Consider the following 394571-nt stretch of genomic DNA (forward strand, 5'->3'; position numbering starts at 1 on the left):
TTCGCCCCCGCCTACAATAGGATCATAGGCCACACTGCGGCAACCATGGCGACTGAATTCATAAACAAGCTCTGCTTCCAGCTCATATTCATGTTCCAAATGTTTGCAACGACGCATTGCATGTTTATGTGCTTTAACGGAAATACTTGCTGCCCTGCGCATTAATTCCAGTTCGGCATCACTTTTAAATAAGCGCATTTCACCTAAGATAGGCTCCAAATCACACAACTGGTCAGGAACTTTAACTCCTCGTCGTACCTGGTCCTTAAGCGCCGCCACTGAGTGCATGATGGTTTTTTCTATTTCTGCATTTCGGGCAAGAGCATAATAAATCGCTGATTTTCCATTTAATAATTTGGGTAATTCTTCGGCAATACTGTCTATGGGAAAAGCGGCATGCATACCCAGTTCGGACAATGCCCCATCCTGTCCTAGACGTTTTCCGGTCCATTGCTCTTCTGCAGGATTACGTGAACGATTAAATAAGATACTCTGTGGATTCGTTCCTGTTATAAGAACCAACAATGCATCAGGCTCGTTATATCCAGTTAAATAATAAAAATGGCTATCTTGTCGAAAACGGTAATGTGCATCACCATTACGTAATACTTCGCGAGCAGCAGGAATAAGGGCGATACTGTCTTTAGGCAGTTTCTGCGCCAATTTGTTCCTTCTTGCTTGATATTCGTGTTGGGAAATCATAGTAACATCCTTTTTAATGAGTTATTCCAGTATGACCGCCACGTTCTTTCTCATTCATTACTAAATCGCTGTGTAAACGAAGCACGGCCATTCGTGCGTATTCGCTGACTTCCATTAACGCACGTTCATCTTCTTCGTCTACATCCAATGTATCACAATCAAGTTCAGCAAACTCAATAAGATGCTGAAATGCATCTTGCGTTTCTTCTTCATGAAATTGATTGGCGCTAATGCCAGCCAAAGTCAAGGCTTGAGTAAAACCTTCACACCATTCACTAAAAGCTTGCGCTCGTACCAGCAAGGATTCCTCATCATCAGGCAGCATCATTTCAAATTCAAAATCCATGGTATTAATTTGTTGTTGGCTTATAGAAAAAACCGAAAACATGGCTAAAACAGCATTACGGCTGGCTTCGTCCTTTTTATTATTCAATAAAGCACGTAAATATGTCTCGCCTTGATTGTCAGCCCCGGCACACAAGTAGCCACACATCATTCCATGCAATAAACTCGCAGATATGTGCAACATCAAAACAGCAATCGTTGCAGAAAATTCATCATATTCGGGCAAATGCAAATGTTCTCTTTCTTCAGACATATTCAACTCATTTATAGAAAATACCCATGATAACCGATTTAATGCCAGCGTTCACCCTACTAATTGCTGCTTGCGAGCAAAATTGTTACTATTCATAAAAGCTCTCTATGGAATTGCAAAGGTCTTATTATCATGACGCAGATGAAATCGTGTACTGTTAAACTACTCAATAAAACTTATGAAATTAAGTGCCCAGAAGGCGAAGAACCTAATTTACTGCTTGCAGTGCAGAAATTAAATAACCAAATAATGATTAATAAAAAGAAATCAAAGCAGCTGGACAATTTCCAAACTTTGTTACTTGCTGCACTTGACATCAGCCATGAATTAATATTATGCAAAAACAAACAGGCACATCAGCAACATCAGGTGACACAATTTATTAACTCCCTGGAAAATAAAATCAACAAGATGGTAGGTGGTGACATGGCGGAACGTATTCCAGAATTAGATTAATTTTACTGTTGATTGCAAAAAATTCTTCTGCTTTCTGTAAGCGGGTCTGAATAAGAGGAAACCAATTTTGACTAAAAGGACTTAACATGAGACGCCAATGGTATATAGGGTTTGGGGTAGCTTTATTAATTATGCTCGCCCTCTTCGCTATGTTTCATAGCATCAAATGGTTTATCGCTTTTCTTATTCCCCTTATTATAATCTGGATTTATGATCTGATTCAGCAAAAACATACCATTCTCCGTAATTTCCCAGTCTTAGGTCATGTACGCTATCTTCTAGAATTTCTTCGCCCAGAAATTCAACAATATTTTATTGCTACTGATGAAAGCGAACTCCCATTTAATCGCGAAACACGTTCACTCATTTATGAGCGTGCAAAAAATACACGTGATACAGTTCCCTTTGGTACGGAACGCGATATTTCAAGTGTTGGTTATACTTGGGCACTCCACTCTTTAGCTCCGAAGCATCATTCAGAAGTTGAATCAAGAATCATGGTAGGAGGTCCAGATTGTCTGCAACCGTACAATGCCTCACGATTGAATATTTCCAGCATGAGCTTTGGCGCACTGTCTGGCAAAGCAATTATGGCCATGAATAAAGGGGCACTCATAGGTGGGTTTTTCCAAGCTACTGGTGAAGGAGGATTAAGTTCCTATCATTTGCAAGGCGGCGATTTGGTATTTCAATTCGGAACGGCCTATTTTGGTTGCCGCGATGCACAAGGAAATTTTGACGAAGAAGGATTTGCCGTTGAAGCCAATCGTAAAGAAGTAAAAATGATAGAAATCAAGCTATCTCAAGGAGCCAAACCTTCTCATGGAGGCATATTACCTGCCGCCAAATTAACCGAAGAAATCGCTAAAGTAAGAAAAGTATCTATGGGTCACGATGTAATTTCCCCGATGGCTCATTCTGCTTTTACTTCCCCCATAGGGTTACTGCATTTCGTAAAAAAATTACGTGACTTATCCCATGGCAAACCCATAGGGTTTAAATTATGTCTAGGGCGTAGAGACGAATTTCTTGCCATTTGTAAGGCGATGTTGAAAACCAACATCTTACCTGATTTTATCACCGTTGATGGCGCAGAAGGAGGAACAGGCGCTGCCCCAGAAGAATACGTTAATTTTATCGGAACTCCTTTGGAAGCAGGTTTAGTCTTTGTACATAATGCCTTAGTGGGGATTAACGTACGGGATAAAATACACATCATTTGCAGTGGTAAAGTTGCAAATGGATTTGATTTACTTACCAATATCGCCTTAGGCGCCGACATGTGCAATGCAGCAAGAGCGATGATGATGGCTGCTGGTTGCCTGCAGACCAAACAATGCAATGCAAATACCTGCCCTACAGGGGTGGCGACGCAAAATAAACGATTACAATATGGCTTGGTTGTCGATCAGAAAAAACATCAAGTAGCCAATTTTCATAAAAACACCATAAAAAGCTTTTTAGAAATGGTGGGGTCACTTGGTTTAGATAACCCCAGCGATTTGAAACCCATTCACATCATGAGACGAGTAAACGTGCAAGAGGTTAAATCCTTTAATGAAATTTATGAGTATCTTACACCGGGTCAACTATTAGGCCCTGATATTCCTAAGAGTTATAAAGCACATTGGGAAATGGCTGATCCTGAAAAATTTTAATTTTTCATAAAAAGTCCCGTTCAGTGCAGAGAAGCAAAGTACCCGTTTGTTTTTTATCTTTCGGTTATAGTTTTAGTAATAATGATAGACTTGGGTTACTAAAATTTTAAGTATTAAAAAATTTTAGTAGAGGATTTTAAATTACATAGATTAAGGAAAGAATAATGCCTAGATTTTTTGATAATTTCAGACAATATATTAATCTGAGGAATGTTTGCATCATTTACAATGGCCTTACAAGTCTTGCAGTATTGTATGATTTGTGGAATAACCCAAATGCCAATCCTTCTGAATATACCATTGATATTTCTATTCATGCGCTTACCGCTATCATTTTAATGTGTAAGCAGACTCCCGAAATGGTTAAGGATGTTGCGATCGCATTAAATACTTATAGAGGATTGGATGCTTTATTTAAAGCCGTCACACCACTTCCCTCCACAATTTTTGGAGCTGCAAACGGGGTTGATGTTTTTAATCATTGGTTTAATCGAAAAGAGCTTATGAAAGAAGAACCCGAAGAAAACAGACAAGAAGTCCACTGCAAAATGTAATTATGATTCAACTGGAGAAAATAGCTGTAACCCAGCTATTTTCTTGTGAATGAAACATATCACCACTGCAACGGACGATTTAACAAAAGAACCCCATTGTTCGTTTCGTGTACCAATTAAAGTAAAATCAGATTCCTTGCTTCCTAATGGGTAATTAAATTAAATCGAAATGACTCTCTCCCTTATTTTTTACAATAAGATCACTATTAGAACAGTCAAGAACCTATTTTAGCCTATACTTTTTATACAGGTAGTATATCGAATAAGGTGATAATATGCGGTTTAAAGAAGCAAATCGATTTAAAAGAAGACAGGTCGCTAAGGATTTTATGCAGTTTAGTGAATTATTCACAGAATTGGAACTATCGACTGAATCTTCTTCAATTGAAGATGAAACAAGGGTTTTCGAAGCTTTAGATACGCTAGAAGAAGACCTGGATGATTTAAGTTATCTCGTAGAAGACACGACACATGATGATCCACTTAGGGACGGTGACTTCTTGACAGCAGAGCTTCCAGAAGCCCTACGTATTTTGATTGCCGGATTTCGTCCTTTCAAAATCGATGATTTCAAAGCACATTGCCAAAACTTGATTAATATCCATGGATTTTCAAAATTTCGGGACGCATTTGATGCCTTGTTCCTTCATGATGAACATTTAAACAAGCGTGAAATGAGAGCCATAAAACATATAAACCGATATCTAATGAATAGAATGATGGATACTTTTGCAGCAATCACCACTGAAGGCTCAAAAGCTTATGCTCAAGGTATTTTGGAAGTACTTGATATGCCCGATGAGTTTTTTCGCGAAAAAGCTCTTGCTGCAGCGACAAAAGACAAGTTCCAAAAAGCGAAAAAACTGGCTATTAAAGCAGTTGAGACTGAAACCGCAAAAAAAATAGCGGAGATAAGCGAACAGGTCGAGAAGCAAAAAATTACCCAAGAGGAAGCAGACAAGGCCATTGAACTCATCAGAAAAGAATCATCAGAGCAAATAACAGCTATTGAACAGATGGAATCTATGCCCCTCGACTATTATATTGAAGCAGAACGTCGCAAGATGCTCGTCGATGGAGATCGTTCGCGAGCACTCTTTCAGAGCTATGATAAAGTGGCTGATTTTGTGCTCAATGACATTCTTGCAAAAAGTACAATGGATGAACGGACAGTTGCCATAGAACGTTATCTTCTAATGGCTGAAAAATTGGTTGCTCGAAATAATTTTGATACTGCTTGTCAAATTTATGCAGCAGTCCAAAAAGCCCCGGTCTATCGTTTGGCAAAAACAAAAGAAGGGCTATCAACCCATACACAAAAAGTTCTAAAAGAACTCGATAAATTATATAACAACCTAGTTGGCCTAAGGGCGCGTTGTGAACAAGAAGGTGCATACCTGCCGCTAAATTTCACTGTGACTGATATTACCTTCAGTACAGATGAAAAAAATTCTTTTGTTCTGGATAGCCAAGGAAGAAAAGTCAAGGGCTGTAGTGGATTAGCTGGTATGGAGAAAACCATTGGGAATTGTCAGAAAGCGACTACCTCACAGTCGCATCTACCTGACTATATGTTGTTAGAAGAAATAAACAGGAATCAAGCAGAGCTTGCCCCAAAAACACAAAAACAAATTAATGATGAGCATGATGCTATTTCGAAAAAATATGAACCTAGCGATAATTCCCTCGAACCCAGCCCACTTCTTTCAAAGACAAAGTATAAAAAAATAATTCGCTTGGGGATCGTTGATCCACCCAAAAGAAGTGAACAAAACCATAAATTAGAAGAGCTAATTGACACTTTAAAACATGGAATTCAAACTCAATTGACTCGTCTAAAAAACTTATTTGGGAGAGACGAAACCCCAAAATCTAGAAGAACGTTGTCGATTTTGGAAGAAATGCAAGATGGGGTGCCTTCACTTTTTGATAAAATTTCCTCTTTCTTTCATGATAAGCTTAAATCATTGAGCATGCATTCTTCGAAACATAATAGAGATGCATTCTTTCAGCTTAAAGATGCATGGAGTTTTGCAAACGAGGATGATGAAGATAGAGAAGATGAACACCTATCATTATAGATATAAGACCAGCGCCATTCTCGACTTTAATCGAGATGGCCATAGTATAATCAGCTTAAGATTTTAGAACCCATGCTAACAGCACGAAAAGTATTCTGAAAGCGGCGTTATGCAAGCCCATCTTGAGTAGGGCTTGTATTATCCATACATACGATCCTTCCACTTAATATTGCATCCCATACTGGGTTTTTGTTCGGGGCTTACTGGTTCTCCAGCAAGAATATTATCCAGGGCATTTTGTAAATGGGAGCCAGTCACTGGTTTGTTGTTCCCAGGTGTTGATTCATCCAAACAACCACGATAAACACAACGCAAATCTTTATCAAAAATATAAAAATCAGGAGTGCACGCTGCTTGATACGCTAAGGCAACCTCTTGGGACTCGTCGTATAAATAAGGAAATGGATAATGAAATACTTCTGCTTCAATCCGCATTTTTTCTGGACCATCTGCGGGATATTTTTCTGCATCATTGGAACTGATCGCCACAAATTGAATTCCTTTTTTCTGATATGTTTCAGCCAGGTCTACTATTTTTGTCTGAATGTGTTTCACATAAGGGCAATGATTGCATAAAAACATAATCACCGTAGCAATGGGTGATTTAATCTGGGCCAGGGAAACCCATTGATCATTGCGAGTATCCACTAAAGTAAAATCAGGTGCCTTACTCCCCAATGGAAGCATATTTGATGCAGTTGCTACCATCATAACCTCTTATGTTGGTTGTCCTATACGAAGAACGAATTTTGGTTGACATTGCCATGACATGGTAAACGATAAATTCTTGGGAATCAAATGGGCATCACTCCTTTCAACAAAAGGTCAATCGAGTATGTGCTCGCCATTCTTGACTTCAAGCAAGATGGCCATGGTATAATAGCTTAACCCGATAGCAAGAGATTTTAGAACCAATGCTAACAGCATGGGAAGCATCCTGAAGCCGGCGTTGTGCAAGCCCACCTTGAGTGGGAAGCCTGAACCGACTCATCCGCTACCCACTTGAACTCCAGGGTTCATAATCCATGCCTGTCGGGCTATCTTCTCATTCAACTTATCCAAACAATAAGTAGGATTCCCAGCACGCATTACTTAAGCTTGCCCCACAAATTGTTCCACAATGTACTCGGCATTAGAAAATTAAAATTCCCTTTAACCAGGCTCTGTTTCCATTAACCTGTCACGGCTATAAAGCAAAAAATACGTAGGTTAATTCAGTTTTCTATAAGCTTAAGATTGGATAATAAATGGATAAATAAGTAATGTTTCCATTATGTTAAAAAAGGACGATTATGTTTTCAAGAACGATGAATAGATCCCGCATGCCCTATGTACGCCGCCATTCCATGTTTTCTCATAATGTACCCTCTTCTCACGTCCCTAATTTCAAAGGCAAAGAGCTACACCATGAAACTTTGGAAATAAGAAAGAGATTATTAGATGCTCTAACTCAAGAGCAATCACTAGGCTCAATGTTTAACGCATGGTTCAACAAACGACCCATAAAAAGCAGTTTATTTGATTTTCGAAAATATTTAACGCAAGACCAGGTTAAATTCGTAAACCTATTGGATGAGAGTTGTTATCAGCTGATCTTAGAGGAACATTTACCGATACTCGAGAAATTTTATAAAGCAAAACAACAAGAGCACACTTTTCTTGGAAATCTGTATCGTAAAATCACTTTTGAAGAGATGATATGTCGATTAATCAAAGCACGATATGAGGCTGCATATCAAGACGGTCGGCTGCTTTGTTATCGAGACGGTCATCACGAGTTAATTGAGCCTCTGCGCCATCTTTCTGATCGCGATAAACTATTAGCTGTTGGCACTCCAGAGGATAAAAGTAAATTATACGAACATTATTTAACCATGGAAGAAAGCGCATTATCCCACTTGGTTTCTGCCAATGGTTATTTTTTGCCCATTGAAAATGGAGTACGATATAGAAACAATGGAGTAGTTCCACATTACCGTTCGGGAAATGCTCTTCACGAATTAGAACAAGCGCATTTGGGACCAGTATTGATTAATTACGCAGTCGGCCCAGAGCTAAGAAATGGACAAAGTTTACACTATGATGCATTAATGTGCTTGGAATATGCTGATGAGAAACCAGGACACCCACATTATGATAGGCGAACGAAAGCGTTAAATCACCATGGTTTTGCGTCTGTGGCCCAAGATCTCTATGGGGATGAATACCCGCAAGGACCTAAGCCAAAGGAAGCATGCCAGTTAATTAAATTTAAATTGCCGCAGGGAGAGTATGGCTTTAAAGAGGCTAATTTCTATGTCAATGCATATAAAACCAGACTGAGACATACTCTGAAACAAACGCTTATGGCAAGCGATCTCTTGATGCCGGAGCCCGGTGTAATCAGACTAAAAGGTCTTGGTTTAGGTGCCTTTGGCATTAGTTCATTAGAGAGTATATTAGAATCCTTATATCTGGAAGTCTTGAATGAATTGTTAAGCACGTTGCCGCTTAAAAAAATTAATAAAGTTGAATTAATTAATTTTCCTTCCTTAATGAAACGCTTCGATATGCATCCAGACGATTTAGATTACTATATGAATTATGGCAAGGATATGAGTTACCCTGCACAGATAGAGCATCCTCGAATTAAGGTGGTTCAGAAATTGACCCCTTGTTTAAGCAATGCAGAGGAAGCTTATCTGGCGACGCAAATATGCGGTGATAGTATTAGCCGTCCTGGAAATGAAGGCGCGATAGGGTTGCCGCCCCATAGCAGCGATGAAGCATCTATGTATTATTCTTTAGCAGGAATGAATTCCATGCGGGAACAAACCAATGTACCGAATGAAGAATTAGTAGGTAAAATTATTGTTACAGATGGTGTACATTGCACAAAATTAGTGGATAAGCTAGAAGGTGAGCTAAGCCCATCCTCAAACTCCTCTATAAATCCTTCCCCTATTTAACTGCTGTCTCTTGAGCACATCTCTGCCCCCGGCTTGTCCCTGAGAGATGGTCACAAAAAGTGACCATCTCTCAGGCATAAAGCGCGGTACGTAGAGAAATTTAAAGCAGTACGTAGAGAAACTTAAGTGGTACATGAAAAATTTAAAAAACTGACGATCGTTCAGGGCTTGTCCGCGGGATCCAGTAGCTAAGAGCCTCTGGATCCCGCGGACAAGCCGGGGGTGGACTGGTTTTTCAGCGATGTAGAGAAGATTCGATTTAACTTAGGGAAATATCTGAACTTATTTGGTCCCTGTCACCTGTGTAAGCAGGGATCCATTTACAATGGTACATATCAAAAATGACTCAAGCTGCTGGCAAAGAATTACAAGTCAATCCCCGTATTAATGCAAAATTAACCCTTTCATTCGATCGTTAAATCGTCGTTCTTTACCCCTATAAAGTAAAAAATGCGTAGATCAATTCAAGTCCCTATAAGCTTTGTACTGGATAATAAATATACAGATTTAAACAATATAAATCTTAATATTTAAGCAATTATAGGAGAAGTAGTATGTTAGCTCGCTTTTTTTTACCCGTTAGACAAATGGGTCGACGTATAAGTCCGCGTAGTCACTTTTTTAGACCTAATACACGAATTGAAGGTTTTGATGAACGTTGGTGTAATGAGACAGAAGCCCTTTTACGATGTTATAATATGGAGCACGGGCTTCATCAGAGAAGTATTTCATATTCTCCCACTTCTGAATCCGAATCCGTACCTATTGCATCTGAACCTGGTCAGGCTGCATTTCGTGGATATCCTCTCCTCAACCTTTTTTTGAGTAGACAAGCAACAGACGGAGGTATATTTACTATCCCCACGTCACTCTCGGAGAAAGTGAAACCTCATCAAGATACTTTTAATATGTCTGAATATGCGAACGAGAGGGAACATGAAGCTCTTGTGCATTTAACTGGCCTCACTGAATATAGATCATTCACTCAATCCATCCCGGTTGCGTTAGCTTTCGGATTGTCTAAAGGTCCTGAAAATGGAGCTGTCGTTTTAGAACATTGGGCTAGCCAAGGAACTGCTTTATTAGCACCTTTATACGGGCCTGCATCGAAACTGGATTTTAATCAAGTGTATGGTCTATTGTATCAGCAAGAAGTTGCAGGTCCAATGCTTCCTTTCGGGCGACAAAAATGCACAACCATATTTTACAAAAAAGATGGTTGTCTCAATCCAGAAGCTGGCTTTAACATAATGTCACCTTTTAATTTGGATATGAATCAATTTTTGCAAGCCAATGGTGATCCAACTGCAGTAAGAATGATCCATGAATATGACCGAAAGGCACTTCAAGCATCAATCGAGTTCAGCGAACGCTATAGAGAGTTACTCGAGGGGCAAAGGAACAATGTGGGTAGGGATGAATTGTGTGTCCTCCATGAACGAGCGCATTGCGCCTTTCAAAAACTGCTGAACGTGGAAGAACAGTTTAGAAAATATATCGCTTCCAGCATAAAAATGCAGCAAGCACAAGGCAACTGTTTAATGACTCAAGTAGTTCCTCCTTCTGATGTATGCTTAAATGGTGGGCTCCGTTGGTACATGAGTGCACTATGCTATGCTAAAGGGAAATATTTTACCCCTGGAGACAACGAGTGTTCATTAGACGCAAAACAAGGTGATTTTATTTTAAGGTTACCTCAACAATCAGGAACTTGTGTTACAAAAACGTTCAGTATAGAAGAAGCGCTTGCTATTTTACCTCATATAATGTTCCCTGCTTTTGATTTGCTCTCTCCAGATGGTCGCTTTGATATCAATGAAGAGTTGCCTGCTCCTATAAAGCAATTACTCATTACTTCATTTATTTCACAGCTTATCCACAAAAAAGATCCGCACGTAGGTAATCTCAGATTTGAAATACCAAATGCATGTGAGGTTCGTAGTTTATGTGAACATGAAATTAATGATGCCCAATTAACCAGTCAAGGATACTACAGTTATGGATAAGTCGATTTTAACACAGATACTTAATGAGAAAGCGAACCCAGGTACAGTTTGTAGATTAAAAAGCTCCTTTGAGTGTCTGGAGAAAGCACAACATTATATGGATAGTGCGAATGCCGTACCAGGATTAATTGGGTATTTACTGCCCAGGTTAATAAAAGGGCAGGTACACTATAATGTACAATTAATGTTATACAATCAATTCGATAAAAAGCAATTTAAGGATTTTATAGAGACGTTTGAAAATGTTGAAATAATACCAACATCTTCTTGTGAACAGGAACAATAAGTTGAATGACCAAAGCATAAATCACAATAAATGGGATTTATGCTTTTCTCTTCTTCCAGGATCGATTGTCATTAAAACTCTACAACCTGTTTCCTCTTTCTTTAGAGAGGAAACAACTTCTCTACCAGTTTATATGATCCATTACTGGCCTATTAGGTTATCTGTTTATTAATTGCTCTTTTAATAAAAGATACTCATCTCGAACCTTGGCTGCCGCTTCAAACTCCATATTTTTTGCATGCAAATACATTTGTTTTTCCAATGTATTAATGTGTTTCACTAATTCCTGTGTTGACCAATGTACGTATTCCGGGCTTGGTTCGGCAACTGCAGCATTACGTTTTCCGTGATAAGCACCTTCCATGATATCGCTTATGGACTTATTAATCCCTTTGGGTGTGATTCCATGTGCTTCGTTAAATGCTTTTTGCTTCTCACGTCTTCGGTCAGTCTCCTCCAAGGCTCTTTGCATGGAGCCAGTCATCTTATCAGCATAAAGAATGGCACGTCCTTTCATGTTACGTGCTGCACGCCCTATAGTTTGGATCAAAGAACGGTCGGAACGTAAAAAACCCTCTTTATCTGCATCAAGAATAGCAACTAAGGAGACTTCTGGCATATCCAAACCTTCACGTAACAAATTGATCCCCACCAAAACATCAAAGACTCCCAGACGCAGATCACGAATAATTTCAACCCGCTCAACAGTATCGATATCCGAATGCAAATAGCGTACTTTAATGCCATGTTCATTCAAATAGTCGGTTAAATCCTCTGCCATTCGTTTCGTTAAAGTGGTCACTAAAACTCGTCCATTTTGTTGGCTCACGTAACGAATTTCTGACATTAAATCATCGACCTGGGTGCGTACAGGTCGAATTTCTACTTCCGGGTCGACAAGACCTGTGGGACGCACTACCTGTTCGGCTATATTATCAGAATGTTCTTGCTCATAAGGACCTGGGGTTGCTGAAATGTAGATCGTTTGTGGCGAACGCCCTTCAAACTCTTCAAAGCGTAACGGCCGGTTATCCAAAGCCGAAGGAAGCCTAAAACCGTACTGAACCAATGTTTCCTTGCGGGAGCGGTCCCCTCGGTACATCCCACCAATTTGGGGGACAGTGACATGGGATTCATCAATAATCAGCAATGCTTCATCTGGCAAATAGTCAAATAAAGTTGGAGGGGGTTCACCCGCCTCACGCGCCGATAAATAACGGGAATAGTTTTCAATGCCCGAGCAATAACCCAACTCCAGCATCATTTCCATATCAAAAACAGTCCGTTGCTCTAAACGCTGTGCTTCGACTAATTTATTCTGCTCCTTAAACTCAGCCAGGCGCTCTTGCAATTCTTCTTTGACCCAATCTACAGTTTGCAAAATACGATCACGTGGTGTCACGTAATGGGTTTTAGGAAAAATAGTGATCCGGGGTACACGTCGCAGAATTTCCCCAGTAAGTGGGTCAAACTGAGCAATGTTTTCCACCTCGTCATCAAATAATTCGATGCGTATTGCATCTCGCTCCGAGTCGGCAGGAAAAATATCAATAATATCTCCATGCACGCGAAACTGGCCACGCTCCAGGGATAAGTTACTGCGAGTGTACTGCATTTCAGCAAGTCGTCTTAAAATTTTACGCTGATCGGATTGTTCTCCACGGGAAAGATGTAATACCATACGTAAATAGGAATCAGGATCACCCAAACCATAAATGGCAGAAACTGTTGCGACAATAATCGCATCTTTACGTTCAATTAAGGCTTTGGTTGCAGACAAACGCATCTGTTCTATGTGCTCATTGATGGATGAATCTTTTTCAATAAAAGTATCCGAAGCAGGCACATAAGCTTCTGGCTGATAATAATCATAGTAGGAAACGAAATATTCCACCGCATTGTCAGGGAAATATGCTTTAAATTCGCCATAAAGTTGAGCAGCAAGCGTTTTGTTGGGAGCCATGATCAAAGCGGGACGGCGCATGGCTTGAATAACATGTGCTATAGTAAAAGTCTTGCCCGAACCAGTAACCCCTAAAAGGGTTTGTTTGGATAAACCTGATTTCAGGCCGTCAATTAATGAGGCTATGGCGGTCGGCTGGTCGCCAGCGGGCTTATAATCGGCATATATTTTAAATAAATCTTTCATATCTTATTAGTATATCTCACAGGAGCAACAAATGGATATCGCATTAGCAAAACGCGTGCAAAAAGTTAAGCCTTCACCTACTTTGGCTGTAGCAGCAAAGGCTACCCAAATGCGTGCTCAAGGGCATGATGTCATTAATCTGGGTACTGGTGAACCTGATTTTGACACACCCAATTACATTAAAGAAGCGGCTATCGCTGCCATTAATCAAGGCTACACCAAGTATACAGCTGTTGATGGCATACCCGAGCTTAAAGAAGCCGTTAAAAATAAATTCAAAAAAGATAATGGTCTTGATTATCAAGCCAATCAAATTTTAGTTTCAGTGGGCGGCAAACAAAGCTGTTACAATCTCTGCCAAGCCCTGCTTAATCCAGGTGATGAAGTGATTATTCCTGCGCCATACTGGGTTTCTTACCCCGATATGGTCTTATTGGCTGATGCAATACCGGTGATTATTTCTACAACCCCAGCACAACGTTATAAAATCAATGCGCAACAACTCGAAGAAGCAATCACCCCCAAAACGCGCATGATCTTTTTAAATAGTCCTTCCAATCCATCAGGGGTAGCGTACACCTTAGATGAATTAAAGGCTTTAGGTGAAGTCTTAAAAAAACATCCACAGATTGTTATTGCTACCGATGATATGTACGAACATATTCTCTGGAGCCAACCCTTTGCTAACATTCTTAATGCATGTCCCGAACTATATGACCGAACCATTGTCTTAAATGGTGTCTCCAAAGCGTATGCCATGACCGGTTGGCGCATCGGTTATGCAGCAGGCCCCGCTCCATTAATGAATGCGATGAAAACCATCCAGTCTCAATCGACCTCAAATCCTTGTTCCATCGCCCAAAGAGCAGCTGTAGCCGCACTAACAGGCGGCAATGAGAGTGTCATAGAAATGGTAAAAGCCTTTCGTCAAAGACATGACTTTGTGGCCTCCCGATTGCAAGAAATCTCTGGAGTAGAGGTAATTCCAGCCGATGGTACTTTTTATATTTTCCCAAGTGTTCAAGCAATCATAGAAAAGCGTGGCTATGCCAATGACCTTGAGTTTTCCGAAAAGCTGTTAGTCGAAGCCGGCGTTGCTTTAGTACCCGGATCTGCATTTGGCAATGAAGGCTGCATTCGTTTATCCTTCGCAACCAGTATGGAAACATTACAAGATGCCCTGAACCGCTTACAACGTTTTTGCAGTTAAAAGAAGCAAGGACACCTTCTCTTTTTAGAAGAAAAGGTGTCCATTAGAAGCGACAGCGAATAGGATACCCCTAAATAAAGCAGATTTTAAAAAATTATTAGTAAATCTACTTGACCCTCAATCAGAATCGTTTTAAGATTCCGACCCTATTCCCCGGTAGCTCAGTCGGTAGAGCGGATGACTGTTAATCATTAGGTCACAAGTTCGAGTCTTGTCCGGGGAGCCAATTAAATCAAGGCTTCTTGCGTCTCCCCTCTAAAAATTAAATTCTGCGTGTCGAATATGTGTCGAAGTTTGGGATGGTCTTTTAGTACTATAATCCATTAAACTGTAATGTCTTCTTGATTAAATCCAAATTGCTGATAAACATTTTTTATACGACTGTCTATTTTTTGTTTTAGAGCTTTATCTTTTAAAGCATCTCGAAAAAAAGTCCTTAGCCCGTCAAGGTGCATCAATGGGGTCAGGCCTTGAATTGTGAATTGTACCGGTTTTTTATTGGCACGTGGTTGTAATTCAAAATTCAAGGCCTGACCCCACAGGTGTTCGCTTAATAAAACATCCAAGTGGAATATTAGATTTAAGTTAATTCGTTTAAAAGGAATCGCGATTTTACCTACTCGTAATAGTCTTCTTACATAAGTATAAGAAATTTGAATACATCTTATACAAATAATCAATTTCAGAGATAATCAAGAGCAGCGTATGATTACAACGTTTTAACTAAGGTAGAAGTTTAATGCTTTCTAAACTTGATCAAAAATCAGAATCTTCTGAGAAACAACACCCACACGCAGTAATAATACCTTTGAATTTATGGACTGAACATGATGTATTCAACCATGCTATCACTGAAACACAGATTGAGCTAATGCAAGCGCCCCTTACTAAGCTTTTGGACTATCGGAAATTAATTAAAAAAGTTTATCAAAATACAGCCTCATCTAAAGAAGAACAGGATCGATTAAATAGGGCCACGTGGGTATGCATAGCATTGGGTCATCCAGAGGCTACTTCTGAGGAGTTATGGAAAATAGGTGGAACACTCACAGTTTCCGATGAGGATATGCTTTTTCTTGCCTCAGCAATAGGAAATTTATCTCTGGTTAAAGCTATAACAAGTAAGTTTCATCTTGATAAACTATTAGTCATGTTCAGTTACCATGCTTATAAGCCGTTCCGTAGTACGGCTGCAAATGGTCATTTAGCGATACTAAAGCATTTTGAGGATTTAGAAGATAAAAGAAGTAGATCGGTAAAAAGAGACTATGATATCTATAGCTGGGCGCTTAAAGAGGCAGCTGAAAACGGCCAGATCGAGACATTTAGATATCTTGAAAAAAAAGCGTTTTATCCTAAATTTACATTTTTTGAATATATGGCTTACTTCTTTCAATTTATTTTTGATAACCTAAGATTGAGTTTAACCTTTTCTCTACCCTATTTACCTTATCAGATGGAGGAAAAGAGGAAACGTGACTACTATTCTGAATCTTTTGAGCTCGCTGCTATAAAGGGACATCTTAATCTACTGATACACATTAAGGAGCAACAACCATCACTCAGGGTGGACAACAAATACCATACTTATTACCAGGCTGCTATAAATGGTCATCTCGATGTACTCCAATTCATGGATAAACAAGCACCCCAGTTGGTGGAAAACCTGATCAAGGTCGATGGGCATTTGACTTTTATGCTTTTATGCAAGGCCAGCGAAAATGGGCATATTAAGGTAATAAATCACCTTCTTACTCACCCTGAATTTTTTAAGTTTGCAGATGATGCATTGACGTTCCATGAATATACCTCTCCTTTTGTAGTGCACAAACTTGCTGATTTAAAAGCTGCAAGACGAGCACTTAAAAAAATAAACCCACATGCTATTTTTGATCTTACTGAGGCTCATGAAATCAAATCTTGCTTTTACATAATATGTAATCTTATTAGACGCGATGACCATAGACTTAATGATGATTTATGTTTTTTATTACGGATCCCCGCTGTTAAAACACTGGTAGACACTGCAGCGACATCTAATCAGCCAAATAAGCTTCTCCAATTAGCCATCAAGAAATTCAATCAATTAACCGTACAAGAAAACGAGGAAAAACAAGATGTTGATTTGATAGGTAATCTCAATTCCTCACCAGAACAACATGGTAAGACAGCTCACCTTGGGGTATTTGCTCATAAAAAAGAACCGATTATCTCATCAACTCAGCCATCAATAAATCAAACACCATCTTGTTTGTAAACATAAATCTAATGGTATAATTCATTTTATGCCATTAGCCAGCAAGCGTAGATACTGTCTGGGCTTAACAGCCCAGCCTATAGTTTGATTTTTTATATCTACTCGATTTCATTGTCCACAGATCCCTCTTATTAATTTAAGGCTTTGCAGAATAGTGGAATTCTTCTTTTTGTTTTACGAGCATGGACTTATGGCTTTCCATGTAAGTCTCGATAATTTGAAATTTTAATTTATCTAGCCCAATCTCTTCTTTCGCGGATGTTTCGATATAAACTGTATAGAAACTTTCTGCTAGTTCTGTTGCCTCTTGCTTGCTTACTTGTCGCGCCGAATCAGCATCGCCTTTTAATCCTACGAATAAAAACCTGAATCGAGGATTATATTCGTTATATCGAAAAAGATCCTCGTACCAGAATCTTAAATGATTAAAACTCTCGCGAGAACTAATATCAAAGCACAGAAGATGAATTTTATCTCCCATATATTGCTTTCTATAATAAGGAGCCGCGTTATGAGTCATTGGATAATCGCGTCCTTGAACTAAAGGGCTTTGATAACGCAATAACAGTGATCCATATTTTTTATCATTCCGAACATGACTTTTCTCAATCTGTGTCATATTCGAATCAATAAATTTGTTTTCGGCAAGCCGACAGATTAGGCTTTTAATGCCAATATCTGTATCACCAATCAGATTAACAATGATTGGGGTTATGCTTTTTTCAAAAGAAGTCTTCCAATTTGCTCTGGGAATCTCTGTTATTTTTCTAAAAAACTGGCCTGTTTCTGAGAGTCTGCATAGATCGTTTGGTTTGAAAAAAGAAGTAACATATGCTGTAATTTCTCTAGGTAATTTACTAAAACTACCAGCCCTAATTGTAATTAATTCGTTTTGTATTTCTTGAGGCAACTCTCGCTCAATGACTTTTTGTTTTTGTTGAATTGCCAGAGTCAATTCGGCAATGTATTTTTTTAATCCCACTTTAAATTGTTTGATCGTGGGGGAGCCAGTAAGAGTTGAAGTAAATTGGGTCACCAAAGATTTTTCTTCAGACTGCAGTGAGCTAAAGGTTTTCGCGAGAAGCATACTATATTGCTTCTTGAAAACCGTTTGAGATGAAACAGGGCAGCTTAGATCAATGATGTCAACCAGTAGTTTTTCTACTCGCATCCCTATCTCGGCACTCAGGGACTTAAAAGCTGATTTGTTATCTTTTTGTTGCTTTAGCTCCTTTAGCATTTCTTGTAAATTGTTCACAAGTCCCGTATGTTCTTCCAATACTTGTTTAATTTTTAATAATTGACTAATTCCATTAGGCTCATGAGGGCTTTGCGAATCAAATCTGCGTAAATAGTCATAGGATTGTTCTAATAGTAAATAGATCGCATGAATAAGATTAATTTGTTCTTGAAAGTAGGTAATGCGTGAGTTCATATTTTTTTCTAAATAATTAATAAGTTAATTGTTAGTTAAAATATAATTCATTTTGGAAGCATGTCACATGCGTAATATTACCCACGCGCTTGTGTTTTTGGTAAACATAACTTAAGTTGGGTAATTTCTATGTTGGAGCTGGAAGGGGACAATTCAAGCCATTAATTTTAAAGCAATTTGGCTTTTAGAAAAACAACCAAACTTTTCGCGTAAATTTTCAAAATGCCGTTCAATAGTTCGTCTGGATACATTCAGTAGTTTTGCCGTTTCATCAGAGGTTTTTCCTTTGAAATACCAAAATAATACTTCTTTTTCGCGAGGAGTAATTTGAATTTTAGATTCTAATGAATAAAAAGTTGCTGGCAAAGTGTGCTCTATAAAATTATTGTGTCTCAATGTTAAATCCCATAAATTAGTAAATTCAGAATATTGATCTTCTTGAAGATGGCTTTGGTTTATTTTATTACGAATGGGCGCAATTTGGTTTTCAAAATAGAGGTTAAATTTTTTAAATACGTTGAGATTATTTAAATAAACATGGTTCATATCCTGCTTTCCAAGCGGTGCATCAAAAGAATACAATCTAATGGTGTAATTATCAGCAATTTCTAATATCCGAAACGAATGTCCATAATCGAAATGATTAAGTAATTGAAATACAGGTAAACTATATTGTTTGTATTCATCTTGATAAACGTCAATTAGATAAAACCCGGTTTTAGGATAAGTTTTTAAAATACTAGTAGGTGCATTATTAACCAATTGTTGGTTAATACACTTCTCCAAATAATTACGGTCGCTTCCTAACCAAATCAAATTACCTTGATTATTTATTTCGACATAGCTGAAATGATTAATACCTATTACCTTAAACAGATCGTTACAAATCTGATTAACCAAATCGGTATAATTTATTAATTCGATAGTACTCATTCAGGGTTATTCAAAAGCATGGGTCATCACATCAAAAAGGACAATAATCTAACATTCAGACCAAAATAAAACAATCATGCGCCACATTTCTAGCTTTGATATATAGCTGTCAAATAGGTTAGATCGTATTAGCCTTACAAGTCCAATTTAAAGATAGGCCCAGCTATGTCCATGTATTTTGAGATATCACAAACATTGGTAGAAAATAAGCACGATAGCGATTAAATTAATACATTAAATATTTTTTTAAACTATTTATGTAAATTATTTACATAACCCGAGGAATCAATTAACCTAAATAACGTACAAATTGTATTGTAAATGCAACAAAAGGAGTTATTTATGTTTTTAAAAGGAGCTTTCTCTACTGGGTTTACCTGGAATCACGATTTATCAATCCGAGATAATGTGTGTCACGTGATTAATGATTACCTTCCTTATCGATTTAATGCACTCACGCAAAAAACCCACTTAATTGAAGCAAGGGATCTAATTACTTACTTAGAAACCCATCCAAAGACTACAGATTGTGAAATTTATTTGTATATTCAAGCGAGGAGGCAAGAATTGAGTGATGAAAATGGCGAGTATAAAAAAAGATTAAATTTTTGTGTACAAAAAATGGAAGAGCAGAATATTCTGCTCAAAACTTTAGGCTCGGCTGGACAAGCTTATAAATCTGTTTTTGGTGCGCCATGAATCAGTTTAAAAGGCGTTAACTGAAGCAGATGAATGGAACTTGCACTTCTAAGCTTCATACCATTGAGCTGCTGCCCAAATAGGGCTAGTTATTATGATGTGAACCTGTGTTCAGTATGGGGGACACAATATGGTCGAAGAAATGAGTCCGCTTTTCAATTTCTTCACCATATATTTTTGCTACAAGTGCTGGATCATTTTTAAATTCACCACAACCCCAAGCACCTAAAATCAGTGTTTTCCTTCAAGAATTAATGTATTAAGTTGCGCTGCAATGCCATCAGTTGCTACGTACCGCGCTTTATGCGCGGTATCCAGGGGATCTTGCTATAGAAGTGCTCAGCGGCATCTTAAAATATCGCTTTGGATACCGCGCATAAAGCGCGGTACGTAGAGAAATTTAAAATGAAAAACTGACGATCCCTCAGGTCATTTTGACCCAACTTATCGGGACAAACTGCTCAATCAATTTTAAATGGGCCATAAATGCATTTACATGAGGTTAAGAGTCCTATCTAGAACATGTGTATTTCCAAGTTTCATACCGTCGAGGTGTTGAGCAAAAATCCCATGGTTGTCATGTAAACCTGTGTTCAATATGGGGAATACAATATGGTCGAAAAAATGAGTTCGTTTTTCAATTTCTTCACTATATATCTGTGCCACTATTTTTGGATCATTTTTAAACTCCCCACAGCCCCAAGCACCTAAAATGATATTGCGCTGTCCTTCAAGGATTAAGGTGTCGAGTTGGGCTGCAATACGTCGGCGCAAATCTGCCGTGTAGTTTCTTAGAGTTTCAGGATCTAATGCTTGAGGCGCAGAAGAAAGCTCTGGAGCAGCTGATCTTAATTCATAGAATGGAAAAATATCGGATTGGGAAAGAAAAGTATAACTCAGCCCGCTGTCAGCTAGAGGTTTATTTGAGGTAAAGTCATCGAAACCACTGGTGATAAGTTTTACTTCTGGTCCCCGGAAACATACCCTGGGTTCTCGGTTAAATAATACTTTATATACTATGGAATCTGTTTCCCCTCGGTGTTTTCTTAAAGCCTCACATTCCTCATCGGTCATTTTTAACTTGGCTTCTAACAGCTTTCTTGTCGTTTCATTGTAGCGAAATGTCTTAGAGTCTTCATCTAAATAAACGATTTTGTCCAGTAACGATTGAGCACAGTTACTTCGATGCCACATATTTTCTTCTTGGGCACTTCCTCCTTCCAAAGCGGCGCCCCCAGGGAAAACTGAATTTGCCATATTCAGCACGGTATAAGGCACGCCATGTTTTTGGGTTGCTTCGAGTGTTGCAAGCCCCCAATCTTTATGAAGTACTTCAACCGACTTCGGTAAAGATAACTTTTTCTTGTTCCATTGGTTTAAATTTAATTGTGCCTGTTTTTGTAATTCCATGGCTTTATTCGCATCAGTAATCCAATCTAAGGTTTGTGCCATGCTTTTATGCCGCCACCTGCTTCCAGAGATGGAGCCTGAAAAAAGATTGGGCTTATGTGCGGCATGGACTTCTTTAATTAATGAAGGGGAGTGGGGCCTAAATAATTTTAAAAACATCGTTCTATCCTTAAGTGGCACTTATACTCTATCTTCAACAGCGATACTTCTTAAAAACTTGATAAATAAGTTATTTAAGATCTCACCTAATTTATAGAGTACAGTAGGGTAAATTCCGTAGGCACAACAGCTTCGAGTGGTATCAGATTAAAATATTCCTTGTATGCAAAATATCACTCTGATTTTTGTTTTTTGATATAAGTTTGAACATGCAACAAGTCAGGTTTTACGTTCCAATAGCAATATTCTAAGCAATTGTATCCCTTCTTTTACTTCTTGACTTAACATTGAATCAGTTGAGTCAAAATCAGTAAACCAGAGTGCTCAAAAAAAGTCAACTTTGTTCGTAGAAAAAAAATGAAGTCAAATCTTGATTCCATTTCTCTTATATCTGTTATTGAAGACGACTATTTATATGCCATCTTCATCGCTCAACAACAGTGTAAGTTTTATAGCCCAGCTTGGGTCGCCGTTATCTTCAATTAACCAAGCGGCCATCAAAACCAATCGCACAAAAACCCAATCTTTGATTCGTTGAGCATCCAGATTTGATTTTTTTGCCAGTAAGTCAATTCGCTCCGCAAATATTTTTTTTACATTAACTGCAGTTGCAAGCTCAGGAATGTACATAAAATCAAAGGCTGCAATTTCAAATTCTGCCTCGCCAACCACACCTTTAGGATCAATAGCCAACCATTCATTACCATGTTTTAAAATGTTGTCATGATGCAAATCACCATGTAGGAAAATAGGTGACTTCAGTGAGGAGAGTAATTGATTCCTCAACCCAATCGCTCTATTTAATACAGGTGCAGGAATTTGTTTTGATGTAGGTGTATCAAGTGCCTTTAGCCAATCAGCAATATGAGGATAATTCTGCTTTTTGGGTAGATGCTTATTATGAAGCTTTTGTATGGTCGATACGTAACAATCCATCACATAATCGATTTGAGTAGGATATAAGGACTTAAGCGTAATGCCAGGAATCGCTTGTTGCAATAATAATGCATTATAGGTGCTGTTATAATCAATAAGCTTGATTGAGCCTCGGGCGTCAAGATTCTTCAAAGCCTGTTTTTCATTTACACTACTTTTTTTATCACAGCTAATTTTTAAAACGACAGGCTGATTGAGATTTAAAATTGCTTTGGCAACATAATTGAACGTCATGTTGGGAACAGGGATTACCTGGCTTAAGTTCCAGTAATCTGTGAGTGACGCCACAGTAGCAGGCAAATTAGCAATCCATTTTTCCCCTTTTTCCCCATATATATTTGTTATGTTTTGCTTTAGTTTTTTCATTTTAATCCCCTGCACAAAACATAAACTAAATTTGGCTATTAAATCTAAAAATATTTTTTTTACTGTGGTTTAAATGCGCGATTTCACGAGTATATTCGATAAAGTTATTCCCACAATAATGTTTAATTGTGGCTCTCCAGAATCGATAAGCGCCTTCATTACCAGGTATAACCATTATCTCCCATGTACCAGGAAATTTCTTAAAACATTGCTCTGCAACATATCGGCCAATACCTTTATTTTTGAATTTTCGTACAATAAAAAATTGCGCCATATTAAAGTCAATTCCAGACTCACTTCCCTTTTTATCCACGATAACAAAACCAACCAGTTCGTTTTCATAACGTACTACATACGGGAATGAGTTTTTGTCTTCCCAATATTTTTTAAAATCAATGCACTCATACAAACCATCTTCTGGAATTTCCCAGCCTGCTAGGTTGCCAAGATATTCACTCATGTCATATACGTAAAACCTACCTAGATTTTGCATAGCAGGATAATCTTCTAAAGTCGCAGGAATAAGTTTAATATTGTTGTAATCAATACATGACTTATGAATTTCGTACATTGCTACTTCGTTGTTCCAGTAATTCGCACGCCCCACATAATTCATTCGTGCTTTTTCCAATACTTTGCGAGAACGCTCGTTGTCCGGATGAATAATGCCAACAAGTTTTTTAACCGGTAAGTGCTCAAATCCCCAATGAATAAGTGCTTTTGCAAGCTCCATACCATAACCTTTATTCCAGGATGTTTTAGTCAACGCATAGCCCACTTCAATATCAGGCTGACTGTCATCATAAGCAAGATAAATTAACCCTGCTCGACCAACAAATATCCCGCTTTCTTTTTCAAATGCACAGCCAAGACTAAAATTATATTTTTCATAGTGCTTAATTGCTTTCTCTAAGCCAGCCATTACCTCAGCGTGTGTGCGTACTCCCTGGCCAATATATTTCATTACCTCAGCATCGGATTGTAAAGCGTATAAATTATTAAAATCTGTCAATGCAGGCGTATTAATAATTAAGTTTTTTGTTTCTAAAAAAAGACTCATAGTATTCACTCAGCAGATATAGGCAACTTTTAATCCAGCATTTTACCGAATACTTTTATCAATTAAAGGGAATAGAGTTCACAGTACCACAATAAATTGAGAACAGAGTTACTTTTTCACCAAAAAATCTTTTCTTCTTTTGGATTAGGGTGTTGCCATTTTATCAAAGAAATCTAAGAAATTATTAATTCCACGATCTTCTGCTCTTTTTTAAGAGAATACGCATGGAAAGGAATGAGTTATCCCTAGCATCACTGTTTAGGGGCATATGAAGGTATATATTCGATTATAATCCAATGGAGATTTAAGTTCCCAGACACTTTGTTGCTTAAAATTTTCATGTCCAGAAATATAGGCGCGCTTTATTATATCTGTCTCAATTCCAGCTACACTTGTTATATAATCTTATTTAAGGAAGCAGTAAGAATGAGTAGCAAGGCACCTATGGTAATTGGTGATGTGAAAATCAAACCAGGAGAACGTAAAACTGTTTTATTGCCTATGCCCAAATTATATGATTGGACGCCCATTTGTTTACCTATTCATGTAATTAACGGCTTGGAAGAAGGCCCCACCTTATGTATTACCGCAGCCATTCATGGTGATGAAATTAATGGTGTAGAGGTCATCAGGCGCTTTTTGAAAAAGAAGGGACTAAAAAATATCATTGGAAATGTCATTGCAATTCCCATTGTTAATGTATACGGTTTTTTATATCAAGAACGATATTTAATGGATCGAAGGGACTTAAACCGATCATTTCCTGGCAGCTCGAATGGATCGCTTGCCTCCATTCTTGCAGAAATTATTAGCAAACAAATTTTATCCCAATCAACCCACGCCATTGATCTGCACACCGGCTCAAACCATCGCTATAATTTACCTCAGATCAGAGTAAACCTAGATATGCCAGGTATCGAAGATTTAGCCCGTGCTTTTAATGTTCCAGTAATCCTGCATTCGACCTTTAGAGACGGCTCAATGCGAGAATATGCCAATGAGCAAGGGATACCTATTTTGGTTTACGAAGGGGGGGAGTCTTTGCGCTTTGATGAATTCTCGATCAGAACAGGGATTAATGGTATTTTGAGTGTGATGGGGGCATTAGGAATGATTAAACTAAGCAGATATGGAGTAAAAAAATTCACCCCCACTATTTCCAGAAACAGTTATTGGATAAGAGCTCCCATAAGCGGCATCTTAAGACACATTAAGAAATCCGGAAACCGGGTCTCTAAGGGACAAGTCATTGCAGTTATAGCCAATCCCACCAGTACGGAAGAATACAAATTAAAATCACCACTTTCCGGAATTATTATTGGTGAAAATATGTTGCCGCTTGTGCATTCAGGACAGGCTTTATTTCATATTGCCAGCTTTGAAAAATTGACCGTCGTTGAAGAGCAGTTGGAAAACCTACAAGAAGCATTTGACCTAAATGACTATGAAGATTAGAGTCTGAATACATTTCGCTAGCTTGAGTCAAAATGACCTGATTTTCGAGCACCGAAGCGCAGCATACATGAAGTATGTGAGCATCGGAGCACAGAAAATCAGGGCAGTTTGGCCAAGATAGTAGAAATGGAGCCTATCAAAAGTAATCAAGCCAAAATCGTAACAATGCAGTTACCGCTTGCGGCGACTCCATAGGCGACATATGGCCAGAATCCTCAATAATCGCTAACTTGGAATTGGGAATTTTGTCTGCCAACTCTTCATGAACGTCCAGAGGAAAAATTTTATCTTCACGCGCATGAATAATTAAAGTAGGCATTGCAAGTGAGGGAAGAAAAGAAAGGCATTCATGGCGAGCTAATAGAATTTTTTGCTGGGTGAGAAATATCTGTTGGCCACTATTTAAGAACATAGAAAGCACTTCTTTCTTAACACGGCCATCGTACACATAGAGATCGGCAAGCGTTTCGGCAACAATTTGAAAATTCCCCTGCTCTACTTCTCCTATCATTTCTATTCTTCTTTGATGCTTTTCTTTGGAGTCGAGCCGGGCGGAAGTATTTACTAAACATAATTTCAAAATACGCTCCGGAACTCTCCTGGCAAGCTCCAGCGCTAACCACCCCCCCATAGAATGGCCTGCCAGGAAAAATGTACCTTCAACCTTGCTTAAAACACTTTGAAGTAAAGCTTCAGTGGAATTCCCATGTATGAGTGGGATAGACTGACATTTTACCAGGTCTTGTAAATGATTTATTTGATAAGACCATACTCGATGATCCGATAAAACCCCGGTTAAAAAAACTAATGTTTTTTGCGACACAATCCCTCCCCATTAAGAAGAACGCTTTGTAAACCACAAAATTAAGTCATCATCCAGACACAGCATAGAACCGGGATCCACAGTTTTATAATCATACGTAATTCCCAAACCATCAGGAATATAACCTCGTTGTACATACAGCCTCTGGGCCTGGCCATAATCTGCATACAGCCCTACACCAATTCCAAGTACCGGATATTTTTTAAATGCCTCAGCTTCCGCACAGTCAAGAAGAGCCGTAGCAATTCCTTTATTCCGATAAGGGGGCAAGACATTCAAATCCATAATTTCAGGAATTTTTTGCTCGCTAAATGATGGATAGGATGATTGCCATTTCAAGGTAATATATCCTGCAAAATTCGTTTCATAAAAAGCGAGCCAAATCAGGCGTTCCTGGTTTTCCTGCTCCTGCAGATAGTTGCTAAAAGTAACTCTGGGTTTTGGCCAACAGTAGGCTGCAAATTGCTCCACGATTAAGTCGATGTCTTCCTGGGTCATTAAACGGATATGCATGGGTATTGAGTTCATTTGTTGCATCTCGGTATATAGGCATAAACATATTGGCATTGATCATTCATAACAGATAATATCAATAAAAAAAGAGAAAAACAGCGAATAAAATTAGGGTTTGTTTTCATTTCGCTAACTTGAGTCAAAATGGCCTGATTTTCGAGCCCCCAAAGCACAGCATACACGGAGGATGTGAGCAGCGGAACACAGAAAATCAGGCCATTTTGACCGAAATGTAAATAGATCTATCCTTTTTCGCCCTAACGAAGGTTGTATGCCTATGTCCAACAAATCTCTGGATACATATTTAAGTTTATGTACCCAAGTCTATGATCTGAGTAAACCACTTCCGCCATCAGATGCTTGGAATTTTTATTTGAGTTACGCACGAGAAACAGAGGGACCTATTTTAGAACCCATGTGTGGTACAGGACGTTTTCTTCTTCCTATGCTGAAGGAAGGCTTTACCATCGAGGGGTTTGATGCCAGTCAATCGATGTTGGATGCGTTGCATACCAAAGCAAAAGCACAGCAGCTTAATCCTCTGGTCTGGCATGGGTATCTCGAAGCGCTCAGCCAGGCAAAGCAATATGGATTAATCTTTATTCCTAGCGGTTCGTTTGGCCTGATCGTTGATTTGGCGGTGGTGAAACATGCACTAAAAATGATTTATCATCATTTAAAAGATGATGGTATTTTTGTATTTGAAACCGAAACCTTAAATGCCCTTCCTAAAGAATTAGGCATTTGGCGTGGTTCACGTTGGTACCGTGGCGATGGGCAAATGATTTTGCTGAGCCAGTTGGCCATGCTTGAAGAAAAAACCGTTTGTTACTCCATTGGTAAATACGAGTTAATTGAAGCAAATCAACTCATAAAAACCGAAATCGAGGAATATAAAATTCGTCTTTATGATGATCCTACTCTTTTACTCAATTTGCTTCATGAAATTGGTTTTAGAACAATTCGCTTAATGAAAGCATTTGATAGGGCAGCGTCCCCAGATAAACAGGATGAAACCATTCTCTATGAATGCAGAAAATAACCCAGCGCTTTTTTGGGCGCAAAATTATCTGAATCAACAAGGATATTCTATTCAGGAGCCATTTAGGCTCATACAGAGCTCAGCCTGGGCCAAGGTGTATCAAATAACCACAACAAAAGGGGATTTGTATTTAAAACAAATACCCGAATCATTTGCGATTGAGCCTAATTTATTACTCTACTTACGAAGTTTTTTCCCGTCGTTAGTACCCGAAGTACTCGGTAATAATCTCTGCTTACGCTGTTTTTTAATGAGCGATAGAGGAATACCACTTAGAGAAATTTTTTCAATCAATTATCAAGTTGATTTGGCAAAAGAAGCACTTAAATCTTATGTACAGATCCAAACAGGCCTTATAAGTCAAATTGATGCTCTGTTGACACTTGGTGTTCCCGATTGGCGTTTGGCGAATCTGCCTGATCTCTATTTAAAGTTGCTGCATGAATCTGAATTTTTGAGCCATGATGGTTTAACCGTAAGTGAACTACAACATCTTATTTCTTTGCATCCCAAGGTTACTGCGCTTTGTCAGAGTCTTGCGCAATACTCTATTCCTGAAACAATTGAGCACAGTGATTTTCATGAGAATAATATAGTATTTCAGGCACAACATCTCACGATTATTGATTGGGGTGAAACTGTTATTTCCCATCCCTTTTTTTCTCTAATTTCTTTTTTGGTCAACATGATGCGCACCCATCATGTAAAGGAGCAAAATGAAATTTACACTATATTACGGGATACCTATTTGCGTTACTGGTATGCTTTTGAATCTCAAGAACGATTACTGGACGCTCTTGCATTAGCAAAACGCTTAAGCCCCATCAAATATTGCTTAAGTTTTTTTCGCTTAACTCAATGCCCGGGATGGTATGCTAGCGTACGTCATCAAGGACGAATGGCGCAGGTGCTGCGCGCATTCCTCCAGTCAGAAACAAAGGCGAATAAAAATTAATCCCTTTCTTTTTTATAATGGGGATGTTTCATCTTTTTGAATTCGACAATGCAATAATTTCCAATAACCGAATAGATTGGTCTTTCGAGAATCCAACAACTTTAGTGCTTTGTAGTCAAGAATCGAGTGCACAGAAAAATCGGATTTAAAACCTACGAGTTCATTAACACGCGCAAATGTTTTCTCGAAAAAGCGAATTACGGGATGTTCTGAAGCAAAATGATTCACAAATATAATTTGTGCCGTAGGCTTGGCAACACGGGTGAGCTCCTGAAGAAAAGCATGTACATCAGGAACCACGGAAGCCACATACATAGCAACAATAAAATCAAAACTGTTATCCGGAAACTCTAAATGAGCGGCATCCATAACCTTTAACTGCACCCGCTCTTCCAGCTTATTTTTTACTACCTGCTCTTCTGCCTTTTCCAACATTTTTTCAGAAATATCGATCCCGGTAATCTGCAAATCCGTACGATAAAGCGGCAAAGACAAGCCCGTACCAATACCAATCTCAAGTACGGTAGCAGTTTGCTTAGCAGCTTTATTGACTATCTCAGTACATAAAGAACGGCCAGGATTAAAAATGGAACCAAACACAAAATCGTAGAATGAAGCGTAAATATTATAAACTTTTCTTATTGAAGCTACAGACATAAGCACACTCCATAAAATGTCAATAATTTAATTAAATTATTGAGTTCTTACCTATAAATATAGGCCTTAACCGCTAAAAATAAATTGGAAAATAAGAGCGATTAACCTGCCTTTTTTAGAGTTCTATTTCCAATAATCAAATAATAACCCATGCATGCCAAACACTGGATCGCTTTGGGGCAGCCCAGCATTTTTAATCTGCTCATCAACATGCGGATGTTCTTCTGCTGCTCCATAATTCATATCAAAACCAACATCCCATGGATAAGCGCCAATGCATTTAAAGTCCCTGGATAAACTCAAGCTTTTATGCGCCACCCCTGCAGGAATGATCACTACATCCCCTTCCTTCACCTCATAAATTTTGCCTTTATCTCCTCCAAATTGGACTGTACCTTCTCCCTCAATCATAACTAATACTTCATGAGTAGTACTGTGATAATGATGATAGTCGTAAATCGAATCTACCCATGATTTACCCCAATGATTTCGACCTAACAAATCCTGAATAGCTTGCGCTGATTGATTGGTTATGACAAACGTTTGCTTGTAAAGCAATAAGGGATAACGCGAATTATTTGGAAAAAAACCAGAAGTTTGGATCAATTCATGGAGCACTTCTTGTGGGGTTACAGGTTTGACTGTATCCATTTGCATCCTTGTTACGTTATATTTTTTCAATGACCCATTTCTATGGGAAACCGGTCACTTAAGATACCTCTCAGAACAGAGAGGTATCTGGTCTTTCAATTTTTATTAAATCATGATGAGCACGTAGGTGCGGGAGGCTCGCTATCCGCACTCACTTCTTTCTTTTGAGTAGCAAAAAAACCAGGTTTTTTTTGTCTTTCTTCTAAAATTCCCTCGGCATAACCTGTGTTTGGATGTTGGCTTAGCAGCGCGTTTTGGTAAGCGACACGCTTTTCTCCTTCATAAGAATTTGGATCATCGGAAGTAAGTTGGCCTTCTGGAGAAATATAGGCAACGGATATCTGGCGTTTGTAGCCTACCGGCTTCAGTTTATTGAGCGGCACTTCCGAATTAATTTTTGCTTTACTCATCGATTGTCTCCTCTGACACTTAAGTTTATTCTGCCTTGAAACGGGTAACTTTTTGCACAACTATATCAGATCATAAACAATGAAACAATACAATTCAATTTGATCAATAATAAAAATACTGACAAAATAGCATTCAACTTAATCCAGGTTGCTTTAGTGACATGTCATTAAAAATTGATTTAAACCACCCCATATTTTTATTAAGAAATAAAATCCAGGAAGTAAGTAAAAATTTATTGGATGCATACGGATTTAGTTATTTTCAATATTTACGCTGTTTTGCAGATGGTTCGATCAATTGCCTGACGAACAATACAGGCCTCTTTGAATATTTCCAACAAATTGATAACGAGCCGGTTGTTTTTTCTTCTTTTGAAAATGAGCATGAAAACAACCATTCCTACTGGTTTCTTTGGGATGAGGAATTACCCGGTACACCGGTGCAAATTGCTCGCGAAAAATTTAATTTGCATAACGGACTCACTTTAGTCCGGCGTAGTAAAAATTATTACGACATGATTGCTGTGGCCTTACCCTATGAGCACCCAAATCCAGGCTCCTTTTATCTCAATAAATTTAAAGCAATCGAGCAATTCATTTTTGATTTTGATCTGCAAAATAAAGATTTAATCCAGGTGCTCAATAAAAATCCTGTCGCTTTGCCTGAAGCGTATCGTGATGTAAATTATAAAGAGATTTGTCTGCCTCAAGGCAGAATTTATGTTACTGGGAAAAACGGAAGCACTTACCTCACTGCTCAAGAAATAACGTGCCTCAGGCTATTGCTACACGGAGCAACTCATAAACAAATCGCCCAGATGCTTGAGCTTTCTCCTCGAACCATTGATACCTATATGTTGCGTGTTAAACAACGCACAGGATTTTCCTCAAGGATGGAAATGGAACGTATGTTGTATTTATGCTCGGCATTATAGGCCCTTTAATTTAACTGTTTTTTTTGTCCGTGTTCATTACGGACAGACAGTTTTTTTTCTTCTTTTTATACTTCATCCAAAATTTTATTTATTCAGGAGAAGTCCATGAAAATCCCAGAAAAAAAACCCGCAGAACAGCTCTTTGAACAATTTTGTGAGGGGTATGAACAACGGAACTTGCCCTTTTTACTTACCCTTTTTACCCAAAATACAAATGTTTGGGGCTCTGGACTCGATGAATATCGCGTCGGTTTAACAGAAATGGAAGAGCAACTACGAAGGGATTGGAGCCAATCAGAGCAAGGTAAGATAGAAATAATTCGCTTTGTTCCAACTCCTGATGATGCTTCTTGGGCTGCAGCAGTATGTCATGCACGAATTACCATCGAAGGTAAAGAGTATTTGTTTGAACATCTGCGTGGCACTTTAACCATCGAAAGAGAGGAGGGAGTCTGGAAGATTGCACACATGCACTGCTCTTTTCCTGATTACAGAAACGCTGATAATGGATCTTTTCCCGTAGGGAATGGATAACAAAAGATCAGGCAGTCTCATAGCCTCGTTTGAGTCTGCTATCCCTTACATACCGCGCTTTGTGCCTGAGAGATCCTCACAAAAATTAAGCAGGTAGAAATCATTTGTTACTTGAATCCTTGTCTAAGGAATGGATACCCTCTATCGCGTCAAAAAGGCTGTCATCCCTGCGTAAGAAAGGATGACAGCCTTTCAGGCATCACTATAGATGTTGAATAGGGTATTTTCCTGTTTCGATTTTGTGAGGATCTCTCAGGCTTTATGCGCAGTATCCAGAATGATGCTTTGCGGTCATGAGCCTATTTCGAAAGGCCTCACTTTACTTGTCAGTGCTCCAACCTGGTTTTTATGAGAAAACAAAAAATTTACAAAATTGTCTATACTTATTCTGTCCTGTTAATAAAAGTGACGGCTGGTTTCATGTGCATATAAAGAAAGAATGAAATTGTGTTTTTAAACTTCAACCATGAGGACAAGTAAAATGGATCTAAGTAAACGTATAGAACCAAAAACCTGGGCTTTCGTTGAAAAAATCAAGAAAGCTGGCGGTAAACCAATTTATGATCTTCCGGTAAAAGAAGGCAGGGCCATTTTTGACAAATTGCAAGAATTGCCTTCAGGAAAAGAAAAAGCTGATGTGGATATTGAAGATCGTACTATTCAACACTCTAAAGGCAAACTAGACATTCGCATTGTTCGTCCCAAAGGCTCAAAAGAAAAACTACCGGTAGTCATGTTCTATCATGGTGCGGGTTGGGTTTTTGGTGATTGGCAAACTCATGGCCGGCTTGTTCGTGAGCTTGCTGTAGGAGCTCATGCAGCGATCATATTTGTCAATTACTCTTTGGCTCCAGAGGCGCAATACCCAACTCAAATTGAAGAAGATTATACTGCTTTGAAATATATTGCAGAGCATGGTAAAGAATTGAACCTCGATTCTTCTCGTTTAGCAGTTGCTGGCGATAGCGTTGGCGGAAACATGGCGGCAGTCATGGCCCTCCTTGCTAAAGAGCGTGGCGGTCCCAAAATTGACTATCAAGTACTTATTTATCCTGTGACTGATGCCAATTTTGAAAATGCTTCTTATAAAGAATTCGCTGACGGCCCCTGGCTAACCAAAAAAGCAATGGAATGGTTTTGGGACAATTATTTACCTGACAAAGCAAAAAGAAAAGAAATAACTGCCTGTCCTTTGCAAGCGACGATTGATCAACTTAAAGGACTACCACCTGCACTGGTAATCAACGGTGAGTGTGATGTATTGCGCGATGAAGGCGAAGCTTACGAACACAAGCTTAATGCAGCGGGTGTACCGGTTACCGGACTTCGTCATCACGGCACAATTCATGATTTTCTTATGCTAAATGATCTTGCTGATACCCCAGCATGTCGTAATGCAATCGAGACAATCAGCGCTCATTTGCGTATGGTTTTTTCCAAGAAACACTAGCCATCAGGTTAAGGAATAGCTCGCTTACGTCCCGCACGACTTGTCCGCGGGATGAAAGATGAGCTCAAGGACCTAACTTAATGGCAGTAATGCTTGAGGGATATTGCTATGGGGGTATCCCTCTTTACTTTCTTAAGATAATTGGAGATCTGATATCGTTTTTTTGCTCTCAGCCGCTCTTTTTTTTATTCCTGTAAATAAAGGCTCCTCATATCCTCCTGGAATGCCATTTTTGGAAAAAACAATTTGCCATAACTGGTTCGACCGCGAACGAAAGGAGCCTGCACATGCTAATAAATAATAGCGCCACATCCGATAAAACCGCTGGTCGTATTGCTTTTTTAAATGCTCCCAATTTTGTTCGAAATGCTCATTCCACGCCATTAAAGTATGATCATAATATGCCCCGAAATTAACCCAGTTTTCCATGATAAATAATCCTTCTGAGGCTTGGCTAATTTGTTCTAGAGAGGGAATCATACCGTTAGGAAAAATATATTTATTAATCCAGGGATCTGCTGCTTTTGTAGTTATATTCCCACCAATAGTATGCAGCAGAAATAAACCGTTGCCTTTGAGACAATCGCGAACTTTTTGCATATAAGTACGGTAGTTTCGATATCCCACATGCTCGAACATCCCTAAAGAAACGACACAATCAAATTGTTCATGCATATCGCGATAATCCTGAAAGCGAATTTCTATGGGCAAACCAGAACAGTTTTGTTTTGCATAGTCAAACTGCTCTTTGGATATGGTGATTCCAACGACACTGACCCCATAATGTTCCGCAGCATATTTTGCAAAAGCACCAAAACCACAGCCGATATCCAATACATGCATCCCTGGCTCAAGTTTTAATTTCTGGCAGCTTAACTCCAATTTATTTAATTGCGCCGTATCCAGATCATTTGCATTTTTCCAATAGCCACACGTGTAATTCATGCGGCTATCAAGCATGGATTTAAATAATTCATTTCCCAAGTCGTAGTGTTTTCTACCCACTTCCAGGGCACGCTTTTTCGATTGATGGTTAATCAGTTTGAGCCATATTAATTTCGGCCATAACCACTTATCAGTTTTAATTTTTTGGTCAAGTTGGGCCTGGAGAATGCGGGTAATAAATTGGTCGAGGCTTTTACAGTCCCACCATCCATCCATGTAGGACTCACCAAGTGCTAAAGAACCCTCATTAAAAACGCGCTGGTAGAATGCTTCATTATTAATTTGAATGTCCCAATCTTCATTTCCATTGGGAGTAATTCCTGCTGAATGCAAAAGGTCCGTAACAATTTTTTTTATCTGCTGATTCATGAATAGACTCTTCCCTTTGAACTACACAATTCAAGAATGTATTAAGTGAGTAATTTTTAACGGGTCATCTTACTCAACTTATCCTGTAAAAAAATAAATACTTCAAATAACAAAATCATTAATACAATATATTTTCCATACATCACAACATTATCCATTATAAAATTTGCGTATCCATTTTGTTTGTATAAAGCGAGTGAGAATGAATAGTACATTCCTAAAGTAAAAATTCGCGTCCATTGTGAAAGATTATAAACAAAAATACCCCGAATAAAACCCGCAATTTTTATTCGATAATACATTTTGATTAAACCCATTCCCTCAACAAGAGAAATAATATACTCGTATCATATTCCATAAATTGGTGAGCTCTGACTAGGCTTCATTTGAAGTGGTATCCTATTCATTCTACTCATTTCATTTTAAAAAAATTCTCTTTTGGTGCAAATTGCTCATTGCCATCAGACTTTATTAATAACCACTCGCAGTGCCTGCAATTTTAAAGTGGTACTGTGAATGGATTCTTCACTTTCAATAAGTTGTCTTTTGTAAAAGACAATCTCGTCTTCTCGTATCGATGGATTAATGCTTTTTAATGCTTCAAGCCGATTCACCTCATGAGTAATACTCTCTTTCATCTGGTTTATAGCGTGTTTGATGATCTCTTGAAGTTGCCCTTCAGCTGCTTTTTTGCTCTGCGTTAATATGGTCTCAAGATCAGCATGAATCTGCTGAATAATTGGGTAACCTAAATGACGTTTAACAGGCTCACACATTTGATTCAATTGTTTGTAATCCAAAATGCTGGAAAGATTCTTTCCAGAAACATCCATGAGCACACGAATCGGTGTGAGCGGCAAGAAGCGATCTAATTGCAAATTTTTTGGTGCGGCACAATGGGCTGTAAAGAATGATTCCAAAAATAAGGTCCCAGGCTTAATGCTTTTTATGGAAATAGTGGCCAAAGTTGCATTTCCCAACTCGGAATCCAGGATCATTTCCATACATTCGCTGACTATAGGATGTTCCCAGCTTAAGAACTCAACATCTTCACGCACCAGAGCTTTAGAGCGAGAATAGGTTACCGTAACACCATCTTCTTTTAGTCCTGGGAAATGACTTATTTTCATGTGATCCGTTGGGCGCAATATTTCCGTAGCTTCAGAATGATACTCATGGTCAATACCGTACTCCTGAAATACTTGTGCCATATAATTTTCCAATTCCAAGAAATTTTCCTCTGCCTCTATGGCAGCAATTAATGCCTCTGCTTGAGGTGCGTTACATGAATTTAATTCCAATAGCCGATCTCGACCTTCATGAAGGGCCTGATTTATCTGCTCCGCACGCGTCTTTGTCTCTAAAATTAGTTTATCGAGCGCACCCTTATTTGTATCGACTGTATCAAGAATTGGCAGTAATTCATTTTCAAATTCTTCATAAAGTGTAAATCCAATAGAGCAACTTCTGGTAAATAAATTAATTCCTTCGTGATACCAACGAAACAACTTCTCTTGTACGGTATGCAACAGATAAGGAACATAAATTTCAATACTATGTCGCTGACCTATGCGATCGAGTCGACCAATACGTTGCTCTAGCAAATCAGGATTTAATGGTAAATCAAACAATACTAAATGATGAGCAAATTGAAAATTTCGCCCTTCACTCCCTATTTCGGAACAAACGAGCACCTGGGCTCCATTTTCTTGTTCCGCAAAATAAGCTGCAGAGCGATCTCGTTCAATAATTGATAATCCCTCATGAAATGAGGTACTGCGAATTCCTCTCTTTAATTTTAGATGCTGATCTATAGCAATCGCTGTATTTGCCTTGGCACAAATAATTAGGATTTTTTTGGGGTGCAGTTCATTAATTTTGTTTACCAACCACGTCACTCGAGGATCATTTTCGAGCCATATCTCTTTATTCAAGAGTTGTTCAGGATAAAGCTTCCTTTGACCTTTATGCTCCTCTACAGAAGAATAAATCTCGGGGCATTCCAAAGGACAGGGGTGTACGTGTCGCTCAGGAAAGCCTTGAATCGCTGCACGGGTATTGCGAAATAGTACGCGTCCTGTTCCATGCCGATCTAATAAATCTTTAATGATCTGATTCATGCTCAAGCCCGTTATCTCGCCCAAATAAGCTTCCAGCTGAGCCTTATGTTTCGCGCTCAAGACATCTGTCGAAGCCTGCTCCCCATAAGCCATCAGTTCTTGTACGAGTTTATTGATGTGTTGGTATCCTTCTTCCTCTTTTTTAAATGCAGAAAAATTATAAAATCGTGAAGGGTCAAGCAATCTTAAGCGAGCAAAATGACTGGCGATCCCTGCTTGTTCGGGTGTTGCAGTCAAAAGCAATAAACCTTTACTTTGCCTCGCCAACTCTTCAATGCATTCATACTCAGGGCTTTTTTCTTCTTCGGACCAATGTAAGTGATGTGCCTCATCAACAACAAGCAAATCCCACTGACTAGTCATCGCCTGTTGGTATGCTTTTTCATTTTCCATGAGAAAATCCAAGCTGCATAAAACCAATTGCTCGTTTTCAAAAAGATTCTCTTCAGCTGTACCGAGCTGCACCCCGTCTTCTTCATCGAACTCATACAAAAGTTCATAGCGTTCTGCATCGATGATTGAGAAGTACAAATTAAAACGTCGAATCAGCTCGACAAGCCATTGATGAATCAAAGTTTGTGGTACTACAATCAATATTCGCTGGGCGCGGCCAGTACCTAGCTGATAATGAATAATCATACCGGCCTCTATGGTCTTGCCAAGTCCTACTTCATCTGCAAGCAAAACTCTTGGGGCATGGCGTTGTGCTACCTCACTGGCTATATAAACTTGATGTTTGAGATGACTGGTTCGTGAACCCAATAATCCCCTGACTCCAGATTGCTGTAATCTGCTGGCATGATGCAAAGTATCTATTCGCAATTTAAACGTATTTAGCTTATCAAGCAAACCACTAAAAAGTCTCTGTTCCGGAGTATTTAACTTGATACAGCAATCCAGGGAAAGTTCGCTAATCTGAAACTCATTGCCTGCTTCATCTGCTCCTGTATAAAAAAACAACCCTTGACGCTCTTCAACATGGGTGACACACATTTTTTGTTGGTTCGATGTCGTTATTTCTTCACCTTCTTTATAAACGATGCGGCTCAGCGGAGCACTGTCTATAGAGTAAATGCGTTCCTCGTCGGCAGCAGGGAAACTCACGCTCACCTGCCTACCATTCAAATCAATAATAATCCCTAAACCAAGGTGTGTTTCTGTGTTACTTATCCAGCGTTGGCCAATACTAAAAGTCATAAAAGAATCATCTTATCGTGTTAAGTGCCACTAAAATAATCAAAAAATTAAATAAACACAACTTGACTTGTATCCTTTTTTTAAATAGCATGGCTCGAATTTAAACAACCCTAGGGGTGTCACTATGGAATCAAAATACAATAAAGAGCAATATAGAAGAAGGGATGAAGAGAAATATAACAGTGAGTATGAATATGACGAGCCAACACGACATCAAACACGTAAACAAGAAGAAGTACCTGTAGACCTTTGGGATTTATTTTTGGGAACTCCAAAGCAAAAAGAAGTAATGTGGAAGGTAACCAAAGAAGAAATCGTAAGTAGTTTTGAATCCGCAAAAGGTTTTGTACCTGGCTTCTTCGCTCCCTTTACAAGTAAAAAAGAATTTGGCGTTGTCGCTACAACTCCAGTAACCCTGCCTTTAGCTGCTGGTCTTGTTACGTGTGTTGCAGCAGTGGTTGCTGCTGGAGCTGCATTGACTGCTCTTGGAAGTTTAGTGTTTGCCGCGGGGTATGGTTTAGATGGTTTACGCAAGGGCCATGAAGAGTCAAAAGAAAAATCACATGCTGCACTCATATTTGCTGCAAAAGCAGGTATTATTGCTGCTGTGTGCGCTGTAGTTACCGTTGCTGCGGCCCTATTAACCCTTATAACAGGTCCAATAGCTTTGGCTTATTTGACGTCTCGTTCGATCGCTACTGGTTTTGCTAAAGCGAGCGAACTCATCTCTTCGTGTAGTTCTACAGACGATCATGAATCTACTCATTCCCCGTATAACCCTAGCTCCATGTAACTAGGTAGATTTAGTTGGGCTAAAAGGCCCAACTAAATGATACAACTAATTTTTTCGCACTCGCCAAATAATTTTTTTGCTGGGTCAAGGTTGTCATTTACCCAAAAAGATAAATTTTGCTTGTTTTTTCCCCTTGTTCTGGTTAAAAATAGTAGGTACAGGAAGATTATTCAACAGAAAGGAATTCATATGGCTACCAATGAAGAAGAGCTTCAGCAGCTTATCGCGATTGACACCCCCAAGGAAACAGAACTCGAAGAATTGCAAAAAGCCCCGGTAGAAGAAATACAAACCAAGTTACAACTCATTAATACCGATACAGAAAGCGACAAGCTCCAAAAAATTACCATAACCAAAGAAATATTCGAGCAAATCAGAAAAAGCCTGCAAGATACGGTTAAAAGTATGGAAAAAAATCCAAGTATTTTCTCACGTGCAGCAGAATACTGGGGTGAATTACCGCTTTGGCAGAAAATTATTGGGGGTGTCGCTTTAACGGTTCCTACGTTAATCATAGGGATTGTGGCACACATTGGTTTTCTTTTGGCCATTTGTGGTGTTACTGCCGTTACTTATACAGCCGGAGGACTCATTCTTGATGATCATCATAAATGCAGTACCAGTGCTGTCGAAAGCTTGCAAAAAGGTATTTTAGGTTTGGCTGATCTTCTTGAATTAACCATTAATGCCCTGGATATTATTCGCCAACAATTAGCAGCAGAAATTCAAAAATTTGCCAAAGAAAATGCACAACTTGAAGAACATATTGAGCAGATAAGCAAGCAAATTGATGCGATAGACAGAGAGGTTATGGCTACATCCAAAGTAAATGCGGCGTTAGGTGAAACCAAAGACGGATTAGAAGCCGTCTCTGGTTTACTCAAAGAAGAAGTGACCCAACAAGTTGATTTTTTAAAGCAAAACCAAGAGAAATTAGATCGTATTACTGAAGCATACAACAGTAGCCAAAAAGAATTATCAGATAGAGTTTTTGAGGTCCAAAAGGTGCGCACAGAGCTTGGGGAAGATCTTAATCGAGCTAAAGCGATGATCGATACGCTACACCTCGCCATATCACAATTATCAACCTCTGCCATTGGCAATGAAGAACAACGCAGAGCGTTTCAAGAAAAACTGGATGTCTTCATAAAGAATAAAGAATCGAGTTTCCTTTTAATCGCCGATCGTATTTGTGATGCGGAACGAAAGCTTGCACTGGTGCAAAAAGAATTAGAAAATTCGAATGTACGCTATCACGAACTCCTTAAAATACAGGAACGACACATAGACAAGCTGCAAACGTTGAGCACACCACCCGATCAGGCACCCCAGGTGACCCCAGTTGGTGAGCTATTAAATAAGAATGGGTTCTACGCAGTAAAACAAGAAATGCCGCTTTCTGGGACTGAAATTAGAACATCACTCGAAGCGACCATGTAAATATGACTCCTATCTCCTGCCCCCTCCTCCATATGTTTGCTTAACCTGGAGAGGGGGATTTCTTAAGATGCTCCATAAACCACAGCATATTTTAAAAAACATGCTTTATTTCTTTTCACCTTCTAAAGTCAAATTATATGCCTCCAAAGCGGCTTTGACTGCGGCACGTTCGCTGATTCGTTGATACCATTCCAGTAAATGAGCAAACCGCTGCGCATCAATAGTCTGCTGGTAAAAAATTTGAAAACAGTAAATCCAAGGCCAAATAGCCATATCCGCAATGGTATACTCCACACCACCTATATACGGGCATTGTGTCAATTGTTTTTCCATAACACCAAGCAAACGATCACTTTCATCTGCATAACGTTTCAGTGCATAGGGAATTTTTTCCGGTGCCCGGTGAAAATGGCCTAGTTGGCCAAACATAGGTCCTATATGTGCCGCTTGAAAAAAACACCATTGCAAAATCGTATATTTCTCTGCCAATGATTCAGGTAAAAATTTACCGTGCTTTTCTGCAAGATATTCCAATATGGCAACACTTTCAAACAAGTAAAAATCTTTTTGCGAATCATATAAAACCGGGATTTTATTATTCGGTGAAATTTTTAAAAATTCCGGATTAAACTGTTCCCCTTTAGAAATATCAATTAATTTAATCGTGTAAGATTGAGACAACTCTTGAAGCATAATTGTCGGTTTAATACCATTAGGCGTGCCCAATGAGTATAAGGTATACATAAGAACCTCCTTGTTTTTTATTCTCGACTTGAAAGCACCGAGTTGATTTTCTTCGGCTAAACCCTGCCTGATTAAGGACAAGATAGACTATAATTCTAAAGAAACCCAGTTATTTTTTGGCTAATCTTAGAAATCATATGCAAAAAAGGACTTTAACATGAGCTTCAAAGACAAAGTGGCTATTCTTGGCAGTTCCCGTACTCCTTTTGTCAAATCACAAACTTACTATTTAGGAAAGTCCAACCAGGATTTGCTCGGTGCGGCCTTAGCTGATCTCATCAATAAAAACACGATCCAAGGCGAGTTATTAGGTGATTTTATTGCAGGAGCAATAATGAATCATCCTTTTGATTGGAATTTGGCTCGTGAAACTGTTTTAGGAAGCTCCCTTTCTCCTGAAACGCCCGGATTAACCATACAACGTGCCTGTGGTACTGGTTTAGAAGCAGTTAACCTTATCGCCCTAAAAATTGCTAGCGGACAGATCGCAGCAGGCATCGGTGGAGGAACAGATACGAATTCAGATATTCCATTAATTGGCCAAAGAAGATTGACCCATTTTTTAATCAAATTTCAAAATGCTAAAGGAGTTATGGAAAAACTGAAGGTACTCAAGGAATTCCGGTTAGGTATGTTAAAGCCCGAAGTCCCAGAAGTACGTGAGCCTCGAACAGGCTTATCCATGGGTGAACATTGTGAATTAATGGTTAAAGAATGGCAAATTTCCCGTAAGGATCAAGATGAATTGGCACTTCGCTCACATCAAAATGCCGTACAAGCCTATGACGAAGGATTTTATGAGGATTTGATTGCACCTCTTGATTCCTTAAAACGAGATACAATCACCCGCAAAGATACCTCTTTAGAAAAATTATCTGCCTTAAAACCCTCATTTGATAAATCAGATAAAGGCAGTTTGACCGCAGGAAACTCCACCCCCCTCACTGATGGCGCTTCCGTTGTTTTATTAAGCACTCCTGAATGGGCAAAAAAACATCACCTGGAACCCCTCGCTTATTTTGCGGACTGCGAAGTGGCTGCGGTAGATTTCGTGCATGGCGCAGGCCTATTAATGGCACCAACCATTGCGGTTTCGCGTTTGTTGGCACGGAATCGACTCAAATTGCACGATTTTGATTATTATGAAATTCATGAAGCTTTTGCCGGACAGGTGCTCTGCACTTTAAAAGCCTGGGAATCTGCTGAATACTGCCAAAAAGTTTTGAACCTCAATAAACCTTTAGGGAGTATTGATCCGCAAAAAATGAACATTAAAGGAGGTAGTCTTGCCCTTGGCCATCCCTTTGCAGCTACAGGCGGACGATTAGTTGGTGCCGCAGCAAAAATACTTGCCAATAAAGGTCATGGACGCATTCTTCTAAGTGTCTGCACTGCAGGAGGGATGGGTGTTGCGGCGATTATTGAACGTTAGCCCGCTTCTCGGGTAATACGATTTTGTTTCTACGCCGCTAATTTATCACGAGTTAATTAAGATGTACGTATTGGCTTCTGCCTCGTGTATTCTTTCAGAGTGCAGTTGCCTCGATTTAGCAGCAAAAAAATTACTTGCCAGATAAGCACTTGCCCCCACTGTTGAAGAAACCGCCTCCGTCACAGCTAAAGGAGGATTTTGCGTGGCGCCACTCGGCTTAAAGAAAAAACCACCGCCATAAGTAGCATGTAGCGCGGCATCAACTGATTTTTTGAGTAAAACGTTCAAATTTTCAAAATATAGAGGTACAGTAAAGTTACTCTCGCCCAAATCGATTGTTACATTAAAAGGCTGGGTTATCACTGCCCCATTATAATGCTCTCCAAATACTTTTTCTTTTCCGCTAGGAGGGTAAGTAAAATCAGGAAAAACCTTGCCTGAAAAATAAAGAACCGCTGCGGCAACTGCATTACTGAGCATGGCTGTGGATATTGAGCTGCTAAAGGCTTCAGCACTCACATAAAGATATTCTTTTAACTGAGGACTGGTAATTTGAATTCTTTTACTGTGCGCATAAAAACGTCGTTCTTCCCTGTTTTCTTGCCAATGATTAATATTGGCACCTAAAGTTTTTAAGACAATACCTGAACCAATACACATGGCGCTGATTGAGCTAACCATGCCTGAACTCACATACTCAGTCAGATTATAAGCAGGAGTGTCATTATTTACCTGGTTACTGTAAGACACAGGGAGCCATTCATGGACATAATAATTCAAATTGGTAACATTGATCCCTAGAGAAAAATTACCGACAGCATGCACCCCCCCGTAGTATGCTGCATTGACTTCCTGTAAAGGAAGCACATTAGATAGCGCATAGGCAGCTCCGCCAAGGGTACATGCCAGTGTACCGCACGTGTTCATGGTATCTGCTACTACATGTACGGTTGTATCTAAAACCCAATTGGTTGCCGTCCAAAATTTATCCGCCCATCCCATAGCTACATCCTTTTTAACAAAATTAGCTTCGACATTACTTATATTTTTTAATTTCGCATGTATCTACTTGTATTTCTGGGGGTAAGCTTCCAAAGAAGCCTAATGAAAATGAATAATCCCAAATCAAAATATCAACACAATATTTGATTGCTATCAGAACATATCTAGTGCAGCCGGTCAATTGGTTGCAAGCTGAACTTAAGATGACGTTTAAAAAAACAAAAGGATATGGACTTTGTTACTTGCTAAAAATGACGCAAATAATAATTCAATTCATCTGCACGGTTGGTAAAAAGCCAGTTTACTCCTCGATTTAATTCTCTGTATAAGCTGTATTTAGAATCTATCATACCCACACCGACAATTTTTTCGGCTGCTTTGAATCGGTTAACTATTTTGTTGTTGATCAAAAAATAATGGCCAAGTACGCCACCATAATCCTCATTTAAGCTGGTTTTACAAAATTGATGCACATTACAATGCGATGCAACCAGCAAAAGAGCATCCTTGGGGAATTGTGACAATGAATAAAAAATTGCAGAATCCAGAGTTAACAAATGATAATTTTCACCCGCAGATAACCCATTTAAAGCTTCTACTAAAAGATCCTCATCCTGAAAAGGTGCTTTTAATTCAATCAGCAAATGCATACTCTCCCCGTAGGCAGCAACCACCTCATTAAGCGTGGGCACATCGGGAACCAGAGCCCGCAGTTCATTAAAGCTCAGGTCAGTAATTGCGCGATCCTGTTTCCAGAGGCGCTTTAAAGTAGCATCATGATTTACCACCAGGACTTTATCTGCTGTTGTGCGCACGTCAAATTCAATTCCCCAGCATTTCAATTCTTTCGCCGAATTAAATGCAGCAAGTGTATTTTCAATAATCCCCTCTGCATGATTATGGGCACCTCTATGTGCAATCAAACGAGCGGACTTAACGGTTTCCATCGGGGGTTTATCCCTGGGAATGACGGCAAAATAACCATCCACTGTTTTTTCTAATAAATTAAGTAACACGACACAATTCCTGATATCTCTATATATGTATAGTCATTCTATGTTGGTAAAATTGAAAACGCAAAAATACTGATTTCTCTTGCAATTTGTGTAAAAATAAGGGGTTTTTAAATCTATGATTGGGATATGCCTTTAATTACCACCAATATTAATCGGGTTATCAACGACTTACGTGAAGGGAAACCTGTAGCCATACCTACAGAAACTGTCTATGGTTTAGCCGCGCCTATTAATAATGAAAAGGCCATTAGAACAGTTTTTGTGATGAAAGATAGACCATTAAATCATCCCTTAATTGTTCATGTCCCACAAAACTGGGATATCAATACCTTGGTTGAAGACATTCCTGTTTATGCGCAACAACTCATGAAAAATTTTTGGCCTGGTCCTTTAACTCTGGTCTTGCATGGCAAGCGCAATCAAATCGATCCGTTAATTACAGGTGGCCAGACTACTGTCGCCATCAGATGTCCGGCCCACCCCATAGCCCAGGAATTATTGACACAATTAGGTATCCCACTGGTTGCGCCTTCAGCCAACCCCTTTGGAAAAGTCAGCCCTACTACCGCGCAACACGTTAGCGAATCATTTCCTAACCTAGAGTTAACCATATTAGATGGGGGCCGTTGTAGCGTAGGCATTGAATCGACCATCATTGATGCGACGCATGCAGAAAACTATCAAATTTTACGTCATGGTCTTATTGATGAAAAAACTATAGCTAAAGTAATTGGGCCCCCCTCCTTTCACCTTGAGAGTACCCTACGTGTTCCCGGGAAACTGGAAAGCCATTACCAACCCCAAAAAATCTTATATTATTTTGCCAGTTACGAAGCTCTTGCCGATTTTTGCCAAAAAAATCCAGCAGAAGTGTATGTTATTGCAAGCAAACGGCCAATGAACATCCGTGAAGAGCATTTCCATCTTTTGGCAGATCATCCCGAAAAAGTGGCCTTTGACTTGTATTATCAGTTAAGGAGAGCGGACGCAGCCGATGTTCAAATCATTACAATCGAACTTCCCCCTGAAACAGGAAATTGGCAAGGAGTGAGAGAACGCATTTTAAAAGCAGGGACTCCTTATTCCAGCTAGCCTGGAAGTGAAAAGGGTCTATTTACAATTCGCTCTCTTGAGCCAAAATGCTGCGATTTTAGAGCACCGAAATGGAGCATACACGCAGTATGTGAGTATCGGAGGTCATAAAATCGCAATATTTTACCCAGGAAAGTAGGATTGAAATCTGAAAAAGCCATTGACAGTTCAGCAAAATATGAGTAACTTAGCGCCCAATGCCGAGGTGGTGGAATTGGTAGACACGCTAGCTTCAGGTGCTAGTGGGGGCAACTCCGTGGAGGTTCGAGTCCTCTTCTCGGTACCATTGATAGGTTTTTAAACTTTAAACTACTCTATTTTGCCTCACCTGGTTTCGTTGTTGGCGAAGTGGTGTCCGGTGTAGTTGTTGGTGCAGATGTTGATTGAGGAGTAACTGCTAGGTTATTCGAAAAAAAATCAATACCAATGCACTTTCCTAGGTTGTTCCCCCATGTTGATATGTTTTTATCATCTATGTTTGCGGGTAATTCTGAATAAAATTTTGTTTTACATTTATCAAAACTTACCGAAATTAATGCCACACATTTATCATAGCTTATATTAGCGTTTGCAAGCAGTTTATTCGTCTTCGCATCATCTACTAATTGCCGGCACATTTTCGCTGGGGCTTGCTCTTTAAAAGAGGCTAACCATTCATCTTTAGTCAGGCTCTTGCTAGAGTCAGCCAAAACTATTGTGGAAAACAATATACTGCTCATCCCGATTATCCCAGTTAAACTTTTATTGGACATGATGGTTATTTCCTTAAAGGTATTAATAATAAGGATAGACATAAATGTTATATTTTTCTAAAACAAATCGCACATCTCATTTTTGTGTAAAATGAATTCGCTTAAGGTATTATTAGACCCATTCTATAGGGAGGTTCTCATGAAAATCATTATCAGTGGTGGAACAGGATTAGTTGGTCAAATATTGGTGCCTGAGTTACTTCATTCTGGACACGAAATTTATGTCATAGGACGAGATGAGGAAAAAATTAACCGTACATTTTCAAGTTCAGTTCATGGAACCACTTGGGCTAAACTTAATACATTAAACCCCAACGAATTTGATGTGATTATTAATTTGGCGGGTGAAAATATTGCCGACCATAGATGGAGCGCTAAAACAAAAGAGACGTTACTTTCAAGTCGAATTGAAACAACTAATCAATTAGTTCTTTGGGGTATAAAGGCCGACACTAAAAAACCTCACTTATATAATGCAAGTGCTGTTGGCATTTATGGTTTGCAGAAGATACTGGCACAAGACCATATTACATTTACCGAAACTACTCCCCCCATTGACTCTCCTGAAACCAGTTTTGCAAACCGCCTGGTTACTCAGTGGGAAGAGGCTGCAAAAAAAGGGTTTGATGGAGGCATGCCTGTTACTCTAATGCGTTTTGGCGTCATTCTAAAACGGGGTAAGGGAATGTTAAAAAAACTGGAGTTGCCTGCTCGATATGGAATGGGGGCTGTAGTTGGTTCTGGAGAACAACCTCTGGCATGGATTGATAGCACCGACCTCGTTGAAGCCATCTTGTATTTAATAGCACACCCAGAGATTACAGGCCCAGTGAATCTAGTAGCACCTGAGAGTGTATCGCAAAAAACATTTACCAAAACATTCGCCCGGGTACTGAAAAAACCGGCTTTCTTATGGATGCCGGCATGGATTACACGACTTTTATTTGGTCAAATGGGTGAGGAGTTATTATTGTCAGGACAAACCGTTGCACCTCAGCGGTTGTCAGAATATCAATTTAACTTCAAATACCCCACTTTATTATCTGCTTTAACTAAAGAATTTGGAGGTTAAATTATTATGAGTCTTCGCTTATTGTCCTTAGATGAAGTCAAACAAAGCATCACCATGAGTCAAGCAATTAAGGCAATGGAACATGCATTTATTCAATTAGCAAAACAACAGGTTAAATTACCTTTAAGAACAGGTATTATTATTGATGAAGAAGATGCGCTTACTTTAACCATGCCAGCATATCTGGCTCAAGACAAGGCTTTAGGCTTGAAGGTAGCCTCTATTTTTCCTAAAAATAGTGCACTTAACAAGCCCTCTATCACTGGTTTTATCATGTTACTTGATGCCAGTACTGGCGAACCCAAGGCACTCATGGACGCAGGTTATTTGACCGCTCTAAGAACCGGGGCAGTTTCCGGATTGGCAACTCAATATTTTGCAGTAGATAACGCAACCCATGTTGCAATCATTGGCTCAGGGGTACAGGCAGAAACACAACTTCAAGCTGTTGCAACGGTGCGTGATATAAAGCAGGTATCGGTATGGTCAAGAAACATACAGAAGGCAGAGCAATTTGCAACAAAGTTCGCCAGCCAATATGCTATCAATGTATATGACCATATTCCTGACGCAATCAAGAATGCAGATATAATCTGCACTGCGACGGGCAGTACTGAACCATTAATTCATTTGCAAGACCTACAGCCTCATGTTCATATTAATGCCATAGGTTCACACACCCCCAATATGAAAGAAATAAGCAGTGATGTACTTAGACATGCTGTAGTGATTGTTGATCAATGGAGTGCTGTTATGGCTGAAGCAGGCGAAATTATCAGTGCGGTCCAGAAAAAGCAGTTAAAGCAAGAGGATGTCATTGAGATAGGCGATTGGCTAATACACAAAAATACAGACTTCAAAAACCAAATTACCGCATTCAAATCTGTAGGGCTTTCAATACAGGATGTAAGTGTCGCTTCGGTTGTTTATCAGAATGCCATGAATAACAAATTGGGAACCCTATTTGCATTAACATAAGTTTGAGATAAGCGTGTAGCCTGGGTTCCGCTGCGCTGCACCCAGGCTACATTTCTTAATCGTGAATAGGTACAATTATTTAATTTCACCGAGTGCCTCACCTAAACGGATTGCACTTCCTGCTCTTAACGCTTCATTCCAATGTACTTGCATATCGTTTGCAAACAGCAAGACAACGGTTGATCCCAATTTAAAATAGCCCATTTCATCGCCTTGGGCCATTACCCTTTGTTCTTTATCCTGATTGTATTCAAAATCAACACGAGTCTTACTCCGCTTGATATCCCCATGCCAACTGGTTCCTATCGCGCCAACTATAGTTGCTCCAACCATCACCATAACCATAGGACCTGTTTCGGTGGAAAAAAAGATAATCAGTCGCTCATTGCGCGCAAACAGTCTGGGTACAATGCGAACCGTTGAAGGTTGAACTGAAAATAAAGCTCCTGGAATATAGGTCATCGAGGTAATTTTAGCATCCATAGGCATATGCACACGATGGTAATCTTTAGGTGACAAATACAAAGTAACAAAATGTCCGTTAATAAATTGAGAAGCCACATTGTTATTACATGCTAAAAGATCCGCCACGGAATAATAACGACCTTTTGCTTGAATTAATTGACCCTGCTCTATAGATCCTATTTCACTCACACAACCATCTACAGGTGAAATAATATCCGCATCCGCCAAGGGCCTACATCCTGGTTTTAGCTGACGAATAAAAAAATCATTAAAACAGGAATATGCAGTATGATCTTCGATCAAAGCCTCACTCATATTCACCTGATATTTACTTATAAATCGTTGAATGATGTAATTTTTTACTTTGGTATTTTTTACTTCAGCCAAACAACCAGCAAGGCTAGTAAGCCCATGTTGAGGAATCAGGTATTGGGGCAATGTTTTTATTAAATCAAAAGACATGTGAAGCTCACAGCATTCTAAAAAAAAGGAATCATAACCTATACTTCCAGCGGTCACAAACATGGTCGTGATCACTTGAAGTATAGCGGTACATTTAACGTGCTTTTTAATAAGAATATTCTGAGGTAATTTGTAATTGTCGATGCGACGCAGAAATTGTTTCGTGATGATACCTCAGATTATTGAGATAATGTGTTTTATGTTCTTCCAAATTAAATAGAGAAATTAATTGATATTTCGGCTCGTCCAACATCCCTGGATACTTACTGATTTCTCTTTTAATTGCTTCTATTATTTTGACAAACAGACACTCATTCAAGGTGGAGGACTCACCTCCATTCATAAAGATCATAGCCAGTACTTTCGCATTACAATTTCCCTTTAAATAACCCTCTACTTCTGCTCTCCTTGAGGCTCCCAAAAGACTTCCCCATGTCTTCGATTCATATTTTGATAATGATGAAGAGATTAAGCTTTTAAATGATTTATCGGTAAGGGTATCTACCCAATCATAAATCGTCTTATACAGCACCGCGATGCCCCCATCACTATAAGGATGGGTAAAGCGTTTGTCCTTTTTAGCAAAAAACACCACATCTCGGGTAAAATCATTGATGCCTTTTTCAAAACTTTTATCTCTGATCGCAAGATCAATACTTGGTATAGGATGCTTTTGCAACATCAGAGGAGTAAGACCCTGCACAAGCAAAGTATTCAATGCCCCATCTTGCTGGGTTCCTGAGCTTAAAATATAAGCCAAACGATTATCACCACGTTCCTTTGAGCTCGATTTTAAATAGTTCTTCACCGGTTCAGCCCTTTGGCGGAATGAAAGTGAGGTGACTACTGGCGCATATTTTTTATCTATAATTTCATTGATATAATGTTCCAATTCTTCAGGTTTGAGACTTTTTGCCCAAACAAACAATGAATCATGGTATTGTTTTTTCACGTCTTCATGTGTAAAAGGCAGCACTTCTCGTTTCACGGCAAGTAATGCTTCTTCCATCAGTTCGTCTGTAGTGGTCAAATGCAATTGGAAATTGACCTGTTCTGCAATGAGCTTAAGGCTGGATGCAATACTATTAAATTCAGCAGCATAAGTTGTTGTATTCGCCAAGGCCTGGCGAATTTTTAGGTTATATGTTTGATGGAGTAAACTCAGTTTATTGGAAAACTCAAGATTGTCTTCTTCGGTAAGATCCTTACGTTTTTTTTCATAATAAGTCTTTGTTACTTCACGAAATTCGTTAACAAAGGCAACTAAAGATAATAATGCGCCACGCAAATTACTGTCTTTATCAACACTAATCTTTGCTTCAATTATTTCAGCAGAAAGCACAGGGAGGTTTCCAAATAACTCCCATGCACTGGTTAAAGTGTCATCAGTTGCTTTTTTGCTTAGTAGTTCGGAAATTTGCACGTAGGGAGGATTAGTGGCTTCTTTAAGTAATGAGTTCGTTAGTCTGTACGAACTGTGAATCAACTCTTTCATTATTGGTGCAAATGCATCACGCCAGACCTGGTGATATCGTTTTTGTAATTCATCAGAATTGTACTTTAGATCTTCTTCTTTAGCATAGGTTGTTTCATTTTCCTTTTTGGCCCATTCCTGTATGGTGCGATAAAAAGAAGGCTTTTTGTAAAGATCTAGATAAGTAGGTGACAACGGTAACCCATAGCCGTTATCAGTACATCCCATGTAAAAGACCACTACTCGATATAAGTTATCATAGTGTTCTTGATATAAATCCATCATAAAATCAACAAATGATTTTGAGTTCGTCGTTTCATTGCAAAAGCGAGGATACAGCTCTTCATATTTAGCCCGTAAGCTGGGATCTGTCTCCTCTAAAGAGGTGTAATTTAAAGGCATATCACCAAAGAGCTCTGTTAAGCGTTTACGTTGTAACTCCGGTTGATATGTTAATAGGGCCTTTAAAGCGGCGGCCAGTTTCTGTTCCTGGGCAAGAGAGTTCTGTGCCAGACGCGCGAACTCGACTGGGTCTGCATAAGCTTTAGGTAATAGCTTGCGGGCTACATTAGGTACAATAGCCGGAATGGTAACTTGTCCTGGATTTTCGTAAGAAGGCCAATGATAAGGCATGGATTCCTGAACGTTGGGAAAAGCTTCATAATCACGAACGGTGAGCGTTACATGTTCCTTAGGTACTCCGATTACTGATCTTGGTACTTTCATATGGATGGTGAACCAATAGAAGAACATATCAAAATCAATATCCGCAGTCAGCTCCTCAGCTATACCGAGGTTATGAGGATGCGAATCATCATCATCCAGGAACCATCGGCCGAGCAAAGTTTCCATGACATCTTTTTCGACCAGGGTTTTCACACTGGGAGCAACTTGCTCCTTTAAAGTACTGTTAACAGGAATACCCTGACTCGCATAATGGAGCGGTTTAAAACCCTCAATACCAATAGATAGTGTACCAATTAACTTATCTTGAGTGTGGCCTCTTTTTGAGGTGATTTCCAAGATATTACTTTTTATAGTATTCAGCTGTTCCATTAAGGGCAGTTCAGGATTAAAGTTTGGTATATCCTTTACTGCAATAGTATCCTTCTTTAGTAAGCCATCAGGAGTTTTAACAGTGTATTCGAGGAGGTCTTTTTGCTCTAATTTAATATAAAGTGTGTTATCTTTTATAGTTTTGTTACTATCTGGCATTAATTCGAGATCATACTCCTCGAATACTAAACGCTCTTCGGCCGATCTTTTTCCTTGGAATAACCTTTTGAATGATGAGGTAGCTACACTGATTTTGGCTAATAATTCAGGATAGTGATTTTTAGGCTCTAATTTTTTAAAAAAAGCCTTCTTGACAACACCATCTTCTTCAAAGGAAACCTTCCATGTTTCATGAGAGCTATCCGAAATTTTTTCTACATAAGTGAGTTTATTATTTCTGAGTGCTTTTTTTGGAATTCCCATATTTTAATCCATTAAATCCCAGTCGTCCTTTTAGAATAGTTCATATTAGGCAGAAATATTCAATAAGTTCAAGAATAATTTTCAAACAGATAACAAGGAAACTAAACAGTTAAGATTCAAATACTTAATGGATTACTCAAACTCATGACACACTGTTTTTGAATGAATCATCATGCAAATTACATGCCTGATCAGTAAGAATGCCCCGCCCGGAGGGAGATTGGTTCCGGGCTAAGGGCGGTAACCTTCTTCGGTTACGTTTGACTAACTCATTTGACACCAGGATAGGGGAAAACACACTCCATTTTCATCCGAGTTTTCTAGATCGATAAGCTTAAGCACTTCCTTATCCAGTTCGCGTATTTCCTCTCCTGAGCGAGTCTGGTTAAAAAACCAGAAATTGCCAGTCTTGTAGTATTTATATGCGTTAGCCCCTCCAAGGGAAAGGGTGCAGCTAACTATATTAGCAATAACAATTAAGGCATTGTATAAAAATCTATATAAATCAGACTCAATTTCAGGATCGACAATTTTAAGTACTTCATTTTCAGCGTTCTTTAATGTAGTCCGCACATCATCGGCATGAGGATTCATGAGCGCATCATAAGAAATATTGTATAATTTTTTCCTATAAGCTTCTTCTGCATCCTTCCATTTTTTATGCATTTCACTGGATGATTTAGACCCAGCTAAACGCTCATGAATTATTTTGCATTGAGCCTCAACCCGCAAAATAATGTGCCGAAACCGTTTAGCTTCTTCCCTCTCTTCTTGTGCTGCCAATTCGATCAGATCTTTTCCGATCTTTAAGTCTTGCATTTGCCTGACACAAATAAAACGCTCGCGCAGGCTGTCAGCCAAAGCCAATTGTACTGGATCTTTTATGGCAAGGACCTTATTGCCTTGAGTTTGTATCCCATGCACTACCCCGCTATAAAGAACTTCCATCAATAACGTTCGCGTTTTATCCTCCATATTCGCTAATTGTGGTAAAAGCAGGCGTAAGGCTTGTCCTTTATTATCCTTCTCTAATACTAAATGATAGGCTTGAAGAGGGGCAGTAATACCTGATTTTTTTAATAGAAGTAACGCGGTGCTTGCTGCTTTTAACTCGTCAAGAGTTAGTTTGCGTAATCTTGATGTTACATCATGAAGCTCTTGAAATTCTTTAGCGAAATGGTGAGCAATTGATTTTTGTAAATGTTGGTGTGGATTTAGCGCAAGCTTTTCTAGATCTTCAATAGTAATGGTTTTGGTTTGGTCTAAAGCCACCAGGCTTGAAGCCAATAAGGGATATTTCTTTGTTGCAGCAACGATTTGTTGATAACCATCTTCAGATAAAGATCCTTTGACCCAAAATATCAAACAAAGTCGTCTGCAGTCTTCATCCGGTATAGAAAAAATAAGTTTTAATTCGTCACGTTTCGATTTAGATTCTTTAAAAAATTTAGGGACATCTTCTGTGAGTGCCGGCTCCAACTCAACTAAACTGGCTATAGCTTGGTAGTAAGCTTTTTCAGATAAAATATCTCGAATTAATTCCTCCGGATAGGATTGTTGAATTAAAAATGGAAGTAGCTTAATTTGGGTCTCATCCCTCATGTAGCCACTAAACTTTCTAATCAATTCAAGATTGGTCAGTAGCTTCCGGTTTTGCTCAAGAATTCCCTTTTCGTAAAATACGATGATGCTTTTTAATAAACTTTTATTAATGCGTTCATCATCAGTGAATGTTAATTGAATTCTTTGAATTTCTTTACGTAATGGACTGGATTCAGATAAAAGCTCCTTGAGCAGAGAAACGGACAACGGAAGCTCATCCAGTATTTTGTATTGAAAAAGCAAATCCAGGGCTGGATTCTCTGCAAATAACGCGGATAAATTAAGTTCAGAAAAAGGAAGCGGTTCGCGGAGGGTTGCCGTTTCTTGCGCTACTTGGATTTTTCGCATCAATAGGGCAATACGATGAAATCGTAAGTTAATCTCGTTATTCCCTTGGACTGCATTGTGTAATAAAAAACCGGGAATAGCAGAACCAATCTGCTTTAATAAGGGTTCTATAGATGACACGGGAGAAACGTTCACCCCAGCAGCAGGCGATTTAATATACGGGGTTAAATTAAAGCTTGCTACACAGACAATTTCTCTGGTTTGTGGACTTGCATGACCCTTTTTTATTAAACCGATTACCCACTGTTTCGGGTCATCCTTTCGATACATCACCATAACGCCGCAGTCCTCTCCTGCGTCATTAATATAGGCAAAATCATGGCAACCTAAATTCGCCTTGTAAGCCTCTGAGTCTTCCTTTTCTCTTTTGAGCGGCTCGGGTCCAAATAAATAGGACAGATTTCCTGCAGTCATATTACCATGCAGATAATATTTCCCTAGAGCCTGTTTGCGCCAGATATTAAAATGTCTTATTGCTTGCTGTATCGTACCCAGGAAATTCACAGATGGGAGATCCGCAATTATTTTTGTGTCATCTTTTTGTTCTGCAATGGCCCAGCCCTGTCCAAAAGCATGAAAAATTTGTTCTGCGTTTCCCTTCAGCAAATAAGGCATAATTCATTCTCAATATGACAAATTGAGAGTATTATAACCAGGAATTCATCGAGATGGTGATGGTTTTTTGCTAAAATTGCATTTTTAATACCTTATAATACGTTATAATGACTCATTAAGCCCGAATAAAAGAGATCAGGACGTAGGACCCAATCCTATTGAGAAGCCCCTTAATTATGCGGATGACGTACTGACGATCCATCAAGACAAAGAAAATAAATATGAAATGCAATATCATAGGCGCAGGCCGATTAGGTAAAAATATCGCACTGGCCTTATCTAAAGCTCATCTCATCTCGTCCTTTTCCATTTGTAATCGCAGTTTGGAAAGTGCACAAAGGGCGAGGCAGGAGATTGGTTCCGGCCAGGTAGTTGACAAAATTGCGCACTTACCTGCAGCTGAAGTAATCTGGATATGCTGTAATGATGATGCCATTCACAATGCCGTAGAAATCCTCACTCATACTGATGTCTTAAAGCCGGGTAATTTTGTTATTCACTGCAGTGGCGGTTTGAGTTCAGCTGTATTGGCTCCTTTAAGAAAACAAGGCTGCTTGGTCGCGAGTTTTCATCCTTTAAAAGCATTTAAAGCAAATTATCTGGAGCCCACAGCATTTTATCAAGTTGATTGTGTTTTGGAGGGTGACTCTGAAGTATGCGAGTGGCTAAAAAGCGCGTTCAAGCAGTTAGGTTCTCATCTCATTACCCTTAAACCGGAGGCAAAAACAGCATATCATGCTGCGGCATGTATGGCTTCGAATTACTTAATTACCTTGGCATCCTGCAGTGAAGAATTGTTTCTTAAAGCAGGTATCGATGCACAACAAAGTCGACGGATGATAGTCAATTTAATGCAAGGTAATTTAAATAACTTAGAACAAACCGAACGTATTGCAGAGTCACTCACAGGACCATTAGCAAGAGGGGATGTGCAAACCATTGCGTTGCATTTAGATTCGATAGAAAATCCAGAGATCAAGCGTTTATACCAAAGTGCAGCATTGAGTACCTTGCCGCTAACACAATTATCTGAAGAAATAAAAGAAAAAATTACAGGTCTTTGTAGTTGAGTTTCTCACTTAAAAGAATGAGTTATCCAATATCCTGGGTTACAGCCTTCAACCAGGGCTGTATCTCACCCTGGAACAATAGGCTGCCAAAAGTTCTTAGACGTTCGTAGGAGTACTACTATATTGCTCTCCCTTTCCTAGACCCGATTCGTCAGAAAGGTCAACACCAATACCCTCTTTAGGATCAACTAAGTCAATTTGTGATCGCGGTGATACCACTGGTTGCTTTGGAATCTCTTTAACCCCCAAACGATCTACCAGTGTTTTTGGACCATCATTAAATTGAGGCTCAACAACTTTGACTTTGGCCTCTTCTTTCTCAACTTGAAACTCATAGCCTTCATGAGAGCCCCCCTTGGCTTTCTTAAGTCCGTCCTTTTCCGTACTCGTTAATTCTGTTCCACCTTTCTTCTTATTAAATAATTCATCTTCCTTTAACACCTCTAAAATTACCTCACGAGTACGTTTATCCTGGCCTTTATGTGCCTGGGTTTTACTTGCGCCGGTAGCATCAAGATTCATTTCTCTATCTGCCGCATTATTAGTATCAATTAATTGGGCGATATAGAACTTTCTAACTGAAGGAATCAGTAATAAGGGTGCTGTTGCTAAAGCAAACAGTCCAAGCCCAATTCGCGCAGTCCAACGCAAGAAAGGATTTTTTATATTCTGCACAAATGAAAAACTGCTTACTTTCGCAGCACCGCCTTGGTCTTCGCGTGAAATTGCTGCCGCACCCCCGTGCAAGTTACTTTTGCTTACCGATACAGCAATCGCAGCACGTAATTCATCGGGATCCGCTGTTTCTCCTTTTGCATATGCTTTCATTTGAGCATAAATTGCTTTTTCATGCTTTTGCAGCTTATCCAGCTTTCCATCGTTATGTTCTACACGCTCATGAATACTTTTCAATAAGGCAAAGCGCAACATGACATCCTGATTACGCTCATTACCACTTTTACAGCCCCCAGTTGATGCCCATTCGATATACATACTAAGCGCTTGGCTCAGTTGACCGTAGCGTACATCCCAATGCTGGTTAGTAGCAATCATTCTTGCAAGTGCATTGGACGCTAATGAAGGTAAATCGTCATCATCCTCTTGTTGCGATAACCCACTTTCTAATTCTTTTTTAAATGCTCTGATCTCTTTAATTAAAGTATCACCCGCTATTGACTGAGCGAAATATGTTGGTCTCTGTTTATCATCTAAAAAAGTATCATAATGCTCACGTACTCTAGCATTGATAGCAGTGATTTTTTCCTTTACTTCTTCACTTAAATAAGCACTATTTTCTTGAAACGTGTGCAGCATGGCCATTTCGGCACTTAAGGTAATGTCATCCAGTTCCACAGAACCGGTAACGAAACTTCTATCATCTCGATAACCTAAATCTCGAGTATGCCGGTTTGTACCGATATTTTGTACGTATAAGAAATTATTTTTGCCTGGTTCTAACTCTTTCTGTCCTGCATTAAACTCATGCATGGCCTGGATCATATAGAGGGCACTGGCTCTTTGTCGGTTATTATTATCTCCTATAGTTTCAAATGCTTCTGAATGAAACGAAGTAAATAAGTTTTCTACGGCAGGACCTTCTTTGCCACCACGCATATTACGCATTTGCGCATGAAGAAAACCAAATTTATTTACTAGATCTCTTCTAATGTCGTCTTCGCTCATCGTGGGATGAAAAACCAGTGCTGGTGAGGGGATACGCGCACTCACAGCGGGAGTTGGATGCAATACACCCGTTTCATCTTGATAAGTATAAGTAACTCGCCTAAAAGCCGCTTGATCTTCTGTTTGTAACCCTGGAATAAACGAAGGTTTGTCATGTGCTGTCTGTTTAGTTCCGCTTATTAACATCCCTTGTTGTAAGTAATTGGACGTGTAAAAATAGTCATATCCTGTAGCCGTCTCCGCAGTAAAGACATGTTTATTCAACTCGCCGCTTAGTTTTTGCATGTATCCTAAAACAGTTTCTCTAGTACGCTTCTTAATTAGAGCCTCTTGCTCTTCTTTCGTAAGGCTTCCAGAAGTTAACTTCCCTTCTTCATCAAATTTTAAATTCTGATGCTTCTTAAGTAGTTCCTTTTGTTCTGCTTCCGTTAATTTTCCTGAAGTTAACTTTCCTTCTTCATCAAATTCTAAAGATAACGCTACGCGTTCTTTTAAATGCGCAACGACTCCTTCTATAAGTGCTTTTTTTGCAGATTCAGCTAATTTAACTCTTTCTTTAGCCAAATTTTGATTAAGTTTATTTACATCAACCTTACCATTTGAATCACTGGATTTTTTAACGGCTTCCTTATAAGCCTTGGCCACTTCATCCTGAATCTTCAGCGCGGCATTATGGCGAATATTTTGCCACGCATCATGACTAATTGTTTCCTTATCTTCACCATAGGTTATGGAACGCCGCTCAAATGTTCTCGCCATTAAATTCATATGCGCATAAGTTTCTTCAAAAGAGGCAACCATGCTTGCTCTTTGATGAGAAAGAAGCGGCTGTCCACCATATTTTTTTACAAACTTATCCCTTAGCTTCCTATGCACATCGGTGCCTTCACCATTTACTTGACCACTTAAATCAATAGAACATAAAGTAGTGTCAGTAGGTGTACGACCACCAAGGACCTTTTTAAGCCCCCCTTTAATCTCTATACCTTGTCTATCGTCAACATTCGGCATGTTTAGAGCAGCTTCTATCTTCTTAAGTACCTTTTCTTGTTCTTTTTCAGATAGTGTTAACTCGTAAATTAAACGAGCTTGGGGATCAAACAATAAATCGTCACGCTTCTTAAGTATCTCGCTTTGTTCCTTTTCAGATAAAACCCCTGAGGTTAACCGTCCGTGTTCATCAAACAAAAAATCCTCATGGTTCTTCTTCACTTCTTCTTGTTCTTGTGCTGTTAGAACTAAATGTCCCTCCTTATCAAGCAAGGTGACCTTACTTCTTACACGCTCCAGGGTTATTTCACGCAGGTAATCTTGATAGATGGCATTGGCTTTGGCGGTAGCATATCGTTGCTGTTCGATTTTTATTCCATCGCGTACTTCTTGAGATAGACTATTCTGGAAATCAAGATCATTTAAACTCGCTAAGGCTTTTCGTTCATCACTTCCTTCAGCTGTTTCGCCTGCTTTAAAAAGTAATTTCTGATATATTGCAATTTTGACATCATCTCTTAAATTTCTAAAATTTTCTTGATAATGCCCCTCACCTGCTGCGATAAGATCTTTAAATGTTTTTAAAAGTGCCATGCAACGGTCCCTACTTAGGCTTATGATTATATTTTAGCACGCAAATATTACATTAACCTTACGTGATATAAATTCAAAAAAGCTACTGCATCAAGTAGTTCTGTAGTTAACTGGAATAGTAAAATCCCGGGTTCCGCTGCGCTGCACCGAGGCTACTGTTTTATTTTGGATGGTTAAAGTTCAACTTCTTTTCCCAAATTTTGCTGTTTGGCTTGTTTTTTTGCCTTTCTTTTCTCTTTCCAAGTTTGCAACATCACAAAAAATGCAGGGACAAATACCACGGCAAGACACGTTGAGGCCAGCATTCCACTGCATACGGCAATCCCAATCGAGCGTCGCGCATTGGCACCCGCACCCGTGGCGAATACTAAGGGCATAACGCCAAGAATAAAAGCGAACGAGGTCATTAAAATAGGACGAAAACGTGTTTTAGCACCAATTACCGCAGCCTCCATGATGGATTTGTTATGCAGTTCGTGTTGTTCTCGTGCCACTTCGACAATCAAAATAGCATTCTTGGCTGCCAAAGCAATAAGCAGCAAAATCCCGATTTGGGTATACATATTATTGGAAAGACCTAAAACCGATAACACCAATACGGTCCCAATTAAGGCCAAGGGTACGCTTAATAGAATCGATGCAGGGGCGATCCAGTTTTCATATTGACCTGCTAAAATCAGATATACCAAAATGAGTGACAGGATAAAAATATAATAACTCATGTTTCCCGCAATTTTTTCCTGATAGGCGGTACTGGTCCACTCATAAGAGATACCGGCAGGCAAAACTTCCTTTGCAAGCCGCTCCATAACTGCCATGGCCTGGCCGGAGCTATAACCTGGTGCGGCCGAACCATAGATATTGCTTGAGGGGTATAAATTGTAAAGAGAAATAATGGAAGGCCCTACTGTAGGCGACATATCCGTAAGTGTCCCCAATGGTACCATTTCCCCTGATTTATTTCTTACATAATAATTACGTACATCGCCAACCGTCATGCGTGACGCGGCATCGGCTTGAACATAAACCTGAAACACCTGGCCGAATTTTGAAAAAAGATTCACATAGGATGAACCGAGATAGGTTTGTAACGTATTGGAGGCATCGCCGACAGAAACACCTAAGGCCTCTGCTTTGACTCGATTAATTGGGGCAGAAAGCTGTGGTACTGAAGCACGAAACGAAGTCATCAGACGTTGCAATTCGGGCTGCTGGCTTGCATAACGAATTAACTGATCGGTAGCAGTTTGCAATTTTTGATAATCAAATGATCCATCTTGCAATTCAAGTTGCATTTGAAAACCGCCAGACATACCCAAGCCTTGAATTGGCGGGGGGATCATAACCAATATTTTAGCGCCTAAAGTTTTTTCTGCGACCGCATTAAGCTGTTTATACATCGCGAGCAAATCCTCTTTTTTCCCTCGCACGCTCCAATCTTTAAATACCACGTAAAGAACACCGCCATTGGCAAGGCTCGCATTACTATCCAAAAGAGAGATCCCTGCGATACTGATCACATTCTCTACGCCACCAACTTTAGATACTTGCGCGCTCAAATCGTGTAAAACCGCTTCTGTGCGCCCTAAACTGGAACCATCGGGCAATTGCACGTTCATCATCGCATATCCCTGATCTTCAAGTGGGATAAATCCCGTAGGGATACGGGTTAAGCCTAAAATCGCCAACAGGACCAGGGCGATACCAATGAAGCAAACTGTTTTATTATTATGAACAAGTCTATCGATGAATCGGAGATAGAAATTTTCTATAGGATAGTAATACTTATCAAATAAACGAAAAACGAAATTTTTCTTTTTTTGCGGATCAACCGGCCTGAGCCATAAAGCACATTGAGTAGGCTTCAAAGTCATCGCATTAATGGCACTAATAAATGCAGTTGCCGCAATAACTAATGCAAACTGTGCATACATAGCACCGGTTAAACCTGGCATAAAACCGGCAGGAACGAATACCGCCATTAACACAAGGGTAATACCAATAATGGGCCCCATTAATTCTGCCATCGCATTAATTGCCGATTGTTTGGGCGGGGTACCCTGTTCTATATGCTGGGTTACGCCTTCAACGATTACAATCGCGTCATCAACCACGATACCAATTGCTAAAACAAGTGCAAATAAAGTTAACAAGTTAATAGAGTAACCTAATACGAGCATGGCAAAGAATGCACCAATGATAGTCACAGGGACTGTGGTAGTAGGCACCAGGGTGGCGCGATAGTTTTGTAGAAAAAGGAGAATAACAATTAAAACCAGAATACCCGCTTCAAACAAAGTCTCATATACCTCATTTACCGAGGCTTTTACGAAAATGGTGGTGTCAAAAGGAATCGAATATTCCATGCCAGGAGGAAATTTTTTTGCCATTTTCTCAACTGCTTTACGTACCTCGGCTGCAACTTGCAACGCATTGGCATTGGGAAGTTGGTAAATACCAATAGCAGCTGCCTGTTTATTATTCAGTCTCGCGAGCTGGTTGTAACTGCTAGAGCCTAACTCCACACGCCCTACATCACGAATACGAACAATTTGCGCACTTTGTGTGGTACTGGTTTCTTTAGCGCTTTGATTGGGGTTTTGCGCTATTGTTTTCACTATGATGTTTTCAAATTGATCTACATCAGCAAGTTGCCCCGGAACATTTACTGTAAATTGATACGCTTCTTTCCCTGCGGTTGGGGGTGCACCAATTTGCCCGGAAGAAACCTCTTGGTTTTGATTGCTAATGGCCTGAAGAACATCACTTGGATTAAGGGAATAAGCCAACATTTTTTTAGGATCCAGCCAAACACGCATCGCATAAGTACCGGTTCCAAAAATAAGCACATTACCTACGCCAGGTAAACGGGATAATTCGTCTTGCATGTTAATTGCCGCATAATTATCCAGAAACAGACCATCGAATTCCTTATTTTTGGACGTTAGCGTAATAAACTGGAGTATTGCCGTAGATTTTTGCTGTACCACCACCCCTTGCTTTTGCACTGAATCGGGCAACTGCGCCATAGCAGACTGTACCCTATTTTGCACCAGTACCTGGGCAAAATTAAGATCCGTTCCAATAGCAAAAGTAACAATCAGAGTGTAGGTGCCATTATTCGTACTGGTGGATTGCATATACAGCATGTTTTCCACCCCATTCACTTGCTGCTCAATCGGTAAAGCTACGGTTTTGATGAGTGTTTTCGCGTCGGCCCCAGGATATGAAGTGGTCACCTGAATGGTTGGTGGAACAATAGCAGGATATTGCGAAACGGGTAGTACAAATATAGCTACCAACCCCAGCAACACGATGAGGAGCGCAATAACATTTGCCAATATAGGCCGCTCAATAAAAAATTTAGAAATCATTCTGCTGTCTTCTCACATTGTATAACGATCACCAAAACAACACCCCTGACGCATCTAAAATTAATCTTTGGCTGCCCCATTATCTTTTGGTTTGCTTTTGCCATTATCTTTTGTTTGCGTTACCCGTTCATGCGGTTCAACCTTATTTCCAGGAGTCGCGTATTGCAGGCCATCAATGATTACTTTGTCTTGAGCATCAAGCCCCGTAACCACCGCACGCATCCCATTCTCTGCACCGCCCAATTTTACCCGTTTCGTCACGACCACATTGTCATTATCTACGGTCAATACATAGGGGCCGATTTGATCATAAAGGATCGCTGTATCAGGCACTGTTAATTGCTTTTTAGGTTTGGAGATAGCGACGCGTACTTGCACAAAGAGGCCTGGTACAAAAATGTACCCCTTGTTGGGTAATACGGCACGAAGCTCCATAGTACCCGTAGATGCATTAAGACCTGTATTAACAAAATCAAGCGTGGCTTTGTACTTAACTGTAGGATCGTTTTGCAGGCTCACTTCAATAGGAACTTTCTTTATATCTTGGGGTTTGAATCCTTGCGCCCGCGCTGCCGCCCGTAATTTGAGTAAATCAAGTTCATTTAGATTAAAGTAAACATAGATGGGATCGATCTGTTCTATGGTAGCCAAATTTGTGGCTTCACCATGCCCCACAAGGTTTCCAACGTCAACTAAATGCCGACCGATTCGGCCGTCAAATGGAGCTGAAATGTGGGTGTAACTGTAGTTAATTGCTGCATTGACTTCTTCTGCTTCGGCTTTATCAACTCCTGCGGCAACCTCCAGTGTTTTGGCATACCATTTTTCAACTTCGTTTAATGAGGTGGCATGCTGTTTATACATTTTCTGTTGTCGTGCATATTCGGACTTATTATAGATAAGCGCAGCCTTTTCTGCGGTTACGGTCGCTTTGGCTGCTCTTAATTTTTCAAAATACGGCTCTGGTTGAATTACAAAGAGCTCTTTTCCTTTTTTAACGAAAGTTCCATCTACAAACTCTATTGAATCCAGAAAGCCCTCAACACGTGCAACCAGGTTCACCGAATTATAAGCGACTGTATTACCTGTTTGTGTCACATATTCAGCCATTTCTTTGAGTTTTGGCTTTTGCACAACGACCTTGGGTGCCGGGATGGCGGGTACGCTACTTTTGCCAAAAATATGTGAAATCAGATAAATAAGAAGTAAAATAGCAATCGCTATCCCTGCAATTTTGACTGATTTTGAATCTCTATTAAAGTTCATGCCCAATACCATTTTATTTAATTTTCCAAAATTTCCTTTCTCTGCTTAGGGTCATTACCATCAAGTTAAGTCTGGGCATAAACTCCCATCCCTATGTAAAATTGTCATCCACGCCAGGCGGAGATCCAATTCGAATCAAAAGCCAACACAGGGATAGATTCCCGCTACGCGGGAAATGACCAAGCTCTTTAACTTAATGTATCCCTAACCCTAACACAGGAGAGGGGTTTTTCCTTTCTTCTACCACTTTGGTAAATACAGTTGCTTAAATCGTTCTTTCCTAGTTCGCGGTGGCTCATGATTTTGCTGTTTGAGCAAAGTCCCCCAGTTTGTACGTGCTGCCATTTCCGCTTTGATTAGGGGCGGCACAACATCATTAGTACCCCGTATTTCCCAGCCCCCGCCTAGTGCTCGATAAAGAGAGACTAATGCGAGTGGAATATTGGCTTGTGCGTTAACCAATGCAGTTTGAACGCTCAATTGTTGCTGCTCGGCATTCAGCACAGGAGTAAAATCAACTTCTCCATTAATATAACGCACGATTGCCAATTTTAGTGTTTTGATGGCCGCGTTATTTGCTTTGGTTAATGCGCGCTCCGCCTTTTTTGCCTCGATATAGGCTGTAATACCATTTTGAACTTCTTGCTGTGCTTTTAGAACCAAATTAATGTAGTTTAACAAGGCCTGCTGGAATACAGCGTCTTGTGCCCGTACTGCATTCGTAATTTGACCGTAATTAAGTATTGGCCAAGTCAAAGTCGGGCCTGCGGTTATTGACCGGTTCGCCCAATTAAACAAATCTGAAAGTGAGTTTTGGCCAATATTATTTGATGAAAAAACAAAAGTACCATTTAACGCAAGAGAAGGAAAAAGATTTGCTTTTGCTGCGCCAATTTTGGCGGATTGTGCCATCGCCTCTAAACGGGCTTGATGAATATCCGGCCGTCGCGCCAAACTTTCTACAGGAATTCCCACTGCTACTGTTGAAGGCGCTTTAGGGATTCCTTTGCTTTTCTTAAGCTCTCCGTCTACTCCATTGGGTAGTGTACCCAATAAAAGAGCCAGTGCATTTTTTTGCTGTTCTAAGCTATTTTCCAGCGGAGGAAGAGATGCTTCTGTTTGTGAAAGCTCAGTCTGTGCTTGCTCCACATCCATGAGATTTGTTTCACCTGCATTATATCGAGCCTTGGCTATTTTTAACCCCTCTCTTTGCACTACAATGTTGGCTTTGGTTACCTTGATTTGCGCCTCGAAGGTTCGAACTTGGATGTAGGTGCTGGCAACGTCTGCGGTAAGAGTGACCAAAGCATTATCATAAGCAGCAAGAGAAGATAAAAACGTCGCATCATTGGCTTGAATTGCTCTTCGATATTTTCCCCAAAAGTCAATTTCCCAGTTTGCAGCAAAACCTAATGATAATGTTGCGAACGATGAGGGTAGAATTGATTGCAGTTGACTCCCACCAATTTCAACATAGGTATAGTTACCGGTTATCGCCTGTTGTTGCGGGTATAACATGCCTACCGATTGAGCCAGGAGAGCACGAGTTTGCAGTACCCTTACTCCGGCAATCTGGAGTGTCAAATTATTATAATAACCTTCGTAAATTAATGAAGTCAGAACAGGATCATGAAAAACCTCCCACCATTTAGTTGTTTTAAATGGCGCTTCTTTTACTGTTGCATCCTTTTTTGGCCAATGGGTAACGACTGGCTTTAGCGGCTCTTTATAATTAGGACCGACCATACAGGCGCTAAGAAAAAGGCAAGTAACGAAGGTAAAAAATTTTAACATGGGTGCTAAGAATTCCCTATCTAAACTATTTTCCATTAATGGAAATGACATTAGCTTCTTACTTCAAAGCACTTTATCACTACTATGAATTATTTGATAGATCATTAGCTTAAATACTGTAGCTTTAAGGATCGTAGCGCTTATTGGGTAGTGCGGCAAACTTATTGTCAACTCTTTGATTCCACCCAAAACTGGAGGAAGTATATAATTAACTCTATAAGTTAAATTTTTAATTTATTTGGAAACTAATATGCCTAAAATAATCATAATGACGCACGCTCCGCAAAAAACTTTAGGAGATCCAAGCTCAGCAGCTAAATTACAAAAGCTTCTGTTAGAACAATATAAACTACTAGACCAAGAAATCGAGGTTAAAGTAATTATTGATACCGGGACTACAGAAGATGAAGAGGCTGTCAAAAATTTATTTGGTGAAATGAACTATGAATTAATAAAAAAATTTAATGCCCCTGAAGGAAAAAAGAGATTAGAACAAAATATTAGTGATGCAGATCTCATCATACTCTATCCGACGCCTCATTTCCTTAATTTAACTACGGCAACATTAATTACGGACATCATGGCAAGATCAAAAAAAAGTGGGGTGATTTCACTGGTAGAGTATGACTACGATATTCTTCATCAACATAATAGTAAAGGATTTGTCAACACAGTAGCAGGATCACTGTATGTGAGTACTGGCATTGGAGAACAGTGTTTAGGAATTTACATTAACGAACAATCTCCTTCCAAAGAGAATTTATTTCAGCGACTCCATGAGACTGATCGTGCAAAGTTGCCCCGCGATCTTAATCAAAATGAAGGTCTGTATTTTGGCTATTTTAATAAAATTGGCGGCTCCAAAACAGGGGCAAATCCTGCCCGCTTTATAGCTTTTGCGGCTCATAATAGTCCTGAAAAAAAACAAGTGGATGTAGTCATCCCCCTCTTGCCGGGGGGTAGTGATGTTCATGTGGAAAATAAGATAGATGCATTACTTGAAAAAAAATTTATGGATGACATAAAAGATTTTAATAAAGTGGTTATTTCATACTCTCACGCCGGTGCTACTCGCTACTTTGTTTATCAAAAGAATGAAGATCAATTGGTTGCAAAAGAAATTGATGAAGGGGAATATGAAACTCAAAAAAACGACGCGGATAAGGTAATTCGAGTTATCAATCCTTTTCCTCTACACCCGCAATCCATGCACGCATTGATGGAAACATCCGAAGCGGTGAATCTTGTGACAGGCGATCAAAGCCTTTCAGAGGCATTATCTCTAGCAAAAATTCCATTTTATCAAGCCATGTCGTGGAAGAAAAAACTCTATGACTCACTCACATCTTTTGCCCAAAACTATCCCATACTTCACGAATGGCTCACTAAAAATGCGAATCAATCCATTTCTCCAAAAGAACTGGCTGATTTTTATTCAGAAAATCAATCGAAAATGCAAGAACAAATCCAATCTTTGCGTAGTGAGCTTATTCAAAAGAAAAACTTGGCAATTAATATTGTTGACTATATTAATTCTTTAATAGGAATGAGTTTACTTGAACGATATCAATTCTTTATTCAAAATCTGATAAACGATTTTGAATTTTATACACAGAGGGAAGGGAGACAGAAAGAGAAATACTTGGACCGTAAGGCATTATTTAGTCATATCGATTTTTATCTTCAGAGTGCTAGTACAGACGATGAAAGAAATGAAATAGTAGCGTACTTTATTAAACACATAGATGATATTTTTAATTTAGACGAGTATGATGTTATGCCTCTTTTTTGCGAAATTAATGACAAATATCCATCTCTTAATTTTCAATTACCTTTCTCAATTATACTTAACGGTTTTAAAAAAATGACTTCAACGGTAGCTCAATTTGTTCTTATAAAGGGAGAAGAACAAGAGATAACAGTAGCAGCAAATTACATGAGCGATTACCTAAACTACTTATCATGGACTAGCACATTAACATCGGAAGAAAAAAGAGACGTTCTTGAATCAAGAAGTCTGAATGCTTTTTGTTATTTTTGTGAGGAGGAAAAGCTGAGTAAAGATACGGTAATGCCTTTACTTCAGATGATAAAGAATGAATCCGATAAGGATATATTGCAGCAAGGATTAAAAATATTGTTCACTATTCCTACCTACAAAGCTGAAGGGGATACTCTTGAATTTATTCCTTCAGAACCAAGTATTTTTTTTCAACTGAAAGAGCAAGACCGAATAAAGGTGCTCAGCAGAATACTGAAAAACCCTCAAGCGAAAGCAATTTTGTTAGAAGAGTTATTCAAAGCTGAAAACCCACTCTGTATCGATGCACTGAATAAAGAGCCGGTAAGCACTTTTGTGTTACGTGCATTGTTTTTTGAAAAAGCAACTTCCGATAACTCTCATTCTTTTTTTAAACCCACATTAAATGAGACATTACTCCTCCAACTTTTAGACACCACAGATGGAGACATGCAAAAAATCATTCAAAATAGGTTGCAAGCCATATCAGCAGAAAATACTGTTATGTGTATACCGGATTACTTAAATACATTTCTAAGTAAACAACTAGAAAAAGTGATGTGACACTTAGTGGAACAAAAAGATACGCTAAAAATCACTCAGTCAGCCCTAGTTGCTCTCCAGGATCTCCAGACATATTAGAAAATCCACCGCAAAAAGCAGCCCCTTGTATTCAATATTGGAGAGTATATCCCAGAGAGTCAGTTGGCTCCATATTGAATACAAACATTCTAATAGCTAAAAATTCATCTGGATTATCATCCAATACTTGGTAAAAACAATCCTCTAATCTATTTGGTATATTACTATTAAAGAAAGTTAAATTTATGGAGTTGGAGAGCAGATAATTCGTTGTTTCTTTAAACCAATTAAAATAGCTTTTATCTTGATTACTAATTTTTTCTTTAAAAAACTCAACATTGAATGAAGGAACACGCTTAATTTCCTCTAATAAACCCGATTGAGCTATTCGAGGTAATTTAATCTTCTCAATAAAATTACAGCAGATTAATCTCATGTACTCATTAAATACCTGCTCCTTGTTCTCCTTCATATCTTTTAAATATTTTTCCTTTTTATCTTTAGGAAGAACCCAGAAAATTTTTTCTAATTCCCCGTGATCTCGTGTAATATCAACCAGCCTATACTCCATTTTATTTAGATACTCTGTTTTATTCTCCCCCTGAATCACACTTAATAACATCATGAAATGGGTAATGTTAGCGACGAATTTAACGAGTTTGGGCCACATTGTCTCTAAATAAGTCTTTTGATGCTCTTCTGGAAGAATATTTAAAATTTGAATACAGAACAATAAGTCCGTTGATAGTTCAATTAGTTTACTTTTCACATTATTGAAATAGATACCTATTTGTTGTGGAGGAAGTGCACTGGCTATGTCTTGAATAGTGGAAATGCTTATCGAAATAGCGAGCAATTCTTTATGAATATTATTCCACACGATTATTCTTTTACATGGTCGAAGGCGCATAAATTCTTCATCGTTTAATTTTATAAATTTCCATATTCTTTTACCTAAACCTTGAAGAAATGCATCTGCTTTTTCTTCATTAAGAAAATCTATGAGTGCTATAAACTCATCAGAATTAAGGAGTTTAGGGAATTGACGAGCCATTATTCGAGTGAAAATAATAATTTGCTGTTCATTTAGCCCAATAAAAACATTCGCTAAGCCATTGAGGCTCCCAATGGATGCAACTATTGTTTTCTTAAGTCGTGAACAAAGTATTGCAATACTTTGCAGATCAAGATCTTTGAGTAAGATTAAAACGTCCTGAGAATTTTGAATCGAATTTTCATCTATCTCCATTACTTGAGAAGAGCTGAGAGGAAGAATCTCCCTGCCATCATATTCTACTCTCTTATCAAGGACATCCTCTAATGATTTCTTATAAAGATCAAAGTCTTGCTTATAAGTCATTAATAAGGAATCTATTTTTGTCTTATCTAAGCAAATAGAAGTGAGCTCTCCTTTATCGCCTGCAAGCGCTCTCATCAAAGATTCTGCAAGTGATTCAACGCAGCTATCTCTCCAGTTCGGGTTCAGAAGAGCCTCGTTTAGAGCACTATTCAATTCGCGGTTTCCTCTGGCCTTTTTTTGTTGCTCCGGAGATAGTTTTTCCCAGTAATTGCGAAACTGTTCTAAAGCGAGGTACGCTTTGACACCAGCAAAGCCATTCACTCCTCTTTGAATCAGTGCATGCTCTCCCCCTTCTTGTAAACCTTCTATCAAATACTCAATAGCACTATAAAGCGATGAAGATTTTTTAGAAAGAGAACGAAAACGGTAATACGACTTCATAAACACTTCTGTGGTCTCTGAATGATGCGTAAGTCGCTCTATATCTGTTTGCGAAAGACATTTGCCGGTGAAAGGATTAATTAAAATCTTCTCTACAAGTTCTTCTGATGTAGATACCTCTATGTGTTTTAGTAAAGATACAGGAATAAGCCAATCTTCATTATGTTCATTCGTAATCACAATGTAAAATTTTACTATATCGTTTAGAGCTAATTTGCTGATGTCCTCATAGCTATTCACTTCAATATAGTTATACGTACCTGATGAGCAGTTCACGAAAGGCATCAAGAACATTAAAGCAGGAACAGCGCGATTAAGGGATCTAAGTGGTGACTGCTCCGCTAAATAATTCGCAACTTCACAACAAATTTTTGTCATCGGAGAATTAGGTGTCGACGTATAACTTAGATGAGTTCTTTTAATGTTCTGCCAGCGTGTGGCAAGAAACTGTTTAAGTTTTGTCCTGCTATTTATGCAATCGAGTAATTCTGGTAATTGCTTGATGGCATCGTTTACTTGAATTCTCTCATAGAGATTTGTCGGCGTAGACTCTTGCGCTGATTGATACGTATTATTAATTAGCCACCGTAACCTTTTCTTTTTCTCAAAGCGATGAAGCCTACGTATTGCTTGATTTGATTGCATAAAAACAGGGTATGAATAATTTTTTTATTTATACACAAAGAGTTAACCATTGTCTATATTTGCAAATAATAAACATATAAATCATTTATTGATTTTATATTTCTAAAAATCATCAGTAACCCGTGATTTTTTGCTCTAAATCAATTTAATGTTCAAACACGACTTTATTTTCAACTAAAATAAATTTAAGAACATTAAAAAGGAACTTATGTGCAAATAAAAACGAGCAGGAGTTTTCTACGTTTTTCCCTTATTTTTTTTACCCTGTTTATACCTACGGTAATTTATGCGGAAGATAATTATAACTCTCATTTTATTAATGAAAGTAACAAAGGAGCAGAGAAATATACTCTTGTTAAAACAAGAATGTGGCCAGAATCAGGATGCATTATAGAAAGTGGGCCGGATATACTTTTACCCGGTGAGAAGACGCAACTTGTTATTGCCAAAAAACAAGGTTGCGATCAAGCTGGTATCGGTTATTCCTTATACAAAACTGCCGACAACAAACAAGAGCATTTACTAGGCTACGTCTCTCACCGTTTTCGCGATGGTACTTTTAGTTTACAAGTTTCGATTTTTTGTAATGATAAACAGTGTGTATTTAGAGATCTGAATCCAGATCAAGACCGAAATTAAGTTGAAGATTTACTAAGAATGAATTTTTATTACCCTCGCTTTTGCATGGACTTTACTGTGTGAGACAACCCATTTCTCATCCCCCTCACTTCGGCAACAGGTGGCTGAGCACAAACAAATCTAATGGATTATTTTTTGAACTTAATAAAATATTAATAATATATTTGTATAATTTTACCTCTTTTATTGGAGATATCCTAGGATAAAACCAATATCTATTAATTAGAAACGAGGCATATATTCATGAGAAGTCCAATAGAATCATCTCAAAATGTTAACGTCGATAAGATAAAAATATGTAATGAGCAAATTTTCCAATTTGTTATAAAATATAGGTACTTAGATATCGAAGGTTGGGAATCGCGAAATTCTTCCAGCAGTCAAAAATTTCAAATTGTTTCGCCACTCTATGATTCCCCAGAAAAGCTGCAGGCTATTTTGAAACAATATGGGTATGACGATCATCCTAATTATAAAATATGTGAGAGTCGTGAACCTGGCCAGTACAGAATCGTCATAACAGGCTTATCAGATATATCGTCCCACTTTAATCCAATAGCACAAAAACTTAACGAATATTGTTACTTGGGATGTTATGGATGGGAGAGTAGGCAAAGCACAGGTCAAATGGTATCAGGTCTTTTTGATTCCCCAGAAGAGCCTCAAGAAATCTTAAAAAAACATGGTGAATTATTAAGTCTTAAACACTATAAAGTCGTCGAAAGCAATCAAGAGCCAGGAAAGTACCGAATATGTATATCCAATGATAAAACAAATCAGGAAGATCCTTGGTCTTTCCTGATACAAGATATGGGCGTATATCATGAACAAGATATGGCCGAAACCGTAAAATGGATACAAGGATCCGGCCTAATGGTGTTGAATTTTATAACGCAAATGGGTTACCAAGAGATATGTTCTTTCAGAACTCAAATGCACTTTAAAAATAAGGACCTAACTAAACCAGGTCATTGGGTCTTTGATGAAAAAAATCTATGTTTGGTCAACTCTGGGCCATCGATAAAATATGATAATGATGAAGGCGCAGCGTATAAACAAAATATAGAGTTTTCTATCCAATTTGGAATTGAGCATCTCCAATTTCCTCAATCTTTAAAGAAACTGGTTGATTTCATTAAAATCGAAAATTATAAACACTGTTCCTATTATTACATCCCTCTACAAGCGATTAAGACCGATTTAAAATTATTCATAGATGCTACAGTTTCAAGTTTAGATAGAATTCTTGGCCACTTAAATGATCAGATTAAGCACAAAAAACTGGAGCTTAATTTTTTTAGTGAGCGGTTTACTCCCGATCAACATCTTATATTAGCTGGATGTTTTAAGTTTTATCAGCAAGTACTTATAAGCTCATTTAGTCCGGCAGATTCCGGACGGATCATTGAAATACTCTTAAAAGACAACAAAACCCAAGAAGAAGAGGAGTGGTTGAATCATAAGATGCCATCCGAGATATACAATAATTTATTGAGGGGCAATGAAACTCTTACTCGACTTAAATTAGACACTGTGGATGGCGGTAATTTAAAAAATGGTACCCCCATAACAATAGCTGATGTCCATCAATTTATGAAATTGTCTTTTTCTTTAACTGAGCTTTATTGTCAAAAAAAGATATTTAGTGATCAGAAAAGAAGCCTTCGACAACAGGAACTCGAAAGCTCTTCTATTTCGCTCTCTTCTCATCCTAATTCTATTTTTTCTGGTAAAAACAGTCCAAGCGAAGAAAAGAGCGAACGCAAAGACAATGAGCCATCCCCTGTTTAAAAGAAACAGATTTTGTTGCTTAGCTGCATGGAATGGCTAAGCAACATTCATTTCTTAAAGATCACTATCCCCGATCGCGAGCCCGCATGCGGGTACGGGATTATTCTGAGGTATTGACTTGCAATTGGGTCACATTTTGCAAACCACGTGGTAATCGGTTGCCTCGACGTCCTCGCTCACCTTTATAATGCTCCAGATCGCTTCCTTTCAAAGTAAAATGCCGTTTACCAGCATGTACAGTGAGGGAATCCTCTGCAGAGAGCACTTGTAAATCAATCACATATTCTTCACGGGATAATGCTTTAGCAGAAGGGATACTGATTAATTTATTGCCTTTCCCGCGAGATAATTCGGGTACTTCCTTGGCAGAAAAAATGAGTAAGCGGCCAGCATTGGTAACACAGGCCACAAATAGCTCATCATGTTTGGGTAAGAGGCGAGGCGGCAAAATACGGCTGGATTCAGGCAGCTTAATACAAGCCTTGCCATTGCGATTTTTTACGTAAAGATCACCTATTTTGGCGATAAAACCATATCCTGCATCACAAGCTAATAAAACCAATTGTTCTGCCTCGCCACCGATCACTGCTTCAAATAACGCACCTTCAGCTGGATTAAGCTTACCAGTTAAAGGTTCACCTTGGCCTCGTGCTGATGGTAAAACATGCCCTGGCAAGGAATAAACTTTGCCTTCACTATCAAAAAAAAGGATTTGTTGGTTTGAACGCGCCATGGCTTGCGCTTTAAATTCATCACCTGCTTTATAACTCAACTCGCTACCGATTACATCATAACCTTTTGCCGCCCTTACCCAACCCTTTTTGGAGAGTACTACAGTGATTGGCTCATTAGGTAAAATATCCTCTTCTTTTAATGCTTGTGATTCTTGTCGGACAATAATTGGCGAGCGACGCCCATCTCCAAATTCATCCCTGTCTTTGATAATTTCGTCTTTAACCAAAGCTTTTAATCGTTGTTCTGAAGCTAGAGTGGTTTGTAAATTATCGCGTTCGGCGCAAAGCTCATCCAACTCACCACGTATCTTTACCTCTTCCAGTTTTGCCAAATGGCGCAACTTCATTTCTAAAATCGCTTCAGCTTGACGATCACTGAGATTAAAACGTGCCATCAACCCTTGCTTGGGGTGCTCATGTTCGCGAATTATCGCAATGACTTCATCGATGTTCAGATAGGCGATCAGTAACCCTTCAAGCACATGAATGCGATCCAGAACTTTTGCTAACCGATACTCCAAGCGTCGCCTTACTACCGTTAAGCGATAAGACAACCATTCCCGCAGAATATCCAGTAAATTTTTTACTTTTGGCCTGCCATCAAGTCCTATCATATTGAAGTTAACACGATAACTTCGTTCCAAATCTGTCGTGGCAAATAGATGAGACATCAAACCTTCTGCATCAACGCGGTTTGAACGTGGAATGATCACCAATCGGGTGGGATGCTCATGATCGGACTCATCACGTAAATCTTCTACCATTGGCAGTTTTTTCTGTTGCATCTGCAACGCGATTTGTTCTATAACTTTGGCACCAGATACCTGATAAGGCAGAGCAGTAATTACTATATTTTGTTTTTCCTGACTATAAACCGCCCGCATTTTAATTGAGCCATTACCTGTTTCATACATGTTGGCAATTGATTCCGGCGGAGTGATTATTTCCGCTTCGGTCGGAAAATCAGGCCCTTTAATGTACTGAGTAATCGCTGCTAAATCTGCCTGGGGATTCTCCAGTAAATGCACACAAGCATTTGCCACTTCGGTTAGATTATGCGGCAGAATATCTGAAGCCATACCCACAGCTATACCTGTTGCGCCATTTAATAATATATTCGGTAAGCGCGCTGGCAGTAATGAAGGTTCTTGTAACGTCCCATCAAAATTGTCCACCCAATCTACGGTGCCTTGTAATAATTCTGAAAGCAGTACTTCAGCATAAGCCGATAATCGGGCTTCCGTATAACGCATGGCTGCAAATGATTTAGGATCATCTGGGGATCCCCAGTTTCCTTGACCATCCACAAAGGGATAGCGGTAGGAAAACGGTTGCGCCATCAATACCATGGCCTCATAACACGCACTGTCACCATGGGGATGGAATTTACCCAGCACATCCCCAACCGTACGTGCTGATTTTTTATATTTGGCGGTTGCTTTCAGACCCAGCTCAGACATCGCATAGATTATACGCCGCTGAACTGGTTTTAATCCGTCAGCAATATGGGGTAAGGCTCTATCTAAAATGACGTACATTGAATAATCAAGGTAAGCCTTTTCCGTAAATTCAGTTAATGCTTTTCGTTCTGTTACTTCATTCATCGTTTTTTTATTCATGAAATTAATATTTACTATTTAACCATCGGGACGCTCTATTGCAAAGTAATTTTAACAGAGTCCTTATGATGTCACATAGAGAAATAGCTTATAAATTGTGAATAACTTTTATATATTTCTTCGTGACGCGCACCATATTTAATTTAAGCAATTGAAAATTAAATGATTTTTAAAATCAACATATTTTAAATCATTTTTTGCCTGTGGATAACTTTGTGCATTATTATCGAATAAAAACGCTAACTTATTGTAAATAACATAAAAATTATAAAACGTTTCGCACGATTTCCTCATTGCAATTAATTACTTGAAAGGATGATATATAATTGAATGAGAGATGCTTATTTAATGGTTTGTTATGGATTACAGTAAAAAGCAAATCCAAGATTCGCCAGGTGCTAATACCGATTCTCGATTTAGTAAGAGCTTGCTTTATTTTATTTTTATACCAGCACTCGCGATCGTACTCATTATTGGTATATTCTCTTATCGCCAAGTGAATAAACTGGTTGAGGCAAACAGTTGGGTAACCCATACTTATCAAGTCATTCACTCTACAGATCAAATCTTATATACAATAGTCAACATTAATTCTCTGCAAAGAGGTTATCTCATTTCCAGTGATGATCAATTCATCGCGAATATTGATAGAGCAAAAGCAAACTTTAAACCGAATTTTGATAATCTAATTGCTCTAACAAAAGACAACTCATCTCAAGCAGAACGAGTTACACGCTTTATTGATTTAACGAATCAACGGCTTGGCCAATTAAATCAAACAATCCAATTAAAAATGAATAACAAACTCCATACCCAGGAAGGAATGGATTTTTTCCGGAAAGAAGTAGACCTTTCAAATCAAATTAAAGCTTTAGGACAAGAAATAAAATCAGTTGAATTAGTGCTATTAAATGGAAGAAATGATCTCGCACTAAGTGGTGCACAATTGGCAAACTATATTATCATTAGCGGGAGTTTTATTAGTATATGCGGCTTAATATTAGTATTTTTTTTAGCGAACAGAGAACTCTCTCGAAGCCTCAATGCAGAACGTGAGAGGAAAAATGTTGAAACTCGCTTAAGGAGCATTTTAGAAAGCGCTACAGACATGATCGCAGCTGTTGATAATAATTACTGTTATATTATTTTTAATGAAGCATACCAACGTGAGTTCAAGCGTTTATTTGGTAAATCGATAACTATAGGCATGAGCCTAGATACGGTCTTTTCAGATGTTGGCTCCAAAAATAAATTGTCGGAGCTTTGGAAAAAATCTCTAAATGGAGGTGAGTTTGTAAAAAATATTGAGTTTGAACTAGACAATAAACGCAATATCTATGAAATCACCTCCAGCTTAATTATCAATGAGGATAATGAGATTAGTGGAGCGGTGCATATTATCCGTAATATTACGAAACAAATTGAGGAGCAAATTGAACTTAAAGACTCTTATGCAAAACTCAATGCCGGAATGCTAGCGCTACAAGATAAAAATGACCAAATCACGCTTCTAGTCGAAATGAGTGACATTATGCTTGCTTGTAGTTCCCAAGAGGAATTAAGTAATGTGATGACAAAATACTGCCAGCGTATGCTTCATTTTGCGAGCGGTTATTTATATGTCATGCACCCCTCAAAAAACTATCTTGAAATTGCCACAACTTGGGGCTCACCCAATCTTCAGTCTACTACGTTCCCTCCTGATCAATGTTGGGCAATCCGTTTAGGCAGGATTCATCATGTGCGGCCTGCTCATAACGAATTAATTTGCAACCATGTGAAGGCAGACAATAAACAGCAAGCAACCTATCTTTGTGTGCCATTAATGGCTCAGAATGATATTTATGGTTTATTGTATTTGGAAATCAAACCAGGAACACAAATTGAATTTTCAGAAAATCAGCAGCTTTTAATTACTGCATTCTCTGAATTAACGGCGCTGGCTTTTGCAAACGTACGCTTAAGAGAAAATCTACGTTATCAATCGATGCGCGATCCTTTAACTGGCCTCTATAATCGTCGTTATTTGGAAGATTTTCTTTTAAAACAACTTCATCAATCAGAACGAACTAAATCGCCACTTTCACTCCTAATGCTCGATTTAGATCACTTTAAAAAAATAAATGATACGTATGGTCATGACGCTGGTGATGCAGCTTTAAAAGAATTGGGAAAAATATTACAAGATGATATTCGCGTTGGCGATCTTGCAGCTCGTTATGGTGGCGAAGAGTTTATAGTTGTCTTTTATGGCACTGATGCGGAAACAATCAAAGGGCGCGCTGAAAGCATTCGTCATGCCGTCTCTCGACTCCAAATAAAATATGGGGCACAACACGTAGGCCCTATTACCATTTCCATTGGTATATCCGTCTTTCCGCTTCATGGTCGGACCCCTGCAGAATTAATCGAATCTGCAGATAAGGCATTATATTTTGCAAAAGCTAATGGAAGAAATCAGGTTGTTCTTTATTCAGACATCGAAGGTAAAAAGTATCCTGGAAATGGGAAAAAGAGTGAAGATAACAAACCTTTTGATAGTAAATTAATGTGAGTCGCAAATGAACTAATACCAAAAATTATTATTTTCACCCCCCTTTGGGCTCCCATTGCTACATGCATAATAATCGCTACTTAATCCCTCTACAAAGATAACTGCGTGAGTTAATGCGGGTTATCAATTGGAATAATGAAGCTCTGATTGATCATTAATAGTACATTTTGTTTTTGCTATTAATACTTTCTTAATAATATTATTATATTCTTTACGGCCTAATAAAGTTAATCACTCTTAATAGAGAGAAAATTATGCCCCAAATTATAAATAGTAATGCTTTTGTAGCAATCCAAGATGACCTGAATATCTTATTCGAGCAAGTTTATAAGCACGAGAAGAAAGATAGGCCAGAAATAACATTCCAGGTTCAATCCTTTTTAGATAATTTCAGTGAATCTCTGGTGAGTCATTGCCGCCAATTATTTATCAATGTCCGTGAAGAAGATGTAATCTATTATAAGTCAAAAGATAAACGCAAAGGAGCTTACAGCCTTGACCCTTTCAGCAATTATGCTGGTGCGCTACAACTCATGGTTACTCTTTTAATTGCAGATCAAGAAGATCCTACCAAGCGCGTCTTTTATTATGAAATGTTCATTCAGTTAATGAATTCGTGTTACCGCAAAGGGGATATGACAAGTGCTACGGCCATTTGGTCGGGTCTGCGCTCACATAATCTTGAGAATTATGTTGATATGAAACAAATCAGCCCCGAGAGCCGCCTACTTTGGGATGAATGCGATGTGGCGCTTGCAAATATAAATAATCCTATAACTACAATAAACGCACACGAAGAATTGAGAAGAAAACTTAAAGGGGTTTTAATTCCATCGTTAAATCCCTTAATACAGATTCAAGCCAACTGCAAACAAGTATACGATGATAGGTGTGCAGAGGCTCGAGAGAAACTTAAAGAAATTGAACCTAAATTACGCGAAATAGATCAAAAAATGCATCAATTTCTTAATCAATTACAGCGTGACAACTCAGTTTGGTCGCAAGAATATTATAATTATATGAGCACGATTTATATCTCCCAGTGTCAGTTTGAATATCTCTGTCTCTTGAGAGAGTATGATGGGCATTTAGGCTATCCTGGGGTGGCTAAAGAGTTTCATAAAGATCAAAGTGCGGAACGTCTTGTCGGCCTCTTAAACCGTTGTTTTCAAGAAAACCGAGAACTTGGTGTTTCGCCGCCAAATGAAGAAGTGATTGCATTGTTAGCGGAAGTGGAAGAGTTTAACCGTGTTTATCCTGGAGATTTTACGTTGGATCTTTATGATTTGGTTAAGGAAAATTGTCATGAAGTTAAAGCCAAGAATATGGGTAGATATACGTCTAAAATTATGACAGGTCTTAAACAGCCTCGGGGTACACCAGGAGTTTGGCCTGAATATGAGCAAGAGCCCCAAGATGTGGAATATATTCAACCAGCTTATGATGGCATTAAATTAATGACTGAATTAGATTATACAATAGCGGCTCGCGAACCTAATGTTACAGTTAAAGTGCCGGTAGGACGTATGCATTGTGGATTCTTTAAGGGCATTCCTAAAGAACAGGTGGTTGAAGAGGAATTCATGCTTGAAATTCAGGATGTACAGCGAATTGATTATGATTTAGATGATTTTGAAACTCCTTTAGTTCAAACTTTTAGCTAATCTCGCAGCAATTTCTGTCTCAATGAAAACAGAAGATAGAGGACTAGAACACTCCTCTATCTTTTGATAGAAATTGAGAAGAAATTTTTAAAACACTCGCGTTGCAACAAAAGGAACATCAGCCTGTTAAATTGCACCTTAAGATTGGTATTTTCCTGCACAAATTCACTGATTTAATGCGCAGTGATATTACTTATGATCACGCTCATTTCAAGCTAATAAAAGATAAACTTTCTGCCGCTAAAAATGAACTGCAGGAAACTCAAGGTGTCAGTTTTTGAGTCAGAGTTCCTTTCATACAAAACAAGAAAATTCGAGTTACATTACAAAATGACCAGAATTAAAACACATCGATGTGATACTGGCCTAGAATATAAATATAATATCTGTAAAAGACGTATTATATGGGTTTCTTTATAAAGAATATTGTTGTAATTGGTGACATGGATGGCAAAAATGGTGAATATCATAACTCTCTGAATCCAATGCAGGGAGGTCGTCCTATTATTTTCAACGATGGAATTGTTGATAATCAGCGAATTGATCGGATGGTTGAACAGATAAAAGGGCTCGCGGAGTGTGCAAAGAATAATTCTAAGCCTACACGCTTAACTCGACTGATTACGGATGAATTTAGCTTTTATACAAAAAATGCTCCTTTGAGCATAGAAGAGTATAAAGAGCTTATTAATAGAACCTCAGAAGTTCTTCAGAACCTCCCCCCTAATATTGTTTTAATTCTAAGTAGCATACCTGTTTTGTGGCCCGATGGAACCTTGCGGAATGCCGTGTTGCATGTTCAGTCTCCAAACTCCAAAGATTCAGAACCCATTATTCATCATTTTAGTAAAGAAAGCTGTTCCGGCATAGATCCATGGTATTCCAAAGACAATACCATTCATAACTGTTATGAATTCCGCGATGATGATTACTTTAGTGATGAATACTCCCCTGACGTGGTGTTGAAAGATACCCGAGTGAAATGTAATGATCCCAACCAGTACAAAAGTGCCATTATCGTTCAAGGTTTGAATTTGCCGCCTGTTGTAGATGCCATTGATATTTGTTTGGACCATCAAAATGGGGTTGCAATGAAAAATGCCGAACAATTATTAAAAAACCTATCTTCACCGCCAGTGCACATAAGCCACATTGTTACCTCCAATTATATCGCTATAAAAGATGAACAGCTGACATCAAGCGTAGTGCATGTAGATCATAAGAGAAGACGCGTAGAAGGATCTGGTGAAAAGAAAGAGGAAGTTGTGAGCACCACTTTTGGAAATGGAAGCAAAGTATTTACATACCAATCCAAAAAAACAGAACTCATTCATTCCCAATTATTTAGAACAATTTCTAATAAAATAAACATACAAAATGTTATCGATGATGAGGGAAACACTCTACTGCACCAAATTCTTATTCCCGATAAGAAAAACAATCCTTACTGCACACATAAAAGAAGACGCTTAGAAAGCATCCTGCCACACTTTGACCATCAATCCATTAATCAGCAAAATAAAAATGGCGATACCCCTCTTCATTTAGCAGTAAAAGCCATCTATGAAGAACACATTTTCCTCCAATTTCTGGAGCGAGGAGCAAGACTGGATATTAAGAATAGTCTAGGGTTCACTCCCATTGACATCGCATATCAAGAAAATAAAATCGAGCTTGTTACTGCTCTGTGTAATAAGATCATCAATAATAAAAAAATATATCTTTTTCATCGTGATGTCATCTTGACTCTAATCAGTGAAATCAAAGACGAAGAATTGCAAAAAAAATTAGCGCGTGCAGCATTAAGCTTTGAAAACTCCGAGTCGTTCATTACTAAAAAAATTGAAGAGCGTTTACTAGAAATAAGTGGCAACTCACTCGAATCGACACAAAATAATCCTCCGATACCTTCCGCGCTGGGAGGGGCTGAAGAAGAATCGGCGATCTCAGAATCGATAGTAATAGAGCCTACATTCCCAGAACTTGGTAAAGCTGAGGCTTATACTTCAATAAAACTCGAATTTGAAAAGGGCTCCGCAGCGGACCTAAAGCTAATTGAACACCTTTTATTACAAAACATTAACTTAAATGAAGACAGTGGATTGGGCCATTTTACTTTAGGTGCTTATCTTATTGTCCAAGCATTTATGAGTAGAGATTCTATTTCATCTATTACCTTAGATTTCTTCTTTACCTTAGCAAAACCTCATTTAAATGAGCGCATAATCCAAGAAATATGCGATTACCTGCACGACTCAACGTGCCGTGATTGGATTTACCAAGAATTGGTAAAAGATCAATTTAATAAAGCACTCCAAGGAAAAACGCTTGACACCGCGATTATTTTTACTGCTTTTTCTAAGGGGAAAACCATTTGGAATGCAAAATATGGATCTATTACCCTTGCCGAACGAGCGGTTTTTGAGGCATATCGCGCGAATAATCCTAAACTTCTAGAGATAGTTTTTACAGAATTACGCAAAGAAAATTTATCCGTTGATGTTGATGAAATTGCAAAAAAAATGGGCGAAAACCTTCCCGAATTTTTAAATTGGGTGGGGGTAAGACTCGAAAAGATGGAATTACATCACCTACTTAAAAATGAATTTTCGAATGGACCTTCTGCAGACTTAATTACAGTTCGTAAGATTTTAGAATTAGGTGTCAATTTAGATAAAAACAGTGGTCTTCGTGATGATCTCACCCTAGGTGAATATGTCATCGCTCAGGCGTTTATTAACAAGGATTCCATTAGCGCTGACACTTTAGCTTTTTTCTTTGATACAATCGGAACAAAACTAAATCCCGAAAAAATAAAAAAAATAGCCGTTACTTTTGAAAACCCCCAAGAAATTAGTGATTGGATTTATCAACAGTGGATAACGCTTGAACTGAATAAAGGAGTACAAGGTCAAAAGACTAATGAAATGGTCATTTTTACCGTTTTGTCACAAAGAAAAGAAATTTGGAATCAAACTTATACACCTCCCGTACTTAGTGAAGAATCGACCTTAGACACTGCAACTGCAACTTCTGCTGTAAAAACCAGCATGGTATCCCAAAAGCCAAACGGCACGCCCCTCACATTTGCTGAACAAGCTATAGCCCAGGCTTTCAAAGAGAAAAACTTAAGAATTCTGGAAAACGTTTTCACTGAATTACGTAAAAATAGCTTAACCCTGGATGTAAAAAAAATAGCCGAAAGCTTCGAAGATCAAGGGCAGGAACAGGTATTGCATTGGCTCAACGGCCAACTGCAGCAGTTAGAGGCACACTATGCATTAAGAACTGAATTTCAAAAAAAAGAGCAAGCCAATCTAGCGATTATTATAGAGAACTTATTACAAAACCCTAATTTTAATCAAGATGGGGGACTTGCCAACGGGCTTAATCTTGGGGAACAAGCCATCGCCCAAGCTTATATTTTACGGAGCCCTGATTTGTTATCAGAAATTAATTTACACCATCCCATTGATGAGCAAATAATTAATAAAATCGCGAAAACCTTTATTGACCCCAAAGATATCTTTTCAAATAACTCAGAAAGAATGAGTACATTTAAAGGATGGGTATCGCTGCAATTATCTCTTATGAATCAAACGGAATTGAATCCGATAAGAACAGTAGTAAAAAGGTATCAGTTTTTCCTAGAATACAATCCTTCGACGGTGACTATTGAGTCACCTGAATCTAAAAAAAATCTAACCTGAAGAATGGTGCTCTAATAATCCGAAAATGACAGCTAAGCTCACCCTACGACTGTCATTAAAGACGTTTTCATCTAAAAAACAACTAAATTTTCATATCCTTCTTCGGCATCGCGAGCAGCTTCATTTATTCTTCCAGCATTTACAACGTCATTTTGAGCAACTTCAGCTGCATTCTGAGCTGCATCGACATCTGCTTGAATAGCAAAAAAATAATTACTATTTTTCATCATTTAGCCCCTTTTTTATTATTTTTCCTGCGATTAACTTAGCACTTAAATTATTGTCAATATGTAACATTATGAAAATTATTGTTCTTTTTATTAACGTGATGAATAACTTGTTTTAATTAACTTTCTTTTTCAGACTCTGTTCAAATACGTCATTAAAATCTTCAGATACAGTTTTTTTATTTTTAAAAAAAACCTCGGGTATTTGAACTGAATGAACTTTATCTTGATATTTAAACTTGATATGTAGTGCGGCAACACTTGGATCTTTATCAATTAAAAAATTATCACTGCTATGTCGTCTACTTAACGAGGGGGGCTTAATTTTCATTTTTTGGATAATGGGTTTGTACTTTGAGAATGATGATTCCTCGCGCAAGTTTAATTGTTTTTCAATATCATCCGATTGTTCATCACTTTCGGTAGCTGAGCTGCCTTTTCCTTTCCTCGTTTCATGCTTCTGATGACACGTTAAATAAATATCATACGCGCTAGCCCCTAGCCACAACACATTACTTACAGTAGAAAATGCACCAGAAATATAATCATACATTGTTAATTGCTCTCCTATGTATAGACCGTATATGGATACCATGGAACAACCAGCAGCGACTAAAAACATAGATGATGAGACAAATCTTCTACTCAATAAGCTCATTAATTCGCTCCTTGTATTTAGTTCCTATTCTCTGTGAAATCATTACCTCAAAGCGTGGATAGTAGATATACTATATATGCGCATTATGGTATCACTTTTGATATATATAAATCAGTAATTTCGTGAATGAATAAAATTTGTAATTTATAGAAAGCACGCCTAGTGCAAATGAATGGGTTTTGAAACAAGCTTCCTTCCGTATAAAATAAAGAAAGAAGCTCTAATAAATGAAATTACTACTTAACCATTTTTCTTGCTTTTTGAATGGCACGGATTTGCGCAACAGCACGTGCTAATTCTGCAGCAGCCATGGAATAATCCATTTCACCACCTTTGCCGGCCATTGCAGCTTCAGCCTGAGCTTTTGCAGCAAGTGCTGCTGCTTCATCTAGATGATCAGCGCGCTCAACAACATCAGCAAGAATAGTAACATTGTTAGATTGAACTTCCAGCATTCCACCTTGAACGTAGTAAATTTCTTGGTGACCGCCAGGTAACGTGAGTCGCACTTCACCTGGTTTCAGGACTGTAAGCAGAGGGGCATGACCAGCTGTAATGCCTACCTCTCCTAATTCTCCAGTTGCAACAACCATTTCAACCAAACCGGAAAATATTTCCTGTTCAGCACTAACAATATCTAAGTGCGTTGTTCTAGTCATATTTGCCTACCTCACAAGGTCTTAGCTTTAGCAACTGCTTCCTCAATGCTACCAACCATATAAAATGCTTGCTCCGGTAAATCATCGTATTCACCAGCGAGAATACCTTGGAAGCCTTTAATTGTATCTTTCAGTGATACGTATTTTCCTGGAGAACCAGTAAAGACTTCAGCAACGAAGAATGGTTGCGACAAGAATCTTTGGATTTTACGCGCACGGGTAACAACTCGCTTATCTTCTTCAGATAATTCGTCCATACCAAGAATCGCAATAATATCTTTTAATTCCTTATAGCGCTGTAATGTTTGTTGTACGCGACGAGCAGTATCGTAATGCTCTTGTCCTACAACGAGAGGATCTAATTGTCGCGAAGTTGAATCCAACGGATCTACCGCAGGGTAAATACCTAACTCAGCAATTTGACGTGACAATACAACTGTAGCATCCAAGTGAGCAAAGGTAGTTGCTGGTGATGGGTCAGTTAAGTCGTCAGCAGGTACGTATACTGCTTGAATCGAGGTAATAGAACCGGTCTTTGTAGAAGTAATACGTTCTTGCAGCATACCCATTTCTTCGGCAAGTGTTGGTTGGTAACCTACTGCTGAAGGCATACGACCTAGCAGCGCAGATACTTCAACCCCTGCCAAGGTATAACGATAAATGTTATCAACAAACAGCAATACATCACGGCCTTCGTCACGGAATTTCTCCGCCATAGTCAAGCCAGTTAATGCAACGCGTAAACGGTTACCTGGTGGCTCGTTCATCTGGCCATACACTAATGATACTTTATCCAATACATTGGAATCTTTCATTTCATGGTAGAAGTCATTTCCCTCACGGGTACGCTCGCCCACACCAGCAAATACTGAGTATCCGCTGTGCTCAATAGCGATGTTTCGAATTAATTCCATCATGTTAACGGTTTTACCCACTCCGGCACCACCAAACAGACCCACTTTACCCCCTTTGGCAAAAGGACAAAGCAAGTCAATAACTTTAATACCGGTTTCAAGTAATTCCTGGCTTCCAGCTTGATCTTCGTAGGAAGGCGGTTTGCGATGGATAGCCCAGTGCTCCTCAGCACCAATTGGACCCGCATCATCAACAGGACGGCCAAGAACATCCATAATTCGACCTAAGGTTTTCTTTCCCACAGGCACTTGGATAGGATGACCTGTATTTTCTGCTTTTAATCCACGCTTAAGTCCATCGGTTGTTCCCATGGCAATAGTACGGACGACTCCATCACCCAACTGTTGCTGTACTTCGAAAACCAAATCACCATCAGCAAGTTTCAATGCATCGTTGATTTTAGGGACATTATCACGGGGGAATTCTACATCCACAACCGCGCCAATAATTTCTACTACAGTTCCTAAGCTCATTTTATACCCTCTTATAAAGCGGCTGCGCCACCGACAATTTCTGCTAACTCTTGAGTAATTGCAGCTTGTCGGGCTTTGTTATAAGCCAATTGAAATTCTTTAATCAAATCACCGGCATTATCCGTTGCATTTTTCATTGCAATCATTTTAGCCGCTTGTTCACAAGCGATATTTTCAACTACCGCTTGATAAATCTGCAATTCGATATAACGTTCTAAAAGATTATCCAGCAATTCTTTAGCATCAGGTTCATAAATATAATCCCAATGATGCCCCAAAATCGTGCTGTCTTCTTCTGATTTTGGCAATGGTAATAACTGTTTCACCACAGGTTTTTGGGTCATGGTGTTAACAAATTCGTTGTAAACCACATGCAACGCATCGATGGTGCCATTGTTAAAAGCATCAAGCATGACTTTAACGATGCCAATGATATCTTTGATACCTGGCGTGTCACCAAGATGCTCTTTTGAGCCAAGAACATTACTGCCAACTCGTTTAAAAAATGCTTGTCCTTTGCGACCAATGACCGCAAGATCAACTTCTTTACCTTGCTCCTTCCAGCTACGAATAGTACGCACTGTTTCTCGGAGCAAGTTGACATTTAAACCACCGCATAAACCGCGGTCTGTAGTGACTACGATAAGACCGATACGATTAATCTCGCGTTGGCTCATAAACGGATGTCTGTATTCTGAGTTTGCACGAGCAATATGTTTTACTACACTGTAGATCTTACTGGCATAAGGTTTAGATGCGCGCATTCTTTCCTGAGTTTTACGCATTTTGCTTGCTGCCACCATTTCCATCGCACGAGTAATTTTCCGAGTTTTGTTAATACTCGAAATTTTCGAACGGATTTCTTTTGCTCCAGCCATAATCTTACTTCGCCTTAAATTGACTTACCAACTTGCTGTACGCTTAAAGTCCTCTACAGCTTTTTTCAATTTTGCTTCAATGTCATTATCGTAAGCACCTGCTTCATTGATCAGTTGCAACAGATCAGGATGAGAGCTACGCATATAGTCATGTAATGACGCTTCAAATGCTGCAACTTCATTTACAGGCACATCATCCAAATAACCTTTTTCAACAACAAACAATGCGGTACCCATTTCTGCAACAGACAATGGAGAATATTGCTTTTGTTTCATCAGTTCAGTAATACGCTGACCACGTTCTAACTGTTTACGGGTTGCATCATCAAGGTCAGAAGCAAATTGCGAAAACGCTTCCAGCTCACGGAATTGAGCCAGTGCCAAACGGGTACCACCACCCAATTTTTTCATGATTTTTGTTTGTGCCGCACCACCAACCCGCGATACAGAAAGACCCGAGTTAATCGCTGGACGAACACCCGAGTTGAATAAATCAACATCAAGAAATATCTGACCGTCGGTAATGGAAATAACGTTTGTTGGAACGAACGCGGATACGTCGCCAGCTTGGGTTTCAATAATTGGCAATGCAGTTAACGATCCTGTTTTTCCTTTTACTTCACCGTTAGTCAGTTTTTCTACTTCCGTAGCATTAATACGTGCTGCTCTTTCTAACAAGCGAGAATGTAAATAGAAAATATCACCAGGATATGCTTCACGGCCTGGCGGTCTTCTTAACAACAATGAAATTTGTCGATATGCCCAAGCTTGTTTGGTTAAATCATCATAAACAATTAATGCATCTTCCCCTCGCTCCATGAAGTATTCACCCATGGTACAACCAGCGTAAGGTGCAATAAATTGCAACGCCGCTGAGTCAGAAGCACCAGCTACTACAACGATTGTATGCTCTAAAGCACCATGTTCTTCGAGTTTACGTACTATTGCTGCAACAGAGGAGGCTTTTTGGCCAACTGCTACGTAAACACACTTAACTCCAGTACCTTTCTGGTTAATAATCGCATCAATTGCAATTGCTGTTTTTCCAGTTTGACGGTCACCAATGATGAGCTCACGCTGTCCGCGCCCGACAGGGATCATTGCGTCAATCGCTTTCAACCCTGTTTGTACGGGTTGATCTACTGATTTACGTGCAATAACACCGGGAGCAACTTTTTCTATTGAAGACATGCCTGCTGCATCAATAGGCCCTTTTCCATCAATTGGATTACCTAAAGCATCAACAACTCGTCCTAATAGACCATTTCCCACGGGAACTTCAAGAATACGACCTGTACATTTACCTTTTTGGCCTTCGGCTAAAGAAGAATATTCACCAAGAACAACTGCGCCTACTGAATCTCTTTCAAGGTTAAGAGCTAGACCATAAACGCCGCCTGGGAACTCGATCATTTCACCAGCCATTACATCTTCTAGGCCATGTAAGCTCACAACACCGTCTTTCAAACTGACAATAGTACCTTCATTTCGTGCTTCAGATACTACACTAAAGTGTTCTATTTTCTTTCTGATTAATTCACTGATTTCAGAAGGATTTAACGCTACTTGTTCTGACATGGAAACTATCCTCTAAATTATGCGGTCAATTCAGTGCTAAGCTTGTTAAGCTTGCCACGAACTGAACCATCTATAACTAAATCGCCCGCTCGAATTATTGCTCCACCAAGCAAGGAAGGATCAATACTGATTTTTAACGATACCTTGCGCTGTAAGCGCTGACTTAATGATTCAATTAATCGCTGTTGTTGCGCATTTGATAAATCAGAATAACTGTTTACATCAACGCTCAGAGTTTTTTCTTGCTCTGCCCGATGTGTTTCATAGAGTGCATAAATCTCAGGAAGCAATATCAATCTTTTATTAGTGGCCACTAACGCGATTAAATTGTTTAATGGCTTGTTTTCTTTTGATTTTGCCCCGACTGCAGCCTCCAACAACTCGATATGTTGCGCTACAGTCGTTGCTGGATTTGCAATAAATTTCTCAGCCTCAGGTGTCAACACAGCTTGTGCAAGATTTCTCAAATGGGCTGACCACTCAGCTAATTCTTTTTCCCCTAAAGCATATTCAAAAATTGCCTTGGCATAGGGTCTGGCTATGGTGGTGCTATCAGACATTTTAAATCTCTTCTATCAAGTTATCTAATAATGCAGTATTTGCCTTAGCATCTATTTCGCGCATCAAAATCTTCTCAGCACCGGTTATTGCTAAGTTTGCGACTTGTTTACGCAAGTCATCTTTTGCATGATTGATTTGTTGCAATAATTGCTCTTGTGCCAGTTTTACTTGCATTTGCGCTTCATGCTTTGCTGTTTCTTTTGCTTCTTCAATGAGTTGCGCAGCACGCTTATTTGCTTTTTCGATGATATCAGCTGATTGAACTTTAGCTTGCTTTAACTCATCTTTCACGCGATGTTGTGCTAACTCTAATTCTTTACGACCACGCTCAGCAGCAGCGAGACCATCAGCAATTTTGTCTTGTCTTTCTTCCATAGCTTTTGCTAGTGGAGGCCATACTAACTTCATAGTAAACAAAACAAAAGCTGCGAAAACGAGCATTTGTACGATTAATGTTAAATTAATTTCCACCGTTTATCTCCTGTAACAATTAGGGCGCCATGCGCCCTGATCATGTGTTATCAAGAACCCAGGTTGCTAAGGAAAGGGTTTGCGAAAGTAAAGAACAATGCGATACCCACTCCGATCATAGTTACGGCATCTAACAAACCTGCAACGATGAACATTTTTACTTGTAACATTGGAACCATTTCTGGTTGACGCGCTGAGCCTTCAAGGAATTTGCCACCAAGCAAACCAAATCCTATCGCTGTGCCCAATGCACCCAAACCAATTAACAAGGCAACCGCAATAACGGTCATACTTTGAATTTGTGCTATTAAACTAGCGGCTTGCATATTTATCCCCTTTACAATGGATGAAAATTAAATCGGTTAATGATCTTCGTGTGCCAAACTAAGGTAAACAATCGTTAGCACCATGAAAATAAATGCTTGCAATGTTATCACCAATATGTGGAATATTGACCATGCTAGCGCCAAAATAAATTGTGCCGAGCCTAAAGTCACTGTGCTCACTGTTGATGATGTTGCAGCATTTAAGGTTAACAGAGCAATTAATATAAATATTAATTCGCCTGCATATAAGTTCCCAAATAAACGCAGTGCTAGTGAAATTGGTTTTGCAACAAGGCCAACCACTTCAAGCAACAGGTTAAAAGGTATAAATCCAGGATGATTAAAAGGCTGTAAAGTAAGCTCTTTTATAAATTTTTTAGGGCCTTTTATTTTAATGCTGTAAAAAATAATGAGAATAAATACAGAAATTGATAAGCCAAAGGTCAAGTTCAAATCGTTAGTTGGCACTACTTTGAGGTAATGAATTCCACCTGCTTGCGCAAGTGCAGGCAATACATCTACAGGAAAAATATCCATAAAGTTCATCAGGAAAACCCATAGGAATATAGTTAAAGCCAATGGACCAATTAAGTTATTTTTGCCATGGAAGCAATCTTTTACCTGATTATCTGCAAACTGAAGCATAATTTCAGCGAAGTTCTGTAATTTACCAGGAATTCCAGTAGTCACTTTGCGTGAACCGAAATACATTAAGCCGCAAACAAAAATTCCTAAAACAATCGAGAAAAATAAGGTGTCAAGATTCAATGTCCAGAAACCGCCCGAACCAAATTTCATATCTTTAACGTTAAAGGTAAGATATGTTAAATGATGCTTGATGTAATTTGTGCTAGATACCATTTCAGTCACTTTCAGGCCTATTCTGTTTGTTTACAATAATCAACGGGGCAAACCAATGCGTCATCAGTATCATAATGTATGATCCAAAAAACGCTAATGGTGTAATTTTAAATAGTAAAAACACCGCGGTGAATAGGAATATGGATATTACTATCTTTAACGCTTCGCCTTTATAGAAACTGTTCACTATCTTTTTGGCTGAACGAGCACCTTGATACTTAAACAGTTTACTTGCAAAATATGCATTAGGAACAATACAAACCATACCACCAAGCAATGCTGAACTTGCTGCGTTAGCATTGTATACTAACGCGCAAAGCGCTGCAAAGACCAATGTAACGCCTGACTGCACGAGCCACAGCCGTACAATGCCGCGTTTACTTAGCTGTTTGTTCACATATTCACCTAAGTTTCACCGCGCGAATTATAAAGCAACCCGCTTCAATAATCAACGCCATATTTTATATATCCAAGAATCTTTATTACCAATGACCTGCGTTTGGCGCTGACACCCAAGGTTCCTGTATTGGCAAAGGCTCTCCCTTTTGTAGCAACTCTATAGAAATATTATCTGGAGAGCGTATAAATGCCATATATCCATCTCGTGGAGGCCTATTAATTACCACACCTGAATCTCTCAATCGTTGGCATATCTCATAGATATTATCAACACGGTACGCTAAATGGCCAAAATTACGTCCTTCCTTATATTCTTCATGATCCCAGTTATAAGTGAGTTCAAGTAATGGTGCTTTAAGTTGTTTTGCTCGCTCCAGGTCATTAGGTGCTGCGAGGAATACCAGAGTAAAACGACCTTTTTGATTCTCCATGCGATTAACTTCAAGCAATCCCAATTTCTTGCAATAAAAATCAAGTGATTCATCCAAATTGGATACTCGTACCATCGTATGTAAATAATTCATGCATTTTCTCCCTGAGATTCATGTAGCTTTCAATCCTTCATTAAATGCATCCTGTTAAAAGGGGCAATCAATTGAGTTCAAAATGCATTGTATCATATCAAAAAGGAGACAATGTCCGCTCAATTAAGCTTAATTTCAATTCAATATATACAGAAAGATCAATTTACTCTAATTATTATGACGCGCTGCACGTCAAAGTATCGTTGTACAGCCAATTGTTTTGGGCTGAAATCCCCATTATATCTGATTTTACCGTCTATAATTAAAGAGTGGAGCTTGTTATCGTAACTCGGGTAATAAGTAGTGTTTATTAACCTCGCAAAAGGAAAAAACATGCCTGATAAGATCCAACATACTGCAGCCAGTCTGCAGCAAAAAATGCTCGCTCGTTATAGCGATGGGTTACATCACAAACATAACAAACATCATCTAGGATATCGACAACACTGTAGATCCCACCCATGTAATCAAATTAATGGTTTAAATAAGGATGAAGAAGAAGGGTTAGCCGGCTCTACGGGATTGTTACGTCAATTTAAATTGAGGAAAATGCGTAAACGACCTGATAAAGGAAATTTCCACTAAAAAACATACATCCTAAAAAAAGTGATTGGATGTATGGTTTTGATTGAGCAATCGCTTTTTTTAGGATCATCATCCCACGGAATTATCCTGATACGTAAAATACTTAAGAATTTTTACTACCCGCACTACATCATTTGTTCTTCTTGCCATATTAATTACTTTTTCAGCTTGCTCTTGATGCACGTCGCCCATCAAATATACAATTCGGTCTGAAGTAACTATTTTGAATGCATTAGGATCAATAGAATCGTCAGCAAAAATTTGGCTGCGAATTTTAGTGGTTATCCAACTGTCTTGTACGGTATTAGACTCCGAAGAACTTACGTGGACTTGATTAAACAGACGTCTATAACCTCTTACTTTGGCTAAACGTCGGCTTAATTCCGTTTGCATTCCAACATTAGGAACATGTCCTGCTACTAAAACATCACCGTTAAACACCGCAATATCAATAACACTTTCAGAGTTTTTGAATGTGTTATCAACGGCTATCGCATTATTCACTTTAAGATATAAACTGTAATCATCCAGTTTTTTATACACATTATGTCGATTGTAAACCATAGTGGCGCCTGTCCATAAGCTGCCCATACAGCCGGATAGGCACAGCAGAACAAAAGTAAGTAATACCGCCAAACATCCTTGTTTTAACATGTTATTTAGTGAATATACTGAAAAATTTTAACCACTTTGCTTACACCATTAACGCGCCGCGCGGCATCCACTGCAAGAGACGCTTGCTGGTCATTAACGATACCCATGAGATAAACTACTTTATTTTCCGTCACAATACGAATCGATCCAGACTCAAGTCCTTTTTTAGCCAACAACATGCTGCGGACTTGACTGGTAATCCAACTGTCTTTAGAGCGTTCCGTAAGGGGTATGGGATAACCTACCGATATTTCATTATATACTCTATATACACCCGGAGTAGTTCGCGCGATTTTTTCCGCCAAATTACGTAACGAAGCGGTTGGTGTTTGACCTACAAGCAAGACAACCCGATTAAAGCTGGTTACAAGTACCCGTGAGTCACTGAACTGGCGGTTGGTTACGATTGCTTTATGAATTAAATGAAATAATCGGGCATCTGCTTCCATAGTGATAATGCCACGTCGATCATAGACCATTCCTGCAACGGCACCGGTTATTACAGCGGCAACACATCCTGTTAATAAGGTAGTTACTAAAAGAAAAACGATTGATTTTAATTTTAACCTCATTTTTTACCCCAAAACCTGACCAAACAATGATTGGTCAATTAAATCACAAAAGCAATGTAAGATGAACAAATGCATTTCTCTTATTCGGGCAGAATTGTCTGAGGTAACACGAAGTTCAATATCTTCAGGTCCCAAATGATTCGCAAGAACACCTCCATCACGTCCACTTAAGGCTACAGTATCCATTCCGCGTTCGTTTGCTGCATGAAGTGCATGCAGCATGCTGTCTGAATTACCCGAAGTAGTTAACAAAAGCAGTACATCATTTTCTTGCCCTAAAGCCTGAATTTGCCGCGCAAATACTTGACTATAATGATTATCATTTGCAGAAAAACTTAAACTGCTCGCATCAGTACTTAAATTAATTACAGGAAGAGAAGGTCTTTCTACTTCAAATTGGTTCAGCATGGCGCTCGCAAAATGCATGCAATTGGCGCTTGACCCCCCATTACCACACAATAATATCTTCCCATCGGCAAGCAAACAATTCACTAAACGTTGTCCAGCTTTGGCGATCATATCAGATAAAGAATCAGCAAGTGCTATCTTGGTTTCTATATTTACACCAATCAAATGTCTTACTCGTTCTTCCATTTGTACCATCATATTAAAACCTCTACTTCTTAATTTTTTGTAGTTTACTGTTTTGGTAAAAAATTCCCGCGTTACACTTCGCCTCATACAATTAAATCAAGAAATCACCTCTCCGCCTACGCCGCGGGACGTGGGATAAGGTTCGGATAATTAACTTAACGGCAGCGACGCCTCACTTTATCCAGATTACATCAATCAATAATCTGTGCCAAACGCATCTTTCACCCAATTAATGGATGCTGATTTTCCATCAATACTTACCACATCAAAACGAAGTGCATCGTTATGATTTTGATGCTGGAGCATATAATGTGCAGCCGTTCTAAGTATTTTTTGTCTTTTTGCATAGGTAACACTCGCAATACCACCGCCAAATTGCATGGAAACTCGTGAACGAACTTCTATAAAAACAAGCTGTTCTTTATCACGCATAATTAAATCTATTTCACCCAGGCGACAGTTGTAATTTTTCGTAATTAATTCAAGGCCTTGCTTTTGTAAATAGGCTAAAGCTTTCTCTTCAGCAATACGTCCTTTCTCATAGGTCATCAATTACGCGGTCTCACCTAATGAATGTACAAGACCTTGTTTAAATTGTCCCCACTCCAAAACACGCGCAACGTGCTGAGACGGATTGAGATATAAAATACCCTCTCCAGTCTGCGATTGGTCTGCTGGGAATAACATCAATTGATTCAATTGCGTAGCCAAAGTATAACTATCGATTCCTAAAGCATACAATCGATTGTAGCTATTAAACTGTTCTGGCCAATTGCGTGTCCCCGCCTGATGCGCGAAGACCCAAGGAATATCACAAAAAATAATGCCATCAAGATCTTTATCTTTCAATGGATTAGCACTACCACCGTAGACACTTGCTGTAGCATATACTGGGACATCTCCTGCATAATAGTAATTTAACAAAGGCATAATTTGCCGGGCTTTGGAGGGATAGGCCAGCAAAAATATCATGTCAAAATCTTGCCTGCGGCTAATAACTGGCTGGATTTTTTGTCCTAATAATTCCCTTAATTTCTTTTCGCGTTGTTGGCTGTTGGTGATTTGCAGAAAATCTTTCATTTTTTTATTCAAATCATCATTAACACCATATGAAAAAGTATCAACAACACGCCCGCCATTTTTTTGCCATTGTTGGGTAAATGCTTTGGTTATCTCTTTTCCCCAATCGTTTCCTGGTGCGATAATTAATGCGCGACTATATCCTTTATTCTTTGCTCTGATTGCTACCTGCACTGCTTCATTTGTGGGTGAAAGTCCGAATAAATAGGAATTTTCCTGGATAACGCTATCAGCATCATTGAGCAACAGTGTAGGAACAGGATGGGATAGTGCCGCAACTGCAGCTACCTGCGATTTGGTTAGAGGTCCCACAATATACTCAGCACCATCATTGATTGCATTTTGATACAAGGAGGCAACATCACCTTTATCGGTATCGTAGGTTTTCACCTGCATGGATGTTTCGCTGTTATTGCTCTTGTATGCGGCCATAAATCCATCCCGCACTGCCGTACCTGGTCCTTGCAATGCGCCGCTTAAGGGGAGCAATAGAGCTACTTGTTTTGGTTGAGCACGCATTTTATGCGCAATTGAATCCAGTGGATCAGGCAAAATATGATTTGCTGGGTGACTCCTGTACTGTGATTGCCATTGGTTTAGCGCAGCAAGTATAGCCTTTGGATTGTCGCGATACGTGCGTGAAATCAATACGAGCTGTACCCATCCTTGCAGTACGGATTGATTCGCGGTTTGAGCAGCAAATGAATTTAATTCTGCTTGAGGTATATGAGTCAAAGTTAACCAAAGCGTACGACGATTATTGGCTTGACTTTCCTCATCAGTCAACAAAGTCTCAAGTTGAATACGCTCTTTAACCGATTCCAATTGCTTACCTGTACCACGATAAGCTTGTGCTAAAAGTTCATGAAGCTGGATCTTTTGATAAGCGGACAATTCATTGCGCTCAGTAATACTGGCTAATTTGTTCAATGCAATTTGGGGTCGGTCGCGAATGAGATCACTTTGTGCCAATAAAAGACTCTTTTCATGCTTAAGTGCCGGTGTTAAGTCAGAAGTCTGTGCTAAAATAGCAGTACCTTGTCGCCATTGACCTTCTGAAATCAATCGGCCTGCAGCCCGAAGTAAGGATTGTTGTTTTTCGATGCCCTCTTGATTTTTAGCCTGTTCAAGGTAACTTCCAGTAGGCTTGGAATAAGGACTCGCTTTTTTTTTCTTCTCTACTTTTGGTGCAGGCGCTGGCGCAGCCATTTCTGGAGGATTCACCGCTGTAGTGCATTGGCAAAGAAAAAAAGTAGATGTCAGTAAAAAAAATACGCGAATTTTTATTAACATGTTTTTAAGAATTGAATGAGCAATAACGCAAGAGGATAAACCATGACTAACTCACTAGCAACAGGCATAGGAACGCTTTATATTGTTGCGACTCCAATTGGAAACCGTGAGGACATTACATTTAGAGCATTAGAGGTGCTTAAGTCGGTTGATTTTATTTTAGCTGAAGATACACGTCATTCGGTGCAGCTATTAACTTCTTTAGGAATAAAGAATAATCTTGAATCCCTCCATGCACATAATGAAAATGATAAAAGCAAACACATTGTTGAAGCGCTTTTAACCGGGAAATCAGGAGCATTAATCAGCGATGCGGGTACACCATTAATTAGCGATCCAGGTTTTTTATTAGTAAAATTAGCGCGTCAATACAACATTCCTGTTATCCCTGTTCCTGGAGCATGTGCATTAATTACAGCGCTTTGTGCGGCTGGAATTCCTTGTGATTCTTTTCTGTTTTTAGGATTTCTCCCGGCAAAACAGCAGGCACGAAAAAGCAAATTGGATACCCTCCGTACAGAACCCCATACTTTAATTTTTTATGAATCGACGCACCGTATTCTTGAATGCCTTGATGATATTGGGGAACTCTATGGTCAAACATGTGAGATTGTTCTGGCAAAAGAATTAACCAAAACCTTCGAACGCTTTATTACAGGTACTTTGCTTGAGGTCAAAAACTGGCTTTTAGCAGAGCCAGCACATGTAAAAGGAGAGTTTGTGCTGCTTATTCCTCCGCGCCCAACAGTTCCTGAACCAGATGCTCATGAAAAACTACTTACAGTATTATTGGATGAGCTTCCGCTTAAACAGGCGGTAGCCATTGCATGCAAGCTAAGCAGCGGAAGTAAAAATGAATTGTATGAAAAAGCATTAGCAATAAAAAATAAATCAACGTAGTCTGGTCTGGGAAGAATCTCAGCAGATTAATTTGAGCTATGAACTTTTTGATGGAGGGATCCCTGCCTTCGCAGGGATGACAGAATACGGGAGAAGGGCAGCGTATACAAAATTGATCATTATGACAATATAATGATCAAAACAGGAAGTTCCCTTCGTCGTCAACGACAACCAATTAAAAACAACCACATCCTAGTAACTCTTCATCTACATCTACATTTTCGCCAGAATGAATCAGTCTCGCTTTTTCATCTTCAAGAATATCCTCTTCTTTAGGACTTTCCAAAGCTAACCTATCTGCTTCTTTTTTACTGTTATGCTGATCGTATGCATGATAAATTTCATAACCTATAAACAATACAGTTAAAGCGATTGCTGCAGGCCAACATACTGCATAAGTAGCAATTAAAAGAGTGGGAATGACTGTATTTTTTATCATAGTAAAAACAAAATCATTATACGCAGCGTCATACTCCTTAAGTGCAGCTGTATAATCTTCTTTTCCTTTGGCATGTTCCAAACGTAAACTTTTTTCCTGATACTTCGCATAAGCATCCGAAGAGAGATACATTGCAACAGCAACAGTACATACAAAGAAACACACAACCGGTATTCCTGGCCCGGTAAGCATTAATGAAGCTGAGAAACCAAGCATCAATAATGCTGCTGCTGCCGCGTTAAAATAAAACGTTGCTTCTTTTGTGCGCCAATTAATTTCCAGCTCTATAATTTGCTTTTCAAGCATTTCTATATGCATTTCTCGTTCTTTTTGAGACAAATGGGTAAATAATGCTTTATTGCGGTAATCCTCTATTTCCTGGTCATATTGCGCTTTCTTAGCCAGATACTCCCGTTTTGCCAAATAACATTTATATAAAGTCATACAAACGTCAAACCCTAAAAATGCAGCCGTAATCACTCCAGCTGTAGGATCGGGTATGTGAGTGATATGATTAAAATTAGTTAAGAAATTAACAGTGGCCCACACTAAGTCATTGGCAAAATTACAGTGGCGTTTGTATAGTTCGAATTTAAAACGCTCTAGAGCTGTAGTTTTATCCTTTTTCTCCTCATCGGTAGGAAAAAAAGTATGCTGAACCAAATAACCAGCATCGATGGCAAAACGAATTAAAAAGAGACCTACGCTAAAATAATTAAGCACCCCATTAGGCGCTTTAAGTCGCTCAATTATTTTATCAGCATCTGTATGCGTACCTAAAATTTTATCCAGCTTTTCAAGAAATTGCGTCTCCTTTGCTAGAGCAAAACCTGAAACCATAGTTAACCGACAAAAAACCCAGTATACGCGGCATAAATTAGCATAAGCCACATAATCCCGAATTTGCGAAAGGTGAGCTGGCGAGGTAAACAAATTACGAAAACTTTTAATGAAATAGTCCCTTAACGAGTTTATAAACTCTTCTTCATCTTTTTGTTTTTCTTTTTCTTTCACTAAATGCTTTTTAATTTTTTCCTTTAATTGGGTATATTCGTCTTCTTTACTTGTTCTTCCATATTTTTTTATAAATGATGCCTCTGAAAATCTATTTTTATGTGCATATGACTTATGAAAAGTTTCCAAAAGCGTAGCGCAATAGTAACAGTACTCCCAAAATGCTTTATATTTTTCATCATCTTCATCTTTTTGTTTTTCTAATACAGCAAATAGATTAAGGAATTCAGTTTCAAGATCTTTTTGATTTTTTAATAGGAAGGTATAGCTAACTTGACCTGCTCGACCGTCAATATCCTCAGGGGTGTTTAGCTCCTTATTGCGAAGTTGCATGAAGAACTGGTTCTTATCCTCAACAAAAGTCTTATCTAATTCTGAATAAGCCATGACAACCCCCTTCTTTACAAAAAATTTACAGAGTGTTTTTATATGTACATTATCATTTGCCTTGAATTTTGACAAGAAATTTTTGTATGTTTTTTTAACATAATGTTTCAAAACGGTAAAGAAATGCATTAAGTTGTTACATAAAGAAAAAGTAATGACTTATTTGCCAATACAGAAGCTGGAAAAGATACGACCTAACAGATCATCGGAACTGAATTCACCGGTTATTTCGCATAAGCTTTGATGGGCGCGGCGTAAATCCTCTGCCAATAACTCACCGGCGCGATGCACGGTTAATTGTTGTTGGCCGCTGGCAAGTAAATTTTTTGCTTCATCTAATGCGTGTAAATGACGTCTTCTGGCAAGGAAGTGGCCTTCATTGGGTTGATAGCCTGCAACCTGTTTGACTATGTGTTTTAGGCCATCAATTCCTTCACCTGATTTGGCACAAAGATAGACGTTATGCTCATGTATTTGAGCACTGCGGCCTAAAGTATCAATTTTATTAAATATTGTAATAATAGGAACTTCCTGTGGTAATGCAGCCTTGATTTCCTTTGTTAAATAATGATGGTGTTCCAGATCATTCACATCAACGACGAGCAAAACGCAATCTGCCTTCTTTAACTCTTTCCAGGCTCTTTTAATTCCTTCCTTTTCAACCAAATCATCAGAATCCCGTAAACCCGCAGTATCAATGATGTGAAGTGGAATATCATCAAGCAAAATATGTTCACGCATCACATCTCGTGTTGTCCCAGCAATTTCCGTCACTATGGCAACATCACGTCCAGCGAGGCAGTTAATCAAAGTTGATTTGCCTGCATTGGGTCTTCCAGCGATTACTACAGATAAGCCTTCACGTAAGATAACGCCTTGACTCGCTTGCGAACGTATCTCCTCTAACTCAATTAAAATATTTTGTAGCAATTGGGCTACTTTACCGTCGTTGAGGAAGTCAATTTCTTCTTCTGGAAAATCTATTGCTGCTTCCACATAGAGACGTAAATTAATAATCTTTTCATTTAATTGGTTGATTTTATTTGAAAAATCACCTTGCAAAGATTTTAAGGCCATTCGTGCTGCAGTTTGCGAACTGGCTTGAATTAAATCAGCTATTGCCTCAGCCTGCGTTAAATCAATTTTATCATTTAAAAATGCTCGCTCAGAAAACTCCCCTGGACGCGCCATCCGGGCCCCTAGAAGAATGCACGCTTTGATGAGCATATCGAGCACAACAGGAGATCCATGCGCTTGAATTTCGACCACATCTTCACCAGTAAAAGAATGGGGGGCTTTGAAATAAATCATTATCCCTTGATCAATTAACGCATCGAGTTGTTGTGATTGCGCATCCTCAGAGAAAGAATAAAAGGAACAAAAAGTAGCCATACGTGGCGATAGTGGCTTATTGCCATTAAGCGAGTAGGCTATTGTGTATGCTTGTGGACCAGATAATCGGATGATTCCTACCCCACCTCTGCCAGGTGGGGTAGCTATAGCTGCTATGGTTTCTGTAGTAGGCATTTATTTTACGGAAACAAGTTTCTTTGCTGGTTTTTCATCAGAATATTTACGAGTAATGTACCATTGTTGCAATATAGACAAGGTATTATTCACAATCCAATACAATACCAAACCCGCTGGAAAATTCCAAAATAAGCCAGTGAATAATATGGGCAAAAACATCATGATTTTTGCTTGCATTGGATCAGGCGGTGCGGGATTTAGTTTTTGTTGGATCAGCATTGTAGCGCCCATAATCAATGGCAATACATGATACGGATCAGGTGAAGCCAGGTCGTTAATCCATAGGATAAATGGTGCTTGTCTTAACTCAACGCTTTCCAATAAAACCCAATATAAGGCAATAAATACAGGAATTTGGATTAATATAGGCAAACAGCCACCTAAAGGATTTACCTTTTCTTGTTTATAAAGTTCCATGGTAGCTTGGCTGATTTTTGCTTTATCATCGCCATAACGTTCACGTAAAGCCTGTAACTTGGGCTGTAATTTACGCATCCCCGCCATTGATTTATAGCTGGCAGCAGATAAGCGATAAAAGGCTAATTTAATTAATACAGTAACTAAAACGATTGACCAACCCCAGTTGCCAACGAAATTGTAAATTGCTTTCATAAACGAGAATAATAACGTAGATAAAAACCATAAAATTCCATAATCTACAGTAAGTTCAAGCGAGGGGGCAATGTTTTTTAATACGCTGGTGATTTCTGGACCTATATACAATCTGGAACCCACTGTGGTCTGCTCGTCAGGCTTGAGGGTAATCGGTTTGCTTACAGCCCCAATAGTATAATCATTATTTGCAGCGCGAGTATAAAATTTGTTGTTCGCATTAGGTTCTGGGACCCAGGCACTTAAAAAATAGTGCTGTTGCATGGCAATCCAGCCACCTTTACTGTCTACGTCCAGATTTGCTTTATTCATATCGCCGAAGCTTACCTTTTGATAGCGATGTTTTCCTGGTTCTGAGTACGAAGCTCCCGTATAGGAACCAACGTGAAATACGCTTGATTTATCCTCTTTGGGTGAGCTACGTAACAGCTGGGTATTCAAATATCCAGTCCATTCATTGCTTCCTTTATTAACAATTTTGTAATTTACATCAATAAGATAACTACCTTTTGTAAAGGTAAATTCTTTTTGTACATCAAGCCCTTCATTGCTTTTTCCGCTAAGTGTTACGGTTAATTGCTTTTGATCGGGCCCTAATTCGAATTGTTTTTTTGATGTTGTAAAATTAAAGTCAAGTGCTTGAACGTTTTGTCCTGAGGCAACAAAAAGGCTGCTGTTAGCAACATAGCGTTCGTTGGGTTGATTTTGTAAAAGAAGAAACGGTTTATTCTTTTCTTCTACACTTTGAGGGTATTCAAGAAGTTGACTTGCAACGACATCACCTTGTTGTGGATCAATAGACACATTTAAAACATCTGTTTTAACATGAATTAAAGATGCATTGTTGCTTTTAGTTGGTTCAGCAGTCGGATTAATTGGGGTTGATGTTGACGTATTGCTTGGGGTTACTTGAGGTAACAAAGGTTGTCCACTTTTCTCTTGGCTTGTCACATTTTCTGTTGGTACGGGCTTTGGAGGATAGTCTATTTGCCAAGCATTCCAAAGTGATAAACTTACTAGCGCAAGCGCCATATATAAAACTATACGTCGTATATCCATCAATGATTCTCGTTGTTAGGGAGTACGGGATCATAGCCACCACGTGACCACGGGTGGCAACGCAATACTCTTTTTAAAGCCATCCATAAACCTTTGGTTATGCCACATTGTTGGATAGCACTTTCAGCATATTGTGAACAACTTGGGTAATATCGACAACTTGGTTTTAACAAAGGGCTAATCAAATACTTATATAGTTTGATGGGTAAACAAACTATTTTTCGTAACATGAGATTATTTTTTTCCATGTTTTGCCCATTCTAGCGTTTATAATTGCATTTGTTTGTTTTGCTACGCCTTGTCTTGCTAAAAAGACCAAATCGACTGCAGGTAATTCTTTTTGTCGAAAGCTTTCTCTTAACAGTCGTTTAATACGATTTCGATCATGAGCTTTTGCTATCATTTTCTTCGACAACGCCAGCCCAAGTCGTGCATAACCTAAATTATTCTCTCTAAAGAGAATGATAAACTCGGATGTTACAATTTTCTTCGCTTGTTCAAACACATAATTATAATCATTTTTTGTTAATAATCGCTGTGTTTTTTTAAAAGCAAACACTTAAGCAGTCAGACGCTTACGGCCTTTAGCGCGACGGCGTTTAATCACTAATCTTCCTGCACGAGTAGCCATACGCTCACGAAAGCCATGATCACGTTTACGTTTTAAATTACTGGGTTGAAAGGTGCGTTTCATGATGAACCTGCTAATAAAATTATGAGGTTGGCAATAATAGAGAACTTTTTTTCTACTGTCAATTTTGTGGTCTGATTATTTTTTGTGTATTTACTTTTTTACTCATAAATTTATGGGCTGTTAATAACTACATTATTTTATATTTTTAAATTTCTTTTTGTTATTGTGTCATCTATTTCTTGTTGATAAGTCAAATAATTTGTTAACAATCAATTAGTTAAGTTAAAGATAACCTTGTTTGTAAACTATTTTTTTCCCTGTGATCTATTTGTTTGTATCTTTGTGCTTTGATTTATTCATCACTTTATTATCATCTTATTCCCTATATTTGATCCTGTTTATTCATAGTTAACTTGATCCAAGGTGACTTAAATTTAGTCTTTTTATTTTGTTTTTAGATATTTTTTATATGGTATTCTGGTTTTTTTGATTATTTTTTATCTTGAACTGATTATCGATGAGATATAGATTCATGATTTTTTTCCAGTTTCTAAATCTAAATATCTCTCTATTTTTATTGATTTGTACTTCTTTTACATAAAAGATATGTTTTTTGAGAACAATAGGATTCATCAAGTTTCTCCATCTACAATGATTTCAGATTGATTAGGGATACTTATGGTTTTTTTTAAATCAGTTTTAAATGGAATTGGCTCTGGATCTGGGGTTGCATGGCCATTGTTTGGTATTTTATTCTCTGTGGTAGGTGGATCAATTGCCAGTTTTTTTTCTTTAACCTTGGGTTTGATTTCCATTACTTTATTTTTTTCAGTGAGTGGTCTTGTTTTTTATTTTTCCTATCATGAGCAGAAAGAGAATGAGCTCCTTTTTCAAACTCAATTTCGCAAAAATCAACACAAATTGCTTGCCGATATTGATGAATATATAAAGAGTATTGATACTTACTTTTTATGTGAAAAGAACAGTGATGCCTTTAACAAATTATTTAAACGCATACTCACCCTGGATCTTTATAAAATTCGGGATGTAGATGCTAATTCGGCTTTATATCAAATTTTACTGCTTCTTAAAGATGAATATGAATTACATCAATGTATTCCTAATAATAAAAATATATTAAAAAATATTGCTTATAAAGTAGCGCAGCAATCAGTACCTGCATCAAAAAAAATGATTCCTGCTTTGTTTACTTTTGTGGGTACTTTTGGTTCTATTGCAGGGTGTTGTGCCGGGGTCTCAGGTTTATTAACTGGTATAGGAATATGTTCCAGCTTTATAGCATTTCCTTTAGTAGGATGTGGTGTTTTGTTATTTGCATTACTCAGTAGTGTTGCTTTAGCTTATGAAGCATTTACTGTGTCAATTGATGATTTTAAAAAGTTACAGCTCAATCTAATGATGAAAAATATGCATCAACAATTAAGTAAAGCTATTATGGAGCGTAATTTCAATGCAACGTTATACAAAGCTTCTGTTTTTTTAACTGAGCACAATGAAGGAGGGATGGAAGTTGCTCCTATTAACCAACAAATTTTTGCATGCCCATATTTTAAAAATTTAGAAACAGATAAACGCAGATTATCCTTTTTTAATGTGAATCAACCTGTTCCTGTTACAGTCAATGCTTCGTTAAAAGCGTTTTCTTTAGAATCAATTACCCCTCTATTTAAATAGCTTCTGGGATAATTTGTGCATGCTGTTTTTAAAAATATCCACACTTTTTTTGTGGATAACTTTTCTTTATCTAAAAGCCTGAGTATAATTTGCATGCAGCAGCACCTTGGTGAATCGAAGAAATTCTACTTTTTCACTTTATGCAAAGTAATTTCATGCTTAATTATCTTGCTGTCCAGGTACTTTCAGTGGCATATTTAAATGCTGTGGCTAATTAGTTTTAATAATCTTTTTACCACCCTTCTTTGATGAGGAGTTATGTTGTGTCAGCATCTGTTTGGCAAAAATGCTTAGGTCTATTACAAGATGAATATTCTGCTCAACAATTTAATACCTGGTTGCGCCCTTTACAGGCACATACAGATGAGCAGCGTTTCATTTTATTTGCGCCTAATCGATTTGTCGTTGACTGGGTTAAAAAGCATTTCTTTTCTCGAATCGAAGAGTTGATTAAGCAGTTTTGTGGTGAAGAGATTAAATCAATTTCCATCGAAATTGGAAGTAAAACCTCCAGTACAGACTCGGAATCGAGTTCTTCTGGTTCATTTTCTTCTGAAATAAATACACCTCCTCCAGTCAGTTCTACGGCAAGTAAGTCTGTGGCGAAGAAGGCGGTTGATTATAAGAGCAGCCACTTAAATAAAAAATTTATTTTTGAAAGCTTTGTCGAAGGTAACTCCAACCAACTTGCTCGTGCTGCATCAATGCAAGTCGCTGAGCGGCCTGGTGATGCATACAATCCTTTATTCATATATGGTGGTGTGGGTTTAGGGAAAACGCATTTGATGCATGCTATTGGAAATGCCATCTTAAAGAATAATCCTGATGCGAAAATACTTTATTTGCATTCTGAGCGTTTTGTTGCAGATATGGTCAAAGCGATCCAGACGAATTCGATTAATGAATTTAAACGTTTTTATCGCTCCTTAAATGCATTACTTATTGATGACATACAGTTTTTTGCTGGCAAGGACAGGTCTCAAGAAGAGTTTTTCCATACGTTTAATGCCTTATTGGAAGGACAACAGCAAATAATTTTAACGAGTGACCGTTATCCAAAAGAAATTGAAGGCATGGAGGAGCGTTTAAAATCCCGATTTGGCTGGGGACTGACCGTTGCTGTTGAGCCGCCTGAATTGGAAACGCGAGTTGCTATTTTAATTAGTAAGGCAGAACAGTCGAACATAGAATTGCCCTATGAAGTTGCATTTTTTATCGCGAAACGTATTCGTTCTAATGTAAGAGAGCTAGAGGGGGCATTGCGTCGCGTTATTGCTAATGCCCATTTTACTGGAAAGCCAATTACTATTGAGTTTGTTCATGAGGCGTTACGCGATCTTTTGGCTTTACAAGATAAATTAGTCACTATAGAAAATATTCAAAAAACTGTTGCTGAATATTATAAAGTCAAAGTGGCTGATATCTTATCAAAACGCCGCAGTCGCTCTATTGCCCGGCCTCGGCAAATGGCTATGGCCTTGAGTAAAGAGTTAACGAATCACAGTTTGCCTGAAATTGGTGATCATTTTGGAGGTCGCGATCATACAACAGTCATTCATGCATGTAGAAAGGTTAGGGAATTGATTCAGGATGACAGTGATTTTGCTGAAGATTATAAAAATTTGATGCGTATTTTATCTTCCTAGCCCTGCAAAGTAGCATGGTATGCCTTATTAAGTCATATTTGTAATCTAGGCACATGGTTTTTGGGTTTTTCTATCAATAAATCATTCTGTTAGGGTATTCAGTTGTACATGAGTTAGATGAAACGATTTATTTGTTATTTTATTCTTAAGGTTCATATGGAGTTCTATCTTGTTTGAATTCGCTATTAAAAAAGAAGATTTACTTGCTCCCCTACTCACAGTGGCTGGTGCTGTAGATAAAAAACAATCTTTAGCTATTTTGTCAAATTTTTATCTTAAATTAGCAGATGATTTGTTGAATATAACTGCTACTGACTTGGAAATCGAAATTTCTGCGCAAGTTCCTTGTGAATCTGGACAGCATTCTGGCAGTATTACTGTACCTGCTAAGAAATTTATCGATATTATTCGCTCTTTAGATGATGCAACCAACCCAAATGTGATCGTTAATAATGGGCTTTTAACAATAAAACAAGGGCGTAGCTCCTTTAAGTTAACGACTTTACCCGCTGAGAGCTATCCTTTAAGTGAAGATGAGTGTAATGAAGTTGAGTTAACTATTCCGCGTTTGGTTTTATTAAAGTTGTTACAGTCAACTCATTTTGCTATGGCACAACACGACGTGCGGGTTTTCCTTAATGGATTGTTTCTTGATTTTGAACCGAATCTTATTTCTGCTGTTGCAACTGATGGACATCGAATGGCAATTTGTCGTCATCCGTGCTCTAACACCAGTGAGAAAAAATTGTTATTGCCTAAAAAGGGAATTCAGGAATTGTTACGACTTCTTAATGGTATTGATGATGAAGAAGTTTTATTAGCTGCAGGTAAATCGCATTTTAAATTAGTATCGCGTCAATTTATTTTTTTATCGAAATTAATTGAGGCACGGTTCCCTCCTTATTCCAAGGCGATTCCTAAAAATCAGGATAAACAGATTATTATCGACTGTTCTGTTTTCAAGCGCTCTTTATCGCGGATTGTTATTTTGGCTCATGAAAAGTCCAGGGCTGTTATGCTTCATTTGCAACCTGGAATGCTCACCCTAATTGCCAATAATAACGAACAAGAAGAAGCTGTAGAATCCCTAACTGCTGATACCCAAGGTGATGAATTAAAAATTGGTTTGAATGCGACTTACTTACTTGATGTCCTTTCTCACTTTGGGGATGGAAAAATTCGCTTGTCCTTATCGAACACGGACAGCAGTATTTTAATTGAGTCATTAGATGATGATAATTATCAATATATTATTATGCCCATGAAAATATGATCCTTTCTGAATTAAAAATTCATCATTTACGAAATATTTCATCGGTACATCTTGGCTTAAGTCCTAGATTCAATTTTATATTTGGGCCAAATGGAAGCGGCAAAACTTCTATCCTTGAAGGACTCTATCTTTTAAGTTGCGGTCATTCATTTCGATCTCGTGAAATCTCGCCAATTATTTCGTACGAACAACCCTCTTTAACTGTGTTTGCCCGCTCGCAACAGCAGGAGACGATCAGTATTCAAAAATCTTATTCTGAACCCACGCAAATTAAGTTGAACAATCAATTTTGCTCGACTACCAGTCAACTGGCTTATGCTTTACCTTGCCAAATTTTTTATGCTGATATTTTTCAAATTATTGATGCGGGTCCGTCGGTGCGTCGGAGTTTGTTGGATTGGGGGTTGTTTCACGTGAAACATAATTATCATACTATATGGAAAGAATATAGAAGAGTACTTAAACAGCGTAATGTTCTTTTGAAACAACATGCGCCACACATGCATTTTATTCCCTGGGATAAGCAATTAAGCATGCTTGCGAATGAACTTCATTTACTTAGAGAAGAATATTTCAATCAATGGGAGCAAGAATTTATCACTGTTTTAGGTGAGCTAACCCATCTAGATTGTAAGATTACTTATTATAAGGGTTGGGATAAAAAAAACTCTGGCAGAGACTTGGAGCACATATTAACAGAATGCTTTTCCAGCGATATCCAAAAATCCTACACGCAATTTGGTGCCCATCAAGCTGATATTTTGATTGAAATACAACATAATAAAGCCAAGCAAATTTTGTCACGCGGTCAGCAAAAAATTATTTTAATTTCATTGCGATTGGCTCAGGCAAATCTTCTTCAACAAGATTGTTTGTATTTGATTGATGATTTGCCAGCAGAACTTGACGAACAACACCAAATTAGACTAATGGGATATTTGGCCCAAAGAAAAGGTCAATATATTGTAACTTCCACTACTCAACCCTCACACCTTATCACTGCATTATCCGGTGAAGAACATTCCATTTATTACATTAATGAAGGTATTTTAACTCAACTATAATGTTTCACGTGAAACAAAACGGCAATGCATGCAAGAGTATATTGGAAGCATCTCTAATCCCTAGTTCCTGACCTTCTCTTTAGCTCGTTATGGGTAAGTTTAAAGTTCCCAATGAGATATAAACATAGGACAAAATATGCTATGATAAAGTATTCAGAGTACCATAATAGGGTTAAGAGGACCACTAATGAGCGTTGATGCCAGTTACGATTCAAATAATATTAAAGTCCTAAAGGGTTTAGATGCAGTAAGAAAAAGACCAGGGATGTATATTGGTGATACAGATGATGGCACCGGCCTACATCACATGGTTTTTGAAGTTGTTGATAACTCTATAGACGAAGCACTGGCGGGCCATTGCAAAGAGATCTTTGTTACCATCCATACCGATGAGTCAATTACTGTAAAAGATGATGGACGAGGAATCCCCGTCGATATTCATAAAGAAGAAGGACGATCCGCTGCTGAAGTAATTATGACTGTACTTCACGCTGGTGGTAAATTTGATGATAATTCTTATAAAGTATCGGGTGGTTTGCATGGAGTGGGTGTTTCTGTAGTTAATGCCTTATCTGAAGAATTACATTTAACCGTGCGTCGTCATGGTAAAATTCATGAGCAACATTATCGCAATGGAGTTCCAGATGCCCCAATGGCAGAAACAGGTGATGCAACAACGACCGGCACTCAAATTTGGTTTAAACCAAGTGCTGAAACATTCACAAATATTGAATTTCATTACGACATTTTAGCAAAACGGCTTAGAGAATTATCTTATTTAAACTCTGGTGTTTGCATCCATTTATTTGACGAACGAAGCCAAAGACAAGACACCTTCCACTATGAAGGAGGAATAACGGCGTTTGTGGAGCATCTCAATAAAAATAAAAACGTCATTATACCCGCAGTTTTTTCCATGACGGCTGAAAAGGATAACATTGTCGTAGAACTTTCCATGCAGTGGAATGATTCCTATCAAGAAACTCTATATTGCTTTACTAATAATATCCCTCAACGTGATGGTGGAACCCATATGGCTGGGTTTAGGGCCGCATTAACCAGGACTCTAAATAATTACATCGAAAGTGAAGGCTATGCGAAAAAAGCCAAAGTATCACCGACTGGAGATGACGCGCGCGAAGGATTAACAGCGGTTCTTTCTGTTAAAGTACCGGATCCTAAGTTCTCCTCACAAACAAAGGACAAATTAGTTTCTTCAGAAGTAAAATCAGTTGTTGAATCCAGTGTTGCGGAAAAATTCAATGATTACCTCCTTGAAAATCCATCCAGCGCAAAAGCAATTGTCGGCAAAATAATAGATGCCGCACGGGCAAGAGAAGCTGCGCGGCGTGCTCGAGAAATGACGCGTCGTAAAGGGGCATTAGATATTGCCGGGCTGCCTGGAAAACTTGCTGATTGTCAAGAAAAAGACCCAGCATTATCAGAGCTTTATCTAGTTGAGGGAGACTCAGCGGGTGGCTCTGCAAAACAAGGGCGGGATAGAAAATTCCAAGCGATCCTGCCACTCAAAGGAAAGATTTTGAATGTTGAAAAAGCACGCTTTGATAAGATGCTTTCATCACAAGAGGTAGCTACCCTTATTACCGCCTTAGGCTGCGGTATAGGGCCAGATGAATATGATCCAGATAAAGTTCGCTATCATCGTATTATCATCATGACGGACGCCGATGTGGACGGATCACATATCAGAACTTTGTTACTTACCTTCTTTTACAGGCAAACCCGTGAGTTACTGGAGCGTGGTTATATTTATATCGCACAGCCACCTTTATATAAAGTTAAACGTGGAAAACAAGAACAATATGTAAAAGATGACGAGGCATTGTTTGAATATTTGACACAAAGCGCTTTAGATGGAGCTGCATTCTATCCAGGAAAGGATGCTCCTCCAATTACCGCTTTGGCATTAGAAGAGTTAGTACAGCAGTACAGGCGTGTTGAAAAAATTATTAAGCGATATAAAAGAAGATATCCAGGGGATATACTAAAGCGTGTTGCATATTTACCCACATTGCAAAATGAGGATTTTAATCAGCAAGAAAAAATAGCAAATTGGTGTAAACAATTGCATTTAAGCTTGCAACAACTTGGTAGTAAAACAGAGCAGTACCAAGTCGTGGTGCATACCCTGGAGGATACGAATCAATTTATACCGCAAATAATTGTTACGCAGCATGGAATGGAAAATTACATACCCATGAATGCTGAATTCTTCTATTCAAAAGACTATAAAGAATTGGTTAACCTTGGATCCAAATTGGCAAGTCTGGTCGAAGAAGGGGCTTATATTAAACGAGGTGAGAAAGAGTTAGCGGTAGAAAACTTTGAACAAGCCCTAGGCTGGCTCATGGATGAAGCGAAAAAAGGCCAGACCATTCAGCGTTATAAAGGTCTTGGAGAAATGAATCCTGAGCAACTCTGGGAGACAACAATGGATCCAGCTGTTCGCCGTATGCTGCAAGTCAGCATTGAAGATGGTGTTGCTGCTGATGCTATTTTTACTACCTTAATGGGTGATAACGTTGAGCCTAGAAGAGAGTTTATTGAGTCTAATGCCTTAGAGGCAGAGAATATAGATATATAAACTTCGTGCGCGTGATCATCTTATTTTCATGATCACGCGACATTTATCTGAATAACTTCCAAATCTACTGCATTTTAAATAGCGTAATTAATGAATAATTATATTTTCTAAATTAGGCCTGCTGTTTCATCGATTCTCTATTCTCTAACAGGCCTATATTTTTCTTAACTTACTAAAATTGCACGGGCACAACGAATATTCAATGTGTTCGCCTTGCTACTGATTCCTTGAAGACCCATATTAGAGAAATTGAGAAACCATGCATTATTTGCAGGATTAGCACTTGACTCAGTAGAACTCCAATACTGCCCAGATAATCCTGCAGTAAATCCTAAACTAAATAAGTTAAAAATCGTTGAGGCAGTAGCAGAACAACCTGCGCTACCGGTAGCCCCCAGTTCACATATAGAAGGGAGATACCACGCACCAGATGGAACCATTTCAAAAAAACAGCTGCCGGCGGCAAAAGCCATGGGATCAAAACTTGTAATTGCCTGGGTATTACAGAATCCATCAGTAGCGCCGTTACACAGATCAGGAGGACTTGTAGAGGTTTCAGTAATTCCAGGTATGTTCATATTAACTGTGCTCCAAGGGCCTGGGAAATTAAAATCAGTATTTGCGATGACATGAGCAAAGGGGCTCGCTACCGAATAGATTAAGAAACCATTTATAGAAAAAGCTAAGGCCATTGTAGGAGGCGAGATCACATTATCCCCAGTAACGGAGATACCTCCCTGAGGAGCGAAAGGAGTTGGGGCGGTGGAAGCGATGTGAATGATGCATGAGCCGTTTCCTGGAATAACAGGACATGTGCTACTCGTGACATTGGTCCAGAAAGCGGGCAAATTGACCCTGACATTCAAAGCGGGGATACTGGTAAGATTATTCACAGTAATATCAACGCCAACTGAATCATTGGTAGGAATAACTGCATTAGTTGGAGCACTGAGAGTAGTTTGTGACGGAGCACATTGTATGGCCTGCATGTCAAAGAAGGTGGCGTTGGTATTGCTTCCTTTAACCATGACACTGGGAATGAAAAAAACAATTGAGGTGTTGGTAAAAAAGGAAATAGCGCAACTTCTACCGGGCAACAAAGAGGCTGGACAGCTATTGTTTTGCAGGACATAGAGAGAAAAAAAACCATTTGTCGAAGAGGCTTGAATATTGTTTGCAGGAACTCTGGAGTTATTCGTAATGATAACAGTGCCGGGGGTTGGGAGGCATTGAAGTTGGCTTACTTGAATCAAGCAATTTTGCAAAGACTTGGAGCAGATGACGCCATTTTTACCGGTGCTCACGGTTAAATGGGCTTTTTCAACGGTTGTGGTTGATTCGAGTGCCCAGAGAGATTGAATTGGAGCAATAAAAAAAAGAAACAAGTATAATGGTAGTTGCTGTACGCGGCGCATAAAATTTCATCCTTCTAATTAAACTGGGCGCATAGTTCTGCAACCATATTACAGACCCCATCTTTATTGCAAGAGGTTATTGGGATATATCGCAAAGTTTTCCATGAAATGAGGTTCGTTGATCTGTAACTATATGATTAAACAGAAAAATACTAGGGTTTAGCATCCCAAGAAAATCGCCGAGCATCTCAACTGCAGCTCAATACTATTTTTCTTTAGTATGGGTTGGTTTGGGTCAATAAACTGCCTTGAGCAAATGGAATAATTCAGTTGTAACCCAGAGTTGCTATAATCTCTCTTCCCCCACGTAGGAGGGAAGAGAAGCCTTTTTCTTATGGAGAAATAAGATATATTAAGCAGTAAGTGTGCTGCATCCTTGCAGCGAAGTACATTCCATGTACTGGTCCCTTAGTTGACTTCCTGTCAGACAAATCCGTGTCATCCCTTTGACTTACAGTATAGTATTTTAAGGTCAGTTGTCACTGCGCAGATAGAGCAACAAAATGTAAGAAATATCTCAAAGAACAGGGCGCGTTGTCTTCGGTTGTTGTTGCGTAATACAATGAATCCCGCCGCCGCCAGCAAATACATCCAGCGCATCAATTTGGGTAATTTGATAATCAGGATATAATTGCGTGAATAATTCGTAAGCAGCTTTATCTTGTGTTTCATAACCGAAAGCGGGCATGACAATTCCTTTGTTTGCCAAATAAAAGTTGATATAGGACAAGGTTAATCGCTCGCCATTAAGATACGTCGGTGGGGGCTGTTCTACGGTATAAACTTCTAACTTTTGCCCTTTTGCATCAGTTGTTGATTTAAGAATTTCCAGGTTCTCATGTAGCGTAGAATAGTTTGGGTCATTTTTGTCATGCGTAATAAGAGATAAGACTTTTCCTGGTGCAATAAAACAGGCAATTTCATCGATATGACCATCGGTTTCATCACCGAGTAATCCTTTATTTAACCAGATAATTTTTTGACAACCAAGAAATTGATACAGGTAGTGTTCAATCTCTTGTTGATTGAGCTGAGGATTTCGATTCTTATTCAGTAAGCATTCACGAGTAGTTAAAATGGTTCCTTCGCCATCTACATGGAATGAACCTCCTTCCATGACTAAAGGTGCTGAAAAAGATAAAGCCTGAGTTTGCTTTATGATTGCTGCTGCAATTTGGTTATCCAGTGCACAATCTTGATAGTTACCCCCCCAAGCATTGTGAATCCAATCGACACCGGCTAATTGATGTTTCTGATTTAACAAAAAGGTAGGGCCTGTATCTCTTGTCCATGAGTCATTGATGGGAAGAGGAAATAAGGTAACTCGATCGCTACATAAGCTTTGAGCAGATTCTTCATCTCCTGGGTTTACTAACATAGTTACCGGCTCATATTGAGCGATAGCTTGAGCAACTCGTGCATAAGCTGCTCGGGCTTTTTGCAGACCTATTTTAGACCAAGTTTCAAGGTGACAAGGCCATGCCATCCAGCAGCGTTCATGTGGATGCCATTCCGCAGGCATAAAAAATCCACTTTCTTTTGGTGTCATCTTATCTTCTCCGAATATTTTCGTCTAAATAGGTTAATTGCGGGAAAATGCTTCTTAATTCATTTAAATATAAAAGCGTTGTCTCCTTAGGTAATTCTGCATGAATTAATTGTTTCTCATAGGATTGAACTAATTTTTTAGTATCAAAATGAGCAAGATTCAGAACGTTGGTTACTGTATCTCCACTCACCAAATCATTCAGTTCAAACTGTCCATCGTCAAAGAGTTTAACATCCAGTGAATTGGTATCCCCAAATAAATTATGTAGATTACCCAATATTTCCTGATAAGCACCTACCAAGAAAAAGCCCAAAGAATAAGGATTATTACTATCATATGGGGGAAGCATTAACGTGGAGTTAACGCAAGAACTGCCCAGATATTCTTTAATCGTGCCATCTGAATCACAGGTTAAATCTTGCAATACACTGTGCATGGCTGGCGTTTTTGTAAGCTGTGAAATAGGTGCAATTGGAAAAATTTGCCCTATAGCCCAAGCATCAGGAATCGACTGGAAGAACGAGATATTACAAAACACTTTAACTGCCATATCTTCGTTGATTTTTGCTAACAAAGTTTCTTCATTAGGATTATCCACATTGAGCCGCTTTTTAAGCTCCATGCATATATTGGTATAGAATGCTTCTACCTTAGCTTTTTCTTGTAAACTAATAACGCCATGCTTAAATAAAGAATGAGCTTCATTTAACGAATGTTCCGCATAGTTATAGATTTCAGTGGGCGAGCTTGCTGTGATTGAATGATACGTATCATAAATATCACGAATCACATGGGAATCTTCATCGGTAATTTCTGGAAGGGAGGGCGATTTATTAATTATTTCTATATCACTAATATCTGAAATTAAAACAGCGTGATGGGCTGTTAACGCTCTTCCAGATTCCGAAATAATGTTGGGTTCAGGAACATTGGCTTCCTGACAAAGATATTGAATTGCAAGGAGAATATGGGTGGCATATTCATGCAAACTGTAGTTCATGGAGCAGCCATGATTTGAATGAGTTCCTTCATAATCCACGCTGAGCCCACCCCCTACATCAATCGTATCTATGGGGGCATTTAATTTGCGTAACTCGACATAGTAACGAGATACTTCTTGCATGCAATGACGAATATCATGAATATTGGCAATTTGTGAACCCAAGTGACAATGCATGAGTTGCAAGCAATCAAGCATATCATGCGCTTTTAATTGATTGATTAATTCAAGCACCTGTTTTGCTGTAAGGCCAAACTTTGATTTGACGCCGCCAGTATGTTCCCATTTTCCCGCACTTTTAGTGATTAAACGGATACGAACGCCAAGAGAAGGCTTTATTTTCAAGCGAGCAGATTCTTTTAGAATAATATCCAGTTCAGAGATCTTCTCAACAACAATAAAGACCTTATGTCCCATTTGCTGGGCGATTAATGCGGTGCGTATATAATAACTGTCCTTATAGCCATTACAAACAATCGTACTGTTTTGATGATTGCTTAGCATGCCAATTACAGCCATGAGCTCAGGTTTCGAGCCTGCTTCCAGCCCTATAGAGTGATTGGGGGTCTTCAGCAACTCTCTCACTACGCTTTGCTCTTGGTTTACTTTAATGGGGTAAACCAGTTTGTAGTGGCCTGTATATTCATTTTCTTCTATGGCCTGGGTGAATGCCTCGTAAATGCGATGCACGCGGTCATGTAAGATATCAGAACAACGGATTAGAAGGGGTAAATGAAGTCCCGTCCTGCTTGCCGCGTTAACAATCGCTTGCAGTTCAACACCGGGTTTTCCTGGTGCCTTGCTGATTTCGATATTCCCTTCGCGATTAATGCTGAAGTAGCCTTCACCCCAGTTGTTGATGTTATATAAATTTTCTTCAGATGGTGCACTGATGTTCATAATGTCGATAGTTCCAAAGGGATTAACGTGGTTTTACAAGTTCATGGTAGGTTGAAGGCTCTCGCTGTTGTGCAAAAGGAAATAATCTTCCCCATAATGCCCGTTGGCTAAAGTCTAATTCTGCTACTAATACTGCAGGCTTGTCGCGAGGTGCTTGTGCCAAAATTTCACCCATGGGCGTACTAATGAAGCTGCTACCATAAAATTCCAATCCATCTTCACAACCTATTCTATTGGCTGCAATGATAAATGTGTTACTCATGATTCCTTGCGCAACCATAACTTTTTGCCACATCGGTTGCGTATCCACCTCAGGAGCAGTAGGCTCCCCGCCTATTGCTGTAGGATAAACTAAAATTTCTGCTCCTTTTAAACCGTAAACTCGAGACAACTCAGGAAACCACTGATCATAACAGGTAGGTAATCCCCATTTGTGTGTTGCGATTTGATGGACTGGGTAATTGGAGTCTCCGGGTTTAAAATAGAAATTTTCATGGTATTTTTCACCACTGGGAATGTGTTGTTTTCGGGTTACTCCAAGAAGCTCTCCCTTATTACTGTACGCCACAGCAGTATTATAGCCTGCTTTTTCAAACAATGAGGCAGTAATGCATATATTATGAGCCTTTGCCATTTTACTGACAAATTGGGCAGTAGGGCCAGTATGAATATCCTCCATAAATGGAGTCGAATTTACATCTGATCGAGTACAAAAATAAGGGCTTAGCGTCAGCTCTTGCAAACAAACTACAGATGCTCCCTGTTGTGCTGCAGCATGAATTCCAGAGGCTAGCTTATCTTGATGTTCTTTGGGGTTTTCGTGCCATTTTTCTTGTACCAATGCGACAGTCAGTTTTTCTTGCGTCATTAATTTACCTCTCTTGAAATTAAGGGTCAAAAAAAAGCGCCCTTACTTTGTAAGGGCAGATGTATTTAAAGCTGAGTGCTGGGGAATGAACCACTGAGTGTGCTTTCATCATATTCTTCCTCTTTATTACATAGGGCAAGCTCTTTTTCATCAGCATCATTGGTTAGTGATATACTCAACGGTGGTGTTGGTGATCTGCTATTAAAATAACCATGCGGATTTGTGGCTTGAAACCCTGTTTTCTTTTGTTCAGAGCTTTCTTTTGCACTCAGTGAATCAGCAATAAGCTTGAACGGATTTGTTTCATCAAATACTTCAGTATGCAACAACTCTAAGTGCCGCTTGACGGATGCTCGTGCGCTTTCAGATTCGATGACACATAATTTTTCGCCGATTGTTTCTTCATGACCTTTTAATAAGGCACGAAACATATTAATGAACATCTTGCAGGTATCTTTGCTGTAATCACGACTTGTAAAAAATTTCTCTGGATTGTCTCCTAATAACAATTTTTCTATATTCCGACGCAGCATAAATGCGATTTGAATTTTTTCTGCAAGAATATGCTTGGGGAATGTAGTGCTTATGTTATGAGCTAATTGACTGCGATCCTGTTCTGGTGCGCACAAGGCTAAGCGTTCTGCAATCGCTGGTTCATTACTTTCCAATACGAGCTTGGCTAGAGTGCTAAAACGATGGAAAGGAGCAGGATTAAATTCCTTTCCTAAAAATAAAGCATGTGGTGCTTTATTTCGAGAATCAAGCAATGAATGGATACGCTGCCTGACTTGGTATGCTTCAGAAAGTACAGAGTGGAAGGTATCCTCGTTTTTAGTTAGATTTCCTAACGCTCTAATATGATGAGCATATTGTTTGAATTTTGCTTCAGGACAGGCAGCAATTATCTTAGTAGCAAGTGCGACTTGTTCTTTTTCGCTTAATGTATTGAACATCTCAGCATTCCTTGCCAATGCATCACCATCGCTGAGTTGCTCATAGGGATTTTCTAGCGCAATTATTTCAATACGAGTAAATGCCATTTAATCCTCCTTAAATAAAGATGAGAAAGTGTAATGAACAATTAGGGTCTGGTTCCATTTCTGATTTTCTGTGTTCCGATGCTCACATACGGGATGTATGCTGCACGTCGGGTCCTCGAAAAACAGGCCATTTTGGCTCAAACTAGCGAAATGTAAACAGCCCCTATACAAAGGAGTTACTCCAACAAAAAATAAATGTTATCTCCTTTGCTCTCTTCCGGCGTTAACACTACCGAAATTCCTTTTTACTGACATTAGAGTTAAATTTGCAAACTATAGTAACGGATTAAAACCGATCTGTCATGAAATTAATCTAAAGTTTTATGAAAAAATGTCGAATAAGTGATCAGATGCATGTTTTGCCTTTAAAAAATACAATAACAACAAGGAGTGGGCAATGTCTAAAACTCATTTATTACAAGACCCCTTTTTAAATGAACTACGCAAAGAAAAGGTGCCTGTATCCATTTTTTTGGTAAATGGAATCAAATTACATGGAATTGTGGATTCTTTTGATCAATATGTGGTCATGCTGAAGAATTCGATTACTCAAATGGTTTATAAGCATGCAATTTCTACAGTTGTTCCTTCACGCGCAATAAAAATGCCAGTTGAAGATGAAACTGGTGGAAGCGAAGGAACTGTGGCAGACTAGAAAAATTTGAGTATCCCATTGTAGGTTGAGCCTAAGGCTCAACCTGAATTCCAGGCAATGAGAGAGGTTTCATATGAAAGCGCTCATCTGAAAATTTCTATGTCTCTCAGGGGAATGCTTTTGCTTTTACTCAGCCCAGGATTCAGTTTTTTCGGAGAATAGGTTCGTGTTTGAACGTCCTCAAGGTGGTGAGCGAGCGGTATTAGTGCAACTAGCACTACCGGGAGTTGATGCAGATAAAGCATTGCAGGAATTTGAAGAATTAGCTCTTTCAGCAAAAGCGGAAATATTGGATTGTGTTTTAGGCACACGCGCAACTCCCGATGCCAAATATTATATTGGTAAAGGTAAGGCGGAAGAGATTGCACAGTTGGTAAAAGCGCTTGATGCAGAGTTGGTTCTGGTCAACCATGAATTGTCCCCATCTCAGGAACGAAATTTGGAGCGTTTATTTGAATGCCGTGTAGTAGATAGAAGTGGCTTGATTCTCGATATTTTTGCTCAGCGTGCACGAACCTTCGAAGGTAAATTGCAAGTCGAGTTAGCTCAATTACAACATTTATCAACGCGCCTGATACGTGGTTGGACTCATTTGGAACGACAAAAAGGGGGTATAGGATTACGAGGCCCTGGTGAAACGCAATTAGAAACAGACCGTCGTTTATTGCGAGAACGCATCAAATACATTAATAAACGTTTGGAAAAAGTACGTAGTAGTCGTGATCAAAACCGGCAGGCCAGACGAAAAGCTTCTTTGCTTACTGTGTCTTTAGTGGGCTATACCAATGCAGGTAAATCCACTTTGTTCAATGCATTAACAGGGGAAAATATTTATGTGGCAGATCAGTTGTTTGCTACTTTGGATCCCACCATGCGCCAGCTCAACTTACCTGGATCCGCTTCGGTGATTTTAACTGATACAGTAGGTTTTATTCGCGATTTACCGCATCAATTGGTAGAGGCATTCCGCGCTACTCTGGAAGAGACACAGCAGGCTGATTTATTATTGCATGTAATTGATATTTCTGACGCGAATTGGCGAGACAATGTTTTTTCAGTGCAACATGTTTTAGATGAGTTGGGAGTGCATGATATCCCTATGATACTGGTATTCAATAAAATTGATTTAAAAGAGGGATGGAAGGCCAAAATTGATTATCAGGAAGAGAACTGCAAAGTCTGGATTTCTGCCGCAGCAAATTTAGGGTTGGATTTGCTTAAAGAAGCAATCAGTACCCAATTGCATGGAGCAGTACTTATTGAAAATGTAGTACTTAAAGCAACCCAAGCGAAATTACGCGCACAACTCTATGAACTGGGTTCTGTTTTAAGTGAGTCATATAATGAAAATGGTGACTGGATGCTGAAGATTCGGATTACTCAAGCACAAAAACAACGTTTGTTTGCGAGGGAGCATTCCTGATATGGGAGGGCAAATTTCGGTTACCCTCCACTTTGAACTCTCGGTTTCTATAATTTAGGACTTTTCTATCTCCATATCCAAGGTTTTAAGATCCTGGCCGCCATAAAGGGTATTAACCAGCTCTCCTTTGGGATTAATAACGAAGGTAACCGGAACGCCAATGATATCGCCTAATCCCAATGCAAGCGCTGGATCTGTAACAAGCGAGGGATACTGAATATTGAATTTTTGAATGAGTCTTTTTTGCTTATGTATCGGTAGCCCATCATAATTTACTGCAAATAATACAACAGGATCTTTTTCGTGTTTTTGATAAAATCGGTTCAGTTCAGGAATTTCCTCAATACAGGTTTTGCACCAGCCCGCCCAGTAATTAATAAGCACCCATTTCCCTTTCAAAGAGGCAAAAGAAATGGTCTTGCCTTGAGTGTCCTTAAGCAGAACATCCGCCTGGCTTAGGGGTGCGGTAGCCATTAAAATCAACAGGACCAATAAGGTTTTTATTTTCGTCATAATTATCTCATCCAATATTTGGAAACTACTTCATTAGACTTCCAGAACCCCTTGGCCGAGAGTAAGAATTGCTTTGCCAAGGTGCTCAAATCTTTATGTGCTGCGTGTACACTCCGGTTCGCTCCGTATCTTCTCGCGCTTTTTCACTGAAGCGGGTTTCTGAAGAAGTCTATTCTATTGTAAGTACTATATCAAAAAACGCTCCTAAAATCGCTTGGATTTAATGAATTAGGTCAGCATTGTAGACCATTGGCAAATGAATTAGGTATGATGGCTGTATTTCAAAAAAAGAAACGCTCCAATGGCAAAACTTTATTTCTATTTTGCAGCAATGAATGCCGGGAAAAGTACGGTCCTCTTGCAATCAAGTTATAATTATCGTGAACGCGGCATGGATACTTTGTTGTTTACACCGGCAATCGATAATCGTTATCAGCATGGGGCTATTCATTCGCGTATTGGTTTATCCGAATCCGCGTTGATTTTTAATCCTGAAGACGATCTGTACAAGCAGGTTCTGATACAAGAGAAAAAATTCGCTTGTGTTTTGGTTGATGAAGCTCAATTTTTAACACGGGCACAAGTTCATCAATTAACGGAAATTACGGATCAATTGGGTATTCCTGTGCTCGCATATGGATTACGTACTGATTTCCGTGGTGAGTTATTTGAGGGAAGTCAATATCTTTTGGCTTGGGCGGATGAATTAGTTGAGCTTAAAACCATCTGCCACTGCGGCCGTAAAGCGACGATGATCTTACGATTAAACGCCCAGGGTGAAGTGATCACTGAAGGGAGCAAGTCGTCATTGGCGGTAATAATATGTATTCATCAACGTGCCGCAAACACTTTAAGCGTCGAGAACCGGGCAGTACGCTCGCGATCAAAGAACGGGCAGCAGGAGATTTAATTTGATCTGGGGCAGATTGATACTCCTTAGCTTGAGTTCTACTTGCAAAGGAGATCACCTAATCCATAGCCTGTAGTCTCAATGTAACGTTTTCTTAACTCCAACTTACTGGAAACTAAGAGAATAAATTTTGTTTCATGATGAAGATAAAGTCTGAGTATGCTCATCGATAACTTCTGTAACTTGCTCTTTTTTAGGACAGTCCCTAATTACCGATATTGCATACTCAACAAGCTCCTCACCAGTTACACCTTTCGGAACACCTTTCAATGCAATCGTTTCGTCAGTTGCCTTAAATAAATCCAGCGTAGCCATATATTTGGCAGAGCTCATTAGATAAGACGCATCGTGCAGGGTTAAAATTCTACTGTCTTTGTCAATAAGCCCAAATCCTCTTGCTCGCTCATTCATTTTGGCAAGGTATTTCTCATACAGGGCCCCTTGTCCAGTAATGGTTGAGAAAACTTCTAGCGACATGATTCTTTTACGAAAGTTTGGATTAACAAAGGTAGTCGTTTCTACGTCATCTGCTTTTGCAAAGCCACTCCAAATACGCCCAGCGGCCTGCACAATCATCATACTATGAACATCTAAGTCAAATAATGGGCGCCAGTCATCATCTTCTGTTGCTCCCAAGATTGCTGTTGTTTCATTATTTCCATCAGCAAGATCAAAAATATTCTCAAGCCGTGTACGGTTGCCCATTTCTACCTCTGCCGCGAGAACTGTTTGGAAATGTTCAAATTGTTCAATATCAATATGTCGTGCTGTTTGCGGACGAATATATACGGGGGGTAAACACATCGATGCGATAGTTCCCTTCGCTTGAATCAGCTGAAATCCTATGGTGTATTCTTTAACTGTGTGTGGATCAGGTGAGGTTGAAAGCAAAAAGCAACTTTTAGTTGGGTCGAATATAAACTCAGCAACATTTAAACCCTTAGGTCTTTTTTGGTATTTCCCTGCACCAAGTCTTCCATCTTGTGCAATATTTTCTGCCTCTTTTAAACCTGCCATTCCGCGATGAACCATGTCTGGATCTTTTGGCAAGGAATGAAGCATATCTTTATAACTTACTTTTACCTTTGCAGCAGGAGGAGGCTTAAGATGTTCAGAATGTGTTATTCTAGGAAGATCTCGGCTGAACCAGCCTTTATCAGGGTAAAGATGTTGTAAAACCGCCCGACGGCATGGACTCATGCTTGAAACTCGCCTTAAGTGTCTCATAATATGGGATCTCCCGATTATTTTTAAACAAAAACTATTATTTTTGTCTCTTTTGCCTATTTTATAAGCATAGATTAAAAAAATTTATTGTTCAAAAAATGAATATGGGATCTCTCATAGCTGTATCATCGAAGACAAACAGATGCATTGTGACTCGCACTGTATTTATCAGGAAAAACAATCGAGTGGATCAGTTATTAAATCCTTATCCATTACAAAAATTTGCAATTAAAATGGAATAATCCCGATTAATTATTTTTAAATACCAGGGTAACCAAAACAGTTCCTCAGCCTTCCATTTGTTGAAGGCCAAGAAAAGGATTGAGTCGCTAAAGTTTATATCTTTGGTTCATTGAAAGGTGAGGGGGTTTCTATAATTGCTTTTGCAGGATTTGATTCAATTAAAAAAGCTACAAACTTCACAAGCTCCTCAGTAGTACGAATATTTTTGGGGACACTTTGCAATACCATGGTTTCGCCAAGTGCTTGGTATTTTTCTAAAAGCTCCTGATATTCAGGGGAGTTCATCAGATCAGAAGCATCACGCAAGGTTAACATTCTATTGTCTGAGTCTATAAGTCCTAAGCCTTTTGCGCGATCATTCATTTTGGCAAAATATTTGTCATACATCGCCCCTGAACCTAAGGCTGTTGAGAAAATTTCTATTGCCATTATTCTTTTACGAAAATGCGGATTAACAATTGTTACCGTATCTATTGTATCCGCCTTAGTAAATCCACTCATAATTTTCCCAGCACCGCGCACCAGCACCATACTATGGAGATCCAGATGAAATTTCGGACGCCAATCATCTTTTTGGGTCTCCCCCAAGATTGCCGTTGTTTCATTATTTCCTTCGGCAAGTCGAAGAATATCCTCAGATTGGGTACGATTACCATGTTCTACCTGGAATTCGAGAACTTTTTGATAATGTCTAAACATGTCTTCGTCGACATGTCGTGCAGTTTGCGGACGAATATATACTGAAGGTAAACACATTGAGGTAATGGCTCCTTTCGCCGTGATGAGCTGAAACCCTATCATGTACTCTTTCACTGTGTGTGGATCCGGTGACGTTGAAAGAAACATACAACACTTAGGATCATGTATAAATTGCGCGATATCTAAATGATAAGGTCTTTTAGTATATTTTCCCGCCCCAAACTTTCCATGCGTCGCAATACTTTCTACTTCTTTCAAGCCTGCCATTCCACGATGCACCATATCTTTCTCACTGGGCAAACTGCTCAGCATCGAAGTAAAGCTTACCGTTGCTTTTTTAACGGGTATATGCACAGTCTTCTCAAGTTCCATGGTACGACGTGATGTGCCGCTGAACATTGTTCCTAAACCACCAGGGTTTGTATTGTTTAAAACTGTAGTGCTTAATGGACTTAATGAACTAGGTTTGACTTTACTCCACATAATTTGGACCTCCAGAAGATTTTTGGGCAGGTGTAATTATTTTTAATTACAGTGATTATTTTTTAAGCATAGCACAGACGGGGGGTTGTTCAAAAGAATGAGCAGTTTGTTTTATATGTTCTCGAATATAAATTAGAGGTAGGGAGCTTCGTCATCTTAGGCCCACAATAAAGAAGGCTCGATGTTGATGATATTTTATTGGATGTTTTGGAAGGGATTGTGTATTAATACTCAATAATGACTGGTTTTTATTTAGGCTTAAATTTAACATCTGTATCCGATGACGGATTTTGGACTATGCTATATAGCAATGAATGATGGAAATTAATATAGCTAACATGGAGTGTATTCATGAGCGAAATTAAAGTAGAGCGACTAATCAAAGGTATCCTGGTCCGTGAAGGTGGCGGTGTAAAATTACATCGCTACATTGGTATTGAGAGAAGCAATGATTTCGAACCTCTTCTTTTACTCGATTATTTCAATAGTGCTGATCCTTTAGATTATATGGCTGGTTTTCCTCCGCATCCACACCGTGGTTTCGAGACAATTACTTATTTGCTTGATGGCAGTATTACTCATGAAGACAATAAAGGGCATAAAGGAGTTATTGGTGCAGGAGATGTGCAATGGATGACTGCTGGCAAGGGAATTATTCACTCAGAAATGCCTTCTCCTAATGGCAGATTACATGGGTTGCAGTTGTGGTTGAATTTGCCTGCGCTAGAGAAAATGCGTGCGCCACGTTATCAAGAAATGCAAAGCGATCAATTGCCCGTGGAGACCAATGACACCGGTGCTCAAATAAAGGTTATTGCGGGTAAGACAGATAAAGGAACACATTCGCCAATTTCAGGCATTGCTACACAACCTTTGTTATTCGATATTATTTTGCCCCCTGGCGCAAGCATGCAACAACATATCCCTAATGATTACCAAGCGATTCTGCTTGTGATTTCCGGAACCGTTCGTATAGGCGAGCAATTAGTGCAACACGATACTTTGGCAAAGCTTGGAAGCGGGGATGTTTTATTTTTGAAAGGTGAGGCAGCAAGCCAATGCATTATGATTGCAGCTGCCAGACTTCATGAACCGATTACCCGTCATGGGCCATTTGTAATGAATACTCAAGAGGAAATAATACAGGCGCTGGATGATTTTCGTAGCGGTAGACTCTAATTTTCAAATACAACCTATTTAAGGATTTTACTAAGTCTGTTTCCATTTCGCTGGTTGAGTCAAATGGCCAGATTTTCGGGCACGAAAGAGCAGCATAAACGCAGTATTTGGGCATTGGAGCACAGCTTTGCCAAGAGAGTAGAAATGGAAACAGACTCTAAATTTGTCTAAAATTGGATTATTAGGAGTCAAATAAGTGAGTGAATGGGAGTAAAACTTGTGCACCCACGGAAAGAGCAGTCTGCCAAAGAGATCTATAGGATTGTAGATCAATACTGTGAGGAAAATTTACACAGTAAGTACGGCTCAAGTTCAGCAATACCTCTGGTTTTGGGTATTTCAGATACTGATGCGCAGAAATTGATTCATAAAATTCTGATTGCTTTGCCTGATTGTTTCTTTTATTTGGCAAAACCAGAGCGTATTAGTGAGATGGTAGGTTTTATTGCGCAACGGTATTTGCTTTTTCAAGTACAAGAAAACATTAATGATGAGTTATTTCCTAGCTTGCTTATTAACTTTGTCAACAATTTAGTCGAAGAAATTATGCTTCGGTATTACTCATACGCATGAGCAGGTGATTTATGACTAAAGAAGAGATAATTCAGGGAACAGGGCTTAGCCGCGCAGATCTGGACGCAGTATTTTTGTTGGAACGGGCTATCCAAACGGATAAACACGATCCAGGTATTGAGTTAACCGCTGAAGAAAAAAAGGAAGTAATCGCTTTTTTAGAAAAGTCGATAAGTAATCTGGAATTAAACAAACAACTTCTCGAGTTAGGGAAGCTGGAGCAGAGCGATACCGGAATTAGTTTTGCTGTGATGAGTATGCTAAGAAATATAACTTTTAAATCAAGGCATTGGCATGAAATTCGATCTGATGATCAGAAATTAACACTCTCTAAATTAGGTGCTCTATCTGATTTAGCTTCTCTTGCACGTGATTTGGCTGTACTTGAGCAATCGGGTTTAATAATTGAATCTTCCCCTTTAGCGGAACTGTATTCTGATGCCCAAAAAGCGTTAAAAGATGGTTTCTCCAAAGGTGTTGATATTTCTTCCCAGGCTATGGTTTTTGAGATTAAAGCAAAAGGTGCTCCCATGTTACTCCATCCAAATTATGAAAAAGATGAGTTCGTCTTGTCTGAATTTCTCTATAGCGAGGAATATAGGATAAAGCTGGATAAGTTAATTGGAGGTGATGAACTAAAAGAATTTCTAAAAAAACATTTAGGTGATGACTGGTTACCGCAATTGGAAAATAAATTTGGGATAATTCAACGCGAAATCCATGATGCACAACTCATAGGTCCTATTTATCATGGGCTCATTCATCGGGATACATCAGCCCAAGAAGATTTTCGTGCGGAAGATAAAAGTCCAGTAACGCTTATTTGTTCTCCATTTGTAGGGATTTGTACTATGGCTGCTATTAAAGAATTAAATGAGCAACTGATACACGAATTGCGAAATAAGGGTGTTGAGGATATCCCTTCTCCTTTGCTGCAATTACCTGTTAGTGAAAAATTGGAGGCATTATCTCCTTCCCAATTTATTGATGTTTTGAACAAAAAGGGTGCTTTAGAGCGATTACCCGGACAGGCAACAATAATGATGAAAGAGCGTTTGAGTGGTGCCAAAAACGAAGGCGAAAATGAGCGTCCTTTAAATCAACCCAAAAATTGAAAAACCTTTTTCTCCCTCTCCCTATTGTGGGAGAAGGACGGAGAGGCTTGAGCGAGTTTACTTAAGCCACTCGGTCAGTAATGATTCCATTGTTTTTCGTGCCGCTCTCAAAGCGTCGGAATCAAGTGACGAAGGACTATGTAAATCGTCACAATGAGCTGCCCCTTGAATCAATTGATACGTTAATCTGGGGTTAATCGCGTTCCCATTTTTTTCTGCCAAAGAAAGGGCAGACCAGGGATCGTTTTCTCCATTAGTGAAATAAATATTGGATGCCAGGATGTCCATTAAAGGAAAGTATAAGGTATTATTGAGTTCTTCTATATTGGCGGGTTGCATTAGACCAAACAAGCGCTGGCAGATATTATGGTGGTAATCCAGATTTATTAATGAAGAGCGAGTAGAAAGCGCGGAATTGGGATGGGCATTTTGCCAATAACCGTATTCTTTGCATGATTGATAGTACCACTGGCGCATTCCTAAACCGTCTTTATAATCGCCGGGATTTTCGCTCATAGCGCCCTGGGCTGTCATATCTACTGCTTTAACCTGCATGTCTTGATATAATTTTTTAGCAAATTCAGCATACCCTTGGAGTGGTGTTGGGCTTGCAGATAAACTGGTGCAAAAGGTGTCACGCATTCCGTATTGCACTGCTGCAGCGCCGGTATCAGCAATCAAGTATAAAAAATCAACTGGATCAGCAACTGCAGATGCATCAAACAATGATTTCATTTGAGTCAGCTTCGCAGGATTGCTCAAGCTGGCTTCCACTTCGCTGACTACCTCTCGCATTTGACTGGCGCATTGTAAGCCGGCAACCTGGGTGACATGTGCATCGTACTCAACAAAATCTTCTTTAGCCATTACAGGTGCTGATGAAGCTAGGGCACCGACAACCAAATAAGGAAATTTTAAACGGTAATAAGCCGACAAAGAGCCTGGATAAGAACCGCCAAAAGCAACCCATTTTCCGGTCCAGTTTTTTTCATTTTTTAAATGACGTTGGAAATAAGCCAAATCATCTAAAGCAGCTTCTGTAGTTAAGAAACGTAAGTCTTTAGTTGACAATGAATTGAAAGGTAAACTTTCACCATAATATCGATGTTCTAGGGCCACGAGCTTGGCATGAAATTTTTGTGCGTAATTTCTGATTGCGCCATTTAGTGCGCGCTTGGTGCAGGTGGCTTCGCCGCAAATATAGAAAAATACCGGTGAATCCTCTTTAGGGCCATAGTTTTCATCAATATAGTAACGTTGGGAAAAAGTTCCCGTAGCCGGATCATTATGGTCGATCAATTGTTTAAAATACGCGAGTTGAATTGTTTTTTCAGCAATTAAAGGGATTTTTTCTTCTTGCTTTTTTTGCAAGTAACGCTCCACAATTCCAGCATGAGTTGCAGAAAAAGTAGCGCAAAAGCCCAGAGAAAGTATCATCCATTTTTTAATATGCATCATATTTATTATCCTTAACTCAAATAAAGTCCCTTAGTTAGCTTGTAGCAAAAACCCTGACACAGCGAACACCATAAGTATTAATTTTGTTAATGGTTCCCTGAGTACTCACTCCATTAGCAAAAAACTCCTGAAACCATGCATTATTTAGAGAGTCGACGCTGGACTCAGTAGAACTCCAATATCGGCCATTTAATGACAATTCTGGAAGAAATCCCAAACTGTATAAGTTAGTTACAATATTGGGTGTATTTGCAGGGCAATTCGCACTCGTACCGCCAGCTCCTGAGTTAAATATCCCTAATTCACAAATTGCAGGCAAATACCAGGTCCCAAAAGGTATTTCCCCACTATTATCCATACCAATTTGATGACATAAAGTGGCGGCATTAGGAATCATTCCTTCATAAGTCTCAAATATTCGCGCACTGTTACAGGCACCGTCGGTAGCTCCATTGCAGTTATCAGGAGGGCTTGTCGATGTTTCTGTAATCCCTGAGATAGCCAGGGGAAATCCGCTCCAAACGAAGCTCGAACTTTCATCACTATCTTTCACTACAAATACTAGTGGAATATCTGGGGAAGGAAATACCACAGAATACACTAAATAACCGTCCATAGAAAAAGCCAGGGCGATTGAGGGTGGTAAGACAACATTATCCCCTGTGACTACTATTCCCCCCTGGGCCACAAAAACAGTAAAGAAGCCAGGTGAGACAATATTTATCATGCACGATCCGTTTGCTGGAATTACAGCACATGTGGTACTGGTGACACCAGCTGCTATCCAGGAAGCAGGTAAAAGAACGCGCACATTAAACGCTGGAGTGCTGGTTAGATTCGCTACGAAAATGTTAACGCCGCCTGGATCGCCAGCGGGAATAATTGCATTAGTAGGAACAGACAGCATGGTTGTAGGTGACATACTTACGTTGACTGCTATTGGAATAGAGTTCACAGCATTTGTTCCAAAGACTGTTGACGTAGTATTTCCTGGTGTAACTCCTGGTTGATAGGTGATTTGACAACTGTTATTAGGCATTAAAAGGGCCGGACAGAAACTCACTACCCCAACCCCAAGCGGAGGTGATGATGCGATAGAAGCCTGCACATTTGAAGCCGGTAGAGTACCAATGTTAGTTACAGCGATTGATTGCGGCGAACCGCCTGCGATCAAATTTACTATATTAGATGATACGCTCAGTATTGCTTGTGGCTGAGTAGGACATGCTACCGCCTGCATATCAAAGAATGTTGCATTGGTATTTGATCCTTTAACCATGACATTGGGAATGAAAAAAGCAATGGAGGTATTGGTAAAAAAGGAAATGGTGCAACTTCTTCCGGGCAATAAAGAGGCCGGGCAGCCATTATTTTGCAGGACATAAAGAGAAAAAAAACCGTTTGTCGAAGAGGCCTGGATATTATTTGCAGGAACTCTGGAGTTATTCGTAATGGTAACAGCCCCTGGCGTTGAGAGACATTGAGGTAAGTTTTGGCTTACTTGAATTACGCAATTTTGCAAAGACTTGGAGCAGATGACGCCATTTTTACCGGTGCTTATGGTTAAGTGGGCTTTTTCAGCGGTTTTGGATGATTCGAGTGCCCAGAGAGATTGAATTGGAACAATAAAAAAAAGAAAAAAATACAATGGTAGTTGCTGCAGGCGACGCATAAAATTCATCCTTTTAATTAAACTGGGCGCGTAGTTATGCAACCATATTACAGACCCCATCTTTTTTGCAAGAGAGTGGGGCATTATCATGGGGTAATCCTTATAAAAAAGAAATATTAATTGAACAATTTACTTGTAGATTGTTTATTTCCATGCCATCATGGTGCCAGTGTAAATTTTTTGAGTGATTTTTATGTTAAAAAAACTGCTAAACTTTACTCTTGTTTTAGTTTCTTCTAATGCATTTGCTGTAACAGAGCTGGATTTATATCAAGCTCCATTAAGCAGTTTGAACCAATTTCCACTCAAACAACAATCAACAATAAACGCACGTGCAGCCGCTCCAATTGCAGAAAAGAATGCACTGCAGCAAGTGAATCAGACTCAAGAGCACTCAAAAACGATCCTGAGATACCAACAAATGTATCGGGGAATCCCTGTTGTTGGCGCACAAATTATGATTACTAAAGAGGATGCGCAAGTCAATGGACATTTACTTAACGGCATCCAACTGGATACGAAGCCCGCACTGACTTCAAAAGAGGCTGTTGATTTGGCTAAAAAATCCTGGTTCAGTTTTAATCCTCAAATGCCTACTTATGAGGAATTGATTGAGTTACAAATTAGGGCAGAGCAAAATAATGAACTGAAACTGGTTTATCAGGTTTCATTTAAAACCACTCAAAGTGATAATAAACCAGCATGGCCATTTTTTATTGTAGATGCACAAAGCGGCGAAATCACCAAACAATGGAATAACATAAAAAATTTTATGGATGGCGGTCCGGGTGGAAATGAAAAAGTTCATGAATACTGGTATGGAAGAGATGGATTGCCTTTCCTGGAAGTTACTCAAAATGGCAGCCAATGCATTATGGATATCGCTAAGGTAAAGCTGGTCAATCTGGGGTCTGCCTGGGATTGGAATGATCTTTTGATTACTCCTTTTCAATATCCTTGTAGCAAGAATATAGAAGAAAACATCAATGGTGCATTTTCACCAACCAATGATGCTTATTATTTTGGCCAGACCATAGTGGATATGTATAAAGAATGGTATGGGGTCAATGCACTGCAAAATACTAATGGAAGCCCAATGCAGTTAGTCATGCGTGTCCATTTTGGCCAACATTATGATAATGCTTTTTGGGATGGACAATTTATGTCTTTTGGCGATGGGGAGGATTTTTATCCCTTGGTATCTCTAGATGTAGCGGGTCATGAGGTAACCCATGGTTTTACTGAGCAGCATTCGGGCCTTGAATACCATGATCAGTCAGGCGCCCTCAATGAGTCTTTATCCGATATGGCAGGTCAGGCATCGCGTGCGTATCTCTTGGAAAAGTTTCCTCAGCTCTATAATAAACTTTACTTAGAGCCAAATACTGTAACTTGGGGTATCGGTGAAACGATTGTTCGTGATTCTTTTGGTAAAGCGTTACGCTTTATGGATTATCCTTCTTCAGATGGTAGCTCGGCGGATTGTTTGGATAAAAATCTAGCGCAAAGTTATGGGGCATATTGCGCGATTAGTTATCCCGAACTGGTTGCTTACGCAAAATCACATATTTCTAATCCTCAGGAAAGACAAAGTTTTATTGTGCACACGGCCAGTGGCGTATTTAATAAAGCATTTTATTTATTGGCCAAAAATATAGGCATTAAGCAGGCTTACCAGATGATGATTATCGCCAACAGCAAGTATTGGACTCCTACCACTAATTTTATTCAAGGTGCTTGTGGTGTCCTGTATGCTGCAAAAGATATGAGCGTTGATCAGAAAATGGTTCAGTCTGTTTTTGGTCAAGTAGGTGTGAAGACTATCAGTTGTAAGATAAATTAAATCAGCACCCTTTCCTGGCCCGGGAAATGTGATTGTGTTCGTCTCGGGTTCCACTAAACTTGGTTCTGTGTCCGTGCTTTCCCAACTTATGCTCTGCAGCGGGTTTGGAAAGGTCGCATATGTTCCATTTATGTCCGCGTGTAATTCATAAAGCATTTTTTTTGCTCTACATGTTGTTTGCCGGTCAACAGAATTAGTATATAATTACCCTGTTTTTTAATATGCGTTCACTATTTTATTTAGGTTGGTAGCCGAATGGTCATCTTTTTCATTACTCTAAGCATTTTGGTATTAAGCCTGCTTTGTGTAGCCGTGATGGTTTTCAAGCTCATTCGTCAACCCGCCGAGCCTATATCTTTAATGCAATATTTGAAATTAATTATAAGTGGAGTGATTGCGTTTATTGCAGACACTTTGGGTGTTGGAAGCTTCGCTGTCAACGTGGCTTTGGCAAAATTGACGGGCACATTCCGGGATGACGAAATGCCTGCTGTAAATAATGGAGCACAAGTGATCCCAGGGACAATAGAATCTTTATTTTTTATGGGGTTGGTAGATGTTGATTTGACTACGCTTCTCACCTTAGTCATGGGTACTTGTGTTGGGGGTCTGGTTGGTGGTTTTGTTGTAAGTCATATGAGTAAACAGACAATTCGTTTAGCTATGGTTTGCTGTTTTGCTTTAATTATTCTGCTTTTAATTTCACATCAATTTCGTCTGTTACCTGTTGGAGGTGAATTAACTGAATTGCATTCATGGAAATTAATCGTGGGCTTTTTAGCGATGGTGGTTTGCGGTGCCTTAACCTCAGTGGGTATAGGTTTATTTGTTATGGTGCAAGGGGTACTGTTTTTAATGAATGTTTCGCCTGTAGTGGCGTTCCCAATTATGACTACTGCAGGAGCCATGCAGCAACCATTAACTACTTTTGTATTCTTGAAACATAACAAAATCCCTTTAAAGAAAACCATGATTCTAAGTCTTGCAGGTTGCTTCGGTGTTTTTATAACGATTCCTATTTTTATGCAGTTAACCATTACCTGGTTGCATTTTCTTTTATTATTCATCCTGACTTATAATTTTTTTGCGGTGGGCCGTTCGTATTTACGCTCCAGACCAAAAAAACTTTATGCACAAACTCCAACACCTGCGTCCCTTGTAGCAACTGAATAATAGTTCTATAGTTACACGCTCATTTTGTGAGCGTGTAAAGTATATAGTATGATTAGCTAATTTTAAGGTTAAAAAAGTACCTACTATGGATGAACCAGTCAGTAAATCACAAAAAAAACGAGATGCCGATTTTTTACAAAAAATGGGCGTAAAATTGATTGACTTGAGTTTGTCTAAACTTGAGTTACTTCCACTTCCTGAAAATCTGTACAAAGCAATTATCGATGCAAGGTCCATTAAAAGTCATGGTGCTAAAAGAAGACAAGCACAATTAATTGGAAAGTTAATGCGTGCTGCTGATCATGAAGAAATTTTGGCAGCTTATGAGCGTTTACTTGAAGAAGATAAATCGGTAACGGCATCGTTTCATGAGGTTGAACATTGGCGTGATCGCTTGCTTAACGAGGGTAAAGAAGCATTAACTGCATTTATTGAAGCGCATCAACCTGAAGATGTGCAGCATTTAAGGCAATTAATTAAAAAAGCGGTTGATGATCAGCAGAAAGAAAAAAATACAGGCGCTGCTAAAGCTCTTTTTCGCTATTTGAGGTCATCCATAGAATGAAATATTCTCTATTTATAAGCTGTCCGCGCGGACTTGAATATTTATTGGAAGAAGAGTCGAAAGCGTTAGGTTTATCAGTTACGCGTGTCAATCCGCAAGGAGTTTATGGAGAAGCGGATTTACTGACCCTTTACAAATTATGTCTTTGGTCACGAATAGCCAATCGCGTGCAATTAATTCTTTTTAGTGGCTATGCGAGTAATGAACAGGCGCTGCATCAACTGTGTACCGATTTTCATTGGCAGACTGTATTTTCACACGATAAAACGATTGCCATCGAATTTCATGGATTTTCAGAGCACATCCGTAATACGATGTTTGGTGCACAGGTAGTTAAAGATGGAATAGTCGATCATTTTCGTCGCTTAAATCATTCGCGCCCTTCAGTAGATAAAGAAAAACCACAAATTCTTATTCATGCCTATCTAAAAAATGATGTGATTACTGTGAGTTTTGATCTCACTGGATACAGTTTGCACCAAAGAGGGTATCGTCATAAAGCGGGTGCTGCACCTTTAAAGGAAAATGTAGCTGCTGCACTACTTATGCGTGCAAAATGGCCAGAATTAGCTGCTAAAGGGTATGCTTTGCATGATCCCTTTTGTGGGGCAGGTACTTTAGTTATTGAAGCCGCCATGATGGCAGCACATATAGCTCCTGGCTTATTGCGTCAGGATCAATCCTTACAATATTGGGCACAACATCAATCTTCATTATGGGAAAAATTACGGGTAGATGCCTTGCAACAAGTTAAAACGCTGCCCCTGACCTTATTGGGTACTGACGCAGATAACAAAATAATTGCTACTGCACGCAAAAATGCTGAACTCGCTGGTGTGGGGCCACTGGTTGATTTTAAAACTCAAGCACTACATGAGATTAAGGCTCCGGCAACAAAGGGATTAGTTATATGTAACCCTCCTTATGGCGAACGCTTAAGCGAGGTGACGCATTTGGTTCCACTCTATCAGCAATTGGGTAAGATTTTGCATGCACATTATCAAGGTTGGCAGGCTGCAATTTTGACCTCCAATCCTATGTTAGCCAAAGCCTTAGGACTTCGCGCCAGCAAACAATACACCATATATAACGGTGCATTGGAATGCAAACTGTATTATTTGGATATTCATGTAGCGAACGAGCTTAAAGGAATCATGAGCAATACCTTATCTGAAGGGGCGCAGATGCTCTTTAATCGACTGGAAAAAAATTATCGTCATTTACAAAAGTGGGCGAAAAAAAATCATATTTCGTGTTATCGAATATATGATGCAGATTTGCCTGAATACGCATATGCAATAGATATATATAATGATTGTGCTGTACTCCAAGAATATACTGCTCCTGCAAGTATTCCTGCCCATAAAGCAGAGAAACGCAGCTTGGAAGTAATGCAAGTTGTTCCCAGAGCGTTAGGGTTGGAAGCGGATCAATTGGTAATAAAGCAACGCAAACAACAAAAAGGCAGCGAGCAATACCAAAAATTAGGGCAAAGTCGAAAAACCATGGTGGTTACAGAGGGACAAGCTAAATTTAAAGTTAATTTATATGATTATCTGGATACGGGTTTATTTTTGGATCATCGATTAATGCGCCTTAGCTTTGCCAAATTAAAGCCAGGAACACGATTTCTCAATTGTTTTTGTTATACAGCCAGTGCCAGTGTTCATGCGGCTTTAGCCGGAGCATCGACAACTAATGTCGATCTCTCCAATACTTATTTGAGTTGGGCTGAAGAAAATTTCAAATTAAATCATCTTGATTTATCGAAGCACCAATTTGTGCAGTTTGATTGTCGTGAATGGATGCGAATTACTCGCGATCGTTTTGATGTTATTTTTTTAGATCCACCTAGTTTTTCCAACTCTAAGCGCATGACGGATACTTTGGATATTCAACGTGATCATGTTTCTTTGGTGAATTCTGCTATGCGTTTGCTAAACCCAAACGGAGTTTTATATTTTTCTACTAATTTTCGTCAATTTAAATTGGATCCCCAACTTATAGAAAAATATTCAGTGCAGGATATTAGCGCTCAAACAATAGATCAGGACTTTAAACGAAATCAAAAAATTCATCGCTGTTTTAAAATAATGATGCCGCAATTTGCCAATACATGAAACGGGACTGTAACAGGATGTACGAATGAAAAGACAAGGAAAAAAGAAAAAAAATATAATGCATCCTGCAAATGTATACCAGCATATGGTGCGTAACGCGTGTTTTGGGCTTTTAATAACAGCGTTGGCGCTTTTTATAGGTATGTTGGGATATCACTATTTAGAGAAAATGTCTTGGGTTGATTCATTTATGAATGCTTCCATGATCCTTTCAGGCATGGGACCAGCATCCGATATGGTCACGATCTCCGGGAAGATCTTTGCCGGATGTTATGCGTTATTTAGTGGTTTGGCATTTATTGCAATTATGGTGATAATACTTTCGCCCCTGATTCATCAGTTTTTTCGTAAAATTCATCTGGAAAGCAAAACGATCTATTCTGATGATCAGGACTAGGGTCTGTAAACAGACTTTAAAGGGTATTTTTATCTACCCCATATATTTGTTCTTTTAATGAGTGCATGAACCCGGCCATAAAAAATAGCTCTGCAACAAGAAATAAAGGGGCGATGAGCGCTTGGCTCAAGTTGTCCATGAACGCTGGTTTTTTACCTTCCAGATAATGACCGTAAAATTGTAATCCCCAGCCTATGATAAAAAAGATGACAAATGCCCAAACGCCTAATGTCGTCGGCCCATCTTGGCTAAACCAATTGGCGATCAGTAACAGGATGAGCATAATTGGAGTAAGTGCCAAAGCGAGTTGCCAATTTAAGCGGAAGTAATAAATTAAGGCAATTAAAGTGGCTAAGCAGGCAAGATCTGTTGCAAAAACACCTGGCATAATTATTTTTATAAAACCTAACAAGATCATTACTGATAAAATTATGAGAGGAACTCCTGCCATATGGGTATAACGAGTCTTGATATTTTGATGATATTCAGCATAAAACTGTGCTTGCTCAATAAATGATTTCATTTTAAAAATACTCTGAGTGCGGTTCTATAAAACATAGCATATTCTCTTAAAAAAAGCAGTTTTACTGATTAACCCCGGTTAATTTAGTAGCGGTCTGAGCATTAAAATTATTTTGGGGGCTCAAAAGAACTATCAATATGGTGGACATCTTGTTCCTCCGTTTTTTCCATATCTTTTTTCCTGGTTTTCCAAATAGAGACCTCAAGTAAACTCGACGGCTCTTTCTTTTCCAAAGATGGATCGTCTACGGCTTCGTCATGTGCTGGGGCGGCTTTGAGTGCATTTTGATAAAGTTTATAACTTTTTAATGCAAGATATAAATTAGCGACATGCAGATGAAATCCAGCGCTACATCCGCCATTTAACAAATTGTTAACATCCTCTACGAAATTACATTTACGTCCTTGTACCTCTGAATAGCTGCTAATAGGACCACCTATTGATGTAAGAAAAATAAGAGGTTTTATTTCTGATTTGTTTAATTTATCAAGATGTCTTCTAAATTCAGCGAGTGGTTCATGCAGTTCTGCCGTTAGCTTATTTTGATCTGCACTGACTAAAGAATTTCCTAAAATTTGCGAGGCGAGTACAACCTTACCTATTAAATCTAGGGTGGTCTCACTTACACCATCAGCATAATTTTGCAGTCCATCATAAATAGGACTGTGTTCAAATGCATCGCTAATTATTTTATGAGTTAAAAGGGAACGAATATCCTGTTCACTAAATAAATTTAATGCCAGGCTCTCATGAGGGGACTGACTAAGCGGTTCTTTATTTTTATAATCACGAAATACGCCAACTACTTCGCATGGATTTTGGTAATCCCCAAATGCCCAATCCCCAGAAATAAATTCAGCGATTTGATTGATATCATAAGCATAGCCACTTTCAGAAACAAACAAGTTCTTTTCTGTGATATCAAGCAAATCAGATTTGTTTTTGGCTTTCATGAGACAACCTTATGCATGCTGGGCAAATATAGTCTGTATCTTAAAATATAGTTAATCGAGGCAACAAATCCAAATGTTCAGGAGCAACTCCCTATTTATTCTTTTTGTAAGTCGGGTAATGGTTATAATAGTGGTCACATTCCTTAGCGATAGTGCATACCAGAGCACGATCTCTATTTATCAAAAGCATATGTTCCTACGAGATAAAGCACATTTCCATTAGTTGATGAGCCAGGAATGTACGCTGCTTTCAGGGAAAGCTTTTTATAGAATACGCCTGCCCAAGGGACAGCTCCTGGAAAAGGAACGCTGTGCAGGATATCAGGGCGTGATGTAATCAGTATAGAAAATCCTAGTCCTGCTTTAAAATCTTTAGTCAACGTTGCGACTTTCAAATAGGCATATCCAGCAGTTGGTTCAAGGTTGCGATGGGAATCGAGGAATGCAAACGCATAAAGGCCGTGCCAATTTCCTTTTTCATCAAAAAAACCTTTACCAAATCCGCCTCCCCAAGCGAGCTCATTGTATTTTTTTTCTCGGAGCTGCTTTGCAGAATAAGTAAGGCGGTTATGCCATGCATAGCCTGAGAGATAGAGCTCGGTATCGCCTTCGGTCCATGTTTGATGCAAATGACGACAAAAAGGTTTAAAAAAAGGAAGCCAATATTTACATCCTCTGGGTTCAATGGTGTTTAAACCAGTAGTGTCCTCTTTTTCCTTGCCGTTTTGTGCTGCTGGAATTGCAGGAGAACTTAAGTTTGTTCCGTTATTGGATAAAGATGCAGGAGAGCTTGCAGAAAATTTGTTACTGTACGTATCCAAAGAAAATAGTATTAATAGACCGATAAGGATCATTCGTAAGGTTATTTTTTTCATTTACTTTAAACCTATGCGGGATCTAGACTGTATAATTATAACCTGTGATCTATTTTTCCTGTTGTTGATTGGCAGCATTCTTGCTTGTAAATAGAACTATGAAGTTACAACTTGTGAGCATACCATGGACTTGTTTCGTAAAAAAGAGATCAATACGTCATTTGAGAGCGAATCTCATCTCGTTAGATGCCTTACCGTTTTTGATCTGACTTTTTTAGGAATCGGAGCCATTATCGGTGCAGGCATTTTCATTTTGACAGGTATCGTTGCTGCAATAGATGCTGGGCCTGCAGTTATTTTTTCCTATGTAATAGCTGGGCTGGCTTGTGTCTTTGCTGCATTATCTTATGCCGAATTAGCCGCATCTATTGGGGGATGCGGGAGTGCTTATGGTTATGCTTATGCTGGATTCGGAGAGTTAATTGCATGGATTGTTGGTTGGGATTTATTGTTGGAATATGCTATTTCTGTTTCCGCAGTATCGGTCGGTTGGAGCAGTTATGCCCATGATTTTCTCAAGGCAATAAAAATAAATATGCCAACAATGCTCGTATATGGTCCAAAGGATGGTGGTGTTTTTAATCTGTTGGCTTGTGTGATTATTGCGATTTTAACCGCTTTATTAATTTGGGGCGTCAAATCAAGTTCTCGAGTAAATAATATTATGGTTATGATCAAGCTTTTGGTCGTTTTTCTTTTTATTGTTGTGGCGACCAGGGAAGTTGACCCCTCTAATTGGTCACCTTTTTTACCTTTTGGCTGGGAAGGTGTAATTAAAGGAGCTTCATTAATATTTTTTGCATACATTGGATTTGATGCTGTATCTACAGCGGCTGAAGAGGCAATCAATCCACAGCGGGATTTACCCATAGGAATAATAGGCTCATTATTTATCTGTACGGCAATTTATATTATCGTTGCTGGGTTATTGACCGGTATAGCACACTACAGCACCCTTAATGTTGCCTCTCCCATAAGTCATGCTTTACTCGTTTTAGGTTATAAAACAATAGCCAGTTTTATCAGTGTTGGCGCTGTAGCCGGATTGACTACTGTAATGCTGGTATTATTTTATGGTTTAACCCGTGTTATGTTAGCAATGACACGTGATGGTCTATTACCAAAGGCTTTTTCCAAAACAAATCAGTATACTCATACACCCATACGCGTTATTTTATTGTGCGGCATTTTAATGGCATCACTGGCTGCTGTTGCTCCAATACATGTTTTGGCTGAGTTAGTGAATGTAGGTACTTTATTTGCATTTTTTATTGTCTGTGCGGGTGTAATCTATTTACATTATAAACAACCACAGATGCATCGGCCGTTTCGAACTCCTGGAATGCCTTATGTACCTATTTTAGGGATGATCAGCTGTCTTTATTTAATGGTTCATTTGCCTATGACTACACTCTTTCGTTTTATTATTTGGATGAGCGTTGGTATGGTAATTTATTTTCTCTACAGCTATTGGAATAGTGCTTTGGCTAAAAAATAGTCTAGCTTAGGTTTTTGCTGCTTATTTGCTTAGATATGACTTAATACTAATACAGCTGAAATTATTGCAGATGCTGGAATTGTAATAAGCCAGGAAAAGAAAATTTTCTTGATGATCCGCCAATGCGGTCCAGCAATTCCATTAATTAAGCCAACCCCAGTAATTGCACCCGTAACAGTATGGGTGGTTGAGATAGGAATACCACATTGAGTTGCTATAAAAAGTGAAATAGCGGCGCCCGTTTCTGCAGCTGAGCCCTTCATTGGGTCGAGTTTTGTTATTTTAGTTCCCATAGTATGGACGATACGCCATCCTCCCGCCAGGGTTCCAAGACTAATTGCGGCCTGGCATGAGATAACTACCCAAAATGGAACATAAAAAGGGCCTTCAATCCATGCAGCGGAAAACAGTATTATAGAAACAATACCCATTGTTTTTTGTCCATCATTACTGCCATGGGTTAAGCTAAGCAATGCGGATGAACACAATTGGAAGATTTTAAATAGCTTGAACTCAGTTTTTTTTCCATTATGTAAAAATTTATTAAAAAAATAAATAATAAACAGTGCAATGAGCAGTCCAAGAACTGGCGAAATAAAAATCCCTCCAATCACTTTAACAAAACCTGGAATTTTAAGCGATGAAAAGCCGCCTTTGGCGATTGCAGCACCTGCTAACCCACCAATCAGTGCATGTGACGAACTGGATGGAAGCCCGTAATACCAGGTAGCAAGATTCCAAAATATAGCGCCGATCAATGCGGCTAAAATAAAATGCGGATCGACAATATCTGAATCAATCAGGCCGCTACCAATGGTGTGTGCAACAGTGAGATTGAATACTAAGAATGAGATGAAATTGAAAAAAGCCGCCCACACTACGGCTTGTTTTGGGGTTAAAACCTTAGTTGTGACAATAGTGGCTATAGAGTTCGCTGCATCATGGAAACCGTTGATAAAGTCAAAGATATAGGCAACCAAGATAACAAAAAGTGTAAACAAAATGGCTGAGTCCATACTAATAGCTCCTTTTGCCATGATTTTGTAGTCTGGACGAAGCGTAGCGAACTCAGGAGTCCTACCTCAACTTTGGATTCTGCTTTGTTTCATTAGACTACTATATATAATAACTACTTTTAGTCATTAATTTAGATACAACACGCATTAATTGTTTAACAATATAAGGAAGCTCTATCGCTCCAGCGTTCAAAGCTGTAGTCGCATGTTGTTCTTCATCTTCTTTCATTTTCATAAGAATTGCATGTGATTTTTTATCTTTTGTCGGCAATTTTTTTAAATGACGATGCAAATGGCGAGCGACTTGCCGTTCCGTTTCGGCAACAAATCCCAAGCTGACTTTGTCCCCAGCTAAGCCTGCAAGTGATCCTAATATAATCGAGCCGCCATACCATAAAGGATTTAATACGCTGGGCTTTGAACCCAGTTCAGCCAATCGCTCTTCGCACCAGGCTAAATGATCTGTTTCTTCAGCCGCCGCATCGCTCATTTGCTTTTTAATATGGGTTAATTGCGCTGTTAAGGCCTGACCTTGGTAAAGTGCTTGGGCACAGACTTCTCCTGCATGATTGACCCGCATGAGTCCTGCCACATGTTTTTTTTCTTGAGTGGACAAATCCGTTTCAGCAAATGATTCTGCGGGAGATGAGCGAGTGCTCGTCCGCTGTGCAGGGGGAAATAAGGTACGCAGGGCATTATCTATTTCGGAGATGAGTGTATCAAGCGTGTTCATGGGGGATGCAATATCTTGTTATCAAAGCTAGACGTCTATAGTAGCTTGATTATACTTATGATTGAAGCCATCGCCGGGATTTTTCTTGGTAGAGGGAAGCTTTTTTCCAAAATGCTGGTCTAACATGCTGCTTCTTTCTTTTTCAGCAGTTGATTTTACTCCAGTAAAGTCATTTTCAAGATCCTTTTGAATGGTTGGGCCTTTCGAATCACTCAAAAGGTTGCTTACATTACTTCCTGCTGCAGGGGTGACGCTGAGCTCATGGTGCTCTTCAGACTGACTCTCCTCTGGATAAATTATTTTTCTGCCGACCTGATGCAGGATACCTAATAATAATGTCCCGGTAATAAAGGAGAGCATTGCACCCGTAGCAGCAGGAATCGATATAGCTATTAAAGAGAATAACTGGGCAAAAGGATAGGCTAATGTACTCAGCACGGTCAATGCGCTTGGTCCCATAGAGGGTATAAGAGCTGCTGCCAGTGGTGGGGCAAAGAAGATAAGAGCGGCGATTGCTCCCCCAATAAAGAGCACTGAGGCCAAAGCACTGAGCCACCCTAAACCAGGATGGATTTTCTGAGCATCCTTAAAACTGACTATGGGTGAAGTAATCGTTCGGATCAGATAGCATGCGCCCTTAAGTAGTCCTTGCAGACCTATTGTTGTAAGCAGTAAAAGACTTCGTATATGTTGGGTTATTCCATTAGTGGGTGTCCAAGCGAGTAAGCTATTTTTTAAAAAAGAGGATGTTTCGCTGAGTAGATTGAGTGGCAACTCAATGACTAGTGACAATAAATTAGTTAATGGAGTAGTAATAAATTTCAGAGTCAGGAAATAGGCTATTTTAGAGGCGTTTGGCTTTGAGGGCCACCCCATAAAGTAATGCCCAAAATGATATGTATCTTTTTCACGTTCTTGAGTAAGAGGCAAAAAGGTATCTTGCCAAGCCTTTTTCAAATAGAGAAAAAAGGACTTATGCTCCTGCGGATTTTTATTTTCCCGAAATAAGCGGGTTAAGTTATTAATTGGAAGATAGCCTGGCATGCTTACTCTTAATTAGTTTGTATGGTTATAGAGAGATTGCCGTTTTTAAATGCAAACTGCCAGTTATTATATATTCTGACCAATATTAAGGCAATATTAAGTAATTAGTGGTTGGAGGGTACTATCTTGAATGACGGTCAGAGTCTGGATTCCCACGGACAAGCTGCGGGATCTACACAGGGATCTTATGCATCTCATCGCGTGATATAAAATCAAAAAGCCTACGTTCCGCGCTTTATGCGCGGAATCCAGTTCCAGTTGTCATGCAAGATCGTACATAAAGCAAAGAAAGAAGACAAAAAGTGGTTTTATATTAGACACGCTTACACCTATATAGTTTATACGATTTAGTGCGTCTCTAAGTTGGATCCTGTTGAAGCCAATTTTGTAGTGCTGCAACTGTCTCTTGATGTACGTGGAAAAGTTGCTGATAAAGTGCAGTAGGGTATAGTTCGGGATTGTTTTGAAAATGTTTTTCTAAGGCTTCACATGCATGGCGCATTCTTAGGGTGCCGCAATAAAGGGCACTGCTTTTCATTTTATGTGTTAACTTATGAATTTCAATCAGATCTTGTTTTTCCCAAGCCTGGGCTGTTTTTAGTAAATCCTTAGTATTTTCTTCGATAAGGAGATGCAGCATTTTTTTGAGAGTTTTTTCCGATCCCAGATTATTGATTCCGTAAGTACTATCAAATAATGGATACTCATTAAACAGGTGAATAGGCTCAGCCTTTGCGGCGGGTAAATCGTGGATTTGTAATTTGGAGGTACTGTATCGAGCCAGTAATGCCTGCAACATGCTGCTTCGAAGAGGTTTGGTAATCACTTGATTTATCCCTGCCCGTACACATTCATTTTCAACATCAGTTACCGCATGAGCTGTTAAACAAATGATTGGGGTAGGTGTAAGATTCTGCCTTTGTTCATACTGACGAAATTGTTTTGCTAATTGTATTCCAGTGGTATCAGGTAGGCCAATGTCACTTAAGATCCAATCAAAGGTATGTGATTGAAATAACTCCATTGCTCTAACCCCTGTTGATGCAGATAAAAATCGGATACCAAGCTGCTGTAAAAGATTTTCTATCATCTTTAAAGCGATCGCATTATCTTCAATAAGCAGCACAAGAGGTGAATTATGTGTTTTTTCTAAAGTCAGTTCCTCAGGAAGAAGAGACGTTGACTCCTGGTGCGTCACAGGTTTTTCTACACAATGTACGGGAATGGTTAGGGTAAATGTGGTGCCTGTATGTGCTGTAGAGTCGACACGAATCTTGCCTTTTAAAAGCTGGGTATAACGCTTCACAATATGTAATCCCACGCCATGACCTGAATAAATCCCTTGATGTGAAGGGGTTGCCCTATAAAAACGTTTGAAGATTTTGTCTTTATCCTTAGGTCTAATTCCAGGGCCGGTATCTTTGACAAAAAATTCCAGGAACATTTTTCCATGGGGATGCGATTTGGGTCTAACTCCAATTTCAATAAACCCTTTTTCAGTAAATTTAACTGCATTACCTAAAAGGTTTAATAAAATTCGATGAAGTTTTACGGTATCCGTAGTTATCCATTCAGGTGTAGTGCAGTCAATACTAATTAATAAATCCAATTTTTTCAAAGCGATAGTTGGAAGTTCCAGATCGGCAATACTGCGAATCAAATCATGGACATTGCAGGCTGTTTCATTGATTATGTTTTCTTGTTGACTCCCAGCGGCGATAATATCGAGCACTCCGTTAAGCAGTGCCAAGAGTTGTTCCCCGCTTATATTGATCATATGCGCGTATTCTTTTTCTTGAATGTTTTGAACTTCCCGTTCAAGAATGTTGGACATGCCAATAATCCCACTTAAAGGAGTACGAATATCATGACTCATATTTCGGATGAATTCATCTTTGGCGAGGTTCGCTGCTTCGGCTTTTTCTTTAGCCTCTTTGAGCTCGGATTCAATTTTTTTTAGATAAGTAATGTTAATCGTATTGCCTAGAATGCCAATAATTTTTCCTGATTTATCCAGCAAAGGTCTTTTAGTCGAAAGCAAAACCACTTCTTCACCTGATGGCAAAAGAGTTATTTCTTCTCGTGATAATTCAACATTTTTTTCAATCACTTCAAGGTCATTCGCTCGATAAACATCAGCGGTTTTCTTGCCAAATAGTTCATAATCTGTTTTACCAAGAACTTCGCGCTCATCACATTTATTAATAAATTTCATATGATGCAGACTTTGAACACAGCGTTGATTCATTCCAGACCAAACACCTTTTAGATCTTTCCAATAGACATCTCCAGGCAAGACATCAAGCAGATTTTTTAATTGAGTGTATTGTGCTTCCAGCTGATTCATTTTATTTTGTAACGTATTAATTGTTGTTTCTAAATCGGCTATCAAGTTCGCTGTATTGGAAGTTTCATTTTTTGCCATTTTTTTCCATAATAAATTAAAATTCTTGATTTAGTGTATGTTGAACGCCCAAAAAACATGAATTATCCTGTATTTTCAGGCTTGGTCAATCGTGTCCATAGGCACAAAAACCAAAGAGATACTCTTTTATTTTTAAGCATAGCATAGGGTCTGTTTGTAGACCTCAGATAGATATAGGATTTTTATTGAATTAGTTGCACTTATAATCGATATTATGTTTTATTTGCATTCTGTTATAATGAATGAAATTGAGTATTTGGTAATACCATGTTAACTCCTGATGGACATTGCGCTAAAAAAATTGAAAAAGTAATGCTGTTAGCATTATGGGCAAATACTCTAAGGGATGAAATTCACGCACAAGGTTTAACCGAAACAAAAAAATTGATATTTGCCGGTCTTGGAAAGCCAACCTATCCTATTAATTCAAGTACCATTGCTTCTTATCTTGCATATTGGCAAAAATTAGATGATTTAACTAAAAAATGGAAAGTTGATCCCCACCAGGTTGAAGAGGATATTGCCATTGATTATGGAGACCCTCGAGGTGACTATGCGCCGCGGGAATTAATGGCTGATATTATGTCACGTTGGTATGAGACAGAAATTAAAGCGGAAAACATATTGTTTACTGTGGGGGGTATTGGGGCTTTGCGGGTATTATTTGAAACTTTTAATACTCATTTTGAAGATGTACCAGGATATCGAATTATTACCCCTTTTCCTTATTACAGCGTGTATTCCAACAACTCATTGCATTGTTTGCATCCGATTCATGTGATGAACAAGCCCGGATATAAACTTACGGCGCAAGCAACGGAAGAGAGTATTAAAGAGGCCTATACTTTAGCTGAGGTGGATCATGGCTGGCCCAAAGCCATATTAATTTGCAATCCATCCAATCCCTTGGGCAACATTATTGATGAAGGCGAATTAATAAAGATTGCTGAGGTTTTGCGTCAGTATCCTGATTTGTACATCATTTTTGATGAAGCGTATACCGAGATGAGTTTTTCAGATACGCCTTCTTTTTTAAAGATTGCTCCTGATCTCAAAGAGCGAGTAATTGTTTTACGCTCAGCAACCAAAGCTTTGTCTGCAGCGGGTGAGAGAATGGCTGTACTTTTAGTGTTTGACTCAAGTTTGATGAATGAAATGCTGAATAAAAATATAAGTTATTTCATTCATGCACCGCGATCAGCGCAAGCCGCCTATGCACAAACTATGGCGAATTTTGGAGCCGAAGAAAAAAATAATATAGCGCTCTTCTATAAGAAAAAAGTAGATTATGTGGTTGCACGCTTAAAAAACATGGGTGCAGCAATGCCGGACCCCTTATATCGTGTAGAAGCTACTTTTTATGTGCTTGCTGATTTTAGTGATATGTTCGGTTTGTCTCTACCCAACGAAGCCGCGAGAGTTTTGCAGAAAACTGGTATTGTGGAGACGGATGAAGATCTTGCATATTATTTGTTGTTTAAGGACAACCTGATGGTTACCCCATTATCATATTTTGGTTTGTCAAAACATGATGGTTTTATGCGCATTACATGTAGTGGTCGAGAAAATGAGCTACGCGATCTAATGGATAGGCTTGAGAGAAGGTTATTTGAATCAAGAAAAAATATAAAAAACTTTTTCCTAGAAAGCATTGCTCAAAGGCTTCCTGAATTAAAAAAAATAGATGCCCATATGTTTGAGCTTATCGGCCAAAAACTTCAAGCAGGAGCTAAGGAAGAAGATACATGTTTGAATTTAAAGTCAAAAAACCAATCACTAAGAAAGATTAATGATACGATCATCGATTTTTTTGCAATCATGGAATCGGATGTAGGCTGAACTGAACAGCATTAGGTATCGTCAGTTTTTTGATTTAGAAACCCCCACTAATTTTTTCGTCTACGTACCGCGCTTTATGCGCGGTATCCAGGGGATCTTGCACTAGAAATGCTCCGCGGCATCTTAAAATATCGTTCTGGATACCGCGCATAAAGCGCGGTATGTAGGGAAATCTAAGTGGTACATAGAGAAATTTAAAATGAAAAAGTGACGATCCCTCCGATAACAGACATTCACATGCATGGTTTTCCACATGTTGGCCATGTGACAAAATAAATCGGCGGTATCGTCAGTTTTTGGACGAGAAACCGCCACTAATTTTTTCGCTTGCGTATCGCGCTTAATTTTCTCGCCTACGTACCGCGCTTTATGCGCGGTATCCAGGGGATCTTGCTCTAGAAATGCTCCGCGGCATCTTAAAATATTGTTCTGGATACCGCGCATAAAGCGCGGTACGTAGAGGAGTTTAAGCGGTACATAGAGAAATTTAAAATGAAAAAGTGACGATTCCTCAGATAACAGACCCTAAGTATTCACATGCATGGTTTTCCACATGTTGGCGATGTGACAAAATAAATCGGCGGTATCGTCAGTTTTTGGATGAGAAACCGCCACTAATTTTTTCGCTTGCGTATCGCGCTTAATTTTCTCGCCTACGTACCGCGCTTTATGCGCGGTATCCAGGGATTTTGCTCTAGAAATGTTCCGCGGTATCTTAACATATCGTTCTGGATACCGCGCATAAAGCGCGGTACGTAGAGGAGTTTAAGCGGTACGTAGTGAAATTTAAGCAGTACGTAGTGAAATTTGAAATGAAAAACTGACGATACCTCAGGTCAAAATGCCCCAACCTTGTGTCTTGGATTTTTTGAACTCAACCTACGAAGAGGTTAACCCTGAATGAATTGTTTGATCGTGAGCGTTAACCGACTAACTAATTCATCAATTTCTTCTTCATTAATAATCAGGGGTGGTAACAGCCTTACCACAGTGTCCGCAGTAACATTAAAGAGTACCCCATTCGAAAGACCCACTAAGCGCGCATCGTTAGCAGGCCGATCCAATTCAATACCAATCATGTAACCCTTTCCACGAATTCCTTTTACACCAGGATGTTCGCCGAGATTTTTGATTAACTTCTCCATTAATAGAGCACTATTCTTTGTGACTTTTTCACAAATTTTGTCGCGTTCTATAACTTCCAATACAGTTAAAGCCGTAGCGCAAGCCAGAGGATTGCCGCCAAAAGTTGATCCATGATTTCCAGGTTTAAATAAATCGGTCGCCCTTTTACTCATCAGGCAAGCCCCTATAGGGACGCCATTACCCAAACCTTTAGCTGTAGTAACGATATCAGGCTGAATGTCATAATGCATATAGGTAAAAAGTTTTCCTGTACGGCCGTTTCCGGTTTGGATTTCATCCAAGATGAGCATCCAGTCATGTTGTTCACAAAGTTTGGTCAGGGAACGAAGATAACTTTCTTCTGCTGCATGAATTCCACCCTCGCCCTGAATGGGTTCAAGCATAATCGCAACCACATCTTCTCTATTTGCTGCAATAGTATAGATGGCATCCAAATCATTAAATGGAGCGCGGATGAACCCTGGCACCAACGGTTCGTATCCCGCTTGTACTTTTCGACTTCCTGATGCGGTTAGAGTTGCCATAGTACGGCCATGAAAGGCCCTTTCCATAACAATAATTGAAGGAGTTTCAATTCCTTTTTTATGACCAAAAAGACGGGTCAACTTAATTGCTGCTTCATTGGCTTCAGCGCCTGAATTCGCAAAAAAGGCCTGCTCCATACCCGCCATGGCTGTCAATTTTTCAGCAAGTAATTCTTGTTGTTTGATATGAAAGGTATTTGATGTATGGATTAGCTTGGCTGCTTGTTGTTGTATGGTTTTTGTCACATCCGGATGAGCATGTCCTAATCCACATACTGCTATCCCACTTAAACCATCAAGATAGGCCTTGCCCTGCTCGTCATACAACCAAATTCCTTCTCCATGTGTAAAAGTTATTGGCATAGGATTATAACTGGTAATTAAAGCCATAATGTTTTCCTTAAAACTGAAGGATCTCCACTCAAAAAATATCTCTCCTTTTAATAGAGAGACAGGTGTGGCCACATTATAGCCATAACTTTCTTTGCTACGCTATATGAGCGGAGAAATCCTCAGTAAAAAAGAATTATTTTATTTCATATTGCTGGTAACAAAATCCCAGTTTACCAATTTCCAAAATGCAGTGAGATAGTCAGGGCGTGCATTACGATAATCAATATAATAAGCATGCTCCCATACATCACAAGTCAATAGTGCGTTTAAGCCTTCAGTCATTGGAGTACCCGCATTGCTGGTGCTGATTATTTTTAAAGCACAAGCATTATCCTGAACAAGCCAGGCCCAACCTGAGCCAAAAGTAGATATTGCCGTTTGTGTAAATTGTTCTTTAAATTCACTAAATGATCCAAAATGTTTGTTAATTGCGTCAGCTAATTTTCCTTTGGGCTCGCCACCACCATTAGGACTTAGGCAGTGCCAGTAAAAAGTATGATTCCAAACTTGGGCGGCATTATTAAACATTCCGCCTTTTGATTTTTTAATAATCTCTTCCAGTTCCATGGATTCAAATTCGGTTCCAGGAAGTAATTTATTTAAATTGTTCACATAAGTCTGATGATGCTTGCCATAATGATACTCTAGTGTTTCACTAGAAATGTGGGGTTCTAACGCATTTTTAGCATACGGTAACTCAGGCAATGTAAATGTCATCCTAATCTCCTATTATTTATTCTGTTTATTTTATTCTGTGGACTAAGTTTAGCAGGAAGGACATGATATTCAATGAAGATTAATCATAATTCTCAAACCAAGAAAGCAATTCTGCTTATAGAACACGGGATCATTGCAATAAAAATTCATGTTTGTACTTAGGAGAATAGTATTTTAGCTAATTTTTTGAGTATTATTAGATCAAATGGGACATTCATTGGCTTTTAGGCTAAGATCTGTTAATCTATTGTGCTAAAAATTTATTGGTTGCGGGCTTTACAGGTTTTCGCGATAATGAGTAATAATCAATTTATTATTTTAAGGTGTGTGAGTGGATACTTTAGAAAAAATTAAAAAGCAAATAGCGGAAAATGCCATTCTGCTTTATATGAAAGGTACGCCAAAGATGCCGCAATGCGGGTTTTCAGCGCGTGCAGTGCAATGCATAGAATCTTGTGGCGTAGATTTTGCCTACGTAGATGTTCTAGCTAATCCTGATATTCGCCAAACATTACCCCAATATTCTGATTGGCCTACTTTTCCGCAACTCTATGTGAAAGGAGAGTTAATCGGTGGTTCTGATATCATTGCTGAATTATTCCAGCAAGGTGAGTTAGAAACAATGCTGCGTGATGCGATTGCCGCATAATATAATGAGTTAATATCATAATAATAACTATAATGATGGAGATCATAGAATGAGTGTATTAGTGGGACGAAAAGCCCCTGATTTTACCGTTGCAGCTGTTATGCCAAATGGTGAGATTATGGATAAGTTTAATTTACACGAGCACATAAAAGGTAAATATGGTCTCGTATTTTTTTATCCTCTAGATTTTACTTTTGTATGCCCTTCTGAGTTGATCGCTTTAGATCACCGTATTGATGAATTCAAAAGTCGTAACGTGGAAGTGGTTACTGTTTCTATTGATTCACACTTTACACACAATGCTTACAGAAATACTCCAATTAATAAAGGCGGTATTGGTCCTGTTCGATACACAATGACGGCCGATATGACTCATAGTATTTGTCAATCCTATGGAGTCGAGCATCCAGCTGCAGGTGTTGCATTCCGTGGCGCATTCATCATTGATACTAATGGAGTAGTTCGTTCACAAATCGTTAATGACTTGCCTATAGGTCGTAACATAGACGAAATTTTAAGAATCATTGATGCAGTTCAGCACTTTGAAGAAAATGGCGAAGTTTGTCCTGCTGGTTGGGAAAAAGGTAAGGCGGGAATGAAGGCATCTACAGAAGGTGTTGCTGCTTACCTTACAGAACACTCTGACGCATTGTAAAATTCGTATCTGCTCAGAGAACGTGTTTGAATCTTTGAACGCCTACTAAAATTTATCCCGGGCATCGTGAAGCATAGTCCGGGACATTTCTACTGTTTATCTGAATTCTCTTGCCTAAGCCAGGGTCTGCATATATTTCGCTCGCTTGAGTCAAACTGTCCGGATTTTTGAGGAACGATGCGCAGCATACACGTTGTATGAGAACATCGGAATACAGAAAAAGCAGGACAATTTGGCCAAGATAGTAGAAAGAAAACAAACCCTGCGGTATCGTCAGTTTTTGGATGAGAAACCGCCACTAATTTTTTCGCCTGCGTATCGCGCTTAATTTTCTCGCCTACGTCCCGCGCTTTATGCGCGGTATCCAGGGGATCTTGCTCTAGAAATGCTCCGCGACATCTTAAAATATTGTTCTGGATACCGCGCATAAAGCGCGGTACGTAGGGAAATCTAAGCGGTACGTAGGGAAATCTAAAATGAAAAACTCACGATCCCTCAGATAAACAGAAACCCTAAGTATTCGCATGCATGGTTTTCCACATGTTGGCCATGTGACAAAATAAATCGGCGGTTTTTTCAGCGTCATAAATGGCGGAATGTGCTTCCTGAGCATTAAAAGGAATTCCTGCTGCTTGCGCTGCTTTGGCTAATACGGTTTGCCCATAAATAAATCCGCCCAATGTTGCTGTATCAAAGCAGGTAAACGCGTGAAATGGGGACTTGATTCCGGTTCGTTTAATTGCTTCTTTAATAAACAGTAAATCAAACCATGCATTATGGCCTACCAAAACAGCACGCTGACATTGAGTTTTTTTAAGTGCAGCAAAAATGGGATGAAACAAATTTTCTAAAGCATTTTTTTCATCTAAAGCAAAGCGCAGCGGCTGGTAAGGATCAATTTGATTGAACTCGAGAGACTTTTGATCCAGCTCAGCTCCAGGGAAAGGTAAAATATGTTCGAAATGACTTTCTCCGCGATAAAGATTGCCTTGTTTATCCATAAAAATTAATACTATACACATTTCTAATAATGCATTTTTATAAGGATCTATGCCTGCAGTTTCTACATCGACTACTACAGGTAAAAAACCACGAAATCGTTCTCTTAAATTCATGTAAAATAAATTATCGGGCGGGCTCATGAACGCTCCATTGAATGATTTCGCCTGCGGCGATTGGAACAACTTGATTAGTGCCTAACGGCAGAGAGTCAGGTATCGTTTGTGGGGATTTAATTAATTCCATGTGTTGCTGATTGATGGGTAGTTGATAGAATTCCGCACCAAAATGACTAAGAAAATGGTTGAGTTGTTTTAATTGATTCAATTCATCAAATACTTGTGTATATAAAGCGAGAGCAAATGGTGCAGAATAAATTCCTGCACAGCCACAGGCACTTTCTTTAGTATGTATGATATGAGGCGCGCTATCTGTTCCAGCAAAAAACTTTGGATTACCGCTGCAAGCAGCATTTTGTAATGCTTTTTGATCCTTTTCATGTTTTAGAATAGGCAGACAATAATAATGAGGTCTCAGGCCGCCAACGAGTAATTTATTTCGATTATACAATAAATGGTGAGGGGTAATCGTTGCCGCAACTGTTGCAGGGGCTTCTGTAACATATTCGACTGCAGATTGTGTCGATATATGTTCAAGGACTATTCTTAGCTTGGGAAAATTCGTGACGATTGGTTTTAAATACTCATCAATAAATAGGGATTCGCGTTCAAAAATATCACTATGAGTCACTTCTCCATGTATTTGGAGTACTAGATTATTATCTTGTAATGCTTCAAAGAGAGGATAAAGATCTTTAAGAGATTTTGCGCCAGCTTCAGAGTTGGTTGTTGCGCCGGCCGGATAAAGTTTTGCTCCGAGAATGTAAGAAGTATTTGTTGCCTGATGTAATTCTTCGGCGTTTACGGAATCATTCAGGTAAAAAGTCATATAGGGTTCAAAAGTACTGCCTTTGGGCAGTGCAGCTAGAATCCTATTTCTGTACTCATTAATGGATGCCAATGTTGTTAGTGCGGGTTTAAGATTCGGCATCACTAATGCACGCGCAAAATGTTGCGCACTGTCAGCCACTGTAGTTTGTAACATCTCATTATCCCTAAGATGGACATGCCAATCATCAGGGCGATTAATCATTAGCGTTTGCATAATAAAGATTCCTGCATTTTTGCCGATAACTAAGAATAACATGAAATAAGTCGCAGGAATGAATAAAAGATGGCATTTGTGGATCACAAAGGACAATTTATAGCATGTATTGCATTGAGTGCGGTACTGACAATGGACACAGGATACACAATGACCCAAGTTCATTTTGCAAATCCATTGGGCGCAAAAGGATGGCGCGTAAGCCGTAACCTAATTCGTTGTGGACTATCACTAACCATTCCTAATTATGGCATCGCATATTTCGAACAGTATGCAGCAAAACCACCTCATTTTATTTTACGTACATGGGATGAGGTACAACGATTTTTACCTGCAAAAATTATTATAAAAACTCCCAACTGGAAAGCAGAAAAGCCTCCTATTCTATTAGGCCAACTCATGGTCAAGCCAGGGGAATATGGGGTTTTTCTAAGACGAGATGGCGCTTTAAAATTACTTACTTTTCTATCACAAGGCTATGAACCAAGTTTCATTTATCGTGGGGAAACAGGATTTAATACAATGGTTTCATTGTCACCGGTTGGTTTTCAAAAACCTTATTCTCGCTATCAAGAATGTATTGGAAGTTTATTACCATTTGGTTATGAACAAGTTAGAGAAAGTATATTTCATTATAAAGAAGATAGCAGAGAATTGACTGATGAAGATAAAAAACAATTACGTCGTATTGCTCGATATGTGGATGCAGATCCTCAAATACAAGAAATACGTGTCATAGGTTATGCTGATGCAAATGGTCGCAAAGGCTATAACAATGCGATATCTGAAGAAAGGGCACGAACCGTTCAAAAATATTTACTAAGTCTAGGTGTACCTGAAGAAAAACTCTCTGTAACCTGGGTCGGCGAGCTTTATCCTGTTGCTAGAAACGATACTGATCTAGGTCGGGCAGCAAATCGAAGAGTTGTCATTACATTAATAAAAAGATAAAGAGCATGATTACCTCAATGGAAGCGTTCTACGGCTCATTAAGTCGTAAACGAAGTTTCGATATATTAGCTGCAAGTTTTAATAGAAATTTTATAGAGGAGGTTATGCTTACTCTTCTAAAGAAAAGTACTTGCAAATCGGATTTTTACACGCCTAAATCAAAAGAATTACCACCCTGCTCAAAAAAGATATTCTTCGTACAAAAAATACATATCTAATTGAAAAATATTAATTTTTTTTTGCAAAATTTCTTGACTTATTCTATTCCACTGCTAATACTCACACTGTTGCATGCATCGACCCTGAAGCGACGAAGGCATGCTAATGACAACTCCTAGTAGAGAGTTATCAATTAAAGAGGAACTAATAATAATTTATGCGGAGACATAAGCATGTTAAGTTTAAAGAAAACAACTTTGGCAATTTTAGCTTTAGGCAGCAGTGCAGTATTCGCTGGTACCATGGGTCCAGTTTGCACTCCAGGTAACGTCACTGTTCCTTGCCCAGCTACCGGATGGAATATCGGCGGACAAGCATTAATTTTACAAACAATGACCGATAACGATGTTTCATTGAATATCGCTACTACTCCAACAGGTGTTGCGATTAACACTGAGCTGGATGCGCAATGGAACTGGGGATTCCAGATTGAAGGTTCTTACCATTTCAATACTGGAAACGACATCAATGTGAATTGGTATCACTTGGATACAGGTTGGAACAATCATACATTCGTTCCTTCTTTTGATCCAGACACATTAATTGGTTTTGGTAACAAAAACAGATGGGATGCAGTGAACGGTGAGCTCGGTCAATTTGTTGACTTCAGTGCGAACAAGAAAATCCGTTTCCACGGCGGTTTCCAATTTGCTAGCATCAAGAGAAGTGTTCATGCGTTTGCAACAGACTTCGATGCCGGTATCCCCGACTTTACAGTTGGATTCAATGGCAGCACTGAGTACAACGGATTTGGTCCACGTACTGGTATTGACATGAACTACGTATTTGGCAACGGCTTTGGAATTTATGCTAAAGCAGCTGCTGCAGTATTAGTTGGTTCGCAAAAGCATGGTTACGGTGTTGATTTCGTTGACACCAATGGCGATGGTGATGTTCCTTTTGGCATCTTTACTGTTGATGTTAGTGGAAGCAGAACATCAGTCGTTCCAGAATTAGAAGCTAAGTTAGGTGCTAGCTATGCTTATCCGATAGCGCAAGGTGACTTAATTCTGGATGCAGGATACATGTGGTTTGACTATATCCATGCGTTGAACACAACTGTATTGCCAGTAACTTCAACTGATTTTGCTGCTGCTGGTCCTTACTTTGGTCTGAAGTATATAGGAAACATTTAATTCGCTATCATTTTAAAAATTTAATCAATACTGTTGACTTTACAAGGGTCAGGTAAGATAATTGAGCAAGGTACGCTCTCGGTATAGAGCGAATATGCGTACCGTTGCTCAATTTAAAATTGGTAACGAACGGAAATAATAATAAAAAGTGGAGATAAGCATGTTAAATTTGAAAAAAACAGCGTTAGCTGTTCTTGCTTTAGGTAGCAGTGCAGTATTCGCTGGTACCATGGGTCCAGTTTGCACCCCAGGTAACGTCACTGTTCCTTGCCCAGCTACCGGATGGAATATCGGCGGACAAGCATTAATTTTACAAACAATGACCGATAACGATATTTCATTAAACGTCGGTACTACTCCAACAGGTGTTGCGATTAACACTGAACTGGACGCGCAATGGAACTGGGGATTCCAGATTGAAGGTTCTTACCATTTCAATACCGGAAACGACATTACTCTGACTTGGTATCACTTGGATACAGGTTGGAACAATCATACATTCGTTCCTTCTTTTGATCCAGACACATTAATTGGTTTTGGTAACAAAAACAGATGGGATGCAGTGAACGGTGAATTCGGTCAATATGTTGACTTCAGCGCGAACAAGAAAATCCGTTTCCACGGCGGTTTCCAATTTGCTAGCATCAAGAGAAGTGTTCATGCGTTTGCAACAGACTTCGATGCCGGTATCCCTGACTTTACAGTTGGATTCAATGGCAGCACTCAGTACAACGGATTTGGTCCACGTACTGGTATTGACATGAACTACGTATTTGGCAATGGCTTCGGAATTTATGCTAAAGCAGCTGCTGCAGTATTAGTTGGTTCGCAAAAGCATAGCTATGGTGTTGATTTCGTTGACACTGACGGTGATGCTGGTTTTGGTATCTTCACTGTTGATGTTAGTGGAACCAGAACATCAATCGTTCCAGAATTAGAAGCTAAGTTAGGTGCTAGCTATACTTACGCAATGGCGCAAGGTGATTTAACTCTGGATGCTGGATACATGTGGTTTGACTACATCCATGCGTTGAACACAACTGTATTACCAGTAACTTCAACTGACTTTGCTGCTGCTGGTCCTTACTTCGGTCTGAAGTATGTAGGAAATGTTTAATTTCTTAATTGATTAAGATCTTATGAAAGCCCGTCATTCATGATGGGCTTTTTTTTTCTAACGGAGTATTCATGTTTAAGAAAGCAACTATAGCTGTATTAGGATTGGCAGCAAGTATAGCTACTGCCGGAAGTATGGGCCCAGTTTGTACCCCAGGTAATGTCACTGTTCCATGTGCGACAAATCTCTGGGACTTCGGTGCGCAAGCACTATATTTAAGATCGGTTTATGGTGCTGAGAAAGCATTTCAATTTGGTACAGCGCCTTTAAATAAAGAATTAAAAAATGACTGGAACTGGGGATATTTTTTAGAAGGTTCCTACCATTTCAATACGGGAAATGATATTACTATCAACTGGATGCACTTCAGTACATCTGCAGGACCAACTGAGCTTTTTGGATCGTTAACTATCCCTGCAGCAAATATTCCACTGATACCTGCTCCATTTGAATTCATTAACCGAAATAGAATCGATCAAGTTAATGTAGTGATGGGACAACATACTGATTTCAGTATAAGAAAAAAAATACGTTTCTATGCAGGTTTGCAATACGCAAACATTCAATCAACCGGGGATAACTATTATATAACAAGTATTGTTCCTTCACTTGCTAGCAATCCATTTAGCAAGTTTGACAATACTGACTATAAAGGGATTGGACCGGTAGCTGGAATTAATTATGCATACTACATTACAGACTCATTAAGCGTTACCGCAAATGGAGGGGGTTCCATTCTCTATGGGACAAATCGCTATCATGCCGGTTTTATCTTCACTCCGCTTCACGCTATTGTTGAGCAAGTATCTTTACGCAAAAATGCTATTGTTCCGAGCTTGGAAGCAAAACTTGGAGTAAATTATGCCCACGCTACTCCTATAGGTCTTGCTAATATCCAAGTAGGCTATCAAGTGGTCAATTATTTCCATGTATTGGAAGAGCAAGTACTTCCCAATTTATTTGGTCCTGTTCGCGCAGTGGATTACGGAGTTTATGGTCCATATTTTGGTCTGAAGTTAATCGGCAACGCGTAATCACCAAATCGCTCCATTCATTAAGCCCATACTTTGTGATGGGCTTTTTTTTTATACAAATGAAGGTTACAAAATTTAAGCAAATTTGTAAAAAAGAGGCTAGCCACTCCGTGTTTCCCAAGCTATAATTTTCTGCCATTCCGATGTGGAAGTAAAAATAATGAACAGGAGTACCGCATGCAGTATAAAAAAATAATATTGGCCCTAGTCTGTTTGTCATCGCCACTCTATGCGGAACATGATCAACAGTTACAACGTCAAATCGCTCGCCTACAAAAACAAGCACAAGAATTACAAGCTCAACTAAATTCGTTACAAAAGGAAATGGTTTCACATAAAGTGAAACATCCAAGCAAGTCGAGCAAAAAAGAAGTAAAGAAACAAGAGTCCAAAGCTCATGTTCAACATGGAAAAAAGCATGAACATGACCAAATCAAGCAAGATAACATGGTCAAATATCACTCATCAACGCTGTCGGTGCATACGCCTGAAGAACATCCTGAGTCAGTTGGATTTTATCCAACCGCTTTAGTGGCTGAGGGGCGTGTGGTGACTTACGTTGCGGGAACGCCGGTGGTCGCGTCTCCATATTTGGGAGATAGACCTGCGTTTGATGGGTCAGACTATATTGTTAATATCTCGAGTATCAATCGCGATATTCGTTTGATGCAACAACGCCGAAGATTATATAGAGCATATCGGAATATGGGCTACCCAATTCCTGACAGGCCAATCATTGCACTGAGCGGTAAAGCCGAACCAGTAGGTATGCTCAATAGCGATTATGTTGGTGGGACAAATGTTGACTTAACCCTAGGCTCAAGTGAGTTAGATGTTGCTGCTGCGCTAAACCAAAACGTTGAGGCCTACATAGCAATTGCATATGATTCAAGCCCCCCGGAGGTTGGCCCAAGAATTAATAATTCAGCATTTAACCTCAATATGGGCTTTGTTAATATCGGTAATTTGGACAAAACGCCATTCTATTTTACTGCAGGTCAGTTGTATGTGCCTTTTGGCCGTTATTCCAGCTCGATGATCAGTTCGCCATTAACTTTGGATATGGCTCGCACTAAAACAAGGCCTTTTATAATAGGCTATAAATCTCAAGAAGATACAGGACCATTTGTTTCAACATACATTTATCGAAGTGATACCATGCTGGGAAGAGCTGGAGTCGGAGGTGTGAACGGAGGTTATGTCTTTGGATTTGACAAAATGAGTGGTGAAATAGGCGCAAGTTATATCAGTTCAATTAATGATGCAGCTGGAATGCAAAATACTGCAGCAAACCCCGGAACGTTTGGCGGTTTCGGTTCTTTACTCAATGGAAATGAACTCGTGCGTAAAACGGAAGCTGTGGATGTACATGGTAATCTTGCTTACGATCGATTTAACTTTGCTGCTGAATGGGTTGGGACCATTGAGGCATTCAGAGCTCAGGATCTGAGTTTCAATGGTCATGGTGCAAAACCCCAAGCATTACAAACAGAAATTGATATGACATTTAGGATATTCAATAGACCTGCGTCTGTTGGTGTTGGCTATCAAAGGACCCGAGAAGCACTTGCACTCAATTTACCAGAACATCGATTTATTGGAGTATTTAACATTTCTATTTGGAAAGATACTGTAGAAAGTATTGAATACCGGCATGAAATAGATTATGGATCCAATGATTTTGCCAACGGTGCAGCGCCCAATGGCCTTGTAAATGCACCGACAATAGGAACTGGAGGTACTGCGGATACAGTTTCTGCACAAGTTGGTGTTTATTTCTAAAAACCGGTCGCTCAGAATCTGTAGGAGCCTGCTGAAGCGCATTGTCCCTTGATCACACATCTCAGCCTACTCCCCGCGGTTTGCCCGCGAGGCGTAGGAGTCGTACTGCCAGTTGTTCATTCCAAATGAATAATAAATAACGCAAACTGTGCTATCTTTTATCATATAACGTATTTTCGTAAAGGAAAGGAGCATGTGTAAATCTTACAGCATGCCAAAGTCCCTATTTACCTCTCCAGGGTGGAACATCATTTTATCTCGGCTCAGTGTATTCCTTATTATTTTATTCATTTATGCCGCCAACTCTTATGCAGCAAATGTCGTCGAACTTAAAATCAAAGGAGCAATCGGACCTGCCACTGCAGATTACATTATTCGTAATATTGATAATGCACAAAATGCAGATTTAATCCTGATTACTCTTGATACGCCAGGCGGACTTGATGAATCTACACGCGAAATTATTCAAAAGTTTTTATCATCGAATGTTCCCATAGTGACTTATGTCAGTCCAAATGGCGCCCGTGCTGCAAGTGCGGGAACTTACTTACTCTACGCCAGTACCTTGGCAGCTATGGCACCTGGTACCCAATTAGGAGCTGCAAGTCCGGTTAATATTGCTATGACTGGTTTTGCTGATGAAACCCAAACAAATAAGCAAACAACTATGCAGAAAAAAATCACAAATGATGCGGTGGCAACTTTAAGGGCACTTGCACAATTGAGGGGACGTAATCCAGATTTTGCGCAAAAGGCAGTTTTGAACGCTGAGACATTAACTTCCACAGAAGCCCTGAAGCAGGGGGTTATTAACTACGTTGCCCGTGATGAAAGCGATTTGCTTTCTCAGTTGAATGGCATATCAGTAATGCAAAACAACCAAAAAATAACACTCAACACCAGCAATGCGCATATAGAGCTAATCGAGCCTGATTGGCGTACCCGATTTTTATCAATAATTACTAATCCAACGGTTGCTTATCTCCTTCTTTTACTAGGGATATATGGTATTTTCTTTGAACTGGTCAACCCAGGCAATATATTACCAGGAGTAATTGGCGCCATATCAATGTGTATCGCGCTCTATGCATTGCAATTATTACCAATCAGTTATGCAGGTTTCTTCCTTATCCTATTGGGAATAGGGTTTATTATCGCGGAAGCATTTGTACCTGCATACGGTTCTTTAGGTATCGGAGGCACAATAGCGTTTATCATCGGCTCCATTATGTTAATTGATAGCGACAATCAGACATACCAAATAGCATGGTCGGCAATCGGAGCAATGGCCTTAGTGAATATTCTTTTCTTTGTGATCATACTTGGGATGGCAGTAAAAGCGAGACGACAAAGTGTGAAACATGGTTTAATTGTTTTGATAGGGGCCAAAGGCCGTACGCTTGGTGACATTAATCTTGAAGGGCAGGCATTTATTCGTGGTGAGATTTGGAGTGTGCACTCGAAAAAGTTTATTGCAGCAAGCAAGCCAATAAAAGTAATCGGAGCCTCAGGGCTCCTGTTAGAAATCGAAGAAGATTTAGGTAATCAAGGAGGATAAAATGGGACCTTTTTTCACAGTGATTATCATAGCAATCATATTGCTTTTGATAGCAGCAATTAAAGTGTTTAGAGAATATGAGCGCGGTGTAGTATTCATGTTAGGACGCTTCTGGAAAGTTAAAGGACCTGGATTGGTACTTATTATTCCAGTGATCCAACAAGTGGTACGAGTCGATTTACGAACTGTGGTTATGGATGTACCAAGTCAAGATATAATATCTAAAGATAACGTTTCAGTAAGGGTAAACGCGGTGTTATATTTTCGTGTAGTAGTACCAGAAAATGCAATTATTCAAGTAGAAAATTACTATGAAGCTACCAGTCAATTAGCACAAACAACACTCCGCTCTGTATTAGGACAACATGAGTTGGATGAAATGCTTTCTGAGCGTGAACAATTAAACGCCGACGTACAAAAGATATTAGATTCACAAACAGATAACTGGGGAATCAAGGTGGCTAATGTTGAAATTAAGCATGTGGATTTAGATGAAAGCATGATCCGTGCGATTGCAAGACAAGCTGAAGCAGAGCGCGAACGCCGCGCCAAAGTGATCCATGCCGAAGGGGAATTACAAGCCTCAGCAAAATTACTGCAAGCGTCACAAGTTCTGGCACAACAACCTCAGGCAATGCAATTACGTTATTTGCAAACATTAGCCGCTATAGCAAGCAATAATAACTCCACCATTGTTTTCCCAATGCCAATGGAGCTGGGTGAGATTTTATCCCATATGGCTGCAAAGAAAAAATAGCCTCAATGTAACCTGGGATCAGTGACGATCCTGGGTTTCAATTTTATAAAGGACGCATGGTATTTCGTGGATTTTTTATTTTTCATTTCTTAACCTTTTGAACAAGGTAATAAAAATAATATTTTCTACCCCAAAACTTATCTCTTCGAGTATTTTTCACAATGTAACGAAGCACGGGATTTTTAAACCTGATTTTCCACCATGGAAGAAATATTAATCCTAAAACAGCAGCAACCTCTTGCAGTTTGTAAAAGTCATCCCCAGCGAGATACAGGGCTTGTTGATAGAAAGCTTCTTCATTTACTATTAACCGTTGATAAAGAGAAGCTTGAACCCACTTAGTAATATTTACCTTTTGAATAATTTTTAATTTATCACCCTTCTTAATAAATTGTTCTAATTTGTTTGATTGATCTTTATTTTTAAAATAATGATCGGCATAACAAAAAAATCCACCTAAAGATAGGACACGTTCAACCTCAGAAAAAAAGTCCTCAATTATGGGATAAAGATGAGAACTTTCAAGGTTGATAACAATATCAAAGCATTCATTGCTTAAGGGTAAATTTTCTGCATCAGATTGAATGTAATTCACTTTGTCTTGTTTGTAGAAATGACGATTGGAATTTATCACTAATCGATTAACCAAATCGATACCTAAGGCATAGTCAGTTTTTAGTAGTTGCGAACTTGCTTTAAGCCCAAGACCATTGCCACTACCTATCTCAAGCAATCGCTTATTAAAAAATTGAATTTTTATTAATGGTCTTATCAATGAATAAAGCAGTAATTGCGAATAAATATCCTGCACCTCAGAGACTGCAGAAAAATCAAAATTTAATTGTTTATATTCCTCATAGATTTGTTTATTCCATAATCCTGCATTCAAAAATATTTTATTATGATGCCATTGGCTTAAAGTATTATAACTATCTTGAATCAGTTTTTTAATTAATTTGATTTCTGAATGGTCTAGATGGCAACGTTTCATTACAAAATCAATTTGTTTGGCAGCATGACTGTAACTTTTGGGTTCTTCATCCATTTGGCGAACAAGCACTTATGCAATTTATATAATTAAGTATAAACAATTTTATTAAAGAGCGTGTTAAATATTTAACGCACAGAAATTATGGATCATTTAGAGTAATATCAATACAATCTTTCGTTTGCCTGACTTTTATGGTAGAACACTCATTTTGAAGACTTCATGAGGTTTTTATTGTGTCGATTAAATCAGATAGATGGATAGAAAAAATGGCGCTTGAACATGGAATGATATCTCCATTTCAACCCGGACAAGTGCGTGAAAATGACAATGGAAGGATTATTTCATACGGTGTATCCAGCTATGGGTATGATGTTCGGTGTGCTAATGAGTTTAAAATTTTCACTAATATTAATTCTGCTATTGTGGATCCTAAAGCTTTTGATGAAAACAGCTTTGTTGATGTGCAATCTGATGTGTGCATTATTCCTCCCAATTCTTTTGCATTAGCAAGAACAGTAGAATATTTTCGTATTCCACGGAATATCCTGACTATTTGTCTTGGCAAATCGACTTATGCGCGTTGTGGCATTATTGTTAATGTGACCCCTTTGGAACCCGAGTGGGAAGGTCATGTAACTTTGGAGTTTTCGAATACGACTACATTGCCCGCCAAAATTTATGCGCATGAAGGTGTTGCACAAATGCTATTTTTAGAAGCTACGGAAGTTTGTGCCGTTTCATATCGAGATCGCAATGGAAAATATCAGGGACAAACAGGCGTTACTTTACCTCGTACTTGATTGGATAATAAAAAATAAACCTAGCCCTGGGTGAGTGCAGCGAACCCAGGGCTGATAATAAAAACCAGCTTACGCCAAGAATAAAAAATAAACTTATCTTATTCTTCATCAGGTAATTTATATTTATCACGTGATGCATCGACACGTTCGCGTAATTCTTTTCCTGGTTTAAAATGCGGGCTGTATTTAGCCTTTGTCACAACTTTTTCGCCAGTTTTGGGATTATGCGCGTTGCGGGGAGGTCTATAATGAAGAGAAAAGCTGCCAAATCCCCGAATTTCTATCCTTTGATTTTTAATGAGTGCCTCACTCATTAATTCCAATATTCTATTTATGCCATCAGCCACTTGCTTTTCAGTAAGATGCGTCATTCGAGCAGCGATGTGTTCAATGAGTTCCGATTTGATCATACCCACCTCGTGTTGTCGCGTGTTTCAAAGTCTGCTACCAATACAGATTAGGCGCTGACAATTGTCCTTGTTTTATAAGTATAGACTGGGAAAAAAATTATTCAATCTTTTCAAGACAGTTAGTCAAAAGTTGTTTTTTCGCGTGTGGATGTAAGCGAACACGACACCCCAACTCATCTCAACTTTAGTGCGGGTTGTCACAGTAAAATGAGTACTGGATAATGCTTTGCTGGTTGTAATTACTGTATTGAGATGTGGTAAATGATTCAGCTTAGCACATAGCTTTTCCCATGTTGGGCCAAAAAAGGCAGTGGAATTGATAAAAACAAGCGTTGCGTCATCAAAATTCACCTTGAGGAAATCTCCTAAAATGAACTGAATTTTTTTTGCTTGTTCCGCGTAATTTTTCATCGCGGCCAATTGCTCAAGTCGTTTGCATGCATCGAGGTAGAGTTCGGGAAATAATTCAATGCCAATACTTTTGGCTATAGGGAACACCATGCTGCAGGCTAATACCGCTTTCCCTGTTCCTGAACCCAAGTCATAAAAAACGGTGTTTTCATTGGGATTCGTTAGAGATAAAAGTGCAATAAATGATAAAAAATCAATTTCTCCATAAGCATATTCCATTGCATCATGTTTGTGACGTGCATTTTGCGATAACATAAAGCCATTAGCTCCGCTGTAAATTTGGCGGAAAACTTGAGAGTGCTCTTGCAAATTTAATGATTTTTGCCACCGGGTCACGTTGATTTGTTTTCTTTTGTATTTTAAATGAAGAAATACAGTTAAGAGCACAAGGAATAAACAAATAAGATAATAGGTTAAGTGGCTCAAAGGGAAGTCCTCAATTTATGTAAAACCAGACACTAACTTTTGAAGTTGCTTTTAAACCATCATGTTACCTTCTTGGCATATTCAGAAGCTACTGATTTAACCCATTAAGAGCTGTTGGAAGTAACTTTTTAATGCGAACTCAATCATTTTATTGATAATGCTCCATAAACATTTCCCTAAGTTGAAAGTTCGCTATAAACTTCCGGTAATCATTAAGTATAAAAAGTATAAGCATTGTTTTATTAGAGCGTAATCGAGTAAAATTATTTCATGTAGTATAGAATTATAATGTTAAGTACTATTTTATTACTATAATTTGTTTGAAAAATGAGGTTAACTGTAAATTTATATCTCATAATGTTGCAAGTTAATATTTCCTTAATTTTGATTCATTAGAATGAAGTTATATTGAGGTTGGGAGAGCATCATGGCGGGTTTTTTTAGTAATAGAGCTTATGTACAGCATGAACCTAGACCACGTGCAGAATATAGTTTTATCAATGTCGGAAATGAACAATTTCATGCTGTTGCTGTGGCTTTGATTGATTCTTTGCAAAGTAGCCATCAACGAGGCAATGATGCAACTTTGAAAAAAATTTTGGAACGCTTTTATCAACACTTTCCCAAATATATAAGCAACCAACCGTATTTAACACTTCCTGAGCGTATGGGAATACTACTCAATAGTTCTCGTAAGTCAGAGTTAGTGGAGTGTATGGCTTATGTATTACGCCAGCTGGCGGTGGATGAGTTATATACCCATCCTTTAAAGTATATTGAGGTATTTGATGGGTTGAGTGTGGAAACACCCAAAAGTTATTTACGCGATCCTGATGTCAAGCTACCGCCAAGTGCTTTAAACGCCTTGGCTCAGACGCTAGGAATTACTGTTACTCTATCTTTTAAAGAACTTGGCAAGGAGCTGAGAAAAAGAGAAGTATATGATGGAGAAGAATAATGGCTAATAAACTTAATTTAATGATTCAGATTCAAGGTGACGAATATTTTCCTGCGGTAACTGAAAAAAATAAAACAAGTTTTGCTTATGTTGGTCAATTAGCCATTGCTGCACCTAAGCCTGTCGTAGATTCAAGTGAACAAGAACAAACCCTAAAGGGTATTATCAATATGATTGCGGAACATAAGAAACATCGTGCGCAATCTCATGACCAATGGTGTAAGACCATGCTTAAAATGGTCGATGCTGGTGAGTTAACTCGCGAGCAACTTACGGCGCTCTACATTAAATTTTTACCTGTTCAATTGAAGAATGCCATAACTGTATCTGACTTAACCCAAACACGACAAAAATCTGCTATTGTGGGAGAACCACAAGACCAAGAAAAATACACGATTGATCTTTTGGCAGACTCTATAGCGGCTTGGATTGTCACCGGGCAAGTTGAACCTGATGATTTGTTCGATCAGTTAGAAAATCAATCGACTTTGGCGTTGAGATAAAACGTGTAGCCTTCCAATGAAGCAGAATTAATCTGGGTGATGCAATTCTGCTCCGAATCGTTCGCTTACATAAACCCGTGTTTTTTCATCCATTCATCATTAGCAAATTTAGACATGTAATTGCGGATTGAGTCCGGTAAAATAACCAGACATTTTTGGTCCTTACCCAAGGATTTTGCGGCCTGCAGCGCAGCCCACATGGCAGCTCCTGAAGAGCCTCCTACTAACAAGCCTTCTTCACGAATCAAATCTCTTGCCGCTCGAAATGAATCCAGATCATTCGTTTTAATGTACTGATCAATTAAACTATTATCTAAAACTTCTGGAAAGAAATCATAGCCTATTCCCTCTACTGCATACGGCTTAATTTCGGTTCCACCACCAAGAATCGAGCCCTCAGGGTCAACGCCAATAATTTTAATTTGCGGATTATGTTCCTTAAGCCGTTTGGCAATCCCTGTAATTGTTCCTCCAGTTCCTACTCCGGCAACAACCATATGCAAGTCTTTGCCAAAGTCATCAATAATTTCTTGAGCAGTGCCGCGATAATGGGCATTTGGGTTATTGGGGTTGGCATATTGATCAAGAATATAGGAATTAGGAATTTCCGCATTCAGCCTTTTAGCCAAAGAAATGTGGCTTTCCGGATCATTATACGCTGCTTCTGTTGGGGTACGATAAATCTTTGCTCCCAATCGCTCAAGCACAGATTGTTTTTCTTGGCTCATTTTTTCGGGCATGGTAATGATTACTTTGTAGCCTAATACAGCACCTGCCAGCGCAATACCTATTCCTGTATTTCCAGAGGTAGGCTCAATCAATGTATAGCCAGGCCTGATATGACCCTCGCGTTCTGCATTTACCACCATTTCATACCCAATGCGATCTTTAACAGAGCCGCCTGGATTAAAAAACTCACATTTTGCATACAGCTCACAATCAAGATCATGACCGAGGCGATTAATTTTTACTACAGGAGTTTGTCCTATGGTGGCAAGGATATTGGGATAAATCATAATAAGTCCTTTATTTGACAAGAGTTGATTCGATTATATGGGTTTTTGGTAGAAAAAAAAATTCTTGTTGAATTTAGGTGGTGATTTTAAATTTTTTAATTTATATTTATCTTTCAAATTAACGAAGCAGGGAGCTAGATATGATAAAATTAAAGTCACTTAAGTTAGGTTTTGGTATTGCTTTATCTTTAGGATTGTGTGCATGCATGGACATGCAACGTTCAGAACAAACGAACACCCAGGGTTATGGGAAGATGAACACAGAGGCCCAACAGCAAACAGTAAATAAACCTAAAGCGCAAAAGAGTTATGCTTCAAAAGATCCTACTCAAAGATCAACTCCAGGTCCTAAACGCAATGCTGCGCCACAAATTCCTGTAATACAATAAGTATCTAAGTTGGCTTTTCTGTTTGCAAAGGCTGGAAGCGAAGGTATTGAGGCTGCAGAAGTTTATTAGTGCTTAGAGGTAGGGGTTGGGCAGTGCTCAACCCCTATATGTTAAAATTACCAGGGTGTAAAATTTTTTGTTTCATCTTCCTTGGCTTTGCGCGCTTCTTCCATTTCTATTTTTATGTGCATTGAATCCAGCCCGTCTTTAATCATTTCATCTTTCACAAATTGTCTGGAAGCACGATCCCCAAAAAAACTCATTTTTTTCTTACCTGTTTTTTCGATATTTTGATGGGATGTCCTTGCGTTTTTATGATCCATTGGCTCAGATTTTTGTGCCAAATGAATAATTCTTTTTTGCTTCATACTTGAACCCTATTTTTCTATAAACTTGTTAAAGAAGTTCGTCCTTGCATTACTTTATTAAAAGCAAAAATCCATTTTTGCTCCCGAATGAGTTAAATTGATTCAATTTGGTAAACTCTCCTTATAGAGAGAGCATACTTTCAAATTAACAGGCCAACTATGCAATAGAACAGCATAATTTTTCAAGAGATTTGCATCACTCTGGTCCAATCATCTTTTCTGGTCTTACCAATTCAGCAAAGCGTTCCGCTGTTAAAATACCAAGCTTGACTGCTGCCTCTTGTAAGGAAGAATTGTCTTGGTGAGCCGTTTTAGCAATTTTAGCTGCTTTGTCATAACCTATATGTTGATTAAGGGCGGTGACGAGCATTAAGGAGTGATGCAGGTAGTAGTCAATAACCTTATGATTGGCTTCGATTCCTTCTGCACAAAACTCTTGGAATGAACGGCAGGTGTCAGTTAATAAATTAAGCGAATGAAGTACGTTAAAGATGATGACGGGTTTAAATACATTCAGCTCAAAATTACCTTGACTGTCGGCTATTCCCACAGTTGCATCATTCCCCAGAACCTGAGCACAAACCATAGTCATGGCTTCACATTGGGTTGGATTGACTTTTCCAGGCATAATAGACGATCCGGGTTCATTTTCTGGAATGATTAATTCACCAATGCCGCAACGGGGGCCAGAAGCTAGCCATCGGATGTCATTCGCAATTTTCATTAAAGCACATGCCAGTGCTTTCATGGCACTGTGGGCATTAACTAAAGCCTCATGGGAGGCCAGGGCAGCAAATTTATTATTTGCAGTAACAAACGGCAATTGAGTTATATGAGCAATGTGCTCTGCTACTTTGGTTGCAAATTGGGGATGGGTATTTAACCCGGTTCCTACTGCAGTTCCTCCTGCTGCCAATTCGTATAATTCGGGTAATGCGTCCTCAAGTCGACGGATACAGGCATCAAGCTGGGCGACATAGCCAGAAAATTCCTGACCTAAGGTAAGTGGCACTGCATCTTGTAAATGAGTTCGACCTATTTTAACTATATCTTTGAATGCCGTCATTTTAACAGCCAAGGCAGCGCGCAAGTTTTTTACTGCCGGGATTAGTTTATTCTTGAAGGCGATAGCTGCTGCAATATGCATAGCGGTTGGAAATGTATCATTCGAAGACTGAGACATATTCACATGATCATTAGGGTGAACCGGCGATTTACTACCCATTGCTCCACCTGCTATCTCAATAGCACGATTTGAAATGACTTCATTGGCATTCATATTGGATTGAGTGCCGCTTCCGGTTTGCCATACATGTAAAGGAAAATGAGCGTCCAACATGCCTTTGCTGACCTCATCAGCGGCTTGGATAATTAAATCAGCCTTATCCTTCGGTAATTTACCTAAGTCCAGGTTGGTTAAGGCTGCAGCTTTTTTTAAGATACCAAAAGCGTGGGTGACTTCTCGTGGCATAATGTCTTTGCCTATATTAAAGTGATGTAGCGACCGCTCAGTCTGTGCACCCCAATACCTATCGGCAGGAACAGCAATTTCACCCATGCTGTCAGATTCAATACGTGTTTTGCTCATTATTTTTAATTTCCTTACAGGGTTTAGTGAAATAAAAAATTCTACCACATAGGGTAAAAATAAGTAATTTTTGTTATAGTATTGGGCAGTACAAAGAAGTAGTTGAATGCAGTTTCGCTGCCCTCAGTGAGGGTTATACCCCCATTAGTTAAAGAAATGCACTTTACGTCCCGCGGCTTGTCCGCGGGATCCAAGATAGGTATCATTTCTGGATTCTGCGGACAAGCCGCAGAACGTGGGGAGTGAGTCAAGAATTGTTCTTCATATAGCGAGACTAAGTTACAGAGTCAATAAACACATGAGAGCGGTACGCATTTATCAACCTGGAAACTACCATACAGGTCAACTTTTAGAATTATCTCCAGAAGCGAGTCAGCATGTCGGCGTCGTTTTACGCATGCAGGTTGGTGAGCATATTACTTTATTTTGTGGTGATGATCGTGAGTTTGATGCAACAATAGAAGCTGTGAAGAAAAAACAAGTTACTGTGGTCATAGGCTCAATAAACGACGTGAGCCGTGAGTCGCCATTAGCTATCCACTTGGCACAAGCTATTTCCAAGGGAGAGCGTATGGAGTTTGTAATGCAAAAAGCCGTTGAGCTCGGTGTAGCTAGCATTACTCCCATCATTACAGAGCGGTGTGTGGTCAAGTTAGATAAGGAACGAATGACCAAAAAACTTCTTCAATGGCAGGCAATTGTTATTGCTGCGTGTGAACAATCGGGTCGAAATACAGTTCCCATAGTATATCCTACTGTTACACTTGAGCATTACATCGGTGAGACTCAAGCTCAATTAAAATTGATTTTACATCCGGGCGAGGATAAAAACTGGAAAGATTACACGATCGGACCCTATGCTATTGCTTTGCTTATTGGTCCTGAAGGGGGACTTAGTGATAATGAAGTTCAATTAGCTCACAAGCATGGATTTCAGTCTTTATCCTTAGGTCCAAGAATTTTACGCACAGAAACCGCTGCGATTACTGCATTGAGTATGTTGCAAGCAGTGGGTGGTGATCTATAATAGAAGTTGCAGCCGGTTTCTCTTAATGTAAAAATTGAGGATATAGCCGATTTGTGTAGATTGAATAAACAGTCTTTTGACTCGAGCAAGATGGTGTGAGTTTTCAGAGGATTTTTTATTCAAGCTATGTCAAATATGCGTATTTCTTCATGCAAAGAGAGTGTTTGGCAATTAACGAATTTTAAACAACCGAGGTTGACACATGAGTGATCTTATTAAAACGATAACAGATGCAAGCTTTGAACAGGATGTAATCAATGCAAATAAGCCTGTATTAGTTGACTTTTGGGCTGAATGGTGTGGCCCATGTCGCGCATTGACGCCTATATTGGAAGAAGTAGCTGCTACTCATGGTGAGCAAGTAACTTTTGCCAAAATTAATATCGATGAGCATCCACAAACTCCTGCAAAGTTTGGTGTGATGAGTATTCCTACATTGATTTTATTTAAAAACGGCCAAGTTGAAGCAGTTAAAATGGGCTTGCTTTCAAAATCTCAATTAAGTGCTTTTGTTGAGAGTCACGTTTAATTTTTTATTTTATATATAAAAAATGTTGTACCTTTTACTAAAGCTGTGATAGCCTGTCTGCAATATGTGATATAATATAAATATGTCACATAGGCAGCAGAATCCTTAGCTGCATTCTTAAATAATATTTTCCCGGATACCCAATTCAATTAATCAACAAATCAAGTGAGAAGTATGAATCTTAGTGAACTTAAGCAATTGCCTATTGCCGATCTTTTTAACATCGCACAAGAGATTGGTGTCGAAAACCCTTCCCGTATGCGCAAACAAGAAATTATTTTTGCCATTCTTAAGGCGCACGCCTTAAAAGGCGAAGACATCCACGGTGACGGTGTTTTAGAAGTCCTGACTGATGGTTTTGGTTTCTTGCGTTCTGCCGATGGTTCTTATTTGGCAGGCCCCGATGACATTTATGTCTCACCCAGCCAAATCAGACGTTTCGGTTTGCGTTCTGGTGATACTATTTCAGGTAAAATTCGTCCTCCTAAAGACAGTGAACGTTATTTTGCTTTGTTGAAAGTTGATGAAATCAATTATGATTCACCTGATAGTGCCAAACGAAAAATTTTATTTGAAAACCTTACTCCTTTATTTGCTACAGAGCGCTTAGTAATGGAGCAAGGAAATGGCAGTACTGAAGATTTGACCGCGCGGGTAGTCGATTTATGTGCTCCTTTTGGTCGCGGACAACGTGGTTTGATTGTTTCTCCTCCCAAAGCGGGTAAAACATTAATGCTGCAAAACATCGCACGCTCTATAGAAAAAAATTATCCTGAATGTTATCTCATTGTATTATTAATTGACGAGCGTCCTGAAGAAGTAACTGAAATGCAACGTTCTGTAAAAGGTGAGGTGGTTGCCAGTACTTTTGATGAACCTGCAAACCGCCATGTTCAAGTTGCGGAAATGGTGATCGAAAAAGCCAAGCGTTTGGTTGAACACAAGCGTGATGTGGTGATTTTACTTGATTCGATTACTCGCCTGGCCCGAGCTTATAACACAGTAATTCCTTCATCGGGTAAAGTATTAACTGGTGGTGTTGATGCCAATGCGTTACAAAGACCTAAGCGTCTGTATGGTGCTGCACGAAATATCGAAGAAGGCGGCAGCCTGACGATCATTGCTACAGCTCTGGTAGACACCGGTTCTAAAATGGATGAAGTGATTTACGAAGAATTCAAGGGAACGGGTAATATGGAAATTCACTTGAGTCGTAATATTTCTGAACGTCGTGTCTTCCCTGCAATTAATATCAACCGTTCGGGTACACGTCGTGAAGATCTGTTATTATCTCCAGAAGATCTACAACGTACTTGGATATTGCGCAAAATCCTGCAATCTATGGATGAGTGTGATGCGATTGAGTTCTTGATTGAGCGCATGAAGAATCACAAAACCAATGCCGAATTCTTTGATGCGATGAAGCGTCAAGAATAATTTAAGTATCTAAGCGTCTTAAATGCAGCCCGGGTCCATCGATGAGATCCTGGGTTAGGCTGTGCTCACTGCCATTTAATTAAGAAATTTGTCATTCCCGCGTAAGCGGGAATATCCATTCCTGAGTTGGCTTGGGTTCGATTAGAGTTGGATCTCTGCCTACATAAGGATGACGATTTTACTCAACATGGGTTTAACTTAATGGCAGTGAAGTTTCTCTAGGGGATTATTAATGAAATACTCTGATCTAAGAGATTTTATTGCGCAATTGGAATCACGTGATTTATTAAAACGCATATCCTATCCCGTATCGCCTTATCTTGAAATGACCGCAGTCAGTGATCGGGTGTTGCGTTCAGGCGGCCCAGCCCTTCTCTTTACCAATACTCCAAACCATCAAATGCCCGTTCTGACCAATTTATTTGGTACCGTTGAGCGTGTGGCTATGGGAATGGGCGAAGAAAACATCAGTGCATTGAGAGAGGTAGGCAAATTATTGGCTGCTTTAAAAGAACCTGATCCACCCAAAGGATTTAAGGATGCTTTTAATAAGCTCCCTTTGTTAAAACAGGCATTCAATATGGCACCAAAATATGTAAGCGGTGCAGAATGCCAAACTCATGTTTGGGAAAAAGATGAGGTAGATCTTAATTCGTTACCGATTCAAACCTGCTGGCCTAAAGATGCGGCGCCATTAATAACCTGGGGGCTTGTAACCACTAAAGGGCCTCATCAAACACGTGAAAACATGGGAATTTACCGGCAGCAAGTATTAAACAAAAATCAATTAATCATGCGTTGGTTATCCCATCGTGGTGGTGCATTGGACTATCAGGCATGGCAAAAAGCTTATCCCGGGGAACGTTTTCCCGTTGCAGTGACCTTAGGCGCGGATCCTGCAACCATACTTGCTGCAGTGACCCCTGTACCTGATACTTTGTCTGAATATGCTTTCGCCGGATTATTACGAGGTCAACGCACGCGTCTCACACGATGTATTGGGAATGAGCTGCATGTTCCAGCGAGTGCGGAAATTATTTTAGAGGGCTATTTAGAGCCTGGAGTAGAGGCGCCAGAAGGGCCTTATGGAGATCATACGGGCTATTATAATGAAGTACAAACTTTCCCAGTGTTTACTGTAGAACGCATCACCCATCGAAATGAGCCGATTTATCATAGTACCTACACTGGCCGGCCGCCTGATGAGCCTGCTATTTTAGGTGTTGCGCTAAATGAGGTGTTTATCCCTTTATTGCAAAAACAATTCCCGGAAATTGTTGATTTCTATTTGCCCCCAGAAGGATGTTCTTATCGTTTGGCTGTAGTCACAATGAAGAAACAGTATCCTGGGCATGCGAAGCGAATCATGATGGCAGTATGGTCTTTTTTAAGACAGTTTATGTACACCAAATTTGTCATTGTTTGTGATGATGATATTGATGCGCGAAATTGGCAGGATGTGATTTGGGCAATGACTACACGTATGGATCCTGCACGAGATACAGTCATGATGGAAAATACACCGATTGATTATCTGGATTTTGCTTCACCTGTATCAGGTTTGGGTTCAAAAATAGGAATGGACGCAACCAACAAATGGCCAGGTGAGACACAAAGAGAATGGGGGGAGCCCATTGTTATGGATGAAGAAATATTAAAAAAAGTCAATGGTTATTGGTCTTCTCTGGGGTTAGATGAATGAAGGAAAAAACAATTAAAGCTCTGGTAGAGGATATTTCACCCTTGACAGACAGCATCATGCGCTTGATTTTAACTCCTGAAAAATACATTGATTATCAAGCGGGACAATATCTACAAATTCTTTTCGGTAAAGAAGCATTTAGCTATTCTATTGCTAATGCTCCATTAGGCTCCCATAAATATGAGCTTCACATACGCCATAGCTTGGAAAATCCCTACAATCAGCGATTATTTGCCCATATCAAGGAATATGGTTTTGTAAACATCCGCCTGCCTTTTGGTGAGTGCTCCATAAAACATTTGGATCCGCAACTCCCTATATTATTTATTGCAGGCGGTACTGGCTTTGCCCCTGTAAAAGCGATGATCGAGCAGTTATTATCTGCTTCAGATACTCGAGCTTTTGAATTGTTTTGGGGTGCACGGTTGCAAAATGATTTATACATGGATGAAAAGGTAACAAGTTGGCAGACTCATGTAAGCCATTTTAAATATTTTTCTTCGGTTTCTGAGGATAATACTGTACCTCTCGCTTCTATTGTACTGAGCAAGCATCCACAAGATCTTGGTGAATGGCAAATCGTTATCAGTGGACCTTTTGATATGGTATACAGTACTCGTGATGTATTGGTAAGTAATGGTGTTTCCTCAGCTCGTTTATTTTCGGATGCATTTAGTTTTGAAGCAAAATAAGGAAGAGTTTTATGGAGACTTTATATCAAATTCTGGGTCTTATGGGCGCCGGGCTGATCATGTTCATTTTGTACCGCGCAATCAAAGGCCGTCCTGAGCAATTTAGCAAGGAAAATTTAAACAAAAGTTTTTATACTATGGGTGTATTGGCTCTTGTTTTGATTGGCTTTGTTGCGCTTTTAGTCTTAATTTTAAGGAATACATAAAAAAATGACCTGGGTGCAGCGAAGCGGAGCCGGGATTTTGATCATAGAATAAAACTCTCAATCCCGGGTTCCCCTTCGCTGCACCCAGGTTACAAATCAGCGTTTAGTGTGTAGGACTTGCACTCCTGTAATGCCCTTCATTTTCTTTCAAATAAAAGTGGATATGTGGGTTGTTAATTGGCCTTTGGCTTGTGTCGGCAATGAGCATACATTCTTCAACATAGGTGATTTGACTGCTGTCATCAACCAATAAGCGATACCACGGATTTCGAGTAGCAAATTCACGCTTATGTGCTTGTGGATTATAACGTCCAGAAGCCTGAAATAAAGGATCAACATCCACTACGATTGCTCTGTAGCGGCTGCTTTTGTGAATCACTAAATCCCCAATATTAAATTGCGCGATTTTATTCATATAAGCCTCTTTGTTGAGCATCTTGATTGATATATCGGTAGAAGTGAATTTAGCTTGAAGTTTCGAGAACATGTAAAAGAGAAAAATAAGGGCGGGTAATTAATAAATATTAGTTTAATTGGATTGTGAAAAACTCCGTGATAGAATTTTCATTAGGTTAAATTTCAATTTATCTTTATGAATTTTATTAAATTTTCTTTAATAGTCTGTATGGTTGGGGTGGGCTCTTGTCCTACAGCAGCACCTGTTCCAGTTGCAGGTTGGACTGGGTTTTATGCTGGAATTAATGGGGGTTATGCAAATACACATAACGAGGCGCATGCTCGTCTTTCTACGGTTCGTACTTTACCCTCTGCTGCCAGCACTTCGGCATTGGCAGCAGCTACCTCAGTAACTGCCGGCACCTCTTCTTTCTCATCAAATAAAGACAGTTTTATCGGAGGAGGACAAATTGGCTATTTATACTCTTTCAATCAATTTGTTTTGGGGGTGGAGGCTGATATTCAAGGTATAACGCCTGGAACGGAGGCAGTTGCTGCGCAACAAGTCGTGGCAATTCCTACTTTTAGGACTTCAAGAATAGCGTCTAATCTATCCCTGACTCAGAGTATTGATTATTTAGGGACAGTACGAGCGCGTATAGGGGTTCTGGCTACTCCTTCACTACTCTTTGCCGCAACAGGTGGTTATGCTTATGGAGGAATTCGTTCAGATACGGATCTAACTCAGAGCTATCTTGGAACTGCAAACAATTTGGTGAGGACATTTACAAGCAATGGAAGCTCTTCCTCTATACAGAATGGGTGGACAGTAGGGGGCACTTTAGAATGGAGATTTCAAGGACAGTGGAGCACAAAATTGGAATATTTGTATTATGATTTAGACTCTCTTAAGTATCGGTCTACTCCCCTGACAAGTCTAATTAATGGTGGTCCTGATGCAGGAAACCCATTATTTGTTAACGCAGTAAGTACGACCTCACGTTTCAATGGTCAAATTGCTCGTTTAGGTATTAATTATTTATTTGCTTAAATTGTGAGGCTGGGTGCCCCTGTATGTTCACCCAGCTAGAAGAACTACATAGTTAAGGTGAGTTCATTATTAAGTAACCGGTGTTTTCTTTGATTGGGCCCATTCAGGATTTGATTGAAAATCAGCAAGTTCAATCGAATTTATTCCTTTTACAGCATAAGATTTTTGAACGGTTGACCATACGTCGTCATAAGAACTCAAGTTTGGGATAACCAGGTAATGCACGCAGGGATCAACTACACTTACCTTTTCTCCTGCTTCTGCCAGCCCTTCGGCTGCTTGTTGCACACAAATATTTCCGCAAATCCCGGTAATGAATAGTTCGTTATAAGATTTATTTCGGAAAAATTGGAGGAAAGGCAGAGCATCCTTGTCATAAATATGATCCATCTCTTTTAAAAAACCTGGATCACTTAAATCAATTCCTTCCTTAAGTTTCATTCCTGCTTCAGGTGCAGAGAAATTAATTTTAGCAAAACGGTAAAGCGAAATTTCTTTTTCCAGAATGTTTAGCCGCTCCTCAATTGGCTGTGAAATCGCGGCACCTATTGTTCCGCATAGGCAATGTAATCCATATTGTCCATTTTCCGGATTAAGCTGTTGTAATTCATGGCGTTCAATTTTTAGGATTCTATGAGTATGTATTTGCCCATAACCTTGAGCCATTATTTGTGCATCAACATGGTCTTGGGTTCGTCCAAAAACATGTGCATCCTGAGTGGTAATGATTTCGATTTGCTGACACAGCTCAGGGTAATGTGCAACAAGCTCAATAAGTGCATCAAGTAAGGCCATATTGCGTATTAATGTATTTTCGCCAGCGGGAACATATAAAGCGAACTCTTGCAGTACGAAGTCATTTTGTATGTCAATTAAAACGAGGGCTAATTTATGAATTCTGCATAATTTTTTGAGGATAATCTTTTTTAATTGATCTATTAATATAGAACCCGATTCAGTATATTTTTTATTGATTTCATTAAAACGGTGAGTTGCACTTTGGCGTAGTTGTTCTTGAATTTGCAGATGTGCAGCCAGCCTTAATTCATTGGAAGTATTCATTGGTGTAATAAAAAACATTTTACAATGGATGATACAATATAACAGGCTTATTACCCATGAAAAATTGAATTGAAATAAAACATAATATGTAGCCTGAGTGCTGTATTCAGGCTACATAATTTGTTATCCACATTAAGCGCTTAAAAAATTACCTATATCTTTTAAGGCTTCATCAACAGGAAGTTCGGCTTCCTTTTGGTCTTCGATTTTATCGAACCAGAAAGATGCTCTTCCAGTTGTCACTTTCGAATAAATCAATTTACCTATGGTTGCAAGACTCAACAAAATATTGAATACAACTTCTGGCCAAGACGAATATTCACTCATAACATCATCTTGACTGTGCAATTTTGCTTTAAATTTCATTTCAAATTTTTGATAGGTCTCTTTTCCTGGAATCTTTTCCTGATTTTGATAGGTAAATAGATCCAAATCCTTTTTAAGATCCTCAGAAAGCTGATTCATGATTTCTTTTTCATGTTCGGATAAGTCTTTTGCATAAGTTTTTATGCCGTCAATTGTTCCATATAGACTTCGTATTTTCAGGGCATACTCCCGATGCCGGCCATCCTTGGTTTCGAACGCTAGAAGTACCTGTTCCGCTTTTTGAGAAAGATTTTCTACAACCTCAGGTTTTGCATCGGCTTCGATTAACGTAACTACAATTTTACTCAGAGTCGCTTGCATTTTGGCGCCAGGAAATTTATCCACTTCTGCAGTAATTTTTTTAAGCACTACCTCACTGTTTCCTGATTCCACATATGCTTTTAATAGGCCATTTTCTGCATTACCGATTTCTTTAATAAATTGGTCGCGAATATCTCTATCTTCAGAAATAAATAAATCCTTAGTATGATAATGTTTGTTACGATCATCGATGTATAATTCAAGCATTCCGGCAAGCTTCTCAGCAAGGATTGCACGTTGTTCTGCTTTTTCCCTTTCTTCACTTTCCCGTTGTTGTTTTGTTTCCTCTTCTTGCTTTTCTATAATTTTAATTTGTCGATCGAGCTCTTCTTCTTCGTCTGCAAGTTCTTTAATCGTAACGGTTTCTTTCTGGATTATCTGTTGAGTAAGTAGAACAACTGCTTCAGCAGAGCTGTTTCTTTCATCAAAGTTACGCACCAGTTTTAATTTAAGTTGTTCTAATTCTTCTAGAGCAGATGAAATTTCCCTTTGGGTCTGTTCATCTACACCAAGAATAAACTGGATGCTTTCCTCTTTGTGAGAGACAGCACTTAATAAGTTGCGTTTATCGGTTGAGTCTAAGGTCCAAGTATATTTGCTTTTCTCTTCTTCAAGGAGTTCCAATAATAAATCAAATCCGATGTTTTTAGGATTCTTAGTACTCGTAATACCTGAATGATTAACCAATTCAGCAAGTTTATTTCGGTCATAACCGACTGCCAGGTGTTCTCCAACATTTTGCAGCAATGCACTTAATTTTTTTGTTTTCTCAAAAAGCTCTTTATTATGCTCTTCTACTTTGCGCAAAGCAGTTTCTTGCTCTTGGAGGTAGCGCAAAACAGCTTGTTTATCTTCTTTATTTAAGTCGACTGATGGACTGGCATTTATTTGAGCCAGTTTTAAAGCTGCAGGGACTTCATTTTCGATGATGGCTTTATTCTTTTTATTAAGTAGTGCTATAGCACTTTCTTTTTCGCTTTTTTGTTGTTTTAAGTACAGCAACTGTTCTTTATGTGTCGTGATTTGTTGCTGTTTTTCCCGATATTGACGGATTAACTCTTCTTTACTTATCATTTTTGTACATCTCACATCTAAATGGTTAAAGCAGGGGGCATTATAAAACACATTAACTGATTATTAAATGATCATATTTTTTATTTAAAAATCAAAAAGTTAAATAAGATAAATCGCCAAAATAACCCCTATTTCATAAAGAAAACAAAGTGGAGTTGCGAGCATGACTTGTGAGAAAACGTCTGGTGGTGTAAGTAACATCCCTACAATAAAAGCTCCAACGATGACATAAGGCCTGATTTTTTTTAGCGTCATGACCTCAATGATTTTTAAACGCACCAGCACAAAGCAAATCAAGGGTATCTGAAAACAAAAGCCAAAAATCATAAGCATTCTGGTGATAAAATCCAAAGCATAAGCCATGTCAGGCATATAGCGCACCCCTTTAGGCAAGGCGTGTGCAAAAAAGTGAAACATAAACGGCAAAACCAAATAAAAGCAAAATAAAACTCCGGCGAGAAAAAGTACAAGGCTGAAGATTAGAGCAATACGCAGCGTAGTTTGTTCTCTTTGATAAAGGCCGGGGCTAATAAAGCGCCAAAATTGAAATAAAGCAAAAGGAGCGCTGAGTAACATAGCCGCATCAGCGGCGAGTTTTAAGGGAGTAAATACTGGGGATGTTACTTGAGTCGCAATTAAACCTTCTTGAGCTGAAAGCGTATGCAGCAGTGGGCTAACCAAAGCTCGATATAAATCGTTAGCCAAAAAAAAGAAAATAAGAAATAAGCTGCCAAACCATATTAAGGTTTGCAATCCACGGCGGCGTAATTCTAGAAGGTGATTTAACATGGTTCTTGACCTTCCCCTTACGTACTGCGCTTTATGCGCAGTACGTAGAGAAATTTTTAAGCTTCAGCAAGCACTTTGCTTTTAAATCCAACTTTTTCAGGCCGAATTTCCCTTAAGCGGTTGAATTGATCAACAAAGACTACAGTAGGAACTATAGTTGCACATTCTTCTTCCAATACTTGAGTAAAGGAAGCGATAATGATTAAATCTCCTGGGGTCACCAAATGCGCTGCTGCTCCATTCACGCAAATCTCCGTAGAGCCTGGTCTGCCCGTGATGGCATAAGTCTCAAATCGAGTGCCGGCAGTGATGTTCCAGACATTGACTGCTTCATAAGGCAATATGTTTGCTGCCTTAAGCAGTTCCGGAGAAATAGTAATGCTTCCTTCATAATCTAAATCCGCCTCAGTGACACAAGCGCGATGAATTTTGGATTTTAACATTTTTCTATAAGCCATAATGATCCCAGCCTTGTTCATAGTGGCCGAATTTTACACCAAATCAAGAAGTTTATGCTATATAAATTTGTTCACTTGAGCTACAGGTACATATCGCAACCAGTAATGGAAAACCAGAATCCGCCTTCGCCACTCCTAGGCTACTTTTTATTGATGATGCGCGTTATAATTAGCTTTTATTTTATGGGATGAATTAAGGTGAGGCACAGCCCACGCAAGCGTTTTGGCCAAAATTTTCTACAAAACCGACATATTATTGATGACATTGTCCGAGCAATTAATCCGCAAGCAGAAGATAACATGCTGGAAATTGGTCCGGGTTTGGGGGCTTTAACTGAGTTCTTGTTGCGGCGCCTAAATCATCTCTCAGCGGTTGAAATCGATACTGATTTACACCATTATCTATCAGAACGCCCTATTGCCCAGAATAAATTGCATTTAATTGCGGCGGATGCATTAACCCTTGATTACAGCCAATTTGGCCCCCAATTACGTGTGGTAGGGAATTTACCTTATAATATTTCCACACCTTTGCTCATTCATTTATTGCACTTTACGCCATACATAGAAGACATGCATTTTATGTTGCAAAAGGAAGTAGTAGAGCGTTTGGCAGCGCAACCAGGTAGTAAAGCCTACGGCCGGTTAACGGTGATGCTGCAATACCATTGTGCTGTGGAGCATTTGTTTAATGTTCCTCCAGAAGCGTTTGATCCACAGCCTAAAGTAGATTCAGCGATGGTTCGTCTTATTCCCCATCGCGATTCGCCCTTTGAAAAAGTTTCTATAGCGCAGTTAGAGCGTCTGGTAGCCAGTGCATTTGCCATGCGTCGTAAAACACTTAATAACAATTTAAAGGGAATAGTAACGGTTGAACAATTGAGCACATTCGGTATTGATGGAAGTAAACGACCAGAACAAATTTCTATTTCGGAATATGTTCAACTAGCGAAATTTATTTCCAATTAGTGTAAAATTAATCATCATGGACATAATTTATCAATTTTGGAGTTATTAATTATTATGGAGATGGCCTTGTTTCATCGTCAACGTCAACGTAAAGGTTCCTTGTCTACACATGGTAAATCTTTAAAAGATTTAACACGCATTGTTAATGCGAATCTCTTTTTGTCGGAAGACAAGAGACAAGTATTACTGAAAAAGATGAGAATGTTATCCGGCTTGGAAACTGCGCGATATGATAGCTTATGTGCCACGCTTATCAATAACCTGGTTAACTATTGCCAAAATTTACCTGAGACAGCAAACAGTTATTATTCCCAGCAAGGTGGATTGGTGGATCATGCACTAAACCGTACGGAAGCCGCACTGAGCCTTTTCCAGGAATTTATGGTACAGGACCAGCCTGATTCATTATCTGAAGAGCAAAAGCTTTGGCAATATGCACTTTTTTCAGCTGCAATTCTCCAAGGGATAGGTAAGTTGTTTGTAGATTACCGTGTTAGTTTTTATGACACCAACGGTCAATTTTTAAAAGAATGGAATCCTTTACTTGAAAATATAACCAGCACTGGAATTTATTACTTTTACGAGTTTGAAAAAGAACCGGAAATTGAATTTCGACGTCGCCTCAATATATTGATGGCAAAAACATTAATGCCGACCAGTGGGTTTGCCTGGATAGCCTCTAATCCAGAAGTTCTTTCAGTATGGCTTGCGTTATTGAATGAAGATGAGCGTTCTGCGGGTACTTTGGGAGCCATATTAATTCGAGCTGAAGCCATTGCAATTCAACGTTATTTACTTGAGTTTATGGTGAGAGGGACTCCTGCTCATGGCGGGGGGCGTTATCGTGCAGGGACTTTTTCTGGTGGCCAGCCAGAGACCTTATTAGAGAAGGAACAGGCTGTAGGCATGGAGTTTATCCAATGGATGATTAAAGCGTTAGATGGTGGCAAGATTATGATTAATAAAGCCCCCTTATTTATGGTTCCTGGGGGTATGCTGATGTGTGCTGAAATGTTTCAATTATTTGTACGCGAACATCCTGAGTATAAAAATTGGCAAGCTGCACAAAATGGATTTTTATCTTTAGGTTTACACAGTCTTGCTGCTGATGGCGGTGTGTTAAGTCGATTTGAGACAAGAAAACAAATAGAGAGCGGGATTGTATTTTCCAAGTACACGCTTGCTTTACCTGAGTCTGTAAAAGTAGTTCACCCAAGCACTGGAAAAGTAGAGTCGATGTCCGCCACGGAATTGATTCATAAAGCACAATTTAACAGTCAGTTTATCCAGCAGCAAAACATGAGCTTGGCAAGTTCGTTACAAAAATTGGATGCAGCAGGGAAATGGCAAGAGGTTGAAAACGAAGGGAATGCGCTAAGGCCAGGAGCAAAAAACGGTGCCTGATTATGCAATTGGTGATGTACAAGGTTGTTATGAGCCTTTGCAACGACTGTTGGAATTAATCGATTTTGATGACAAAAGAGATCGTTTGTGGTTTGTTGGCGATTTGGTGAATCGTGGGCCTGAATCTTTAGCTGTCTTACGTTTTATTAGTTCCTTACCCATTACGCCAAGAGTGACTTTAGGTAATCATGATTTACATTTACTAGGCTCATTATTTGGTGGTAGGCCGTGGAAGGGGCATGATGATACTTTGCACGAAGTAATCGACGCAGTTGATGGTGAGTCTTTAGGTCATTGGCTAAGAAAGCAATCCATTTTGTATTACTCACCAGAACTGAAGGTGGCGATGTGTCATGCAGGAATTTGTCCTTTATGGGATTTATCACAGGCAATGCAATATGCTAAAGAGCTTGAAGAGGTGCTTTCAGGTGACACTTATCGTGATTTTTTATCGCATTTATATGGTAATCAACCCGAAATATGGTCTGATAATTTAAGAGGGATGGACCGGCTTCGGGTTATTACCAATTACTATACGCGCATGCGTTTTTGTGATGCACAAGGACGGCTCGAGTTGGGTTATAAAGGAACTATTGCTCAAGCGCCAGCAAGTCTTTATCCTTGGTTTGAAGTACCGCATCGTAAAGAAATTGATGTGGATATGGTTTTTGGACATTGGGCTGCTTTAATGGGGGAATGTCCCCATCCCAAAATTCATGCAATAGATACAGGATGTCTTTGGGGTGGCCAACTCACTGCATTACGTTTGCAGGATATGCAACGATTTGCAGTCTGGAACAAAAAATGATGTTAGTTAAAAACTTTAACTCCATATTTTCATCTGGAAAACAGAAAGACATACAAATTTTATTTTTTTGTAACTACGTATCCCCACACTCCGTCCTGGGGAAGGGACGGAGGCAAGGAAGCGTACTTATATTTTTCTTAGTCTTTTACCTATTTGGTTTTAATGTTTGGGCACTCCCTGCTACTGAAGATTTACAGGTAAAACAAGCAGAAAAACGATTGCAAAAAGCGATAGAGAATCCTGAGTTTATGCTGCATAACTGGATAGAATTGCCAACTTCTCCTGCAGCACGTAATAAAACCGTACATCACTTGAGCCTAAGAGAAGCAATTTTGTTGGCCTTACGCTATAACCCAAACATCCAAAATGCCGAACTGGATCGAATCGTACAACGTTATCAATTGCGTTTGGCCCACAATCAGTTTGAACTGCAATACGCTTTGGGTGCGTCTGGGGTAATCCAAAAAAGCAGGTTTAATGGGGTAGGTACCGATACAACTCATACGCTATTAGGCAGTCCTGAGTTTAATTTGAAAACAAAACTAGGTACAACAGCAAATTTATCGATAAACAATAACGTCAATGATAATAATAATTACAATCCTGTATTGAATTTTTCCTTAACCCAGCCTTTATTACGTGGCTTTGGAAAAGCAGTAAACGAAACAGCGCTTTTAAATGCTGAAGACAATGAATGGTTAAACAAATTAAATTTACAGCAATCGGTCGCGGACCAAGTCACCCAAGTTCTTATGGCTTATCGAATGCTTATTTTAAGCGGAAATAATTTACAGAATCAGCGCTTGCAGTTAAAAGAGGCAAAAAAATCGTATGAAATTAATGAAAAAAAGATAAAGGCAGGTCAATTAGAGCCAACAGGCAACATCCAGCAATCCTACCAAATTGAATCGTTAAGTTTGATGGTGGAGCAGGCGGGAAATGAATTTCAAACCGCATCGCAGGATCTCTTGCAGATCATTGGCCTTGATCCAGAAATGCATATATCAGTCCCTAGTGATGTTGCTTTAGATAAGCTTGCAGTTCCAGATTTGCAGAAGTCCATTGAACAGGCTTTAAATCATAATACCGTTTATTTGGCACAAAAAATGACATTACGCGCAGATGAGCGAGCTTATAAAGTGGCCAAGAATCAACAGTTGTGGCAATTGGATGTGTCAGGGAATGTGCAAAGTGGTGTTTTAAACGATGTGACAGGCGTTAATGGAGGGGTGAGAGGCATTTACAATGGAAATAACATAACCGAGGCAGCGCGTTTGACATTAACCGTGCCTTTGAATGATATCAGTCGCCGCAGTCAATTAATTAATGCTAAAGTGCGCTTGGAAAAAGACCGTTTAAATTTACTGGCAACGAAACGTGCATTAATAACGAATATCACTAATACCATAAACAATATTAGAAGTTTGGCAAAACGTTATCAATTGGCCTTAAAACAAGTGAAACTTGCAGAGCAATCTTATGCTTTGGAAAAGAAAAAACAACAAGCAGGTATATCCAGTGCGTTGGATGTAAACAACACGCAGAACCAGCTGATTCAGGCCCAGTCCGGATTAATTAATGCAAAAATTGCGTATCTTAATCAGATATCAAACTTACAAAGGACTCTGGGAACAACGCTTGATCATTGGCAAATTAAATTAAGGTATGGTGGATGAATAGTTATTTAAACACATTAAAAGTCGTTATTTTATTATTAGTCGGGTTTCTTTTATCCTCATGCGGTCATCATGAAAAGAAAAAAACGGTTGCGTTACACCAATATAAAGTCGAGGAACAGACAATCCATAAAACCTTGCATTTTACAGGAACGGTTCAGCCTTTACATGAAAATACCATAACCAGTCCAATGGAAGCAGTGGTTGAAACAATGAATTTTCATTATGGACAAATGGTCAAAAAAGGTGAGGTGATTTTAACTCTAAACTCAACGGAGTTACAAAGGCAGTTTAATGACACATTAACGGAATACTTAAAAGCCAAAGACAGTTACACCATAGCAAAAGCCAAATTTGTGGGAACTCAGGATTTATGGGACTCGGGTTTATTATCCAAAAACAACTACATGAGTGAAAAATCTAATGTGGATACAGCTCGGGTTACTTTAATGCAGTCTACACGTAAACTGACTGAAATGTTAGAAAAGCTTGATGAAAATAGTCCAAAAAATTTGTCTGCATTAAGTTTGGCTGATTTTGATAAGATAAAAAAAATTTTGGCATCCAAGCATAATGTGATTCATTTAAAATCACCTAGAGAGGGAGTACTACTGTATCCTCCTAAAGCGGGTGAGGATAAAAGTGTACGTGTTAACGTGGGCTCTACAGTGAAGTCGAGCCAAGTCATTGGATTGATTGGTGATTTATCTGGAATCAGTATCGAAATTGATGTTCCAGAAATCGATATAACCCAAATTCAAGCAGGCATGAATGCAGTAGTGAGTGGAGTCGCTTTTGGTAAATATCCATTAAAAGGGCAATTGGTCGCAGTAAATGCACAAGCATCAAATAACAATGGGCTCCCCTTTTTTACAGCAGTAGTAGAAGTTAAGAAATTGACTCCAGAGCAGCAACAATGGATCAAAGTAGGCATGAGTGCCTCTATTGAATTAAGTGTGGATAATGGCAAGCAACTCATCATACCTATTGCTGCGATAAAGCGGGAAAAAGGACAAAGTATCGTTAATTTACTGAATAATTCAGACGCTATTGAAAAGCGAGTGATTACAACAGGTGCGGCACAAGCAGATTCAGTTGTTGTTGAGAGCGGTTTAAAGGCCGGCGATGTGGTGGTGTATGAGTGATCTCGTAATCAATTCAAATGCCTTGTCTGAGGATTTGGCAGAGGACTCAAGTATTCTTGAAAAACTTTTGAATCCTGCAATAAATCCACGGCATTTAGGTGATGTTAGGAAGACTCAGCAATCATTAATGGTGCTTACTGATATTGTAAAAACGTATCATCTCGAAGGTGTGAGCAGTACTATTTTAAAAGAAGTATCGCTTACAGTATATGAAGGCGATTTGCTTGCTATTGTAGGAGCTTCTGGTTCAGGTAAATCTACATTGATGAATATTATGGGGCTCCTGGATAAGGCAGATGCAGGAACCTATCTCTTGAAGAATCGGAATGTTGCTGCGTTAACAGATGATGAAGCAGCCGAGCTGCGCAATCAAAATATCGGTTTTGTTTTTCAGCAATTCAATTTATTACCAAGGTTTACTGCCATGCAAAATGTGGCATTGCCTTTAATATATCGAAGCGTCGGACCTGCCGAAACTAAGGAGAGGGTGCTTGCTGCCCTAGAGCGAGTAGGAATGCATCAATATGCACACCACCGACCTACACAATTATCCGGTGGACAGCAACAACGGGTTGCCATTGCCCGTGCTTTGGTTACAGAGCCACAAGTGATTCTGGCAGATGAACCTACCGGGGCGCTTGATTCACGTACTGGTAATGAAGTAATGAATTTATTTTTAAGTTTGCACGCCCAAGGACGCAGTATCATTATGATTACTCATGACGAGCAGGTCGCTGCATTGTGCCAGCGAAAAATTACTCTGGTGGATGGTATGGTTATGGCGGAGACTGAGTCATGAATCTTGCCGGACATTGTCAGCAAGCGTTAGTTAATTTAACCGCTGCCAAGTTGCGCTCTTTTTTGGCCGTTCTAGGAATTTTAGTAGGTACTGCCGCGGTTGTTGCTTTAATTAGTTGTGGTCAATTAGCTACAGAAAAGGCATTAGCTCAATTCAAGGCGTTAGGTACGGATTTATTGGCAATTTCTGTTTACCCAAAAACGACGGATAAAACTTCAGGGAGTATGGAGTCAATCTCTGCAGAACAATGGGAACAGTTGCCTGAACGCATACCTTATATTGTCGATATGGCACCTTATAGCACCGCATACCAACCTTTGAGCTTTCAGGGAAAATTAATGCAGGGAGCAGTTATAGGAGCCAATGAGCATTTGCCAAAAATTGTTCATATTAAATTAGCTGCCGGACATTTTGTTTCTTTTGTTGAGTCTTATGAGCATTATTGTGTGATTGGCGCAGGTTTAGCGCGGCAAATCAAAGAGATTAGCTTTGACGATCCAATAGGAAAACAATTACGTATAGGACAATCTTTATATACGATTATTGGTGTGGCGGAACCCTGGAAGGAAAATGGCTTTTTCAATGAAGACATCAATCAGGCGGCAATTATTCCATTGGCTGGGATTAGTATGATTAGCAAAGATGCCAAGATAAATAACGTGGTTCTGGAGTTGAAACCTGATAGTCCCATAGATGAAGTGATTGAAGAAATAAAACAAATTATTGGTTCAATGACCCCCAAATTGAGTGTTTTTTCTCGTAGTGCAAAACAAATTATTGCCAGTATGGAAAATCAAGGGCAAATTTTTACTCTATTACTTGCTGTAATCGGCGGTATTTCGCTTTTGGTTGGTGGAATTGGCGTGATGAATGTTATGTTGGTTTCCGTAAGCGAGCGAAAAAAAGAAATTGGTATTCGTAAAGCGGTGGGTGCCAAAAATAGCGAAATTCAAGCTTTATTTTTAGTCGAATCGGTTATGCTTTCTTTGTTAGGAGGCGTACTTGGGGTAATTTTAGGATTAATTTTTACGCGTATTCTGGCATATTTTAGTGATTGGAATTTTTCAATCTATCTTCTTCCTCCTATAGCAGGTTTTTTGGTTTCAGCCGCCACTGGAATTTTCTTTGGTTTTTACCCTGCACGACGTGCTGCAAAATTGGAGCCGGTAGTCTCTTTACGCAGCGAGTAAGTTGAGTCTTTTCTCTTACCGTATTTATTAATGTGCTAAAATTAACATTAAAACGTAATTTCAGATTCACGCTTTTTTTTGCTTCTTAATTTGAATTTTAATTTTAAAATTTAAATGACGGAGAATAAAATGACGAGGAAGTCGATTTTTCAATTACAGGATGAATGTTTTTTATTGCTTCTCGAGAGTTCCCTTAAAGCAATTCCTTTCAATGTTTTAGTTTCTACCGTGATAGCGGGATATTTATTGTACCGTCATGCATCCATAATGCCTGTGGCTATATGGTATCTTGCTATGATCATGTTATGCTTTACTCGTTGGATTAATAGTAAAAAAAGTATTGCCAGTAGCGATTACATTGTCAAAAAGGAAGCTACAAAAAACCGTTTTTTATTTCTGACATTTTTAACAGGTGCTTTGTGGGGATCCTGTTATATTCTTTTTTATCCTCATTTCTCTGAAATGCATCAAAATGTTATTACTCTGGCTTTAGGAGGCATGGCATCAGGGGCTCTGGCGTCACTTTCCGTATATCTACCCGCTTATTATGCTTATTTATTACCCATGTTTTTGCCTTTAATCGTTTATAATTTTTGGCTGGGTGAGCTGGATCGAATCATTTTAGCAATTATGTTTATCCTTTTTGTAACGATGCTAATAATTACAGCCAAATTTCCGTCGAAGTTATTACAAGAAACCCTTCAACTGAGCAAAGAAAAAGACAATGCTTTACAAAAGGTCCACAGAGTTTCAATTACTGATGGATTAACAGGCCTTTATAATCGCCGCTATTTTGATAAACGGCTTCATGACGAATTCCGGCACGCAAAAAGAAACAAACATCCTCTTAATTTAGTACTAATCGATGTAGATGATTTCAAGAATATTAATGATAATTATGGTCATCCTTCCGGCGACTTATTTTTGAAACAATTAGCGTCTGCCATCAAAAATTCTGCAAAAACCGATGATAATGCATTTCGTATTGGCGGCGATGAATTTGCAGCGATTTTGACGAATACTTCGCTTGATGATGCCATTTTAGTGTGTAATAAGTTGCAAAATAAATTTAAAAAACAAACAAAAAAGGGTGAAACTACAATTAGTATAGGAATAGTCAGCGTTTCTCCATTTTATGATAATGATGTGGATGAAGTGATTTCAGCAGCTGATAAAACATTATATGAAGCGAAAAAAGCTGGAAAAAACCAAGTACGCTCTCAACATATAAATTAAATTGATTCAGAGTATCTGAGAGAAATTTTTTTCATAATTTCTTCAATGGGCAAACCCATAACATTGTAATAGGAGCCTTTTATTTCTTTTATAAATGCATCGTATACATTTTGGATGCCATATCCTCCAGCCTTATCAAAAGGATCTCCTGTATCAATATAATTTTGTATTTGTTGCTCTGAAAGCGTGTGAAACGTAATGCTGCTGGCCACACAATCAACCCACCATTGTTGTTCTGGCAGAAAAATTAAAGCATAGCCTGTATAAACCTCATGAGAATTGCCACTTAGCATGCTTAACATCCTATATGCATCTTGGTGGTCGCGGGGCTTTTCTAAAATATGTTCCAGGTAGGCCACAGTAGTATCTGCTGCCAGAATGATGTCCGCTGTACCCATTTCAACCTGCGCCAAAATAGTTTGAGCTTTTTCTTTGGCAAGTCGAGTGACATATATTTTAGCTTCTTCGTCTTTTTGTTGTATTTCTTCAATGTTGGCAGGCATAACTACAGCAGACAAACCGTGCTCTTGCAAGATGTGCAAGCGTCTTGGAGAGGCGCTGGCTAGAATAATTTTTAACAGATGATTTGGTTTCATAAATAGGATTTGGGGTTTTAAAGCATATTATAAATTCTAAAATCACAGCATTTTGGCTTAATCTAGCGAATTGTCAACAGACACTAAGCAGACTTAAAAATTTATTTTACTGCGTTGCCTCTAGGTTATAAATATATGGAGTTTTGATTCTATTGCACTGAATTTATAAGTATTTTATGATGAAAAAATTCTTTTCATTTAAATGGATTTGAGTATGTTAAAAAAATCTTTGGGAGTGATGGCCTTAACATCAGGCATTTGTTCTTTTGCTTTTGCTGCTGATTCGGTTCCGCCACAAGCTAATTCTACTAATACTTCTTCTAGTGCTTCAGTCCCTTCAAGTTATTTACCCGTAGTGATTCATGAGACTTTTGCGAGTATTTTGCAGCGTATGAGCAGCGAGAAACAAGCAATCAATGAAAGGCAGCAAGAACTCTTAAAACAACGTTATGATTTAAGTAATAAACCCTCTCAAACGGCAAAGATGTCGAATGGCAAACCTGTGCAAGAAGGGGTTCGAGTGAAGTTGCCTGAGGGCGCAACATGGGACCAGCTTGCCAAAATGAGTCCTGAGGAGATTAAGAACAAAGGCCTTTTTCCTCAGGGCTTCTTACCGTTACCCCATCCTAATCATCCTGAAGGAGGAATGTTATTTCCCAAGTTTTCTATAAATGAAATTAAAAAACAAGAAGACAGGGATCTGACACGATTTGATTTGGATTTTGATATTCCTGATCATTTTTTACCACCTCATCCAGCACCGATCTATTTAGTTACCCGACCTGATCTTGGAGACGTTTCCCAAGGTAAACTGGTAACCATTGAAAATTATTATGAATTGTTTAACGGTCTATTGAATCCCAAACAACTGGAAGGTTTGCGTCTGTTAGTCACTCCATTTCCACAACAACAATTTAACCAAACTGAAGACCGGCGTACGATAAGACCCAGTCGTGGAGTTGCTTGTTTTGATTGTCACGCGAACGGCCACACGAATAAAGCAACACATTTGGTGGGTGATATTAGGCCCCAGGAGTTTCGCCATCGTATCAATACCCCAACATTGCGCGGTTTAAATATCCAAAGATTATTTGGATCTCAGCGTGCATTAAAAACAGTGGAGGATTTTACTGAATTTGAACAAAGAGCAGCCTATTTTGATGGTGATCCTGTGATTGCGACCAAAAAAGGGGTCAATATTTTGGAGCGTGGCAGCCAAGTTCACTTCATGTCTGAGTTTCAGTCTATTCTTGATTTTCCTCCAGCGCCTAAATTAACCTGGGAAGGAAAATTGGATCCAGCTAAAGCGAGTCCAGCGGAGTTACGTGGACAGGAGCTGTTTTTTGGCAAGGCAAAATGCTCTGGTTGTCATACTCCTCCTTACTATACTGACAACTCCATGCATAATTTACAAACCGAACGATTCTATCAACCACAAATGATCAATGGCATGAAAGCAGTTGGTGATGGATCTATAAAAACATTTCCTTTGAGAGGAATTAAAGATTCTCCACCTTACCTACATGATGGCCGTTTATTAACTCTGGCAGATACTGTAGAGTTTTTTAACTTGGTATTGCAATTACAGTTAACTCAAGAAGAGAAGGCAGATTTAACAACATTTATGGAAGCGCTTTAATACTCACTGTATAATCCTAGCCATGGGCTACAACCCCCATGGCTGTCAAGTTAAGCAGAAAAGTGGATGTTGTCATTCCTACGTATGCGGGCTCCATCCTGGACTGAGCGCCCTTGCCAATGTAAAAATGGATCCCCGCCTGCGGGGGAAGATGGCAATGGCGTCAACTTAAGGAAATCCAGGCATGCAGCAATTGTCTTGAATTTTATTTCAAGAAACTGGGCGGGGCTGAAAAGCAAAGCATAAAGTGGATGTGGTCTTCCTGCGAAGGCACAGGAATTCATCCGTGATTGAGCACATTGCCAGTATTAAAATGGATCCAGCTTTATGGGAATGACAGGTTTACTTGCGAATTGAGTAAAATGAAATACTAAATACCGGCCATGGGGTTGTAGCCGGCTACTTGTTTTATGATAAATGGTCTATCTTTAAATATTGAGATGGCAATCAGGTAATAAAAATCAGGGGGAAAGGCTATGAAAAAATGGGGACTTGCGATAATCGCATACGTTCTGGTACATCATGTTGCCTTCGCACAACAAAATTGGAATGCTTGGGTTTCTGGAATTAGGGCAGAAGCATTACAACAAGGAATATCACCAGAAATTTTTGATGAGGCATTTGCAGGAATCCATGAGCCAAGTCGTCAAATTAAAGGATTTTTACGTTCGCAACCAGAACATCGGCTCACGTTTATTAAATACCGCAATACGCGTGTGGATAATTATAGGATTGCCATAGGACGCAAGGAATTCAAAAAAAACCAGGCTGTATTAGAGGCGGTAGCCAAGCAATACGGAGTAAATCCTTGCTTTATCGTTTCATTTTGGGGAATGGAAACGAGTTATGGCACGTATATGGGTAATTTCCCTGTAGTGAAAGCTTTAGCTACGTTGGCATATGACTCTAATCGTAAGGATTTTTTCCGTAAAGAATTATTTATTGCTTTGCATATCTTGAATGAAGGACATGTGAGTCTCGCTGATTTCAAAGGAGAGTGGGCAGGCGCTTCAGGCCAACCACAATTTTTACCTTCAAGCTGGGTGAAATACGCTGTTGATTATGATGGGGATGGGCGAAAAGATATTTGGAGAAGTAAACCGGATGTCTTTGCTTCAATTGCAAATTATATGAAGCAAAATGGATGGCAAACAGGTGAACCATGGGCAATCCAGGTCAAATTACCTCATAAATTTGATATGGCTATGGAAGGAAAAAAAATTGTAAAACCTGTAAGTGAATGGAGTGCTATGGGCGTGCGTACTGAAGGAGGCGAGCTGCTACCTTTCCAAAATCTGCAAGCGAGTATTGTTCAACCATTAGGCGGACCAACCTTCCTAACCTTCCCAAATTATAAGATGATTTTACATTATAATAATTCCATCTATTATGCAGGAGCGATAGGTTATTTAGCAGATAAAATCTGCCAAGGACAACATAGGTAGAAATTATGGATGATTATCTTGATAAAACTGCCAGTTTAACTCCTCTAACAAAAAGGATAATCTGTGATAAAGCCACAGAATATCCTCATACTGGGGCATACAATTTTGTCATAACGCAAGGGACTTATTTATGCAGACGTTGTGGTTTGGCCTTATTTCGCGGGTCAAGCCAATTCAGCTCTGGGTGCGGCTGGCCAAGCTTTGATGATAACATCGTTCATGCAGTGAAACAGCTCCCAGATAGTGATGGCCAACGTACGGAAATCCTGTGTTCGCGTTGTGATGCTCATTTAGGTCATGTCTTTACTGGAGAGTATTTTACACAAAAGAATTTACGTCATTGCGTCAATTCCGCTTCCATTGATTTTGTTGCAGACAGCCAGGTATTGGATACTGAAGAAGCAATAATGGCTGGCGGATGTTTTTGGGGGGTTGATCATTTTTTAAAGCAAATCTCCGGAGTTCTTCGGGTTGAAGTGGGTTACACAGGTGGTGTTACCTCAGAGCCCAGTTATGACCAGGTGTGTCAGGGCAATACAGGCCATTATGAAGCAGTTCGGGTTATTTATGATAAAGCTAAGACGGATTACCACCAAGTACTAAAACGTTTTTTTGAAATCCATGATCCCACACAAAAGTCGGGCCAAGGTCCAGATATAGGTCAGCAATATCAGAGTGCTGTATTTTACTATAATCAGGAACAACTAGAAGAAGCAGAAACCTTAGTCCAAATGCTGCAAAAAAGAGGGTATCTGGTTGCGACTCGTCTTCTGCCAGTACAAACATTTTGGCCAGCAGAAGAATACCATCAGGATTATTATGCCAAACATCATAAAGCACCTTATTGTCATCAACCAGTAAATCGCTTTGATTAAGATTTTTGGATTGCAGGGGGTAATATGGAGTTTACTTTTCGAATTGCTAAGAAAAACGATAAAGAGGAAATCCTGGATTTAATAAAGAAGCTGGCTGAAGCTGAAAGAAAAAAACCTGAAGAGATAAATTTAACTTTGGAAAAAATTGAATCCCATGGCTTTGGTCGAAATAAATATTTTCATATTTTATTAGCTGAATCTAAGAAAAAACCAGCGGGTTACGCCTTGTACTTTTTCTCGTACTCTGCCTCGGCAGGAGCACCTATTTTGTATATTGAAGATCTCTTTGTCGATGAACCCTATCGTAATTTTGGTTTGGGCACTAGCTTATTAGCTCATCTTGCACGCCTGGCGATTGCAAAGGAGTGTTGTCGAATGGAAGGACATGCATTTACCTGGAATAAAAAAGCCATTGAATTTTTTGAATGTATAGGAGCATATCCGCGTACCGATTTGCTGCAATTTCGCTTATCGGACGAGCATTTAAGGAAATTAGCGGAACAAGAATAGAGTAAACTTATACCCCATTTTTCCCGGAGTTTCTCTCAGCCTCAATTTATTTCTATTTGTGCATGACGATACCCAAGAGAGGATCCGGCAATTGGATTTTAATCGAAAAAATCCGGCAATGATTGCACGCATCAGCGAATATGCAATACGCCAACACTTCATAAAAATAACACTGATAAAGCCCCAGACAGGCATGCTAAAAAAGACTAAGTGAGTAAAAAAGAGCCACGCCATTAAGGACTCTCGCCTTTCTCCCCTGCTTCCACGACTTGCTCGCGGGATCCAGTGATGTTGCGGGATTTAGAGGCCGAGGATAAGGTGGGAAGTAAGGCAACTTAATGCTGCAGGACTATTAGCAATGAGTATCTTCTTAAGTTAATTCTTGTAAGAGAAAAATACCGCTATTTTTCCCAAAATTAATTTTTCTGTTAGATTAAAATAATAAGCCCGTACCTATATACACGTAGTTCTACGTATTGATGCATCTTAAGCTCTATTTGTATAATTAATGTGTAATTTGGATTGAGGAGATAGTTAGAATGAATCAACCGCAAAGAATTTTTATTGTTGGGCATCATGGTGCTGGTAAAGGATTATTAGCAAAGTCTGTGGCTCAATCATTAGGGTGGCGATTTGTCGATGCGGATTTGGGGTTAGAGTTCCATGTTGGACGACATGTGTCGGAAATACTTGGAGACCCTGGGAGTGTAGCTTTTTATGAATGTCAGTTTGATATATTAACTTCCCTTTGTACCCAAGAGCATATCGTTGTGACAACTAATTCTAGCGTTGTTTTGTCATTAAAAAATCGTCAATTATTACGAGATGAAATGACTATATTTTTGGATGTGAGTACTCCGGTCCAAATCGATCGTACTGCTCGAAATACTACAAGTTTATTGCCTATATCAAGTCTGAGCGATTTTTTTGATCAACTACATGATGAGCGAGATAATTTATATAAAGAGGTTGCTACGCTAATTATTCAGGGTGATGATGGAAAATTAGAGGAGCATACGCGTGGTATTGTGAAGGCTGTGGTGGGGAATGAAGAAATGCTACCCCAAAAAAACCTAAAATCAATTTTGGAGAAAAAAGATTTCACCTTATACCATAAAGAATCCCACACAAAGGTTGAGTTATCTGAACAACAAGCCATATACCTCAAGTTGTTGGCACAAGGCAAAACAGCTAAAGAAATTGCGCGTGAAACTCATGTTTCTTACAGGACAGTCGAAGGGATGATTGCTAAATTAATGGAGTCGTTAGGATGTTCTTCCAGTAAAGAATTAATTGCTTTATTTCATGAACAGCCATGAGTCTAAACCTACTTCAAAAATATTCTAAAATGTATAAGATGAGCTAATGATAACCATGAGGGATCATCAGTTTTTGCTTATCGTTTATCCTGCGTCCGCGGCTTGTGCGAGATCTGGAGAGTAGGCAATTAACAGGATCCCGTCGCGGGACGTAGTAGTGGCGATATTTATGTGATCTAAACTCCAGTAAAACTATGGAGTCTGTTCTTCTTTTTTATATTGTTCATCCGCTTCTTTTGCCTTACGCTGATTTTCTTGCAACTGTAAAGCATCAAGTTGCTGTTGCCAGAGTATCCCAGCCTGGGCTCTGAGTTGGTTCAGTTTTCTTATTAATAACCCTAAATGTGTGGCCAGCATGGGGAGTTTCTTAGGTCCAAATACAATGAGGGCAACAATAAAAATAATAAGAAGTTCACCACCGCTCATGAGGATTTATTATCCTCTTTTGGCGGCTCATTTGTTTGTTCTTCATTTAAGGCTTTGCGGAAATTTCTAATCGCTTCGCCAAGATCCGTGCCTATAGTTTTTAATTTGGAAGTACCAAAAAGAGCAATAATAATAACCAGAATTAATAATAATGAAAGAGGGCTGATGCCGCTTAGTCCCATGTTAGTTCCTCGCACTACGGTTAAAAAGAACAAACAGACCCGTCAAAATAGCTCCTGTAAGAGCAAGTGGAGCGAGCTGTTTATTGTGAATAAAATGCAAATAGTCGAGCAGGCTTACTAAAAGAAAAGAAAGTCCTGCGCCCGTTGCAACGCTATTCCAGTGTACTGCTAATTTTTCATTTTCTGGCTGCGCATTAGCACGCTCTTTATTTATTATTAATTCTTCTTTCTTAAGCTCTAGAAAATCAAAGAGCAGTTTAGGCATATGCGGTAATTGTTCAGCAAAAAAAGGTAGATTCTTTTTTAATTGAGTAATGAATGCCTTGGGGCCGATTTGATCCCTTACCCACTTTTCAAGAAAAGGTTTGGCAGTGGCCCATAAATCCAAATCGGGGTAGAGTTGGCGTCCTAAGCCTTCTACAGCAAGCAGTGTTTTTTGCAATAAAATCAATTGTGGTTGAACTTCCATATGAAAGCGTCGCGCAACCTGAAAAAGACGCAATACCACTTGGGCAAATGAAATATCTTTTAAAGGTCGTTCAAAAATAGGCTCACATACTGTACGGATACTGCTTTCAAATTCATCAACACGGGTATCCCGGGCAACCCAACCTGACTCAACATGTAATTCGGCTACACGTCGGTAATCACGATTAAAAAAAGCCAAGAGATTTTCAGCTAAATATCGTTTGTCATTATCGTTTAGTGTACCCATAATCCCAAAGTCAATGCAGATATATTGCGGTTCTTTGGGATTTTTATAAGAAACAAAAATATTTCCTGGATGCATGTCTGCATGAAAAAAACAATCACGAAATACTTGTGTAAAGAAAATTTCTACGCCGCGCTCAGCAAGTTTTTTTATATCAATCCCATGAGCTTGCAAACTCGATAGGTCAGATACTGGTATGCCATGGATTCGTTCGAGTACCATGACGTTGGAATGTGAATAGTCCCAATATACTTCTGGAATATACAGTATGGGGGAATGCTCAAAGTTACGCCTTAACTGAGCAGCATTGGCTGCCTCTCTCAACAAGTCGAGTTCATCAATTAGGGTATGTTCAAATTCGGTTACAATTTCCCTGGGTTTTAAACGCCTAATCTCAGGCCAATATCGATCCGCCCATTTTGCAATAGTATGCATAATACTTAAATCTTGCTCAATGATGCGTCGCATCTTGGGCCTAAGTACTTTGACAATCACTTCCTCGCCTGTCTTCAAGGTTGCCGCATGCACTTGAGCCATAGAGGCCGATGCCAATGGGATTGAATCAAATTCAGCAAAAACTTCATAAGGAGATAAACCATAGGCTTGTTCAATAATAGCCATTGCGAGTTCACTGGAGAATGGAGGAACTTTGTCTTGTAATTTGCTCAGTTCAATCGCAATATCCAAGGGTAAAATATCGGGACGTGTAGAAAGGGCCTGACCGAATTTAATAAAAATAGGACCAAGCTTTTCCAATGATTTACGAAGTGCTTCACCATGGGTTAACTGTTCTTTACGAAACCAGTTCCAGGGATTTAAATAAACAATAAAACGCAGAGGCGCAAATAACCTTAATGAAACAACTACATTATCTAGCCCGTTTTTAGCCAGAACATGATTGATATGGATAAGGCGAATGAGTTTTTTAATGGATTTCATAGCGGCTTATTAGTTGATTTATATGGGCTTGCAAGCGCTCAACAGTTAAGGATAACTCATCGACTTCAACAAAAAAATCTTCCAGCTCATATTTTGTAGGAAACAGACGCAATTCTTCTTGCAAGTATTCAGACATATTCTGGCGCATGGAATCATCCAATCTCTTTTTGAATGCCAATCCTTTACGTACAAAAGAACCTATCTGATGAGCAACTACATCACCGGTAAAATGAGCCAGATGTCCTTCCCAATCGATATCCATTTCATCAAACAGTTTTTTTACGTGTTGCCCTAATTCTGTATCGCCAGTCATGCGGATTTTATCATTAAATAAAGAGCGTGCCTTGGATGCAGGTAATAAACTAAGCCGAATTAAACCTAAAGGATTGCTATGGATGATTGTGTCTGCTTTTCTCTCGTAGCTATCCAGCAAGATGATTTCACCGTCTTTAAAAAGGATGAAAAAATTAACATTTAAAGGACTTATAATCATTTCAAGAGCTTTATTATCAAGCGCTTTCAGTTTGGCTGGCATCTGTTCATCCAGTCTGGCGGCTTTGTTAATGGCTATTTGGAGGGCCTTTAGAGAATATTTTTTTAACATAATGAACTCAATATTTATAGGCAATGTGCAAGGCAACTATGCCGCCGCTAAGATTATCATAATGGCAATCTTCAAATCCCGCATGCTCGATCATTTCTTTTAGTTTGGTTTGATTCGGGTGCATGCGTATGGATTCAGCAAGGTATTGATAACTGGCTTTGTCTTGCGCAATAAACCCACCTATTTTAGGTAAAATATTAAACGAATACCAGTCATAAATAGGCTTTAAGCCAGGAAATGTGGGGGTTGAGAATTCAAGAATCATTAATTTCCCACCGGGCTTGCATACACGATACATCGAACGAAGCGCCTCTTCCTTATCCGTCACATTCCTTAAGCCAAATCCCATAGTAATGCAATGAAAACTATTATCAGCAAAAGGAAGACATTGGGCATTCCCTTGTACATAATCAATATTTTTATATAAGCCTTCATCCAATAGGCGATTACGTCCTACATTCAGCATGGCTGAATTAATATCCGCTAGAACAACACGGCCTAAATCTCCGACTTTTTTGCATAACAAACGGGTTAAATCCCCACTGCCTCCTGCTAAATCTAAAACAAACTGACCGGGACGCACTTGGCTAAGCTCTACGGTATAGCGTTTCCACAAATGGTGAATACCTAAAGACATTAAATCATTCATCACATCATAACTTTTTGCGACGGAATGAAAAACTTCCGCTACTTTCTTTTCTTTCTCATCCCAGGCAACAGTGGAGTAACCAAAATGAGTTTCTTTTTCTTGATCAGCCATAGAGGAACACGAATTTGTTATTTAATGCTCCATATTAACTGATTTTAGTCAAGATACCCAGCCCTATATGTCTTAGCTTATTGGGTAAAATCCCAATGGACTTTGATTTTGCATTATTATTTCGCATGAAAAGATTCATCCAGATATCCTCCAGTACTGTTCTGATTTTTTGTAATGAAATTATTTCCCAACTTGAGTTTTCTTTTTTCTTGCTCCCGACAAAGAACACGAATTTGTTATTTTATTTTCCATATTAACTAATTTTGAGTAAGATACCTGGTCTTATATGTTTTACTTATTCATTAGATGATTGGAACGAACACAGGAATATATTTTATTTAATTGCTTTATTGCTGATCAATTTTAATTTTTTAAAAAACAAGAGGTAAAAAATTTATGAAATCAATTCTCGAACTTATTTCTATGATTGGCGAAGACTATACTTCGGCGATAACTGAAGTTAAAAGCAGAATCAATCAGGTAATGGAATTAACTGAGGGTGGATTTAGCATAGGCGAATCAACCAGCCGCGATAGTGAGGATGGGGCGTTAACTGATTTAAGGACCTCACAACCTTTAATAACTTCGGACCCTAAGACAACAGAAATAAGAAGACGTTTGACCTTATTACAAAATAAATACAATTTCATTAAATTTGAAGAAAAAATTAATGCAGAAACGAATCAATCTACATTTATTATTACCGACGTTGCTTACCCTGAATTTCTTAATAATACTAAAACTAATTTTCAATTCCCAACAGAAGAGGGTATACATTCCCCTGAAGTTAATTCCGTCATTATCAGGAATGGATTACATGATATCCGGTGTAGATATATTAAAGTCCAAGTGGATAATCAAATGACCTATCCTATTCAGGATTTACAAACATTAGAAAAACCCTTTCCACAAGAAGAACACAATGATGTAATCACCTGTACGAAAAGTAATTCCGGTGATAATTTTTCTATCATTGACTTCATTGCATCTCAAGATCAAACAGATTTTTATGAGATTAAGAGTATGCTAAATCAATTCTGCGATTTGACGAATAATGAGTTTTCACTTTATTTTCAATCCAGTAGTCCCGGATTTCCAATTGATCTTAGAGTTTTTTTCGATAAAGAGGATGTAAAAGGAAAAAATGCTCAATTAAAGCTTTCAGGTTTTGTCCAATTTGGAGGCAGTTTAATTTATGAAGTAAAGTCTTCAGAAGATTCTAATCAAATAGCGATTATTATAAAAGCAGTTAATAAAGCTCATTTAGAGAATTATTTTACCAATAAAGAAAAAATGCATTTAGAAGGAAAGCAACTTGAAAGAGCCCTTGCTTTAATTAAAGAGCATTTTCCAGATGATAAACACATTCAAGATTTGGTTATTGTTAGTGGGGAAGGAAGTTATACGAGACCTTTTCCGCATATTCGCACCCAAAAATTTTGGTCTGTTAGCCAAGTTGATCCAAAAACAATTGCAAGGCTGACGCTCCTTGAAAAGCTTGGTTGTATTGATTTCGATCAGAGACCGGAAAATAGATTTACAGTGGAGAAACGCAATAATGCACGTTACATTAGAGGAGGCGTCGCGCCTGTTAACTTCCACAATGATAACTACCAATTTATCATTGTGCCTAAAAATTTAAGTCTTTTAGATGAAAAACTTAATTTAGTGTCAAATAGCTCATTTATGTTCAATTGAAATACTATTTAGACCTATTATTGGCTCTCCTCAGTTATCAGCGGTTATATCACTTTGGAGAGCTGCTTATGAAATAATAATTAATATCTATAATTTAATATATTTTTATTGATAAACGATAAATTCTTGATATAATTTCTACACGTATTTATTCATAGGTATTTATCATGCAAAAAATAAAAAAAACCAGTCATATTCTTTACCTGCTATTTTGTGCTCTTTGCTGGCTCATTCCCTTAATTACAACCTTTTTAATCTTATTTAAGTTCGATTGGATGTGTTATATAGGAGCCTGGTCTTCTTTAATTTCTACAGAACAGATCCGTGACCCATCCCATTTTTCTTGGCTGCATCGGTTTATCGTATTGGTGATTGAATGGATGCCGCTGACCATCACCATTTTAATTTGCCATAAATTAGCCAAGCTATTCCATCTTTTTGAGAGCGGTTATCTGTTTGAAGAGGAAAATATCAAATTAATTAAACAGGTAAGTATTTACATGATTTTGGGTGAGTTGGTGCAGTTATTTTATCAACCGCTTATGACTGCAGCCCTTACTTTTGCTAACCCTAAAGGCGAACGTCTTGCCAGTCTTACCTTGAATTCAGCGAATTTATCTACTTTAATTACGGCTTTTATTATTTTAGTTGCATCCTGGATTGTTCAGGAAGCACATCAACTAAAATCAGAAACGCAATTAACAATTTAAGGAATATTCTCGTGTCTATTATTGTTAATTTGGATGTGATGATGGCGAAACGCAAATGCAGGCTTAAAGAATTGGCAGAAGCAATAGGGATTACTGAAGCGAATTTGTCTATTTTAAAAAATGGTAAAGCTAAGGCAATACGCTTTGCGACATTGGAAGCAATTTGTGCCTATCTCCAGTGTCAGCCTGGAGATATTCTTGAATACCAAACGGAACCGCAGGATGATGTAGCGGGGCATAACGAAAACTCATCTTTTCTGTTGATGAAGGGGGGTTAACATTACTTCCATTCGCGCGATATCCAAAAATGCTTTGATGCACTTTTATGTTTCTGTTTGAAAGACAGGTTCCGTGGATGCGGACAGCATTGAGAGATCCTCGTAAATTCCTTTTTTGCTACGTACTGCGCTTTATGCGTGGTATCCAGAAAAATGTTTTGATGAACTTTTGAATTTATGTTTAAAGACAAGAGCTCCTGAATACCACGCATAAAGCGCGGTGCGTAGGGGGAGGGGTCAAGAACTATAAGTTAATAAAATAATTCAAAGGCTGGCTAATGTTTGCAGATATTTTTGTTCATCAGGGGGGAGGTTATTTTTTTGTGAGAGCCATAAGCATTCGGCTAATTGCTCCATCATTAAATGCTCTACGGATAATGGATCTTTGTATTTTTTGATTAAATTTTTATAAATTTCATGAATCCCAACAGGACGGTCAGTAGCGATTTGCTCTCTAATCGCAAGATGAAGACCCATATGCAGAAATGGATTTGCTTCCCCTGACTCGGGAAAATAAGATTGCTGCTGAAATTTATTCTGATTCTCAAGTATCTTATGATATTCAGGATGAGCCAATATCACTTGAACAATTTCATTTTCTAGGGGTGACAGCAGTTTTTGATGTTGATATTTTTCCCAGCTGGAAAAAAACATGTGTCGTGTTTCTTGAATAGTGTCACCGTAAAACATGTATTGCTCAATATTTATAAAAGCTTTGAGTTTAACTGAAGTAAGTAAGAACAACAATGGAAAATGTTTTTGGGCGAGCACTCCTGATTGACATGAATAAATGATTATGAGATATTCGCGTTGCGAGGTTGGACTTGCTATGTGTCATTCCACTGGGTCAATTGGCGACACACTGATTGGCCCTTTCTATTAAATTGATTTCCCAATTATCTCTGAAATTAAGCTTAAACAATCCGTACCGAGTTTAATACCTATGAAAGCCATTAGCATGCCGCTAATTAACTCAATTCCTTTCCATACATTTGCTTTGGTCAAAACGTCAGAAAAATATAGTGCTGTAAAGGTTAATGAACTAAACCAGACAAAGCTTGATGTGAGCACACCCAGTAAAAAAATAGGTTCCTGATTTGGATATCCGCTGCTGCCACCACCTATAATGACCAGCGAATCAATAATTGCGTGCGGGTTAAGGATACTAAACCCCAAAGCTAAGAGAATGATTTGGGCTCTGTTGCGTGGTTGGTGTATATTTTCTGCATCTTCCGATGATTTGGAAAATGCGTTGGCTAAGGTTTTGGCGGAATAAAAAAGTAAAAAAAGTGTGCCTAACAGCATCATCCATATTTGCAGAACAGGACGAAGCTGAAGCAATTTGTGCAAGCCTGCAATACTGGAGCAAATTAAAATAAAATCACAGATAAAACATATGACAGCAGAAAGAATCGCATGATTTTTTTGTGCGCCTTGTTTAATCAAAAAGACGTTTTGCGGCCCTAGAGCAATGATCAAAGATAAGCCTAAAAACAAACCATTGAGATAAACAAACATAATTGCAATATTAAAAAAAATCAAAGATAGCGATTATAACATTGCAACTTATGCATTGTGGAGTATAAAATGCGTCGATTATTCTGTCTCCGCAAGAGAAGCGTACAAAATAAGAACAAATAGGAGGGAGCGTGGGCTCTTTGTTACTAAGAAAGCTAATCGTCACTGCAACTTTGACGGTGCTTGGTCTAGCAGGTCAATTACTACATGCAGAAAATGCTGCGCCTGCCCAACAGAAATTACAAATTCATGACGGATATTATCCTGTCTATCCACCTACTGCTCCAGCCACAGGTGAACAACAGACTTTAATTGAGCGTGGAGAATATTTGGCAAAGATGGGCGACTGTATTTCCTGCCATACGAATGTCAAAGCAGGCACGCCCGCTTATGCAGGTGGGTTACCTATCGCAACTCCTTTCGGAACATTTTATAGTCCCAACATTACTCCCGATAAAGAAACAGGAATCGGTAATTGGACTGAAAAAGATTTTATCCGTGCACTTAAAGAAGGTCGCGATCCCAAAGGAAGAAATTATTTTCCCGTATTCCCTTATGTGTATTTTTCTAAAACCACCGAGGAAGATGCGCGTGCTCTATATGCTTATTTTATGAGCTTGCCGCCCGTTAATTTACCTAACAAATCGTTACCCTTCCCCTTTAATGTTCCTGGTGCTCGCTTTACCCTTTGGGGATGGAACTTATTATTTTTCTTTCCTGAAGGACATGAGTTTCAATATGAAAAAGGAAGATCTCCTGAGTGGAACCGTGGAAAGTATATCGTAGATGGCTTAGGCCATTGCAGTATGTGCCATACTCCATTAAATCCATTCGGAGCCCCAAAGAATAGATATTACCTGACTGGTGGATTTATTGATGGCTACTGGGCGCCAAACATTACTAAGTATGGTTTGGAAAGTGCAACTCATGAACAGGTCGCCGATGTATTCAAATATGATAAGCTCATTAACAATGCAGGGCGAGTAGCGGGTCCTATGGCTGAAGTTAATCGTAACAGTCTGATGTACTTAACTGACGAAGATAGAATGGCTGTCGCGACCTACCTTAAAACAGTTGTCAGCGAAGAACCTTTAGGGCTACCGCCTTCAAATGATCCTCCTTCCCTCGATCGTGGGAAGCAAGTTTATTTCACTGCGTGTGTGATTTGTCACCAAGATGGCGCGATGAGTGCTCCATTGTTGGGGAGTTCGGCAAGTTGGTATGAACGCTTAAAAAGCAGCGGATTAACTGGACTATATCGTCATGCAATCGATGGATTTAACTTTATGCCAGTTAAAGGTGCCTGCGTGACGTGTTCCGATAACGATATTATTTCAGCTGTGGATTTCATACTCAATGAATCATTGACTCGCACACAATTATTGGATCTCAAGTCTGGTGGTGCAAAAAAATACCCTGAAAGTGGTCAAGCCGTTTATAACGCGCATTGTGCTGCGTGTCATAATGATGGAAAAGACGGGGCACCTAAAATTGGCGATAAAGAAGCATGGAAATCCCTGATTGCAAAAAATGTAGATGTATTGATTGAAAATACTGTTCATGGAAAAGATCATCCGAAAAATGGAGGCTGTAATCAATGCACAACAAACGAAATTATCGAGGCAGTAAAATACATGGTCAGTCAATCTAAAACTGATGGGAACTACTCATTATGGTAGCCTAATTGATTGAATAGAGCCCTCACTTGATTGCGGGGGAAGATCAAAAGTTAAAAATGTATAAAAATAAATTGGAGCCAGGTCAGTCTGGCTTCTTGACAAGACGAGGAATGGGGATGTTAAACAGGTTAAAGATCTGTAGATTATTAACGATGCTAGGTATCTGGGCTGCGAGCCAACCAATATTCGCTGTGGATTTTTGGCAATTAAATATGTATCGAGGGGTTACTCCCATCAGTAAAGATGCATATTACCTACATATGGTGTGTATGGCAGTTTGCGCCATTATTGGGGTCGTGGTATTCGGCGTTATGATCTATTCCATGATCCATCATAGGAAATCCAAAGGATATAAGGCTGCATCATTTCATGATAATCCTCGCTTGGAAGTTGTCTGGTCGATTATACCTTTCTTGATTCTCGTTGGACTTGCAATACCTGCTACACGTGTTTTAATTCGCATGGATGATACCAAACAGTCAGAACTAACTATAAAAGTAGTGGGCTACCAGTGGCGATGGCAGTATGAGTATCTTGATCAGGGAATTAGCTTTTTTAGCACCTTATCCACGCCTTTTGCACAAATTCAAAATAAACAGAAAAAAAATGAGTGGTATTTATTGGAAGTAGATAAACCATTGGTTGTGCCTGTTAATAAGAAAATTCGCTTTTTAGTGACTTCAAATGATGTGGTTCATTCTTGGTGGGTTCCCGAATTAGGTATTAAACGTGATGCGATACCCGGCTTTATGTATGAGGCATGGGCTACAATAGATAAACCAGGAACTTATCGAGGTCAATGTGCTGAGCTTTGTGGGGTGAATCACGGATTCATGCCTATAGTTGTTGAAGCAGTAAATCAGCAAGATTTTGATAAGTGGGTAGCTGCGCAAACAAAAACCGGAGATCAGTATACTCAAGGGGAAGCTGTTGCCGCTCCACAGAAAACGATGACACGTGATGAGTTTCTTGCTTTTGGCAAGCAAAAATATGAACAATTTTGTTCCCCATGTCATCAACCTGACGGTAGGGGTATACCGCCTATGTACCCAGCTCTTAGGGCCAGTTCAGTAGCGACCGGTCATCCTGTTTCACGGCATCTAGATATAATACTTAATGGTGTTGCCGGCTCAGCAATGCAACCTTATAAAGATCAACTTACAGATGAAGAAATTGCTGCAATTGCTACATATGAGCGCAATGCCTGGGACAACAACACTAATGATGTAGTTCAAGCCGCAGAGGTTGCTACACAACGTCAGAAAGCTAATCAACAACCAACCATGGTTAATAAAGTTCAAGCTGGAGGTTTGCAATGAGTAGTTATACATTAGCGCACGATGAGAAACATGACGATCATGGTCCTGAACAGGGTAAGGGCGTCTTAGGATTTATAAAACGCTGGCTGTTTACTACAAACCACAAAGACATAGGCACACTTTATTTGTGGCTTGCAATGTTCAGCTTCTTTTTAGCGGGTGGCATGGCCTTAATTATTCGGGCAGAATTATTTCAGCCAGGACATCGTTTCGTTGATCCTAATTTCTTTAACCAAATGACTACCCTGCATGGCTTAATCATGTTGTTTGGGGTGGTAATGCCAGCATTTACTGGAATGGCAAACTGGCAAATTCCAATGATGATAGGCGCTCCCGATATGGCGTTGCCACGTTTAAATAACTGGAGTTTTTGGATTTTACCTTTTGCTTTTACATTATTACTTTCAACTACATTCCATGCTGGAGGCGGTCCTAACTTTGGCTGGACCATGTATGCACCTCTCTCGACTACTTATGCACCTCCAAGCACCGATTTTATGATTTTCTCGATACATATGATGGGTCTTTCATCCATTATGGGTTCAATTAATATTATTGCTACTATATTAAATTTACGTGCCCCCGGCATGACCCTGATGAAAATGCCAATGTTCGTATGGACCTGGTTAATTACTGCCTTTTTATTGATTGCAATTATGCCTGTATTGGCTGGAGCGGTAACCATGATGCTGGCTGATCGTCATTTTGGTACCAGCTTCTTTAGCGCGGCCGGTGGTGGTGATCCCATATTGTTCCAACATGTATTCTGGTTTTTTGGACATCCTGAAGTGTATGTTCTCGTATTGCCTGCTTTCGGGGTTATCTCTGAAGTTATCCCTACCTTTAGCCGTAAACCTTTATTTGGCTATTACTTTATGGTTTATGCTACAGTCAGTATTGCTATCTTGTCATTTATTGTCTGGGCGCACCATATGTTTACAACAGGTATCCCTCTGGGCGCAGAATTATTTTTCATGTATACCACGATGCTTATTGCGGTTCCCACCGGCATTAAAGTATTTAACTGGGTAAGCACTATGTTCCGTGGCTCTATGACTTTTGAAACACCCATGTTATTTGCATTGGCATTTGTATTTTTGTTTACTATAGGAGGATTCACAGGACTGATGCTTGCGTTGGTTCCTGCAGATTTCCAATATCAAGATAGTTATTTTGTCGTGGCTCATTTCCATTACGTTCTGGTTCCAGGTGTAATTTTTGCCCTATTCTCCGCCACATATTACTGGCTTCCTAAGTGGACCGGGCATATGTATAACGAACTGTTAGGTAAATGGCACTTTTGGCTGTCTGTTATTTCGGTAAATGTAGCCTTCTTTCCAATGCACTTTTTAGGATTAGCAGGCATGCCAAGAAGAATCCCGGATTATGCATTGCAATTTGCTAATTTCAATATGGTCTCTTCAATTGGTGCCTTTATTTTTGGATTCACACAGCTCTTATTTTTATATAATGTAATTGCTACCATAAGGAAAAAGGGTACTAAAAAAGATATTGCTGCTGCAAGATCATGGGAAGGTGCATATGGCTTAGAATGGACATTACCTTCGCCACCTCCCTACCATACTTTTACCACTCCGCCCAAGTTAGATTTATAGGTTAGCTGTATGAAAAAACAAAATGGGCATCACCGACTACTCGTTATATTATCCGGCCTCGTGCTGGGGATGTTTGCCTTTGGATTTGCATTAGTGCCCATTTACAACAGTTTGTGTAAATCATTGGGCATTAATGGTAAAACAAATCCTGAAGCGGTAGCATATGATGTAAGCAAAGCTAAAGTAGATAAAAGTAGAGAAATAACCGTTGAATTTGTTGCTACAAATAATAGTGGTGTTCCTTGGGCATTCTATCCAAAAATGCGAAAAATCAAGGTACATCCTGGCGAAATAGCCAAGCTGTCATTTTATGCAGAGAATAAGACGGATCATCAGATGACTGTACAGGCTATACCCAGCGTCACACCGGGTATCGCTGCTAAATATCTGAAAAAGACAGAGTGTTTTTGCTTTGCGCGGCAAACATTGAATGGACATGAAGCAATGAATATGCCTTTGTTATTTCATCTGGATGCGGATTTACCCAAAAAAGTACAGACGGTTACGCTGTCTTATACTTTATTTGATGTAACAGACAAAGGTTGATATGCGGCTGCATATTTTGAATGTATAGAACTTTATGTTAAACACACAAATAACTGCATGCTGCAAATCAAAATTGGCAGGTCGAACAATTTATAGATTACGCTCTTCCACTAAAGAGTGCGTTGAAAAACAGATTATTGGAACAGGAGATTGAAATATAATGGGAGGACATGGTACTTATTATATCCCTAAACCGAGTCATTGGCCTTTGGTTGCATCAATTGGGTTAACTACTACTCTCGTGGGTGCTGCATCTTGGCTTCATCATGACTGGTATGGTCCCTACATATTCACCATTGGTTTTGCAATCATGGTTTTTATGCTATTTGGATGGTTTGGCCAAGTAATTTATGAGAACTCGAAAGGAGTCTATGACGAGCAAGTTGATAGATCATTTCGTTGGGGGATGTGCTGGTTCATTTTCTCTGAAGTCTGCTTTTTTGGAGCATTTTTCGGTGCCTTGTTCTACACCCGACTCTGGTCAGTTCCACTTTTAGGTGGCGAAGTACATCCAATTACCCACTTTACTCTCTGGCCTAATTTCGAGGCAACCTGGCCTGTGCTTGTTAATCCGGACAATCAAATTTTTGCTGGAGCGCATGACGCAATGGGAGCTTGGGGGTTAGCAGCAATAAATACACTTATTTTATTAACCTCAGGGGTAACCATTACCTGGGCACATTGGGCTTTAAAATTACAGAAGCAAAAGCAGTTAATTCTCGGGATGATTTTAACTATTGCATTGGGGGTGACGTTCCTAGCGTTACAAAGTTATGAGTATCATGAAGCATATACCGAGATGAATTTAACTTTAGCTTCAGGTATTTATGGAACGACGTTTTTTATGCTCACAGGATTTCACGGGTTGCACGTAACCATTGGTACAATTATGTTGATTGTAATCACCATTCGCTGCAAACGGGGTCATTTTACGCCAGAACGTCACTTTGCATTTGAAGGGGTAGCATGGTATTGGCACTTTGTGGACGTGGTTTGGTTGTTCCTGTTTGTTTTTGTTTACTGGTTATAAATAAATCGATATCCAACATAGGCTGGGCTGTTTGAAAGCCCAGCATATTAACACATCTAACTCATTTTTCCTGCAAGAGACTCCCGGTCTCTTAACCACCTCTTGCCTACGCCCGAGTCTTGTCCGCGGTATGTCGGAGTAGCCCCGAACTGTTTTTTCAGCGATGTATCGAAGATTCAGAAAGACTTAGGGGTAAATGGGCAGCCCTCGTTGCTATCGTACATTTATAGTCCTATAAGCGCGTATTGATCAATAAACCAGGCTGGAATTGGATTTCACGAATTGTTAACTGATAAGTAAAGAACGAATGCTCAAATTTAATTTCCTGAATGATTGCTTGACCCCGGAAATGCTTTGCTAAAAAAGAGACCTCGATATATTTTTCAATATACGCATCACATTTAAACTCAATGTTTTCTTCAGATAAACTGAGAAGTTGGCCTGAATATTCTTCGTCGCCAATTTTTATTAGAATGTATACGGGTTGAACAGGCTGAATTAACATTGCAGTCTCCAAGCAATATAACCAGCTTATATAATAAATTGTAGCCTAATTATTTATTTTTTCAGAAGTTCAAGAAACCTCTTCCAAACTTTACTGGGGAGCATTGAGGGCGAATCTGATTCATAGAAAATGAAAAGCCGAAGCAAATACTGCCAATCAACACCGTAAGTGCTCAATCCAACTGTCGAGCCTGGGCTATTACTCAACATCAACCAAATCCGGTTTCGTTGCGCTAAACCAAGGCTACAAATACAGTTAAGCAGTTAGTATGCACTAATAAGCTGATCAATAATGTTTTGCAAACTGTGTTCGTTATCATAATGGATGACTAAGGAGCCTTTACCTGATTTGCCAGGTTTAAGCTTAATGGGTGTTTGCAAATGTTGTGAGAGATTTTTCAATTGATCTTGATAGTGAGCAAGATCTATAGGCTGTTGTTCTTCTTTTGTTTTACCCGATTTAATCCGCTCAACGAGCTTTTCAGTTTCACGCACGGATAAGTTCTTAGCAACGATAAGTTGAGCCACTTGATTTTGTTGTTCTTCGTCTAGCATTAGCAGAGCACGTGCGTGCCCCATATCCAGATCACCATGTTCTAAAAGCTTTTTGACACCGAGTGATAATGCCAGTAGTCGTAAATAATTGCTTACCGCAGTTCTGGACTTACACAAGAGATCTGCAACTTGTTGATGGGTTAAAGAAAATTCATGCGTGAGTCTATGCATGGCTCGCGCTTGATCCATCGCATTCAAATCTTCACGTTGCAAATTTTCCACTAAGGCCATAGCCATCGCTGTTTCATCATCAACTTGCTTCAAAATAACTGGAACTTCTGTGAGTCCAGCTAACTGACTTGCACGCCAACGCCGCTCGCCGGCAATAATTTCATAGCGGCCAGTATTCAGTTCACGAACCAAAAGAGGTTGTAGCAAACCCTGTTTTTTGATTGACTGGGCAAGTTCCATTAGGGGAGCTTCTTCCATTTCACCACGGGGTTGATATTTTCCAGGTTGCAAACACTCAACCGCAAGTTTAAGAATTTCAGTTTGAGGTTTTTCATTTAAAAGAATACTATTTGATTGACTTAATAAAGCGGATAAGTTACGCCCTAAACTACTACGTTTTACTGTCATAAATTACCCCAATTATCCTGCAACAGTCTGTTTATTAATCAACTCAGAGGCGAGTACCATATAGGCTGCTGCGCCTGGAGATGTTTTATCGTAATGTAAGGCTGGCAATCCATGACTTGGTGCTTCAGCAAGTCTGACATTACGCGGTACTACGGTTCTATAGACTTTAGTTGGAAAATGTTCTATGAGTTGCTTTGACACCTCAGAACACAATCGATTACGCGCATCGTACATGGTTCTCAACACTCCCTCAAGATGCAATCGAGGATTTACCGAAGCTTTAACTTGCTCAATAGTTGAAAGCAGAGCAGCCAACCCCTCCAGAGCATAGTATTCGCATTGCATGGGGATAAGAACAGAATCCGCAGCAACAAAAGCATTAATTGTCAGCGTATTCAACGCGGGTGGACAATCAATCAGCACAAAGTCATAATTATTTTGAATGGGTTGCAATGCCTTATAGAGGAAAGTTTCACGATGATTGCGTTCCATCAGACTCACTTCCGCAACAGTTAAATCATCGTTGCCGGGTATTAAATCATAACCACTTGTTGTGGAAAGACATGCATGATTCGCAAGACAATCATGAAGTAAGACATCATTAGTCGTATGCACCAATTGGCTTTTATCGACGCCACTACCCATGGTGGCATTGCCTTGGGGATCCAAGTCGATCAGTAAAACTTGTTGTCGATTTGCTGCCAAAGAAGCCGCTAAATTAATCGCAGTAGTGGTCTTGCCTACTCCGCCTTTTTGATTGGCAATGGCTATAACTTTTGCCATGATTTATTCCTTGGTTAAACCCGGGTAAGTAAGAAACTGTAAAGGCCCATTGCTACTTTCCAGGTTGATTTTCAATTATGACGCAACAACGCTCGCCTTCAACACCTGCCACAGTATAACGCTCTATCTTGCAACTTTGGTTGATCTCATGCAATTCTGTATCAGGATAACGTCCCTTCATTGCCAACCAAATTCCATTATCAGCAATAAGATGTTGCGTCCACTGAATCATTTGTTCAAGGCTACTAAAAGCTCGACTTAATACTGTATCAAAACCTTGAGTCGGGTGGTAGTTTTCGACTCTAAATTGAACAATTTCAACATTTGTTAAATTTAGCTGTCGTTTCACTTCTGCCAGAAAACGAGTTTTTTTACCATTAGAATCTAATAAAACAAAGCTTAAGTCGGGTCTTGCCAGTGCAAGAGGAATACCCGGTAAGCCTGCTCCTGTTCCTACATCAATGATGTGATTGCCTTTAAGCCAAGGTAAAATAGCCAGGCTATCCAATATATGTTTACCGACCATAGACTCAAGATCACGGATTGCAGTGAGATTATAAGCTAAATTCCACTTGTTAAGTAAGAATAAATAATCAGATAAAGAAGCGCTAAGTTCTTCCATATCAAATTGATGTAAACCCTCTCTAAGTAGTGGTTGTATCTGCGTTATTTGTTCTTTCATACCTCAATTCGCTGTTTTTTCAAATGCACTAAAAGTAGCGACAAGGCAGCAGGAGTGACTCCTGAAATACGACCGGCCTGGGCTAAAGTAGATGGTCTTATCTTGGTTAGCTTTTGAATCACTTCATTAGATAATCCAGTCACTTCACTATAATCTAACGATTCTGGTAATAAAGTATTTTCATGTTTACGCATTTTTTCTATATCTTGTTGTTGTCGCTCGATATAGCCTGCATATTTATTTTGAATTTCTATTTGTTCACTGACTTCAGTTGCTAGTTTAGGCAAGTTTAAATCATCGAGCATTAATAAATGCTGATAATTAATTTCAGGGCGTTTGAGAAACTCTGAGGCCCTATTATCATGTTGCATGGGATTAAGCAGGATATCTTTAAAGCATTCGTTATGGCCTACTCGTACCCAAGTATTATGTAGTAAAGCCTGAGTCGATTCTATTGCCTCGCGTTTTGCGGAGAAATGTTGCCAACGTTCCTCGCCTACTATGCCTAATTCTCTGCCTTTAGCGGTTAAACGTAAATCTGCATTATCCTCCCGCAGAAGTAAGCGATATTCAGCACGGGAAGTGAACATTCTATAGGGTTCTTGGGTACCGCAAGTGATCAGGTCATCAATCAACACACCTATATAAGCTTCATCTCGTCGCGGACACCAAAGTTCCTTTTCCTGTATCAGCAAGGCAGCATTCATGCCTGCAATAATTCCTTGTGCCGCAGCTTCTTCATAGCCTGTTGTTCCGTTGATCTGCCCTGCAAAAAACAAGTTGGGGATGGGTTTGGTTTGCAAGAATGAAGTTAACCCACGAGGGTCAAAATAATCATATTCTATGGCATAACCAGGTCGAGTGATATGGGCATTTTCAAACCCTTTAATTGTCCGTACAAACTGGACTTGTACTTCAAAAGGAAGACTCGTAGAAATGCCGTTAGGATAGATTTCTTCAGTAGTTAATCCCTCAGGCTCGACAAATATTTGATGGGATAATTTATCCGCAAAACGAACAATTTTATCTTCTATAGAGGGGCAATAACGAGGTCCAACCCCTTCAATAACTCCCGCATACATAGGAGACTGGTGCAGGTTATTACGAATAATTTCGTGGGTTGCTTCGGTTGTATGGGTAATATGGCACGCTACTTGTTGAGGGTGATCACTAACATGACCCAGATAAGAAAAAACGGGTATGGGCGTATCCCCAGGCTGTACAGTCATCTGGCTGTAATCTAATGAACGACGATCGATCCGGGGCGGTGTTCCAGTCTTTAAACGACCAACGGGCAAATCAAGATCACGCAAACTTTTTGCCAATGCAATCGAAGGGGGATCACCTGCACGCCCCCCTGCATATTGATTCATACCCACATGAATTTTGCCTCCCAAAAAAGTACCAACGGTTAGTACTACAGCACGCGCTCGTAAGATAAGGCCCATCTGGGTAACAACAGCAGTAACACGCTCTCCTTCGATCAATAAATCATCAACAGCTTGTTGAAACAGAGTCAGATTTTCTTGAGTTTGTAGTTGTTCTCTAATAGCTTGTCGATAAAGCACGCGATCAGCTTGTGCGCGAGTAGCACGAACGGCTGGCCCCTTAGAAGCATTAAGGGTACGAAATTGAATTCCTGCCTTATCTGTGGCTTTTGCCATAGCCCCATCCAGGGCATCAATTTCTTTCACTAAATGTCCTTTCCCAATTCCTCCTATGGCAGGATTACATGACATCTGACCAAGCAAATCCATGTTATGAGTAAGTAATAAAGTTTGTGCTCCCATTCGTGCAGATGCTAAAGCGGCTTCGGTGCCCGCATGTCCACCACCCACGACAATAACATCATATAATTTTTCAAGATTCATGACTGATCAATATTTGTGAAACAAAAAGAGGAATTATACACTTTTTTGCCCATTGTCCCAATATTAAAGAAATAGGGAGACATTATTTTTGTTCATCTTTATATCATAATTGCTTGTTATACTATGAGTTAACAAGAAAACAATTTTTGAGATAAGCGATGTTTTTTAATAAGACTGAAGATGAAATTGAACTCGAAGAGTTTTCGGCTGCGTATTTAAGAAAAAAAATAAAATCAATGAAGGGTATTAAAACTTCCCCTAAGTCCATTGCATCATCTATATTACGGATGCTCCCTTTTTTTAACAAGTTTATGGACTCTGTAGATGGATCCGGAAGTGCAATTACTCATATGGTGCAAGTAGCAGGGCACGTAAGTGATTCTACCGCATCAGCAAGCACAGGGTTTCACGTTATCAAATTAGTTACGAGCATATTGGATTTTATTTATATTCCCTGCATTTATTTAGGGGCCTATATAACCAAGCAAGAATCACCGATTACGTTATCTCGTAATGCCCGTTTTTTGTATTCAGCAGTGATTCTAGGGCTTACAATAACTGCTATTGCATACCCCCCCGCAGCACCTATTATTGCCTTGGTTACCTCCATAGCTGCATTAGCTCTGAGTGTGATCACCCTGGCCAAGCTCTATTACAAACGTTATGAACTAAAAGACCAGCTGGCAGAAATAGAAAAAAAGATTGAAAGCAAAAAAAATGTCATCAATTATTTAATTGATGACTTGGAAAACCTGGAGACAAAAGCAAAAAAAGCGAAAAAAGAAGGGAAAGTTGAGGAGTATACTTCCTTAGAAGAGGATATCAGAAATGCAAGAAAAGAAATTAAAGCTGACTTAAATACCTTGCAAAAATTATATAATGAGCAGGAAGAATGTAAGCAAAAAATTGAAAAGTTGGGGACAATGGCTGTTGTAGATAGAGCCGTGGGTATTACTTTTGCTTCAATTGCATTTATTGGGGCAGCTTTCTGCTTATTCCTCCCACCAGTAGGCTTTGGGATACTTGCAGCAACGGCTTCTTTGGCACTTGCTTATGTTATTGGACGGGTTACTTATCCTCTGCTTAAGTCACTTGGAAAGAAAATAATAAATGCGGTTACAAAAAAAACTGAATCCGACGAAGGAGATAATGATACGGAAGGGGAAAAAGATGATTTGACCGAATCAGAATTTGAGACTTCAGATAGGAAGGTCAAACAGGATATGCCTGGAATAAAAAAAATTGCCGAACGATTAAAAGAAACCGTAGCAGATGAGCCGATTATTCGTCCAACACTCCAACCTAAAGACTCCGATCAGGTTTCTCCATCAAAGAGTACAGGACTTGAAAAGAAGAAAGAAGAGGATGAATTATTAAAAGAGACTGAACGCCCACCCATGTAATGAGACGCTCATCATTTACGCTCTATAAGGGGAAAGCCCTATTTGAGCTTTACGCCAAGATTCAAACTACCCCTGAATGATCGCGGCGTCAACTTGGAATTTAAAAAAGAATCCAATCTGGGAATGTTCCTTTCAAGAAGGATTAATAGGCGGTAGAGCGCTTCCATTCTCTTTTTTGTTCGTATTATTTTTTTTCATTTGCTCAACACTGCGCCATAATTCATCACCCCGCCACAAGGTTTTTTCTTTATTTTTATACAAAACTTGCGAAAGAGTTTGTACTTGTTTTTTGAAAGAAGCATCCGTCGTAAGACGCGTTAGATCAGTGAGATTTAATATAGGGGCGTCTGGCCAATGTAGTTTGGCCCACTTTAATAATGCATCGCGCGCGCGACGAGGATTTCCCTGCATACATGCTTTATGAAGGGTGTTTAATGCAGTTTTATATTGGCCTTTTCCTGGATTTCTATTGCGTCTTTGCCATCCCCACAAGACTAAAGTGACTAACCAAGCACAGGCAAAAAGTGCGGCAATTGTCCAGGCCCAAATGAATTGTGTTGGTGAAGAGGGTTCACTTTTTTCTTTTGTTGTGGGTTGGGTTGTTACATTCGGATCTTTATTTACTTCAGTTTGGCTTGGGGTTACTGTGGGTGTGGGGTTCACTGAAGGAGTTACTTCAAATGTTTTTGCAGGCAATGTAGCTATTTCTTCTTTTCCTGTTTCCGTATTGAACCAAGGAAGCTTAAGTTCAGGAATCGTTATTTTTCCTGCTTTATTGAATAAATAAGTCACTTTGATCTCAGCGCGGCCAATCAATTCTCCATAAGTAACTCGATTCTTATCTTTTCCTTTCTCGGGATAAACATTAACACCATCTATTGCGCCAAAATTGAGGGTAGGTAAAAGCTGAGCTGGAATCCCTACACCTTCAAGAGTTACAGTACGGATTAACGTGTTGCCTTGTGCAATAGTTTGTTTAGAATTCTCGTATTGCTCCATTAATTTGACTTGTTTTGCCGGCAACCATACTTTTCCTGAATATTCTTTAGGTACGGGTTGCACCTCTATATTTATAGCCTTGTCTGTGGCCTTAATCCGCTCAGGATTGAAATCATAAATCAAGGCAGTAAACACTGGCGGTTTTATTTTTAAGGGGCCACTTTTTTGTGGAAAAATGGCATAGTTTTGCTCTTCAACAAGAAAATTCACGCCATTTTTTTGAGTCTGATAACGCTTTTCCTCCCCTAAAGGAATGAGCAAAGCATTTTCTACTTGAGGTCCTTGATAACTTGCATCTAAAAGGTGCTTGGAATTGTATAAGGTTACTTTATAAATAACTTGTTGATTAACATAAGGATTCTTTTTACTAACTTCGGTGGCCAAATAAATACTCTGATTCTTCTGTGAACTCATAGAATTACTGCTGGGAGAATTTTGTGGTGTGCCAGTAGTTACATCAATTGTTGTAGTTTTGGTATATTCTCTGCCAATTTTGATGGGAGGAATTGTTAATTTACCCTCTTTTTGCGGCTTTAACGTGATAGTCCATTCACTGGATGATTGGGTTTGTCCATTAATAATCGAGTAATTCATGCGACGTTCGGTGCCGAGAATCATAAAATCTTTTTGTAATGGAGTCAGATCGGGAATACCCCCGTTTTGTAAATTATCTTGGATTAAAATCAAACTGAATGAATCATCAATACTAACTTGAGAAGGATCGACCTGCACTTGTACTTCAGCATGGATTAGTCCACTGAATAAACAAAAAAAAGCAATAATTAATATTTTTTTCATTGATACCACCCGCGTTCCCTTCGTAAATGGTCACGTAAGAATTTTTCTCGCATTAATCCACCCGGATCATCTGGAATCAAACGCAACCATTGTTCTTTTGCCTGTTGTTTTTCTCGCTCTGCCTCAGATTGAGCTTCATTATTATTCTGATTATTTTTTTTATTTTGATCTTTGTTTTGCTGATCTTTATTTTGCTGATCTTTGTTTTGCTGATCTTTATTTTGCTGATCTTTATTTTGCTGATCTTTGTTTTGCTGATCTTTGTTTTGCTGATCTTTATTTTGCTGATCTTTGTTTTGTTGATCTTTGTTTTGTTGATCTTTGTTTTGTTGATCTTTGTTTTGCTGATCTTTGTTTTGTTGATCTTTGTTTTGCTGATCTTTGTTTTGCTGATCTTTGTTTTGCTGATCTTTGTTTTGCTGATCTTTGTTTTGCTGATCTTTGTTTTGCTGATCTTTGTTTTGCTGATCTTTGCTTTGCTGATCTTTGTTTTGCTGATCTTTGTTTTGCTGATCTTTGTTTTGCTGATCTTTATTTTGCTGATCTTTGTTTTGCTTTTTCTCTTTATCTTTTTTTAAAAGTTCTTCAACTAACTTGCGATTATAAAGAGCATCCTGATTGTTAGAATTGATTGCCAATGCTTTATCATAAGCTTTAATTGCTTCTTCATATTGTCCCATATGGGCTAGGGAATTTCCTTGGTTATAATAACCTTGTTCATTTTTTAAGTTTTGATACAACTCAGCTGCTTTTTGGTAATCGCCTGCGCGATAGGCAGCGGCGGCAGCCCAATCGCTACGTGTAAATGTTTCCTTGGCTTGTTTGAATTGGTTTTTTGTCATTAAGTCTCGTCCTTGTTGATCCCGCGTGGACCACAAGTCTTGCCAATTAAAGGCATGGGTAGCAAAGGATAAAAACAAGATGAATAAAAGAATAAAGCGGCGCATCATACGGCTACCCTCTGTATCCAACCACGTCGAAATACGGGCAGAAGTAACAGCAGCGCAGGAATTAAAAACCACCGTCCTTCATCTCGCCAAAGTGGAATGTCTTCATCTTCACTTAGAGCAAACTTATTGTTATTACTGAAATTTAGCCATTGATCTATGTCATTTGAATCAGAAGTGTATTTTACCAATAGTCCTCGACCTGCATCAGCAAAACGATTAAATAGCGGGTTTAGGTTTTTATCAGCTTTGACTGGCATAATTGAGGAGTAAATTCCTGATTCTGCTAGTTTTTTCGCCAGTGCAATTGATGTATCGGAAGGGGAGTCTGCTGTTAATACCAAAATTTGTCCCTGTTTATAACCCGCTTGTTTGATTAAGTTGCTGGCTTCATTCAAGGCACTATCAAGATTTTGTCCAGTTACTGGCATGATATCTGGAGTGAGTGAAGACAGTAGGGAAGAAATAGTATGTCCATCATCTGTAAGTGGAGAGACAACAAAAGGTTCGCTGGTAAAGACCACAAGACCAAACTGACCGACATCTTTGTGAGCAAATAAATCATGCAACTTAAATTTAGCCCTACTTAATCGATTAGGCGATAGATCATTGGCCATCATATTGTCCGACATATCCAAAACTAAAACTCGGGGTTGTATCGGTTTATAGGTGGCTACAGGCAGCTTATCCCAAACAGGGCCGGCAATACTCAAAATCATAAACAAAATGCTTAAAAACAAACAGAGCATCGAGCCCATACGTTGCCCTTGTCCTTTTTTTTGCATGAGATGGCTGAGTAAATGCGGATCACAAACTTCTGCCCAAGCATGCAATTTAGGTTTTTGGCGCCAAAAAGCTACAGCTAACCCTAATAAAGGAAAAACCATTAACAGCCACCAAGGTCTTAAAAAATGAAAATCTGCAATCATGACTTTAATGCCTCCCGATTTGGCATTACAGCGCTTTCTTTCAGTTTTAAATCTGCTTTTCTAACTAGCCAAGAGAAACAAAGCAATAATGCAAGACCAACAAACCAGGGATAATATTCCTTTTGTGGACGGATTGTAGCTTGTTCCTGTTTTATGGTTTCCAATTCGTTAATCGTTTTATAAATTGAACGTAATGTTTCAGTATCCGTAGCACGGAAATAACGGCCTCCAGTCATGTCAGACATTCTTTTTAAGGTTTCTTCATCCAAATCTGCTGAAGCATTTTGCATCATAAAATTACCGACTAATGCTCTTGAATCTGCTTCAGAGCCTAAACCTATAGTGTAGATTTTAATTCTTTCTTCTTTAGCCAATTCGGCTGCTTTTAACGGAGCCAGTACGCCAGAATTATTTGCACCATCTGTTAGTAAAATAAGCACTCTTCCTTTTTTGGGTACATTTCTCAACCGTTTAACAGCAAGACCTACAGCGTCACCAATAGATGTGGTTTTACCTGCAAGCCCAGCGGTGGCATCTTCAAGACGCAGGAGAATGGTATGTCGGTCATAGGTAAGCGGCGTTTGCAAGTAAGCACGAGTACCAAAAAGGATTAAACCAATTTTATCACTTGAACGTTCACGCACAAATTGATCGGCGGCATTTTTTACGACACTTAAACGGCTTACAGGTCGGCCATGCAGGAGCATATCAGGAATTTCCATGCTTCCAGACAAATCTAAAGCCATCATGATGTTAAAACCTTCACGCTCAATAGGTTTGGGAGCACCAATCCAGCGAGGACCCGCTAAAGCAACAACCAATAATAACCATACAATGACTGGGATGAGCAGCGAATATTGTGCAGAAACAGAACGTTTTTCCTGATCTGCTATATCGATCATTGCGGCAAAGAAAGGTACTTTCAATGCAGCAGGCAATTGTACTTTGACTCTGGGCATCAAAAACCAGAAGATTAAGGGTAAAGGAAAGAGTATTAAAACCCAAGGATTAGCTAATTCGAACATGGCACTCCTCTTTGTTTAATCCAAAGCTGTGCTGTGCTGAACAAGGGCTTGATATCCACCGTTTCCCCTGTTTTGAAGGGCGCATCTAATAACAAATCTTTTACTGGATTGAAATCAATTCCTTTGCTTGTCTCATTTAAGAAGTTAAGCCACTGTTCTCCATGTAAACTTGCAACTTGCTCTCTTGGATAATAGACGAGAGCCACTCGGCGTAACAATTCTGAAATACGTGCACTGGTCTGAGTGCCATTATGTTCTTGCTCATATTCTTTTTGATAGGTATTTAACAAAAGCAATGCATGTTTTTTGGCCAGAGCATTGCGATATCTCTTATAAACATCGTAAGCAAGTATGATTGCTAAAAATAAAATCAAACCCATCAGAATATACCATCCTGGAGCCAATGGCCACCAGCCAATTGGAGTGGGAAGATGAATGTCTTTTAAGTGTGCCAAGGGATCAGTGTTAGCCACGGGATCTCCTGGGAAACGTTTGACGCACTAATGGCGCTAAATCAACGTCTGCTGTCACTTGAACATACTGAATATGTAAGCGTCGAAACTGATCTTGCAGGTTTTCTATGCGTTGTTGGCAATATTGCTCATAAGCGTTGTTCACTGAACGTACGCGGGTATCGAGTATTATTTCTTGCTGTCCATTTGTCATTGCATATTGCTGAGGTTTGGGTGGAGAAAGTTCTACTCGATCACAAACATGGTAAGCCAGAATATCATTATGGTAGCGTAATCGTTTTAAATGCTTTTCGCATTCACTATCCATAGAGTAAAAGTCACTGATCAAAACCAGGATGCTTCCTGGTCTGACTACACGGCGTAAGCGTACTAATGCGTCACTAAGCAGCCTTGGCTGCGCTTCGCGTTGCGCTTCAGTTTGATCAGTATATCGACTTAAGGAGGCCAGCAAAGGCAGTACCCCCATATCACGACTGCGTGGCGTAAACTCACTGTGATCCGTGGCAGAAAAGAATACTCCGCCCACTCTATCGCCTTCTTTGATCACTGTCCAAGCAAGAAGAGATGCTAAGCGTGCAGCAATGACTGATTTAAATGCGACGCGAGTACCGAAAATCATGGAGGGATTAAAATCAGTGAGAATCACCACTGGTCTTTCCCGTTCTTCCTGATAAATTTTGACATGAGGTCTTCCGGTGCGTGCGGTAACGCGCCACTCCATGTGGCGTATTTCATCACCAGCCTGATAATTTCTTACTTCGGCAAAATCCATACCACGACCACGTAATTTGGATAAATGATTGCCTGATCGTATTGCTTTACCTTCAGGGCGATAATGAACGGATTGGACATAACGTCTCAAGTCAATCAATTCATTTAATTCTGCAATAACGCCATTAACCATAAATACCTCTTGCACCTCATATTCTCTGTAAATGGGGACTGAATCATCAAATTCAAGGAAGTTATTTTGTTTGGTTTCCCAACCTACATATTTTTCAGGGAACATGGCGAAGCCGTTACCCGGGGTATCGATTTCCCCTCATCCCGGGTTCCGCTGCGCTGCACCCAAGCTACGGAACAGCAACCAAGCGCAATAAGGAGTCAATAAAATCATCACTATTAATTCCTTCTGCTTCAGCTTCAAAGCTTAATAAAATTCGATGCCGTAACACATCATGAGCAATCACATGAATGTCATCTGGAGTGACATAATCTCTACCGCAAAGCCAGGCATGAGCTTTAGAACAACGATCGAGAGCAATTGTGGCACGCGGGCTGGCTCCAAAGCGCAACCAACGGCCCAACTCTTCACTGTATACACCTGGATTACGTGTTGCTACGACTAACTGGACCAGATAATTTTCTAATGCCTCACTTGTATGAACATTAAGTACTTGCTTACGTGCTTCAAATAATGTTTTTTGTGATAATTTCTCTGATGCAGGCGGTTTAGTGGCCATCACCGCCCCTAAGGCCTCTCTGCGTGATAACGCTAAAATATCATGCTCAATTTTGGCATCAGGATAACTAATTTTTACATACATCAAAAACCGGTCCAATTGTGCTTCGGGCAATGGATAAGTTCCCTCCTGCTCAATGGGGTTTTGTGTTGCCATAACCAAAAATAATTCAGGCAAAGGATAGGTTTTGCCTCCTATAGTAACTTGTCTTTCGGCCATTGCCTCAAGTAAAGCAGATTGTACTTTCGCCGGAGCACGGTTAATTTCATCTGCCAAAAGCAAATGATGGAATATAGGACCTGGTTGAAATACGAAAGAACCATTTTGTGGATGATATACATCAGTACCTGTTAAATCTCCAGGCAATAAATCTGGGGTAAACTGGATGCGATGAAAATTCCCTTCAACTCCATCAGACAGTTCTTTAACCGCCCGTGTTTTTGCCAATCCAGGCGCCCCTTCAACTAATAAATGGCCATCGGCAAGTAAGGCGATGAGCAAACGCGAAATTAATCCACTCTGACCTAAAATTTGCGAATTTAAGCGATGACTTAACTGTAATATTTGATGCTGCACCGCATTTCCAGTCTTATTGTCTTCTACTTGCTCCATAGTTTCTACCTTAATATAAATAACATCGACAGAATTTAAAATAAAAAAACTTATCCTAGCGTGAATTACATTCAAAGCCAAGTACTGCAGATTATTATTTGTTTAAAATTTTAACAGAATAATCGAATTATAGACTTTGTGGGGCGCAACGTAACCTGGTTTTATATAAATTAAATTTTTAAACTGGGTACGCTCGCCTTATCTCGCTTTATTATTGCAGATAATCAGGGTGAAGCTCCAAAGGCATCATGGTTTGCAATTTTTGATATAGGGAAAGAATTTCTTCACAAAAAACATGAAGTTGTTGTTGGTTTTCCCATAAATCATAATCTGTTCCCTTAAGGAAAACCTGTTGTTTTGCGAGAGTCTTTAATAAAATGATTTCCTGGTGCGAAAATCCTAAATGGTTATTTAATTCAACCAGCTCCATAAGATTCTTATGCTCTTTGACTGGACGATGTTCATGCAAACAATAAGCTTTCAATGTCAGTTGAAAGGCTTGATACATCAATGAAGTTACTGGGGTTAACGCACTGAGTGGATCAGTTTGCCTATATATCCAATTGGTGATTTGTTGCAATAGATAGTCAGCAGCATAGGCGTGTTGTGTCGCAATATTGAGCATTTCCAAAGGGGATAAATAACGTTTGTCCATAAAGGAGTTTTCCTGTTTGATTCGATTTAGGTTCAAGTATGTTAAAATTGGCCCTAATTATATCCATGAATTAAATTGATGCACGCTTTTCTTAACAGTTCTTTGAAAATAGGGCCTTTAACATTGCCCAATCGGTTAATCCAAGGTCCTTTAGCAGGTTACAGCTGTGCACCATTCAGAATTTTATTTAATCATTATCGGTCACCTGCGTATGGTGTTACGGAAATGAGTTCTGCAACAGATATCCTCCATAAACATACCAGGAGTTCACGTTATATTTATCGAGCACCCCAGGAACGGATCCTGGCCTATCAAATTGCAGGTACCGAACCGCATATATTGACGCAAGCAGCACAGCAATTACAGTTCAATGGTGCGGATATTATTGATATAAATTGTGGTTGCCCAAAACCTAAAATACGTAAGAAAGGTGCAGGAAGTGCTTTGCTGGAAGATCCAGAACAGTTGGTACGCATCGTTAAAGAAGTACGTGCCGGGATTACTATTCCTTTAACCATAAAAATTCGGATTCAAGGTAATGAAAAGGATTTTCTTTTAGCGAAAAAAATTGAAGAAGCAGGCGCAGATGCACTGATTGTACATGGTCGGCGTTGGATTGATGATTATGATGTTGCATCAGACTTACACCAAATCGCACACATCAAGCAAAGTATTTCTATTCCGGTGATTGCCAATGGAGATATTCATGATATTCACAGTTTACACAGAGCAATAGAATTAAGTGGTTGCGATGCTTATATGATTTCGCGTGCTGGAAGTGGCAAACCCTGGCTCTATCAAGAGTTATTAGAGCAGCAAAGCGTATCAGTGAGCTTCAAGGAAAAACGTGATCTTTTTATGACCCATTTGCAAGGATTAGCCGTACTTGAAGATGAATATAAGGCAGTGCTACAAAGCAAATCTTTAGTTCGTTACTATTTTGGCAATTTGGTTGATGCATCATTATTAAATCGTTTTTATCAATTGGATTCATTAGAAAAAATTGACGGCTTTTTGAGGGAGATAAAAATTTAAAGCAAATCACTATAGTCTTGATTGTAAACTATGAGATGCTCTAATCGCCGGACAACTTGATTTGCTTTTTCCTGATCCCCATTTTCAAAACGAAGTTTGGCAAGATAATTCAAGTAGAGCTCAATATATTCTGGAGGAATAGGGTACTGAAGGCCGGATTCCAAGATTTCCTGAGCGGAATGCAATTTATTTTGTTCTATTAAAAACCGGGCAAAAGTAAGTCGCGCTAAACAAAAATGAGGATTGTTTTTTAAAGCCTTAAGAAAATATACTTTTGCTTTTGGGGCCTCATTAAGCACTAAACTTTGCAACAAAGCCATTTGGAAATAAGACCGAGCAAAATAAGGATTCATTGCGATTGCCTGGTTAATCGCTTCTTTAGTTTTTTCTACCCAATAACGGCGTGTGAGAGCAGACTCTGCTTGTTGAATCAGTTGTAAGCAAGCATCTATTTTAAGACTTTGGATTTCAACAAAAGGAAATGATTTCAGCGCCTGATTACTCTTCTCAAAGGCCTCATTGAATTGCTTTGCTTGGAGGGCCGTTTCAGTTTTCTCTATATAGTATTCGAGTATTAAAAAACGAATAAAATAACTGCTGATAACTAAGAGAAATACAATTATTCCGCCTCTTAGGATCCACATATTTTTAAAAGAGAATGAATAAAGCCTGACAAGACCTTCGTTTCTAAAAGAATAATGAAGATAACCTAAACAACAACCCATAAGGAGATTCAGGGGAAATACATAAAAATTAAAATCAACAAGACTATGACATGTCAAAGCAGCTAATGCAGCAAAACACACCATACGCTGGATATGTGCAATTGGGTTGTGACTTGGATGATTTAAGTAACGTCGTAAATATACGACTAAAGTCATTATAATTCCAAACAGAATAACAATGCCTGGAACCCCAGTTTCAATAAATAGTTGCAATAAATCATTATGGGCGTATTCGAGATTAGAACCGTCGCCTGGCAAACTAAATGCAGGGTAGTAATGTTTAAAATTAAAAATGCCTAATCCGTACCAGGGTGTTTTTAGCCATAAGTGCCACGCACCTTGCCAGATGATAAGACGTGATTTCTCGTGGGCAAGTAATTCAAGCCGATGGTGTATGGCAGGTTGAGCAAAGAGATACAATGTACCCAAAGCCAGTGCCAAAACTCCTGCTAAGTGGGAAACATTTTTTATTTTTAGTTCATGACGACATAAAGTGAGTTCTAACAGGGTAAAGAAAATAAAACAAAGAATAACTCCACGGCTTAATGCAGCGAATAAGGCTAGGCTGATTATGTAGATGCTGGCTAAAAGAGCAACTTTTTTTATCGTTTTTTGTAATTTGGAGGCGGTTGTTTTTATAAACTCGGGGTGATTCAAAATGAAAAATTTCCCTATGAGTAACAGGTTAATCATCATTAAAAAAGCCGCAGCAGTGTTTTTGCTTGCAAAAAAACCGGCAGGCATGGCATTTCGAGCGAATAACTGAGTGAGAGCATATGCTGCGCAAATCAAACCTAAGATCCAGAGCAATCTGAGTAAATTGTTCCATAACCATTCAGAAAAGGGATTTCCATTAAATAAAATAAAACCAAATACCCAGGCGGAGCATTGAAAAATTCCGAAAAAAGCGGTGTTAGGAACCCAGCCTATCAAAGGTGGAAGGATTATCCAGATAAGCCAAATTATCAGTAAAAGAGTTAATGCGGAAAGTTGAATTGTTTTTTGGTGCCAAGAAAAATAAATGGAGCCTGCCACAGCAACAAGCATTATGCCGTAACTAATAAACAAAATGGAATAATCACTTGTTCCTTTAAATACAAAGGCCGTGATGACAAGCAGAAAAAACAGGATTCCCACCGTTTTTTGAAAACTTTTAAAATCGCTTAAGACATTCTGGGGCATCCTGTATTTCATCAAACATCACACACCATGAATTATCCAGAAACCCATTTCCCTTTAATAAAAGGGCCATCCAAAGAGAAATCATGTCGGCTTACAGTGGTTATAGGATTCGTGTTGCCTCCTGGAGGTAGAAGAAAAAGGTCTAAATAATGTTGCCACATCCAGCCTGCCATCAAACTGAATTGTCCGCTATGTGAACACCATTGATAGCTGGCGCCTAATTTAGCTTCCAGTTCGGGAACAATATGCGTATGGTTTGCCTTTGCACTAAAGGGGGAGACATTGGTCCCGCTTAAGTTTGCTCCTGATAATTTGGCTCTTCCTTGTCCAGATAACAGAGCCATGGCACTCTGAGCGAATAACGCAAAACCGTGATTTAGCTCATGAGACATATCGACACCAACGCGAGGACCTGCGCCCTGGAACCTAGTGTGGGTTATTGATCTTTGGAAAAGGAATGGAGTGGACTCTGATGGGAACAGTTCATACTCAAAGTCACCCCGTTTAATCTTGGCATAGACGTATTGCCCTCCACCATAAAAACGTATATTTGTTTTTTTACCGAAATGACCGGTTTGGGCAAACTCTAAATTAACGACGTCAAGATGGGTATCAAATTTTAAATTGGTGATATTGGTAACAGGGGGGATATCTGGATTTGTAGAAGAAACTGCAAGTTCATCGAAATTATCATTATCAAAATGCAGCCAATTTAAATTGAGATCATTTCCTGTATTAAAATGATAGCTGCCCTCAAGTAAAAAGCCCCAATCCCAAGAGGAATCCACGGAATGAAATTGGTCATCCCCTGCATTTAAAATTGGGTTTAGCAGTGCTGAATTGGTGTTTGGTTGTAAATATAAGGCGCTAATGCCCAAATCCCAAGCATTGCAATGGCCGGAAACAGTTACATGATCAGGGCTGCATAAAGGTTTTACTTCACCCATAGTACCCGCTTGAACCATCTTGATACTCAACGTACAAAGTACAAAGGCTGTTGCTATGTTTTTCATAAATTGATTAACTCATCCTTGTTTGTTTCATTCATTATTAAATAAAAGAATATGTTAATCAATCAGATCTGTGCCTTATTTGTAGCATTAACCAAGCCGCGTCATCCCTAACTTCCTTGAGTATTTATGGGGGTATAGAGATTTCAATATATTTTGAATCGCCCATATTTTTAAACGGTGGATTTGCAGATCATTTATCCCAGGAGTTGCTAAAATAATAAGTAGGCTATATAAGGCTTTTAAAGGATGAAAAATGCACTGACTGGCTTATTGACACTACTCTTGTTGCTCTTTACTGCTGTTGCCAGTATAGCAATAGTTGCCTTCGCGTTGGCCGTAGTTGCTCTTTTTTCCCCTCTTCTTATTTTAGGGGGTGCTTTATCCATTGCAGGAAATTTATCTAAAATTATCCGACTGGATTTTCTCTGATCAAAATAAGGATAAATGCGTTTGGCAAAGGTCCTTTGATTGCATACTTCTCCACGATGGCCGTTCTCTTTCCCTTAAGTATCGTACCGGCTACTTTAGGCTTTGGTGCTCTTGCAGTAGTTGCTTCCGTGATACTTTTACCCACTATTGCGATATACGGTGCTTACACCCTTGCCGACCAGGCAACAGATCGTCTTGCTGCTTCATCAAGCTTAAATAATGAACCTGGTTTAAGTGAAGAAAAAAATCAGAGGGAGGACAGTTACGATTATGGTGATATGCTGCGAGATTTGTTGAAAGGAAAAAAGGCTAAAGAATCGAAAGTACTTATCCAAGTAGGCTTCTCCCCCCATCCACTTTGAGTATTTGTCCAGTTATATAAGGATTTTCAGCCAAAGCTAAAATTGCCTGAGCAATGTATTCAGGATTGCCGTGTTTTTTTAGTGGTGTTTTCGTAATAATTTTTTCTTGTATTTCTGGAGTTAGAGTATTGGAGTACTCAGGCCAGACAATGGCGCCCGGGGCAACTGCATTAACCCTAATTTCGGGAGCAAATTCTCGTGCCAAGCTCTTTGTTTGCATTTCCAAAGCAGCTTTGCTTTGACAATAGACAGAGTATCCTTTCAGCGGTTTTTCTGCATGGATATCGCTCACATTGATAATGGCTCCTGAGTGTTTTGCCAGTAAAGGACGCGCAGCAAGGCTCAGTAAAAAAGGGGCTTTAACATGAATATCGAAAAGTGCATTCCAATCCGTTTCAGCGAACGCAGAAAATTCGGTGCGGATAAAAACAGAAGCATTATTCACTAATAAATCCAAACGTCCAGCCCAATCTTGAACCGCAGTCATAATTTCTGCTGCAGCAGACGTCTCAGCTAATTCCCTTTGTAGAACAAACGCGCTGTTTGGTCGTTGTTCGTTTAGGTCGACTGCAAGCGAATGGGCTTCTTGCAGAGAATGATGGCAATGAATAACTACTTTATATCCTGCTGCATTGAGTTTTTTTACTACAGCGGCACCAATACGCCGTGCGCCCCCGGTAACCAAAGCCACCTTCGCTTCTTGTTTGTTTGTCGGATTCAATGTATGTTTCCTATTCTCGATTATTCTGGGTGAAACGAAGCCCCACTTTTTTGGCCTACGTCCCGCGGCTTGTCCTCGGGATCTAAGGATCTCTCGTTATCACTGGATCCCGCGGACAAGCCGCGGGAGGTAGAGCCAAGGTACTTCGCTTCGGTTTTAATCAGCTAAAATTTTTTAATTAATTAAACTATGAGTATAATACAAACCCTACATACATTACTGACCCAGCGTCAGGCTATTCCTTTTGTGGAATTCATGCAACTTGCATTGTACGCCCCTGGCGAAGGATATTACAGTTCTGGGTTGCAAAAATTAGGGAAGCAGGGTGATTTTATTACCGCCCCCGAACTCACTCCTTTATTTGGTAAAACGCTAGCGAATCAGTGTCAGCAAGTATTAAAAGAACTCGAATCTCCTGTATTATTCGAATTTGGTGCAGGCTCTGGTGCTCTTTGTGTTGCTCTCTTGGAGCATTTAGCAGAACATAATTCTTTGCCAGAGGCATATTACATTTTGGAAGTCAGTGCCAATTTATACCATCGTCAATGCGAACTGATCGCACAAAAAATTCCTCATTTAGCTCATTTGGTTACCTGGATTGATCATTGGCCGGAAACTCCTTTTAATGGAGTGGTCCTGGCAAATGAAGTGCTGGATGCGATGCCTGTACATCGTTTTATGAAAACAGAGCAAGGGATTATGGAAAGTTACATTGCTTTGAATGAACAACACCAATTAACAGAACTATTTAAACCATGTCATAATCAGCGATTGCTTGATTACATTAATAACAGATTATCGCTGCCAAATACCCCTTATCTTTCTGAGGTGAATCTTTTTATCGATGATTGGATCCTGAATAATTATCACATGTTAAAACAAGGCGTAGTGTTTTTGATTGATTATGGATTCCCTCGTCATGAGTATTATCATCCTGATCGTAATCAAGGGACTTTAATGTGTCATTACCAGCATCAAAGTCATACAGATTCTTTATTGCATCCGGGAGAACAAGATATTACCGCGCATGTGGATTTTACTCATGTTGCAGAAGCGGGGCAACAGGCTGGTTTTCATATTGCGGGTTTTACCAATCAAGCCTCTTTTTTGCTGGCTAACGGTCTGCTAAGCTTAATCAATACATTGAATAATGAGTTGGACCAAATACAAGCAAAACAAGCGATAAAACAGCTCACTCTCCCTAGTGAAATGGGGGAGTTATTTAAAGTAATCGCGCTGAGTAAAAATGTGGAAATTTCCTTAAACGGATTTCTATTAAATGATAAACGAGTGAGTTTATGAACAGAAAAAAATACCTGACCACAGTAGAATTACAAAAAGAATCGATGAAGTTTTCTGCAGGCCACACTACTATTTTCTCTGCAACTGAAAGAGAACCATTGCATGGTCATATGTATGGGGTTTATTTGGCACTCACTACTTGGGTCGAAGAAAATGGGATGACTTTTGACTATCGTTATTATAAAGAACGTATTCATAAATTATGTCGTTATTTAAATCAAACGTTTCTGATGCCGCAATTTTCTCCTTTTCTGGAATATGCTGAGGATGAGGAATATTATTACTTTACCTTTAACCACAAAAAAATTCCCTTTTTAAAGGAAGACGTCACTTTATTGCCAGTTACCAATATTACCGTTGAAGAATTATCGCGTTGGTTTGTTCATGAGCTGATTAAAGACGAAGCGGAGTTGAAGCGACATCGCATTGAGAAGGTTGTGGTGAAGGTTTTTTCTGCTCCAGGCCAATCAGCAAGCCATCAATGGCAAAGAGCGAATGAATAAAAACGATCACAGCTATTCTATAGAGAACTCCCTTTTGTCATTTTCTCCAGACACATCCTTGGAACAAATTAGGGAGGGTGGAGACACCACACGAGAAAGTGAGCAAAATGGAAAGACTGCTTACCAAGTATGTATTCCCCATACACACCGAGATTTTTTTGATTATGCTGCCGAAGAAGTTACCCCTTGCATAGGGGCGCGTGTTTGGATTCCTTTTCGTAAACAAACACGTTTGGGCATAGTCATTGGTAAAAGTGAATCCTCATACAATGCTGCCTCATTAAAAAGCATTAGCGCAGTCATTGATGAACAACCATTAATGACACAGGAAACTTTAACTTTATGTTCGTGGATCGCGAGTTACTATCAATCGCCTTTGTCTGAAGTATTGCCGCTCGCGTTACCTAAAAAATATCGATTGGGTCAGCTTTGCCAATTACCTATGGGTGATTTTTATCAATTAGCATTGCCCCTTGATGAGGCCAAAAAACTTATTCCTGCTCGTGCACGTAAACAACAGGAACTGGTCGAATTCTTGAGTACCCAAAAAGAAGCGGTTGCCAAACAATGTTTGACGGAAAAAGGATTTAACTCAAGCCAACTCTGTACCCTGCTTGCTGCACAAATTCTTTCTTTATCCCAACAAATACTACTGCCGGAAAAAGCAAATACTTCACTATCGCTCCCATTAGAGCTTAATCCTGAGCAAGCTGTGGCTGTGGCTGCAATTATAGAGACCTTGCATCAATATCAGTGCTTTTTATTGCAGGGGGTTACAGGGAGTGGAAAAACAGAAGTATATTTGCACGTGATTGCTCAGGTGCTAGAACAACAAAAACAAGTGTTAATTTTGGTGCCTGAGATAGGTTTAACCCCGCAATTAGTATCACGATTTACCGCGCGTTTTAAACATCCCATTGCGGTGATCCATTCTGGCTTAAATGAATCTGAGAGACAAGCCGCTTGGCAATTAGCAAAAGAAGGCAAGGTTAAAATGGTGATAGGAACCCGAGCCGCAATTTTTACACCTATGCCTGACTTGGGATTAATTGTCATTGATGAAGAACATGATCCTTCATTAAAGCAAATGGAAGGAGTGCGCTATTCAGCGCGTGATACTGCATTAATGCGCGCACATTTAGCGAATATACCCATTATTTTGGGCTCAGCGACTCCTAGTTTGGAAAGTATGTACAACGTAATGCAAAAAAAATATACGGTGTTACGTTTAACTCATAAAGCACTCTCGACAACACCCTTGCACTACCAACTCATTGATTTGCGTTCTCAATCACTTCAACATAGTTTGGCAACCGTTACCTTACATGCAATTAAAGAACATTTACTCAAACAAAATCAGGTTTTGGTTTTCATTAATCGCCGAGGCTTTTCTCCTGTTCTGTTATGCCACCAATGTGGCTGGATGGTTGATTGCCGCGCTTGTGACAGCCATTTGACCCTGCATAAACAGCTAGGGCAGATGATTTGTCATCATTGTGGTTTGACCCAAAAAACTCCTGAACGTTGTTCCAGCTGTAACAGTATGGAATTGATACCCGTTGGCGCAGGTACCCAACGCATCCATGAGTTTTTAAGTGCATATTTTCCAGGGACTGAGGTCGTGCGTATTGATCGCGATGCAGTGCGCAAAAAAAATTCTTTAGATGAGCATTTGGATAAAATCCATAATGGCAAAGCACAGTTAATTGTCGGTACACAAATGTTAGCGAAAGGCCATCATTTTCCTCGCCTTTCTTTGGTGGTGGTTGTGGATGCAGATGCCGGACTTTATAATCAGGATTTTCGGGCCCTAGAGCATTTAGGACAATTATTAATGCAAGTTTCAGGGCGGGCAGGTCGAGCAGAGCAAGCAGGTCAGGTTTTGATTCAAACTCACGTGCCGAATCATCCACTATTGAATTTATTGATTCAGCAAGGATATGATCAATTCGTTGATGCTTTATTAACTACACGCCAAAAAGCACAACTCCCTCCTTTTCACTATCTGGCTGTAATTAGAGCACAAGGGAAAGTAGCAGGAAGCGTATTAAGGTTTTTACATGCCGCCAAAGAGCAAATCGTAACACATTCCATTACAGTGATGGGGCCAGCGCCTGCTCCTATGCCTCGAAAAGCCAATCAGTATCGTATGCAGCTGTTACTTAAGTCCTCCTCAAGAAAAACTCTTAAAAACTCATTAACACAATTGCGTGAATGGCTGGCAGGAAATAAATTAGGCAATGGGGTGCGTTGGAATATTGATGTAGATCCTATGGATTTATCATAATTCTAGAAAAAGCAGTTGAAATCTGCCCAAGAACACAGCTGCTTTTTCTAGGATAATGGAGATAGAGAAATGACTGACGCGAAGGTTGAAGTACATAAAAAGGTTTTTCCTATTGCCTGGGGAGATATGGATGCCCTGGGGCATGTGAATAATGCCCGCTATTTTGATTATTTTCAGGAAGCACGTATTGACTGGTTAAGACAGCTTCATATCAATATGACAGGAGAAACGGGTCCTGTAGTGATTCATGTTGCATGTACCTTTTTAAAACCAGTAATTTATCCTGCAATAGTGACTTTATGTTCAAAAATACACAGCCCTGGAAACTCCAGCATGATGATGGATCATGATCTGTATCAGGGTGAGATCCTGATGGCGCAAGGCAGTTGTAAAATTGTATGGGTGGATTATACGCAAAATAAATCGGTACCTTTACCTAATGAGATCCGCAGACTTTTTCAAATCAATTAATCTGGATGCAGCGACCCCGGGTTTTCCTGTGTTCTTTTTAAAGTATGCTCTGTGGATACCGCGCATAAAGCGCGGTACGTAGCTACATAGATGTTTAGAGGATTAGAAGCTTAGAGACTTAGAAGTTTAGAAGTTTAGAAGCTTAGAAGCTTAGAAGCGTGGATTATACGCAAAATAAATCGGTACCTTTACCTAATGAGATCCGCAGACTTTTTCAAATCAATTAATCTGGATGCAGCGACCCCGGGTTTGAACCCTCAAAGCGTAGAGCATTGTTGTGGATACCGCGCATAAAGCGCGGTACGTAGGTAAAAAACTTGCGGGGGTTCTATCAGGCTTTATACCTGGGAGATAGGCACTTAGAAAATAGTTTCTTGTTAACTACTGAATTTTTATAAACTTCTCTCTAAGCTTCTAAGCTTCTAAGCTTCTAAGCTTCTAAGCTTCTAAGCTTCTAAGCTTCTAAGCTTCTAAACTTCTAAACTTCTAAGTCTCTAAGCTTCTAATCCTCTAAACATCTATGTAGCTACGTACCGCGCTTTATGCGCGGTATCCACAACAATGCTCTACGCTTTGAGGGTTCTGCGGCACTCATCCGGCACAAAAAATACATTAAACAGCAATTGGTGCTTTGATTGCTGGATGGGATTGATAATTTAGAAACTCAAAATCATCATAAACATAGTCAAATAACGATTGCGGCTTCCGTTTGATATTTAAAGTAGCTAAGGGCAAGGGTTCTCTTGCTAATTGGGTGCGTGCCTGTTCCAAATGGTTTAGATATAAATGGCAGTCTCCACCAGTCCAGATAAAATCACCTACATTGAGATTGCATTGCTGAGCAACCATGTGGGTAAGCAGCGAATAAGATGCAATATTAAAAGGTACGCCCAAAAATACATCAGCAGAACGTTGATACAACTGACAAGAAAGAGTTTTATTGGCTACATAAAACTGAAATAAGGCATGACAAGGCATTAACGCCATGTGATCCAGTTCGCCAACATTCCATGCGCTGACCAGTAAGCGGCGAGAGTCAGGATTGGTTTTAATTTGTTGGATGACGTCACTGAGTTGATCAATGGTGCGTCCATCAACTGTTGGCCAACTTCGCCATTGTTTGCCATAAATCGGTCCCAAATCACCATTACGATCAGCCCATTCATCCCATATGGTCACTCCGTTTTCATTTAAATAGGCGATATTGGTATCTCCTTTCAAAAACCAGAGTAATTCATGCACGATACTGCGCATATGTAATTTTTTGGTCGTAACTAAAGGAAACCCTTGGCGTAAATCAAAGCGCATTTGATAACCAAAAACTGATAAAGTTCCAGTGCCTGTCCGGTCTGTTTTTTGGGTGCCATGTTGTAAAATATGTTCTAACAAGTTTAAATAAGTTTTCATCGTTTAGCCCACCATAACCAAAATCCCAGCAATAACATGGGAATAGATAAAATTTGTCCCATAGTCAACCATCCGAAAGCAATATAGCCCAATTGCGGATCAGGTTGTCGGAAAAACTCAGCAATAATACGACACACTGCATACCCCATTAAAAAAACGGCGGATACCCGACCAACCGGCCGAGGTTTGCGCGCATAAATCCAAACAAGAAGAAACAACCCAATTCCTTCCAGGCCAAATTCGTACAGCTCTGAAGGATGACGTGGCTGATTGTCAACATGGCTATATATCATTCCCCAAGGCATATCAGTAACTCTTCCCCATAGTTCTCCGTTAATAAAGTTACCAATACGCCCAGCCCCCAAGCCTATGGGAACCAGCGGCGCAATAAAATCGCCTATTTCCAAAAACGATTTTTTACTTTTGAGAGAAAAGAGCCAAAGTGCAAGAGCGACACCAAGCAAGCCTCCGTGAAAAGACATGCCGCCTTGCCAGATTTTAAATAATGACAAGGGATCATGTATTAATTCAGGGAAATTATAAAAAAGCATGTAGCCGACCCGTCCGCCAATAATGACACCGAGGGCTGCATAAAAGATCAAATCGCTGATTTGTTCTGAGGTCCAATCCAATTGATAGTGCTTTGCGCGCCAATGACCAAGTAGCCAACCACTCACAAAGCCAATCAGATACATTAACCCGTACCAATGAACTTGTAAGGGGCCTAGTGAAAATGCAACAGGATTTATATAAGGAAAGGTGAGCATATCTTTTAAGTTCCTTTTTTATCTGCATGTACGCTTCCATAATTTAAGGGATCGTAATCATGGATAGAACGTAGCCTGGGTGCAGCGTAGCGGAACCCGATATTAACTGAGCTCAAAACTCCTGGGTACAGCGCAGCGAAACCCAGGCTGCAATTTTCAATCAGGGTCTTATTCATAAAGACTTTCCAGCCCTAATGAGGCTACCCAATCCCTCTTCCTCCAGGGCTTTTTGTAAATGAAAACGTATTTGGGCAGGATGTTCAAATTCCAAGACTTCGGCAAGAATTTTGCGGGCGTTTGCAATAGCGAAATTACGAATAACCCATTTCACTCGCGGTAAACTTGAAGAGTTCATACTTAAGGTATCAAAGCCCATGGCGATTAACAAAATAACAGCTAAAGGGTCACTGGCCATTTCCCCGCAAATACTCACTTCTACTCCTGCTGCATGACCCCCTTCAACAACTTTTAGCAAAACACGCAACATGGCAGGATGCATGGAATCATAAAGGCCTGCAACGCGTGCATTGTTTCTATCTACGGCCAGAAAATATTGGGTCAAGTCATTGCTGCCTACAGAGATAAAATCAACACGTTTGGCGATTTCACGTGCTAAATAAGCAGCTGCTGGGACTTCAATCATAACCCCTAACTTTGGTTTTTCAATGGCACAACCTTCTTCTAATAATTCAGTGAACGCTTGATCAATAAGATAGGAGGCTTCTTCGACCTCACTTAAATTGGTGACCATAGGCAACATAATTCGCAAATTATTCAACTCTTCGCTTGCACGCATCATTGCACGGATTTGCATCAGGAAGACATCAGGATGATCTAGAGTGACGCGAATTCCTCGCCACCCCAAATAGGGGTTATCTTCTGCAACAGGAAAATAGGGAAGTACTTTATCACCACCAATATCAAGAGTTCGCATCGTCACAGGATGTGGCGCAAAAGCTTTCAATGTTTGTCGATAAATAATAGTTTGTTCATCTTCTGAAGGGAAATGATCCCGACTCATAAAAGGGACTTCTGAGCGATATAAGCCAACGCCTTCTGCGCCGACACTCATGGATAGGCCAGCGTCCATAGCTAAACCGGTATTCACTTGTAAAGAAACCTTATAGTTGTCAACAGTTTCAGCAGGTTTATCTCGTAAACTAACCAGACTCTGATTCAACGCCTGCTCTTCTTGCTCTAGAAGCTTGAATTCTGCGAGTACTGATTTTGATGGGGAAATATAAACTTGCCCATAATATCCATCAACAATAATGGCACGGCGGGAAATCAAATCTAATTTTAAACCACGAACGCCCATAACTGTAGGGACACCCAAGGCACGTGCTAAAATGGCGACATGTGAATTATTGGAACCTTTGGCTGATATAACTCCAGCCAGATATCCTTCAGGAATTTCTGCTAATGCTGCAGCGGTTACTTCTTCCCCAACTAAAACTGTCCTTTTGGGATAAATAATTTCTTCTTGTTGCGACCATTGTAATGCTGCTAAAACACGACGTCCCAAATCACGAAAATCACTGGCTCGTTCACGAAGATATGAATCTTCCATATTTTCAAATTGTGCGATGTGTTTTTTAATGACCGTCGCCAAAGCAGCTTGGGCTCCAATTTTCTCTTTACGGATTACCTGCTCTACTTCAATACCCAAACTGTCTTTATCAAGAATGCGTAAGTACACATCAAACAGCGCATGCTCATCTTCCGCAACAACGGATTTCATGCGTTTGCTTAAGCGGTGCATGTCATCCCTAGTGGATTCCAGAGCTTCATAAAATGCATTGATTTCCTCATCCAAAGTTTCCACAGGATTTTGTGGAACCGCATCAATATCTGCCTGAGGGTATACAACCACAGCGGTACCTATTCCAATACCGGGAACAGAGCCGATTCCTGCCAGAGCGGTTGTACCTGTTTCAATTTTTTTGGTAACGCCTATAGGCTTGGGTTGGGTTAATTCAGCCAGTTCCCCTGTTGCTTCAGCATGAGCAATAATTCCGCCAAGTTGGGCAGCTAAGGTAATTAAAAAAGATTCTTCTGTATCATCGAAACAACGTTGTTCTGTTTGCTGAACAATGAGAACGCCATAGATTTTTCTATGCTGAATAATAGGTACGCCTAAAAATGCTTTGAAATGCTCTTCTCCCAATAAGGGATTATGATAAAAATCGGGATGGGAAGGAGCATCTTCCAGATTAATAGGTTCTTCGCGCCGGCCGACAAGACCTACAAGGCCGCTATCAAATGAAATACGAACTCGGAATCGTGCCTGCTTGTTTAAACCTTCGGTCGCAATAAGAACGTATTCAGCATGTTTGGTATCGATGAGGTAAACGGAAGCGGCCTCTGCATTAATGGCTTTATTAATGTGTTGCACCAGAATACCAAGGGCTTCGGAGAGCTGCTTGGCTGCAGTGACTTCTTGAACTATCCGTTTAAGTACTTTGAGCATCTACGCTTATATTACCTCTTTTTTCGTTTAATGCCGTAAGGTGTACGACGATTTTTTTTCAATAAAGGTTCTAACTCTTTTAACGCCTGCATATAAACTTGACGTTTAAAAAAGATAACCTGTCCTTCAGGTTCATGAAAATCAACCCAACGCCAGCTGTCAAATTCTGGAGAATCACTCAGATCCAGTTTAACTTTTTGCTCACTGGCAATGAGCTTTAATAAATACCATTTCTGTTTTTGCCCTATTACTAAAGGTTCGCTGCCATGACGCAGATATTGTTTAGGGAGTCTGTATTTAAGCCAGCGCTTGGTAGAACCAATAATTTCTACATCTTCCTTATTCAATCCTACTTCCTCATGCAATTCCCGAAACATTGCTTCTAATGATGTTTCACCAGCAGCCAAGCCGCCTTGCGGAAATTGCCAAGCATCATGACCAGTTCTTCTCCCCCAAAAAACTCTATTCTGTGCGTTGACTAGGACAATACCTACATTCAACCGATAACCGGCACGATCAATTACCATGATGTCACTGTTTAGATTAAACTGCTAATAGCTTGATTTTTCCATAAACAGCGAGAGCTTGGCAATTAAATCCGTAATTATTATTGAAAAAAGATAACTACTCAATAAAAACTGACTTATCTTCTTTTTCTGGACCTTGCTTACAGCAACAGGACCCCTTTTTTTCATTCAATAAAAGTAATACACCATTTCAAATCATTTGGTTATATAATTGAGTAAAATATTCTAATTTACAATCATATGAAAAAGAGAATTTTAATTATCAATACTGGCGGTACCATCAGTTGCATTAAAACAGAGAATGGTTATGAGCCCGCTGCAGGTTATGTGGAAGCTGCATTGCAACAAATAACTTTGCTCAAACATAAAGACATGCCTGAATATTCGGTAAAAGAATACAGTCCATTGCTTGATTCATCCAATATGACCGTATACGACTGGAACCGAATAGCCAGAGATATAGCGGATGATTATGCAAATTTTGATGGCTTTGTCGTTTTTCACGGTACTGATACCATGGCCTATACGGCATCGGCTTTGTCTTTTATGCTGGAGAATTTAAGCAAACCAGTAATTATTACAGGTTCCCAAATTCCTTTATCGGAAGTACGTAATGATGCAATAGATAATGTGGTTACTTCATTATGGCTTTGTGCAAATCAGCCCATACATGAAGTATGCATTTACTTTAATCAACATTTATTACGTGGCAATCGCACACAAAAGATTAGTTCGCAAGGATTTAAGGCTTTTGATTCGCCGAATTATCCACGTTTAGCAGCGATAGGTATAGACATTAAGGTGCAGAAAAATCTTGTGCTCAAGCGGTCGCAGAAGTCATTTCACTTACAAACGATAGAACCCCAATTTATTGCTAATTTCAGATTATTCCCAGGGTTTGCTACCGATGTTTTAGCTTATATCTTAAATCAACCCATATGTGGTTTGATCTTGGAAACATATGGTGCAGGCAATGCGCAAAATAATGACCCCCGTTTTTTAAAATTGCTGAAAGATGCCTGCGCGCGCGGCGTGATCATTATTAACTGCACTCAATGCCAACAGGGCGGGGTAGAAATGAGTCAATACGCTACGGGTCATTCCTTAAAAAAGGCAGGACTGATTAGCGGCCATGATATGACTCCGGAAGCAGCGCATTGCAAGTTACTGTATTTGCTCAGTAAACGATTGGACATTTCAGAAATAAAAAGACTGATGGAAACAGATCTTTGTGGGGAATTGACTGCCTAATCAGGGGCTTGGAAGTCGGAGTATCACGCAACGAGGCCCGGATTGAAACATTTTTATTGAGTTTCGAATCCCAGGGGTTGTTGCGAGTATACTACCGGAACGTATATACAGATTTAAACGGATAACTTCGATTCCTCACTTTTTTCCTTTTCTGCGGTTGGACATCGTTCTTTAATTTCCTCAAGCGCATTGTCCATAGCGACTTTTAATCGTCCTCTGCTGGGCTTTATGGTAGGTGCTTTAACCTTAGCCACTGCAATCAATGTTACTTGTACAGGTATCGACTCAATCGGTTTTGATTCTTCACAAATCCCGGCATTCTCTCTTTGAATCGCGTCTATTGCTTCAAGAACAAAAGTCTTACGTAAATCAGTGTAATTAGGTTTTTCCTTATCTAAACCATCCAGTTTTTCCTTACATTTGAGAATATGTTTCATCAGGCACTCTTCTTTTTTAGCTCTGATTTCTATTGCTGTGGAATGGCTAATGGAATTGGAAACAGTTTCGTATATTTTAGCAAGCATGCCTTCTCCAGGAGGGCAAAGAATATGCTCTCCCAAATAATAAGCTGCATGAGCACAGAGCAGGCTAAATGGATCATCATCATCGGGTACGTCAATCAGGCTAAATGGTTTCTCACCAAGAGATGTTTTCTTCTCACCAAGAGATGCTTTCTCAATAAGAAATGCTTTCTCAGCAAGAGCTGGTTTTTCAACAAGAGCGCGATAGAATCTGTCTAGGCTGGAATTAAGCGCACTTAAAGTGTCATTCAAACCGCCTCTTTTCCATGATTTTTTTGCACGCAAAAGCTCAACTCCAGTGTCTGTTTTACTGATCAGATCTTTTATTGCCTCCAAATTATTTTTATCTGTATCTTCCGTAGAAAAATCTGAAATTAATTTTTCTAGGTTACGTGTTATAGTCCTTTGTTGTTCGGAATGTTTCGTATCGCGGAAATATCCATAAAACATCCCGTTATCATCAGCAATCGAATCTTCTATTGATTTATTCAAAACGCGATCTATAAGTGCTTTAGCTGTTCTCACTAATATTGATGGCATAGCTCTACTCCTTGAACTGTAATTTAGTTATCATACCCCTTTTTACTTATGTAATATTGAGGCAGATTGTTTTATTAAAATCTTAACTTAGGAACTCATAACTCCATGAATTTACAAATTATTATTTTAGCTGCAGGTCAGGGTAAGCGGATGTATTCCAGTACTCCTAAAGTACTTCACCAAATTGCAGGGAAGCCCATGTTAACTCGGGTAGTGGAAACCGCACAGCAACTAAATCCTGATGTAATCCATGTTATATACGGTCATGGTGGTGAACAACTTAAGAACTCACTCCCTGACTTACCTGTGCATTGGGTATATCAGGCAGAACAATTAGGCACAGGTCATGCAGTAATGCAGGCTTTACCTTTTATTCCACCACAAACACAAGTATTGGTTCTATCTGCTGATGTACCGCTTATTCAAGCAGACACGCTACGCACTTTAATTGCGTGCGGCAATACAGCAAACGCTCATCAATCCATTTTGTCACTCTTAGTTGCTCATCTTGAAGATCCGAGTGGTCTTGGACGTATTGTTAGAGACAACCAAGGTGAAGTTTCCATCATTGTAGAAGAAAAAGATGCAAATGAGCAAGAAAAGAATATAAAAGAAATTTATTCAGGAATTTGTTGTGCCATTTCTGATGATTTGGAAAAGTGGTTGCCCCATTTGGGTAATGATAATGCGCAATCTGAATTCTATCTCACTGAAATTATTGCTTTAGCTGTTGCCAGTCAAACACCAATTAGAACATTGAGTGTAAAAGATAGCTCAGAAATTCAGGGTGTAAATAACCGCTTGCAATTGCAGCAATTAGAGCGAATATGGCAAGTACGACACGCTGAGAAATTATTGCAACAGGGAGTAGCTATAGCTGATGCAAATCGTTTTGATCTACGCGGTGAGTTAATCTGCGGTAAAGACGTATTCATTGATGTGAATTGTGTATTTAAAGGGAAGGTGACTCTCGGAGACGGTTGCTCTATAGGACCTAATTGCATACTTACTGATGTAAGTTTGGATGCAGGTTGTGAGGTTTATGCTAACAGCGTTTTGGAAGGTTGTAACATAGCAAATGATTGTACTATTGGTCCGTTTGCTCGATTAAGGGCAGGAACCGAATTAGCTGCACATTGTAAGATAGGCAATTTTGTTGAAACCAAAAAAGCCATATTTGATGAGGGTTCCAAAGCCAGTCATTTAAGTTATTTAGGGGATGTGAGTTTAGGGAAAGAAGTTAATGTGGGAGCAGGTACAATTACTTGCAATTACGATGGAGTGAATAAACACAAAACCATCATTGAAGATGGTGTTTTTGTCGGTTCAGACACCCAATTTGTTGCGCCGGTGACTGTAGGTGCTTATGCGACTATAGGAGCAGGCAGTACCATTCGAAAGGATGTACCTCCTGGTGAATTAACTCTTACTGAATCAAGACAGAAAACAGTTTATGGTTGGAAGAGACCAGTAAAAAAGGAATAACGCACGGAAAGCCATATTTGGCTCATCTTGAACGAAAATAAGCTGATAAATGCTCAGATATTGATGTGTCAACTTTGACCATTTTAGATTTTCCCCAGAGGAATCAACGGTGTTGACCTTAGGAATTTATCCTTATCACTACGTCCCGCGCTTTATGCGCGGTATCCAGAACGATATTTTAAGATGCCGCTGAGCATTTCTAGAGCAAGATCCCCTGGATACCGCGCATAAAGCGCGGTACGTAGACGAAGAAATTAAGCGCGGTAGGTAGGCGAAAAATTTAGTGGAGGTTTCTCAAAACTGACGATACCTCAGGTAAACAGACCCTGAACGATCGTCAGTTTTTTAAATTTATCGTGTACCACTTAAGTTTCTCTACGTACTGCTTTAAATTTCTCTACGTACCGCGCTTTATGCCTGAGAGATGGTCACTTTTTGTGACCATCTCTCAGGACTTGTCCGCGGGATCTGGCATGAAAGAGCAAACTCTCAGTCCTTAACAATTATGGAAAATTAGAGATTCAATCATACTGCAAACTTGATGCTTTGTTTTTTTCCATGTAGGTGCAGAACCATAGAATTAAAGGTAGAAAAACCAATGTCATGAATAACTTGTAATGCCAAACATTAGCGAGCAAACTAATAATTTGTTCATAAGGATAAATACCACCGAATAGTAAACTGTAGTCAATTAAACATAATAATGAATTAGAACAAAAATTAGCAATTAAGATACGTAATGGGCGGTGTAAACCCCACTTTGAATGTTTCAAGTAGTGGAGCAGCAAAGCATTACTGATAAAGGCAACAAATAATGTCAGAGAAGCCGCGGGTAGCCTTTTTAACATAATGTAATTGTAAAAAGGATTCAAATTAAAGAACGTTGGCGATGGCAAAGCAACAATCCCTATAAGCAAAATATCAAAAGTGAATTGACTGGCAATAAGGATCAGGCATAATTTTAAATTGACTCGATAACCCCACAGTTCGCCAAGTATTGTACTAATCATTAAAGTAAAGGGAAAAAATAATGAGCTGGCTGATAAAACCATATACTTATTAATAATCGTTACTATCCTGTATTCGCATGCTAAACAAATGAGCATTATGACGATCGCAACGCAAATAAAATAATCATATAAGGGTAATGTTTCTCTGCCCCGCTCGAGGTTTGGGATAAAAGGCAAATTCTGGTATTTCAGTAAAAAGGTCAGATAGAATACACCAATGATAAGCAGTATGATTGAAGCAATCATGAATGAATCAATAAAGATGTGTTTGTAGCTTTGGAGATGGACCCCTGAAAATAAGAGAAAAAAGTCCAAACCAAAAAAACTGAGGCCACCTAATAAAGCAAGCAGCATACATTGTTTTGGCGAGGGCAAAGCTTTACTGGCTTTAGGATAAAATAATAGATGGGGCACGTAGAAACTCAGTGCGAAAGCTAGAGTAGTCGCGAAGAATTTCTTAGGGATGTCTTCAAAAATAATTTGATAAACAGGATTATTATGCATGTATTCGGCTGCGGGCAGGTTGATTAGTATATAAACTCCAATACAAAATACATACAAAGTCAGTAAAGAGATATTCAGTAAATGTCTTTGTTCTCTGATGGTGCAATTTCTTAATGCTAATAAATACGAACCTGCAATTAATGGACAGATCAGACAGTTCACAGAGAACATGAGTCCTTCTATGAGAACGATTTTGAACGATACATTAATTAATAAGATAAGGGAGGTAATAACACTTACAGTCAGAAATAAAAAACAGCACCGCTGTGAAGGCAATGATTGATTCATATATTTAGGATTTCCATAACTTTGATTTGCTACTAATTGCCTTGTAATGAGCTAATTAGCGCGCAAATATAGCACCATTGCATTTAATATGGCAAGTAGTTGCGTCGTTCTACTGGAAATTACCTCGATCCAAGTATTTGATGAACCGCAATACCAATCAAGGGGATCAAAAGAATCAAGACCGCTGCATCCATTCTTTCGATCCCCTTAACTGATTAGCTGTATTCAAGTGATGAAGTCTGTTCCCCTATGGTATTGGTGACGGGCGAAGGACGCTGTTTGGTAGAAAATAAACTATTTGCCGATACTAAGGGCAGAGTCTTTTGAGGGAATAGCTTTTTGGCTTCAATCACCGTTGGTGTTCGTGGGGTTTTTAGCTCATTTGCTGAGGGTATTACTTTGCTTTGCGATTCTGGAGGAAGCTCAATAATCCTGTCCGTTTCATGCAAGCCCACATTAGGCGTTCCTTTAGCCAAGAGTACCTCATGCGATACGTTATTTCGCTCAATCCATAATTTAAGTGCTGAAACAAAATCCCAAAAATCTTCTTTTTTACTCAACGATAAAAGAAATTCAGAGAGCTTTATGGGCAAACCAAAGCGGTAGTTTAATACGACTGGAAGCGTATATTTGACCGTAGATGCGATTGCAGTAGGCGCCGTTGTTAGTGTTTTAACTGGTTTTGTGGCTTCAACGATTTCTATAATATAGAGTAAATCAGTGCGGATGTCGGGCCAAAATTCCTTAATCACTGGGTCATTCACTGCATTTTTGGGGCTATGAAACATACTGGGCAATAGATATTTTGTTGTTTTCTTAAAAAATCCAGGGGGTGCAGGTTTAATTTGCTCTAAATCACTTTCGAGTACTTTAGTTAGGAACTTGAAAACGGTTGATAAAGGGATAAATGGTTTTGCACCTTGAGGCGGTTTAAAATCAATGGGTATTCTTTGCATTAATCCTGCAAATAAAACGTCCACGGCAAACCGTTTCGTGCGATCATAAATCACTAAGGGATCAACCGGAATTCTATCTTTTGCTGATCGAACTAATGGCAAAGACATGTGCGATGCAACATTAATATGCGCTAAAAGCAATAAATGACGCAATGTTCTGAGGTAAAGATATGGAGGAGTACCTACAGTGGATTCAAATGCATAATCCATCAAGTACGCGGATGCAGTATAGGCTAAACCCAAAGACAATATTGATTCGGATTTCATGGCCTTATGCCGCTCACAGCGCTCGGGTGTTGCCATGCGGGTAATGTATTCACCATAAAAATAGATGGCTAATATCCATGCAATTTGCTCCCCATAGGGAAGGGATTTGCTAATTCCCCAAAGCACCAGATCATTAAATGCCAAAACCAAGGGTTCGCGCAGTGATCCTTTAAATTTACGTTTGAAATTACAATCTTCCTCTTTTTCTCCACAGAGTGTTGGGGGAGGGGGATTGAGCTTTGCTTTGTGCTCGTTAAACGCAGAGGAACCTAATGCATCAAGCGCCAAAGTATGTACAACTAGTTTAGATGCCTGTCTATAAGTAAATCCCCATACGGCATAATTCATTAGCGTCAAGGTAGGTAGAACCGCATAAGATGCCAACATTGCAGTTGGGTCTGTTGGGCGCAAGTAATTTTGAATGCTGTTGTTTGCATAATGTGCCCCGACAACGGGCAGAACATCATAAAAAAGTATATTTCCTGTCCCGTTGACGATTTTCATCACCGGGGGGGTGACTACTGCAGGAATTGCCTCACGCAAGGCTAAGACTTGTTCGGCTACATAAAAAGCTGTATTTGCAACGTAGCCTACAGTTTGTTTTATGGCGTTATTCCAAAGCCATGTTGTTCCATCACCAAGAGACTTGGTCCCATCAACCAAAGAAGTCCAAAAGTTCATAGTATTGCTCTCCCTGCAACAACGAAATTTTATTGTATGAGTAAAAAAATAGAAATGCCAGTCTTTTTCTCATGAAGCACAGGAAGATTACATATTGCTACGATTCTATTAAAAATTTTTTATCTTATAGACAAAGTGACTTATTTTTTGTCTTTTAATTCGACTATTCCAATGCCATCATTAATAAATTGCTCTTTCCATAGTAAATCACGATACGGTTGCCCCCTATTTTTTATAAATTTTTATCAGGGTACTCACAAAGATCCTGGATGAGGCACGTTTTACAATGAGGGCGGCGTGCAGTACATACATAACGTCCATGTAAAACAAGCCAATGATGCGCATCTTTTAAAAACTTAGGCTCAATCTTTTTTATAAGCGCTTTTTCTACTTCTAAAGGAGTTTTCCCTTTAGCAAGACCAGTACGATTTGATACCCTAAAAATATGGGTATCTACAGCCACTGTGGATTCGCCAAAAGCTGTATTCAGGATTACATTGGCTGTTTTACGACCTACTCCTGGCAAAGATTCCAAGTCATTACGTTTATTGGGTACTTTTCCGTTGTAATTTTTGATCAGCAAGGCACAGGTTTTCATAATGTTTTGTGCTTTGCTATTATATAGACCTATAGATTTTATATGCTCTTTAAGTTTTTCCAAACCCAATTCAAGAATACTTTGGGGGGTGTTCGCTACTGGAAATAGTTTGGCTGTTGCTTTATTCACTCCAACATCAGTCGCTTGTGCTGAAAGAATGACCGCAATTAATAATTCAAAAGGGGTGTGATAAACCAACTCCGTAGTTGGATGTGGATTCTGCTCACGAAAACGCATAAAAATTTCATGGCGCTGCTGTTTATTCATGATTTTTTTTCGCTTTTACTCGTGCTAATGCGTGTTGAATGTAGTTTTGCTTGGCTTTGAGATCTTGAGTCTTATCCGTTTTCAATGCGAGTAGGCGCTTTTCTCTATAGGCCTGTTGTTTTTCGTGTTCCTCACGTAATAAACGTGTTTGTTTGGCATTAAATCGGTTACGTGCCAACCCTTTATCATAGTGTATATCTGGTAAAGCAACCATTTCAATACAATCTACCGGACATGGTGCAACACATAAGCCACAACCCGTACATTCATGGTTGATAACCGCATGCATTAATTTGCCGCTACCAATAATTGCATCTACTGGACAGGCTTTGATGCATTTGGTACATCCAATGCATTCTGCTTCACGAATAACTGCAACAGAGGGATCTCTCGTATTGATAAGTGCTTCTTCCAAATAAGGGGCAGGATCAATATCGAGTAAAGCGCCTAAAGCTTTGACTGTAGTAACGCCTCCGGGAGGACATCTATTAATTGGAGCTGTCCCTTGAGCCAGGGCTTCGGCATAGGGCAAGCAACCAGGGTATTCGCATTCGCCACATTGAGTTTGTGGCAAAAGCGCATCAATTTCTTTAACTGAGGCCATGGTACACCTGTTTGGATTGCTCCAGCATGGCATGTATTTTTTCCTTTTCAACACGAACCATTAACGGCTGGAAGGTATTGAGATTATGATTGAGCAAAGGGTGATTAATTGATTCCCAGTTAAGGGGTTCACAATTTAAAAAATCTTCAGAAGCTTTTGCCATTAAAGGTAATACGGGTTTTAAATAAGTGATTAGGATTCGGAATAAATTAATCCCCATGGTACAAATGGCTTGTACTTCGGATAAACGTCCTTCTTCTTTTGCCAATACCCAGGGCTTGTGTGCATCTATGTATTGATTCACTTTATCGGCACAATCCATAATCTGGCGAATAGCGCGTGCATAATCACGAGAAATAAATGATTCAATCACCTCAGCGCGTACTTCGAGTAGGGCCGCATACAATTGCGGGTCACTTAAACTGCTGCTTAAACGGTTATCAAATCGTTTATTGATAAAACCGGCACAACGACTGGCAATATTGACTACTTTACCCACGAGATCGGCATTGATCTTATTGATAAAATCGTCAAAATTTAAATCCAAATCATCTACGCGACCGTTCAGTTTGGCGGCAAAATAATAACGTAGGTATTCGGGATGCAGGTGTTCCAGATAAGTCCGTGCTTCAAGAAAAGTTCCACGTGATTTTGACATTTTCTGGCCATCAACAGTCAAAAAGCCATGGGTGTATACCGCTGTAGGCATGCGGTGGCCGCTGGCAGCAAGCATAGCAGGCCAAAATAAAGCATGAAAGTAAACAATGTCTTTGCCAACGAAATGATATAACTCAGTAGTAGAATCCTTATCCCAAAATTCCGCAAAAGAAACGCCGTGCTCATCGCAGTATTTTTTAAAACTGGCCATATAACCTATAGGGGCATCAAGCCATACATAGAAGTATTTGTCCGTAGTTCCGGGGATTGGAAATCCAAAATAAGGTGCGTCACGCGAGATATCCCATTGTTTTAATCCTGCGGCAAACCATTCATCCAGTTTATTCGCTACTTCAGCTTGCAAATGACCGCTGCGGGTCCATTCTTTTAAAAGCGATTCATAACGTGGCAAATCAAAGAAATAATGCTCTGAATCTTTTTCTATAGGTTTGGCTCCCGAAATAGCAGATACCGCATCAATCAAATCTGTAGGTGAGTAGGTCGCACCACAGACCTCACAGTTATCCCCATATTGATCGCGGGCACTACATTTGGGGCATGTTCCCTTGACGTAGCGATCAGGTAAAAACATTTGCTTTACGGGATCATAAGCTTGCCGTATGGTTTTTTTAATAATGGAACCATTGGCCTGTAATGACGCGTAGATGGCGGCAGCTAAGTGCTGGTTTTCTGGGGAGTGGGTCGTATGATAGCAGTCATAATCGATAGCAAACGCTTTGAAATCACGCTCATGGCTTTGTTTTATTTCAGCAGTCAAGCTCTCTGGAGTAACTCCCATTTGTTCTGCTTTCAACATAATCGGGGTGCCATGTGCATCGTCCCCACAGATACTGATGCAATCGATTCCAGACATTTTATGGGTACGCACCCAAATATCTGTTTGGATATGCTCTACTAAATGTCCAAGATGTAAATGCCCATTTGCATAGGGTAAGGCGCTGGTAACCAGCATTTTACGTTGTTTTGCCATCAATACAGTACCTGCTGACGTGAAAATGATTGATTATAACGCATGTGAGTTATAAATGCTGTAGGTAATCAAGTGATTGCTGGAGTTATATTGGAACGTACATTGCGGTTGTCATCGCAAAAAAGAGCATTTTAAATTGTGGGAGTATAACTTAGGATTTATCATTATTTATGGGTACGTCTTATAAATAATTCATTAGAAATAAAAAACGCGGCATGCGCCGCGTTTTGCATTTCTACTTTAATACAGACTACTAAGGGTTGCTGCCGCTCAAACGGATTGTGTTTGAGGTATCAACAACAGGGGTCTCTTCTTTCTTAGCAGTTTTCAAAGGAGATGGGAATTGAGTTACTTCATCCTCACGCTTCATAGGAACTACAGTGCCTGAACGGTTTTCTAAGCCAGTTTCTTCACGCTTAGTAGTACGTAAGTCTTTTGAAGAGTATGGGTTTGAGGAAGAAAAAGTAGTACCTAGGCCTTTACCAAAATCTTCATCTTCTTCGATAAGAAGGTCTGTTCCTTTACTTCCTGTCTTTTTGCTGCTAGCACGAAGGCCTTTGCAGCATTCAGCAAGCCATTTAAATCCATTGACAAGACCAGCTGTTACATAAGTTGCAACAGAAGCAGCAGCAGCAGCTAATCCAGCAGCAAGACCGATTTGTGCAACAGTGCTAGCGCCAGCGATCGCAGCAATAGAAAGACCACCGATTGAGAATGTAGCAACTGCAGCTAAAGCAGCAGGCCACAAGAATAAAGTAAGGGCAACTGCACCAGCAGCAAGTAAAGAAATCCATGCAGCAGTAGCGATTGCTTTTTTATGGTTAGAAAGGAAGTCAGCAGTTGCACGGCTAACAGTTTTTATGCCATCAGCTAGGTAACCAACTAAACCACGTGTTGTTACAGGGTTACCATCGAGGTCTTCTTTAACTCTTTCTACTCCGTCTCTACCTTTTACTTTTACAGTAGAACCTAATACTAGGTTAGTCAGACCGGTAAAAGCATTTGCTGGCAATTCAAAAATTGTATTCATTACTTGTTTAAATTTCATGTGTTACTCCAAGGTTATAAATCAGGGCGAATAATAGCAATGATTTTGCTATATGTGAATCAAAAATGCTCAATTTGTTGTAACAAAAGTGTAAAAATATTTGATTTTTTCGTAGGAATAGTATAATAAGTGAGCAGATTTTATATTAATAAAACCTTAAGGTTTCTTTTTAGTCAGCCGAGGGATCTTAAGAACGGTGTAAACAAAAAGAAAACCATACAATCTCAGGATAATTCCCTTCAGTTTTATAAGTGACCGGAATGGCGATATAGCGTAGGATCATCAACTCCAGCCCCAAGAAAGCCACGTTTTCTAAACGTACAACTATCACATTGGCCGCATGCTTCACCTGCATCATTTGCCTGATAACAGGAAACAGTTAAGCTGTAATCTACGCCCAGACTTATCCCCAATTGGATTGTCTCTACCTTGCTTAAATGTTGTAAGGGCGCATGAATGGTGAATTGATCCCCGGTTACACCTGCTTTAGTTGCCAAATTGGCTAAGGTTTGAAATGCTTGGATAAATTCAGGTCGGCAGTCGGGGTAATGAGAATAATCAACAGAGCTTGCACCGATAAAAATGTCCCTTGCTGCTATAGATTCTGCAAAACCTAAGGCCATAGCCAGGAAAATGGTATTGCGTGCAGGCACATAAGTTACTGGAATGTCAGAGCCGCCCTGAAAGGATGGTACTTCTATACTAGAATCTGTCAAAGCTGAATTACGAAATAATGCAGTATCTAAGGTGACAATTTGATGGGTCATAACTTGATAATGTTGGGCGATGCGTTGTGCCGCGAGTAATTCAGCTGAATGCCTTTGTCCATAAGAAAAGCTGATTGCATAACAGGAAAAACCTTTTGAGCGTGCTAAGGCAAGACAAGTCGTTGAATCCAGGCCACCAGATAATAGTACTATCGCTTTTTTCATAGTATATAAGTCTCCAAAATTTACTCATTTTTATAACTTTTCAAGAAGTCCGTGCAAGAAACCGCTGCCTACGTTCAGCGGCTTGTCCAGAATCCAGGAATCTTGCCCTGGTCTAGAGCTCTGGAGCCTGCGGACAAGCCGCAGGACGTGGGCGATTATAATTTGCGCAGGCTTCTTAAGAAGTTACCTTTTTTTAGGTTTAAAATGCTGTTAGAATGCGCCCATTATGCCATAACATGGAACTTTATGACGACTACTCTTTATCCCGTTATCCTTGCAGGCGGTTCAGGAACTCGTTTATGGCCTTTATCCCGTAAAAATTATCCGAAACAATTTTTGGCCTTAAATGGTGAGCTATCCCTTTTGCAGCAGACTGTGAAAAGAGTACAGAATCTGGTAAATACTCATGCACTTATTGTGAGTAACGATGCGCATTATTTTCTTTGTCAGGATCAATTAAATCAAATAAGTCATTCAATGACTTATTTGCTGGAGCCTTGTGCCCGCAATACAGCGCCAGCAATTGCCTGTGCAGCTCATTATTTATCCCAAATTGCCGGTCCTGATGCGGTGATGTTGGTTCTCCCATCAGATCATTGGATAGCTGATGATGGGGCATGGCAAGAAGCAATGTTGACAGGAGCACGGTTTGCAGCAGACCATCATGCCTTAATTACTTTTGGTATCCAGCCGGATAGTCCTAAAACAGGATATGGTTATATAGAAGCAGGGTTGTCGTTAGCTGATAAAGTACAACAGGTTTTAAGTTTCAGAGAAAAACCGGCGCTTGAGCAAGCAAAAGAATTTATTGCCAGTGGAAATTATTTTTGGAATAGCGGTATGTTTGTTTGTCGCGCCGACGTATACCTTCAGGAATTGCTCGAATATCAACCAGACATTCATTATTTTAGTCAGCAAGCCGTTTTGAAAGCACAACATCACCATGATTTTTTACGTCTTGATTTAGAATGTTTTTCTCGTTGTGAGACCGAGTCCATTGATTATGCAATAATGGAAAAAACGAATAAAGCTGCAGTGATACCTGTTTCCATGCAGTGGAGCGATTTAGGGTGTTGGTCTGCAGTCGCGGATGCGAATACGCCCGATCAAGACGGAAACACAGTTACTGGAAAAGTTATTGCACAGCAGAGTTCTAATTGCCTGATTCACAGCACAGACATTTTAGTGACGGCAATAGGTATACAAGATCAAATCATTGTTGCTACCCAAGATGCTGTTTTGGTAGCTGACAAGCAATATTCACAACACGTTAAAGATTTAGTGAGTTCTTTAAGTAAAGATCACCATCAATTAACTCAAGATCACCAACGCGTATCTCGTCCTTGGGGATATTATGAAGTTTTGGCTGAGGGTGCTTCATTTAAAGTAAAACGACTCATGGTAAAACCTGGTGCTCGTTTATCCTTACAAATGCATCAGCATCGGGCCGAACATTGGGTTGTTGTTTCTGGAAAGGCAGAAGTAATCAATGACACCCAAACGATTTATTTATCAGTCAATCAATCTACTTATATCGCGCAAAATACACTTCATCGTTTGAGTAATCCGGGTGATGAACCACTGTATGTTATTGAGGTGCAAAGTGGTGCGTATTTAGGCGAGGATGATATTAAACGTTTTGATGACATCTACGCGCGCGAACTCTCCTAACCGGGGTGTTTCTAGACTGGGCGAGGCGTCTATCTTTTGGTAACAAGTTAAGCATCTTGGGGAAATCCGATTTGAGTGCCAAGTCCTGCTCCTTAAACCGCTTATGGTTGCACTAAAGTAAAATTCATCGGTTGTGCAAGAATTTTACTATTTTATGCAAATTTTAGTTTCAATAGTGTAAATCAATGAATGCTCAGCTTGTTTTTAAAATTAGTGCTATGTTATAAAAAAGAACATACTAATTTTTTTACTGTGATTAAATGAATTAGTCGCCGCAATTCATGACACAGAGGTGGCATTATGGCAACGAGTAGCGCAGTTCTGCAATCCTTTCTTAGAGATGCATTCAAAGATAACAAGCAACTTGCTGATTTGAGTTTTGAGGACTTGCTCAATTACAACCGCGCTGAATGTGGCCTTATTCAGCTTGATTTTTTGCCAAAAACATTTGCTGATCTTCCTCAATTTACAGAAGATAGAGAAAATAATGATGTCGTCTTTTTGTATGAGGATACGCTTTATTATGGAGATAAAAAGAGTAACCGTATTCGGGAGTTGAAATTTCCCAAGGAACCTAAGAAACCAGCAAAACCCCCGGAGCCTGTGGAGCTTGAATCTGATGAATTGGGGCCGCCAAAATCAAAGAAACAGAGAACGGATCCGGAATACCTTAAATATCTTGAAGAGTACGCTCAATATGAGGCTGCATATTCTGAATATATAAAACAGATAAATGCTTATATTAGCCTCAAGAACTCATGCTCTGAAACCTACAAACGAGCGAAAGATAAAAATCTGGATTACATACGTAAGTTAACTGACCGTGCCTATACTGAGCAGCGTAGTAATGATTTTCTTCCTTCACTGAATTTTTATTTAGGAATATTGGATAAGACTGATTCAGTGATGTTTCACTATATGAACGATCTTCAAAAAGAAAAACTGGCATTTAATCTGAAAACTACTCTTTTACTATTGCTGGCTCAAAAACAACATGAAATAGAATATCAGAAAACTGAAAATGTAAATACCTATAATCAACATATTAAACGATGCTCAAAACTTCTTATGATGCTGGATCCTGAATATCGACGACGAATCAAAAGATTTCAGGCAGAGCCCCTTGAAGAGCAGCCAGTAAAATATTTAGGTATTCCTCTTGGGCAACTATTGGCTAAAGATATGGTTGATATGCCTGGTGGTTTAACCAAAGGCGCTAAAGAGTTCATGGGAAAAATGAATGAAGCGCGACTTTATTGGGTTTGGGGTTCAACTTTTTTAAAAACAGTAGTTGGCTTACTGCCTGATTATATGTATGCGGCACAAGGCCCTGAAGCCATGAAAACTCCGGATTTTTTCTCGGGAAATTTGAGTTGGATTTTATATTATACCCGTTTTTTTATGGAGTTGGGTTTATTATTCAAACATACCATTAAAGGTTCATGGATGAGTGCGGAGGAAGCAGAAACACCGTGGCAAGATCGTTTTCTCACCCAATGGTCACAAAGAAAATTTGCGTTGATGAATGATTTCTTTTGGGGAACGGCTAATTTACTCTGCTACTTTAAGCTTAACGGAACAGGCGGATTGGGTACAGCCGGAGATGTCCTCACTCTTGTTCTTTTAGTTTTTGATATCGCTGTGGCTGCGTGGGATTTTGAAGAGCAAAGGACAAAATATAATAAGGCCATGCTGCAATATGATGAAGATTTAGAAAGGTTAGGAAAACAGCTTCAAGTGCTCAAAGACAAAGAAGCCAAAGAAAAACTTCAGGATTTTGAGTTAAAAGAAAAACGCCAAGTCGAGGTGCAAATTCGCACTTTAGAACGAGAAAAGTTAAAGTGCTACAGAGATTGGCAACTGCAAAAAGTATCCTTAATCAATAATATTGCCTATGCCGTTGGTCTAATGTTGGCTTTTATTGTCTTAACTGCGCCATTTATGCCTATCTCAGCTCCAGTATTAGGTATCATGCTTATTGCCGGCGCGGCAGCTTGCCTTGCATTTACTATTATTAATAATGCAATCAAAGGAGGCATTGAACTCTACAAAACCTATAAAACACTGCAAGAGGAAAAGCAAGATCATGATGACAAAGTAAAAGAGTTACTGCGCTTGTTAAGAAAGAATCCAAATTTAAATGACAATGAGAAAAAACTTCTTTATCTTGAAATTAAGCAACATCAGGCAGAAACAGAATATCAGAAACAGATGATGACTTATCAATCAGTAAATTTGGCACGTCGTATTATGATTGAAGCTTTAGTTCCTGTTGTTGTTCTCGTAAGTTTAGTAGCTGTGCCTCTCGGAGGACTGGGGATTATACCTGTACTTATTGCAGCAATAGCGTTGGCAATTGCAACGCAGATGCTCGTGGACGCGTTATTTAAACCCGAGGAAAAAAAGGCATTGGAATTTGATGAGGACTCCTATAAGAAGTTTTGCAATGAGCTTGGAAAGCAACCGAAAATTGAACGCGGCCGACTGTTCACCTTGGGGGAGGAAACGAGTCCTCTATTGGATAATAAATTGGATGATAATGAACGTCCAGGGGATCCCAAGCTTGCAATGGAATAGCCTGGGTGACGATTTAACCGTAACCCAGGGCGCCTCAGCATTTAAACGAGACACCTTATTTAAAAATTTTTCATTAAAATTCAATGCGGTTATATAAAAATAAAAAACTGGCGTTCATACTCTTCTAAGGTATAATGTTTAAAAGAAGCCAGACTAGAGTGTCTTAATGAAAAAGCTCACTATCCTGTTGTTGCTTGTTTTTTCTGTCAACGTTATTGCTTCTGTTGCTCTAAAAGATGCATGTGATACGCATCCAGGCATGTCCGATTCTTATGTCTTAGCGCTTAGTTCGCAGCCGGGGTTTTGTCAAACATATGGATATGAAGCAGGTAAACCAGAATGCATGCATTTACCTAAAAATTCCTATCAGGCAAAACATCTGACCTTACATGGTTTATGGCCCAATCAAAATGCCTGCGGACAAAGTTATGGATATTGCGGTGTAGAGCAGAAATTCAATCACTGCGCATATCCCCCATTAAATTTATCGTCCCCGGTAGCTGAGCATTTGGAAAAAATTATGCCCAGTTATCATTATGGAAGTTGTTTGGAACGCCATGAATGGAATAAACACGGTAGTTGTCAAATTTTGTCTGCAGATGAATATTTTTCACTGGCCATGCGTTTGACTGAATCAGTCGATCATTCTGTTTTGGGAAATTATTTAACGGAACATCAGGGACAAAAGGTCCCCTTAACTGTTTTGCGGGAGATGGTCGTCCAAGCATTTGGTAAAAATAATTCCGGGAAAGTTTATTTAGGTTGTAGGAATGGCATATTGGTTGATATTTATATTCAATTGCCCGCATTAATTCCTTTTGATGAACCATTAGAGGCTTTAATCGATAATGCGCCTAATTCTCAAGTGAAGGATACGTGCCCTGCCAAGGTCATGCTCTCTAATTTTAATAAAGAAAGTTGGTTTTAGTAGCTTAGGTAAGACAAGGTGCAGCCTTTGAGCGGTAGCATGTGGGGGGGAAATTAGTCAAGAAAACTTAAGGCTAATTGGAAGCTTTATACGCAGTATCCAGAGGAATGCGTTCGAAAGAATCATGCAGGGTACTCGACCTTGCACATTGCAAAAACTTCCTCTAATGTAGAGGAATTATTGATACGGGAATAAAGTCTATGCTAAAGCGGTGTTATTTATTGATTCTAATTGTCTTTTTATTAGCTTCTTGCGCCCATCATGCGCCAAAAAATCAACCGCTACCTCCGCCGCAAGCACTTAAAACAAAACAGGTCAGACAAGTCTCTGCGTTCAATCAGGTTAATCTGCAAGGACAAATCAATGTCAGTTTGCATACAGGGTATAAAAAGCCCCAAGTAATTTTATCGGGTGATGCGCGGGATTTGGCGGCAATAAAAGCCGAAGTAACACAAAACACTCTGTATTTGGTTCTAGGCACTGGTTATCCCAAATTTGGTCCAGTTTATGCCGAGGTTAGAGGCCAGTTTCTTAACCGCCTGATGGCTAATGGTACGCCTTTAATCACAGGAGATAGGCTGCATACCAGCATGTTGGATGTTTACCTGGTAAATACTGGAAATGTAAGATTGGGTGGATCTATTGGCTTGCGTGTTCTGGATATAAAAGGTAAAGGTCTTGTGCAAATTAGTGGAATAACAAGCCCAAGCTTACAGATCCATTTGCAGGAAAGTCCAAAGGTACAACTTTCGGGAATTGCCAATTTATCTAATTTAACCATGCAGGGAAATGCCTGGATCAGTTTTTATTGGGTTAAAACGGATAACTTAACGGTACGTGCGAAACAGAAAACAACGATTCAATTAGCAGGTGCGGTGAATCGACTTGATGTGGAGCTTTGGGGGAATGCACGCTTTAAAGGACGTTATTTACGTGCGCAACGCAGTTTTGTGAGAACCCATGATCATTCTGTGGCAGAGATTTCGGCGGTGAAATATCAGAGCAATTTGGCCACCGATGCCAGTGATATTTATTATTTTAATCTGCCAACCACACGAGCAGATTTTATGGCTTATAATGGTGCAGTATTGGATATGCGCGAGTGGAATCAATACCACTTGAAAGATTTTACGCGCTATAACAAGCAGTTTCCTTAAAAGTAAGTTTGGTTACGGTGCCACTGATCTTTTTTGTGTAGGCGTTACATATTGGCAGCAGATTGTAGCCTGGGTGAAGGCGCAAGCCGTAACCCGGGGAAAGTTCGGGTCAAGGAACCTGAGGGATCGTCAGTTTTTCATTTAAATTTCTCTACGTACCTGCTTAAATTTCTCTACGTACCGCGCTTTATGCGCGGTATCCAGAACGATATTTTAAGATGCCGCGGAGCAGTTCTAGAGCAAGATCCCCTGGATACCGCGCATAAAGCGCGGTACGTAGGCGAAAAATAAAGTCCAGTACGTAGGCGAAAAATAAAGTCCAGTACGTAGGCGAAAAATAAAGTCCAGCACGTAGGCGAAAAATATAGTCCAGTACATAGGCGAAAAATAAAGCGCAGTACATAGGCGAAAAATAAGGCGCAGTACGTAGGCGAAAAATAAAGCGCGGTATGTAGGCGAAAAATAAAGTGCGGTACGTAGGCGAAAAATAAAGCGCGGTATGTAGGCGAAAAATAAAGCGCGGTATGTAGGCGAAAAATAAAGTGCGGTACGTAGGCGAAAAATAAAGCGCAGTATGTAGGCGAAAAATAAAGCGCGGTATGTAGGCGAAAAATTAGTGGAGGTTTCTCAGCAAAAAACTGACGCTCCCTCAGGTCAAGGGACCCCGGGTTTCGCTTCGCTTCACCCGGACTACATATCCTTTATTTAATCCTATAACGTGAAGCCGATTACCTTGTTACTACTGTATTCCAGTAACAAGCATCTCTTCTCCTAACAGGGGGGAAGATTTTTCCTCCAGTATCCGTTGATTAATGCACTGGGCAATCATATCCAGATCATTATCTAAGGGTAAAACATGTGCTGAGTTCACTAACCAATGTATGGTCGTATTGGGTAAATGAGAGAACATTTTTTCTACCTCTTTTGAGGCAACAACGCTATCATGGGTTCCCAAAAAGAGATCAATCGGGCAGTTTGGGGTAACCCATTGATACTCATTAATTAGAGTAAACAGTTCAATCAGTGCGGGAATGGGAATCTTTCTATAGGATATTTCAGCATATGTGTTGGTGATGAGGTTGCCTGCTCTACCGCGTAGTTCGCAAAATCCAAACTTTTGCAGTGCAGTAAGAAGTTTTAGATACTGATGCGTGTTCATCTGCAATTTGAACGCAGGGGCTAAAAGAAACATATGATTGAATGTAAAACGCGCACTTAACTGACATGCCAGTATGCCGCCGAAGGATAATCCGAGTACATCTACTTTTTGGTATTCCTTAAATAATGCGTCACATTCTTGGGAAACGCATTCAAGCGAATCATTGGCCGTAGCTTGTGCAAAAGCAGCGATACTGTCTCCATGTCCTGGTAATACCGGGCAGACTAAAGCATCATAATGATTTAATTGAGGAATGAGATAGCGATAAACAGCCGGTGAAGAAGTAAATCCGTGCAGCAGCAGTAATGCGCGATCTTGTTTTGTTCCTAGTTGCCGAATTGGTTTAAGGAGTGCAAAATCTTCCCTTTTTAAATCAAACAGTTGTTTGCCACGGCGCATGAAGCGAAAATCATTAGGATTCATAATCATTCCATATGTACGTTGTATTGATAAAAGACCTCTTTCCATACTGAGTATGAAAAGAACTCTATTTTGAAAAATTATTGTAAATTATGGTCCAAAACAACTCATAAAAAAACAAATCTTGATAAGATTTAGTGTATCTGAAAATATTGGATCTACGCTATCTATATTAAGGGCAATGTTTAGCATAATATGCTATCTTTAACGTAATAGGGGTAGATTATAGAGGTAAGATTTATGAGTAATGAAAAAAATGAAACTCCAAAACCAAAAGATCCTGATCCTGTACCCCAGGTTATTGCTCCTTCCATTGAGGAACCTAAGCCAAAAGCAACCAAAGATGATGAAGAGGATAACAAGAAGAAAGCTCAGCCAGAAGAACCTAAAAAAACTACGCCTCAAAAAGAAGGCAGTGACAAAAAGAAAGACCCAAATCTTGAGTTGCTTGAGAGTTACGAAAAGATGGTTGCAGATATTCAAAAGAGTGTCAATGGTGCCTTAAAAGATATGGCCAAAGCTGGTTGGGATAAAGCGAAACAAACAGAAGTAGGGCAAGCTGTTGGCCGGTTGGCCGATGCAGTAAGTGATAAAGTATCAGATATAACACAACAACTTAAAGATAAAGCAGGTGACAAGCTGGATGCACTTAATACAGCTTTCGGTAAGACTACAGTGGGCCAAGCGATCACAAGTATAAAAGAAACTATGAGTTCTATTCCTGACAAAATTAGTAAGGGACTGGTTGATGCCATAGATTCAGCTACAGAGAAGGTAAGTAAAATTGGCACAAAGGCTCCAGAAGAAGAACTGAATGAGGATGTCGATCAGCAAATAGAGCTTGATGCCCCAGAAGGTACTAAATCTGAGGATTTATTGGCTGAAGCGCATGAAGCATTTGGCGATATGAAAGGTTGGGATGACCTGCTTACAGAGAAGCCTAAGACGCCTACTCCTTCTACAGAACCTGCTTTGGATGATAGCCTGACTAAAGGTATGACATAGTTGTACCCTGGGGGAAGCGAAGTGTAACCTCAGATTTTATTGAGGACAGTAACGGAGCCCGGGACCTTGTTCTTGATCGATTAAACCCGGGTTCCGCTTCGCTTCACCCAGGCTACAATCCATATATGATTTATTTTAACTCAATAACTTATGCGGTAAACTTTCGATGCGTCCGGCTTGCGTGACCACTACATAATTTAATTTACGTTGCAGTTCGCTGATTGTATCAGCGCCAGCATAAGTAAGGCCGGATCTTAAACCACCTACTATATCCGCAATAATTGCATCGGGATTTTCTTTGAAGGGCACTTCAGTTGCTACGCCCTCGGCAGTTTTCCATTCATGCATTTGTCCCAGGAAGTTTTCTTGCGCTTCTTTGGACGCCATTCCCCGGTAACGCTTCACTTTGCTGCCATCTTTCTTTTGAATGACTTCACCAGGAGTGGGTGCGGTACCCGCCAACATCCCGCCAATCATGACAAAATCAGCACCAAAGGCCAACGCTTTGACGATATCTCCGGAGGTTCTTATTCCACCATCAGCTACAATAGAGCGGTCAGCACGCGAGCAATCCTGGATACAGGTGAGCATGGGTACGCCAAAACCGGTCTTAATGCGGGTGCTGCACACAGAACCCCCGCCAATACCGGCTTTAATGATATCAGCACCACAGGAAGCAAGGTAATCCGCACCAGCGTAAGTGGCAACATTTCCTGCCATAATGCAGCGATCAGCAAGAATATGACGTAAGCTTTTTAAGGTTTTTCCTACATATTTAGCATGGGCATGGGCTACATCAACACAGAAATAGTCAGCTCCTGCATCGCGTAATGCTTCTGCTCGTTCCAATTCAGCAGCAGTACAGCCAACTGAAACAAAAACTATATTGTGGCATTTTTTAAATTCTTCGATGTTTTCTTCAATGGACATAAAACGGTGCAAGGCGCCCATAGCCCCTTTAGAGCTCATGAAATTAGCCATATCACTTTCAGTAATAGTATCCATATTTGAGCTGATTATAGGAAGCTCGAGGGTTAATTTACTCAGTCTGTCGGTACTGGTGGTTTCTACTACTCGTCTTGATTCATGGTGATTGTACGAAGGAACAAGCAGAACGTCATCAAAAGTGATGGCATAGTCAGTCATGGTAAATCCTTAAAGTGCATAGTGTCTGTTTACATTTCTACTATCTTGGTCAAAATGGCCTGATTTTCTGTGCTCCGCTGCTCACATACTTCGTGTATGCTGCGCTTCGGTGCTCGAAGATCAGGCCCATTTTGGCTCAAGCTAGCGAAATGTAAACAGCCACCGCATTTCTACTATCTTGGTCAAAATGGCCTGATTTTCTGTGCTCCGCTGCTCACATACTTCGTGTATGCTGCGCTTCGGTACTCGAAAATCAGGCCATTTTAACTCAAGCGAGCTAAATGTAAACAGACACTAACTATAAATGTTCCGCAGCATAAAATGCAAGTCTTGAGCGTTCACCACGAGTTAAACTCATATGTGCACTATGTTCCCAGTGTTTAAAGCGATCTACTGCAAAAGTTAAACCTGAAGTGGTTTCACTTAAGTATGGAGTATCGATTTGTTTGATATCACCGAGGCAAATAATTTTGGAGCCTGGACCTGCTCGGGTGACTAAAGTTTTTATTTGTTTGGGAGTTAGGTTTTGCGCTTCATCTATAATTATGTAGCGATTTAAAAAAGTACGCCCACGCATGAAATTTAGAGAGCGAATTTTAATTTTATTTTGTAATAAATCCTGAGTTGCGCCGCGTCCAAAGCTGCCGCCTACTTGTGAGCTGTGCAGAACTTCTAAGTTATCCATTAAAGCACCCATCCAGGGTGTCATTTTTTCTTCTTCAGTTCCGGGCAAAAAGCCAATGTCTTCACCTACAGGAATGGTCACACGTGTCATGAGAATTTCAGTGTAACGATTTTGATCCAGAACCTGGGTTAAGCCTGCAGCGATGGTGAGCAGTGTTTTTCCTGTTCCAGCCGGACCTTGTAAGCTTACAAAATCAATTTCAGGATCCATGAGTAAGTTTAAAGAAAAGTTCTGTTCACGGTTTTTGGCATGAATTCCCCATACTGAGTGTTTTGTATAGTCACGAGTTAACTGTATTACCGCATGATCGCTCTCAAGTTTTTTCACAATCGCCTGAAATTGATCATCCTCAGTACTGATGCAATCATTGGGGTTCCATTGATTGATTAAAGGTCCTGCCACCTTATAAAAAGTTTTACCACTTTCTTGCCATGATCCCATATCTTTAGCATGGGCATCCCAGAAATTATTATCAAGAATATGCAGGCCACGATGCAGCAGATTCACATCATCCAAAACCTGGTCGCTGTAATAATCTTCTGCAGGAATTCCTAGTATTCCCGCCTTGATACGCAAGTTAATGTCTTTTGACACAATAATGACTTGTTTTTTGCCCGCATATTTTTTTTGTAAACCCAAAGCAGTGGCAAGAATCGTATTATCTACTTTATGTCCCGGAAGAGTGGTAGGAACAACCAGATCGAATTCATCGGTTTGAAAAAACAGTTTGCCGCTGCACTTTTTTTTATCTGAGCTAAAGTAGTTGGGTATCGTTAATCCGGATACGATTTGTTCGTGAGACGTATTACTCATGAGTTCCACCAACATGCGGTTGGTTTGACGTACGTTGCGAGCTACTTCTGATGTACCCGTTTTATGGCTGTCTAATTCTTCCAGAACAACCATTGGCAAATAGATATCATGCTCTTCAAAATGATAAATGGCTGCAGGATCATGCATTAAAATATTGGTATCAAGTACAAACAGCTTTCCACGGGTATTGCTATTATCCATAAAATTCACCTTGTGATTAAAACGCACAGCCTGGGTGAAGGGGGGCCATACTGTCATTTAAGTTAATGACTTTTGACCTTACCCTACGTCCCGCGGCTTGTCCGCGGGATCCAGTGATATCTCTTGTTCCTGGATTCCGCGGACAAGCCGCGGAACGTAGAAGGGATACTTCACTTCACCTAGGCTACAATTATTTGATTACTCCTTTCATTCTGCTTAGGGGATGAGATTCAGTCAAGAATAAAATGGCGGTGAATGAATACAATTTTTATTTTAATGCACTGAGTACTTCGTCTACATGTCCTTTAACACTGACTTTGCGCCACTCTTTGATTAATTTTCCTTGAGGATCAATGATAAACGTGCTGCGTTCAATGCCACGAACTTGTTTGCCATACATGGATTTCATTTTAATCACTTCAAACAATTGACATAACTGTTCGTCCTGATCACTAATGAGTTCGAAAGGAAAGTTTTGCTTGGCTTTAAAATTTTCATGCGATTTTAAGCTGTCGCGGGAAACTCCAAATATCTGAGTGTTTAATTCTTGGAACTGAGGGTAGGCATCCCGAAAGTCTTGCCCTTCTGTAGTACATCCTGGAGTTGCATCTTTAGGATAAAAATAAAGAACTACATATTGTCCTCGATAATCGCTCAAACGCGCATTGAGTCCGTTCGTTGCAGTGAAAGCAAAATCGGGTACGGATTCATCGATATTCATTAATCTCTCCCTGTTTTTTTCATTATGCGCGAACGGTCTCTTTGCCATTCACGATCTTTAATGGAGTCTCGCTTATCATGCTCTTTTTTACCTTTGGCCAGCGCTATTTTTATTTTGACTTTATTTTTTTTCCAATATAAAGAAAGTGGAACTATAGTATAGCCTTGACGTTCGACGCTACCGATGAGATGGTTTAATTCTTTTTTATTCAATAATAGTTTGCGCGTACGTATTGGATCAGGAATGGAATGTGTCGAAGCGGTGATGAGTGGATTAATCTGGGCGCCAAGTAAAAAAGCCTCGCCGTATTTAATAATGACATGGGCATCGGACAGATTTATTTTTCCTGCGCGTAAACTTTTGACTTCCCAACCTTCAAGTACTAAACCCGCCTCGTATTGATCCTCAATAAAATAATTAAAGCCTGCTTTGCGGTTCAACACAATGGTTGAATCGGATGGTTTTTTATTTGTCATATTTATTCTTTGTTGCGATCATGTTTGTAATCCAGTGGTAATTGAGGATAGACTCGATTTAATTGATCATCAACTGCTACTCGGTTATCAAAAACAAAACATTGCCCTTCCCAGAGCGATTCTTCTTTGGGCATTTGTTCAATATAATTGAGAATGCCATCATACAAATGATAGACATTTTCGAAACCCAGTTCTTTTAAATAAGCAGTGGATTTCTCACAGCGTATCCCACCCGTACAAAACATTGCAATTTTTTTATCTTTTTTATCAAGTAAATGCTCGCGCACATACTCCGGAAAATCTCTAAAGTTTTCAGTACTGGGATTGACCGCATTTTTGAATGTACCTAATTCAAATTCATAATCATTACGGGTATCGATTAACACCACGTCGGGATCTTGAATTAATTCATTCCATTCTTCAGGGCTTAAATAGGTTCCTACTGATTTTAAAGGGTCAACATTTTTTATGCCCATGGTTACAATTTCTTTGCGAAGTTTGACTTTAGATTTTTCAAATGGGTTTTCATCATCAAAAGTTTCTTTAAACTTTAAATCTGCCAAACGTTCATCCTGACGAATGAATTGATAAAACAGATCCATTTGCTCACGGGTCCCGGCAAAACTTCCATTGATTCCCTCAGAGGCTAATATGATGGTCCCTTTAATTTTGATTTCATGCATTTTTGCAAGCAAAGGCTCACGCATTGTTTCAAAATTTTCTAAAGAAACAAATTTATAAAATGCCGCAATCACTATTTTTTCCATTGTACTACCTGAAAGAGAAACAAAAATATTCGGCAAAAATTACCATTTACACAGAATTTAATCAATAGGCTTCAATTAAATGCATTCTAGTTTCGTGCCTTGTTTGATGAGACACTAGTTTAAAGATGAAGCAAAATTAACTAAATGCGTTGACAAAAACTAACCAGCGATCATACTGTTATATACCAAAGCTATCTGTGCTTTCATTCGCGGCTTTATTTTATAAGGAGATAATATGGCCCATTACATCCGGAAGTTGCGTTGGTTCTTAATCCTTTGTTTATTTGTCCCCTCTATGAGTTTCGCCGCTACTCCTGTAAAGTCTATGGTGGTTTTTGGCGACAGTTTGTCTGATACAGGGAATACAACCCACTTACTGAAAAGTTTACGTCAAGAAGAAGATCCCGCTTTTTTAGTCGCCCCCTTTAAAGTATTTGTTCTCAATAAGATGGTTGAGTTTGCCGAAGAATATTATGTGCCACAAATGGTTTTGGATTCAGGTATCGCCATAGTTACTGACTTTTTTGATAATCAATTGGCACCCTATATTGCCAATTTGGTTAGTAAAATAAAATTAGTTCCTGTATTACCTGGAAAACCTTATTGGAATGCCCGTTTCTCCAATGGTCAGGTATGGAATGAATATTTAGCAAAAATGCTTTCTATTGCCCCTGAGGATGAGGAGGTTTATTTAAACCGCGCATTTGGGGGTAGCTGGACAGCAACTTATGATTATCAACTCACGGTGTGGAATTTGATTCGTCATCCATTAGGAACAATCAAAAATCTAATTGTGGGTAAGTTGGTTCCTCCGAGTCTTGGTTTAACTGTTCAAGCTTATTTATTAGAGCATCCCGCTTTAAGTAAGGAAACCGTGTTTTTTATTTTCTCAGGTAGTAATGATTACATTAATGTCTTGTTCTTTGAAGACAATTACAACACGGAAGTAATGAGTACCTATGTTGATAATGTTTTATCCGGTGCAGGTTCTGCTGTGATGAAATTAATGAAAGCCGGTGCCCGTCGCTTTGTAATCATGGGGCTGCCCCATATAGGAGACACACCTCGCGCGGTGCAAACCACGGATAGGGAAGTTTTGAATAATGCGATTGATATGCACAACGATCGACTTCGAAATCGTATGCAGGAATGGGCAAAAATTTACCCTGATGCGAATTTTCTCTATATCGACATGAGCGAATATTTTGAACGTGCTTTAAGGAATCCGGAAACTTATGGATTTACTAACACTACGGAAGCGTGTATTGATGTGAAACTTCCTATGTACGACGCATTCCGTAGTTCGCCTTTTGCTAACAACTATGTATTACGTTATGCACAAGTACTTCAATATAGAGACGCAAGCTTTGCTGCAGGAGACAAGAACTATCAAGTATGTGATACTCCGGAAAGTTATTTATTCTGGGATGAAATTCATCCGAGTACACGTGCCCATGGATTGCTTGCCTTTGAGGTGTGCAAAGCTATGAAATACCATGGATATGATGTAATGTGTCAAAATCCTATAGAGTAAATAGAGTTGTGAGTTGCTAAGAGTTTTTCCAGTATAGCCTGGGTGAAAGCACTGCTGTAGCCCGGGTTTTCTTTTTGCAGAACTTCTCAATTGATCTCTGCGCCCTTCTCTTAGCATTTAATTTTAAGAGGAGCAATTTGCGACATTGTCTTCTTTAGCTCACATCACGGAACATGTTAGTGATTTATAAATGTTTATGGCATAATTGCCGTTTTTTTATTGATATATCGTTCATGTGCGGTTGTTGAAATGAGGAGCAGGGTATGTGTGGGATTATTGGAGCTGTGTCTGAAAGGGATATCAGTAAAATTTTACTGGAAGGATTACGTCGTTTGGAATATAGAGGTTATGATTCTGCTGGTATTGCTGTAATCGATAATGATGAACTTTTACAACGCGTGCGAATCCAGGGTAAGGTACAAAATTTAGCTGATGCCATGCAAGAAACAGCTATTGCTGGAAATACAGGCATTGCCCATACGAGATGGGCGACACATGGCAAGCCTTCAGAGCAAAATGCACATCCTCACCTATCCCATGGACAAATTGCATTGGTACATAATGGAATTATTGAAAATCATGAAACCTTGCGCAATGAGTTAGTAATGAAAGGGTATCAGTTTACCTCTGAAACAGATACTGAAGTAGCGGCCCATTTAATTCATCACTACCATCTCCAGAGTGAAAACTTACTTGAAGCAGTACAAACTGCAGCTGCAAAAATGGAAGGTGCTTTCGCTTTAGGCGTTATCCATCAACAAAGGCCAATGGAGCTTGTTGCTATTCGTAAAGGGAGTCCTTTAGTTCTTGGTTTAGGTATAGGTGAGAATTTTATCGCTTCTGATGGATTGGCATTAAAATCTTTTGCACAATCAGTGATTTATTTAGAAGAAGGTGACAGTGCTTCTATTACCTCAGAAAATATAACAATTTATGATTCATCCAAATCATTTGTTGAGCGGCCTCTCCACCCTTTAACGAGCGATGCTGAAACTGTGAGTAAAGGTCCTTACCGACATTTTATGCTCAAGGAAATTTTCGAACAATCTAAAGTGCTGGCTGATACCTTAGAAGGTCGTGTGAATAGTCTTGAGGTGCTTAAATCCAGTTTTGGAGAGCGTGCTTCCAAAATATTCCCTCTAGTAAAGCAAATTCACATTGTTGCTTGCGGTACCAGTTATCACGCCGGAATGATTGCTAAATATTGGTTAGAATCATTGGCTGGATTACCAACCCAGGTTGAAATTGCGAGTGAATATCGTTATCGCGATGTAGTTGTACCCAAAGATACTTTATTTATCACTGTTTCCCAATCAGGTGAGACAGCAGATACTCTTGCTGCCTTGCAAAAAGCAAAAGATATGGGGTATTTGGCCAGTTTGGCTATTTGTAATGTAGCAACAAGTACTTTGGTCAGAGAGGCGGACTGTGTTTTTTTAACACGCGCTGGAGTGGAAATTGGCGTGGCGTCTACTAAGGCATTTACTACTCAACTGGCTGCTTTTTTAATGTTAGCTGCCGCGCTTTGCCATGATAATCGGGCAAATGAAGTTTTAAAGCAATTGCAAGAACTGCCTGCATGTTGTGAACGTGCTTTAAAGATGAACGAGGAAATCGAAGACCTTGCTTCCCTTTTTGTTAATAAAGCACATGCTCTATTTTTAGGGCGAGGCGTACAATACCCAGTCGCTCTGGAAGGCGCTTTGAAATTAAAGGAAATTTCCTATATTCATGCTGAAGCACATCCTTCTGGGGAATTGAAACATGGTCCTTTGGCCCTGGTTGATGAAAACATGCCTGTTGTTGCTGTTGCACCCAATGATGAATTATTGGATAAATTAAAATCTAATTTGCATGAGGTAAGTGCCCGAGGGGGGCAGTTATTTGTTTTTGTCGATGATACCCAAAGTTGGCGCGCAAATGGAGCACGTTTGATTAAAGTTCCTTACTGTGGTTTGTGGGTTGCTCCAATCATTTACACGATTCCTTTACAATTGTTGGCTTATCATGTTGCTGTTGTAAAAGGTACAGATGTTGATCAGCCACGTAATCTTGCCAAATCAGTGACTGTTGAGTAATAATGTGGCGGTTTTTTTAACGACTCACCCTTCGCATGGTACAGAAGTGGCGCGACTTTAGGATAAAAACGTGTAACCTGAAGGCATCACTCAGGTTCAATGATATGCTCTATTTCCGGGTTACGGCTGTGCCTTCACCCAGGGTTCAATTCCTGTAGGTTTAGGGTGAGATAATCCATTGTTATATATTTATGTTTTACGGGGATGTAAATGACTCAAGAGATGTCGAGATTAGCTGCAATTATTGCGCAAGAGCTTAAAGTTAAACCAGCGCAGGTAGAAGCAGCCATTCGTCTGCTCAATGAAGGGGCAACAATTCCTTTCATTGCTCGTTATCGCAAGGAAGCTACTGAAGGACTAGATGATATAAAACTACGTTTTATTGATGAACGCGTACTTTATTTGCGGGAATTGGATGAGCGTCGTGTTGTCGTTTTGCAGTCTATCCGAGAGCAAGAGAAACTCACTCCAGAGCTTGAGAAGAGTATTTTAGCAGCAGACACTAAAACGCGTCTTGAAGATTTATATTTGCCCTTCAGACCAAAGCGTCGTACCAAGGCGCAACTTGCGATAGAAGCAGGTTTAGACCCATTAGCCCAGAGACTTTGGAACAACCCTGAGCTGGATCCTGAAGAACAAGCAGTTCAATTTATTAATCCTGATGCTGGGGTTGAGGATGCAAAAGCAGCCTTAGAAGGTGCGCGCCATATATTAATGGAGCATTTTGCTGAAGATGCTGATTTGATTAATGAACTACGGGAATATTTGTGGCAGCACGGTATCGTCAAGTCAACAGGCAGCTCCAAGAAAAAAGAAACCGTGAATAAGTTTTCAGATTACTTTGATTATTCTGAGGCAATTAAGAAAATTCCTTCACATCGTGCTTTGGCTTTGTTCCGCGGACGTCGAGAAAGTGTTTTACAAGTGAGCCTTACTTTACCTGAGCATGATTTATCATATGGTGAAAATAAATTAGCTGCTCATTTCAATATTATTGATAAACAAAGAAAAGCGGACAATTGGTTACTCGAAACACTACGTCTGACTTGGAAAATAAAATTATTTACAAAGTTGGAGCTGGAGTTGCTCACTCGTTTACGTGAAATTGCAGACGAAGAAGCAATAAAAGTATTTTCCAGAAATTTACGCGATTTATTACTTGCCGCACCTGCAGGCCCACAAATTACCATTGGACTTGATCCAGGAATTAGAACTGGGGTTAAAGTGGTGGTGGTTGATGCAACGGGCAAGTTACTGGATTACACGGTTATTTTTCCCTTCGCTCCACAAAACGAATGGCATCAAGCGATTACTGATTTGGCTAAATTGGCAGCAAAATATCAAGTTAATTTGTTCAGTATAGGTAATGGAACAGGTTCTCGCGAAACAGAACGCTTGGTTACTGATTTAATAAAAATGTATCCTGATTTAAAACTGACTAAGGTCATTGTGAGTGAAGCAGGTGCATCTGTTTATTCCGCTTCAGAGATTGCCTCTCAGGAATTCCCTGATTTGGATGTTACTTTAAGAGGAGCTGTTTCTATCGCACGTCGACTCCAAGATCCGCTTGCCGAATTAGTCAAAATCGAAGCCAAATCTATTGGTGTAGGACAATACCAGCATGATGTGAATCAAGCTCGCTTAGCTCGTTGTCTTGATGGTGTTGTAGAAGATTGTGTGAATGCTGTAGGTGTTGATGTAAATACCGCTTCAGCGGCGTTGTTATCACATATTTCTGGTCTTAATGAAGCTCTGGCCAAAAATATTGTGCTTTATCGCGATGAACATGGTGCATTTAAAAACCGGATGGAATTAAAAAGCGTAAATCGCATGGGTGAAAAAGCATTTCAACAGGCAGCAGGTTTTTTACGTATCATGAATGGAGACAATCCTCTTGATGCTTCTTGTGTTCATCCAGAAGCTTATCCTTTAGTTGAAAAGATTATTGCGGATAAGAAAATTGATATTAAGAAACTAATCGGCAATAAAGAAATATTGCATAGTGTGAATGCAGAGGCTTTTATAGATGATCAATTTGGTTTGCCTACTATAAGAGATGTGCTGCGTGAATTGGAAAAACCGGGCCGTGATCCCAGACCGGAATTTAAAACAGCACAATTCAAGGAAGGTGTTGAGGACATCGGACATTTACATGAAGGAATGATCCTTGAAGGTGTCGTCAGTAATGTGACTAATTTTGGTGCTTTTGTGGATATTGGAGTGCATCAGGATGGATTGGTACATATTTCAGCAATGACTAACAAATTTATTTCTGATCCACGTACGATAGTAAAGGCCGGTGATATCGTGACGGTCAAGGTTATTGAAGTGGATAAGGAAAGAAAGCGCATTGGTTTAAGCATGAAACTAGAAGATGAGCCTGCGAATCAACCAATAAAAAAACCAGCAAAAACATCTGAAATGAAAAAGCCACCTCAGGTTAAAAAAACGGAGTATAAGAAAAAACCTGAAGCCAAAAAAGTTGAGCCGGTTAAAAAGACCGTATTTAATACCGCAATGGCAGATGCATTGGCTAAGTTAAAACGTAATTAAAAAACGGTATTGTTTGTTGCGAGCAGAAACAAACCTAAAAAGATTATAGTCTACGTACCGCGCTTTATGCGCGGTATCCAAGACGATAACTTTGAGATGTCCATGAGTATTCCTTTTAAAGCAAAATCTCTAGATACCGCGCATAAGCGCAGTATGGAGGCTGAAAAAATGCGAAAAACTTTTGTTGAACCTTTTGGACTTAGGTTTTCAATAGGAAAAAATAACTAGCTTCCCAAGAGGGGTTTCGCTGCGCTGCAGCTATATAACAACAGTATGGTGGATAATAATGATCAATACTCCAAAAGGAGAACTCACTATCCAGACTCTAGCAATGCCGGCAGATACCAATGCCAATGGCGATATATTTGGTGGATGGATAGTGTCGCAAATGGATTTGGCTGCAGGTATATTGGCAAAAAAATTAGCATTGGGACGAGTAGCTACAGTGGCCATACACTCCATGAGTTTTTTAAAGGCAGTCCATGTAGGTGATCTTGTTAGTTGTTATGTCACTTTGATAAAACAAGGTAACACGTCCATGACATTCACTGTTGAGGTATGGGCACATCCTGCCACCCAAAATGAAGCGTATCAAGTTACTGAGGGCGTTTTTGTATTTGTTGCCATTGATGAAGAAGGTAGGCCAAGACAGGTTCCTAAAAAAATATGACCAGTAATTCGCCAGAACTGCATCGCTTACTTACTGAAATGGCTACCCTAATTGAACAAAATGCGGAGCCAGATCCTCAGTTATATACTTTATTTTTCCAACAACCTGAACTTGCTTTTAAGTTAACCGAGATCATCAGTAACTTAGAAGAAAATCTGGATGAAGGTCTTTCAGTTTATTCAGCTTGTGTTTTTGCTTTAGATATTTGTGTCGCGCAATTGCAAGGTGCGGCAGAGTCTAATAATAAAGTTACTGCAAAAACATTAGTTCAATTGATGAATCATTTAGCCGAAATGATCAATTTGCGCAAACATACACTGAGTTTTTGGCTGCCGGTGTTAAATTCCTTTTATGAATCACATGTTGAATTGACTGAAGATCTAAAAAATGCCTATTACGAACTTGCCAGTGATGAGGAAGAGCTGATTCCTGAAGGCGAACCTATATCACATTTAGATGCAATTCGGGATTTAATACACGAATTATCTGATCTAAATGTTTTTGAAATCGCCGAAAATTTTTTCGCTCAAAGTTATGCAATGCCAGCTGACTTCTTTGTCGATCTTATGGCTGATTTATACAACATTGAAGAAGGTGCAGATATTGGCTTACTTATTTTATTGCATCCTAAGGCAGAGGTTCGTGAAATTGCTGTTCACACGCTGGATCAAATTATACGAGTAGTTACGCTTTCTTCTATCTCCCTTTCACGGTTGCAGACAATCAAGTATTGGTATCCAAAACAATATCATGAACTGTTTGATTCATGGATAAAAATCCAACGCAAACGAGGGGTTGTGTTTGCACCAGAACCTGAAGTAGCTAAAGTAGTCATTCGAGCGACAGAAGTAGATGGTACGGGTTCGCAAGGGGTTTTTCTTCATGTGCGTAAACATAGGAAAAATAGGCTTTGTGGCTTGTTATTAAAGTATGAGTTAGGTCTTAAAGATGCATGGATAACGCCTTCACTTTCAGTAAAAGATGTCAAGAATTATTATACTCAGGCTTTTGATGAAAATGTGACCTTGCGTGAGGTGGATCTTTCTTATTTTACAATGATGGTAGAACATTTCTTGGAAGTTACAATAAAAAAAGGTGAGACTCCTAATGTCCAGTTTTTAGAAATCCAGGAACTACTGGGGGTACGTTTGCGGCCTGTAAAGCTGGATGTAGACTATCTTTTTGAACAACTAAGCATACAAGTTACACCATTTACGCAAGAAGTGATTTCCGCATCCTTGCGACGTACAAAATCCTGGCTCAAAACCAAATCCTTTACTGAGTCCTGGTATTTGGAAAATCCTTTAATCGATAAAATAGTCAACCATAACAGCAGTTTTGTCGACGGGATTAGGGTATGTCGTATGGAGGAGGCCATGGAGGCTGTATTTTCTGAAGAAATGGAATTGCATCGTGACAAATGGGAATTTCATTTTTTATGGGTTTCTTTATGGATGAAAGCCAAGGAAAAACGAAATGAAAAAATGTGGTGCGATAGTTTTCTCATTGCTTATACCATTCATGAAGGTACACCTTTGAAAGAGATTCCTGTGATGCAGGAAATTTGTCGGCAGACGGTGATTAATAGTGTAGAAACCATGCAAGAGAGACGCACACATTTGAGTCAAGAGTGAGAGAAACCATGTTTACCGGTATTATTGAAAAAAAAGGTACTGTGATGAGTAACAGTAACCATGATGGTGCAAATCGGTTGGTTATTTCATCTGCTTTTAATCAATTGCAAATAGGGGAAAGTATTGCTGTAAACGGAGTATGTTTAACTTTATTACCCTTGGAAGACACAAAATTAAGTTTTGATGTTTCCCCCGAAACGCTGAGTAGGACTACTTTGGGGGAACTAAGAGTAGGTGATGAAGTGAATTTGGAACGGGCCATGCTGGCATCGACGCGTTTTGGTGGTCATTATGTAAGCGGGCATGTAGATGCGATTGCTCAAATTCATTCTATAAAGCACATTAATGAGTTTGTTGAAGTCGAGTTAAGTGGTTTTGATGCAAACGCGATGTTGTATTTAATACCTAAAGGGAGTATTACTGTTGAAGGGGTAAGCTTAACGATTAATTCAGTTGTGAATCAAAGCGTTAGATTAATGCTTGTTCCACACACATTACTTAATACTACCCTGAGCTTTTTAAAATATGGGCAAAAGGTTAATATTGAATTTGATTATTTAACACGTATTGTTGCCCATCAATTGCAAGTTGCTGGAAAGATACACAATCAAGTCCCGTTATGAATTAAGGAGTAGTTCATGACAAAACATTTAACATCCCGATGGCATCATCTTTTTATTGCCACAATTTTTATCGGGATTGTTTCTGGTTTTGGAGGGATGTTTTTAGCCATATTATTGCATTTTATTCAACACTTAGCCTATGAACATACCGTACTTCCTATTCTGGGAAATGAGCATTTTCTTGAAGTGGTTACTGGTTCAACTGCACCAAGGAGAGTAGTCGCTCTTCTTTTGTGTGGTTTCATTGCGGGTTTTGGCTGGTGGGCAGTTTTTCGTTATGGTAGTCCTTTAGTAAGTATTGCTAATGCAATTAAATCACCAAGGCCGTACATGCCGATAAAAACTACTTTGGTCCATGTACTACTCCAGATTATTACTGTTGCCTTAGGTTCTCCTATGGGACGGGAAGTGGCTCCTCGCGAATGTGCCGCTACTTTTGCATGTTGGTTTACTAATAAAATGAAGCTGCATCCTAAAGAAAGTCAAATACTTGTAGCGTGTGCTGCAGGAGCGGGATTGGCGGCAGTCTATAATGTTCCTTTTGGCGGCGCTTTATTTACTCTAGAAGTTCTGCTTAGCTCTTTTCATTGGTTTGCAGTAATTCCAGCAATCACTACGTCCGCGATAGCGGTGGTTATTTCCTGGATTGGTCTTGGTAATCAGTCTTTATATCATATTCCTACTTTAATACTTGATTCCCCAATAGTCATTTGGGCTATTCTTTCTGGCCCCATTTTTGGTTTTTCTGCTTATTGGTTTAAAGTGATTACGAATAGGGCCCAAAGCCGAGCACCACGAAATTGGAAAATAATCATATCGTGTTTGTTTAATTTTTTCATTATTGGTTTATTAGCGATTTATTTTCCAGAGATAATAGGAAATGGGCGTTCTGCAGCTCAATTAGGATTTGACGGTAATATGTTAGGACTTGGAATTGCTGTTGTCGTCTTAATACTTAGAATTTTAATTGTCTGTACCAGTGTACAAGCTGGTGCCTCAGGCGGGCTTCTGACTCCTTCGCTTGCAAACGGCGCTTTAATGGCTGTCGTTTTAGGTATTCTCTGGAGTTATTTGTGGCCAGGTGCCTCTGTATCTATATCTGCTTTTGCCGTTATTGGAGGAGCAGCCTTTCTGGCTGCAGCTCAAAAAATGCCAATCACCGCAATTGTTTTGATCATTGAATTTACAGGGATCAATTTTAGCTTTTTCATTCCGATACTTTTTGCGGTTGCTGGATCAGTAAGCATGTTTAAATATTGTGACATGAAACATTTGGTTACTCTTATAAGTCGATAATTAAAACACTTGCCCTTCGTTCTTCAGTAACGCTACACTTTCTTTATACTTTGAGTCAAAACACTTCCATTTGAAAAATTAGGCATTATTCTTTTTCCTAGATCAAAATCTTTTCCACTGCGCAAATATATAGTCTTTTTTATGTTATCAGGAGTTGGTTGTTCTATTTTAGAAAAAATGCTTTTTAATAAAAAATCTAATGGCAAAGTCGCTAGATCATAACCCGGCTCATTAAAAGGGCTTTTTACCACAAAAAAAGCACTATAATTCTTGATAATATTCTCTGGTGTAAATTTATAGTTTAGTCTGATATCCGGTTCTTCTATTCGAGAACCATGATCACCGTGGATTACAATAATACTATTTTTAGTATTTTCATTTATCTCCAACGTTTTTAAAAATGTTCCAATTAATTTGTGTGTGCACTCCAATTGATCAAAATATGCCTTTGTCTTATTTTGACTTTCGCCAATATATTCACAATTTTTATTAAATACATAAGGAGCATGCGGCAAGAGTAAGTGAATAAAATAAGCATTATTTATTTGTACCGACTTTGCTAATTTCTCAACCTCGTTAAACGCTTGGTAAGTGGCTGTAGATGGAGTCAATATACTTTGATTTTCCGATTGTGGTAAATGAAGCATAGACCAGATTTTACTTTTCTTAAGTTTGGAAAAATCAAATCGCAATTTAGAAAATACTTGCTCCAATATTGCAATAGACTTTGTGCTAGAGCGAAGCGCAGGATTTACAGGTACAGGAGCGGTATGTTTATAAGTTATACAGTTTGCCAAATTAAAGTTTTCACTTTTTGCACACAAATCTAAATAGGAGCTTTGTATAACGTTGATATCATATCCCTTGTTTGAAAGAGTTTCAAAAAGTGCATTTTGGGTGAGAATATGCCTATCTTCCTCATAGTTATGTAGAATATAATCTTTTAAGTCATCAATGGGTTTGAAATTTAAAAAACTTGCAAATGAAGCGATAGAGCGAAAATCTCGGCTATAAGCTTTACCATATACTCTAAAACCTAGCTTGATATATTTATCCTTTAACACAGAGGCAAGATTATTCTGATCGTCTTTAGGAGATATTCCCTCCAGGCCAATATGCTCATCTAAAACAACTTCAATATAAGGAGGAAGTTTCAAATTTGCATGATTTTTTGTTTGACTAAAATTGTGTACTGTCACTAAAGGATGTTTGGAAATAAAAAAGCTTCCTACCCATAGTGTTCCAAAAAAGACAAACAATAGTTTGTCTAAATAATGACGTAAGCAATAGAAAATGCAAGCAATAAAAATTGCAGCCAAGAGTATTATATAACGGTATTTTAATCCATAAGGTAAAGCAGGAAAACTTTTTATTTGACTTATTATAAAAAAAAGCACAAGAAGCGTTGCAGCTAAAATTCGGATGTACACATTCGAAAAAACCATGATGCATCCGGGTATAAGACTTATTAGTATTAATATAAAATAACTAAATAATGCTTCGGAGCTTAGTATATTTATACTATTATCCGCTAAAAATGCGGTGAGTAAGGCTGTTAAAAAGAAAGTGGTTATGAATAAATAGCGCCAGTTTTTATATAAGGTATCTAACATTTATTTTTCTCATTGGGATAAAAGTGTTTCATTTCTATGTTCTAGTATTGTCCTATTCTGGCCAAAAAGTAATGCACTTAATTTAAACAGCAATTAAAAACGAGGGAGGTATCTTAACATATCCGGTAACAACTTTGTTGGGCTAAATATTTCAAAATTAATTAACCTACCCAGTCTACTCAAGGTTCTAGTAAAATAAAGCCAACCCATGCATAATAAGAGGCCCCCCTTAATTATGTACAAATTTATTTTCTGCAATTTGACACCAGATTGATATAAGTAGTGGCGGTGCTTACGGATATTATAATGTCATACAATTTATTGGATAATTTATGTTTCACGTCATAGTCCAAGTATTCTTTTTTACGATTTTTTTTCTTATTGCATTCCTAAGCGTACTTCCTTGGAGAGCATTATTTCATATTGTTGATACGGGCCGCAATAATGAACAATCCCTGGAAGGATTAAGAGGAATGGCTGCTTTGGCTGTAGTAGCATGTCATGTTAATCAATTTTTATTGTCTTACTTGCATATACCTGGAATTCCTCTTACAGGTAACCGAATAGGAGGACTTGGTGTTCAAATGTTTTTTGCTTTGACCGCCTATTTATTTACTAAAAAAGCCCTTCAAGGTGGAATTAATCCTGCAGTTTTTTATAAAAAACGTATTCTTAGAATTGTTCCTCTTTATATTTTCTTGTCCGTATGTACCATTTTATTAAGTTTGCATTACATGGGAACTCCTGTATTTATTTGGGATACTTTTATCCGATGTATCAATGTCCTAAGTTTCGGTTTCATTGGTCACAATACTGATTTGTATTTACCTAATTATGATCTCCTCGTTTTCCAAAAATACAATGCAATGGAATTGATTGGAATTGCATGGTCATTAAGCTATGAGTGGAGGTTTTATTTAGTTTTACCTGTCTTATACTATATATCTTTATACTCGACCAATAAGAGAATCGCCATACTGATTATTGTAATTATTTTGGCAATGCGCGATTTTTACATTTACAGTTCGTCTAAAGTGGTTTGGCCGTTTTTTATTGGGGGTAGTATTGCTGCTTTAATAGTACATTATTCTCCTAATCTTTCTGTTAATATCAAGTTATCGAAATTTTTCTCTTGTCTTTCATTGCCTTTGTTAATAGGCTCAATTTTTACCCCAGATGTTTATAATTACAAACATTTCCTTTTAACAAGTTCTCTTTTTATTTGTATTGTTTTAGGAAAGCCCAAACTATTGCAATCTAAAGCCTTAGTCGCATTAGGACAAATTAGCTATAGCCTTTATCTAATGCAATACTTAGTATTAAAACTGGTGAATAATGCAGTGTATCCTAATATTTTATATTCTGATCTTGTCCCTAAATTTTTAGTGAGCTTTTTAATGATAGGGCTTCTTATTCCAATCGCCTCATGTACTTATAAGTTTATTGAGCTACCAGGGATGCAGGGAGCATTTTTTAAACAATTCAATTTTGCCTTAAAGAAAGTTAAAAGATCATACTCTATACAAAGACAGTAGATTTCTGCCCAGAAAAATAAGGCATTGGATTATTTTAATATCTTAAAAGCACTTTTCTAGAGGAGTAAAATAAGCTGCCGCAGGTTTTTTCCCATAGACAGACAGCATAGGTGGCTCATTCTAAATCTCAAATATCAATGACAAGAATAATTTGATATGTCGAGAGTTACCTGATTATCTTCTTTTCATTAAAAAAATTGTCCGGCACGTTTCTAAAACAGGACATTCTTCTAAGATAAGGTAATAGCGTAAAAAGTATTTTTTAAATGAGTTGATCTCATATTGTGGAAAAATATCCTCTCTACTTGCTAAAAGACGCTGAACTTGAGAATCCTCTTTAGGGACAAACTCAATAATTAAATACTCACCTAAATTGGAAAAATACTCTGCAATACGCTCTAAAGGTACATTATTGGATATAGCTAAGTGATGTATAAGTGCTAATGCCATCACTAAATCAGCATTTGCTCTTTCTTGTAATCCGCCTCGCTCATTTTGTTCCCAGCCTAATGCAGGGCTTGGATTGGTTAAATCTTGTATGAGGGGTAAGAGAAGTCCACTCTTATCTTTTTTTACTTTTTGATAATTCGTTTCCACTGCAACTGGGTCGATATCGAAGCATATAGCATGTGCGCCCAAGCTTGAGGCGATTCGGCTATAATAACCATTATTACCTCCCAGATCCCAAACCAATTTTGCCTGAGTTTGTGCAATAAATCGTTCGATAATCTTGGCCTTATGCTTTGTTGCCGCATCAGAGTAATTCGTCTGATTATAGTAGTCTCCCCATTCTGTTTTAATAGGGGACCATTCTAATTTTTTAATTAATGAGTTCAGGTTCTCCAATAAGCCTAATAAACCTAATTTTGTTATTTTACGTTTGCTAATTTTAACAGTACTGATATCGCCATATTTCTGCTGTAATTTTGCATGCGCATGGATATGAGCAAATATAGAAGGAGAAAACTTACTTTTAAAAGGCAACATCTGGCTAGCGAAGTCAAGAGGGATGCCATCAATATACTGTTTCATCGATATGCCAAGTCGAATATCCACTTTTGCCATGAGCAACAAGGGAGCTAAAAAATGCTTACAAAATTGGTTGTAAGCGCTCCAAGGAGTCCCTTCCTCATAGAGTGTAAAAGAACCTGTATCAATGAAAATCGGCTTACCCTGATGAAACTGAATATTATAAGCACTTGCATCCTTTAGAATCATCCCATATTGAATGGCAATTTTTGCAACTGCAAGCGTCAACAACGCCGCATCTTTAAACTGTGAAAAAGACCATTCATAACAATAAGAAATGAATGCAATTTTATCGGGCTTTAAAACAACTAATGCGTGCTCATCTAAGGCAAAATCAATTGAAACTTCACGGTGTGGAATAAGATAGTTCAGTGACTGGAGTTTATCATAAAGTCCTGATTGCATTAATTGTTGGTAATCAGAGTATCCTGACTGATTAATTTGACGATAAATCTCATGGTTTATTTTATAAACCTGATTACCGGGATCGCGGAACGATGATTTATGCGCATTTTTTTTATAAACCTGCTCACTGCAATTATTCACCATCATTTGCATCTTTAGCTTTTTCCCTTTTTGAAAATAACTTTGCCTTCAGCTTATGCCAATATGTTTTTAGTATAAAAATCCCTCCAGCGATTGCGGCGATGGTTGACTGAATAAATAAACTGCCTGTTCCTGGATCTAAATATGCATAGGCATCAGTAAACCAGATGAGAAATGAGAATGCTAAAATAAATTGCATACTATGCACCTTTAATAAATCTTAATAAAATACGTAATGGTAACATCAAACCCATTATAAATCTTTAATTTTATTTTTCGCTGTTAGACCATCAGGCCCCTAATTTTTAGACCATACGGTACGATTGATGTAATCGATATAACTTAATACAATCCTAACTACCTGTTTCGATACGGCCCCTCTATCCTGGTAATCAGAAACTACAGGGATTATGCGCTGTGTGGAATCGTTTTGACTGGTGACTACGCGTACCGCATCCAAAACCTTGTCTTTTTTTAATCCACTCATAATCAATGTTCCAGCGTCCATTCCTTCCGGCCGCTCATGTGCATAACGAATCATTACTGCGGGTAAATTCAGCAGGGAAGATTCCTCAGTAATCGTGCCGCTATCGGACAAGATACAAAAAGCATTCATTTGTAACTTAATGTAATCAAGAAAGCCAAAAGGTTTAACAAAACGAATTAATTCATGATCCCTATAGTCACTAAAAGCCTCTAAGCGTTTCTGTGTGCGTGGATGGGTGGAAACAATAATTGGATATCTATAGGTTTCAGCAAGTGTTTTTAGGGTTTCAAGAAGATCATGTAAGTTTTCCGGAGTATCTACATTTTCCTCTCGATGTGCGCTCACAATAAAATATTTATTTTCTGTTAAACGCTCACGAACTAAAACATCTGAAGCCAGAATTTTGGACTTATAATGCTCCAATACCTCGTGCATATGGGAGCCGGTTTTAATTATAGTTTCTGGTCTGATGCCTTCAGAAATCAGATAACGGCGGGCATGTTCAGTCAAGACCATATTGATATCACTTAAATGATCAAGAACTTTTCGATTTAATTCCTCGGGAACTCGCTGATCAAAACAACGATTACCTGCTTCCATATGAAAGACGGGTATTTTTTTTCTTTTGGCAGCAATTACTGCCAAGCAGGTATTGGTATCCCCATAAAACAATACAGCATCGGGATTTTCTGCTGCTAACACATCATCTGCTTTAGAGATGACATCAGCAATTGCTTTGGCTGCAGTTTCACCTGTGACTCCCAAGAAATAATCTGGCTTACGTATTTCAAGGTCCTCAAAAAATATTTGATTTAATTCATAATCATAATTTTGACCTGAGTGAACTAATATGTGCTGAACTTGATTATCCAATTCTGCAATAACCCGACTCATTTTGATTAATTCAGGCCGTGTACCGACTATACTCATTACCTTTATCATAGAAGTTCATTCCTAACATAATCGAGCTGTAATAGCAGTTTCTTTATACCTTCTACATCCAATCTCTCAGTATTATGAGACGTGTAATCATCCGATTCAGAAATATGCTCTTCGCCTTCAACAAAGTATTTCTTATAATTCAAATCGCGATTATCAGCAGGGATGCGATAATAACGTTGTAAATCTTCTGCTTTGGCCATTTCTTCTCGTGAAACTAATGACTCATAAAGCTTTTCGCCATGGCGTGTACCAATAATCTTTATCGGCTTATCGTAATTAAATAATTCTTTTAATGCCTGAGCGAGCTCGCCGATTGTGGAAGCGGGTGATTTTTGTACAAAAATATCGCCTTGTTGGGCATATTGAAATGCATACAATACTAAATCCACAGAGTCTTCGAGTGACATCAGAAAACGAGTCATATTCGCATCAGTAATGGTTAAAGGTTCTCTGGATTTTATCTGATTAATAAAAAGAGGAATGACAGAGCCTCTGGACGCCATTACATTACCATAACGGGTTGCACAAATGAGGGGGCCTGAGTCAGGTATCATCCGCGATTTCGCAATCATAATTTTTTCTGCAATTGCCTTGGACATTCCCATTGCATTAATTGGATATACTGCTTTATCTGTACTCAAAACCACCACACGTTTTACGCCATTTGCAATCGCTGAGTTTAGAACATTCTCAGTTCCAAGGACATTCGTTTTAACTGCTTCCATGGGGTAAAATTCACAAGAAGGAACCTGTTTTAATGCTGCAGCATGAAATATATAATCTACCCCTGCTGTCGCATGTCTCAAACTTTCATAATCACGTACATCACCAAGATAAAATTTGACTTTATCGTTGGATAAAGCAATGCGCATATCTTCTTGTTTTTTTTCATCTCGGCTAAAAACGCGAATTTCTTTTACATTTGTATCCAGGAAACGCTTAAGTACAGTATGCCCAAACGAACCCGTTCCCCCAGTAATCATTAATATTTTATTGTCAAACATGAGATTTATTATCCAAAATTTAAACTGTTAAAAGCCTTCATTTTCAAAATTAAATCCGGCCAAGAAGGAGGAATGTAGCCACTAGCCTCTTTAAAGCGCGTTGAATCAAGTGAGCGGTCAATACATAACTGCTCATCAGGTATAATATCAATTACTTTTCCGTAGGTCTCTGCTACTAATTTAAGTAAGGTATATTTGTCAATTGGATCTGCTGATACATGGTATAAACCTGAAAGGTTATTATTTGGCAGAACAAATTCAGCAATCACTTGAGCTAACTCGATTGTTGGTACACCAGAAAAAATTGCTTTTTTATATCCTTTTATGCTTCCCTGTTGCGATAAAAACCAATCAATTAATGCGTAATTACTATTTAATTCATGGCCAATGATGGATGTCCTAAGTGTAACGGCATTTGAAAAATCATTTAATTCGCCAATAAATTTAGATTTTCCATATAAATCTTCAGCATCAGACAAATCGGTTTCTTTATACATCCCTTTTTGTCCAGAAAAAACACAATCAGTACTTATATGGATTAAACGTGCGGCGGATAAAGTACATAATTTAACCAGGCGATGTGGCAATAATGCATTGATAGGTAGTGTTATTAATGGATCCTTTGCTGTAGCGTGTTGTTTAATTAAGCCAATGCAATTAATGACAACATCAGGATTAACTTTGGCAAAGACATCCATCAACGCATCATTATTAAGTACATCTACATTAGTTATGATGTGATCGTGTAATCCAGTTTCAAAAAAGCGTTTGTCGTGGGTATTACGCATTGTTGCGAATACTTGAAACTGTTGATTGGCACTTAAAAATCTAAATACAGCATTTCCCAGCATTCCTGTAGCGCCTAAAACTAAAATCTTTTTGTTCATCATTTTGCTGTTTTAATCCTCTCATTTAAAATCTCAATTAGCTTATTTGCTTGAGTTGGCATGTTAAAGTTCTCGAGAAAATAAGCTCTTCCTGACGCTCCCATTTCATTACGCGCTACTGAACTCAGCTTATAAATCGTCCGGATACATTGAGCAAGCCCTTGGGAATCTTCAGAAGGACAGGTCAAACCTGCTTTCGCTCTTTCAATAACACGTGCAGCCTCCCCATCCAGAGCTGCAATGATTGGCTTTCCTGCAGCCAAATAAGCCTGAATTTTACTTGGGATGGTATAAGAAAAGATTTCATCCTTTTTTAAACTTACAAGCAATGCTGCTGCACGACTGAATATATGCGGCATTTCCACGGCAGGAAATCTACCTGCTAGTATAATGTTATCTAGCTTTTTTTCTTTTTTTTGCTGACTGAGCCATTCAGACATACTACCGCTACCTACAAAAACCAAACGAAAATCGGGTAAATCCTGCAATTGCTCTGCTGCATCTACTAAAGTAGGCAATGACTGAGCAATTCCCAAGTTTCCTGCAAAAACAACACAAAATTTGGAGTTCAATTCGTCCGACAGATTTTCTGGTATTTGTGGTACGTCCTTTGTTGTACTACTGGGAGCATTATACGAGTTAGGATAATAAACTATTTTATTTTCTTTTGCATAGCGTGAAATAGGTGCTTTGAATGCGTGCGACTGGGCTAAAATCGTATCGGAACAAAAATAAATTGCGCGCACCAAGTGTCCAACAAGCCAAAGTAGAAATGGATTTCGAATAAAACCAGTGGCTTTTAAACTCTCTGGCCATAAATCTTGAATCCATACAGCAAGGTGACTTTTCAAACGCCATTTTAGGAAAATGGCGGGTATTATCGAGGTGATGGGGGATAAACCAAAAGCGAAAACAACATCGTATGATTCGCCTTTTATCGCAGAAGGAAAAAAACGCAATCCATTAATAACAAACGACAGGTAATTTAAAATAAGATTTTTTGCCCCGCCTTTACCGCGGCCTCGTAGTGGTACCCTAAATACGGTAACACCGGGTATAAAACTTTCAGAAACAATTCCTTTTTTTGTATATCCCTCAAAGATTTCTCCATTAGGATAATTTGGCTTGCCCGTTAATACCTTTATTGTATGACCTTGATGAGTTAAAGTTTCAACTAACTCATTGATAATAAATGTTTCAGGCCAAAAATATTGTGAAATTAATAATATCCTCATTAAATCACTTATCCAAATTTAATAAAAAGAAGCTATATAGAGCTCAATAAAGTAGGCACATACTAGAAATAAAACCATCAAAAAACAAGCCCTAACCCTTAAAATAGAAGCAGTCATAGCATACTATTTTTTGAACCCATAATAATCAAGGAAACATAACACGAGCTTTAATTTTGTAGTCATAGTGAGCACAATTCCCGTAAATTCTTTATTTATCCGCTTACAAAGATTTTTACTCATCAAAATTAACCCAAAGATACATTGTAAAGTGAAATACTTACTTGAACTATGGAGTCACTCAGTATACCCTATCCCCCTGTTTTCTGGGTAAAGAGATTTTTGATATATGGACCGTTTAAAAGGACGCGTTAAGTTTTACCTTTTTTTTCGTTCTTTTCTTGAAAGAGTTTTTTCTTTGTGCATCTTAATTCTATTAAGCCCTGTCTTTTTCATTATTTCTTTTATTATTTTAATTACTATGGGGCGTCCTATTTTCTTTATCCAAGACCGAATGGGTAGAGGCAATCAAGCCTTTAGAATGTATAAATTTAGAACGATGCGAAATGACAATCAAAAAGTCGTTTATGCCTCAAAAAATGACCCCAGGGTAACTAAGTTTGGCCAAATTATTCGCAAACATCGGCTTGATGAATTACCGCAGTTTTTAAATATATTAATAGGGAATATGAGCTTAATTGGCCCTAGACCTGAACCCATGCAACTTGCTGAAAAATATAATGAAACCATTGCAGATTATAATGTAAGACACCTCGTTAAACCCGGAATAACTGGTTATGCCCAAGTTAAAATGGGGTATGCGGATTCTGAAGATGCCACAAAAATTAAAGTATCTTACGATTTAGAATATGTGAAGAATTTGTCGCTTTTATTGGACGCTCAAATCATTTTAAAAACCATAAGAGTTATATTCACTGGTTTTGGAGCAAGATAATGAAAACAGTCATTATTGGACGAGGTAATCTTTCGAATGCATTACTAAAAAAATTAGGCAAAACTCATTGTGTGTTGCTTTCTTCAGCCGACATTGTAGCGACACCATTATTATTAATTGAGCATATTAATAACGCGGATCGTTGTAACGTCATTTTAAATTGTTTTCAAAAGTCAACGGAACTGTTCACAGTAAACGCCGAGACAATAGTAAAAAACTCCATTACACGCCTTGCAATTATTTTGGACATTCTTAGTGCCAATGCAGCAAAAATTAACAAAATAATTTATACAAGCAGCAGCTCCGTATATGGCGCTAATTCCAATGAAAATTGCCTTGAAACAATGTCTGTATCGCCTATGAATATACATGGCGCTTTAAAATTTGCTTGCGAACAATTAATTTCATTTTATTGCAACAAATATAAAATTGAATATACCATTGCGCGAATTTTCAATATATTCGGTGGGCAAGATGATACCTTTTCAATGATTTATCGCTTAATTGATGCCTACTTTTCAGAAAAGAAAATCACATTATTTAATAAAGGGCAAGCCATACGTGATTATATTCATGTTGATGATATCGTTTGGGCTTATGCACGATTAGTTAGCGTAACGGGTATTCCTGTTTTAAATATTGCCAGCGGCCAAGGCATTTCAACAAGTACACTGATTGCAGCGTTACAAAGTAAAGGTATTTCTTTGAAAGTGGATTATGCAGATAATGTCAATGAAATAAGTGTTTCTGTAGCGAATGTTACGTTAGCGGAAAAATGTCTTGGACAACATCAATACATCTCAGCTTTTTCATATTTGGAACAGCAACTATTAAGTAAGGTTAGCTTATGCTAAAGAGTAAGTTCCTTTTTAATTTTTCAGTCTCATATCTGGGCGGAGGGGTAAACAGGCTTGTCGCTTATGCAAAGTGGTTTAACCAAAATGGAGGCGCTTACTTTATCATTCATCCGCTCTGTCAGTATTTGGTGAAACAATTCCCTAATAATCAGTACATCATTATAAAACAATCAAAGTTGCAAAGGTTATTCAATGATTGTTTTTATTTAAAAGACTTTCAAAAACAAATAGGGACCCCAGAATTTTATTATTCATATGGTATTCCTATATATTATAAATTTGGAAAAATAAATTGGTTTCATTTAAGTAATATTTTACCTCTGTGCACGCGTAATATTCCATTATCTTTATTTGACAAATTGAAATTTACCTGCCTAGGTGCAAGGATTAAAAAGAATTTCGCACATGCGGATGTAATTTCTGCAGAATCAAATTTTTCTTTAAGTTTTATTGATGATAAATATTCATCAAGAAAGTTTTTATCCATGAATGGCAGTGATAAAGAGCTATCATTTTTAAATTTAAAAGAACTACCAAAAGAAAGAGACAACATTGCAACGGTTATTGGAACCTACCGCTATAAAGCGGTAGAAGATTCGTTCCATGTATATGAAAGCCTTAGAAAAAATAATCCTGAATTGAAATTGATAATAATTGGTGATGAAAAGTCTATTCCTGCCAGTCTGAAATCGAATAAGAATATTATCATCAAGGGTTTTGTACCAAGAGAAGAGGTGCTCAATAGTCTCTTGAAGACAAAGTATTACATTTCAACCACTCACATTGAGAACTCTTCTAACGGTGTATCAGAAGGAGTCTTCCTTGCCGATGAATCATATATTTCAGATATAGGTCCTCATAGAGAATTATTGAAGGGAATGAGTTTTGAAACGCTGTCTATTGAAAATTTGCAAAGAACAATGCTTCATATTAAAAAAGAGAATATTTCTGCTCGCCATTTAAAAACTTGGGATGAAGTTGTTGAAGAGATGTTATTTTGGGGAAAAAAACAGGATAATTCCCACGAAAATAACTGTGTTTAAAGAGGATTTCCTTGTAAACCACACTACAGGGGGATACCTATGATAGATTCCAAGAGATCGTAAGATGAAAGGTAAATTAGTCCAAACATCAATTTTATCGGGTGCTTCTACATTTATTAAAGTTCTCATCGGTGTTCTATCTTTGAAAATAGTGGCTCTTTATACTGGTCCAAAAGGGGTTGGTGTATTAGGGCAGTTTATGGCTATTGCTAATGTTATTTCAGTAGTGGCTGGAGGGGGGCTTACATTAGGAGTCATTAAATACGCCGCGGAGTATACTAATTTACCAGAAAAGTTTTATCCATTTTTATCTACAGCTTTTTGTTATACTCTACTTTGTTCCTGTCTGGTAATCGGCTCCACCCTTCTTTTTGGCTCTTCTCTTGCGCATCTATTTTTAGGGGCAACAAATTATCTCTATGTGTTTCAATGGTTATTGGTAGCGCAAGCTTTTACTGCAATGTATCTCTTGATAACGTCTGTTATTAATGGGTTGGGCAAAATAAAATTATTGGTTTGCGTCAATGTGTTAAGCAGTATTGTGAGTCTCATTCTAATTGCTTTCTTTACACACTATTATAAGCTAAAAGGGGCACTCGGTGCTTTTGTTTTATCTCAGGGCATAACTTTTCTTATTGCCTGTGCTTTTGTCTATCGTGAACAATGGTTTCGCTATTTATTTTCATTTCGCGTTGAAAAAGAACAGTTGGTCAAATTATTGAATTATTCGCTGATGACCATTGTAAGTACGCTAACTGTCCCATTATCCCAAGTATTTGTGCGTAACGACATTCATGCCTTATATGGATGGGATGCTGTTGGCATTTGGCAGTCCGTGCTCAGATTATCGGATGCTTATTTATTGTTTGTTACAACGATTCTCACGACTTATTATTTACCAAGATTGTCTCAATTAGAAGACAGTATTGTTTTAAAAGAAGAAATGCGGCGAGTTCAAAAGATATTGTTTTCCTTAATTGCAGTCATGCTGTCTATTATTTATATTTCCCGCAAAGTAATTCTCTTAATATTTTATGACGATACATTTATGCCTGCTGAGAATTTATTTTTGTATCAACTAATCGGTGATTTTTTTAAAATAGCAGGGTGGACCTATACGTACTTATTTCTTGCAAAATCTAAAACGAAAGAGTACATTGCTGGTGAATGCATCATTGGGTTAATATTTATACTTATTGGCCATATTTTTTTAAGACAATTTGGATTGGTAGGAGTGACTTACGCTTTTGCTCTAACCTATTTTATTTATTGGTTGTTTATGATGAGTATTTCTTTGTTTTATTTTAAGGGTAGGGAGAAATCATGGGTGATAATGCAGAACAGTTAGTTTCAATAGTTATACCTGCATACAATGCCATCCCTTATCTTGAAGCGGCAATAGAAAGTGTTTTAGCTCAAGATTATCCTAATATAGAACTGATTGTATTGGATGATGGTTCTACAGATGGAACAGCTGATTTTTTAAAAAAATATCATGGCCGATTCTTTTATGAAACGCATGAAAATATGGGACAAGCTCGAACCTTGAATAAAGGATGGGCAATGAGTAAAGGTTCCATTATTGGGTATTTGAGTGCCGATGATACGCTGGAGCCGAACGCAGTAAGTCTTTCAGTGCTTGAGTTCAATAAAGATTCAAACATAGTATTAACCTACGTTGATAATCTTTTGATTGATAATCAATCCAAGGTTATAAGAAAACTTACTACACCTGATTACGATTATTATCAAATGCTTATTCGTGGTGGAACCCCAATTGCTGTCGGATCTTTTTTTCTGAAATCTGCATTTAATAAAATTGGTGGTTGGGATAGTAATTACTCTTTGATTGGCGACTTTGAATATCATACAAGACTGGCGAAACTAGGAACTTTTAAAAGGCTGCCTATAGTTCTTGGATGTCATCGAGTGCATGAACAATCAGCAAGTTTTGCAAGTACCTCACTTGATCGCGCGAATGAGTTTGTAAAATTAATGTCAACTATTTTAAATGACACTACGGATAATAGATTGTTGGAGTTAGCGCCATTAATTCTAAGCCAGGCTTATTTAATTTCTGGAAGAACACATTGGCGATCAGGGAGATATAAATTGGGGATAAAGTATTTTTTGCAAGCTATAAAACTGGCTCCCCAGAAACTTACAAAAATAAATACATACCATATCATTTTTAATGCACTTTTTAATAAAAGTTTGCATCGATGTTTTAGGGTAATAAGAAATATATTTGATCAAGGCATAGGAAAATTGCTGTTAGCAAAGAAAACTGGAAACTGAGGTATAGAAACCCCGCAACAGTATATGACTTACATGGATATTCTGAAGATCGTGAGCGTGCGTGCAATACCAATATAAAATCATTTAAGGATTATTTCCTAGTTTCACTGACGCACTTCACGAAGTGAGATGGAGAGAAAAAATGCAAAGCAAATTGATATCAATGAAGTATTCAATCATTTTAATAATGGTTTTGTTTTTTTTCTCTTTATTTGGTGTTGCCAGTTACAAAGGGTCTGACTTTTATTATTTCGTATTTGACGTCATGTGGCTGACAGTATTAATTTCAAGCTTATCTCTTTCGCAAAGCTATATATTTTTCTACTTAAAAATCATGTTATTTTTGGGCGTTTGGCTGAAGTTAATGTTTTATTTAGTGCTAAGAGTGGAATTTGTAGAGCCTACCGGTTTTTGGAACGATGTTCATAACTTGGGATTATATTGGGACAATGCTTTAATGGTTGCAAGTTATGCAGCTTTAGGTATTCTTGCAGCCGATTTTGTTTTTTATCTCTACCGTCGCTTTTATAGCAATCATGGAATTCAGTCATTAAAAAACCAAGTAGAAGTGCCTGGATGGTATCTGAAGAGCCCCAAAAAAATTTGGATTTTATTACTTTCTATTAGTTTAGGAATAAGCTTCATTAATTTCAAAACTCATTTTTATATGATAGGCCTTTCGCCTGCGGTCATTTTTCCTTGCCATATAAATTTTCTGTTATCCTGGGCCTTAATCTTTTTTTTACCTTTATTGCTAGCCTATCTTATGGGTTTGGATGCTTTAGCACAAAATTATAGAAATTGGCATTATGCAATAATTATTGCATGTTTGATCTCAATAACTACTTTAAGCCGCTCTATTTTAATCATGTGGATAATTCCTTGCTTTTATATCTTATTTAAAGAGAATTTTTCGTCTCTATTCACCCAATATAAAAAACTAGTAATCACGTATTTTGTCCTCGCAATTATCTCATTGGGTGCTGTGAGCATGTTACGAAGTTATTATTTTTATAGCCCCTCATCGCATAAAACGACATCTACTGTCAAAAAAGCGAATAAATCAGAGAGAAATGGTAAAGCGAGTAAAAACGAGAACAGAAAAAGAGCAAGTAAGCCCAAGAAACGCTCTGATCAATTAACACTTAAAAAATTGATGGTACATAATAAATCAAATCTGAAATTCCAATTGCAACAACTAAAGTCCCTACCTATTAGCCGATGGGTAGGAATAGAAGGTATTTTAGCTACAACTGCTTATCCACATACTGGATGGGATTTGTTTAAAAAGGCAATTGTTCAAAAACCAACGCAAAAAGTCAGTCTTTATTCAAAAGTATCTCAGAGTTATCTGAATTTAAAGACAGGAACAAAGTTTTCTTCTTTACCTGGCTTGATAGGCCTTTTAAATTATTCTGATAGCTACCTGATAGTATGTTTGGGTACTTTTATTATTTGTTTATTGACGTGTTTTATACAGTTTTTCTATTATCGATTGGGATTAAATATTTATTTCTTATCACAGCAAGGTTTTTTGCTGGCATTTTTTCTGACAGAGTTAAATATCCCTTATTTAGGTGTAATTAACTTCTCTGAATTTATTTTAGCTTCATTATTGCTACTACTAATTCATAAGTATCATGTTTTGTTTCCCATCGCTACTGTTATGCGGCGAGGAGAACTAAAAATTGAGGCACAAAATAGCTGTTGAAAGCGTGTAAAGCCCGGCAATGGAGTTCGAATTCATGTTGGGCTGCACTGTGCTTAGCCCAATATGAATAATTTTGTATCACCCCAATTTTTGGGGCAAGTCAGTTAGAACGCGACTCCCAGTACAAAACATAGCGACTTTTAATTCATACTCAATTGTTTGCATACATAGGCTCACTTGTTCAGAAGATTCTAGGGCAGCTTCGAGCAAAGGCCGTGCATAGCCAACGCTTGTTGCACCAAGCGCAAAAAGCTTAGCGGCATTTAAGCCATTTACGACACCACCTGAACCCCAAATTTCGAAAGAAGGTTTTAGTGCTACAGCTTGTTTTACTGAAGTTACGGTATCAATTCCCCAGTTGCGAAAGGTAACTGCGGCGTGTTGACGAATTGGGTCATGAACGGCTCTCCGTCCCTCAATTCGTCCCCAGTGCGTTCCTCCCAGGCCGCCTACATCAATCGCAGCGATGCCGATCTCATTTAAGCGCATCATCGTTGCATGAGAAAAACCACAACCGGTTTCTTTAACGATGATCGGTCTGGGTAGTTTTTTAACTAAGTCTGCCAAGGCCTGCCAGCACCCTTTATAGGTAGTCGTGCCTTCGGGCTGCATGCATTCTTGTAGTGGATTACAGTGGATTATTAATGCATCGGCTTGCAAGGCATCCGTTAAGCGCTGAATCTCATTAATTGACGTAGTGATTAACTGTGCTATTCCTAAATTGCTGTACAAGCTCACTTGAGGGAAGTTCCTACGCAAATCTTGCCACTCAAATGCCGCTTTAGGATCAGTAAGTTCGCGTCGTTGTGAGCCTACCCCCATCGCCCAACCATTCAATGCACATGCCTCAATCAGGTTATGGTTGATGTGTTTTGCACGGCGATGGCCGGCAGTCATGGAGCTAATAAGAAAAGGTTTCTCAACTACTTGACCAAATCGGGAGCCTTTGATGCTGATTTCATCAAAATTCAAATCAGGCAAGGCATCATGAATAAGATTGATGCTATCAAAAGTACTCAGTTCTGTGGTTTGATTTTCAGGCATTAAGGCCAATTTGATGTGATCTTGTTTGCGTTGCTCAAACTGCTCATAGTTATTCGTCATCGGTTATATGCCTGTTTTACAATAGACTTAATGTTTGGTGCAATGAAATAGCGGCGTTGGCTACATCGACACCTTTATGCCCACCTTTCCCCCCTAGTCTGTCCCATGCCTGTTCTTCATTATCTGTGGTAAGTACGCCAAAAAGAACGGGAATATTATATTCCAATGAGACCTGCAAGCATCCTTGACTTACCATATTACATACCAGATCATAATGACTGGTTTCGCCACGAATCACTGCGCCTAAGGTAATAATTGATTGTACTGTTTTTTGCATGGCCAGGCGTTTTGCAACTAATGGAATCTCTACCGCTCCTGGAACTTCAAATGACTTGATGTCTCTTTCATTAAAGCCACGTTTTAAAAGCTGAGCTATTGCTCCTTCTTGCAAGGTTTTTGTAACGTGTCGATTAAAAACACTAGTGATGATCGCAATGGGAAAAGAACTTACAATGGATGTGTCCTCTGCGATCTCTGTATTTTGCATAATTTCTCTCTCTTATTTCTTGCTGTTAGCAGTAAGTAGTGCAATTTACCTCTTTATGTCCCTATTTTCCACCTATTTGCTTTGTGACGTTTCAACCCATGGGAAATAATTATACTGTTTTTAACGCGGAAAATATAATTAACTCTGTCATGGGGACAGTGAGTCGGCTAAAATAGTAGCATGATTTTATTTGCCAATTTTAGGATATACAGTTTTTAGCGTATCCTGGCCAAACGAATACTCAAGGCATGAAGGAATGCAGCATGAATGAGGATTTTTTTCGGTATAAAACACGATTTATCACGTTTGTTCTACTTCTTGGCTATGCCTATATGCATGTTAAGCTGACTGGAGTTTTTTATAAGGTTGAATTGGACAAGGTAGTTAGTTTTTCAGCCCCCATGCCTTTTGGGCAACGCTTACTTGTTCCGCTGTTGGTTAATTTTATAGCCTATTTTCTTCCTATTGAGCTGGAAAAATTATTTTTCTTAATCGAGTGGATGTTTACCGGTTTATTATATCTTTCCCTGTTGAAATTATTGCAATATGAATTTAGCCTGCGGCAATCGCAATTGCTTAGCTGGTTATTTCTTCTGTTATTACCCCTAACCACAGTGGTTAATTACCGGTATACTACAGATGGTCCCGCGACATTTTTCTTTTATTACGATACCCCCACTCTTTTTTTTCTCACTATGGGATTATATCTTTGTCTTCGTTCGAATTGGCTTTATTTTATTCCTTTACTATTCATAGCCACGATTAATCGTGAAAGCAGTCTTTTGTTGGTACTAATTATTCCGGTCCTGCATTGGAAAAACCTGCATTTGATTTATAAACAATTGATTTTTGCCCTCATAGCGTATGCTCTCGCTCGTTGGCTCGTCTTGTCCTTTTTGCATGGTACTCCAGGAGTACTGTTAGAATGGTACTTTAGATCGACTCATTATACCCATTTTCAAGTAAATTTGTTTTGGTTATTAAACTTGCAACATATTTTATTGTTTATGTTTTGTTTTGCAGGACTGCCTTTATTTTGGTTTGCCTTTTATGATTATATACCTCTTCAATTCAGGCCCTTACGCTATGTTTTATTGCTTTATTTTATAGCTTTACTCATGATAGGTAATTTTCCTGAGATACGCTTGTTTGGTGAAATTGTGCTATTACTCTACCTTCCGGTATGTATTGCGTTAAGGCGTTGGCTTTGTAATTTAAAACCAATTATTCCTGAAATAAGTTCTGGGGTTGTTTATTATATGGATCGATATGTTGTCTTCATTACCCTAATATTGATTATGATTTTTCGCCAGCCTTTAAATAAATGGGTTATTTGGTTATCTCATTTGTAAAATAGACCTTTTTTCCAAACTGGCTGGGGACGCGGAGCGGAGAAATGGGAGAGCGTACACAGTGCATGAGGATTTGAGCACCGCAGCGACGCAGCAATTCATCTCCTCAGTAGCGAGTGGGAAAGAAGCATAATGAGAATCCAGGCAAGCAGATACACCACTGAAGCTAAAATCAAGGTGATGCTGTAACCAAACATCATGGATGTTGCCATTGCAATGATTGATCCTAAAACCGAAAAGGCACAATTCAACGCCCAAAACCAGGGAATGCTTTTTGTGTTTTGATAACGAGCTAAGCGCATACCAGAAGGTAAGGCAATTCCCATGCATAGTCCTAAAGGAAAAAGAATGAGAACAAATAGAATTAATTTTAAATACCAGTTGTACCCAAAAGTAACCTGCATTAACCAATGAAGATAAAAAGGCAAAACCAGAGCTAAAAGTACTACCATAATTAAGCCTCTTTTTAAAACGCGATCAGTCTGTTTGGGCTGAGGAGAGTTAAATAAAATACTTCCTAGGCCGCCAAAAAATAACAAACAAAACAAGCCTACGGCCAGCCCATAGGTTGGTCCTCCTAGATAAACTGATCCAACTTGTAAGATAGGCATTTCTATTAACATAAAGCCTATGCCTAATGCCGAAAAATACAATCCCCATGAGAGAGGCGGCTTAGCCGAAGTATTAGATAACAACAGCGGCAAAAAATAGAATAATAGAACCAATATTGTAGAAGTAATGAGTAAAACAAAGACTATGCTTACTCCATAATAATTAAATATTTGGCCCGTGATTTTTTTCTCTGACAATAAGTCTTTAACCTTGGAAAAATAGAACATCTGAAAGAAAAACGGCCTATCATCGGTAGTTGGCCTAATATCATAGTAATAATTCTCTATAAACTGATTAAGATTTTTAGTGGTTAGTGCCGTTTGGAAGAGGGTTTCATTGTTATTCCCGGAAGGAAGATAAACAATGTCAAATGCTAATTTATGGGTAATTTCTTTAATCTCATTTATTTCTTGTGCCGTGAATGGCTCTTTTTTAGCCAATACTGTTGCTACATCAATATTATTATTTCCTTTATTTTTAACGATGACTATATTTTTTTCTGGAGAAGAAATACCGCTTTGTTCAAGGGCAACCCGAGCAAGTAAAACGATTTTGATTGTCTGATTGTCCGGATTAAAATAAAAGCGGGTAACGCTTAAGATGCCGGAAGGATTTAAAAATTTTAAATAGGTTTTAAATGCTTCAACAGTGTAAATGCTATTTTCTGCCATAGCAAAAGCACCTGCTACAGTGGCAGCCCAGCTATCAATTAAAGGGATTTGGATAATATCATAGGTTTTTTTCTCAACTTCGAGATAACTGCGGCCTTCTGAAACGGTAACGTGAACCTTATCCTTGTTATAAATGTTTCCAGCATATTGAGCATATTTATTTTTAATCAAATCAATCATTACTGGATGAATATCCACCCCTGTTATTTGTTTGTTATCAAAAGCTAGTGCGGTTAATACATCACGGCCACCACCTACGCCCAGGATAAATACATTTGCATTTTTTCTTAAATAATAAGGCAGGGAAGTTATATCATATTTTAAAAAGTCCACTTCCCTGTAATCACCATGAAAGGGAACAATTGGCGTACATGCGCTCGCATCTTGTTGAATCCACAATTGTTTAAATTCATGTTTGGGTTTATAGATACTGCTTAAGCCCCAACCGAAGGGTGACTCATCATGTAAGCCTCTAAAATATATTTCAGATGAGACTGTAATGCGGGACAGGGGGGACCACTTTTCATAAAGGTTAACGTATTGCAATTCTGAATAATTTTTGGTTTGCGTCACTTTAAATAAAGAATTGCCAATGAAAACAAGCAAAAAGCTGGCAACCAGAAGTACTAATGAATAACTACGAATTTTTGGCAATTCAAATAAAATGGCTGCAACAACACTGGTTAAGCTGGCAATCAATAAGACCTGTGGTGCTGTAAAATAACTAATCAATAGCACACAAGCAATGCAACCAATTGCCGCACCTTGTAAATCAAAACTGTAAATTATGTTTGCCTTATCGGGCAAATTTAAAAACAATAAGGAAAGGATCATGCTACTGAAGACAAAAGGTGCTGTGCATAATAAATACACACCTGTAAATTGCACTATGCTGTGCCAATTGATCGCCCTAGGTAAATGATAAGCAATGACAGCATACAGGCTTAAAATGATACTCAAGGAAAGAATAATGCTGAGGATGTATAAATTTTTTTTAATGGAGTATTTAAATGGTTCTTCTAAATGATAGACTAACATTCCTCCAAATCCCATACCAAACATTGCTAAAGAGATAACAAAATAAGAGTAGTGGTACCATAAGGTAACAGAAAATATCTTTGTTAAGGTGATTTCCAAGACCAATATGGAGAAGCTGATTAAGAACACACCAATTAAAGTAGGGTAATTAATTTGTTTCATACATGAATTCTTTTCCTGTTATTCCCTATTTTTTCATACGGGTAATTGGTGTTTGCATCATAATAGATCTTGGAAAAAATAAAAATGGGAGGAGATATAATGATTAAACTAACAATAAAGAATTGCTCAGTAAATGAATTATTAGGTTTTGTTGACATTTCCTAGTGGCTTCCTAGTTATATGAAATGTCAACAAACCTGAGCGAACTAGCTAGTCCTCAGTATCTGACTCAGTGGCGGCTAAATGAGGGTTTTGGCATACGACGCCTAACTGAGCTTTTGTCCAGGAATCAGGTTCACTACTTGTAGGTTTAGTGGTAAATGCGAAGTCACCAGGGTCGCCAATGCTTCCCACAACTAATTCTATATTTGAAGTACTTTGCGGACTTATATCACCTACGCAGCGGGCCATTCCTTCAAGGAAACTATTAGGGGCAAAGGCTTGAACTTTAAAGCCGGTATTACTACTGGTGTTACTAGATGCTTCATTGACAGCAGCTGCGGTCTTTCCAGGTGCATGGGCAAAAAGACCTATTTGTGTGCTTTTTGTGCAATTCGGTACATCTATTTTTAATGTATCGTTTTCCGGATATTTCCCATAAAATAGTAACGGTCCTCCAACCACTTCTTTAACATCAGGATTAGAGATATCTGTAACAATAATAATCCAATTTTTGAAATTAGCCCATTTCGTATTAAATTTTAAATTGAAAGTACATGTATCTGCAAAAACGGTCGAAGTAACTAGGAGACAGGAAGCCAATAATAATTTTTTCATAAAGCACCTCATTACATTGAAGGTCTAGTAACATACATTATGGATTTTAAATAGTACCTCATCCAACTTAAGGCTCTATTAACATACATTATGGCTTTTTAATTCTCATATTTCAAACCATTTATAAGCAGTTCCCGCCAAAAAACGAGCTTTCGGCTGTTGACAACTCAAAAAAAAATTGTGGAGACACTAACTCTTCATCGCTTTTTCTAGGCGCAACCCCCCCAAATAATTAATTGCGATGGCGTATTAAAAAGAGCTATATCATTTTTTATTCCTTAATTTAGAATGCTTAGAATAGGTTACGCTATACGTTTTGTGGACAATTAGCCTTTAGTATTCAACGCAACCCAATCTGCATAAGCTTCCATAAATTTTTGCAAGAACTTTCGGGTGTCTTCTTTTTTGATGTTTCCCTGCTCGTCAAACAAATCTGCTGCCATACCTATGTAGGTTTCAGGCTGTTGCAGGGTTGGAATATCCAGAAAGACAAATGATTGTCTTAAATGATTGTTTGCTCCAAATCCTCCAATAGCTCCAGGAGAAACGCTGATCACTGCACCAGGCAACTTGCTCCAAATACTTTTACCATAGGGGCGAGAGCCTACATCAACTGCGTTTTTAAGCACACCAGGAACTGAGCGATTGTATTCCGGAGTAACAAACAATACACCTTGATATGTTTTCATTTGCTCACGAAATTGCACCCAAGCAGCGGCAGGTCTGTTTTCATCATCCAGATCTTGGTTATATAGCGGCAAATCACCAATTTCCACAATTTGAGGATTTAACGACTTAGGGGCCAGGGAGATCAGCACTTTGGCCATTTTTCTGTTGTAAGATTCCTTGCGTAGGCTTCCAACAATAACCGCGATTTTTTTACTCATATCACGAACTCCTTGTATTTTAGGGGCCTTCATAGATCAGGCGCCAGATTCCTTATTCAAAATATCCCCGGGTTCTTTGCAAGAACTCTTCTGGGATTGGCTTATTACTTTGAACATAATTTTGCGGGCCAATGAGTTATAAGCCTCACTCACTTGATTGTTTTTTAATTTCACCTAATAACGCATTAATTTGTGTCATTTTATTATTACCTATTTTATTAATTATTCCAGTCACTTCAGCAACAGGATCACAAAAAATGTCCATGCAGCCAGCATGGTTTGTATTGTGTTCATCAAACAGAGGACGCATAAAGTTCACAAAGTGAATAGGGAATGAAAAAGAAGCAAATCTTAATGTATAGGATTGAGGGGCAATTTTTTGCCTGAGGACTTATTTTTATAAAATTATAAGTAAAAAACTCCTTATCCGCTTAAATACTGTCATATTTAAGCGAATAAGGAGTTTCAGCAAATGATTTAGACTACTTCAACTTCTTCAGCTTGAGGACCTTTTTGTCCGTTGCTTGGCTTGAACATTACTGTTGCACCTTCAGCAAGAGTTTTAAACCCGCTGCCTAGAATTGCACTGAAATGCACAAAATAATCTTTACCGCCACTTTCTAAAAAACCGAAACCTTTGGACTCATTGAACCACTTTACTGTACCACGAATTTTATCTGACATGTTAATTTCCTAAATTGTTACCAGGACATTGTAGCATTATTTTATTAATTGTGCTGTTTTTTTATTAAATATTTTAAAGTTTTTTTACATTTAATATGAAAACAGGAAAATAATGCCCTCATATCATAGGGTATTTTGTTTAAAAATTCTAATCTTTTGCAATCTTTTAGCCGTTTTCCTATAAAAGGAGACAGGGTGGGTCTTGAGGAGCTAAAGAAGTTATGGGAATCAATGTTCAGGGATTTCAATTAACTCAAGACCATCTTCTTTCTTTAGAAAAATAAAAATGATCCCTGAAAAAAAAGTAAGAATTCCAAGCATTAGAAACGCATCATGGAATATCTGGATGGATAAAACATGATCTTCAGAATACATATAGGTGAAAAGACTCAGTAAAATTGCTGATACTGCAACACCAAAGCTTTGGGCCAATTGTTGTGTCGTACTCATAATGCTGGTTGCTGCACTCATATTGCTTTCTGTAATGTTTGCATAAGCCAAAGAATTCATTCCCGTATACTGAAGTGCAATTAGAAATCCGTATGCAAAAGTCAAAAAGGCAATGCCATATATGGAGGAGTGTTGGTTAATGGAAAAAAAAGACCAGAGGGAAATACTGACTAGCATTGTATTTAAGATTAATAAATTTTTGTAGCCAAACCAACGTAATATGTAAACTGATAAAGGTTTAACTAAAAAAACACCTAATGCAATAGGAGCGAGTAATAAACCAGATAGCTGTGGTGAATAGCCTAGCCCAATTTGTAATAACAGAGGCAATAAAAAAGGGACTCCCCCAAAACCTAGACGGGCTAATAAATTACCTATAACCGAGACAAAAAATGTACGTATGTGTAAAAGTTCTACTCTAACAATAGGATGTTTTCTTTTATAGGAGTGCTTGGTGTATCCGCCTAATAGAAGAAGTGCAACAAAAAAAGCAGAGACGATTTGTAACATCGTAACATTTGATTCGCTGACCATAGATAAACCAAAAGTTAAGGTGGCTAATCCACTGCCAAAAAGAAGAAAGCCCAATTTATCGAGCGGAGGAACCGTACGAGGAGGCATGTAAGGTAATAATTTGCTTGATAAAATTACGGCAAGTATCCCAAAAGGAATATTGACCCAAAAGATCCAACGCCAGGAAAAACGCTCGGTAATAATTCCACCTAGTAAAGGTCCAAGCATTAATCCCAAAGAGGCAACCATTACTACGATACTCATTTTTGCGATTAATTCATGTCGCTCACAAGTCCGTAAAATAATGAGGCGACCAATAGGCATGGTGAGGGAACCCCCCAAGCCCTGCATAATGCGTGCACATATTAATTCTTCCAAGCTATTAGTGAATCCACACCAAACAGAACTTAAGGTAAAAACAGAGATCGCCGTAATAAAAACGATTTTCATGCCAAATTTATCAGCGATCCAGCCGCTGATCGGAATAAAAATTGCCAAACTCATAAGATAGCTGATCAGTGCTAATTTCAAATCAACTGGATTGACGTTTAAACTCTGCGCCATAACAGGGATAGCAGTGTTAATAATGGTTGTATCAACTGCCTCCATAAACATGGCAAAAGAGACAATGAATAAAATGATATTTTTTTTCATAGATTCAGTATAGCAATCGGGAAGAGCCTCTGCATAGAGTTGTATTTTTAAGCCTGGTTGCTTGCAACCACGATATTTTCAGAATGTTCCCGTTAGTTTCCGGCTGGAAGTAGCCAGGCTACATAGGACAAGATCTACGGAAAAGTAGCACCCTGTGTTTTACCATGTTGTGTTGAAGTGTCATAATTTGTATCCCAGGTATTATGTTTCTTCACGATACCTTGAGTTGTACTTTCAATGGTCGATTGCAGTATCTGACAAGAAGACATAGGTGGGATCTGTAATAAGGCTTCTTCTATTTCAGTGGCCACTTCCTTACCATTATTTCCGTGCCCCTCTTCATGTTTACTCAAATTAGCAAGGTAAGTTTCCCACTTTAATTGAGACTCAGCACTTCCATGATCCTTGTCTTCCCATTCAGGCAAGATGGTCACAATATTCGCGCTTACATTGATTTCGGTAATATAACAAGGATTTTGCGTGGGATTATCATAATGCCATCGATAGCTCCAATTGATATGCCACGATGTTTTTGCATCGTAACGTTTATCTGTAGAAAAAGGCCCTAACTCATTAAGATGGTTACGCAATTCTTGTTCCGTTGTTCCGGTTACTTTATAAAAAGTCTGGGTAGTATAGATAGAAGGTGTTGCAAAGATTTTTGCATTAAAAATCATAAGCAGAAGTAAAACAAAGGTAAGTTTTTTCATTGTTTATTACCTTATAATCGAATGAGCGACCTTGTTGAGCCAATGCTCAACCTACAGAGCGAACGCACTACTTCGCAATACATTGTTCATTTATTGAGCAATTATAAATGATTATCCTTAAATTATTATTAATCAAAATAGCCCAACTGTGTGAGGGGTATTGCGTCATTCAATTCTGGCCTGTCATGAAAATCAAAATAACAAAGGGATTTAAACGGTACCCTGGGGGAAGCGCAGCGTAACCCAGGATTGAAAAGTTCATTCATGTCCATAACCCGGGTTTCGCTACGCTTCAACCAGTATCTACATTAAGCTCAAATCACGATTCACTCAACAAACTTTTCAATCCTGCTAAATGTGATTTAGCCAAGTTTTTTGATTGCTCTTCGGACCGTTCGCTGTTTTTACCAAACCATTCTAAATGTTCCGTAGGCAATTCATCTAAAAATCTGCTTGGCAAACAATCTTGCAGCTCACCAGCACGGCGTCTTTGCTTGGCTAAGGTAAAACACAATCCTTTTTGTGCTCGGGTAATTCCAACATACGCCAAGCGTCTTTCTTCTTCAATTTGATCTTCGTCAATGCTCACACGATGGGGTAATAACTCTTCTTCCATACCCACTAAATAAACGTAAGGAAACTCCAACCCCTTTGATGCATGTAACGTCATGAGTTGTAAGGACTCAGTATCATATTCATCTGCTTGCTCCAGAATATCGATTAAAATTAATTTATTAATTACTTCTGCTAAAGTCTGTTCTGAATTCTTTGCTAATAAACGCCCAATCCATTCTAACAACTCCCAGACATTGTCCATCTTCTTTTGCGCCTTTGCGGGAGTATCGCATTGTTCGTAAATGTAGGCTTCATAACCACTGTCTTCTACCATTTGTTTCAAATGCTCAATAATCGATCCTGTAGTTAATCGTTTTTTTATTTCTTCTATCCAGGATTTAAAAACAAGCAACGCCGCACGGGGTTTATCTGCAATACATTCACTAAGCGCCAGGTGGTCTGCTGCAGTGTAAAGGCTTACTCCTCTACTTTGAGCATAATGACCTAACGCATCAAGGCTGGCCTCGCCAATGCCGCGTTTGGGGGTGTTAATCACTCTTAAAAAAGCCGCATCATCTGCTTCATTGCACAGTAATTTCAGATAGGCAAATACATCTTTAACTTCAGTTTTGGCAAACCACGACTGGCCGCCGCTGATTGTATAAGGGATACTATAATGACGGAGTACTTTTTCAAATACGCGCGACTGATGATTGCCACGGTATAAAATTGCATAATCGCCATATTGGGTTCTTAAGCGCAATTTATGGCTGATTAAATCAGCAATTACTTGTTCCGCTTCATCATTTTCATCCTTGCAACGAATAACGCGTAAGAGTTCTCCTTGACCAAACTCGCTCCATAACTTTTTTTCAAACAGATGCGGATTGTTTGCAATAAGGTGGTTGGCAGTGTGTAAAATAATGTTAGTCGAACGGTAGTTTTGCTCTAACTTGATAATTTTTAACTGTGGGTAATCATGCTGTAATTGTTTCAAATTTTCAGGTTTTGCACCTCGCCAGGCGTAAATGGATTGATCATCATCACCCACTACAGTAAAGCGTGCTTGGATTCCGGTTAATTTTTTTACCAAGAGGTATTGGCTGGTATTCGAATCTTGATATTCATCTACCAATAAATGGCGAATTTTATTTTGCCAATACTCTAATACGGAAGGATGTTCATTCAATAGACTGACCGGAAGACGAATTAAATCATCAAAATCAATCGCATTATATGCCTTAAGTGCTTGCTGGTACCGTGGGTACAACAATGCAGCTTCTTCATAAAAAGGAGTGTCTGATTGATTTTTAATGACGTGCTCTGGGGTAAGAAGATCATTTTTCCAGCGCGAAATTTGTTGTTGAATCTGGAAAATAAACTCACGTTCAGTTGCTTTATTTGCAGGTAAAAAGCCACGTAAGATTTGCAAACAATCTTCACTGTCAAAAATAGAAAATCCTTTTTTCAGATCACATAAGTTATAATCACGCTTGATAATACTTAAGCCTAAGGTATGGAAGGTTGCTATTTTTAAACCGCGACGACTGGCTGCCGGCAGAACGGCGGCAACGCGAGTACGCATTTCATTGGCTGCTTTGTTAGTAAATGTAACTGCACATACTGTATTGGCGGTATAGCCGCACGTGTTAATTAGATAGCCTATTTTTTGCGTTATTACTCGTGTTTTACCGCTTCCAGCCCCAGCAAGTACTAATAAGGGTCCGTCTATATAACGTACTGCTGCCATTTGTTGGCCATTCAACATCTTAAAGATTTCTCACTCAAAAAAAGAGAGCGATTATTGCCTGCTTAGGTAGTATGAATCAACTATTAATTAATAGACCGTTCAACATCAAATTCTTCTTCTGTATCTATTTCAATAAAGTCAGGTTTGGTTTCTGGTTCTTTTGGTTCTTCAATACCAAAAAAGACTTTATCAATTGTTTTGAATAAAGGTGCAAGGATATTTTTATCGATCATGATTTAGTCCTTTAAGTTTTCAGAGGGATGTTTTAAAAGCATAGTTCAAGATAATTTTTTCTCCAGGAAAATTGCAAAAAAATTATGTTATACTTTACGCGCCACGAGATTTGCTTTGGGGGCTGTTTCTATGTCTGCTATCTAGGTCAAACTGTCCTGATTTTTTAGGCTCCGATACCCACATACATTATGTATACTGCGCTTCGGTGCTCAAAAATCAAACTATTTTGACTCAAGCGAGCGACATGGAAACAGTCCTTGGTTTTGCTGTAATTTTATATTGAGTCCATTATGAAAGAATCTGATACCCTTCAACGCTTTATTTTTGAACACGCCAACATTCGCGGTGAAATTGTTCATATCGAACATACTTACCAAGCCATTATGAACCAACGGAACTACCCGCCAATGGTTAAAAATTTGTTGGGAGAAGCTATAGTTTCTTGTCTGCTTTTGGCATCCACTATTAAATTTCAAGGCAGTTTAAATTTACAATTTCAAGGCGATAAACGACTTCCTTTATTATTAGTACAATGTGATCATGAGTTTAATGTAAGAGGGTTTGCCCAATTTATTGAAAATCTGGAAACTGAAGAATACGCTTCTGCTTTTCTCAAAGGACAGATGGTTATTACCATTAACCAATACAATCAAACAAACTCATATCAAAGTATGGTTCCAATTCAATCAACATCCATGAGTGAGAATTTAATGAACTATTTTGCTCAATCCGAGCAAGTATCCACTCAAGTTTGGTTGGCAGTGAATGATTATGCTGCAGCCGGAATGTTACTGCAGTTAATGCCTGGTCAAGATACGGTACAAAGAGAGCAATTTTGGGAGTATGCCGTACACTTAGGACAAACGGTAAGTGGCCATGAGTTACTCACTTTAGATAATGAAACATTACTTTACCGCCTTTATCATGAAACGGAACTCAGAATATTTGATAGCCGTAAAACCCAATTTAAGTGCCGTTGCAGTTTAGAAAAAATGAAGCAAGTGTTAGCCGTTTTAGGTGAGGAAGAGGCAAAAGAATTATTAAAGGAGCAAGGTGAAGTGGCGATTCAGTGTGATTTTTGCAATAAGAAATATACTTTTGATCCTATTGATGTAACGATGCTATTTCATAAAGGATGAGAACCAGTAATCCCTGGGTATAGGCAAAAGCCATAACCTGAGGAGCATTATCCGCTCCACTACGGTAACCCAGGTTATAACAAGTTATTTATTGCAATGTAAATTTTATAGAAGATAAGATTTCCTGGTTGGATTGAATGAGTTCTACACATTCCCCACGCATTGCTTGTAATACTTGTCTTAATGTAAGAAATTGTTCGCTGAGTTGAATGTAGAGATCCGCTGTATGCTTTCCTTCTAACTCTCCGATTGTTAAATAAGCTGCTTGTCCCATTTCAGAAAAATAATCAAGACTGACATGGCGTCTCTTGGCAATTCCTGGAAATAGTCCACAAAAGAGCAAGCTTTTATCCCCTACATCGCGTAATAATTCCATTTGCAATGTTTTTGGCCTATGCATTGATTCAAGAAAATCGAGTGCAACGATAGATTCAATGAGTTTAGGCCCTTGGGAAAAGCGCATTAATAAAAATACTAAATAACTTTCAGTATTTTCCGTTAACATCAGCTGGGTTGCAGCTTGCGCCTCATTAACTAATGCATGCCATTGGCTAATGTCAGTGGGATGTAAAATTAGTTGTTTCATAGTTACTCCCTATTTTTAACCCCTCACTATTATTTTAGCAGCTAAAAAAATATCTTGTAGTCAACACCTTGCACCGCTGAGTCCGTTTCAGGATAGCTATCCAAAGTTGATACAAAATCACAGCACTGCAGGTAGACAAAAAAAGGTTATTTTATATCCAAAAAATAGATACATTCACCAGTTGAGGCCGAAGTTTGCTGTGCCACCCTCAGACTGGATCTGCTGCAATTGAAGTTTTGCTATACTAAAATACACGAAGCAGATAGGTTTTAGCTGTTTATTGATGTATAATGTCAAATCTATGTACAAATACTCTGCTTTTTCCTTCAAAGGTTATTTATGATTGATCAGATTCGCAATATCGCCATTATCGCCCACGTCGACCATGGTAAAACCACGCTAGTAGATAAATTACTCCAACAAACAGGTACTTTAAATGAGAGAGCGCCTAAAGTTGAACGCGTGATGGATTCCAATGCTTTAGAAAAAGAACGTGGCATTACTATTCTCGCCAAAAATACCTGTGTTTATTGGAAAAATCATCAAATTAATATTGTTGATACCCCAGGACATGCTGATTTCGGTGGCGAAGTAGAGCGTATTTTATCGATGGTTGATAGTGTATTGCTGCTGGTGGATGCAGTTGATGGACCTATGCCACAAACACGTTTTGTAACCCAAAAGGCATTTGCTCGTGGATTACATCCTATTGTTGTGATAAATAAAATTGATCGCCCCGGAGCAAGACCTCATTGGGTTATGGATCAAGTATTTGATCTTTTTGATAATTTGGGTGCAACTGATGCACAATTGGATTTTCCTGTGGTCTATACTTCTGCATTAAATGGCTATGCCAAGTTGAATTTGGAAGATGAAGCTACAGATATGAGTGCTTTATTGCAAACAATTATTGATGAAGTTGAAGCACCAAAAGTGGATGCGAATGGTCCTTTCCAGATGCAAATCAGTTCTTTGGACTACTCATCCTATGTTGGTACTATTGGAATTGGTCGAATCACTCGCGGACAAATTAGAGCAAAATCTGCCGTCAAGATTATAGATAAAGAGGGTAATATTCGCACGGGTCGATTATTGCAATTATTAGGTTTTAAAGGCCTTGAACGCGTCGAGATTGAAGAGGCGAGTGCGGGTAATATTATTGCGATTACCGGTATTGAAGGCATTAAAATTTCGGATACGATTTGTGATCCTAATGTTGTTGAAGCATTACCTGTACTTTCGGTGGATGAACCGACAATTAGTATGACCTTTCAAGTCAACGACTCACCTTTTGCCGGTCAGGAAGGAAAATTTGTGACCTCGCGAAAAATTCGTGAGCGTCTGGAAACAGAATTATTACATAATGTTGCTTTACGTGTTGAAGATTGTGAGGATCCCGATAAATTCCGAGTTTCTGGACGCGGGGAGCTCCATTTATCCATTTTAATTGAGACCATGCGTCGAGAAGGCTATGAATTAGCGATCAGCAAACCTGAAGTGATTATTCGCGAAGTCGATGGTGAGCAACAAGAGCCTTATGAGCATTTGACTGTTGATGTGGAAGAAAATCACCAGGGCACTATTATGGAAAAATTGGGTGAGCGTCGCGGGGAAATGCAAAATATGGTTCCCGATGGCAAAGGAAGAGTACGTCTTGACTATATGATTCCTACCCGAGGCCTGATTGGTTTTCATAATGAATTTTTGTCTTCTACCTCAGGTACCGGTTTAATGTATCATGTTTATGATCATTATGGTCCGGCAATTAAAGGACGAATAGGTAAGCGGGCAAACGGGGTACTGATTGCTAATTGTCAGGGTATGGCTCGTGCTTTTGCTTTGTTTAACTTGCAGGATCGTGGTAGGTTATTTGTTGAACCGCAAGCAGTGTGTTATGAAGGGATGATTGTTGGAATTCATGCTCGCGATAATGATTTAGTTGTGAATGTGACTAAAGAAAAGCAATTAACCAATATCCGTGCTTCAGGTTCTGACGAAAACATTATATTAACTCCTGCTGTAAAACTCACTTTGGAGCAGGCGTTGGAATTTATTGATGATGATGAGTTGGTTGAAGTAACTCCTGATTCGATTCGATTAAGAAAAAAATCATTGAAAGAACATGAAAGAAAAAAAGCATCAAGAACAGCAAACATTGAAGAATAAAGTTAAATTCAAACGGATCATCTTGTATGCGCGCCAGCACAGGGCAAATCAAGGGGTAAATGAAAGTTTATACCGTTTGGTCGATTTTCTTGAAAAACAAGAAGTGCAGATCTATCAAGATGAAGATACGTCGGCAGGATTTGATGTAAAAATTCCCGTATTATCCAGAGAGAGTATGGGTAAAAAAAATGATTTGATCATTGTGGTTGGGGGTGATGGGAGTTTGCTCTCTGCAGCACGTATGGCGATTCAAGTAGACACCCCGGTCATTGGAATTAACCGAGGGCGTTTGGGATTCCTCACCGATATTCTTCCTCATGAGCTGGAAACGCAATTGAGCGCTGTACTACGTGGCGATTATGAAGAAGAGCAGCGCTTCCTTTTACATACTCGCATTTACGATGAAGATCATACTTATTTTGAAGGTGATGCGCTCAACGATGTGGTATTAGGACGAGGGAAGGAAACGCATCTTATTGAGTTTTCAGTATACGTCAATCGACAATTAGTGAGTCATTATCGCTCTGATGGCATGATTTTATCGACTCCTACCGGATCTACTGCCTATGCTTTATCTGCGGGTGGACCTATCATGCATCCTCAATTAAATGCAATTGTTCTTGTGCCTATGTTTTCGCATAGCTTAAGCTCACGTCCATTGGTTATTGATGGAGAAGCTAAAATTGAGCTGCATATCAGTCAGTTCAATGAATCGGATTTACGAATAAGTTGTGATGGTCATGAATCCAGAATGGTCAAGCCGGGACAAAAAGTTACTGTGCAAAAAAATGGTCATCAATTACGTCTGTTACATCCTCTGGATTATCATTATTATGATACATTAAGATCAAAACTTGGTTGGGAATCCAAACATCAAGGATAGGATAGAACATGCTCACAACTTTGTGCATTGAACAGTTTGCGATTGTGCAACACCTGGAGTTAGATTTTACTCAGGGTATGACTGCCTTTACTGGTGAGACAGGAGCGGGTAAATCGATTATGATCGATGCCCTTATGCTGGCTTTAGGTGATAGAGCAGATGGTTCGGTTATCCGGCCTGGCCAAGAAAAATGTGACATCACCGCCGGATTTTTTGTCGGTCAGGGATCTGAACCTGCGCAATGGTTAGCAGAACACGATATTCCTTGTGATGATGGCGAGATATATTTGCGACGGGTGATATATGCAGAAGGTCGCTCCAAATCTTATATTAATGGCCAACCATTCCCATTACAAAAAATAAAAGAATTAAGCGAAAAACTGGTCCATATTCACGGACAGCATCAACATCAAACACTGATGCAGCATGTAACGCATCGTCAACAATTGGATCAATATGGCAAGAATCATGCGTTACTTGATGAGGTTGCTCGGGCCTATAAACAATGTCAGAAAATTCAACAGGAAATTGATGTATTACAGAGCCAGGAACAACAAGAAGACAGAATCGCATTATTGCAATTTCAAATTGAAGAATTATCCGCGTTAAATCTGCATGAAAATGAAATTGAAACTTTGTATCAAGAACATCAAATGTTACATCATGCAAGAGAGTATTTGCAAAAAAGTCAACAAATACATGGCTTATTAAATTCTGAGGATGAGCCCAATATTTGTACCAGCTTAAATCAGATTTTGCATTTACTGGGTCAATTGCCGCAAGAACAATCTCAAATTAAAAATACTTTTGAATTAATCAATGGTGCGCTGATTCAGTGTGAAGAAGCAATTGATGAAATGCAGCAATTTGCAGAGCGTGTTCATTTGGACCCAGAGCGTTTGCATGAAATAGAAACGCGTATGAGTGCGATACATCAACTTGCTCGAAAATACCATATCGATAGCAGCAAACTTCATGAGCATGCTCAAAATTTGCAAAAAGAACGAGACAATCTGCACGACAGTGAAAGCCGATTAGCTCAATTAAAAGTACAGCAGGGTCAATTGATTGCAACCTATGAAACCGCTGCTCTTAAATTGCGAGAGATACGAAAAATACAGGCAAAAAAACTGGCAAAAGAAATCACAGCAAGTATCCAACAACTTGGTATGCCTAAAGGGTGGGTGGAAATTGAACTATCTCCTCTCGAAAAAATGCACCCCCATGGAATGGATAAAGTGGAATATAAGGTGTGTACCAACCCAGGTATGGAGCTTGATTCATTAAATAAAGTGGCGTCAGGCGGTGAGCTTTCGCGAATTAGCTTGTCCATTCAGATGATTACTGCCCAACAGGGTACAACACCTACTCTATTGTTCGATGAAGTGGATGTAGGTATTGGTGGGGCTACCGCAGCCCTCGTAGGGCAAATGCTTCGTAAGTTGGGGGAGCGTTTGCAAGTATTTTGTGTAACGCACCAACCTCAGGTTGCTGCTGCTGCTAATAACCATTTTATGGTTGAAAAGCGAAGTAACAATCAAGAGACTTTTACCCATATTTCCTTACTGCAGCCTGCTGAAAAAATTGATGAAATAGCACGCATGCTTGGAGGATTAACAATAACTGAGCAAACGCGCTCTCATGCCCGGGAATTATTGCTGCAAAGTGATCAGGTCATTTTAACTCAAGATTGTGAAATATAAATAAAGTCTTCAATTTAAAAAATCGCTACAATCATTCATTACGCTTTAATGCGTCATTAAGCGAAATAAAATGATAGCCATGGTCTTCAAACATTTGCAGCAAATCATCTAAGAAATAAGCATTCAGCAAATTGACATGTAGAAGTAAGATTTGTTTTCCGGGGGTATTTCTTTCAGCAGTTAATGTGCGTTGCCAAACATATTCGAGATAACGCTTCTTTAAATCAGTTAATGATGCATTTGGATTTTGTCCTATTTGCATTATCAATTCTATATTAAATTCAAAATCTCTACTATCAATGGTGACTGGAGCGACAATGTAGCCATTATTACTCAAATAATGTCGAACAATACTTTTTCTCCATAATGTTCCTTCAGAAAGATAGGGGTAACGAAAAAATTTTGGCTGAGACATAAACGGCGAAAGAACTTTATCTGCCTTAATAATATCATTGATGTATTCTTCACACGAAACACGTTTTAAATTCAAATGAGAATAAGTATGGTTGCCTAACGCCAATCCATTTTGCTTAAATAACAGAAATTGTTGTATGGTTTCATTATTGACTCGGCTACCAATGACAAAACCGATTGCAGGAACTTGATGTTTCACGAAACTATGAACGATATTTTCAAACATCTCAAAGGGAAGTTCAATAAGAGGTAAGTCATCAATTGTAATTGAAATATCGCGTTGTTGTGCACCGCAGATACTACTAAACAGAAAAAATAAAGCTATAGTATGGAACAGTATTTTTTTCAATTATTCCTCCAAGATCTTCTATGGGGGCGAATATTTCTATAATCATATTGCAATGGTATATACACAAAAATTTTATGCTCTAATAATTTAGCTATTGTTTCTTATAACCAAAAAATATTTGCATGGAGAGAAAACTTATCTCAGTTTACCCGCAAAAAAGCTTTGTTCAAAATATAGAGGACCATTCATTTATTCGAATCGCAAAATTGAAATTTATAGAGGTATTATCAATGTTGTACCATGCTTATTTTCATAGAAAATAGTGATTAGACACCGAAAACTACTCCTGCCGTCCTCTATGTTTGTGTCGACGATTTTTTTGGGGAAATTGAATTAACGTTTTTCAAGTGATGCATCCCTATTCGCTTAGTAAATAGGGATGGGGAGATATTACTTATCAATAAAGTGCTTATTAAATTGCATTAACGCGTTCAGGTAATGCTTCAATAAATTCTTGGGTTGTAGTTGGCTCATCATCGTGCATAGCAAATAAACGATGTCGATTATAGACCGCATTATTTCTTGCTTCTGTAAGTACATCATTCACTGAAGAATCATTAGGAATGGTTTCGCGAACTTTGGTTTTTAATTGCTTTAGTTCTACTTTTTTGGCATCTGCTATTTCCTCGCCAAACCAGACCGCATCAAGGTGTTTTCGTTCATATTTTTCAATTAGAGAAACAGCATGCTCCACATTCCATGCTTTTGATGGATGTATTGCGTCTTTCGCTAATGCTACCTCTTCTTCTTCAGGTATGCTCAGTTGTTTATTCCATGCTTGTTTCAAAGAAAGTTTTCGGGGTTGAACAGTGGTTTCATCACCGGGGACTGAATTCTTTTTACTAGCCAGGCAATCCCAAGCGGCTGCAAGGAAGTATAAAGGTGAAGCTATCCATTTGAGAAGCTGGGATGGAATGTCTTCATTATGCTCTTCTTCAGAACCCAAACGTTCTTCCAATAATGTTTTTGTTTTGCTACTGGATCCAATGAAATAGTGCGCATCTTCGAAGCCCTCGCTGATAATTGCTACTAGAGCAGCTATTATTTGAGGCACCCCAGGCATGCGATCTGAGGTCAGGGCAACGCTTACTAAATGACCAAGAAAAAGCAGAATACGTAATGGGGTAACCGTTAATTTTAACAGAATACGGAATGGGTTAATCATCTGCAGCCAATTTTCAGTATTCCATACATGAGTGAGCCCATCGGTAATGGCTTTGTAGGTGCGTTGAACTATATTCTCGGTATTGGCCTTGGGATCAGTGGCCTCATAGACCATTTCAAGAGATTCAGAAGAGTTTTGGATATTAAACGATATCGCGGATAATCCAGTGATGATGGGATTGATAATCCCCATAACAAAACTGGGTATTCTTTTCATCCATTCAAATAAAGGACGAGCGCTGGTTGCCACAGTCCACCAAGTACCTGCAGTACACACAGTAAGTGCGATTGCTAAGCCTACTAAAAATACGGCAGTGAGCGTCATCAATACATTGCGCGGTGTTATGTCTTGACTTAAGTCATTTTTGAGCTTGGTGTACCACTTTTTAATGGTGTCATTGTTGATGAGATCGGTGATCGTATTGTATGTCAACATACCATAAGCAGCTCCAGCAACTACTGCCATGGGAACAATGAGGATGGGCCAAAAAGCAAAGGGAATGGCGGCCATTAAAGGAATGACGCTAAACGCTTCCACAATGAGGTAGGTACTACCAAGCCCCATGAACACGCCAGCAACCAGACTGAAACCTTTAACAAAATTAAATGTTGATTGACGTTCTTCTAAGCGCTCTTGCCACTTCTTTTGTCCATTATCTTCAAGCCAATCCCTTAAGTATTTTGTATATTTGGATAGTTCTTCTTCTGCTTCACCCTTGTGCTTTTTTTTAGTTGCAAATAATTGCAAAGCGAACCATTTTTCCATGTCCGTCAGCGTTTTTTCTATTTGCTTTTTACGCTTTTTGCTTTCTTTATTAAGTTGTTTGTGGTTAAAGTCCTTCAGAAGATTAAGTTGGGCTTCATAATCTTTAAAAAATTGAGGACAATTTTCAGAATCAGTATTCTGGGGGAAATGTTCCAGCAAATATTCTTTAGCCAGGTGATTCTCTAAGTAATTGCTTTTAAATATTTTTTTAAAAGCTCCTTTAATATTTTGTAAGTAAACTTCACCCTCATAGGCTACAGAGAGGCCAAAAGCAGCAAATGCTAAAGGTAAGATAGGATACAATGCATACATCCCACCAAAACTTAGAAAGCCAAGAATTAAACTAGCGCCTACTGTAAGAGACCCTAGAGCAATATAACGAGGAATTTTTTTGAACCTTTTCTTATTTGCTGCCATTTATTTGCTCAACGAATGGATTGGGGTTCAAACTTTATCGCAAATGAAAATGATTATCAATAGCAAAAAGACCAAAAAAAAGGCATGTGGTTATTTTTTTATTGAATAAAACTTAAATTAAACAGTAGATCCAACTGCAGAATTTAGGTAAAGTGAGTTTTACGAGGTGAATACGTTTCGAATTTAATTTAACCTAGGAGTAGAAATGCGTTTGAATCAATGGATGACCTATATCGCAGTGGGCTCTTTGCTTGCTAGTACGAATGTTCTGGCGACCAGTTCCCCTGTTCATGAGCAGTTGCAAGTACCTCAATGTCTTGCAACGAAAATTGCTACTCCCTATGAGGTTTTGGCAGAAAATAAACAATTTAAAATTATTGATATTCCCGCAGCAGATGTGGATGCTCTAAGTCATCTGGCAGATCAAGTAAATTGCGGTCGTTTTGTGAATGTCAGCCACCACATAATCGGTTCTTTGCTCCCGGCAAAAAAACAATCTGCGCAAAGAATCCTGCAGAGAAAAACAGTTAAAGCGGCCCAACCCAAAAGCACTGTATATGAGCTGAAACATCAAGATGAAGTCAATGAGGCATTACAGAATGTGGTTCCCGATAATATTTGGAACACTTTGACGCAACTTACTTCATTCCATAATCGTTCAGCTACCAAAGATACAGGGGTAGATGCGGCAAAATGGTTGAAAAAAACTTTCGATGACATGGCTGCTGCAAGTGGTCGTACTGATACAGCAACCTTTTTCGTAAAAACAGGTAGTTATTATAAGCAGCCTTCGTTAGTAACGGTCATTGGCAAAGACATCAATGCGCCTGCAGTAGTAATTGGAGCACATATGGATACGCTTGATGGACGCATGCCAGGTGCTGGGGATGATGGAAGCGGTTCTTCATCGATTATGGAAATGGCGCGAATTTTGTTATCTTCCAAAACAACGTTTAAGCGTCCAATTTATATTATTTGGTATGCCGCTGAAGAACGAGGTTTAGTAGGCTCTCAGTATGTTGTTGAGCATTTTATGGATAACTCGATTCCGGTAAAAGCTGCCATTCAGTTTGATATGACAGGCTATCGCGTGAATCCTAAGGATCCAACAATGTGGGTATTTACCGATTATACAGACGAGAGTTTAAGTAATTTCGTAGCAGAATTAATTAGTAATTATGTGCAGGTTCCGGTTGCGTATTCAGAATGTGGCTATGGTTGCAGTGATCATGCTTCATGGGATGAAGTAGGTATTCCTGCAGCATTCCCATGTGAGTCTAATTTTGAAGATCACAACCCTTACATTCATAGTTCTAAAGATACTATGGACAGATTGAGCCTGGAACATATGACCAACTTCTCTAAATTGGCCTTGGCCTTTGCTATTGAAATGGCGTTAGAGTAATTTCCAAATGCCTCTTAGTTTATGGAGGCATTTTTTTCTTTTAAATAATACGGAAAATCACATGAATCAAAAAGCAGGGTTATTTCTAGGTCTATTTATTTGTTTTATGTTAAGCAGCGTGACTTCAATTGCCCATGCAGGGAACAAGATGCTTCTCCCCCCCTGGTATTTATTGAAAAATCAGTTGAGCGCTACCTTAAACGCCGATCCTTGTGTGCATGTAGGGGATTTGACTGGCGATGGACTGGAAATGGAAATCAAAATTACGGTATGTGATGAGGATAAAGCACGCGCGTTAGCCTCTTTTATTAATCGGGTTCATGATTTCGGTGATAATCTTGCTGTTACAGTAAAAGTGTACTCAATTGATTCAATTCCAGCGGAAGCAATTGTTCCCAGCACCCTCAAAGAAACAGTAGAACTATTGAATCTGGCGCTTAAAGGGAATAAATATTTTTTGAAAGCAAGACTTGGCACAAGACAGCAGGCCGGTGCGGCATATGCACTTTTTAAGCCTAAGGTTATTCAATATTATTCTGACGATATTAGTGATTGGTATCTCAATACAAACGAGGTAGCAGCCAAAGTTTTTGGTACAGTGTTTAACCTGGACCCCTATGCGGAAGGTGCTGTTAAAGTGTATGCAAGTACTGCCATTATTGAAGAAGATAAGCCAATAAAATAGTGTGATCGGGGTGTAGGCGAATCCGTAACCCGGTTTTTGGATAAATATCCATTTCTTCCATAACCCGGGTTCCGCTTCGCTTCACCCAGCTACATGTATCGATGTGCAACAAGGAGGTCATAAGTACACAACCTGCACTCAAATCCAACCGTTCGAGTGTATGCAAGCGAAAATACATGAATTTAATTTTGGCTGTGAGCCAAAGGCGGACAATGATATTCTTCAGTGATCTCATTTTCGGAGTTTACTGCGTGTAAAACGATAGGAAATTTCCATAAAAAATAGAGATGTTTCAAAACATCGACTGTGGTTTGACCCAAAGGTACTCTATTTTGTTGGGTGTACCGTAAAGTCATTGAGCGATCACCTTGTAAGTCAACCGAATAAATTTGAATATCAGGTTCCAAATAACCTAGATTATATTGTCTTGACAATGCTTCTCTTATTTTTTGATATCCTGATTCATTATGAATTGCATTGATGTAAAGATCGGGGCTGCGATCGTCGTCTACGATATGAAATAATTTTAAATCACGAATTAATTTAGGTGATAAATATTGGGCAATAAAACTTTCATCTTTGAAATGACGCATTGCGTTATCCAGACTGCTTAACCAATCTGTATTGGCTAAATAAGGAAACCATGCTTTATCTTCGTCGGTAGGGTTTTCACAAATCCTCTTGATGTCTTGCATCATATGATATCCCAGGGTATAGGGATTAATACCACTATAATAGGGACTATTATAAGGTAGTTGCATGATGACGTTGGTATGGCTTTGCAAGATTTCGAGCATAAATTCATCGGTAACCAAGCCCTCATCGTACAGTGCATGCAAAAGGGTATAGTGCCAAAAGCACGCCCATCCTTCATTCATTACCTTAGTTTGACCTTGAGGATAAAAATATTGAGCCATTTTACGTACGATACGTACGATTTCTCGTTGCCAAGGTTCTAATAAAGGTGCATTTTTCTCAATAAAGTATAAAATATTTTCTTGCGGCTCATCCGGGAAACGTTTATTCTTAGCTTCTTCAGTAACATGTCTGCTTTGTGGAATGGTCCGCCATAATTCATTGACTTGAGATTGCATATAAATTTCGCGGTTTTGTTGGCGAATTTTTTCTTCCTGTATGGATAAAGGGGTAGGATGTTTATAGCGATCTACTCCGTAGTTCATCAGCGCATGACACGCGTCCAGAACGGCTTCTACTTCATTGATGCCATAGCGTTGTTCGCAATCACTGATATATTTTCGTGCAAATACTAAATAATCAATGATGGCATCAGCAGAGGTCCACATTTTAAATAAATAATTATTTTTAAAAAATGAGTTATGACCATAACAGGCATGAGCAATCACTAAGGCTTGCATGGCCATGGTATTTTCTTCCATGAGGTAGGAAATGCAAGGGTTTGAATTAATAACTAATTCATAGGCTAAGCCCATTTGTCCACGTTTATAACTTTTTTCAACACCGACAAAATGTTTGCCAAAAGACCAATGATGATAACCTATAGGCATACCTACTGAAGCATAAGCATCCATCATTTGTTCTGCGGTAATGACCTCTATTTGGTTAGGATAAGTATCTAACTTAAAATCTTTGGCGATGCGTGCAATTTCACGATCATAGTCTTGAATTAATTCAAAGGTCCATTCTGCACCCGTGGATAATGGCTTCTTCTTTTTCATGCAGTTTTCCTTTTAAATAGCTCATGAAAAACGGGATATATATCCGCCACTGTATCAATATTTTCCATAGCAAAATTAGGATAGCGCTCTTTTACCAGTTGATAGACTTCCCATAAACTTTGATGATGACGCGGCATGATTTCAATGTAAGCAAAATATTGTAATAAAGGCATGATTTTATCTTGCAGCAGCTCCTGACAATAAGGTGAATCCGCATTCCAGTTATCCCCATCTGATGCTTGCGCCACATAGATATTCCAAGCTTCTGGTGGATAGCGGTTTTCGATAATGGTACTCAGAAGTTCCAAGGCGCTGGAAACCACGGTGCCCCCGGTTTCACGAGAGTAAAAAAACTCCTCTTCATTCACTTCCTTAGCCGAAGTATGGTGCCGGATAAATACCAGATCAATTTTTTCATAATTTTTGGTGAGAAACATATAAAGCAAGATAAAGAAGCGTTTTGCAATGTCTTTTTTAGCCTCATCCATTGAACCTGAGACGTCCATAACACAGAACATGACTGCTTGTGTGGAAGGTGAAGGAACACGAACGCGAAAGTTATAACGTAGATCAATGGTATCGATAAACGGTACCGTTTGTATTCTCTTCTTTAGATGCTCAATCTTTTTTTGCACGTTTTTCAGGGCTTCGGCATCTGGAACAGGTTGGGCTTGCAGTTGCTCTAACTCTTCTTCAGCTTCTTTTAATCGTCTTTTGTTGGGTGAGGCCAAAGCAACTCGGCGCCCGGTTGCTTGTTTCATTGAGCGAAGAACATTAATATTATTAGGAATGCCGCTCGTAGTCACTCCAGCTCTTACCGTTTTGAAGGTGCTAATGCGCGCCAATTCCTTTTTCACCAAATCCGGTAATTCCAAGTCTTCAAAGTACAGATCCAAAAACTCTTCCCGAGATAATTCAAAAACAAAATTATCTTCGCCTTCGCCGCTATCGCTGGCCTCTGAGCCATCCCCTCCGCCTCCCGAGCCTCCACTGGGTCTTCTTATCCTATCGCCAGCAACAAAGTTATCATTTCCTGGTAATATACGTTCTATGTGCCCACCTTGTCCCCGATGAAACATAGGTTCAGAAATGTCTTTGGCAGGAATTGTGATTTGTTCGCCCTGGTCAATTTCGGTAATACTTCGCTTTCCAACCGCATCGGAAACAGCACGTTTTATCTGATTTTTGTAACGGCGAAGAAAACGTTGGCGATTAACCGTACTTTTTTTTCCTGCGTTTTGTCGTCTATCAATCAATTGCGACATAATTTTAGCCCCACATAAAAACTTATTCTGCACCTATTTGTAGCTTGGGCTAAGGTAAAACCTTAACCAATGAAGCATTTACCGTAGATCCCGGGCTATGATTTATGCGTTCGCCCAAACTACACCAGTACTTAGCTTTCTCCCATAGGTGCGAGAGAAAGATTTTTATTATTGTGACTTCCGCACCCGCAAATACCATTCACAAAGCAAGCGTACTTGTTTGCGTGTATATCCTTTCTCAACCATTCGCGAAATAAACTCTTCATGTTTTTTCTTATCGTCTTCAGATGCTTTGGCATTGAAGGAGATAACGGGCAACAAATCCTCAGTATTGGTGAACATCTTCTTCTCAATTACTGATCTTAATTTTTCATAACTATTCCACACCGGATTTTTGCCGCGGTTATTCGCACGAGCACGTAAAACAAAATTCACCACTTCATTACGAAAATCTTTTGGATTCGATATCCCCGCTGGCTTTTCTATTTTTTCAAGCTCTTGATTTAACAAGGCTCGGTCAAAAATTTCACCGGTATCTGGATCGCGATAATCCTGATCTTGGATCCAGAAGTCGGCATAAGTGATGTAGCGGTCAAAGATATTTTGGCCATACTCAGAATACGATTCCAAATAGGCTGTTTGAATTTCTTTACCGATAAATTCAACATATTTGGGTGCCAGATATTCTTTGATAAAGCCCAAATAGGATTCCTGCACCTCTTGTGGGAATTGCTCTTGTTCGATTTGACGTTCCAACACATACATTAAATGTACAGGGTTTGCGGCTACTTCACTATGATCAAAATTAAACACTTTAGAAAGGATTTTGAAAGCGAAGCGTGTTGACACGCCACTCATTCCTTCATCAACACCGGCAAAATCGCGATATTCCTGATATGATTTTGCTTTGGGATCAGTATCTTTTAAACTTTCTCCATTATATACCCTCATTTTGGAATAAATGCTGGAGTTTTGCGGTTCTTTTAAACGAGTTAAGACTGAAAATTGCGCTAACATGTCCAAAGTGCCTGGAGCACATTGAGCATGAGTCAATGAGCTGTTATCAATAAGTTTTTGGTAAATTTTAATTTCTTCAGAAACGCGCAGACAATAAGGCACTTTGACTATGTTAATACGGTCTATAAATGCTTCATTGTTTTTGTTGTTTCTGAATGATTGCCATTCGGATTCATTCGAATGCGCTAAAATAATTCCCTCAAATGGAATGGAGGATAAACCTTCGGTCGCATTGTAATTCCCTTCCTGGGTAGCTGTTAATAAGGGATGCAATACCTTAATGGGTGCTTTAAACATTTCGACAAACTCTAAAAGACCGCGGTTTGCTCGGCATAATCCGCCAGAATAACTGTATGCATCAGGATCATCTTGAGAATGTTCTTCCAATTTACGAATATCTACTTTACCTACCAATGAAGAAATATCCTGATTGTTTTCATCGCCTGGCTCTGTTTTGGCAATGGCAATTTGTTTTAAACGTGAGGGTTTGACTTTAACCACTCTAAATTGACTAATGTCCCCATTATATTCATGTAAACGTTTAACTGCCCATGGTGACATCAAATAACGTAGGTATCGAGATGGAATCCCGAAACGCTCCCGGAGTAACTCCGCATCTTCAATTGGATTAAATAAGGATAAAGGGGATTCAAATACGGGTGAACCTTTAATGGCGTAAAAGGGTATTTTTTCCATTAGATCTTTTAATTTTTCAGCAATAGACGATTTACCACCCCCTACAGGTCCTAAGAGATAAAGAACTTGTTTGGTTTCTTCCAAGCCCTGGGCTGCATGTTTTAGAAAACCAACGATTTGCTCAATCGGCTCTTCCATGCCATAAAAATCTTGAAATACAGTATATCTTGGGATGATTTTGTTGGAAAAAATCCTTGATAAAACAGGGTCATGACGCGTATCGATCATTTCAGGCTCGCCTATGGCCATTAACAAGCGCTCCGCTGGATTGGCATAAGCTGAAGGGTCATTTTTACACAATTCCAGGTATTCTTCCAAACTCATCTCTTCTTCTTTGTTATCTACAAAGCGTTTGGTATAACTGGTTAAAAAATCTTGAGTATTCATATGCCATCCCCTTTTATCCTTGTGAAGGATATATTGTGTTTCTTTACATTTATTGCATTTTACTGGTAAAAGCAATAAATGAATTTCCAGCTAACTTCGTAATACTGATAAAGATTGACCGAAGAAGTTACCCCTTTATAATCATTATAGGCTAAACTAAGAAAATTTTTTATATAACTCAATAAACTTAATCGCATTTTTCATAGGATGTAATGATCATGCCTGACACAACCGTTTATTTAAAAAACTACCAGCCTCCTTTTTTTACAGTAGAGGCTGTGAATTTAAATTTTGACCTCTATGATGATCATGCTTTGGTACTTAGTGAGCTGAAATTAATCCGTCAACATGCCGGTCCGTTGCATTTATATGGCGATGAGCTGGAATTGGTTAGTGTACATATGAACGGCCAAAAACTGGAACCATCTGCCTATACCTTACAACCGGATGCACTCGTTATCGAAAATTGTCCCGATGAACTTACACTCAATGTAGTAACGCGTATTTACCCGCAAAATAATACACAATTATCTGGACTTTACCGCTCAAATCATCTGTTTTGTACCCAATGCGAGGCAGAGGGCTTCCGACGCATTACATATTTTCTGGACCGTCCTGATGTTTTAGCAACTTATACCACACGAATCTCAGCGGATAAAAAGCAATACCCTATTTTATTATCTAATGGAAATTTGCTCGAATCAGGCGCGACTGATGATGGACGTCATTGGGTAGTTTGGAATGATCCTTTCAAAAAGCCATCGTATTTATTCGCATTAGTTGCTGGAGATTTAGCGTGCATTAGCGATAAGTTTGTTACCTGTTCTGGCCGTACAATTGATTTACGTATTTATGTTGAGCCAGGAAATGAAGATAAGTGTAGCCATGCGATGGAGTCTTTGAAAAAATCCATGCGTTGGGACGAAGAAGTCTATGGCCGGGAATATGATCTGGATATTTTTATGATTGTAGCTGTTAGCGACTTCAATATGGGGGCTATGGAGAATAAAGGATTAAATATTTTTAACTCCAAATACATTCTTGCGCGCCCTGATACAGCAACGGATCAGGATTTTGCCGATGTTGAAGGTGTGGTTGCCCATGAATATTTTCACAATTGGACGGGTAATCGAATTACTTGCCGTGATTGGTTCCAATTAAGTTTGAAAGAAGGTTTAACTGTGTTTCGCGATCAGGAGTTTTCTCGTGATATGAATTCGCGGGATGTAAACCGAATTATGGATGTTAGGGTATTGCGAAGCGCTCAATTTCCTGAGGATTCCGGAGCAATGGCACATCCTGTGAGGCCAGAGTCTTATCAGGAAATAAATAATTTTTATACAGCCACAGTATATAATAAGGGAGCTGAAGTAATCCGCATGCAACATACCCTCTTAGGTAAAGCGGGTTTTAGACGAGGTATGGATTTATATTTTAAACGACATGATGGTCAGGCGGTCACTATTGATGATTTCGTTGCCGCAATGGAAGATGCCAATCAGGTTGAGCTCACTCAATTTAAACGATGGTACAGCCAAGCAGGTACTCCAGAGGTAACTGTTGCCAATGAGTATGCGCAGGGAAAACTGACCTTAAAAATGCAACAATATTGTCCACCAACTCCTGAGTGCCAGGATAAAAAGCCATTTCATATTCCTATTCGTATTGCATTATTTGATGCTCATGGGCATCAGATGGCGATTGATCACGATATTTTGGAGTTAAAAGAAGCAGAGCAGAGTTTTACTTTTACCGGTTTGAGTGAAAAACCGGTTGTTTCATTATTACGAGAGTTTTCTGCTCCGATTAAATTAAAATATGATTTGACTCAGGAGGAGTTGCTTTTCTTATTGCGGCATGAAGCGGATGGTTATGCCAAATGGGATGCAGCGCAAAATCTTGTGCTCAATTGCATTAAAGAATGTTTAATTCAACCATCCAGCACATGGCAAATTTCTTCTGCTTTAATTTCTGCATTGAAGCATGTACTGCTTGATGATTCACTTGATGCTGATTTGCGTGCGGAATTGCTGACTCCCCCAGGGTTTGAGGATATTGCTACAAGGCTGGAAATTGTGGATGTAAGTGCTATAGAAAACGTCCGTGATTTTTTCCACCAGCAATTAGGATGGTACTTGTATGAGACTGCCCAGTCACTTTATCAACAGTTATGGCAAAGCGAAGATCATCGGATGAATGGACCCGCTTACGGTCGTAGAAAATTACGTAATGTTTGTCTATGGCTTATGATGAAAGCTAAGGAAGTAACTGCTTTAGATGTATGTGAACAGCAGTTTATAGCGGCACAGACCATGACCGATCAAATCGCCAGTTTTTCTTTATTGGTCAATTGCACGAATCAGGGATTGCGAGAGCAAGCAATTGATGATTTTTATAAACAATGGTCTAAAAATGATTTGGTTTTAGATAAATGGTTCGCAATTCAAGCGGCCAGCGATTTACCGGACACTTTGACTCATGTAAAAGTATTATTAAAACATTCTGCTTTTAGTATTAAAAACCCCAATAAAGTCCGTGCGCTGATCGGCGCATTTTGTATGGGAAATCCACGCAATTTTCATGCCCTAGATGGAAGTGGTTATCAGTTCTTAGCCGAAATGTTAGTAACACTGGATAAAATTAATCCACAAATTGCAGCGCGTTTAGCGAACCCATTTACTCGCTGGAAACGTTATGACAAATCCAGACAAGCGTTAATGCGAGATCAATTGGAGCAATTGGCGAAACTGGATTTATCGCGTGATTTGGCGGAAGTAGTCTCTAAAAGTTTAATGGTTAATGCGAGCTAACGAGCAGTTGTAGCCTGGGTTAGGCGAAGCCGTAACCCGGGTTTCTCGATATAAATAACTTCATTATCCCTAGGTTATGTTTTCGCCCAGGCCAATAGGACTTGGTTGCATCTAGATCTCATTATTAAAGTGCGACTTTAGTATTTTCAGCGGGAAGCGAACTTAAATTATTGCAAAAATCAGTGGGGTTTAAAGTGTAATAAAGCCCCAAACCTACTTCACATAAGAAAACGACAAGGACGAGCATACCAAAGAGGATGCAAATAAATTGTTTATTTTTCCTCTTTTTTTCTCGTATTTTATTTAAAATGGTTTCGTTACTGTGAAACAAGCGGTCGCTTATTATTTTTATTACTGATTCCACGATAGCATCATGACATTGATGATTTTCCAATGCATGTAATCGGCTTATAGAGGTTTGTAATACAACGGTGGCTTCAGTTGCGATCACAGTCAGCGCGCACGTGCGGTTTTGAATGACCCTCATTTCATCAAGTGTTTCACCCGGGCCCAGGGTATCGATCAATTCAGGGACGGCATTTTCATTTTCTTTTTTATAGAGTCCAACCGATCCTGAAACAATAATATAAAAATCATCATTTAGTTCCCCTTCCTTGAGCAAAATATCACCTTTTACGAAGGTAGATCGCGATGAAATTGCTATGAATGCTTGATAGTTTTCTTCAGATAAATGATTTAATAATGGGCTGTTTCTTAGGATATTTTTTTCATTTTCGGAAAAGTCGCTCATTGAATTTTCCCTTAACTCAAATAAGAGTAACTTGTTATGCTCTTTTGTATCAGTGAAATATTGAGGGACAAAAAAGCTCAGTTACTTAATTATTTGTAGAGAGGTACGTTTTTTTCAAGAAAAAATTTAAGGTACACTAACAATTCATCTGGCTTTCTAGGTCCGAGACGTACGGAATCCCTTTGGGATACCTTAAGTGTGCTAATTTATTTAATGTCTTCTTGCTTAATCAATATATTTTTTTATTATGGGCTAGGGCTAACATTACATAACCATTGGGGTTAGGAATAAATTTCGATGTACGAAGGTGTATTGGTTGCTGTTGCTTCGCCAATTCTCTTGTTTTTCTGATAATGGCAGGAATGGGTTGTGAGTTATGGTGTGTCAGATACAAGGTAATATGAAGAGGGTGAGGGCTTATTTAAGGTATAATCGGATACGTAGTAAATATTCTTTGTTCCGCCAGATGTTGATTAAACTCTTTGATAAGGGTTTGGATGTGGTTTTCTGGTTTTAATTTAAGATAACCGTTAATTGACAGACTTTTTGCTGTACTGATGTTGGCAACAAAGCAACCAATTAACCCAAATAGGAGAGTAAGGTGTCTCAGCGTTTTGCAGTTATTGGTAATCCCATTGTCCATAGTTTATCTCCTGTAATTCATCAGTGTTTTGCCAAACAAATGAATGTGCGACTGACTTACGAAAAAATTAAGGCAGATAATTCATCCTTTGAGAAACAAGTATCTGATTTTTTTTCTCAAGATGGTAAGGGAATGAATGTTACTTTACCGTTCAAGCAGCGAGCATTTACGATGGCGCAACAGCATAGTGCACGGTGTAAAAAAGCTGGGGCTGCAAATACGTTATGGATGCAAGCAAATCAATTACATGCTGACAATACCGATGGTGTTGGGTTAATTCGTGATTTGCATCGACATATCTTTGTAAAAGGTAAGCGTGTATTAATCTTAGGTGCTGGGGGAGCCGCACGCGGTATAGTTTATCCCTTATTGGAAAATCATCCTGCAGAACTGATTATCGCGAATCGTACTCCAGCCAAAGCGGAGGAGTTTCAACGTGCTTTCCCGCAAACTCGATGTTTAAGCCTGAATGAGATTGAGGGGCAGTTTGATATCGTAATTAATGCGACCTCTGCCAGTTTGGCAGGGGAGTTTGTTGCGTTACCCGCAGCATGTATGGCAGCAAAGCCATTTTGTTATGATTTATCTTATAAGCAAAACGGCATAACAGCTTTTGTCCAATATGCTAGAGAATTAGATTGTGAGGCAGTAGATGGCTTAGGAATGTTGGTGGAACAAGCTGCTGAGGCTTTTTTTATTTGGCATGGCATGATGCCTGAAACGCAAGAGATACTGACATTTTTGCGTGCATCAGCATAGCATGCTGAGGAAGCATTGATTTTGGTAAGTCCCGTTCCATAAAAATCACTTAAATTAATTAATTAATTGATTCAAATCCGATACTAAAGTTTTTACTTGAAGAGGATGATAAAAATAAGCTTGTACCTTTGCTTCTGGATTAATGAACAAAATTTCTGTTCCGTGACTCATCGGTGCGGTTGAGACTGTAATATGCAACTGTTTTTGTAAGGCATTTATTGCCGACATTTCGCCTCTAAGCGCTATAAAATGCGGGTTAAATTGATGGATAAATTGATTTAATCTCGGCAAGGAATCATGCTCAGGATCAACCGAAATGAAAATAATTTGTGGTCTTTTTGTTTTAACGAGGCTTTCATAAGCTTGATTCAGCGTTTGCATAGTCAGTGGACAAATCATTGGACACGAACTAAAGCCAAAAAATAGCAAAGACCAATGACCTTTTAAATTTGTTTCTGTAAATAAATTCCCATGATTATCAATCAGTTCAAAATGTGTGATGGCTTGAGGTTGATTGACATAAATTCCACTTTCGAGCTGAACCGAACTGCGATAAAAAACAATGTACGCAATGAGAATCGCTGCGAGAATTAAATAAAAAAAGATTATTGAGGTAATTTTATTCAGGTTGTTCACTATTTAATGTAAATGCCGTGCTACACTTAAACAAAATATAAAGAGTATCAAGGGAAATGTATACTGGCTTCTTTCAAGTGGATGCCTTACCAACGAATCAATTAATAGGAATTTATGATTCCAAATTAGTCGTCCTCTCTTTTTTAGTGGCGGTGATGGCTTCTTATATTGCTCTTGATTTAACTGGACGCTTAAGAGATCACAATAATACAAAAAAAGATGCCAGGCTTTGGTTACTGGGTGGCGCCATAGCGATGGGCTCAGGAATTTGGTCTATGCATTTTATAGGGATGCTCTCATTCACAATTCCAGGCCTTGTTTTAGAATATGATTTGTTATGGACTATTCTTTCACTTGTTGTTGCCATTTTTGCTTCTGGTTTTGCCTTATTCTTATTAAAAAAATCAATAATTAATATAATTCATCTTATTGCGGGAGGGTTAATTTTAGGATTAGCAATTGCTTCCATGCATTATACTGGCATGACCGCAATGCTTATTTCCTTAAATATTGCTTACCTGCCTAGCTTATTTTTACTATCGATTCTCGTAGCAATTCTTGCTTCAGAAGCAGCGATTTGGTTTGCTTTGAAAAGCAATACGGTCATCTTAAAATTAAGAAACAAGATTAAAAGTTTATCGGCAATAACGATGGGGTTGGCGATTTGTGGGATGCACTATACTGGCATGGCCGCATCAGTGTTTACTCCTCTATGTACTCCCATCAATATAAATAATTATCAAGGGCTTAATCAAACTTTCTTGGCAATTATAATTGCTGGGGTAACGATGGTGATCTTAGGCATTGCTTTTTTAGCGTCTTCGTATAAAGAAGCTAAAAATCAGCATCAATTTGAAAAAGCACGTGAATTAGGTATGGCGGAAATTGCTGCGTCAGTTTTGCATAATGTGGGGAATGTTCTTAATTCGGTTAATATTTCAGTTGAGACAATAATTGCATGTCAGAAAACTTCACCCTTAAAAGAAATAAAAAAATTAGCAGATCTATTTAATACCCATAAAGACGATTTAGCGCAATTTCTTACCAAAGATCCGCATGGCATTCATGTTGCAGCGTATATTAACGAATTAGCTCGGTGTTGGAGCAAGGAACATGAGCTGGAGGTCAGCGAATTAGAAGAAATTTCTAAAAATGTAGGACTTATCAAAAGCATCATATCCACCCAGCAAAATGTGATTAAAGTGAATGATTTTGAGCAGATTATTTCCATTAGTGATCTGATTGATGAGACTCTTCTCTTATCAGGCATTTACCTAAAAAATGAAATTAAGGTTATGAAAGAATATGGGGACATCAAGCCCATTATGGTTGATAAGATTAAATTGTTCCAGGTCTTAGGTAATCTCATGTCTAATGCAAAGGACGCTTTACTTGAATCGACAAATCCAAATAAAACGCTAATTATTAAAACAGGATTGGCAAATAATAAAGACAAAATTGAAATCCATTTCTCTGATAATGGCATTGGTATTTCAAAAACTAATTTAGATAAAATTTTTATTTTTGGTTTTACAACTAAAAAGTCGGGTCATGGATTCGGTCTTCATGCCTCTGCTCTTGCTATCAATGAGTTGGGGGGGGAAATTCATGCGTACAGTGAAGGCCTTGAAAAAGGGGCTACTTTTACCATTTATTTACCTAATCGCAAAGCAAGTTTTCTGAAAAGATGAGAGGAGCATAGTTATGGATAAACAAAACGATTTTAAGATCTTAATCATTGATGATAATCCCGCTATTCATCTTGACTTTCAAAAAATCTTAAAAATGAGAGAATCAACTTCGGGACTTAACAAACTCAACCAACTGGTTTTTGGGGATAAGTTGGAAGAGGATTTGGAAAAATCGGAGTCTGATGAAATCGATTTTCCTGGCTTTCAAATAGACTGTGTTTCTCAAGGAGAGGAAGGGGTTCAATATATTCAACAGGCTTTAGAGGAGGGGGCTCCTTATGCCTTGGCTTTTGTTGATATTCGCATGCCTCCTGGATTAGATGGGGTTGAAACCATTAAACGCATTTGGGCCTTAGATCAGGAAATACAGATTGTAATTTGCACTGCATACTCCGATTATACTTGGGAGGAAACTGTAGAAGAATTAGGGTTAAGTGACAATTTATTAATTCTCAAAAAACCTTTTGATAGTATTTCTGTACGACAATTAGCTTGTTCTTTAACCAAAAAATGGCGATTAATGCAAGAATCAAAAAATCGTGAAGAAATTTTGGAAAAAACGGTTGAAGAACGTACAGACTCCTTACAAAAAACATTAACTGTACTTGAATATCAATCAACTCATGACAGCTTGACCAACTTACCGAATCGATCTTTGCTCGTGGATAGAATTAAGCAGGAAATTTCGCGGGCGAAGAGACATAACTCAATGTTTGCTGTGATTTTTATCGATCTTGATCGATTCAAGCTAATCAACGACAGTTTTAATCATGAGTCAGGTGATATGTTACTGAAACAAATAGCTAAGCGCCTGTCTGAGGTTACGAGAGAAGAGGACATCATTGCACGTTTAAGTGGCGATGAATTTATTTGTATTTCTGTTTCAGCAGAAGTACATGAAATTGAACATGTGGCGCATATTGCAAAAAAAATTTTAGATACAATCAATAAAAATCTACATATTGGCCAGCGAGATATTATCATTTCTGCAAGCCTCGGGATCAGTATTTATCCCCAAGATGGCACGACTGTTGAAGAACTTTTACATAATGCTGATCTAGCGATGTATCGGGCAAAGGCTTTAGGCGGCAACCAATTTCAATTATATACACCTGAATTACAAGAAAAATGCATCGTCCGTTTGGAAAACGAATCCGACCTTCGACGTGGACTAATTGAAAATGAGTTTTTTTTAGAGTATCAACCACAATACGACAATAAGAGTCAGAAGCTAATTGGAGTTGAAGCTCTGATTCGTTGGAGACATCCAAAAAAGGGCATTGTATTACCTATGGATTTTATACCCGTTGCGGAAGAAACGGGGCTTATTGTACCGATAGGAGAATGGGTTATTAAAACTGCTTGCTCTCAAAACAAAGCTTGGCAAGATAAAGGAATTAAACCCTTTCCTATTTCAGTAAATATTGCCACAAAACAATTCATACAACCTAATTTTGTTACCATGATTAAAGATATATTAAAAACCAGCAAACTGGATCCTAAATATCTGAAAGTAGAAGTCACTGAAAATGTCATTATCAATGCAGCAAATGTGATTGAATCAATTCATGAATTGAAGAAACTCGGTGTGAGTATTGTACTTGATGATTTTGGTGTAGGTAATTCAGGGTTTAATTATCTGAATAAACTCCCAATTGATCAATTAAAAATTGATCAATCATTTATAAAGAATATTAATTTTAACCGATCAGATGAAGTGATTCTGCAAGCAATTATTGATATGGCGGATAAGTTACACTTGGATGTAGTTGTTGAAGGCGTTGAAACCTCCAGTCAAGTGAAATATTTAGAATCACATAATTGCCATAAATTCCAAGGGTTTTATTTTAATAAACCGATGTCAGCCGAACAACTCGAACATTATCTAAAAACTTGACCCTGAATTGTTTCCAGGGGGATCATGCTCTGATGAATGGTATCATATTAGCTGCCAGAGCGTCTGCTGTCCGATAATTTGCTGACTACAAAAATTATTCAAAAAAAGCCGTAACTTCCTTGGCATTATTAATCGTATCTTGAAAACCAAGCTCAAATAATTCTCTAGTATAGTCACGTTCGAAAAGGACAAAACTTAAAAGATCGCCTGAATGCTTTTTTTCCCCCAAAAAATTGAGGAGGTATCGAAGCAGTGTAGGCAAGGCTTTAAAATGTATTTGAGCCAAAGGAGCCAAGTCCTTGCTGGGACGTAAATGTAACGTAGTAATGGGACGCCATGGTGAGCGGCGTTTTTTCCATATCGACAGAAGCATAGCAATTTCGTTCATTCGATTGACCATTTCAATATCGCGATCAAGATTGTCCAAAAAAAGCGCATTTAACATGTTCCCAAAAATATGAGAAAAGGGAATGTCATCATGATTACGTAAATTTTCTTGGTCTACAAATGTAGGTAATGCTCGAGTTCCTAAAATTAGAATTTTATCGACTTCAAAACGAATGGAGCCCCGAAGAGGAGCAGCCAGGCCTACACTGCCATCGCCATAATGAAACCCATCGAGCAAAACTGTTGGAAAAAATAAAGGCAAGGCACTGGATGCCAAAATATGTTCTGCCTCGAAGCGAACGCGTTTGCTGCCGTGCCGCGGATAATTCCAGTCTGTGAATTCGGAATTGTTGTGTTCGTAAAAAGAAATAGTCTGGCGCGTTTCATAACAACTACTGATGATTTCCAGTGTATTCAGATATCCATTGCTTATATTTAGCGCAATTTTGGTGAAATCAAGACCATTTTCGATCATTTCTTTCAAGGGGGTGGTATCAAGTAGATGAGCTGCCTGTCGCTGCTTGAGCATCATTGTGCTCATATTACGCATAACGGATTTGCTTAATGCAAAGTTACTGGCTTTATAGACTTGTTGACAATGAATTTCGCTCCAAATGGTTTCGAGTTTATCAAGTGCCGTTGGGAAATCATCTGCATTTTCTGCAAGTACTGCTGCATTGATACTTCCCACGCTAACGCCGCTCACCATTTCAAAGGGTAATGTTTTAACTTGCAAAATATGACCAATTGCTTTCAGAACACCAGCTTGGTAGGCGCCTCGAGCGCCACCACCTGCCAAATAAAGGGCTTTTTTAGACATAAGGATTATTTTTATCGCATTTATTTAGTATCTATGTGGAAATATAGTTGAATTTATGCTGAATTAGCAAGTTCTCGTTTGCATTGTAAAAATCTTCACCAAAAGTGTAAAGAAAGTGGTATATTATATGCTTTTACACAGAATGATCGATCGGTGAGCAATGTGAGAGAATTTGAGATTGCAAATACTCTATTCGAGGCAACTGAAATACTTGAAGAAATACAGCGTCCAATTGATTATGATTTAGAACTCTCTACGAGGAAAAAATCTAAGAAGTTCTTAAAAAAAATATTATTTTTATCACAAATTATCAAAACTACGGGTGATTCAGGTAAGGCAATGATGCAGATTGGATCTTCCGTCAGAACCTTCAATAACATCAAACCTACGGAATCACTAACACATGGATTGAATATTGGAACAATTATCTTTGCTGCATTAGATTTTTTGCTTATCCCTTTTATTTATCTTACTGCGTACCTGCTGGATGGAAAAGCTCCTGTTAATCGGAGTAATAATGCTAGGTGGCTTTTTTCTGCAATAGTGTTAGCACTGACAATAACCTCAATATGTGTTCCTGCTATAGCATTAGCAATGGCTTTTACTATAGCTTCAACCTCATTGGTTTTGAGTCTATTTTTATTAGGCCAGGCACTATATGAATGCTATCAATTAAGTAAGGAACGAAGAGCAATTAGAAAATTAATTGCCGGTGGCGAATCCCAAATAGAGGAGAGTCAAAACGAAGCAGCTCAATTGAGAACTACTTTAGACGATGTGCGTACAGAGCAGCAGCTTCTGTTGCACTACGAGCAGATTATCTCATTACAAGAACGTTTTAATGAACAAAAAGAATATTTAATTAAACTGAAGTCCAAAGAACTAAAGTTAAGCAAGAAAATAAAAAATGCCGAATTTATGCAAGTCATGGATAGAGGTGTTGGTTTAAGTTTGTGCACAATGGGTATGATAGGTTTGATTGTGTCCGTATATTTCCCAATGGCTGGTTTAGGAATATTAACTGCAGTATCTGTTATTTCTCTTGCATACTTTATAATTCGGTTAGCGGTGCCGTTGCTGCAACGGTTCGGAGGATGGATTGCGAGCAAATTCAGGCCACGGACTGATGGGAGCATCTCAGAAGAGGATCCAGAGCAAACGTATGAGCATAATCAAGAGCCTTCCACCGATTTGATGATAGAACATTTTTTTGGCAGTAAAAAAAATGCAAATGAATTTTTTAAAAGAATCCCCCAAAAAGATGAGGATTTATCGCTAACGAGTACGACTTCAATATTTCACACCGAGAAAAGCCAATTCAAAGGGAGAGAGATAAAAAAGAGTTCACTTGTTATGAATTAATTATCTGAAAATGGATTCCATAAACTGAAATAGTTGATAACAATTCTATTATCTTGGCCCTAATCTAACGAATTGGTAACAGATCCTAATTTCTTTGTCCAAAAAGCTCATTGCAAAAAATTAAAAACTCCTTTAACTTAAAAATTTACCCTTAAGGAAAAAAACTCATGGTGAATATACTTCGCGAGCAACCCCGTGCATTTCACATGATTTTTATGTTGGAATTATGGGAGCGGTTTGGGTTTTATACAGTTCAAGGGATTTTGACTTTGTTTTTTATTCGCTATTTGGGTTACAGCGACACAATTTCTTATTATACATTTGGTGCTTATTCAGCTCTAGTTTATGGTATGGTGGTTGTTGGCGGATACTTGGGAGATAGGATATTAGGTACCAAACGTACCATAGTTCTTGGCCTTATTACTTTGGCAACCGGTTATTTTTCTTTAGCGATTACAGATAAAGAGCATGTATTTTTTGCGCTGGGTTTAATTTGTGTCGGTAATGGTTTATTTAAGGCAAATCCATCGAATTTGCTCGCTAAGTGTTATGAGGAAAATGATCCTCGTTTGCATGGCGGTTTTACTTTGTATTATATGGCGATCAATTTGGGCAGTATGATTGCATTATTTGCAGGCCCAGCGATTTCGAATCGATACGGTTATTCTTATGCTTATTTGATGAGTGCAATCGGCTTGCTCATCGGCTTAGCCAATTATTGGCTGCAACACCAATTTGTAGCACACATTAATACTGATGCTGACAAACGGAAAATCTCGCACTCTCAGTGGTTGATGATATTGTTTGGAATATTCTTTCTCACTGAATGTGCTTCTTATTTATTACAGCATGTGATGCTTGCTAAAAACTTATTTTGGTTTATTACCATTTCGGTAATTATTTATTATCTATTCATGACGCGTAAAGAAAGCAAAAGCTCCAGAATGCGTATGCTGGTTGCCTTGGCATTGATGCTGGAAGCAATTATTTTCTTTACTTTATATCAACAAATGCCAACTTCACTGAATTTATTTGCCGTACACAATGTAATACCGGTTTTCTTTGGAATCACGATTGATGCACAAAGCTTCCAGGCGCTAAATCCAATCTGGATAGTATTGATGAGCCCTGTTTTGGCTTATTTTTATAATTTCCTTCATAGGAAAGGCATCGAATTTTCCATTCCTTACAAATTTTCTTTAGGTATGACCATGTGCGGCATAAGCTTTTTAATGCTCTTTTTTGCTCGTTATTTTTATACAGATCAGGGCATGGTTTCTTCCTGGTGGTTAATTATAAGCTATTTATTTCAAAGCCTTGGTGAGTTATTGGTATCAGCACTTGGGGTGGCAATGGTTGCAGAATTGGTCCCTGCGCAAATTGCAGGTTTTGTGATGGGAATGTGGTTTTTAACTTCTGCTATAGCCGGGTTTATTGGCGCCACAGTAGCTTCCTATACAGCACTTCCTGAGCAGATTAAACCAGGGGTCGGATCTTTGATGATTTATACTTACGTATTTGCCTGTATTGGTATCGTCACCCTAATTATCGCAGTGTTGATGTGGTTATTATCCCCGCGATTAAGTCGTTATATTGCCACAAAAAAGACAGATTTACACCAGGAAGCAAAAGAAGCAGAATATTCTGTATCTAAATGTTTTATGACCCAGGCGGGATTAGAGCATCGTTCAAATGCTTCTTAGGGCAAAGCAAAAACATGAATAGAACTGTTCAATCTCAGTGGTTTACTCATCTTGGAAATTAGTTAACCCAAATTCAACTGGCGAATTTAGGTTAACTGAATCATTAGGTTAATTGAGTTTGGCTTTTTTATCTCCAATGGCCATGCCAACCGCCGCCGTGCCAGCCAACGCCACGCCAACCGACACCGCCCCAACCGACACCGCGCCAACCTCCATAACCACGACCACCCCAATAACCCAAGCCACTATAACCCAAACCACCATAACGCCATCCAGAATAGTAACGACCTGGATAATAGGAGTAACTTGAGTAGGAATAGGGATAATAGCTAGAATAATAATAGCTATTAGGGGCTGCTGCAGTAACATAACAGCCACTTAAAAAAAGTGTAGGTACAAACACTAATACTGCGATAATAATTTTTTTCATGATCGCTTTCCTTAGTCAATGTTCGCACATTAATTATACTGTATGGTCATATATTAATCAAAAAATATTTATTTATATTTCAATTGCTCAGCTGGTAATTGCTTATCAATTGAGGTTTGTTTTAATATAACTTGGATAAACCATGTCCATATCAATGGGTTCTATCGTGCGTATTTTATGAAGTACGGTTGTAAGCAGTTGAGAAAATGAATATTGAAATCAGTCTGCATTCGCTAAAATTAATAAAGAAATATTTATTAGCCGCCGGTGTTCATCCACGTGAACTCCGCTCTATTTCTTTGCCTGCTGATTTTATAACGTTGATGTCTTGGCTCGATGAAGAGCTAATAAAAAATTCCGAGAAATCATCAAAGGAAGAAAAGCAAAAAATAGAATTTATTCTTGTCTCCTTACGCACTGAGCTATTGCGCGATCTTTTCCTTTCTATGCAAGGAGATGATACCAACTTGCCTAAAGATGTTGAAAATAATACGAAGGAAAAAATGAAGTTCGTAGTACTTACCATGGCAGGTATTTTGGTGGCAGCATGTCAGGGGTTTGATGGTATTGTGACTATGTTGAGTATTTTCAGCTTGCCTTCCTCGATAATTCTAGGCATTGGATTTGCGTTTTCATTCCTTTCTGTAATTGTTTTTTGTGGATTCGATTTAGTAAGAGTTTCGAATGCTCTAGGGATTAAGCTTAGTGATGCGTATAAGCTATTGGATGCATACTTGTTACAATTGCAAATGATTAAATCCATTCGAAAGAAAATAGATGATTATTATCTTTCAGATTTGTCTTCAAGTGACTTGAAGCAATTGGAGCTTATAATTTCCATGCTGCAAAAACACTTTGCATTACTTACTAAAGCCAGCACGCAATTTGAAAAGGCACTAAATAGTGAAAGCATTCAAACGGTTAAAACTCTGATTTCAGGTCTTTCTGCATTACTTTTCTTTGGGGGTGGTTTTTTTACAGGCCAATCAGTAGCTCTTTTTATGTCAAGTCTTATCATTAATTCAGCAATTCCGCCTTTTTGGCCGGTAATTATTTTTAGTGTCTTGGTAGGTTTAGCGGCATTGAGTATTTATTGGTATGTAGAGCGCCCGGTGCTAGACAAATTAGTGAGCAGTTGGTTTGGTTTGAATGAAGAGAGTGTAAAAAAATTATGTGATAAGCATTTAATCATTAAAGAAGAAAAAAAATTAGACCATTTGGAGGGGAAAGTAATCAGTGCTGCCAGGGTACCTCAAAAAAAGCCACAGCCGGAGCAACTTATTGATGAGCATGAGTCACAGGAACATAATGAATCAGTTCATGAACGAGTCAATATTGGTGCTAGAGTAAGTACTAATTATTATTCTTTTCTTAAACCATTGGCCCCCCCAGATCCATTACCAGCAATTTTAATTGAGGAAGAAAATTTTGATACTATCACGTGTTGTTCTATTTAGTGTGCGTTCACACCCGGAACGGTAATAAGCGTAAGAAAAAGGCAATTCGATGGTAATAGCCAGTTAAAGTTTATAAAAATCGAGTTGTAGCAATGAATTCTTCCTTTATATCAATTCACAGGTGAATTAAATTTTTTTGACAAATAGCGGAAATTTTTAAAAGCTTTACTGACGGTTTTTTCAACTATACTCATGGATGAAGCACCAATAGAACATCGTCAAATTCATTAATTGAGGCTGGATAGGTAATAGGATAAGAATATGTATTCAAAGGCACTTTCAAGGCTCGATAAAGCTGCGTCATTTTGTCATGTTGACGCAGAGGCTTTAGAAAAACTCAAACACCCTAAATCCTGTCTGGAAATATCCCTTCCCGTTCGCATGGATAATGGGGAGTTAAAAATTTTTACCGCCTATCGAGTCCATCATAACGACAGTCGTGGTCCTATGAAAGGTGGTATTCGTTTTCATCCGAAATTGAATTTGGATGAGATGAAAACCCTTGCGTTATGGATGACAATAAAATGCGCTGTTGTTGATATTCCGTTTGGGGGGGCGAAAGGCGGAATAATCGTTGATCCAAAACAATTATCTCGCATGGAGCTGGAACGGTTAAGTCGAAGCTATATTGAATTAGTAGCGGATTTTATCGGTCCAGACAAAGATATTCCTGCTCCCGATATGTACACCAATGAGATGATCATGGGCTGGATGATGGATGAGTATGCCACCATTGCTCGCCAAAATGTTCCAGCAGTAATCACCGGTAAACCTATTCCCTTGGGAGGATGCCTTGGACGTGAAGGAGCAACTGGCCTTGGGGCTTATTATTGCATTAAAATTCTTGAAAAAAAGAAAAAATGGAAACCTTCTAAGGTAAAGGTTGCTGTTCAAGGATTTGGGAATGTTGGAAGGAGCATAGCTCAGCTACTTTACGACGATGGCTATAAAATTACTGCAATAAGTGATTCAAAAGGAGGAGTTTATAATAATAAAGGCATCGATATACCGCGCATAATTGAAATTAAAAACTGCTCTACCAAAGCGGAGTCTCTCTATTGCAAAGAGTCTATTTCTGATATGGTGCAGGAAGATAAAATCACCAATGAAGAATTATTGGAACTTGATGTAGATTTACTTATCCCGGCTGCGGCGCAAAATCAAATTACTTCAGAGAATGCAGCAAAAATTAAAGCCCCTGTCATCATTGAAATTGCTAATGGCCCAATAACTGTGGAAGCAGATACAATACTGGAAAAAAAGAAAGTATTAATTGTGCCCGATATATTAGCCAATGCAGGTGGGGTAACCGTAAGTTATTTTGAGTGGGTGCAGAATAAATCAGGTTATTATTGGAGCTTAGAAAAAGTTCAAAAAGAATTACATACTATTATATCCCGTGAATTCAGTAATATTTGGAAGTTGATGGAAAAACACCAAATAGATATGCGGCAAGCGGCTTACATTCATGCTTTAACTCGATACGATAAAGCCGTGACAGCTCAAGGTACTCGCGGATATTTCGCAAAATTATAATCCATAGTTCCGATTAGAACAGGCTTTTTTGCATTTCCATTAGAATTGATGCAGGATAAAAAAATTGGTTTTAATGTGTAAGTTAAATATTCAATGTATCTTTTACAAACGGGATCGTTATTTTTCGCTGCGCTGCAAGAGAGGCATCATCCAAGCGATTGAGTAAATTATGTAAATCATGCATATTGCGAGAGCATCTATTCAATAAGAATTGTCCTACACTTTCTGGTAAGTCAAATCCTCGTTTTAAAGCATGGAGTTTTAGAGTATTAATTTTATCTTCATCATTTAATTCCATCAACTGAATCACTAATCCCCAACTTAATCTAGAGCGCAAGTCCGCCAGTTGGATAGGGATTGTGGTTGGTGATTGATTTCCCGAAATGATCAAAATACTTTTTTCCATGTCTTTTATTTTATTATATAAATGGAATAAAGCCTCTTCCCAGGAGGGATCTTTTGCGATTACATCAATATCGTCAATACATATTAATTCTTGCTCTTCCAGTCCTTCTATAGTTTGCGGTCCCCATTCTTTGAGGAGTGTTAAAGGGAGATAGATTGCGGAATGAGCATGGGCGGCTTGGCAACACGCTTGTAATAAATGAGTTTTACCACTGCCAGCATTGCCCCAGAGGTAAAGCAATCGGTCTTCCCTATGTGTGAGCATGTTATGTAATTGCTGTTGCAGCAGTTTATTACTTCCCCAATTAAAATCAGCAAGGGTTGCTTCATCATTTAATTTTATAGCTAATGCCAACTGCTTGTTCATTATGAGTGTTCTTTTTTGGGCCATGCTTTTCTGCCCCAGGTCCAAATATAATCAACATAAGTAATTGCGGTAGTAAACGTCGTTAAAATGATCAGAACATTAAGGAGATAGGGAGGAAATTCAAAATAAGCCAATTCAAATAAACAAAAAGTGACTAGAGTCAGTTGTAATGCCGTATTAATTTTACTGAGCAGCGTGGGTTGAAAGTCCAACTTACGACGAATAAATTGATACCAGGCAAGTACCCCTAAGGAAATGGTTAAATCTCTGAGGAAGACCAAAATTACGAGCCACCAAGGTAATACACCAATTAAGGCTAGAGAAATGAAGCTGGAAGCGATTAGTAATTTATCAGCCAGCGGATCAATAAAAGAGCCAAAAAAACTTTGCCAGTTAAAACTTCGGGCTAAAAAGCCATCTAAGCCATCACTCAATCCTGCGAAAATAAATAAATAAAAAGCAATAACATACTCATGACGATATAAATAAAATAGAAAAGGGGCGATTAACAGGAGCCGCAATAAAGTCAAAGCATTTGGAATGTATTTTAATATCATAGGCCATACGATAATTAATTTAATTACCCCTTATTTTGCCGCCTTTACAATGTTAATTTAGGGATTGGCTTTTTGAAGGGGATATGTTTGCTAAACAATATAGTCTAGTGTATACAATACTCGCAGTTCTGTCACTTATGTTTGTCTTCATTTTTACGATACATAATCACTGTGTTACCAATCATTTGTACGAGTTCAGCATGGAGTTGCCCACATAGCTCAGCAGCCATAATAAGTCGGTCTTCTTTTTCTGCACCATTTATTTTTACTTTTATTAATTCATGTGCAAGTAATGCGATATCTGTTTCTGCAATAACAGCTTCAGTTAACCCTTTAGCACCAAGAAGCACAACGGGTTTCAGATGATGCGCTTGGGCTTTAAGAGATTTTTTGAGTGAAGTATCCACGTAATGTTCCTTAATATAAACAGACCCTAATGCACTGATTTTCGAGACTGAATGATAAAATGGTAAATTATTGCACGTTTTGCTGGGAAAAGGTAGTAAAATTCAGTATCATAGATCAAATTGATACTCTATATAAATTTATGAAGCGTACTAAAAGCAGCAAACGATGGTTGCAAGAGCACTTTGATGATGTTTTCGTTAAAAAAGCACAAGTAGAGGGCTATCGCAGTCGTGCGGTATACAAATTGAAAGAAGTAGATGAGAAAGAGTCGTTGCTCAAACCAGGAATGACTGTTGTTGATCTGGGCGCAGCTCCAGGGGGATGGACTCAGTATGTATCTGAACGGTTACAAGGCCGCGGACGTATAATTGCACTGGATATTTTGCCTATGGATACCATACCTGATGTGGATTTTGTACTGGGTGATTTCCGGGAAGATGAAGTGTTGCAAAGGCTCATAAACCTAATCCCAGAACACAGCGTCGACTTGATATTATCAGATATGGCCCCAAATATGAGTGGAACCACTGCAATTGATATTCCACGAGCAATGTATTTGGTTGAGCTGGCCTTTGATTTTGCGGAGAAAATGTTAAAGCCTGGAGGTTCTATGCTTATTAAAATCTTTCATGGGGCTGGTTTTGATGAGTTAGTAAAGCAAGCGAGATCTTCTTTTGAGAAAGTCGTGATTCGAAAGCCTTTGGCTTCTCGTGCTCGCTCAAAAGAAACCTATTTGCTGGCAAAGGGATACAATTTATAGTAACTTTATGATCTAAGAATTTCGATCATAAAATAACAGCTGTACGTCACTAACGAGGTTAATACTTTGAACGACATGGTTAAGAATTTATTTTTATGGCTGATTATAGCGATCGTGCTTGTTTCGGTTTTCAGTAATTTCGGCCCTCGAAACTCGGTTGCTGAGAAACTTTCTTACAGCCAATTTTTGAAAGAAGTCGATCAAGGTATGGTTAATTCAGTCACCATCGAGGATGATAAGATCATCAAAGGGATGACTAAAAATAATAAGCGATTTATTACTTACATGCCTATGCAAGATAATGCTTTATTAGGTGAATTACTGAAAAGCAAAGTCGATGTAAGCGGCCAAGAAAAACAACAAGAAAGTTTCCTCCTCCATTTGTTTATTAATTGGTTCCCGATGCTGCTTTTAATTGGCGTTTGGGTATTTTTTATGCGTCAGATGCAAGGCGGGGGTGGCCGAGGTGCCATGTCGTTTGGTCGTTCAAGGGCACGCTTACTGGGCGAGGATCAAGTTAAGGTAACTTTTGCGGATGTTGCTGGCGTAGATGAGGCTAAAGAGGAAGTTAAGGAATTAGTTGACTTTTTACGCGATCCTACCAAATTCCAAAATCTGGGCGGACGTATTCCTCGCGGTGTGTTATTAGTTGGTTCTCCTGGAACAGGTAAAACCCTTTTAGCTCGAGCTGTTGCTGGTGAAGCTAAAGTACCTTTCTTCACAATTTCGGGTTCTGATTTTGTTGAAATGTTTGTTGGTGTGGGTGCGTCTCGTGTGCGCGATATGTTCGAGCAAGCAAAAAAACATGCTCCTTGCATTATTTTCATTGATGAAATTGATGCGGTAGGTCGTCATCGTGGCGCTGGCCTTGGTGGAGGTCATGATGAGCGCGAGCAAACGTTAAACCAATTACTGGTTGAAATGGATGGTTTTGAAGGAAGTGAGGGGGTTATTGTTGTTGCCGCAACAAACCGCCCAGATGTTTTGGATCCTGCGCTATTACGCCCAGGTCGTTTCGATCGCCAGGTTGTAGTTCCTTTACCGGATATACGGGGTCGCGAACAAATATTAAGGGTGCATTTGCAAAAAGTTCCGGTAGATAGCAATGTGGACATTATGGCGATTGCCCGAGGCACTCCAGGGTTTTCTGGAGCAGATCTCGCAAATCTGGTGAATGAAGCGGCTTTATTTGCTGCACGTGCAAACAAACGTAAAGTCAGCATGGCAGAACTGGATAATGCAAAAGATAAAATTATGATGGGAGCTGAACGACGCTCTATGGTGATGGATGACAATGAGAAAAAACTGACTGCATATCATGAAGCAGGCCATGCGATCGTTGGTTTATCTGTACCCGAACATGATCCTGTTTATAAAGTTTCTATTATTCCGCGGGGCCGCGCTCTTGGTGTGACAATGTTTCTACCGGAGCAAGATAGGTACAGTCATAGTAAACGTCGTTTGGAAAGTCAATTATCCAGTCTATTTGGTGGCCGCATCGCAGAAGAGCTTATCTTTGGTCCGGAAAGTGTAACCACAGGGGCATCGAATGACATTATGCGTTCTACTGAAATAGCACGCAAAATGGTTACCACGTGGGGGCTGTCGACTTTGGGCCCACTGACTTTTGGTGAAGAAGAAGAGGAAGTATTCTTAGGCCGCTCAATGAATAAACATAAAGAAATGTCAGATAGAACCGCACAACAAATTGATGATGAAGTGCGTGCAATTATTGACAGGAATTACAAGCGTGCTAAAGAAATTCTGGTTTCCAATATGGATACGTTGCATTTAATGGCTCAAAGTTTAATTAAATACGAAACGATTGATCTCAAGCAAATACAAGAGATTATGTCTGGAAAGGAACCTTCTCCACCCGAGGACTGGGGTTCATCAAAACCTCTGGATGGAGCTGAAGTGGTAAATAACTCATCAGAAAAGCCAACAGAGAATGAAGTGAGTGTAAATCCTGCTGAAGAGCACTGAGATTATTAGTGAGAGACGCAGGTGAATTCAAAGCAATTTTCAGGTTGGCTTGAGCGTCAACGCCAACCTTCTTTAGATAATCTATCAGAAAAACCATTAATTATGGGCATCTTGAATGTCACTCCGGATTCTTTTTCCGACGGTGGTAAATTTTTATCTCCGGATAGGGCTTGTGAACAGGCATTCCACCTAATAAGTCAAGGAGCTGATTTAATCGATGTTGGGGGGCAATCTACCAGACCAGGTGCACAGTATGTTCCACTTGATGTAGAATTGACCCGGGTCATTCCTGTCATTGAGCAAATTCGTATTAGTTCAGATATTTGTATCTCTATCGATACAAATAAACCCGAAGTAATGGAAGCTGCTGTGGGTGCTGGGGCCAACATAATTAATGATATTTATGCCCTACGCACTGAAGGGGCTCTCGAAATGGCTGCAAAACTAGCCGTTCCTGTTTGTTTGATGCATATGCAAGGAGCACCCCATAATATGCAACAAAACCCATATTATCCAGATGGTGTGCTTACTGAAGTGAAGCGTTTTTTTATAGAGCGCATAACAGAGTGTGATCGTGTCGGTATTCAAAGAAACAATATAATTTTGGATCCGGGCTTTGGATTCGGAAAACAAGTACAAGATAATTTGCTCTTAGTCAAAAATCTTGATAGCTTTGCAACATTTAAAATGCCTCTGCTTTTAGGGGTATCACGCAAAAGCACTATTGGAGCAATTCTTGCTAAAGGAGTGGATGAGCGTTTAATAGGAAGTATAGCGGTCGCAGTTTATGCTGCACTGAAAGGTGCTGGGATCATTAGAACGCATGATGTCGATGAAACAAATCAAGCGTTGCATATGATTGCCACGATAGAGAAGGCCAACATATCAGCTCATACGGGCTAAAAATTCTTGATAAGAGGTGGTTAAGGATGAGTCAACGTAAATATTTTGGTACGGATGGTATACGCGGACACGTGGGTTTATCAAATATTAACCCTGAATTTGTATTGAAACTGGGTTGGGCAGTTGGTCGAGTCCTTGCCAATGGCCAACGCAAAAAAGTAGTGATTGGAAAAGATACAAGGGTATCGGGTTATATGTTGGAATCTGCTCTTGAAGCAGGACTGTCCGCTGCTGGTGTTGACGTTGCTTTGCTTGGACCTATGCCGACACCAGCTATAGCTTATCTAACCCAAACACTTAGAGCAAATGCAGGGATTGTCATCAGTGCATCCCATAATCTGTTTGAAGATAATGGAATCAAGTTTTTTTCCTCTGAAGGAGGTAAATTACCTGATAGTGTTGAGCTGGCAATTGAAGCTGAACTGGAAACGAAAATGCAAACCGTACCTTCTCAGAATTTAGGGAAGGCAACACGAATTAATGATGCAAGTGGACGGTATATAGAGTTTTGTAAATCCACTATTCCGTCATTAACGCGGTTATCGGGGCTGAAAATTGTAGTTGATTGCGCGAATGGTGCGACCTATCACATTGCCCCTAACGTATTTTCTGAACTCGGAGCCCAAGTTATTTCCATTGGAAATCGTCCTGATGGTTTTAATATTAACGAGGATTGTGGCTCAACCTCTCCCGAACTGCTAAGACAAAAGGTCATAAGTACTGGAGCAGATATTGGTGTCGGCCTAGATGGTGATGGCGATCGTGTCATCCTTATTGATTCGGATGGTCGTTTAATTGATGGAGATCAAATCCTTTATATTATTGCCAAAGACAGGCATCAGCGAGGCGTACTAAACGGTGGTGTAGTTGGTACCCAGATGAGCAATTATGGGCTGGAAATCGCTATTAAGAGTTTAGGCATTCCCTTTGTCCGAACTCGGGTAGGCGATCGATATGTTTTAGAAGCCTTGCGGGAAAAAGATTGGAAAATAGGTGGGGAAACTTCGGGACATATCGTCTGCTTGGATAAAACTACAACAGGTGATGGGATAGTTGCTGCCTTACAAGTATTATCAATTATGGTTAAGCAGGGTAAAACGCTTCAGCAATTAATTCAGGGCATCAATCTATTACCACAAAGTTTAGTGAATTTAAAAACCAATTATGCAACCTTACTCGCAGAACACTCACAAGTAGTTGAAATAGTGAGGGCTTTAGAATCAAGTCTAAATGGAGAAGGAAGAGTGTTGCTCAGACCTTCAGGAACTGAACCCTTATTACGTGTTATGGTAGAGGGCCTGGATGAGTCTATGGTGAAACGACACGCGCAAAAGCTATGTGATGATATAAGTCAGATTGAGAGGAATTTAAACATTTAGTGATAAATCAGACATATCAACTGAACCATTTGATAAAAAAATCACAATAGGACTACACATCAGCAATTAGTTTGGGTATAGTCCGCAGTTGAAAATGAAGGGGCATCTGATGAGACACAAGATAGTTGCTGGCAACTGGAAAATGAACGGACAGCTGCAGCAGGTAATTCAATTAAGTAATGAACTTAAAGAGTTACTTTATTCTATTGGCAATGTGCACGTAATTGTAATGCCACCTGCGATTTATATTCCGCAAGTTAGAGATATTCTTGCTGAGAGTATAATTAATATAGGCGCCCAGAATGTGTATCCAAAGGATTTTGGTGCCTACACTGGTGAGATATCTGCACCTATGTTAAAGGAGTTTAACTGTCGTTATATTTTGGTAGGACACTCTGAGAGAAGACATTGTCTTCATGAAGATGAAAATTTTGTAGCGCAAAAATTCCACCATGTGAAAGAACATGGTATGATACCGATTCTTTGTGTCGGTGAAACGCTTGCTGAACGCGAAAAGGGTCAAACAGAACAAGTAATTGCTAAGCAACTGCTTGCGGTAAGTGAACACGATAAAAATTGTTTTCGTGATTGTGTTATAGCTTACGAACCCGTCTGGGCAATAGGTACAGGAAAAACTGCATCACCAGAACAGGCACAGGAAGTACATCAGTTTATTAGAAAGCTGATTGCAGAGATAAATCATAGCGATGCTCAGCGTTTACCGCTTCTTTATGGAGGGAGTGTAAACGAAAACAATGCCAGGGCTTTATTTGCCATGCCCGATGTAGATGGTGGCCTGGTTGGCGGTGCATCGTTGAACGCGAAACAGTTTGTGGAAATTGTGAAATGTATCAATTGATATTAATGATTCATGTAATTGTTGCTGTAGTCTTAATAGGCTTGGTCCTTATCCAGCATGGTAAAGGTGCTGATATTGGTGCGGCTTTTGGATCTGGAGCTTCGAATACCTTATTTGGAAGCCAGGGAACAGGTGGTTTTTTATTTAAACTAACCGGTGGTTTGGCGCTGACCTTTTTCATCACCAGTTTATTGTTATCCTATTTGGTGTCTGTTCAATATCAAAAGGCGGATCAGCAAATAATTCCTCAACAAAACAGTGTACCTGCGAATTCAATTCCAGTACCAGTAGATAATGGTAAGAAAAAATAAATAAAATATCTTCCTCTGCACTTGAATATAGAGAAGATTGGGAATGAATAATTATTAATAATAAAGAATTGCCGAAGTGGTGGAATTGGTAGACACGCCGTCTTGAGGGGGCGGTGGCGAAAGCCGTGCCGGTTCGAGTCCGGCCTTCGGCACCATTTTAATCCGTACAATGGTGAAAAAATGCTATCTCAATATTTACCTGTTCTTATTTTCATAATTATCGGATTGGCATTGGGCTTGGCAATGTTAGGGGCTGGCTCTCTTCTTTCAAAGCACAATCCTGATAGTGCCAAGAACGCTCCTTACGAATGTGGATTTGGTGCATTTGAGAGTTCCCATATTCCATTTGATGTTCGCTTTTATCTGGTTGCAATATTATTTATTATTTTTGACTTGGAAACCGCATTTTTCTTTCCATGGGCTTTAGCTTTGCGCAAAATTGGTTGGTTTGGTTTTGCTGGAATGATGTTATTTTTAGGATTATTAGTAATTGGCTTTATTTATGAATGGAAACGAGGCGCACTAGATTGGGAATAATCCAGGTGCGAAGTAGAGCTTGTTTTACAATTCTCTTGTTTTGACCGCAAGGACTCGATTTTCTGTACTCTGATGCGTTGCATATACTAGCGTATATTCGCTTCGGTGTTCGAAAATCAAGGCCTTGCGACTCAACCCAACGAATTGTAAACAGGCATTAAATTCACTTCTGATGCAACTTCATAAAGAAGGAAGCAATCAGGAGTGGGTATTTTTTATTAATATTTTAACTGCTTAGAGGCTAGCTATGGCGGTTGCAGAATTGCAAAAAAGTGGCTTTGTAACGACTTCAGTCGAAAAACTTCTCGGATGGGCACGTAGTGGTTCTATGTGGCCTATGACTTTTGGATTGGCATGTTGTGCAGTAGAAATGATGCACGTAGGTGCAGCACGCTATGACTTAGACCGGTTTGGAATTATTTTTCGCCCCAGCCCACGGCAATCGGATGTAATGATAGTTGCTGGTACTTTATGCAATAAAATGGCTCCTGCTTTGCGCAAAGTTTACGATCAAATGCCTGAACCACGATGGGTTGTTTCCATGGGTTCTTGTGCGAATGGGGGTGGTTATTATCATTACTCTTACTCTGTAGTTCGAGGGTGTGATCGTATTGTTCCAGTCGATGTATATGTGCCAGGTTGCCCTCCAACTGCTGAAGCGCTGTTGTATGGCATTATTCAATTACAAAACAAAATCAGGCATAAAAAAATCTTAGAAGCTTAAGCTCATCAAAGGTGCAAATAGATGACAAAAAATGATTATTTGGTTGAACAACTCAAAACGGAACTAGCGACTCAAATTAAAGATATTACTGTCGCGTATGATGAGGTAACCATTGAGTGTGATGCATCAAATTTAAAAGCAATGATGTTGGAGCTACGTGATCTAGAGATATTTTGTTTTGATCAGCTTATTGATCTTTGCGCTGTGGATTATTTGCTTTACGGTGAATATGATTGGGAAACTGATTCAGCGACTGAAAGTGGATTTTCTCGCGGGGTAGAACGTCAAGATACTAAAGTTTATGCGCTGAATAAACCTCGTTTTGCTGTAGTATATCATTTACTTTCTACGAAATTGAATCGCCGATTACGTGTTAAAGTGTTCGTTGATGAGTCTCATTTAATTGTTCCCTCAGTACATCATTTATGGAAAGGCGCAGATTGGTTTGAACGCGAAGCCTATGATTTATATGGCATTTTATTTGAGGGACATCCTGATTTAAGACGTATTTTGACAGATTATGGATTTATTGGACATCCATTTCGTAAAGATTTCCCACTCAGTGGTCATGTTGAAATGCGCTATGACGCAAAATTTGAAAAGGTCATATACGCTCCAGTAGATATTGAACCCAGAGTTTTAGTGCCCAAGGTTATTCGTAATGATAACCGGTATATTGGTGAGAAAAGGGGCGAATAATGATTGAATTAAAGAATTACACCTTAAACTTTGGTCCACAACATCCTGCCGCGCACGGAGTTTTGCGTTTAGTTCTTGAGCTTGAAGGTGAAACCATAGTTCGTGCGGATCCCCATATAGGCTTGTTGCATCGTGCTACAGAAAAATTAGCAGAAACAAAACCTTACATTCAATCCATTGGTTATATGGATAGACTCGATTATGTGTCTATGATGTGTAATGAGCATGCTTATGTGCGCGCAATAGAAAAACTTTTAGGCATAGAAGCCCCAATTCGTGCTCAATACATTCGTACCATGTTTGATGAAGTAACTCGCATTTTGAACCATTTATTATGGTTAGGTGCTATAGCCCTGGATATCGGTGCGATGACAGTATTTCTATATTGCTTCAGAGAGCGCGAAGACTTATTTGATTGCTATGAAGCAGTATCAGGAGCACGAATGCATGCTACCTATTATAGACCAGGTGGTGTCGCTCGGGACTTACCTGATACGATGCCTAAGTATAAGGCATCGAGGTGGCATAATGAGCGGGAAGTTGAAAAACTTAATGAAGATCGAAGCGGTAGCTTGCTTGATTTTCTCTGGGCATTTACGGAACGGTTCCCTCGTTGTGTCGATGAATATGAAACATTGCTAACCGATAACAGAATTTGGAAACAACGTACTGTAGACATAGGTATTGTTTCACCCGAAGAAGCTTTGCAATGGGGGTTTACAGGACCAATGCTTCGTGGTTCTGGTATCGCATGGGACTTACGTAAAAAGCAAAGTTATGCGGCATATGATCGCGTGGATTTCGATATTCCAGTAGGTAAAACCGGAGATTGTTATGACCGCTATTTGGTTCGCGTTGAAGAACTAAGACAATCAAATCGCATCATTAGACAATGTATCGAATGGCTCAGAGCGAATCCCGGCCCTGTTCGCCTCGATGATCACAAGGTTACCCCACCCCGTCGTGTCGAAATGAAAGAAGATATGGAATCATTAATCCATCACTTCAAATTGTTCACTGAAGGTTTTTGTGTGCCGCGAGGAGAAGTCTATAGTGCGGTTGAGGCACCAAAAGGTGAGTTTGGTATTTATATGGTTTCAGATGGTGCTAATAAACCTTATCGACTGAAAATTCGTGCTCCAGGATTTGCTCATCTGTCCAGCTACGATGCAATGACTCGAGGACATATGATTGCTGATGGGGTCGCTATTTTAGCGAGTCAGGATATAGTATTTGGTGAAATTGATCGTTAATTTGTGACATGTCAGTTCTTACGATTATTAAAATGACATTCCAGAAAATTGTAATTTAAATTAATAAAGGTTTAGAAATGTCTGATAATTCAGCAAAAATATTACATCAATTGGTGTCAGCTCCAAGAATAAAGGACATCGATCATTGGATAGCAAAATATCCAAAAGATCAAAAGCAATCAGCCGTAATGAGTGCTCTGCGCATTGTCCAAGAAGAGCATGGTCATCTAACGACCGAATTAATGGATGCTGTAGCTGACTATCTCGACATGCCTACAATTGCCGTATATGAGGTAGCTAGTTTTTACACTATGTACGAACACAAGCAGGTTGGCAGACATTCGATAAACGTATGTACCAATATCTCCTGCATGCTGCGTGACTCAGCCGCAATTGTTAACTATTTGGAAAAAAAATTGGACATAAAGCTGGGCGAAACCACAGATGATGGACGTTTTACTTTAAGATCTGTTGAATGTTTAGGTGCCTGTGTTAACGCACCAATGATGCAGGTGGACAAGGATTATCATGAAAATCTGACTCCTGAATCTATAGATAAAGTGTTGGAAGAATACCAATAAAAGATAGAGGTGGTTACCGTGGTTGAATTAAATCAAGTTTGTTATCGAACATTTCATCTACCAGAGCCTTGGACGCTATCTGCTTATGAAAGTGTTGGTGGATACAGTGCATGGAGAAAAATATTAAAAGAGCAAACTTCTCCACAGACAATTATTGATGAATTAAAAACCTCTGCTTTGCGAGGTAGAGGGGGAGCAGGATTCCCAACCGGATTGAAATGGAGTTTTATGAACCGTAATAGTCCGGTACAGAAGTATGTGGTATGTAATTCTGACGAAGGCGAACCAGGTACTTGTAAGGACCGGGAAATACTTGCCCTAAATCCACATCAACTTATTGAAGGAATGGCGATTGCTGGATATACCATGGGTTCAACTGTGGGGTATAACTACATCCGGGGCGAATTTTGGTTACCTTATGAGCGTACAGAAGCCGCATTGAAAGAGGCTTATGCGGCAGGTTTGCTTGGTAAGAATATTTTAGGCTCCGGCATTGATTTTGATTTGTATAATCATTTGGGTGCAGGCGCTTACATTTGTGGTGAAGAGACTGCATTGCTTAATTCCCTAGAAGGGAAAAAAGGTCAGCCGCGGTTTAAACCTCCATTTCCTGCTAACTATGGTTTATATGGAAAACCTACAACCATAAATAACACAGAAACTTTTGCTTCTGTTCCGGTCATTATGGAAAAAGGTGGCGAGTGGTTTTTAAAAATCGGTAAGCCCAATAATGGTGGAACTAAATGCTTTAGTGTGAGCGGTCATGTCAATAAACCAGGAAATTACGAGATCCCGTTGGGAACACCATTTAAAACGCTTCTTGAGTTAGCTGGTGGAGTGATTAAGGGCCGGAAAATTAAAGCAGTGATTCCTGGCGGTTCGTCCATGCGTGTATTACCTGGCGATGTAATGATGAAACTTGATATGGATTATGACAGCATCCAAAAAGCAGGTTCAGGGTTAGGTTCTGGTGCGGTAATTATTATGGACGAAACAACCTGTATGGTTGATGCGTTATACCGTATTTCTGAATTTTATATGGATGAGTCCTGCGGTCAATGTACTCCATGTCGTGAAGGTACAGGCTGGCTAGTCCGATTATTACACCGTATTAAAGAAGGCCATGGGGAACCTGGGGATGTAGAAAAGCTAGTCAATGTTGCGAATAATATCGAAGGACGCACTATTTGCGCACTCGGTGAGGCAGCAGCTTGGCCTGTACAAAGTTTTGTTACGCATTTCCGCGACGAATTTGAATACTTCGTTAAGCATAAACGCTCGATCGTCGCAGCATAATTAAAAGGTTTGACCATGACTACTACTATTGAAATCGACGGTAAGACATTTGAAGCAGAAAACGGGAAAATGATCATCGAAGTTGCCGATGAGGCAGGTATTCATATCCCACGTTTTTGTTATCATAAAAAATTATCTGTGGCTGCAAATTGCCGCATGTGTTTAGTTGAAGTAGAAAATGGCCGCAAGCCAGTTCCTGCATGTGCAACCCCAATTACCGATGGGATGAAGGTTTTTACCAAATCGAAAGAAGCACTGCACTCTCAAAAAGTAGTCATGGAATTCCTGCTTATTAACCATCCACTAGATTGTCCAATTTGCGATCAGGGCGGAGAATGTGAGCTTCAAGATATATCCATGGGATATGGTGCGGGTGAATCACAATATACAGAAACCAAACGTTCCGTAGACGATGATAATTTAGGTGCGCTGATTTCAACTGAAATGACTCGCTGCATCCATTGTACTCGCTGCGTTCGATTTGGTGAGGAAATTGCCGGATTAAGAGAGTTAGGTGCAACAGGGCGCGGCGAACACATGCAAATTGGGACCTATGTTCAACACAGCATGAAATCAGAGGTTTCGGGTAATATTATCGATTTATGTCCTGTTGGTGCGTTAACTTCAAAACCCTTTCGCTTTACTGCGAGAGCCTGGGAACTCACCCAACATGATGGGGTAGCGCCACATGATTGCCTCGGTTCAAATATTTACTTGCATACGCGTCGAAACAAGTTAATGCGTATTGTTCCTAAAGAAAATGAGGCAATTAACGAAACGTGGCTCGCTGACCGGGACCGATTTAGTTATTTGGGTTTAAATAGTCCGTTAAGAGCCAGCCAACCCCAGATTAAACGTAATGGACAATGGGAAGTTGTCGATTGGGAAACTGCTCTGAAATTTACTGCAGAAGGACTGGCTCGCGTTATAAAACAAAATGGTGCTGAGCAAGTAGCGGCTTTTTCCTCAAGTTCCTCTACATTGGAAGAAATGTATTTGTTGCAAAAATTAATGCGTGACATCGGGGTTCATAATCTTGATCACAGATTGCAGCAAGTAGATTTCAAAGATCAGGAGCATCAGGGTACGACACCAAAAAATTCATTACCTTATGAAGAAGTCGAATTACAAAATACAATTGTGCTTGTTGGATGTAACATTGATCGAGAAGTGCCTCTAGCTGGTGTAAGAGTGCGTAAAGCTGCTCGCAATGGAGCTAAAATTTACGCTATAAATCCAGTAGATTTCGAATATCGTTTTGATTTAAGTGATCGATTCATTATTTCACCTTTAGAAATGCCAATGCAACTTGCCAAGCTTGCTTTAGCACTGGCCGGCGATATAAAGAAATTACCTACAGAAGTACAAAAATTATTGATAGGTCTTGAAGCAGATAAAGCAATTCAACGAGTTGCCAAAGCATTGAAAGAAGAAAAAGCATGCTTAATTACTGGCGCTCTTTGCGAAAATCATCCTGAAGCTTCTTTATTGCGTACATTAGCTTTCCATATCGAGAAATTAAGCGGAGCCAAAGTTTTAAGGCTCACTCAGGGTGCAAACACGGCAGGTGCGTGGTTGGCGGGTATGGTTCCTCACCGAACCACTGCCGGCAAAACAGACTCTACTCCAGGTTTGGATGTGCAGGCAGCACTGAACGGTAAACTTAAAGCCTATTTTTTAATGGGAGTAGAACCTGGTTTTGATTTTGCAAATCCTTATGGTGCAAGACAGTCAATGCTGGGTGCGGAGTTTGTTGTATTAATGTCTGCTTATAATCATGAATCAATGCATGATTATGCCGATGTTATTTTACCTATGGCACCCTATGCTGAAACCTCAGGGACATATATTAATATTAATAATACCTGGCAAACAGTAAAAGGTGCTTTGGCTCCTCATGGTGAATCTCGACCTGCATGGAAAATATTGAGAGTGCTCGGTAACTTATTACATTGTGATGGCTTTGAATATCTGTCAACTGAAGATATCTTGTCAGAAATAAAAAATAGTGTTGCAATCACAATGGAGCAAGATTATAAACCCTATTATCCTGAGAGCCTGCCTCTAATGAATCAATCATTGATTCGAGTAGGTGAGTGGCCACTCTATCGCAGTGATGCGATTGTTAGAAACGCCAAAGAGCTGCAATTATGCGCCGCCGCTGAATCAGCATGCATACGTATCAATCCTATAACAGCAGATAGATTGAAATTAGACGATATTGCTACTGTATCTCAGGGAGATATTGAGATAACATTGCCGCTTAAACGTGATGAACGCATTGCGGCGGATGTTGTATGGGTAGCAAACGCGATGCCTGAGACAGTTGATTTGGGTCATTCATTTGCTGCAATAACTATTAAGCGCTAGGCAGGTAAAAAAATGCTGCAAGATATTGGCATATTAATTTGGATCATCATTAAAATATTAGTAATCGTAGTACCATTGCTACTATGTGTCGCATATTTAATCTATGCAGAGCGTAAGGTTATTGGCTACATACAAGCACGTATAGGACCCAATCGTGTGGGTGTACGTGGTTTGCTCCAACCAATTGCGGATTTAATAAAGTTAATTACTAAAGAAATTATTATACCTACACGCTCCAATAAATATCTTTTTATAGCCGCACCGTTGTTTGCTTTGGTTCCTGCCTTGGCAGGTTGGGCAGTTATTCCTTTTCAGGAAGGGATAGTTTTAGCAAATATTAATGCGGGAGTTCTTTATATTTTTGCAATGAGCTCACTTGGAGTTTATGGCGTTTTAATCGCTGGGTGGGCGTCTAACTCCAAATATGCGATGTTTGGTGCTCTAAGAAGTACTGCGCAAACTGTATCCTATGAGATTGCTATGGGTTTTGCTTTAGTAGGCGTACTTCTGGCTGCAGGCAGTATGAATCTTACGGATATTGTTAATTCACAAAAAGGCGGGATTTTACATTGGTGGTTTATTCCCCTGCTTCCACTATTTTTTGTGTTTTGGATTGCAGGAATCGCTGAAACAAATAGAGCACCTTTTGATTTGGCTGAAGGTGAGTCCGAAATTGTTGCAGGATTCCATGTGGAATATTCTGGGATAGGGTTTGCACTGTTCTTCTTATCCGAATATGCGAGCATGATCCTTATTTCTGTACTCCTCAGCATCCTGTTTTTGGGTGGTTGGATGTCGCCGTTTGAAGGGATTCCATTTTTAGAGAACATATTTTTTGTTGTACCCGGATTTGTTTGGTTAATCGTAAAAGTTTGCTTTTTCCTGTATGTGTATTTATGGATAAGAGCTACTTTTCCTCGTTATCGTTATGACCAGCTTATGCGTTTAGGCTGGAAGGTACTCATTCCGGTCACCATTGTTTGGATTATTGTAACTGCGTTAATGGTGGTTACACATGTTAAACCTTGGTTTTAATGATTAATAGAGAAGCCGATGAAAAAAGCATATCAATATATTAAATACTACATACGCAGTTTTCTTTTCATAGAATTATTGCAGGGTTTAAAGCTAACTGGTAAATATTTTTTCAAGAAAAAAATAACGGTACAGTTTCCAGAGGAACAAACCCCGATTTCTCCCCGTTTTAGAGGAGCACTTGCTTTACGCCGTTATCCCAATGGTGAAGAACGTTGCATTGCGTGCAAATTATGTGAAGCAGTTTGCCCTGCACTGGCAATAACCATAGAATCAGAAGAACGTGAAGACGGATCGCGTCGAACAACGCGATACGATATTGATGTGTTTAAATGCATTAATTGCGGTTTATGTGAAGAATCTTGCCCTGTAGATTCCATAGTTGTTACGCCAGTACATCACTACCATGTCAGTGAACGAGGTCAAAATATTATGACCAAAGAGAAGCTCCTTGCGCTTGGTGATTTGCTGGAGCCGAAACTTGCAGCAGATAGAGCTGCTGATGAAAAATACCGATAACGGGGTAAAGTATGCATGAATTACTAATTCAAATTATTTTTTATGTTTTTGCGGCTATAGCAGTAGGTGCTGCGTTTATGGTAATTATTCAAGACAATCCTGTCCGTAGCGTTTTGTTTCTTGTAGTTACTTTTTTTGCGAGTGCCGTATTATGGATACTTGCCCAAGCAGAGTTTCTCGCATTGATTTTAGTGTTGGTATATGTAGGCGCCGTGATGACACTGTTCTTGTTTGTTGTGATGATGCTTAATATTGATGTTGAAATAATTAAGAGTCATTACCGACGTTACTTACCTTTTGGCTTAATTCTGGTTGCTTTATTAACAGGGCTGTTAATGGTATCTATTCCTGCGGGTACATTTAAGGCTAATGTTGAAACAAAAACCAACGAAATCACGAGCGTGCAATCATTTAATGCAGAGCAAAATAATCCTGAAGCACAGCCCGTATCGAATACTGAAGCCTTGGGTTTGGTTTTGTATACCGATTATTTCCTGGCTTTTGAAATTGCAGCTGCGCTGTTGTTAATTGCAATTATTTCTGCAATTACTTTAGTACATAGAGGTCCCAGAAAATCGAAAAGGCAGGATGTAAAACAACAAATTCTGACACGTAGAAATGACCGGGTTGAATTAATTAGTATGAAAGCAGAGAAATAAGGTTGGGGAATTCTATATGATACCTGTTAATAATTATTTGATTCTGGGTGCGATTTTATTCGGTTTTGGTCTTATCGGCATAATGATGAATCGTAGAAACATCATTTTATTGCTCGTATGTATCGAATTGATGTTGCTTGCCGTAAATACTAATTTCGTAGCATTTTCCCATTATTATAATGAAATTGGTGGTCAAGTCTTTGTTTTTTTTATTTTAACAGTTGCTGCCGCAGAAGCAGCAATAGGATTAGCCATAGTGATGTTGCTTTTTAGAAATAGAGGCAATATTGACGTTGATAAGATGAATCATTTAAAAGGTTAACATTGTGAGTATCCAACAACTTTGTCTAATAATCGTTTTAGCTCCTTTGGCAGGTTCCATAATTGCCGGTTTTTTCCGTAATCAAATCGGAAGAGTTGGAGCCCATACAGCTACCATTTTGGGAGTTGCAATTTCTTTTGTAATATCGTTGCATGTTGCCTGGCAACTATTCTCAGGAGCTATTTCAACTGAAAGTACAGTGGTTTATCATTGGGCTAACGGTGGTTTAATACTCCCGTTTGAATTCAATATAGGTTTTTTGATCGACCCTCTTAGCGTGGTTATGCTGGTTACTGTAAATTTTATTTCTTTGCTGGTACATATTTACAGTATTGGATATATGGCAGATGACGATGGTTACCAACGCTTTTTTAGCTACATTTCTCTATTTACTTTCATGATGCTTATGTTAGTAAGTGCCAACAATTTTCTACAATTATTCTTTGGCTGGGAAGGTGTAGGGTTAGTATCTTATTTGCTTATCGGATTTTGGTACCAAAAGGAATCAGCGATTGAAGGTAGCCTTAAAGCATTTATCGTGAACCGAGTGGGCGATTTTGGTTTTCTATTAGGTATAGCTCTGATTTTTGCATATACCGGAAGTATCGATTATGAAACTGTTTTCAAAAGTGTAAGCTACCTGGCAAGTCAAAATATTGAACTATTCCACGGACATCCCTGGTCCTTAGTTACAGTGATTTGTTTGGCTTTATATGTTGGTGCTATGGGTAAATCGGCGCAAGTCCCACTGCATGTATGGTTACCAGAATCTATGGAAGGTCCAACGCCTATTTCCGCATTGATTCATGCTGCAACCATGGTTACCGCCGGGGTATTTATGATTGCACGTATTTCTCCTCTAATTGAATTTTCCACCACGGCATTAAGTGTGGTTCTAGTTATTGGTGCAACCGGAGCACTGTTTACAGGTATTTTAGCCCTGGTTATGAATGATATTAAGCGTGTTGTAGCCTATTCAACGTTATCACAACTGGGTTATATGATGGTTGGAATGGGTGCTTCTGCTTATAGCGCAGGGATGTTTCACCTGCTTACACATGCATGTTTTAAAGCACTCTTATTCCTTGGTGCTGGTTCAGTAATCATTGGAATGCATCATGAACAAGATATGCGAAAAATGGGTGGTTTATGGAATAAAATGCCAATTACGTATGTGACTTTCATAATTGGCTCCCTGGCTCTGTGTGCTGTCCCTCCGTTTGCGGGATTTTATTCAAAAGATACTATTATTGAGGCGGCTCAGTTATCACAGATCCCTGGTAGCAGCTATGCCTATTTCTGTGTAGTTGTTGGTGCGGGAGTTACTGCGCTGTATGCCTTTAGATCGTTATTTATGACGTTTCATGGTAAGCCACGCATGGATGCACATACCTTAAGTCATGTGCATGAGTCCCCATGGGTCGTATGGTTGCCGCTTGTTTTACTTGCTATTCCTTCAATTATGTTGGGTTATGTGTTGTATATGCCAATGCTTTTTGATAATCCAACTATTTTAGGCTCCTCTCTGTTTGTTCTGCCTCAACATAATGTTCTGGCGGAACTCGCTCATGAAGTTACTTCTCCGTTTGAAAGTATGTTGCATTCAGTATTTTCACTTACTTTTTGGATTACTATAGCGGGGATTTTTATTGCTTGGCTTTGTTATATCGCTGTTCCTTCGATTCCGGGATTTTTGGCACGTTATTTCTCACTCATTTACAAAATACTGATGAATAAATATGGATTTGATGCGTTTAATAATTTATTTTTTGTAAAAGGTTCTAAGGGCATAGGAACTGCGTTTTACAGGGTGGGTGATCAAACGTTGATCGATGGTTTGGTTGTTAACGGCGGCAGTCGACTTATTAGATGGTTTTCAGCTAAAGGTCGTGTGATACAGAGCGGTTATCTGTATCATTATGCAGCGGTAATGGTTTTTGGATTGCTTGGATTTTTATGCTGGTTGGTACTCGGCTGAATATAGGGTGAAGGTATGCATTATTTGCTCAATTTACTAATTTGGTTACCGATAATAGGCGGTGTTTTTGTTCTTCTCGCTGGAGACGATCGTAGCCCGAATATTTCGCGTTATTTGGCTTTGTTTACCATAATACTTTGCTTGCTACTTTGTATTCCTCTTGTTGCAGGTTTTGATCCTAAAGTATTAGGAATGCAATATTTGGAGGAATTCCAATGGATGCCCGCTTTAGGAATTAGCTATAGCTTGGGTATCGATGGAATGTCTTTACTTTTGATTGTTCTTACTGTCTTTACGAATTTGGTTGTGATACTGGCAACCTGGGAGAGTATTACCAATAGAGTTTCTCAATACTTGGCTGCATTTTTAATTATGCAGGGATTATTGGTTGGTGTTTTCTCCGCGTTGGATGCAATCGTATTTTATGTGTTTTGGGAGGCTACACTAATCCCAATGTACCTAATTATTGGTATTTGGGGATCAGATAATCGCGTCTATGCCGCAATTAAATTTTTCTTATATACTTTTTTAGGCTCTGTGCTCATGTTGGCTAGCTTTTTATATATGGGCTATATAGCAGGTACATTTAATATTGAAGCATTTTATGCAATTAAACTGGGAATGACTGCTCAAACACTGATTTTTATTGCATTTTTCCTTGGTTTTGCAATCAAGATACCCATGTTTCCAGTACATACCTGGTTGCCTGATGCGCATACTGAAGCTCCAGCAGGTGGCTCAATAGTATTAGCAGCAATTTTATTAAAGCTCGGTGCTTACGGATTTATCCGTTTCTCTTTACCTATTGTCCCCGATGCCTGTAGCCGTTATGCTGGCATAATGATAGCCTTGTCTTTAATTGCAGTCGTTTATATTGCCCTGGTTGCAATCATCCAAAAAGATATGAAACGTTTAATTGCATACTCTTCAATTTCACATATGGGATTTGTGACATTGGGTTCTTTTGCCATTTTTGCAATTGCAAAACAAACAGGATTGAGCGCCGCTGGCCTAATTTTGGAAGGTGCAATTGTGGTCATGATTTCTCATGCCTTTGTCTCAAGTGCTCTTTTTGCTGGCGTAGGTTACATTTATGATCGTATGCATACCCGACGGTTAGCAGATTTTGGCGGAATAGTGAATACCATGCCAATCTTTGCATCGTTTTTTATGCTTTTCTGTATGGCGAATGCAGGATTACCAGGTACTTCTGGGTTTGTTGGTGAATTTATGGTAATTCTAGGCTCCATTAAAGCAGGTTTCTGGGTAACATTTTGGGCGGCGACTACGCTCATCACAGCAGCTGGATACAATCTATGGATGTACAAACGTGTTATTTTTGGCCCTGTAGCAAATGAAAAAGTTGCAGCGTTAAAAGATCTTACGGGCTATGAGTTAAGTGCTTATATCCTACTTGCTTTGATGGTTATCGCTATGGGCGTTTATCCTAAGCCAATGTTGGAATATATACATCAAACAGTAAGCCATACTCTGGCATTAGCAAGTCAATCAAAATTGTAATCAAGGTTAATCAATATGACAGCATTACTTGAAAATATCCACGTAGCCCTTCCGGAAATAATCCTGTTAACCGCAGCGTGCATTGCATTGCTTGCTGATTTATTTTTGCGGGATCGGTGTAAATCAATAGCCTATTTTATATCCTGTATCGGTTTGGTTTTAGCTGCTGTTGTTAGTTTCCTCTATATTGGTACGTTTAAGGTAATTACGCTTAATGGTCTATTTATCAGCGATGATATTGCAAATTTAATGAAGTTTTTTATATACCTTTCAGTATTGTTGAGCTTTATTTACTCAAGAAACTACATAGATGAACGTCAAATGCCTGCTGGTGATTACTATATTTTGGGAATGTTTTCTACCTTGGGAATGATGTTCTTAGTTTCAGCACATTCGTTACTCACTATTTTTCTGGGATTGGAATTATTGTCATTACCTTTATATGCCATGACGGCTATTCGAAGAACTGATGGTGATGCTTCTGAAGCGGCAATGAAGTACTTTGTAATGGGCTCAATCGCATCTGCCATGCTCTTGTACGGTATCTCCCTAATTTATGGAGCAACAGGAAAACTGGACTTACTCGACGTTGCAAATGCAATTGCTGCGAACTGGCAGCAGCAAAACACATTGCTTGTGTTTGCCTTGGTTTTTATCCTATCTGGGGTTGCATTCAAATTGGCAGCAGTTCCTTTCCATATGTGGGCGCCCGATGTATATCAAGGGGCTCCAAGTTCAGTTACCTTATTTATTAGTGCTGCACCAAAGATTGCAGCAGTAGGGATGACCTTTAGGTTGTTAACTATTGGTCTGGTAGATATTAGCGCGCAATGGCAACAAATTCTACTGGTAATTACTTTGCTTTCAACAGGGTTGGGTAATTTATTTGCCGTGGTACAAACCAGTATAAAACGCTTACTGGCTTATTCAGCAATATCACATATAGGATATGCTCTGTTTGGTATTTTAGCCGCTACGAACGCGGGCTATTCAGCCGCACTCTACTATATTTTAGTTTACGGAATAACTTCTGCAGCTGCATTTGGTCTAATTGTCTTAATGTCTACACAAGGAATGGAAATTGACAATATCGATGATTTAAAAGGACTTAACAAAAGAAACCCTTGGCTTGCATTTTTGATGTTAATTATTATGTTTTCACTTGCAGGTGTTCCACCCACTGTTGGGTTTTTTACTAAATTACTTGTTCTCAAAGCCCTAGTTGATGCTCAAATGACATGGGTTGCAGTGCTTGGTTTATTCTTTACAGTAATTGGTGCATATTACTATTTAAGAGTTATTAAAATCATGTATTTCGATAAACCCATACAGGTTGATCCTGTAATTATGAATAAAGGAAATGTTTTAATACTTTCCCTCAACTGTTTGTCGCTACTTTATTTAGGTATTTTTCCCAGTGCCTTAATTGTAGCTTGCATTAATGCTTTTGGGACCTAGGGCCTGTATGCAATCCTACTCTCTTTCGCGAGGCCTTGATGGAGGCATATATATATGCCTGGCTTATATGCTCGATAATCAAGGCTTGCGGCTTACTCTAGCGAATTGTAACCAAGCCCTAAAATAGAGTAATTTGCTTCTGCATGAGAAAATTGTTCGTTTTTATCATATAGAATATATATTTATTTATAATCTTAAGCGAAAGTACTTGCTAAGAGTACTGACTCTCAGTATACTTGCCATCAGTTGACGCGGGGTGGAGCAGCCTGGTAGCTCGTCGGGCTCATAACCCGAAGGTCGTAGGTTCAAATCCTGCCCCCGCTACCACTTATTTTGAACCCCATTTATGGGGTTTTTTATTATGTATAATTTGTAACTGCACTGATAGTAGTAGCCCAGTAAAGCCAAGGTCACGCTCGGAACTAATTGCTTTAAAGATAACACTTCCAGAGTTTAGTCCTTGTCCAAGCTCAGGTTACCCTATTGTATTTGTATTAGGCATACGTGCCCTTTTTAGTTTGTTAATACTATGATACAAGATGAATTGGAACATTTGTTAGCTCCTACGATTACAGATATGGGCTATGAGTTTTGGGGATGTGAATATCTTTCACAAGGTAGGCATTCCTTATTGCGCATATATATTGATAAGGCTGCTGGAATAGGAATCGAAGACTGTGAAGCAGTAAGTCATCAAGTGAGCGCTTTGCTTGATGTGGAAGATCCTATTTCTGGAAATTACAGTTTGGAAGTGTCATCACCCGGCATTCCAAGGCCTTTATTTAAAAGGTGGCAATATCAACGTTATATAGGACATGAAGTACAAGTAAAAACTTTTAAGCCGGTAAATGGTAAACGTAAATTAATAGGTACTATTGTCTCAGCATCTGAAAATTCTTTAGTACTTAACATAAATAACGAAGATCAAGAGTTACTTTTTTCAAATATTGTGAAAGCAAATTTGACAGTATAGAGAGGCGAACAATGAGCAAAGAATTGTTACTGGTTGCAGAGGCGTTATCAAACGAAAGAGGTGTAAGTAAAGATGTTATTATACTTGCCATTCAGGCCGCACTGGAGTCTGCAACTCGCAAGATCTTTGGTTTGGATATAGGTGTAAGAATTAAGTTAGATCCTCGTACAGGCGAGTATGAAACCTTCAGGTATTGGGATGTAGTTAATGAGGATGAGCTAGAGCATCCTGAGCGCCAATTAACTGTTGAACAAGCAAAAGAGCGCAATCCAGACGCAAAAACTGGTGATCGCATAGAAGAATCAATACCATCAATTGAATTTGGAAGAATTGAAGCCCAAACGGCGCGCCAGGTTATTATGCAAAAAGTTAGAGAGGCGGAGCGTGAGCTAGTCATTGATCAATTCAGAAGCAAGTTAGGACAGCTGATTTATGGAACTGTTAAGAAAGTAACTCGCGATAATATTATTATCGATTTAGGTGGTAAAGCAGAAGCATTTTTACCACGTAGTGAGATGTTGCCGCATGAAATGTTTCGTCCAAATGATCGAGTTCGTGCTTACTTATATGAGATCACACCTCAAGCTCGTGGACCACAGTTGTTTGTAAGCCGGACACGTAATGAAATGCTTATTGAACTTTTCCGCATAGAGGTTCCAGAAATTGGCGAGAATGTTATTGACGTTAAAGCTGCAGCACGTGATCCAGGAAATAGGGCTAAAATTGCAGTTAAAACCAATGATGGACGAATTGATCCTGTAGGGGCTTGTGTAGGTATGCGTGGTGCTCGAGTTCAGGCTGTTTCCAGTGAACTTGGCGGGGAACGGGTGGATATTATTCTATGGGATGATAACCCGGCTCAGTTAGTGATCAATGCGATGGCTCCAGCAGAAATTTCTTCTATTGTTGTTGATGAAGATACACATACTATGGATCTGGCTGTAGAAAAAGATCAACTCTCTCAGGCAATTGGTCGAAATGGTCAAAATGTTCGTTTGGCAAGTCAATTAACTGGCTGGACCTTGAACGTTATGACTACAGACGAGTTTGAAAATAAAAATTTGGAAGAGTCAAGTAAAATTGTTAAATTATTTACTTCCGCACTGGAAATTGATGAAGAAATTGCTACATTACTAGTAGCGCATGGTTTCTCTTCTCTTGAAGAAGTTGCTTATGTGCCTAAGGAAGAATTACTTGCTATAGAAGAATTTGATGAAGAAATTGTTGAAGAATTAAGAAATAGAGCAAACGATAAGTTACTCACTATGGCTCTTTCTTCTGGAAAAGAGCTATCTGGCTCACCTGACGAATCGCTACTCTCAATGGAAGGCATGACTAACGAGTTAGCTAACAAATTAGCCTCGAAGGGAATTACTTCCATGGAGGATTTAGCTGAGCAATCTGTCGATGAGTTGTTGGAAATTGAAGGAATGACTGAAGAAAAGGCCGGTTCTTTAATTATGAAGGCCAGAGAACCATGGTTTTTATAAGGCTATGGATTTATTATAAATTAATGTAGTGCAAATATGCAGTTCGTTCTTAAATAGCGAATATAACTGCTGAAAGGGGATTAAAATATGGCGGATGTGACGGTTAAACAATTAGCCCAAGTCGTTGGTATTCCGGTTGAACGCTTATTGAACCAGTTACAGGAAGCAGGTTTGTCTTTTTCTGATGACCAACAGACTGTGAATGAAGAGCAAAAACGGATCCTACTTAATCATTTGAAGAGAACTTCTCTCCGTGATGTCAATGTTTCGCCGGAAAGAATTACTTTGAGAAGGAAAAGCTTATCACGGGTTACTGTCGGCCATGACGCTCATAGTGGAAAAACTGTGAATGTTGAAGTACGTAAGAAAAAGGTATTTGTAAAACGTACCCCAATAGTAGAGCAACCTGAAATTGAAGAACCTGATGTTATGCCTGAAGAAAATCGGAGTGTACTCGAGCAACATCCTGCTGAAGTTGTTTCTGAAACTCAATCTGTATCTGAAACATTTCCTGAGACAGAGGAACATGTTGGGGAAACTGCTGCAGCTATTGAGGCAGTTGAAGCAAAAGAGCAACTCGAATCGGCAGAGAAGCCAGGGGATGAGGGGACTAAAGAGCACCTGGGATCCCATAGTGAAGAATCTCTTGAAAAAACAAGCACACCTGAAGAAATCGCAGAACTTCCTAAAAAAGAAGATCACAAACTGGAAAAGCCATCTAAAAAGAAGCATGTAGAACAAGTAGTTGAATCTGATGCGTCAGACTTTAGAAAAGTGAAGAAAAAACCTAAATATCAATCCGCTTATGATCGAGATGAAGAAGAGCAAGAAATACATAGACGCGGCGGGCGTAGTAAATTTAAAAAGCGTAAAGGCGTTGAGAAGTCAGACAAATTAAGAGAAGCCGAAGAATCATTAAAACATAGTTTTGCATTACCCACTGCTCCTGTAGTAAAAGAAATTTTGGTACCCGAAACCATCACTGTTGCTGAGTTAGCAAAAAGAATGTCTGTAAAAGTTGCTGAGGTCATTAAAGTGATGATGTCACTCGGAGCAATGGCGACTATAAACCAGGTTATTGACCAAGAAACTGCGGTTATTGTAGTAGAAGAGATGGGCCATAAAGCACGAATCATTAAAGAAGATGCCATTGAACTAGGTCTAGGAGAGTCCATTACTAAAGGCAGTCATACAGAATCTAGAGCACCTGTAGTTACAATTATGGGGCACGTGGACCACGGGAAGACTTCGCTACTTGACTATATTCGCCGCACTAAAGTTGCTATTGGTGAAGCTGGTGGTATTACGCAACATATTGGTGCATACCACGTGAGTACACCCAAGGGCGATATTACTTTCTTAGATACCCCAGGTCATGCTGCATTTACAGCGATGAGAGCTCGAGGTGCACAGGTCACGGATATTGTTATTTTGATTGTTGCTGCAGATGATGGAGTGAAGCCGCAAACTATAGAGGCAATTCAACATGCGAAAGCAGCGAAGGTGCCGATTATTGTTGCAATTAACAAAATGGACAAGCCAGATGCGGATCCTGAACGTGTCATGAATGAATTAACAGGACATGAAGTCATTCCAGAAGCATGGGGTGGTGATACCATGTTTATCAATATCTCTGCGAAGTCAGGTGTGGGTATTGATGATCTGCTTGATGCAATATTGTTACAATCTGAAGTTTTAGAACTGACCGCAGTTACTGATGGTGCCGCTAAAGGTGTTGTCATAGAATCACGTTTGGATAAAGGTAGAGGCCCTGTAGCAACGGTATTGGTACAGAGTGGAACGCTCCATAAAGGAGATATCCTGCTTGCCGGATTCCAATATGGCCGCGTACGTGCTCTTGTTGGTGATAATGGAGATATGGTTGATTATGCTGGTCCATCAATTCCAGTCGAGGTTCTTGGTTTATCAGCAATTCCTCATGCTGGAGATGAAGCAGTTGTTGTTCCTGATGAGAAAAAAGCCAGAGAAGTTGCCCTGTTCCGTCAAGGTAAATTCCGTGATGTAAAACTAGCCAGACGTCAGAAATCAACTATTGAAGGCATCATGGAAAATATGGCTGCTGGTGAGTCCAAAGTGCTTAACGTTGTACTTAAAGCAGACGTTCAGGGTTCTCTGGAAGCCATTTCAGATGCCTTAGTGAAGTTATCTACAGATGAAGTTAAGGTGGAAGTTATTTCAAGTGGTGTTGGTGGTATCACTGAATCTGATGTTCACTTGGCTATAGCATCTAGTGCAATTTTAGTTGGGTTTAACGTTAGAGCAGATAGCAGTGCTAAGAAATTAGCGGAACATGAATCAGTGCAACTACATTATTACAGTGTCATTTACGATATTGTTGATCAGATTAAAGGTGCATTAACTGGAATGCTTGCGCCGCAATTCAAAGAAGAAATTATTGGTATTGCAGAAGTTCGGGATGTATTCAAATCACCAAAAATTGGTGCGATTGCTGGGTGTATGGTCGTTGAAGGTGTTATTAAGCGAAATAACCCTATTCGTGTGCTGCGCGCCAATGTGGTAATCTATGAAGGAACTTTGGAGTCATTACGAAGATTTAAGGATGACGTGGTAGAGGTTCGCCAAGGGTTTGAATGCGGCATTGGAGTCAAAAATTACAATGACGTGAAACCAGGTGATCTTATTGAAGTGTATGAAACAGTAGAAATTAAGCGTGATTTATAAACATGGGGCATAATTTTAAACGTACAGATCGTATCGCTGAGATGATTCAGCGCAAACTAGCTCAAATAATACCTAAAGAAGTAAAAGATCCGCGCTTAACAGGTTTCGTGACCATATCAGCAGTCAAAGTTGCTGCTGATTTGGGACATGCCAAAGTATATTTTACTGTCCTTAACGATGATAAAAAAACAGCAGTAGCTATTTTAAATGCTGCTGCGAGTTATTTGCGCAGTGCTTTGGCGCGAAGCATTACTTTGCGGACAGTTCCCCAGCTTCATTTTGTATATGATGAATCAATAGAATATGGACAACGCTTAAGTCGTCTCATCGATGAAGTGAATCCGCCATCCTCTGATGATAATGAACGCGATTAACCCTTTAATAAAAGATGGAATTTTGCTGCTGAATAAGTCGGAAGGAATGACCTCAAATACGGCACTCCAAAAGGCAAAAAAACTATTGGGAGCGCAGAAAGCAGGGCATACTGGAAGTCTAGATCCTCTCGCTACTGGAATGTTGCCTCTTTGTTTTGGTGAAGGAACTAAAGTATGTCAGTTTTTGCTCGATGCAGATAAATGTTATCAGACTATCGGTCTATTAGGCATCAAAACCAATACTGCTGACGCAACAGGTGAGGTAATTGCTCGTGCGGAAGCATTCACCATTTCCGAGGAAAGTTTGCTTCACGTATTGATGCAGCATACAGGTTATATAAAGCAGATTCCTTCTATGTTTTCCGCGTTAAAGCACAATGGTGTTCCTCTTTATCGTTTAGCCAGAAAAGGGATCAACATTGAAAGGACAGCACGTGAGATCCTGATTAGTAATTTACAACTTAACGCATTCGATGGAATTCAATTTTCATTAACTGTGACGTGCAGCAAAGGAACCTATATTCGTAATTTAGTGGAAGACATTGGCGATGCTTTAGGTGTAGGGGCTCATGTGACGCAGTTGCATCGAGTGCATACATCTGGTTTAGAAAATATGCCTATGTATTCGCTAGACGAATTAGAGAGTATGTCTATGTCGGAGAGAGTTGCATGCTTAATTCCTATGGATCGAGCAGTTGACCATTTTGAGCCAGTGACCCTTTCAGATGATGAACTGCTCGCAATTCGCCAAGGCAGAGTAGTAACAAATAAGCTAGAGGTAGAAATAACAGATTGTGTTCGTCTTTATGATAAAGAAGCACAATTTATTGGGTTAGGCGAACGAAATACGCAAGGTACTATTAAAGCGAAACGATTACTTTCTTTTTAATCTTTTCGAAGTGTAAATGAGATATTCTAACTAAATATGAAATTTTTTGCACAAAAATAAATTTCAGTACTTGTTTCGTTGGACATGCCTTGGTAGAATGTTCGCCTTTAAATGAATACTTAGTAGTTCCGGGAGTGTATAATGTCGCTAAGCAGCGCGGATAAAGCAGCAATTGTTAAAGAATATAAGCGTTCTGATACAGATACAGGTTCACCTGAAGTTCAGGTTTCGATCATTACAAGCCGTATCAAATATTTAACCGAGCACTTTAAAGAACACAAAAAAGATTTTCATTCTCGACGTGGGCTACAAGAACTCGTTAATAAGCGTCGTAAGTTGTTAAAATATTTAAAGCGAAACGATGATGCTCGCTATCAAAAGTTGATCCAATCTCTGGAACTTAGAGATTCTTATTGATTGATGAGCAAATACATTTCTTTAGAAATAGAAATGTACTTTTATAAAAGATACTTTAAATAAAGGCGCAATTTTCTGCGCCTTTTTTTCGTTATAATTACTTAATGAGGAAGATTACGTGGCTAAGTTTACAAAAGAAATAGCATTTGGTGACCACACTCTTATATTGGAAACTGGCGAAATTGCACGACAAGCTGATGGGGCAGTATTGGCCAATATGAATGGTACTCAAGTATTAGCTACTGTAGTTGGCAAAAAAGAAGGTGGCGAAGAAAATGGATTTTTTCCATTAACAGTAAATTACCAGGAAAAGTTTTATGCAGTAGGTAAAATACCTGGGGGATTTAACAAGCGTGAAGGTAGACCCACAGATAATGAAACACTGACTTCACGACTTATTGACCGTCCTATTCGTCCTTTGTTTCCGGATGGTTTTTGTAACGAAGTACAAGTCATTGTCACTGTACTGTCCTTAAACCCCGAAGTTTCTCCTGATATTGTGGCAATGATAGCCTCCTCCGCAGCTTTAGCTCTTTCTGGTGTTCCTTTTAACGGGCCAATAGGTGCTGCCCGTGTTGGCTATAAAGAGGGTATTTACTTATTAAATCCAAGCCGTAAAGAGTTAGAGCAATCAAGGCTGGACTTAGTTGTTGCAGGTACTAAAGATGCTATTTTGATGGTTGAATCAGAAGCAAAAGAATTAAGCGAAGACATTATGCGCGGTGCGATCATGTTTGGTCATGAAATGATGAAAAGCGTGATCAAAGCAATTGAGGAGCTCGCTGCGCAAGCAGGAAAAACACGCTGGGAATGGACTGCTCCTGAAGTCGATTCTTATTTACAAGAACGAGTTTCAGACATGGTGAAACAAGAAGTTGAATCTGCATATCTGATTAAAGACAAGCAAGAGCGTTATCAGCGACTTGATGAATTAAAAAATCAAGCAATTGCTGCATTTCAAGCTGAGAATGATGAGTTAAAAGCAGACGTTATTGGTAATATGTTTGTTGAAATAGAGCGTGCTACAGTGCGCAATCGTATTCTTGATGGTGAGCCACGCATTGATGGCCGCGATCATAAAACAGTCCGTCCTATTGCTATCCGCACCAAACTTTTAGAAAGAACACATGGCTCTGTTTTGTTTACTCGTGGTGAAACACAGGCTATTGTTGTTGCTACCTTAGGTAATGAGCGTGATTCGCAAATTTTAGATAATATTGCCGGCGAAACGAAAGACCGCTTTATGTTGCATTATAATTTCCCTCCTTATTCAGTAGGGGAAACGGGCATGGTTGGTAGTCCTAAACGTAGAGAAATTGGGCATGGCCGTTTAGCAAAACGAGCAATCATGGCTGTATTGCCTGAAGCAAATGAATTTCCCTATGTGTTACGAGTTGTTTCCGAAATCACTGAATCGAATGGATCAAGCTCAATGGCTACTGTATGCGGAACCAGTCTTGCGCTGATGGATGCAGGTGTTCCATTAAAAGCACCTGTTGCTGGAGTTGCAATGGGTTTGATTAAAGAAGGTGAGCGGTATGCTGTGTTAACTGATATATTAGGTGATGAGGATCATTTAGGGGATATGGATTTCAAAGTAGCGGGTACTGAACAGGGAATCACCGCATTACAAATGGATATTAAAATCCAAGGAATTACCAATGAAATTATGGAGCAAGCCTTAGATCAAGCCTTAGCTGGCCGCTTACATATTCTTGGTGTCATGAATAATGCCTTAGCTGAGCATAGAGAAGAATTATCCCAGCATGCGCCACGTATTACCACAATGAAAGTTGCTGAAGACAAAATACGAACTATTATCGGTAAAGGTGGAGCAACGATTAAGGGGTTAATTGAAAGTACAGGCGTGTCTATCGATATAGATGATACAGGTGTAATTCAATTATTTTCTCCAGATATGCTAGCATTGGAAGAAGCACAAAAACAAATTAAAGCATTAATCGCAGAAATTGAAGTGGGCCAAACTTATCAAGGCAAAGTAAGTAAGATTGTTGATTTTGGCGCTTTTATTAATCTTTTACCTGGAAAAGATGGGCTACTCCATATTTCCCAAATCTGCAGTGATCGATCGCAAAAAGTCGAATCTGTATTGCAAGAAGGTCAAGAGATCGCAGTATTTGTTGCTGGGATTGATAAGCAGGGACGTGTGAAGCTTGAGTGGAAAGATAAACCGCAAGCAGAAGAAACCACAACTGCTCCTGCTGAAGAAAAACATCATGAAGAAGAGCATCATGAAGCAGCTGATGTGGGCAATCGTGGCGAAGAAGAATAAGATAGTCCCTCTTCTTCAAGGAGATGCAGGGAATAATTTGATTGTAGCCTGGGCGAAGTAAAATCTAGCCCAGGAATACATGAATACGTTTTCCCTGGTTTCGCTGTGCATCACCTGAATCTTATAATACATCTCAAAAACCAATCTAACTCTACGCCTGGCCCCACGAACAAACGTGAAGGAAGGGCGTAAGCGAAGGATGAGATTGAGAGATTCAGGTGCTTGCTTCATCTCGGCTATAAATGAATACAGGAGTGGGTATTTATTTATTATGTGTCAAGGTTAAGAATTCAGCCCGACTGGTCGGATTATTACGCATATCGCCAAGCATAACTGAAGTAGTCATTACTGAGTTTTGCTTTTCAACGCCACGCATCATCATGCACAGATGTTTTGCTTCAATCACTACTGCCACACCGCGTGCGCCAGTAATCGATTCCAAGCAGCTCGCTATTTCCGTAGTTAATCGTTCTTGAATTTGCAAGCGTCGAGCGAAGTAATCAACAATACGTGCTATTTTTGATAAGCCTATTACTTTTCCATTGGGTATGTATCCCACATGACATTTTCCGAGAAAAGGAAGTAAATGGTGTTCGCACATGGAGTACATTTCGATATCCTTCACAATGACCATTTCACTCATGTCGGAATCAAAAAGCGCATCGTTGATAATTTCTTCCAAGCTTTCATTATAGCCCTTAGTCAAATAACGCATGGCATTGGCAGCACGTGCAGGAGTATCAACTAACCCTTCTCGAGTTATATCTTCACCTAGTTGTATTAGCAGTTCTTTATATAGTTTTTCCATAGTTTTTTCCTACCCCGGGGGCCAAGTCATGTGACGTCCGCCCAGTAAATGTAAATGAATGTGAAATACTGTTTGGCCGCCATCGGGATTAATGTTAAAAACTAATCGGTATCCTGTGTCACTTATTCCTTCAGTTTGAGCAATTTTCTTTGCCCCTAAAATCATTTTTCCCAACAGGGCCTGGTTTTCATCGCTGGCATCATTCAACGTAGCGATATGTTGCTTCGGAATAATCAGCAGATGTTTAGGAGCTTGCGGGTTGAGATCACGAAAAGCCATTATCTCATCGTCTTCGAAAACTACTGATGCAGGGATTGCACCTTGTGCAATTTTGCAAAACAAGCAATTCATAAGCAATCTCATTTTGATTAAAAGAGATATTATACATTGCATTACTTATAATGCGACAGCTTCTCTTTGCCTTTTGATGTGTTTTTTCGCATAATAGCCGCTTTGCAATGCAATTTTACCTTGGCCGCAATGATTTTTATAAATATGGAAAAATTCAGCAGGGTAAGAATTGTTTTATTTTTGAATTATTCCTGGCGCTTTTACAAGATAACAGGTGTTGAATAATCTAAAAGACAGATTTCCTGTTCTTTAGTTTTAGCTAAATTAAAATGTCGTTATATTTTTATTTCGATTAGAGGGGAGAAGAATAAATGAGTTTAATGAGAATTAGCAGTGGTCGTGATTTGCCCAAAGAAATTAATGTAATTATTGAAATCCCTATGCATAGTCAACCCGTAAAATATGAAGTCAATAAAGAATCTGGAGTGTTATTTGTTGATCGTTTTTTAACAACACCCATGTTTTACCCTGTCAATTACGGTTATGTCCCTCATACTCTGTCGGAAGATGGAGATCCGGTTGATGTTCTTGTGGTGACTCCAGTTCCTCTTGTAGGCGGGTCAGTAATTCCATGCCGACCAGTGGGTATGTTAAAAATGACTGATGAGTCAGGTATCGATGCTAAAATTCTGGCTGTTCCTACGAACAAGTTAACTAAAATTTATGAGTCAATAAAGTCACATGAAGACATGCCACAGCATCTACTAAACTCATTAGAGCACTTTTTCAGTCATTATAAAGACTTAGAAGAAGGTAAATGGGTTAAACTAAATGGTTGGGTTGGTCCTGATGCAGCGTTTGAAGAGATCCTGGCCAGCGTAGCTCGTTTTAATAAAGAGCAAAAATAGGAAAAGTTATATTTTTTATCTATTGTGAAAGAATTAATGGTTCTGGGTTAAAGCATTTCCGCCTTTAACCCAACTGAATGGCTGCATATCTTACAAATTACAAACATATCTAGAAAGGGCTGCAAAGTTGACTCCATCTCGCTTTCTTGGAAACCATGTGATACTTTATTTCGTGTTATAAAAGCTTGAGGAATTTCGGTGGCATACCATCTTTCTACATTATTTATCATACTGCTTTTTTTAATTCTCTTGGCTGCTTTTTTTGCAGGCACTGAAATCGGTATGATGTCGATTAATCGCTATAAGCTAAAACATCTAGTCAAGAAAGAGAATAAACAAGCGACAAGGGTGAATCAGATACTCTCTCGACCCGATCGACTGTTGAGTGTTGTATTAATCGGTAATACTTTGGCAAATATTCTGGCCTCAACAATCGCAACGCTAATCGGCCAGCATATTTATGGAGATGCTGGTATTGCTATAGCTACAGTTCTTTTAACGTTGGTTATTTTGGTATTTGCTGAAATGATACCCAAAACATTTGCGGCGATTTATCCGCAGCAAGTTGCATTTGCTACATCACTGCCTCTGCAAATACTCCAACTGATTTTTGCGCCTGTAGTGTATCTTTGTGTTTCCATGTCTAATGGGGTGTTGCGTTTATTTCGCGTCTCAATTGACAAAATACAAAAGGAATCATTGACTGGTGAAGAGTTACGCTCCGTTGTACACGAGGCAGGAGGGTTATTGCCAGTTGAACATAAAAGTATGCTGATTAGCTTACTGGATTTGGAGCAAGCTACTGTAGAAGATATTATGATTCCTAAGTCAGATATTGTGGGTATCGATATAGAAGAACCTTGGTCAGAAATCTTATATCAATTGGAAACAGCAAAACATACTCGCCTGCCTTTATACCGCGATTCAATTGATGATTTGGTAGGAATGATCCACGTACGTGATGTGTTAAATCTGGCTATAGAAAATGAGTTGGATCTTAATAGTTTACTGAAAGCAGCAGATGAACCTTATTATATTCCTGAGGCTACTTCCCTCAACATACAGATTTTGAATTTTAGAAAAATGAAAAGACGCAGTTCTTTTGTGGTAGATGAATATGGAAATATTCAGGGCTTAGTCACTATGGAAGATATACTTGAAGAAATTGTAGGCGAGTTCACTACAGATGTAGCTGCGCTTAGTCGTGATATCCTCCCGCAAAGTGATGGCTCAGTTATTGTTGATGCAGGTTTAACATTGCGCCATTTAAATCGATTGATGGGATGGAGCTTGCCTATGATAGGGCCCAAAACGTTAAGCGGTTTAATTGTTGAACATCTTGGATACATCCCTCCAGCTGAGTCATGTTTAACTATAGAAAACTATCGCATGGAAATATTAAAAGTCGGAGACAATACAATCAAAAGCATTAAGGTGTTTAAAATAAGTAAGAAGCGTAAATAAAAAATAATACGATTATCCTAGAAAAGGCAGTTTGAAACCTATTTTAGCTTGTGCAGGAGGTTCAAACTGTCTTTTTAGGATTATGTATCAGTTTCTTTTAAAGTGATTACCTGGGCAGTAAACATATAACCACCATTGCGGATGGTTTTAATTAATGCCGGTTTTTTTGCATCAACCTCTATTTTCTGTCGAAGCCGACTTATTTGTACATCAATTCTTCGATCAAAAGGATTGAGATCACTGTTTTTAGTAATGTGTAATAGAAGTTCCCGATCCAGGACTCGTTGGGGTTGCTGTACAAAAGTAAGTAGCAAGTCATATTCGCCAGCGCTTAGCGATAATTCTTCATTGGTATTATCACGAAACACTTGCCTTGATGCAGGATACAGCCGCCAATTGGCAAAAAGAAGAATTTCTTTTTCATGCTCAGATTGTTGTTGTGCCCGTAAGACGCGCCGGTTAATTGCACTGACTCGTGCATGAAGTTCTCTTGGTAATAACGGTTTTATAATGAAGTCATCGGCTCCAGCTTCAAGTACTTTAATACAGGCTTCTTCGTCTGCAACATCATTGATAATGAGTAAAGGTACAGGATAGTTTGTATAGAATTGATGAAGTGCTTGGGCGTCGTTCTTTAAAATAGACCAATTAATCAGAATTGCAATAGGTTTCCCTAACCCATTTTGAACGGGAATTAAGTGATTTTGTTGGATGATGTTTATATTAAATTGTGCAAAATATTTCTTGAGATCCTCACTCACAGGATCGTTATCAATAAATAAAAGATAACTAGGTAGTGGCATTAATGTAATTCCAGTTTGCTTCGCGGTATTCGCTATAATTTTGGCAAGATTAGTATCGACTTGCAATTATTTTCGCTATTATTCTAAGAGTTATTGGCTCCATTTTCTATCCCCGCTGGAAATAGGCTTCATGATTGACTCGATAGAGTATTAAATGTTCTAGCTGAAACACAGTCAACACTAGGATGATGTTTAGGAGAAGGATGATGCAATACAGGGCTAAGTTTTCAATTTCCACGAATGAAGTTCCTCTACCCTCAACACAATTGGACCAATTATTTTCCAAGTTACAGTTTAATATATGGTTGGAGGGATTCGTAAATTTTTTGAATAAAAGTAATACGGCCCCCATTGAATCGGTAGCTGTAGTGTATGACTGGAATATGGAACAGCTATACGCTGCATTAGATTATTTTTCTAATTCAAAATTCATTGGTTTGGTTAATGCAATTTTCTTCTATAAGATGCATCCCGATCAATTATATACTGATGCAATTCATCCTGAAAAACTAATTTCAGTTCAGATGCGTTTGGAAGTATTACATTATTATATCGAGTTATTGCAGCAAAAATTGTATGAAGTGGCTTTGCAAAATGAATTAACTCCAGGAGTTGATTATTTTTTGCATGATGAGGAATTACCCCCAGGTATTATAATCGAAACAAATGAAGAGGTTAGGCAACTAATCCAAACAGCTGTTAAAGGATTAAAACTAAACTCGAATTTAACTCCTACGAAACGAGCGATTGATGGTTTGCATGACCTTAGGCGGGCTTATAAATTTTGGTTTAATCCAGATCGTTTCATTGATGCAGTGAAGATGTTACAACAAAATGTATTATCCGAGATCTTGGGACAACAGCGGAGCTCAATTATTCTCCAAGAAAAACTGGTGAGCTTATATAGCCAGCTGACTACTACGGATTGTCTGGATTTGTATGGGTATTTTGCCAATAATGATACGCACGATTTACTCTATACGTTTTTTAATATCGCTAGAGGTGGTACTTTTGAATGGTTGCCATTATTGAATAGTGAGGAAAAAACAGCGGTAATAGAGGTATTTAATACCATATGCTGTGTCATTGAAGCGTTACGTATTGAATTAAGAAAAAGGCATCTTCTTACTGAACCTTATCGGTATGATTTAACAAAACCCAACATGGAAATAGAACAGCGATATCGTAATGCAGTCCTTAGAGTAATTAAAATTTATAAACGAAGTCATGTAATTCCTGGAGATGTTATTGAACAGTTATTTCAATATATGGAACAGGCTGATTGAGTACGGAGGAGTGCACCGTAAAGAAGAGGTTATCGGTTTTTAAATTTTTGAAACAACAAAGGATTTTAGGAACTATCCAAAGTTCCCTAACAAGATATAGTCTTAGGGGGTTAATTTTTGCCTTAAATAATTAGCCCTTTTTTTTCTTTCCTTCTAAGAACAATATATGCAAATATTTAATAATTAAGGCACCAAGTTTTCTCTGTCTACCCGATTTAGTCAGGGGAATACCAATCTTTCGCGAAATTTTAGCTTTCAGGGCAGAGATGCCGATCAGCCTTTTCCAAGAAAAACCGCCCAGATTCATATTCAATCTCCCTCATCATTAAATTGAGTGAGTATACTTGTTTTTCTTGGTTTAAAGTAAAAATAAAATAATTTAATTGTTTTTTATTCTTGCTCGTGAGATGGGCTATTTATATGCCAATTATAAATATAACTGTCGATGCTATTGATGTGTTTCAGTTGGCTTAATAAGGGTTCTTTTGCAAATTGTAATAAATGAAAAATTACATATTGTTTGGTTCCGCCAAAATCTTCTTCATACCAGTCATATAATTTAGAGATAATCAACTTTCCTTCGATAACATTTACTCCTCTAAGGGAATTAACGTAAGCTGATGCAGCTTGGTTTAATTGTTCTTCAATGAGTTTACCCTGATAGACTTTTCTACTCAAATTTGGGGCCCCAATAGTCCCATTGTTTACAGCATAATGAGTGCGGGGATCATTCCAAATGGCTCGAATGATGCGATTATTAATGTCATCTAATGTTAAAGTAGTATTTTTAATGGTGATAAGATTCGCTCCCCAGGGCCCTATACTGAATAATCCTGGTGAAATATTAATTTCCTGAACCGAAGTAACCGGATAATAATTTGCTATAATTTGTACAGTCAAAGCATTGTATACATTAATCCAATAAGCTAATTGTTCATCGCGGTTGTAATTATTAATATTGATTTCTGACATGCTTTTTAAATAATCTTTAAGCAAATTCAGGTCTGTTTGTGTCATGTGCGTGTAATCAACCAGATTGATGTTTTCTTCATTAGTGACAATGCGGCGATTTAGGAAATCTTGCCAAAGTTTATGAGAAATAGCTTCTGTTGATAAAGGATTATTTACCTCCCATTTGGGCCATAAACTTTTGTAAAAAGATGCATGCGCCAGTCCAGAAACGAGAAGCATCAATATGAAAATATATTTATTACGGAGTACTGTTTTAAACATTAATTATTGCTCTATTGCGAAGGGCATTTCCTATAGTATTGCCATCCAAAAACTCTAATTCTCCTCCAGAAGGAATGCCATGCGCCAATTGGGTGATGTTTAGTGACACATCACGCAAAAGCTGGTGAATAAAATGAATGGTGGTCTGCCCTTCTACACTAGGGCTTAATGCTAATATCACTTCTTTAATTTCTTCTTGAATAATGAGATTTTTAAGTCTCGGTAACCCTATGTCTTCTGGCCCTAATCCATCCAATGGGGATATTTTCCCCATAAGAACAAAATACTTACCTTGAAATGCATTACTTTGTTCTATGGCAGATACATCAGCAGGACTTTCTACAACACAAAGCAAGGATGAATCCCGATTTGGGTTTTGGCAGAGGCTACAAAGTTTTTGTTCTGTATAGTTGGCACAACGTTCACAATGATGAATATTGTTCATCGCTTGCTCCAGGCATGATGCAAGGTGTAACCCTCTCTGTCTTTGATGCTGGAGTAAATGAAATACCATACGTTGTGCTGATTTTGGACCTACGCCTGGTAGACAGCGTAGCGCTTCTACCAGACGGTTTAACATATCCATCTTTAGGATTATTCCTTATCACCTTTATCGCCGCCCATTAAATCAGTTGGAATATTTAGACCTGCTGTTAATTGACTGATTTTTTCTTTAGATGCTTTTTCAATTTTTCGTACTGCATCATTAATTGCTGCGGCAACTAAATCTTCCAACATTTCTACATCTTCTTCCATCATTGTCGGTTTGATCTTCACTTCAGTGGCATCATGTCGGCCATTCATTTTAATAACTACCATGCCGCCACCTGCTTCACCAGTAACAACTAATTGACTTAATTGTTGTTGCGCTTCTTGCATACGTTGTTGCATTTTTTGCGCTTCTTTCATCAGGTTGCCAAGATTTTGATTCATATCCATTATTAAGGCCTCATATATTTAATTTAAATTCGATATATTATAAGTCATCTTTCAGCGGGACAATAGAATTTTTGACCAATTCTGCTGAAAATTCTTGTTGAAGTTGCTGAAACATGGTGTCATTGTTTAATGCAGCTTCGGCTTTGAGTTGTTTTTGTTGCATTGCTTGTTCTTTTTGCTGTGCCGGAGAGGATTGAACTGACTCATCAGTGTTAAGAATAACTTTCACTTGATTTTTATAATATTGAGCTAGTGCCATTTCAAGACGGGAGAGTATCGTCGGGGTAAACAAAGATTGGTGCCCTTTGGCAACACGTAAAGTGATTTCTCGTCCATGTTTTCCAACTAATTCCGCATTTTCAGCTGCATTAAGCGCTAAGCCGGTAAGTTTGAGATGAGGAATAATACTTGCCCAGTCGCTATCTTCCGGGTTAGTGACCTGCGTTTGTTCTTCCTTTTCTTTATCATCTGAATTTGGATTTGGCTCAGAATTTGCCGGATTTTGTATTTGCTTTTCTGGAATGCTTGAAGGGGCCGGTTCTTGCATAGGAACAGGCGGCTGCAGCGTAGATGGCAAGGTAGTTTTGTAGGATGCTAAAGGTGGAGGCGCTCCTTTAGGCACTGGCCTAAAAGTTAGCATCCGCAACACGGTCATATTAAAGCCAATGATTAAAGTCGGGGCTAGATGAATTTCTTCGCGTCCTTTAAGTCCAATTTGATAAAACAGCTGTATGTCTTCGGCCGGAATGTGTTGTGCTAGAGATATAATTTCCGGTGGAGGGCTAATTAGTGGATTATTATCTCCAATAGTTTGGCATATAGCTATTTGGTGAAGATAGTTAAGCAGCTCATCCAGAACATACTGAAAATGTCCCCCTTCTCTTGAGATACATTGGCTGATCTTTAATACAGCAGAAGCATTTTGCTCCGCCAGAGCACGTAGCATCTGTAGGGCATAATCGTGTTGAGTATAACCTAGGATCATTTTGACATCATTTGCCTGTAATTGGGTATCGCAACTCGTAATCGCTTGATCCAGAAGGCTTAATGCGTCACGCATGCTGCCTCGAGCAGCCTGAGCCAATATGTCTGCAGCTTGAACTTCAAAGTCAAGTTGTTCTTCCTTAAGGATCAGTTGTAAATGATGACTGATTAACTCCGTAGGCAAGTGCCTTAGATTAAATTGTAAGCAACGAGATAAGACGGTTACAGGAAGCTTTTGCGGATCTGTTGTAGCTAAAATAAATTTAACATGTGCAGGCGGTTCTTCCAGCGTTTTAAGAAGAGCATTAAAACTATGCTGTGAAAGCATATGCACTTCATCAATTAAATAGATTTTAAAACGGCCAATGGCTGGTGCATACTGTACGTTATCTAATAAATCACGGGTATCCTCAACTCGAGTTTTAGATGCACCATCAATTTCGATTAAATCGATAAAACGACCCTGTTCAATAGCGTTACAAATAGTACATTGTAAGCAGGGGGCTGAGCTAATACCTTTCTCACAATTAAGTGATTTAGCTAAAATGCGGGCAATACTGGTCTTTCCTACACCGCGAGTGCCGGTAAAGAGATAGGCATGGTGTAATCGCTGCTGATTCAACGCATTGATTAATGCCTTATTTATGTGGTCTTGGCCAACCAGTTGGGAAAAGGTGCGTGGTCGCCATTTACGGGCTAGTGCCAGATAGCTCATACATGTTTTCACAAGTTGGGCGGCAGCTCTAAGAGCCGCACTCCGGCGCTCGAATCAATCGTTACCGCTGCTCCCTTCCGGGCCTGACGGGGTTCACGATCTATCGCCGCGAAGGGACCAATAGAGCCACCATAGTTGAATCGTGAAGAGTAACAAAAAAAGAAAGGGATAGCCAGATCTATCAGAAATTAATTCTCTCTACACTTGAATTGTGAAAAACATGCCCCTACATTAATATATGTTCATCTGTGGAATGAATTTTTTTTAAGAACCAATTTTTTTAAAAAAAGAAAAAAAGTGTTTGACACAGGGAACGAAATCAGTAGAATACGCAGCACGCCTTCGGGGCGGGTTCATTAAGAAGAGAGAAGACAAACTGTGTGGGCACTTTAGAAACCTTTGAGTGCTTAGAAGAAAATAGAAGTAAAGAAGCTAGTTTTAAACTGGCACAGGAATTGAACTCGTTCCCGGGCCTTGTACACACCGCCCGTCACACCATGGGAGTGGGCTGCACCAGAAGTAGATAGTCTAACCTTCGGGGGGACGTTTACCACGGTGTGGTTCATGACTGGGGTGAAGTCGTAACAAGGTAGCCGTAGGGGAACCTGCGGCTGGATCACCTCCTTAAATTAAGAGCACTAAAGAATTTAAAGTGCCCACACAGTTTGTTTTCGAGATAATGAAGAATCCAACCGCGGCTGAGAAGACGCGGAAAAGATATTCGATCACGATATTGTTGTTGATATAAATGAGATATTGTAGTGCCTCTCAATAAAACGCGATGTTGAATCGCAAGTCAAAAAAGCAAAGTGCATCGAAGCATTTTTGCGAGGGTTTTGTTTTAATCAAGGCGCATATGCGAATCAGTAAAGAAGCATACATCAGTATGTAACTGAACGAGAGAGCATGGAAGCGAAGAGTAAAATAAAAAGCCGAAGTAAAAATGGGTCTGTAGATCAGTTGGTTAGATCGCACCCCTGATAAGGGTGAGGTCGGTGGTTCAAGTCCACCCAGACCCACCAATCCTACGGAATTCTTCAAAGGATTATCCAGATTAAAGTGCTCTTTTTGAGGGTATTTTAATCTGGAATAACCAGACGTTCATTAAAAATTTGGGTAAATGAAGAGGTAACACAAGCGACTTGTATTGAAGTAAGCATGTAATCTGCGGTAATTGAGATTATATGGTCAAGAAGAGAAGCGCAAACGGTGGATGCCTTGGCAGTAAGAGGCGAAGAAGGACGTGGAATCCTGCGAAAAGCTTTGGTAGGATTATCCAGATTAAAGTGCTTTTTTTGAGGGTATTTTAATCTGGAATAGCCAGGCGTTCATTAAAAATTTGGGTAAATGAAGAGGTAACACAAGCGACTTGTATTGAAGTAAGCATGTAATCTGCGGTAATTGAGATTATATGGTCAAGAAGAGAAGCGCAAACGGTGGATGCCTTGGCAGTAAGAGGCGAAGAAGGACGTGGAATCCTGCGAAAAGCTCTGGTGAGCTGGAAACGAGCGTTTAACCAGAGATGTCCGAATGGGGGAACCCGGCCATGAGCAGTCATGGTCATCTATAGCTGAATACATAGGTTATAGAGGCGAACTCGGGGAACTGAAACATCTAAGTACCCGAAGGAAAAGAAATCAAAAGAGATTCTCCAAGTAGCGGCGAGCGAACGGGGAAGAGCCTGGTGTGATTTATAGTGTAATGAAGTAGAACAACTTGGGAAGGTTGGCCATAGAGGGTGAAAGCCCCGTATATGCAAGTTACATTAAGAACTAAGCACGCGAACAAGTAGGCCGGGACACGTGTAATCCTGGTTGAATATGGGTGGACCATCATCCAAGGCTAAATACTACTTACTGACCGATAGTGAACCAGTACCGTGAGGGAAAGGCGAAAAGAACCCCGGAGAGGGGAGTGAAATAGAACCTGAAACCGTTTGCGTACAAGCAGTGGGAGCATTTCTTCGGAGATGTGACTGCGTACCTTTTGTATAATGGGTCAGCGAGTTACTTTCAGTGGCGAGGTTAACTGAATAAGGAAGCCGTAGAGAAATCGAGTCTGAATAGGGCGCGAGTCGCTGTGAGTAGACCCGAAACCGGGCGATCTAGTCATGTGCAGGATGAAGGTTGGGTAACACCAACTGGAGGTCCGAACCGGGTAATGTTGAAAAATTATCGGATGACGTGTGACTAGGAGTGAAAGGCTAATCAAGCCCGGAGATAGCTGGTTCTCCCCGAAAGCTATTTAGGTAGCGCCTCGTGAATGATTACTGGGGGTAGAGCACTGTTTCGGCTAGGGGGCTGTCATGGCTTACCAAACCGATGCAAACTCCGAATACCGGCTAATTGAATCACGGGAGACACACGGCGGGTGCTAACGTCCGTCGTGAAGAGGGAAACAACCCAGACCGCCAGCTAAGGTCCCCAAGTACTAGTTAAGTGGGAAACGATGTGGGAAGGCACAGACAGCCAGGAGGTTGGCTTAGAAGCAGCCACCCTTTAAAGAAAGCGTAATAGCTCACTGGTCGAGTCGGCCTGCGCGGAAGATGTAACGGGGCTAAAACTAGTCACCGAAGCTGCGGATGTGTACTAAGTACACGTGGTAGGGGAGCGTTCTGTAGGCTGATGAAGGTGGATTGAGAAGTCTGCTGGAGGTATCAGAAGTGCGAATGCTGACATGAGTAACGATAATGAGGGTGAAAAGCCCTCACGCCGGAAGTCCCAGGTTTCCTGCACGACGTTAATCGGAGCAGGGTGAGTCGGCCCCTAAGGCGAGGCTGAAGAGCGTAGTCGATGGGAACCAGGTTAATATTCCTGGACTTTTTATAAGTGGTGAAGTGGGGACGAAGAAGGCTAGATGAGCCAGGCGTTGGTTGTCCTGGTATGTGCATGTAGGGGGATGGTTTAGGCAAATCCGGACCATTACTAACTCTGAGGTGCGACATGGTGCTGACACTTCGGTGTACAGCGAAGTCATTGATGCCCGGCTTCCAGGAAAAGCTGCTAGCCATAACTTATAGAGAACCGTACCGCAAACCGACACAGGTGGACAGGTAGAGAATACTAAGGCGCTTGAGAGAACTCGGGTGAAGGAACTAGGCAAAATGGTACCGTAACTTCGGGAGAAGGTACGCCCTTTTTGGTGAGGAGATTTACTTTCTGAGCTGAAGAGGGCCGCAGAGACCAGGTGGCTGCGACTGTTTATTAAAAACACAGCACTCTGCAAATTCGTAAGAAGACGTATAGGGTGTGACGCCTGCCCGGTGCCGGAAGGTTAATTGATGGGGTTATCTTCGGAGAAGCTCTTGATCGAAGCCCCGGTAAACGGCGGCCGTAACTATAACGGTCCTAAGGTAGCGAAATTCCTTGTCGGGTAAGTTCCGACCTGCACGAATGGCGTAACGATGGCCACACTGTCTCCACCCGAGACTCAGTGAAATTGAAATCGCTGTGAAGATGCAGTGTACCCGCGGCTAGACGGAAAGACCCCGTGAACCTTTACTATAGTTTTGCACTGGACTTTGATGATAACTGTGTAGGATAGGTGGGAGGCTATGAAGTGAGGACGCTAGTTCTCATGGAGCCAACCTTGAAATACCACCCTGTTGTTATTGAGGTTCTAACTTGGTCCCGTAATCCGGGATAAGGACAGTGTATGATGGGTAGTTTGACTGGGGCGGTCTCCTCCCAAAGAGTAACGGAGGAGCACAAAGGTACCCTCGGTACGGTCGGACATCGTACCAAGAGTGTAAAGGCATAAGGGTGCTTGACTGCGAGAGTGACGGCTCGAGCAGGAACGAAAGTTGGTCTTAGTGATCCGGTGGTTCTGAATGGAAGGGCCATCGCTCAACGGATAAAAGGTACTCCGGGGATAACAGGCTGATACCGCCCAAGAGTTCATATCGACGGCGGTGTTTGGCACCTCGATGTCGGCTCATCACATCCTGGGGCTGAAGCAGGTCCCAAGGGTATGGCTGTTCGCCATTTAAAGTGGTACGCGAGCTGGGTTTAGAACGTCGTGAGACAGTTCGGTCCCTATCTGCCGTGGGCGTAGGAAAATTGAGAGGAGCTGCTCCTAGTACGAGAGGACCGGAGTGGACGAACCTCTGGTGTACCGGTTGTCACGCCAGTGGCATTGCCGGGTAGCTAAGTTCGGACGGGATAACCGCTGAAAGCATCTAAGCGGGAAGCCTCCCTCAAGATGAGTTTTCCCATGAAGCCCGTTGAAGACTACGACGTTGATAGGCAAGGTGTGGAAGCACAGTAATGTGTGAAGCTAACTTGTACTAATTGGCTGATTGTCTTGACCATATAATCTGAGTTACTTCAGATTTTGATTGCGAATACGGATACGAGAAACAACAAATAGTGTACTTCTTTATTTACCTAATGCTTGATTGAGGTATAATGCCTGACAATCAATGCAAAACCAGTTTTCCTGGCGACCATAGCGGTTTGGAACCACCTGAATCCATCTCGAACTCAGAAGTGAAACGAACCCGCGCCAATGATAGTGTGAGGTTTCCTCATGTGAAAGTAGGTCATCGCCAGGGTTTTATTTAAGTGATAAAGAAAAATTAAAATATCACTATAATGCTTGTATTATTATTTACCTAATGCTTGATTGAGGTATAATGCCTGACAATCAATGCAAAACCAGTTTTCCTGGCGACCATAGCGGTTTGGAACCACCTGAATCCATCTCGAACTCAGAAGTGAAACGAACCCGCGCCAATGATAGTGTGAGGTTTCCTCATGTGAAAGTAGGTCATCGCCAGGGTTTTATTCTTAGAAAGCGGCTTTACGGCCGCTTTTTTTTTCTGCACTATATAACTATAAATGACTCACAGCTTTTAGGCCGTTTCTATGAGCACGATGAATTGAAATATATTCTTGTCTGCTTTTAATTTAGTTTCCGTATTACTGTTATTTCTTGTAAAGTCTAAATAATTGATTTTTATGTGACTTTAGTTTAAGTTAATTTTATTTAAGGATAGGTTGTAGTTTATGTTAGTCCAACGAATTTTGGATTTTATTCAAACTCTAGAAAAGGAAAACCCTCTCATTCTATGTGATGCAAAGTTACATGAATGTCTTTCTGGTCGTTTTTCGAAACGAGGACCCAGTGACAATTTGACCCATGATGATTTTAATTTCCTTCTTACTTGCTATAAAAGCCGCTGGGAAGCAATTGTCGATCGTGATGATGATTATACACGTAATCCCTCGGTTATTAATCAACACTGGATCGATCTGGCTAAAGAACTGGCTCCCTTAGTGAGGATTAATTATTTAAAAATTCTAATACCAACTTTAATCAATGAAAAGGATTTAAATGATTTTTCATCGCTTGATGAAACTGTAAATCTCTTTAATTTTTATCTTGGTCATGGCGGGAAAACTCTATATAGAAAATTGAGCTTTTGTAAGCACCTAGAAAGTTGGCAGTTTGAGTTATCGACCTACAGAGAAAATAAAAAACTAAGCGTTGTTACGGTAGATGAATTGGCTCGTCTCAAATTATGCAAACAAACTTCTCGAGAAGTAGCCGTAGACTCTGAACGATTCAAAAATTTTTGGGATCTTATGCGTAAAAAGGTTTTTGTTAATTTAAGAAATCATGGCCGCATGCCTATAGCTTTTTTGCCTCATTTACTGGAGTTAATTGAACAATACTGTCATATGAAAGCGGAAGGGTCACCGTTTGCACATTTCAAAATGGAGATTAATAATCTTTTCCGCCGCTTATATGATTATAATTTAGCTGATGTGAATTTCTTGTATGGTACGAAAATTAAGTATAAGGAAAATGAAGAGTACTTGTTGGATTTATTTATCGCGCTTCAAACTGCAAATAGTTATAATGAGATAAATTATGAAGTACAAATGCTCGGCAAATGGTTATTTGAATATAATTCCGATTTAAAAGCCTCAAGTATGGAATTACAACCTGTTTATCAAACTTCTGCTGAAGAAAGCGAAAAGGAGCAATTTATTAAAACAGATGCTTTTGTGAATTGCTGCAAGCTACTTGTTTCATTATTTACTACTCAATTTGAACTTTCGATTTTCTTCACCCGGCAAACTCACAGTTTATGGGATAAAAAAAATAACGTTTTTCCAGAAGCATATGGAATTTTTACTGTTTTGTTGCCACTTATTGCAGCGAATAAGCCTAAAGCTTTGGAAACAGCTTATGCAGAAATTATCGAGGATATTGTTATTCCTGCACGGAGAGATAATAGTTGGTGTACATGGTTTACTCGTGATCGATCAACAACTAAATGGTTGGAGTTAGTGCAAAATTGTAAGCTAAACGAACTAGGTGTTCACTGGTTTGAGCCAGAATTGTTATTTAACGCATTACAGCTTTTTGATACAAAGAATCCGTCGGTGCAAATGCGGATTAATCATTTATTAGATGACATAATTCAAACTTATGCTCAAAACCAGAATGATCTCATGAAGCAGTTTCGTGTCAATATCTTATTTACTGAATTCCTTAATGGATTAAACAAAGACCACTCTAAGCGGTTATTGATTTTAATCAAATTATGTAATTTAGAAATCGCAAAGTCTCAATTTCTCAGTAATTGCACCAAACATATCAATGAACAAATAGCTCAATTGGGTCAAGGTATTGATAGTTCGTCGTCAGGTTTTTTCTCTCGTACCCGTAATAAGCTAGACAGGGTTAAATTATTTAATTTGCCTGAAAAAGCAAAGGATGTTGAATCAATGATTGTTGCGTATAAAACTCACTTATCTGGACTCTCTATGGAGCCTAGAAAAGCAGAGAGTATAAGTACATACTTATTTAAAATAGGCCAACCTATTTTAACCGCGACACAAAAAGAAAAGGCTAAGAATAGCGGCAGAACTACCCTTGATTATATAGCTCAATATACTTAGAAATTTTACAGTCCTTAATCGAATTGAGAAGAGGGATTAAGCGAGCGATCTACGAGTTATAGCTTTGTTTTCATCCAGGACTTAAATGGTCAGTTTGGTTGCGAAATAGGTTTTATTTAGTATATTGTGTACAAAGCTTGAGGAAATTTTCATATCTTTTTTCTGAAATCAAGCCGTCATTTTTGGCCTTAATAATGGCGCAATGCGGGGTGTCTTTATGACTGCAATTACGAAATTTGCATTGCGACACGTAAGGCCTAAACTCAGGGTAACCGCGTACAATTTCAGCAGTATCTATATGCCATAGGCTAAACTCTCTTACTCCAGGGGAGTCAATTAAAGCCCCGCCGCTGGGTAGATGATAGTAGCGAGAATTGCTCGTGGTATGCCGACCTAATTCTGATATTTCAGAAATTTCATTTATCGAGATATTTTGTTCGTGAGGTAGAATACTCGAAATAAGCGATGATTTCCCCACTCCAGATTGACCTACAAAAACACTGATTTGATGATTTAATCTATGTTTGAGTTGCTCCATGCCCTCAGAATAGTTTTTATTAGTCAGTAGAATAGGATAATTAAGAGCTCCATAGTCCAGAAGTAATTGTTCTTTAAGAGAATCACAGGGTAAGTCGGTTTTATTTAATAAAATTACTGCATGTAAGTGCAGTGTTTCAGCCATAACCAAATAGCTATCAAGCAATGGCCAAGATATTTCTGGTTTGGGTGCGATAACAATAATGAGTTGCGTAATATTCGCTGCCACAGGTTTTACCTGCCCTGAACTGGTTGGTTTTGCCAAGACACTGCTCCGTGGGTAGAGGCTGACTACCACTCCTTGATTTACTCCCTCTACTTGCCAAATTACCCTATCCCCGGCTACCACTGTTTCTAGGTTTGGCCTGATGGAACAATGTATCTGTTTCCCTTGATTGTCTTCGACTACAACGTGCTTGCCAAAGCGAGTAATGACTAAACCATCAGCCAGATCATCATGACTTTTTTTATTTTCATGATAATTTTGTTGGATTTTTTCAATACGGGCAGATTGTTGTTTACTAATACGTCTTTTACTCATCGTTCTGATCTATATTATAATTATTAAAAATATCCTTAGCTCAGGGAGAAAAGCCAGAGCTAAATAATCATACAGTATGAAGGTAAATTAAATTTAATGAAAGTCTACTTGGTTGGTGGTGCTGTTCGTGATCAATTATTAAATCTTCCAGTTAAGGAACGCGACTGGGTTATTGTAGGCTGTAGTCCTGAGGAGTTACTAAAAAAAGGGTTCAGAAAAGTTGGTCGTGATTTCCCTGTTTTTTTGCATCCCAAGACTAGTGAGGAATATGCTTTAGCACGAACAGAAAGAAAATCAGCGCCTGGATATTACGGCTTTTCTTGTGATTTTAATAAAAATGTAACTTTGGAAGAGGATTTAGTCCGACGTGATTTAACCATTAATGCAATGGCCCGGGATGAACAGGGGCGACTCATTGATCCCTACAACGGGCTTAAAGATTTAGAGGCTAAGTTACTCCGTCATGTATCTCCTGCTTTTATAGAAGATCCTGTGCGTGTGCTGCGTGTTGCCCGTTTCGTCGCACGCTTTCACCATTTGGGTTTTAAATTAGCTGATGAAACACGTTCATTGATGTATACAATGGTTCAACGAGGTGAATTGGCTCATTTGGTGGCTGAACGAGTCTGGCAGGAATGGCAAAAAAGTCTGGAGGAAAAAAATCCAGAACAATTTATTGCGACCTTACGCTCTTGTGATGCATTGCGTATAATTTTGCCTGAACTTGATGCGCTGTTTGGTATTCCTAATCCTTATCGCTACCATCATGAAATAGATACTGGAGTTCATACTTTGTTGGTTTTGCACGCTGCAGTGACGTTAACTTCAGATCCGGTGATCCGTTTTGCTGCATTAGTTCATGATCTAGGTAAGGCTTTATCGCCAACACACAATTGGCCAAGCCATCATGGTCATGAAGAACGAGGTGTTCCTATTATTGATGCTTTGTGTTCTCGTTTACGGATTCCTAATGATTATCGTACTCTCGCAACTATGGTTTCACGATTTCATTTGAATATTCATCGTTTATTTGAGTTGCAAGCCAGTACTATTGTAAAACTTTTGGAACAATGCGATGCATTTCGTCGGCCACAACTTTTCTATAATATGTTAATTGCTTGTGAATCTGATGCAAAAGGTTGTGGCCGAGATATTGATTACCGACAGAGTAAACTATGGGATTACGTACTCGCTGAGTGCGCTAAAGTAAATAGCCAAACGATTATTGCTGAAGGTTATAAGGGTGATGCAATTAAACAAGCCTTGCATCAAAGACGAGTGGCTTGTGTAGAACTGATACTAAACTCCTGGAAGACAAATGAAAAATAATCAAAATTTAATTTGGATAGATTTGGAAATGACTGGACTTGAGCCTGAAAAAGACAGGATCATTGAGCTAGCTACGGTGGTGACGGATCCCCATTTAAATATAATTGCTGAAGGACCGGTTTTTGCTATTTCTCAACCTAAAGTATTGCTGGATGGAATGGATTCCTGGAATACCCGACAACACGGACAATCTGGTTTAGTCACTCGAGTTTTGCAAAGTCAAGTCAGCGAGGCAAAAGCAGAACAATCAACCATTGAATTTCTCAAGCAGTATTTGGATAAGGGGAAATCACCAATGTGCGGTAACAGCGTGTGCCAGGACAGGCGATTTTTGTATAAGTACATGCCGGATCTCGCTGCGTTTTTTCATTACCGAAATTTGGATGTGAGTACATTAAAAGAGTTGGCCATACGCTGGAGACCTGAATTGTTAAATGGGGTGGTTAAAGAATCAAAACACCTTGCATTAGATGATATTAAAGATTCCATTGCAGAATTGGTATATTATCGTCACCATTTTATAAATTTGCCGGATGTAACAAAATGACGCAAAGAGAGCGATTAGAACTACCTAACAGTGCAGATAAATTGTTATTACATTCCTGTTGTGCCCCCTGTTCTGGCGAGGTTATGGAAGCGCTCCTCAGTTCAGAAATTAATTTCACTATCTTTTTTTATAATCCGAACATTCATCCTGTTCAAGAATATGAAATCAGAAAAGATGAAAACATTAATTTTGCACAAAAACACAATATCCCATTTATTGATGCAGATTATGACAAAGATAATTGGTTTACTCGGGCTAGGGGTTTGGAATGGGAACCTGAGCGGGGTAAACGATGCACCATGTGTTTTGATATGCGTTTTGAACGCACAGCCCTATATGCTCACGAACATGGTTTTCCTGTGATCAGCAGTTCTTTGGGAATTTCACGCTGGAAAGATATGAATCAAATTAATGACTGCGGTATTCGAGCTGCAAACAAATATCCCAATCTGGAATATTGGACCTATAATTGGCGAAAAAATGGGGGTTCAGAACGTATGTATGAAATTGCCAAGCGCGAAGGATTTTATAAGCAGGAATATTGTGGATGCGTGTATTCTTTACGTGATACAAATGCTTGGCGTAAACAAAAAGAACGTAATCGAATAAAAATTGGTATTAATTATTATTCTGAAGAACAAAAAGATGAAGGTGCGTTATGAGTATGCACTCACACGGCGGGGGTTCCCATCATCACCATCATCATGGGCAAGAACATACTGCGGCGACCTATAATAAAGCGTTTATCATTTCCATAATAGCCAATGGTCTTTTTGTAATCATACAAATTGTTTTTGCCTATTTATCTAATTCGACCAGTTTATTGGCCGATGCGTTTCACAATTTAGGTGATGTTTTAGGTTTGGTTTTAGCCTGGATTGCTACAGTACTTATGAAACGCGCACCTACGATGAAAGCGACTTATGGTTTAAAAAAAATATCAATTCTCTCAGCATTAGCAAATGGGATCTTGTTAGTCTTTACATGTGGAATTATTGCTACTGATGCTATTTATAAATTATTTTCACCAACAGAGATACAGGCTTTATCCGTAATGATCGTCGCAGGGATAGGTATTGTAATTAATTCGACTACTGCATTATTGTTTGCGCACGGTTCTGATGACTTAAATATTAGAGGTGCTTATTTACATTTATTTTATGATGCTTTAGTTTCAGTTGGCGTAGTTTTGGCAGCGGCATTATTGTATTGGACTGGTTGGCTTTGGATAGATCCTGTAGTCGGTTTGTTGATTGCATTAATTATGCTCAAGGGTACCTGGACTTTATTTGCAGGGAGTTTCAGATTAATTATAGATGGAGTGCCAGATAATATTTCCTGGACGGCTGTGAGTGATTTTCTATTAAGCAAACCGGGCGTAAAAGGATTTCATGATTTACATATTTGGGCGCTCAGTACCCAGGAAAATGCGATGTCAGTCCATTTACACATGCCTGATGAAGAGCTTTCTGATGCATTAAGGGCTGAATGGGTTGAACAATTACGGCATGAATTTAATATTCAACATGTAACCATCCAAGTAGAAAAAACCAAGACAGATTGTAATGATGCATGTCATCACCCAAAGTTCTTATAGATAAAAATGAGCTAAAAGCATCGTTCGGGAATCTGGTGGGGCAAAGCCTAATTTACACTTTCTACGTGGCTGATATGTAATAGTTCAGTGTTCACGTTAATATAATACATTTTTCTTGAAGAAATAAATTGTAACGTAATGGGTCAACTTTAAAATCCTCAAAAATAGGGATGAGAATTCTAAAGTCAATCAGCATTAATTTTTATTGCAACTACCCTATTGGATATGCTGCTTTTAATTGAATTGAATTGATTGAATAATTTGAAGAACCGGTAGAACCTACCCATCCAAGAGCAATGCTACCTCCTGATTTCTTTGTTAAATCAAGCCAAATACCCAGCGATCCCATATTTTGAGGAAGGTTACCCACAATAAAATTGTAATTGAATTCTGGGCCTAAATTCGTATAAAAGAGTTCTTGGGATTTATTACCTCCAGAGTTGTAACTGTATTGAGTTCTTGCGGATGGAGTGAGTATCCAAGTTTCAAATGCAATGATTTTTGATAGAAAAACCCCTGTAGACCATGATGTATTTGAGGAATCCAAAGAGTTAAAAGTTAGCGCCATAGGGCCACCTTGTTCCACAAATTGGTTTAGTTCGGCAGATACTATATCAGCGCGGCAAAATAATTGAGTAATTACAGTTTTTATTGTGAATAAATTAGATATACTCAAAGAACCATAAGTCATTTTACCATTTCTATTACTAAGAAGGGTTTCACCACTGAGCTCTGACCGGCGTCTATTTGAAAATTTAGGCTCTCCATAACCTATTAATGCGTCCACAAACCAATTATTTATGGGCTGGTAGGTGGCATAGCCGGTGAGGGATAATTGATGGGCGTTGCTTACAGAAGTAAAGTGATTAATTGAACTTTTGTCAGTTGCATATCCTACAGCAAAACCTGCAATCAGTGATTCTTTAGCTTGAAAATCAACTCCCGCCGTTAAGCCTTCCAGAGTAAAATTATTACGACTATTTCCTGGATTATTTATCTTACCGTAACTGGTATTACCATTACCCCATAAAGACATGGAGAGATTATTAACCAAGAAACTATTTAGAGTTAAGTTATTCAATTCATACGAATCTAAATTTGAAAGTGGATAATTACTTGAATTTTGGTTATCAATCTCATTTGATGTGATAAGAGGCGCAGTACCAGAAGCGAATGCTAACTGTTGTTTATCATATTGGTTGATCATCCTTCGAGAAGCGGAAGAATACTCTTGATATTGCTGAGTTAGCGGAGTATGAAATCCTAAGGTCACCTTATTTTTTTTAAGATCAAAACGATGTAATTGTTGTAAATGATCCGTTATTTGTATTATGTGCCCTTCGGCAAAGTGTTGTGTAGCAACTACTTGTGCATTAATTAACCCAGTCATTGAAGTATCTGAAGTAGGATTGGGTGGGGTAAAAGCGGAAATGATAAGGATGAATGACTGAGTGGCAGGATTTCCTATACCATTTGTTGCTGTAAAAGTAATTGGATAATTACCTGTTTGGGTAGAAATGCCTGAAAGAACCCCTGTTGAAGAATTGAAAGTAATACCTGTTGGCAATGTTCCTGTTACTGTCAGTGTAGGCGTTGGTGATCCAGTTACAGTAACGATAAATGAGCTTGAAACCCCAAAGGGAAACGTGGTTGAAGCTGCTGAGGTAATTGCAGGAGGAGATGAACCAACGACAGACATACTTTGTTGTACTTGAGGAGCAGGAGCATAATTTACATTACCCGGTTGATTTGCATTGAGAATACAATTCCCAACGCCAATAAATGAGACAACACCTTCGCTTATGGAACAAATGTTACTACTGCTCGTATCTACAGTAATCGTCACGGGTAAGCCCGATGTAGCAGTAGCTGTCGGGATATAAGTACTGCCATCTACACTAGGATTGGTTGGGGCTATGCTAGTAAAAATGATAGTCTGATTCAATTGATTTACGGTTAATATTGCGGCGCTACTTATCACAGTCCCAGCCGAATTGGATACATCAACGGTATAGTTTCCTGCATCTGCTAATACTACACTTGGGATGTTATAGCTTGCTGCAGTGGCTCCAGCAATTGCTACCCCATTTTTTTTCCATTGGTAGGAAAGAGGGGCGGTACCGGTTGCGATTACCGAGAAGGTTACAGATTGCCCAACGGTTACTGTTTGGCTGACAGGTTGTGAGGTAATTGACGGGGGAGTTCCGGAGTTTACAGTTAATACTGCAGCACTGCTTGTTACAGTCCCAGCCGAATTGGATACATCAACGGTATAGTTTCCTGCATCTGCTAATACTACACTGGGGATGTTATAGCTTGCAGCAGTGGCTCCAGCAATTGCTACCCCATTTTTTTTCCATTGGTAGGAGAGAG

General features: G+C 39.1%; 336 protein-coding genes, 5 tRNA genes, 3 rRNA genes, 2 other RNA genes, 4 pseudogenes and 1 other annotated feature (1 of these 351 only partly in view). Of the genes and pseudogenes, 180 read left to right on the top strand and 170 right to left on the bottom strand.

The annotated features are described in order from the left end of the window. Positions 1-702: the 5' portion of a Xaa-Pro aminopeptidase gene (pepP, locus tag LXO92_RS01965; RefSeq protein WP_232890321.1), read on the bottom strand. The gene continues 606 nt to the left of window position 1, outside the view; only the first 702 of its 1308 coding nucleotides appear in the window; the start codon lies at positions 700-702; its stop codon lies off the left edge, out of view. Positions 703-715: 13 nt separating this feature from the next. Further along, positions 716-1300: a UPF0149 family protein gene (locus LXO92_RS01970; RefSeq protein WP_182351084.1), complete on the bottom strand. Its 585-nt coding sequence runs from the start codon at positions 1298-1300 to the stop codon at positions 716-718. Positions 1301-1432: 132 nt separating this feature from the next. Here LXO92_RS01970 and LXO92_RS01975 point away from each other — a divergent pair, with 132 nt between their 5' ends. The 4 genes from LXO92_RS01975 to LXO92_RS01990 all read left to right on the top strand — a co-directional run bounded on the left by LXO92_RS01975 (position 1433) and on the right by LXO92_RS01990 (position 6049). After that, positions 1433-1756, top strand: a complete 324-nt coding sequence (locus LXO92_RS01975; protein ID WP_182351085.1) for a cell division protein ZapA — start codon at positions 1433-1435, stop codon at positions 1754-1756. 86 nt (positions 1757-1842) lie between these two features. Beyond that, on the top strand, positions 1843-3414 hold the full coding sequence (locus LXO92_RS01980) for an FMN-binding glutamate synthase family protein (protein ID WP_232890322.1): 1572 nt from the start codon (positions 1843-1845) through the stop codon (positions 3412-3414). Between the two features lie 164 nt (positions 3415-3578). After that, positions 3579-3968, top strand: coding sequence for a hypothetical protein (locus LXO92_RS01985; RefSeq protein ID WP_182351087.1), 390 nt, complete (start codon positions 3579-3581; stop codon positions 3966-3968). A 275-nt stretch (positions 3969-4243) separates the two neighbouring features. Continuing rightward, on the top strand, positions 4244-6049 hold the full coding sequence (locus LXO92_RS01990) for a RasGEF domain-containing protein (RefSeq protein ID WP_182351088.1): 1806 nt from the start codon (positions 4244-4246) through the stop codon (positions 6047-6049). Positions 6050-6187: 138 nt separating this feature from the next. On the opposite strand, the gene LXO92_RS01995 is transcribed toward LXO92_RS01990, so the two are convergent. After that, positions 6188-6757 carry a thioredoxin family protein gene (locus tag LXO92_RS01995; RefSeq protein ID WP_182352903.1) on the bottom strand — a complete coding sequence of 190 codons (570 nt, stop codon included), beginning with the start codon at positions 6755-6757 and terminating at the stop codon, positions 6188-6190. A 175-nt stretch (positions 6758-6932) separates the two neighbouring features. On the opposite strand from LXO92_RS01995, the gene ssrS reads away from it, so the two are divergent. From ssrS to LXO92_RS02015, 4 genes are all read left to right on the top strand, one after another. Next, a non-coding RNA gene (ssrS, locus tag LXO92_RS02000) (6S RNA) lies at positions 6933-7092 on the top strand. 249 nt (positions 7093-7341) lie between these two features. Next, complete coding sequence (locus LXO92_RS02005; protein WP_182351089.1) at positions 7342-8997, top strand: hypothetical protein; 1656 nt, start codon at positions 7342-7344, stop codon at positions 8995-8997. Positions 8998-9551: 554 nt separating this feature from the next. Beyond that, positions 9552-11003, top strand: a complete 1452-nt coding sequence (locus tag LXO92_RS02010; protein ID WP_182351090.1) for a hypothetical protein — start codon at positions 9552-9554, stop codon at positions 11001-11003. Further along, a complete protein-coding gene (locus LXO92_RS02015; RefSeq protein WP_182351091.1) occupies positions 10996-11289 on the top strand; it encodes a hypothetical protein in 294 nt (97 codons plus the stop codon). Before LXO92_RS02010 ends, LXO92_RS02015 begins: the two co-directional genes overlap by 8 nt. A 157-nt stretch (positions 11290-11446) precedes the next feature. Here the strand turns inward: LXO92_RS02015 and uvrB are convergent, their stop codons facing one another. Next, on the bottom strand, positions 11447-13438 hold the full coding sequence (uvrB, locus tag LXO92_RS02020) for an excinuclease ABC subunit UvrB (RefSeq protein WP_182351092.1): 1992 nt from the start codon (positions 13436-13438) through the stop codon (positions 11447-11449). Between the two features lie 31 nt (positions 13439-13469). On the opposite strand from uvrB, the gene LXO92_RS02025 reads away from it, so the two are divergent. Further along, positions 13470-14648, top strand: coding sequence for a pyridoxal phosphate-dependent aminotransferase (locus LXO92_RS02025; protein WP_182351093.1), 1179 nt, complete (start codon positions 13470-13472; stop codon positions 14646-14648). 150 nt (positions 14649-14798) lie between these two features. Next, positions 14799-14874 (top strand) — tRNA-Asn (locus tag LXO92_RS02030). A gap of 97 nt (positions 14875-14971) precedes the next feature. Here the strand turns inward: LXO92_RS02030 and LXO92_RS02035 are convergent. Next, positions 14972-15175, bottom strand: a complete 204-nt coding sequence (locus tag LXO92_RS02035; RefSeq protein WP_232890323.1) for a hypothetical protein — start codon at positions 15173-15175, stop codon at positions 14972-14974. Positions 15176-15387: 212 nt separating this feature from the next. On the opposite strand from LXO92_RS02035, the gene LXO92_RS02040 reads away from it, so the two are divergent. Beyond that, positions 15388-16905: a hypothetical protein gene (locus tag LXO92_RS02040; protein WP_232890324.1), complete on the top strand. Its 1518-nt coding sequence runs from the start codon at positions 15388-15390 to the stop codon at positions 16903-16905. A gap of 136 nt (positions 16906-17041) precedes the next feature. Here LXO92_RS02040 and LXO92_RS02045 read toward each other — a convergent pair whose 3' ends face one another. Together LXO92_RS02045 and LXO92_RS02050 are read right to left on the bottom strand one after the other, a co-directional pair. After that, positions 17042-18340: a hypothetical protein gene (locus LXO92_RS02045; RefSeq protein ID WP_232890325.1), complete on the bottom strand. Its 1299-nt coding sequence runs from the start codon at positions 18338-18340 to the stop codon at positions 17042-17044. 153 nt (positions 18341-18493) lie between these two features. After that, positions 18494-19273, bottom strand: coding sequence for a helix-turn-helix transcriptional regulator (locus LXO92_RS02050; protein WP_182351097.1), 780 nt, complete (start codon positions 19271-19273; stop codon positions 18494-18496). A 342-nt stretch (positions 19274-19615) separates the two neighbouring features. Here LXO92_RS02050 and LXO92_RS02055 point away from each other — a divergent pair, with 342 nt between their 5' ends. Further along, the gene (locus LXO92_RS02055) at positions 19616-19972 is read left to right on the top strand and encodes a hypothetical protein (protein ID WP_182351098.1); all 357 of its coding nucleotides are present in this window, start codon (positions 19616-19618) and stop codon (positions 19970-19972) included. 492 nt (positions 19973-20464) lie between these two features. On the opposite strand, the gene LXO92_RS02060 is transcribed toward LXO92_RS02055, so the two are convergent. The 3 genes from LXO92_RS02060 to LXO92_RS02070 all read right to left on the bottom strand — a co-directional run bounded on the left by LXO92_RS02060 (position 20465) and on the right by LXO92_RS02070 (position 23903). Further along, on the bottom strand, positions 20465-21541 hold the full coding sequence (locus tag LXO92_RS02060; RefSeq protein WP_182351099.1) for a poly(ADP-ribose) glycohydrolase domain-containing protein: 1077 nt from the start codon (positions 21539-21541) through the stop codon (positions 20465-20467). Between the two features lie 411 nt (positions 21542-21952). Next, positions 21953-22843 carry an aminoglycoside phosphotransferase family protein gene (locus LXO92_RS02065; RefSeq protein WP_182351100.1) on the bottom strand — a complete coding sequence of 297 codons (891 nt, stop codon included), beginning with the start codon at positions 22841-22843 and terminating at the stop codon, positions 21953-21955. A gap of 25 nt (positions 22844-22868) precedes the next feature. After that, positions 22869-23903, bottom strand: coding sequence for a GNAT family N-acetyltransferase (locus tag LXO92_RS02070; protein ID WP_182351101.1), 1035 nt, complete (start codon positions 23901-23903; stop codon positions 22869-22871). Between the two features lie 426 nt (positions 23904-24329). Here LXO92_RS02070 and LXO92_RS02075 point away from each other — a divergent pair, with 426 nt between their 5' ends. Then, entirely contained in the window at positions 24330-25358 is a 1029-nt protein-coding gene (locus LXO92_RS02075) for a succinylglutamate desuccinylase/aspartoacylase family protein (RefSeq protein WP_182351102.1), read from the top strand. A 136-nt stretch (positions 25359-25494) separates the two neighbouring features. Here LXO92_RS02075 and LXO92_RS02080 read toward each other — a convergent pair whose 3' ends face one another. Beyond that, positions 25495-26181: an alpha/beta fold hydrolase gene (locus tag LXO92_RS02080; RefSeq protein ID WP_182351103.1), complete on the bottom strand. Its 687-nt coding sequence runs from the start codon at positions 26179-26181 to the stop codon at positions 25495-25497. A gap of 12 nt (positions 26182-26193) precedes the next feature. Then, complete coding sequence (locus tag LXO92_RS02085; RefSeq protein WP_182351104.1) at positions 26194-26709, bottom strand: GNAT family N-acetyltransferase; 516 nt, start codon at positions 26707-26709, stop codon at positions 26194-26196. Positions 26710-26971: 262 nt separating this feature from the next. Here LXO92_RS02085 and LXO92_RS02090 point away from each other — a divergent pair, with 262 nt between their 5' ends. Together LXO92_RS02090 and LXO92_RS02095 are read left to right on the top strand one after the other, a co-directional pair. Next, positions 26972-27736, top strand: coding sequence for a class I SAM-dependent methyltransferase (locus tag LXO92_RS02090; protein ID WP_182351105.1), 765 nt, complete (start codon positions 26972-26974; stop codon positions 27734-27736). Then, positions 27705-28691, top strand: coding sequence for an aminoglycoside phosphotransferase family protein (locus tag LXO92_RS02095; RefSeq protein ID WP_232890326.1), 987 nt, complete (start codon positions 27705-27707; stop codon positions 28689-28691). The genes LXO92_RS02090 and LXO92_RS02095 overlap by 32 nt, the downstream gene beginning before the upstream one ends. 12 nt (positions 28692-28703) lie before the next feature. Here the strand turns inward: LXO92_RS02095 and pmtA are convergent, their stop codons facing one another. From pmtA to LXO92_RS02110, 3 genes are all read right to left on the bottom strand, one after another. Further along, the gene (gene pmtA, locus LXO92_RS02100) at positions 28704-29348 is read right to left on the bottom strand and encodes a phospholipid N-methyltransferase PmtA (RefSeq protein WP_182351107.1); all 645 of its coding nucleotides are present in this window, start codon (positions 29346-29348) and stop codon (positions 28704-28706) included. Between the two features lie 123 nt (positions 29349-29471). Further along, positions 29472-29999, bottom strand: a complete 528-nt coding sequence (locus tag LXO92_RS02105) for a cupin domain-containing protein (protein ID WP_182351108.1) — start codon at positions 29997-29999, stop codon at positions 29472-29474. Positions 30000-30109: 110 nt separating this feature from the next. After that, positions 30110-30409, bottom strand: a complete 300-nt coding sequence (locus tag LXO92_RS02110; protein ID WP_182351109.1) for a hypothetical protein — start codon at positions 30407-30409, stop codon at positions 30110-30112. 161 nt (positions 30410-30570) lie between these two features. On the opposite strand from LXO92_RS02110, the gene LXO92_RS02115 reads away from it, so the two are divergent. The 3 genes from LXO92_RS02115 to LXO92_RS02125 all read left to right on the top strand — a co-directional run bounded on the left by LXO92_RS02115 (position 30571) and on the right by LXO92_RS02125 (position 33328). Further along, positions 30571-31344, top strand: coding sequence for a helix-turn-helix transcriptional regulator (locus tag LXO92_RS02115; RefSeq protein WP_182351110.1), 774 nt, complete (start codon positions 30571-30573; stop codon positions 31342-31344). Positions 31345-31449: 105 nt separating this feature from the next. Further along, positions 31450-31878, top strand: a complete 429-nt coding sequence (locus LXO92_RS02120) for a nuclear transport factor 2 family protein (RefSeq protein WP_182351111.1) — start codon at positions 31450-31452, stop codon at positions 31876-31878. Positions 31879-32359: 481 nt separating this feature from the next. Further along, positions 32360-33328, top strand: a complete 969-nt coding sequence (locus LXO92_RS02125; RefSeq protein WP_182351112.1) for an alpha/beta hydrolase — start codon at positions 32360-32362, stop codon at positions 33326-33328. Between the two features lie 132 nt (positions 33329-33460). On the opposite strand, the gene cfa is transcribed toward LXO92_RS02125, so the two are convergent. The 3 genes from cfa to rapA all read right to left on the bottom strand — a co-directional run bounded on the left by cfa (position 33461) and on the right by rapA (position 37959). Beyond that, positions 33461-34642 (bottom strand): cyclopropane fatty acyl phospholipid synthase, encoded by a 1182-nt coding sequence (gene cfa, locus LXO92_RS02130; RefSeq protein WP_182351113.1) that lies wholly within the window; start codon positions 34640-34642, stop codon positions 33461-33463. A 56-nt stretch (positions 34643-34698) separates the two neighbouring features. After that, entirely contained in the window at positions 34699-34944 is a 246-nt protein-coding gene (locus LXO92_RS02135) for a hypothetical protein (protein ID WP_182351114.1), read from the bottom strand. A 159-nt stretch (positions 34945-35103) separates the two neighbouring features. Further along, positions 35104-37959 carry an RNA polymerase-associated protein RapA gene (gene rapA, locus LXO92_RS02140; protein WP_182351115.1) on the bottom strand — a complete coding sequence of 952 codons (2856 nt, stop codon included), beginning with the start codon at positions 37957-37959 and terminating at the stop codon, positions 35104-35106. Between the two features lie 124 nt (positions 37960-38083). Between rapA and LXO92_RS02145 the strand changes: the two genes are divergently transcribed. Both LXO92_RS02145 and LXO92_RS02150 read left to right on the top strand, forming a co-directional pair. Continuing rightward, positions 38084-38752, top strand: a complete 669-nt coding sequence (locus tag LXO92_RS02145) for a hypothetical protein (RefSeq protein ID WP_232890327.1) — start codon at positions 38084-38086, stop codon at positions 38750-38752. Between the two features lie 189 nt (positions 38753-38941). Beyond that, complete coding sequence (locus LXO92_RS02150; RefSeq protein WP_182351117.1) at positions 38942-40192, top strand: LegC2/C7 family Dot/Icm T4SS effector; 1251 nt, start codon at positions 38942-38944, stop codon at positions 40190-40192. Between the two features lie 105 nt (positions 40193-40297). Here LXO92_RS02150 and LXO92_RS02155 read toward each other — a convergent pair whose 3' ends face one another. Further along, a complete protein-coding gene (locus tag LXO92_RS02155) occupies positions 40298-40936 on the bottom strand; it encodes a glutathione S-transferase N-terminal domain-containing protein (protein ID WP_182351118.1) in 639 nt (212 codons plus the stop codon). A 157-nt stretch (positions 40937-41093) separates the two neighbouring features. Between LXO92_RS02155 and LXO92_RS02160 the strand changes: the two genes are divergently transcribed. Further along, positions 41094-42368: an acetyl-CoA C-acetyltransferase gene (locus tag LXO92_RS02160; protein ID WP_182351119.1), complete on the top strand. Its 1275-nt coding sequence runs from the start codon at positions 41094-41096 to the stop codon at positions 42366-42368. Between the two features lie 45 nt (positions 42369-42413). Here LXO92_RS02160 and LXO92_RS02165 read toward each other — a convergent pair whose 3' ends face one another. Both LXO92_RS02165 and LXO92_RS02170 read right to left on the bottom strand, forming a co-directional pair. Continuing rightward, positions 42414-43370 carry a hypothetical protein gene (locus LXO92_RS02165; protein ID WP_182351120.1) on the bottom strand — a complete coding sequence of 319 codons (957 nt, stop codon included), beginning with the start codon at positions 43368-43370 and terminating at the stop codon, positions 42414-42416. A 245-nt stretch (positions 43371-43615) separates the two neighbouring features. Then, positions 43616-44386, bottom strand: a complete 771-nt coding sequence (locus LXO92_RS02170) for a glycerophosphodiester phosphodiesterase (protein ID WP_182351121.1) — start codon at positions 44384-44386, stop codon at positions 43616-43618. A gap of 126 nt (positions 44387-44512) precedes the next feature. Here LXO92_RS02170 and LXO92_RS02175 point away from each other — a divergent pair, with 126 nt between their 5' ends. Together LXO92_RS02175 and LXO92_RS02180 are read left to right on the top strand one after the other, a co-directional pair. Continuing rightward, a complete protein-coding gene (locus LXO92_RS02175) occupies positions 44513-45478 on the top strand; it encodes an L-threonylcarbamoyladenylate synthase (protein ID WP_182351122.1) in 966 nt (321 codons plus the stop codon). Between the two features lie 199 nt (positions 45479-45677). Next, a tRNA-Leu gene (locus tag LXO92_RS02180) sits at positions 45678-45764 on the top strand. Between the two features lie 28 nt (positions 45765-45792). Here LXO92_RS02180 and LXO92_RS02185 read toward each other — a convergent pair. After that, a complete protein-coding gene (locus LXO92_RS02185) occupies positions 45793-46230 on the bottom strand; it encodes a hypothetical protein (RefSeq protein ID WP_232890328.1) in 438 nt (145 codons plus the stop codon). Between the two features lie 139 nt (positions 46231-46369). On the opposite strand from LXO92_RS02185, the gene LXO92_RS02190 reads away from it, so the two are divergent. Beyond that, entirely contained in the window at positions 46370-47302 is a 933-nt protein-coding gene (locus LXO92_RS02190; RefSeq protein ID WP_182351124.1) for a TIGR01777 family oxidoreductase, read from the top strand. A 6-nt stretch (positions 47303-47308) separates the two neighbouring features. Then, positions 47309-48280, top strand: a complete 972-nt coding sequence (locus LXO92_RS02195; protein WP_182351125.1) for an ornithine cyclodeaminase family protein — start codon at positions 47309-47311, stop codon at positions 48278-48280. 75 nt (positions 48281-48355) lie between these two features. Here LXO92_RS02195 and asd read toward each other — a convergent pair whose 3' ends face one another. From asd to LXO92_RS02210, 3 genes are all read right to left on the bottom strand, one after another. Next, the gene (asd, locus tag LXO92_RS02200; RefSeq protein ID WP_182351126.1) at positions 48356-49207 is read right to left on the bottom strand and encodes an archaetidylserine decarboxylase; all 852 of its coding nucleotides are present in this window, start codon (positions 49205-49207) and stop codon (positions 48356-48358) included. A 106-nt stretch (positions 49208-49313) separates the two neighbouring features. Then, positions 49314-52160 carry a hypothetical protein gene (locus LXO92_RS02205; protein WP_182351127.1) on the bottom strand — a complete coding sequence of 949 codons (2847 nt, stop codon included), beginning with the start codon at positions 52158-52160 and terminating at the stop codon, positions 49314-49316. Positions 52161-52424: 264 nt separating this feature from the next. Continuing rightward, positions 52425-54725: a hypothetical protein gene (locus tag LXO92_RS02210; protein WP_232890329.1), complete on the bottom strand. Its 2301-nt coding sequence runs from the start codon at positions 54723-54725 to the stop codon at positions 52425-52427. Between the two features lie 221 nt (positions 54726-54946). On the opposite strand from LXO92_RS02210, the gene LXO92_RS02215 reads away from it, so the two are divergent. After that, positions 54947-55795, top strand: a complete 849-nt coding sequence (locus LXO92_RS02215) for a Rossmann-like and DUF2520 domain-containing protein (RefSeq protein ID WP_232890330.1) — start codon at positions 54947-54949, stop codon at positions 55793-55795. A 96-nt stretch (positions 55796-55891) separates the two neighbouring features. Here LXO92_RS02215 and LXO92_RS02220 read toward each other — a convergent pair whose 3' ends face one another. The 4 genes from LXO92_RS02220 to LXO92_RS02235 form a co-directional block, all read right to left on the bottom strand. Further along, the gene (locus LXO92_RS02220; RefSeq protein WP_182351130.1) at positions 55892-59062 is read right to left on the bottom strand and encodes a hypothetical protein; all 3171 of its coding nucleotides are present in this window, start codon (positions 59060-59062) and stop codon (positions 55892-55894) included. Between the two features lie 173 nt (positions 59063-59235). Beyond that, complete coding sequence (locus tag LXO92_RS02225; RefSeq protein ID WP_182351131.1) at positions 59236-62436, bottom strand: efflux RND transporter permease subunit; 3201 nt, start codon at positions 62434-62436, stop codon at positions 59236-59238. Positions 62437-62496: 60 nt separating this feature from the next. Then, positions 62497-63702, bottom strand: coding sequence for an efflux RND transporter periplasmic adaptor subunit (locus LXO92_RS02230; RefSeq protein ID WP_232890331.1), 1206 nt, complete (start codon positions 63700-63702; stop codon positions 62497-62499). 240 nt (positions 63703-63942) lie between these two features. Then, complete coding sequence (locus LXO92_RS02235) at positions 63943-65496, bottom strand: efflux transporter outer membrane subunit (protein ID WP_182351133.1); 1554 nt, start codon at positions 65494-65496, stop codon at positions 63943-63945. Positions 65497-65746: 250 nt separating this feature from the next. On the opposite strand from LXO92_RS02235, the gene LXO92_RS02240 reads away from it, so the two are divergent. Further along, positions 65747-68080, top strand: a complete 2334-nt coding sequence (locus tag LXO92_RS02240) for a hypothetical protein (RefSeq protein WP_232890332.1) — start codon at positions 65747-65749, stop codon at positions 68078-68080. A gap of 109 nt (positions 68081-68189) precedes the next feature. Here the strand turns inward: LXO92_RS02240 and LXO92_RS02245 are convergent, their stop codons facing one another. Beyond that, entirely contained in the window at positions 68190-70484 is a 2295-nt protein-coding gene (locus LXO92_RS02245) for a hypothetical protein (RefSeq protein ID WP_232890333.1), read from the bottom strand. A 210-nt stretch (positions 70485-70694) separates the two neighbouring features. Here LXO92_RS02245 and LXO92_RS02250 point away from each other — a divergent pair, with 210 nt between their 5' ends. Together LXO92_RS02250 and LXO92_RS02255 are read left to right on the top strand one after the other, a co-directional pair. Then, on the top strand, positions 70695-71123 hold the full coding sequence (locus LXO92_RS02250) for a hypothetical protein (protein ID WP_182351136.1): 429 nt from the start codon (positions 70695-70697) through the stop codon (positions 71121-71123). Between the two features lie 243 nt (positions 71124-71366). Further along, positions 71367-72914, top strand: coding sequence for a hypothetical protein (locus LXO92_RS02255; protein ID WP_232890334.1), 1548 nt, complete (start codon positions 71367-71369; stop codon positions 72912-72914). 100 nt (positions 72915-73014) lie between these two features. Here LXO92_RS02255 and parC read toward each other — a convergent pair whose 3' ends face one another. Then, on the bottom strand, positions 73015-75267 hold the full coding sequence (gene parC / locus LXO92_RS02260; protein ID WP_182351138.1) for a DNA topoisomerase IV subunit A: 2253 nt from the start codon (positions 75265-75267) through the stop codon (positions 73015-73017). Positions 75268-75625: 358 nt separating this feature from the next. Here parC and LXO92_RS02265 point away from each other — a divergent pair, with 358 nt between their 5' ends. The 3 genes from LXO92_RS02265 to LXO92_RS02275 all read left to right on the top strand — a co-directional run bounded on the left by LXO92_RS02265 (position 75626) and on the right by LXO92_RS02275 (position 83195). Then, positions 75626-77821 (top strand): diguanylate cyclase, encoded by a 2196-nt coding sequence (locus tag LXO92_RS02265; protein ID WP_182351139.1) that lies wholly within the window; start codon positions 75626-75628, stop codon positions 77819-77821. A gap of 254 nt (positions 77822-78075) precedes the next feature. After that, a complete protein-coding gene (locus LXO92_RS02270) occupies positions 78076-79485 on the top strand; it encodes a RasGEF domain-containing protein (RefSeq protein ID WP_182351140.1) in 1410 nt (469 codons plus the stop codon). Positions 79486-79889: 404 nt separating this feature from the next. Further along, positions 79890-83195 (top strand): ankyrin repeat domain-containing protein, encoded by a 3306-nt coding sequence (locus tag LXO92_RS02275; RefSeq protein WP_232890335.1) that lies wholly within the window; start codon positions 79890-79892, stop codon positions 83193-83195. 71 nt (positions 83196-83266) lie between these two features. Here the strand turns inward: LXO92_RS02275 and LXO92_RS02280 are convergent, their stop codons facing one another. The 12 genes from LXO92_RS02280 to LXO92_RS02335 all read right to left on the bottom strand — a co-directional run bounded on the left by LXO92_RS02280 (position 83267) and on the right by LXO92_RS02335 (position 91725). After that, the gene (locus LXO92_RS02280) at positions 83267-83425 is read right to left on the bottom strand and encodes a hypothetical protein (protein ID WP_182351142.1); all 159 of its coding nucleotides are present in this window, start codon (positions 83423-83425) and stop codon (positions 83267-83269) included. Positions 83426-83537: 112 nt separating this feature from the next. After that, complete coding sequence (locus LXO92_RS02285; RefSeq protein WP_232890336.1) at positions 83538-84080, bottom strand: hypothetical protein; 543 nt, start codon at positions 84078-84080, stop codon at positions 83538-83540. A gap of 236 nt (positions 84081-84316) precedes the next feature. Beyond that, on the bottom strand, positions 84317-84739 hold the full coding sequence (locus LXO92_RS02290; protein WP_182351144.1) for a F0F1 ATP synthase subunit epsilon: 423 nt from the start codon (positions 84737-84739) through the stop codon (positions 84317-84319). A gap of 11 nt (positions 84740-84750) precedes the next feature. After that, complete coding sequence (gene atpD / locus LXO92_RS02295; protein ID WP_182351145.1) at positions 84751-86127, bottom strand: F0F1 ATP synthase subunit beta; 1377 nt, start codon at positions 86125-86127, stop codon at positions 84751-84753. An 11-nt stretch (positions 86128-86138) separates the two neighbouring features. Beyond that, on the bottom strand, positions 86139-87005 hold the full coding sequence (gene atpG, locus LXO92_RS02300) for a F0F1 ATP synthase subunit gamma (protein ID WP_182351146.1): 867 nt from the start codon (positions 87003-87005) through the stop codon (positions 86139-86141). A 24-nt stretch (positions 87006-87029) separates the two neighbouring features. Beyond that, positions 87030-88583: a F0F1 ATP synthase subunit alpha gene (gene atpA, locus LXO92_RS02305; RefSeq protein WP_182351147.1), complete on the bottom strand. Its 1554-nt coding sequence runs from the start codon at positions 88581-88583 to the stop codon at positions 87030-87032. A 17-nt stretch (positions 88584-88600) separates the two neighbouring features. Further along, on the bottom strand, positions 88601-89143 hold the full coding sequence (locus LXO92_RS02310) for a F0F1 ATP synthase subunit delta (RefSeq protein WP_182351148.1): 543 nt from the start codon (positions 89141-89143) through the stop codon (positions 88601-88603). 1 nt (position 89144) lies between these two features. Beyond that, positions 89145-89615 (bottom strand): F0F1 ATP synthase subunit B, encoded by a 471-nt coding sequence (locus LXO92_RS02315; RefSeq protein ID WP_182351149.1) that lies wholly within the window; start codon positions 89613-89615, stop codon positions 89145-89147. A 50-nt stretch (positions 89616-89665) separates the two neighbouring features. Continuing rightward, positions 89666-89941 (bottom strand): F0F1 ATP synthase subunit C, encoded by a 276-nt coding sequence (gene atpE / locus LXO92_RS02320; protein ID WP_182351150.1) that lies wholly within the window; start codon positions 89939-89941, stop codon positions 89666-89668. 36 nt (positions 89942-89977) lie between these two features. Beyond that, positions 89978-90802 carry a F0F1 ATP synthase subunit A gene (atpB, locus tag LXO92_RS02325; RefSeq protein ID WP_182351151.1) on the bottom strand — a complete coding sequence of 275 codons (825 nt, stop codon included), beginning with the start codon at positions 90800-90802 and terminating at the stop codon, positions 89978-89980. A 1-nt stretch (position 90803) separates the two neighbouring features. Beyond that, the gene (locus LXO92_RS02330) at positions 90804-91199 is read right to left on the bottom strand and encodes a F0F1 ATP synthase subunit I (protein WP_182351152.1); all 396 of its coding nucleotides are present in this window, start codon (positions 91197-91199) and stop codon (positions 90804-90806) included. Between the two features lie 85 nt (positions 91200-91284). Continuing rightward, a complete protein-coding gene (locus tag LXO92_RS02335; protein WP_182351153.1) occupies positions 91285-91725 on the bottom strand; it encodes a VOC family protein in 441 nt (146 codons plus the stop codon). Positions 91726-92058: 333 nt separating this feature from the next. Between LXO92_RS02335 and LXO92_RS02340 the strand changes: the two genes are divergently transcribed. Further along, positions 92059-92310 carry a hypothetical protein gene (locus tag LXO92_RS02340; RefSeq protein WP_182351154.1) on the top strand — a complete coding sequence of 84 codons (252 nt, stop codon included), beginning with the start codon at positions 92059-92061 and terminating at the stop codon, positions 92308-92310. A 69-nt stretch (positions 92311-92379) separates the two neighbouring features. Here LXO92_RS02340 and LXO92_RS02345 read toward each other — a convergent pair whose 3' ends face one another. The 5 genes from LXO92_RS02345 to LXO92_RS02365 form a co-directional block, all read right to left on the bottom strand. Further along, complete coding sequence (locus tag LXO92_RS02345) at positions 92380-92964, bottom strand: BON domain-containing protein (RefSeq protein WP_182351155.1); 585 nt, start codon at positions 92962-92964, stop codon at positions 92380-92382. Positions 92965-92969: 5 nt separating this feature from the next. Then, positions 92970-93536: a BON domain-containing protein gene (locus LXO92_RS02350; RefSeq protein WP_182351156.1), complete on the bottom strand. Its 567-nt coding sequence runs from the start codon at positions 93534-93536 to the stop codon at positions 92970-92972. 3 nt (positions 93537-93539) lie between these two features. Further along, complete coding sequence (locus LXO92_RS02355; RefSeq protein WP_182352904.1) at positions 93540-94139, bottom strand: D-sedoheptulose-7-phosphate isomerase; 600 nt, start codon at positions 94137-94139, stop codon at positions 93540-93542. Positions 94140-94325: 186 nt separating this feature from the next. Beyond that, the gene (locus LXO92_RS02360; RefSeq protein WP_232890401.1) at positions 94326-94679 is read right to left on the bottom strand and encodes a YraN family protein; all 354 of its coding nucleotides are present in this window, start codon (positions 94677-94679) and stop codon (positions 94326-94328) included. A 3-nt stretch (positions 94680-94682) separates the two neighbouring features. Then, positions 94683-96503 (bottom strand): penicillin-binding protein activator, encoded by a 1821-nt coding sequence (locus tag LXO92_RS02365; RefSeq protein ID WP_182351158.1) that lies wholly within the window; start codon positions 96501-96503, stop codon positions 94683-94685. Between the two features lie 42 nt (positions 96504-96545). On the opposite strand from LXO92_RS02365, the gene rsmI reads away from it, so the two are divergent. Continuing rightward, positions 96546-97403: a 16S rRNA (cytidine(1402)-2'-O)-methyltransferase gene (gene rsmI / locus LXO92_RS02370; protein ID WP_182351159.1), complete on the top strand. Its 858-nt coding sequence runs from the start codon at positions 96546-96548 to the stop codon at positions 97401-97403. 175 nt (positions 97404-97578) lie between these two features. Here rsmI and LXO92_RS02375 read toward each other — a convergent pair whose 3' ends face one another. From LXO92_RS02375 to rpmH, 6 genes are all read right to left on the bottom strand, one after another. Continuing rightward, positions 97579-99243 (bottom strand): hypothetical protein, encoded by a 1665-nt coding sequence (locus tag LXO92_RS02375; RefSeq protein WP_232890337.1) that lies wholly within the window; start codon positions 99241-99243, stop codon positions 97579-97581. Positions 99244-99402: 159 nt separating this feature from the next. Further along, on the bottom strand, positions 99403-100770 hold the full coding sequence (gene mnmE / locus LXO92_RS02380; RefSeq protein WP_232890338.1) for a tRNA uridine-5-carboxymethylaminomethyl(34) synthesis GTPase MnmE: 1368 nt from the start codon (positions 100768-100770) through the stop codon (positions 99403-99405). Further along, the gene (gene yidC / locus LXO92_RS02385) at positions 100771-102444 is read right to left on the bottom strand and encodes a membrane protein insertase YidC (RefSeq protein WP_182351161.1); all 1674 of its coding nucleotides are present in this window, start codon (positions 102442-102444) and stop codon (positions 100771-100773) included. After that, positions 102444-102692 carry a membrane protein insertion efficiency factor YidD gene (gene yidD, locus LXO92_RS02390; protein WP_182351162.1) on the bottom strand — a complete coding sequence of 83 codons (249 nt, stop codon included), beginning with the start codon at positions 102690-102692 and terminating at the stop codon, positions 102444-102446. The genes yidC and yidD overlap by 1 nt, the downstream gene beginning before the upstream one ends. Beyond that, positions 102659-103003 (bottom strand): ribonuclease P protein component, encoded by a 345-nt coding sequence (gene rnpA, locus LXO92_RS02395; RefSeq protein ID WP_182351163.1) that lies wholly within the window; start codon positions 103001-103003, stop codon positions 102659-102661. Before rnpA ends, yidD begins: the two co-directional genes overlap by 34 nt. Then, positions 103004-103138, bottom strand: a complete 135-nt coding sequence (gene rpmH, locus LXO92_RS02400) for a 50S ribosomal protein L34 (protein WP_019232681.1) — start codon at positions 103136-103138, stop codon at positions 103004-103006. It lies immediately after the preceding gene. A gap of 618 nt (positions 103139-103756) precedes the next feature. Between rpmH and LXO92_RS02405 the strand changes: the two genes are divergently transcribed. From LXO92_RS02405 to gyrB, 5 genes are all read left to right on the top strand, one after another. After that, complete coding sequence (locus LXO92_RS02405; RefSeq protein ID WP_182351164.1) at positions 103757-104773, top strand: hypothetical protein; 1017 nt, start codon at positions 103757-103759, stop codon at positions 104771-104773. Positions 104774-105036: 263 nt separating this feature from the next. Next, on the top strand, positions 105037-106419 hold the full coding sequence (gene dnaA / locus LXO92_RS02410) for a chromosomal replication initiator protein DnaA (RefSeq protein ID WP_182351165.1): 1383 nt from the start codon (positions 105037-105039) through the stop codon (positions 106417-106419). 169 nt (positions 106420-106588) lie between these two features. Further along, positions 106589-107692, top strand: a complete 1104-nt coding sequence (gene dnaN, locus LXO92_RS02415) for a DNA polymerase III subunit beta (RefSeq protein ID WP_182351166.1) — start codon at positions 106589-106591, stop codon at positions 107690-107692. Continuing rightward, complete coding sequence (gene recF, locus LXO92_RS02420) at positions 107689-108756, top strand: DNA replication/repair protein RecF (protein ID WP_182351167.1); 1068 nt, start codon at positions 107689-107691, stop codon at positions 108754-108756. Before dnaN ends, recF begins: the two co-directional genes overlap by 4 nt. A gap of 187 nt (positions 108757-108943) precedes the next feature. After that, on the top strand, positions 108944-111361 hold the full coding sequence (gene gyrB / locus LXO92_RS02425; RefSeq protein WP_232890340.1) for a DNA topoisomerase (ATP-hydrolyzing) subunit B: 2418 nt from the start codon (positions 108944-108946) through the stop codon (positions 111359-111361). A gap of 164 nt (positions 111362-111525) precedes the next feature. Here the strand turns inward: gyrB and LXO92_RS02430 are convergent, their stop codons facing one another. From LXO92_RS02430 to LXO92_RS02450, 5 genes are all read right to left on the bottom strand, one after another. Next, entirely contained in the window at positions 111526-112776 is a 1251-nt protein-coding gene (locus LXO92_RS02430) for an Lcl C-terminal domain-containing protein (RefSeq protein WP_182351169.1), read from the bottom strand. Positions 112777-113293: 517 nt separating this feature from the next. Further along, a complete protein-coding gene (locus LXO92_RS02435) occupies positions 113294-114325 on the bottom strand; it encodes an agmatine deiminase family protein (RefSeq protein WP_182351170.1) in 1032 nt (343 codons plus the stop codon). A gap of 1 nt (position 114326) precedes the next feature. Next, positions 114327-116225: a biosynthetic arginine decarboxylase gene (gene speA / locus LXO92_RS02440; RefSeq protein WP_182351171.1), complete on the bottom strand. Its 1899-nt coding sequence runs from the start codon at positions 116223-116225 to the stop codon at positions 114327-114329. A 22-nt stretch (positions 116226-116247) separates the two neighbouring features. Further along, positions 116248-117093 (bottom strand): carbon-nitrogen hydrolase, encoded by an 846-nt coding sequence (locus tag LXO92_RS02445; protein ID WP_182351172.1) that lies wholly within the window; start codon positions 117091-117093, stop codon positions 116248-116250. Positions 117094-117158: 65 nt separating this feature from the next. After that, a complete protein-coding gene (locus LXO92_RS02450; RefSeq protein WP_182351173.1) occupies positions 117159-118133 on the bottom strand; it encodes a lpg0008 family Dot/Icm T4SS effector in 975 nt (324 codons plus the stop codon). Between the two features lie 397 nt (positions 118134-118530). On the opposite strand from LXO92_RS02450, the gene hfq reads away from it, so the two are divergent. Together hfq and hflX are read left to right on the top strand one after the other, a co-directional pair. Beyond that, a complete protein-coding gene (gene hfq / locus LXO92_RS02455) occupies positions 118531-118788 on the top strand; it encodes an RNA chaperone Hfq (RefSeq protein ID WP_058459568.1) in 258 nt (85 codons plus the stop codon). Positions 118789-118954: 166 nt separating this feature from the next. After that, positions 118955-120211 carry a ribosome rescue GTPase HflX gene (gene hflX / locus LXO92_RS02460; protein ID WP_182351174.1) on the top strand — a complete coding sequence of 419 codons (1257 nt, stop codon included), beginning with the start codon at positions 118955-118957 and terminating at the stop codon, positions 120209-120211. A 54-nt stretch (positions 120212-120265) separates the two neighbouring features. On the opposite strand, the gene LXO92_RS02465 is transcribed toward hflX, so the two are convergent. Beyond that, on the bottom strand, positions 120266-120727 hold the full coding sequence (locus tag LXO92_RS02465; protein WP_182352705.1) for a TlpA disulfide reductase family protein: 462 nt from the start codon (positions 120725-120727) through the stop codon (positions 120266-120268). 298 nt (positions 120728-121025) lie between these two features. On the opposite strand from LXO92_RS02465, the pseudogene LXO92_RS02470 reads away from it, so the two are divergent. Next, positions 121026-121639: pseudogene (locus LXO92_RS02470) on the top strand (thymidine kinase). 130 nt (positions 121640-121769) lie between these two features. Here the strand turns inward: LXO92_RS02470 and LXO92_RS02475 are convergent. Further along, positions 121770-122861: a hypothetical protein gene (locus tag LXO92_RS02475; protein ID WP_182351176.1), complete on the bottom strand. Its 1092-nt coding sequence runs from the start codon at positions 122859-122861 to the stop codon at positions 121770-121772. Between the two features lie 336 nt (positions 122862-123197). Continuing rightward, on the bottom strand, positions 123198-124286 hold the full coding sequence (locus LXO92_RS02480; RefSeq protein ID WP_232890341.1) for a hypothetical protein: 1089 nt from the start codon (positions 124284-124286) through the stop codon (positions 123198-123200). A 351-nt stretch (positions 124287-124637) separates the two neighbouring features. Between LXO92_RS02480 and LXO92_RS02485 the strand changes: the two genes are divergently transcribed. The 3 genes from LXO92_RS02485 (at position 124638) to LXO92_RS02495 (ending at position 127153) form a co-directional block, all read left to right on the top strand. Beyond that, entirely contained in the window at positions 124638-125465 is an 828-nt protein-coding gene (locus LXO92_RS02485; RefSeq protein ID WP_182351178.1) for a pirin family protein, read from the top strand. Positions 125466-125684: 219 nt separating this feature from the next. Further along, positions 125685-126038, top strand: a complete 354-nt coding sequence (locus LXO92_RS02490) for a hypothetical protein (protein ID WP_182351179.1) — start codon at positions 125685-125687, stop codon at positions 126036-126038. An 11-nt stretch (positions 126039-126049) separates the two neighbouring features. Next, positions 126050-127153 (top strand): hypothetical protein, encoded by a 1104-nt coding sequence (locus LXO92_RS02495; protein ID WP_182351180.1) that lies wholly within the window; start codon positions 126050-126052, stop codon positions 127151-127153. 57 nt (positions 127154-127210) lie between these two features. Here LXO92_RS02495 and LXO92_RS02500 read toward each other — a convergent pair whose 3' ends face one another. Next, positions 127211-128611, bottom strand: coding sequence for a S28 family serine protease (locus LXO92_RS02500; RefSeq protein ID WP_232890342.1), 1401 nt, complete (start codon positions 128609-128611; stop codon positions 127211-127213). Between the two features lie 34 nt (positions 128612-128645). Next, on the bottom strand, positions 128646-130283 hold the full coding sequence (locus LXO92_RS02505) for an Lcl C-terminal domain-containing protein (protein ID WP_232890343.1): 1638 nt from the start codon (positions 130281-130283) through the stop codon (positions 128646-128648). A gap of 193 nt (positions 130284-130476) precedes the next feature. Here LXO92_RS02505 and LXO92_RS02510 point away from each other — a divergent pair, with 193 nt between their 5' ends. The 5 genes from LXO92_RS02510 to LXO92_RS02530 all read left to right on the top strand — a co-directional run bounded on the left by LXO92_RS02510 (position 130477) and on the right by LXO92_RS02530 (position 136381). After that, positions 130477-132126, top strand: a complete 1650-nt coding sequence (locus LXO92_RS02510; RefSeq protein ID WP_182351183.1) for a M4 family metallopeptidase — start codon at positions 130477-130479, stop codon at positions 132124-132126. 255 nt (positions 132127-132381) lie between these two features. Continuing rightward, a complete protein-coding gene (locus tag LXO92_RS02515) occupies positions 132382-133299 on the top strand; it encodes a sulfite exporter TauE/SafE family protein (RefSeq protein WP_182351184.1) in 918 nt (305 codons plus the stop codon). A gap of 85 nt (positions 133300-133384) precedes the next feature. Then, positions 133385-133864, top strand: a complete 480-nt coding sequence (yjgA, locus tag LXO92_RS02520; protein WP_182351185.1) for a ribosome biogenesis factor YjgA — start codon at positions 133385-133387, stop codon at positions 133862-133864. After that, positions 133861-135984, top strand: a complete 2124-nt coding sequence (rlmKL, locus tag LXO92_RS02525) for a bifunctional 23S rRNA (guanine(2069)-N(7))-methyltransferase RlmK/23S rRNA (guanine(2445)-N(2))-methyltransferase RlmL (RefSeq protein WP_232890344.1) — start codon at positions 133861-133863, stop codon at positions 135982-135984. The genes yjgA and rlmKL overlap by 4 nt, the downstream gene beginning before the upstream one ends. A 25-nt stretch (positions 135985-136009) precedes the next feature. Then, complete coding sequence (locus LXO92_RS02530) at positions 136010-136381, top strand: hypothetical protein (RefSeq protein WP_182351187.1); 372 nt, start codon at positions 136010-136012, stop codon at positions 136379-136381. A gap of 16 nt (positions 136382-136397) precedes the next feature. Here the strand turns inward: LXO92_RS02530 and LXO92_RS02535 are convergent, their stop codons facing one another. From LXO92_RS02535 to pagP, 3 genes are all read right to left on the bottom strand, one after another. Continuing rightward, the gene (locus LXO92_RS02535) at positions 136398-136904 is read right to left on the bottom strand and encodes an Mpo1 family 2-hydroxy fatty acid dioxygenase (RefSeq protein ID WP_182351188.1); all 507 of its coding nucleotides are present in this window, start codon (positions 136902-136904) and stop codon (positions 136398-136400) included. 107 nt (positions 136905-137011) lie between these two features. Further along, a complete protein-coding gene (locus LXO92_RS02540) occupies positions 137012-137857 on the bottom strand; it encodes a hypothetical protein (protein WP_182351189.1) in 846 nt (281 codons plus the stop codon). Between the two features lie 173 nt (positions 137858-138030). Next, entirely contained in the window at positions 138031-138732 is a 702-nt protein-coding gene (pagP, locus tag LXO92_RS02545; protein ID WP_182351190.1) for a lipid IV(A) palmitoyltransferase PagP, read from the bottom strand. A gap of 124 nt (positions 138733-138856) precedes the next feature. Between pagP and LXO92_RS02550 the strand changes: the two genes are divergently transcribed. Next, entirely contained in the window at positions 138857-140230 is a 1374-nt protein-coding gene (locus LXO92_RS02550; RefSeq protein ID WP_182351191.1) for an amino acid permease, read from the top strand. 29 nt (positions 140231-140259) lie between these two features. On the opposite strand, the gene LXO92_RS02555 is transcribed toward LXO92_RS02550, so the two are convergent. The 4 genes from LXO92_RS02555 to LXO92_RS02570 form a co-directional block, all read right to left on the bottom strand. Then, positions 140260-141246, bottom strand: coding sequence for an inorganic phosphate transporter (locus tag LXO92_RS02555; protein ID WP_182351192.1), 987 nt, complete (start codon positions 141244-141246; stop codon positions 140260-140262). 100 nt (positions 141247-141346) lie between these two features. After that, positions 141347-141979, bottom strand: coding sequence for a 2-polyprenyl-3-methyl-6-methoxy-1,4-benzoquinone monooxygenase (gene coq7 / locus LXO92_RS02560; protein ID WP_182351193.1), 633 nt, complete (start codon positions 141977-141979; stop codon positions 141347-141349). Positions 141980-142006: 27 nt separating this feature from the next. Further along, the gene (locus LXO92_RS02565; RefSeq protein ID WP_232890345.1) at positions 142007-143023 is read right to left on the bottom strand and encodes a hypothetical protein; all 1017 of its coding nucleotides are present in this window, start codon (positions 143021-143023) and stop codon (positions 142007-142009) included. Between the two features lie 358 nt (positions 143024-143381). After that, a complete protein-coding gene (locus LXO92_RS02570) occupies positions 143382-145448 on the bottom strand; it encodes an ATP-binding protein (protein WP_232890346.1) in 2067 nt (688 codons plus the stop codon). A 267-nt stretch (positions 145449-145715) separates the two neighbouring features. Here LXO92_RS02570 and LXO92_RS02575 point away from each other — a divergent pair, with 267 nt between their 5' ends. Further along, the gene (locus LXO92_RS02575; RefSeq protein ID WP_232890347.1) at positions 145716-147287 is read left to right on the top strand and encodes a pyridoxal phosphate-dependent aminotransferase; all 1572 of its coding nucleotides are present in this window, start codon (positions 145716-145718) and stop codon (positions 147285-147287) included. A gap of 890 nt (positions 147288-148177) precedes the next feature. Here LXO92_RS02575 and LXO92_RS02580 read toward each other — a convergent pair. After that, positions 148178-149347, bottom strand: a complete 1170-nt coding sequence (locus LXO92_RS02580; protein WP_182351197.1) for an aspartate aminotransferase family protein — start codon at positions 149345-149347, stop codon at positions 148178-148180. Between the two features lie 141 nt (positions 149348-149488). Further along, positions 149489-150067: a superoxide dismutase gene (gene sodB, locus LXO92_RS02585; RefSeq protein ID WP_232890348.1), complete on the bottom strand. Its 579-nt coding sequence runs from the start codon at positions 150065-150067 to the stop codon at positions 149489-149491. Between the two features lie 331 nt (positions 150068-150398). On the opposite strand from sodB, the gene grxD reads away from it, so the two are divergent. Further along, entirely contained in the window at positions 150399-150716 is a 318-nt protein-coding gene (grxD, locus tag LXO92_RS02590; RefSeq protein WP_019232721.1) for a Grx4 family monothiol glutaredoxin, read from the top strand. A 49-nt stretch (positions 150717-150765) separates the two neighbouring features. Next, the gene (locus tag LXO92_RS02595; protein WP_232890349.1) at positions 150766-151371 is read left to right on the top strand and encodes a peroxiredoxin; all 606 of its coding nucleotides are present in this window, start codon (positions 150766-150768) and stop codon (positions 151369-151371) included. 512 nt (positions 151372-151883) lie between these two features. On the opposite strand, the gene rnt is transcribed toward LXO92_RS02595, so the two are convergent. Together rnt and pyrC are read right to left on the bottom strand one after the other, a co-directional pair. Then, positions 151884-152513: a ribonuclease T gene (rnt, locus tag LXO92_RS02600; protein ID WP_182351200.1), complete on the bottom strand. Its 630-nt coding sequence runs from the start codon at positions 152511-152513 to the stop codon at positions 151884-151886. Continuing rightward, positions 152497-153534 (bottom strand): dihydroorotase, encoded by a 1038-nt coding sequence (pyrC, locus tag LXO92_RS02605; RefSeq protein ID WP_232890350.1) that lies wholly within the window; start codon positions 153532-153534, stop codon positions 152497-152499. Before pyrC ends, rnt begins: the two co-directional genes overlap by 17 nt. Before the next feature lie 69 nt (positions 153535-153603). Between pyrC and LXO92_RS02610 the strand changes: the two genes are divergently transcribed. The 7 genes from LXO92_RS02610 to LXO92_RS02640 all read left to right on the top strand — a co-directional run bounded on the left by LXO92_RS02610 (position 153604) and on the right by LXO92_RS02640 (position 162088). Next, positions 153604-154485, top strand: coding sequence for a flagellar protein MotY (locus tag LXO92_RS02610; RefSeq protein ID WP_182351202.1), 882 nt, complete (start codon positions 153604-153606; stop codon positions 154483-154485). 392 nt (positions 154486-154877) lie between these two features. Then, on the top strand, positions 154878-155840 hold the full coding sequence (locus tag LXO92_RS02615; RefSeq protein ID WP_182351203.1) for an Lpg1974 family pore-forming outer membrane protein: 963 nt from the start codon (positions 154878-154880) through the stop codon (positions 155838-155840). Between the two features lie 160 nt (positions 155841-156000). After that, on the top strand, positions 156001-156957 hold the full coding sequence (locus LXO92_RS02620) for an Lpg1974 family pore-forming outer membrane protein (RefSeq protein ID WP_182351204.1): 957 nt from the start codon (positions 156001-156003) through the stop codon (positions 156955-156957). A 71-nt stretch (positions 156958-157028) separates the two neighbouring features. Then, on the top strand, positions 157029-157991 hold the full coding sequence (locus tag LXO92_RS02625) for an Lpg1974 family pore-forming outer membrane protein (RefSeq protein ID WP_182351205.1): 963 nt from the start codon (positions 157029-157031) through the stop codon (positions 157989-157991). A gap of 177 nt (positions 157992-158168) precedes the next feature. After that, the gene (locus LXO92_RS02630) at positions 158169-159773 is read left to right on the top strand and encodes an LbtU family siderophore porin (RefSeq protein ID WP_182351206.1); all 1605 of its coding nucleotides are present in this window, start codon (positions 158169-158171) and stop codon (positions 159771-159773) included. Positions 159774-159966: 193 nt separating this feature from the next. Beyond that, positions 159967-161331 (top strand): NfeD family protein, encoded by a 1365-nt coding sequence (locus tag LXO92_RS02635; RefSeq protein WP_232890351.1) that lies wholly within the window; start codon positions 159967-159969, stop codon positions 161329-161331. A 1-nt stretch (position 161332) separates the two neighbouring features. Continuing rightward, entirely contained in the window at positions 161333-162088 is a 756-nt protein-coding gene (locus LXO92_RS02640) for a slipin family protein (RefSeq protein WP_182351207.1), read from the top strand. A gap of 82 nt (positions 162089-162170) precedes the next feature. On the opposite strand, the gene LXO92_RS02645 is transcribed toward LXO92_RS02640, so the two are convergent. Then, positions 162171-163133, bottom strand: a complete 963-nt coding sequence (locus LXO92_RS02645) for a class I SAM-dependent methyltransferase (RefSeq protein WP_182351208.1) — start codon at positions 163131-163133, stop codon at positions 162171-162173. A gap of 179 nt (positions 163134-163312) precedes the next feature. Here LXO92_RS02645 and dcd point away from each other — a divergent pair, with 179 nt between their 5' ends. After that, positions 163313-163879 carry a dCTP deaminase gene (gene dcd, locus LXO92_RS02650; protein ID WP_182351209.1) on the top strand — a complete coding sequence of 189 codons (567 nt, stop codon included), beginning with the start codon at positions 163313-163315 and terminating at the stop codon, positions 163877-163879. A gap of 98 nt (positions 163880-163977) precedes the next feature. Here dcd and LXO92_RS02655 read toward each other — a convergent pair whose 3' ends face one another. Both LXO92_RS02655 and LXO92_RS02660 read right to left on the bottom strand, forming a co-directional pair. Continuing rightward, the gene (locus tag LXO92_RS02655) at positions 163978-164289 is read right to left on the bottom strand and encodes an integration host factor subunit beta (protein WP_058459016.1); all 312 of its coding nucleotides are present in this window, start codon (positions 164287-164289) and stop codon (positions 163978-163980) included. Between the two features lie 123 nt (positions 164290-164412). Then, a complete protein-coding gene (locus tag LXO92_RS02660; protein WP_182352707.1) occupies positions 164413-165141 on the bottom strand; it encodes a class I SAM-dependent methyltransferase in 729 nt (242 codons plus the stop codon). Positions 165142-165553: 412 nt separating this feature from the next. On the opposite strand from LXO92_RS02660, the gene LXO92_RS02665 reads away from it, so the two are divergent. Both LXO92_RS02665 and LXO92_RS02670 read left to right on the top strand, forming a co-directional pair. Continuing rightward, the gene (locus LXO92_RS02665; RefSeq protein ID WP_182351210.1) at positions 165554-166084 is read left to right on the top strand and encodes a transposase; all 531 of its coding nucleotides are present in this window, start codon (positions 165554-165556) and stop codon (positions 166082-166084) included. After that, positions 166084-166587, top strand: coding sequence for a hypothetical protein (locus LXO92_RS02670; RefSeq protein ID WP_182351211.1), 504 nt, complete (start codon positions 166084-166086; stop codon positions 166585-166587). The genes LXO92_RS02665 and LXO92_RS02670 overlap by 1 nt, the downstream gene beginning before the upstream one ends. A gap of 65 nt (positions 166588-166652) precedes the next feature. Here LXO92_RS02670 and LXO92_RS02675 read toward each other — a convergent pair whose 3' ends face one another. Continuing rightward, positions 166653-167603 (bottom strand): pyridoxal-phosphate dependent enzyme, encoded by a 951-nt coding sequence (locus tag LXO92_RS02675; RefSeq protein WP_182351212.1) that lies wholly within the window; start codon positions 167601-167603, stop codon positions 166653-166655. A 140-nt stretch (positions 167604-167743) separates the two neighbouring features. Between LXO92_RS02675 and LXO92_RS02680 the strand changes: the two genes are divergently transcribed. After that, a complete protein-coding gene (locus LXO92_RS02680) occupies positions 167744-167992 on the top strand; it encodes a hypothetical protein (RefSeq protein WP_182351213.1) in 249 nt (82 codons plus the stop codon). A gap of 116 nt (positions 167993-168108) precedes the next feature. Here LXO92_RS02680 and LXO92_RS02685 read toward each other — a convergent pair whose 3' ends face one another. After that, a complete protein-coding gene (locus tag LXO92_RS02685) occupies positions 168109-168360 on the bottom strand; it encodes a hypothetical protein (RefSeq protein WP_182351214.1) in 252 nt (83 codons plus the stop codon). Between the two features lie 196 nt (positions 168361-168556). Beyond that, positions 168557-169948, bottom strand: coding sequence for a class II fumarate hydratase (fumC, locus tag LXO92_RS02690; protein ID WP_182351215.1), 1392 nt, complete (start codon positions 169946-169948; stop codon positions 168557-168559). Positions 169949-170246: 298 nt separating this feature from the next. Here fumC and LXO92_RS02695 point away from each other — a divergent pair, with 298 nt between their 5' ends. The 6 genes from LXO92_RS02695 (at position 170247) to LXO92_RS02720 (ending at position 175541) form a co-directional block, all read left to right on the top strand. After that, positions 170247-170975 (top strand): 16S rRNA (uracil(1498)-N(3))-methyltransferase, encoded by a 729-nt coding sequence (locus LXO92_RS02695; RefSeq protein WP_182351216.1) that lies wholly within the window; start codon positions 170247-170249, stop codon positions 170973-170975. A gap of 202 nt (positions 170976-171177) precedes the next feature. After that, positions 171178-171504 carry a thioredoxin gene (trxA, locus tag LXO92_RS02700; protein WP_019232745.1) on the top strand — a complete coding sequence of 109 codons (327 nt, stop codon included), beginning with the start codon at positions 171178-171180 and terminating at the stop codon, positions 171502-171504. Between the two features lie 174 nt (positions 171505-171678). After that, positions 171679-172941 carry a transcription termination factor Rho gene (gene rho / locus LXO92_RS02705; protein WP_182351217.1) on the top strand — a complete coding sequence of 421 codons (1263 nt, stop codon included), beginning with the start codon at positions 171679-171681 and terminating at the stop codon, positions 172939-172941. A gap of 232 nt (positions 172942-173173) precedes the next feature. Then, positions 173174-174643: a 4-hydroxy-3-polyprenylbenzoate decarboxylase gene (gene ubiD, locus LXO92_RS02710; protein ID WP_182351218.1), complete on the top strand. Its 1470-nt coding sequence runs from the start codon at positions 173174-173176 to the stop codon at positions 174641-174643. Beyond that, positions 174640-175335: an NAD(P)H-flavin reductase gene (locus LXO92_RS02715; protein ID WP_182351219.1), complete on the top strand. Its 696-nt coding sequence runs from the start codon at positions 174640-174642 to the stop codon at positions 175333-175335. The genes ubiD and LXO92_RS02715 overlap by 4 nt, the downstream gene beginning before the upstream one ends. 11 nt (positions 175336-175346) lie before the next feature. Further along, positions 175347-175541, top strand: a complete 195-nt coding sequence (locus tag LXO92_RS02720; RefSeq protein WP_182351220.1) for a hypothetical protein — start codon at positions 175347-175349, stop codon at positions 175539-175541. A gap of 103 nt (positions 175542-175644) precedes the next feature. On the opposite strand, the gene hspQ is transcribed toward LXO92_RS02720, so the two are convergent. Next, complete coding sequence (hspQ, locus tag LXO92_RS02725) at positions 175645-175956, bottom strand: heat shock protein HspQ (protein WP_182351221.1); 312 nt, start codon at positions 175954-175956, stop codon at positions 175645-175647. Positions 175957-176133: 177 nt separating this feature from the next. Between hspQ and LXO92_RS02730 the strand changes: the two genes are divergently transcribed. After that, the gene (locus LXO92_RS02730) at positions 176134-176988 is read left to right on the top strand and encodes an outer membrane protein (RefSeq protein WP_182351222.1); all 855 of its coding nucleotides are present in this window, start codon (positions 176134-176136) and stop codon (positions 176986-176988) included. A gap of 69 nt (positions 176989-177057) precedes the next feature. Here LXO92_RS02730 and LXO92_RS02735 read toward each other — a convergent pair whose 3' ends face one another. The 4 genes from LXO92_RS02735 to panD all read right to left on the bottom strand — a co-directional run bounded on the left by LXO92_RS02735 (position 177058) and on the right by panD (position 181058). After that, positions 177058-178068 carry a cysteine hydrolase family protein gene (locus LXO92_RS02735; RefSeq protein WP_232890353.1) on the bottom strand — a complete coding sequence of 337 codons (1011 nt, stop codon included), beginning with the start codon at positions 178066-178068 and terminating at the stop codon, positions 177058-177060. Positions 178069-178182: 114 nt separating this feature from the next. Further along, entirely contained in the window at positions 178183-179811 is a 1629-nt protein-coding gene (locus tag LXO92_RS02740; protein ID WP_182351223.1) for a hypothetical protein, read from the bottom strand. A 99-nt stretch (positions 179812-179910) separates the two neighbouring features. Continuing rightward, complete coding sequence (tatC, locus tag LXO92_RS02745; RefSeq protein WP_232890354.1) at positions 179911-180600, bottom strand: twin-arginine translocase subunit TatC; 690 nt, start codon at positions 180598-180600, stop codon at positions 179911-179913. A gap of 56 nt (positions 180601-180656) precedes the next feature. Continuing rightward, positions 180657-181058 (bottom strand): aspartate 1-decarboxylase, encoded by a 402-nt coding sequence (panD, locus tag LXO92_RS02750; protein WP_182351225.1) that lies wholly within the window; start codon positions 181056-181058, stop codon positions 180657-180659. Between the two features lie 198 nt (positions 181059-181256). Here panD and rsmA point away from each other — a divergent pair, with 198 nt between their 5' ends. The 8 genes from rsmA to LXO92_RS02790 all read left to right on the top strand — a co-directional run bounded on the left by rsmA (position 181257) and on the right by LXO92_RS02790 (position 190285). Continuing rightward, on the top strand, positions 181257-182027 hold the full coding sequence (gene rsmA / locus LXO92_RS02755; protein WP_182351226.1) for a 16S rRNA (adenine(1518)-N(6)/adenine(1519)-N(6))-dimethyltransferase RsmA: 771 nt from the start codon (positions 181257-181259) through the stop codon (positions 182025-182027). A gap of 54 nt (positions 182028-182081) precedes the next feature. Beyond that, positions 182082-183431 (top strand): conjugal transfer nickase/helicase domain-containing protein, encoded by a 1350-nt coding sequence (locus LXO92_RS02760; RefSeq protein ID WP_232890355.1) that lies wholly within the window; start codon positions 182082-182084, stop codon positions 183429-183431. Next, positions 183424-184239, top strand: a complete 816-nt coding sequence (locus LXO92_RS02765) for a symmetrical bis(5'-nucleosyl)-tetraphosphatase (RefSeq protein WP_182351228.1) — start codon at positions 183424-183426, stop codon at positions 184237-184239. Before LXO92_RS02760 ends, LXO92_RS02765 begins: the two co-directional genes overlap by 8 nt. Next, entirely contained in the window at positions 184236-185915 is a 1680-nt protein-coding gene (locus LXO92_RS02770) for a TolC family protein (protein WP_182351229.1), read from the top strand. The genes LXO92_RS02765 and LXO92_RS02770 overlap by 4 nt, the downstream gene beginning before the upstream one ends. Next, positions 185912-187060, top strand: a complete 1149-nt coding sequence (locus LXO92_RS02775; RefSeq protein ID WP_182351230.1) for an efflux RND transporter periplasmic adaptor subunit — start codon at positions 185912-185914, stop codon at positions 187058-187060. Before LXO92_RS02770 ends, LXO92_RS02775 begins: the two co-directional genes overlap by 4 nt. A gap of 127 nt (positions 187061-187187) precedes the next feature. After that, a complete protein-coding gene (locus tag LXO92_RS02780) occupies positions 187188-187859 on the top strand; it encodes an ABC transporter ATP-binding protein (protein ID WP_182352709.1) in 672 nt (223 codons plus the stop codon). Next, positions 187856-189049 (top strand): ABC transporter permease, encoded by a 1194-nt coding sequence (locus LXO92_RS02785; protein ID WP_182351231.1) that lies wholly within the window; start codon positions 187856-187858, stop codon positions 189047-189049. Before LXO92_RS02780 ends, LXO92_RS02785 begins: the two co-directional genes overlap by 4 nt. Positions 189050-189178: 129 nt before the next feature. Next, positions 189179-190285 (top strand): GGDEF domain-containing protein, encoded by a 1107-nt coding sequence (locus LXO92_RS02790; RefSeq protein ID WP_182351232.1) that lies wholly within the window; start codon positions 189179-189181, stop codon positions 190283-190285. On the opposite strand, the gene LXO92_RS02795 is transcribed toward LXO92_RS02790, so the two are convergent. Then, entirely contained in the window at positions 190282-190881 is a 600-nt protein-coding gene (locus tag LXO92_RS02795; protein ID WP_182351233.1) for a Maf family protein, read from the bottom strand. The two genes, LXO92_RS02790 and LXO92_RS02795, sit on opposite strands and share 4 nt — an antisense overlap. A gap of 214 nt (positions 190882-191095) precedes the next feature. Here LXO92_RS02795 and LXO92_RS02800 point away from each other — a divergent pair, with 214 nt between their 5' ends. The 5 genes from LXO92_RS02800 (at position 191096) to LXO92_RS02820 (ending at position 196669) form a co-directional block, all read left to right on the top strand. Next, a complete protein-coding gene (locus LXO92_RS02800; RefSeq protein ID WP_182351234.1) occupies positions 191096-192520 on the top strand; it encodes a cytochrome B6 in 1425 nt (474 codons plus the stop codon). Between the two features lie 476 nt (positions 192521-192996). After that, the gene (locus LXO92_RS02805) at positions 192997-193965 is read left to right on the top strand and encodes a lytic murein transglycosylase (protein WP_182351235.1); all 969 of its coding nucleotides are present in this window, start codon (positions 192997-192999) and stop codon (positions 193963-193965) included. Positions 193966-193970: 5 nt separating this feature from the next. After that, positions 193971-194840 (top strand): bifunctional methionine sulfoxide reductase B/A protein, encoded by an 870-nt coding sequence (locus LXO92_RS02810; RefSeq protein ID WP_232890356.1) that lies wholly within the window; start codon positions 193971-193973, stop codon positions 194838-194840. A 24-nt stretch (positions 194841-194864) separates the two neighbouring features. Then, positions 194865-195350, top strand: a complete 486-nt coding sequence (locus LXO92_RS02815; RefSeq protein WP_232890357.1) for a GNAT family N-acetyltransferase — start codon at positions 194865-194867, stop codon at positions 195348-195350. A 539-nt stretch (positions 195351-195889) separates the two neighbouring features. Continuing rightward, positions 195890-196669: a shikimate kinase gene (locus LXO92_RS02820; RefSeq protein WP_232890358.1), complete on the top strand. Its 780-nt coding sequence runs from the start codon at positions 195890-195892 to the stop codon at positions 196667-196669. 192 nt (positions 196670-196861) lie between these two features. Here LXO92_RS02820 and LXO92_RS02825 read toward each other — a convergent pair whose 3' ends face one another. The 5 genes from LXO92_RS02825 to ubiE are packed head-to-tail and all read right to left on the bottom strand — an operon-like array spanning position 196862 to position 200292. Beyond that, entirely contained in the window at positions 196862-197095 is a 234-nt protein-coding gene (locus LXO92_RS02825) for a Sec-independent protein translocase subunit TatA/TatB (RefSeq protein ID WP_232890359.1), read from the bottom strand. After that, a complete protein-coding gene (gene tatA, locus LXO92_RS02830) occupies positions 197092-197277 on the bottom strand; it encodes a twin-arginine translocase TatA/TatE family subunit (RefSeq protein ID WP_182351240.1) in 186 nt (61 codons plus the stop codon). Before tatA ends, LXO92_RS02825 begins: the two co-directional genes overlap by 4 nt. Before the next feature lies 1 nt (position 197278). Continuing rightward, positions 197279-198928 (bottom strand): ubiquinone biosynthesis regulatory protein kinase UbiB, encoded by a 1650-nt coding sequence (gene ubiB, locus LXO92_RS02835; RefSeq protein WP_182351241.1) that lies wholly within the window; start codon positions 198926-198928, stop codon positions 197279-197281. Then, entirely contained in the window at positions 198915-199532 is a 618-nt protein-coding gene (locus LXO92_RS02840; protein WP_182351242.1) for a ubiquinone biosynthesis accessory factor UbiJ, read from the bottom strand. The genes ubiB and LXO92_RS02840 overlap by 14 nt, the downstream gene beginning before the upstream one ends. 7 nt (positions 199533-199539) lie before the next feature. After that, the gene (gene ubiE, locus LXO92_RS02845; protein WP_182351243.1) at positions 199540-200292 is read right to left on the bottom strand and encodes a bifunctional demethylmenaquinone methyltransferase/2-methoxy-6-polyprenyl-1,4-benzoquinol methylase UbiE; all 753 of its coding nucleotides are present in this window, start codon (positions 200290-200292) and stop codon (positions 199540-199542) included. Positions 200293-200688: 396 nt separating this feature from the next. Here ubiE and LXO92_RS02850 point away from each other — a divergent pair, with 396 nt between their 5' ends. From LXO92_RS02850 to LXO92_RS02860, 3 genes are all read left to right on the top strand, one after another. After that, positions 200689-201990 (top strand): hypothetical protein, encoded by a 1302-nt coding sequence (locus LXO92_RS02850; protein WP_232890360.1) that lies wholly within the window; start codon positions 200689-200691, stop codon positions 201988-201990. A 167-nt stretch (positions 201991-202157) separates the two neighbouring features. Continuing rightward, entirely contained in the window at positions 202158-202700 is a 543-nt protein-coding gene (locus LXO92_RS02855; RefSeq protein ID WP_182351245.1) for a DUF2975 domain-containing protein, read from the top strand. A gap of 11 nt (positions 202701-202711) precedes the next feature. After that, on the top strand, positions 202712-202978 hold the full coding sequence (locus tag LXO92_RS02860) for a helix-turn-helix domain-containing protein (protein WP_182351246.1): 267 nt from the start codon (positions 202712-202714) through the stop codon (positions 202976-202978). Between the two features lie 264 nt (positions 202979-203242). Here LXO92_RS02860 and LXO92_RS02865 read toward each other — a convergent pair whose 3' ends face one another. Next, entirely contained in the window at positions 203243-203668 is a 426-nt protein-coding gene (locus LXO92_RS02865; protein WP_232890361.1) for a DUF1841 family protein, read from the bottom strand. A gap of 189 nt (positions 203669-203857) precedes the next feature. Then, positions 203858-204496 (bottom strand): LysE/ArgO family amino acid transporter, encoded by a 639-nt coding sequence (locus LXO92_RS02870; RefSeq protein WP_182351248.1) that lies wholly within the window; start codon positions 204494-204496, stop codon positions 203858-203860. 131 nt (positions 204497-204627) lie between these two features. Between LXO92_RS02870 and LXO92_RS02875 the strand changes: the two genes are divergently transcribed. The 5 genes from LXO92_RS02875 to LXO92_RS02895 all read left to right on the top strand — a co-directional run bounded on the left by LXO92_RS02875 (position 204628) and on the right by LXO92_RS02895 (position 210686). Further along, positions 204628-206175, top strand: a complete 1548-nt coding sequence (locus LXO92_RS02875; protein ID WP_182351249.1) for a c-type cytochrome — start codon at positions 204628-204630, stop codon at positions 206173-206175. Positions 206176-206291: 116 nt separating this feature from the next. Beyond that, positions 206292-207494: a cytochrome c oxidase subunit II gene (coxB, locus tag LXO92_RS02880; protein ID WP_182351250.1), complete on the top strand. Its 1203-nt coding sequence runs from the start codon at positions 206292-206294 to the stop codon at positions 207492-207494. Beyond that, a complete protein-coding gene (ctaD, locus tag LXO92_RS02885; protein ID WP_182351251.1) occupies positions 207491-209110 on the top strand; it encodes a cytochrome c oxidase subunit I in 1620 nt (539 codons plus the stop codon). Before coxB ends, ctaD begins: the two co-directional genes overlap by 4 nt. Before the next feature lie 9 nt (positions 209111-209119). After that, the gene (locus LXO92_RS02890) at positions 209120-209656 is read left to right on the top strand and encodes a cytochrome c oxidase assembly protein (RefSeq protein WP_182351252.1); all 537 of its coding nucleotides are present in this window, start codon (positions 209120-209122) and stop codon (positions 209654-209656) included. Between the two features lie 160 nt (positions 209657-209816). Then, positions 209817-210686, top strand: a complete 870-nt coding sequence (locus LXO92_RS02895; protein WP_232890362.1) for a cytochrome c oxidase subunit 3 — start codon at positions 209817-209819, stop codon at positions 210684-210686. A gap of 232 nt (positions 210687-210918) precedes the next feature. Here the strand turns inward: LXO92_RS02895 and LXO92_RS02900 are convergent, their stop codons facing one another. The 5 genes from LXO92_RS02900 to mnmG form a co-directional block, all read right to left on the bottom strand. Then, complete coding sequence (locus tag LXO92_RS02900; RefSeq protein ID WP_182351254.1) at positions 210919-211191, bottom strand: hypothetical protein; 273 nt, start codon at positions 211189-211191, stop codon at positions 210919-210921. 263 nt (positions 211192-211454) lie between these two features. Further along, on the bottom strand, positions 211455-212324 hold the full coding sequence (locus tag LXO92_RS02905) for a ParB/RepB/Spo0J family partition protein (RefSeq protein WP_182351255.1): 870 nt from the start codon (positions 212322-212324) through the stop codon (positions 211455-211457). 12 nt (positions 212325-212336) lie between these two features. Continuing rightward, positions 212337-213107, bottom strand: a complete 771-nt coding sequence (locus tag LXO92_RS02910; protein WP_182351256.1) for a ParA family protein — start codon at positions 213105-213107, stop codon at positions 212337-212339. A 52-nt stretch (positions 213108-213159) separates the two neighbouring features. Beyond that, a complete protein-coding gene (gene rsmG, locus LXO92_RS02915; RefSeq protein WP_182351257.1) occupies positions 213160-213789 on the bottom strand; it encodes a 16S rRNA (guanine(527)-N(7))-methyltransferase RsmG in 630 nt (209 codons plus the stop codon). Then, positions 213786-215660: a tRNA uridine-5-carboxymethylaminomethyl(34) synthesis enzyme MnmG gene (gene mnmG / locus LXO92_RS02920; RefSeq protein ID WP_182351258.1), complete on the bottom strand. Its 1875-nt coding sequence runs from the start codon at positions 215658-215660 to the stop codon at positions 213786-213788. The genes rsmG and mnmG overlap by 4 nt, the downstream gene beginning before the upstream one ends. 158 nt (positions 215661-215818) lie before the next feature. Here mnmG and LXO92_RS02925 point away from each other — a divergent pair, with 158 nt between their 5' ends. Next, positions 215819-217063 (top strand): hypothetical protein, encoded by a 1245-nt coding sequence (locus LXO92_RS02925; RefSeq protein WP_182351259.1) that lies wholly within the window; start codon positions 215819-215821, stop codon positions 217061-217063. 132 nt (positions 217064-217195) lie between these two features. Here LXO92_RS02925 and LXO92_RS02930 read toward each other — a convergent pair whose 3' ends face one another. Next, positions 217196-218860, bottom strand: a complete 1665-nt coding sequence (locus tag LXO92_RS02930; RefSeq protein WP_232890363.1) for a protein BatD — start codon at positions 218858-218860, stop codon at positions 217196-217198. A gap of 97 nt (positions 218861-218957) precedes the next feature. On the opposite strand from LXO92_RS02930, the gene LXO92_RS17245 reads away from it, so the two are divergent. After that, entirely contained in the window at positions 218958-219485 is a 528-nt protein-coding gene (locus LXO92_RS17245; protein WP_425600740.1) for a pentapeptide repeat-containing protein, read from the top strand. Positions 219486-219504: 19 nt separating this feature from the next. Here LXO92_RS17245 and LXO92_RS17250 read toward each other — a convergent pair. The 7 genes and pseudogenes from LXO92_RS17250 to LXO92_RS02965 all read right to left on the bottom strand — a co-directional run. Then, positions 219505-219810: pseudogene (locus LXO92_RS17250) on the bottom strand (tetratricopeptide repeat protein); the annotation flags it as partial. After that, positions 219807-220736 carry a VWA domain-containing protein gene (locus LXO92_RS02940; RefSeq protein WP_182351262.1) on the bottom strand — a complete coding sequence of 310 codons (930 nt, stop codon included), beginning with the start codon at positions 220734-220736 and terminating at the stop codon, positions 219807-219809. The pseudogene LXO92_RS17250 and the gene LXO92_RS02940, both read right to left, overlap by 4 nt. After that, positions 220733-221761, bottom strand: coding sequence for a VWA domain-containing protein (locus tag LXO92_RS02945; protein ID WP_182351263.1), 1029 nt, complete (start codon positions 221759-221761; stop codon positions 220733-220735). The genes LXO92_RS02940 and LXO92_RS02945 overlap by 4 nt, the downstream gene beginning before the upstream one ends. Next, entirely contained in the window at positions 221749-222234 is a 486-nt protein-coding gene (locus LXO92_RS02950) for a DUF4381 domain-containing protein (RefSeq protein WP_182351264.1), read from the bottom strand. The genes LXO92_RS02945 and LXO92_RS02950 overlap by 13 nt, the downstream gene beginning before the upstream one ends. Continuing rightward, a complete protein-coding gene (locus LXO92_RS02955; protein ID WP_182352710.1) occupies positions 222227-223138 on the bottom strand; it encodes a DUF58 domain-containing protein in 912 nt (303 codons plus the stop codon). The genes LXO92_RS02950 and LXO92_RS02955 overlap by 8 nt, the downstream gene beginning before the upstream one ends. Positions 223139-223307: 169 nt before the next feature. Next, positions 223308-224309, bottom strand: coding sequence for an AAA family ATPase (locus LXO92_RS02960; RefSeq protein ID WP_019232798.1), 1002 nt, complete (start codon positions 224307-224309; stop codon positions 223308-223310). Between the two features lie 211 nt (positions 224310-224520). Next, a complete protein-coding gene (locus LXO92_RS02965) occupies positions 224521-224964 on the bottom strand; it encodes a hypothetical protein (RefSeq protein ID WP_182351265.1) in 444 nt (147 codons plus the stop codon). 78 nt (positions 224965-225042) lie between these two features. Between LXO92_RS02965 and LXO92_RS02970 the strand changes: the two genes are divergently transcribed. Continuing rightward, the gene (locus LXO92_RS02970) at positions 225043-225999 is read left to right on the top strand and encodes a tRNA dihydrouridine synthase (protein ID WP_182351266.1); all 957 of its coding nucleotides are present in this window, start codon (positions 225043-225045) and stop codon (positions 225997-225999) included. Here the strand turns inward: LXO92_RS02970 and LXO92_RS02975 are convergent. Both LXO92_RS02975 and LXO92_RS02980 read right to left on the bottom strand, forming a co-directional pair. After that, complete coding sequence (locus tag LXO92_RS02975) at positions 225996-227906, bottom strand: O-antigen ligase family protein (protein ID WP_232890365.1); 1911 nt, start codon at positions 227904-227906, stop codon at positions 225996-225998. The two genes, LXO92_RS02970 and LXO92_RS02975, sit on opposite strands and share 4 nt — an antisense overlap. 32 nt (positions 227907-227938) lie before the next feature. After that, positions 227939-228919: an Lpg1974 family pore-forming outer membrane protein gene (locus tag LXO92_RS02980; protein ID WP_182351267.1), complete on the bottom strand. Its 981-nt coding sequence runs from the start codon at positions 228917-228919 to the stop codon at positions 227939-227941. Between the two features lie 246 nt (positions 228920-229165). Between LXO92_RS02980 and LXO92_RS02985 the strand changes: the two genes are divergently transcribed. Both LXO92_RS02985 and LXO92_RS02990 read left to right on the top strand, forming a co-directional pair. Then, complete coding sequence (locus tag LXO92_RS02985; protein WP_232890366.1) at positions 229166-229348, top strand: hypothetical protein; 183 nt, start codon at positions 229166-229168, stop codon at positions 229346-229348. A gap of 56 nt (positions 229349-229404) precedes the next feature. After that, positions 229405-229710 carry a hypothetical protein gene (locus LXO92_RS02990; RefSeq protein ID WP_232890367.1) on the top strand — a complete coding sequence of 102 codons (306 nt, stop codon included), beginning with the start codon at positions 229405-229407 and terminating at the stop codon, positions 229708-229710. Here the strand turns inward: LXO92_RS02990 and LXO92_RS02995 are convergent. Beyond that, entirely contained in the window at positions 229676-230431 is a 756-nt protein-coding gene (locus tag LXO92_RS02995; RefSeq protein ID WP_232890368.1) for a pteridine reductase, read from the bottom strand. The genes LXO92_RS02990 and LXO92_RS02995 overlap by 35 nt on opposite strands. Positions 230432-230620: 189 nt before the next feature. Between LXO92_RS02995 and LXO92_RS03000 the strand changes: the two genes are divergently transcribed. From LXO92_RS03000 to LXO92_RS03015, 4 genes are all read left to right on the top strand, one after another. Then, positions 230621-231733: a class I SAM-dependent methyltransferase gene (locus LXO92_RS03000; RefSeq protein WP_182351270.1), complete on the top strand. Its 1113-nt coding sequence runs from the start codon at positions 230621-230623 to the stop codon at positions 231731-231733. Further along, a complete protein-coding gene (locus tag LXO92_RS03005) occupies positions 231730-232236 on the top strand; it encodes a 6-pyruvoyl trahydropterin synthase family protein (protein WP_182351271.1) in 507 nt (168 codons plus the stop codon). The genes LXO92_RS03000 and LXO92_RS03005 overlap by 4 nt, the downstream gene beginning before the upstream one ends. Continuing rightward, positions 232229-234523 (top strand): primosomal protein N', encoded by a 2295-nt coding sequence (locus LXO92_RS03010; RefSeq protein WP_232890369.1) that lies wholly within the window; start codon positions 232229-232231, stop codon positions 234521-234523. Before LXO92_RS03005 ends, LXO92_RS03010 begins: the two co-directional genes overlap by 8 nt. A gap of 69 nt (positions 234524-234592) precedes the next feature. Then, entirely contained in the window at positions 234593-234994 is a 402-nt protein-coding gene (locus LXO92_RS03015) for an acyl-CoA thioesterase (RefSeq protein WP_182351272.1), read from the top strand. A 612-nt stretch (positions 234995-235606) separates the two neighbouring features. Here the strand turns inward: LXO92_RS03015 and thyA are convergent. The 4 genes from thyA to LXO92_RS03035 form a co-directional block, all read right to left on the bottom strand. Beyond that, positions 235607-236401, bottom strand: a complete 795-nt coding sequence (gene thyA, locus LXO92_RS03020) for a thymidylate synthase (RefSeq protein WP_182351273.1) — start codon at positions 236399-236401, stop codon at positions 235607-235609. After that, the gene (lgt, locus tag LXO92_RS03025) at positions 236398-237168 is read right to left on the bottom strand and encodes a prolipoprotein diacylglyceryl transferase (protein WP_182351274.1); all 771 of its coding nucleotides are present in this window, start codon (positions 237166-237168) and stop codon (positions 236398-236400) included. The genes thyA and lgt overlap by 4 nt, the downstream gene beginning before the upstream one ends. A 172-nt stretch (positions 237169-237340) precedes the next feature. Further along, positions 237341-239638, bottom strand: a complete 2298-nt coding sequence (gene ptsP / locus LXO92_RS03030; protein WP_232890370.1) for a phosphoenolpyruvate--protein phosphotransferase — start codon at positions 239636-239638, stop codon at positions 237341-237343. A gap of 11 nt (positions 239639-239649) precedes the next feature. Further along, complete coding sequence (locus LXO92_RS03035) at positions 239650-240165, bottom strand: RNA pyrophosphohydrolase (protein WP_182351276.1); 516 nt, start codon at positions 240163-240165, stop codon at positions 239650-239652. Between the two features lie 240 nt (positions 240166-240405). Between LXO92_RS03035 and ansA the strand changes: the two genes are divergently transcribed. After that, entirely contained in the window at positions 240406-241416 is a 1011-nt protein-coding gene (ansA, locus tag LXO92_RS03040; protein WP_182351277.1) for an asparaginase, read from the top strand. Positions 241417-241529: 113 nt separating this feature from the next. On the opposite strand, the gene LXO92_RS03045 is transcribed toward ansA, so the two are convergent. Then, complete coding sequence (locus LXO92_RS03045; protein ID WP_182351278.1) at positions 241530-242477, bottom strand: hypothetical protein; 948 nt, start codon at positions 242475-242477, stop codon at positions 241530-241532. Between the two features lie 105 nt (positions 242478-242582). Here LXO92_RS03045 and glmU point away from each other — a divergent pair, with 105 nt between their 5' ends. Then, entirely contained in the window at positions 242583-243962 is a 1380-nt protein-coding gene (gene glmU, locus LXO92_RS03050; protein WP_182351279.1) for a bifunctional UDP-N-acetylglucosamine diphosphorylase/glucosamine-1-phosphate N-acetyltransferase GlmU, read from the top strand. 521 nt (positions 243963-244483) lie between these two features. Here glmU and LXO92_RS03055 read toward each other — a convergent pair. The 7 genes from LXO92_RS03055 to queC form a co-directional block, all read right to left on the bottom strand. After that, positions 244484-245764: a VUT family protein gene (locus tag LXO92_RS03055; RefSeq protein ID WP_182351280.1), complete on the bottom strand. Its 1281-nt coding sequence runs from the start codon at positions 245762-245764 to the stop codon at positions 244484-244486. Between the two features lie 215 nt (positions 245765-245979). After that, entirely contained in the window at positions 245980-247668 is a 1689-nt protein-coding gene (locus LXO92_RS03060) for a hypothetical protein (protein ID WP_182351281.1), read from the bottom strand. Between the two features lie 232 nt (positions 247669-247900). Then, positions 247901-248533, bottom strand: a complete 633-nt coding sequence (gene nth, locus LXO92_RS03065) for an endonuclease III (protein ID WP_232890371.1) — start codon at positions 248531-248533, stop codon at positions 247901-247903. Next, positions 248526-249137, bottom strand: coding sequence for an RnfABCDGE type electron transport complex subunit B (locus LXO92_RS03070; protein WP_182351283.1), 612 nt, complete (start codon positions 249135-249137; stop codon positions 248526-248528). Before LXO92_RS03070 ends, nth begins: the two co-directional genes overlap by 8 nt. Further along, on the bottom strand, positions 249124-250785 hold the full coding sequence (metG, locus tag LXO92_RS03075; protein WP_182351284.1) for a methionine--tRNA ligase: 1662 nt from the start codon (positions 250783-250785) through the stop codon (positions 249124-249126). The genes LXO92_RS03070 and metG overlap by 14 nt, the downstream gene beginning before the upstream one ends. A 253-nt stretch (positions 250786-251038) precedes the next feature. After that, a complete protein-coding gene (locus tag LXO92_RS03080) occupies positions 251039-251833 on the bottom strand; it encodes a hypothetical protein (RefSeq protein WP_182351285.1) in 795 nt (264 codons plus the stop codon). A 245-nt stretch (positions 251834-252078) separates the two neighbouring features. Then, the gene (gene queC, locus LXO92_RS03085; RefSeq protein WP_182351286.1) at positions 252079-252765 is read right to left on the bottom strand and encodes a 7-cyano-7-deazaguanine synthase QueC; all 687 of its coding nucleotides are present in this window, start codon (positions 252763-252765) and stop codon (positions 252079-252081) included. Between the two features lie 246 nt (positions 252766-253011). On the opposite strand from queC, the gene LXO92_RS03090 reads away from it, so the two are divergent. From LXO92_RS03090 to LXO92_RS03105, 4 genes are all read left to right on the top strand, one after another. Continuing rightward, the gene (locus tag LXO92_RS03090) at positions 253012-254436 is read left to right on the top strand and encodes a mannose-1-phosphate guanylyltransferase/mannose-6-phosphate isomerase (protein WP_232890372.1); all 1425 of its coding nucleotides are present in this window, start codon (positions 253012-253014) and stop codon (positions 254434-254436) included. A 300-nt stretch (positions 254437-254736) separates the two neighbouring features. Continuing rightward, positions 254737-257013, top strand: a complete 2277-nt coding sequence (locus tag LXO92_RS03095; protein WP_182351288.1) for an AAA family ATPase — start codon at positions 254737-254739, stop codon at positions 257011-257013. Positions 257014-257179: 166 nt separating this feature from the next. After that, the gene (locus LXO92_RS03100) at positions 257180-257941 is read left to right on the top strand and encodes a ribonuclease T2 family protein (RefSeq protein WP_232890373.1); all 762 of its coding nucleotides are present in this window, start codon (positions 257180-257182) and stop codon (positions 257939-257941) included. Positions 257942-258141: 200 nt separating this feature from the next. Beyond that, entirely contained in the window at positions 258142-259098 is a 957-nt protein-coding gene (locus LXO92_RS03105; protein WP_232890374.1) for a GIN domain-containing protein, read from the top strand. A 739-nt stretch (positions 259099-259837) separates the two neighbouring features. Here LXO92_RS03105 and LXO92_RS03110 read toward each other — a convergent pair. Beyond that, a complete protein-coding gene (locus LXO92_RS03110; RefSeq protein WP_232890375.1) occupies positions 259838-260680 on the bottom strand; it encodes an alpha/beta hydrolase in 843 nt (280 codons plus the stop codon). Between the two features lie 237 nt (positions 260681-260917). On the opposite strand from LXO92_RS03110, the gene LXO92_RS03115 reads away from it, so the two are divergent. Continuing rightward, a complete protein-coding gene (locus tag LXO92_RS03115; RefSeq protein ID WP_232890376.1) occupies positions 260918-261682 on the top strand; it encodes a hypothetical protein in 765 nt (254 codons plus the stop codon). A gap of 135 nt (positions 261683-261817) precedes the next feature. On the opposite strand, the gene LXO92_RS03120 is transcribed toward LXO92_RS03115, so the two are convergent. The 5 genes from LXO92_RS03120 to trhO form a co-directional block, all read right to left on the bottom strand. Next, positions 261818-262828: a guanosine monophosphate reductase gene (locus LXO92_RS03120; RefSeq protein ID WP_232890377.1), complete on the bottom strand. Its 1011-nt coding sequence runs from the start codon at positions 262826-262828 to the stop codon at positions 261818-261820. Positions 262829-263126: 298 nt separating this feature from the next. Beyond that, positions 263127-264527, bottom strand: coding sequence for a PhoH family protein (locus LXO92_RS03125; protein WP_182351294.1), 1401 nt, complete (start codon positions 264525-264527; stop codon positions 263127-263129). Between the two features lie 268 nt (positions 264528-264795). After that, complete coding sequence (locus LXO92_RS03130) at positions 264796-265248, bottom strand: peroxiredoxin (RefSeq protein WP_182351295.1); 453 nt, start codon at positions 265246-265248, stop codon at positions 264796-264798. Then, positions 265248-265724 carry an SsrA-binding protein SmpB gene (gene smpB, locus LXO92_RS03135; RefSeq protein ID WP_182351296.1) on the bottom strand — a complete coding sequence of 159 codons (477 nt, stop codon included), beginning with the start codon at positions 265722-265724 and terminating at the stop codon, positions 265248-265250. Before smpB ends, LXO92_RS03130 begins: the two co-directional genes overlap by 1 nt. A gap of 2 nt (positions 265725-265726) precedes the next feature. Next, complete coding sequence (gene trhO, locus LXO92_RS03140; protein WP_182351297.1) at positions 265727-266491, bottom strand: oxygen-dependent tRNA uridine(34) hydroxylase TrhO; 765 nt, start codon at positions 266489-266491, stop codon at positions 265727-265729. 235 nt (positions 266492-266726) lie between these two features. On the opposite strand from trhO, the gene plaC reads away from it, so the two are divergent. From plaC to LXO92_RS03175, 7 genes are all read left to right on the top strand, one after another. Continuing rightward, positions 266727-268025, top strand: coding sequence for a lysophospholipase/glycerophospholipid:cholesterol acyltransferase PlaC (gene plaC / locus LXO92_RS03145; protein ID WP_182351298.1), 1299 nt, complete (start codon positions 266727-266729; stop codon positions 268023-268025). 263 nt (positions 268026-268288) lie between these two features. Beyond that, on the top strand, positions 268289-270103 hold the full coding sequence (gene glmS / locus LXO92_RS03150; RefSeq protein ID WP_182351299.1) for a glutamine--fructose-6-phosphate transaminase (isomerizing): 1815 nt from the start codon (positions 268289-268291) through the stop codon (positions 270101-270103). Positions 270104-270313: 210 nt separating this feature from the next. Then, the gene (locus LXO92_RS03155) at positions 270314-272656 is read left to right on the top strand and encodes a Tex family protein (protein WP_182351300.1); all 2343 of its coding nucleotides are present in this window, start codon (positions 270314-270316) and stop codon (positions 272654-272656) included. A gap of 286 nt (positions 272657-272942) precedes the next feature. Next, on the top strand, positions 272943-273326 hold the full coding sequence (locus LXO92_RS03160; protein ID WP_182351301.1) for an acyl-CoA thioesterase: 384 nt from the start codon (positions 272943-272945) through the stop codon (positions 273324-273326). Further along, on the top strand, positions 273323-274960 hold the full coding sequence (locus LXO92_RS03165) for a hypothetical protein (RefSeq protein WP_232890378.1): 1638 nt from the start codon (positions 273323-273325) through the stop codon (positions 274958-274960). The genes LXO92_RS03160 and LXO92_RS03165 overlap by 4 nt, the downstream gene beginning before the upstream one ends. A gap of 8 nt (positions 274961-274968) precedes the next feature. Next, positions 274969-275583: a riboflavin synthase gene (gene ribE / locus LXO92_RS03170; protein WP_232890379.1), complete on the top strand. Its 615-nt coding sequence runs from the start codon at positions 274969-274971 to the stop codon at positions 275581-275583. Between the two features lie 15 nt (positions 275584-275598). Continuing rightward, positions 275599-276879 (top strand): chloride channel protein, encoded by a 1281-nt coding sequence (locus LXO92_RS03175; RefSeq protein ID WP_182351304.1) that lies wholly within the window; start codon positions 275599-275601, stop codon positions 276877-276879. Between the two features lie 32 nt (positions 276880-276911). On the opposite strand, the gene LXO92_RS03180 is transcribed toward LXO92_RS03175, so the two are convergent. Next, the gene (locus tag LXO92_RS03180) at positions 276912-278492 is read right to left on the bottom strand and encodes a sulfatase-like hydrolase/transferase (RefSeq protein WP_182351305.1); all 1581 of its coding nucleotides are present in this window, start codon (positions 278490-278492) and stop codon (positions 276912-276914) included. A 332-nt stretch (positions 278493-278824) separates the two neighbouring features. Between LXO92_RS03180 and LXO92_RS03185 the strand changes: the two genes are divergently transcribed. Beyond that, on the top strand, positions 278825-280027 hold the full coding sequence (locus LXO92_RS03185) for an acyltransferase family protein (protein WP_182351306.1): 1203 nt from the start codon (positions 278825-278827) through the stop codon (positions 280025-280027). A 174-nt stretch (positions 280028-280201) separates the two neighbouring features. Here LXO92_RS03185 and LXO92_RS03190 read toward each other — a convergent pair whose 3' ends face one another. From LXO92_RS03190 to LXO92_RS03215, 6 genes are all read right to left on the bottom strand, one after another. Next, the gene (locus tag LXO92_RS03190; RefSeq protein ID WP_182351307.1) at positions 280202-281608 is read right to left on the bottom strand and encodes a class I SAM-dependent methyltransferase; all 1407 of its coding nucleotides are present in this window, start codon (positions 281606-281608) and stop codon (positions 280202-280204) included. Next, positions 281595-281801, bottom strand: coding sequence for a hypothetical protein (locus LXO92_RS03195; RefSeq protein WP_182351308.1), 207 nt, complete (start codon positions 281799-281801; stop codon positions 281595-281597). Before LXO92_RS03195 ends, LXO92_RS03190 begins: the two co-directional genes overlap by 14 nt. 99 nt (positions 281802-281900) lie before the next feature. Then, entirely contained in the window at positions 281901-283031 is a 1131-nt protein-coding gene (gene wecB, locus LXO92_RS03200; protein ID WP_182351309.1) for a non-hydrolyzing UDP-N-acetylglucosamine 2-epimerase, read from the bottom strand. Then, positions 283028-284035: a polysaccharide biosynthesis protein gene (locus LXO92_RS03205; RefSeq protein ID WP_182351310.1), complete on the bottom strand. Its 1008-nt coding sequence runs from the start codon at positions 284033-284035 to the stop codon at positions 283028-283030. The genes wecB and LXO92_RS03205 overlap by 4 nt, the downstream gene beginning before the upstream one ends. An 8-nt stretch (positions 284036-284043) precedes the next feature. After that, positions 284044-284925 (bottom strand): dTDP-4-dehydrorhamnose reductase family protein, encoded by an 882-nt coding sequence (locus LXO92_RS03210; protein WP_232890380.1) that lies wholly within the window; start codon positions 284923-284925, stop codon positions 284044-284046. Continuing rightward, positions 284922-286157, bottom strand: coding sequence for a glycosyltransferase family 4 protein (locus LXO92_RS03215; RefSeq protein WP_232890381.1), 1236 nt, complete (start codon positions 286155-286157; stop codon positions 284922-284924). Before LXO92_RS03215 ends, LXO92_RS03210 begins: the two co-directional genes overlap by 4 nt. 346 nt (positions 286158-286503) lie before the next feature. Here LXO92_RS03215 and LXO92_RS03220 point away from each other — a divergent pair, with 346 nt between their 5' ends. From LXO92_RS03220 to LXO92_RS03245, 6 genes are all read left to right on the top strand, one after another. Next, positions 286504-287109, top strand: coding sequence for a sugar transferase (locus tag LXO92_RS03220; protein ID WP_182351312.1), 606 nt, complete (start codon positions 286504-286506; stop codon positions 287107-287109). Further along, positions 287109-287963 carry an NAD-dependent epimerase/dehydratase family protein gene (locus LXO92_RS03225; RefSeq protein WP_232890382.1) on the top strand — a complete coding sequence of 285 codons (855 nt, stop codon included), beginning with the start codon at positions 287109-287111 and terminating at the stop codon, positions 287961-287963. Before LXO92_RS03220 ends, LXO92_RS03225 begins: the two co-directional genes overlap by 1 nt. Next, positions 287957-289009, top strand: a complete 1053-nt coding sequence (locus LXO92_RS03230) for a glycosyltransferase family protein (protein WP_232890383.1) — start codon at positions 287957-287959, stop codon at positions 289007-289009. Before LXO92_RS03225 ends, LXO92_RS03230 begins: the two co-directional genes overlap by 7 nt. A gap of 64 nt (positions 289010-289073) precedes the next feature. After that, positions 289074-290357, top strand: coding sequence for an O-antigen translocase (locus LXO92_RS03235; RefSeq protein ID WP_182351315.1), 1284 nt, complete (start codon positions 289074-289076; stop codon positions 290355-290357). Next, on the top strand, positions 290333-291307 hold the full coding sequence (locus tag LXO92_RS03240) for a glycosyltransferase (protein ID WP_182351316.1): 975 nt from the start codon (positions 290333-290335) through the stop codon (positions 291305-291307). The genes LXO92_RS03235 and LXO92_RS03240 overlap by 25 nt, the downstream gene beginning before the upstream one ends. A gap of 142 nt (positions 291308-291449) precedes the next feature. Further along, the gene (locus tag LXO92_RS03245) at positions 291450-293018 is read left to right on the top strand and encodes a hypothetical protein (protein WP_182351317.1); all 1569 of its coding nucleotides are present in this window, start codon (positions 291450-291452) and stop codon (positions 293016-293018) included. 78 nt (positions 293019-293096) lie between these two features. Here the strand turns inward: LXO92_RS03245 and fni are convergent, their stop codons facing one another. Together fni and ribH are read right to left on the bottom strand one after the other, a co-directional pair. Continuing rightward, positions 293097-294122, bottom strand: coding sequence for a type 2 isopentenyl-diphosphate Delta-isomerase (gene fni / locus LXO92_RS03250; RefSeq protein ID WP_182351318.1), 1026 nt, complete (start codon positions 294120-294122; stop codon positions 293097-293099). A gap of 16 nt (positions 294123-294138) precedes the next feature. Next, the gene (gene ribH, locus LXO92_RS03255) at positions 294139-294609 is read right to left on the bottom strand and encodes a 6,7-dimethyl-8-ribityllumazine synthase (protein WP_182351319.1); all 471 of its coding nucleotides are present in this window, start codon (positions 294607-294609) and stop codon (positions 294139-294141) included. A gap of 263 nt (positions 294610-294872) precedes the next feature. On the opposite strand from ribH, the gene LXO92_RS03260 reads away from it, so the two are divergent. Continuing rightward, the gene (locus LXO92_RS03260) at positions 294873-295961 is read left to right on the top strand and encodes a hypothetical protein (RefSeq protein ID WP_182351320.1); all 1089 of its coding nucleotides are present in this window, start codon (positions 294873-294875) and stop codon (positions 295959-295961) included. Positions 295962-296059: 98 nt separating this feature from the next. On the opposite strand, the gene LXO92_RS03265 is transcribed toward LXO92_RS03260, so the two are convergent. The 9 genes from LXO92_RS03265 to LXO92_RS03305 form a co-directional block, all read right to left on the bottom strand. Further along, complete coding sequence (locus LXO92_RS03265; RefSeq protein WP_182351321.1) at positions 296060-298444, bottom strand: spermine/spermidine synthase domain-containing protein; 2385 nt, start codon at positions 298442-298444, stop codon at positions 296060-296062. 210 nt (positions 298445-298654) lie between these two features. Beyond that, on the bottom strand, positions 298655-299221 hold the full coding sequence (locus LXO92_RS03270; RefSeq protein ID WP_182351322.1) for a hypothetical protein: 567 nt from the start codon (positions 299219-299221) through the stop codon (positions 298655-298657). Between the two features lie 326 nt (positions 299222-299547). Beyond that, complete coding sequence (locus tag LXO92_RS03275; RefSeq protein ID WP_182351323.1) at positions 299548-300108, bottom strand: NADPH-dependent FMN reductase; 561 nt, start codon at positions 300106-300108, stop codon at positions 299548-299550. 145 nt (positions 300109-300253) lie between these two features. After that, entirely contained in the window at positions 300254-300418 is a 165-nt protein-coding gene (locus LXO92_RS03280; protein WP_182351324.1) for a hypothetical protein, read from the bottom strand. Between the two features lie 167 nt (positions 300419-300585). Next, positions 300586-300792 (bottom strand): cold-shock protein, encoded by a 207-nt coding sequence (locus tag LXO92_RS03285; RefSeq protein WP_058516528.1) that lies wholly within the window; start codon positions 300790-300792, stop codon positions 300586-300588. Positions 300793-301020: 228 nt separating this feature from the next. Next, positions 301021-302409, bottom strand: coding sequence for a DHA2 family efflux MFS transporter permease subunit (locus LXO92_RS03290; protein ID WP_182351325.1), 1389 nt, complete (start codon positions 302407-302409; stop codon positions 301021-301023). A gap of 134 nt (positions 302410-302543) precedes the next feature. Next, positions 302544-303119 carry a DUF922 domain-containing Zn-dependent protease gene (locus tag LXO92_RS03295; RefSeq protein ID WP_182351326.1) on the bottom strand — a complete coding sequence of 192 codons (576 nt, stop codon included), beginning with the start codon at positions 303117-303119 and terminating at the stop codon, positions 302544-302546. Positions 303120-303438: 319 nt separating this feature from the next. Continuing rightward, positions 303439-305442 carry a UvrD-helicase domain-containing protein gene (locus tag LXO92_RS03300; RefSeq protein ID WP_182351327.1) on the bottom strand — a complete coding sequence of 668 codons (2004 nt, stop codon included), beginning with the start codon at positions 305440-305442 and terminating at the stop codon, positions 303439-303441. A 65-nt stretch (positions 305443-305507) separates the two neighbouring features. Beyond that, a complete protein-coding gene (locus tag LXO92_RS03305) occupies positions 305508-305657 on the bottom strand; it encodes a hypothetical protein (RefSeq protein ID WP_182351328.1) in 150 nt (49 codons plus the stop codon). A 291-nt stretch (positions 305658-305948) separates the two neighbouring features. Here LXO92_RS03305 and hslO point away from each other — a divergent pair, with 291 nt between their 5' ends. After that, positions 305949-306797 (top strand): Hsp33 family molecular chaperone HslO, encoded by an 849-nt coding sequence (gene hslO / locus LXO92_RS03310; protein WP_182351329.1) that lies wholly within the window; start codon positions 305949-305951, stop codon positions 306795-306797. 88 nt (positions 306798-306885) lie between these two features. On the opposite strand, the gene LXO92_RS03315 is transcribed toward hslO, so the two are convergent. Then, the gene (locus tag LXO92_RS03315) at positions 306886-307383 is read right to left on the bottom strand and encodes a hypothetical protein (protein ID WP_182351330.1); all 498 of its coding nucleotides are present in this window, start codon (positions 307381-307383) and stop codon (positions 306886-306888) included. Between the two features lie 339 nt (positions 307384-307722). On the opposite strand from LXO92_RS03315, the gene typA reads away from it, so the two are divergent. Genes typA through recN form a run of 3 tightly spaced genes read left to right on the top strand, consistent with a single transcriptional unit; the run spans position 307723 to position 312135 of the window. After that, positions 307723-309549 carry a translational GTPase TypA gene (gene typA, locus LXO92_RS03320; RefSeq protein WP_182351331.1) on the top strand — a complete coding sequence of 609 codons (1827 nt, stop codon included), beginning with the start codon at positions 307723-307725 and terminating at the stop codon, positions 309547-309549. Continuing rightward, entirely contained in the window at positions 309506-310432 is a 927-nt protein-coding gene (locus LXO92_RS03325) for an NAD(+) kinase (protein ID WP_182351332.1), read from the top strand. The genes typA and LXO92_RS03325 overlap by 44 nt, the downstream gene beginning before the upstream one ends. 8 nt (positions 310433-310440) lie before the next feature. Further along, positions 310441-312135 (top strand): DNA repair protein RecN, encoded by a 1695-nt coding sequence (recN, locus tag LXO92_RS03330; RefSeq protein WP_182351333.1) that lies wholly within the window; start codon positions 310441-310443, stop codon positions 312133-312135. Between the two features lie 31 nt (positions 312136-312166). On the opposite strand, the gene LXO92_RS03335 is transcribed toward recN, so the two are convergent. Both LXO92_RS03335 and LXO92_RS03340 read right to left on the bottom strand, forming a co-directional pair. Beyond that, on the bottom strand, positions 312167-312898 hold the full coding sequence (locus LXO92_RS03335; RefSeq protein ID WP_182351334.1) for a polysaccharide deacetylase family protein: 732 nt from the start codon (positions 312896-312898) through the stop codon (positions 312167-312169). A 412-nt stretch (positions 312899-313310) separates the two neighbouring features. Beyond that, positions 313311-315245 carry a hypothetical protein gene (locus tag LXO92_RS03340; protein WP_182351335.1) on the bottom strand — a complete coding sequence of 645 codons (1935 nt, stop codon included), beginning with the start codon at positions 315243-315245 and terminating at the stop codon, positions 313311-313313. Between the two features lie 205 nt (positions 315246-315450). On the opposite strand from LXO92_RS03340, the gene lapA reads away from it, so the two are divergent. Next, positions 315451-316650, top strand: a complete 1200-nt coding sequence (gene lapA / locus LXO92_RS03345) for an aminopeptidase LapA (RefSeq protein ID WP_232890384.1) — start codon at positions 315451-315453, stop codon at positions 316648-316650. Between the two features lie 61 nt (positions 316651-316711). Beyond that, positions 316712-317335, top strand: coding sequence for a group-specific protein (locus LXO92_RS03350; RefSeq protein WP_182351337.1), 624 nt, complete (start codon positions 316712-316714; stop codon positions 317333-317335). A 182-nt stretch (positions 317336-317517) separates the two neighbouring features. Here the strand turns inward: LXO92_RS03350 and LXO92_RS03355 are convergent, their stop codons facing one another. The 3 genes from LXO92_RS03355 to LXO92_RS03365 form a co-directional block, all read right to left on the bottom strand. Further along, a complete protein-coding gene (locus tag LXO92_RS03355) occupies positions 317518-319032 on the bottom strand; it encodes a SpoVR family protein (protein WP_182351338.1) in 1515 nt (504 codons plus the stop codon). Continuing rightward, the gene (locus tag LXO92_RS03360) at positions 319029-320297 is read right to left on the bottom strand and encodes a YeaH/YhbH family protein (RefSeq protein WP_182351339.1); all 1269 of its coding nucleotides are present in this window, start codon (positions 320295-320297) and stop codon (positions 319029-319031) included. The genes LXO92_RS03355 and LXO92_RS03360 overlap by 4 nt, the downstream gene beginning before the upstream one ends. Positions 320298-320465: 168 nt before the next feature. Further along, the gene (locus LXO92_RS03365) at positions 320466-322397 is read right to left on the bottom strand and encodes a PrkA family serine protein kinase (protein WP_182351340.1); all 1932 of its coding nucleotides are present in this window, start codon (positions 322395-322397) and stop codon (positions 320466-320468) included. A 218-nt stretch (positions 322398-322615) separates the two neighbouring features. Here LXO92_RS03365 and pepN point away from each other — a divergent pair, with 218 nt between their 5' ends. After that, positions 322616-325207, top strand: coding sequence for an aminopeptidase N (pepN, locus tag LXO92_RS03370; protein WP_182351341.1), 2592 nt, complete (start codon positions 322616-322618; stop codon positions 325205-325207). 124 nt (positions 325208-325331) lie between these two features. Here pepN and LXO92_RS03375 read toward each other — a convergent pair whose 3' ends face one another. Beyond that, positions 325332-325958 (bottom strand): Crp/Fnr family transcriptional regulator, encoded by a 627-nt coding sequence (locus LXO92_RS03375; RefSeq protein WP_182351342.1) that lies wholly within the window; start codon positions 325956-325958, stop codon positions 325332-325334. Positions 325959-326559: 601 nt separating this feature from the next. On the opposite strand from LXO92_RS03375, the gene aroE reads away from it, so the two are divergent. Beyond that, positions 326560-327360 carry a shikimate dehydrogenase gene (gene aroE / locus LXO92_RS03380; protein WP_182351343.1) on the top strand — a complete coding sequence of 267 codons (801 nt, stop codon included), beginning with the start codon at positions 326560-326562 and terminating at the stop codon, positions 327358-327360. Between the two features lie 54 nt (positions 327361-327414). On the opposite strand, the gene LXO92_RS03385 is transcribed toward aroE, so the two are convergent. Further along, positions 327415-327996 (bottom strand): SCO family protein, encoded by a 582-nt coding sequence (locus tag LXO92_RS03385; RefSeq protein ID WP_182351344.1) that lies wholly within the window; start codon positions 327994-327996, stop codon positions 327415-327417. Positions 327997-328052: 56 nt separating this feature from the next. Between LXO92_RS03385 and LXO92_RS03390 the strand changes: the two genes are divergently transcribed. Together LXO92_RS03390 and LXO92_RS03395 are read left to right on the top strand one after the other, a co-directional pair. After that, positions 328053-329687, top strand: a complete 1635-nt coding sequence (locus LXO92_RS03390) for an MHYT domain-containing protein (protein ID WP_182351345.1) — start codon at positions 328053-328055, stop codon at positions 329685-329687. A 13-nt stretch (positions 329688-329700) separates the two neighbouring features. Further along, positions 329701-331584 carry a two-component system response regulator gene (locus LXO92_RS03395; protein WP_220471045.1) on the top strand — a complete coding sequence of 628 codons (1884 nt, stop codon included), beginning with the start codon at positions 329701-329703 and terminating at the stop codon, positions 331582-331584. Positions 331585-331678: 94 nt separating this feature from the next. Here LXO92_RS03395 and LXO92_RS03400 read toward each other — a convergent pair whose 3' ends face one another. Next, on the bottom strand, positions 331679-332791 hold the full coding sequence (locus LXO92_RS03400) for a patatin-like phospholipase family protein (RefSeq protein WP_182351346.1): 1113 nt from the start codon (positions 332789-332791) through the stop codon (positions 331679-331681). A 153-nt stretch (positions 332792-332944) separates the two neighbouring features. On the opposite strand from LXO92_RS03400, the gene LXO92_RS03405 reads away from it, so the two are divergent. Further along, a complete protein-coding gene (locus LXO92_RS03405; RefSeq protein WP_232890385.1) occupies positions 332945-334153 on the top strand; it encodes a hypothetical protein in 1209 nt (402 codons plus the stop codon). A 167-nt stretch (positions 334154-334320) separates the two neighbouring features. Beyond that, positions 334321-335856, top strand: coding sequence for an oligopeptide:H+ symporter (locus LXO92_RS03410; RefSeq protein ID WP_182351348.1), 1536 nt, complete (start codon positions 334321-334323; stop codon positions 335854-335856). A gap of 127 nt (positions 335857-335983) precedes the next feature. Here the strand turns inward: LXO92_RS03410 and LXO92_RS03415 are convergent, their stop codons facing one another. Continuing rightward, the gene (locus tag LXO92_RS03415; protein ID WP_232890386.1) at positions 335984-336286 is read right to left on the bottom strand and encodes a hypothetical protein; all 303 of its coding nucleotides are present in this window, start codon (positions 336284-336286) and stop codon (positions 335984-335986) included. Positions 336287-336492: 206 nt separating this feature from the next. Between LXO92_RS03415 and LXO92_RS03420 the strand changes: the two genes are divergently transcribed. Both LXO92_RS03420 and LXO92_RS03425 read left to right on the top strand, forming a co-directional pair. Then, positions 336493-337743, top strand: coding sequence for a hypothetical protein (locus LXO92_RS03420; protein WP_232890387.1), 1251 nt, complete (start codon positions 336493-336495; stop codon positions 337741-337743). Between the two features lie 261 nt (positions 337744-338004). Continuing rightward, positions 338005-339279: a Glu/Leu/Phe/Val family dehydrogenase gene (locus LXO92_RS03425; protein WP_182351351.1), complete on the top strand. Its 1275-nt coding sequence runs from the start codon at positions 338005-338007 to the stop codon at positions 339277-339279. Positions 339280-339361: 82 nt separating this feature from the next. On the opposite strand, the gene hda is transcribed toward LXO92_RS03425, so the two are convergent. From hda to yhbY, 3 genes are all read right to left on the bottom strand, one after another. Further along, complete coding sequence (gene hda / locus LXO92_RS03430; protein WP_182352715.1) at positions 339362-340051, bottom strand: DnaA regulatory inactivator Hda; 690 nt, start codon at positions 340049-340051, stop codon at positions 339362-339364. Further along, positions 340051-340608, bottom strand: a complete 558-nt coding sequence (locus LXO92_RS03435) for a CDP-alcohol phosphatidyltransferase family protein (protein WP_182351352.1) — start codon at positions 340606-340608, stop codon at positions 340051-340053. The genes hda and LXO92_RS03435 overlap by 1 nt, the downstream gene beginning before the upstream one ends. A 131-nt stretch (positions 340609-340739) precedes the next feature. Beyond that, complete coding sequence (gene yhbY, locus LXO92_RS03440) at positions 340740-341015, bottom strand: ribosome assembly RNA-binding protein YhbY (protein WP_182351353.1); 276 nt, start codon at positions 341013-341015, stop codon at positions 340740-340742. 140 nt (positions 341016-341155) lie between these two features. Between yhbY and rlmE the strand changes: the two genes are divergently transcribed. The 30 genes and pseudogenes from rlmE (at position 341156) to pnp (ending at position 371305) form a co-directional block, all read left to right on the top strand. Then, a complete protein-coding gene (gene rlmE, locus LXO92_RS03445) occupies positions 341156-341776 on the top strand; it encodes a 23S rRNA (uridine(2552)-2'-O)-methyltransferase RlmE (protein WP_232890388.1) in 621 nt (206 codons plus the stop codon). Between the two features lie 75 nt (positions 341777-341851). Further along, positions 341852-343762 carry an ATP-dependent zinc metalloprotease FtsH gene (ftsH, locus tag LXO92_RS03450; RefSeq protein WP_182351355.1) on the top strand — a complete coding sequence of 637 codons (1911 nt, stop codon included), beginning with the start codon at positions 341852-341854 and terminating at the stop codon, positions 343760-343762. A gap of 21 nt (positions 343763-343783) precedes the next feature. Beyond that, entirely contained in the window at positions 343784-344665 is an 882-nt protein-coding gene (gene folP, locus LXO92_RS03455; protein WP_182351356.1) for a dihydropteroate synthase, read from the top strand. A gap of 26 nt (positions 344666-344691) precedes the next feature. Further along, positions 344692-346044: a phosphoglucosamine mutase gene (glmM, locus tag LXO92_RS03460; protein WP_182351357.1), complete on the top strand. Its 1353-nt coding sequence runs from the start codon at positions 344692-344694 to the stop codon at positions 346042-346044. Positions 346045-346153: 109 nt separating this feature from the next. After that, positions 346154-346903, top strand: coding sequence for a triose-phosphate isomerase (gene tpiA, locus LXO92_RS03465; RefSeq protein WP_182351358.1), 750 nt, complete (start codon positions 346154-346156; stop codon positions 346901-346903). Further along, on the top strand, positions 346891-347214 hold the full coding sequence (secG, locus tag LXO92_RS03470; RefSeq protein ID WP_182351359.1) for a preprotein translocase subunit SecG: 324 nt from the start codon (positions 346891-346893) through the stop codon (positions 347212-347214). Before tpiA ends, secG begins: the two co-directional genes overlap by 13 nt. A 70-nt stretch (positions 347215-347284) precedes the next feature. Further along, positions 347285-347369, top strand: a tRNA-Leu gene (locus tag LXO92_RS03475). Between the two features lie 25 nt (positions 347370-347394). Further along, on the top strand, positions 347395-347751 hold the full coding sequence (locus tag LXO92_RS03480) for an NADH-quinone oxidoreductase subunit A (RefSeq protein WP_058516495.1): 357 nt from the start codon (positions 347395-347397) through the stop codon (positions 347749-347751). Between the two features lie 247 nt (positions 347752-347998). Beyond that, on the top strand, positions 347999-348475 hold the full coding sequence (locus tag LXO92_RS03485) for a NuoB/complex I 20 kDa subunit family protein (RefSeq protein ID WP_182351360.1): 477 nt from the start codon (positions 347999-348001) through the stop codon (positions 348473-348475). A gap of 21 nt (positions 348476-348496) precedes the next feature. Then, on the top strand, positions 348497-349174 hold the full coding sequence (locus LXO92_RS03490; protein WP_182351361.1) for an NADH-quinone oxidoreductase subunit C: 678 nt from the start codon (positions 348497-348499) through the stop codon (positions 349172-349174). Next, positions 349174-350427, top strand: coding sequence for an NADH-quinone oxidoreductase subunit D (locus tag LXO92_RS03495; RefSeq protein WP_182351362.1), 1254 nt, complete (start codon positions 349174-349176; stop codon positions 350425-350427). Before LXO92_RS03490 ends, LXO92_RS03495 begins: the two co-directional genes overlap by 1 nt. Before the next feature lie 77 nt (positions 350428-350504). Next, positions 350505-351008, top strand: a complete 504-nt coding sequence (gene nuoE, locus LXO92_RS03500; RefSeq protein ID WP_232890389.1) for an NADH-quinone oxidoreductase subunit NuoE — start codon at positions 350505-350507, stop codon at positions 351006-351008. A gap of 18 nt (positions 351009-351026) precedes the next feature. Further along, positions 351027-352304 carry an NADH-quinone oxidoreductase subunit NuoF gene (gene nuoF, locus LXO92_RS03505; RefSeq protein WP_182351364.1) on the top strand — a complete coding sequence of 426 codons (1278 nt, stop codon included), beginning with the start codon at positions 351027-351029 and terminating at the stop codon, positions 352302-352304. A 15-nt stretch (positions 352305-352319) separates the two neighbouring features. Then, positions 352320-354674: an NADH-quinone oxidoreductase subunit NuoG gene (gene nuoG / locus LXO92_RS03510; RefSeq protein ID WP_182351365.1), complete on the top strand. Its 2355-nt coding sequence runs from the start codon at positions 352320-352322 to the stop codon at positions 354672-354674. A 12-nt stretch (positions 354675-354686) separates the two neighbouring features. Beyond that, the gene (nuoH, locus tag LXO92_RS03515; protein WP_058516489.1) at positions 354687-355709 is read left to right on the top strand and encodes an NADH-quinone oxidoreductase subunit NuoH; all 1023 of its coding nucleotides are present in this window, start codon (positions 354687-354689) and stop codon (positions 355707-355709) included. Positions 355710-355727: 18 nt separating this feature from the next. Next, entirely contained in the window at positions 355728-356228 is a 501-nt protein-coding gene (nuoI, locus tag LXO92_RS03520) for an NADH-quinone oxidoreductase subunit NuoI (protein ID WP_182351366.1), read from the top strand. Positions 356229-356239: 11 nt separating this feature from the next. Next, positions 356240-356887: an NADH-quinone oxidoreductase subunit J gene (locus LXO92_RS03525; protein ID WP_182351367.1), complete on the top strand. Its 648-nt coding sequence runs from the start codon at positions 356240-356242 to the stop codon at positions 356885-356887. A 16-nt stretch (positions 356888-356903) separates the two neighbouring features. Next, a complete protein-coding gene (gene nuoK, locus LXO92_RS03530) occupies positions 356904-357209 on the top strand; it encodes an NADH-quinone oxidoreductase subunit NuoK (RefSeq protein WP_019232919.1) in 306 nt (101 codons plus the stop codon). Positions 357210-357213: 4 nt separating this feature from the next. Further along, complete coding sequence (gene nuoL / locus LXO92_RS03535; RefSeq protein ID WP_182351368.1) at positions 357214-359187, top strand: NADH-quinone oxidoreductase subunit L; 1974 nt, start codon at positions 357214-357216, stop codon at positions 359185-359187. 15 nt (positions 359188-359202) lie between these two features. After that, the gene (locus LXO92_RS03540; protein WP_232890390.1) at positions 359203-360708 is read left to right on the top strand and encodes a complex I subunit 4 family protein; all 1506 of its coding nucleotides are present in this window, start codon (positions 359203-359205) and stop codon (positions 360706-360708) included. A 15-nt stretch (positions 360709-360723) separates the two neighbouring features. After that, positions 360724-362166, top strand: a complete 1443-nt coding sequence (nuoN, locus tag LXO92_RS03545; protein WP_182351370.1) for an NADH-quinone oxidoreductase subunit NuoN — start codon at positions 360724-360726, stop codon at positions 362164-362166. A 250-nt stretch (positions 362167-362416) separates the two neighbouring features. After that, positions 362417-362493 (top strand) — tRNA-Met (locus LXO92_RS03550). A gap of 202 nt (positions 362494-362695) precedes the next feature. Then, complete coding sequence (gene rimP / locus LXO92_RS03555; RefSeq protein ID WP_232890391.1) at positions 362696-363139, top strand: ribosome maturation factor RimP; 444 nt, start codon at positions 362696-362698, stop codon at positions 363137-363139. 11 nt (positions 363140-363150) lie between these two features. After that, positions 363151-364629 (top strand): transcription termination factor NusA, encoded by a 1479-nt coding sequence (nusA, locus tag LXO92_RS03560; RefSeq protein ID WP_182351372.1) that lies wholly within the window; start codon positions 363151-363153, stop codon positions 364627-364629. 87 nt (positions 364630-364716) lie between these two features. Further along, positions 364717-365065: pseudogene (locus LXO92_RS17255) on the top strand (translation initiation factor IF-2 associated domain-containing protein); the annotation flags it as partial. Between the two features lie 248 nt (positions 365066-365313). Next, a pseudogene (gene infB / locus LXO92_RS03565) lies at positions 365314-367332 on the top strand (translation initiation factor IF-2); the annotation flags it as partial. A 2-nt stretch (positions 367333-367334) separates the two neighbouring features. Next, positions 367335-367706, top strand: a complete 372-nt coding sequence (gene rbfA, locus LXO92_RS03570) for a 30S ribosome-binding factor RbfA (protein ID WP_182351374.1) — start codon at positions 367335-367337, stop codon at positions 367704-367706. Continuing rightward, a complete protein-coding gene (gene truB / locus LXO92_RS03575; RefSeq protein ID WP_182351375.1) occupies positions 367693-368595 on the top strand; it encodes a tRNA pseudouridine(55) synthase TruB in 903 nt (300 codons plus the stop codon). The genes rbfA and truB overlap by 14 nt, the downstream gene beginning before the upstream one ends. Before the next feature lie 141 nt (positions 368596-368736). Then, positions 368737-369012: a 30S ribosomal protein S15 gene (gene rpsO, locus LXO92_RS03580; RefSeq protein ID WP_182351376.1), complete on the top strand. Its 276-nt coding sequence runs from the start codon at positions 368737-368739 to the stop codon at positions 369010-369012. Between the two features lie 118 nt (positions 369013-369130). Beyond that, positions 369131-371305, top strand: a complete 2175-nt coding sequence (gene pnp, locus LXO92_RS03585; RefSeq protein ID WP_182351377.1) for a polyribonucleotide nucleotidyltransferase — start codon at positions 369131-369133, stop codon at positions 371303-371305. A 262-nt stretch (positions 371306-371567) separates the two neighbouring features. Here the strand turns inward: pnp and folE are convergent, their stop codons facing one another. Together folE and LXO92_RS03595 are read right to left on the bottom strand one after the other, a co-directional pair. Next, the gene (folE, locus tag LXO92_RS03590; RefSeq protein ID WP_182351378.1) at positions 371568-372113 is read right to left on the bottom strand and encodes a GTP cyclohydrolase I FolE; all 546 of its coding nucleotides are present in this window, start codon (positions 372111-372113) and stop codon (positions 371568-371570) included. Between the two features lie 9 nt (positions 372114-372122). Then, entirely contained in the window at positions 372123-372464 is a 342-nt protein-coding gene (locus LXO92_RS03595) for a histidine triad nucleotide-binding protein (protein ID WP_182351379.1), read from the bottom strand. A 311-nt stretch (positions 372465-372775) separates the two neighbouring features. On the opposite strand from LXO92_RS03595, the gene ppa reads away from it, so the two are divergent. Next, entirely contained in the window at positions 372776-373312 is a 537-nt protein-coding gene (gene ppa, locus LXO92_RS03600) for an inorganic diphosphatase (protein ID WP_182351380.1), read from the top strand. 198 nt (positions 373313-373510) lie between these two features. Then, positions 373511-374776, top strand: coding sequence for an HlyC/CorC family transporter (locus LXO92_RS03605; protein ID WP_182351381.1), 1266 nt, complete (start codon positions 373511-373513; stop codon positions 374774-374776). A gap of 80 nt (positions 374777-374856) precedes the next feature. Here the strand turns inward: LXO92_RS03605 and LXO92_RS03610 are convergent, their stop codons facing one another. Then, entirely contained in the window at positions 374857-375579 is a 723-nt protein-coding gene (locus LXO92_RS03610) for a winged helix-turn-helix domain-containing protein (RefSeq protein ID WP_182352716.1), read from the bottom strand. A gap of 203 nt (positions 375580-375782) precedes the next feature. Here LXO92_RS03610 and LXO92_RS03615 point away from each other — a divergent pair, with 203 nt between their 5' ends. Continuing rightward, entirely contained in the window at positions 375783-376865 is a 1083-nt protein-coding gene (locus LXO92_RS03615; protein WP_182351382.1) for a hypothetical protein, read from the top strand. Positions 376866-376995: 130 nt separating this feature from the next. Here LXO92_RS03615 and LXO92_RS03620 read toward each other — a convergent pair whose 3' ends face one another. The 6 genes from LXO92_RS03620 to ffs all read right to left on the bottom strand — a co-directional run bounded on the left by LXO92_RS03620 (position 376996) and on the right by ffs (position 380859). Beyond that, positions 376996-377172, bottom strand: a complete 177-nt coding sequence (locus LXO92_RS03620; RefSeq protein WP_182351383.1) for a hypothetical protein — start codon at positions 377170-377172, stop codon at positions 376996-376998. An 83-nt stretch (positions 377173-377255) separates the two neighbouring features. Further along, positions 377256-378098: a DUF547 domain-containing protein gene (locus tag LXO92_RS03625; RefSeq protein ID WP_182351384.1), complete on the bottom strand. Its 843-nt coding sequence runs from the start codon at positions 378096-378098 to the stop codon at positions 377256-377258. Next, positions 378091-378684, bottom strand: a complete 594-nt coding sequence (gene recR / locus LXO92_RS03630) for a recombination mediator RecR (protein ID WP_182351385.1) — start codon at positions 378682-378684, stop codon at positions 378091-378093. Before recR ends, LXO92_RS03625 begins: the two co-directional genes overlap by 8 nt. Positions 378685-378692: 8 nt before the next feature. Beyond that, positions 378693-379037, bottom strand: a complete 345-nt coding sequence (locus LXO92_RS03635; RefSeq protein WP_019232941.1) for a YbaB/EbfC family nucleoid-associated protein — start codon at positions 379035-379037, stop codon at positions 378693-378695. Between the two features lie 37 nt (positions 379038-379074). Beyond that, entirely contained in the window at positions 379075-380736 is a 1662-nt protein-coding gene (dnaX, locus tag LXO92_RS03640) for a DNA polymerase III subunit gamma/tau (RefSeq protein WP_232890393.1), read from the bottom strand. Between the two features lie 26 nt (positions 380737-380762). Continuing rightward, an RNA gene (gene ffs / locus LXO92_RS03645) (signal recognition particle sRNA small type) lies at positions 380763-380859 on the bottom strand. A gap of 295 nt (positions 380860-381154) precedes the next feature. After that, positions 381155-381350, top strand: a sequence feature (16S ribosomal RNA rRNA prediction is too short). A gap of 331 nt (positions 381351-381681) precedes the next feature. Here ffs and LXO92_RS03650 point away from each other — a divergent pair. From LXO92_RS03650 to LXO92_RS03670, 5 genes are all read left to right on the top strand, one after another. Continuing rightward, a tRNA-Ile gene (locus LXO92_RS03650) sits at positions 381682-381758 on the top strand. Positions 381759-382149: 391 nt separating this feature from the next. Further along, positions 382150-385046 (top strand): 23S ribosomal RNA (locus LXO92_RS03655). A gap of 126 nt (positions 385047-385172) precedes the next feature. After that, a 5S ribosomal RNA gene (gene rrf, locus LXO92_RS03660) occupies positions 385173-385288 on the top strand. A 111-nt stretch (positions 385289-385399) separates the two neighbouring features. Next, positions 385400-385515, top strand: a 5S ribosomal RNA gene (gene rrf / locus LXO92_RS03665). A 227-nt stretch (positions 385516-385742) separates the two neighbouring features. Continuing rightward, positions 385743-387647 carry a hypothetical protein gene (locus tag LXO92_RS03670; protein ID WP_232890394.1) on the top strand — a complete coding sequence of 635 codons (1905 nt, stop codon included), beginning with the start codon at positions 385743-385745 and terminating at the stop codon, positions 387645-387647. A gap of 112 nt (positions 387648-387759) precedes the next feature. Here LXO92_RS03670 and rsgA read toward each other — a convergent pair whose 3' ends face one another. Beyond that, positions 387760-388725: a small ribosomal subunit biogenesis GTPase RsgA gene (gene rsgA / locus LXO92_RS03675; protein WP_232890395.1), complete on the bottom strand. Its 966-nt coding sequence runs from the start codon at positions 388723-388725 to the stop codon at positions 387760-387762. A gap of 96 nt (positions 388726-388821) precedes the next feature. Here rsgA and LXO92_RS03680 point away from each other — a divergent pair, with 96 nt between their 5' ends. From LXO92_RS03680 to LXO92_RS03695, 4 genes are read left to right on the top strand one after another with little or no spacing between them, the layout of a single operon-like run. After that, the gene (locus LXO92_RS03680) at positions 388822-390054 is read left to right on the top strand and encodes a multifunctional CCA addition/repair protein (RefSeq protein ID WP_182351389.1); all 1233 of its coding nucleotides are present in this window, start codon (positions 388822-388824) and stop codon (positions 390052-390054) included. Beyond that, on the top strand, positions 390044-390601 hold the full coding sequence (orn, locus tag LXO92_RS03685; protein WP_182351390.1) for an oligoribonuclease: 558 nt from the start codon (positions 390044-390046) through the stop codon (positions 390599-390601). Before LXO92_RS03680 ends, orn begins: the two co-directional genes overlap by 11 nt. Beyond that, complete coding sequence (locus tag LXO92_RS03690) at positions 390598-391263, top strand: epoxyqueuosine reductase QueH (RefSeq protein ID WP_182351391.1); 666 nt, start codon at positions 390598-390600, stop codon at positions 391261-391263. The genes orn and LXO92_RS03690 overlap by 4 nt, the downstream gene beginning before the upstream one ends. Continuing rightward, a complete protein-coding gene (locus tag LXO92_RS03695) occupies positions 391260-392198 on the top strand; it encodes a cation diffusion facilitator family transporter (protein WP_182351392.1) in 939 nt (312 codons plus the stop codon). The genes LXO92_RS03690 and LXO92_RS03695 overlap by 4 nt, the downstream gene beginning before the upstream one ends. Positions 392199-392409: 211 nt before the next feature. Here the strand turns inward: LXO92_RS03695 and LXO92_RS03700 are convergent. After that, positions 392410-394571, bottom strand: a 2162-nt coding sequence (locus LXO92_RS03700) for an autotransporter family protein (protein WP_233291517.1), incomplete at its 5' end; no start/stop codon positions are given.

Origin of the sequence: Legionella resiliens, assembly GCF_021344005.1 — a bacterium.
Lineage (GTDB): Bacteria > Pseudomonadota > Gammaproteobacteria > Legionellales > Legionellaceae > Legionella > Legionella resiliens.

Bases quoted from the DNA above. Each gene is read 5' to 3' on its own strand.
- hslO (WP_182351329.1), top strand. From the start codon at position 305,949: ATGAAAGAATCTGATACCCTTCAACGCTTTATTTTTGAACACGCCAAC.
- LXO92_RS02640 (WP_182351207.1), top strand. From the start codon at position 161,333: ATGGGACCTTTTTTCACAGTGATTATCATAGCAATCATATTGCTTTTG.
- LXO92_RS03210 (WP_232890380.1), bottom strand. From the start codon at position 284,925: ATGATGAACAAAAAGATTTTAGTTTTAGGCGCTACAGGAATGCTGGGA.
- atpE (WP_182351150.1), bottom strand. From the start codon at position 89,941: ATGCAAGCCGCTAGTTTAATAGCACAAATTCAAAGTATGACCGTTATT.
- LXO92_RS03070 (WP_182351283.1), bottom strand. From the start codon at position 249,137: ATGGCCTCAGTTAAAGAAATTGATGCGCTTTTGCCACAAACTCAATGT.
- coq7 (WP_182351193.1), bottom strand. From the start codon at position 141,979: ATGAACACGCTTGATACACTCATCTCCGAAATAGATAATGCCCTGCGT.
- LXO92_RS02375 (WP_232890337.1), bottom strand. From the start codon at position 99,243: ATGGCTTATTCAGAATTAGATAAGACTTTTGTTGAGGATAAGAACCAG.
- LXO92_RS03690 (WP_182351391.1), top strand. From the start codon at position 390,598: ATGACGCAAAGAGAGCGATTAGAACTACCTAACAGTGCAGATAAATTG.
- LXO92_RS03225 (WP_232890382.1), top strand. From the start codon at position 287,109: ATGAAAACAGTCATTATTGGACGAGGTAATCTTTCGAATGCATTACTA.
- LXO92_RS02285 (WP_232890336.1), bottom strand. From the start codon at position 84,080: ATGAGCTTATTGAGTAGAAGATTTGTCTCATCATCTATGTTTTTAGTC.
- LXO92_RS02105 (WP_182351108.1), bottom strand. From the start codon at position 29,999: ATGGATACAGTCAAACCTGTAACCCCACAAGAAGTGCTCCATGAATTG.
- recN (WP_182351333.1), top strand. From the start codon at position 310,441: ATGCTCACAACTTTGTGCATTGAACAGTTTGCGATTGTGCAACACCTG.
- LXO92_RS02430 (WP_182351169.1), bottom strand. From the start codon at position 112,776: ATGCGCCGCGTACAGCAACTACCATTATACTTGTTTCTTTTTTTTATT.
- LXO92_RS03185 (WP_182351306.1), top strand. From the start codon at position 278,825: ATGTTTCACGTCATAGTCCAAGTATTCTTTTTTACGATTTTTTTTCTT.
- LXO92_RS03670 (WP_232890394.1), top strand. From the start codon at position 385,743: ATGTTAGTCCAACGAATTTTGGATTTTATTCAAACTCTAGAAAAGGAA.
- LXO92_RS03045 (WP_182351278.1), bottom strand. From the start codon at position 242,477: ATGCCATCAATATTAGTGAGAACAGCTAAAGCACTTATAGATCGCGTT.
- LXO92_RS03415 (WP_232890386.1), bottom strand. From the start codon at position 336,286: ATGAAAAAAATTATTATCGCAGTATTAGTGTTTGTACCTACACTTTTT.
- coxB (WP_182351250.1), top strand. From the start codon at position 206,292: ATGTTAAACAGGTTAAAGATCTGTAGATTATTAACGATGCTAGGTATC.
- LXO92_RS03365 (WP_182351340.1), bottom strand. From the start codon at position 322,397: ATGAATACTCAAGATTTTTTAACCAGTTATACCAAACGCTTTGTAGAT.
- LXO92_RS02645 (WP_182351208.1), bottom strand. From the start codon at position 163,133: ATGGATGAAGAACCCAAAAGTTACAGTCATGCTGCCAAACAAATTGAT.
- LXO92_RS03435 (WP_182351352.1), bottom strand. From the start codon at position 340,608: ATGATATTAAAATACATTCCAAATGCTTTGACTTTATTGCGGCTCCTG.
- lapA (WP_232890384.1), top strand. From the start codon at position 315,451: ATGCGTTTGAATCAATGGATGACCTATATCGCAGTGGGCTCTTTGCTT.
- pepN (WP_182351341.1), top strand. From the start codon at position 322,616: ATGCCTGACACAACCGTTTATTTAAAAAACTACCAGCCTCCTTTTTTT.
- hda (WP_182352715.1), bottom strand. From the start codon at position 340,051: ATGAACAAGCAGTTGGCATTAGCTATAAAATTAAATGATGAAGCAACC.
- LXO92_RS03525 (WP_182351367.1), top strand. From the start codon at position 356,240: ATGCATGAATTACTAATTCAAATTATTTTTTATGTTTTTGCGGCTATA.
- mnmE (WP_232890338.1), bottom strand. From the start codon at position 100,770: ATGCCTACTACAGAAACCATAGCAGCTATAGCTACCCCACCTGGCAGA.
- LXO92_RS02240 (WP_232890332.1), top strand. From the start codon at position 65,747: ATGCCTAAAATAATCATAATGACGCACGCTCCGCAAAAAACTTTAGGA.
- LXO92_RS01985 (WP_182351087.1), top strand. From the start codon at position 3,579: ATGCCTAGATTTTTTGATAATTTCAGACAATATATTAATCTGAGGAAT.
- LXO92_RS01995 (WP_182352903.1), bottom strand. From the start codon at position 6,757: ATGGTAGCAACTGCATCAAATATGCTTCCATTGGGGAGTAAGGCACCT.
- LXO92_RS03015 (WP_182351272.1), top strand. From the start codon at position 234,593: ATGACTGACGCGAAGGTTGAAGTACATAAAAAGGTTTTTCCTATTGCC.
- LXO92_RS02265 (WP_182351139.1), top strand. From the start codon at position 75,626: ATGGATTACAGTAAAAAGCAAATCCAAGATTCGCCAGGTGCTAATACC.
- LXO92_RS02350 (WP_182351156.1), bottom strand. From the start codon at position 93,536: ATGAGGTTAAAATTAAAATCAATCGTTTTTCTTTTAGTAACTACCTTA.
- LXO92_RS02065 (WP_182351100.1), bottom strand. From the start codon at position 22,843: ATGAAAAAACTAAAGCAAAACATAACAAATATATATGGGGAAAAAGGG.
- LXO92_RS02820 (WP_232890358.1), top strand. From the start codon at position 195,890: ATGAATCAACCGCAAAGAATTTTTATTGTTGGGCATCATGGTGCTGGT.
- LXO92_RS02145 (WP_232890327.1), top strand. From the start codon at position 38,084: ATGGAATCAAAATACAATAAAGAGCAATATAGAAGAAGGGATGAAGAG.
- LXO92_RS02220 (WP_182351130.1), bottom strand. From the start codon at position 59,062: ATGGCACTTTTAAAAACATTTAAAGATCTTATCGCAGCAGGTGAGGGG.
- LXO92_RS02730 (WP_182351222.1), top strand. From the start codon at position 176,134: ATGAATTTTATTAAATTTTCTTTAATAGTCTGTATGGTTGGGGTGGGC.
- LXO92_RS02895 (WP_232890362.1), top strand. From the start codon at position 209,817: ATGGGAGGACATGGTACTTATTATATCCCTAAACCGAGTCATTGGCCT.
- rlmKL (WP_232890344.1), top strand. From the start codon at position 133,861: ATGAAATATTCTCTATTTATAAGCTGTCCGCGCGGACTTGAATATTTA.
- LXO92_RS02740 (WP_182351223.1), bottom strand. From the start codon at position 179,811: ATGATAAGTAAAGAAGAGTTAATCCGTCAATATCGGGAAAAACAGCAA.
- nuoN (WP_182351370.1), top strand. From the start codon at position 360,724: ATGACAGCATTACTTGAAAATATCCACGTAGCCCTTCCGGAAATAATC.
- ftsH (WP_182351355.1), top strand. From the start codon at position 341,852: ATGGTTAAGAATTTATTTTTATGGCTGATTATAGCGATCGTGCTTGTT.
- hspQ (WP_182351221.1), bottom strand. From the start codon at position 175,956: ATGAATAAAATCGCGCAATTTAATATTGGGGATTTAGTGATTCACAAA.
- LXO92_RS03355 (WP_182351338.1), bottom strand. From the start codon at position 319,032: ATGAAAAAGAAGAAGCCATTATCCACGGGTGCAGAATGGACCTTTGAA.
- LXO92_RS02540 (WP_182351189.1), bottom strand. From the start codon at position 137,857: ATGAAAGCCAAAAACAAATCTGATTTGCTTGATATCACAGAAAAGAAC.
- tpiA (WP_182351358.1), top strand. From the start codon at position 346,154: ATGAGACACAAGATAGTTGCTGGCAACTGGAAAATGAACGGACAGCTG.
- atpB (WP_182351151.1), bottom strand. From the start codon at position 90,802: ATGGTATCTAGCACAAATTACATCAAGCATCATTTAACATATCTTACC.
- asd (WP_182351126.1), bottom strand. From the start codon at position 49,207: ATGTCTTTTGATTTAATAAAAACATTGCCCCAATACCTGATTCCTCAA.
- LXO92_RS02365 (WP_182351158.1), bottom strand. From the start codon at position 96,503: ATGTTAATAAAAATTCGCGTATTTTTTTTACTGACATCTACTTTTTTT.
- LXO92_RS02215 (WP_232890330.1), top strand. From the start codon at position 54,947: ATGAAATGCAATATCATAGGCGCAGGCCGATTAGGTAAAAATATCGCA.
- ubiE (WP_182351243.1), bottom strand. From the start codon at position 200,292: ATGGCTGATCAAGAAAAAGAAACTCATTTTGGTTACTCCACTGTTGCC.
- LXO92_RS03290 (WP_182351325.1), bottom strand. From the start codon at position 302,409: ATGAAAAAAAATATCATTTTATTCATTGTCTCTTTTGCCATGTTTATG.
- LXO92_RS02980 (WP_182351267.1), bottom strand. From the start codon at position 228,919: ATGAAAAACATAGCAACAGCCTTTGTACTTTGTACGTTGAGTATCAAG.
- cfa (WP_182351113.1), bottom strand. From the start codon at position 34,642: ATGAATCAGCAGATAAAAAAAATTGTTACGGACCTTTTGCATTCAGCA.
- LXO92_RS02495 (WP_182351180.1), top strand. From the start codon at position 126,050: ATGACTAAAGAAGAGATAATTCAGGGAACAGGGCTTAGCCGCGCAGAT.
- LXO92_RS02620 (WP_182351204.1), top strand. From the start codon at position 156,001: ATGTTAAATTTGAAAAAAACAGCGTTAGCTGTTCTTGCTTTAGGTAGC.
- hfq (WP_058459568.1), top strand. From the start codon at position 118,531: ATGTCTAAAACTCATTTATTACAAGACCCCTTTTTAAATGAACTACGC.
- LXO92_RS02535 (WP_182351188.1), bottom strand. From the start codon at position 136,904: ATGAAATCATTTATTGAGCAAGCACAGTTTTATGCTGAATATCATCAA.
- LXO92_RS03305 (WP_182351328.1), bottom strand. From the start codon at position 305,657: ATGATCGATAAAAATATCCTTGCACCTTTATTCAAAACAATTGATAAA.
- nuoI (WP_182351366.1), top strand. From the start codon at position 355,728: ATGAAAAAAGCATATCAATATATTAAATACTACATACGCAGTTTTCTT.
- LXO92_RS02185 (WP_232890328.1), bottom strand. From the start codon at position 46,230: ATGTCCAATAAAAGTTTAACTGGGATAATCGGGATGAGCAGTATATTG.
- LXO92_RS02670 (WP_182351211.1), top strand. From the start codon at position 166,084: ATGGCTAATAAACTTAATTTAATGATTCAGATTCAAGGTGACGAATAT.
- rho (WP_182351217.1), top strand. From the start codon at position 171,679: ATGAATCTTAGTGAACTTAAGCAATTGCCTATTGCCGATCTTTTTAAC.
- LXO92_RS02635 (WP_232890351.1), top strand. From the start codon at position 159,967: ATGTGTAAATCTTACAGCATGCCAAAGTCCCTATTTACCTCTCCAGGG.
- LXO92_RS03165 (WP_232890378.1), top strand. From the start codon at position 273,323: ATGACCAGTAATTCGCCAGAACTGCATCGCTTACTTACTGAAATGGCT.
- LXO92_RS02840 (WP_182351242.1), bottom strand. From the start codon at position 199,532: ATGTTAAAAAAATATTCTCTAAAGGCCCTCCAAATAGCCATTAACAAA.
- glmU (WP_182351279.1), top strand. From the start codon at position 242,583: ATGAATTTACAAATTATTATTTTAGCTGCAGGTCAGGGTAAGCGGATG.
- LXO92_RS02580 (WP_182351197.1), bottom strand. From the start codon at position 149,347: ATGGCTTTAATTACCAGTTATAATCCTATGCCAATAACTTTTACACAT.
- dnaX (WP_232890393.1), bottom strand. From the start codon at position 380,736: ATGAGCTATCTGGCACTAGCCCGTAAATGGCGACCACGCACCTTTTCC.
- LXO92_RS03055 (WP_182351280.1), bottom strand. From the start codon at position 245,764: ATGAATCAATCATTGCCTTCACAGCGGTGCTGTTTTTTATTTCTGACT.
- LXO92_RS02040 (WP_232890324.1), top strand. From the start codon at position 15,388: ATGCTTTCTAAACTTGATCAAAAATCAGAATCTTCTGAGAAACAACAC.
- LXO92_RS02900 (WP_182351254.1), bottom strand. From the start codon at position 211,191: ATGTTAATTCAGCCTGTTCAACCCGTATACATTCTAATAAAAATTGGC.
- LXO92_RS02505 (WP_232890343.1), bottom strand. From the start codon at position 130,283: ATGCGTCGCCTGCAGCAACTACCATTGTATTTTTTTCTTTTTTTTATT.
- LXO92_RS02175 (WP_182351122.1), top strand. From the start codon at position 44,513: ATGCCTTTAATTACCACCAATATTAATCGGGTTATCAACGACTTACGT.
- LXO92_RS03275 (WP_182351323.1), bottom strand. From the start codon at position 300,108: ATGAGTAAAAAAATCGCGGTTATTGTTGGAAGCCTACGCAAGGAATCT.
- recR (WP_182351385.1), bottom strand. From the start codon at position 378,684: ATGGATATGTTAAACCGTCTGGTAGAAGCGCTACGCTGTCTACCAGGC.
- ppa (WP_182351380.1), top strand. From the start codon at position 372,776: ATGAGTTTAATGAGAATTAGCAGTGGTCGTGATTTGCCCAAAGAAATT.
- LXO92_RS02435 (WP_182351170.1), bottom strand. From the start codon at position 114,325: ATGACACCAAAAGAAAGTGGATTTTTTATGCCTGCGGAATGGCATCCA.
- tatC (WP_232890354.1), bottom strand. From the start codon at position 180,600: ATGTTAAATCACCTTCTAGAATTACGCCGCCGTGGATTGCAAACCTTA.
- atpG (WP_182351146.1), bottom strand. From the start codon at position 87,005: ATGGCTGGAGCAAAAGAAATCCGTTCGAAAATTTCGAGTATTAACAAA.
- LXO92_RS02205 (WP_182351127.1), bottom strand. From the start codon at position 52,160: ATGGGAATTCCAAAAAAAGCACTCAGAAATAATAAACTCACTTATGTA.
- LXO92_RS03300 (WP_182351327.1), bottom strand. From the start codon at position 305,442: ATGTTGAATGGCCAACAAATGGCAGCAGTACGTTATATAGACGGACCC.
- LXO92_RS03625 (WP_182351384.1), bottom strand. From the start codon at position 378,098: ATGTTTAAAACAGTACTCCGTAATAAATATATTTTCATATTGATGCTT.
- LXO92_RS02225 (WP_182351131.1), bottom strand. From the start codon at position 62,436: ATGATTTCTAAATTTTTTATTGAGCGGCCTATATTGGCAAATGTTATT.
- rapA (WP_182351115.1), bottom strand. From the start codon at position 37,959: ATGACTTTTAGTATTGGCCAACGCTGGATAAGTAACACAGAAACACAC.
- LXO92_RS02500 (WP_232890342.1), bottom strand. From the start codon at position 128,611: ATGATGCATATTAAAAAATGGATGATACTTTCTCTGGGCTTTTGCGCT.
- uvrB (WP_182351092.1), bottom strand. From the start codon at position 13,438: ATGAAAGATTTATTTAAAATATATGCCGATTATAAGCCCGCTGGCGAC.
- LXO92_RS02630 (WP_182351206.1), top strand. From the start codon at position 158,169: ATGCAGTATAAAAAAATAATATTGGCCCTAGTCTGTTTGTCATCGCCA.
- LXO92_RS03390 (WP_182351345.1), top strand. From the start codon at position 328,053: ATGTATACTGGCTTCTTTCAAGTGGATGCCTTACCAACGAATCAATTA.
- LXO92_RS02355 (WP_182352904.1), bottom strand. From the start codon at position 94,139: ATGGTACAAATGGAAGAACGAGTAAGACATTTGATTGGTGTAAATATA.
- LXO92_RS02760 (WP_232890355.1), top strand. From the start codon at position 182,082: ATGGAGATGGCCTTGTTTCATCGTCAACGTCAACGTAAAGGTTCCTTG.
- LXO92_RS02280 (WP_182351142.1), bottom strand. From the start codon at position 83,425: ATGATGAAAAATAGTAATTATTTTTTTGCTATTCAAGCAGATGTCGAT.
- LXO92_RS02050 (WP_182351097.1), bottom strand. From the start codon at position 19,273: ATGAGTACTATCGAATTAATAAATTATACCGATTTGGTTAATCAGATT.
- rsmG (WP_182351257.1), bottom strand. From the start codon at position 213,789: ATGAAAGAACAAATAACGCAGATACAACCACTACTTAGAGAGGGTTTA.
- LXO92_RS03000 (WP_182351270.1), top strand. From the start codon at position 230,621: ATGAGTATAATACAAACCCTACATACATTACTGACCCAGCGTCAGGCT.
- LXO92_RS02870 (WP_182351248.1), bottom strand. From the start codon at position 204,496: ATGTTTGTTTATCTCAATGGTTTGTTTTTAGGCTTATCTTTGATCATT.
- LXO92_RS02090 (WP_182351105.1), top strand. From the start codon at position 26,972: ATGTCCAACAAATCTCTGGATACATATTTAAGTTTATGTACCCAAGTC.
- LXO92_RS02475 (WP_182351176.1), bottom strand. From the start codon at position 122,861: ATGAGACACTTAAGGCGAGTTTCAAGCATGAGTCCATGCCGTCGGGCG.
- rnt (WP_182351200.1), bottom strand. From the start codon at position 152,513: ATGAGCCCGCCCGATAATTTATTTTACATGAATTTAAGAGAACGATTT.
- LXO92_RS02515 (WP_182351184.1), top strand. From the start codon at position 132,382: ATGGTCATCTTTTTCATTACTCTAAGCATTTTGGTATTAAGCCTGCTT.
- LXO92_RS01975 (WP_182351085.1), top strand. From the start codon at position 1,433: ATGACGCAGATGAAATCGTGTACTGTTAAACTACTCAATAAAACTTAT.
- LXO92_RS02085 (WP_182351104.1), bottom strand. From the start codon at position 26,709: ATGAACTCAATACCCATGCATATCCGTTTAATGACCCAGGAAGACATC.
- LXO92_RS03695 (WP_182351392.1), top strand. From the start codon at position 391,260: ATGAGTATGCACTCACACGGCGGGGGTTCCCATCATCACCATCATCAT.
- LXO92_RS02290 (WP_182351144.1), bottom strand. From the start codon at position 84,739: ATGACTAGAACAACGCACTTAGATATTGTTAGTGCTGAACAGGAAATA.
- LXO92_RS02850 (WP_232890360.1), top strand. From the start codon at position 200,689: ATGAAATCAATTCTCGAACTTATTTCTATGATTGGCGAAGACTATACT.
- rbfA (WP_182351374.1), top strand. From the start codon at position 367,335: ATGGGGCATAATTTTAAACGTACAGATCGTATCGCTGAGATGATTCAG.
- ansA (WP_182351277.1), top strand. From the start codon at position 240,406: ATGAAAAAGAGAATTTTAATTATCAATACTGGCGGTACCATCAGTTGC.
- LXO92_RS02825 (WP_232890359.1), bottom strand. From the start codon at position 197,095: ATGAGCGGTGGTGAACTTCTTATTATTTTTATTGTTGCCCTCATTGTA.
- LXO92_RS03260 (WP_182351320.1), top strand. From the start codon at position 294,873: ATGAATGAGGATTTTTTTCGGTATAAAACACGATTTATCACGTTTGTT.
- fumC (WP_182351215.1), bottom strand. From the start codon at position 169,948: ATGAGCAAAACACGTATTGAATCTGACAGCATGGGTGAAATTGCTGTT.
- LXO92_RS03375 (WP_182351342.1), bottom strand. From the start codon at position 325,958: ATGAGCGACTTTTCCGAAAATGAAAAAAATATCCTAAGAAACAGCCCA.
- atpA (WP_182351147.1), bottom strand. From the start codon at position 88,583: ATGTCAGAACAAGTAGCGTTAAATCCTTCTGAAATCAGTGAATTAATC.
- ribE (WP_232890379.1), top strand. From the start codon at position 274,969: ATGTTTACCGGTATTATTGAAAAAAAAGGTACTGTGATGAGTAACAGT.
- LXO92_RS03115 (WP_232890376.1), top strand. From the start codon at position 260,918: ATGAGTAATGAAAAAAATGAAACTCCAAAACCAAAAGATCCTGATCCT.
- folE (WP_182351378.1), bottom strand. From the start codon at position 372,113: ATGGAAAAACTATATAAAGAACTGCTAATACAACTAGGTGAAGATATA.
- LXO92_RS02695 (WP_182351216.1), top strand. From the start codon at position 170,247: ATGAGAGCGGTACGCATTTATCAACCTGGAAACTACCATACAGGTCAA.
- LXO92_RS02930 (WP_232890363.1), bottom strand. From the start codon at position 218,860: ATGAAAAAAATATTAATTATTGCTTTTTTTTGTTTATTCAGTGGACTA.
- LXO92_RS03490 (WP_182351361.1), top strand. From the start codon at position 348,497: ATGACAAAAAATGATTATTTGGTTGAACAACTCAAAACGGAACTAGCG.
- LXO92_RS03220 (WP_182351312.1), top strand. From the start codon at position 286,504: ATGGACCGTTTAAAAGGACGCGTTAAGTTTTACCTTTTTTTTCGTTCT.
- LXO92_RS03270 (WP_182351322.1), bottom strand. From the start codon at position 299,221: ATGAAAAAATTATTATTGGCTTCCTGTCTCCTAGTTACTTCGACCGTT.
- LXO92_RS03180 (WP_182351305.1), bottom strand. From the start codon at position 278,492: ATGTTAGATACCTTATATAAAAACTGGCGCTATTTATTCATAACCACT.
- smpB (WP_182351296.1), bottom strand. From the start codon at position 265,724: ATGACAAATAAAAAACCATCCGATTCAACCATTGTGTTGAACCGCAAA.
- LXO92_RS02510 (WP_182351183.1), top strand. From the start codon at position 130,477: ATGTTAAAAAAACTGCTAAACTTTACTCTTGTTTTAGTTTCTTCTAAT.
- truB (WP_182351375.1), top strand. From the start codon at position 367,693: ATGAACGCGATTAACCCTTTAATAAAAGATGGAATTTTGCTGCTGAAT.
- yidD (WP_182351162.1), bottom strand. From the start codon at position 102,692: ATGGAAAAAAATAATCTCATGTTACGAAAAATAGTTTGTTTACCCATC.
- LXO92_RS02405 (WP_182351164.1), top strand. From the start codon at position 103,757: ATGGTTTTTTTTAAATCAGTTTTAAATGGAATTGGCTCTGGATCTGGG.
- LXO92_RS03610 (WP_182352716.1), bottom strand. From the start codon at position 375,579: ATGCCACTACCTAGTTATCTTTTATTTATTGATAACGATCCTGTGAGT.
- LXO92_RS03125 (WP_182351294.1), bottom strand. From the start codon at position 264,527: ATGGATAATAGCAATACCCGTGGAAAGCTGTTTGTACTTGATACCAAT.
- LXO92_RS02970 (WP_182351266.1), top strand. From the start codon at position 225,043: ATGCACGCTTTTCTTAACAGTTCTTTGAAAATAGGGCCTTTAACATTG.
- LXO92_RS03155 (WP_182351300.1), top strand. From the start codon at position 270,314: ATGACTCAAGAGATGTCGAGATTAGCTGCAATTATTGCGCAAGAGCTT.
- LXO92_RS02775 (WP_182351230.1), top strand. From the start codon at position 185,912: ATGAATAGTTATTTAAACACATTAAAAGTCGTTATTTTATTATTAGTC.
- LXO92_RS02210 (WP_232890329.1), bottom strand. From the start codon at position 54,725: ATGCCTTATTTGCTGAAGGGAAACGCAGAACAAATTTTTCATGCTTTT.
- pagP (WP_182351190.1), bottom strand. From the start codon at position 138,732: ATGAAAAAAATAACCTTACGAATGATCCTTATCGGTCTATTAATACTA.
- nuoE (WP_232890389.1), top strand. From the start codon at position 350,505: ATGTCTGATAATTCAGCAAAAATATTACATCAATTGGTGTCAGCTCCA.
- LXO92_RS03360 (WP_182351339.1), bottom strand. From the start codon at position 320,297: ATGTCGCAATTGATTGATAGACGACAAAACGCAGGAAAAAAAAGTACG.
- rsgA (WP_232890395.1), bottom strand. From the start codon at position 388,725: ATGAGTAAAAGACGTATTAGTAAACAACAATCTGCCCGTATTGAAAAA.
- LXO92_RS02120 (WP_182351111.1), top strand. From the start codon at position 31,450: ATGAAAATCCCAGAAAAAAAACCCGCAGAACAGCTCTTTGAACAATTT.
- rpmH (WP_019232681.1), bottom strand. From the start codon at position 103,138: ATGAAACGCACCTTTCAACCCAGTAATTTAAAACGTAAACGTGATCAT.
- LXO92_RS02230 (WP_232890331.1), bottom strand. From the start codon at position 63,702: ATGAACTTTAATAGAGATTCAAAATCAGTCAAAATTGCAGGGATAGCG.
- LXO92_RS03325 (WP_182351332.1), top strand. From the start codon at position 309,506: ATGAAAGAAAAAAAGCATCAAGAACAGCAAACATTGAAGAATAAAGTT.
- LXO92_RS03100 (WP_232890373.1), top strand. From the start codon at position 257,180: ATGAAAAAGCTCACTATCCTGTTGTTGCTTGTTTTTTCTGTCAACGTT.
- LXO92_RS02795 (WP_182351233.1), bottom strand. From the start codon at position 190,881: ATGAAACCAAATCATCTGTTAAAAATTATTCTAGCCAGCGCCTCTCCA.
- pyrC (WP_232890350.1), bottom strand. From the start codon at position 153,534: ATGCAAACGCTAATGATTAATCGCCCTGATGATTGGCATGTCCATCTT.
- LXO92_RS03400 (WP_182351346.1), bottom strand. From the start codon at position 332,791: ATGTCTAAAAAAGCCCTTTATTTGGCAGGTGGTGGCGCTCGAGGCGCC.
- yidC (WP_182351161.1), bottom strand. From the start codon at position 102,444: ATGGATATACGACGTATAGTTTTATATATGGCGCTTGCGCTAGTAAGT.
- trhO (WP_182351297.1), bottom strand. From the start codon at position 266,491: ATGGAAAAAATAGTGATTGCGGCATTTTATAAATTTGTTTCTTTAGAA.
- LXO92_RS03240 (WP_182351316.1), top strand. From the start codon at position 290,333: ATGGGTGATAATGCAGAACAGTTAGTTTCAATAGTTATACCTGCATAC.
- LXO92_RS02985 (WP_232890366.1), top strand. From the start codon at position 229,166: ATGAAAAATGCACTGACTGGCTTATTGACACTACTCTTGTTGCTCTTT.
- rpsO (WP_182351376.1), top strand. From the start codon at position 368,737: ATGTCGCTAAGCAGCGCGGATAAAGCAGCAATTGTTAAAGAATATAAG.
- typA (WP_182351331.1), top strand. From the start codon at position 307,723: ATGATTGATCAGATTCGCAATATCGCCATTATCGCCCACGTCGACCAT.
- LXO92_RS03265 (WP_182351321.1), bottom strand. From the start codon at position 298,444: ATGAAACAAATTAATTACCCTACTTTAATTGGTGTGTTCTTAATCAGC.
- trxA (WP_019232745.1), top strand. From the start codon at position 171,178: ATGAGTGATCTTATTAAAACGATAACAGATGCAAGCTTTGAACAGGAT.
- LXO92_RS02160 (WP_182351119.1), top strand. From the start codon at position 41,094: ATGAGCTTCAAAGACAAAGTGGCTATTCTTGGCAGTTCCCGTACTCCT.
- LXO92_RS02070 (WP_182351101.1), bottom strand. From the start codon at position 23,903: ATGAGTCTTTTTTTAGAAACAAAAAACTTAATTATTAATACGCCTGCA.
- LXO92_RS02550 (WP_182351191.1), top strand. From the start codon at position 138,857: ATGGACTTGTTTCGTAAAAAAGAGATCAATACGTCATTTGAGAGCGAA.
- orn (WP_182351390.1), top strand. From the start codon at position 390,044: ATGAAAAATAATCAAAATTTAATTTGGATAGATTTGGAAATGACTGGA.
- LXO92_RS02480 (WP_232890341.1), bottom strand. From the start codon at position 124,286: ATGTGGAGTAAAGTCAAACCTAGTTCATTAAGTCCATTAAGCACTACA.
- LXO92_RS02190 (WP_182351124.1), top strand. From the start codon at position 46,370: ATGAAAATCATTATCAGTGGTGGAACAGGATTAGTTGGTCAAATATTG.
- atpD (WP_182351145.1), bottom strand. From the start codon at position 86,127: ATGAGCTTAGGAACTGTAGTAGAAATTATTGGCGCGGTTGTGGATGTA.
- LXO92_RS02610 (WP_182351202.1), top strand. From the start codon at position 153,604: ATGGCATTTGTGGATCACAAAGGACAATTTATAGCATGTATTGCATTG.
- ubiD (WP_182351218.1), top strand. From the start codon at position 173,174: ATGAAATACTCTGATCTAAGAGATTTTATTGCGCAATTGGAATCACGT.
- LXO92_RS02340 (WP_182351154.1), top strand. From the start codon at position 92,059: ATGCCTGATAAGATCCAACATACTGCAGCCAGTCTGCAGCAAAAAATG.
- LXO92_RS02275 (WP_232890335.1), top strand. From the start codon at position 79,890: ATGGGTTTCTTTATAAAGAATATTGTTGTAATTGGTGACATGGATGGC.
- LXO92_RS03120 (WP_232890377.1), bottom strand. From the start codon at position 262,828: ATGACTGACTATGCCATCACTTTTGATGACGTTCTGCTTGTTCCTTCG.
- LXO92_RS02665 (WP_182351210.1), top strand. From the start codon at position 165,554: ATGGCGGGTTTTTTTAGTAATAGAGCTTATGTACAGCATGAACCTAGA.
- LXO92_RS03285 (WP_058516528.1), bottom strand. From the start codon at position 300,792: ATGTCAGATAAAATTCGTGGTACAGTAAAGTGGTTCAATGAGTCCAAA.
- LXO92_RS03340 (WP_182351335.1), bottom strand. From the start codon at position 315,245: ATGGCAGCAAATAAGAAAAGGTTCAAAAAAATTCCTCGTTATATTGCT.
- yjgA (WP_182351185.1), top strand. From the start codon at position 133,385: ATGGATGAACCAGTCAGTAAATCACAAAAAAAACGAGATGCCGATTTT.
- LXO92_RS03410 (WP_182351348.1), top strand. From the start codon at position 334,321: ATGGTGAATATACTTCGCGAGCAACCCCGTGCATTTCACATGATTTTT.
- LXO92_RS02675 (WP_182351212.1), bottom strand. From the start codon at position 167,603: ATGATTTATCCCAATATCCTTGCCACCATAGGACAAACTCCTGTAGTA.
- LXO92_RS03495 (WP_182351362.1), top strand. From the start codon at position 349,174: ATGATTGAATTAAAGAATTACACCTTAAACTTTGGTCCACAACATCCT.
- LXO92_RS03235 (WP_182351315.1), top strand. From the start codon at position 289,074: ATGAAAGGTAAATTAGTCCAAACATCAATTTTATCGGGTGCTTCTACA.
- LXO92_RS02735 (WP_232890353.1), bottom strand. From the start codon at position 178,068: ATGTTTTTTATTACACCAATGAATACTTCCAATGAATTAAGGCTGGCT.
- nth (WP_232890371.1), bottom strand. From the start codon at position 248,533: ATGAATAAACAGCAGCGCCATGAAATTTTTATGCGTTTTCGTGAGCAG.
- LXO92_RS02075 (WP_182351102.1), top strand. From the start codon at position 24,330: ATGAGTAGCAAGGCACCTATGGTAATTGGTGATGTGAAAATCAAACCA.
- LXO92_RS02095 (WP_232890326.1), top strand. From the start codon at position 27,705: ATGAAACCATTCTCTATGAATGCAGAAAATAACCCAGCGCTTTTTTGG.
- glmM (WP_182351357.1), top strand. From the start codon at position 344,692: ATGAGTCAACGTAAATATTTTGGTACGGATGGTATACGCGGACACGTG.
- LXO92_RS02790 (WP_182351232.1), top strand. From the start codon at position 189,179: ATGACGAGGAAGTCGATTTTTCAATTACAGGATGAATGTTTTTTATTG.
- speA (WP_182351171.1), bottom strand. From the start codon at position 116,225: ATGAACATCAGTGCACCATCTGAAGAAAATTTATATAACATCAACAAC.
- mnmG (WP_182351258.1), bottom strand. From the start codon at position 215,660: ATGAATCTTGAAAAATTATATGATGTTATTGTCGTGGGTGGTGGACAT.
- LXO92_RS02125 (WP_182351112.1), top strand. From the start codon at position 32,360: ATGGATCTAAGTAAACGTATAGAACCAAAAACCTGGGCTTTCGTTGAA.
- LXO92_RS03280 (WP_182351324.1), bottom strand. From the start codon at position 300,418: ATGCGTCCTCTGTTTGATGAACACAATACAAACCATGCTGGCTGCATG.
- LXO92_RS02960 (WP_019232798.1), bottom strand. From the start codon at position 224,309: ATGGAGCAAGTAGAAGACAATAAGACTGGAAATGCGGTGCAGCATCAA.
- LXO92_RS02715 (WP_182351219.1), top strand. From the start codon at position 174,640: ATGAAGGAAAAAACAATTAAAGCTCTGGTAGAGGATATTTCACCCTTG.
- ribH (WP_182351319.1), bottom strand. From the start codon at position 294,609: ATGCAAAATACAGAGATCGCAGAGGACACATCCATTGTAAGTTCTTTT.
- LXO92_RS03060 (WP_182351281.1), bottom strand. From the start codon at position 247,668: ATGAACTTTTGGACTTCTTTGGTTGATGGGACCAAGTCTCTTGGTGAT.
- LXO92_RS02615 (WP_182351203.1), top strand. From the start codon at position 154,878: ATGTTAAGTTTAAAGAAAACAACTTTGGCAATTTTAGCTTTAGGCAGC.
- LXO92_RS02450 (WP_182351173.1), bottom strand. From the start codon at position 118,133: ATGGCATTTACTCGTATTGAAATAATTGCGCTAGAAAATCCCTATGAG.
- LXO92_RS03245 (WP_182351317.1), top strand. From the start codon at position 291,450: ATGCAAAGCAAATTGATATCAATGAAGTATTCAATCATTTTAATAATG.
- ubiB (WP_182351241.1), bottom strand. From the start codon at position 198,928: ATGAAATCCATTAAAAAACTCATTCGCCTTATCCATATCAATCATGTT.
- LXO92_RS02530 (WP_182351187.1), top strand. From the start codon at position 136,010: ATGAAAAGACAAGGAAAAAAGAAAAAAAATATAATGCATCCTGCAAAT.
- LXO92_RS03615 (WP_182351382.1), top strand. From the start codon at position 375,783: ATGATGCAATACAGGGCTAAGTTTTCAATTTCCACGAATGAAGTTCCT.
- nuoK (WP_019232919.1), top strand. From the start codon at position 356,904: ATGATACCTGTTAATAATTATTTGATTCTGGGTGCGATTTTATTCGGT.
- LXO92_RS03230 (WP_232890383.1), top strand. From the start codon at position 287,957: ATGCTAAAGAGTAAGTTCCTTTTTAATTTTTCAGTCTCATATCTGGGC.
- LXO92_RS02565 (WP_232890345.1), bottom strand. From the start codon at position 143,023: ATGCCAGGCTATCTTCCAATTAATAACTTAACCCGCTTATTTCGGGAA.
- LXO92_RS02595 (WP_232890349.1), top strand. From the start codon at position 150,766: ATGAGTGTATTAGTGGGACGAAAAGCCCCTGATTTTACCGTTGCAGCT.
- LXO92_RS02010 (WP_182351090.1), top strand. From the start codon at position 9,552: ATGTTAGCTCGCTTTTTTTTACCCGTTAGACAAATGGGTCGACGTATA.
- LXO92_RS03090 (WP_232890372.1), top strand. From the start codon at position 253,012: ATGACGACTACTCTTTATCCCGTTATCCTTGCAGGCGGTTCAGGAACT.
- LXO92_RS03635 (WP_019232941.1), bottom strand. From the start codon at position 379,037: ATGGATATGAATCAAAATCTTGGCAACCTGATGAAAGAAGCGCAAAAA.
- LXO92_RS03190 (WP_182351307.1), bottom strand. From the start codon at position 281,608: ATGATGGTGAATAATTGCAGTGAGCAGGTTTATAAAAAAAATGCGCAT.
- queC (WP_182351286.1), bottom strand. From the start codon at position 252,765: ATGAAAAAAGCGATAGTACTATTATCTGGTGGCCTGGATTCAACGACT.
- LXO92_RS02335 (WP_182351153.1), bottom strand. From the start codon at position 91,725: ATGAATTATTTACATACGATGGTACGAGTATCCAATTTGGATGAATCA.
- LXO92_RS02965 (WP_182351265.1), bottom strand. From the start codon at position 224,964: ATGGACAAACGTTATTTATCCCCTTTGGAAATGCTCAATATTGCGACA.
- LXO92_RS02855 (WP_182351245.1), top strand. From the start codon at position 202,158: ATGCAAAAAATAAAAAAAACCAGTCATATTCTTTACCTGCTATTTTGT.
- LXO92_RS02680 (WP_182351213.1), top strand. From the start codon at position 167,744: ATGATAAAATTAAAGTCACTTAAGTTAGGTTTTGGTATTGCTTTATCT.
- LXO92_RS02055 (WP_182351098.1), top strand. From the start codon at position 19,616: ATGTTTTTAAAAGGAGCTTTCTCTACTGGGTTTACCTGGAATCACGAT.
- LXO92_RS03095 (WP_182351288.1), top strand. From the start codon at position 254,737: ATGGCAACGAGTAGCGCAGTTCTGCAATCCTTTCTTAGAGATGCATTC.
- ctaD (WP_182351251.1), top strand. From the start codon at position 207,491: ATGAGTAGTTATACATTAGCGCACGATGAGAAACATGACGATCATGGT.
- LXO92_RS03195 (WP_182351308.1), bottom strand. From the start codon at position 281,801: ATGCAATTTATTTTAGCATTCTCATTTCTCATCTGGTTTACTGATGCC.
- nuoG (WP_182351365.1), top strand. From the start codon at position 352,320: ATGACTACTACTATTGAAATCGACGGTAAGACATTTGAAGCAGAAAAC.
- LXO92_RS03540 (WP_232890390.1), top strand. From the start codon at position 359,203: ATGCATTATTTGCTCAATTTACTAATTTGGTTACCGATAATAGGCGGT.
- LXO92_RS02685 (WP_182351214.1), bottom strand. From the start codon at position 168,360: ATGAAGCAAAAAAGAATTATTCATTTGGCACAAAAATCTGAGCCAATG.
- LXO92_RS03295 (WP_182351326.1), bottom strand. From the start codon at position 303,119: ATGAAAAAACTTACCTTTGTTTTACTTCTGCTTATGATTTTTAATGCA.
- pmtA (WP_182351107.1), bottom strand. From the start codon at position 29,348: ATGTCTGTAGCTTCAATAAGAAAAGTTTATAATATTTACGCTTCATTC.
- LXO92_RS03485 (WP_182351360.1), top strand. From the start codon at position 347,999: ATGGCGGTTGCAGAATTGCAAAAAAGTGGCTTTGTAACGACTTCAGTC.
- LXO92_RS02805 (WP_182351235.1), top strand. From the start codon at position 192,997: ATGAAAAAATGGGGACTTGCGATAATCGCATACGTTCTGGTACATCAT.
- LXO92_RS03395 (WP_220471045.1), top strand. From the start codon at position 329,701: ATGGATAAACAAAACGATTTTAAGATCTTAATCATTGATGATAATCCC.
- LXO92_RS02975 (WP_232890365.1), bottom strand. From the start codon at position 227,906: ATGCCCCAGAATGTCTTAAGCGATTTTAAAAGTTTTCAAAAAACGGTG.
- LXO92_RS02165 (WP_182351120.1), bottom strand. From the start codon at position 43,370: ATGGGATGGGCGGATAAATTTTGGACGGCAACCAATTGGGTTTTAGAT.
- LXO92_RS03005 (WP_182351271.1), top strand. From the start codon at position 231,730: ATGAACAGAAAAAAATACCTGACCACAGTAGAATTACAAAAAGAATCG.
- LXO92_RS03620 (WP_182351383.1), bottom strand. From the start codon at position 377,172: ATGAATCTGGGCGGTTTTTCTTGGAAAAGGCTGATCGGCATCTCTGCC.
- LXO92_RS02905 (WP_182351255.1), bottom strand. From the start codon at position 212,324: ATGACAGTAAAACGTAGTAGTTTAGGGCGTAACTTATCCGCTTTATTA.
- secG (WP_182351359.1), top strand. From the start codon at position 346,891: ATGTATCAATTGATATTAATGATTCATGTAATTGTTGCTGTAGTCTTA.
- thyA (WP_182351273.1), bottom strand. From the start codon at position 236,401: ATGAAAACTTATTTAAACTTGTTAGAACATATTTTACAACATGGCACC.
- rlmE (WP_232890388.1), top strand. From the start codon at position 341,156: ATGAAGCGTACTAAAAGCAGCAAACGATGGTTGCAAGAGCACTTTGAT.
- LXO92_RS02150 (WP_182351117.1), top strand. From the start codon at position 38,942: ATGGCTACCAATGAAGAAGAGCTTCAGCAGCTTATCGCGATTGACACC.
- lgt (WP_182351274.1), bottom strand. From the start codon at position 237,168: ATGCTCACCTTTCCTTATATAAATCCTGTTGCATTTTCACTAGGCCCC.
- LXO92_RS01990 (WP_182351088.1), top strand. From the start codon at position 4,244: ATGCGGTTTAAAGAAGCAAATCGATTTAAAAGAAGACAGGTCGCTAAG.
- LXO92_RS02195 (WP_182351125.1), top strand. From the start codon at position 47,309: ATGAGTCTTCGCTTATTGTCCTTAGATGAAGTCAAACAAAGCATCACC.
- wecB (WP_182351309.1), bottom strand. From the start codon at position 283,031: ATGATAAAGGTAATGAGTATAGTCGGTACACGGCCTGAATTAATCAAA.
- LXO92_RS03175 (WP_182351304.1), top strand. From the start codon at position 275,599: ATGACAAAACATTTAACATCCCGATGGCATCATCTTTTTATTGCCACA.
- LXO92_RS02925 (WP_182351259.1), top strand. From the start codon at position 215,819: ATGTTTTTTAATAAGACTGAAGATGAAATTGAACTCGAAGAGTTTTCG.
- LXO92_RS03680 (WP_182351389.1), top strand. From the start codon at position 388,822: ATGAAAGTCTACTTGGTTGGTGGTGCTGTTCGTGATCAATTATTAAAT.
- LXO92_RS02485 (WP_182351178.1), top strand. From the start codon at position 124,638: ATGAGCGAAATTAAAGTAGAGCGACTAATCAAAGGTATCCTGGTCCGT.
- LXO92_RS02025 (WP_182351093.1), top strand. From the start codon at position 13,470: ATGGATATCGCATTAGCAAAACGCGTGCAAAAAGTTAAGCCTTCACCT.
- LXO92_RS03110 (WP_232890375.1), bottom strand. From the start codon at position 260,680: ATGAATCCTAATGATTTTCGCTTCATGCGCCGTGGCAAACAACTGTTT.
- LXO92_RS03010 (WP_232890369.1), top strand. From the start codon at position 232,229: ATGAATAAAAACGATCACAGCTATTCTATAGAGAACTCCCTTTTGTCA.
- LXO92_RS02990 (WP_232890367.1), top strand. From the start codon at position 229,405: ATGGCCGTTCTCTTTCCCTTAAGTATCGTACCGGCTACTTTAGGCTTT.
- LXO92_RS02360 (WP_232890401.1), bottom strand. From the start codon at position 94,679: ATGACCTATGAGAAAGGACGTATTGCTGAAGAGAAAGCTTTAGCCTAT.
- LXO92_RS02005 (WP_182351089.1), top strand. From the start codon at position 7,342: ATGTTTTCAAGAACGATGAATAGATCCCGCATGCCCTATGTACGCCGC.
- LXO92_RS02955 (WP_182352710.1), bottom strand. From the start codon at position 223,138: ATGGTTAATGGCGTTATTGCAGAATTAAATGAATTGATTGACTTGAGA.
- LXO92_RS02345 (WP_182351155.1), bottom strand. From the start codon at position 92,964: ATGTTAAAACAAGGATGTTTGGCGGTATTACTTACTTTTGTTCTGCTG.
- LXO92_RS02945 (WP_182351263.1), bottom strand. From the start codon at position 221,761: ATGTTCGAATTAGCTAATCCTTGGGTTTTAATACTCTTTCCTTTACCC.
- LXO92_RS03160 (WP_182351301.1), top strand. From the start codon at position 272,943: ATGATCAATACTCCAAAAGGAGAACTCACTATCCAGACTCTAGCAATG.
- recF (WP_182351167.1), top strand. From the start codon at position 107,689: ATGATCCTTTCTGAATTAAAAATTCATCATTTACGAAATATTTCATCG.
- LXO92_RS02245 (WP_232890333.1), bottom strand. From the start codon at position 70,484: ATGCAATCAAATCAAGCAATACGTAGGCTTCATCGCTTTGAGAAAAAG.
- LXO92_RS03105 (WP_232890374.1), top strand. From the start codon at position 258,142: ATGCTAAAGCGGTGTTATTTATTGATTCTAATTGTCTTTTTATTAGCT.
- LXO92_RS02445 (WP_182351172.1), bottom strand. From the start codon at position 117,093: ATGACGCAAGAAAAACTGACTGTCGCATTGGTACAAGAAAAATGGCAC.
- plaC (WP_182351298.1), top strand. From the start codon at position 266,727: ATGGCCCATTACATCCGGAAGTTGCGTTGGTTCTTAATCCTTTGTTTA.
- LXO92_RS03420 (WP_232890387.1), top strand. From the start codon at position 336,493: ATGAATATTGAAATCAGTCTGCATTCGCTAAAATTAATAAAGAAATAT.
- LXO92_RS02940 (WP_182351262.1), bottom strand. From the start codon at position 220,736: ATGATTGCAGATTTTCATTTTTTAAGACCTTGGTGGCTGTTAATGGTT.
- LXO92_RS02865 (WP_232890361.1), bottom strand. From the start codon at position 203,668: ATGTTTTACGGTGACACTATTCAAGAAACACGACACATGTTTTTTTCC.
- LXO92_RS02770 (WP_182351229.1), top strand. From the start codon at position 184,236: ATGATGTTAGTTAAAAACTTTAACTCCATATTTTCATCTGGAAAACAG.
- LXO92_RS03080 (WP_182351285.1), bottom strand. From the start codon at position 251,833: ATGAAATTTAAACAAGTAATGAATACAATTTTTGAATTGCCAGCAAAT.
- LXO92_RS02810 (WP_232890356.1), top strand. From the start codon at position 193,971: ATGGATGATTATCTTGATAAAACTGCCAGTTTAACTCCTCTAACAAAA.
- LXO92_RS02655 (WP_058459016.1), bottom strand. From the start codon at position 164,289: ATGATCAAATCGGAACTCATTGAACACATCGCTGCTCGAATGACGCAT.
- sodB (WP_232890348.1), bottom strand. From the start codon at position 150,067: ATGACATTTACATTGCCTGAGTTACCGTATGCTAAAAATGCGTTAGAA.
- panD (WP_182351225.1), bottom strand. From the start codon at position 181,058: ATGGCTTATAGAAAAATGTTAAAATCCAAAATTCATCGCGCTTGTGTC.
- LXO92_RS03595 (WP_182351379.1), bottom strand. From the start codon at position 372,464: ATGAATTGCTTGTTTTGCAAAATTGCACAAGGTGCAATCCCTGCATCA.
- LXO92_RS02270 (WP_182351140.1), top strand. From the start codon at position 78,076: ATGCCCCAAATTATAAATAGTAATGCTTTTGTAGCAATCCAAGATGAC.
- LXO92_RS02235 (WP_182351133.1), bottom strand. From the start codon at position 65,496: ATGTTAAAATTTTTTACCTTCGTTACTTGCCTTTTTCTTAGCGCCTGT.
- metG (WP_182351284.1), bottom strand. From the start codon at position 250,785: ATGGCAAAACAACGTAAAATGCTGGTTACCAGCGCCTTACCCTATGCA.
- rimP (WP_232890391.1), top strand. From the start codon at position 362,696: ATGATACAAGATGAATTGGAACATTTGTTAGCTCCTACGATTACAGAT.
- LXO92_RS02720 (WP_182351220.1), top strand. From the start codon at position 175,347: ATGGAGACTTTATATCAAATTCTGGGTCTTATGGGCGCCGGGCTGATC.
- LXO92_RS03035 (WP_182351276.1), bottom strand. From the start codon at position 240,165: ATGGTAATTGATCGTGCCGGTTATCGGTTGAATGTAGGTATTGTCCTA.
- LXO92_RS02045 (WP_232890325.1), bottom strand. From the start codon at position 18,340: ATGAACTCACGCATTACCTACTTTCAAGAACAAATTAATCTTATTCAT.
- rsmI (WP_182351159.1), top strand. From the start codon at position 96,546: ATGACTAACTCACTAGCAACAGGCATAGGAACGCTTTATATTGTTGCG.
- LXO92_RS02015 (WP_182351091.1), top strand. From the start codon at position 10,996: ATGGATAAGTCGATTTTAACACAGATACTTAATGAGAAAGCGAACCCA.
- LXO92_RS01970 (WP_182351084.1), bottom strand. From the start codon at position 1,300: ATGTCTGAAGAAAGAGAACATTTGCATTTGCCCGAATATGATGAATTT.
- LXO92_RS02815 (WP_232890357.1), top strand. From the start codon at position 194,865: ATGGAGTTTACTTTTCGAATTGCTAAGAAAAACGATAAAGAGGAAATC.
- LXO92_RS03130 (WP_182351295.1), bottom strand. From the start codon at position 265,248: ATGAATATCGATGAATCCGTACCCGATTTTGCTTTCACTGCAACGAAC.
- LXO92_RS03480 (WP_058516495.1), top strand. From the start codon at position 347,395: ATGCTATCTCAATATTTACCTGTTCTTATTTTCATAATTATCGGATTG.
- LXO92_RS02800 (WP_182351234.1), top strand. From the start codon at position 191,096: ATGTTAAAAAAATCTTTGGGAGTGATGGCCTTAACATCAGGCATTTGT.
- parC (WP_182351138.1), bottom strand. From the start codon at position 75,267: ATGAATAAAAAAACGATGAATGAAGTAACAGAACGAAAAGCATTAACT.
- LXO92_RS02110 (WP_182351109.1), bottom strand. From the start codon at position 30,409: ATGAGTAAAGCAAAAATTAATTCGGAAGTGCCGCTCAATAAACTGAAG.
- LXO92_RS02910 (WP_182351256.1), bottom strand. From the start codon at position 213,107: ATGGCAAAAGTTATAGCCATTGCCAATCAAAAAGGCGGAGTAGGCAAG.
- LXO92_RS01980 (WP_232890322.1), top strand. From the start codon at position 1,843: ATGAGACGCCAATGGTATATAGGGTTTGGGGTAGCTTTATTAATTATG.
- gyrB (WP_232890340.1), top strand. From the start codon at position 108,944: ATGAGCGTTGATGCCAGTTACGATTCAAATAATATTAAAGTCCTAAAG.
- nusA (WP_182351372.1), top strand. From the start codon at position 363,151: ATGAGCAAAGAATTGTTACTGGTTGCAGAGGCGTTATCAAACGAAAGA.
- LXO92_RS03350 (WP_182351337.1), top strand. From the start codon at position 316,712: ATGAATCAAAAAGCAGGGTTATTTCTAGGTCTATTTATTTGTTTTATG.
- LXO92_RS02890 (WP_182351252.1), top strand. From the start codon at position 209,120: ATGAAAAAACAAAATGGGCATCACCGACTACTCGTTATATTATCCGGC.
- LXO92_RS03215 (WP_232890381.1), bottom strand. From the start codon at position 286,157: ATGAGGATATTATTAATTTCACAATATTTTTGGCCTGAAACATTTATT.
- ptsP (WP_232890370.1), bottom strand. From the start codon at position 239,638: ATGCTCAAAGTACTTAAACGGATAGTTCAAGAAGTCACTGCAGCCAAG.
- LXO92_RS02310 (WP_182351148.1), bottom strand. From the start codon at position 89,143: ATGTCTGATAGCACCACCATAGCCAGACCCTATGCCAAGGCAATTTTT.
- LXO92_RS02555 (WP_182351192.1), bottom strand. From the start codon at position 141,246: ATGGACTCAGCCATTTTGTTTACACTTTTTGTTATCTTGGTTGCCTAT.
- LXO92_RS02575 (WP_232890347.1), top strand. From the start codon at position 145,716: ATGTTAACTCCTGATGGACATTGCGCTAAAAAAATTGAAAAAGTAATG.
- fni (WP_182351318.1), bottom strand. From the start codon at position 294,122: ATGACGAATAACTATGAGCAGTTTGAGCAACGCAAACAAGATCACATC.
- LXO92_RS02785 (WP_182351231.1), top strand. From the start codon at position 187,856: ATGAATCTTGCCGGACATTGTCAGCAAGCGTTAGTTAATTTAACCGCT.
- LXO92_RS02135 (WP_182351114.1), bottom strand. From the start codon at position 34,944: ATGTATTATCGAATAAAAATTGCGGGTTTTATTCGGGGTATTTTTGTT.
- LXO92_RS02255 (WP_232890334.1), top strand. From the start codon at position 71,367: ATGAGAAGTCCAATAGAATCATCTCAAAATGTTAACGTCGATAAGATA.
- LXO92_RS02780 (WP_182352709.1), top strand. From the start codon at position 187,188: ATGGTGCTTACTGATATTGTAAAAACGTATCATCTCGAAGGTGTGAGC.
- LXO92_RS02060 (WP_182351099.1), bottom strand. From the start codon at position 21,541: ATGTTTTTAAAATTATTTAGGCCCCACTCCCCTTCATTAATTAAAGAA.
- LXO92_RS02625 (WP_182351205.1), top strand. From the start codon at position 157,029: ATGTTTAAGAAAGCAACTATAGCTGTATTAGGATTGGCAGCAAGTATA.
- LXO92_RS03425 (WP_182351351.1), top strand. From the start codon at position 338,005: ATGTATTCAAAGGCACTTTCAAGGCTCGATAAAGCTGCGTCATTTTGT.
- LXO92_RS03315 (WP_182351330.1), bottom strand. From the start codon at position 307,383: ATGAAACAACTAATTTTACATCCCACTGACATTAGCCAATGGCATGCA.
- glmS (WP_182351299.1), top strand. From the start codon at position 268,289: ATGTGTGGGATTATTGGAGCTGTGTCTGAAAGGGATATCAGTAAAATT.
- LXO92_RS02570 (WP_232890346.1), bottom strand. From the start codon at position 145,448: ATGGCAAAAAATGAAACTTCCAATACAGCGAACTTGATAGCCGATTTA.
- LXO92_RS02115 (WP_182351110.1), top strand. From the start codon at position 30,571: ATGTCATTAAAAATTGATTTAAACCACCCCATATTTTTATTAAGAAAT.
- LXO92_RS02155 (WP_182351118.1), bottom strand. From the start codon at position 40,936: ATGTATACCTTATACTCATTGGGCACGCCTAATGGTATTAAACCGACA.
- tatA (WP_182351240.1), bottom strand. From the start codon at position 197,277: ATGGGACTAAGCGGCATCAGCCCTCTTTCATTATTATTAATTCTGGTT.
- nuoH (WP_058516489.1), top strand. From the start codon at position 354,687: ATGCTGCAAGATATTGGCATATTAATTTGGATCATCATTAAAATATTA.
- LXO92_RS03205 (WP_182351310.1), bottom strand. From the start codon at position 284,035: ATGTTTGACAATAAAATATTAATGATTACTGGGGGAACGGGTTCGTTT.